Source organism: Paenibacillus sp. RS8 (genome assembly GCF_041956825.1).
GTDB lineage: Bacteria > Bacillota > Bacilli > Paenibacillales > Paenibacillaceae > Paenibacillus_AQ.
This window is the reverse complement of the sequence record NZ_CP168131.1, coordinates 6,274,461-6,735,833: the sequence shown is the minus strand read 5'-3', so window position 1 is coordinate 6,735,833 and position 461,373 is coordinate 6,274,461. Positions and strand designations below refer to the sequence as shown.

Here is a 461,373-nt window from a genome sequence, read left to right as displayed (position 1 = left end):
GGGGGACAGCCATCTTTCTTATATGGAAGGAACAGCACGAAGAAGTATGAGCATCTGCTGACGCTTGTGAAGGATTGCAACATTAACAATTTGCGAATCTTCGGCTGGCATCCGCCAGAAATTCCTACCTTCTATCGCCTATGCGATGAGCTTGGGATTACGGTATGGACGAACTTCACATTCTCTACCCAAGCCTTTTCCGACGATCCTGTATTTGTAGAATCTGCGTCGCGAGAGTGTGTTGAAATCGTGAAACTTCGCCGCAATCATCCATCGAATATTTATTGGATGGGTGGAGAAGAAGTATTCTTTACGGACGCACATGTAGAGAGCGGCAATAAGGGGCTAATGGAAGCGATCGGAGTAGCGATTGAAGGGTATACCTCGGTGCCTTACGGATTAGCATCCCCGCTTAGCAATGAGTTCGGTCAAAGTATGGGCTTTAAGCCCAAGGAGTCCCAACATGCCAATGAGCATTATTACGGTGGCGGTCGAAGCTTCATGGAGGAGTATTACCCATCGCTCGATTGCTCGATTATTCCTGAATTAACAGCTGCCTCAGCGCCTTCAATCGAAAGCCTTAAGAAATTTATTCCGGAGAGCGAACTATGGCCCATGGGACCAAGCTGGGGCTATCACTGGGCGGATATTCATATTCTCCAAGGACTGAATATTGAGGTGTTTGGGGATAAGCGAATGGATTCGCTGGAGCAATTCGTAAAATCGACACAGATTGCACATGGTACGATTCTGCAATTCGCACTGGAAATGTACCGTAGACGGAAGCCGCGTATGAGCGGCGTGTCACTCTGTCATTTCATAACTAATTGGCCGGATATCAAGTGGGGGCTTGTTGATTACTACGGATTGAAGAAGCTGAGCTTCGACTTTGTCAAGACAAGCTATCAGCCGATTCTACCAAGCTTGGCTTTCCCGAAGAGAAGATGGAAACCTGAGGAGATGTTCCAAGGAGAATTGTGGATCGTCAACGACTTCCATGAAGCGTTTGAGAACACGGTGCTGGAGTGGACGCTTCAAAGTCATAAAGGCGAAGTTGTTCAGAGTGGAAAGGTAGCCACACAGGTTGCTCCGAATAGCTCTTCAAAATTAAGCGATATTGCATGGAAGGTTGATGAAAATGTCGTAGGAGAGTTTACGGTCTCACTAATATTGAAGCAAGGCGATAGTTTTCTGGCTAGAAACGAGTATAAATTGCTCATTGGTGATCTGGCTGAGGCGAAGCGTATATGCAATAAGCACCTAGACGAAAGCGAGAAGAAGCGGAATGAATTTGGCAGCAGCTACTATCGCTATAATACGGATCTCTGGGAGCTGGAATAATTTCGGTTAACGGATGGTAAAGTGTCTGTAAAATATATTCGTATTATGAGTTTAGCCAGCTAAGTCTGGTTAACCTCATTTTTGCGTTAAAATGAGCATTAGCCGGGGAGAACACATGGGACTTTGGACAAAACAGCAATTGCGGGAGTTTATCAAGGAGAATAATTTAGTCTCTGCACAAGATGCTCAGAATGCCTTAAAGGATCTGTTTGCCGAAACGATTCAGGAGATGCTAGAAGCAGAAATGGATACCCATTTGGGCTATGGCAAGCATGAAGTAAAGACAAAACTGACTCCAAACAGTCGTAATGGAAAGAGCCGAAAAACGGTGGTCAGCGAGTACGGAGAGCAGAAAATTGGTATTCCACGGGACCGTCTTGGGGAGTTTGAGCCTCTGGTCGTCAAGAAGCATCAATCGAATGTAACGGGCATCGAAGAGCAAATCGTAGCTCTGTATGCCAAAGGCGTCAGCACAAGAGAAATCCAGGATCATCTTCACCAAATGTACGGAATTGACGTCTCACCTACGCTCATTTCTAATGTTACGAACAAGATCGTTCCTCTCTTTAAAGAATGGCAAAATCGCCCTCTGCAAGGCGTCTATGCAGTAGTCTATCTAGATGCGATCCACTTTAAAGTCAAGCAAGACGGGGCCATTTATCAACAAGGCTGCCTACATGGTCATTGGCATCGATCTGGACGGAAACAAGGATGCGCTGGGCATGTGGATTGGTGAGAACGAGTCCTCCAAGTTCTGGCTGAGTGTGCTGAATGAGTTGAGAAATCGCGGGGTTCAAGACATTCTCATCATCTGCGTGGATAAGCTCTCTGGGTTCTCTCAAGCGATTGCGCCCTGCTATCCGCAAACCGAAATTCAGAAGTGTATTATTCACCAAATTCGTAGCTCTACACGCTACGTTTCCTACAAAGATATTAAGAAGGTTACCGCCGATTTAAAGCCCATTTACAAGGCAGCTACGGAAGAAGGTGTCTTGCTTGAACTCGACCGTTTTGAAGAGATGTGGGGAGCCAAGTATCCACTTATTATCCGTTCCTAGCGGAATAATTGGGAGGAACTCGCTACCTTTTTTAAGTACCCGCCTGAGATCCGTAAACTTATCTACACGACGAATATGATTGAGAGTTACCACCGCCAGCTGCGTAAAGTGACAAAGGGAAAAAGTATTTTCCCCACTGACGAGACCTTGCTTAAAATGCTCTATCTAGCCACCGTCGACGTCACTCGCAAATGGACAGGCTGTGTCCAAAATTGGGGACAAATGCTGCTCCAGCTTTCGGTCTTTTTCCCAGCTCGGGTGGGTCACCATCTACGATAGAATTGTTTTCCCCCTCGGGGGAATCTGTGCTTTAAAGAGTTTACACAAAATTATTGACAGACCCGTGGAAAATGAGGAGGTTGCATAAATGTAGGGATGAACATGCACTTTCGTATGTTTATCCCTTTCCCTGTTTGAGATTATTAGGAGGGTTCACTCTTAGAGGCTTTGGACGCCAACTAGTCAGGTTATGACCAAAAAAATATGTCACATATTATTTCTTTAATTATCTCGTACTTTAAGTTACAGACGCATATTCTTCATCTGCTGAGCAATCTTATTCCATTGTTTATTATTTATGATGTCTTCATAATTAATTTTGCTGTTCAATAAATGTGATTTAATTGCATTTATAGCAGCATTCAAATCTAACTTAGTCAATGTATCTATAATTAATTGATGTTCTTCACATGTTTCTGTATAACGTGAAGGAGTAAGCATAGTTATCCAACGTAGTCGTTGGCTCTGAAGATAAATTCGTTTACAAATATCTAAAAACCGCTCATTACCAGAATATTCTGCGATTTTTTCATGAAACCTAGAATCCGCTTCAAAAAATGTATCGAAATCTCCGTTATTTGTATTTTCGCATAATTTTTCTTGGATTTGATTTAATTCTTTTAATTGAGCTTTTGTTAAACCTTTATTATTAACTATAATTTCAATACTCTTTAGTTCAATTGCCTCACGAACTTCTAAAATTTCATTGATATCTTTTAAAGTAATAGCTCTTACAACAACTTTTGTTTTAGTTCTTTCAAGTATGCCATTATCTAATAAAATCATAATTGCTTCTCTCAATGGAGTTCTGCTCATTTCAAATTCTTTAGACAACTCTAAATCTGATACAATATCTCCCGTTACTAATTCATAATTCTCAATTTTACGCAATATTTTTTGTACTGCAATATCTACAGTATTCCCTCTTACTCTAGGCATAATTATTCCTTTCTATTTTTTAATAAATATCATTTTTAGCATACATAAAAATGAGTAAATTAACAAGTATATTAGAACACCACTATTTTAAAGATTCAAAGTATGTGTTTGTACACAACTGCCAGAACTTGCGTAGTCCTCGTCGTGGAGAACACTTAATTCAAGAAAGACAAGACGACAAGAAGGAAGTGATTAATTCCTTAACCAACAGCAGATGGTTTCTTGTCATTGTTGCCGTCAAAACCCTTTGTCGGGTTCGTTCGACAGGAATTAGTCTCCACAGGAATGGGTGAAGAAGTACAAGGCCGGCCAGGCCTACGACACTCGTAAGGGAAGCAGCAGTCCCCTTAAAGGACGTCCACGCACGAAGTTCGCCAGTGTCGAAGAGGAACAAGATTACCTGAAAGCTCAGGTGGATTATCTAAAAAAGCGTTATCCCAATCTGGTCCGGGAGGTTGCCCCAGTCCACAGGACAACTACCGAATAATCGAGGGACTACGCCACCAGCACCGCGTGACACGTCTGTTATCCATTGCCGGAATCCCTAGAGCCAGTACTACAAGTGGCGAGTGAGTGGGTCACTACGAAAAGACGCTCATTTACGAGATCACGAAATCAAAGAGTAGATGTTAGCCATTCACATGGATCATCCCTACTTCGGGGACCCCCGAATGAAACAGCTTTACGGGAGGCGGGTATCTCGTCAATCATTAGAAGGTATAGCGACTTGTGAAAGAACTGGCGATTTCTTCGGTGAACCGGAAAAAGCGAAAATACCCCAGCTATACTCTTTCTATGGTGTAGCCGAATCGGTTGCAGCATTAGTTACATGCACCAGGGTCACAGCAGAAACTGGTGTTACGTATATCTCAGACGGTACGCGCTTTTATTACCTGTCTGCCACTCAGGAACTGTTTAACAATGGGATTGTGGCCTGGCAGATCTCCGAACGAAACAACGTAAAACTCGTCGTAAATAGGCTTGAACAATGGACACGAAAAAGAGACGTATCCAGGGCCGTGCTCCATTCAGTTAGAACTTCCAGTATACGTCTCAGGCGTACAACACACGACTCGAAGAATTCAGCGACAAGGGCAGTCACTTTTGCAAAGTTACCTGCTTGGATAATGTCTGCTTCGAATCCTTCTTTTCACATCTCAAAACGGAGGAGTTGTACCTTAACCAGTGTAAGTCATAAGGAGATATTCATCAAGCGGTGGAGGAGTACATTTACTTCTACAACTACCAGCGCTTACAGGCCAAACTAAAACAAGGCGTACCGGTTGAATACCAGCACGCGTTGGCTGCTTAGCCTTTTTTACTTGTCTACTTGACAGGGGTATGACCAGATTAGATTTTTTGCACTGGAGTTTTGTATGCCTAAAAACCTTTTTTGTCTATCATGTTCATAGGACGGATTCATGCAGAATGCATAAAGAAATAGTTTATGAAGAGAATAGAAAAATAAACATAAAGTGTTGATTTTTCAGTAATGAAAGTATACAATAAAATTGTTATTATTGAAAAAATAAAAAACATAAAGGTTGAATGAGAGGAGGAGTAATGGATTAGTATTCCATTACGAGAATTATGTTATCAATGAAATTATTTATTGACGGAAAATTAGTAGATACAGCATCACAAGAAAAAATAGAAGTAATAAATCCTTATAATAACGCAGTAGTAGGTACTGTTCCTAAGGGTAGTAAAGAGGATGCTACTGCTGCCTTAGAAGCTGCGCGTAAAGCGCAAAAGTCATGGGCACTACTACCAGCACAAACAAGAGCTGAATATGTTTTGGAATTAGCGAAAATTATAGACGATAATGCTGAAGAATTAGCTCAATTATTAACATCAGAACATGGTAAACCTATAACTGAAGCACGAGGTGAAATTCAGGGGGCATCGGGGTTTCTGAAATATGCAGCTGAATCGGCAAGAAGAATAGAAGGAGAAATTATTACCTCTGAGAAAAAAGATGAACAAATCTGGATTCAAAGAGTACCTTATGGAGTTGTAGTTGGGATAGTTGCTTGGAATTTTCCTTTAGCGTTATCAACAAGGAAAATTGGAAATGCATTGGTTTGCGGAAATAGTATGGTTATTAAACCACCCTCAGAAACTCCACTTACAGTTATGAAGTTTGCAGAATTAGTTGAAAAAAGTTCTTTGCCAAAAGGGGTTCTTAATTTCATCACTGGTTCAGGCAGAGTTGTAGGCGATGCATTAGTAAGAAGTGAAATTACTCAATTAGTTACCTTAACTGGAAGTACAAATGCTGGTATAGAAGTGTTTAAAGCTGCATCGGATAACGTTATTGATGTGCATTTAGAACTTGGTGGAAAAGCACCATTTATAGTAATGGAAGATGCTGATATTGATAAAGCTGCAAAATGCGCAGCAATAGCAAGATTTAGCAATTGTGGTCAAATATGCACATGTAACGAACGTATGTACATTCATGAAAAAGTTTATGAAGATTTTAAGAATAAATTCATAGCGCATGTACAAGGGATAGTTGTTGGAGATCCAATGGATCCGAAAACAACTATGGGCCCAAAAGTGAACAAATCAGAAGTATCTAAGTTGATACAAATGAAAGAAGAATCCATACAACAAGGCGGTAAAATATTATTAGACATGACTCCAGATGAGGGAAAGCCTTCTGAAAACGGAAATTGGTTCTACCCGGTAGTGGTTGAAGTATCAGATAATAAGAATGTATTAATGCAAGTTGAAACATTTGGACCTATTGTACCGATGATGAAGGTGTCAAGCTTTGATGAAGCAATTGAATTAGCGAATGATTGTGAGTATGGCTTATCAGCTTACTTATTTACAAACAATGCTAAAAACATAATGAGAGCAGTAAATGAACTGGAGTTTGGTGAAGTATATGTGAATCGTGAAAACGGAGAGTTAATAAATGGATTCCATAATGGATACAAAAAGAGTGGTCTTGGTGGTGAAGATGGTAAATATGGTTTAGAAGGATATCTACAAAAGAAAACTATTTATATGAATTATAATTACTAAAAGATTAATAGAGACTCTTCGTTAAGCTACGTGGTTAAATTTATATCTCATGTATAGCGATTTGCATGCGTATCTATTCATATCAAATCGCTATATATACCTACCTTGTTTAGCGCGGAGGCATGAAAAAAGGTGGAGTGGTATGTCAAGGAATGCAATTAAAAACGTGGGAGTTAAATATTTCAATATTCCATTAGAAGGAAATTTAGTTGATGCACTTCATGGTAAACATGATAGTTTTGAATTAATTACAGCAACTATCTTTATGGAAGATGGAAGAAAAGGTACAGGATACACTTATACAGGTGGAATAGGAGGAACTGCAATAACTAAGTTGCTAGTTAATGACTTAGTTCCAAGACTAATCGGCAGAGAATTTACTACTCCTGATGAAATGAATATTTACATGAATCAAAGTATTCACTATGTTGCAAGAGGAGGAATTGCAGCTTTTGCAATTTCGGCATTAGATATTGCATTTTGGGATATAAAATTAAAAACTGAAAACATGGCAATTTCTGATTTATATGGTACTAGAAACGAAAAAGTCCGTACTTATTATGGCGGTATAGATTTAATGTTAACAGAAAAAGAATTATTGAAAAATATTGAAAAGCAACTAGAAAAAGGACATACAGCCATAAAAATAAAATTAGGGAAAGAAAACGAAGATGAAGATATAGAAAGAGTAAAGGCTGTTCGTAACTTGATTGGTAAAGATGCTATGTTCATGGTAGATGCTAATATGATATGGACAGTACCTCAAGCAATAAGAATGGCGAAGAGAATAGAAGAATTTAATATAGCGTGGTTAGAAGAACCAACAAATCCTGATGATTATGAAGGATATGCAAGAATAGGGCAAGCAACTACTATTCCAATAGCAATGGGGGAAAATTTACACTCTATTTATGAGCATAAATTGGCTTTAGACATAGCTCGTATTAAGTATCCAATACCTGATTGTTCTAATGTTTGTGGAATAACAGGTTTTTTAAAAGTAGGTGAAATGGCAAAAGAAAGAAGTCTCAAAGTAAGTTCACACGGAATGCAAGAATTACATGTGAATGTATTAGGCGCACTTTCCAATGCTGGATTCTTAGAATATCATAGTTTCCCAATATGTGATTTTACTATAGAACCTTTAAAAATCGTTAATGGATATATCGAACCATCCAAAGCCACAGGTGTGGGCATAAACTTTGACTGGGAAAAATTAAAAAAACATATGAAATGATTAAAAAAATAGAGATGGGAGGCGGTGAAATCCACTTCCCATTTTATAATTGAGCATTTTACATTAATCTAAGCTCTTTTAGACAAAAAAGCTTGGGAATAAAAAGGACTTTACAGTGCATAATTAATTAAATTTATAAAAGGAGCAGACGAGAAATGAAAAATTACGTTGTAATGATTACAGATTGCGATCATGACTCAGTAGAAATTGAAGAAAAAATCATTAATAATGTAACCAATAATTTTAAATTATTAGATTGTAAAACAGAAAATGATATTATAGAAAATTGTCGTGAAGCCGACGCTTTAATTACTCAATATGGAAAATTTACTAGAAAAGTGTTAAGTCAACTTTCGAAATGTAAAATCATTGTTAGATATGGAGTGGGTGTGGATAGTATAGATTTGGATGCAGCTACAGAATTTAACATTCAGGTTTGTAACGTACCTGATTATGGATTGAACGAAGTTTCTGATCAAGCAATAGCATTAATGATGGCGCTTACTAGAAAAGTTAATATAATGTCAAATATTGTTAAAAATGGTGTGTGGAAATATGAAATATCTAAACCTATTTTCAGATTGCAAGACCAAGTTGTAGGTGTTATAGGACTAGGAAGAATAGGGAATGCGTTTGCCAAAAAAGCTCATGGACTAGGCCTTAAAGTTATTGGATTTGATCCCAATCATAAAAGACTAAATCCTCCTGATTTCATTGAAGTTGTTGAGTTTGATTCTTTAATAAAAACATCAGATGTTATTTCTATACATTGTCCATTACAACAAAATACTGAAAATTTAATTTCTGAAACTGAATTTATAGCAATGAAGTCTTCAGCATATATTGTTAATACTGCTCGTGGTGGAATTGTTAATGAACAAGCATTAGAGAAGGCATTAACTAACAAGTGGATTGCAGGAGCTGCACTTGACGTATTGGTGAGAGAAGAGGCAGATGTTAATAACCCACTATTTAAACATGAATCTTTTATTTGTACTCCACATATGGCTTGGTATTCTGAACAAGCATTTAATGAATTAAAGAGAAAAGTTGCTGAGCAAGTTGTTAGCGCATTAAAAGGCGAGAAACCTGCTTATCTAGTTAACAAAATTAATTAAAAGAATAAAAAGGAGATAATAAACTATGAAAAGTATTGTTTACAATGGACCTGATAAAATTGACGTAGAAGATAAACCAATTCCTGTTTGTTCTGATGGTGAAGTATTAATTAAAGTAGCATATTCAGGTATATGTGGTACAGATTTAAATATTTATGTTGGAGCACATCCTAGAGCTACTGCACCGTTGATTTTTGGTCATGAGCTTTCTGGGTTAATAGCAGAAGATTATCCTTCGCTACCAAAAGGTACACCGGTTACTGTTAGGCCCTTACTATTTTGTGGTAAATGCACTCCGTGTTTAACAGGAAACAGTCATGTATGTAAATCATTAAAATTAATAGGCATTGATACAGATGGTTCAATGGCTGATTATGTGAAAGTCTCGATTGATAAAATACATGTTCTTCCAGAGACTGTATCCTTAGAATTAGGAGCAATTACAGAACCGTTAGCTGTAGGTGTTCATGCCGTTAAACGCTCAGGAATTTCAATTGGCAACAGCGCTTTAATTTTTGGCGCAGGTACTATCGGTTTGTCTGTAGCAAGTTCATTAAAATTATTATATGAAGCAAACATATTTATTGTTGAAACAAATCCTTTTAGAAGAAAGATAGCCGAAGAATTAGGATTTACTGTAATAGATCCTTCTAAAACCAATTTAGAAGTTGCTGTTTCTGAATTTACAAATACAAATGGAGTAGATTTTGTGTTCGACTGTGCAGGACACCCTATAGTTGCAGAACAATTAGTTGGATTAGTAAAAGTTCACGGGACAGTTATAATTGTGGGAGCATACAAAAAACCTGCCGCACTTGATTTGTTGGGTATGATGTTTAAAGAGGTTAAAGTTATGGGAGTTAGAGTTTACGAGCCAGAAGATTTTGATATTGCCATTCAATTATTAGGAGAATCTTTTGATTTTGGAAAAATAATTACTCATATATTACCTGTTGAGAAAGCCCAAGAAGGGTTTGATGTTTTACTTAGTGGCGGAGATGCTGTAAAAGTAATGTTTAAATTTTAATATAAAAAAGATTATATATAATTCGAGTGGAGGAAAAGCGAATGTTGGAGATGTTTAGTTTAGGGAATAAAACAGCTATTATTACTGGCGGTAATCGTGGTTTGGGAGAGGCTATGTCTTTAGGTTTAGCTGAAGCTGGCGCTAATATAGTAGTTATTGCAAGAAATGAAAATCCTGAATTAGAAGAAAAAATAAAGGGTTTAGGAAGAAAATATAAAATGATCTCAATGGATTTGTCAGATGTTTCTAAATTTGAAGAAGTTGTTGAATCTATAAATGAGGAATTTGGAAGTATTGATATATTAATTAATAATGCAGGAGTACAAAAACGTCATCCTAGCGTAGATTTTCCTAAAGAAGACTGGGATTTTGTATTAAATGTTAATACAAAGGCAGTATTTTTCCTATGTCAAGCAGTAGGAATAAAAATGATTGAGCAAGGAAAAGGAAAGATTGTAAATATTGCATCACTTCTTTCATTCCAAGGCGGTTTTACAGTTCCGGCTTATGCTGCAAGTAAAGGTGCAGTTATGCAATTCACAAAATCACTTTCAAATGAATGGGCAAGATTAGGTGTGAATGTTAATGGCATTGCTCCAGGATACATGGAAACTGAAATGAATACAGTTATAATGGCTGATAAGATTCGGAGTGAACAAATTGCACAAAGAATTCCAGCAGGAAGATGGGGGAAACCAGAAGATCTAGTAGGAGCCGCAATTTTCCTTTCTTCAAATGCTTCAGACTATGTAAATGGTGAAATAATCGTTGTAGATGGCGGCTGGATGGGAAGATAGCTTATTTAGTATTTGAAACTATTAGCGCTTCGTCTATGGAGAGGCGATACGAATTAAGTGAAGATCAATACAATTGAATTAGGTTAAATTCCAAACCTTGGTTACCCCGCTAGGGTGCGACTTGATGGAATTCACCCGTTTTTCAAGATGGCAAATGGCTGGTGTTTGGGAAAAGGTAATTAAATATGTGTTTATTTCCCCTGATCAAGAAAATATTATGATTGATCCCATCATCGTTCGTGTCCTTCAGAACGGCGTGGGGGCAAAAAGGCGCTGCAATATTAGACTTTTGGACGCTTTAAGGATGGAATAACGACCAAAAATTATGGGATTGTGGATGCTTTGACCGAACGGGGCTACGATATGAACATCATTCTGACTTTCATTCAAGAGCAACAAGTAGCGGCCGTCATTCCAAGAGGAGATTATCCAAAGGCCCAGCGTAAGTTTGATTGGTGGTTGTATAAAGAACGGCATCTGCTTGAATGCCTCATTAATAAACTCAAATTGGACACACGCTACGATAACCTCTCTTGTACTTTTTCAGTGTTCTTATCCTAGGACTCTGTATTATTATGGCTGAATTAGGTTTGAAAACACACCCTAGTACCTTGACCCGATGTTAATTGTAGTTTTATGCTTTTCCTATAAGAAAATTATGGGAGGGCTAACAGATGAATGAAAAATACGAGATTCGACTTGAGCCGAAAGAGCGTGAAAGGATTGAACAAGTGCTTCACGCGGATTCCACATCGCACGGCATTAGCCGCCGTTGTCTCGTGCTGTTGCTCTGGGATGAAAGTCAAGGGATGATCCCCAAACAAACTGAAATTGCCAGTCGTTGCGGAGTTAGTAATGTATTGGTCTTTTATACGGTAAGAGACTATTGTACACGTGGGCTAGAAGAGACGCTGAGCTATCGTCGCCGCGCGGAACCGCCGGGCCCTTCCCCCATCACGGGTGAAGTGGAAGCCCATATCCTTGCGTTAGCCTGTTCGGAGCCTCCAAAGGGGTATGCTTGCTGGACAATTCGGTTGTTGACCCGCCGAGTGATCGAACTGAATATTTTGGAGTCGGTTGGACGAGAGACCATTCGAACCACTTTAAAAAAAACAAAACTTAAGCCTCACCTGAAAAAACAATGGTGCATTCCCGCTAAAGCGAGCAGTGAATTCGTCGCTCGGATAGAAGACGTTTTAGAGACCTACGCCCTGCCTTATGACCCTGAGAATCCTGCTCATTTGTATGGATGAACAGCCGATCCAACGGCTTGGCGATTTGCGCCCTCCACAACCCATGAAGCCAGGACAGATTCTGTCCGAGAAGATTATGAATATGTTCGCAAAGGAAGCTGCAGCTTGTTCCTGTTCACGGAGCCACTCGTTGGATGGAGTCACGTACAGGCTTCGGAAAGACGCACGAAAATTAGACTGGGCGCTGCAGATCCAGAAGCTGCTAGAGGCCCACTATCCAGAGGCGAAACGGGTTCGGCTCGTGATGGACAACTTGAATACCCATACGATCTCGTCCTTGTATGAAACTTTACCACCTGAACAGGCATTGGTCTTGGCGAAACGGCTAGAGACCCATTACACCCCTAAGCATGGCAGCTGGCTAAATATCACTGAGATTAAACTAAGTGTAATGACAATTCAATGCCTGAACCGCCGAATCGCCTCCATTGAAGAATTCCAAGCCGAGGTGTCTGCTTGGGAAACGGAACGCAACCGAATCCAGAAATCCGTCGCAATTTCCACGGAGCAAGCACGAGAAAAATAAAAACACTTGTATCCTGTAATTTAAACTGGTCAAGGTACTAGTTATATCAAACTAATTGTAATTATACGACTTGTTGTAAGCGCTTCCTATAAGGATGTATTCGGTAATTAAAGGCTTAATGCAGAAGAATTACTTATTGTGAAAAATATGAATGAAGTCCAGCAAATGGATGATCTCGATATCAGGCGTCTGGGGACTTATACACAAAAGGCCTCAAATATACCCAATAATTACTAACTATACTTGTTTGTGGTTCCTGTTGTGTTGTATTACGTGCTGTTTCATAAAGTTCCTCTTGATGGCATTCAGATGCCATCAAAAAATTCATACCCTTCAAAGTCATAGCGGATAGTCCATGGGCTGGGTTTGAGTATTTCGAATAATTCTTCCCTTCCTGATGCTCAATCAGCTGATGCCAACTGGAACACTTCCCAACGCCACATGAGGTGGTTCAAGCCGGTGACACAACTATCGTAGCTACGTGGATGAAAAACGGTATACAGCGGGCTGTAGGAGTCAAGTGAGTTGCAACGCTGAATCGCACAGTTAGCAAATCCATGCCCTAAAGGAAGGTGTAACATCAAACATGAGCTAGCTATGCCTTGAAACAGCACGCTATTAATCAACGGATGGAACTTGTTAAAACGTTGGCCAAACAGATTCATGGGAGCGAGGCCATGATGAGTAACCACTGTGTGCGGTAGTTGTCAAGATTGTTGTAGCGTTTTTAACAGAAGTGGTAATATCAGGGGCTACAATCATAGCAAACAGGGTGTTACCGTATTTTCACACTTCGCACAATATTATCCGGGTATGCTTCGCTGGTCAAAGTAGATATTGTAAGAACAAGTGAGAAAAACGAAAGAAACATTCAATTATAGAGGGAGGTGAATGCTATGCTTTAACGAACGTTGGGACAGATAGCTTACCGATCTGAGCAAGATGAAGGTTGACGAGCTGATAAGCATTTATCAGACGGCGTATGATCGTTTCGTGAAAACCTAGTAACAATTACTACCACATCTAGAGGAATCCCCCCCCTTACACAACTTTACCTGGGGGAGTTGTTTAGACGAAACACAAACTCAAGTCATAGATGGGATGGTGTATAATTGTTGAAAGCTATTTTGAAGATCAAACAAATGTTGGCTGTTCTATTATGTACGGCTATGCTTGCGGCGTCCTCTCTCACTGCGCCTGCAAATGTCAGCTATGCGGACTCGGAGAGCAACGAGCTCCCTGAAAACATCAGAATCGACAAGGCTGATTTCGATACAATTCCCGACATTGCAGATTATTACAAACAGATCTACAGCGATAATGCGGTATCCTATTTCAACAGCATTAACGGCGAAAGCCGGATTCAGCGTATTAATTTTATTCAATACCCTACTGGCGAATATTTGAAAGTTAACGGAGAAGTAACGATCGATATCCCTGCAAGGGATGCAAGAGCGTGGCGTCTATTCAGCGATGTGCGATTTGAAGGATCCGTTGCGCAGACAATGGAGCTCTATGTTATTGACCCGAAGGGCGTTGAGACGCATTGGACGATGTTCAAGAACGGTGGGTGGAATGACCGTATTACCGGGTTATATACCAATTATACTAAAATGGATTTTCAGGAATCGAATCCAGCAGAAGGTATTACACATCCTTGGCTGATTAAGGAAACTAATGGAAATATTATCTACGAGGGTTATAAAATGAGAATTGTTGGAAACGGAGACCTCCGCAGTGTATATCACTGGGAAGAGGAAGGAGTACCGTTGAACTTCGACACATCGGCATGGACAGTTCTCGGGGGAGACAAGGATATTATGAATGTCTCCGTCAACGTGGATGCGCTTACGAATTTAAGTTTGGACGGCGTAAACAAGCTGCCCGAGGAAATATTCAAGCGATACCATGTGAACAGCGGTCCGGTCGGTTTAGAGCAAGCTGGAGGTGAAATCACTTTGCTGGACGAAGCGTACCATAAAACGACAAATGATTATGGGTTTATTCCCGGTCGTGGTGCGTTTCACTATCCTCTATTGACAAATTGGGCCGGTCTCAAGGAAGATACGCAGCATCCCGGATATGCAGACTTTACAACAACTAAAGAGGTTTACACGAAGAGTCTGCCTGCTATTGAGAAATTTAAAAGCTTGTATCCATCTATCGGCAAAGATTATATGCTGACACTAGATGGTTGGCCGAAGTGGATGTGGGAGAACCCGTTTTCCGGTCAATCGGAGAATTTCGGTACACCGTCATACGCCAACTTCAATGCTGCGGCGGACGCATCGGCCAAGTTGATCAAGAGCATAGATACCCGATTTGACGGACTGGGTCCCAAGTACGTGGAAGTGAAAAACGAATCGACCATTCCTCAGGAGTGGTGGTTCTTTCAGTCAGAGCCGCAGCAAGCTTGGAGCTATCTGTCTGAGTTCCATAACAAGGTAGCTGAGGCGGTGAAGTTGGAAAATCCGGATGTATTAGTCGGAGGACCTTCAAGCGCATTCATGTATTTGGAGAATAATGATTTTGAGGAAGCGCGTGCGCAGTTGAAGTTTATGGATGAAACCAAGGATTCTATGGATTTCTATTCTCACCACTTCTATGAAAACTCGAATCTGTTCATCCATGACAGGGAGAACAATCCGGATGGTTTCCTGAGCGGACGAATGGAAGCTGTTCTTGACTTGATTAATGCTCACATGGTGAATACGGATAATGTAAAGCCGATCTACATTACGGAAGAAGGCACCTACAATACAGCCGGAAGCGAAGCGGACTACTTTCAAAAGTTGGTTGCCTTCAATGGTTATATGTTGCGATTCATGAATTATTCCGATACGATCGGCATGCTTGTTCCGTACCTGTACCCTATTATCAACTGGCGTCCTAATTCCAATGATACATTCTATAAATATAACGAAGCACAGAACGGATTATTGGAAGAAATGACACCAATGGAAGCTTATCTGGATATGTGGAAAGATTACCGCGGTGCGTTCCTGCCTTCCCATGCCGATCATGAGCGTGTGTACACGAATGCGGTTCGTTACAATGAAAAAATATATGTCGCTGTGCACAATCTCAACTCGCAGCGCGTCAACCTTGATCTTAACGTATTGATGGGCGATGCCAACATTGCAGACGTGAAACGCAAACACTTCTTCTTGGAGAAGGGTAACTTGACGTATGAAGAAGAGAATGTAACTGATTTGAACAATGTGTATATGAGAGTGCAGGAGATGAGCGTCTTCGAGATCACGCTTGATTCCAATCCGGCGTTCACAAAAACGTGGGAGAGAGAGTTTGCGTACGCTCCTGAGGAGTTGGTTGCTACAAGCATAAATGCGCCTGCCGTATTTACAATTGACAGCCCAGCGTTGTCTCTCGCTAAAGCAACTCTCCGTATTGGTTTCGGCAAGATGGACAGCGGATTCGCAGCCGATATGGATGTTGTCGTTAATCCTGGTGACCCGACGAAATTACAAATTTTCAGCAAGGATCTGAATTACACGAATAAGCCAGGCAATTTGCTGACCTTTGCCGAATTTGAACTGGATGCCAGCAAGTTACTAACTAAGAACACGATTGAAATTTCGATTCCTGAGATTGGCGGCTACGTAACAAGCGTACAAATTATTCAGTATGATGAGCAGGCGGCTCCTACAGGCGTATCCACCAGTGCGCTTACTGTTCCTATTGAGGATGCCAAGTCGAAACTTGCGTCAACCGTAATATCTTCTACGGGGAATGAGGTCGAGCCAGGCAAAAAGTGGGTGAAAAAATATATCCGCGATACACTTAACATTGAAGTGACGAAAGCGGAAGTCGTTGCACGGGATACATTGGCGACAGATGCCGAGATGGATAAAGCAGTACAACAGCTGAGCAAGGCGATGGGTATTTTTGATCAATATACAAAAATAAAATCGTCTCCTACTGGCAAACGGGGGGCCAAATTCTCCTTCGAAGACGAAGAATCGGCTGCTTATATACACAATGTAGATACTGTGACCACGACGACTGGATCGCAAGGCACAACCGACGGTAGCAAGGCGCTCCAAGTCGAGTTTACATCCTTCACCTCCTACGCTTGGGATACAACAGGCACTTACTCTGGTAACCTGGATTTTGCGGCGCCGGAGGATGGCTGGAGTCTCAACGGTGTACCATTTACGTTCGACGTCACGAATCTGAAAAACTACGCAACACAGCTACGCGTAGAAATCACGGACACATCGGGTGTGAAAGGTACTTATTATTATACGTTGGAAGCTAACGCATCGCGGAGAATCAGTATTGCCGATTTCGGCGTTGCGGGAGGAACTTGGCTCGCGGACGGCAGTTTCCCGAGAAACGCGGTAATCGATACCGATAATGTGAAGTCCATACGATTCTTTGTGTTTTCTCCAACGGCCACTCCTGTTGAGAACGCGGCGCTTGCCTTGGACAATGTAGTAATCGGCAGTGTAACGGATCCAGGTACAGAACTAGGAAATCCGAACGGCGTGTACCTATCCTTCGAGGATCAAGAAGAGGTAGTCTATGCACATAATGAACAAGGAATTACCGCATCGAGGAAAGAGCAGGGCGCGACAGATGGCAGAAAGGCGCTTAATGCAGAGTTTACATCCTTCACCTCATACAGTGGGGATACGAGCGGCACTTATTCGAGCAGCATTGATTTCACAGCACCGGAGGAAGGCTGGAACCTAGGCAATAAGCCCCTTCAAATGGATGTTACCAATCTCTTGAACACAGGAACACAGCTTCGGGTGGAGGTTACAGATGCTGACAATCACAGTGGCATCTATTATTTTGCGGTTGGACCGGAACAATTGAGGACCCTTACCATATCGGAGTTCGACATCTCTGAGGCGAGCTGGCTGACGGATGGCTATTTAGCAAGGGCAACTGCAATTGATACAAACAGACTGAAGACCATACGGTTGTATATTTATGAACCGAAGGATGCCAGTACGGGTTACGCAGCTATGGCTTTTGACAGAATGATCATAGGCAAGATACCTCCGATCGAACCTTCAGAAAATCAGTTGGTAGCCGATGCGGTGAATGCATTGTCAGCAGCCTCCTTGACCTTTGTAGAGGGGGACACGGCGCAAGCTGTAACAAATCACATTTCATTGCCATCAGTTGGGTTGCATGGAGCCAGCATTACTTGGGCAACCAGCCATCCGGCGACGGTGACGAATGACGGAAAGGTTTCGAGACCTCAGCATGGAACCGGGAATCAGGTTGTAACTCTGACAGCTACAGTCACGTTAGGAGCGGCAAAGGCAACCAAGGATATAGCCGTAACAGTGATTCAGCAAGCTGCAACGATCCCTGCTGAACCTGAAGGGAATAGTAATCTGATAATTCCAGCGCCAAGCACTCCGCCATCAGTTAACATAGATATTCTGGTGGATGGTAAGAAGCAGAACAAGATTGCTAGGTCTATTACAACAACTGAGGGAGGTCTTATGATTACGACGATCACTATCGACCGGGAAATAATGGATAATATTTCTGATAATTCCATTATTACGATTCCTGTTGCTAGCAACTCTGATGTTGTGCACGGCAAGTTTAATGGTCAGATGGTGAAGGATCTGGAGCAGAAGAATGCGGCTATTGAGCTAAGAACCTCTACCTTCTCTTATAAGCTTCCTGTTCAGCAAATCAATATCAACGAATTAGTAAAACCACTTGGGTCGGATGTTAAGCTTGCTGAAATATCGATCGATATAAGAATTAGTCCAGCGGATGCCGATTCTAAAAAGGCGCTAGAAAGCACGGCACAGAAGAGTGGATTTACGGTTGTCGCCGCTCCAATGGACTTCCATATCACCTACACTTACAAGGATAAAACACTGGAAATTAATTCATTCAACATGTTTGTTGAAAGATCAATCGTTATTCCGGAAGGAGTAGACCTGACTCAAATCACTACAGGTGTAGTGGTAGGAAGTGATGGGTCGGTGAGACAGATTCCGACTAGATTCGTCAGACAAGATGGCGGCTATTATGCTGTAATGAACAGTCTGACCAATAGTACCTATGCAGTCATTTGGAATCCTGTTGCCTTTCAGGATGTCTCTGGTCACTGGGCAGAGAGTGCTGTGAATGACTTGGGTTCCAGGTTAATAATTTATGGATTTGAAGGGAATCTATTCAATCCAGATCGTTACATTACCCGTGCCGAGTTTACTGCTATCATGGTAAGAGCTTTGGGCCTTAGGACTGAGACTGGCCACTCGGCCTACAGAGACGTTGCTCATGGCAGTTGGTATGAAGCATATCTGAACACAGCAACAACGTATGGCTTGATTAACGGTTATGCCAATGGTCAAATCGAACCAAATGAATTCATCACACGTGAACAGGTCTTCCACATGCTGGAACGCGCCATGAAAATCACCGGTCTTGAGGTTGCGGTAAACATGAACGAAGTGGAGGAACTTTTGACAAGATTCAATGATGCCTCCGAGGCGGCAACATACGCGAAGAACGGTATTGTAGCCACCATTAAGGCAGGACTAGTGAAAGGCAGAAACGGGGACTTGCTTGCGCCGAAGGCGGCAATCACTAGAGCGGAAGTAGCAGAGGTAGTACGGAGACTACTTGAGAGATCTAATTTGATCTAAGGTGTTCGGAATAAACGTGAGGGGCTTCTATTTGAGGCCTCTTACGTATTATCCAGTTTCGGGCAGAATGAATACTAGAAGTGAGGAGATGAAGAATGAAGCCACATGAGTTGTAAGAACATCACAAGAAAGTTATTTGTTTGTTGAGCTTAGGGATTTGTAGTGAGATGAGTATACTTTGCTTGTACCGAAATTAGATGGGAACTTGATCCGATTCCATTCGTCCGGGTTAGAGGTATTATCAGCTTCAGACTATACTCACGAATTATGATCAGGTAAAAAGGTGCACGCACTCCGATTCTAATCCAGTTGAATCGCTTGTAATACGGAAGCTTTACGTACAATTCATCCTTATCTTTTACAGATTAATAAAAAGCCGCATCTCTGTCTGCGTGGGGAACTGACGGACAGGAGAATGGAACTCGTGAAGTGGTCAAGCACGGAAGTACAAGGCACTTATGTTATCCTCAACGTAGTTATGCGGATATGCTGGCATACTTCTCACCACCGTTTATATTCAACCTGACGATATCAATGCTTGTTGGACGGTAACTATTGTCAATATAGAGGAGGATGAATAGTAGGAATATCCTTTGTTTTTTTGACTTCATACACTAGCTATAGCTAGATAGCGGACTTTTCTTGCTGCACGCTACGGCATTCAGGGAATGGCCGATATCCAGTTGTTCCTTTATAACTAAAACGAGGTAATTATTAAGCTCATTACATTTTTTTCATGTAAACGAGTCTTTCACTGAATAACGCATCGTTTATGCGTACTATCAGAAACGTCTCCTGCCATCTTCATATCAAATAAAGAAGTAACTTTGTCTACTAAATTTCAGTGAAAATGGACTACTCGATGCATTGGGTAATACGAATGAATGACTTCCTCACGTTTATTATTGAAGTTGAAGCATTGCTCCTGTCTGAATATATGCTCTAAGGCATTTGTGTCGACTGGGGGACTGCAGATCAGTAGGATGGAATACATCAGATTTGATTAATTCAAAATGCGCTCATAAATAATACTATTTTGTTTGACAAAAATCCTATAGAAGTATACAATTACTTTAATAAAATAATTATTAATGTATACATAAATAGCAAGGGGGTACAATTATATGAAAATGAGTAGCGCAACTAAAAGAGCCCTAGAAAGAAACTATTATCAAAGTTGTGACTGGTTTTGTGATTTTAAAGAAATTGATGTTGAAGGAATTGGATTAGAAGAAAATGTTCATAGAAGAGATCCTAGCAGCGTTATAAAAGTTAATGATTTATATTATGTGTGGTATACAAAATCTGAAGGTGAGTCCGTAGGATTTAATACTGGCGATGACAATGCAAAGGTTTTTCCATGGGATCAATGTGATATATGGTATGCAACATCAAAAGATGGATACAAATGGGTAGAAAAAGGACCTGCTGTAAAAAGAGGTGGGAAAGGTGAATACGATGATAGAAGTGTTTTCACACCAGAAATATTAGAATATAACGGAATGTACTATTTAGTATATCAAACAGTTCAAGCTCCATATAAAGTGAGAAGTTTTGAAAATATTGCAATAGCAAAAGCTTATAGCCCAGATGGACCTTTTGAAAAATCTAAAACTCCAATTTTAGAGCCCACAAAAGATGGTGAATGGAAAGATGATAAGGATAATAGATTTGAAGTAACTAAAAAAGGTGGTTTTGACAGCCACAAAGTACATGATCCTGTATTATTTGATTACAATGAAAAATTCTATTTATATTATAAAGGCGAAGCTATGGGCGAACAACTTTATATGGGTGGTCGTGAAACAAAATGGGGTGTTGCCATTGCTGATAATATAGAAGGTCCTTATGTAAGAAGTGAATATAATCCTGTAACTAATAGCGGACATGAAACTTGTTTATGGAAATATAACGGTGGAATAGCAGCATTTTTAAGAACTGATGGAGTAGAAAAAAACACTTTACAATTTGCTGAAGATGGAATTAATTTTGAAATTATGTCAGTAATAAAAGAGGGCCCTGAAGCATGTGGTCCATTTAGAAGTGAAAAAAATGATATCTATCAATTAGAAGGAATGAGATGGGGTTTATGTCATGATGTAGATGGAAAATGGGGCTTCATTAAGAGATTTGACTTAGATGAATGGCAAAAAAACGTATATGTTAACAAAAAAATGTATGAATAACAAGAAAGGATATAAACAATGCGAGGAATAGATTTTAATAGGGATTGGAAGTTTACATTAGATGAAACTGTTGCTCCTCATATGAATCATATTGATGATTCTACATGGAAAGATGTTGTTTTACCCCATGACTGGAGTGTAGATTTTCCTTTTAATAAAGAAGAAGGTGATGGCTGCACAGGCTTTTTATTAGGCGGAATGGGCTGGTATAGAAAACATTTTATAACAACTGAAGAAATGATAGATAAAGAAGTTTGGATTGTATTTGATGGCATTTATAACCGCTCAGATATATATTGTAATGGTCATTTTATAGATTTTTTTCCATACGGATATGTACCTATAAAGATTAATTTATCTTCATACTTAAATCCAATTGGGCAGGATAATTTAATATCAGTAAAAGTTGATCACACAAGATATGCAGATAGCAGATGGTATACAGGTTCTGGAATATATAGAAAAGTATCCTTGTATATACTCCCTAAGGTGAACATTCCTGTATGGGGAACCTATATCAATACACCTAGAGTATCAAAAGATGTAGCTGTTATAAATGCAGAAACTACAATATGTAATAATTTTTTAGAAGCAAAAGAAATTAAATTAGTTTCTAATTTATATGATCCGGAAGGAAAAAAAATAGATACTCAAGAAACTAAAATATCAATTGATGCAGGTAAAGAGCTTAAAGTAGAACAAACCTTTGTTGTATCAAACCCTAAATTATGGGATATACACAAATCATCACAATATATAATTCAAGAAGAACTTATTGTTGACAATGTTATTGTTCAAACATATGAAACTAAGATCGGTCTTAGGTCGTTTGAATTTGATGTTGATAAAGGATTTATATTTAATGGTGAAAAAACATTAATTAAAGGAGTATGCTTACACCATGATGCAGGTTTAGTTGGAACTGCCGTGCCATTAGATGTGTGGCGTAGAAGATTAGAAAAACTAAAAGAATGTGGCTGTAACGCAATTCGTACTGCACATAATCCAACATCAGAAGATTTCTTGGATTTATGTGATGAAATGGGATTCTTAGTTCAAGAAGAGTTTTATGATGAATGGGATAACCCAAAAGATAAAAGATACAACGGAAATGAAATAAAAGTTGATTACATTACAAGAGGACATGCAGAATTCTTTAAACAATACGCTAAACAAGACTTACAAACTGTAATGTATAGAGATAGAAATCACCCTTGTATAATCCAATGGAGTATTGGAAATGAAATAGAGTGGACATATCCTAAATATAATATCGCTACTGGATACTTTGGAGCTGAAACAAACGGAAATTACTTCTGGACATTACCTCCTTATAGCATTGATAAAATTCGTGAAAATGTAAAATTATTACCTGTTGATAAATATGAAATAGGGGACACTGCTAAAAAATTAGCTAAATGGACTAAGGAAATTGACAGTACAAGACCTGTTATAGCTAACTGCATATTACCATGTGCAAGCTATGAATCTGGATACACAGATGCTTTAGATATGGTTGGATATAGTTATAGACAAGTAGAATATGAATATAATCATATTCATTATCCTGATAAGCCTATTATGGGAACTGAAAACTTAGCACAATGGCATGAATGGAAGCAAATTTTAGAAAAAGAATATATCCCAGGAATATTCTTATGGACAGGAACTGACTATTTAGGTGAAGCTGGGCATGCAACTGTTTGGCCAAGAAAAGCTACAAGATCTGGATTGCTTGATTTAGCAGGCTTTGAAAAACCTTCATATTATATGATGAAAAGTTTATGGTCAAATGAACCATCTATTTATATGACAACACAAACAGTTGATAAGTCATTATATGATTTAGATAAAAAAGGTAATTTGTTTGAAGAAGAAAAGGATGCATGGAAACAAAGATTATGGGAATGGCAGGATGTAAATTGCCATTGGAATTATACTGAAAACCAAATGATCGTTGTTGAAGTATACTCAAATTGTGAAATTGCCACTTTATATCTAAACGACAATATGATAGAAAAAAAATATTTAAAAGATTTTGAAGATCATATATACAAGTGGGTAGTGCCTTTTAAACCGGGTTGTTTAAAAGTAATAGGTGAAAAATCAGGAGAAATTACTGAATATTCGATTACTACTTCATCTAAAATTAGCGGAATTAAATTAATAACGGATAAGACATATCTAAGCAATAATTTGGATGAAGTTGCTCATATAATTGCACAGCTCATAGATGAAAACGGAAATAATGTTATTCACCAAGAAAAAAAAATAGACTTTATTGTAGATGGTGACTGTTCAATTCTTGGAGTAGATAATGGAGATGCTGATAGTGTTCAAGACTATCATTCAAACAGCTGCATAACTAAACATGGCAAGTGCATGTTGATATTGCAAGGAGTAGGGGAGACAAATATAACCATTGAGGCTAAATCAGATAATATTGATAGTATTAATACTATTTCGATAAAAACAACCTCGTGCAATTAATAGGCAAAATAACATTGATATTTATTTGTTTTAAGTATACAATAATATTAACGATACAGATTTTTATGTTGACGAAATTATTAAATTTCTCAAGAAAGGTTTAAATTTGAAAGGAAAATATCTGTATACTGAGAACACTGTTGTAACATATCAAAGACCAAACAAGATGTAACAAACCCAAATTACTAGAGATTTATTTAGAGAATACTGAGTTCTCATAAACCCTCTGAAAAATTTAAAAGCTCTTGGAATCGCTTTCAGTTTTGCTTCGACCCTGTAATAGGCGAAATATCTTAAGAGGTCGAAAGAAGGAATGTTAGAACAATGAATCTCGTGCATGGGATAATCCGCTGTCAGGAGACAGGTGTGGATATTCAAGAGTAACCCAAAACATACCGTTAGGTTAAGAAAAACTATCCCCCTGTCGTTTTCTTTCTTGCCAACGGTCTCATCGGAAACGGTGTCATTCTTGCATGGCTTCTTCATCTCTCATTCTGTCAAATAAGAGGAAATCTTAGATCGAGCGAGCAAACGAAAGCAGTAATTATTTTTATAGTGGGAGATGAATATAACAATATGTCTAAAACACAACTGTAAGTGCTTTTGGATCTACAGTAAATAGTCATGAAATTGAGAGGAGTGGAATGTAGTAATATGATAATGAGAATTGGAGAGAATTTCAATCTAATAAATAAATCATTTAGAAGAAATTATACATTATATTTATTTTTGTTGGTGCCTGTTTTTTACTTTATAATATTCAAGTATATTCCTATGGCGGGAAACATTCTTGCTTTTAGAAAGTATGTGCCTGGACAATCTTATTTTGGAGTGAAGTGGGAAGGCTTTAAATATTTCGAAATGTTTTTACAAGATCCGCAATTTTGGAGTGCGTTTAAAAATACCCTAGTACTTAGTTTTGTGACTTTACTAATTACATTTCCGTTACCTATAATTTTTTCTTTAATGCTTAATGAAATTAATGGGAAGTATTTCAAGAAAGTAGCTCAATCAGTAACTATTATTCCTAAGTTCTTATCTGCAGTTGTAGTAATAATGATATTAAATACAATATTATCACCATCTAACGGGATTGTAAATTTGTTACTAGAGAAAATAGGTATTGGATCTATTTATTTTTTAAATGAAGCATCGTGGTTTAGGCCAGTATATATTGTTTCAGAAATATGGCAGTTTCTAGGATGGAATTCAATAATTTATATGGCAGTTTTAGCTTCAGCTGATCAACAACAATATGAAGCTGCTATGGTTGATGGTGCTAGTAGACTTCAACAAACTTTTCATATTACTATGCCATTGCTTTTGCCAACAATAGCAATAAATCTTATTATAGCCGTTGGTAATATACTCAATCTAGGCTTTGAAAAAATACTTTTAATGTATACTCCTTCAACATATGGTACATCAGATATTATCCAAACTTTTGTATATAGAATAGGTCTTATTGGAAATAACTTTAGTTATGGTACCGCAGTTGGCTTGTTCCAAAGTGTAATTAGCTTGGTATTGTTATGGATGACTAATAAAATCACCAAGAAATATTGGGGAAGTGGATTATGGTAAGGATGGTGGGGTTTAAATGAAAAAAAGTAGAAGTAGAAAAGTATTTGACATCACGAATTTGACTCTAATGGCATGCTTGACCTTAATGACAATATATCCAATTTTCAACCAATTAGCTTTATCTCTAAGTAGTACTGATGCGATTTTAAATGGTAAAGTAACATTATTTCCAATAGATTTCACTTTAACTACCTATAGAGATATTGCAAAAGAATCATTGTTCTGGGGGAATTATATAAATACTATTTGGTATACGATTGCTGGTACAGTTATTAGCCTAATATTAACAACTACGTGTGCGTATGCTTTATCTAAAAAGATTTTGCTAGGAAGAAAGGTAATATTAAGCCTTATAATATTTACTATGTTTTTTGGAGGTGGATTAATTCCGACCTTCATGCTTGTGAAAGATTTACATTTAACTGATAGCATTTGGGCGATTATTATACCATGGGTAATAGTCCCCTATCATATACTGCTTATGAAAACTTATTTTGAAGGATTACCAGGAGACTTAGAGGAAGCTGCATATGTAGACGGTTTAGGACAATTTAGTTTCTTTATTAAGATAGTACTTCCATTATCTAAACCTATATTGGCTACAATGACTTTATTTTCAGCAGTTTTATATTGGAATGATTGGTTCACTGCTCTAATTTATATTAATGATAGTGCTAAATATCCAGTAACTTTATACCTTAGAAATGTAATGATGGGAGCAACTATGGCATCTCAAACCGGCCAAACTATAGATGCTTCAGTTAAATCAATCCCGCAAGGCATACAAGCCGCTTCAATGATGCTTGTAATAACTCCTATATTATGCATTTATCCATTTGTTCAAAAGCACTTTGTTAAAGGAGTTATGATAGGAGCTATTAAAGGATAAAGACAAAGCTTATAGAACTTGGAACTGCTAGCAAGATATACCTTTCTATATTAAATTCTAGATGAAAGATTCTTGAACATTGTTACAAAATAATATATATATAATTTTGTAAACGTTTAACAAAATATTTTTCAATGGAGGGTAAAAAATGAAAAAAATTATTTCAACAGTATTAATGACAGCTCTAGCAATCTCTATGATTGCAGGATGTTCAGAGTCAAACTCTTCATCAAATTCAGGCCCAGCTAAGGATGGTTCAGATGATTCATTTGAAATATCAATGCTTTATTCAGATAACGCGAGTTATCCATATAAAGCTGACTGGAAAGTATGGGATATTATAAAAGAACATACTGGTGCAGAAATTAGTGTACAGGCAGTACCAGAGTCAGATTTCGAAGCGAAAAAACAAATCGTTTTTAACTCTGGGGACATTCCAGATATAATCACTAAAACATTTGCTTCTGAAGAAGATGGATTATCTGGATTACTTCTTCCTATTAGCCAATATGAAGATGAAATGCCTAACTATAAGAAGTTTTTAGAAGAGAGCGGTATGAAAGAAGAAATTGAAAGAACTAGATTGTCAGATGGAAATTACTATACATTACCAGTAAACGCTCACGAAACAAGGCTTCAAGATCAACAATGGTTAATAAGAAAAGATGTCTTTGAAAAAAATAACATTCCAATTCCTACAACCTTAGAAGAAATGTATGAAGCTGGATTTAAACTTAAGCAAATTTATCCTAATTCCACACCTCTTATAAATCGTTTTGGTTCCGGTAACATTATGGCAGCTATTGCTGCTGGATTTGGAACAGCAGCTGGTTGGTCATTAGAAAATGGAGAATACTATGATGCTAAAACTGATTCATGGACATTTGGACCAAGCACAGATAATTGGAAGAATATGTTGCAATTTACTAACAAGTTATTTCAAGATGGTGTTCTAGATCAAGAATTTGCAACTTTAGATAGTACTGTTTATGAACAAAAAATTGTAAAAGGTAATGCTTTTATATTATATGATTGGACAGGAAATATAAAGAGATATAATCTTCAAGGCAAACAAAATGATGCTGATTTTAACATGACTCCTATTTACCCATTGAAAGGTATAGATGGCAATTATGCAATCTCTTGGAAGAGTCAAGCTGCGCAAGGTTGGGTTTTCCCTGCAACATTGAAAGATGATAAGGACTTTAAAGATATATTAAAATTTATTGACTGGTGTTACACTGATGAAGCTGAAGTTTTATTAACGTTTGGTGTTAAAGATGAAACTTATAAAGAAGAAAATGGAGTATTAAAATATGTTGATGATAACGTTGATTATAATGCTGTATATGGTTTGAATAATAATAGTCTAGCAGTAAGACAACACTCAGATTTTTTATTTAGTTCTTTATCAAAAGAGCAAATAGACTTATTTGACAAAATAGCTAAAGATAATATTGTACCAATGCCTAATCCTAAATCACCGTTGACAGTAGAAAATATTGATAAAAGTAAAATGTATTCTTCAACACTTACAGATTTTGCTAATACTACAATGGAAAAATATATTTTCGGGAAAAGTTCAATTGATGATTGGGATAAAACTGTAAAAGAATTTGAAGCTAAAGGTAGTGAAAAACTTACTGAGATGTATAATGATGCCTGGAAGAACAGAATAAAACAATAATTTTAATTTACTCAACTTTCGAAGCTCAAATCTCCAAAGAAATTCTTAATAGCAAACCAATGAAAAATATGGCATTCCTAGACATCTAAAAAGTGAACATCTGAAAAGACGGCATTCATTCTAAGTTTTCTAGAATGAAATGTCGTCTTTTTGCTGTTTCAATCTTTTTGGTGTTATGCTATACGTCTTGTGGATAATTTCATCCAACGGACTTACTTTAGTGTTACTGTGTTACTTCTAGCCCATAATGTCCAGAGGTTGAGGGCATGAGATGTCCTGCTATTAACGGTCAATCTGTCCGCAGCAATGGAGAATAACAGAGAGAATCATGACAATTCTCCCTGAATCACACGCTTGACCATTTGGTCGTCCACAATCCGGTGCTTGTTCTGTGCGCCGTAGATTAAGGCATGTGTACACAGCTTGTTCACCAGCCGGGCGGCTCCGCTAGAGTAACTGTAGATTTCATCCATCGCCGCCTCCGTAAACAACTGTGGGTAATACGTAATGTTGTCACACGCAGGATGTACTAATGTCATAGATAACCTGAAGGTTTGTCATAGAAATCCCATAAAATTCGAGATAAATGCTTATATTAAGGGATTTGAGTGGTTGTTGCTTTAGATTACAATTATTCGGAAAGTGTCTTCTCATAAGATTGAAAATCCGAACGATGAAATAGCACTTTCCGAATCGGAAATTTGGAGAAGTTATGAATAAAATTGGAGAAAACATTCGATTATTAAGAAAAAGAATGGGATTAACCCAAATTGACTTTTCCAAGCAAATAGATATCTCACAAGGGACTCTTAGCGATATAGAACAAGGTCATTGTAATCCCTCGGTTGAAACGGTTCTATCTATACATGAAAATTATGGAGTCAGTTTAGAATTTATTTTAAAAGGAAATGAAGGTAATAAATCAGCGAAGATAATTTTTAAAGACACAATAAGTAATGAGGAAGAGTTAATTGATGTCATGAAAATACTTTCCCATGAAGCCCAATTAGAGATCCTTGACTATGCTAAATTTAAACTAAATAGCACCAAGAAAAAATAACGATACACGAGGTAAGCTATTAAGTCGTGTCTGAAAACACTTCATTGAGTTGAAAATGGCAGCCACGTATACAAACGCCAAGAATGACTTGGCTAGTTTGTCGTAGCGAGTAGCCACACGGCGAAAGTGTTTGATTTTATTGAAAATGCACTCCACTAAGTGGCGTTCTTTATACCGATACCAATGGACGTTCCATGGGTTTTGACTATTCGCTTTAGGCGGGATGGTGTAGGATGCCTGTTTTGCTGTGATCCAATTCCGAATCGCTCCGGAGCCATAGGCTTTGTCGCAAAGAATATGGCTTCCCGTAATGTCTAGCTCCTGCAGCAATTCGATCGCTGGAACGGATTCATAGACTTGACCTCCCGTTAGAAGAAAAATTAGAGGGTTTCCTAATCCATCGACAACAGTGTGAAGTTTGGTTGTCTTTCTGCCACGGCTGACGCCTATGTGCTGATTTACTTCGTGTCCGTCTGCGTTTTTTTGCACCGGCACTGTGTTGATGGGCTTTAACCGATGTTGAATCAATACTTAAGTTTTCAAAGTCAGGTTCGACCTGAAGGGCTTGGAACACTGTGACAAGCAGTCCGCTATCTCGCCACTTGCAGAAGCGACTGTACACTGTTTTCCATGAACCATAGCGTTCTTCCGGTAGATCGCGCCAGGCTGCACCACTCCGAGCAATCCATAGAAAAGCGTTAAACATGGTCCGTTCACTTAATTTTGACGGACGTCCTGTTGTGTAAGGTGGAAATAGATCCTTAATTTGATCCCACTGTCCATCTAACGTAGACGTTTCTGCACAGACACTCACGGACACCTCCGGCTCCGTGAGCACCTGTTCAATTCTTCCCGATTCGTAGCGTTTGTAGGGCACGAGTAGATCCGGGAGCTCATGGTGAATCTTGCGGCATCCCGCACACCGTAGCCTACGAATCACGAGTCGACGCAGCTCACCGCCCCCACCCCGGACCTTCCGCTCCCGACAACCGACAACCGACAACCTCTAATTTTTCTGTGCAGCACGGGCAGGGAACCTCCTCCGCACCCCTCACAAAAATCACCAAGGATCTTTTCAACCAGCGCATACTTTGTTACAATGACCATGTCTAGTGATGAAAGATATTTGCGGCGCGGCCTGTTCCAGCAGGTAACCAACGCCACGGAGGTATCCATTTTCCTTTGTTAGAATACGGTCATTATATCCGGCAACTTCCGGACAGGCAATCCCGCCAGCTTCGCGGCGTTATGGGTCAGCAGAAATATTACTGCTATATAAGTTGAATAAAAGTTCTACCCGAATTATCCTTCATGTCCAAAATCGGGAAATAAAGAGCAAGACGATCTAAAAAGGACGTGAAGAAAATGGGAATTGCGAACGAAATCGAAGCGGTGGAACAAGCCATGAAGCAAACAACAGATAAGCGAATCTATGAGCGTTATCTTGCGATTCGCCTTCGTTTGGAAGGACAGACCCTTGAGCAAATCGCTACAACCCTTCATCGCAGGCGAAAAACCATAGGTGGTTACGTGCATAAATATAAGGATGGTGGTCTATGTGCATTGGAGATGGATCATTCGTCGGGTAAGCCTCCAAAACTGACAGATCAACAAACCGATCAACTTACCCAAGTGCTCATCAACCAGCGTCCAGCAGGCGTTGGATTTGAAGCCAAATACACCTGGACGTTGAAACTTGCCACTCGTTATATTGAACGTGAATTCGGGAAAACATTTAACTTGCGTGGTCTGTCTTTACTTTTATACCGACTTGGGGTTAGCTACAAGAAAGCAACGTACACCTTGGCGGCTGCGGATCCCGAAGAGCAAAAAGAGTTTTGGGAGAAAACCGCAATGGATTTAAAAAAATGCTCATGGACGGACAAATTGATCACTTGCTCTTTGAAGACGAATCCATGATTCGTGCCTACCAGTCCCTGCAGTACAACTGGTTTCTTCGAGGACACCAGCGTCAGGTTAAACGTATGGCAAGCATGAGGGTGCTAAACTCTTTGGAACACTGGACTATGCAACGGAAAAAGTATTTTACCAGGAAAGTGAATCTTACGATGCAAAGGCGTTCATGTACTTCTTGGTATCGCTTCTCACCGAATATTCTACCGGACAAATCATTGTGGTACTGGACAATGGACGTATCCATAAAGCAGCTGCCATTGAAGATTTTCTACAGAATAATCCCCGACTCCAATTTGTGTTTCTGCCCAAATACTCTCCAGATCTAAATCCTATTGAGGGTCTTTGGAAGTGGCTCAAAAGCGATGTGATTCATAACGTTTTCTACGATAAAACGTACAAGATTCGAACGGCTGTCAGCCGATTCATGAAACGTATCAATCAGAATCCATTCGAAGTGATTGATCGACTGTGTCTTAATGTGTAATTATTCAGTTCAACTTATATAGCATACATTTCTTTCCGAAGTTAGAGTTGAAATTGTTTAAATATATTTAATTAATATTTATTCAGCCTTATAGATATGCGTGTAATATCTTTTTGAATATCTCGCCATTTGTTTTTGAATCAAATAAGTCATGAGATGCATTGCAGAAAATAATGTCCTGGCTGATGCTCTGTGACAGATAGGGTTTAATATTATCCGGCACAAATAATCCTAACGTTATTACAGAGTGGTCTTTACAGCGTTTCATAGCCCTGTAAAAGTTAACCAGTTCATAAGGCATTGCCGAGCTACAGAGCAATCGAATGTCTGAGTTTACAAAAGAGTCTTGAATCTTCGGTTCCCTTAACATACCGCAGTCAATCACTATGAAGTTATAATTATGATTTAATTCTTTCGTCATATAGAAGTCAGAACCTTCCATTGAATATGCGTTACCAGATTTATCGGGTTTGAATAACTGAATAATATGAGCTAAATGATTGTTAGTATTTGCCTCAACGTAACATGCACTTCCTCCGTGGGCGTTTATCCAACAAACCAGATTAAATGCAGTTGTAGTCACACCAACGCGCCGGTCGAATCCCGCGATGGCAATCGTAACGTTAGTGCAGTCAAACCGAAATTGTGTTATTTCTTCCACTGGTGATAGTTGATGTATCTCATCTAATGAGATTGACTCTCCTGCAGGATTTCGCCGCAGCATTCCCACTTCGGAAAAGCACACTCGGAGCTCACCTTGTATCATTTCTATAGCTTCAGCAGTAACTACATTCGGAACATCTGCCTGGAGCAGTCCTTGTAAAAAAGGACTGCTCTCCGGCAGCCCTTCCGAAATCACAATAACTCTCATTTCATACATCATCTGAAATGATAAAATTGCTTGCATCATTTCTTCGTCAGTCTCATTTATTGCTCCACGGTCAATTGCTAAATAGCGAACATGACTATAGAACCGCATATCTTTGACAACAAAGGAATTGAGAGAAAACGACCCGATTAGCTTCTTTACTGGCAGTTCAAACTCTTCCTCAATAAAATCAAGCAGATTAACTTTGTTACTACTCGTCAGATATAGAATCATCATTTTACCCTTCCTTCTTGAATAACAAAATGATCCCGATGACCACCAGTCCCATGTAGAAGAAAAGCTCTATGAGCTGTTTCTTTTTGTCCACGCTCATCGTCCTCCTGCTGTTCCCATATAAGCAAACTTATATTCTGGGATATCAAAGTGGACATGCAATCTCTTGGAGCCAATCATCAACAAAGCATGTTCACGCTTTTTGCTAGCAAGAAGTTCCACTTCTGCATCCGTTAGGTTGTAAAGCTCTCGCGTTTCCTGGAGGTTTTTCCCGTCTGTTCCCATCAGCATTTTGATACAAGGAATATCCAAGAGTGCTTGCCCGTACATCTTAACTTCAGGAGCTAGAAAGTCGACAACACTGTGAGAGATAATTGCAAGTCCGGCTTCATATTTTCGAGAGCGTTTCTCTACATTTCGTAAGAATACTAGGCTCTGCGGGACGTTAGGGTCGATCATCAAATAACACTCATCACAGATCAGCAGGACGCGCTCTGTCCGGTCCTGAGACATTTGCTCCCAGCACCAGGATAAGAGGTTAAAGTATTGGGTTCTCTTGATATTCTCAGAAGTATTCTGAAGAGTATGCGTGTCCAAGCAAATGCAGCGGCTATGGGTTTGTATGGTACTGTGACCATTCCATAAAAAAGAGTCCCCACCATGTGCAATATCATGCAGCAGTAGGGACAAATCTTTATAAACTTCATCTCCAAGCTTCTTTTCCTGGCCATGAATCAGAGCGTAGAGGTCAGAAAAAGTAGGGAAGTTGGTGCTGGTTAGTTTCATAATATCCGTGGTCCAAGTAATCTCAAACTGATTATATAACTCAATCAAGCACTGTTTGAGAACAGCTTTTTGCATCATTGTAAGATCAGGGATGTAGAGGTTAAAGAAGATTTCCAGATTCTTCAGATGCAGCGCCATGTCGGACATTCCGTGACCGTCATCCTTATATAATGGAAATTCCTCATTCTCTTCATCGCGGGGAGCTGGCCGAATTTGCAGCGGATTAATTCTACCATTCGATCCACCTCCCGCGTTTATCCAGTCGCCATTTAGCCTCTGGCAAAGCTCCTTATATTCCGACTCTGGATCAATAAAAATAACTTTGGTACCCTTCATGTATTCACTAAGTGCCACATGTTTTACAGCTGTAGATTTACCTACGCCGGCTACGCCCATTATGACGATGTTTGAATTGGTTCGGTCGCCGCCACGTTTCCATGTATCGACGATGACCAATCCGCCGCTAGCGTCCTTAGCGAAATAATAACCATTTCCGTCGTTGAAGCCAGAGCTTGCAAAGGGGAAGCCTCCAACGAAGGTACTCATCGGCATGATTTTATTTAGGATATCCCCAATTTGATCTTGTGCCGGGTACATGGGGGATAGGTGACGAAAGCCCTCTTTTTGAAGATGGGCCAGGTTGCGAATTTTGCAGCGCATCATACTTAAGGTGTTTTCAACACGTCTACATGCGCGAGTGAACTGCTTATCATCTTCCGCAAATGGCATGACCATTATATTCATAAGGCCAACCGTTTCACCGTTTTGGTCAATCTGCATCATAATATTCTCACCGTCCGTAGATGCCTTGTCTGCTCGTTGACGGGTTAGAGGATCTTTAGCACTGTCAGCCATGCTGCGATTTTGTGTAATGGATTTGGATATTGCGGAGATTAAGGCGCTATTGTCTATAGGTTGAAAACCGATAGATACCATGGTAGATGGAATATTGGTTAGAGTGGAGAGCCAACCGACTTCTGCTTTGGGAGGATACTGAATGACGCCATACATTTTAGCTGTTTGTTCACCAATCACAAGGGCATTACGAGAAAACTCCAAGCCCATAGGAGTGATTGCGTTTAAAAGCGATGGATTCACAGATAGAGATGGAAATGTGGGTTTCAAAATATCATTTCTCCTTTCTGCTTATGATCCAGAAGGGGCCACCTGCTGCTGCATTCTTTCGGGCTTCGTTCAGAATAGTCGAGAAATCCCATGCCTGCTCGCTTCGCTTTCTACTAGCTGGATCGGCGACAAGAATTTTGCCTTCAGTGGTGACACCTCGAAGTACCATGAAATGACCGGAGGAAGTGAAATGACCTTTACCCATAATGGCAACAACAAGTTTTCCACTGTATAAGGCATTAATAATAGTTTGTCTGTCTTTTTGAGCTGCACCTTGCACATTCAAACCAAAATGCTGAGCTCCATCAGGAATCAAGCTATGGTAGCTGCCGGTTCCTTCAGCTAAATAACCATTGTCATAGGCCCACTTAGCCATAGTCACAGGATCGATACTTTTATCTGAAAACGTCGATACAACAATTGCTAATGAAGTTGGACCGCATCCAGACACTCCAATGGTATCCCTGGGACCGTAAGGCTTATCTGCCCAACGGGAGTCCATTTGGTTGTAGTAGACAACTTCACGACTTCCATCCTTAAACGTTACTCCCTCATATTGCTGTCCCTGACTTTCTAAATAACCCTCGTCGGTATTTTGTAGAATTTGTGTAAAGCCATAGTCGATACGCATTTCATTTACAATGGGAGCTTCATCAGCCGAGAGCCAAATTTTGAGTGACTCTATGGGGGAGGTAAGCAGTTGTAGAACCATAGCGATGAGAACTAACAAGGTGGCTGCCGGAACTAAAACCAGCAGCAATATTCGTTTGCGAGCTTGTTCGTCGGAATCAATTTTCTGGGATATTTTGGAGAGTAACTTCGCGGTGAAGGGATCCAAATTCTACACCTCCAACTTCGCAAGAAACGGAATCACATTTTCTGGTTCGGTCGTTTCGAGGTGAGTGTAAGAGGGATTGTTAACTAGGTTACATAACTGAACGATGTCTTGCTGTTTTAAAAGTTGGGTCTGCACTTGGCCATCTTCAAAATGCTGGGCAAGCCGTTTGGCTTTGTCCAAGAGCTCCCGTTCAGCCCCCTCATTTTGTCGCTGCCAGAGGATTAAATAAAATTGTCTCTCAACTACTTCACCTGAGAGAGTGAGCGTGTTCATCTCCAACATTTCTTGCCGGAGCAGTTCTTTCTGCTTAGGATCTGCTGTAGAGAGTAATGCACTGAGTTCTGAAATTAGAGGGGATATATCTACAGGGCGGCTTACCGCAAGAAACTTAAATGGAAAGTTGAAAGAAGATAATTCAGCTGTCAGCTTGCTAATAAGCATCCGCTTTTCAGAGGTACTCAATAAATCCAGGCTAATCGGGAAGATCCGTAAATAGCTCATCAGCCAACCGTCTTGTGTATGAAGGAAGTTCCAATGAATGTCTTGTACTTGTACGAATTCTTGTGCTGTTTGCATGGCAAGGTCAGTGGTGATGTTGGATTTTGATTTACTTTTCATGAGGCGAAATAAAACTGCTCCTCCGCCAAGAAGGCAGAGGAGCAGTACAATGATGGGCAGCAGCATAAAAGCAGCACCAACTTTCTATTTTGTTTTTTTCGGTGCAATATGCCAATCAGAGAATAGGTTCCCGGAGATTGTAATCGTTTCTTGCAGTTGAAGAGTCAACATGCCTTCGGGTGTCCAGGCATCCAGAATACGTGTAATTGGGATATAGGGTCCATCAGGGAACCACACCGGCGTAAAGTGCACTCGACTTTGGTAGGAGGAGTATTCATTGCTCTTTAACCAAAAATAGGCGTCTACTCCACCAGATTTCAAGTCATGTAGTCGCCAGTAGGTTTGATAAGAAAACTCCGGGAAATAGGTAACTGCGTGCTGAGCACCGGTGATGTTACTACTAGGAGCATTAGAAGAGATAGCGCTGTTGTTAGATATCTCAATGCCATATCCTGATTTCATCTTACTGGAGGAAAGAGATGGTGATTTAGTATCGGGGACGACTGATTGAGTGGCAGAGAGGGAAGCGAAATAACTAGTCCAGATATAATCCCACCAACCTCGATCTTCCCAATATCCATAGTCTATCCAATAGCCGGTATCTTTTCCGGTACTGTGCCATTGCCAGTTAGAAATCCAGATCCAGTATTCATGCCAACTAGCCGACCAGATTCCCCAGGAGGCAGTAGTTTTTGATGGATAGTTAGGAACTGTAGGGAGATGAAATGAATCGTTACGATCTTTGGCAGTAGGATTGGGTGGGGGATTTTGGTTTAGATCGACAATAGAAGCTGTTATAGAAGAGACACTAAGTGTACCGTTAGTTGAACTCACCTGAATGGAAACTGATTGTGGACTGCTAGGTGTGTGCCATTTTATCCAAACCAACTGACTGTCGCCTTCAGGAATGACGATATTCGTCACTGTGTAAGTGCTGCCCATAATCGCAAATGCAACTCTTGCCGGATTATCAGGTGTGATTTCAGCAGAGGTGGAAAGATGAACGGAGGTAATCACATCGGTATCTGTTCGGTATTGGTAGCTCGTCTGACTGGGGGAGGGGATAGTAGGGACGTTACTAAAGCGGACGATACCCAAACCAAGGGAAGTAATTATTTGATCGTTACTAACACGACTGCTCGTAGAACTATTCCAAGCGGGGAAGCCAAGGTCGGAAGTCTCTAAGAACATTGAAAGTGGTAAATTCTGATGGGTAAGGCTAACCATTTTGGAACGTAAGCCACCGTTTAGAATTTGATCGTATAATGCAGTTTCATGAGCTGTCATTCCTATAAAGCCACCTTCAAAAGTAAAGTAGGCTATCGGCTCTAAGAGCAGCTTATAGTTGCCAATCGTTAAGAGGTCATAGTCTATTGCTGTATCATTTGAAATCATTTTTATTGCTCCTTCAGAGCAAAAGTACTTTTTTATAACCTCGATATTCGTTATGCCTCCACCTGAACTGATGATCTGAGGAATTGGCAGTGCGGGGGTTTGGTAAGCATATCCTCCAACTCGAACACTAAGATTTGTTCCATTGCGATATTGCATTTTGCTGACTTTTCCAAAATGAATTAAGTTCGATGAAGGTTTCTTATTTGTATAATCCACAGGAGTAGATACTGGTGCTTCATCTGATACACGAATAACTGTCACTCTAACCCCATCGTAGCCAGGTACCCACTTATTTTGGGACGTTCCAGATCCCATGTCGCCTCCGCCATTATCAATATTCCCATCACCAGTGCCATCAGCAAAAGAAGTAAGCTGAAAAAGGGAAAGCGCAAGTATTGAAGAAAGAAGAAATAATAGAAGCCGGTTCAAAAGATTCACCTCCAAAAATAGAAGGGGCTGTCCCATAAGTAGATTTTTACGAGCGGAGAAAGACCCTCTTCATTTTCAAAATCGCAAAAAGTCAACAGAGCAGCGATTCTCCTGTTATTGGAGGATCGCTGCTCTGCGTAATTGGTCATTTGCAGCTTGCTTCAGTAGATTGTGGGCAAGGGAAAGCCACCCGACTTCAAGCGTCACTTTTTCCATGCCGCGAAGCATAAACCACCGGAAGCCCTGGTTATTCTTCAGTTGTCCAAACACACTTTCCGGTTCTGTCATTCGACGTACGGCCAAAGCGTAGCCTTCCTCGCTTTGCAAGATTGCCCGAGCTTGCTTCTGGTACCGCAGTCGTTCCAGACTTACAACCACTTCCCGATTTCCTGTTGCCTTTGTACACCGTTCCTTCAGCGGGCAACCGTCGCAACTTAAGCTGCGGTAATGACGTTTTCCAATTTCATATCCACTCTCCAAGAGTTCCTTACTTTCCTTGCGGAAATGCAGCGTTTGTCCGGTGGGGCATATCCACGTATCTTTGGCTTTGTCATAGGTCCAGTTCTCAATCTTTCCGACATTCTCTTTCCATGCTTTGCTCTTTTCTTTATGGTAGCTGCCGTATTTCACTACCGCCTGAATCTCTTTCTTTTCCAGATAGGCGTAGTTTTTTTCACTGCAGTAGCCTGCATCCGCAACTACCGTCCCAGGAAGTTTTCCTAGGATCTGCCTTGCCTTTTCCAGGTGCGGCTGTAAACAACGGGTATCGGTAGGTCTTGGGTGTAGGCTGTAGGCTGTAGGCCAAAATAAATTGGTTTTCTGTTCCAATCTGTACATTGTAACCCGGTTTGAGTTGACCATTCCGCATGTGGTCTTCCTTCATCCGCATGAAGGTCGCGTCCGGATCGGTCTTGCTGAAGCTGTTCCGGTCGCCAAGCAGTATTTGGTACCGCTCATACTTCAGTAGCCTAGGCAGCAAATCCTTGCGAATCTGCCGAACGGCTTTTTTCAGGGGCTTGTCTTTGGGTTTTTCCAATAGCTGGGCTTCGAGCTTCTGCGCTGCTAGTTCGAGTTTCTCGCTGTTCCACTCAGAAGACTCCCCGAGTTCAAGGAGGTCGTTTCCGTGGTGCTCGCGTTCTTCTTGGTCTTCTGCCGCTTCAATGCTCGCGAACAGGGCGTGTACCTTCTCCTGTAATTTCAATTTGTTCTTGTTGACCGCTTTGCCCCACACAAAGGTGTAGCGATTGGCATTCGCCTCGATTTTGGTTCCGTCCACAAAGTAATGCTCTAGCGAAACGTATTTTTCGTCAGACAAAACTGAAGCACGGCGGTAAATACCGTTTCAAGAACGTCCTTCATTCGCTGGGAACTGAAGCGATAAAAGTGCGGAAGTCGGGTCGCTGCCGTCCGGCCAGCCACATAAAGGGAATATTCCCCCGTACCGCTTTGGCGATTTGGCGAGACGAATAGATTTGCTGGGTGTACGCGTAGATAATAACTTTGGTGAGCATTTTAGGGTGGTAGCTGTCGCGGCCGCCGCCAGGATAGGCAACGTCAAAGATGGTGTCGTCCAGCCGATTGACGGCTGCGTTCACGACACGAACGAGGTGATTTTCCGGTATGTCTTCTTCCAGATCCATTGGCAAGCAAAGTTGGTCCATGGTATATTGAATGTACAAAGAAATCGCTCCTTTTGAATGGTTGGGTGGTACCTCCATTTTACCAAAAGGGCGATTTCTTTTTGTGATTTTAAAGAAGATTGTAGAAACTTTTTCTGCTCAAAGCAGCGGAGAGGACGGACTGATTGCTGAAAAGCGGTAGCGGTCGCCTTGGTCTCCGGATTTTTACCGCTAAGGGAAATAAATAAAATCTGGAGAGCACAGCGATTGGAGCAAGGGTCCGTTCGCGGAGCGTCCACACCACGTACACAAGTCAATCCGACTCAAAAACAGCGGGGCGGTCCCAAGCAGCCAGTTCACTTATGGGACAGCCCCTTCTTAAATAAGGATTGAATTGGACTAGTCCATTGACCCCACTTGTTTGTTCCAATCGCCATCTGATTCACTGGTGCTTCCCTTATTGTCACCTTGATCCTCAACCCATCCAAAGCCAGGAACGTAAACCTTCCCATCATTATTTTTAGCTCCAGCCTTTGGTTCATCTTTTGGTTTATTAGGTTGAGTTGTCTTTTCCTCATAAGCTGGAGTAGAAGCGGGAGATTGTGGTTTTGTAGAAGCCTTAACCTTTGGCTTAGGTGGCTGGGTAGGTTTATGTGTTTTTGCAGGTTGTGTAATAGGTACTTCCACGTTCTTTTTTTCCTTTTCAGGCTGAAGTATAGGAGTTTCAGATATGGTAGGCTGAGGGGTGATTTCGGCAACAGAGATGGGGGATGGACTTGGGATTGGATTCTGAGAGGAGTTAGTAGGGCTTGGCTCTATTTCAGAAATATTGATTTTAGAAGGATCTATCGATGATACAGTATTTGTTGATTCAGGTATTTGACTACTGTTCTGATGTGGCCATGCCGCCCAAGTGACAATAAGGCTAACAATCACAATTCCTCCGGCAAAAGCCCATATCTTTCGCTTCATGGTTCTCGACTCCTTATAGCATATTTGTGTTCTTACGAAAGGATCCCGTACTTCTATTTTACTGTATAATTCTGTAAAATCCAATGAAATTAGCTAACATAATATTTTTCAATGAGTTTATGAGCTGAACCGAGGCATATATACTGCTTTAACATGTAACTCTGCCTTCATTGGAGGTAAATGCCCCCAGCCAAAGGAAAGTGGCACTTCTAGCTGTATTACTGCTTCGGCTGTGAATTGCTCTATGGTGTTCGGAGAAGAAGGAGCGAACGGTGCATTGATAAGAGTTACTACTAAACCGGATAAACTATATTCCACCTGATCTCCAATCAGTTTGGCATATCTTGTCCCTTGTTGGGCCAGTCCCAAATTCTCTTGTAGCCGAGGATAGATATGTCCTGTGGAGACCTGCTCCTGCCATTCGTTTTCGGACCGTAAATAACCGCCGGAGTAACTTTGCCGCAGGCTACTGTATACATTACTGTAGTTTTCAGCAACCACGGCAATAATGGAGCTTTGCACGGCATCACGTACACCACTGGCGATAATCGTTAGTCTCATATATTCAAAAATTACACTAGAAAACATTAGTATTGCCAATACAATGGCAACAACTAACGGAAAGCCATTTCCGGATTTGTTAGTCACCCACTTCATTTCCAATACACCTCAGACTTTCCTTGAGCTCTAGCGGAGAGTTCAATGGGAAAGGAGCCGAAATCTCCAAATAGTCCGATGTTAACAGTGGTTTTCAAAGTTACCGTTACATCTTCGTTAATTTGAATTTCTCCGGTTCTACTCCACACAATTGTAGGGTATAGGCCAGTTTGTGTTTGTAATTCACTAGCACGCCTATTAGTCTCATTGCCAACCCTACCGGATATCTCAGCTTCTCGTACCAGTTCCGCGGCGAAAGTGTCCAGTTGATTCTTTACGACAAAGACCGGAAACACCTTGATCGCCAGAGCTACGCATAATATAGCAGCCAATACTAGCACCACCACATCGACGTAACCTTCTCCGCGCTTACTTCGGAGGATGGACACCTAGCATTCCTCCCTTCCTTCTGGATGGTATGCATCAGAATAACTTGCCCATCGCTCTCATGATCTCCATGCCCAAAATGACAATGTACATTAACATAAAGCATCCGAGCATATAGAATGAATACTTGCGTACTTTGCCTGGACGCTTCATTGCAATAAGCTTGACACGCTGAATCTCTACCAATTTGAAGTCATGTGCGAGCATTTCAAAATAGACAACTCCCTGATCACCACGCAATACGGCTAGCAACCCCCGTACAATATCTGATAACATCGTGCTGCCAATACGTGTCTCGAGCCTCAGCAGTGCCGTCTCCTGATTGCCGCTCTTTATATCCGCTATAGTGATAAATAATTCGCTCTGCAAGCTGCTCCCGGCATTCTTGGCGTAGACCTCAAGCATCCGCAGCACGTCTCTAGTAGCTTTAAGCTCCTGCGCGATAGTGGCTACAAACCGGGGGAGTTCAGCTTCAATGTCTTCTCTCTTTTTGCGAACGGATTCACTTGCCGCACTTATGTTTTTGAAGAATACAGTGATTGCTAAAAAGATAAAGAGTGGTGAAATCAGCGGTAAAATTGGCAGACTCACTAATCCTCCACCAAAAATTAAACCCGCTTTTACAATTGAATGAGCTACATAGGCTTGTGGGGTTAGTGGAATGCCAGCTGACTGAAGGGTTGCAGCCGTTTTACGTCTAAAGTAATCGCTTAGTCGAAGCTTAGGAGCTAGCCAGGAAGACATACGAAAGATGAGAGCATCGAAGGTAGAACTGTTTTTCTTCCCAGTTCGTGCGACCTGAATGACTGCCTTTGAGGCAGCAAGTGTAGGAAGTTTAATCAGGTCTGTGATAACGAGATAAGATCCAGCAGCGAAAAACAAACCAATGAACATTAGTAATCTGGACATCATAGACAATCACCTCCATTAGCGCTCCCATTCTTCCTCACGCACTACACCATCCCATGCAGGCTCCGGATAAGGAGCGTGAATATACGGTTCGACTTCCTCCAGACTTTTGAGGGTGATGGCCTCATAACTAATCGCCTCCTCAGCTGATTTCGGCAATTTCCCCATCTGTGTCAATGAAGTAAAGCCTGCATTACCAATAATGATGTGATCCAAAATTCTAATATGAAGCGGTTCAAAGATCGCAACCATTCGTTTGGTCATCTCTATATCTTCCCAGGATGGCTTCAGGCTCCCGCCCGGATGGTTATGCGCCATAATGATGGATGTACAGTCACAATTTAGCGCAGTCTTTAAAATATTGCGGGGGTACACAGGAGCCTCAGTGAGACCACCTTCAGAAATAATCCGTGTTTCAATCACATGGTTACCATTATCTAAGAAGGCGACCATGAAGCGTTCTCGGTCCCGTAGCCCATGTAAAAATGCGGAGAAGTAGCTTCCTGCCAGCTCTGGAGAGGTGATTTTTCGCTGTGTATTCTCCACTTCCCACTGCAGAACACGGTGAGAGATGAGGAATTCATTAAGTTGCTCAACTTTTTGTAATTGCATTGAAGTGAGTTCCAGGGAATGGGGATGCTCCAGAGCATTCGTTAGATTATTGGTATTTCCATAGTTCTCTAATTTTTCGAGTGGAATTCCCGTTAACTGATGAAGGGATTGGATATATTCCTTGACCATTCTCTTATCAAGAGAGTCTTGGCCCATCGAATTCGCTCCCTTCAGGAGATGGGACTGGCTCCAATGCATGTAAGATCTTCTTTACTGCCTGCAGCTTGCTTTTCAAATCGTCAGACAGTTCCTCTTCCTCAAACCGGTCCCAAAAGTTATGGAACCCATATTCCTCAATCAGGGATTGTAAGATGATCTGCTCTTGCGGGGATGCCTCAATCAAATTGCCTAGTAACCGAATAGAATCGTGCATTTGATTTCTCCTTTCTTACCGTTTGTATTCCAGAGGACGTGTAAGCCGGATGACTGCTGCCAGTGAGACAAACAATGCCAATGCGCAGATTGAAAGCACGATATGCCCAGGAGTGCTGGTAGTCAATGTATGGAACCAGTCGCGATTCAGAAAATAAAGTAAGGGAATATTGCCGACGAGTAGGATAGCCATGGTTAGAAATTCTTTTAACGGCTCATAGAGTAAATAGTCAAGCTCCGCCGAGACAACACGCATATCGGACAATTTGGCGACAATGGGCATGAGTGTGGATTTCAACGTTCGATCATCCTGACAGGCAATCAGGGCATCACACCACTCTTGAAAGACGGTATTATTAATCCGTCCTTTAAGCTGTAGAATCGCCAGTCTGAGGTTGGCATGAATCAGTTTCGTTTCAGCTAGGAACGCTTGAAATACGTCTGCTACGGGAGGATTCAAGTAAGGGAGATTTTCTTCAATCGCTGCCAGAATATTCTCGTTGCGCAGGTAGGAGGTGGTAATGATGGAGAGAGCCGTTTCTAGTTCACTACCAAGCTGCTTCTTGTAGAAGGTAGAGCTGAACAAGACACTCCAAAAAGGGAGTAGGGCAAATCCCCCAGCCATTACGGGTAACAACCACAAGTTGTTCAGGAGGATTGCCAGCATAGCTCCGATAATTGCTAAGGAAATGGAACCGGCGATAAGCAAACCAAAACGTTGACTATGACCCGTCTGTTCTAGAATGGCTTGGGCTTCATGTACTGTAGCTCGCCAGCCTTTAAGTTTCTTTGGGTGCTGAACAGCACGGATCCGTTTTGCTAATGTTTGATTTCGAATAGACAAATGGGAGAGTAGTTCGGAGAGTTCTTGGGCTAATGTGTAAGGAGTGAGTTGAAAGATCAACATGCAGCCTGCAGTTAAACCGATAGAGGCTAACAGCAGCATAAACGTCATGAGGCTTCACCTCCGGATAGCAAGCGATGCAATGAAGATAAGGGCAAACCGTTTTCGAGCAACCGTTTCTGTAGGCCGATGGAAATGTCACTAACCTTCTCATAAGCGCCGTCGATGCAAATACGGCCGGCTTCTTCGTAAGTAGCATGGACGGCAAACCGGAATAGCGTATGAATGACACGCTGACCATCTGGGAGTATGCAGCATTCTGTGATTTCCATCATCCTGCGGGTATTGTCCTCAAGTTTCTTCACAAACAAAATGAGTGGAAAGGCTTCTGTTACCAGGTTGTACAGGGTCTGGTCATTCATATCATATTTCTGGGTACAGAGCGTCACCATCCGGTAATAGGTAGCAAAACAAGAATTCGCATGGGTAGTGGTAATCACGGTATGACCAGTTCGAGCTGCTTCTTGAGAAGCAAAAGCTTCAGCAGATTTCATTTCTCCGACGCAAATAATATCGGGGTTTGCAGTCAGGGCGAATTCCAGAAGTTTTTCCTGATCGATATGCTGGCGGGGGTCTTCGCTGGAGCGTGTCACAGTATGCACCACATTGTTCAGAACTCGGCCGTTTTCGTCGGTAATGACCAGATCAAACTCACGGCAATCATTCTCAATAGTGAAGATACGTTTGTCAAAGGGGATCGTGGATAGCAGCCAGCTCATCAAGGTTGTTTTCCCGCTGCCGGTGGCTCCAGTGACGCACATGGATAACCCATACCTTAGACAGATGCTAAGGAAGTCCAGCATTTCCGCGGTCGCTGTTTCATTCTGAATAAAATCCTCTCGGGCTAACTTCTGAGGGTTAATGATCCGTATAGAAGCAGCAATCCCTTTATCTTTATCTGTAATGGGAGCACCGAATACGGTAATGCGAATATTGTTGGCCAGATGGCCCCGGACAATGGGCTGAGAATAGTCGAGGATCATACCGGATTGATGCAGAAGTCGCCGAATGACATCCACCGCATGCTCTGGTGAAGAAAACTGTTCTTCAGCGGGGAGTATTCGTCCATCCGTATAGCTGATTTTCACATCATTGTAGCTATTGATATTGATTTCCTCGACATCTCTTGAAAAGAGATAACGAGTCAAAAAAGAATACTCCACCATCTCGGCATACAGTCGATTGATTAATTCATCGAATGTCAGTCCTGGCACATGTAGCCGTTGGTCGGTTAGATATTGACTCATATAGGAAATGATCTGCTGTTTTTGTTCCTCAGGATGGTGGCTCATCAGTGTGGCATATTTCCCGGAAAGATAAGTCTGAACTTCCTTTAACACATCCGTAAAGGGCTTGGACTGAGTAGCAGAGAAAAATAGTGAAGAAGCTTGATTCATTGACCATCACCTCGGCGTTTTGGTAGGAGTGATTTCAGCCAATCGAGGAGATTTAAGATCGTCGCATTACGGGTTGAAATTATAGAAGATTTATCTTTTGATTTCGCAATGTGCTGATGTTCTTCCGTTAAAGCGAGTTGAATTAAATGTTCAACGCGACTGAGATATGTCTTTGCTTCTTTGCCAGACAAATCATCGAGCAGCCGTGCATCTGACGTTTGTTGCTCTAGTTCTGTCACATAGGGAAGGGTTACCTCAATACCTCCGAAAACTTGACTGTATTCCCGTTCGTCTTGCCCTGCTTTAACATTGGAAAGTACAGAAACATTCAAAGAACGGCGAAACCGTCTATCCGTCAACAATGGTAAATAGGAAGCATAGAACATCAGGCTTTTCAGCTCACAACTATGCAGCCGATAGACGGTATCGGCCAGTTCGAGTGCTACCGTGGAAAGGGGATCGGCGGACAGATAGCTGGAGCAATCAACCAATATCACATCTGCCAGATGTCTTGCTAATGTTAGGAGATCGACAGCACGTTCTCTATCGTAAGAAGCATACGTAAAAGCGGTGTCCCCTTTTTTGTAACCAATTAAAGCAATATGAGGAAAACCATCCAGTGGTAGAGCAAACCGTAGTAATTCTTCTTGAGTCAACGCAGGCAAACTGAGCAGTTCGCCTAGGGAGCGTTGTTGCTTGGCAGCTTGCGGCAGGATTATGGAAGCGGAGGGGCAAAGGGCATCGCAGCAAAGAATCAGAACATTCTTCTTTTTAGCGGCAAAAGCTTTAGCCAGCTTGATCGTCGTTACGGTCTTGCCGCTACCGGGATTGCCCCAAACAGCGATCAACGGTTTATTACTCATTTGCCTCTCCTTTCTTTTGCGGGGCTGTAAAGTAAGCATCTTGTTTGTCGGTAAAAGCTTTGGCGGTAACAGGGTCTCCGCGGTACACGAGGGACGTATGCAGCTTAGCTTTATTCTCAAGATCGGCTAAAAGTTGAGCCTGCTGCGGTTGGACAAGTAAGGTTAGGGTCGAAGGGAGTTCATTTTCCTCATCGTCTTCAGCGGTGACGTTAGTACTTGTTTGGGCGTCCAGTCCGCTGCTTGCAGTGACAGCCAATATTTCAACATACTGTAGTTCTGGAGGCATCGTAGTCGTGCGCATTTCTCCGTAATCTGAAGCGATTAAAGTCACGATATCTCCAGGTTGAAGTTTTCCGGATAATCCTGCTGCAAGGCTTTTAATTGTGACGGACAAGGCTTGTTTATGCCCATCCAGTCGATTGAGGTAAGCATCTAGTGGAACAGCAGATAACTTGGCAGGGAGCAAATAGTCGCCGCTTTTGAGATCCACCGCCGCATATTGTCCAACGACGGTCTCTGTCGCTTTGAGAACAGCTTCAGGCAAATGGAGCTTTCCTACCTCAACGGTTTCTACCTGTTCAGACTGAATTATTGAGCCTTTGGCAACATCCTTGGTAATACGGATGATTGGAGTGGTATTGCTGGCTGCACGGTTTAAGAGTGGTGCAATACCAAAACAAATGATGAGGGAGAGTAGAATACAAGTTGCTCCTAATACTGAACGATTTTTAAATCTGTGCATAAGAGACAAAACCTCCTGTGGAAGGGTTTAGAGTTGGAGCATGATAAACGCAAAAAGACCGCCGGCAGATAAAAAGGGAGCCAGCGGCAGAGAAGTTTGTTTAGCAGATTGATAACCGGATTTGATGCCGATACCTGCAGCAGTGAATAGAACAAGTGTTAATCCAATGATGCTTTGAATCGTGCCACCTACAGGACCTAGCACAAAGCCACAGGCTGCCATAAGTTTGATATCACCGCCTCCGAGCTTGCCTTTGGAGATTACAGCCGCAACAAGGTACGGTATGCCAGTAAGGAGCATCCCGGATAAGGAAAAAAGAGGAGAGAAGTGTATGAATCCTAGAGTGGTAATAACTACGGAAAGAGAATCAGGGATCTGGCGAGTTTTCACATCCTGAATGCTGGCATAAGTCAGGAGCAAGGTAAGAAGTAAACCTTTCAGAAGGATGATATTTAGGAACAGACTCAAGGTTGCTTCTCCTGCCACGGCCATTCAGGTAGACTCCTATAGGGATATACCTTTTGGCTTTTGGCAAAGTGAACCATAAAGCGTACTTGATCGAGAACAGACAGATTATTTCGGTCTTTCGTGGTCATCATCACAGAGGCGGAAACACCGGTTAAGAAAGTAACTAAGGCCATAGGCACACTGCCATTGATCAGCCAGAGTAATAGCGCCAGAAGTACAGTGAGGAGTGAACCGATAAAAGCCTGACCTAATTGCTGTTTGCCAAAACCGGGAAACCATTCGGCTTCTGGCTTCACACCCATCGGAATATACAACGTTTGCGATTCTTGAGTCATCTCAGACCTCCTATTGGTAATAGAACAAAATGATATCTTTCACCTGCCAGATGCTTTCGGCAAGAATGTAAAACAGTACTACGTTTCGGCTACGCTTCTTGTATTTCGTTGCTTCCTCATCAGCCCCAGCCAGACGTACCATGCAATACACCAAGCGACAGGCGCAGCCAAGACGGATTAAGGCGATAAGAGCTTGTGCCAACTCCTCCAGGGTATCCATTCAGTCACCCGGCCTTCGTCATTTTGCGGACCATGCCTATGAGTTTGACGGAGTGATAGACATTGTTTACAACCCCTCCACCGCCACCTGTTGTAATCAAGAAATCGGAGAGGAAACGTGGTGTCTTGATCGCGAGCATCATACAAGCTAAGCCCCAGAAGACATGGGATTGCAGCATCAGCCCCACACCTAATTTGGCTAAGGCGATTTGAATGACTACCGTCAACATGGATTGCACAAATTTCTGGGTATAGGCACGGAACACACCACGGTCATTATCCAGTAATCCAGCGCAGGCTAGCGGAATGCCAACACGAAGGATAAACATTTCGAGTCCGCGCATTAGAAACTGGAAATACAGGATGAAGAAACAAACCACGAAGACCAATCCGAATAGAGCGGTCACAAGTCCGAGTGAGCTGATGCTGTTAACCCATGCCTGCCAGTTGTAGTCGGTCGATTGTCCTATGACGACCAGTAACTGATTGGTTAGCTCTTCGACCATTTGACCGATCCAGGTATAGATGGTGGGAAAACAAATGGCAACAGCCATTGCCCTGAAAAAATTGGTCAGTAGAAACAGCGGTTCTTCATCCGGATCCCCATCGGTCCACAGGACATAAATCTCAAAGCCCTTTTTCAGAAATTTGAGAATCATCACTGCAACTCCAAAGCCAAATAAAATATCGTACAAGCTTTCCAGTAGATTCGTACCGGTTGTGAGGGTCATATATTTCTCTGCATACAAGGAGATGGGGAGGATGTCTTTTAACAAAGTGTCCATGTAAATCAACGCCCCGTTAAGCAGAGCAACGACGAGCAGCAGTAAGATCTTCTCCATCTGTTCCTCCTTTCTAAGAGAAGCGGCGTGACCGCCGCTTCCTATGAAGGCTGCTTAACCTTTGTAGTTGAACATTTCCTTGATTCGCTGAGTGAGTGTAGGCAAGATCGTTCCTTCAAACAACAGATACAGACCGCCTAGCACGAGTGCACCAATCACAACTGCCATCAGGATTTTTACTGCCGTATCCACAAAACCTTCCCCGCGTCGGTTGCTAATTACTGTCTTTGCATTGCTCCCCATGTGAGCAAATTTCTTCGGTAAAGCCTTCATCCATTTTTTCATTATTCATAACCTCCAGAATTCAGTGTGAGCATAGAAAAGAGCCTGCTATGGTTAGCAAGCTTGCTTTACTTGTAGTAGCCAATAATGATATTAAGGGTGGCTGCGCCGAGTACCGCGCCAATGCAGGATACAACGGCAACAATGATACGGTTGCTCCACTTTTTGGTGTCCATCTCATCAGCGGCAGAGCGCCGGATACTAAAATAAACAATGAGCAAACCGGAAACTACAGGAGCCAGAATCATCAACCAAGTTGTGACATCGCCAATTAATTTCTCGGTCCCGGTCACCAGCTTGCTACCTTTAATGTCGCCGGAAGCATAAACGGATGCGGATTCAATCCAATTGTAGTAAAGAGTAAATAGTACGGCTGCTGCAGTTCGTATAACCGAAGAGAAGCGGCCGGACCTTAATCGTCGTCTGAACCCGGAGGGAAGAATCCGCTTTGAGCGGCTGCTTGTTGCCGTTGTTCGGCCATCTGCCGGGTGATATCTTTCTGATAGTAGATCCAAATGTTCCAAAGTTTCACCTCCTCATTCGTATTCGTTCGTACGATTCGCCGCGTTTCTCGTTCTTCTCTCACTTTGCGATTGTGCTCCTTGTCTCCAAGGCCCATCATCGCGTTAAATACCCAAGAGGATAGATCGGGAGAATACATCATTGCTGGGTGGGAACGAGATAGCACAATCTGATAAGGGCGTGAGACACGGTGCACCTCGTCTACCGTTAACAACTTGCGCTCAAGCAGATTTAAGCTGTGTGAGGTGCTTGGAGTCGAATATTTGCCATGTGATGCAGATAACTGGTAACTGGACGTTGTATATGTCCCAAGTTTCTCACTGACTTCCCGCAGCGTCTCTAAATCGTCAGCCTGTAGATATATCCAAGTCTGACAATTGGATTTGATCGTATTGGCTACATGGTCGTCGTATTTTTCTTTTAATTGTTCGAAACTCTGTAGAAATAGGTTAAAGCGCATTCCACGCCCTCCGCCAACCGTCAACTTATTTGTGAAATCGGCAATGGGCGTAAAGTTACCAAACTCATCAAGGATAAAATTGACCCGTTGTTTTAAGCGTCCTCCACGATTGTCTGCTTCGGTAGTTAATAGTTCGTACAACTGTGATACCATAAGCGAAGCCACAGGATAAAAGGTTGTCTTCTCATCGGGGAGGATAATAAAAAGCGCCTGTTTCTTATTGCCGATGTCGGCTAAAGAAAAGTCGCTTTTGTGTGTGATGGCATAAATGGATTTGGAAGTGAAGAGGCGCAATGTGGTCAACGCTGAGGTATAGAAACTACCTTTGGTGCGGGAGGGAGCAATGTCGGAGATGCTGAGCAGAGCCCGAGCAGGATGATTCTGAGGCAACCGTTTAATGTACTCCTGCATCGGTGTTTTGTTGCCGATTTGTTTGTTCATCTCCGCTAGAAACCAATAGACATTGGTCATATTTTGAAACTCCGGGCGCTTGGCGTTATCCCACACGACACTGAGGATCGAGGCGGCGATGACCGACATTTCTCCGTTGGTCCAGATTTTTTCACCCTGAGCTTTGCCTACCAGCACGTTCGTCATGTCCCAAGCGAGCATTTCTGCTTGCTCTTGGTCTCCAGCCAGCGTCGCGTCAATGATAGGCTGAAGCAGATTGTAATGGTGGCTCTTTTCCGGATGGCGGAAATCGAGAGCAAATACTTCATAACCCAGCTTCTCCAGCAGGACGCTACTATAATGAAATAGCTCTGCTTTCGGATCAGAGATAACCAATGACTCTCCGGCTAATGCTAAGAGTCCGATGGATTGAAGGACCACTGTTCGAGATTTCCCGCTGCGTGTCGCGCCGATACAGAGAGAATGAACATCGTCCCCTATAAAGAAAAGACGCTCCTGACTTCGCGCTTGTTGTAATCCTAGGACAATACCACCAGATTTGATCAGAGGTGGTGCTGCAGTTGGGCGAGGATGGTTAATCGCGGTGTTCACTTTCGGAATAGACTTCGGATGAAGCATTCTCACGGTGAAAGTCCTCCTTCAGATCGGTTTGTCGGAAATGCAGGTCGTCGTAACCGGAATGAATCAAATGGCGAATATAGGGATGATGCAGATCGAGCAATTCGCAGTCGAAGGCATCAGCCCATTCCTCTTCTAGGAGCCATCGTGCGGAACCATGCTGATTTTGTCCCACCACTACAGGTGTTTCAATCCCGGGTGCAATTTGCTTCAGTTTACTTTGATAAGGCCGGTTATTGGAGGCGATAAAGAGAGCGGACAGGAGTAAAGTAAATCCTTGAAGACAAAGAAAGAGCAGAAAGTGAACTCTGCTAGAAATAAGACTACCTAGGCTTGTATTTAGGGAGGGGACAGTGAGGGTTGAAGTTGAACCGGATAAGGCACCATGCAGGGCCGTAGAAAAGAAGAGATTAAAGATGGAACCGATAGTTATTAAAAGCGTGCAAAGCAGCAGCCTTTGTTTCGTTTTCACCACTCAGGCTCCTCTGTGGGTTCAAAAAAATTATCAGGTCGTTCTCTCAGGGAGATAGAATCTTGATGGAATTGTTGGAAGTTATCATACTGTTCTGGAGTAGGGAAGCGGGCTTCCTGATCCAGCTGTATTTGTAGAAAGAGTGATCTGGGTGCCGGCTGATCATAAATACGGCCCCATTCTTCAACATGAAGATTATGCATCGTTACATAGACGGGATGGTCCTCGCATAGGGTATGCACCAGGCTATCTTCGTTGATAATTTGTTCCAGCATAGCAGGGTGAGAAGCGGACAATTCATAAACCGGAATGGAGCAAGCATCGAGTGGATAAAAGAGATAGTTTTCTTGACCAGCTGCTACCTCTTGTGCCATCTCCGACAGACAGTGCTTTGCGATCGTTTGATGAACCGCGAGTGCCCACTCTCCGTCATGATTCACCATGGAAATACCATTGTAGAACTCTTGGCTCTCCGTAATGTCTCCCCATGGTGTAGTTGCTGGTGGGGTCATTCCTCCAAAATACTCCGGAGCAAAAAACTCTCCATCCTGGGCCAACTTTTCTGGCGAGCCGCACCATTCTTTGAATTCCGGATCCGTAATTGCATCTTTCTTGAGCAGTTCATAAGCAGGAATGATACTTTTGGCGTCGTCGAAATAGATATGATCACCTTGTGACTCTCCAGCATGCAACGCTTCTTCACTGAGTACTTCTTTGGCATAATCAGCATCCACAACAATGCCGCTATTGTGTTCGGCCATCATGCCGTACACATGCAGGCCAATTTCCGCGCAGGTTAAAATATTACCCCATATCGAGCTTTCGGGCTGAGGCATGAACTCACTTCCTTTTATAACAAAGATGAGTTGTTACCGAGCATCTTCGGTAATTTCGAGCGTCTCCGAGTTACCGTCAAAGTCATGACTAAATTCATGTTCGTAGTTCAGGTGGATTTCCCGATCTTTAAGCTCGGGCAGTAGTTCCTCCAATCGGTCGATCAGGATCTGGACCTGTTCGAATTGCTCCATAGTCTTGTCGTTGGGACTTATGAGGAATTTGACCATCTCATCATGAATGAGAATAATCTCATTTTCGCTGAATAGTTTCTTACCATCTACCAGGCCGCTGCGGACTGCAAAGTTCTCCATTGCTTCATTTCTGTCATAAAAATATTGGCGTTGTACCGGTATTCCATTCTCTGGCGCAAGACGGTAGGTCGAAAACACATATTCGAATAGAGGATGATGTTTGCAAGCAAGAATGACATCCCCGTATTCACTAAGCTTGTAGACACCGTTTGTGATCTTCTCATCCTTATCGGTGTATGGCTTTTCGGTACAAACACCTAGCTGCAAGGCTGTTTTCCGTGCCAGGTCTGAAATGCTGCTCATAAGACGATCTGAGACAGTAACAAAAGGATTGCGTTCAATGCTGTCCATCCGTGTATAGAAGGCAATGATCTGATCCTTCTGATATAGATCTGCTAAATAGTCCGCGGATGTGGAACGCCGAACCTCAATCCCTTGCTGGGATAGGGCAGCAAAAAAGCTTTTATAAAATTCGCTTTTACTTTTCATTTGAGGCACACCTTTCAAGAAGGCTACTGTTCGTGATCCAGTTCAGCTTGAAGTGGCGATTGAAGGGGATTTAGAGAATGGGGAGTCAGTGACTCAATTTTCTTTAGAAGATGGTCAATGGATTGTTTTTCGTTATACCCTAGTGTGGAATCATTAATGCTACGATAGAGGAGGGCCGCGTAAAACGAACTGAGCTGATCGGTTTCAAACAATCTACCCTTGTCGAGTAATCCACTTCGCATTAGAAAATCGTCCTTAGCCTTCTCATATTCATTGCGATAAAAATAATGGCCCATGGTAAATCCAGTCCGCTCGTTATTCATCTCCCACGTAACAAAGCGAAACTCACCGTCCCCATCGTAACGGCCTGCTAATACATGATAGTTATATTCCAGCATACTGCGGTAACTGCTCAAACTGGAGATTCCAAGCTGGACAGCATTACGATAGCTGCGTTCTATCTCCCAGACCTTTCCGACAATGCTTGGAATCTGGTGAGCAAGTGCAGCTTCGGCATTAGCTGGATAATGAATTTCACCATTCTGATGAATAAATGCGATAGGGTCGTTCTTTTGAAGAACAGAGAGAACGGAGGACGATTCACGCTGGATATTCAAACCCAAACGGGAGAGTTCTGCTTCCAGCACCTCTTTCATTCTCGATTATTGATCTCCACTGGCCGATTGCTCCTTGAGCTGAGATGGATTCTCCTGAGAAGGAATTACTTGAGGTTGTTGATTCGGTTTGTCCTCTGAAGGTGGTCGATGCTTCCGTGGAGTTTGACGCATCAGTTTCTCAAACGATTGCAGCTTTCCATTGGTAAAAAACATTTGATCATTCCCTTCGATGTGGTTGGAGACTCACACTACCTATCGAATCCTTTATCCTTATTTCGAAGAAACCGTTCTTTCTTAGCCTGCTTCGAAAAGTCACCGCCCATTAGCTTGCTTTTGTCGTCGTAATCCATCTGAGCATTCATCGCCAAGCCTTCCATCAGGTTAAGCAGCTCAAGCACTAATTGCTCTGTCATGGCATACTGCCAATTAGCTTGTTTGATATTAAAGCTGGCATCCTTCTCTAGCTGGATGATGGTGCGAACCGTGGAGAGGATGCGGTTGGCGATACGTTTTTCTGCTTCAGCCTGATACTTAGCACGCTGCCTGTTCAAATGATCTGGATTAGAATCATAAAGCATAGCCAGGTTCATTTTGGCCTCGACGTAATCATCTACCATCTGAGCCAGATAACGATTCTCTTGCAAGATGTTCTGTACAAACTTATCCAGCGGTGTTGTCGATTCAGGAGGCAACAGCTTGTACGCAAGTCTTCCGAATTTCGGCATTTGTTGACGCAATTGAAAAAGCTGTTCAGCCAACTTCTTGACAGAAGAGGGCTCCACCAAATGATGTTTAGGAAAGTGGAGAAGAGAGTCTTCATCGTCAATTTCGAACTGCTGCTGGAATGCTCGAAATGCTTTGGGATTCAACTGCTTCAGATAGTTCTCAAATTCTGATACCAATTGATCGGTAATCTCGGATACTCCGGATTTGGCCTGATCCCGCATGGCAATAAACTGTTTGATTTTATAAGCGAACGTGTCTTTAATCAACTGTTTTCGAATGCGGTTGGGGACTTCGGGGGAAGTGAAGTTCTTCATGATTTCTTGTTTCCTGTCCCAGAACACCACATGAAGATGGGGATGATCCATTTCGTTATGAAGGGCGGCAGCCCAGCTGAGGTTCTCTGTTTTAATCTGGTTTTGAGCTGCAAGTGTGGCAATGTGCTGCTCCATGTACTGCTGCCATGCCGTGAAGTTTGATAGTCCTAGTTCCATTGCAGTTTCTTTGCGGAAAGAAATAATGCCACGATACATGTTTTTGCCTTGCTGCGAAATATCTCGGACAGTTCGCGCCACTTCTTGCCAGGAATCAAATATCTGCATCTCGCCGGGCCTTAGTTTTCCAAATAGACCATGGTTTTTCGCATCATGCCGAACTGCACCGGGACGGGTGGCGATATAACCAATATGACAGTAATTGCTGACTGCGGTTTTGGGCTTATTGGGGTGGAAGAAGCGTTGCTTATAGATCAGAGCCGACATCGGTATCGCCTCCGCGTAGTCGCTCAGCATCCTGCTCAAAACCATCACCGGAGAGGAATAGCTTCTCCACATCAGTGAGCTTCATCTTCATGTATTCCACTGCAAGCTGCCGAGCCTTCTTCTCAATCTCCCGGAAAGTTGTATAACGATTCACATCTATTAAATCCGCAATGATAGCAATGGTGGAGTAATAAGAGGCGGCGGACATGATGAGGTCTTTGCTAGCCAGTCCGGCTAACCGGTTACTCAAACTATTGATGGCAATGGTGATCTCCTGGCGGATAATAGTAGTGATGAAATCAATCTCTTCGGTATAGGCATCTACAGACATCCCCTTTTGAATAAAGGCACGTACGATATCTGACATACTGAGATGCTTGGTGGCCGAGTACTTTTTCAACGCTTCATATTGTTTCTTTGGGAGCTTGACGGTGATCTGTACGGTTTTCTCAGCTTGTGCCATGGCATCTCCTTCCCATTAGGATACTCTTATGCGACATTCGTTTACCGGGCGAAAATCACTAGAAATGTCGGTGGAAGCTCTGCTTCCACGCTGTTTTCTCGCAAAATGACATTTTGCTATTCCTGCCTTTACACCACCACCATCGGGCGGTGCCCTCTGGTGGTGGGACGGCAGTCCTCTTATCCAATGAGAAAAAAGCTTATAGCTCATAGTCACAATCCTCCTCATGAATAGGTGATTTCTCTTCGGTTGTGGGCTGACGCATAGAAACCAGATCTACATTGAAATCCTTATTGTGTGGCGTTTGGATACTGGTCTGATATCCTAACTGATCATACTTATGGGCAAATTTAAAGGCAGCCTCTTGTCCCCAATTGGGAGCCGGGCTGCCATCTCGACAAGTGGCGTTATAGTCATTATCTAAGCAGAAAATGATTTCATGAATAGTGTGTTGGGATAGGAAGCGCTTTAAGGCATGATCTGATAAGCAACCAAGGGAGATTCGATGATCTGCTCGCCAGTCTAGCCCGTTCAGTTTGGTGATAGTGGCATGGCTCATGGCGTCGATGGGGCTTTCAAAAACGTAGACTCGTTTACTGTTATCACTACCAGGGATGTGAAAAGGATAGCTTTTATCTGAGTGTATTCGATCCTGTTTAAAGGGACGATTAGGATTGCTGCCTCTCATCGAACAGTACTTTGGAATTCCATCAGGATCGTGTCCGATGAAAACACAGTTTCCGGTTTTGGATTGCTGGAAAAGCTTTTTTTCGTGCATGAGGTGGGACATGATTTCGGAGTCAATTCCTCGAACGTGTACGAGATACCAAGCGACTCGCCTATAGTTGGATGCCTTGGCTGGGAGGATGAGCTGGTCGGCTGTTTGAGGCGGGTGGAGCACGGGTGTGAAAACTGGAATTTCACTCTCCAATAGAAAAGCTACAGCTTCTTTGAAATTCATATTCCAGAATTGCATTACAAAGTCAATTGGGCCGCCGTGGGTATCAGTGGAGAAGTGATAGTACTTATTGCTGTCTTTGAAAAAGTAAAGGCCACCACTTTGTTTTGCATGTAGTGCGCGGCGGCCGCCGTTTTCGAGGGTGTAGCCATGGGATCTAGCAAAATCAATTAAATTGGTATTATTAGCTTGTGCTATATAACTATTTTTCAAATTTGGATATGGTTTCATGATAAATCTCCTAACTGAGCTGTTGAAAAAATTGGTAAAATCAATACTGGAAGTATAAAAAATGGCTCATGGCATTTAAATAATTCTATAAAATGAACTTCATTAAAATAATATTGGAGTAATGCGAACTCGGCGATAGACTACTAGAATTATGATTAAAAAGTGAAAGTTATTTGCGAAAAGAAATATAGGGAACATATCCAATAATACTATTTAAGAATAACGTCTGGAGTGTAGATATGCAGCCAATTACAGAAAATGAGATGACGGTTGAACTAAGTTTATGTGGAAAACCAAAAGCATATAATTCTGAAGATGGATATCCTTTTGAAAAACTTGATGATAGGCAATTTGAAATTATTGTTTACTATATTTTCAAAGAGGAAATTCAAAATTCTCCGCTATATAAAACCAGGCATAATAGAATTACACTAATGCCTGGGGTTGGGGAAAAAGGAAGAGATTGTACTTTACAATTGAATAATAAATATACAGGTATTATTCAATGTAAAAGATTTGGTGATAGAGTTGACAAACCTCAAGTTGCGAAAGAAATTATTAAATTTTCACTGCATTATCATTTAGATAATACACTCATCACTGATATTGATCAGTTTACTTATTATTTTGCAACCTCAATTGATTTCACTGGTCCAGCGATTCAATTACTGGATAACTTTGCTTCTGAAATCGAACATGAAGCGAAATTAGATCGTTGGATTACTGATGTGATATCTGATTATGAATCATTCAAAGAATTAGAACTGGAAACTATTAAACCTAGATTAATAGAGATATTAAAAAGCTTGAAAATTGAAAAGGTAACTTCAACTGACTTAAACGTATTTATAGATAAATACAATTATATTGTCGAGAAGTTTTTTTCAATTAATAAGGTAGTTTCTATTTCTGAAGTCGAAGCATTAATTAAATCCAAGGATTTATCATTTACACAATTTTTAATGGTTCTTTTTGAAGAGATCAAGAGTATAGATGGAATTAGGTCTATAAATATAAAGGAGCAACTTATTCACAGAGTTGAGTTAATTCTTACTCAAATAAAAAACTTGGGAGAAGAAAATTTCAAAAAAGTGATTTGTAATATTAAAGTTCCTTTCCTTACTTTGTTTCAGGATCCTCAAGAAATTAAATTTATTGATAATAAAGAACTTATAAAAAATATAGTCATTAACTTAAGTCTTATCTCATTCATTTATCCAGAAATTAAATTGATAGATAATAAGGGACAGTCCATAAATCTAGATGGTAATACTAATTTGGCTTATCTACATACAGCAGAAAGAAGCGAGTATAACGTAGTAATATTAAGGTTATTGCGTTATTTTAATGAACCTGATGTAGACATAAGTAGAGTGGAAAAAGTAATAATAGGAAATGTTGCTGCGGATAATTGTTTCCGTGAGAATCGTTCTGCGCTGATTGACTTTGATCATATTATTACACAAATCACTGAAGTGGATCTTGAAACAGCAGAAGGAAAAGAAGAATTTAATAATTTGAAAACCAAGTATGACTTCATTTACCATTGCGAGCATGCTTTTAATTTTCAAACCAAAAATACAATTGAAGAACTCATAGATCAATTGAATAAAGTGTTGGGTGGGGATCGTGTTGGATCAATTTAGTATTTATTCATTTGTTGATGATTTTTTTCTTAAATTCGATATGGAAAAGATTATTGATCCCAGATGTAAATATATTGATTGTTTATATATAGATCCAAACAGAGAAAAATATATATTTGCTTGCAAAATTTTTGATAATAAATATGAGATGTTTAAAAATTGGGAGCTGGTTCAAGATCATGACATAGCTCTTTATTTACAAAATGAACTTTTTTCTAGAAACGATATTCGGTGGGATATCTATTATTTGCTGATTTATATTCGTGAGGATGATTTAACTATTGATGAATATCATTTTATTGAAAAGGATCGCTTTTGTTGTAAAAAATATGTGATAAAGGCAAAAGATCAAAAAGAACTGATAGAAAATTTTAATTTTAAATTGCCATTAACTTCAAATTTTTATCAGTTGGAAAAATTAAATGCCTTAATAACAGATGATCAGTTTTTTCAACAATTAAGAGAGAAGGTTACTTTTAACAAAAATATTATATCGGATAGAATATTATCTGATTTAGTACTCCATAAAAATGAGCTGGTTGATCAGCTTAAAGGGGATTAATTATGAAGGAAGTTAGATTAACTAAAGTAGTAGTTGACCATTTTAGAGGATATAGAGAACCGAAAATATTTGATATGACTAAAGGTTCGGATTTCACGATCTTATCAGGTTCAAATGGTTTTGGGAAAACTTCTTTTTTTGATGCAGTTGAGTGGGGATTTACGGGAAAACTTTTCCGCTTTGAAGAGCCTAATGAGGAGAAAAGTAAAAATCACTTTATAAATTATCAGCCGTATGAAATGCCTGCTAAAGTCACACTGGAACTTTTAGATGCTGATAAAAGGTACGTGTTAGTTAGAGAAGCAATGAATTTTGAATACAAAAATACTGATTATGGATTAAATAAATCTAAAATCATACTTTATGGAACAGACTCTGGTGTTCTTTATGATCAAGCTGCAACAAATAAATTAAATGATCTCCTAATACATGATGATTGGAAAGGGAAATTAGAGTTTCAAAATATATTCTCACAATTCCATATACTTACGCAAGATAAGTTGAAATACTTTGTACAGGGATTAAAAGGTCCGGATAGGTACAGTCAAATTTCCTCTCTTTTAGGGACAAGTAGATTTCAAAAATATAATGAACAAATTACTAATATAAAAAAAGAAATAAATGATAAGATCAAGTTTATCAATGAAAGAATAGTAAAAATAACTCCTTCCTTAGCAGTATTAAATGACAGAGTAAACGTTCAACAGAATTTTAACGTTGAAGGGTTTAGTAATATAAATGATTTCATTGACGATCTATTGTCAAAATCGCGTAACATAACTGGAAATGAGCAAATAGGAAACTTTAAAGGAGATAGTTTATTCAATGAAGAAACCATAAATTTTATAAATAGTGTTGTTAAACAAAATTCTTTTTATCTAGCAAGTATTAATTTACAATTAAGTGATCTAACAAATAGAATCAAAGGTCTTGAAGATATTAACTCAAGAAAAGAAATATATTTAAGCACAAAAAGTGATGCGGAAAAATTGCGTAATGCTATTCCAGTTATTATTGAAATACAAAATTTAAATTATCTAATTAATAATTTTGAAATGTACAGAAATTATTCTGATAGCCAAAGAGAGTTAGAAAATAAAAAACTCCAAAAATCCAATAGCCTAAATAAAGTATCAGAATGTATCCAGGAGATTGAATCATTCTCTAATCGTTTGAGTACTCAATTTGGAAGTATTGATTCAATAATACATCAAAAAATAGAAGTTATAGATAAACTATCACTTTTAAAGAACACGTTAAGAGAGAGTTTAGAGATTCTAAACATAGTATCCGCAGATGATTTTTTGAAAAAAAGTGTATATGAAACCAATGAAATCATTTTTGCACTACATAACCAAATTAACGTAAAAATTTCTCGGGTTGAGAATAGACAATTTGAAAAAAACAATTTAGAAAAGGAGCTTGAACGTTTAGATCAAAAAAATGAATCAATAATGAAAATTGATAAAAAATATAGAGATATACTAAAAACATCAAGAGATCACATTGTGACTGCTAATGAACATAATCATACAAACGAAGTAGACTGCCCAGTTTGTGGTACAGGGTTTGATTTTGATGTGTTGATTCGAAACATCGATAGCACTCTAGCTGAAGAAAGCGATGAGATTAAGAGTAATATTTACATATCTGAAGGTTTGAAAAAAAGAATTTTAGATATTGATAGGGAAGTACAGAGTAATCTCGAAGAATTTATTTCATCATATAATGAATCAAAGATAAGATTAGTTGAAATTCTTACTAAACTTAATGCAAATTTATCAGAGCATAAGATTTCTCAAAGTAACATTCTTAGTGAATACAGAATGTTAGAACAGCAATTAGAAATAAATCGACAACAGAACTCTAATTATATTGATATGATTGGAAAGGTAGGGTTCTCTACAGAAGGTAATGAGTTATTACAAGAAATTAATATAAAACTCAAGATTAATAATGAAGTTTTTGCAAATGCTAATATTCAAGAGACTAATTCAGAAGATATTAGAAAGAGAATAATTAATTTAGATGAATACGTAAAAGGGTTTGAGGATAAGCTTGGGTCATTGAATATAGCAGATATAGATTCAGAATTGGTTTTAGAGATAAATTCTCTTTCTTCACTTATAAAAGAAAATGAACATAAGAAAATAGAACTTCATATGATTGTTAAGAAACTTCAGCAAATAGTTCAATTGGTAAACAATAACAAAGATTATGAAGAGTTAAAAAGACTCAAAATACTGAAGGGCAATCTGGAAAAAGAAGTTGATGAACATGCGAAAGTATTAAAACGACTCGAAGACATTAATGATGCAGCAGATAAAGTTATTGAGGAAATGAATGGTACAACATTAAAAGAAAACGAACATCTTATAAATAATATATACAAACGCATTTATCCTCATCCTTATTTTACTAATATTAAATTGGAATTAGGCACAAATAACAGTGGCAATAATGTGTTACAGATAAAATGCTTTAAGGAAGATCAAAGTAGTTGTGAAATAAACCCAGCGTTTACATTTAGTACAGCCCAAATGAACGTAGTTGCTATTAGCATTTTTTTCGCTCTTGCATTAAGACAACAATGTACACGATTAAGCACTATACTTTTAGACGATCCTGTTCAAAGTATGGATGATATCAATATTTTAGCCTTTATTGATATTTTAAGAAGTATTTCGTCAGAAGAAACAACATCAACATTAAACAAACAGATAGTAATGAGTACTCACGATGAGAAAATTTATAGATTACTATCAAAGAAATTAAGATTCTTAAATACTCAATCTTATCGGTTTTTAGACTACAATGAGACGGGACCAGTTTTTGAATAGTTTTAAACTATTGGTTAATTTAAAGGTCTGTTCTAATGAACGGCCTTTTTTTTATGGAGAGAGCAAATCATTTTCAATGTTAATTGATTCGTTATAAGGATCTGGGTTGAGACTCTGTTTACAAGGTGAACTAAGAATAGTTTCTTGAGTTAATAATTCTCGAAACTCTAATTGAGAAACAAGTTCTACTTGACGAGTTATAGTTTTTTGTAAGGTTTGTTCAAATTCAAATGATTTTTTAAGAGTCTGTAAAATATATTGTGTAAACTCTCAAACCCATTAAAATGGAAGTAAGAGAAAGGTTGGGGAGAACACATGGGACTTTGGACAAAACAGCAGTTACGGGAATTTATTAAGGAAAACAATTTGGTAAGCGCACAGGATGCGCAGAATGCTCTAAAAGAGCTGTTTGCGGAGACGATTCAGGAGATGCTGGAAGCCGAAATGGATACTCATTTGGGCTATGGAAAGCATGAGGTGAAAGCGAAGCTCACGCCAAACAGCCGTAACGGAAAGAGCCGTAAAACCGTAGTCAGTGAGTATGGTGAGCAGGAAATCGCTATTCCTCGGGATCGGTTGGGCGAGTTTGAGCCCTTGGTCGTCAAGAAGCATCAGTCGAATGTAACGGGCATCGAAGAACAAATTATTGCGCTGTATGCGAAAGGGATTAGCACCCGAGAAATTCAGGACCATTTAGGGCAGATGTATGGTATTGAGGTATCTCCAACGCTCATTTCCAATGTCACGAACAAGATTGTGCCTCTCATTAAAGAATGGCAGAACCGGCCTCTGCAAGGGGTCTATGCCGTCGTCTATTTGGATGCGATCCACTTCAAAGTCAAGCAAGATGGGGCCATTATCAATAAGGCTGCCTACATGGTCATTGGCATTGATCTGGACGGAAACAAAGACGTGCTGGGGATGTGGATTGGTGAGAATGAGTCCTCCAAGTTCTGGCTGAGTGTGCTGAATGAACTGAAGAATCGCGGGGTTCAGGACATTCTCATTATCTGCGTGGATAACCTGTCCGGATTCTCTCAAGCGATTGCCGCCTGCTATCCTCAAACGGAAATCCAGAAGTGTATTATTCACCAAATCCGCAGCTCCACACGGTACGTGTCGTACAAGGATATTAAGAAGGTAACAGCCGACTTAAAGCCTATTTACAAGGCAGCTACCGAGGAAGGTGCCTTGCTTGAACTCGACCGTTTCGAGGAAGTTTGGGGAGCGAAATATCCCCTCATTATCCGTTCCTGGCGGACCAATTGGGACGAACTCGCTACCTTTTTCAAGTACCCGCCTGAGATCCGCAAACTGATTTACACCACCAATATGATTGAGAGTTACCACCGTCAGCTTCGTAAAGTGACGAAGGGAAAAAGCATCTTTCCCACAGATGAGGCGCTACTAAAAATGCTCTATCTGGCCACCGTCGACGTCACTCGGAAATGGACAGGACGTGTCCAAAACTGGGGGCAAATGCTGCTCCAGCTGTCGGTCTTTTTCCCCGATCGGGTCGGTCAACACTTGCGTTAAATTCGCGACTTCCCCCTCGGGGGAATCTGTGCTTAAAAGAGTTTACACAAAATTATTGACAGACCCTTTTTTAACTTCGTTCTTGACTTCAGCTAACTGTGTTTGAATATCCGTTAACCTATGCTTAGTAGAGTGAAGGTTCTCAAGAATTTTTACAAATACATTCTCCAGACGTGTTATATTCCCATGTCCCGACTCCCCTAAATCAATAGAATATGTCTCGGCGCCTTTAACCTGTATAGAGACTTTGTTAAAAGCAGAGCGACCTAAATGAAGCTCAAAACCGCGGTAGCGGCCCACACGAACTACCTCCCCAGAATTGGCTTCATTTAACTTCAAAAGAAGAAGGAGCAACTCTCCAGCCTCTGATTTTTCATTATAGATTTTCCCCTCAAGCTCAATAGAAAATTCGTTACTTCGTGTTTTTTCAGCCAATTCTACATCAGCTTGCAGACGGGCAATTCGTTGTTCGCAAGCTTGTATTTCTCGAGGATAATGCTGGGAGATTTGCCGTTCCATAATTACATGTTCATTGTTCCAATTGGCCTTGAGCAACTTTAATCGTATCACCTCATTATCTACCTGCATTTTTTCTGCAAGTAGAGGATTAGCTGTAGCGATAGCCTTCACCTCAGCAGCGGACAATACCGTTTCATCTGCATCTTCACAGGAACGGGAAATGCTTTTGCCAGTCATTACTTGTGAAATATATCGGAGCTTCTGCTCTTGAATCTGCCATAGGTAACTGTCAAATGTCCCCTTAGTCACATAGCGAAAAATCTGGATCGTTTCGTTTTTATTGCCTTGCCGCAGGATACGTCCATCACGCTGAGTTATGTCTGCTGGTCTCCAGGGACAATCAAGATGATGGGCGGCAACAAGCTGATCCTGAACATTTGTGCCAGTTCCCATCTTCTGTGTCGAACCGAGCAAGATGCGTACTTCTCCGCGGCGAACCTGTTCAAATAACTCCTCGCGTTGTATATCCGTTTTAGCATCATGGATAAATGCAATCTCTTGTTCAGGAATGCCTTTATTGATTAGTTGTGTTTTGGTTTCATCGTAGACATTGAAGTATCCTGGCTTGGGTGTGCCACTATCAGAGAAAATGACTTGAGTAAGTCGATCAGATCTGGATTGTTCCCAAATATCAAAAACGTTGCTGATACATCGACTTAACTTGGAATCAGATTCAACCGGAGCCTCAGGGTTTACCAGACGGGGATCAATGGACATGAGCTTGGCTTCATTCGTTAATTTCAGCATATTGTCTTCGGTAGCCAGCACATCATTGTTACGGATTTTCTCAGCACGTTTGACAAAGCTGTCCATCATCATTTTTTGAAAGGGAGAGCATTCAGTGACGACAATCTCCGGCTTCCCATCTTTCAATTCGGGAACCGGAAGCTTGAGCATTTCGGCAGTTTGAATATCAGCAACGGTGCGAAATATGTTCATGAGTTCCGGGAGATTATGAAATTTGGCAAACCGGGACTTCATGCGATACCCACTGCCTTCAGGTGTCATCTCGAGCGAGGAGACAACTTCTCCAAAGGTGGCTGCCCAATTATCGAAAAAGTCCAAACCGAGTCGCTTTAAAACCATTGGCTGCAAATAACGCTGCATCACATACATCTCAGACATGCTATTGCTTATCGGTGTCCCTGTAGCGAATACCACACCTCTGCCTTGATTTATTTCCTGGATGTATTGACATTTTAAGAGCATATCCATGGCACGCTGACTACTTGTTTTACCTATACCGGCCACATTGCGCATTTTGGTAAAAGTAAAACATTTCTTGTAGGCATGCGCTTCATCAACAAATAACATATCAACGCCAAGCTGTTCAAAGTAGAGCAAGTTATCTTTTTTATCCTCATTGACCAAACGCTCCAATCGATGCTTAAGTTGATTTTGGAAAATGACCATCTGTTTAATCGTCCAGTTGTCACCCTTTTCCCTTTTGACCTGATCAATCATCTGGGTAACTCCATTGATTTCATTTTGCAGTAATTGTTCCTGACGCTCATGAGATATAGGGATCTTTTCGAATTGGCTGTGGCCGATGATAATTGCGTCGTAATCACCCATGGCGATTTTAGAGACAAAGCGATTTCGGTTCTGCATACTGAAATCCTTTTTTGTGGTTACCAGGATGTTGGCAGCAGGGAAGAAGCGCATAAACTCATTGGCCCATTGTTCAGTTAAGTGGTTGGGAACACAATAAAGTGGCTTTTGAATGGCTCCCATCTGCTTTAAATACATGCCTGAAGCAATCATAGCAGCGGTCTTACCGGCTCCCACCTCATGAGCCATAAGGGCGGTCCCTGAGTATATAATTCTTGCTGCAACGTCTTGCTGGTGTTGCCGGAGCTCCACTTCTTCACTCATACACTGAAACACAAGATGGCTGCCATCATAAGTACGTGGACGGAGAGTATTAAACTTCTCATTATAGATACCCAGTAATATATCTGCCCGGTCTTTGTCCTTGAACAGCCAAGATGAAAAGGCTTCTTTGATTTGCTGCTGCTTGGCGCGGGCAATCATCGTTTCCTTGGCGTTCACCACATATTTGATTTGTTCATTTCCATTCTGGTCGAAGTAGGTTACCGGATCACGAACAGTAATACTCTGCAGGTTCAAACTGCCTTCATAAATGTCGTATGCATTTACCCGCGATGTACCAAAAGTGCGGTTTACTTTTATTGATTCCCGTTCCAATGATTTGCCGGAGACGCGCCAGGAGTTCGCATATTCCATGTACTCAACATTGATATTTCCAGCAGATTGATGATATCCTGCCGTTCCAAATGTCTCATACATGAAATCACGGTAATACTTGATTGGAATCCACGGACTTCCAATCCGAAAATCAATATCACCCGGTAATAGTGGAGCAGGTTGCACAGCACTCAGGGCGGTTACATTACGCTCAAACAACTCGGGATATTCCGATGTTTTCAGCTTGGCATAGGCTAATTTGTCTTTTACATTTCCGGATAAGTATTCTTCATCCAGTTCCCAGCCTTCGTCTTGATTGCCAACATATTTCTGGGGATTAAGGAACAGCCGGTCTCCAAGTTCATCTAAGATCTCTTCTGTTGATTTGCCATATAATCTCGACATATAGGATAGATCTACTTTGAGCTTCTGATTCAGGCAGATTTGAAGAGCTTGTAAAGCTGAATCAGCATGTACCGGCATGCGATTCGGACGAATCGTGGGTTTAGTGAACACCTGAGCTTTTACCCAATTCTTCTCGGGTGTCATATCCTCAATGGAGCGTAGTAGTGGGAGCTGATCATCATCTGAAAAAGCGGCAGTATTGGCTCGATCATTAATGGGCCCGTGTCTTTTGACAAATTGATCGTAGACCTCATTTAGTCGATGCTGTCCCTGTTGGAGTTCAGAGATGTCATAACCATATTCTCGGGACTGAATGTCAATCACTGTTTTGAGGGCATCTCGAATGTCGCATAATCCTTTAATGCGTTCTGCTTTTTTGCCCTTGATGTCTTGGAAAAGCAAATATTCATTCTCGCAGAAATAGATCTGATTATCCTTGATCACGTAAGTGAAATTCTTGGTTCCTGCATCGGCTGGTTGCGCTTGTTCCTGTCTATCTTCTAAGTCCTCAATTTGAATGTCATCGGGTAAGGCTGAAAATTGAGCTTTTAAAGAATGAAGGGCGACGCTTAATTCGGCATATAGATTCTGGGCAGGTTTTGGAAAGCAAGCAGTAGTTCGTTCTGAACCATACATGCTACGATCCCAGTTCATATCTCCGAGCACCATTTCGGGATGATGAACAAAATAAGTATTGATTGGAATGCCATCGGATGTGCGGGAGACCGAAATCCAATCTGGAAATTGTTCAGTGTCCAGCTGTCGGGGCTGATCCAGTTTCTGCAGGAATACCATGTCGGTAGTTACTTCAGTACCGGCAACTGCTTTGAAAGCAGTGTTCGGTAAGCGAATAGCACCAATGAGATCAGCTTGTTCTGCTAACTCTTTTCGGATCGAAGAGTCTTGTTTATCGAATGTACCTTTACTGGTGATAAAGGCTATGATCCCGCCCGGCTTCACCAATTCCATTGATTTTATGAAAAAGTAATCATGGATCAAGTAGCTCTCTTTAAAGCGATGATCGAAGACTTGGATGTTATTGAAAGGGATATTGCCTATAACAGCATCAAAACTGCTTGGAGTAAAGTTGGTTGTCTCAAAACCTTGAACATGGATTTGTGCGGAGGGGTATAATTGCTTGGCCATCCTACCGGTGATTCCATCCAGTTCAACGCCAAAAATCTTTGCTTGCTGTAAGGTGTCAGGAAGTACAGAGAAGAAGTTTCCGGTACCCATAGCAGGATCAAGGATTTTACGGTGTTCTCCGTCATTTAGGCCAAAGCGCTCGAGTGCTTGATAGATGTAACGAATTAACTCCGGCTCTGTGTAATAGGCTGTAATCGTGGAGTTCAGTGCTTCAGCATATTCTCTCTCATCCAGCAAATGTTTTAACTCCGCAGCTTCATACTCCCAATCTTTTGCATTCTCATTAAAGGCATTTGCTAGTCCGCCCCAGCCCACATAACCAGCTAATATCCTTTGCTCGTCAGGCGAGGGAACACGACGTTCAGATTCAAGCAGTTTCAGAAGACGGATTGCTTCTATATTTCGTTTGTATTTGCTTTTAGCTCCGGAAGGATAAAGGGATACTTCCGTATTATAATGGAAGTTTTGAGGTGTGAAAGCAGGGTGTTCAAGAGGTTCTTGAGTAACAGAAAGAGTACTTTCAGTCTCTTCTTGGAATTCCTGATTCTCGGCGGATTCAATTTCTATAGGCTCACGTTGTATAGGAGCTCCAAGAGTACCGGCCTGACTCTTATTGTCTTCCGCCTGCTGAACGTAATCAAATAATGTCCATTCCTCTTCTTGCGGAGGGAAGACAGATAGGCTACCGTCATAGCTTCCATTTTGAATGAGCTGCAGGAGGGTAGTGGCTATCGTTCTCCAGTTGATAAGGACCTCATGGGCACCTGCACTGTCAGACCATAGTAGTTCAATTCCTTTTCCAGAGTGAGTATATCCGGTTAAGCCATTGCCAAAATCTCCTCTGGCTCCACCAGTCCCATATCGATTTTTAAGCATCGGAATGAGGTCATGAGCCTTTGTAACTGAGTGTTCGACTACGTAAGAATAGATGACTTGTTTTCCTTGCATTGAACCCATACCGCTGCGGAGCAAGTATTCTAACATTTCTTGTTCCGATAAAATGATATCTTCAGATTTTTCAGGCAATAAAAAAGAACCGCTAGTTTGCGGTTCTAAGGACAATGTATTGGAAGGGGCAATTATCTCGGTCTCAAGACGATTTCGTTCAGTACCAGTTCCTCTGCGGTTGATTTGATCTGGTTCAAGTGACGTGTCCGCTCCAGAGTATCTTCGGTCTGAGGTATCGGCTGAAGCCGGAGTAACTGGTCCGTCAGTTGTTGCATCCTCTTGTTCGCTTCTTGGTCGATTTGGTGCATTTTCTCCATCAGATTGCCCTGCATCTTCAGGCTCATTAATCGATGGGGATGATGATTCCTGAGATAGTTTAAGCTCATCCTTCCGTATTTGCCTAATGGCTGTTGGTCGGCCTCCGCCTGACTGGAGATCTGTATCAGAGGATACAAAAGTCCGTCTGTCTGCTGACTGTAGTTGAGATTCAAATTCTCTTTGTTCATAATTAACCATCCTTTCTTGTTGCATTAATTTGATATGCCTACCGATATCGAGCAAAATCTCTTTGGAAATCTCAGTTAGAATGCCGCCCAGTCGGGACATTAGCGGTACATTGTTCCAGTCGTTTATAGTATCGAACACCGGAGTTGAATCTGGCTCTGGAAGCCTACACCGAGAATGAATGAAGTAGATGCTGCTGGCGGCAATCAATTCCTGCATTTGTTCTTGCACGCCGGAAATAGGAAATGTGGCAAAAGGATGATTTACCATATCCAGCTCTATATCCTGATATAAGTCAAAAGATGATATATGCTGATTAACCAGCTGTGTAATACATAACCCTAGATCATTTGTTTCATTGGAGGATAGTCTGTGAGCGAGTTCAACCAAATCTAGCCCCTGTAAACTCCAGGGTTGAGGAGGGACTCTCCCATGAGTTTGAGAGACATCGAATAAATAGTCTATATGAGGCCTGTTCTCCTGAAAGTTACTGACACCAATGGCTTTTTCTCCTCGTTTGATGTACCGGCCCAGTTTGTTCCAAAGAGGAAGGGAGGCCAACATGGTAGCCTCTGGATTCTGCGTGTATATGAGAAGAGCATTATCAAAAGAGTACTTATAAATACCAGAAGCGAATTTTAAATAATCCATCCAGTCTTGTGGTGACTGCGAAATTTGTGATACAGCCGACTGATAGATGGCTCTTAGTGTTGTAACACGAGCCATGATGGTTATCCTCCCTTCCAATGGATGAAATGTGCTTCTTACTGTTCCAGCTCATCATAGATATCTTTGTCAGGCACAAAGGGAAGCCAATCTCGTTTGATATCCACAGCATAGGCTGGATAACGAAGCTTGATCCCTTCAAAGAAATATGGCATGAGTCCATTATCGAACAGATAATAAGGGCTGAAAGAGTGTGTCTCTTCTTCATGTTCTCCCGTATAGCCCGAATAGAGGTTAAATGCGAGACGGGAAAGACGGGCCGTTGTTCCTGTCTGCCAGCCGTTGTTTAAGCCCTCTAGCCGAATGCTGTTTTCTTTAAAATCATAAAGATCGTTAATGTGACGGCGAGTATCTTCCGTAAGGCCGAGCAGATAAAACAGAGCGGTTCGGTAAGGATCATGTTGACGTTCAGCGCGAATGACATTTCCTTCATAAAACTGTTCATGGGCCAGATCTTTGAATATCATTAAATTTCCTCCTCTTCAATTAAGGGATGTTGTTCAGGCTCTGACTGGAGTGAAAAATATAGGGTTAAAGCTTTATCGATGATTTCCTCAACTTCTGCAGCTTTACTCTCAGGAGAGAAAAATTTGGCATATACTTTATGCTTCAGCTTGAATGGAACAGGAACCTTACTCTTTGGCTTCCGGCTAGACTCACCGGAAAGGATTGCTGATGCGGTTTGCTCAGTAAAATTGCGGTTTTCTGATTTTGCTCGAAGCAGTTCGGATTTTTTCATATCTACTTTGAAACCCTGTCCATGTATTAATGATTCCACGGTTTGTTGTTCTTCCGATTTTAGGTAAGAGAGATCGACGGCCGGGCGAAGCTTGATTTCACCTTGATCGACTCTTTCCATGAGTTCAGGTAGAAGGTGGTTCAAGCGCAGATATCGTTTGATATTAGTTGGGCTCATATCGTTTTTCTCGGAAACTTCATCCACACTCCAAGTTCGCTGTCCCACTGGGACAGTGGACTCAGAATCCTCGGTGTTATAAGGGATCTCGCCGTTTTCAAGCTGAGTTATTTTACTCTGTTTTTGCTTAGCTTCTTTGCAAGCTTCAAGCTGCATCTTCAGAGCACGAGCTAGTTCACTGGGCAACATATCCTGAATTGAACGTTGATGAAAATTGGTGTCCACCACGATAATTACTGCTTCTGCTTCCGTCAATTGTTCTTTAACAATGGAAGGGATAGACAGTAGTCCCGCGGCTTTAGCGGCATTGACGCGATTATGCCCAGAAAGAATTTCATAGGAATCTTGTTCCATTGGACGGACTATAACAGGAATTAGGACACCGTTCTCCAAGACGCTTTCGATTAGGTAATCCAGTTTTTTGCCCTCATAGAGCTTGAATGGATGTTTATGAAAGGGAATAAGGCTGGAGAGTAGAAGAGAAGTGACTCCTGAATTTTCAGGGGATGATGTTGTGAAATTTGGCCCTTCAGACAAAAGTAAAAGCTCATCAATGCTTGAAAGCTTAGGCGTAGGTCGCTTATTGCTCACCTTGCATCAGCTCCTTCGCTAAACTGCAATAAGCTGTGGCTACCTTCGACTTAGGATTGAATTCAATAATGCTTTGACTATAGAAATTCGCCTCTCCGACTTTGACGGAGAGAGGGATTTGAATATCAAAGATGCGGACGGTTTCCTGGTAATAAGCTTTTACCAACCGAAAGGCCTCTTTATACAAATTGGTTCGGGTATCACACATGGTCATTAAAATACCCGCTATGCTAATCCCCGGATTAATTCGTTTCTTTACCTTAATGATAATTTTTAGAAGCTGAGTTAGGCCTGTTGCTGACCACAGTTGAGGGTTTACCGGAATTAACACACTGTCACTGGCCGCAAGGGCGTTTATAGTTAGTAGACCAAGAGAGGGGTTTGTGTCTATAATGATATAGTCATACCTTTGCTTCATGGATTCCAGCAATGTGGTGAGAGTTTTTTCTCCACCCATTTCATCTCTTAAATTAATCTCAGCAACGGATAGTTCAATGTTGCTGGGGATAATGTCTATATTGCCATGATTATGAATGTATTCTTTAGGATCCGGCAGTGGTTCGTCGCTCATGAGGGCATTCATAATATTGAACATTGAAAACTTAAGCTGATCTGGATTTTCAATTCCAAAGCACATGCTCAGATTGCCTTGTGGGTCGAAATCAACCAGCAGCACTTTCTTATCTTCATGGGATAAGGCGCACGCCAGATTATAGGCGGTGGTAGTCTTGCCTGTGCCACCTTTCTGATTGGCAATGGTGATAACGGTTGTTTGTGTCATTGTAAAAACCTCCCCGGAGGTTTGCTCCGAACATATTGTCAATGGTAGGGAGCGGGCTGGTTCTCTCATTTTTCTCTCCGAGTTCTTTCGCAGTTCTCTCCAAAGGCTAAATTTGCTCTTCTTGTTGCTTGTTGCCGGAAACCCTTGTGGCTCTAAGGGAAACACGAAAAACCGTAAAAATCCTTGATTCTACAAGGTTTTTTGCGGATTGTAGGTTCCCTTATATTCCACTGCAGGGGGTTAAAGTCCGAATGAATTCTAGGACTTAAAATCCTGCGGTACGTGAGTACCGTACGGGTTCGACCCCCGTCCTCGGCATCACAGTGAAAACCTTGAGAAATCAAGGTTTTTTTGTTTTTCCTAAAGGAAAGCTTCTATTTTAAGCTAATGTTCTGTGTGTTTAGGAATAGAATTTGAGGACAAAGGACTCAAGTTGTTTTGCTGGGAGATGTATAGGGAGAGGAATATGAAACCGCATTAGCGAATGATATTATTACCTGTTCTTGTTCTTGTTAATATAGCAAGGATTACGTTCTTTTCTCAGAGCTCATGCTAAACAGCGAAGTGAGCCTCTTGGGTTCATGCTGAATAGGCATGAATGTTGCAGTCATGGGATTTCCACCTCGAAATGTGGGGCAAACCAAGAAACATGGTGATTACAGCTTCCGGAAGTCCCAATATTCACAGCAGTTACATCATTGAAAAAAAGGGAAATTAAAAGTATAGATCAAATAGATAGCAAAGCGAGTGATTGATATTCTGGAATTATCCATGGAACATCCTGATGAGCTGGTGAAAGTGACGCATGCGCTGTCTACGGAGCTTAGATTGAAAATGCTGGAGTTGTTGAACAACCGGAGAATGAATGTAGTGGAGCTGGCTGAAACGCTGGAGATACCGGTATCCACTGCCGCCTCGAATGTGAAGGTGCTGGAACAGGCGAAGCTGATTGAGACGGAGCTGCTGCCTGCTTCGCGCGGAGCCATGAAGGTCTGCAGCCGTATCTATGATGATATCAAGATTACCATTAATGCACCGGAACGCCGTGCGCAGGCGGATCAAGGCGATTATTGCTACGAAATTGAGATGCCGATCGGCAACTTTACGGCTTGTGAGGCAGCACCAACCTGCGGCATGGTTAGTGAGACAGGGCCGATTATTGTGGAGGACTCGCCGGCGGGATTCTTCCATCCTGACAGGGTTCATGCTCAGCTGCTCTGGCTGCGCAAAGGCTATCTCGAGTACCGCTATCCGCTGGAAATTCCACAGGGAGCTGTCATCCGCCTGATTCAGTTCTCGATGGAGATCTGTTCCGAAGCGCCGAATTATGAGAATGACTGGCCTTCAGATATTACACTGTGGATTAACAATGTGGAGGTTGGCACCTGGACGTCGCCCGGTGATTTCGGCGGCAGACGCGGAAAATTGAATCCTTCCTGGTGGATCGATACAGGAACGCAGTTCGGCTCGCTCAAGACCTGGAGTGTAGACAACACCCGCAGTACCATTGACCACAAAGAGATATCAACCGTCAATTTGAGCCAGCTGAAGCTTCCGGAGCAGAACCATGTGGATCTGCGGCTGGGTGTGAAGGAGAATGCGGTATTCAAGGGCGGAATGAATCTGTTCGGCAAAAAGTTCGGCGATTACGAGCAGGATATGGTGATGAAGATTTTTTATACCGTACAGTAATCAGGAGTAACTGATGCTGACAGCAAAGTGATGAACATGTGAAGAACCTGATGCCTTAGGCAAAGGTTCTTTTTTTTGTACTACGATTGACATTTCAGCAGATTCTGCAATAATTAATACAGAATTATTGTAATAAAACAAAATTATTGTTTATAAGGAGCGTGTGCTGTGTAATGGCAACTGAGCACTATATCAAGGATTATCCGCGGCCGCAGTTCGTCCGTGACGCCTGGCAGAGCTTAAATGGAGAATGGGATTTCCGGTTTGATGATGATAACGTTGGTGAACGAGAGAAATGGAATGAGAAGCTAAACGGAGATTTGAAGATCCAGGTTCCTTTCACTTATGAGACGCAGGCCAGCGGGCTCGGCGAGACCGCCTTTCATCCTTATGTATGGTACGAGCGGGAATTGCAGCTTCCTATTGATTTGACTGGCAAAAGAGTATTACTGAATTTCCAAGCGGTGGATTATACCGCCAAGGTATGGGTCAACGGTTGCTTTGCCGGAGGGCATCAAGGTGGTTATGCAGCATTTTCGCTGGATATTACCGATTATGTGAACACCGGTGTGGGCGCGTCCAACCGGCTGGTGGTCAAAGTGGAAGACAGCCAGAGCTGTACACAGCCGCGGGGCAAGCAGCGTTGGGTAGATGAGAACTTCGAGTGTTTCTATGTGCAGACAACGGGAATCTGGCAAAGTGTGTGGGTTGAGTATGTGTCGTCTTCCTACCTCAAGGCAGTCAAAATCACACCGGATCTCGATAACCGTTCGGTCCGTTTTGAATATCAGGCAGAGTTAGCGGAGGATAATCTCCGGCTGGAGACAGTGATCAGCACGCGGCAGAAGACATTTAAGCAGGTTTCACTGCATGTAGACCGGTCCTGGCTGCAGCTGGATGTGGAGCTGACCCATGAGACGAATGGTCCGTGGAAGCTGAAGTCCTGGTCACCTGCGGAACCGACGCTGTACGAAGTGGAGTTTATTTTATATAAAGATGATCTGGTCATTGACCGGGTATATTCCTACTTCGGGCTCCGCAAAATTTCCATTGAACAGGGCCGGGTACTGCTTAACAATACACCGGTGTATCAAAGATTGATTCTGGATCAGGGTTACTGGCCGGAAAGTCACCTTACGCCGCCGTCAGAAGAGGCGCTGATTGCCGATATCGACGCGATTCTGGCAATGGGCTACAACGGCGTACGTAAGCATATGAAGATAGAGGATGCCCGCTTCCTCTACTGGTGCGATGTGAAAGGACTGCTGGTCTGGTCGGAGATGGCGGCAACTTTTGAGTTTAATGATGAGGCAGTGGAGAACTTCACGAAGGAATGGACAGAGATTGTCCGCCAGCAGTATAATCATCCTTCAATTATCACCTGGGTGCCTTTTAACGAATCCTGGGGTATTCCGCAGGTCTACACGAATAAGCGGCAGCAGAAATTCACGGAAGCAATTTATCATCTGACCAAAGCTATCGATCCTGATCGTCCGGTCATTGTGAATGACGGCTGGGAGCATACAATCAGCGACATTATCACCTTGCATGACTATGAGGAGAGTGGAGCTGCCTTGCTTGAGCGTTATGCTGACTCCGGCAGCGTGCTAGGCGGCGGATCATCGTTTAACAATTGGAAATACGCGATGGCACAAGGCTATGAATACCACGGCCAGCCGGTTATGGTAAGTGAATTCGGAGGCATTGCTTTTGATTCCGGCAAAGGCTGGGGTTACGGAGAGCAAGTAAACAGTGAGGAGGCATTCATCGAGCGATTCCGCAAAATTACACAGGCAATCAAGGACACGCCGTATATTTGCGGATATTGCTATACGCAAATTGCGGATGTCCAGCAGGAAGTGAACGGACTGCTTACTGCGGACCGGACGCCGAAGATTCCTCTGGAAGTGATCCGGAAGATCAATTTATCGGTGGCGGAATAATCGTAACTTTGTTGCCCAAATAACGGTGAATTATCGGTTCTATGACAGAGAGTAGCCGTTTAGAATCTTCAATGAAAGCACTTACATTAAAGTGCAATCATCAGGTTTCATAATTGAAGATCTAAAGGAGGGGCTTACTTGTTAAAAAAATTATTCACCTCGCTGACTGCTTCCCTGTGTCTGATTTTGGTCCTTACAGCCATTCCGGTATTTGCGGCGAATGGCCCGGTAGTGTGGGGTACTTCGTCCACGATAACCGATATTAACACCTTCACAGATGCGGGTACCGATGCCCGCGGGCTCAGGCCCGGAACCTTCGGGGCTGAATATGCGCGGATGATCAAGCTTGCGAATGGGGACTGGCTGGCGGTCGCCGCCATTTACGACAACAACGGATATACCAAAGTCTCCTGGGGCGGCACCCGCCTGCAGGTCTTCCGCAGTACAGACAACTGCCGCACCTGGTCGCTCATATCCACATTGTGGGAGGACGGTCGTGACTTGGACAACGGGCAGTTCGTGCAGCTTGCGAATGGAGACATTCTTCTGGCGATGCGTTCGGTCCGCTGGCAGGAATCGTACAAGCTCAGAGTGTATAAGAGTGTGAACGGAGGCTCAAATTGGAGCTTCCTGAGTACAATCGACGAGAATAATGGCACCGCCGGTTCCCTGGGAAACCCGGATAAAGGTGTGTATGAGCCGCATATGCAGCTCCTAAATGACGGCTCGGTGGCTGTAATGTACGCGAGTGAGAAGCATGTGACCGAGAACCCTTCCTACAGCCAGATCATCTCCGAGAAAATCTCCACCAACGGCGGAACCAGCTGGGGAAATGAGATTTATGTGGCCTGGGACCCGTCTAACGCCGGGGCACGTCCAGGTATGCCGGTCTGGAGCAAGATGACAAACGGACAGTATATTGTCGCCTTTGAGGTCTGTGGAACGCAGAACTGCAGGATTTTCACCAAGAAAAGCGCGGATGGCAAGACCTGGTCCAGCGGCATCGGAATCCAGGTATCGACCAATCAGCAGGGAGGGCCTTATCTTCTCTCCTTAACCGACGGCCGTCTGCTGCTCAGCTCCAACTCCAATGTGCTTTCCCTCAGCAACGACTACGGAAGCACATGGGTGGACAATGATGTTCCTGCGTTCGGAAATTCGTGGTGGACGGCGATGTATCAGACGGGTGCAAATGAAATTGCCATGGTTGATTCTGTGGAGCGGAGTGTCGGCGGGCACAATGTTCAGGTCAGGTTCGGCACACTCAGCGGCTCGTACAGCAATGATTTTGGCGCGAATGACAGTGGATGGGTGCATTATGGGGGAACATGGGCCGTAAACGGCGGAACCTACAACCTGAATTCGGTCAATGCGGATAAATCGGTGCTTACCCCGTATCCTTCCAGAATGAACTATACGCTGGAAGGCGACATCCGGTTGAACAATGCCGGACAAGGCAGTCTGATCTTCAATTTGACCAGTCCGGGCACTGGTGCCGATCTGCAGAAAGGGTATGCTGCAGGTATTGATTCTGCGGGCCAGGTTTGGCTTGGACGTTTCAATAACAACTGGACATCTCTGCAGACTGTATCAACACCTATTGCGGTAAATACCTGGTATCATATGAAAGTGGTTGTGAACAGCGGGAACATCAAGGTATACGTCGGAGATATGACTGTGCCTAAGATAAATATGAACGACGCGGTGTATACCTCGGGCACCATAGGGGTACGCGGCGGCTTTAATAACAGCGTCAGCTTCGACAATATCATATTGAACTAATCCGCAAATTTTAGAGCCCTTTGGGGCTCTTTTTTTGAATCAATAAGCCACTCCCAACACCTTTCGATTCTCCACCTGCCTTAAGATCGTCTACCTTTTTGGGTTCCCAGGGTTATGAATATCTGTCGTTTGTTCACCAAGGAGCGGCGGTTTGTCGGTTCAAGATATGCGGAATTCCCTGTAGAGTAAGTGTTAAGAAAGCCCTTACATAAGCACATGAGGGCTCTCGTACACAAACTTTTTTGACGAGAGGGTTGTTCAAATGAGGATGAATAAGAAGTTCACAAGTTTGGTGTCGGCCGGGCTGATACTGGCCCTGGTCCTGCCGGGATGCTCATCCGGAAACAAAGAGAACGGAGAGGCGGTCAAGGCATCGAACGAACCGGCTAAAGCGGAGAGTGCAGGAGGTAGCCCGGTAGAAATTTCGTTCTGGAACATGTTCGGCGGTGGGGAAGGGGATTTCGTAGACCAGATTATCAAGGGCTTCAATGACTCGCAGAAAGAGGTGATAGTGAAGCAGCTCCGCCTCGAATCCAATGAGTATTACGCGAAGCTTAGCACGGCGCTGTCTTCCTCCAAAGGCCCGGATGTTGCCGTTGCCCACGTGGACCGGATCTCCCCGTTTGTGAAAGCGCAGCAGATTGTGCCTGTGGATGAGCTGGCTTCCAAGGTCGGATTTGACTTGAAGGAGATCTCGGATTCAAACATTCAGAGTGTGTCCTACGAGGGTAAGCCTTACGCTGTCCCGCTGGATACCCACTTCCATATGTTCTACTACAATAAGGACATTCTGCAGAAGGCGGATCTGCTGAATGAAGACGGCACCCCTAAGCTGGGCGAAATGACACCGGCAGGTTTCTTGAAGACGCTGGCGGATATTCAGGCAAAAGTGCCGGATGTGCAGGCAATGGCTGTGAATACCCCCTATTTTCAGGAACCGTTCCTCAATCTGTATTATGAAGCCGGCGGAGATATCCTGAATTCGGATATGACCAAAGCAAGCATCAATAATCCGCAGGCGCTGGATGTTCTGAAGTTCTATCTGGACGCCTACAACAACAAATATACCGATCTCAATGATAAAACGCCTTGGGACACGTTCCACAACGGCAAAGCCGCGTTCTGGTTCGGGGGTGTGTGGGAAGCGGGACTGCTGCTCGGGGATGAATCATTGCATATCGGCGCTATGCCGCTTCCTCCGATCTTCGGCAGCCAGACGCATTGGGCCAGCTCTCATACGCTTGTAATCCCGTCTTATGTAACTTCGGAGAAGCAGGAGGCCGCAGCCAAGTTCATGAAGTATTTCTCTGAAGTGGGCGGAGAAACCTGGGGTCAGGCGGGTCATGTGCCTGCGAACAGCAAAGTAACCACCAGCGATGCTTACAAGAGTCTGCCTTACCGCAGTGAATTCATAGAAGCACAGAAGACCGTGAAATTTGCTCCTCCGACGGATAAGTATACGACAATCATTACAACTATTTCCGAAGGGCTGCAGAATATCATTTTCGGCAGCGAGACTCCGGAAGACGGATTGGCGAAACTGGAGAAACAGATTAATGAAGTGCTGGAGAACTAACTCTGCCGGATAAGGAGTGCCTCCCGCCTGAAAGGCGGGGGGCTGTCCTTCGGTGAATGCGCCATTTTGAATGAAGGAGAGAATGACCGATGGAGCGGACTTTAAGAGAGAATAAGGCGGCTGCGCCTCTACGCAGGGCAGAGCCTATACACATACTGAAGGAACTGAAAGCCATCCTGTATCTGATCCCGTTTTTGATACCTTTTACGGTGTTCTATTTGTGGCCTGTAATCCGCGGAGCCTGGATGAGCCTGCATGTCTGGGGCATTCAGGGGATGCAAAAGTATGTCGCTTTGGCTAACTATAAGAAAATCCTTGAGAATTCGGATTTCTATTCGTATTTGTGGAACTCTTTCTATTTTGTGCTGCTGTGCGCGCCTACCGTACTCGTACTGGGATTAATACTGGCGTTGATTATCAATCAAAGAATTTGGCTGCGGACCTTAATCCGTTCCGTGTTCTTCCTTCCGTATGTCCTGTCGGTCTCTGTGGTCAGTTTCATCTGGCTGCGGCTGTTCGACGCCAAGAATGGCCCGGTAAACGCAGTCTTGCATGCACTGGGTATTAACGCGGATATCAACTGGCTCACCGATCACAGATTCGTGTGGTGGGCAATTACGATAGCGACAGACTGGTGGAGTGTCGGGTTTGTAATGGTGCTGTTCCTTGCCGGACTGCAGGAGATCCCTACCGACCATTATGAAGCTGCAAAGATCGACGGCGCGAATGCCTGGCAAAGATTCTGGAGCATTACATTGCCGGGGTTGTCCAGCGTGATGAAGATCCAGATCTTTTATCAGATTATCAACTGCCTCAAGCTGTTCGGACAGGTGCAGATTATGACTGGGGGCGGGCCGGGAGATTCCACCAATACCATGATCCGGTATATTTACGTAACAGGGTTTAAGAAAGACATGTTCGGCCTGGCCGCAGCGCAGTCGATGATCTTCTGCTTCATCATGCTGCTGATCGCCGTGGTTCAATTCAAAATAACAGACCGGAAAGACGGATAGGAGGAAGACGTTCATGAAAAAGCTCGCTTTAAATATCGCTGCTATTCTGCTTGCGCTGCTGTTTATTTTCCCGCTGATTTGGATGTTCCTCACCTCCCTGAAGCCTGATGGTGTGAACGTATATACGCTGGCTGATTGGGTGAAATGGTCAGATCTGAATACCGACAACTATGTCAAAGTCATCCGGGATTCGCAAATTTTGCGCTGGACCTGGAACAGTCTGATCATTGGTGTCCTCACGACCGTGATTTCCGTTCTGCTCAGCTCGCTGGCTGCATTCTCGTTCTCTAAGCTGCCTTTTCGGACACGGGGAATATTCTATGTGCTGATCGTTTCAGGTCTGCTGATTCCGACGGAAGCAATACTCATTCCGCTTTATGAAACTGCGCTGCATCTGCAGCTGATTGATAATATCTGGGCCATTGTCCTACCGGGGCTGACCAACCCGATCGGCATTCTGCTGCTGAAGCAATTCATGGACGGCGTGCCCAAAGATTACATAGAAGCTGCACAGATCGACGGCAGTCGGAGCTTCCGGTTATGGTGGAGCATCTGTCTGCCGCTTACACGCTCAGCGATGGTCTCTGTGGGAATTTTCTTCTTTATCCTCTCCTGGAATAACTTCCTGTGGCCTTATCTGGCCATTACCTCTGAGGAAAATATGATTCTTTCGGCAGGGCTGCCCACCTTTTTGTCGAATAATAACATGTCGTTGAATCTGATCATGACAGCAAGTGCGATTGCGGCGATCCCGACGATCATAGTTTTTATTCTGCTCCAACGGCATATTGTTCAGGGCGTGGCGATGTCCGGTGTCAAGGGTTAAACAGTAAGGCTTAAGCTTGGACAAGATCCAGCCGGTTCGATCCAAGATTCTATCACGAGAAAGGATATAGCATGCTTAAATCTCCAGAGAGTTCTGTCAGACCCTTGCGACTCCGTATGATATCCTGGATCAAAATAATGAAGAGCAGCATGCGCTATAAGTGGATGCTGCTCCTCGTTCTCTTCTCCTTGACGCCGCTGGTTGTCATGGGGATTATTTCATTTTCTATCTCCAAATCAACGATCAACCACAAAGTAACCGAATATTCCGAGCATCTGCTGTACCAGACCGCCGACAATCTCGATACTCGGCTGGGTGTTTACAAGGACATGATGATGCAAGTGCTGAACAACAACGAGATTGTGAATATGCTGCGGACCCTTGATCGGACAGACCCAGCCAGCTATGATGTGGATAGTTTGTCACTGACAACAAAGCTGTCCACGATTGTAGCGATTAATCAGGACGTGCAATCCATTTCGTTCGTATCAGAGAAGCACTATATCAAAGGAATCTACCGCTGGAACAAGCGCACCCCAGTCGAGGTAGAGCCGTTCCTGCATACTCTTGAGGGCGGCAGTAATTTCCGCTGGTATCCGACCCGCTACGGAACCTACGTGGACAGTCTGAATTCCCAGAGCGCCCATGTTTTTTCGGTTGCCAAGCAAATCTATAAAATATCCGATGACAGTCCCTTGGGGATTGTTGCTGTCCTGGATATCCGGGAAGATGTAATAAAAGAGCTGATCTCGAAGGCGGTGAGCAACAACCGGGATCTGCAAAGCTTCGTGATGGATGGCCGCGGCATGCTGGTCTCGTATCCAGACAGCCGATTGATCGGAAAAAGTGTGACAGAGGTGCTGGGTGTGGCGGGTTACGAGAGGCTCGTTGATTCCGGTCCGGAGGAAACGAGATTCCCGCTCACATACAACGGCGACAGCCTGATCGTGAATTCCAAGAAGCTTCACACCAATGATTGGGTAGTTGTGAATGTCATTTCTAAGGCTGCACTGTACCAGGATTCGAACCGTCTGCTGCAGATTTTTATCTTCGTCGGACTGCTCTGTATATTCTTCTCAGTTATTGCCGCGCTTGTACTAGCGAATTCCATCACCAATCCGATTCTTAAAATGATCCGTCTGATGCGGCAAGTGATGTCCGGTGAACTCAGCGTCCGCTACAAAGCCAAAAGCCGGCACGATGAATTCGATATCCTTGGTGACAATTTCAACTATATGGTTGCGCGGATAGATGAACTATTGAAAGCGGTGTATTTGGAGCAGGACCAGAAACGGATGGCCGAGCTCAAGGCATTGCAGGCGCAGATTAACCCGCATTTTCTCTACAACACACTGGATATTATTAAATGGACGGCCCTGATTCAGAAAGCCAACAACGCGGCAGAGATGGTCAGCTTATTATCACGGCTGCTCAGGATCAGTTTGGGCAAGGGTGAAGAGACCGTTACGGTGGAAGAGGAAATTGAGCATGTACAGTGTTATCTGGGCATTCAGAGATTCCGCTTCAATTTCAATATTGAGACCGTAGTTGAGATGGACGATGAAGTCCGTCATCTGCGGACGCCCAAGCTGATCTTGCAGCCGATTGTCGAGAACGCAATTATTCATGCCTTTGGGGATATGGAGTACGGTGGCAGCATCCGCATATCCTGCAGCAAAGCGCCGGGCAACCTTGTATGGTTCGAGGTGGCAGATAATGGTAAGGGGATGGATCCGGCGTTTGCCCGCAGTTTGCTGACCGAGCAAGCGCCGGATGAGGAGAAATCGGGAGGCATAGGACTGGCGAATGTGGATGAACGGATTAAGCTCATCTGCGGAAAAATGTACGGCATCGAGATGCACAGTGAGCCCGGCACAGGAACGTCGATACGGATCAAGCTGCCACTCATGACAGATGACATAAGGGGGAATCGCTGAAATGCACCGGGTCATTATCGTAGAAGATGAATTTATCGTAAGATATGGTATCCGGTCGATGATTAATTGGGAAACCATCGGGATGGAGGTCACGGGCGAAGCGTCGAACGGCAGGGAAGCGCTGGATTTGATGGCAGCCGGACTGCCGGATATCCTGATTACCGATATTAAAATGCCCGTGATGGACGGCATCGAGCTGATAGCAGAGGTGCGGAAGCTTTCAGCGGATATTAAGATCATCATCCTCAGCAACCTCGAAGATTTCCAGTATGCCAAAGAAGCGATTAAATACAGTGTATCTGAATATATGATCAAATCGGATATGATGCCCCGTGACTTTGAGCTGGTACTGCTTAAGCTAAAGGAAAGTCTGGAGGCGGTGCAGAAGAACACGCCAGTCCAATTTCAGGCTGCTCACCCGGAGCCGGTACATAAAGAGAGTTTCCTGAAGGATCTGATCGAGCGGGGGCCGGTTCAGGGCCAGATAGACAGACATAAACTCATGCAGGCGGGGCTCAATGATTCATGGCCGCTGTATTTGCTGCATATCAGCCTGAGCAGCGGTGCTGAGCCAGGGTATGGCCAAAGAGAGACCGTGGTCCGCAGTATGCTGGAGCAGATTTGGGATGAGAATACCCTCGGCTACGAAATTTTTCCTGACAGGCAGGGAGAGCTCAATATTGTAGTTACCACAGATCTCCCGGCTAAGCATGCAGATTCTGCTCGAATAGACCTCTTGCGCAGCCGCAGTAAAGAGCTTATTCAATGCTTATCCAGACAATGCGGCTGGACAGCGACTATAGGCATTAGCGGTGTAACCGGGCAGTGGACAGAAGTGAAGAATGCTTATGCTCAGGCAGTGGATGCGGCCAAGCAAAAGCTCTTTATGGGAAACGGACATGTCCTGGTTCACGGGAGCGATGAGCTGCTGGCGCAGGTGTCGCAGCCTCATGCGCTCCAAATCAGCAGCCATCAGATTCAGTCCATGGTGTACGCTTTCCAGTCCAAAGAGCTGACGGAATATCTGGAGCAACTGTTCGGACAGCTTGCCGTGCGCAGGGATGCAGATCTTGTGCAGATTATTTCACTTGAGCTATTGATGATATTAACGACCCTATGGCCTGATGTATCGAGGGATGCTGAACAGGTTCTAGAGCTCAAGAAGCAGTATTTTGACGAGCTGGCGATGCTGGAAACGCTTGAACAGAGCCAGTTATGGTTCATGCAGGCATTCGAAGCGCTGGTGCAGCATATGAAAGGTGTGTATAATAGCGACCGGAACAGTATTATTAAGGCAACCCAATATATCCAGCAGTATTACTATCAGGAAATCACGCTGCAGTCGATTAGCCGGCTTGTACATCTGAGCAAGAACTATTTTGCCAATCTGTTCAGGAAGGAAATAGGCGAGAGTTTTCTAGAGTATCTGACCCGAATTCGGATTGAGAAAGCCAAGACCTTGCTTACAGGAGAACTGAAGGCAGGGGATGTCGGAACCTTAGTCGGGATTCAGGACCCGAAATATTTTTCCAAAGTGTTTAAAAAAATCACTGGCGTATCCCCGTCGGAATATCGCGGGCTGGTCCGGAAGACCGGCAAATGAGCTTACAATGGAAGTCTATGCGAACGCTTACATATTTTAGCTGAAGTGGATTTGAACTAAAGGGGGTGAAGTGGGATGAAAAACATGTACCGGATGATACCGATCATGCTGCTGTGTCAGTTCCTACTGTCGGGCTGTGCGGATCTCTCTTTTGAGAATCAGAGCCCGCAGGTGAGTCCGGTTACTGTCGAAGTGTCCTTCTGGAATCCTTTTGGAGGCGGAGAGGGTGAATTCGTAGAGAAAATCATCAAGGACTATAATGCTTCCCAGGGCGAAGTATTTGTGAAACAGCTCAGACTGGAATCTAACGAATATTATGCCAGGCTCAGCACCGCTCTGTCCTTCGGCAAAGGGCCGGATGTAGCCGTAGTCCATGCGGACCGGTTGTCGCCGTTTATTAAAGCCAAGCAAATCGTACCGCTGAATGCTCTGGCGGAACAGGGCGGATTTGAGTTCAATAAAATCAGTGAACAGAACCTTCAGAGCGTCAGTTACGGCGGGCAATATTATGCGGTACCGCTGGATACCCATTTTCATATGCTCTATTACAACAAGGATATACTGGCCAAGGCCGGTTTGCTGACTCCCGAAGGAACGCCGAAGCTCGAAGAGAACACTCCCGAGGGGTTCATCCGCTTGCTGCGGCAGATTGCAGCACGGGTTCCAGGGGTACAGCCTATGGCGGTCAATACCCCTTATTTTCAGGAATCATTCTTGGATCTGTATTATGAGTCAGGTGGAGAGCTGTTCAGTCACGATATGAAAAAAGCGTCGATTTATAATGAGAAGTCGGTGCGAGTCCTGACCTTCTACCAGCAGCTGTTCGAAGAGGGACTAAGCGATCTGAATGACAATACGCCATGGGATTCCTTTTATAACGGCCAGGCTGGTTTATGGTTTGGTGGGGTATGGGAAGCCGGGCATCATCTGAGCAATAATGCGCTTGATATAGGAATCATACCTCTCCCACCGATCTTCGGCAGCTCAGCCCACTGGGGAAGCTCACATACTCTGGTTATTCCGGCTTATGTCAGCGAAGAGGAGCAGGAAGGCGCCATGAACTTCATGAAGTACTTCTCGGAGGTTGGCGGCGAAATCTGGGGGGAAGCTGGTCATGTCCCGGCGAATCTTGATATCGCAGAGAGCCGGGCTTACCGGGAGCTGCCTTATCGCGATCGCTTTATTCAGTCAAGGGATCAGGTGAAGTTTGCCCCCAAAACGGATAAATACGCGGCACTGTTCACCGCAATGTCTGAGGAGCTTCAGAATATTGTCCGGAACCGGATTCAGCCGGAAGCAGGACTGAAGGTACTGGAGAAGAGTCTGAATCAAATATTGGCGAATTAATAGCGCTTCTTCATGACTTAAAATCCAATTAAAGAGTGAGGCACACTATACACATGCCGGTCCCTATGGATGGAGACTACGATGATTTTATGCAAAACTGAACGAAGTCGGCGCAGAGAACATGGAATGGGAATCTATTGACTGGTTAAAGTGAGAATATCGCTGTTCACTGGCAAGGGTTATTAAATAGGAAAACCGCGATTCTTCCATTACTGGAGAGTCGAGGTTTTCGGTCATGGCTGCTTCAGCGCTCAAGTCCTCTGTTCAGCTTTTTTGTATGTCAGTAGGAGGATTTCTCATCTGCCTGTTTTTATTTTGCAGACCTAATCTCATCTTGCAAAGTTATAGTACTTCCAAGGGCGATGGCTTCATCGACCGCGAATGACAGTCTGATATCTGTTAAGGCATCCGCTAATGAGTAGGCTGAAGTTCCCGTGTGCAGGAAGCGGGACATATTCAATAAGGCTTGTCCTATCCCAATCTCTTCATCAGAAAGGGGAGAGGGATGAAATGGGTTCTGAAATAGACTAAGCTGTCCTGCACGCAATTCATGCAAGGAGAGACTTTCTAGACTTCCTTCCTGTCCGCCTTGAATTCGACTAATGTTCATATACTCGGTCTCTTCGGTTCCCAGGCGGCGGATAATCTCATTATCTCGAATTTCGCCATGTGATCCGCGGATGAGCACCCGGTTGGTACGGAGAGGTGAGAAATATTGGGAGCGAGTGAAGTCAAGCACAGCGCTTTTGCCGGATGGGAACACCATAATTGCGATATCCTGCTGCTCTGTCTTCAGGTCATCTTCGGCCTCCCTCCCCCTATAAGAGAAGTCCATGATTGGAACCTCTAGCCGGCGGGCTGTGATTTCACAGGCTGTGCCAGTGATCGAGAGCCATTTACGGATCAGGCTGATTCCATGATACCCATGCGCTACAGAGACTTGAACATGACCTACCTCGCCCAAATGTCCGGTTTGAATATAGGCGGTTCTTGCCTGATGGTGAGGCAGCAGCGGATATTGCTCGGCTACTTGAATTAAATTGAAATCAATGGCGCTGGATCGAAGCAGTTCAAATTCAGCCGGCGTAGAGGCGGTGGGTGTTTCGGCCAACACAGGTATTTGCAGCGCTGCAAGCTCCAACAGCAGTGAGGAGGCAGCGCTCTTGGATACCGCCAGGACCACAAAATCACTCTCGGCCGCAAGACGTTCCATCGAGCTGTACACGGTCAGGTTCCATTTGTCGATCAGTTGCTGGTATTTAGCAGGGTTGCGAATTAATACACCGCTTACTTGAAATTGCTGTGGAAGCAGGTGAGCCAGTTTCAGATACATTTCCGCCCGCCAGCCACTTCCGATTATGCCAAAACGAATAGGTCTATTCATCTTTAAAGTACACCTCAAATGGTTGATTTGTATGTAAGCACCTTTGTAAGCACAGGCATCAGTTTTCTTTTATTATTGTATATAAAAAAAGATAGAGTACATAGGATTATGTATAATGTGAAACTATTACTTTTTGTTGTCTTTAGTTAAGCTATCTTATGCATTTACATACAAAGGAGCGATTATCCAATAGCCGGATGATCGCTCCTTTGTATAAGCTGGAACTAATCAAGACTACGGCTGTAAGCAAGAACATTTTCTTTTTCATTAGTTAACTCCCTCTCTATTATAGTTCATCACTGGGACGAAGAATTAAGAGTTTGTTTTATGATTGTCCAATATAACCTGGGTACAGTGTTTTTTACTAAGTTCCATAGAAACGAGGAAATATGTTTGTCCTGCTGTTTATTTGCCCCTCTGTTTTTGGGTTATTTGTACGTAAAATACCGAAATGTACCTATCATGGTAATCCATATTCAATTATGATCTTCCCGAAAGAAAGCGCTATCAAAGTAATTTTGACCACATTTCAAGAGGGGGTAAGGATGATTTGAAGCGAATGGGAAAAAGGTTAGGTATGAGTCTGCTAGTATTCATTATTGCAGCAGCACAATTCGGGTTTACAGGTACGAAAGGGAATGTAGCACTAGCGGCGGAGAAGAGCATGGCTCAAAAGCCGTATATGGGCTGGAGCAGTTACAGTATGCAGGTATATGACGGTGAAGGGAACTGGACATCGGCGGAGAGTGTCAAGAAGCAATCGGACGCGATGCATGAGAAGCTGCAAGCCCACGGGTATGAATATATTAATATTGATGCGGGCTGGAATGGCGATATGGATGAATACGGGAGACCTATTCCTAGTGAGATCCTTTATCCAAACGGATTTCAGGAGGTTATCGACTATGTCCATAATAATGGACAGAAGATCGGGATCTATCTGATCCCGGGAGTATCTATCGATGCGTATAACCGCAATCTTGAGGTGTATGGGACAGGCGGGGAATGTCGTATTCAGGATATTACGGCCAAGCCACTTACCATTATGGATTATTGGAATTCCTACACTTATAAAATAGATTTCACGAATCCATGTGCCCAGAAGTATGTGGATTCCATTGCAGATATGCTTGGCGAGTGGGGGATCGATTTCGTTAAATTCGACAGCGTAACCCCTGGGTCTGGGATTGACAACTTGAGCCGGGATGCACGCGGCGATGTAGCAGCATGGTCCAAGGCTTTGGATAGAAATAATATTTGGTTTGAGCTGTCCTGGGCACTCGACCATAATTACGTAGAATTCTGGAAAAAATATGCTAACGGCTGGCGAATTGATTGGGATGTTGAATCTTATGACGGCAGTGGGTTAACAGCATGGCCGAGTATTTCTCGTTTATTCCCTAAAGCAGCACTCTGGTGGCGGGATGCGGGCCCTGGCGGCTGGAACGATTTCGATTCCCTGAATGTAGGTAACGGCTCCATGGATGGTCTGACCAAGGATGAGCGGAAGACCGCGATGACGTTCTGGTCAATATCTTCCGTACCGCTTTATACAGGGAATGACATGACACGGCTGGACAGCTATGGACTAGAACTGCTTACCAATGATGAGGTAATTGCGGTAAATCAGGCCGGACGTCCTGGTCATCCGGTATCTATGGACACACAGCAGCAGGTTTGGTTTGCCAATAATGGAGATGGGACTTACAGCGTAGCTCTGTTCAATCTGGGTAGTCGGGCTGCGGAGGTTAAAGTCAAATGGAGTGATCTCGGCCTTGAGGGTCCGGCTTCGGTACGCGACTTATGGAGTCATTCCGAGCTGGGAACCTTTGAAAAAGAATTTAGCGGAGGTATCCTTGAACCCCATGCCTCCCGCATGCTTAAAGTAACAGCGCTAAGCGGCACATCGGCTGTTAATAATGATGATACAGGGATGCGATACAGCGGAGATTGGAAGCGGAATGGAGGCAAGGAGCTGCTAGAAGGGAAGCAGGATCTAAGCATTACGATTAAGGATTCTTCGGCTGCTGCTTCCAGTAATCCTCAAGAGGATGCTCTGAACTCCGTGGCTGACCCTGCTGCAAATGCAGCTTCGGCAAGCCGTACAACCGTTACTGATGTGGTTTATATTAATGATAATGACAGCGGGATTAAATACAACGGGACATGGCAGGTAAGCTCATCCCGAGAACATGCGGATTACAATAACGATGTGCATTATACCGAGAATAACGGCGATTCTTTTGAGTACACCTTTACGGGAACGGGCATTGAGCTGCTGACAGAAAAGCATGAATCTCAAGGAGACATGATTGTTACATTGGACGATGGGGCTGCACAGACTGTAAATGCGTATACAAGTGGACCGAGAGAGGTACAACAATCCCTTTATAGTGTATCGGGACTTACTAATAGTCCTCACACGCTTAAGGTGAGCAAGGGCTCGGGAAATTATATGCTGCTCGACGCGCTGAAAGTGACAACAGAAAGTCCGGCCGGGGGTCATAACAGTTCTATCACTCCGACATCCGCTGGTTTTGACAAAGCAACGGAACAACAGAAGGATGTCACAGTCACGCTTAATCTGCATGGCAATACGCTGAGTGGTATTGAAAATAATGGAGTGGCACTCCATGAAGACGATTATACGGTGACTAATGATAAATTGACCATCAAGAAGGAATATCTTGCGCAGCAATCTGCTGGCTTGGCAAGTCTGAACATTATCTTTAGCGCCGGAGATCCACAGACACTAGCGATTCACATTAGCGATTCTACAGGCATCCGTTATGTGATGGTTAATAACGACGATCCGTCAATCAAATATAACGGTAATTGGTCCCGCAGTAGTGGAAGAGGAATGGGCGACTATAATGATGATGTGCACTATGCGGAGCAGAACGGTGATTCTTTTGAATACACCTTCAGAGGAACAGGAATTCAGCTGTTCACAGAGGTAGACGAATCACAAGGGGATATGGATATCTATGTAGACGATCAATTCAAGGGAACGGTAAGCGCTTATCGAAACGGGCGATTGTCACAGCAGATTCTGTATAGTATCTCAGGCCTTACAGATGGACAGCACACACTCAAGGCTGTGAAAAAATCGGGCAGATTTATGCTGCTTGACATGCTTAAGGTAGAGATTCCAAATATGATTAATCCGATCGCAGCGAGCTTTGATAAATCACCATCTGCTCAGCAAGATATTGAGATTACACTTTTACAACAGCCGGATAGCTTCATAGGCATTACGAACGGATCACATCATCTTGTTCCTGGAACCGATTATACGGTAGCTGGTGACCGTGTTACACTGAACAAATCTTATCTCGCAGCACAACCAGTGGGAAAGCTGAACCTCAGCTTTGCTATTGGCGGCGATTATCTCAATGATGTGCATTCAACGACTGTGGACGGTGATTCCTTTGAATATACCTTCAAGGGCACTGGAATTCGCATGATCACACCTACGGGTCCAGATCAAGGGGATGTAGATATTTATGTGAACGGACAATGGATTCAGACCGTGAATGCTTATAGTCAGAATCGACTGACACAACAGGAGATTTACAGTATTTCTGGTTTGCCAAACGGCTTACACACGCTTAAAGCTGTGAAGAAATCAGGTAATCTCATGCTGACGGATCAGCTGAAATTCACAGTTACAACCAGTGATGGTGGAACGAACCCTACAGAACCTCCAACACCAACGCCGACAGCAACACCGACACCGACACCGACACCGGCTGATGGAGGCGGTTCGTCTATTCCAGTTCAGCCTTCATCCACACCTACCCCTTCTCCGACGCTAACTCCGGCACCTGGAAAGGATGGACAGGATGATGCCGAGACAATGCGGCATTCGGCATATATCAACGGCTATCCGGGAGGATTTTTCAAACCCGATGCGCCTATTACCCGTGCTGAGATGGCAACTATCCTAGCGAAGGTTGCTGAGAAAGATGCCACTGGATCTGGGGTAATATTCAGTGATGTACCTTCCAGCTATTGGGGTGCAGATGCCATCGCCAAAGTAGCAAAGATGGGACTAATGAACGGTTACATCGATGGTACTTTTAAACCTAATCAACTCTTGACGCGTGCAGAAATGGCCAGTTTGGCGGCCATGCTGAGCCCGAATTCTACAACATCGGGGAGCGGCTTCTCTGACATCACAGGTCACTGGGCGCAGGCGGCGATAAAGAAAGCCCAAGAGATAGGCATAATGAACGGTTACAGTGACGGAACGTTCCGACCTAATTCCAAGCTTACCCGTGCGGAAGCCGTTACAGCTATCAACAGAGTTTTGGGCAGGGGCCCGTTAATTGGTATCACACAGCCAGGTTGGAACGATGTTCCAGTCTCCCACTGGGCCTTCGGGGATATAGAGGAGGCTTCGACCGACCATGTCTCGAAGCCTAGTACACAAGGCGGAGAACAGTGGACGGAATAATTTGAATGAAGAATTAACAGAGGGGCCTTTTTTGGCCCCTTTTTTCTGAATTTTACGAGACAAAGAAAAAGAAGGGAAGATCAGCATGAATATTCTAATCACCGGAGCAAGTGGATTTATCGGAACGGCTTTGGTCAAGTATTTAGCGGATAAACATACAGTGATCTGTCTGTCTCGCCAAGCCCCGGAAGGGTCCTTTGTGTATGTTCAGGGTTCTTTTGATTCGGTGGAGGATTTGGGTGGACTGGACTCGTATGAGATACAGGCGGTTATTCATCTCGCTGCTGTTACTGGAGGCTCTACTGAAGAGCAAAGCCTTGCTGTTAATGTACTAGGAACAAGGAGGCTGTATCGATATCTGCTTGACCGTGGTTGCCGAAAGTTCATCACAGCGAGCTCCATTGCCGTGGTGGGTGGACTCACCGAGGATTTTATTCCGCTTGAGCTGCCTATCCCAGATGATCATCCCTGTTTGGCAGCGGATGCTTATGGGCTGAGCAAGGGGATGGTCGAGGAGTTGACCCGGTATTTTCACCGCAGTCATAAAGATGCCGACTTTATTAATCTTCGCTTTGGAGCTGTAGCTTCCCCAGGCTGGACCCCTCCTGTTTTGGAACTCGGATCCAAACCAACGCTCCCGTTCATCACACTGGGTCATGTTCATGCTGAGGATGTGGTGGAGGGAATTACTGCAGCACTGGAGTCTCCACTTAAGCCGGGGGTAAGAACCTTAAATCTGGTTGGGCCGGATTCTAGCAGCAGCCTGCCGGTGGCAGATGTGATTACCCCGTGGATAGGGGTTGGCTTCAATTTGGATTATTATCATTTTCCGGGTCAAGAATATAAGTCTTTGTATGCTATGGATCGTTTCAAGGAGGAATTCGGTTTTGTGCCTTCACGCTCTACCAGCCTTACAATGGATACAATTTAGAGGGGGTAACACACCGGAAAGAGAAAAAATCCGATTGGTTAATAAAAGCTGTGATAACGGTGAATATCGCTGCTTTTTATCCAATTCTGAAAGTTTTAACATCTGCAAAATTGGGTTTGAACACTTGACTATTGAGTGAAATGTTTTAATCTATGGTAATGATAGCGCTATCGAAATGATATTAGGGGAGGGGTCACTACGCTTAAATATTCCAATATCTTTCGTAAATTCTTAATCTCCTACGTAGTCATTTTGGTTATTCCCAGCATCGGCGGATATATGTCCTATCTGACTTCGATTTCTGTGACAGAGTCTATCTCTATTGAGAACGGGGTCACCCAGCTCCAGAAAAGTCAGGAAATATTGGAGCGCCGCATGGCGGAAGTAGAAGGGTTTACCAGGCAATTGGCAGTCAACCAGGAGCTAAACGTTCTGATGAATGAAAGAGATAATGAGACGAACGTGTACGGCATTTGGAGAACAATGCGGAATGTCCTGACTTTCGGTCAGACGAATGATTTTTTGCAAAACTATTATATTTACCTCGCCAATTATAATCTTATTCTTACCCCAGGTTCTTCTTACCGTCCGGAACATTACTACTCTAATTTCAACTATAAGGATCTTTCGCTACAGGATTGGACCAAAGAAGTGCTTGAGAAAACCCACCGCAGTGAAATCAAGCCACTTAGTGACTATGTTAGCAGGGGCATGCAGACCTCCGTTATTACCTATATGCAATCACTCCCTTTGGATAGTTTCAACGATTCCTCACCAGCTGTCGCAGTAGTGATCATAGACGAGAAAGTCATTTCTAGTCTGTTATCCGGTCTAACTGAGCGATATGGAGGCTGGGTTCATATCAGTGATGCTAAAGGCAACACGATTGTCCTGCAGGGAAGTGATGAGCAGAAAATGGCTCATATGACCGCTGATTCGGATTTTGATCAAAACAAGGTTAGTCAGTTTTATGAAGATGATCTAGTGATCACGACTCGCTCCGATTCGAACGGCTGGGTGTACCAGACAGGGATTCCCCGGCCTATTTTGATGGAGAATGCTAACAAGATCAAGCAAATGTCTATTCAAATTACAGGAGGGACATTAATTATCGGCTTGATAGTCGGACTAATACTGGCTTACCGTAACAGTGCTCCAATCAACCATATGCTTAGCGTCATGAAGGAGCAGTTTGGCAAGGAAGAGGCCTCTACCAAGAATGAATTTGACTTCTTAAGCGGGAATATCGCTAATATGATCACCAAGAACAAGCTGCTGGAAACCGAACTTAATCGTCAGCTTCCGTTGGTCAGGGATGCATTCCTGAAGCGGCTACTAGCAGGTGAATTCAAAACGCATGATGAGATTCTCACTGCTGCCGAGCAGGTGGGGATCAGCTTGCAACAGAACTCTGGGTATGTAGGAATTGTTCAGATTAACGGCTATGCCGGTATGGACAGCGTTGAGATTCTTAATGAGCTGAATGCTTCCCGTTTACTGCTGAAGCAGTCCCTATCGGATCTCGGAGTGGATGTCCTAATGACGGATATGGGCTCCGACAAAGTGGTAACTCTGTTTTTCTCCAAGGAAGAAGAGACCAATAAAGCGTATGAAGCGGAAAATATCACTCAAATTCTAGAGAATCTAGCACAGTATGTTTTTAACGAGTACCGGATTACTACTCAGGCGGGCTTCGGTGATCTTTTCACAGAGATAACAGAGGTTAGTCTTTCCTTTGACCAAGCCAAGCAAGCTCTGGAATATGCCGTCTACATGAATAAAAAAGGAATTGTATGGAGCAGCGAAGCCCAAAATGAGAATACGACCTACTATTATCCACTGGATACAGAGCAACGTCTGATCAGTACCATTCGAGCTGGAGAACTAGAAGAAGCTAAACGGATTGTCCGTGCGATCGTCGCCCAGAACATGGAACAGCGTGAATTATCCATGGAAATGAAGCAACAGCTTGTTGGTGAAATAAAAGGGACGTTTCTTAAGCTTCTGGATCAAAAGGCTTTTACAGAATACCCGGACATCGAGAGTGTGAAGCGGAGGGTCATAGACATTGGTTCATCGGAACGACTCGAAATGATTCAGACCGAATTTTTTGTCATTATGGAAGAGCTGTGCGGACTTATTGCAAATAAAAAGAAGGATATTCATATTCAGATTATTAAGCAGATCAAGGAATATACCGTAGAGAATTATTCGGATACAGAGCTGAGTCTGTACCGGGTAGCTGAACAGGTGGAACGGCCTGAGAAATACATTTCTCAATTGTTTAAAGAGGTTACCGGTGTTAATTTCTCTGATTATTTGATAAAAGTCAGAATGGATCAGGCTGTGATTTTGCTCAAAGATAGTCGGTATACGGTTGACGAGATTTCCTTGCGGGTCGGTTACAACAGTTCACACTCTTTCAGACGAGCATTTAAAAGGTTAATCGGCGTTTCACCGAGCGCTTATAGACAGTCTATTGATGAATAAAGAGTTGTTTGGTGAAAAATAAGTTTTAGAATGATCCACTAAAGAAGCAGCGGCGTACCAAGACTTTATAAATAAAGTCTTAGACTGCCGCTGTTGTCGTTCAACTAACGTTTCCCGTTAGCTTTGGGGATCGCCGACGGTCTATGCATCACCAATCTCCGATATACGTGTCTACTTTACTTTATTTAATAAGTTTGTCACCATTCTGGTCAATGTCCCTTGATCGACGAAAGGAGCAAGACTTGCCAGCAGATCTGGGCTAAGATGTTCAGCTTCGACTCCACCAATCAACTTCTCGAGATTCTCCCTGTCCAGAAAAGGTGCGAGGCCTATAATCTGGTCCGCATCGATAGTACTGTCTGCAACCCGGTCTACCAAGCGGCTTAATGTTTCTCTGCTAATAAAGGGTGCTAGTCCTTGAACGGAATGCCAGCTCAAGCTGCCCTCTTCTGCTTGTTGTACCAACCGATCTATATGTTCTCTTTTAAGAAATGGGGCAATCCCAACAAGATTGTGCACTTCTAAAGAACCGTCAATCGATTTATCAACCAGTCGGCTTAATGTGTCGCTGCTGACGAACGGAGCGAGTCCAGTAATAGTATTCCACACAATTTCGCCTTCCTCTGCCTGACGAACCAGTTCATCCAATGTATCTGTTCCAAGGAACGGAGCCAGCCGCATGATCACATCTAACTTAAGGACGCTGCTGTCTAATCGTTCTGTAACTTTATGCAGAGCGCTTGCTTTTACAAACGGTGCTACTTCTACAAGCTCCTCCATCTCCGCCTCTCCGGTTTTGACCATCTCTGCAACCTGTTCCGGCCTGTTCTCTGCGATCTCCTCAACGATCGTTCCTAGGTGCGGGTGCTCCCGATTTTCTGTATTGTCTCCTGCATTTAAAATGTCGTCTACCGTTTTGCCGAATAACCTCGCAAACTTCGGAAGCGTTCCGATATCCGGTAGCGAGTCGCCCCGTTCCCATTTCGATACCGCTTGATGACTTACATTCAGTTGATCGGCAAGTTCCAATTGGGTCAAATCCTGGTCTTTGCGAAGCTTCGAAATATAAGCTCCAATTTTACGCAAGTCGAGCATTGTATACCTCCAATAAAACAAAATGTACAGTGCGCACTGTCAAAAACAGCATAGCATTTCTGCAAATGCAATCCTATCAAGCGTTGGTTGAATGGTCTCATGCGCTTTATTCAACTGCCGGTAGAATTGTCCAGATTGAAAGACTTTTGTCACTTTCATGTATAGGTTTTTTTCTACAAATCATTTCGATTATCCTGCCAGTTCGTAATCTAAAGTCAACCAGTTCTTTCTGCTTGATGACATGCTTCTGGACTGCGTCCTTTGCTACTTCTTGAAGCAACTGTGCATTACCTAAGTCTTAAAGGAGCTGTACATTATTATTAATCCGCTCATCTCAAATCTTGAAACTATAGCTGGTATAGCTTGTATCTGCATTCCTTCCTTCAGGGTGATGCAGTCTTTTTTTGAGTCCGAACCCTAATTCCGGAAAAATGGCCGTTCTACAGCTATTTTGTTCTCCTTGAATAGGGTTATTTGTACGTTGAAATACCAAAGTGTACCTTTCCTTTAGGGTTAAATGTCAATTATGATCAACTCGTAGAAAGCGCTATCATAAACTACTGGCGGTTGCTTAGGGGGGGATTGTTCTGGAGAAAGAAATAGTATTACACCACAAGTCGTTACCGCGGCGTAAAGGCTCTGTATTTTTACAAAATGCTCGTAGAAGTATGAAAAAGCACTGGCAGCTACATTTGCTCGTGATTCCACCTTTGCTATTTTTCCTCATCTTTAAGTACTATCCAATGCTGAACGCGGTTCTAGCCTTCAAGGACTACAATGTCATTAAAGGAATTTGGGGAAGTCCATGGGTTGGATTTCATAATTTCCGTTTATTTTTTGATAATCCACAGTTTTGGACGCTGCTTAAGAACACCATCATGCTTAGTGGTTACCTGCTGCTGGCGGGATTTCCGATCCCAATTATCCTTGCCCTCATGATTAATGAATTGCGCGGGGGGAGGTTCAAAAAGTTCGTTCAACTGGTCTCTTTTGCACCTTATTTCATCTCGACGGTGGTCATGGTGTCCATTATCATGCTATTTATGGCACCTCGCCTTGGATTTGCGAACATCGCTCTCAATTTCTTCGGCCTAGAGTCGATCAATTTCCTTGGAGAACCGGGAATGTTTCGTTCGATTTATGTCTGGTCCGATATTTGGCAGACCGCGGGCTACAGTGCCGTTATTTATTTAGCAGCGCTAGCCGGTATAGATCCAACGCTTTATGAGGCAGCCAAAGTTGACGGCGCTTCGCGGTTTCAGAAAATTCGTTATATTGATCTGCCAGGTATTGTGCCTACCATCGTCATCATCCTGATTTTGAATGTTGGGAATGTCATGGCTATTGGCTTTGAAAAGGTCTATCTACTGCAGAACCCGCTCAATCTGGCGAACTCCGAGATCATTGCCACTTATGTCTACCGGGTCGGTTTGCTGAATGCCAATTATAGCTTTGCCACTGCGGTTGGTCTATTCAACTCGGTAATCAACCTTATTTTGTTGCTTACGGTGAATGGCTTGGCTAAACGCATCACAAACAACAGCATCTGGTAGGAAAGGAGCAACCACATGGCAGCAGTTCAACAAAAAATTAAAGAATCAACCGGTGACAAGCTATTTCTGACCACTATTTATATCCTACTCAGCCTCGTGGTCATCGCGGTAATTTATCCGTTAATTTTTATCATCAGCAGCTCGATTAGCAGCCCGGCTGCTGTAACCTCCGGCCGTGTCTGGCTCTGGCCTGTAGATATTTCCTTCAAAGGCTTTAAGGTTCTGTTAAATACTCCGGAGATCCTTACAGGCTACGGAAATTCTATTTTTTATACAGCCGCAGGAACTTTCATCAGTGTTGTGCTGACGATCATGATCGCGTACCCTTTATCTCGCAGAGGTTTTTTCGGACGCAATACTCTGATGATGATCATCACCTTTACTATGATTTTCAGCGGAGGGTTGATCCCGACCTACATGGTTGTGAAGGAACTACATTTGATTGATACCCGCTGGGCTTTGCTGATTCCGAACGCGATTTGGGTGTGGCAGGTCATTATTGCCCGGTCATTCTTTCAATCCTCCATTCCGGAGGAACTGCTGGAAGCCAGCGAAATCGACGGGTGCAGTGATATGCGGTTTGTCTGGAGCGTTGTCATTCCGTTATCGAAGCCCATTATCGCGGTGTTAGTTCTCATGTATGCGGTGGGCCAGTGGAATGCATATTTTGACGCTTTAATTTACTTAAAATCAGCGGATTTGTTCCCACTTCAGCTTGTCTTACGCAGCATTATCATCCAGAACAACAGTGCAGGCACTATGGATGCGATGAAAATGGTGGAACGGCAGCAGCTTGCTGAGCTCCTCAAATATGCACTCATAGTTATAGCCACTCTGCCTGTACTCGTTATTTATCCGTTTGTTCAGCGTTATTTTGTCCAAGGGATGCTGGTCGGTTCAGTCAAAGGTTAATTCACAGCTTCAGGATCTGGAGAGGGGGAGAGGCACGCAGTAAAATGCCAAAAAGATATTGTACCTGCCTAAATTATAAAAGGGAGTGATCGGAATTGAAGAAAAGTATGATGACTTTGTCTTTGGTGCTGCTATTAATTCTTACGGTGGTGTTAAGCGGATGTGCTAATAAAAATACAGATAACACATCCTCCGCACCTGCAGAGACGGGTAACTCGGAATCAGCAAGCAAACCGGTGGAAATCAGCGTGTTCTCGGTTCAGGAATCCGGGATCGACGTTCCAACCAATAAATTTACGAAATTTGTGGAAGACAAATTCAATATTAAATTCAAATGGGAGATCAACCCCTCAGACGGAGCGAAGGAAAAGCGCCAAATCTCACTGGCGAGTGGCGATTACCCGGATGCTTATCTGCTCACTCACTACATCGATCAGTTCTCACAGGCAGATCTTCTGAAGTATGGCAAACAAGGCGTACTGATTCCATTGAACGATCTAATTGATAAATATGCTCCTAATATTAAAGCGGCTATGGAAAAAAACGATAATTTGAGAACTCTTAACACTGCGCCGGATGGTAATATCTATGGACTTGTTGCTTACACAGAGTGCTTTCACTGCTCCTATCCGAGCAAAATGTGGCTCAACACCGAGTGGCTGAAGAAGCTGAATCTGGAAATGCCGAAGACAACCGAAGAATTCAAAAAAGTGCTAGAAGCTTTCAAAACTCAAGACCCGAACGGTAATGGAAAAGCAGATGAAGTGCCGCTGAGCGGCTCGATTGAGGAGTTTGGCGTGCGGATTGTACCCTTCCTGATGAATGCCTTTGTATACGATGATGACCGCAATTATCTGAACATGGCAGATGGAAAAGTTCAATCGGCGGCTGTCACACCGGAGTGGAAGGAAGGCTTGACCTATATCAAATCTCTGTTTGATGCAGGTTTGATTGATCCAGGAGCATTCACACAGAACGCGGAGGCCTTCAAGAAAATCGGAGAAAATGCCGATGCGGAAATTCTGGGCGCTGGTGCGGGCATGCACCCTGCGATTTTCGTTAATATTGATCCAGGCAATAGAAGCTCGGCACACTACAACCCTGTACCACCAATTAGCGGTCCGGAAGGTATCTCCTATGCGACTCATGATGCAGGCGGCGTATCCCCAGGAGCAAAATTTGTAATCACCAACAAAGCGAGCGAGGAAGCACAGATCGCTTTAATTAAAATGGTAGACTACATGTTTACTTCTGAAGGACAGACCAATGGTGGAAGCGGCATGAAGGGCATAGACTGGACGGATCCAGTAGAAGGCGATGTAGCGCTAGACAAAGACGTTAAACCAGTCATCAAGACCATTCCTATGGCTGAAGGCGAAGCGCCGCGCAATGCGGGCTGGAGTGGTATGGGTCACTTCTATATGCCAAAAGAGTACCGTGACACCTTCGTTCAAGGTACGGATATTTACGATTCATCAAGCTATGAACGCAGATTGTATGATGCAACTCTGTTGTATGCGGGACATGAGCCTAAAGAATTATTCCCGATCTGGTCGATTTGGATTGATCCAAGCGAAATTGATGAAGCGAGCTTACTGCAAACCAACATCAAAAATTACATTGAGCAAAATCAGCTTCAATTCATTACAGGCAACAAGGATCTGAGCAAGGATTGGGATGCTTATATAAAAGGTTTGAAAGACCTGAAGCTGGATCGTTACCTCGAAATCTTGCAAAAGGCTAATGAAACTTCTAAAAAATAAAATATTGAAATCAGAATCAGGTGCTGTAAGATATACCCCAGCATCTGATTTCTTGATTTTAAGGAAAAATATACATTTATTTACGGAGGATCAGCCATGACAGAAGAGAAACATTGCAATCAGCAATTTGTAGTTCCAAGACGAGGACTACCGAATACAAGCGTAAGACTTGCGGAAAAGAAGCCGGTGAGGGTCGCCTTTTTGGGCGGGTCCATTACAGAGGGGGCAGGTGCTTCCGAGGCAGACACCTTTTGCTGGAGAGCGCTGACTGGTAAGTATCTGCAGGAGCGATTTGTGAATCATGAATTCCGATTCATAAATGCGGGAGTAGGTGGAACGAACTCCACGCTGGGCGCCCATCGATTACAGGCTCATGTCCTGCAATACGGTAAGGTTGATCTGCTGTTTGTTGAATTTAGCGTCAATGACAACAGTGACCGGGAAGAATCGATTAGAGGCATGGAAGGAATTGTGCGCCAGTGCAGACGGTTGTCGCCCGCCACTGACATTTGCTTCTTGTATACGGCGGCAGAAAAGAATCTGTCAGGGAGCAACCCCTTTAACATTGCTGTCCACGAAGAAGTAGCTGAGCATTACGATCTTTCATCTGTTAATTTCGCAGCAAGAGTTTATGCGCAGACTCAGGCGGGACAAATGGAGTGGACCGAGCTCGCACCGGATGGATATCATCCCAATGATGACGGTCATGCGTTGTATGCTTCTTTTTTACAGGAGTATTTAGATACAGCGCTTGTTCCTGACAACAAATATTCGATTAGCGGAAGTGCTTTAAGTATTCCTCCTCTGGAGGAGCGGAATTATGAATACGGCAACTTACTGGATTTCAGAGGCGCTGATCATGCAGATGGATTTGAGCTATGTGAGCTTACCCCTGAAGATCCGCTGATGAACTGGCGATTTGGAACGGAGCATTTATATACGAACAGCAAAGAGGCATCATTTTCTTACACAGTAACCGGACAGAGCGTGGGTCTGCTGCTGCTCTACGGTCCGGATAGTGGGATATTCGAATATTCGGTGAATGGCGGTCCTTTTCATGCGGTTAACTTATTCGACGAATGGTGTCCGCTCGCGTATCGGCCCATTATTGCTATGTTCGGAATCCAGGAACAACGTCAGGAGTTGCAAGTTACTGTGCGAATTACAGGGGAAAAGGATGAACAGAGTAAAGGCACCAGTCTGCGTATTCTGAAGCTGATGTACAATTGATTATTTTTGCGAAGGAGATTATACTCCCTCTTATTAAGCGTTTACAATACTATGAAAGTTGGTGTTGATCATTTCTTTTACAGAACACAGCGTCGATTCTTCTCCTATCGTAATCCGCCTGACTGATTATGGTGTTCTGCCAGATTCCGGCTTGGATGCTCAACCGGCCATGAACAGAGCCATTCAAGCTGCCGCTGATTTAACTGGAAAGGTCCTGCTGGATTGTCCGAAAGGCTGCTATCATTTCTATCCAGATGAGGCGATCCGGAAGCCCTACTACATCTCCAACACTACCAGTGAAGAAGAGAATCCTGATGTCACCAAGACTATAGGAATTCTGCTAAAGGGGCTGCGAAATTTAACGATTGAGGGAAATGGCTCTCTATTTATCTTCCATGGCAAGCAGACCATGTTCTTGCTGGATGGATGCAAAAATGTAGAGATTCGTAATTTACATACCGACTATGCCCGACCGACTGTGACAGAGATGACGATTACTGAAAGCGGTACGCATTATTTCGATGTCCAGGTTCACTCCGATTCACGGTATGAGATCAGGGATGGCAAGCTGGTCTGGATCGGTGAGGGTTGGAGCTTCTCGGAAGGACCTATGCAGACCTATGATCCACTTAGCAATACGACTTGGAGGATGGACAACTGGTCGGAGCTGGCTGATTCTGTAGAAGAGCTGGAGCCGATGAAGCTCCGCTTGCATTTTGATCATGGGCCTGAGGTTGTCCCCGGGCATGTCCTGCAAAGCCGTGATGGAATTCGCGATCAGGTAGGTGTCTTCATTGTGGAAAGCTCTAACATCACCTTCAGCAATGTGGGGCTGCATTTTTTACATGGACTTGGTGTTGTAGGACAGTTCAGTGACAATCTCACTTTTCAACGCATGGATATTTCGCCGCGCCTAGAAATAGGCCGAACAGTTACTGGCTTTGCGGATTTCATCCACATGTCCAGCTGCCGAGGTAAAATAACCGTTGCGGACAGCCGTTTTGCGGGTTCACATGATGATGTTGTCAATGTCCATGGTACCTATCTACGGATCGTGGAGCAGACATCGGCAAATAAGGTAAAGGTTCGCTTCATGCATCCGCAGACCTACGGTTTCCTAGCCTTTCATCCGGGAGACGAAATTGAATTTGTTCGTTCTGGCTCTCTGACTACCTATGCGGCTAATGAAGTGATAGAGGTTACGCGTCTCAATCCACGCGAGCTAATACTGACTTTAGCACAGCCGATTCCTGAAGGGATTGGCAGCCATGATGTGATCGAGAATGTAACCTGGACACCGGAGGTTGAAGTCGTAAATAATCACCTCGCGCGGGTACCGACCCGCGGTATCCTTGTGACAACCCGGCGTAAAGTAGAGATTAAGGGGAATGTTTTTGAACGGATGCAAATGAGTGCGATTCTGATTGCTCTGGATGCGGAATCTTGGTATGAGTCTGGCAAGGTGGAGGATGTGACCATCGCTGAGAATCATTTTATTGAATGCGGGGGCATCGGGCATCCGGTTATATTAATTTTGCCAGAGAATACAGAGATTGATCAGAGTGCCCCTGTTCATCAGGGCATTGTCATTAAGAACAACAGGTTTGAGACTGGTGAAACGTTAGCCCTTAGTGCCAAGAGTACCCGAGGACTGGTCTTCAGTGCTAACGAAAGGGTTACTCTTGGGGATAACACGGACCGTTTTTCCAGTCTTGAGGATGCGATACGTTTAACTGCCTGCAGCGAGGTCGACATTCTCGATTATTTGTGAATTGAGTTAGCTTAGGTTGTGTTAGATCGCGATATGGATCGGTAGATCGATGTATAGAAAACGCTTTATCTGATCTTTATAATGAGGGCATACTTGGGGAAAACATCATTTAATTCATGACAGATAATGAGGGAGAGAACCGATGAAACTTCAATATGACAAGCCAGCAAATGTATGGACCGAAGGGCTTCCGATTGGGAATGGCCGTCTGGGTGGTATGATATTCGGCGGTGTGGAGAAGGAGAAAGTCAGTTTAAACGAGGATACATTATGGTCCGGATTCCCAAAGGATGGGAACAATCCCGGTGCTAAGGAGGCTCTGCCAAAGGTACGAAAGCTGATTCAGGAGGGCCGCTATACTGAAGCAGATACCCTGACTAGAGAGATGTTGGGTCCGTACACCCAATCGTATCTGCCTTTTGGAGAATTACTCCTTCGTTTTGAGCATGGCGATGTTTATCAATCCTATCGGCGGACATTAGATATTGAACATGCGGTTCACCGCATTGAATACAAGATTGGCCATGTTACTTACACTCGTGAGATGTTCGCTTCACATCCTGATCAGCTTCTCGTACTGCGACTGACTGCAAGTGCACCGGGAGCGCTGAATGTACATGCTACGCTAGATAGTTCCCTTCGGCATAGCCTTCACGCGCAGGGTGATAACTTTGTACTCTCGGGAACTGCACCGGAGCATGTTGATCCAAGCTATTTTTGGAGTGACAATCCCATCCAATACGGAGAACCTGGCAAGAGCAAGGGCATGGCCTTTGAAGGACAACTCTCCGTAGTGGCAGAGGGTGGGGAAGTTACCGTTGACGGTAGTGGAATTCATCTGTTGGGAGCAACGGCTGCAACCTTCTATTTCAGCGCGGCTACAGGCTTTAATGGCTTTGATAAAATCCCGGGAGCTGAGGGGAAAGATGCTTCTGCTATTGCCGCTTCTTACTTGGCAGATGTAAATGGAAAGTCTTACGACAGTCTGCTTCAAGCGCATATCGACGATTACCAATCACTTTTCGACCGAGTGAAGCTCCAGCTGGGTAAGACGTTAGCCCCGGAGGCGATGTCCACAGAGCAGCGGATTACGACTTACTCGGCACAAGATCCCGGTCTTGTCGAGCTACTCTTCCATTTTGGGCGTTATTTGATGATCGCAAGCTCGCGCCCCGGAACACAAGCTACTAATCTGCAGGGAATCTGGAATGCGGTTACCCGTCCGCCGTGGAGCAGTAACTATACACTTAACATCAACACAGAGATGAACTATTGGCCAGCTGAAATTTGTAATCTGGCAGAATGCCATGAGCCGCTGCTGGATATGATCGGCAACTTGGCGAAGATGGGTGCGGAGACTGCTCAAGTCAACTATGGTGCCCGAGGTTGGGTAGCTCATCATAATACGGATATTTGGGCACAAACAGCACCGGTGGGAGATTATGGTGACGGAGATCCAAGCTGGGCTTACTGGACGATGAGTGGTGTTTGGCTGACACAGCATCTCTGGGAGCATTATGCTTTTGGCGGAGACGAGGAATATTTGCGGACTTCAGCGTATCCTGTAATGAAAGAGGCAGCCCTGTTCGCACTGGACTGGCTTATTGATGATGGCAACAGCAGGCTTATTACCTCCCCATCTACTTCACCGGAGCATAAATTCCGGACAGCAGAGGGCTTAGCTGCTGTCAGCGCAGGTGCTACTATGGATATTTCGCTCATCTGGGAGCTGTTTACGAATTGTATCGAAGCTTCGGTAACACTTGGAACAGATGAAGATTTACGTGCAGAATTGGTGAGTGCTCGTGAGCGTCTATTGCCACTACAGGTTGGTAAGTACGGACAATTGCAGGAATGGTCCTTAGATTTTGAGGATGAGGATATGTATCATAGACATACCTCGCATTTGGCCGGCATCTATCCGGGCCGGCAGCTGACAGAAGCAGAGACCCCTGAGCTGTTCGCTGCAGCCAGAACCTCACTTGAACGGCGCGGGGATGAGAGCACAGGCTGGAGTCTGGGCTGGAGAGTTGCGCTTTGGAGCCGCTTCCGGGATGGCAACCGCTCACTACGCCTTCTCTCAAACATGCTGCGGCTGGTGAAGGACGGGGAGTCTGAACAGTATAGTCACGGCGGTGTTTATGCCAATCTGCTTGGTGCACATCCGCCATTCCAAATTGATGGTAACTTCGCCGCTTCTGCCGGAATTGCTGAGATGCTACTACAATCTCACCTCGGGTATCTGGATCTGCTGCCTGCACTGCCAGATAAATGGCAGGAGGGAAGCGTGGCGGGGCTGCGTGCCCGCGGTGGCTTTGAAGTTAGTATTCAGTGGGATAAAGGGCATCTCGTGGAAGCCCAGATTATCTCCCTACTAGGCAATGAATGTGTGATCCGCACAGATGCTTCGATTATAGTGAGTAATGGCGGTAATGAAATCAAGTGTGACCGTTCCGCAGATGGAATGGTAAGCTTTCCTACGACCGCTGGCCAGACCTACAAGCTTATGATTGGTGAGCAATAATAGTCATTTTCATTTACGAATATGGACAGCAGCAGGGACCAGAATTACAGGCTCTGCTGCTGTTTTTTTGTATGAATATAATGCTGATCAACAATTAGGGAAAAACTCCCTGAAATTCGGAGATTTCTGCTCGCAAGACTAACAATCAGGGAATTTCTCCCTGAAATTCATCCGATCTGGTGGTGAATTTGGAATTCGCTCTGTTTTTTAGGGAGGAATTCCCTCATTACATTGAAATATAGTGTTTTCTGGATTTTTTTAGGGAAGTTTTCCCTAATCTATCTCTTCTAGCTGTCCGAAGGTGAAAACGGAGTGTGGATACGAAATTGTTGAGCATCGAAGTATTTTATATACACCCTCTTCATCTTGTCATCGACATGAATACAAGGGAGATTTAGGTTTGTTTTTGAGTAGTGTTAGATCACGGTATGGATCGGTAGATCGTTGTATAGAAAACGCTTTATCTGATCTTTATAATGAGGGCATACTTGGGGGACACAGGTACAGAGCCTGCCGCCTTCAAGGTCCAAAACGCAGTAACAAGGAGGCAAATCATGCTAACTGATAGTGCTACAACGGTAAAAGTGAATACGGACACAGCATCTCTTATCCGTGTAACCAATGATGAGGTGAATCTGGAGATTGATCTCGGGACGGGTGAAGCATCTGTTGCCCGTGGAAACACATCTCATGTAAAAGGGATTCGCAGCGCATTCCGCTGGCAGGGTCGAGAATACAACACTGAACATTATCAGAACCACACACTGAAGTCTCAGGAAGTAGTAGTTCGCGAGGGTTTTGGTAAAGGTGTTCATGTGGTCATTTTGCACGAAACGTCCCTGCTGCCACAGCTGGAGCAGCATTTCTATATTTATGAATCTTCTTCGTTTGTGTTGATGCAAATTGTAATTGCAAGTGACGAGGAGATTAAGGCGAACCGGATGGCGGTCATTCAGACCCAATCGGTGTCAATTGGCGGGGAGTCAGGTCAACCAGAAGAACCGAGCATTCTGCGTGTGCCGTATGACAACGACAAATGGGTCAGATATACAGTAGTGAAACCGCCGATGGATACGGAAAGCTATGAAGTAACTGCATTGTTCGCGCCGGAAAGCCGGCAGGGAATTATTATGGGTTCCATTACACATAAGGTGTGGAAAACAGGGATTCGTATCAAAAGCGAGCAGAGCGGAAGGATCGAGGAGCTGGATCTTTACGGCGGCGCTGTAAGTGAAATGACTCGCGATTCCCAGCCACATGGTTATGTGAAAGGAACAAGAGTAGAGTCACCGCTCGTTTTCGTAGGGTTCTATGATGATTACAGAAAAGGTCTTGAAGCGTACGGTCAGGCTAATACCTGGATAGAGGCTCCTCTGTCATGGGATGGCGGCGTTCCTATCGGCTGGAATAGCTGGTCTGCGGCAATGGCTGAGCTTGATTACGATCTGTATACGTCCACCAGTAATTTTCTGAAAAATGAAGTGCAGCCGCTAGGATTCCAGAATGAGGACACGCTGTACATCAACTTTGATGCTTTTTGGGACAATTTCACACCAGAAGAAATGAAGAGTGCACTGGACCTGGTTAGGGAGAACGGTCATAGACCGGGAACTTACTGGACGCCTTTTGCCTTCTGGGGAAGTCCGGCTCAGTTCGGAGATACCGTGGAAGGTACAAACGGAAAATACACTTATGGTGATATCCTGCTGCGGGACAGTGAAGGAGAAATTCTGCCGGATGTTGATGGAGGACTGGCCATTGACCCGACACATCCAGGAAACCTGCAAAGAATAGATTGGTACACGAATAAATTCATCTCGGAAGGCTTCGAGTATGTCAAGCTAGACTTCTTGGCGCATGGTGCGCTGGAAGGGCAGCATTACAATCCGGAGATTATGACAGGAATTGCAGCGTATCACTACGGAATGACTTACTTGCAGAACAAGCTCTCACCAGAGGTGATCGGTCGACCGTTCTTTATCAATCTGTCCATCGCGCCATTGTTCCCTTATGCGTTTGCGCATAGCCGCCGGGTATCCTGTGATGTATTTGGCACGCTACACGATACGGAATATTTGCTCAACTCTGTGACACATGGCTGGTGGATGAGTCATACCTTGTACCATTACAATGACCCAGATCATTCCGTGCTCTACAAGAGCCATAACCAAGATGCCACTGGCTGGCATGAAGGACGGAGTCGGCTGACTGCTTCGGTCATCGCTGGAACGGTACTGCTGTTAGGGGATGATTTCCGAAAAGAGGAAGCAGCCGCCCGGGCCAAAGCATGGTTGGGCAATAAAGAGATTATGGATGTCGCCCGCCTAGGGAAGACTTTCCACCCTGTTGAAGGGGATCTTGGCAAGCAAGCTTCCGATGCTTTCGTACTTGAAGATGCAGAAGATGATGTATTCTATCTTGCTGTCTTCAACTATGATGCTGCGAATTCTGCTCATAAATCTATCTCCTTGGAGCGTGCAGGGCTGAAGGGTCAAACGGCTTACCAACTGATTGATCTATGGGAAGGTACACAAGGAGAAGCAGTGGGAGAGCTTGTAGTTACGCTCGAGCCGGCAGAGTCCAAAATCTTCAAATTAACGGCAAAAGCCAACTGATTATACACATTGAAAAAAGAATACGCGCAACCGCTTCTCGCGGATAGCGCGTATTCTTTTTTTGTTGAAGTCTTACATTCGTATTCGGCTTTGCGGATTAAGGCGGTACTGTGTTGGATTAATGCCGTAGCAGGCACTGAAATGTCTGGTGAAGGGATGGATGGAAGGATAGCCCAGCTTCTCGGCAATTGCAGTCACACTAAGCTCACTCTCCAGAAGCAGCCCTGCCGCCCGTCTCATGACCAGATGATGATGATAGACGCGTGGCGTCATTCCAGTCTCCCGTAGAAACAACTCGTGGAAATATGTCCGCTTGAGCCCGCAGAACTGTGACCAATCTTCGATAGATTTGCCACGCTCTGGGTGGGTGTTCAAATATTCCAGCAGGCGGACAATACGATAATCACTTGGCTGATGCTGATGGAGGGCATTATACCAGCTCAAGATCCAGCCGTACAGATAGCTATTGGCCATCTCATTACGATAGAACAGCGCGTTATTGTAAGACTTAGCAATCATCACAAGACTATCGTATAGCAGGGGATATTTAGCTAGAGGAAATACGCAAGGCAACTCATTCAGCTCAGCACAGGGTGCTTCGGTGGCTTTTTTTTCAAATTGTAAGACTTCAGGGGCATGGATAAATGAAAGGTTATTGGATACTGGAGAGCGGTTGTCCCATAAATCAAAATAGATGTTGTAGGACGACAGTGGATGAGAAGGCATGATATGAAAAGCATGGGGCTGACCGGGACGGAGAAAGACAAGCGTCCTCCGTTCAATCGGATAACGTATTCCGTCGATCTCCATCTCACCGGGGCCATCCGTAAACAAGTGGAACGCGTATGCATTACCGACTCTCAGATGCTCATTGCTGCTGCCGTCGTACACATAAGGCATGATTGCGCCGACATACGGTGTCATTTCAGATAGTTTGTTCATGCGGCCCCTCTTTTCTTATATTACCGTACAAATCGTCAAATAATCGAACAGGTCAACAAAGACAGTTAACCATACCAAATGTTACGATAAACGCAATGAATTGGCAACCTATTAGATAGGTGAAAGAAAGTGTGATTCGTCTTAGGAGAGAGTTAATCAGTAATGGCCTGAGATCATTTTTGCGGACTAATTAACAACATATTTAGAGCGTTATCACAATTACACAGATTCAAGTAAAGACAGGAGAAGATAAAATGAGCGACTTTAGATTATGGTATTCTACCCCTGCAACGAATTGGTCACAAGGCTTGCCTTTGGGCAACGGAAGAATAGGTGCAGTAGTGATGGCTGCTCCGTATCGTGAGGTATGGAACATGACTGAGGTTACCTACTGGTCGGGTCAAGCCGAGCCGGAGCTCGCGCCTTTCGGTGGTAAAGCTGCGCTGGAAGAGATGCGAGAACACTTCTTTGCTGGTGATTATAATGAAGGTGACCGTCTAGCCAAACAACATCTGCAGCCGAAGAAACGGAATTTCGGTACGAATCTTGGATTATGCGAGGTCGTCATTGACTTTGTAGAACAGGATACGAATTCCGGGTCAGCAGCGGCAATCGAGCGAGAGCTGGATTTGACCTGTGCGGTGGCTCGGACAGTGGTTCAGAGTAAAGGAACAACGCTGCATCGTGAGATTTTCGCCTCTCATGCTGATGATCTGGTAGTTTCAAGAATTTGGAGCGATGAACCGGGGGGCGTATCCTTCACGATCGGTCTGGAGGGCGGTTCAGAGTCGCTTACGACTCAAGTCGTGAATGACGACACTATTGAATTCAGAGGACAAGCCACAGAGAATGTGCATAGTGACGGCACTTGCGGAGTATGGGCAAAGGGACAAATTAAGGTAAGCATTTCCGGTGGTACGATGTACAGAGGGGACGGTCAATTGAGAATTGCCGGCGCCAATGAGGCGCGAATTTATTTTGCCGTCAGCACCGATTACAACCGTAGTAACTCGGAGTGGGAAATAGAGAGCAGCAGCACATTACAGCAGGCTTTGATTAAAGGATATGCGCAGTTAAAAGAAGATCATATCGAAGATTATGAGCAAGAATATGGTAAGGTGGATATCCAATTAGGTACCACGGGGAAGGTGAATCTACCGACTGACAGGCGTATTCGATTACTGGCACAGGGCCAGGAGGAGGATTCGCAGTTGTTCGCGTTGTTCCTGCAGTACGGACGTTACCTGACTATCGCTGGAGCACGGGCAGACTCCCCGTTACCGCTGAATTTACAGGGAATATGGAATGATGGTGAGGCTTGCCGTATGGGCTGGAGCTGTGACTATCATTTGGACATCAATACACAAATGAATTACTTTCCGACGGAAGTCGTAAATCTTGGGGATAGTCATCTACCATTAATGCGCTATATTGAAGATTTGTCTCATGCTGGAAAGGCAAGCGCTCGCGATTTCTATGGCAGCAAAGGCTGGGTAGCACATGTATTCTCGAATGTCTGGGGATTCACGGCTCCGGGCTGGGAGACATCTTGGGGGCTAAACGTAACAGGTGGGCTATGGATTGCGACGCATCTGATGGAGCATTATGAATACAGTCAGGACCGTGTATTTCTGGAGCAACAGGCCTATCCAGTGCTAAAAGAAGCCGCAGCATTCTTCCTGGATTATATGACCATTCATCCCAAATACGGCTGGTTAGTGACTGGACCTTCGAACTCGCCGGAGAATCATTTCTATCCTGCGGATAGCAGCGAGGGGGCACAGCAGTTGTCTATGGGGACCACCATGGATCAGATGCTGGTGAAAGACCTTTTTGAGTTCTGCTTAAAGTCTGCGAAACTACTGAATACGGACGAGGAACTACAGGAGCAGCTGAAGGAAGCAATATCCAAGCTGCCACCGTTTCAGATCGGCAAGAGAGGGCAACTGCAAGAGTGGCTCGAGGACTACGAGGAAGCGCAGCCGGAGCATCGGCATTTGGCTCATTTATACGCAGTATATCCAAGTAATCAGATCACACCGGAAAAGACACCTGAACTTAGCGCTGCGGTGAGAGTAACACTTGAGAACCGGATGGTTCAGGAAGAACTAGAGGATGTGGAATTTACCGCCGCATTGTTCGGACTCGGCTTTGCTAGATTGTACGATGGAGAAAAGGCCTTTAATCATATTTCTCATTTGATAGGCGGACTCAGTTTCGATAATTTATTTAGCTTTTCCAAATCAGGCATTGGAGGAGCGGAGTGCAATATTTTTGTGATCGATGGGAATTTCGGGGGTACGGCTGTTATTGCCGAGATGCTGCTGCAAAGCCATGAGGGTGAAATACATCTGCTGCCTGCGCTTCCAAAAGCATGGGGTACAGGATCGGTATCTGGACTGCGGGCCAAAGGAAATGCTGAGGTCGATGTAGCTTGGGACAATGGTCAATTGGTGGAAGCTACGATCCGTACTTACTCACCAGGAACCGTGACACTTCGGTTGGGAGATAGAAGAACTACTGTTCAAGGAGAAATAGGAGGAAGCTACTATTTCAACAGCCAGTTGGAGTTGGTATAATGATTCGGCGTGGAATGCCACCCGCTTTAATTATGCGTTTGAATGCTGGTCTATTAGTTATTAGTGCATGATTAAAGGGCTATTCGGTCTGCTATGGGCCGGGTAGCCCTTTTGTGATAACTGCAAATTAACGATTTATGCTTGAAAATAACTTTCATTTATTTGGAACATATTCGCCTAAGAGGAAAAGAATATAATAGAAGAAGTAGACAACAAAGAGGAGGGGACATCTGTGTACAGTATTTTTCTAGTTGATGATGAAGAAATGGGCCTTGAGATGATGAGAGACTATATCCGCTGGGAAGAAATGGGTATCTATGTGGTCGGAACTGCGAGTAATGGTAGAGAGGCTTTAGAAAAGATAGAGGCCATTAGACCTGATATTATTCTAACAGATGTTCAGATGCCGATCATGAACGGTATAGAAATGGCTAAAAAAATTCATGAGAACTATGACTGGATGCAGTTAATGTTCCTGACTGGCCATGATGAATTCAACTATGTAAAATCGGCTCTAAATGTAGGTGCTGTCGGATATTTACTGAAACCGCTTGATTTAAGTGAAATTGGAAGCGTTATCGCGAAGGTGAAGCAGCGCTGTGAGGAAGTTCAAATGAAGAAACGTTCCATGGAGGCGGCCAAAACTAACCTTCTTAAGGAGCTTTCCTATGAAAAAAATGCGGAACACGTCGCTGATCTGGCGACCAGCTATTGTAAGCTTACCCGTCAGCCTGAGAAGAACCGCTTCGCAATGGCATTGTTCAGTATCGATCCCATTGAGGCAGAGGGTGAACAGCAGAGTTTGGAGGATTGTAAGAACCGGTTGGTAGCTTTTCTGGATCATTTCTTCAAGTCGAAGAATATAGAGACGGTATTTGTGCCCTATAAGGATGGGGAAGTAGGTGTGTTTATGGATGCGCGCCATCAGCCAGGGTATTATGCATGGGAGGATTTGGCGGCAGCTATCCGAAGCGGACTGGATTTCACAGTGACGGCAGCAGTAGGTGCGCAGGAAACCGAATTAACGGAGATACATTGTCTATATAAGCAGACGCGTGAGATCTTAAATGAACGCTTCTATAAAGGGACGGGTTCAATTATTCATGCCTTGGCGATTTCAAACCAGTTCGATAGCGAACATGTGCCGCCATTTAATAGAAAAGAGTGGTTTGAGGCCGTCAATCAGCTAGATTTCGAGCAAGCTGCACAGATGCTTCATCAGTATTTCGAGGGTTTAGCCCTACTAAGAATCAAGAAAAAAAATATTTGTGACTGGGCGATTGATCTTGTTGATGAACTGCTGGAGCAACTACATCAGCCTGTTCCTGAAGGGGTTAAGCGGGCGGAATTATATCATTCTATCTATAATGCACTGACTTTGAATGAGATTGAGGATTTGATCCTGGGCACTGCAGGTAATGCTATGAGTATGCTGGGTGAGCGTCTTATGGACAAAAATACGAAGCTGGTTCACAAGGTTCGCAGTATGATCGATCAGAATTTTGATCAGCCGATAACGATCAATAGCTTATCTGATCAGGTTTATTTATCTCCCAACTATTTGCGTTCCATATTCAAGGATAAGACCGGTATCACGATTCACGATTATTTAACACGTATTCGGCTCGATAAGGCCACAGAGTTGCTGGCCGACGGCTCGCTCAAAATTCAGGATATCGCCCAAAGAGTCGGCTACGAAAGCACGTCTTATTTTATTTCCCTATTTCTAAAGAACCAAGGAGTTACCCCTAACGAGTATAGGAAGAGTCTGTGAGTGTGCCAGAACTTCTGTACGGTAATATGAAATAAAAGTTACTTTCCCTTACGAATAGTAAACTTGCGATATGGATATTCGCCCCTCTGCTTTTTACAATTAGGCATGTAATATAACTCAGCACATGTGAGGGGCTTCATCCATCAAGGCAATCAAAGGAGCTTTAGTTCATCGAAAATCGGTAGCGCTTTCAAGATGATGCTTCACCCCTTTGATGACTTGATGGACAGCTACAGCCCGAATATCACCAATGTGCAAGGAGACCTACAAACGGAGGGATTAAATGTTTGGGAAAGCAATGAAAAGAGGATTCTTGTTCTTTGTCATGATCTGCTTGGTAATGGGCAGCGGTGGCCAGTTCGCCAGAAGCGTCTATGCCGATGATACGGCAACTATCTATGAAGCTGAAGCTGATGGAAATACTATGACTGGCAATGCTTCTATTTCTGAACACCCAGCGGCTTCCGGGGGGCAGAAAGTCGGAGGCATGTATCAAGGAAGTACTTTGCAGTTCAATCATGTGACTGTAAGTGAGAGTGGGAATTATAAAATTACAGTGTATTATATTTCTGGCGACTCGCGGCCATTCAATATCAGTGCTAATGGCGGCGATAAGCAGTTTGAAGAACCACCCAAGACAGTGGACTGGGATACGGTGGGAACTTATGATGTGACTCTTCCGCTGAATGCTGGAGAGAACAGCATCCTGATTGATGACAACAACTGGTATTCTCCAGACATCGACAAGATCGTAATTCGTGGACTGGACGACAGCGACCCAGGTGAAGGATCTGGAGGCGACTGGAAGGAGAAGCTGCATGGAACAGTCATCGAAGCTGAAGCGCTTGAAAATATAATTACAGGCAACGCCAAGATAGCGGACAGCAGTGTTGCTTCCGGCGGGAAAATTGTAAAGGATATGAATAAAAACAGTACTTTACAGTTCACAAATGTCACTGTGCCAGCAGCGGGAACGTATTTGATCCGTATTTCCTATATTTCCGGTGATCAGCGACCTGTCTATATGCAGGTGAATGAAGGACTGGATGAATTGATTGATCTGCCAAAGACGGCAAGCTGGGATACGGTAGGAACTTATGATGTGGAAGTCTCCTTGCAAGAAGGGTTGAATAAGATCACTTTCTCAGATCATGACTGGTACTCTCCAGATTTCGACCGGATTGAAGTCATTCCGTATACGATCAGTTATGAAGCGGAGTCTCCGGTCAATGATTTAACTGGAGAAGCACGAGTTGGCGATAGCCCGAATGCTTCCGGTGGACAGAAGGTAGGGTATCTGAATGGGGGCAGTTCCTTAACTTTCAATAAGATTATGGCTCCTATGACAGGGGATTATCGAATTACGGTAGCTTATTTCTCAGGTGACCCGCGCAGCTTATACGTCAGCGCTAATGGTGGGGCAGAGCAGTATTATGAACTGCCCAAGACACCAGACTGGGATACGGCTCTCACATATGAGCTTACACTGCCCCTGAACGAAGGCGAGAATACAATCAAATTCTCAGACGGCAATTGGTATGCGCCAGATCTGGATCGCATCATTGTAGAACCGGCAATGGGTACAGATCCTAATCCTCCCGTTGAAGAGGATGGTGATCTGGGGACACCGGGGACTTCAAATAACTACGGGGCCATCACTGTTACCGAATATACTTATGGGACGCTCGTATCGAATGGACCCTATGAAGTGTCCTTTAATACCAAGTCTGGATACGCAAGCTACAAGTGGACGGATGGTCAGAAGCTGCATGGCATCTATAGCAGTATCAAACTCGGTGATACTCTTATCGAGACTAAAAGCTATGAGAATCATGCAAATGCTGGTGCTCCGGTAGAAATTCAGGATGGCTTCGGCAAAGGCGTGGAGCTTACATTTGTTCACACTTCTGTTGGACAGCCAACCCTCAAGCAGGTTTACAAGTTTTATGACGATCAGAAGTATTTCTTAACTCGTCTGGATGCCGTTAGCGATACGGCGCTGCAGACGAATTATATGTCACCTATTACCGTAAAACGTTCTGGTGGTGTGGATATCGGTGCTAGTGCAGATAACCGAGTACTGACCGTTCCCTTTGACAATGATGCTTGGATTCGTTATAAATCACAATCTATGAACCGTGCGGATACCAGCTATGAAATGACGACTATCTTTAATAACTCGACACGAAACGGTCTTGTGCTCGGGTCGGTCACTCATGATACGTGGAAGACCGGAATTGACTGGAAGGGCTCTTCTAATCGGCTGAATGAGCTAGCGGTTTATGGCGGAGCAGCAAGCGATGTTACACGGGATACCCAGCCACATGGCATTCTTACAGGCGCGGAATTGTCTTCGCCGATGATTATGGTAGGGGCATTCAGCGATTACCGTACAGGGCTTGAGGAATACGGAAAAGCTAATGCGATCATCACACCTCCGCTGGAGCTGAATCCTGAGTTGCCGCAAGGCGTACCGGTTGGCTTTAACAGCTGGGGAGCTTACGAAGGTACACTTTCATACCAAGACGTTGTGGATGTCTCCAATTACTATAAGGAGCACCTAAAAGATTTCAACAATAATGGTAATGTATTTATTAATATGGATTCCTATTGGGATAATTTGAATGATAAGCAGCTTGCTGACGCTGTATCAGTAATTAAGGGCAATGGACAGCATGCAGGTATCTATTGGGCTCCATTTGTCTATTGGGGCAACAACATGAGCCAGTTTGTAGAGGGAACCGACAATAAGTATACGTACGGCGATATTGTCCTCAAAGATGCCGAGGGTAAACCTCTGCCTACGCTGGATGGAGCTTTTCCTTTGGATGTGACACATCCAGGTGCTAAGCTGCGCATGAATTATTTTTTGGATAAATTTAAGGATCTGGGCTTTACCTTCATCAAAATAGATTTCTTGACGCATGGTTCGCTTGAGGGGCAACATTTCGATCCAACCGTAACGACAGGAATCCAAGCTTATAATGAAGGAATGCGTTATGTGAAAGAACGTCTGGACGGAACAATGTTCATTAGCGCATCTATTGCGCCAATCTTTCCAAGCCAATATGCACACAGCAGACGTATTTCCTGCGACACCTACGGCAAGATCAATGAAACGGAGTACATGCTGAATTCGTTAACTTATGGCTTCTGGCAAAATGGCACGATCTACACCTATACGGATCCCGATCATTTGGCATTGGCCCGTGCTTCCAGCTTAACTGAAGCTCGTAGCCGCATGAACTCTGGCGTTATCGCCGGTACCGTACTTCTCGGTTCTGATGATGTTAACGATCCAAAGGCACAAGAATATATGACTGCCTTGTTTAACAACAGGGAGGTTCTCGAATTAGCGTTAAAAGGTAAAGTGTTCAAGCCGCTGGAAGGAAATACGAATGCGAATGCAGCGGATACTTTTGTTATGAAAGACGGCAACGATTATTATATGGCCGTATTCAACTACAGTGCCAATGCCGCGGCAGACAAAGCAGTGAATCTCGGTCGCGCTGGACTGGATGCAGCGGAATCGTACACAATGCAAGACCTTTGGACAGGAGAGGTTTCGACGATTACAGGAACACTCGCATTGTCCTTGCAACCGACTGAATCAAAATTGGTAAAATTAACAGCTGCACCTAAGAAAGTAACAGGTGTAACGCTAGATAAGACAGAGCTAACATTGACCGCTGGTGAAACCGGAAAGCTGACGGCTACGCTATCTCCGGAAGAGGCGGCGAATAAAGCAGTACACTGGACTTCGAGCGATACGTCTGTTGCCACCGTAGTGTACGGAACGGTAACGGCTGTAAATGCTGGGAAAACTACAATTACTGTAGAAACGGTAGACGGCGGCTTCAAAGCTGCGGCAGAAGTTACAGTCAAAGCGGTCTCCCCTGGAGAACCGGGAAATCCTGAAGTACCAGGTAATCCGGGCAACAATAACGGTACCCCTGGTAGCAATGCAGGTCAAAATAATGCTACAGGAACCTTGCTTCTTACGTCAGAGATGCTGAAAGTGGATAGTGTGTCTGGTGAAGTAGTCGTGGAGATAAAGGGAGACATACAGCAAATACAATTATCTTCTGATGTAGTTCGTCAGTTGGCGAATCATACGCTGGTTTTGAAGTCCGGTAAGTTCTCCATAAAGGTGCCTGCGGATCTGCTACGTCAATTGCAGAACAAGCTACCGGAAGCTCAGCGGGATGATAGCACGATAACCCTGAAATTAGTACCACTAAGCAATAAGGCTAATGAGATCATTGCAGCAGCGGCGGGAACTACTCATGCACAGGTTAGACTCATGGGGGATGTCTATGAGTTCAGTCTGTCAGTGACCACGAAAACTGGCACAATAGAAACGCTCTCTACGTTTGATCAACCCATTACGCTAAGTCTGACAGTGGGAGAAGGTTTTGATTCCAAGCGTGGAGGCATTTACTATATTGCGGATAACGGTAAGCTGGAATATATCCCTGCAAATTATGCTGGCGGTGTATTGACAGCAGAAGTTAATCACTTCAGCAAATATGTTGTTCTGGAGCTCAAACGGACCTTTGTAGATGTGCCAGCCAATCACTGGGCTAGTTCTGCAATCCAAGAGCTGGCAGCGAAGCTGTTTGTTCAAGGGACTAGCAAAGACAAGTTTGAACCTAACCGTGCGATTACACGTGCCGAGTTCACCTCTATGCTCGTACATTCTCTTGGATTGACCACTAAGGGAGATATTAGCTTTGCTGATGTGGCACCGTCTGCTTGGTATGCAGAGTCCGTTTCTATCGCTTACAAGGCCGGTATCGTGAGCGGCAGAAGTACGTCCAAGTTTGAGCCGAGCGCACAGATCACCCGTGAAGAAATCACGGTCATGTTAATGAAAGCCTATGAACTGAAGAATGGCAAAGGAAATGTGGCTTCAACTGACGTGGCATTCACCGATATGAAGCAGGTCTCCTCTTGGGCAGCCGCTTCTGTAAAGGGTGCAGCCGGCCTAGGACTGGTTCAAGGCCAAGGTCAGGGTCTGTTTGCACCAAAAGGGATCGCTTCCAGAGCAGAAGCGACTCAAGTGATCTATAACTTGATTATGAAGTAAAGCATTGCAAATATACAAATGAACGAAGGAGTTAAGCAATCTCTAGATGCTTAGCTCCTTCGTTTTTGGTGTTCACTGAAGCTTTAGTAAGTAGCTAGCGTCCCAATGATAATGGTTATATCGAGGGGCTCGTGGCAAGCTCGTGGCAACTAGGCTAGGTGAGAGCGATTAGGGAAAATCTCCCTGAAAATAGCCAGAAAATTACTGGATGCAATGTAATTAGGGAAATCCTCCCTAATAATCGGGCGAATTCTGAATTTACCTCCAAATCAGCAAATAATCAGGGAGGATTTCCCTGATTATCAGTATAATGAGCAAAAATCGCCAAATTTCAGGGAGGATTTCCCTAATTGTTAATCAATATTTCTGATTTCTCAATAAGCTTTGCAGTTATTCAGATGCGTCGTTCCTTACATTTCCTTTTGTGGTAAGCGAATTTGCACAGTAGTTCCTATTCCGAGTCTACTAAACACCGTAACACCGTAATTCTCACCAAATCTCAGTTTTATTCTTCGATCTACGTTTGAAATTCCATACCCTCGTCCGGGTTTATCGTCAAGCAAAGTGTGAAGTGTCTCTCGGCTCATCCCCATGCCATCATCAATTACAGATAGAATAATATCACTATCCTCGACTGCGCCTTTGATATGGATATTAAGCGGGCTTTCCTGATTCCACACAGCATGAAGCACCGCATTTTCTACAAAGGGCTGTAAGGCAAGCTTGACTGTAGAGTAAGGTAAGATCGCTTCATCAATGTTGTAAGTGATGTTCAGTTGTCCTTTGAATCGGATCAGCTGAATGGCATTATAGCTTTGCGTCAGCTTCAATTCTTCATTAATAGTTAAGATGCTCTTCCCTTTATTCAGGGAGATGCGATAAAACTTGGCGAGATGAAGCACCAAATCCTGAATGCGAGTATCTTGATGTTTTAGGGCAAGAGACGAAATGGTGCCCAGTGTATTGTACAGAAAATGGGGGTTGATCTGGGCCTGAAGCAGGTCAAGCTCTGCCTCCTTATTCTGTAGCTCCTTCTGATACACTTCGGTGATTAGACTCTTTAAGCGTGTAGTCATTTGCTTGAAGGCAAAATGAAGCTGGCCAATCTCATCATTGCCTAAATATTCATCATTTGTAGGGTTGAAGTCACCACGTTCTAGCCGCCGGATCATTCGGATTAACATTCGAATACGCTTGCTAAACATCGATGCAGTAATATAAATCAGCAATAATGCGACGACTATAAAGCCTAAAGATATTTTGATGATGAGCTCTGACAGTGATTTTGCATCCTGAATGATACTGTCATAAGGGAATATAGAGACGGTTTTCCATCCATTGGTAAGCGTGTTATAGACGGCGAAAGCCTTTTCCCCTTTATATGTAGTATCAAATCTGCCAGAAGGCAATTCATCAAAGTTCTGATCAAGCATTTCCGGCAGACTTGTATTTAATAATTGCTTGTCGGCAGCTGATAAAATAAGGCCCTTGTCATTAACAATAAAAATATCTTTGCCGCCTGCTTCTTTCTCCATTAAAGAATAGATCACGGATTCGGATATTTCGAAGACCAGAATACCGTAGGGATATTGGTTGCGATTATTGTTCAGTAACCTAGCCAGTGTAAACATTGCGGGATTATCTTGTGACTGCGGTGAGGACAGATGAATAATATTCCCGTGAGACTGCATCAACTGCTTGTACAGCTCTGTCTCCTTCACTTCGGGTGTAACTGGCTTGATATAGTAATTATCTTTGGGCAGTGATGGATTGTCGGAATAAATGAAAACGCTACCAAAATCGGGATAGGCAGCCATTACCGTGTCTATACGATTGCCAATATATTGATAGACGTCTAGATAAGATGGATCATCTTGATATTCGCTCGTGAGGTAAGTGGCTAGCCTATTATCCAAGTAAATAGAAGCGGAAATATGCTCATAGCTGTCCAGTTTGTTCTCCAGGTTCTTGTTGATCTGGGCCGTTGAATTCATCATATTGATGTAAATTTGATCGGTTAATTTTGATTTAGTAAGTTCAAATGAAAAATAGACAAATAGCATCATTGGAATAATGGTGACCAGAACGAACACGAGGAACAGCTTGGAGCGAAAGCTAAGGTCAATAAAAGGCATATAAATATACTTTTTGTAAAAATGACGCATCGTAGAAGTCCCTTCTTTACTGTGAATTCACGGAAAGCCAAGTTTATCATATCAGACTGAATATCGAAATCCAATGCTCGAATGTTCCGAAAGTCCTTTAAAAAGCGCTATCATTCGGAGGATTGAAGTATAGAAAGGAGCCCTATACGGACTTAAGATAAATAGGAGAGAAGCTGAATCAAGATGTAGCAGGGCATGCTGCACTAAATAAAAAGGGAGGGTATTTGATGCATAAAGCAAGCGCTATCAAAACAGTCAGGGGCAATAATTTTTGGTACAGATTAAAAGAGCAGAAATGGTTATTTTTGCTAATGCTCCCTGCCATAATTGCGACATTGCTATTTTCCTATGGACCTATGTTTGGTATGTATATGGCATTTACAAACTATCAACCGGGTGGAGGAACATTTTTTCAACAATTTTTCCATGCTGACTTTGTTGGCTTTAAGTGGTTTGAATATTTTTTTACCACAGGAGACTTCTACCGTGTAATGCGTAATACGCTTGCGACAAGCCTCTTGACCTTATTATTCGGGTTTCCAGCGCCGATCATACTCGCACTTGTGCTGAATGAAGCAAAACAGGGATTTTTCAAACGCTTTACGCAGACGGTTTCTTATCTACCGCATTTTATCTCATGGGTTATCGCCGCTAACATTGTAATTACGCTGCTAGCTTCCGATGGGATGTTCAACAATCTTCTAGTAACGCTCGGGATTGTTGACGAACCGGTAGCTTTTCTACAAAACGGACCTTTATTCTGGTGGATTATCGCCTTATCTAATATGTGGAAAGAAATGGGTTTTAGCGCCATTATGTACCTGGCTGCAATCTCCGCTATTAATCCGGAGCTTTACGAAGCCGCAAGAGTAGATGGAGCTAGCCGATTCAAGCAAATGTGGAATATTACGCTCCCTGCTTTACGTCCAACTATCGTGATATTGGCCATTCTTGCAGTCGGAGGGATTTTGAATGCCGGCTTTGAACAACAATATCTGTTGCAAAATAACACTGTACTTGAGTACTCGGAAGTTATCGATATTTATGCATATAAATACGGGTTACAAAACAGCATGTTCTCATACGGGGCTGCCGTGGGGGTATTCAAATCCGTTATTGCCTTCATTCTTGTTGTAATCGTGAATCGAATTTCTAGAAAAGTGAACGACCAAGCGTTGTTCTAAATAACAAAATGGAGAGGAGCGCTTGAGATGTTTTTGAACAGATACGGAGATCATATCTTTAAGTGTTTTGTATATTTGATTCTTATCCTTGTGTTGCTAGTTACCTTCTTACCTTTTTGGAATATTCTCGTTCTTTCATTAAATGCTGCTGAGGATACTGTTCGTGGCGGCGTCTACTTTTGGCCAAGAGATATCACCTTTGATAGCTACAAACAAATTTTGAAAGATACAGAAATTATGAATGGGATATGGGTAACGGTTAAACGGACTGTAATTGGTGCACCACTGTCGGTTCTTGTAATTACGATGCTTGCTTATCCGCTAAGCCGGCGGAATTTGATGGGACGCAAGGGTTGGAACCTTTACTTCGTCTTTACGATGTATTTCGGAGGCGGTTTGATTCCTTATTACATGGTGCTTAAAGCCCTGAATATGATCGACACTTTCTCCGTTTTTATTCTGCCAGGCTTGATGAATGTCTTCTATATGATTATTGTCCGTACCTTTATGGAGGGATTACCTGGTGAGATTGAGGAGTCAGCGAAGGTAGATGGAGCGAATGATTTAATGATTTTCTTCCGGATTGTGCTGCCGTTAACAACACCAGTACTCGCGACAGTGGGCCTCTTTCAGGCAATATCGCACTGGAACTCGTGGTTTGACTCCTATGCATTTACTTACAGCTCAGACCTGAAGACTTTGCAAGCTGTCCTCGTCAAAATACTGAGTCAGTTCCAGACCGGAGGTATGGTATCGCAATCGCAAATGCTGGCTAACTCCGCCAAGCGAAATGCTGTTTCAAGCGATACGATCCGGATGGCAGCGACGATGGTTGCAACATTGCCTATCGTTCTAGTATATCCGTTCCTGCAAAAGTATTTTGTTAAGGGTATGACTTTGGGAGCTGTTAAGAGTTAATATGATTAAATAACCGAACGCCAGCCGGAGAGGAGTTGTCCAGCTGGCGGCCCTGAAGGGGGGTGAGCGGACAGACTTGCTTGGTTGCTTGATAGACTTGTGACGTTACTTAATTAATGGGAGGAATTAGGGTGTCTATGATAAAGAAAAACAAATTGTTGAGCGTAAGTATGACTGCTGCATTATCTGTGGGTCTATTAGCAGGCTGTGGCTCAAATGGTGGAACAGACAATACAAACAAAGCGGCTGGAGACAATACAAAACAAGAGCCGATTACACTTACATGGTTTGATTCAAATACTAAGGGTGAGCCTTTTACTGATGCTGTCGCCCAAGAAATCACTAAAAAGACTGGCATTGAGATCTCCATTCAGCAGCCAACAGGAAATCCGACAGAGAAGCTAAGCTTGATGCTTGCCAGCGGTGACTATCCAGATGTGGTCGTGATGAGCCGTGGGGATGCTTCACTTGATAAATACATCACAAGCGGCGCCTTCATTCCACTCGATGAGCTGATTGAGAAGAATGGCCCTGATATCAAGGAAATGTATGGCGACACACTGACCAAGACTCGTTATAAAGACGGAAAGAACTATTACTTGGCTAACTGGTATGGACTAGACAGTGATCCAGTCTTCGGGATGCTGATGAGAAAAAATCTGCTTGCAGATCTGGCTCCGGACAAAGCAGATGGCAGAGCACCGCTTACAACAGATGAATTAGAAGCGATTTTGAAGGATTTTAAAGCAAAAAATAAGACGATTGATGGAAAAGAATCCATTCCAATGACCATGAACGGCGAGAATATGGGCGCCAACCTTGGAACATTCAAAGGCATGTGGGGTCTGAAAACTTACTATGATAACAATGGAACATTGCAATATGATGTTAAGGATCCAAAATATCGTGAAATGTTGCTCTACGTAAATAAATTATACAGAGAAGGTCTGATTGAGAAGGAATTTGCTATTAGCAAAACGCAAACTTGGGTTCAAAAGCTGGCTACTGGCGCAGTATTCTCCACACCAGGCGCTTACTGGGATCCAGGTAACGGGAACGGAACTTTGAAGAAGGATGGCGGAGAAGATAATCAGCTCTTCCCATACAAGGTTGTTGCCCCTGGAGTAGACCCTGCCCAAACGACATTTGGACCAAGAAGCTCGCTAGGATGGGATGCCATCGCTATTACTAAGAATAACAAGCATCCTGAAGAAACAATGAAGCTATTCAATTTCTTGGCAAGCGATGAAGGACAGCATTTATTGCTGTGGGGCCAAGAAGGCGTTCAATACACTATGGTAGATGGTAAGAGACAACCGGATCCTGCATTCTTGGATAGCTTCAAGGAAAACTGGGACGACACAGTGAAGAAGAGCGGTGTTCGTAAATGGTTGTGGTTTATTAAGAATGGTCTAGATGCAAATGAACAGCCTTACGATATGGCAGTTAAATATCAACGCAGTGAAGTAGATCAGATGGCGATTAAGAGCCTTGGAGATTCTGTATGGGATACTGCGGAATATGACAATTTGAGCCCTGACGGCGGAACACCTGAAGCACTAACTGCACAGAAGGTAAAAGATATTATGGATCAAAGCATTACTAGAGTAATCATTGCTCCTTCTGAAGCCGAAGCCAACGCTACATTCGATAAGATGCTTGCGGATATGAAAAAGGCTGGGGATGAAAAAGTAGAAGAAATCATTAACCAGAAGCACGCAGAACGTATGGAGCTGTGGAATTCAAAATAAGCACTGCTGGATAATAAGTTCAATATCTTGATATGTAAGGGCTTCCTCTCTGTATTAGGCAGAGAAGGAGCCCTTTTGCTATGTTTACGAACAGTTAAACTAGTCTATTGGCATGCGTATTTTTGCGGAAATCTAGCGGGGCTTGGTGATAGTATTTTTTGAATTGATGATAGAAATGGCTGACATTCTCAAAGCCGGATTCCAGGGCGATTTCGACCACACGCAGTTCAGTAGTAAGTAGCAGATTACGCGCCACGTTGAGCCTTAGATGGTTGATAAATTCTGTTGGTGTCTGATTTAAATATTGGCGGAAGGCCCGGTTGATATGACCGACGCTTCTGCCCGACAACTCGTACAAGGCATGAAGGCCTTTGTTTAAGTTTTCTTTTAGATGCATCTTGGAAACAGCATGTTCAAGCCACAGCGGGAATTCTGGCTGCTCGATGGTTTCTGGGGAGAAAAAATGCTGGGTAAGCGTATCTACGAGTATTCCTTTCAGATATATCCTGGACTTTACTTTGTCTAAGGCAGAGAGCATTCGGATGCGTTCGAAAGAACGAATGAAATCATCCATCTCCAGTTGAGACAGCATAGCGATGCTAGGAATCGGAGTATTTAATAGCCTATGCAGGAACTCTTCTTCATTCAGGTAACTAAAGGCGTCATTAATGAGGCTTTTTCGGCAGGGAATGTTGAGAAAGCGGCAATCGCTATCCCCATCAGCTTCATATCGATGAGTATCATCGGGGCGGATGAAGACAAGACAGCCAGATTGGAGAAGCTGGGTAGCCCCGTTAACGATATGCCGGCATCGGCCTTCAGTGAGTATAAAAAATTCATAAAAGTCATGTGTATGTTCAGGGGATACCTGACTTAGGGACTCGACCCAGAAGGGATCAGCTAACAATTCGGGATTAATGTGGCTTGCCTCGGTGTATTTGATCATGCTCTTCCTCCAGCATTTGATGATGTTAAAATAGCACACTATTTTCGTGAACACAATAGAAGAAAAATATACATATTATTGTTAAGGTTTTAATACAAGAAGTCAAAATAGAACATGTGTGGAGGCGGAAAAATGCAACTTGTCAATCTTAACGGGAAATGGCAAATGAAACGGCTTGATCATCCGAAATGGCTGGAGGCCAGCGTGCCAGGCTCTGTCTACCATGATTTGTTGAATGCCGGAGAAATGCCAGATCCGTTCTACCGGGAGCAGGAGTATGAGGTTCTGGAGCTGTCCAATTATGATTACGAATATCAGCGTACTTTTCAGCTGGAGGCTGGAGTGCTAGAGCATGACCGCGTATTTCTGTTATGTGAAGGGCTGGATACGCTTTGTGAGCTTTACTTGAATGGAACGAATATTCTGAACAGTGACAATATGCATCGGACATATGAAGTAGATATTAAGTCTGCATTGATACTTGGTGAGAATATCATTCACGCGATTTTCCGCTCCCCGGTAGAATTTACATTAAGGAAGCAAGCGGAATTGCCGCTTAGCGGATGTGCTGATGCAGTAGAGGGGATCTCTCATCTGCGCAAAGCGCACTCCATGTTCGGGTGGGATTGGGGTCCGAAGCTGCCCGATCTGGGAATCTGGCGAAGTCTCTCCATTCAGGGTTATAACTCTGCTCGTCTTGACGATGTTTATATTACACAATTCCATGAGAAAGATAAGGTCAAGCTGGATGTTCGAGTAAGAACAGAGAGCTGGCAGAAAGCTGATCGGGAAATCGTGGTCAAAATTCATACCCCAGCAGGCCAAAGTCTTGAGCATCGTGTGTCTGAGACAATTGGAACGGATCATCATATTACATTTGAAATTACCGAGCCAGAGCTGTGGTGGCCGAATAATCTCGGTGCTCAGCCACTGTACAATGTAGAGGTTGTACTTGAGGAAAAGGCGAAGGAACTAGATCGAAGAGAACTGCGGATTGGACTAAGAACCATTACTGTGAAGCAGCAAGAAGACCAATGGGGAGAATCTTTTGCTTTCGAAGTCAACGGTGTGCTTATTTTCTCTACAGGTGCCGACTATATTCTGGAAGATAATCTTCTGCCTCGCGTGACTAGAGAACGCACAGATCGCTTGCTTCAAAGCTGTGTGGCTGCCAATTTCAATACAATTCGCGTATGGGGTGGTGGTTATTACCCGGATGATTATTTCTACGACCTTTGCGATGAATATGGTCTTATCGTCTGGCAGGATCATCTGTATGCCTGCGGCATCTATGCTCTTACCGAAGCTTTCGAGGAGAACATCACGCACGAGACTATCGATAACATGAAGCGTCTTCGCCATCATGCTTCGCTAGGCTTGTGGTGCGGCAATAACGAGCAGGAGCTGGCTTGGGACGAATGGGACTGGGAGAAGCATTACTCCCTGCAGCTTAAGGCAGATTATATTAAGCATTATGAGGTGCTTCTACCGGCAATCGCTAAAGAAATTGATCCGAATACCTTCTATTGGCGTGCTTCCCCCTCCTCCAAGGGTAGCTTTGACAAGCCAAATGCCGAGAATTACGGAGATATGCATTACTGGGGGGTCTGGCATGGGAAAGAACCGTTTACCGATTACCGGAAGCTATATCCACGCTATATGTCTGAATTCGGATTGCAGTCTTTTCCGGGCTTGAAGACTATCGAGTCGTTTACGCTGCCGGAGGATCGGAATATCTTCTCTTATGTCATGGAGTCCCATCAGAAGAACAATACCGGGAATGAGAAAATTCTCTACTATATCGGGGAGACTTACAAATATCCGAAGGATTTTGAGTCTGTGCTATATGCCTCGCAGTTGATCCAAGCAGAAGGGATGCGCTGCGGCGTTGAGCACTGGCGTAGACATAGAGGTCGCTGTATGGGGGCATTGTATTGGCAGTTGAACGACTGCTGGCCGGTAGCTTCTTGGTCCAGTATTGACTATTATGGCCGGTGGAAGGCTATGCATTATGCGGCTAAACATTTCTTCGCGCCGATTCTTGTTTCTGCCCATGATGAGGGAACGAAGGTCTCCCTTCATGTGTCCAATGAAAGCAGAGAACAGGTTATTGGTGAACTGAGTTGGAGACTGCTCACTCGTGCATCGGAGGTCTTGCTGGAAGGCACAAAGCCGGTGGAGATTGCCGCGTTAAGTACTGCTGAGTTCGAACAGCTTGATTTCACCCACATGCTGGATACGAAAAGGAAGAAACGTGAGACTTATCTGGAATATGCTTTTAAGGTAGACGGCAAGACGAAGAGCGGTGGAACGGTCCTGTTTGTTAAGCCGAAGCATTTTAGTTTTATTGACCCTGAGCTTGAAGCCGTACTCATTGAGGAAGAAGAGCAATTTGTAATTACTGTGAAGGCGAAGGCCTATGCTCGTTTCGTCGGCTTAGACTTCAGGGAAAGAGATGCCATCTTCAGTGACAACTATTTTGATATGTCGGGAGATACAACAAGATCCATTACAATCGCTAAAAAAGACCTTGATAAGCCAGCCACGGCCGAGGAACTGCGTGCACAGCTTACTATACGCTCCGTTTTTGATATTTAAGCAGGAAGTATTGAGGAAGAGTCTCCCTAGTGGGGCTCTTTTTTGTATGTATTTTTTTACTATAGCCGTTAATAATCATTTTATGTTTTGCTAGAACTTAATCTCACATGTGATAAATGTTAGAGGTCAATATTTTACTATTCAAGGTATAGATATTCAGATTGTATCCCCTTCCAATTATCTTTAAAATAGACTTCAAACAACGAGATAAATTAAGCCGGTTACATTACAACAAGATCTGATAAGAAGAGTAGGAGGATATTATGAGTATTTATTATGATGACAGCCGCAAGGTATTTCATTTACAGTCCCAGCAATCTAGCTACGTGATCGAAATTGTTAGAGGTGAGCTTCCAGCGCATGTCTATTGGGGACCTAAATTAGAAGGAATCAAGCAGCCGTTGCATTTGGTGGAACGTTGCTCCTTTAGCCCGACCTACACAATGGAGGACAAGAAGATCTCCCTCGACACGATTCCAAGTGAGTTTCCGTCTTATGGGAATGGTGATTTCCGGGAACCGGCGCTTGAGGTTCATTTGGTAGATGGTACGACCGTTACGGACTTCCTTTATAAGAGCTATAAGATCAATAAAGGAAAGCCTGCATTAAAGGGGCTGCCATCCACCTATGTTGAAAGTGAAGAAGAAGCAGAGACACTGGAACTCGTTCTTCAGGATGACAAAACCGGACTGATTGCTGTATTGAGCTACACTGTATTTAATAATCAGGATGTGATCACACGTTCTGTGCGAATTGAGAATCAAGGGAAAGAGAATGTGGTGCTGAAGCGTGTGTTAAGCGCAAATGTTGATTTCCATGATTCTGATTATGACATGCTGCAATTATCTGGTACTTGGACAAGAGAACGTCATATCCACAAAAGAGCTCTCGTACCTGGTATCCAACGAATTGACAGTAAGCGCGGCGCTAGTAGCTCCCAACAGAATCCTTTTATGGCCTTGCTTGCAAAAGATGCAACAGAGGATCACGGTGAAGTATACGGGTTCAGTCTTGTGTACAGCGGAAGCTTTCTTGCGCAAGCGGAAGTGGATCAATATGGAATTTCCAGAGTGGGCATCGGTATTCAACCGTTTAATTTTCAATGGTTGCTTGAACCGGGAGAATCCTTCCAAGCTCCTGAAGCTGTGCTGGTAAGATCCAGTGAAGGACTTGGTGGATTATCAAGAACTTACCACCGTCTGTATCGGACCCGGTTATGCAGAGGCGAATTCCGTGATCGTAAGCGTCCTATTCTCATCAACAACTGGGAAGCAACCTATTTTAATTTCAATGCAGATAAAATCAAAGAAATTGCTCAAGCAGGCAAAGATCTCGGCCTTGAACTGTTTGTCTTAGATGACGGCTGGTTTGGGAAGCGAGACAATGATGATAGCTCTCTCGGAGATTGGGTAGAGGATCGCCGCAAGCTTCCAGAAGGTCTAGGAAAACTCGGAGAAGATATTACGGCAATGGGCATGGAATTCGGACTATGGTTCGAACCGGAAATGGTATCGCCGGAAAGTGATCTTTATCGTGAGCATCCGGATTGGTGTCTTCATGTACCGGAGCACAAAAGAACGTTAGCTCGCCAGCAGCTTGTTCTGGATTTATCCCGTAAGGATGTATGTGATTATATTGTGGATTCGGTTAGCTCCGTGCTGTCATCGGCTCCGATTACTTATGTGAAATGGGATATGAACCGGAATATGACGGAGATTGGATCTGCTCTTCTGCCAGCGGAACGTCAACGCGAAACGGCTCACCGTTACATTCTTGGACTTTATGATGTGCTAGAACGAATCGTCAACCGTTTCCCACACATTTTGTTCGAAAGCTGCTCCGGCGGTGGTGGACGATTTGATCCAGGCATGCTGTACTATATGCCACAGACCTGGACTAGCGATGATACAGATGCGGTTGAAAGATTGAAGATCCAATATGGAACAAGTATTGTGTATCCTTCAAGTTCTATGTGCGCTCACGTATCGGCTGTCCCTAACCATCAGGTGCACCGTATCACACCTTTGGAAACCCGTGGTCATGTCGCGATGTCGGGTAGCTTCGGCTATGAACTAGATATGACCAAACTCACTGAAGCTGAACGCGAAGATATCCGCAAGCAGGTTTCTGAGTACAAGGAACTGAGAATGCTGATTCAATTCGGTGATTTCTATCGACTGCTTAGTCCGTTTGAGGGTAATCAGACGGCGTGGATGTTTGTTTCGGATGATAAAAAAGAAGCCTTCGCCACGTACTTCAGAGTGCTGGCTGAGCCTAATGCACCTCTCCGCAGATTGCGGTTGAAAGGACTCGACCCTGCTAAAAACTACAAACTTGAGCTTAACGGTGAAGTATACAGAGGGGATGAGCTGATGCACTTCGGACTCTCACTTCCACAGCTTGAGGGCGATTTCAAAAGTTTACTATTTGTACTCAAAGAGGTTTAATAAGAAAAGGAGTAAGCCACTGGCTTGCTCCTTTTTTATATGGATCAATTTTCAAAAAACACATGTTTGGTTAGGAACTCTAGATCCTGTTCTCGATAGGTCGAGGGATTAACCCCGAAATAGGAACGGAAAACTTTCCCGAAATAGCTGGCATTGTCAAATCCGGTTTCCGTGGCGATCTGGTTGATGCTCAAATCTGTTGTTTTAAGTTTAGATGCTGCCAACTCAATCCGCCTTCTTTTTAAATACTCAAAGGGTGAAAGATTGATGTTTTTTTGAAACAGTCTGCAAAGGTGATGTTTAGAAACGCCAACATGCGCGGCGACATCATCTAAGCTTAGATTATTATTATGCAGATCCTCCTTCATAAATTGAATAGCGGCGTGAAGCTTGTCATTTTTTATATAGGTGGTTAACATATTAGGTTTCTTGAGATATTTCTCCACGGACAAGATCCATTGAAAGACTTTTCCCGTTAAAAGATGCAAATCCCTTTCTTCATGAACCTGTATGTCCTTGAAAATGCTCCACAATAAATCTATCGAAACTGATTCCTGGGGGAGTTCAATAATTGGACCGCAATGCGCGGCAAGTTGGCTCCACAGTGAAATCGCTAAAGGACCCCGCAGATTGAGCCATAAAAATTCCCAAGGCTCGGTGCCATCTTCCGGATAATAGTACCTGTGTATACTGGGGATAGTCACTAGAAAAGCTTTGCCCTTCGTTAATCGATGAACAACCCCATCTATTTCAATTCTACCCTCTCCCGATAAGGTGTACTGAAAAATTACACAGCTTCTCTCCGTCCGATTCTGGCCGTTGAATGAATAGGCAGATGAATCAACTTGTTCCCAGCCGATAGAATCAAACAGAAGCATGGATGCTTCTTCTTCTGAGCGAAAGGTGTAGGAGGAACGTAACATTAGCAGCTTTCCTTTCCAGAAAGACTTTTGAGTATAGATCAATAATTTACTAAAGAGAATTTACTTTATCTTAAGTGTAAACGCTTTGGTGAATCTCATCAACAAAGTAAAGGAGGGGTTCGTCACAAATCACAGATTATTTAATCTGTTGTCTTCGATATTGATAGGGAGTGATACCATACTGATCTTTGAATAGCTTAATGAAATATTGAGGCTTTTTGTATCCGACTAGATGTGAAATATCGAGCACATGTAAGTTTGAACCGATCAATAGTTTGGAGGCCTTTTCCAATCTTTTGAATGAAATAAAGCTTGATAAATTTTCACCCGTTTCTTGCTTATATAATTTAGACAGGTACACCGGATGAAGGTGAACAATTTTTCCTAAGTCCTCCAGACTCAAACACTCGTTAATATGATCGGAGATATAGCTTTGAATCGTATGCACAATATTGTGATTGGAGAATTTAGCACTTCTATCTAATTGGGTGATGCTCTGCAAGATCGATTGGAGAGCTGTACCCGGATCTGTTAATTGATTGAATATCCAGTCTGGCGCCTCGGTTAATTGTATCTTTGGGGTTATGCAATACAACATATGAATCAATTCCAGAACATACAGACACTTATGCTTTCGTGATGTGAGCTTAGCAAAGTTCTTCATTAAATCTTTTCTCGTAAGCTCCCATTCTCCGGGTTCTAATTTGGGAAGAATAGCAAGGTCACGCAACATGGCAAAGTCACTGACCATTACATTTTCATTGAAAAAGAAGTGATGAAAGATATGCCGAACAGTATTCCTCTGAGAAAACTCAAACACCTCTGAAAAAGCTATAGGAGGGATGTTACTTGCGAGACTCACGGTATTAGACTTCTGAATAATACCTGTGATAACCGAGGGAGTGCTCCAAATAAAGCTTTCCAAACCGTCACAATTGTCTCTAAGCGTCATCTCATCTTTCTCAGTCGAATTTGGGATATGAAAGAAGCAAAATTGTTTATTACGTAGAGCAGTATTATAGGTGCTAAAGTCATTGCATGCAGAGGGGTTTTCACTAATAACGGACAGTAAGTAACCAAGACCATCTAGCTTTTCCCATTCCACTAAGGCTGTTGACTGCTTCTCAATACTCTCAATTACTTGACTCATAGCTTTTTCCATATCCTCTTTATCCACGGGCTTGAGTAAATAATCTAGCGCTCCGAGACGGATAGCTTGTTGTGCATAATCAAATTGTGAATAACCGGAGAGAAAAACTACCTTAGTTTTGATCTTCATTTCATGTATATGCTGCAATAAATCAATGCCTGATACTTCAGGCATACGAATATCTGTAATCAGAATATCCACATGATTTTGATTGAGGAGTTCCTTGGCTTCAATTGAATTTGTTGTAGTCTCAACATGTTCGATCCCGAATTTGCTCCAATCCAGCAGGTGTTTTAAATACTCAACAATGTAATGCCCGTCATCAACGATCAATAATCGCATGTTGTCCTCCTTCTTCAAGCGAGAAATCTATGAATGCCAGAACGGATAAACCGCCCCAATCATTGAGGAAAAAGCGCAGTCCACTTAATTCGCCATACGCGTTTTTGAGGCGATGATGAATATTCCAAAGACCGATCCCTCTAGCTCCTTCAGGGGGAGATTCATTCTCAAGTCTGATCATTAGCTGGCTTATTTCGTCAGGTGTAAGTCCTTTTCCATCATCAGCTACAATTATCATCGCCCCGGTATCGAGAGGTTTTACATCTATAGAAACGCGATAAGCGCCTTGATGCTCTTCAATGCCATGTTGAATCGCGTTCTCGACAATAGGCTGAATTATGAGTGGCATAATACGCTGATCTCCCAGCTCTGGGGGCAGGTTGATATCATAATTTATTTTTTTGGAAAGAGACATTATGGATAAAAAATGATCCGCAAGCTTTAATTCAGAGGCAAGTGTGACATCATCTGAGTTCATTTTTGTCAGATAACGATAGTATTCTGCTAAATGCTTGCTCATCTGCATCACAGCTTCCGGTGATGTTTTTGCCACAGCCATAATAAAGAACAAATTATTATAAAGGAAATGTGGATTGATCTGGGCCTGAAGTTGCTTTATTTCAGCGTTTCTTCGAAGCTCAGTTTCAATCTTTAGTGAAGAAAATAGAGCTTGGATTTTGGCCACCATATGGTTAAAACTTTTAAATAAACTATAAAACTGATTGTCCGGATTCTCACTAATTCGGGTGCTGTAATTCCCTTGTTCCACTTGATTGAACTTCTTGTCTAGAAGATACACGTTTCTATAATAATTTCGATAGAACATAAAAATTACGATAAGCCCAATGATTAGAATAACTAGGATACTGACAAAGAAAACTTGTTTATTCTGGTTAAGCGGATTCAAGAAATCACTCATACGCGTATAGGTGACAAGGTACGTATCGATAGGCTCAATATACTTAGAAAGGACATAATAATCGTCACCATTGATATGATAATCAAACTTTAGTATCTCTTGTGTGTTGGGTGTAATCGTTTCTTTGACCTTTGCCTCGATATGGCTATCCACGGCTTTATTACTTATCATTAAGCTTTTGTTTACGAGTAAAAAGGCATTGGAGCTCTCGCCGTTAACCGCTTTCTCAAGCAGGCTTGCTAAATATTCTTTTTTTAACTTAACGCCCACAATGTATTGAATATTTGCGGGATTTGTAGGCTCATGAATATACGGATAAATCGAAAAATAATACAAACTGTTATTCACGATCTGCCAACCTCGCTGAGTTACTGTCTCAAAGGGCCTTTTGGCTAGTGAATCATGACCAGTGAAAATAAAGGTGCCATCCGATTTCCAGTATATTCCTATGGATTCCACGGCTTGGCTAGAGAGAAGTGGAGCCGATATCCGATCGTAGATATCGTTTTTTTTCATTTGAGCATCGTAAACGTTCAACTCTTGGATTCGGCCCTGATAGAAGCGGACGGAGGTGTCAGCGGTATACTGGATGCCGTATAAGCTTGCCTCTGATATGATCCCGTTCATAATGCTCTCCGTGTAGGCAAGCTGATTTTTGGAAGAGTTAACTAAGCTTTCTTGAATGGTTTTTGATCCAAGGGAGTTCATCACGAAAAACAAGCTTAATGTAAGCAAAAGAAAAAAGACGAAAAAGTATATGAACCGTTTCATATTCACTTTTTTAATCATATTCATTTCCCCTGTCGCTACGACTGACTTTTCCTAGATTTAGTATAAAGAGATGTAAGAACATAATAATCCATAACTTCTAAAAGAAAAAGGAAATAGAATTCTCGAAATGAAAGCGTTTCTAAACATGTTTAGCGTGTGGCTATGATGTTTAGATTGAGACATTTTAGCATGAAAGCGCTTTTGTTATCATTAAACATGAAAGAAATGAGCAACTGAGAATGAAGCATGTAGAAGGGGGTAAGCACAATAGGACAGGTAATCAATACCCAGGTCAAACAGGGGAGAAAAGTCGACGTTCTAAAGAGAAAGAAGAATCCTTGGAAAAAGGAAATCAAGAAAAATTGGCCTTTGTACATTTTGTGTATCCCGGCATTAGTATTCGTTCTAATTTTTGCATACGGCCCTATGGTTGGATTGATTATGGCATTTCAGGATTACAAGCCGTGGCTCGGACTTACAGGTTCAACTTGGATTGGGTGGGATAATTTCGCGAGAATATTTCAGTATAAAGAAGCGACGCAGTCTATCTACAACACTCTTATTATTGCCGTAATCAAAATTATAGTCGGGATTATCGTTCCAATTTTCATGGCAATCCTCTTAAGTGAAATCAGAAATATGGGGATTAAAAAGAGTATCCAAACGTTAGTATATTTACCGCATTTCTTATCTTGGGTAACGGTTGCCGGAATCATGATCGATATCTTAGGTCTTGACGGCGGTATCAATCACCTTCTTACGAATTTATTGGGAATCAAACCGATATACTTTTTGGGCGATCCGACGCTGTTCAGACCTACGATCATTATTAGTGATTTATGGAAGAACTTTGGGTTTGGCATGATTGTCTACTTGGCGGTCATTACAGGAATTGATCCTTCTTATTATGAGGCTGCTGAGATAGACGGTGCTTCACGGCGTCAGCAAATACGTCATGTTACGCTACCAAGTATGATGCCGATGATCATTGTAATTGCTACGTTAAGTCTTGGTAATATTCTAGATGCTGGATTCGATCAGATTTTCAACTTATACAATCCGCTTGTATATAGTACGGGAGATATCATTGATACTTACGTCTATCGCTCCTCATTATTGAATGGTCAATACGGGTTCGGTACTGCTGTGGGCTTGTTTAAATCGGGTATCAGTTTCATCTTAATTGTTATTTCCTATCGAATTGCATACAAGGTTGCCAACTATAAAATATTCTAAACCGACGTTTTTTAAGCGAGTCTATTATAAAGAAGATGTACTGAAGTATCGCTTAAAAAACTTTTAGGAGGAGTGGGAGTGTATTATAAGTCCAAAGGATATAGGATATTTTCGATTTTCAATCATATCCTTCTGATTCTGGTAGCATTATCTTGTTTACTACCAATGCTTCATTTGTTAGCACAATCATTTAGTAGTAAGACGGCGATTAATGGTAATTTGGTATCCTTCTGGCCGGTTGATTTTAATGTGGATGCCTATGTCAAAACCTTTAATAACTCTAACTTTACGGGTTCCATGTGGATTTCCGTGATAAGAACCATTATGGGGACATTCATCAGTATGTTCATTATTACGACTGCTGGGTATGCCTTATCGAAAGATTTTCGGGGACGCAATGCTTTAATGTGGATTTTTATATTCACTATGTTGTTTTCGGGCGGGTTGATTCCTTCTTATATATTAGTCACTAAGCTTGGATTAAAAGACACGATCTGGTCGCTTGTTCTTCCAGGTGCTTTTGGAGCTTACAATTTGATTCTGATTATGAACTTCTTTAAGACGATCCCCAAGGCGCTTGAAGAAGCGGCGTTTATCGATGGAGCTTCGTTCTTCGTCATCTTCCGGAAAATCTATCTTCCGCTCTCCTTACCCGGATTGGCAACCGTTGGATTGTTTATCATGGTTGGGAACTGGAATGCTTGGTTTGATGGAATTTTGTATATGTCGAATACAACCGATTATCCGTTAGCTTCGTTCTTACAGACCGTAGTTGTACAAGGTTCAGCGCAGAGTATGGCACTTAGTCAATCCGAAGCGGCGGCTTTGTCAGAACAAAGTATAAAGGCTGCCCAAATATTTATTAGCACACTGCCGATCATCCTGGTGTACCCTTTCCTGCAAAAATACTTCGTAAAAGGTATCGTTCTGGGTGCGGTAAAAGAATAAGGAGCAAACAAATAAAAATTTTAATTTGAAGGAGATTATCGATGAAAAAAACAGGTGTCTTACTTACAACCACTGCATTGATGGCGGGATTGCTTGCGGGGTGCGGCTCTGATGGCAAAGAATCTAACGCTGCAAAATCCGTGCTCAAAGATGGTAAATATGATCCTGCAATTACTATAAGCATTGCCAAGCAACAAGATGAGAATGCCGGTAAATATATCAATGGCGAGAGTTTGAATGACAATGTGCTAACCCGTTGGGGTGTCGATAATCTAGGGATTAACATTCAAACTACCCTTTTGGGTGGTGATGCGTCCCAATACAATACAAAACTTCGTTTAGCACTTACGGGTTCTGAGAAGCTCCCTGACGTCTTGCCTGTGTATGATACCTCTCTAGAGAACGATTTGATTCAATCAGGGCTTGTAAAAGATATTGCGGATGATATTAACAAATATATGCCGGATCGTCTAAAAGAAATTTATAAGCAATATCCAACCACCTTCAATCCGGTCGTACAGGACGGCAAGGTTTATGGTATGGCGATCTCCCCTAATCTAACTGAAGGTCAGGTCCTGCTTATCCGTCAAGACTGGTTAGATAAATTAAATTTGAAAGCGCCAACTACAATAGAAGAATTTGAAACGGTTATCGCTGCCTTTACGAATGATGATCCGGACGGTAATGGAAAGAACGATACTTATGGATTTGATTTCTCAGGAAAAGACTCTTATAACACGGGTTGGGTAAGTGATTCTGTTATGATTTTTAGTGCTTTCACAGGAAAGAACCTCCCAGGTCAATGGTACAACGACAATGGAAAGCTTACCTATGGTTCTGTTGCTGACGGTACAAAGGAAGCGTTAGCTAAACTTCAAGATTGGTACTCCAAGGGATATTTAAATAAGGAATTGGCTACTCAGGGTGCATGGGATGCACTGGCTGATTTCACTGAAGGAAAAGCAGGGATTATAATGGGGCGTCCTTGGCTCTATGGCAGTGTTAAAGATGTGGAAACCAATGTAAAAGGCGCTAAAATTAAAGCCTATCCAACCATTAAGGGTGTAAATAGCGATCGAACTTACCAATCAGGTCAACAAAATGACGGTGTCTTCATGTTCAATAAAGATTTTAACAATATGGAAGCTTTCTTCCTGTATTATGACAAGCTTTATGATGCTGCCTTTGGTACCGGGGATTTCAAGTATGGTTATGCTCAGGGATATGATTACGATATTGTGAATGATGAAGTAGTCTTTGATTCCAAGAAGTTCAATACTCCGCTGGATGCTGCTCAAGGTGTGGGCAAGATGGCATTTACCAAGAATACACCAAGTGTGGATGGTCCAGGCCAATCTTTCTATGATCTTTCCAAAGGCACGGAAGCAAGCAATGGAGTCTTGATTAGATCAGCTTCGAATGATGAAACGACCAAAGAAGGATATGTAATTTCTTACGAGAATAGTGAAGCCTTGCTTCCAAACGCATTCAACGGACCACCGACTAAGACTATGCAGACTTCATGGGAACAATTGAATACGATGGAAAAGGAGGTCTTCACCAAAATTATTTACAGCAAGGAACCGCTAAGTGCGTACGATGATTTCGTAAAACAATGGCATGAAAAAGGTGGCACGAAAATCACTGAAGAAATTAATGAATGGTACAACAATGCCAGCAAGGTTGATGTAATGTCTCAAATGGGGTTGAAATAAGCTCTATAGGATTACTAATGAAGAGTTTCTTCTAAAGCAGCAGGTTCAGTTAAGGTCATCCTTGGCCGGACCTGCTTTTTTGTTTCATAAATTGGATTCCATGGAGGATAAAAATGGACGTAAACGTGAAATGCGAAGCCTTGGTGAACATCGCTCCGCTTATGGATAGGAATGGAGACCCTGTTCATGCACATGGTGGTCACATGCTCTGTAAGGATGGATATTATTATTGGTTTGGCGAGAACCGTAGAGATCGGCGGAAAGTGAGCTGTTATCGTTCAATGGATTTAGTGAACTGGGAATGGCGCAAAGATGTACTTACACTGGATTCACCAGTAAAAACGATCTATCACCGAACCTCTTTGGAGCTTGAACCAAGGGATGCGGAGAACCGGGGATTTGGGACTGGAGCGGTCATTGAGCGCCCGAAAGTGCTCTATAACGAACTTACAGGAAGATTTGTGATGTGGATGCATTGGGAAAATGGACGAGACTATTCTGATGCTCGCTGCGCGATAGCGGATTGTGGGACGGTTGATGGAGAGTATGTTTTTCGTGGCAGCTTTAATCCGGTAGGTAACATGTCACGCGACTGTACTCTGTTTCAAGATGACGATGGCACGGCTTATTTTGTGTCGGCGGCAAGGGAGAATGCGGATCTTATCATGTATCGTCTTTCGCCTGACTATCTAAGTATAGAAGAGCAGGTCAAAACATTATGGCCGGGACAAGCACGCGAAGCTCCGGCATTAATGAAACGCCATGGTGTTTATTTTCTCATCTCATCCGCCTGTACGGGTTGGTTACCCAATCAGGGAGCCTATGCTTGGGCGGAGCAGCTGACGGGTCGCTGGTCACCATTGATGCCATTAGGTGACATTACAACATACGACAGCCAGCCGGCATTCATAGTTCCAATTGCAGGAAAGGACAATAATCAGTGCTCTTATTTATATGTAGGTGACCGCTGGGATCCTACGGATTATTACGCCTCCTCTTATGTATTTTTACCGCTCAGCTTTCCTTCTGATCGTGAAATGTCACTAGACTGGGTAGATCGGACATGGATTGACCCATGCAAAGGAATAGTAGCTGTGGAATGCGGCACTGGCAGTGGGCTATTCAGGATGAAGAGTGTAGGGATGGAGCTTTATCTTGCGTCAGGGAATCACTCGATTGATCCTGATGAAGTGCATAATCTGGAAGTCCGTACTCTTTCTTATACGGATAAGCAACAGCAATGGAGAGTTGATTATGGTAGGGATGGCGCGGCAAGGCTTCGAAACGGTGAAATGACTGTAGCTATCGGTTCAGAGAATTCCTTGATATTAGTGCCCACTCTGGATCAAGAAGATCAATTTCTATGGTTGCTTACAGAGACAGAAGAGGGTTCGCTAACCATCGGCAGCAGAGACGGAAGAGTCCTTACAGTGGCAGGAGAGAAACGAAATGGCTGGGGCTGTGTGAGCCTTGAACCGAAACACTTGCATGATCCTCGGCTTGGTGGAGACCCACAGCTTTTTCAACTGATTTCAGTAAGGTAAACAGATTACAAGAAAAGAGGTACATTGATGCGCTTATCTATTTCCTTCCCTGTGGATTGGTTTGAAGCGGACAATCATACACAACTTGATGCTCTCTCTTCTAATGGTTTTCGGATGATCACAACACCGGATGGTGGAGGAGTTGAACTTCAGGCGGGGCATTTGGACAGTTCTATTTGGTCTGACTATAGTTACGTTAACGCAGAGGTTTATCATGAGTCTCATGACGTTCTGGTCTTGCTGTTCAGTTTCTATGATCAGGATAATCGCTATATAACTTATCATTTAGGCATTCTACCTGGTGTAAGAACGAAAATTTGTTTACCGTTAACCCATTTAAATGGGGAAAAGCTGTTCCTCCCTCGATATCCAGGCGTGATGCAGACGGTCCTGAGAGGAGATGCGGGTATCGCTCGTAACCAAATCACTAGATTCACCGTTGAGACAATTCCTTCGACAACGAGTAGAAACGTGGAAATCAGTGGACTCGCTCTTGATCAATCTGAGCCAATCTTCGAGTATGAGTATCACCCTTTTATAGATGAGATGGGACAATTAAAAAGCAGGGAATGGCCAGGAAAAACGGTTGATTTAGAGGCGTTGAGAGATCAGCTGCATGCGGAGCGACAGCTTGCCACTGAAGCTGATTTCAGTGGAGGGGACCTCAGCCGTTACGGAGGCTGGAAGGGGTTGAGATTCGAAGCAACCGGATATTTCCGTACAGAGTTTGATGACAGCCGCTGGTGGTTTGTCGATCCAGATGGATATGCCCTGTTCAGTACGGGGATGGACTGTGTAGGTCCAGCTTGTCCGATGCGGATTAAGGGTATGGAGCACTTGGTCCCACCTTTGCCGGATCAGGAAGGAAGTTATAAAGAAGCCTGGTCCCAAGAAGGTCGCGAGTTTAGCTTTGAGATTGCCAACTTGATCACGGCATTCGGTGAACGGTGGCGCTCTGATTGGGAGGCTTTGACGGATTACCGATTAAGACAATGGGGATTTAACACGATCGGTAACTGGTCCAATGATCGATTTATTAGTGGATCAGAGCTTCCATATGTTTACCCGCTGGAGGACTTTCCTACGACGGAGCAAACCATTTTCCGTGATTTCCCGGATGTCTTTAGTCAAGAGTATGAGCGGAATGCGGAGCGTTTCGCAAAACAGCTTCTTCCTCTTAGGGATGATCAGCGAATGGTCGGTTATTTCATGCGCAATGAGCCACATTGGGCATTCGTGGATGATCTGGATTTGACGGAACTGATGCTGAACTCTCCGGTCTGTTATGCCAGTAAGAGGGAGTTTATCAAATGGCTTGGTGAAAAGTACGGAACAGTGGAGCAATGGAACATAGCGTGGGAGAGTACTTATGAGGATTTTGAGTCCTTATACGATGTAAGCAATATTATGAAGATTACTACTAATTCCGTACGTGAAGCAGACTATTCACAGTTTAACCGGGTCATGATTCGTCGGTATGTGGAAGTTCCAGCGCGTCTTTGCAAGCAGGTGGACCCAAATCATCTTAATCTAGGCATGCGCTATGCCTGGGTGGGAAGCGACGATGTGCTGGAGGGCTGTGAGTGGTTTGATGTATTTTCATTAAACTGTTATCAGTTCAGCCCAGACAAGGAGCAAATCGCACATATTAGCAGCAGGTTGAACAAACCAGTGATGATTGGAGAATATCATTTTGGTGCGGCCGATGGAGGCATGCTGGCTTATGGAATCCGAGCTGTGGCAACTCAGGAAGAGCGGGGGGGAGCGTATCGTTATTTTGTGGAACAGGCTGCAACCATCCCACAACTCATCGGAGTTCATTATTTTCAGTGGAATGATCAGCCGGTGCTCGGACGTTATGATGGAGAAAACTATCAAATCGGTGTAGTGGATGTCTGTAACCAGCCCTATATACCTTTCGTTCAAGCAGCAAAAAGGGCTCATGAACAGATGTATCAGGTTCGGATGGGGAGGGCAGCACCCTATGAGTTTGTGCCAGTAGAGATTCCAAAAACGGGATTTTAATTAGGATTTCATCATTCTAGGTATTTAATTGAAAAGATCGCAGGGCTACTACATCAGTGGGTGGCTTTGCGGTCTTTTTTTTGTAATGGCTGTATGTTCATAACACAGATAGTAACAAAATTCCATTTAGCTGCGTCTAATCTTTATAGGTTCTAACAAGCTGCACTGGAGGAGAATGGATATGGGAGCAACACAATTAAACCGGACGATAAGGAAGTTTACGCTTATTGCTTTGTGTCTATCACTTATACTGCTGAATGGCAGGGTAATGGCAGAGACGTCTACGGTTCAGAAGACAACTGCTTTGTTCACTGCGGAGATGCAGAGAGCCTTGGAAGGGGCTCAGAATGTGCTGATGACGATACAGCCATTTCCGGACGAAGCAGCCGTAGGCTTCTTTAAGAATGGGCATGGTCTGCCTGATGGGTATTTGGGGCAGACGGCTGACAAGATTTTGGAGCGGCGGGGGAAGTTCGCCAAGGTGGCTGATTTAACCCGGACAGCGTTAGCTTATAGTGCTGCGGGTGGCAACATGAACAATATCGCTGGTATTGATTTATATCCATTCCTGATGAACCATGCGGGAATCGATTCGGAAGGGGCAGCCGCATTGGCAGCCGTCTATATTACCTCGAAAAACTCTATTTCCAATTCAATGGAGTGGACAAACCGTTATCCCGATATGCTCTTTTCTCAGTTGCTCGCTATGCAATTGGCGGATGGCAGCTGGCCGCTGGCCGGGCAGAAGCAAGGCGATCCGGTAGCAACTGCCTTAGCGTTAACGGCACTCGCTTCGGAAATGGGATCGGAACAAACGGCGCAGCCTGTCCTGAAGGCTTTGCAGTGGCTGAAAGATAAGCAGCAGCTAGACGGTGGATTCGACGGTAAGACTGTAACGACAGCGCAGGTGATTGTTGCTTTATCGTCGCAGGGAGTTGATGCAGCGAATTTCGCCAAGGAAAAAGGGGTCTCGCTGCTGGATCATTTAATGAAGCGGAATCTTTCTGATGGCGGTTTTGCACAGATAGAAGGCGGGGGGAAAGAGGGTCCTGCGACTGCGCAAGCCTATCTAGCCCTGACCTCGTATAAGCTATTATCCAAGCAGGCTGGATTGCTGTACAGCGGATTGCATCATACCGGCCTTGACCGGGCAACGATTCAAGTTGAAGGTCCTGGTGGCGGCACCCTTGCTGAGGGGCGTGTTGCCGGTGGTGATGCAGTGAAGGTAGCCGCAGCTTTTTTACAGACGAAAGGTCTTGCCTATAAGCTAAATGGGGATGCAGCTAAACCAGCCTTCACCGCTATAGAGGGGATTCAGAACGGGCGGTACAATGGGCGCGGAGAATGGAAAATTGCTGTATTCAGCGGGGGCAGTGCGTGGTTATATCCCGAGAATAGTCCTTTTAGGCTGACGATTGGTGATGGAGACAAGCTGCTCGTCTATTACGCGAATGATACAGAGCTGCTTGATCGGATGGAAGTGAAATGGAAAGACAAGAATGGTCAGGAAATGGGGGGATACGCAAGTGCCAATATGCCTTTTTCCCTCCGTATCACCAAGTCAAACAACCAACTAGGCGGTCTTCCTGCCTTTGGCGTTACCGTGACCCTTCAAGGAAAAAGCGTAGTGGCTGACAGCACGGGGATGGTGTCTTTTGCCGGAATGAAGCCCGGTGTCTATCCTGTGCTAGTCACCAAATATCGCAAAGATGACGCACCAGCGCTATCCAAACGAACGTTTGCGCTGCATGTCTCTTCCCCTGAACTAGCTAGCTTTACTGATGCGGGGAAAGCCGCGGAATGGGCACGCGTGGATATCGCGATGGCGCTTAGCAGCGGATATATTCAGGGCGTGAGTGCCAGCGGGAATGTACTTGCTCCTAAGCAGAAGCTGACCCGAGCTGAATTCCTAACCTTGCTATTGCGGCTATTGCATGAGTTTCCCGATGCCAAGGCCGTCTCCAGCTTTAAGGACGTCCAGGCAGGCAAATGGTACAGCGGTACTATCGCCAAGGCTGTGGAACTGGGGATCGTTAGCCCTTCATCCGGCAAGTTCGAACCGGACCGTGGTATTACACGGGAAGAAGCGGCAGTTATGGTTACTAAAGCCGTACGGTTAGCTACCTACGGTAGCCCAGACCGTGTGAAGTTTACTGATACGACGGGCTTACCAGAGGCAAGCCGCCATGCGATTCAGGCTGTGAATGAACATGAAGTGATGACCGGCAGCGGAGGTCGCTTTGATCCAAAGCAGATTCTGGTGCGTGAGCAAGCGGCGGCAATTTTAATCAGATTGCAGAAATTAATCCCGGAAGCCTTCTACTGATGGAATTAATGTCCAGGGATATGATAAGCTCATGTAGAGTTACATATCCCTAAACAGAGGAGGGAAATCTATGAGTCGTTTGATCACATGGAACATTTATTATGGATTTCAGGTCATTAATGAGGAATTTATTAAGGAGATCGATTCCGCCGTATTCACGATGGAACATTTGAAGAGTGGCGCCAGGCTGCTGTTCGTGCAGAATCAGGATGACAACAAGGTCTTTAGCGTAAGCTTCAGAACTCCGCCTGAGGATAGCACGGGTGTTTTTCATATTTTAGAGCATTCCGTATTATGTGGGTCGGAGAAATATCCGGTCAAGGAACCTTTTGTAGAATTACTGAAAGGCTCGATGCAGACGTTCCTGAACGCATTTACGTTTGGGGATAAGACGATGTATCCAGTGGCGAGCCGGAACGATCAAGACTTCTCTAACTTGGTGGAGGTTTATCTGGATAGTGTCTTTCAGCCGAATATTTATAAGCAGCAAGAAATCTTTGAGCAAGAAGGCTGGCATTACGAGCTTCAGCATCCCGAAGATGAGCTTATCTATAAAGGCGTGGTTTACAACGAGATGAAGGGTTCTTATTCCTCACCGACAACGGTATTGATGGATAGAATCAAAAAGTCATTGTATCCGGACACAATCTACCGTCATTCTTCAGGTGGAGATCCACAGGAGATTCCAGCACTAACCTATGAGCAGTTTCTTAAGGCGCACAGCAATTATTATCATCCGTCGAACAGTTATTTTTATCTCTACGGAGACGTTAATATTGAAGAAAAGCTGCAATTTATAGATCAGGAATATCTTGGATCTTATGAACGAAACAACTTTGATACATCCATCCCCCTGCAAAAGCCGATTGGAATGACGGAGCTGGTAGCGGATTATCCGATCCTGGAAGCCGAATCTGCCACAGATAAGACTTACCTGAGTCTGAATTATGTGATTGGAACCTCTACAGATCGGGAATTGAACCTGGCTTTTGATATTTTAAAAAGCATGCTGATGGACAGCAACGCAGCTCCGCTCAAGCAAGCCCTGCTCGAAAGCGGACTGGGCAAGGATGCGTTTGCTTTTTATTCCGACAGTATGGTTCAGCCGCTGCTTGGCATTACGCTGACGCATTCCAATGCCTCCTCCAAAGATGCCTTCGTGGAGCTGGTGAAGACTACATTAAAGCGTTTGGCTCAGGACGGACTGGATGAGAAGCTGGTGCTGGCAGCAGTCAACAGCAAGGAATTTGAACTGAGGGAAGCGGACTTTAATCAGTATCCGAAAGGTCTTACTTACAATATCGAAGTGATGAAATCCTGGCTCTATGACGGTCAGCCTACCAATCATATGCGATATGAAGAGGCGTTCACTGCCATTCGGGAAAAGCTGGCGGATCGTTATTTTGAGAAGTTGATTGAAGTCTATTTGCTGAACAGTGATCATTGCAGTGTGGTGGTGCTGAACCCGTCCAAGACGATCGCCGCTGAAAAGGAAGCATCCGCTCAGCATCAATTGAGTGAATACAAAGCGTCACTGCAACCAGATCAGTTGGCGCAGCTGGTTCAGCGTACACAGAACCTCTTGGCACGGCAGAGCCGTCCAGATGTAGCCGAGGATTTGCAGAAGCTGCCAAGCTTGTCCCTACAGGATATTAACCGAAGTATAGAACCGCAAGTACCTACCTATGAACATTCCCATCAGGACATAACGGTGATTCATCATGAGGTAGCTACCCAGAAGATTGCCTACTGCAAGTTTTATTGGGATACGAGTGTTGTCGCTCCTGAGCAAATCCCTTATTTAGTGCTGCTGGCAGAGGTATTAGGTCAAATGGAGACTGCGTCCTACAGCATCGAAGAGCTCACCAGTGAAATCGGGATCAAAACTGGGGGCATTTACTTCAGGAATGAGATCTTTGGCGCAGCAAAAACCAACGGGGCAAGCTATCAGCCCAAATTCAGTGCGCTGGTGAAAGTAATGGCAGGACATATTGGTGAGTCGCTGGATCTGCTGAGAGAGATGCTTTATACTAGTGCGCTCGATAATCTGACTAAGCTGCAGGAAATCGTCCGCCGGGAAGCCTCGCAGATGGAATCGATTCTGAACCAAAGAGGGAATGATATTGCGGCCAGCCGCCTGATGTCCTATTTCTCGGATATGGGAGCGTATCAGGAACAACAGGGCGGCGTAACTTATTACCGCTTTATCCGCGAGCTTGCCGAGACGTTCGATCAGCAGGGAGCTCAGCTAGCAGACACACTGAAGAATATCTGTGCGGTTTTATTTAATAAAAAGAATTTGATCATCAGCGTGACCGGAACAACTGATTTGTATGAGGAACTCGCCAATAATGTTGCGAAGCTAGATATCCAGGACCAACCGGTAGTGGATATGCCTAAGATTACGGCGCAAGGTCATGCGGACAATGAAGGATTCATGTCTTCCAGTCAGGTGCAGTATGTGGTCAAGGGATACAACTTCACTAAGCTAGGATTCACATATTCAGGAAAAATGCAGGTGCTTAAAAAAATCTTGAGCCTTACCTATCTATGGAATGCGGTGCGTGTGAAGGGTGGTGCTTACGGCGGAAATCTGATTCTGCGCAGAGACGGGATAATGATGTTCACTTCCTACCGTGATCCGAATTTGCAGGAGACGCTGGAGGTGTATGATCAGGCGTACCGTTTTGCTGAAGGGTATGAAGCAGATGCCGACGAGATGACCAAAGCAATTATCGGCACCTTGTCCATGCTGGACCAGCCGCTAAGTCCGAGTGCTCAGGGACGGCGGGCGGACCGGCATTATTTCGAACAGGTGACGGAGGCTGAACTCCAGCAAGAACGGGATGAAATCTTGTCGACAACACCGGAAGACATCAGACAGTACACCGACTTACTTAAGGCTGTGACGGAACAGAATTATTTCACTGTGGTCGGTAACGCGTCCAAGCTGAAATCGAAAACCGCTTTATTCGGAAAGCTGGAAGAACTTGTGAAGTAAGTTTCTCTAATCGCTCCTTTTCAGTACATGTCTACGGGCATGTGCTGGAGAGGAGCGTTTTTTAATAAGGTGAACTAAAAAACACTCTACAAAGGAAAAGTGGCCGGAAGTCCAAATATTCACTGCAATCACGTACTTACTTTTAAAGAAGAATTAAATCTGCTTATTTAGTTAGAACATTGACAGTTAGAGTTCTAACTGTTATGATAATGATGTTACTTAGAGTTCTAACTAATTCGATTGAGGAGGAAATAATTATGAATAAACACGTTGAAAACACACCCTTTTCTAATTTGATTCGAGAGATCGGGATGAAACTAAAAAGTACAGCTGATGCCAGACTAAATGAGTTAGGTCTGAATTCACAGCAAGGGCGCATGATCGGCTATATTTTTGAGCATCAAGAAAAAGGTGTTATTCAAAAGGATTTGGCGGAGGTCTTTAATAGAAAAGGGGCAAGTATCACCAGTATGCTCCAAGGTTTAGAAAAGAAAGGTTATATCAAACGTGTCACACCTGAGAATGATGAACGACAGAAGAGTATTTTTGTTTTGGAAAAGGGTGCTCTTTTGGTCGAGGAGTTCAATGAAATATTTTCTGAGGTAGAAGCAAGCATTACAAAAGCACTCCGTCCGGAAGAAACTGCAACCTTAAAGTCTTTACTGCAAAAGGTTAATTCAAGTCTATAAAAGTTTGGAGGAAGAATCATGGAAACAGAAGGTTCAAATCAATATTATTTAGAATCGGCGCCGATCAAGAAAGCAATTGCTCATTTATCTATTCCTATGATGATCGGGATGTCTGTAGGTACCATCTATAATGTAATCAATGCTTATTTCATTGGTTTACTCCACAATACTAGTATGCTGACGGCCATTACTTTGGGTCTGCCCATTTTCACAGTCTTAATGGCCTTTGGGAATATGCTTGGCGTAGGTGGAGGAACATTTATTACAAGGCTGGCAGGGCAAAAAGATACGGAGAAGGGAAAGAAGGTTGCCGGATACACTTTTTATGGCAGCATTATAGTGGGTATTCTTATTGCTCTAATGGCGATGTTAGCGATTGATCCAATTACGCGATTGCTGGGGGCGGATGCTGCTACTCTAGACTTTACTAAGGCTTATGCTTTGACTCTTTTTGCCGGTGGATTCGCCATTGTGCTTAATTTTGCCTTGGAGCAGCTAGTCCGTTCGGAAGGTGCCTCGAAGGAATCGATGTATGGCATCTTCATCAGTACGGCTTTAAGTTTAATTTTTGATCCCCTCTTTATTCTAGTGTTGAACTGGCATGTGGCAGGTGCTGCGTTGGCAATGGTTTTAGCGAATGTGGGTTCCGCGATTTATTATGTCTATTTTTTAGAAACGAAAAGTGAGCACTTAAGAGGATTTTTGAAGCATTTCAAGATATCTGTTCGAGATCAATTAGAAGTGTACAAAATAGGTGTATCGGAGTTATTGCAATTTAGTTTTGTGATTGTGAGCACGCTTTTGTTAAATAACTTTGCGATTCAATATGGGGAGAATGTGGTTGCTGGATTTGGTGTGGCCTTAAGAATTGTGCAGGTTCCGGAATTTTTATCAATGGGTTTATTCTTAGGATTGATTCCACTGTTTGCGTTTAACTTTGCTAGTCAAAATATGGCGAGACTTAAATCAACGATTAAGCATGCTTTTGCCTATATCGGAGGTATTGCTGTTGTATTTGTAGGTCTGGTATTTTTGTTCAGAGGAACGATTCTACATTTCTTCTCTAATGATCCTTCGGTGTTAAGTATGGGAACTTATATTTTGGTAGCCATGCTGATTTCTGCTTTATTTAATGGATTTACGGGTTTGTTCATGAGTATTTTTCAAGCGACCGGACAGGGGATTCCAACTAACATTATGGCCATCACACAAGGCGTACTGTTTATCCCTATGATTATCGTATTACATTCTGTCTTTGGACTTCACGGCGTGATCTGGTCTATGACCATAACAGAAGTTATAACGAGCTTGATGGGCGTTATCTTGTTTATTATTTTTAGTAAAAAGCTGAAAAGTACGGGCGGGGATGGAAAAGGTGTTGTAGAGGTTGCGTCCGTGTAAAACGATCTCTACTATGCGTGGAAAAATAGAAATGTAGTGGATGGCGGGAGCTTGGCTCGCGCTTTTTTTGCAATTATAAGAAAGTATAAGTTTTACAATATACTTTATGTCTTATATTTCTCGCAAAAACACCTTTGGCGTCCTTATAAGGACGCCAAAGGTGTTTTTACTTGGTTGTCTAAAAGGTTTCGCAACTAAAGGATCGGTAAAATTAGTTCCAAAATGAACAATTATAGTTCTTATGATTAAGGCTTACTTTTTCTACAATTATGGATAAGTAAAGGAGGAGAACTATGATACGAAAATTTCATCTTAAAATGGATACGCGCGAAGCGATCGCCGGGTATTTATTCGTCGCTCCACTGATGTTGGGGCTGATCATCTTGACGTTGATCCCGGTGCTGGGCTCACTGTTGTTAAGCTTCACGAACTGGAACTTTGTGGCTGGGTTAGGGGGGATTAAGTTCGCGGGCGTGGATAATTTCATAAGGCTGTTTCATGATGATGCTTTTATGAAAAGCTTGCTGAACAATCTGCTCTTTATTATCACAGTTCCGGTTACGATCATCGTTGCGCTATTGCTGGCTATCCTGATTGATAAACAGGTGTTCCTGAAGGATTTGTTTAAAGTAATATATTTCCTTCCATACATCTCCAGTGTAGTTGCTATCGCTATGGTCTGGCAGGTTATGTTTCATCCCTCGCTGGGACCTGTTAATCAATTTCTGATGTCGCTGGGATGGGATAATCCGCCGAAATGGCTGGCTGATATTCATTATGCTCTGCCATCACTTATGCTCATCCAGATTTGGATTCAGCTCGGGTATAACATTATTATTTTTATCGCGGGTTTACAGAGTATTCCAAGGGATCTTTATGAAGCGGCTGATATTGATGGCGCCAATGTCTGGCGGAAATTTCGCAATATCACAGTGCCTTGCATTTCGCCGACCACCTTTTTCTTGCTGGTTACTGGGGTCATTGGCTCCTTTAAGATCTTTGATCTAATACAAGTACTGACACAAGGTGGACCTGCTAACTCCACGACAGTTATCGTATATGAGCTATATGACACTGCCTTCAACCAGTTGAAGACGGGTTATGCCTCTAGTATGGCACTTGTCCTGTTCCTCATCTGCCTGATCATTACAGCCCTGCAGATGTTAGCGCAAAAAAAATGGGTCAATTATTAAAGGCAGAAAGGAGAATTTACAGTGAGAAAAGAGCTTCTATCCAGAACCTTCTGGACAATCGCAATGGGACTGCTAGGTATTGCATTTCTTTTACCGTTTCTATGGATGTTATCTACTTCCTTTAAACTGGAGAAAGATGTGTTTAATTTTCCAATACAATGGCTGCCGCAGCAGTGGAATCTTATTGAGAATTACAAACAGGTGTGGTCAGGTGATTTCGCTCGTTATTACGGAAATTCCATTTATATTACGCTGGCGACGACTATAATTAATGTGCTGATATGCGCACTTGCTGCTTATGGATTCTCCAAGCTGCGTTTTCCGGGTAGAGATGCGATGTTTGTAGTAGTATTAGCCCTTTATATGGTACCTCCGCAGGCTTCGTTAGTTCCACAGTTTCTACTGTTTAACTGGCTGAATCTGATTGATACGCATATAGGATTGATCTTAATTAACAGCTTTAGTATTATCGGTGCGTTTATGCTCAAGCAGTTTTTTATGGGGGTAAACAACGAGTATCTTGAATCGGCGCGGATGGATGGAGCAGGTCATTTTCGCTCTTTTCTACAAATTGCATTTCCGTTAATCCGTCCGGCTGTAGCCACTTATGCTATTTTGCGGTTTATCTGGACCTGGAACGACTATCAGTATCCACTCATTTTTTTGAAATCTAAAGAGTTGTTTACGATTCAGTTGGGTATTCGGTTGTTTGGGGATCAATACGGCGATGTCTATTCACTCATGATGGCTGGTGCGGTATCTGCAATTTTGCCTCTGTTAATTATTTTTGCTCTCGGACAGAAGCAAGTTATTGAGGGAATTGCCCTCGGAGGCGTGAAGGGATAATAAAAGTCAAAATAGTTTCTCTTCGGTAGAATATGAGAACTTTCCTCGTCTATCCCGCATGTTAGGATGTTCTTGTAAGCAGTTACATAGCACTAGCTGTAAAGCGAGGTATACCCAACACATTTATAGGAGGGTCTATATGAAAAAGAAATTATTATCCGTGCTTGTTATCTCATCGATGGCGTTGTCATTGGCCGCTTGCGGTGGAAATGCGAAAACCAATAATGCAGGGGCGACAAATGCGCCTGAAGCTGGTGGGAATAAAGAGCCTGCTGCAGAGAAGGTTACGCTGAAGCTGAGTACCTGGCAGACGGAAGCGAAAGCGAAATGGAGCACGATTATCGCAGAGTTTGAGAAGGCGCATCCCGACATACACGTAGAAGTAGATCTACTGAATGAAAAAGGTGATTCTGTAGCCTCCATGCAAAAGCTGGACTTGATGGCTGCTGCAAGTGACCCGCTGGATATTGTCGAACTGCCTTATACCAACTATTCGCAGCGTGCAGATATCGGTTTGTTAGCACCAATGGATGAATATATTCAGAAAGAAGGGTATAAGCTCTCCGATGAATATCTGGTAGACACTTCGGTCAATGGCAAAATCTATGCGTTGCCGTCTTCTATGCAGCGCTGGTTCGTGCTCCTTAACAAAGAAATGCTAGATGAGGCTGGTCTGCCGGTTCCGACGGACTGGACTTGGGCTGATTTCGAAGAGTATGCGAAGAAATTGACCAAGGGTGAGGGTGCAACGAAGCGATTTGGCGCATATTTGCATAATTGGCCGGATTATTTCCAGCTCCAGCTGATGAGTAAGCCTGAGGATAACACATTTCTAAAAGCTGACGGAACCTCGAATGCGCTAGACCCGCAGTTTAAGGCTAATCTACAGATGATGAAGAAAATGATGTACGAAGATAAGAGTGCCACTCCTTATGAGGATATTATTTCGCAGAAGCTTGCCTACCGGAATCAGTATTTCAATGGTTTAGCAGCGATGCTTCCGATGGGAGACTGGATGGTTGCGGAATCGGGAGGAACGGAGGCTATTCCGGCAACTTTCGTTACAGCGTTTGCTCCAATCCCTCGATTGGATAGTGAAAGCAAACATTACTCACCTGTGCAGCCGACTTATATGGGGATAGCTGCTAAATCGAAGAATAAGGAAGCTGCTTATACCTTTGTGCGCTGGTATACCTCAGAAGGACTGGAAATTGGAGGGCGTGTCTTCTCTGGCTGGGCGAAATCAGATACGAATAAATTGGTGGATACGATTGTGAATGGTTCCAAGGATCCATCTAAGATTGATGTCGATTCCCTGAAATTTACGATGGAGAACTCGACACCTGGTGCGACGCAAGTTCCCGCTAAATATGCGGATGAAGCTAAGAACAACGTTATTCCAGAAGCAGAGATGTATCTCCTCGGCCAACAGGATCTGGATGTCACAGTTAACAATATTGATAAAAAAATCTCGGAAGTCGTTCAGAACAACAGCGGAAAGTAGGCGGAGACTGATTGTACGCTTCCCCTAGGGGGCTTATAATGTGGGGGCAGGAAAGCATTTCTGCCTCCTGCTCCAAATTCAAACAGATATGGGGCCTGTCATCCGTGTTTAGAAAGCATCAATCACTTCGAATGAAACTTGTCTGGTCTTCACTGATCTGCGTACTGATTCCACTGGTCTGCATTTACATGGTTACAGATTATTTAACTCGGGATCTGATTCTGGAGAAGGCCGTTGGCAGCGCTAGAGAATCCCTCAATGCGTCCAGTGCCAATATGAATGCCATTTTTGAACAGACGCTAGAGCAGTCAAATTTCGTGCTCCAGAACAATGAAATTAGGCAGATGATGTCCGCCGATCCAGAGACGCTACGTTCAGCGAAGGAGATCATCCAGTATAACCGTATGTCACGGATGCTGGATGATATGTTCGTATTAACCGAATATTTGAAAGTGACGCTAATCGGAAAAAATGGATTTATTTATACCAGCTATCCTTATAGTGACTTTAATCCGACAACCTTTTATAACGAGCAATGGATGTCGCTGATGAAACAAATTCAACCTATCTCGACCTATTGGAAAGCAGAACACGATACTTACTATAATTACTCGGATAAGGGCTCAACTAATTGGGTAACCATTGCGAGACCCATTCAATCAACTTCCAGCAGTACGATCGGATATATGATTATTAACATCAATGAGCGTAAACTCCGTCCTTATCTAAATAATGATAACGGTAAAGAAATGATGCTTTTGGACGATAAAGGTACTGTCGTGTCGCATGCTGACAAGGCCCGAATTGGTGAATTGACGACATGGTGGAAGAAGGATGGTGTGCTTGACACTGTCGAAATCGATGGGGAGAAATTCTTATATGTTGACCAGGAGCTGAGCAGCAACAAATGGCGGATGGTAAGCATTATTCCAATGAAGGCTGCTTTGTCGAAGAATAAACAGATTTTATTTATCAGCTTGGCTGTGCAGATTCTTTTCTTTACTTTGTTTTCCGTGCTCTTAACCGTCCTTATCTCTAAACTAACTCAGCCTATCGTAAAATTAAGTGCTTTTGTAAAGGGAATAGGTCGTGGTCAATTGGACGAACGTTCCTTCATTCGAGGGAAGAATGAGGCAGCTCAGCTTGCCCGCACCATCGACCAAATGCTAGACCGTATCGAGTCTATGATTGAACAAATCACTTATGAGCAAATGGGAAAAAGAAAAGCCGAGCTAGAAATGCTGCAGGCACAGATCAATCCACACTTTATGTTTAATTTACTGAATTCGATCCGGTTAAATATTTTGATGCAAGGAGACAAGGAGAACGCTGAGCTGATTGGTTCGCTGTCGTCTTTGCTCCGCATGACCTTTAACAGGGACAATGAATTTATCCCGCTTCGCGAGGAGACAGACACGATATCTCATTATGTGACGTTGATGAATTTTCGCCACGCGAATCAGGTCAGGCTAGAGATGAATTTAGCGGATGGAAGTGCTGAAGCGCTGGTACCCCGGTTTATGATTCAGCCTATGATCGAGAATGCTATTATTCATGGTTTCGAGCAGTTTGGTGGTGAGATTTACATTGGTGCTCATATAATTGCAACTACAGGAACGCTGGTGATCACGATTAAGGATAATGGCATCGGCATGTCACCGGAAAATTTAAAAAGACTTCGTGAAACCGCATACAGCAGCGAGCAAATAGCAGAAGAAGACAGAAAAGGTTTTTCCGGTATAGGCTTACGTAATGTGGCCCAACGCCTCAGTATGATTTATGGCGCTTCTTTCAAGCTGAATATCCAAAGCGAACCTGATGTGGGTACGGAGATTTGTTTGGAGTTTCCTCTGGATGATGGAAAGGCAGGTGTGGAGAATGCTGACGGCAATCTTGGTGGATGATGACTATCCGGTTATCCGTTATTTGTCGCAGGCCGTACCTTGGAATGAGATCGGTATTGAACTCATCGGATGTTATTATAGCGGTCTTGAGGCTTGGGAAAAAGCACAGCAGAATCCACCGGATTTGATTATTACCGATATTGGTATGCCCAAGATGAACGGACTGGAGATGCTTGAGAAATTCAGAGCAGTGAATCCTGGAATCCGAGCGATTATTTTGTCCTGCCACAACGAATTCAAATACGCTCAGCAGGCGCTGAAATTAAACGTAGGAGAATATATTTTAAAGGAATCACTGGATATCGATCAGTTGGTGCAAGCACTCAGAACGCTTGTGACGGAAGTGGGTCTGAATAGGCAGCAGCATACAGAGATGCTCGTTTATAAGCAAAAGCAGTCTCAAAACCGTGCCGCACTTAAGGAAAAGTTTCTAAAAGATACACTGTATCAATCCTGGGACAAGGAGGCTTGGATCGAACAGGCCCGGTCAAACGGAATTATGATCCATGCCAAAAATTATATTCCGCTGGTTATTGTGATTGACCGTCCGGAGGAAGTTTCAAGGGTACGCCGGATGAGTGAATATACGATTTCTTTTGCAGTTGAGAATATCATGCAGGAAGTGCTTGAGGCTGATCACAGTCTATTTATTTCGAGATACAGTAATAAGGAAATTGTCATTCTCTTTTGCAGTGACAAGCCATCTAAAGACCACCAAGCAATCTATCATTCTATTCAAAATGCAGCTTCTGCCGTGCAGAAATATCTAAAGCTGTCCGTCTCTTGCATCTTTGGCGCTGAGGCGCGCAGTCCTGAAGAGATTCGAGGAACACTGCAGCGGATGCTAAGGGAGAAGATTCAACGCTTTTATCTTCCTACGGCAGGAATCCACCGTTTTGAAGAGATTTGCTTTTCAAAGGAAGATATTTATGCCGAGTATGGAAGTGTGTACGCTGTTATCAATGATGATATTGCTCTGAACAGGGACACGGAGCTTCGCGTTCATATCAAGGAATGGAGAGAATGGGTGGCCTCGCAAAAATTCCATCCAAATGAAGTCAAGGAATGTGTACTCCGCTTGCTGATGGATTTGCAGATGAAGACGAAACAACTGCTGCAATCACCACTGCCTATGGCTGAAGAGAAGCTGTTTAACGTGGTGGGTGACATTGAAACTCTTGAGCACTTGGAAGATTGGTTAGTTCAGTACTTGGAGGAATTAGCTCGGAAAATAAGTATATTCTCCATTAAGTCCAAACGGAGCGAGGTTATCAAAGCCCAGCAGTTCGTGATTAGTCATGTAACGGAGAAAATAACACTAGAAGACATGGCAGGACGCCTGAACTTGAATGCCAGCTATTTCAGTCGCCTCTTCAAAAGGGAAACAAACCAGAATTTCATTGAATATGTAAATATGCTAAAGCTTCAGAAGGCAAAAGAGCTGCTTAATCAGTCAGGAAAGACTGTGGAAGAAATCTCCGAGTATCTGGGATATGCGAATAAAAGTTATTTCATTAAGTTGTTTAAACGGGAAATGGGCATGAGGCCAAGTGAATATGCAGCTTGGCATTGAGTGTGGATAGGAGGGACCCAGCTGTGGAAATGAAGGGTACTAAAAAGGAATTACAGATGTTCCTAAATGATCTATATGCTCCGCTAGAGAGTCGATTTACTGCTGGATGTGCAGGAATTGAGATGGGGGCTACAGGATCTATTTACAATGAAGCTACCGCGCTTATGGAAGCCTTTGCCCGTCCTTTATGGGGGCTTGTCCCCCATGCTAGCGGCGGCGGTGAAAGTGTACTTTGGCCGATGTTCCTCGAAGGGATCATCAACGGGACAGACCCAGAGCATGATGAATATTGGGGTGAATTCTCGACTAAAGATCAGCGAATGGTAGAGCAAGCCGTACTAGGACTGGGGCTTGCTCTTGCACCGCATAAGCTGTGGGAGCCACTGAGTGACGTACAGAAACGAAATGTGTATAACTGGTTGAATCAGATCAACCATGTCGATCGATCTAACCCGAATAACTGGCTAATGTTCACGGTACTTGTGAATGTGGGCTTTAAGAAGCTTGGGTTGCCCTACGATCAAGAGATAATGGATGATTATTTGGACAAGATTGATACCTACTACTTGAGTGATGGTTGGTATTCCGATGGGCTGACCGATCAGAGGGACTATTATATTGCATTTGCTATGCACTATTACACGTTGATTTATGCTAAATTGATGGCGGATGAAGATCCTCAGAGGGCTGCAGTCTACCGGGAAAGATCCGCGCAATTTGCCAAAGAGTTTATTTATTGGTTTGCTGAGGACGGAAGTGCAATTCCTTTCGGACGTAGTCTGACCTATCGTTTTGCACAGGTCTCTTTCTGGAGTGCGCTGGTATATGCCGATGTACTTCCTTTTTCATATGGCGTTCTCAAAGGAATTATAATGCGTCATTTTCGTTGGTGGTTTGATAAACCTATTGTGGGAATAGACGGACTTCTAAGTATCGGATATGCGTATCCGAACCTAGTAATGACAGAAAATTACAACGCCCCCGGATCACCGTATTGGGCCTTTAAAGCTATGCTTATTCTTGCCTTGCCAGATGATCATCCTTTTTGGCAAGCGGAAGAAGAACCACTGCCTGTATTGAAAGAGCTATTGCCACTCGAAGAGGCACGTATGCTGGTGAGCCGTCCGGAAGGGAATAAGCATGTTATTGCCTATACCTCTGGTCAGATGGCTAACTTTGATATGGCCCATAGTGGGGCTAAATATTCCAAGTTTGCTTACTCCACGCTGTTCGGTTTCAGTGTGCCGAAGGCGGGCTATGGCTTAGTTCAAGGTGCTTATGACTCCACACTAGCGCTGTGTGAATGCGATGAATATTACCGGGTACGCAGATTCTGCGAGACGTGGGAAATTGGAGAGAATTATGTATATTCACGCTGGCATCCCTGGAGCGATGTACATGTGGAGACATGGATTATTCCAGCAGGTCTATGGCATGTCCGTATTCACAGCATTCACAGCGCCCGGTGTCTCGACGTAGCGGAGGGTGGATTTTCCATTGGCCAGTCTGCCGGCTTCACCCGTAGTGAACGGGAAACCATTCATGTATCGAACACTGCTGTCTCGGTGCAATTGCCCTGGGGAATCAGTGCCATACATATGCTAAGCGGATTTGACCGGGGGGAATGTGTAGAACCCGAGCCGAATACGAATCTGCTGAAGCCGCGGACGTTTCTTCCGAGCTTATGCTCCAGACTGGAGCCGGGAGATCAAGTACTGATATCTGCTGTCTTTGGAGCAACGAATATTCCGGAGAATCAGGCCAGTCTGGCTTCGCCGCCGCTTATTCAGTGGCAGTCAGACGGAAGGATTGCTGTATACGATCCTAGTAACGATGCACTTTTGCAAACTGTTGATTTATTGGAAAGGAGCAACAAAGATGTGGACTAAGGCCATCGAGGATGCGATTCACAAAATTGGGAGTAACATTACTAACCATCCGGGTAAACTGCCCCATATCGCCGAGGGGCAACAGTACGAATGGGGAGACAATGATGATTGGATAGAGGGATTCTATGTGGGCATGATGTGGCTTGCCTACGAATATGGTAAAGATTCATTCTTTAAGGAGGCGGCAGCCTCATGGCTAGGGGACTTCAAGCATCGTTTGGATCAGCACATCGCCTTAGATCATCATGATATTGGCTTTTTGTATTCACTAACTGCAGTAGCGGAGTGGAAAATAACAGGCAATGAAGCGGCGCGGGCTGTCGGTCTGCAGGCTGCAGATACGTTGTGTAAACGTTGGCGTGAAACAGCTGGAATCCTCCAGGCTTGGGGTCTAGAGAGTGATCCTGAGAACGGGGGGCGTATCATTATTGACTGTTTAATGAATTTGCCACTGCTGTTCTGGGCTGCGGAGGAAACGGGGGACAATCGCTACTATGATATAGCCCTTCAGCATGCGTTAAAGAGCCGGAAATTTCTTGTGCGCGGGGATGATTCCTCTTATCATACTTTTTACTTTGATCCGGCTACGGGGAGTGCGATTCGTGGAGGAACTCATCAAGGGTATGAGGATGGATCGACCTGGACTCGTGGTCAAGCCTGGGGAATATACGGGTTTGCGCTGGCGTATCGCTATACGCAAAATGAGGATTTTCTTATTACTTCCAAAAGCCTGGCTCATTATTTTATAAGCCATCTTCCGGAGGATAGTGTGGCTTATTGGGATTTCGATGTGCCTGTGGAAGCGGGGACCCCTCGTGACAGCTCAGCTTCTGCGATCGCGGCTTCCGGCCTCTTGGAACTGCTGGACATTCTGCACGCAGATGACCCGGACCGCGCTATTTATGAAGAGGCATTACTCCGCAGCATGAAATCTCTGGTGGAACATTATGCGACATCTGAAAATCCAGAGGCGGAGGGACTTCTAAAGCATGGCTCCTATCATGTCAGAGGCGGACGCGTGCCTGATGGTCATATGATTTGGGGAGATTATTATTATTTAGAAGCATTGATCCGCATGCAGACCGGCATCCGAGGCTATTGGTAGTATGAGCTTCTAACAGGCACGCTTCCAAAGCATCCACAAAATTTCACCTATTCGATGGAAGCTTTCGAAGCAAGCTTTCCTTCTTACGGAAAGCTAACTAGGCTGTCGCAATGCTCCTGCTGTTCCAAGTGGTCTCTTTGCAACTCTACTTCTATGTTATTTTCAAGAAAAGTTATATTAGAAATGCGGTCAATGGAGCCTGTCATTTCCAATTAGCAGTGCCCCTTTCTCGATAATCCGAGGAAGGGGCTTCTTTGTTGTACGATGGGTGTACTAATTTTAAGCGGCGATTCGGAAGCTTTCTAAGCAATATGCTAGGACAAATAAATGATATCGTAAATTTCTCCTTTGTTCATGAAGAATTACAGAACAACGATTGCCTGGATATTGTCCGCAATGCAGGACCTCCCATTCGAACCGCTAGATCTTACTCTGTGTAAGATTAGACAAAATGAGTTAGTGCTAGCTCCGGATAAATATATGTTATATTATTGCTTATCGGTGCTAGGAGAATAGTAATGATAGATTACGGTATACAAATGGAGGATCAAACGTTGATGGTACGGATTATAAGAAGTATAAAGTCTCTAATTTACACTAACTCAAAAAAATTAGCATTTAAAATACCATTCGCTTATTTTTTGGTCATTTTGCTTACGGTGGGTTTCAGTTATGGGGTGTTGAATCAAATATCTACTAATTCAGCCCAAAAGAAAATTAACGAGGCTTCTTTGCAAACGATTACTTCTATACAGACAAACGTTGATTTAATGATTGAAAACGTAAACAATTACTCTAAAATGATATTTTCCGATCGTAATCTGCAAAACTTGTTAAGGCAGGGAGGGGTGTATTCCAATCTGGATACACAATCTAAAGTTAGCGCCTATTTGTATAATCTTATGCAAGCGGTTCCTATAATTGATTCTGTTAATATTTTCGACAATACGGGGCATCGTTTTTCCGTCGGAACACAGGAATTACCAACTTTTATGGAAGCGGACATAAAGGATGCCTCATGGTATGAGCAAGTTGTAAGTAATAAAGGGAAATATATTCTAAGATTAAATGGAAGCGGAGCTTTTTCAAGAATGGGAGCCGATGAAAATTTCGTATCTTTTATACGATTAATTCGGGATATTGATAACACTTCTCCCCTAGGGGTGTTGGTCATTAATATCAAAGACGACGCCTTTGTACAGGCGTATTCCAATCTGCTGAATCAGAGTTCCTTTGAAATTGCTATTTTAGATGAAAATAATCATATCATCGTATCCGATTCCACCCAAGATCAACATAATGCAGTTTATAAAGAGATCCTTATGACAAACAGAGAGAGCCTGGAACAACAATTTCAGAAAAGCAATTCAGGATCTCTTACATTGAATTCTGGTTCACAGAAGTATAGAATCTCTTATCTCTCAGGTGGAGAATTTAATTGGAAATTTGTAAGTATTACACCCTACAATACGATTGATTCGCGGAATAAATCGCTTGTACTCTTGGCATTGCTCCTATTGATTATCAACGGAAGTATTTTCTTTTTTAGTTCCTTCATCATTTCGCGCAGTATTATTAATCCGATACATAAGCTCCTCCGATCCATGAACAAAGCTCCTAGGGGTAATTTTATGAAAGTAAAAGTTGAACGTAATATTTATGAATTCGAACAGTTGTTTAACGGTTATAATCACATGATTGAGGAAATGGATCAGCTTCTGACCCGAATCGTCGAAGAGCAGAAGATGATTCGTAAAGCTGAATTGAATACACTGCAATCCCAGATCAAACCGCATTTTTTATATAACACGCTGGACTCCATTACTTCGTTGGCGTTGTCTGGATTAAACGATCAGCTATGTGAAATGATTGAGGCATTGGGAAACTATTATCGTATGAGTGTCAGCAAGGGCTTAGACGTTATCACGGTCGGTGAAGAGATTGAAATGGTTCGTAATTATTTGAAAATCCAAAATATACGTTATCAGGATGTCTTTGAGGCTCAGTTCGACGTGGATGAAGACTGCCTTCAATATCCTATACCCAAGCTGGTTATACAACCATTGGTTGAAAATGCGCTTTATCATGGTATTCGGCCTAAAGGAACGAGAGGAACGATTACAATCAGCGCGCGAAGTATGAAAGATGAAGTGAGAATATCCATATCTGATCATGGTGTTGGGATGTTGGAAGAAGAGATTATGCAAATTCTTGAAAGAAAGGATCAATTAAAGAGCTTTGGATTATGGGGAACTATGGAGCGCTTGCGTATTTTTTATGGAAATAAAAACTGTATTAAAATCGAAAGCGAATTAGGAAAAGGGATGACAATAACGATAATTATACCGAAGGGATAGAAACGCAATGGAAAAATTAAAGGTTTTGATTGTTGATGATGAATATTTGATAAGGAACCTGCTTAGGATGCGTATTGACTGGGAAAAGCAAGGCCTGACTATTATAGGAGAAGCTTCCAATGCACTCGAAGCTTTGGATATGGTGGATGAACAGAGACCGGACATTATTTTTACGGATATTTATATGCCCTCTATCAACGGAATTGAGTTTAGCAGGGAAGTTTTAGCAAAGTATCCGGATATAAAAATTGTTATCGTTACAGGTCATGACGAATTTGAATATGCACATCAGAGCATCAAAATGGGAATTTCTGATTTCATTCTAAAACCGATTCGTTCTTCAGATCTGCTCAATGTGATTGATAAGCTGAAAAATAAAATATACGAGGAGCGTACGAGAGATAAGGAATTAGAGAGATTGAAAGAAGATTTAGAGCGGAATTTTCCATATCTCAGAGAAAAATATTTATATCAGTGGTTAAAGGGCGATCTTTCCAAAGAAGAGATTCATGAAAAAGCTGACTATTTTAAACTGCCGGTGTTCCTAAGCAAAGAGGCCTTTCAAATCGCCATTTTAGAAATTACCTCAGCATCCGTGAAGCAATCAGAGGAACAGTTGATTCTCTTGGGAATGGAATGCAGATACAAAGTGGAATCGTTCTTCCAGAACGACAATCAAGTGATTATTTTAACAGATACCCGAAACCAAATTGTAGTCATTTCATTTAACCAAGCTACGAATCTTGTCAGCGATTGTGAATCACTTATAACCAATCTGTGCGAATCCTACAAATGCTATGTTAACATCGGGATCGGGCGCAAACGTATACATATAGAAGAAGCGCACCTTGGATATCAGGAAGCATGTCGTGCGGTGCAATACAAGGTCTTTGTTGGAAATAATCAGGTTGTTTGCTTCGAGGATATTGTAGGAAACAGGGAGGCACATTACCAGTCGAATCCAGATCGTCTTCAGCAGCTGCAGTTCTACATCAGCGTCGGTTCGGGCGAGCAGGCAATTCAAAGTCTAACGCAGATCTTTGATGTTGCTTTCTCCAGTATAGCTCAGTTTCGTCTAGCAGCGATGGATGTGATCAATGAATGCCAACGTGCCGCGATAGAGCAACAGGTCGAGGATGAAGAAGTGTCCAATAAAGAAACATGGGTCTCTATTCTCACAGCAGACAATTTACCGGAATTAATGAACCTATTGGAGAGTTATGTCCTACACGTATCAAGAATTATATATTCAAAGAACCAAACAAAAGAAGGGGACCTCATCAGTCAGGTGAAAGAGTATCTCGAGAAGAATTTGGATGATCCCAAACTAGGATTAGCTAGTACAGCTGGGACTTTCTTCGTCAGTCCAGGTCATTTGGGACGACTTATGAAGAAAGAAACAGGGCAGACCTTTGTGGAGTATCTTACGAACATACGTATGAAAAAGGCGGAAAGCCTGCTGAAGAATACGGATTTAAAAGGATACGAGGTTGGTGAGCAGGTTGGAATCAAGGATGCGCACTATTTTAGCATCTTGTTTAAGAGATTTACGGGGATGTCGATGAATCAGTACAGAAACGGTAAATGATTAAGAGGATATGTTCGAATAATGAAAGGTACATGTTGGTATTTTGAATGGAGTTATCATGGTATCTTCCCTAAACTAATACTAGAAAGAACAAATTTCATTTGGGGGGTTTATTGATGAAAGCGTTATTAAGAAAGACGATGAGCATAACGTTGGCTATAGGAATCGTAGGTAGTGTAACTGCATGTTCATCCGAATCATCTGGAGGAACTCAGTCTAAAAGTGGAAGTGTTAAGTTGACATTATGGGACCAATCCGTAGGTAATACTGATCCATCTGCAAAATTATTGCCGGAAATCGTTGAGAAGTGGAACAAAGAGCATCCAGAAATTCAAGTTGTACGATCAGGAACGACTGGCGAGCAGTATAAAACCAAAATTAAGACTTCACTTGCCGCAGGTGAAGCACCTGACATTTTTTATGGAATGGGCGGAGGCAGCTTCATGCAGCCTTATATCGAATCCGGCAATGTGCTTGAAATTAGCAGCTATTTAACGGACGAAATTAAATCGAAGATGGCTCCAGGTATGTCTGAAGCTATCGAGGTTGATGGAAAAATCTATACACTGCCTGTCTATACCCATATCGCTAATCTTTTTGTAAATACGGAGTTGTTCGATAAAGCAGGAGCCAAAATTCCGACAACCTATTCAGAGCTGCTCGAGGCGGGAGAGAAACTAAAGGCAGCGGGGATCACCCCGGCTCTCATTGGAGAGAAGGACCGCTGGCCCGGTATGTATTGGTACGATATGATTGCGATGCGCCAGGCAGGAAATGATGCGGTTATTGAGGCATTTAAGGATCCTTCCAAATGGAATTCACCAGATTTCGTTGCTGCAGCTACTAAAATGCAGGAACTTGGAAAAACAGGCTTCTTCAATAGCAGTATGTTCAGCATGAGCTATGATGAAATGCTTGGAGCGTTTAATGCAGGACAAGGGGCTATGATGTTTCAAGCCAACTGGGTAAATGCAGGTATCGAAGATCCATCCTCGGCCGTCAAAGGCAAGGTCAAGGTGATTCCTTTCCCGGTATTTGAAGACGGTAAGGGAAAGAGTACTGAAATTTTCGGAGGAGCGGTGGATGGCTTTTATGTCAGCAATACCACAAAGCAACCCAAAGAAGCCGTTGAGTTTCTTATGTATCTAAGCGAGCAGCTCGGTACACAGGGCTTCCTTGCCGGAGCAGGGCTTCCTAGCTGGAACATTGACGCTCTTGATACTTCTGGTCTGTCCACACTTGATAAATCAGCAGCAGATATTATGAAAACAGCAACTTCTTTTATTGCATGGTGGGACAATATTCTCCCGGCTGATTCTGCGGAAGCTCACAAGAACTTAATCGCGCAACTCTTGGCAGGAGACATCACTCCTGATGAATTCTGTAAACAGATGGCACAGCTTAAACCAACGGAATTAAGCCTCTGATCTGTGAAAAAAATGAAGCGAGATGTGGTCAGAGACTGTCTCTGGCCACATTTTTGAGAGGAGAACCCTGATGAACTCTGTATTTTCGAACAAGAGGGCCATTGCTATATTTGTCCTGCCTACCCTCCTCATATTTTGTTCCATTGTATTAGTTCCGATCTTTATCTCCAGTTACTATAGTTTATTAGATTGGAATGGCATCGGTAAAGGTACGTTTATCGGACTAGACAATTATGTGGAAATGTTCACAGACTCACGAGCATTAAATTCCATAAAAAATTCTATGCTGTTCGCGGCAGCATCAATTTTCATTCAGTTGCCTATATCGCTTTTACTTGCTCTTATATTGGCCTCTTCGGTCAAGGGTGAAGGATTCTATCGTGCAATATACTTCATTCCAGTGCTTATCTCAACCGTTGTAATCGCGCAACTGTGGTCCAAAATTTATAATGCGGATTACGGACTTTTGAATTGGTTACTGGAAAGCGTGGGTCTTTCAAATCTGGCACAAGATTGGCTTGGTAAAAAAGATACCGCTCTTGTGGCGTCCTTTATTCCAACGCTTTGGCAGTATGTCGGCTATCATATGTTACTGATGTATGCTGGGGCAAAGTCCGTTTCACAAGATATTCTCGAAGCAGCGAAAATTGACGGAGCTTCCCGTATAAGAACTGCATTCTCCATTACCATTCCACTAATGAGGCCTATTCTGAAAGTATGTCTTGTCTTTTCAGTCATTGGTGCCTTTAAGGTATTCGATCTAATTTATGTATTGACGGGCGGAGGTCCTTTATTCTCCACTGAAGTACCGAGCACGTTGATGTATACAACTATTTTTGACACTTACAGATATGGATATGGTAGTGCGGTATCTGTTTTCATAATTCTGGAATGTTTAGTGTTTACAGTAGTTATTAATAAATTTTTTAAGACTGAATAGAGGTGAGAAAAGTGAGTACTGCAAAAGTGGTGTTGCGAAAAAGGTCGAATTATTTTGGGAAAATACTACTGCAAGTGTTTCTAATCCTTGTGGCAATCGTACAAATTTACCCCCTTATCTGGCTGGCATTTTTCTCGCTTAAAGATAATAGTGAAATATTCAGTGGTGATGTCGTAGGCCTTCCTAAGGAATTTCTCTGGAGCAACTATGTTAAAGCCTTATCAGACGGTAATGTATTAACTTATTTTTTTAACAGCGTGTTGGTAACGTCTGTATCCATTATTCTGGTACTGATTCTTGCTTCTATGACTGGTTATGCCGTCGCGAGGATGAACTGGAAATTCAGTGAATTAACGATGACCCTGATCCTCCTAGGGATGATGGTGCCGATTCATGCGGCCCTGCTGCCGCTGTTTATGGTCCTGAAGAACTTACATTTGCTGAATACTTATTGGTCCTTGATTATTCCTTATGTTGCTTTTGGTATCCCTTTGGCCGTGTTCATCGTCAGTAGCTTCTTTAAGGGACTTCCCCGTGAATTGGAAGAATCAGCGGTCATTGATGGATGCGGCATTTACAGAACGTTCTTTTCCATTATGTTGCCGCTTATAAGTCCTGCTATTGCAACGGTTGCGATATTTACATTCTTATCTTGTTGGAACGAGCTGATGTTTGCGACTACGTTTATCAATGACTCACTCTATCAGACTTTAACAGTGGGTATGATGTCCATGGTGGGTACCTATATCACACAGTGGGGGATTATTGGAGCGGGGCTCATGATTGCTACGATTCCAACGATTGTAATCTACTTGTTGCTCAACAAACAGGTACAGAAGAGTATGATCGCAGGCGCAATCAAGGGATAAGGGTTAAAAAAATAGAAGGGGGATCTTTTAATGAATGCTACTATTACTGTCAACACTGATCAGTCGTGCGGTACGATCAGTCGTCATATTTATGGGCATTTCGCCGAGCATCTTGGACGTTGTATCTACGAAGGGATCTGGGTAGGCGAGGATTCGCCGATTCCTAATACCCGTGGTATTCGGAATGATGTTCTAGAGGCGCTGCGAGGTCTTAGCATACCGGTGCTCAGATGGCCGGGCGGGTGCTATGCTGATGAGTATCACTGGAAGGATGGCGTTGGTCCACGTGAGGCGCGCAAGCATATGGTTAATACGAACTGGGGAGGTGTTGTGGAGAACAATCACTTCGGTACCCATGAATTCTTCGACCTTTGTGAACTGCTGGACACGGAGCCTTATATCTGCGGAAATGTTGGCAGTGGCACCGTTCAGGAGATGCAGGAGTGGGTGGAGTATATGACCTTTGACGGCGAATCACCTATGGCCAAATGGCGGAAGGCTAATGGCCGGGAGAAGCCTTGGAAGCTCAAATATTTTGGCGTCGGAAATGAGAATTGGGGTTGTGGAGGCAACATGCGGGCGGAGTACTACGCCGACGAATACCGCCGTTTCCAAACGTATGTCCGTAATTACGGACATAATCAAGTCTATAAGATCGCTGGCGGTGCTAACGTTGATGATTACCACTGGACGGAGACGTTAATACGTGAAGCCGGTGGACTTATGGATGGTCTCAGTCTGCACAACTACACGGTGCCTGGAGGATTTGAGGTCAAGCGGCCGGCGACTGGCTTTGATGAAGCGGAATGGTTCGAGACCATGCAGCTCGCGCTCCACATGGACGAGCTCATTACCCGACACACGGCGATCATGGATCAACACGATCCGAAGAAACGTGTGGGCTTAATTGTCGACGAGTGGGGTACCTGGTTCCAAGTAGAACCGGGTACAAATCCTGGCTTCTTGTACCAGCAGAATACGCTGCGTGATGCGCTTGTTGCGGGACTGCATTTCCACGTCTTCCACCGTCATTGCGACCGTGTCCACATGGCGAACATTGCCCAGACAGTCAACGTACTACAGGCGATGATTCTAACGGAAGGTGATAAAATGTTGCTGACGCCGACCTATCACGTGTTCGAAATGTTCAAGGTGCACCAGGATGCAGAGGCGCTCGCGATTCACTTGGAGATTGGCGAATACCGTGTGGGCGATGAATCTCTTCCGCAAGTCAGTGCATCGGCTTCGAAGCGACCTAATGGAACGATCGACATCAGCCTTTGTAACATCGACCCCCATCACCAAGTAGATATATCTCTAGGGTTACGTGGGTTGGGAGGAATGTTGAATGTTAGCGGCCGGGTACTGACGCATACAGATATGAATGCTCACAACACATTTGGGCAACCGGAGAGGGTGAAGCCACAGTCATTTAACGGCGTTACGAGTGTAAGTGACGACGGTTTACTGGCAACGCTGCCGCCGATGTCCGTGGTCGTGTTAACACTCAATTAAGGATTGTGCGCTTAGATGCGGCGTTGACATGGCATTATACCGCAGCAATAATGGATGTACATGAGCATTTATAGGATGTGAATCGGAAGGAGTAATATAATGGCTAAATTATCATTAGTTCATAAGGTCCCAACTCAGGAAAAGGTAGTCGCTTTTACGTTCGACGATGGGCCGCATCCATTATATACGAAAGAGTTGTTGGATATCTTCCATAAACATAATGGTAAAGCGACTTTTTTTATGATCGGTGAAGAGCTCAATATGTACGAGGCTATCGCAGCACAGGTTCATATGGCCGGACATGAGATTGGCAATCATACTTACTCCCATCCTGATTTGACAACACTGACTATAGATGAAGCAAGAGCTGAATTACAGCGGGCAGATGATACGATTCGTAAAGTGACGGGAAAGCATGTATTGAACTTTAGACCACCTTTTTTTGGTGTTAACGATGATATTCTTATGCTTGCTGCAGAATTTGGATACCATTCAATTGGCGCTGTAAACGGTGAGGCCAAGGATTGGGAACAGCCCGGTGTCGATTTTATTCTGAACCATACGAGACCAACCATCGAAAACGGAAGCATTTTCTTGTTTCATGACGGGTATGGCGAACGAGCTCAAACCATTGAAGCTGTCCGGGTATTGGTGGAAGAGCTTGATGCCGAGGGTTATCGATTCGTGACTTTAAGTGAACTGTTTGGGATTGCTGATCTCCAGCTATAAAGATTAGCCGAAGGTAAGCAAATTTCCAGCTGCTGTTGTCTCCGGATTTTCTGATTGTTTTGCTTTTAGCGATTAATGATTCCTTCATAAACTATTAGCAGGACCCCTTCCTCCAAAAAATTGAGGAAGGGGTCCTGCTTTATTGTGTAATGGCTGTACTCTCTGCTTGTTTAAGATATTCTATTACTCACGCTTCCAAAGCATCTGAAAAACCTTACCCATTCGAATTGGATTGGGTGAGGTTATTTATATTATACGTTTTTACTAGATTGATGTATTATCTCTATCCATTTGGATGTTGTGTGGATTCCCGAACGATCAGATTAGACGGAAGGAGAATTTCAACAAAAGGCTCGTCAGGATGGTCAATACGCCAGAAGAGCTGTTCAACAGCTTTACGTCCAAAGTAAGACAAATCTACATTCATCGTTGTAGTCAACGGTGTGGTTATTCGTGACAATTGTCCATTATCGAAGCTGACAATGGATACATCTTGGGGAATACGATACCCAAGCTTGTACACAACGGAATTGATCAAGAATCCAAATCCGTCATTGACACAGAACCATGCTGTAGGCTGCTTATCGAGCGCTTGTACAGCGTTGAATACATCATCCATTTCTTCTGTTACACGATCAATTACCCACATCGGGTTGTATTCAATTCCAGCCTGGTATAAGGCCAGGCGATAACCCTCCAGGCGCTCGTAATAGCTGGGAGAGAACTGTATATTGCCGATAAAACCAATATGAGTATGTCCCAATTCAATTAAATGCTGCACCGCTGTATAAGCGGCATAGCGATTATTAGTGAGAATACTGTCGGCCATAAGATCAGGATGATGATGATCAATTAACACGGTGGGAATACCTGTATTGGTCACTGCCTGAATATAAGGGTTCGTAATATGGGACAGAATCAAGATCCCTTCAACAGATTGATCCAATAAAATAGGAGGCAGGATTAAATTCTCAGAAGAATGCTTATCAATAGATTGAATAACCATACGCTTGTTTCGCTTCGCTGCTTCCTTCTCAATGCTTAAATAAATTTCTCCAAAAAAGTTGCGTTTGGAAAATGCAAATTCCGATGCCAAGATGGCAAAGGTTCCTACTTCTTCTTCAGTGCTTTTACGCCCTCGCGAATAGATGTAACCCATCTCATTCGCTGTATCGATAATTAATTGCCTTGTTTCTTCGCTGACACCGTCTTTACCAGACAGAGCCTGAGAAACAGAGTTCTTAGATATATTTAATCGATCGGCGATATCTTGCATAGTTACCTTCACCTTCATGCGAAGATACGTCCTTTCTAATAAGAAGTGTAATGAATATTCTTCCATACTGTCTCTCATAATACTAAAGATTATGCCGCAAAACTACATTACAATTCTAAATTATTATAACATTACAAAATATTATTGTAAAGTTAATGCATAGTATGTGTAATTGTGTCGATTGTATAAATAATCGAAGAATAGGTTGACAATTTCGCTTAAAACTATAATAATAGCAAATGTAACGCTTACAAAACATCGTTTTAAGTGATTTTGTAACGTTACAAAAATTGATTTATAGATTACTAAATGCTGTACGAAAGTGCATCTATACTTTAGGGAGGTTTTATTTTATGAAGAAAAAGCTTGCAGTATTAATGTCACTTACGCTTGTATTCACGATTCTTGCCGGTTGTGGATCGAAGAGTAGTAATTCAGGCACTTCAGCAGATGGAGTAACAACTATTGAGTTCTGGGCTGCACCTAACCCGACTCAACAAGCATATTGGCAAAAAATCGCCAAAGAGTATGAGACTGTTAATCCTAAAGTGAAAATCAATGTAAGTGCGATCAAGGAGTCCCCTACTTCTGAGGCGAGTATCCAAGCTGCAATCGCGGGTGGAAGTGCTCCAACGATGACTGAGAATATTAGCCGTGGTTTTGCAGCACAACTTGCGAACAGTAAAGCGTTAGTTCCTTTGGATACAATAGCAGGCTTCGATGATATTGTGACAAAACGTAATATGTCCAAAACGATTGAGCCTTGGGAATTTGCGGATGGTCATCAATATGTTCTTCCAATCTACTCGAATGCGATGATGTTCGGATGGAGAACGGATATCTTGAAAGAAGCTGGTGTGAACGAAATTCCGAGAACATACAGTGAAGTGATTGAGGCAACGAAAAAATTAAAAGCAAAATACCCGGATAAATATCTTTGGGCGAAACCAGACTTAGCAGATCCTACATCATGGAAAAGATGGTTCGACTTCTTTATGCTGTACAATGCAGCATCTGATGGTAACAAATTCATTGAGGGTAGCCAATTTGTTGGCGATGAAAAAGCTGGTATAGACGTACTTTCTTACGTGGACAATCTTCGTAAGGAGAAAGGGCTCTTGACTCAGAACGTAACGGAACCTTTCGAAAATGGCGTGGGTGTATTTACGGATATCGGTCCTTGGACATTTAACATGTGGGCTGAGAAATATCCGGAACTTGAGTACAAAAAGAACTTTGAAGTCACATTGCCTCCTGTTCCGGACGGTATGGATCCAGCAAATGCGAAAACTTTTGCGGATGCTAAAGGAATTGTTATCTATGCATCGGCAAGCCCAGAGCAACAGGCTGCTGCAATAGAATTCATCAAGTGGGTATACTCGGATGTTCAAAACGATGTTGCCTTTTTCCAAGAAACGAACTTGCCTCCAGCACGTGATGATGTAGGTACGAATGAAGCATTTAAACCTGTATTTGAAAAAACGCCTGTATTGCAAGAGTATGCAAAAGCAATCCCGAATGCTGTTCCATCCATGGACAATCCAAAATTCAACGAATTGCAAACCTTTATTGGTCAAGAGGCCTTTAATAAAATCGTTCGTGGTGAGATTGATCCAAAAACGGGTTGGGACAATATGAAGAAGGCGATTGAAGGGGAACTTCAATAATGATTGAAAAAAATAATAATCGGTTAGGCTGGCTTTTTGCCAGCCCTTACCTTATTTTTTCGACTGTGTTTTTCTTGGGCCCGCTTATTTGGTCTCTATATTTGTCTTTTACTAACTGGGACTTGATTTCACCAACTTATGATTTTGTAGGATTCAAGAACTTTACCAAAGCATTAGGCACACCAGGGGTAAAATCGGCATTTTGGGTAACGTACAAATTTATGATCGTATTTGTACCGATTGTCACAGCAATGTCGCTTTTTGTAGCGGTAATTGTAAAGGGCTTACCTAAATTAAAAACCGTATTTCTTATTGGATTCTTTTTGCCATATCTTTCATCAGGGGTTGTTGCATCCCTTATTGTTAAAGGTTTTTTGTCACATACAAGTCCTGTTCAGACGTTTCTAAGGGAACGGTTAGGTCTTGATATTGACTGGCTCGGCGGATCTTTTTCGGCATTGTTCGTCGTTGCGATGATTATGGCTTGGAAATTTACAGGTTACTATGCGTTAATTCTTACTTCAGGTTTAGAAAGTATTGATCAGGAAGTATATGAAGCAGCGGCAATTGATGGCGTGAAGGACAGCCAAAGGTTCTGGAAAATTACGTTGCCTTTGCTGTACCCTGCGATTTATACAACCTTAATTTTATCCTTTGGTGCAACATTCGGTATCTTTACTGAGGTCTACCAATTAACAGGCGGCGGACCAAACTATGCAACAAATACATGGCAAATGGAAATATACAGTCAAGCATTTAAGAACCTGCAGGCAGGTTACGCATCAGCTATCGCGATTATGGCTGCGGTTGCGACATTTATATCTATATTCGTAATCCGAAAAATTCTGGAAATGTGGGGTAAGCGCAATGGTTGGGTCTAATTCAAACATCAAGCTCCGGCTGTCGATCCGCTATTTGATTGCGATCGTACTGCTCGTGATTATGGTATTCCCCTATTTATATATGGTATTGAACTCACTTGCAGATTGGTCACAGGTAGACCGGAAGCTGATACCGACGAAATTTACGCTGCGCTCGTATCAATGGCTCTTTACAGGTGGTGAGACCGGGATTACAAGACCATGGATTCACGCCTTCTTTAACAGTGTGTTCGTTTCCCTGATATCTACAGCCTTAATGATGATGTTCGCGATTATGGTCGCTTATGCGCTCTCGAAGCTGAAATTTCGCGGGAGAGACTCTATTAACAATTTTGTGTTGTTTCATATGTTCTTCCCGGCAATCATTCTGATCATCCCTAACTTTTTGATTATTCAAAAAGTAGGACTGTTCGATACGTATTGGGCGCTCATTATTCCCAAGGCGATGAGTTTATGGGGGATCTTCATGTACACCAACTTCTTTAAGGCGGTACCCGACGCTTTCATTGAAGCCGCCAAGCTGGATGGGGCATCCGATTTCAAAATCCTGTATAAGATTATGATGCCGATGTCGAAGTCCATTACGACCGTTGTATTCCTATTCCTGCTAATGGAACGTTGGACAGAGCTCCTATGGGATATGATCGTCGTCCGAAGTGACGGCATGTTAACATTGAACGTTTTATTATCTCAGATGTTTGGTCCGTATCAATCGTATCCGGGTCCGATGTATGCCGGTGCAGTGATGCTCACCTTGCCAATCATTATCTTGTTCATCATCTTCGGCAAGAAATTCCAGGAAGGTATGCAATTTAACTTGAAATAGGCTAGCACAGGAGGGGATAGCGATTGGAACAGCCGTGGTGGAAAAAGGCGGTATTCTATGAAGTGTATATGCCAAGCTTCTGTGACAGTAACGGAGATGGGATTGGTGATTTCGACGGTCTTACTTCCAAGCTGGATTATTTGAGGGATCTTGGAATCGGGGGCATCTGGCTTACACCGTTCTATAAGTCTCCAAAAGTAGATAATGGGTATGACATTGCGGATTATTACCAGATTGACCCGGATTATGGAACGATGGAAGACTTTGAACGCTTTATTCAGGAAGCAAAGACTCGCGGAATCAGAGTGATTGCCGATCTTGTCTTGAATCATACGTCTTCAGAGCATGCGTGGTTCAAGGAATCCCGATCCTCAAGAAAAAATCCGAAGCGGGATTGGTACATTTGGAAGGACGCTGTGAACGGCGGGGTTCCAAATAACTGGGAGTCTTTTTTTGGCGGAACAGCGTGGGAATGGGATGCTGCTACGGAACAGTATTACTATCATGGGTTTGCGAAAGAACAGGTCGATTTGAACTGGGCGAATCCGGAAGTAAAAGAAGCGATGAAGGATGTCATGGCTTATTGGCTAGGCAAAGGCGTTTGCGGTTTCCGGCTAGATGTGATCAACTTCTTGTCGGTGTCCGATCAATTCCCGGATAATCCGATGGATGAATTAACGGGTGAACAAAAGCATGTGCATGACCAGAATCAAAATGGAATTATAGAGGCCATCGAGGAAATTAGTGAGTTTGTTCATGCGCATAGCGGGATGTTCATGGTAGGTGAGGTCGGATCTGAAGACATGGACATGCTGAGGCATTACAGCGGAGCGGGTAAGATGGATGTAGTCTTTAATTTCAATTTGGGAAGCCAGAAGGAATTTAGTCCGGAAAATTTATTCGCTGAGCTTAAGACGATGGAGCAGGTACACCGTGAGGATCAGATTCCAACGTTATTCTTCGGCAGTCATGATATGGATCGCGTGATTTCGCGTTTTGGCGAAGGAGATGCGGAGATTGAGGAGGAACGGGCTCGTCTGATGGCAACGCTGGCCTTGACCGCAAAAGGGGTACCTTTCCTATATTTCGGTGAAGAGATTGGGATGCGGAATTTCGTAGCCCATAAGCTGGAGGATATGCGGGATATCCAAGGATTAAACGCATATGAAATTGCACTACAGCGGGGGGCTACCCGGGCAGAAGCCTTGGAAATTGCGAATGCGAAGGGAAGAGATGCATCCCGTTCTCCGATGCAATGGAACGCAGGTCCCCAGGGCGGGTTCACTTCAGGGAAACCATGGATTGACATGGGCCCAAATTATGAGCAATTAAACGTGCAGTCCGAATCAAGTCAACCGAATTCATTACTTCATTATTATAAAAAGCTTCTCCGCTTGCGCAATACACAGGACGTGTTTCAGTTTGGAGAGTATGACGTGCTGGAACGCAGAGGCAATCTTATTTTATATGTAAGAACGTTGAAAACACTCAATACTAGAGCACTCGTAGCTTTGAATTTTGACAAGCAAAGCGTACAGATTGATCCTAGTATGTTGTTGGATGGGCAAGCAGCCTGTATATTATCAAGCCGCCGAGAGACAGTGAGCGGCACAGACTTGGTCACTCTATTGCCGAATGAAGCCGCAATATGGATGTGCGAGCCGCTATTATTTGATTAGAGAGGAACGTTATTATTATGAAGCTGCACAAAACAGCTGTGAAAACATGTGAACAATTGCTCATGGAATATGCGATGAAAGACGTGTTCGTAACAGATACGCAGAAATTAAATTTCACCGGTGTAGATCACAAAGATGTCTATAACATTACAGCACCTTTCCAAGATGAAGGTGAATGGGTGATAGCAGGTCGGGTTGAAGCCCGTGACAGCGAGCATTCCAAAGTCGTTTTTTTCGTCGAGCGTGATGGACAGTGGGCTCCTCGTGAAGGAGCGCCTATTCTTGAACTTCAAGATCCGTTTTTCACGAAAATCAATGGCGAATTAATTGTTGGAGGTGTTCAAATTTACCCGCATCCGGTAAAAGCTGATGCCTTAATGTGGCGTACAGTATTCTACCGCGGGAAGAACATCGCTAGCTTAGAGTTATTCTTTATTGGTCCGGATGGTATGAAAGATTTGCGGCTGGTTGACCTGAAAGATAGCATTGGAGTGCTGACTCGCCCTCAAGGAGATAAAGGAGGACGCGGGAAAATCGGTTTTACCCGCATTGCCTCGTTGGAGGCGTTATCCATTCCGTTGATCGAAGAAACACCGTTGTTGGAAGAGCAGTTCGTTGATGAAGAGTGGGGCGGCGCGAATGAAGCACACTTGCTGAAGAACGGGCTTCTCGGTGTCCTTGGGCATATCGCATCTTTTGATGAGGCGGGTGATCGTCACTACTACCCCATGGTGTTCGCTATCGATCCGGAAACAGGTGAATATTCGGATATTCAATTAATCGCTGTACGCAATCAGTTCTTGCCAGGCGTTGCCAAACGTCCTGATTTAGAGGATGTCGTATTCAGCGGCGGGCTCGTACGTCATCAAGACGGCACAGCTCACATATATGCAGGAATCAGCGATGCTGAAGCACAACGTGCGACAATCCCTGATCCATTTGCTCAATTTGAAATTTTATAGCATGAAATCCATTTGGTTAAGGGAGTTATTACAACATGAAAATCTATCGTTATGAACAAAATCCGCTGATTACACCGGCGGACGTCAAGCCGTATCACGAGGACTTTGAAGTGATCGGTGCATTTAATGCCGGTATCGCTAGCTATAATGGTGAAATATTAATGTTTCTTCGAGTAGCAGAACGTCCAATCAGTAAGGACCCTAAAATTGTGAAAGCTCCGATTTATAATCCGGAGACCAATGAATTAGATATTTTGGATCTGAATACGGATGATGAGCGTTTCGATTTTTCTGATCCGCGTGTGATCAAGAATAGATCCGCCAGTGCTACATTCCAGTACTTGACTTCATTATCTTATATCCGAATTGCTCGAAGTAAGGATGGACATCATTTTACGGTGGATGAGAAGCCATTTGTGTACCCTTCCAATTCACTGGAAACCTTCGGGGTAGAAGATCCCCGCGTAACCCAAATTGGGGATACCTACTATATATATTTCTCGGCAGTCTCCCCTGTGGGCGTTGGAGAATCGCTGGTATCAACTAAAGATTTCGTGAATGTAACTCATCACGGCATGATCTTTGGGCCGGATAACAAAGACGTATTGATTTTCCCAGAGAAAATTAACGGCAAATATTATGCATTGCACCGTCCAACGACGAAAAGCACGGGAAATCCTGAAATATGGATTGCAGAATCGGACAATTTATTATATTGGGGAAATCATAAGCATCTGATCGGTTTGCGTGACGGGATGTGGGATAGTGGCCGGATTGGCGGCGGTGCGGTTCCATTCAAGACCGATATAGGTTGGCTGGAGTTGTATCACGGGGCAACACTGGAACATCGCTATTGCATGGGGGCAGTCTTGTTAGATCTAAATGATCCCTCGAAAGTGATTGCGCGTTCCAATGCTCCGATTATGGAGCCGGAAGCGGATTATGAGAAGAATGGATTCTTCGGAGATGTTGTATTCTCTTGCGGTGCACTTGTGGAAGGCGATGTCGTCAAAATGTATTACGGAGTTGCGGATACATCAATGGCTTGCGCAGAACTTAGTGTACAAGAAATTCTAGACAGCTTGGTATACGTATAACAATAAAACGTCAAAACCGTAGTGGTTTTGGCGTTTTAATTTGGGAGAGATGACGAAGATAATGAATATCAAATTAACTGAAAACTGGAAACTTCGTGATTTTAATGTCGGGGAAGTCCGGGATCTTGAAGTTGCATCCCCAGAGTTCATTGATTATTTCTGGATGAGCACCACAGTGCCCGGTGATATCCATACGACGCTTCGGGAGAAAGGCATCATTGAGGATCCTTTCTTTGGCCACCAAGATCAGAAATGCCGTTGGGTTGAAGAAAAGGTATGGTGGTATCGAACGGTCTTTTCATACGATTCTGATCCTCAACCTGGTGAGAAGATGGAGCTATTGTTCGAAGGGTTGGATACCTATGCGACCGTATATCTTAACGGTGTGGAGCTTGGATCAACGGATAATATGTTCATCAGCCATTCTTTTGATGTAACCCGTGAATTAAATCATGGGAAGAATACGCTTGCCGTGAAATTTGATCCTATTCATGTGCACGCAGGCGATAAGGTCCAATATTATTGGTCAGGCTTTAGCAAGAAGCGGATCTGGACACGTAAAGCGCAGAGTCATTTTGGCTGGGACTGGGGCCCACGTCTGGTCTGTGCAGGGATTTGGAAAGAGGTGCATTTAATTAAACGCCGTCATGCACATTTAGATCATGTGTTTGCTCGAACAACTTCGATCCAGGATCAAGTAGGTATCGTTGATGTGGATTTATGCGCACATGCCTTTGATCGCGAGTGTTCATATACGGCGTGTGTGGAACTCTTAGAAGGTACAGAGCGCGTTGCGGAAGCGTATGTCTCTTTAGACAGAGCTTCAGGGATTACGGTTGACGGGGCGATTACAGCACGCACGCTTCATCATTCAGTTACTTTGCGGGTGATAGATCCGAAGCTATGGTGGACGCATGATCTAGGAACGCCTTTCTTATATCAATTACGTGTTACGTTATTTGCAGATGGGGAGCCAATCGATACTTATGAGCAGCGATTTGGGATTCGTAAGATCGAGTTAATGCAGCTTGATGAAGAGGGGCGCCATGCTTTTACGTTTGTATTGAACGGTGTAAAGGTTTTTGCCAAAGGTGCAAATTGGATCCCTATTGATAGCTTTATTGCGACCGTACCGGATAGCCGATATACGCATCTCCTTCAAATGGCCAAGGCTGCCAATATGAATATGATTCGCGCTTGGGGCGGAGGCATTTATGAGCGGGATATTTTCTTTGATGAATGTGACCGGTTAGGAATCTTAATCTGGCAGGACTTCATGTTCGCTTGTGCGTTGTATCCAGATTATAATCGTAATTTCATGAATAATGTTCACCGAGAAATTGAGCAGGTCGTAACACGTCTTCGCAGTCGTACGAGTCTTGCCTTATGGTGCGGGAATAACGAGAATGATTGGTTGTATGAGGCACTCTCCTCTAGCGGCGAGATTACACATCCTTTTTATGGAGAGAAAATATATCATGAGCTCATACCTGCGGTGTTGGAGCAGCTCGATCCAACGCGAACGTTTTGGCCTAGTTCCCCTTTTGGCGGAAATGATCATAATTCGCGTGATGTGGGCGATACACATAACTGGCAAGTTTGGCATGGGAATAATGAGCCTCGTCAATTTGGTGAACCACAGACACAGGATTATAGTGTTGAAGGGATATCGTTCAAACGATTCAAGTCAGATTTCACGAAATTCGCCAGTGAATTCGGACTGCATGCCGCTTCCAATCGTTATACTTTAGCGAAGAACATGCCGGACAATCAGTTCTACTGGGATAGCGATGAAATGAAATACCGTAATAAAGATGTCCATTATCCAAAGGGCATTATGCTCATGGAAGGTTTTACTGGAATTCCGAAGGATATCTATGAATATATTCAATTCTCGATGCTTACCCAGGCAGAAGGGTTAAGATATGGTATTGAGCATTATCGCCGTAATAAGCCGGATACGAGCGGGGCTTTGTTCTGGCAGTTTAATGATTGCTGGCCGGGAACAAGCTGGTCTGTCATCGATTACTATGGCTTGCCAAAAGCAAGCTATCACTATGCGCGTAAATTCTTTGCACCGGTACTCTTATGTGTAGATCATGATCCGAATGGGCAGCTGCAGTTATGGGCTGTTAATGATCGGCGTGAGATTTATGAGGATGAGGCGGAATTAACAATCTATCAGATGGATGGTACGATTGTATATCAGCGTGCATTCGATGTGACCGTTGAAGCAAACGGTAAAATAAATTTTGCCAATTTACCTGAGGCTGAGGTGCTGCAACAGTATAGTCCGCGCGAGGTTGTGGCCGTGCTTCGTTCGAAGAAACAGATGACAGAAGAGTATGTTCTCTATTTAAGAGATTATAAAGATATGGATTATCAAGAAGCACATATTCAGATCTCTGTGGATGAAGTAAAAGGACATATCCGTTTGATCTCGGATCGTGTTGCCCGGATGGTGATGATTGAACTGGATGCTCCTTGGGTGATCATGGATGATAATTTCTTTGATCTGATCCCAGGTGAGGAGAAGACGGTTCATGTACATCATGCTGCTGCAGGGGAACTTCCTTGGGAAACCCTACGTGTGACGGCGATGAATGATGCATCTATACAGAAGCTTAGAACTGAAGGAGATGTACTAATATGAAGGCGGCCGTATTTCAGGGAAATAAGCGCATTGATTTTATGGAATGGGAAGCTCCAGCTGTAGGCCTCAAAGAAGTTAAACTTCGTGTGAAATGCTGCGGGATCTGTGGTACAGATCAGCATATTTATCATGGATATCCTGGGTCTGCGGAGGTGAACGCTCCGGTTGTGTTAGGGCATGAGCTCGCAGGGGAAGTGGTTGCTGTGGGTGACGAGGTTACGGCTCTTCAGGTTGGGGACCGTGTATCCGTGGATCCTAACATCTATTGTGGGAACTGTTATTTTTGCCGGAATGGAAAAGTGCATCTGTGCGATAACTTGCAGGCTGTTGGAGTAACTCGTGATGGAGGCATGGGCGAATATTGCGTAGTTCCTGCCGCGAACTGTTACTTGTTACCTGATGAAATGAGCTGGATCGAAGGGGCGATGATTGAACCTCTAGGTTGTGTTCTTCATGGCTATAAGAAGCTCGACATTCGTAGAGCTCACCAAGTCCTGATTATCGGTGGTGGTTTTATTGGTCAATTGTTCTTGCAGCTCGTAAAAGCTGCGGGTGTTAAAGGGATCATTGTCAGTGAGCCGGAAATGTTCAAACATGACCGATTAGTCGAATTAGGTGCGGATGAAGCGGTTTCTCCTGCAGCAGCAGGTGTGATGGAAGCTCTTCATCATCAATTTGATATTGTGATTGAATGTGTAGGCCGGGCGGATTCCATGGAGCTGGCGGTTAAGGCATCACGTAAGGGTGGACAAGTATTAATGTTTGGTGTTGCTTCCCCTGACACATGTATTCAAGTCTCCCCATTCGAAATTTTCACGAAAGAGCTGGTCATCATGGGATCTTTTATTAATCCTTATACCCATGAGGAATCGATTGCGTTAATTGAGAAGGGGATCGTTCAGATTGAGTCATTGATTAGCCACCGGTTTTCGTTGAAAGATGTTCCAGAAATCATGGAGGAGTATACGAATCTGCGTGTTTCTAAAGGGGTTATTGTGCACGAGAGGTAGTGTTAAATCATAGTAGCGTATATCAAGCGATGACTATTGGCTATTTTGCCAAAGGTCATCGTTTTTTTTGTGGGCAAAAACTGGCTGTGACGAGGTCTCTTTTTAGAAAATATTGAAATTAATATTCAGTTAAGAATCCCTTCACTATCAGTTTACGATTCAGAGTTAGAGTTAAAGGAGGCCATGAGAAAAAGGAGCTTTGTCATGAACACAGATCCTAAAGTACTTATTGTTACGTCGGCATTTGGGGACGGGCATATGAAAGTGGCTGAGGCCATCGAAGATTCATTTAGACGTCGGGGGATTAGTCGGATTACAACTCTGGATCTATTCGCTGCAGTCCACCCTACCTTGAATGAGCTATCCCGAAGGTTCTATTTAAACAACACGGGGTATACGCAAGAATTTTATGGATTCTTGTACACAATGACGAGCAAGATGAGACCAGAGCAGTTCATGGGTAGACTCATCCATTCTATGGGCAAACGAAAAGTACAAAGGATCATCGACGAGATACAGCCGGATATTATTATTCATACCTTTCCTTATTTGGCTGCTGCTGAGCTAGCATCCACAACAGGTAGTAGAATGCCTCTGTTCACAGTTATGACGGATTATGTAGTTCATGGCAGGTGGCTTCATCCACAAACGACAAAATATTTTATCGCTTCAGAAGACATGAAGACAACGCTGATGTCGGTAGGGGTCGCTGAAGAGAAGCTTGTGGTCAGTGGGATTCCAATTCGCGAGGTATTTGAGCAGACTCAGGATCGTGAAGCGCTTTTACGCAAACATGGGTTAAGCGGAGATCGTCAATATCTACTACTGGCGGCAGGGGCTTACGGCGTATTAAGTGACATTAGCAGTTTAATAAAACGAGTACTGCTTCAATCGAGCTTCGATGTCATCGTATTGTGCGGGAATAATCATAAGCTTCAAGCAGCTACGGTAGAGCTTTTTCAAGAGAACCCCCGAGTTCACATCTTGGGATATACGGAAGAAATGCAGGAACTGATGTGCATAGCTTCCTGTCTATTGACCAAAGCAGGTGGAATTACCTTGACTGAGGCGATGGCTCAAGCACTTCCGGTTATCGTCTATCGACCACTCCCTGGTCAGGAGGCAGGTAATGCAGAATGGTTAGCCGGGCACAATTTGATTGAGATCGCACGAAATGAGGAGCAATTAGTAGAGCAGCTTCAGCGATTGGAGCATATGGCGTATAGAGATGAAAGGGAACAGCAGCTGAAGGTCTTTTCGCGAAAATCAGCCTCGGATGCTATCGTTACTGAAGCTTTAGAAGCTATTAAATTGCGTCAGCCTTCTGTTCCCGCAGCAAAATCCATGCTCGTTGAAGGGCAGGCGAAGACGATTCATGGATATTATTAGGAAGAAAGAAAGACAACAGCAGACGTTTACCCGCCTCGCAATGATTCTCTTTTTTATAGAGTGGATAAGAGGGGCTGTCCTGATCGCTTTCTTACCTACGTATGTATTGACGAGTTTGGGGCTTACAACGTCAGTAGTCGGTGTTGCGGTCTCCGCGCACTATTTAACGGACAGCTTGATCAAAAGCTTCATCGGCTATCTCTTGGATAGATATCCTGGGCATACCGTGCTTCATGGAGGGTTCTTTCTTGGGTTCATTGGACTGTTATTGATGGTGACAACACATAGTCCGTGGATGCTTATTGTAGCCTCTGCTTGCTTGGGTGCTGGATTCTCACCGATCTGGATCCTATGTATGAGCCAGGTATTAGAGGAAAAACGAGCACAACAGATGGGAACCTTGTACGTATACTGGATGGCTGGTCTAGGTCTGGGTCCCGTAATGATGAATTTGTTAATTGGTGGTGGGCTGTCACTGTCCCTTGCTGTCATTGGATTATTTTTCGTAGCGGGCTGGATCATGGTAGGTCTTGTAAAGATGAACAAGGTCTCGGTGCAGAGTGTGAATATATCTGTAGGCGGGCAGTTTGTATCTCTATGGAACAAAGTGAAGAAGGGGGGATTTTTGGTCCCCGGCATGCTGCTGCAGACTACAGCGGGCGGGATATTGGTCCCTTTTTTAACAAGCTTTGCGATCTCACATCTGGGTTTGTCTCATTCACAGCTGTCTATCGTGCTATTTATGGGAGGAGCAGGTGTAGTTCTATTTCTTGTCCCTATGGGAAAGTGGTTTGATCAAGTTGGAGGCAAATGGTTCCTTGTCGTTGGATTCGGCGTGTTTGCGCTTGCCTTGTTCGGTCTAACTTCTATTAACTCCTTCTCCGCTGCCATTGGGCTCGCGCTTCTGCTGGGGTGTGCTTATGCTGCTTTGCTTCCTTCATGGAATGCGTTAATGGCCAGTTACATTCCCGAAGATTCCGTGGGGATCAGCTGGGGATTATTGTTTTCCATAGAAGGTTTAGGGGTGGTTATTGGTCCTCTAATTGGAGGATGGCTGGGAAGCACAGGGAATCAACTGCTGCCTTTTCAAGTTAGTGCCTGTTTGTTTGGACTAATAAGTGTAGTCTACTTGCTATCTCCCGCCCGATTATTTATTCACAGAAACAGAGTAACCAAGAAGCTTCCGAATGTATCGTAGTTAAGATTTATTTAATAGACTCTTCACAACGAATTTAGGAATTGCACCTAAGCTTAATATGCAAGACTAAATAAGTGATGAAGGGAAGGAAGAAAATGAAGAAGAAATGGCTACTTACCGGAGGTGCAGCAGGGATTAGCGGGGCGATCATGCTGGTTACCGGAATGACGGCGTTTGCGGGAACCTCTGGATATGAGGATTACAAAGCCGCACTTAAGAATACTGCAGAGAATATACAAACTGTTACCGTACAAGCTGATGCGATGCTTAAAGATAACGGGACTATTCTGAGTCAGGCACAAGGAAGTATAAAAGTAAGCTTGCCGAATGAAGCCGTAAGTGGCGCTGTGAAGATTAGCGGGTCACAAGGTTCCCATGAACTTAACCTCTATAGTCAGCCTGACGGACAGGTCTGGAAGAGCGATGCTTCCGATATTTATTACGTAAAGCAGGATATTAAGGATAAGAAGGATCAGGAAACAGGAACAGAACCGAAGGAAGCAGTTTGGCTTAGCAGCCTAGAAGAGACGATCATGGATGCTTTGATCGGCAATTTAAAGAATGAGATCACCTCTACTACCGATAAAGACGGTGCCAAGCATATCTCGCTGCAGCTTGACAATGCACAAATCCCGGCAGTGGTGCAGGCGTTAGCCCCGGTTCTGTTCAAGAATCTTTCGGAAGAGAAAGATCATAAGTCCAGTAAAGAAACGACTGTCGATTCAAATGATCCAGAGGATTTAATTCAGCATAACCTGTTTGATTTCCAAGCAATTGCTCTGACGAACGGTGTACAGATTCAAAGCATCCGTTTGAATGCTGATATCACTCCGGCTAATGAGCTTCAGCACCAACAGTTAGATCTAACGTTTGTGGGTCAGGATGCGCAAGGAGCCTCCCATACTTTGGCTGCTAGTGTGGATGTTCAGCTCTCCGCATTCAATGCGACTACACCAGAGTCTATTGACCTCTCAGGTAAACAAGTGCAGCAGGTGAAAGAGGACCATGAATACGGACATCGTGATTAAAGATCCCGTTGCGTTGAATAAGTAAGTGTGGAACAACTAAAAAGTATGCAATTAGAAAGTCCCTATGATGTGATTAGTCATAGGGACTTTCTTTATTAAAAAGCTATTTTCGCATATATTAGTCCTATGGAAGCCCCACAATCCGGAGGTGTTTGAATGAGAGTTTTATTAACTGCAACAATGGTATTGCTAATGCTCGCGGTGTTCACGGTTGGCTGTCAAAATTCAAAGAATCCGGTACAGCAAAATTCATCAGAACCCACTGAAATAAAAACAGCTACAAAAGAGCAATTAAGCAAAGTGACAGCTAAAATGACTTATGAAGAAGTGATTAGTATTTTAGGCGCCAGCAAGGACATAGGCTCTGGATTGTATATTATTCAGTATGAATACACAGATGGTCAGCGATTCACTTTAGATTTCTCAAGTTATGGTGGACTGATAACGGAGGAAGATTATAAAGAAATTCGCAAACTTATTAATAGTTAAAGTTAATCAATTGAATTGCTCCCGCATATCCCCAGACTTCCGGCGCCGCCGACTCATGAATACCAAAGCCAATGCAATGATCGTGAGAATAATCCCAAGGACTTGAAATCCCTCAAAGCTGAACTTACCTCTCATTATGATTCCTATCAATAAGGAAGAGAGGATGGTTCCCAGATATCTTGATGTATTAAATAATCCGGATGCTACTCCGATGATTTCTTTGGGTGAACTTTGGAACAAAGCTGCTTGCATGCCTACATTATTCAACCCATTGCTAATCCCGAATGCAGCCAAAGCCAGGCACACGCTAATAACCGGTGAAGATTGATTTAATGTCACGAGCCATACCGATCCCGCAGTCATCAATATTGCAGACACTAGCAATGCCGGTCTTGGTCCGGATTTATCGATCCTTCGTCCTGCTATTGGAGAAGTAACTAGAGAGCATAGGCCTAAGGTTAGCATAAGTATCCCTGTTTGATATTCGCTGACATGGCGAACCACTTGCAAGTAGGACGGAACTCCGAAAAAGAGTGAGTAATAAAGTACGTTAACGAGCATGAACTCCACATTAACCCAAGTCATCGCAGGATATTTGGCAAATGTGCGTAAAGGGATAAAAGGCGAAGCCGCTTTTAACTCATGTCGTACGAATACCCCTAGCAGAGCAAGTCCTATCAGTGAAACAACGACATTTCCTACAGCGATGTGCCCGGATGATTTTGCTGAGAGTAATCCAATGAGCAGGGCAACCAGTCCCACTGTGAAGAACAGGATCCCTGATCCATCTATCCAATTGAACCATTTGCGAAGGGACATGCCCGATGAAACGGTTAATGACGAGTGTTCCTTAGGAATATTTCTCCAAGACAATAGAAAGCTCACTACCACAAATGGAATATTGACGAAAAAGATAGCAGGCCAGCCCCACCAGTGTATGATAACCCCGCCAATAAAGGGGCCGATGGCTGCCGCACCGGATAGGAAGATGGACAAAACAGACAGCGCTGTCGCTTGTTTTTCCGTTACATGAATTCGCACTATGGCCATCCCAACGGCAACCATCATGCTTGTTCCAATGGCTTGCACAATACGAAACACGATGAGCCACGCGAAGCTTGGTGCGAAAGGAGCTAATAATGAGGCAATGAAGGCTACTATAAGCCCAGTAAGAAATATTTTTCTCCTACCAAATAAATCACTGGCCTTTCCCATGACAGGTTGAGCGATGCTACTAGCAATGTAGAAAGAAAAAATAATCCAGGAAACACCTGTATAGTCAAGTTGGAATACATTTTGCAATCTTGGAATAGCCACAGAAACCATTGAAGAATTTAATGGGTTCAATAGTATCCCTAGAGCCACAGAAATCATTAACCACCAATTCCGAGCACTCATTTTGGGTCCCCCTAAAGCGTATTAATGTCATCCTACTTGATTTTAATTATTCATTCCAACGCATTTTATGTTATATTCTCATTGACTTAAAGGAATGAATGGGGTGCGAAATGGAACTTCTACAGCTGCAATATTTTCTCGCGGTAGCTCGACTGGAACATGTGACCGAAGCTGCCCGGAATCTGCACGTTACTCAATCATCACTCAGCAAAACAATCCAGCGCTTGGAGGAGGATCTAGGGGTCCCTTTATTCGATCGAGTAGGGCGGAACCTGCGTCTGAATGAATTCGGAAGCACATTCCTTCGCCGTGCAGAAAGAGCCTTGTTTGAATTGGAACAGGCGAAGCAGGAGCTTAGCGATTTATCTCACCCGGAACATAACATGCTTGAATTAGCGGTGACCACCGCCAGTACATTACCCAATATCCTTCGCGAGTTTCGAAAAAAGCGACCTGATAGTCAATTTCACGTGCAGATGCTGACTACCAAGGAAATGGTTACACTTTTGGATCGAGGAGAGGTGGATTTCTGCTTGTCCTCACCCCCTATAGAAGGGGACGATATTGAATGCCAAGTCGTGTTTATCGACCCTATCCTTGTAGCGGTTCCTAAGGGACATCGTTTGGCAGATCGAAGCAGTGTATCTTTGATAGAGCTCAGAGATGAATGGTTCGTCGGGGTTAAGAGTGGTTACGGAACTCGGGATTTAATAGACTCTGTGTGCCAATCGGTTGGATTTACGCCTAAATATGTGTATGAGGGGGATGAACCTGCAAGGTTGATCACGCTTGTGGAAGCTGAGATTGGTCTTGCCTTCATACCAAGCACAGCAAGAAATTCACGGGAAGACATCAAATATCTCCAAATAGAGAATCATGAATTAGTAAGGGAAATTGCTTTAATATGGCACAAGAGTCGGTACATTTCTCGGGCTGCTTTGGAATTTCGTGAGGTTGTTGTAGAATATTTCGGATCGTTATCCAAAGAGGTTTAAGACAATTGGGAATGGGTATCGAGAGGTATTTAACTGGATGCAAAAGAACAATTGCATCCAGCTCAAGGAGGTATAGTCTATAGAAATATTTTATAATGAAGATGTAGAAAAATCTGGTAGTGTTTATTTATCTGATGTTGGTTCTTCCATAAACCATGAGATATGGGTGCATCTCTTACAAATAAGTATAGCAGCGTTTTTATTCGCCCAGTCAAATCCTAGAAAGGATGCTCCGCTTGTGTTAAGCAGTTTATAATCCAGATCAAAGGTATCGTTTTGACAACAAGGACAGGTTATTCGCGCGCCTGCAGCACTGTATCTCATTTTAAAAACCTCCTGTGAATTTGTATAGTTCTTTAACGCACCTGAGGTTATTGAGGTTTCATGTACTCGAACTTACTAGTCAATTTGGGGTGGAATTATGAATAGCTGGGAAACAGCATTGTCAAAGGTATGTGAGCTTTATTTTTCACCGGAGGTAAATTCAAAATTAGAATGGATCTTGGTGGGCTCAGTGGGTTCGGTATTACAGGGCTGTGAAATGACTCCGGGAGACGTTGATATTTATACAAAAAATAAAGAAGGGATTGCACAATTTGCAGAACTTCTGAAGGAATATTCCTTGCTGGATAAATGTGAATTCCCTCATGGGGAGAACTGGTTATCCTCTTTAGAAGAACCTGCATACACTCAGACCTTTTCTTCGGGCTTCTCATGGACAAAGGGGAGTTGGATCATCGATGGGTTTAAAGTGGAAGTCGTTCATATCTCCAATTCAGCGGGCATTCCTGATTCTATGGATGGCGATGGAATATGGGAAGGTGGACAATTCATTTGGAATCATTTTAGGAATGTGACAATCGGACGGTATACTATTCCTACAGTTCCTCTAGAAATACAGCTAGAATCAAATTTAAGAAGACAACGATCAGACAGGACACAAGCGATTATTACTGCATTGCAAAAATATGGCTACGATCAAGAACTAATCGAAAAAGCTCTATCAATGAAACACTTACCTTATTTTTATTCTCAAATGATTTGAGCAATGGAGATTATTTTTAAAAAGGGAATTAACTGGTATAATATGGTTTATAATCGAGAAAGGTGTTGATTTCTATGTCTGACTTTTTTGATCCAGGACCTAATCCGAATGTGACGGACCCTGGCGGTCATAAAGCAAACCATGATGTCAATGCGCAAAAATATCATACACAAGGTGTTCCGGGATTTTGGAGCGAGGTAATCAATCTGTTCATCGTGGTGGCAATAATTGCAGTTATTTTCTTACTCATATGGATCTTCTAATGGTCTTGTAATGAAAAAATGACAGCCCTCATTTATCTTGAGGGCTGTCATTATCGTTATTGAGCTGAGTATCCTCTTTCGATGACTTGACCCAAACGTTGCAAAGGTGTTGCCTGAATCAATTGGTCTAGCAATTCCTTTGAAGTACTTAAAGCTTGAGTCATTGGCATTTCAATAATTCCAGGGAATAGAGTATTTACCCGTAATCCATGAGTCTTTGCTGAAGAGAGAAGGGTTCTGTTGTGGGTGGTAAGATAGTCAATTTAGTGGGAAGGGTAAAGGGAGGGGGCAGTCTAGCTGCCCCCTCCCTTTAATTTGGTGCACACCTGTCTTGTGCAGACAGTTGTGTACCTGTTCTACTTCTTAATGTGAAAGTGCCTTGCCCTTTTCCAAATAGCTGGTGTCGCCAACTTTTCCTACCGTAAACTTGCCGTTCTCCCATTCAACGATCGTTACGCTGGAATTCGGCAATCCACCTTTGCTCATATCCCAAGCGTTAGGATCAAGACCCATGACCAAATCCAAAATGGTGATGCCGTGGGAAACGACAATGATATTCTTTTTCGACCCTTGGTTATCAGCAATGATCTGGTCTACTGCTGCTTTTGTCCGGGCAAAAACCTGAGCCATGTTTTCTCCGTTCACCGAGGTGTAATCGAGCTTCTGGAACGAAGCAACGTTTGTATGCTTCATAATATCTGCTTGATAAGCGCCTTCCAAGTCACCGAAGTTCATTTCTCTCAAGCGTTTATCCGTTTTCAGAATCATGTTTCGGCCTTCCAAAATGGAATCGGCCGTATCTATCGCACGTCCGCTTGAGCTGCTGTATGCTGCGCTGAACGGAATGTCATGCAAGCCTCGTGCCAGGTCCTCGGCCACCTTGATGCCTTCTTCCGTGAGCGGAGCATCCGAGAGGCCCTGCATCCGTTTTTGCACGTTAAACAGCGTTTCGCCGTGACGAACGAAGTAGAACGTGAGCTTGTTTTGACCATTTTCCGCATAGCTCTGATCGCCGACTTTTTGCACCGTATATTTGCCGTCTTTCCACTGAATCTTCGTTACGCTGGAATTCGGCAAGCCGCCCTTGCTCATATCCCAGGCTTTCGGGTCGAGGCCCATGACCAAATCGAGAATGGTGATGCCATGCGAAACGACAAGCACATCCCCGCCTTTTGTTTTGTTTGCTTCAACCATTTGATCCAGCGATGCTTTAGCCCGCTCGAACACGCCTTGCATATTCTCGCCGTTCACCGAGGTGTAATCGAATTTCTTGAACGAAGCAACATTTGTATGCTTCATAACATCTGCTTGATAAGCGCCTTCCAAGTCACCGAAATTGATTTCTCTCAAACGCTTGTCTTTGATCAGCTTGAGATTGCGGCCTTCAAGAACGATATCGGCCGTGTCGCTTGCCCGTTCGCTCGTACTGCTGTACGCGGCAACGAACGGAATGTTCTTCAAGCCTCTGCTTAGATTCTCAGCTACTTCAATACCCTTCTTTGTTAGAGGAGAGTCGGAGAACCCTTGCATACGTTCTTGTACATTAAATATTGTTTCTCCATGCCGTACCAGATAGAAAGTAATCCCTTGGTCTTCCTTTTTAGCGGTATTATCTGCATTTGCACCTACATTGCCTACACTAAATGAACTTAAAACGAAGAAAGCCATCATGACAGTAAATAACTTAGATAAACTCTTGTTCATACATATATCCCCTTTACTATCTATTTTGAAAGCGTTAACATTGTAATTATATCGAGGGGATCAAATTCAAAATATCCATTTTTTAAGCAAAATCAAGGCGTATTTTCTCGTGTTTCGTATGAATGTGAGATGTACTTATATATCCAAATTAAAAAAAGCTATTATATAAAAATGAATTTACGAGCAACGGATGAAGAGAGGTGAACGGTGGCTTTGGATTACGTTTATGAAAGCATTCAAATGAACAATGATTTGCCAATTAATATATTTCTTCATAATGCGCAATTTGTGGAGGACCACTGGCATGACAGCATTGAGTTACTGTTCGTTCTGAAAGGGAAAGTCGATGTCTATATTGAAAAGAAAAGATTTACCCTACAAGAAGAGGATGTCTTGATCATCAACAGCAATGAAGTTCATTCCATCCAATCCCATGAGAATAATTTGGTACTTGCCTTGCAAATTCCCATTTCATTCATTAAAACTGAATTTGCAGAAATCGATCAAGTTAGGTTCCTATGCAAATCCTTTCTATATGGAGAGGAAGAACAAGAGAAATTTAATGAAATTCGCACTTTATTAGCCGAAATGATGTGGGTATATAACAAAGAAAATTATAGCTATGAGATCAAAATTAAGTCGTTATTATTGCAGCTAATATACGTACTGCTTTGGAAATTCAGAGAGAGTCGCGAAGATAGTAGTAGTCGAATTGGTTCCAAGTATACAGAGCGTATGTTAAGTATTGTGAACTATATCCAAGGCAACTATATGAAATCACTTAGCTTGTTCGATATTGCGGAGCAGGAACACTTATCGGTTCCGTATTTATCTAGTTTTTTTCAAAAAAGTATGGGGAAGTCCTTTAGTCAGTATGTCAATCAGCTTCGATTGAGGCATGCTGTCAGAGATATTACTTACACGGATCATTCCATTACTCAAATTGCTATGGACCATGGATTTCCGAGTTTGAAGTCATTTCACAAGGTGTTTAAGGAAGTTTATAAAATAACACCGATCCAATACCGTAAGGATTTGCAAAGGCATGAAGCGCATGAGAGTCTGACTTCAAATGATTATGCAACTTACTTGGATTTTGATCGTGAGAATGCGTATGAGGCGTTGTTCAAGTATTTACCTTCATCTGGTCAGCAAATCGCCGATAAGACGCTTGAAAAAGGTGTAGTCACAAAAGAAATTAGGGTGCAGCTCTCCGGTAAGAGTAAGGTGTTTAAACCTTATTGGCGAAAAATATGTACGATAAGCAAGGCGAAGGAAATTTTAATGAGTGAAGTGCAATCCCATTTAAAGTTGATTCAGGGAAAGGTCCAGTTTAGTCATATTAGGTTTCATGGGATATTTGATGATGAGATGATGGTCTATCGTGAGGATACACAAGGCAATCCGATATTTAATTTCTTCTATGTCGGACAATTAATAGATTTCATACGAAGCATTGGACTACGCCCTTATATTGAATTTGGCTTCATGCCTAAAGATTTAGCGAGTAGTGAGTCTTCTTTCTTCTATAAGAAGAGTAATCTAAGTAAACCCAAGGATATAGGAAAGTGGAGAAAGCTCGTGGAACAATTACTCTTGTTCTGTAAAAACCGGTATGGCGAAGAAGAGATGAAGCATTGGTATTTTGCATGCTGGAATGAACCTGATCTGCAAATTTTTTGGCCGGATACATTTGAGGATTATGGAGAAATGTATATTCAGACTTATCAAGCTGTTAAAGTGAGCTGCCCTAAATTCCAAATGGGGGGTCCAGATCTTTTTTCAGAAACGGTATATCAAGAGTCTTGGTTAGATCATTATTTAGATTTCTGTATCACAAATCATTGTATTCCCGACGTTATTTCGTTTCACAGTTATCCAGTACGAGAGCAGCGATTAATAGATAAACCAATATCTTGGATACACTTAAGTAATGATAATTATTTGAATGAAACGATTCATTTGTTAAAAAATAAACTGAAAGCAAAGCTCTCGCACCTGCCTGATATTCATGTAACGGAATGGAATTCAACACCATTTCATCGCGATTTGACGAACGATACCTGTTATAAAGCAGCTTATATTGTGAAGAATGTACTTGAGAATCTAGATGAACTGCAGAGCTTAGCTTACTGGTCCTTGACGGACTTACTGGAGGAGCTGCCACCAGCAGAGGAAACGTTTCATGGTGGATTAGGCTTAATAACGAGCAATGGAATCCAAAAGCCAGGTTATTATGCTTATGAGTTGTTAGGTAAGCTTGGTGATCGCCTAATGGAGCTTGGCGCTGGATATTGTCTCACTAAATCGTCGCAAGGCTATCAATTGATGGTCTACCATTATTGTCATTTTGATCGATTGTATGGTACGTCTGATTCACTAGGAATTGACGCCTTGAATCGATATCACGTCTTCAGAGACACGAATAATTTAGAGATGAGTTTTGCAATCCAAGGAATACCAAGTGGTGTATACAAGCTTCGTCAAACTACTATAAATCGGGATCACGGCAGCGCTTATGATACATGGCTTGAGATGGGTGCTCCAAGTTCACTAGATGCAGATGAAGTGGCCTATTTGAATCGTAAGGCTGTACCCAATCAAGTGAGGAAGACGATTGATATCCAAGGCTCGCTTGATATTAAATGTGAATTGAACCCTCATGAAGTTCGATTATATGAACTATGGCCTGTGTATGATGCATAGTACTTTTAATCATTACACTCAAAAAGGGCTGACCCAAGCAATCCATTTCATGGATTTGGGTCAGCCCTTTTTTATGATTTTATTGAAAGCGTTTAATTTACTGATAAAAAAATCATGAAATTTGGTCTATTTTTGATTAAGAAACGGAAAGTTGAATGGATGAAAATTGTCTATAATCACAAATGTAAGGGATTACATTTAGGGTTCTCGAAGCTTCCTTACTATGATATTTACAGGGGGTATGTGTATGAATAAACAAGTTTCATGGAAAGAAAGAATTAGCTATGGTCTAGGAGATACGGCTTCTAATCTTATTTTCCAAACGGTTACCTTATATTTAATGTTTTACTACACAGATGTATATGGGTTGAATGTCGCAGCTGTAGGAACCTTATTCCTTTTAGCGAGAATTATTGATGCGTTCGACGGACCGATATTTGGAGTGTTGATTGACCGCACGACTTCAAAATATGGGAAATCCAGACCCTGGTTCCTTTGGTTATCGTTTCCGTTCGCGGCAATTGCAATTCTTGCATTTCTGTCGCCGGATTTCGGGGATACAGGAAAATTGGCTTATGCGTATGTTACCTATATTCTACTGAATGTTTTATACGCAGGGATTAACTTGCCACTCACTTCGATTTTGCCAAGCATGTCAAGTGATTCACAGGAAAGAACGGTAGTGTCATCGGTTCGTATGATTCTGGCGCAAGTAGGCGCTATATTTGTCAGTATTGCGACTCTGCCTCTTGTTGATGCGTTAGGAAAAGGCAATCAAAAACAGGGTTTTATGTTAACGATGATGATCTATGCTGGTGTAGCGGTCGTATTTTTCCTGATTACATTTAAAAATGTAAAGGAACGTGTTCAAATTGACGGCAATCGTCCAGTCCCTTTTAAAGAAGGAATAAAAGCAATTAAAGGGAACACACCTTGGTGGATCCTTTTGGCTACTGGGCTGTTCGTATTTATCGGAGTTACAGCAAAGGGTCCTGCTACGATTTATTACTTTAAATATAACCTAGGTAGAGAAGACTTAATTCCGCTTGTTAATGGCCTTAACGTTCTAATGTTGCTTGCGATTGTACTAGTTCCTTTCTTGAGTAAGAAATTAGGTAAACGTAATGCGGTCTTTATAGGTATGAGCATTGGTATCGTGGGGCAAGTCATTATCTATCTAGGTGCACAGATGATGTCTGTTCCTGTTGCATTAACGGGTGTCATAATCAGTAATTTTGGTGGGGGCTTTGCATTTGGTCTACTGTTCGCGATGATTGCTGACACGATTGATTATGGAGAATGGAAATCAGGAGTAAGGGCACCAGGCTTACTATCTGCCGCAAGCAGTTTTGGTGCTAAGTTCGGAATGGGGCTCGGGGGTGCGATTGCAGCTTGGGTTCTAGCCTTAGGGAAATATGCACCGAATCAAGTGCAAGCGCCATCGGCTTTGCTAGCAATTGAATTCAATTTTGTATGGTTACCCTTAATTGCGAATATCGTTGTTATTCTATTATTCCTGTTCTATAAGCTAGATAAAGATGAGCCCCAAATGATTAGTGACTTGACAGCTCGTAGAGGCAACACGGGAATTGAAGCCTAAATAAGAATTATAATTAATTAAAGTGGAGGGTATATCATAATGGACTTGAAGGGAAAGCCATTTTATTTACAAAATGAGGATATTCAGTGGGTTAAGAACACGCTGGAGTCAATGGATTTGGATGCTAAGGTTGGGCAGCTATTCTGCCCCCTAGGGATGAATGATGATCAAACTGAATTACAAGATATGCTTGAGAACTATCAGCCAGGTGGTATTATGTATCGGCCTGGGGAGGGTGTAGGCGTTCAATCCACTCATCGTTATCTGCAAGAAAATTCTCGAATACCTTTGCTTGTATCGGCGAATTTGGAAGCTGGAGGTAATGGGATCGCTTCTGAAGGTACCTACTTTGGTAAGCAAATGCAGGTTGCAGCAACTGACAACGAAGAGATGGGGTACCGCCTTGGGCAGATTGCAGGGCGGGAAGGGAAAGCAGTAGGTTGCAACTGGGCATTCGCGCCCGTTGTAGACATCGATATGAATTTTAGAAATCCGATTACAAATATACGTACCTACGGCTCTGATCCTGAGAGGGTTTTACGTATGGGTAAGGCTTATGTTAAAGGGGTACAAGAGAACGGCGTTGCTGCATCCATTAAGCATTTCCCTGGGGATGGTGTGGATGATAGGGATCAACATTTACACATTTCAATCAATTCGCTTTCAGTAGAGGATTGGGATCAAACATACGGCATGGTATATAAGGGATTGATTGATGAAGGCGCAATGACGGTGATGATTGGTCACATTATGTTGCCAGCTTATTCACGAGCACTCTCGCCTGACATTCGTGATGAAGAGTTAATGCCTGCGACATTGTCACCTGAATTGTTAAACGGATTACTGCGTGACAAGCTTGGCTTTAATGGGATGATCGTGACGGATGCTGCTACAATGGCAGGGTTCACGATGGCGATGAAACGTGAAATCGCAGTTCCTAAATCGATTGCTGCAGGTTGTGATATGTTTCTTTTTAACCGCAACATGCCTGAAGATTATAAGTATATGAAGGAAGGAATCGAGAATGGAATTTTGACGATGAAGCGAGTCGATGAAGCAGTTACACGTATTCTAGCACTTAAAGCTTCTCTTGGTTTACATCGTAAGCAACAAGAAGATAAGCTTGTTCCAGGTCTGGACGCACTTTCAGTGATGAAATGTGAAGAGCATGAGAAGTGGGCACAGGAGTGTGCAGACCAAGCTATTACACTAGTGAAAGATACACAGTCTCTACTACCCATTAGTCCAGAACGTCATAAGCGCATATTATTCTTCTCACTTGGCGATGAGGTAGGGCATTATAGCAGTGAAGTTTCCTATCGTACTTTGGTGGAGCAGCTAGAGCGTGAGGGATTTGTAGTTGATATCTTTAATAGAGAAAATTTGGACTTTAGTTGGATGATGACTTCCATTGAAAGTTTAACAGATAAATATGATCTAGCTATTTATTGTGCCAATATCGTAACGATGAGTAATCAAACGGTCGTGCGAATTAACTGGGCACCGCCTATGGGTGCTGATATGCCGTGGTTCTTACAAGAGTTACCTACCTTGTTCATTTCCACAGCAAGTCCTTACCATTTACAAGATGTACCACAGGTGAAAACATTTATTAATACGTACTCTTCAAGTGAGTATGTATATGAAGCATTGGTGGAGAAGTTGTTAGGACGCTCGCCGTTCAAAGGGGTAAATCCTGTAGATCCATTCTGTACCTATTGGGAGACTAAATTGTAATGGTTTTAGAAGCGAATGAATGAGGGAGATCACATTTTACATTGCAAACACATGATGATCTATTCCAAATAATTGATAAAACCAAAGAATTTAACTAGGGAGATGAAGCATATCATGGAAAAAAATATATATGAAAATCTATTGGCGGAACTAGAAAGACGGACAGAGGTTAAGAACGTGAAAGGTCTAGATATGATGATTAAAAAGCTTCCGGATTCAGATGCTGAGGGAGAAATGGACGCTCGCGTGTTGCAGACAACAATAGAAAGTGCTGAAAAGATGGCTGCGATGGGCAAGCCACCTGAGGGAGAGTTCGATTTAATGGCAATGGTTCAGGGGATGCGCGCAATGATGGGCTGGCCGAATACAGATGTAACATCAACGGATATTCGTACAGAATCGAGAGATATAGAAGGTTCAGAGGGCTCTATCCCAGTTCGGATCTATTCTCCAGCTGGAGGCTCGAATGTCCCAGCGGTAGTCTTCTTCCATGGTGGCGGTTTCCTAGGAGGTACTTTGGATGTAGTGGAGAATCCTTGTAAAGCAATTGCTGAGAAAGCAAATGCAGTTGTTGTTTCGGTGGATTACCGCCTTGCACCTGAGCATCCGTTCCCTGCAGGATTTAACGATTGCTTCGATGCTGTTCGCTGGGTATATGAGCATGCAGCAGAACTAAATGTAAATCCGAATCAAATCGCAGTATGTGGCGATAGTGCAGGCGGGAACTTATCAACGGTATGCGCGATGAAGGATAGAGATTTAGGAACAGGTATGATTAAATTCCAAGCATTGCTTTATCCGACGGTGAACATGGCTGGGGCAGCGACAGATGATTTCGAATGGAATATCGAAGAGTACACGATTAACAATCACCATGAGCTGATCAAGGGGCTATTGATGGGTATGGGTGATATGACATCTATGCTGGACAATATTTATTTACAAGGTAAGGTTCCTGCAACAAGCGCTTATACTTCTCCCTTATTAGTAGAAGATTTAAGCGGTATGCCTGACACGTTAATTATTACTGCACAGTATGATTATTTGACACTTGAGTGCGAAGCCTACGCTAGAAAGCTACAACGTGCAGGCGTTAATACACAGTATATCCGCTATAATGGAGTGGACCACGCGTTCATGGATAAAATCGGTATTTATCCACAAGCGGAGGATTGTATGAATGAAATCGCTAAAGGAATTAAGCGCATTTTTGGATAATAACTGCATGACAGTAGAAGTTCTTTTTCGTGAAGAAAATAAAATTCCAGACACATCTCAAGAGATGTGTCTTTTCGTCGTATTTGTAAAAAACATACCCCATACCCAAATCTCATTCCTCAGACGGAGGAAGTTTCCATCTGAAGCCAGTTATTTAAATCTAGATACTAAAATAAAATTAAATTTATCAATGGAATTACTTATATAAATCGTACGGGAGAGGATGGTTATTAGGTGGAGAAAATTATAGAGGTACGCGGGATTAGCAAGGTGTACGAGAAAAGAAAGACGAAAGAGAAGATCCATGCCGTTCGTGATGTTTCTTTTCATGTGAATCGTGGAGAGGTTCTAGGTTTACTAGGGCCAAATGGTGCTGGGAAAACATCAACGATAAAGATGCTCTGTGGTTTGTTGGAATCGGATGGGGGTTCTATATCCATTAATGGCCTAGATATTTGTAAGAAGAGACTTAAAGCGCTTGAGCATATTAGTGCTGTATTAGAGGGAAACCGAAATATATATTGGCGTCTTACCGTTCGTGAAAACCTAGAATATTTTGCAGGTAATCGAGGGTACTCACGAAAGCAAGTTGCCGATCGAGCGGATAAATTATTAGAGCAATTCAACCTAAAAGAAAAGGAGAATGAGCTAGTCAATGGATTATCTCGGGGGATGCAACAAAAGCTAGCTATCGCTGTGGCGTTATTAGCTAACACGGATGTCATCTTACTGGATGAGCCAACGCTCGGTTTGGATGTTGAGGTTAGTTATGAATTACGAAATATTCTAAAAACAATAGTAAGGGAAGAAAAACGTACGATCATTATCAGCTCACATGATATGCCTGTCGTTCAGGAGCTGTGTGACCGTGCCATTATCATTAACAAGGGTGAAGTCGTGATTGACGACAGGGTAGAGAACTTACTTAAGTTATTTGAAACAAGGGCATATTCCATTAAATTAGGTGAGCAATTAAGCCTAAAACAGGAGCAAAAACTGTTGAGTATATTCCCTTTAAGTACTTATAAAGCAAGCTCTCATGAAACGATCGTGGAAGTGAATTTAGAGCACGGTCAGGATATCTACGAGTTGTTCGATCTTCTGAAAGAGGAAGGAACGATGGTGGAAAGCATTGATCGTATAACCATTGATTTTGAACAAGTATTTATTCAGATTGTGAAGGGTGGTAAAACGCATGAAATGGCTCCATTTATTTAATGCGAATTTTCGTAAGGAATATATTGAGATGAAACGTTATCTGCCGAACACGATTGCTTTAGTAGCCACGTTTTATATTATATTTCTAGGTGCATTTTTTGGCATTATGTTCATTGGGGATCCAGCCAGCTTTGATATGAATGTTCAATACTCCATTGTAAGTGTAGTCTTTTGGAGCTTAACGATGATGACGATGAACTTTATTGGTTATTCGGTAATCACGGAAGCGACGCGTGGAACGTTAGAGCAGTTATATATGTCTCCCATGGGGGTATGGAAAATCATGCTCACGCGGATCGTCAGTCAGTTAGGCTTACAGTCTGTTATTATGATCCTGTTGCTGTTTGGTGCGATGCTAACCTCCGGACAGTGGTTGAGTCTTAACCCCATGACAACGATCCCAATCATTATTGTTACTATGATAAGTATGGTAGGCGTTAGCTTTATGATTGCTGGATTAGCTATTATTGTGAAACAAATTCAAGCATTTCTGCAGATTTTTCAATTCGTTTTGATGGGACTTGTATTTGTTCCGATAACTGTTGCTCCGTTTTTAGCCTTTGCCCCGTTCGTTAAAGGAGTGAATATGGTCAGAACGGTGATGCTGGAGAATCTAACGTTAACGGATATACCTTTATCAGATTATGGCGTATTAATATTAAATTCGCTGGTTTATTTGATTCTAGGACTCGTTGTGTTTGATCGCTGTGAGAAAATAGCCATGAAGAAAGGTCTTCTGGGACAATATTAGCACACGCAATCGTTTATTCTTTAGGTATAGCTAATACTTATAGCCTGCCATAGCTCATTGGTGTAACGGTATAAGCCATCGGATATGCTATATTAATTCTAATAATTTTTTACGAGGAGATTAATATATGAGCATTCAAACCGAACCTAAAAAGCGAACCGTTACCCCATTTCGATATGATATTGTAGGAAGCTTCCTGCGCCCTCAGGCATTGAAAGAAGCTAGATTAAAATACAAGAACGGCGAAATTACCGCTGAGCAGCTTAAGGAAGTGGAAAACAACGAAATTGTTAAGCTGGTTCAGAAACAAAAAGAAGTAGGTCTTCAAGCTGTAACCGACGGAGAATTCCGCCGCTCTTGGTGGCATCTTGACTTCTTTTGGGGCTTTGACGGTGTAGAGCGGACGATTATTGATCAAGGCTACCAATTTAACGGTGCGAAGTCGAGACCAGAAACAGCCCGATTGACCGGAAAAATAAGCTATAGCAGCCATCCTTTTGTATCGCATTATGAATTTTTAAAAAGCGCTGCTGGTGAGGACGTTGTAGCTCGTCAATCGATTCCTGCAGCTGCGCAATTCCTGTTCGAGCTAGACCGGGCAGAAAATAAGGAAAGCACAAATGAAATATACCCAAATCGTGAAGAGCTAATTTCAGATATTGCTAAAGCATATAAAGCGTCGATTCTTGCCTTTTATGCAGCGGGCTGCCGCAGCATTCAAATCGACGATTGCACATGGGGAGCGCTATGCGACGAACAGTTTATAGCTTTTATGAATCAGATTGGTGTGAATGTAGCTGAATATGCGAACGAGCTTGCGCAATTGAACGAGGAAGTTGTATCTGGTCTGCCGGAAGATCTCGTTGTAACAACACATGTTTGCCGAGGAAATTATGTTTCAACTTATGCTGGAGTTGGTGGAGGTTATGAACCTATCGCACAAACGCTTCTGAACATCAATAACTATTCAGGTTACTATCTGGAGTTTGATACAGAACGGGCAGGCGATTTCAAACCATTACGCTTCCTAAAAGAGAATCAGCAAGTCGTGCTTGGTTTGTTCTCTTCCAAATTTGGTGAGCTGGAGAGCAAAGAAGATATTTTGAAGCGTATTGAGGAAGCGAAGCAATATGTCGATCTAAACCGGATTTGCCTGAGCCCACAATGCGGCTTCGCATCCACGGAAGAAGGCAACCACCTGACAGAAGAGCAGCAATGGCGCAAGCTTGCTTATATCAAAGAGATTGCTGAAGAGATCTGGAATTAATATAAGTTAACAGTTGAAAAAACACCTTAAGCCGTACGGATGTTCATCCGCTCGGTTTAAGGTGTTTTTTGATATAGAGTGAGTACGTGAATTTTCTTGGCTAGTTTACACTATACCAGTGAATTGAGAGTAATTAGGGAAAACCTCCCTAATAAAAGCCGATAATTACTCTAAATGAATGAAATTAGGGAATTTCTCCCTAAAAAACAGAGCGGAATCAAGATTTACCGTCAAATCAGTCGAATTTCAGGGAGGAATTCCCTAATTATTAGTCTGATGACCAGAATCCTCTGATAATAAGGGAGGAATTCCCTAATTATCTCCAGGACGAGCATATGATTGAGCTTTACGGAGCAGAGAGACAGAGAATTAATTTGGAAATAGCGGCACTTGCTGAGTTACCCACGATTGTGGTTGCAATGGCAGAGAATTGTGAGTGTTCAGTAAGTAGAGAAAGCTTGGAATGCTCCTTCTGACCTTGTAAAACGGGTTGTTTTTGTGCCATCCTCAGCATAAAAGGAATCACCCCCGTGTATTAAACGGGGGTGATTTAGTCTAAGAGGTACGAGGTGCCACTTATTAATTGTCTTTAGCATGTCTTTCGCCAACCTGAAATTCATCGGCATGTTCAAACATGTATTTCACGGTCAGTGGCTCTTGCCCCGTCAAATTTTTAAAGTCGTCTGTAAAAATATCCATTTTTCCTTCACGGATTGCCTGTCCAAAAGTAACCATACCTTCAGAAGAATACGGTGCTTCCGATCCATCTTTAAATGCCCCATCGGTGGTTCTAGGCACGCCCATTGCTTCGAATACGGCATAATTCTCTTCATCCGTGTTTTCTTTGTAGGTGATATGATTACCCGTTACTTCATTACCAATCTTAATGAAGTCGGTAATTGTCATCAATTCAAGCCCGTTGATATTTAGAATCGCTTCCTGATAATTATTGGAGGCTAGGGCATACGCAACGGCTTTTGCGCAATCCTTCCGCGAGATATAGGCCATTTTACCGTCACCTTGATTGTTCGTTAATACCCCGTCACCCTTCACATACGTGAAGTAATTGGTAATCATCGCTTCCGCGTATTGGGAATTCCGAAGGAAGATATAATCGAGCCCTACGCTTTGAACATAACGTTCGGTATAAATATGATCAATTTTTTCAACGCTTGGATTGGTTTCATCAGCCGCGTTTACAAGAGAAGTATAAATGATCTGTTTGACACCGGCTTCTTTGGCTGCATCAACCACATTTCTGTGTGCATTTTGGCGTTTCTCCCCAACAAAAGGCATGGAGATCAGAGCAAGTTTATCAGCATGAGCAAAAGCTTCGGCAAGGCCTTCGTTGTTATTAAAGTTGGTCACATGTGTTTCAATCCCTTGTTCCGCATATTCTTTCAAACAGGCTGGATCGTAGGCGCAAAAAATGATTTGGTCTTTATCTATCAGTTTCAACAAATATTCTGCAGCTTGTTTCCCTAGATTTCCATCGACACCCGTCAACAATAATTTACCCATGATCATCGTCACTCCTTGTGGATATGAATTATATCCTTATAGTATGTGAAAAAATGAACATAGTCTAACACATAAAACTTATGGTCGATTGCTAAAACCAATTTGGATCTGCTGAAGGAAGGAGGGCAGGGCAGGGTTTGTATTGTTTTTAAGATATCCTGCTTCGATTGCAAAGGTATGGTGTGAATCAACTAATGGGATTAACCGGACTTTATCCTGAAGATAGGCGAGCTGATAGTTATCCGGAAAAAAGCCAATCAAATTCTCCGTGATGATATAAAATAATTCTGACTCCACATCGTCTGCGGTTCGAAGGATGTTCGGCTGATAGCCGTCTTCAATGGCATGCTGGATCATTAGATGATAAGAGTTTCCAATAGCTGTTGGATTCAGCATGACTAGTGGATGTTCATATAACTCCTCTTTGGCGATCGATTCATGATGAAAAAGAGGATGGGGATGACTCACAGCCGCACAATAACGTCCCTTATATAAGGGATAGGTTACAATATCCTCTTTTCCCTGAAACTCGGAGTCAAAGGCAATAGCTACGTCGTAAATCCCTTTTAGCAAGTATTCTGCAATATCTTTTAGCAATACTTTATTCAGTTCCAGCTTAATATTCGGATGATGATCCTGAAACGAGGGAATCAATTTCAACAAGCTTTGGATATCCGTCATCGCCGCATATTCGATACTCAGGGATTGCGTATTATACTTTTGAAAGTTTTCCATGCTCATCTTCATATGGTTATATTGCTTCCAGAGGATGAGAGCTTCGCCATAGAAAAGCCATCCGGCTTTGGTTGGCTCGATAGGGATCTGCTTTCTGTCAATCAATTGAATGTTGAATTCCTCTTCAAGCGCGGCGATTTGTTGACTAATGGTGGTCTGCGATACATAGTTCTTTTTAGCTGTTTCGGTAAAATTTCTGCATTCAACGAGATCAATAAAATATTTAATCCTTCTTATGTTCATAGGATCCTCCGCTTACCGCTGTTTGCTTTATTATAACCCAGAAAGTAAAAAAGAGAGCCTCGTTTAGAGACCCCCTTTGTTGTGCTTATCTTATTTTGTATAGTTATCGAAATAACCTTGAATATAAATCATTGGTGTTCCTTTATCTCCACTGCCAGAAGTCAAATCAGACAGTGATCCAATAAGGTCTGTTAATCTACGAGGAGTAGTCCCTTGTGCTTCCATTGCACCAACCAGGTCATCATTTTTATTCTGGATGTATTTAGAAATGGCTTGTTTCAGCTCTTCACCACGAAGATGAGAGAAGTTGTTATCGGCCAAATATTTCAATTTCACTTCATTTGGTGTTCCATCAAGCCCTGTAGTGTAAGCAGGGGAAACAACTGGATCTGCCAGTTCCCATATTTTGCCCACTGGATCTTTGAATGCACCATCGCCATAAACCATAACTTCTACAGTTTTACCTGTCATTTCTTTGATTTTTGCTTGGATACCATCCACGATAGGTTGGCAGTTATTTGGAAATAGCTTCACGCTTTCTTCTGTTGCTTTATTGGATCCCAGCAGACCATAAGCTTCGTTAAAGCCGCTGCCATCAATGGATTGTGTAAGAATATCATCCAGACCAAACACTTTTTCAGCACCATTGCTCATGAGAATACGTTTTGTTCTGAACCGTGTGTGAATATCACAAGTTAATACATGTTTTGTGTAGTTTAGAATGGTTTTTGGATTATTAGAGAAGATGACTTCGCAAGCCACACCTTCAGCTTCAATCAAACCTTTATAATATTCGATATAGTCAACACCTGTGAATGGGTGCTTAATATAGCCGAAAAACTCACGGAATTGAGCCTCTGTTAACACATCCGTCCATGGATTAACACCCTTAGCATCTAATTCGTCGATGTCTACAAGATGGTTGCCCACTTCATCAGCTGGATAGCTTAGCATTAAGACTACTTTTTTTGCCCCTTTGGCAATACCGCGTAAGCAGTTAGAGAATCGGTTACGGCTAAGGATTGGGAAAATAACACCCACGGTTTCCTCGCCGAATTTCCCATTAATATCAGCTGCAATATGGTCAATCGTCGCATAGTTACCTTGTGCCCGAGCCACAATGGATTCGGTTACGGTTACAATGTCACGATCCTCGATCGAGAAACCTTCGACTTTTGCAGCATTCAATACGGTTTGAACTACGATTTCTTCAATGTTATCCCCATTGTTAATGATGGGCCCGCGGAGTCCACGTACCACTGTTCCAACTACTCTTTCCAATATGATCTCTCCTCTTGTAAGGGTATACTCTATATAATTAAAATGGTTGTAAAGCCTATATTACTATACCCTTTTAGAGCGATATAAGTAAAATTAATGTTTATAATGTCTAATATAAAAACGGTTTATAGATAAAAAAGACTAAACAAAAATTTGTACAAGCTTTTATCTCAGGTGGAGGAAAATGCGATGCGGAGCTTTAATCCACTTACGAAGTGTTTTGTAATCCTGCTTTAGACCTAACGGTAAATCGGGATTCGGGTGGGTATCGACGAGCTGTGGATGAGATATTGGATGATATTAAACATTGCCGTTTGAGATAGAAAAACAATTTTGGGGGAGGGAGAGTCGTATGAACAAAATGGACCGTTTGTTAGCTATAGTGCTTGAACTGCAGCGTAATAAAGTGTTGCGAGCGGAGGATTTGGCGGCTACGTTTGAAACGAGTGTGAGAACTATTTATCGGGATATTCAGGCACTGAGTGAAGCGGGCGTATCCATAATAGGAGCGCCAGGGCAGGGTTACTCCTTAATCGAGGGGTATTTCCTGCCGCCCGTTAGTTTCACGCTGGACGAAGCAGTGGCATTACTTATCGGGACTGACTTTATCGAGCAGTGGTTTGATGCCCACTACGGCAATAAGGCTAGAAGTTCTAAAGCAAAGATAGAAGCTATCCTGCCAGAAGCCATCCGCAGTGAAGCATCACAGATCCGCAAAAGTTTTCGTTTATTTGCATCCGCAGCAGAAATAGCACCAATACAAGAAAAGGCATGTTTGGAAGCCATTCGTCGAGCGATATTGGAGGAAAGGAAAATAAGATTTCGTTATTCTAAAAGAATCGCCGAAGCTGATGGGAACCGTCAAAGTATTCGTACGGTTGCTCCTTACGGACTTGTGCTTCATCAAGGATCATGGGTACTCGTCGCTTGGTGTGAATTGCGTCAAGACATCCGTCATTTCCGGTTATCCCGAATGAGGGAGCTTATTGATCTGGAAGATAAATTTATCCTGCCAGCGGATTTTCAATTGGAGGTATACCAACCTCCTGATGATCGCAACGTTCATGTGCGTATCTTAGTCCATTCTGATATAGCTGATAAGGTAAGGGAATCGAACAATTTCTATATGGAAACTATAGAGGAGCATGCGGAAGGCTTACTAGTTACTTTTCGAGTTCGAGAGCCGGCGGAATTGCTGCAATGGGTGCTGGGCTGGGGAGGCGGCATCGTTGTGCTAGAGCCGGAATCTTTTCGCCATCAAGTTAGAAATGAAATAGAAATAATGTTAAAACGCTACTGACATAACGCTGTCAGTAGCGTTTTTATATACTTGGATAATCAATGACACAGGAGCTGATATATAATGACTACAACAAAAGAAGCCTTACAACGTTTTGAAGAAACTGCGACATACTATATTCAGGAATTAGAGCGATTCAATCTGGAGCAGCTGAAGCAAAAGCCAAGTGAAAACGAGTGGTCCATCGGACAGATGGTTCAACATCTCATAAACTCGGCACTGTATATGCAGCTTCGCAATATTGATCAATGTCTGGTGCTAAGCCAAGATCCCTTAGTATCTCATGTAGGGAAAACCGAGGATGGTGCGGCTATATTTGCACAAGGCAGCTTTCCGCCCATTCGTATTCAGGTCCCGCCTTCTGCCCAATATACGCCGGAGCAGCCGGAGAGCAAAGAACAATTAATTCAAGGGTTGCATACAGTCATTCAAAGAATGAGAGAGATTGAACCGTCTCTTGAAAAATCGTTCAAGCTTAATACCGTATCTCACCCGCGATTCGGTGGACTATGCGCGGAGGAATGGTTCCTGCTTATTGAGATGCACTATCGTCATCATCTTCTGCAGCTGGAGCGATTAAACAAAGAATTGTTTGGGAAAGTGATGTAATACCCAAAAAGATACCTTTGCTGATTTACAGCAAAGGTCTTTCTAGTGGTGCTTTCCACTTCGATTCTAGTTATTTTTGTGGTCCCTATAGCTTATGTATTAACGAGATTTAAGTTTTGGGGTTCAAAAATGATTCTTAATATTTATATGGCCTGTATCTTTCTTCAAGCTTCTTATATCATGGTTCCTTATGCGATAGGAAGGGGCGTAGCTGCTGTACGTGACAGTGGTGTCATGTCGGTGAATTCCACTAGAGTAGAATCCACAACCTTAGTTCCTAATATTTGATTTTAATTCCTCAATCTTCCATTATCTTAGATTAATTTATTGCCCCTCTTACTTAATTGTCCGCTTTCATCTCCAATAACAAAGCTACTAATCTGTATGTCCTATATTTTGTAGCGGCCCCAATAGCTTAAAGTACTTCTGGATACAATTTATGGTATAATTTAGAAGATTTGTTGAGGAGAAGCAATGAGTAATAAAGGCGCTCCGAAGAGAGTTTTTGGAGGTAACTATATGACCTTATCTAAAGCACTCAAATTTTTGATTCTTAATTGTATTTTAATCGTCATTATTTATTCTCTGCAGTATGTATTTAATTTTCTTACTTATGATATAAACGGGCCAATGACATGGATGATGAGCCATTCAGAGAGATTAGCTAACAATACAGATTTTATAAGTGCATTTTCTTGGTATCTTGTTCAATTTTTGATTACCTGCTTGCTCATTCATTATTTCTTACGGAAGGGATTAAAGGAAGTCGGTTTTAGTACATTAAATCTGCAGCTTAGCATGAAGTACATCAAGTATTTTATATTGATATTTCCTTTCGTTGTCGTTATATGCTGTGCACTAATTTATTCAACTCTTGGTCTTCAACCTTTAATTGAACAATATGAAGGTAGAAATGTAATATATGCTGTAAAAGATATTATGATATTTGGTACATTACCTGGATTAAGTGAAGAACCATTCTTTCGGATTTTCGTTATTCAATTTTTTCTGTTGTTTTGGTTCAAACGTTTTAACTCTCTGAGTCCAAATGGTATAAACATGATGGTCTTTTTGTCTTCTTTTTATTTTATGCTAGGACACATCTTTATAAATTGGTCTCCCTTTTATTTGAAATACGATGTGATTCAGTTGATAACTGCCTTTATTCTAGGAATTTATTATACGGTCACTTACTTGAAAACAAAAAGTATTCTAGCCTCTATTGTATGCCACAGCTATTCCGATTTTATCATTTACCTTATGGGATATCTTTTATATTTTTATAATCGTTAAATCTTGTTCATTAATAAATAGAATTTCCTCGCTTAAGTAAGTCGTCCGAACATTATTCTTAGGGCTCTTCGTTTAAATGGTTGTGTGTACTTCCATTTTTACCTGAGAAGTTTTTTTGCGCTTGAAGAGATTGAGCCAGATCATGCTGAAAGAGACGTCCGTTCGCGTAGCGTCCGCATAGAACGATCAGTCCCTGAGATTATCGCATCTATAGATTTAGAGAATCCGAGACAACTTACGATACGCACGTGGAGATATCCCCTCATTCGCCGAGAATACTCTACTGAAATAATGAATATCGGGATAACCGACCTGCTCGCCTACCCTTTCAATCGGCCAATCTGTTTCTCGCAACAGTTTACGAGCTTCCCTATGCCGGATCGAACGGAGGTATTCTCCGGGGGGCATACCGGCGACCTCACGAAAGAGCTTTGCAAAATGGTCTTCATGCATATTCATGGCCGCAGCCATAGATTTGTTGGTCCAGCGTTCTGCTAACCGCTCTTCTATCTCCTCTATTAATGCTCTGATCCGTTCGGTGTGAACAGAAGATTTAGCTGCATCTCGGGAGTTTTGCGATCGAAGCAGCGAAGTCAGAATTCCAAGCAGCAGCCCTCGACAGACCCACTCATAACCGGCAGGCCGCATGGTGAATTCATGAACGAGTTGTTCCATGGCATGAACACATTCGGGAGGTGGGGAGTAGATCGGTTCTTGTGACAATGGCATGAAAGGAGCGGTTACGGCTTCAAAGGCGAATTTATCGTCCATTACTTCATCCTCTTTCACTACCATATCTTCTTCATGTGTAATAATGGATTCCCCAAAGAAATCAAAATGGATTCCAATAAGCTTGGTATCTGAATCTGACAGAATAGCATTCTGATGATATACCCCGGATGAGAGGAATATTAGCTGTCCAGCGTGCAGTATATATTCCTCCGTATCCATCTTTGTTAATAATTTGCCCTGGCGAACATATAGTAGCTCGAAGTCATATAGTCTTCTTCTTGGAAAGGTACAAGTGGGAAGTGTCTGCAATTGTGCATAGTGAATCCCGGGTGACCAATCACGAGAGGGTACCTGCTTTCTCAATGGATAAGAGGGATCTTTGTCAGACATGGCACTGCCTCCTGAATGTTTAATAGATTAGACCGGAATAATGCAAAAAGTCTCTTCTTCGCCTAAATAAATTGAACTTATTATCTATTATAATATAAATAAATAAAGGATACAAAGTGCATCTAAGTCTATAAAAGTCTATAACGTCGAAAACGGAAAAGAACAAATATGAGGAGGGTCCAAATGAAAAAGGGAATCAACATCTGGTCGTTTCGAGAGGGAACAGAAATTAAAGAATGCGTACGTCTGGCCAAAGCGGCTGGATTTGACGGTATCGAACTGTCATTAAATGAGACAGGTGAACTTGGCTTGCAAACCACTGAGAAGGAAGCGCGTATCCTTCGTGATTCTATAAATGAAACGGGTCTAGAGATTGCGGGACTGGCAACTGGGCTGTATTGGTCTTATGCGATGACAAGTGAATCTGAAGCTAATCGAACTAAGGCAATCGACGTATGTAAAAAGCAACTGGAGCTCGCGGCTGCGCTTGGTGTAGATACGATTCTTGTCATCCCTGGCGCTGTTGGTGTGGATTTTATCGAGGGCTGTGAGGTTGTTGATTATGAAAAAGCTTATGATAGAGCACTGGAAGCGATTAGTCATTTAGCCAAGGATGCTGAGCAAGCAGGCGTTTCCATTGGACTTGAGAATGTATGGAATAAATTCTTGCTGTCTCCGCTTGAATTACGTACTTTTATTGATACGGTGGGTTCCAGTTATGTAGGTTCCTATCTTGATGTTGGGAATATCGTCCATTCCGGTTATCCAGAGCAGTGGATACGGATTCTAGGTCACAGAATTAAAAAGGTGCACTTCAAAGATTACCGCCGTACGGCTGGCGGGCTTCACGGATTCGTTGATTTGCTCGCTGGGGATGTGGATTATCCGGCAGTCATGAGAGCGCTTGATGAAATTGGATACAACAATTATGTTACAGGTGAAATGATACCGTCGTACACACATTATACAGAGCAAATTATTTTTAATACTTCCGCAGCTATGGATGCCATCCTTGGACGCACCGCATTCAAAGCTTAGAGTAGGGAAGGAAAAGTAATATTCAGAGTCGGACTGGTAGGCTTGGTTTCATGGTCCGAATGAACTTTGATAATTAGAGCAAAGGTACCATGTATTTTGTGAGAAACCGATGGCCAGACACTCTGCCGAGGCTTGGAAAATGGTAGAGGCGGCGCGGTCAATGCACAGGCAGATTGGACACTGGAAGGTGCTTGGATAGCACTTGATTGATTATTTTTCATTTAGCGGGGGAGGATTCACTATGTTAAGAATAGGTTTGATTGGCTTTGGATTTATGGGACGGATGCATTTTGATAATTATGTTCGCTTAATGGAAGAGGGGCATCCCATCGCCCTTAAAGCCATTTGTGATTTGCGAATTGAGGAACTAAAAGACGGTAAAGCGGACGGCAATATGAGTACCGCTCAAGAAGTGTATGATTTAACAGCTTACAATCTCTATGATGATCTGGAGAAAATGATTGCGGGTGAGGAACTGGATATGATCGATATTGCAGTTCCTACTTACCTGCATGCTGAAATGGCTTGTTCGCTGCTAGAACGTGGATATCATGTCTTCTGTGAGAAGCCGATGGCTAGAACTTCAGTAGAAGCGCAGAAAATGGTAGAAACCGCGGAGCGCAGTGGAAAGAAGCTGATGATCGGACAGTGCCTTCGTTTTTGGCCAGGGTATGAATATTTGAAAGAAGTTGTGGAAACTGAGCAATTTGGTAAAGTAACGGAAGGGTATTTCTACCGTGGTTCAGGAGCTCCTAAAGATTGGTTTCTGGATGAGAAGCTAAGCGGCGGAGCTATCCTGGATATGCATATTCACGATACGGATATGATTAATTATCTGTTCGGCAGACCGGATAAAGTATCGACTTTAGGAAGGAACGTTCTCCCAGAAAGTGGATACGATATTGTTTCTACACACTATTTTTATAAGGATGCAAAAGTAATCAATGCTCAGGTTGACTGGACGCTGGAGGGCGACTTTGGCTTTTACATGGGGTACAGGGTTAACTTCGAACGAGGAAATGTTGTATTTGATGGTAGTGGAGTCAAGGTGAATCCCAATGATGGAGCAGGCTTTACGGTAGAGCTTTCCCCGGATGCGGGTTACTACAGAGAGTTGGTTTACTTCCTGGATGCGATTATTCAAGAGAAGCCTATCGTTATATGTACGCCGGAGAGTGCAGCAGAATCTGTGGAGATCATAGAGGCGGAAGTACAGTCAGCGAATGCCGAAGGGGAATGGATTGTACTTAACTAACAGGATATAGAGGATGGATAGGCGTGCCTGGAGGATAGATCATTGTAGATGATTCCTCCAGGCACGTCTTTTTGGCCTGTATTTTCGTCTATCCTTATTTGCGCTGGAATTTTGTATTGTCCCTAGCATAGTGCGATACGGAGCCGTCATATCTTCTTAAACGTACCTGTTCATCGGAGAACTGTTCCACAATTCCTGAGGCTACCTCTGAATACATTCCATCAGGGTCAAGCTGTAGAGCAGAAATATAAGTTTGGGATAAAGCGGCTATAAAAAAATCAATATTTTTATTAAGTGTATGTGGCATGGTATTCCCTCCGGTGGTATCTTCAACATGTATGAATATATAATCCTAAGGAACTATTTTACCACGTTTTGCTGATGATTTTGAGGAGGAATTACTTGGTTTTGGTCAAAAATATGCGAAATTTGGTTGTAATTATATATATTATCCGAAGATCACCCGTGGGCAGGTAGCGAAGTTGTTTCGCTGTCTGCCCTTTTTTTACATTCTGGTTTGAAAAGAATCCTGCGGACGGATATGATTTGTGTAATGAAAGGATGATCGCCAAATGACAGAACAGATTCAAAGAGCCAAGGAGTTATACACACGATTTCTGGGTCATTTTTTAAATATGCATAAAGCAGGTTTGCTTAAAGAGTATAAGAGTTTTGAAATTCCTAGAGAACAAGAATTAGAATGGCTGAATGAATTAGCCTTGGAGTACACCGAGCAGTTGTCGATCCGGGATTGGGATGCGATTACTGCACTAGACGCTTTATCGAGAAACTATCAAGACAGCTGGATTGTGGAGAAGGTATCTTCTTTTGCCTTGCGGAATATGATGAGTGCGGATAGTTTGGTTAGATTAATCTACGCAGAGAAACTGGTTGAAATCATTGGCTCTCATAAACAAGTGATCTCAAAAGAATTGTTATTTGAGGCCTGTAAGGCTGCCGTGCAAATCCTCGAAAATGTAATTTCTCAGCCGTTGGTCATTGACCCTGGACATGATCTTAAGGAGCTTGGCCTTAAAGATAAAAGAGCTTTGAACAGTCGTGCAGAGCAAAGTATGGAACAGGTGAAGGTACTGATTAATTAACCGTTGGAGGGAAAATATGAGATTACTCGTAGCGCAACCCAATCACGAACCCCATTTGGAGCATTTGCTCAAAGAAATGAGCAGGCAGGATTCTTTTGACGCGGTGTTGTATCCGGAAGGTTATGTAGCAGATGAAGCCAGTGTGAAGACTTTATGTGAACTCGCCAAAACATATAAGAAGCTGATCATTACAGGATATAGGAACAGCAATAATAAGGATAGAGCGCTGATGATTCATCCTTCGGGGGATATCATTTTGGAACGAGCGAAATCACCGATGGATGAACAGTTGTATCGCCCTTCAGTTGCGGAAGCGGATAGTCTCCGTATTGGTTATTTGCTGTGTGTTGAGCTGCTGCAGGGATACATAGGTTTGGAAGGACAAGCAGAGTCGTTAGATTTCATCGCGCATCCGATTGGGGTGGGCATGTTCAGCGAAGAACAGTTTACATTATGGATCGAGGAAGCGACTAGGATTGCCATTAAATATAACACAATGATCATTGGGACAAGCCATGCTGACGGATCTTACCGAAATTGCGGAATTTCGATTCCCATCTCTTATTGGATCGATTCTACTGGAGAACCTATTTATATTTCGAGCAATGATACGAGAAGTCGGATTCTTAATCTCGAGACAAAGCAGGTTGATGTTCTAGATTAAGGAGCGGCTGAAGTTGACATACTGTTGTCAAATTGGGTGTGCTACGATTTCATAACAGATTAACTCTGAAGATCTATAGAAGAAAATGAGGGATATTCAATGGCTGAACCTTTAAAAGCGATGTACAATGAACAATTTCTGCATGATTTCGGCGAAAAGATTCGCAGTGTATATAGTGTTTTCGACACGGATGCATTTGTCATTTCGGCTATGTCGGAACCCTGGGATGCGCTCGAACTGAAGGCAAGGATGCGACGGATTACGGAGACACTGGGAAGTCATTTACAGCTTCCCTATGAGGAAGCACTGGCGATATTGTTCGCCATTACTGAGGATTGTGTAGGATTTCCATACTTGATCTTTCCGGATTTTGTAGAGGTATTCGGGCAAGGAGCTGAACATTGGGAGTTGTCCATGCAGGCGCTGGAAAGGTTCACATCGAAATCGTCGGCAGAATTTGCGGTCAGACCGTTTCTCATTCGTGAACCGGAGCGGATGATGGCGCAAATGCTAGTATGGTCGAAGCATCCTGATGAGCATGTACGCCGGTTAGCAAGTGAGGGTTGTCGCCCTCGACTACCCTGGGGACAGGCGCTCCCGATGTTTAAGCTTGATCCAGCCCCTGTGCTGCCTGTACTTGAGCAACTGAAGACAGACTCCTCCCTATATGTGCGCAAGAGCGTGGCCAACAATTTGAACGATATTGCGAAGGATCACCCAGAAGTGGTACTTGAGACCGCGCGCCGCTGGATAGGTACAGATCCCCTCACAGACTGGATTGTGCGGCATGGTTGTCGTTCTTTAATCCGTAAAGCTAATCCGGAGATCATGGCTTTATTTGGATATGCGGAGCAAGCAGACGAAGCAACACCACTCATAACGAGTGCTTCTATCACGATTGATCCTTCCATCCTGCGGATTGGAGAAAGCTCCGAATTACAATACGAGCTTCAAGTTTGTGAAGGAACTCCTGCCCGTGTTCGAATAGAATATGGCATCTATTTCGTGAAGGCTACAGGTCGAACCTCTCGTAAATCTTTCTTACTATCAGATAAAACAGTACCTGGGGGTACAATTCTGTCTGGCAAACGGACGCATCGCTGGGCGGATTTAACCACTCGCCGTCATTATCCCGGGGAACATCAGATTGTGTTGTTGGTTAACGGGCGGGAAGTAGCAAATACGGTGTTGAATCTTGAGGGGGGTGAGTAAATGAAAAAAGAAGTATTGATTTTTATTTCTGATGGATATGCGGATTGGGAAGCTGGCTATTTAAGTGCCGAGCTAAACAAGCCAGAAAGTGAATACAAAGTTAGGACAGTTTCTTTAAATGGCGAGAATGTACACTCTATGGGCGGATTTACTGTTGTACCTGACTATACTATTGATAGTTTACCCGCCCAGTTTGAAATGTTAATTTTAATTGGGGGTACAGGCTGGAAAGATAATTCTGCGATTATTCCAGTTGTAGAACAAAGTATACAAGATAGGACACCAATAGCCGCTATATGTGATGCAACCACTTTTTTAGCAGAACATGGTTATTTAGATCACATTCCTCACACTGGAAATTCATTGGATTACTTAAAGGAGTACGCTCCAAATTATAAAGGACATGCGAATTTTATAGAACAACAGACCGTTTCGAGTGATGATATCATTACTGCTAATGGCACGGCTGCATTGGAATTTACAAGGGAAATCTTGAAGAAGTTAAAGGTTATGCCGGTAGAAAAAGTCGATGGATGGTATACTTTTTTCAAAAATGGATTTTATCAGGAATAATGAAGGCATGAAAAAAAGGTGTTCTCAGGTCATATAGACTTGAGAGCACCTTTTTGCTTATTTTTTCACTTCAGTAACACCAGTTACTTTTCCTTGATCCGAGGTATCGAAGGTGGATTGATACTTAGCATCTGCGAAGTAAACATTCCCTTCAACCGTTGCATTTACTAAGCTGAAGCCATCCGCTTCTACGTATACATCACCAATAAATGTGCCGCCTTGAATACGAGCGTTTTTACTCTTGATCGTAAGTTTTGGTGCAGTCAGTTTATAGGAGTTAGTGATATTGTGATCTGCATCTTGTGTGTAGAGAGCAATTTTACGGGCGGGTTCATCTTTATTCGTAAATTGTCCGTCCAGTACGAGATCCTCGGTGAAGGTCAAGTCTTTCAGTGTAGCAGCTATCCAAGTACCGTCTGCACTGATAGCTTTTTTAAAGGCCTCTTCATTATCCACTACTGAAGCTGAGGTTACAGCATCTGTGGTGTTATTTGGGGTATCAGCGGTACCTTCGTTATTGGCGTTGCCAGGTGTAGTGGTGGCGGTAGGGGTGACGTTGGCATTGTTATTGGTTGAGTTTCCGCATCCGACCAATAGCACAATTGCAAATACTGCGGCTACGCTTGCTATCTTTCTCATCTGTATAACCTCCCTGAGTAATTGTACTGATATCCTTCGAGCTTACTATAGACTGATTAGTTAATATTAATGTGGTGCTTTGCTTGTGGACACAATAATATTTACCGATCATTCTACAAATGGTAATATAGGCCTGGACATCTCTGGCGTATAGTATGAACTGAAAAGTGTAATTTATACGGAGAAATTTGCGAAAAATAACAATCTACTTTCGATGAAGAAGCATTTTGGATTACAATAAGTTAAGGTGAAAAAGGAGCTATACCAATGGCTAAACAGAAGTATTATGTAGTATGGGAAGGCAAGCAACCGGGAGTCTACAGCACTTGGGCAGAATGTCAGGCGCAGACCGATCACTATACCGGAGCCAAATATAAATCTTATGAATCTAAAGCGGCGGCAGATGCGGCTTACACAGCAGGTTGGAAAGGCAATTGGGGAACAGGGGCATCTGCATCTGGCGCAGCTAAGTCTAAGGGGACAAGTTCTTTTAAACGAAGCGCATCAGTTGAGACCTCAGCAGAAATTGATTACGACAGCATATCAGTAGATGTAGGAACTCGAGGCAATCCGGGTCCAGTTGAATACAAAGGCGTGGATACACAAACCGGAGATATTATTTTCTCTTGTGGGCCGATTAAAAAAGGAACTAATAATCTAGGTGAATTTTTAGCAATTGTGCATGCCTTGGCGCTGCTGAAGAAAGAGGGAAGTAAGAAGACGGTCTACAGTGACTCTGTGAATGCAATGAAATGGGTAAAGCAGAAAAAGGTTGCGACAACCTTGCCGCGCGATGCTTCAACAGAGGAGATTTGGGTGCTTATTGACCGGGCAGAACGTTGGTTACAAACCAATACGTATGACAATAAAGTGCTGAAATGGCAGACCAAAGAGTGGGGCGAAATCAAGGCAGATTACGGTCGGAAATAGGTGCAGTAAGGTTCTGAGTTTCGGATTGAGGAGGAGAAACGGGATGTTCGGCAACGATTGGGATGAGATATTACGGGAAGAAATGCAAAAAACTTATTTTCTGGAGCTTATGGATAATCTGGAAAGTGAATATAAGGATCATACGGTCTATCCGCCAAAAGAATTGCTATTCACGGCGTTAAGGCTTACGCCATATAGTGAGACACGGGTTGTTATTCTGGGTCAGGATCCCTACCATGGGGCGGGACAAGCTCACGGCTTAAGCTTCTCTGTAAATCCGGGCGTGCGTGTACCGCCTTCACTGCGTAATATTTATACGGAGCTAACGGAGGATGTCGGAGTACCGATTCCTAACCATGGGTCCTTACTGGGATGGGCAGAACAGGGAGTACTTATGCTCAACTCAGTACTAACGGTACGAGAGGGAGAACCGAATTCTCATAAAGGTTTAGGCTGGGAGACATTCACAGACGCTATAATGAAGAAGTTAAATGAAAGAACTACACCGATAGTTTTTATTTTATGGGGAAGTCACTCACAAAAAAAAGGCGCCTTTATAGACCAAAGTCGACATGAGGTTATTCAGTCTCCACACCCGAGTCCGCTCTCTTCCTATCGTGGATTCTTTGGTAGTCGTCCTTTTTCGAAGGTCAATCAGTTTTTGGAGCCGAAGGGTATGAAAGGGATCGATTGGTTCATTTCGGACTTATAGCTAGTGGGATGTTGGGAAGGAGGAGGGGGCTATGAAGCATTGGGTAGGTAAACCGGTTATCATGTACTGCGGTGAAGAACCTTACACAATCATGAAGGGGATTTTGCGCAAATGGGATCTTTCTGCTTCTGTAGCGGTTATCGGTCATCAGGAAATTGCCGTGCCTTTCCAGGATATTGTGGTCATCAAGGCTTTGGCTCCTAGAGAAAGAGCGCTGCCTCCAGTCTTGCATTCTGTGGGTTATGTGATGAGGGAACGGCAGCAATTTGATAACGCAGTATATTTTAAATCGGCAGTGAGCGTGTGGAAAGAGGATCGGCTGATTGCTCTGAACACGACCATCGTTTCGCATACAAAGGGTTCAGTTACACTACAGGATGGACAGAACCTTATGAAGGGCAATCACGTCTTTGTAGTTCGTTCTTTACGGGGGTAATTATTTTAGTTCCTCTATTAAGAAAAATAAAAAGGTGCGTCTCCAATTGGAGGCGTACCTTTTTATTTATGTAACTTCAGACAGTTCGTATAACTTCTTAGCAAACGTTATAGCTGTTCATTCTTCAGAGGCTCAGCCTCTTCCTCTCGATCTGCAACAATTATCTCATACACTCGCAGGAAAATAATTTTGGCAATCATATAGACGGGTAGTGCAATTAGCACGCCAATAATACCGTAGAAATCACCACCTATAAGAACAAGAAGGACAGTAGTTAATGGATGAACATCTAATGATTTTCCGTAAATGATCGGTGAGAGTACGTTATCTTGGATTTGCTGAGCAATGAATATGACGACCAAAGACCATATTGCCATCGTAGGTGACTCAATGAATCCAACAATAACTACCGGTATTCCCGCAAGGAAAGAACCCACATAAGGAATGAAATTGAGCGGTACAGAAATTACTGCGAGCAGCAGTGAGTAAGGCAGACCGATGATAAGGAAACCGATATATAACATAATACCGAGTACGACGTTTAACACCACACGTGTGACAATGAAGCTGCTCAGTGCGCTGTCGATATCCCCGAACATCTCTTTGCCTTCCTTACGGTATTTTTTCGGGATTAGACTCTGTAATTTAGGGGATAGCTTATAGTCATCTTTCAGCATGTAGTACAGAATGATGGGCAAGGTAGCGATTAGAATTACAATACTGGAAACTACGCCGATCAAATTGGACATCGAATTGGTCACCCAAGTAATAGCATCGCTTAGATATTCTGATATACGGGCAGCTATGTCAGAGTCTCCTTGGAAAAAACGTGACAATGAGGGATTGTCTCTTAATGCATTGAACTGATCTTGTAATCCCTGAACGAGATAAGGGGTGTTATCTATAAAGTTCTGAATTTGTTCTTGCAGCGTCGGCCAGACTAGAACCCAGAAGAGAACGAACAATCCCGCAAATAGGAAATAAATGAGCAGGATGGAAAGTGTGCGGTTTAATTTTCTTTTTTCAAGAAGCCTTACTAACGGCCGTAACAGGTAGTACATGAAACCTGATAGTACCATGGGAACGAGTAATAATCTGATAATGGCAGCCAGTGGTGCGAATAGAAACATTACTTTAGAGCTTAAGTACAAAATAAGTAAAAAAGCGATAATAGCAAGACTTGTCCGAAAATACTTCTGTTGTTGCAATAGAAACATCCCCCAGTTTCAAAATAATAATCTATGTAGTTTAATAACCCTAATTCACATGTCTTGATTCAAAAGAGTGGATTACTCTCCGGTAGGTAGTTCTTGGCATATCCGTGGAGGATGACCATTTGACTAAGGCTACGCCAAGTAAGAGGTTCACAATTTATAACCATAACATCATCATTTCAATCACTTAGGGGCTTCGTAGATCATCTTGATTTCCGTCTAGAGGATTTTCTCGTGGATAGAGTGAATATTTCTGGCACTATAACCTCTCCTCCGCTTTCCTTTGTAACCTGTCTTGCCTTGACGAGAGATAAAAAAGCAAAAAATTCCCCTAAAGTGGCCAGTGCGGCAGCGATGATTTCATAATCTTCAGCGCTTAATTCTGCAGTTTCTTCCTGATTTACATTCCCATTGTTATTTCCATTGCTTTTAGCATTGCTGCTACTGCCCGTTTTTTTGTTATTTCTTCCGTTGGCCATTTCTGATCACCCGCTTTTCCCTATATGTAATATTAATATGATTTAAAGACCGTTAAGGAGATAGGCGACTGGTATCTAATTTTCTGAGGGGGCTATCCAACCTTGGAGATAAGCTGAGATCAATCCATTTATTACATTTTGTTAGAGTGTCATTTTTAATGTTAAAGCGCTTTACAGATGATGAAAACGCTGTTAAAATCATAAACGAGCACAAACGATCAATAACAGTCATAAATAATCAAATAATGATCATGAATTTCCAAAGATAAGCGCAATTTATAGATGGGATGGCGCTGTAACTTAAAGGAGCGAACCACGATGTTGTTTGAGGAAGAGAGAAAACAAAGAATCGTGCTTTTTGTGGAAAAGAATTCAAGAGCTTCGGTACAAGAGCTAAGTCAGGAACTGGGTGTATCCGAATCCACTGTACGCCGTGACCTGAAAGAGCTTGAAGAAGCTAAGTTGTTGAAACGAACACATGGCGGGGCAGTTTCCCTGCAGAGTGTCAACTTTGAGGCGTCCTATCCAGATAAAGAAGATCGCTTGTTGGATGAGAAGCAGAGGATTGCACGCAAGGCTGTAGAGATGATTGAGGAAGGCGATGCTATTCTGCTGGATGCTGGAACAACAACGCTGCAGATTGCCAAAGAATTAAAGACTTTTTCTAATATCAAGGTGATTACGAATTCAATCATGGCGCTCAATGAGTTGAGGGATTGCCGGAATATAGAAGTTTCGATTACAGGTGGTATGCTGCGGCCCGATACACTGGCTTTTGTAGGACCGATGACAGAACGTTCTTTAGAAATGGTGCGAGTGGATAAAACCTTTCTTGCAACTAACGGATTGGACCTACGAGAAGGCATCACGACTCCAAATATGCTTGAGGCTGCGACTAAGCGCAAAATGATCTCGGTTGCGAAGCAAGTGATTCTGCTCGCTGATCATAGCAAACTGGGTCAGGTATCCTTCTGCAAGGTTGCCGATGTGATGGAAATGGACCACTGCATTATTGATTCTGGTGCATCTGACAAGTTCATCCGTGAGCTCACGCAAATGGGCGTTGACGTCTCTCTGGTATGACCCTAGACAGATGATATTTTTATGGATAGAAACTGCCTTAATTTGAGTGGTAAGGAATCATCGTAAGATCGTTTGGAGAAATTACATTTGCCGCATGTTCAAGCGGTAATCTAATGGCTTAGAAAACCAAAATAATTGAGGGATAACAATGATCTATACAGTAACGCTAAATCCTTCCATTGATTACATCGTGGAAGTTGAAGATTTGAGACTAGGTGATTTGAACCGGATGAAACGTGATTTGAAGCTTCCCGGTGGTAAAGGGATTAACGTGTCCCGCGTGTTAAATCAGCTTGAGGTTCAGAATAAGGCTATAGGCTTCCTTGGTGGATTCACCGGGCGATATATTGAGGAATGGTTGCGGAAAGAATCAATTTCTAGTGATTTCGTATTTGTTTCTGATGATACCCGAATTAATATCAAACTTAAGCATGGAGAAGAGACAGAGATTAACGGTGCAGGGCCTGTCATCAATGATACGGAGGCTGATGCGCTGTTGCAGAAGCTATCCGCTTTGAACGAGGCTGATGTTGTGATCTTGTCGGGGAGTGTTCCCCCATCGCTTGGCGCAGATTTCTATGACAAGTTGATATCTGTATGCAAGCAGAGAAGGGCCGAATTTGTAATTGATACTACAGGGTCAGCGCTGACAATGGCACTCCCTCATCAGCCGTTGCTCGTTAAGCCCAATCATCATGAGCTTGCAGAGCTATTCGGCGTTACGATACAGACTAAGGAAGAAATCATTACTTATGGACGTAAGCTGCTGGAAGCAGGCGCGAAGCATGTGTTGGTTTCAATGGCGGGTGAAGGTGCCTTATTCATAACGGATCAGGGGGTATACCACGCCAATGCTCCAAAAGGAACAGTAAAGAATTCTGTGGGCGCAGGGGACTCCATGATCGCTGGATTCGTAGGTACATTATCCTTGACTGGAGATTTGATGGAGGCGTTCCGAGCAGGTGTTGCCTCAGGAAGTGCAACGGCGTTCTCAGATGACCTGGCAAATAGAGAATTTATCGAGAAACTTAGACCGCTGATCGACATCTCAGAAGTGTAAGCTAACAGCATTCAAAGTACTCAAGGGAGTTGGAAGACATGAAAATTACGGATTTAATGATAAAAGATACAATGATTATGGATTTAAAAGCAACCACTAAAGAAGGGGCAATTGATGAATTGATTGCCAGTCTTGCCGCAAGTGGTCGTATCAATGATCCTGTTCTATTTAAAGAGATGATTCTGAAGCGTGAAGAGCAATCCAGTACTGGGATTGGTGGCGGTATCGCAATGCCACATGCTAAGACTAAAGCGGTGAATGAAGCGACAGTTGTGTTTGCCAAGAGTGCGACAGGCGTCGAATTCGAATCGCTTGATGATGAGCCGGCTCGGATTTTCTTTATGATTGCCGCCCCAGAAGGAGGGGGCAACATGCATCTTCGTACATTGGCCTCGCTGTCCAGACTGTTGATCGATAGTGAATTCATTGAACAGCTGTTGAATACCCGAACGCCAGCTGAGGTATCCGCCTTGTTCGATGCGAAGCAGGCGGAAGGAGAAGCCAAGGAGAAAGAGAGCGAAGCTGCTGAAGCTGTTAAGAAGTCAGAACCTGAAAAGCTAATTATCGGCAACCCGGATTCCCAAGCATTCGTCGTAGCTGTTACAGCTTGTCCTACCGGAATTGCGCATACCTTTATGGCTGAAGATGCGCTCAAGAAAAAGGCTCTGGAAATGGGAGTTAATATCCGTGTAGAAACGAATGGTTCTGAGGGAGCCAAGAACGTCTTAACAGCCGATGAAATTCGGCGTGCAAGTGGTGTAATTGTCGCAGCGGATAAACAGGTGGAAATGGCTCGCTTCGATGGTAAGCCTGTGCTGCAGAGACCGGTTAGTGACGGTATTCGTAAATCGGAAGAACTTATTCGCAAAGCAATGAACGGCGATGCACCGATCTACCATAATGAAGGCCGCAGTGGCAATGAGGGAGAATCAAAAGAGAAGTCAGGTAGTATCGGCAGTAAAATATATAAGGACTTGATGAACGGTATCTCCCACATGCTGCCGTTTGTAGTCGGTGGTGGTATTCTGCTGGCGATCTCCTTCCTGATTGAACAAGTCGGCGGAGAGGATCATCCACTATTCCAGTTACTGCAGACGATTGGCGGCGGCGATGGTGCCTTCCATTTCCTAATTCCTGTCCTTGCAGGATTTATTGCGATTAGTATTGGTGATCGTCCAGCCCTGATGCCGGGTATGGTTGGCGGTTACATGGCCTTGAATTCCAATGCTGGATTCCTCGGCGGTCTGGCTGCAGGTTTCTTGGCTGGTTATGTTGTTATCGGTCTGCGCAAGGTGTTTGCAGGTCTGCCAAAAACGCTCGACGGATTAAAGCCAATTCTGTTATATCCGGTATTTGGTCTATTGATTACCGGTGGATTGATGTATTACCTGTTCGATCCGATCTTTAGCTGGATGAACGTAGGGCTCATTAATTGGCTTAACGATCTTGGAACAGTTAATGCAGTAATTCTGGGTCTCGTTCTTGGTGGAATGATGGCTATTGATATGGGAGGTCCTTTCAATAAAGCGGCTTACACTTTTGCCATCGGGGTATTCACTACCAGTGGAAATACTAACGGATTCATGATGGCAGCTGTAATGGCAGGCGGTATGGTGCCTCCACTTGCAATAGCGCTTGCTACTACCTTCTTCAAGAATAAATTTACAGAATCAGAACGTAAATCAGGGTTAACAAACTATGTATTGGGATTATCGTTCATTACAGAAGGGGCGATTCCATTCGCCGCTGCCGATCCATTGCGTGTTCTGACCTCTTGTATCCTGGGTTCAGCCGTAGCTGGTGGTCTCACTCAGTTTTGGAATATCAACGTTCCAGCACCGCATGGCGGGATCTTTGTAGCAGCACTTTCGAGCCACGCATTATTGTTCCTGTTGGCTGTTCTGATCGGATCTGTTATTTCCGGATTAATGCTCGGATTATGGAAGAAACCTCTTGAGGCAAAATAATAAAATAAGTAATTTGAACTGCTGGGTGCCGGACGCTTCTTCTGGTGCTCGGCAGTTTTTTTGAATATAAGAATTTGTATGTTTACTCTAAAAACTACCCCTCTATTTTTCGCAGAAACGATTATCTTCCCTGAGAGGACGCTGAAGGCGTTTCTTAACTTGACCACGTATTTCCCTTAACCCATGCAAGAATAATCTCCTTACATGGGGTTTATTTTTGTATAATTGAAAATATATATAACAAGAGGGCAAAGGAGCGAGCGAGATGATACTGCATAAGGGGGAAGTCTTGTTCCGTCAAGGGGACAGCTGCGAATTCTTATACAAGGTGAAAAGTGGGCTGTTCAAGGTAACAAGACTTCATGAAAATGGGAACATGGTGCTGTTCAACATCTTGTATCCCGGAGAGATGGTTCCCCATCATTCACTCATTTCGCCAAAGGAGGCGCATGGAACAGCAGTTGCGATGATGAAGAGCGAGGTGGAGGCAGTCCCTTCAGCGGCATGGTATCAACAGTTGAGTGAAGATCCGGGTCAAGCGATGGAAATCGCCAGGCTGCTCCAAGAGAAGGTACGTTTTATGCAGACACGCCTGGATCACCTTACCGTAGGTACCCCTGCAGAGCGCCTGGAATTGCTTACCCGATGGTTCAATGACTACTCACATGGCGCAATGCTAACAGAGTTATTGACACAGGAAGAAATAGGACAATTGATCGGTGTGAGGCGAGAAACAATCAATCGATTGCTACGGAGTGTAGAGTGACTCCTGCTTTTTTATAGCAAAGTGTTTAGAGTGGGGGATCTCCGTGGTATAATGTATTCAGAACTTATTAAATTAGAGAAAGGATCAGGATACCATGTGTCCCCGAAGGACGATTCCCCAAAGGACGATTTGGAAACGTTATGATCTGTCTTATACTTAGCTTCCCTGTAGAATGTGCGTGAACCGTTGTTACTCGACGAACCGCCTCTGCGAGGGGAAGGAGTATATATATGCGAAGGAGCAACACCTCCGGTTTTACCCGTCGTAGAGGTTGGTGGGACGTTTAGCCGCCATATACGATAAGGGGAGACCTGTATGAGGAACCACAATCACGGAGTGAATGTACTGCTCCGGTTGACAGTCATTTTGTTTGGAACATTTTTGCTTGCATTTGCTTATTATCACATCAATTTTCAGAACCATTTGTCTGAGGGCGGATTCGTAGGATTATCGCTGCTCGGCAAATACGTATTAGGAATATCACCTTCAATTTCAACTCTGCTTCTAGACGTTCCAGTACTCTTGATTGCATGGATGTTCAAAGGGAAAGCGTTCGTGTGCAACACCTTTGTTTCTGTAGGAGCTTTTACAATCTTTTACGGACTCATGGAACGTTATTCCGATTTGGTCATTAACTTGCAGGGCAATTTGGCATTAGCAGCCCTTTTGTCTGGCGTACTGACAGGTTTAGGCGCGGGAATTATTCTGCGAAGCGGCGGCGCAAGTGGTGGAGACGATATTTTGTCGCTGCTGATCAGTGAATGGAAGGGAATTAAAGTAGGTACAGTATTCATCATGTTGGATGTCATCGTTCTGGCATTATCACTCTTTTATATGCCTGTTAAGGAAACAATGTATACCGTGATGGCGGTAGTCGTAGCTGGCTATGTGATCACTTTTACAACCTCTTTAGGCAAACCAAAGTTAGTGAAGGCGCCAAAGATTCAGTCTACGATGCGCAAGCCGCATGATGGAACAGTAATGTGAAGAAGGTTGGTATAAACAGCTTTTTTCGGGGATATACTACGCTTAAGGTCAGCCAGAATTTCTGGTTGACTTTTTTTGTTGGATAAGTGACGTAATTTAAAGGGGTTGCAGCTCTCAGGCATTGCTCGGACGTTTCGCTCATAACAAAAGGTGGCGTACAGTGAAAATCCTGTACGCCACCTTTTAGTTAATTTAAGACTCTTATGTGCTCATCTTTGAATCGTGTAGAGACATTTGCGACCAGCTTGCCCCTTTTATTTCAGCCCACAGCATTCGTGATAGCTTCGCATTCGTCCGAGCAATGACCACTATGCTGTGTTTCACAGTCCTCACAGCAAATATGCTGTAGATGGCAAGCATCGTTGGCGCAGTTGATGAATTGGTCAGCTGGCTGACCGCAGTGATGGCAACGACCAACAACGATATCCTCGTCGGTATGATTAATCTGTACGGAGATCCGCTCATCGAAGACATAACATTTTCCATCAAACAGTTGGCCCTGTACCTCAGGGTCTTTACCATAAGTTACTATGCCGCCATCCAGCTGGTACACCTGCTGGAAGCCTTCCTTCATCATAAACCCGCTTAATTTCTCGCAGCGGATTCCGCCGGTACAGTAGGTCAGGATTGGTTTATCTTTTAGCTCGCTCATATTCTCGCGAATCCAGTCTGGGAATTCTTTGAAGCTGTCTACTTCAGGGCGAATCGAACCGCGGAAATGACCAAGATCGAATTCGTAGCCGGTACGACCATCCAGAATTACCACATCATCGCGCTGCATCATTTCATAGAAATCTTTAGGCGCCAGATGCTCTCCGGTGATCACGTTAGGGTCCAGTTCATCCTCGACCCGGAACGTCACGAGTTCCTTTTTATAACGAACGAAGATCTTTTTGAAGGCATGACCATCAGCCTCATCGATCTTGAAGACGATATCGCTAAACAGCGGATTTGCGCGCAAATCCTTCATGTATTGCTCGGTTTGGGCAATCGTTCCGGACAGTGTCCCGTTGATGCCCTCATCTGAGATGAGAATTCGTCCTTTTACGTCAAGCTCTTTGCAGTAAGCCAAATGCTCCTGAGCGAATTGTTCTGCATCCGGCACTTTTACAAATTTATAGTATAGCAGAATTGCATATTCCGATTGTGGTTTCATTCTTTTCACCTTTATCATTAGAATTAGACTACTAAATAAACGTTTAAGTATAAAAAGTATTGTAACATATTATCAAGACTTGAAAAAGATACTCTTGAATTGGTAATGGTTAAAACTTGGATATTAATAAGAAAAACAGCGTAATGAATATGTCTGAATCATCATGCATATGGGGGATTAATCTGCGAAGTGGCGGCGCGAGTGGATGAGCTGATATTTTGTCGCTGCTGATCAGTGGATGTGGGAGTTAAAGTAGGTACTGTATTCATCATGTTGGATGTAGCCGTTTTGGCGTGATTACTCTTTTATATGCCTGTTAAAGAAACAATTTATGCGTGATGGCGGCTGGTATAAACTGTATTTTTCGGGGATACTACGATTTAGGTCAGCCAGAATTTTGGTTGACTTTTTTGCTGGGTATAGGCGAATAACATGGGTAGTCATGATTGGCGAAACCGTGAATCACAACGCACGTATTAATTTTCATTCGAAGAGTCACATCGTGACTTTAATAATAAGGAGGAACTGCGGGATGAGTGCTCACGAGATTGATTATGTCATTATGGGCGAGGAAATTCAGTGTGTGGAGGTACAGCTTGACCCCGGAGAGAGTGTAGTTGCCGAAGCTGGAAGCTTCATGATGATGGATCAGGAAATTACGATGGAGACGATTTTTGGTGATGGTAGTGGGGGGACGCGCGGAAGCGGACTGATGGGTAAGCTGATGGGTGCGGGCAAGCGTCTGTTGACAGGGGAAAGCTTGTTCATGACCGTATTCACACATAGCGGTTCTTATGGACGAAAAAGTGTCACCTTTGCTGCTCCATATCCAGGAAAAATCATCCCGCTCGATCTTCAGCAATACGCTGGAAAAGTGATCTGTCAAAAGGATTCATTCCTCTGTGCGGCGAAGGGTGTCTCGATCGGTATTGAATTTCAGCGCAAGCTGGGCACAGGCTTTTTTGGTGGAGAAGGCTTTATTATGCAAAAGCTGGAGGGCGACGGTCTTGCATTCGTACACTCTGGCGGCTACGTTATGGAACGCACACTACAGCCGGGAGAGACGCTCAAGCTGGACACAGGTTGTCTTGTCGCTATGACGTCTTCCGTGGATTATAATATTGAGTTTGTTAAAGGTGTCAAAACAGCGCTATTCGGCGGAGAGGGCCTGTTCTTCGCCACACTGCGCGGACCCGGCAAGGTGTGGGTGCAGTCACTGCCATTCAGCCGTATGGCTGACCGCATTCTGTCCGCAGCCGGTAACAGTGGACGCAAAGAAGAAGGCAGCGTACTTGGGGGACTTGGTAATCTGCTGGATGGCAGATAGGTTTGGGCGAGGGTGATGGGGAGAATGATGCCCTAGATTAGTGCGACTTGGCCCAAAAGGGGCGAAAGAGGAGTATAAATCCCCTAGATTCGTGCGACTTGGCCCAAATGGGGCAAAAGAGGTGCATAAATCCCCTAGATTCGTCTGAATTGGCCCAAATGGGGCGAAAGAGGAGTATAAATCCCCTAGATTCGTCTGAATTGGCCCGAATGGAGCAAAAGAGGTGCATAAATCCCCTAGATTCGTCTGACTTGGCCCGAATGGGGTGAAAGAGGAGTATAAATCCCCTAGATTTATGCGAATTAGCTCATATGGGGCAAAAGAGGAGTATAAATCCCCCAGATTAGTGCGACTTGGCCCAAATGGGGCGAAAGAGGTGTATAAATCCCCTAGATTAGTGCGAATTGGCCCGAATGGGGAGAAAGAGGTGTATAAATCCCCTAGATTTGCAGGATATGAGCAAATCCAGCCTCCAAATCGAGCTAACCTAACACCCTTAACGTTCCGGTTCAGTTTCCTTCAATAAACCATTGGTTACTTATGTTCGATGTGATATCGCCGTTTGATGTTTTTATTATCGACTTTGCGATGCCCACTGCTACTGTATCTGCAACTAACTATATAGTGAGACCCGTGAATGATTATGTTCATTCACGGGTCTTTTTTTAGAGATTGGACTTGGGATAGTTTAAGTCATAACCATTAAATACCAGCCTTGCGTTACGCATGACGATCTGCCTCCCGTTACGCATGAAGTCTGCCTCGCTTTACGCATGACGATTTGTCGCACAATCCCCTAACGATTTGACTAACCCTCTCCACGATGTATATATTATTTGGCAAACCCCTATATTGTTAAGGCTGTGACCGGAGGCATGATATGTTCAAAATATTTATTATAGAAGATGACCGTGGACTGGTGGCTCTGCTACAGGATTATTTACATAAATTTGGATATGAGACACAGGCGGTGAATGATTTCGAATGGGTTCGCACTCAGTTTGAAGCGTTCGCTCCGCACCTGGTTCTATTAGATGTTAATTTGCCAAAATACGATGGGTATTACTGGTGCCGTCAGATTCGCGGGATTTCCACTTGTCCTATCCTTTTTATATCTGCCCGTGACGGCAAAATGGATCAGGTGATGGCGCTGGAGAACGGAGCGGACGATTATATCACAAAGCCTTTTGATTATGAAATTGCGATGGCCAAAATCAAAAGCCAGCTACGACGCGCCTACGGCACTTACGCGGGAAGCAACAATGATCGTGCCCTAACCGTTGCCGGAATGACGCTGGATGTGGAGCGACTAATTCTTACTCGAGGAGAAGTCAAGGTGGACTTAAGCCACACCGAAGCCAAAATACTAGATGAGCTAATGCAAAAGTCGGGAACCATCGTTACCCGCGACAGACTGCTCGAGAAAATCTGGGATGATCAAGCTTTCGTAGATGAGAATACACTTAATGTCTATGTCACTCGTGTACGTAAAAAGCTTGCCGCTCTAGAGATTACGGACGGCCTACAAACCGTTCGAGGCCAAGGCTACCGCTTGATTTCGAACTGGGGGGATGAGGAATGAAGCTATTTTTGCGGGAGCAGATCCCATTAATTATAGTCTACCTAGCGCAGCTCATCTTGATCACACTAGTCTATCGGCTGGATGGAGGCAGTGGTGTGAGCGTAAGTCTGTACGCAGCTCTTCTCAGCACTTGTCTGCTGCTTGGCTACCTCGCTTATCGGTATATCAGCAATCGTACATTCTATGAACGGCTGGAGACAGTTCCCTCCTCTCTAGATGAAGCCGGCGGCCCTACTCAGGATTCTCCGCTTGCCGTGAGTTTACGAGGACTACTAGGATCACAATTCCGCCTCTACAAAAATGATTTACACAGCTACCGCCACAAGCTGGAAGAACATATTCATTTTATTAATCAGTGGGTGCATGGGATGAAGACACCCTTGTCTGTCATCCATTTGATGATCCAAGATAAGGACGGACCGCCTTTTACAGCAATAGGTGATGAACTGGATCGTCTGAAAAAAGGACTGGATACCGTACTTTATACGGCTCGGCTAGATACTTTTGAGCATGACTTTTATGTGGAACGTTTGGATTTGGAAACCCTAGTACGTGGTGTAACCTCAGAGCAGAAACGTCTGTTCATACGTAACCGTATATTTCCTACTATTAAAATAGAAGAGCGAATCACCGTAACCTCAGATGAGAAATGGTTAAGTTTTGTGCTGACACAGATCATTACAAATGCGATACGTTATACGACGGAAGTCGGCAAACATGTTTATTTCCATGGGTACATACAAGAGGAAAAGAGAGCAGTACTGGAGATACGAGATGAAGGGGTTGGCATACCGGCAGGTGATCTGCCGCGTGTGTTTGATCCTTATTTTACAGGTGTAAATGGACGAACCTTTCAAGAATCCACGGGGATGGGTCTATATCTTGTGAAACAGATCTGCGGAAAGCTTGGTCACGAGGTGAGCATTTGCTCAGAAGAAGGTAAGGGCACGACCGTGCGGATAGTGTTTAGGGAGTCCTACCTTACAAATATGTAAGGTCATTGTAAGTTAGAGAAATGGCAGCCTGTGTATACACTTTGTATAATGAAGGCAATCCAGTCGAAAGAAGGAGAGGTAACACTTGCCCATTCTAGATGTTCATAATTTATCAAAAATATATGAGGGTAAAGTGTCCACTCAGGCATTGAATCATATCCGCTTTTCTGTTGAAAAAGGGGAGTTCGTTGGCGTAATGGGACCTTCGGGGAGTGGGAAAACAACACTGCTCAACACGATCGCCACCATCGACCAGCCGACCTCCGGTCAGATTCTGATCAACGGCCGAGATCCCAATCTGCTTAACAGACAAGAAAAGGCACTCTTTCGGCGCCATGAGCTTGGTTTCGTCTTTCAGCATTTCAATCTGCTGGATACGCTCACTGTAGAGGAGAACATTGTACTGCCTCTCACGCTTGCTGGTGTCCGTGTAACGGAAATGGAGAGCAGGCTGAAAGAAGTAGCAAGCATGCTGGACATTGAGCATTTGCTGCAAAAAAGAACCTACGAGATTTCAGGTGGACAAATGCAGCGGACCGCCATCGCCCGGGCGATGATTCATCGTCCTGCACTGATTTTAGCAGATGAGCCTACAGGGAATTTGGATTCCAAAGCTTCAGGCGAAGTCATGAATATGCTGACAGAGGTGAATAAGGAAGAAGGGGCAACCGTGCTGATGGTCACACATGACGCAGTGGCCGCGAGCTTTTGTAACCGAGTCATCTTTATTAAAGACGGACGTTTCTATAGTGAAATGTACAGGGGAAGCAGTAGAGGCGCTTTCTTCCAAAGTATTATTGATATGTTGTCTCTGCTTGGGGGAACTAGCCATGACCTTTCGGCAATTCGCTTATAGAAATGTTACACGTAACAAGCGTAAATATGCGGCTTATTTTGTCGTCAGCGCTTTTTCAGTGATGATCTTTTTTGTGTGCGCTTTGTTTATCTATCATCCGGATATTTCTAAGAGTTTGGTTTATAGTACGGCGGCTCATACAATGATGGCGGCGGAAGCCATTATTTATGTGTTTTGCTCCTTGTTTGTTCTCGTATCGGTCGGATCGTTTCTACAGTCACGTAAGATGGAATTTGGGATTTTATTGATGCATGGAATGACGAAGAAACAGCTAAACACGATGGTGTTTTTGGAAAATATGATGATCGGCACCTCAGCCATCCTAACAGGTACTTTACTAGGGTTGATTCTGGGTAAGTTGTTTTTGATGATCGGATCTACTTTTCTAGGGATACCTCTTTTAACGTTTCATCTTCCTTGGCAGGCACTAGTACTTACGATATGCAGCTTTGCACTGTTATTTATGTTAATCTCACTGAGCACCTTCGCCTTTATAGGGAATGAATCGCTAATGCGGCTGTTTCAGGGAGAGCGAAAAGCAGATGAGGAACCAAAGGTATCCCTCGTGTTATCTATGATCTCTGCTGTATTACTGCTACTGGGTTATTATTTGGCTGCTACTGCAAAAGCGGCTTCGGTTGAAAAGGTGATGTTTCCCGTAGTTGTGATTACGGTGGCAGGAACTTATCTCTTTTATACGCAGCTTAGTATTTATGTTGTTAAATTGCTTAAGACGATTCGGCGCTTGTATTGGAACCATACCAATATGATTACATTATCGGGTTTGTCCTACCGCTGGAAAGAGAATGCCCGAATGTTTTTTATGGTGACAATTGTGTCCGCAGTATCTTTTACTTCAGTAGGGGTATTCGCATCGATCCATACGCTTTCCAGAGAGCTGAAATTGGATTATCCGGCAGCTGTTGGTTATGTAGCCAAAGGCGATCAGACACCGGTACTTTTTGAACAGCATTTGGAAGAAATTAAAGATGAGCTTACAACGCTCGCCTTACCTTATGAGACACTTAGTATTCCTATCAAATACGCAGAGGTGGAATCTCAGACTGGGCCTGATCGCACGTTAAGGCTTCCCTTGATTGCTTACAGTGATTATAAGCTTGCTCTGCTTCGTGCAGGGTTTACGACAGATGAGCGCCCTCTTAGTGGAGATGAAGGACTGGTGATGATCGGTTCGCAACGAGATCGGAGTCTGACAGCGGGTAGAGCGAAGCAGGTCTACACCCTGAAGCAAGGTCTTTCCATTCGTGAAACGGGGTATACCCAGCATGTTCCGATAGCCGAATATCTGTTGCCGGAGCTTGATGGAAGGGATGGAGGAGACTTCAGCGGAGTTGTGATCAGCGATGAGCTATACAAGGCTATTGATCCCGTACAGACTGATTTGTATACAGGATTTTATATGGATGACTTCCCGCGAACGGTTGGTATAGCGGCGGATCTTGCCCATAAAGGCAAACGATCCTATGAAAGTAACTCTCCATACGCGATTGTGGTTAGCGGCACGCTGTTTGAAATACAGAGAACACTGTATAACACGATGCTATTTGCTTCTTTACTGGTGGGTACTGTCTTTTTCATTGCAGCAGGCAGCTTCCTTTACTTCCGGCTATACACAGATCTAGATCATGATCGTCATCAATATTCTACATTGTCCAAAATGGGACTTACAGATCAAGAGCTAAACCGAATTGTAACGATTCAATTGTCGTTGTTGTTTTTTGTGCCAGTTGGGGTTGCTATTTTGCATAGTGTGTTTGCCTTTATTGCGCTTCAGCGGTTGTTCTACTTATCAATTGCTGTGGAGACAGGGGCTGTATTGATGGGCTATTTGGCTGTCCAGGGACTTTACTTCTTTTTTATTCGCAGCCGTTATTTACGCAACTTGAAGAAGAACTTGATTTGAATAATGGGGGTTACGAAATGCAAGCATGGATTACAGAGTTTATGGAGCAGTTTGGTTATTTCGGTATTTTCCTGATGCTCGCTTTTGAAAATATTTTTCCACCGATTCCTTCCGAAGTGATCCTTCCTTTTGGCGGATTCATGACAACCACAACGAATTTAACCATCCCTGGTGTAATTATTGCTGCTACGCTTGGTTCTTTGCTGGGTGCAGTGATTCTATATTATATCGGTCGTTTGCTGGATGTAAATCGGTTGGAAAAGATCGTTGAACGCTGGGGCGGTCTACTCCGAATCAGCAAAAAAGACATTCACAAGGCTGACGCTTGGTTTGATAAATATGGCTATTGGACCGTATTATTTTGTCGGATGGTTCCACTAGTGCGTAGTTTGATTTCGATACCGGCAGGGATGTCCGGTATGAAATTTGGCGTGTTTATGATCTTCACAACGATTGGTACATTGGGATGGAATCTACTGCTTGTGCTTATTGGCGCAGCATTGGGTGAGAACTGGGAAGACATTGCCATGTATATGGATATGTACTCCAACGTAGTGTACGTACTTATTGCTGGGGGATTAGCAGTTTTGGGGTATTTGTACTTCCGCAAGCGTAGTCGGAAAATGAACACCGAAGGTTGAACGAAGAAGGACTTATAGATAAAAGTTATGATTAAAAGGAGGAGAACAAATGGAGCTATTATCGATTATTAAAGCTATTATTTTGGGGATTGTTGAAGGATTGACCGAGTTTGCTCCGGTATCCTCCACAGGTCATATGATTATTGTTGATGATATGTGGTTAAAATCGACAGAGTTATTTGGGCAATATACAGCCAATACTTTCAAAGTGGTTATACAACTGGGGTCAATCTTAGCAGTTGTTGTTATTTTTAGAAATAGGTTCATTGAACTGTTGGGCTTAAAGCGTTTCAGTCGTAAACAGTTGGACCCTGTAACTGAAGAACAACCACCGCTCGAAAAGGGTGGACATCTTAAACTTACACAGGTGCTTGTAGGTTTAGTTCCGGCAGGTGTGCTGGGCGTTCTGTTTAATGATTATATTGATGAGCATTTATTCTCTACATCCACCGTGTTAATCGGTCTAGTAGTTGGTGCGGTATTAATGATTATTGCGGATCTATTTGGACCCAAGAAGATCCAAACAGAGAGTGTCGATCAGATTACATATAAGCAGGCACTAGGTGTTGGTCTTGTCCAATGCTTCTCGTTATGGCCAGGATTTTCACGTTCCGGGTCTACGATTTCCGGTGGTGTCCTTCTTGGTATGAGTCATCGTGCTGCTGCTGATTTCACATTTATTATGGCTGTTCCAATCATGGCAGGGGCCAGTCTCCTCTCACTAATGAAGAATTGGCAATATTTCACCATCGATGCCCTGCCGTTCTTCATTGCAGGCTTTATCAGTGCTTTTGTATTTGCGCTGTTATCGATGCGATTCTTCCTGAAATTGATCAATCGGATTAAGCTTTTACCATTTGCTATATACCGGATAATACTTGCCGCTGTAGTATATTTCGTGTTTTTCTAAATCCGTTATAAGGAATCGATATAACAGAAGCCCCCGTCATCTATTGCAGATGACGGGGGCTTTCACGTATGATGACATCAGATTAAGACACTCAGTTTATTAATTATATGGATAAAGTAAAAGTTTCACTTTACCCTTATAATTCTCGCATAAACGCTTACCGTCCATAAAAGGACGCCGAAGGCGTTTTAGCTTGATAATATCGGAGACAGGTGCTTGCCGGGAATTAGTAATTCGGTAGGCTTAATAGGGAAATTCGGTTTGAAGCCGATGCGGTCCCGCCACTGTAACGGAAGAGTCCATAGCAACATACGTCACTGGCAATTTACTACTGCTGGGAAGACTGCTAAGGATGCTGACACCGCTAGCCAGGAGACCTGCCTGTTTCAACAGCACTGCTTCACCTACGGAGGATAGGAAGGTGTTAGACGTGAACCATAGGTATATTATGGGCGTCTTTCCCTTTGACTTTTTTAGGGAAGGGCGCTCTTTTTAATAGGGATGTTATGGTTTCAAGCCAAAATAAGAAGATGGAGAAGGGGAGCTGCAAAGTGACGAACAAAGTAAAAGTAAGTAATCTTGGCTATCCAAGAATCGGAAAAAACCGCGAGTGGAAGAAAACGTTGGAAGCCTTCTGGGCAGGTAAAATAAATGAGGAAGAGTTCCGTACTGAAATGGCAGGTATTCAACTTCAGCATTTGAAGACTCAGCAGGAGGCAGGCATTGAGTTAATTCCGGTAAATGATTTTACATTCTATGATCATGTGTTGGATACGGCTGTAATGTTCGGGATCGTACCTCCGCGTTATGCGTATGATGGTGGCGACATTGGGCTTGATCTTTATTTTGCGATGGCTAGAGGGAACGCTGAGGCTACCGCCTGCGAGATGACGAAATGGTTCAACACGAACTATCACTATATCGTTCCAGAGATCGGTGCACAAACGCCGCGCCTGACGGAGAATAAACCACTGGAAGCATACCGTTTCGCCAAGTCCCAAGCGGGAATTGAGGGGAAACCTGTGGTTTTAGGCCTTTATACCTTCCTTAAGCTGTCAAAAGGTTTTGCATCTGCGGATATTGCGAAGATTGCCGCTCGGTTTCTTCCGGTTTACGTTCAGCTATTGCAGGAACTGAAGCAAGAAGGAGTAAGCTGGGTACAAATCGATGAACCAGCGATTGTTACAGGAATAAATGAATCAGAACTACCATTACTTAACTCGATTTACACAGAAATTGCTGAATCCGTGCCTGGATTAAATATTATTCTGCAGACTTACTTTGAAGCTGCTGAACCATTGGAGGCATTGTTCAAGCTTCCGGTACAAGGTTTAGGTCTTGATTTTGTCCATGATGGCGGAACGAATCTGGCATCGATTGAGCGCCTTGGCTGGCCTGAGGATAAGTGGCTGGGAGCGGGTATTATTGACGGACGCAACATCTGGCGCTCGGATCTGGATGCTAAGCTACAGCTAATCGAGAAGCTGAGTGTACATGTACCACTTGATCGTCTTATTCTACAACCTTCTTGCAGTTTGCTGCATGTTCCGGTTACTGTTCAGGGTGAGGTGAAGCTGAAGGCAACCGTCAAGGCTGCATTAGCTTTTGCTGATGAGAAGCTTAAAGAGCTTGGCCTGCTTGCTGCAGCCTTAGAGGGTACTGGAGAAGCTACTGCTGCGCTGACAGTCAGCCGCGAAGCTCTTGCAGCCTTCCGTGCACTTCCCGAACGCGGCCGTAAGGATGTAGCAGAGCAAGTTCTCGGACTTGCAGATTTACCAGACCAACGCAGTCTGCCTTTTGCAGAGCGCCTTAAGGTGCAACAGGAGAAATGGCAGCTACCACTTCTGCCAACGACAACGATCGGAAGCTTTCCACAGACCGTAGAAGTGCGCCAGGCAAGGTTGAAATGGCGTAAAGGTGTATGGAATCAGGAGCGGTATGACGGGTTCGTTCGTGAGCAGATTGCAGATGCAATCACCTTCCAAGAAAAGCTGGGTCTGGATGTACTCGTGCACGGTGAGTTCGAAAGAACCGATATGGTGGAGTTTTTCGGGGAGAAGCTGGACGGGTACTTATTTACCAGTAATGGCTGGGTTCAATCCTACGGATCCCGCTGCGTTAAGCCACCGGTTATTTATGCGGATATAGCTTTTATTGAGCCAATGACTGTTAAAGAAAGTGTCTATGCTCAGTCTTTAACTTCCCTTCCTGTTAAAGGCATGTTGACAGGTCCGGTCACGATTCTCAATTGGTCTTTCGTACGTGATGATCTTAGTCGGGAAGAAGTAGCCAATCAAATTGCCTTAGCACTCCGCCATGAAGTGAAAGCTTTGGAGGATGCAGGCATAGAGATGATTCAAGTAGATGAACCTGCTATCCGTGAAGGACTTCCTTTGAAAGCTGAAGATCGTGAGGGATACTTAAATTGGGCGGTGAAGTCGTTCCGTATCGCGACAAATCATGTGAAGGCTACAACGCAAATTCATACTCATATGTGCTATAGCGAATTCAATGACATGATTGATTCCATTTCAGCAATGGATGCGGACGTCATCTCTATTGAGACTTCCCGTAGCCATGGGGAACTGATCGTCAGCTTTGAGGAGCAGGAATATGATAAAGGAATCGGTCTTGGTGTGTATGACATCCATAGTCCACGGGTTCCTGCTGTAGAAGAAATGACAGCTAATATTGATCGTGCTTTGCGGGTGCTGGACCCAGAACAGTTCTGGATTAATCCGGATTGCGGTCTTAAGACACGCGGCTGGCAGGAGACAGAGGATGCACTGCGTAACATGGTAAGAGCAGCCGCTATTGCAAGAGAAAAGGCAGGAGTTACTGCCTCCTAATAGCGAAAGAGGAAAGCAATAAATTTTTGCCGGGGAACTTCTCCCTGGCTTTTTATTTCAGCCACTTGATAATAATTCTCATTCTTGATAGAATGAGAAAAGAAAAGAAGGAACCGTGGAGGGTCCCTTCAAATCATCACCTTATTTGCTTTCGAAAGTTTTACAATCTGTCTCTTCTGCACGTGTAGGTTCTTGGGAGCTGTGGAAAGCTACAAAGATAGAATCAGCACTGCATTTGTTCTCTTCTGCCCAGTGGGTGCAGGAGTTAACTTCGCAAATTACGTCTTTTGCCATGAGGGTTCACCTCCCCTTGGTGTGATAGACAGCATCATGAAATGAACTGCTCTGTTCAGCAAGGTGGAGCTTGTCCGAACAGAACCATGCCGCGCCCTCATTCATTATGAATAGAGGGTATTTGGTATTTTCTGTTTGATTAGACGTGGTAATTGTATCAAATAAAACGTATGTAAGCAAATGGGTTAATCAATAACGGAAGTACGACAAACTTATACAAATAAATATAAAAAAACACAAAAGACATCTCTTGCTTACAAGTCTAAAAATAGAAAATAATCCTAAATATCTATATTATTACAAAAATATTCTGTTAATATTTTCAGTGGAGAACGGCCGATCCTAATCTGAAATATTGGAGGATAAAGATATTGAAAAAGTTCTTATTATTCCCTTTTGCCCTAATGTTCATTTTGTGCTTACCGTTTTATGCAGGTGCAGAAGGTTTACATAATGACGAAGCTCCTCAAAATAGTGAATCAGATATCATAAAAGTCTATAAAGCCTCAGATATGGGATTGTCAGAAATTTCAGTAGAAGAGTACAATGACATTCTTGCGCAAGGACAAGCTGTAGAGGCTGCTAACGAGGGGCTGTTGGCAAGTGTACCTCTGTTCAAAACGGATTCTTCCTTTGCAAGTGCCCCTGCTATTGCACCTAGAGATGCTTACCAAACTACGATCTACTCCTATCAACAAAATGGTTATGTCTCCTATGTTACTAGAAGTGGTTTGACTAGAAGAATCTCTCAGCCTGTATATAACAGTGCTTCTGTAAATTCATTGTTAAACATTAGCTATTCAGTATCTCAAGGCTATATTGCGAATACAAGCTTTGGTGTAACCGCAAAACAAACAGCTGTAAGTGCTGGTATTACAGGTGGCTCATCATGGTCCATTACTTATGGTGGCAGTAACACGACAACTGCATCAGTGAATCCGTACAACTATGCTTGGATGGAATACACACCTATTATGAATAACTCATTTGGTGTAATCACAGAGAAGAATTATGTTAATGTTCAGGGTTCTTCAGTTCTTGTAAGTACTAATAGTTATGATGTTGATATTTACACGGCGAGATTATTAAGCGGATCGCTACCAGATGGCGTGTATGTCATTAAACAAAGTGCTTCTAACCCAGGTTGATTTTGGCACGAAATATAATAGCTTTAAACTATAAGAGTCGCAGAAATGCGGCTTTTGTTCTGTTTAGAGAGCATAACTCAAAAGAAACTGTTTTTCGTTCCATTTTTAAGTGCAACCTTCCAAGTTTTGGAACGTCATAGTATAGAGGGACGGAAGAGATCTGCTTAGAACAAGACATTCCGTAACGATATTATGATCCGTGCAAGCGGTATCTATTACATTTTTGGAGGAATGAGAATGCGCAAATGGGGTCTGCATTACTTATGTTTATTAATTCTTGCGGTGGTCTTGGCGGGATGTGGCTCAGCGGATAGGAATTCAGCGGCAGATAGTTCGGCAAAAGAAAATGGTAGTATGAGTAACAATGCAGCAGCAGAGGTACAAACGCAAAGCTCGATGGCCTCATCTGCGGACCAGAGTACCGCGGCAGCTCCTGAGACAGAAACAGGTGGCGGCGAGAACTTGGCTGTAAAGGGATCCACACCAGACAATACAGTTCAAGCAAGTGCAGGATTTACTGGTAGTGATGTAGTAGCGGGCTTGAACAAGAAGCTGATCTATAAAGCCAATCTTAACATGGAAGTAGAAGACTATGGAAAAGCACAGACTGAAATACGTAATTTAGTAACCATGGCAAATGGATATATTATTGAGTTTAATGAAAATATGTCGCAGTACGAGCAAGGTGGGACGTTTATCCTTAAGGTGCCTGCCTCCGGATTCTCCCCTTTTCTGAATAAATTAGAACAAGTAAAACACGAATCTCTACAGCGCAGCATTCAAGGACAAGATGTCTCTGAAGAGTATGTTGATCTGGAGTCGCGTTTGAAGGCCAAGCAGTTAATGGAAGCACAATATACAGAGTTTATGAAAAAAGCAACGAAATCCACGGATCTGGTCGCCTTCGCGAACGAGCTTGGTTCGATTCAGGAAACCATTGAGCAGATTAAAGGTAGAATGAGATATATTAATCAGAATGTATCATTCTCTACAGTAGAACTGAGAGTGTATCAGACGGATGAAAGCATTGCTGTCAAAGAGAAGGAAGAGCAAGGACCGTTACTGGAACGTGCTTCAGATGCTCTAAAAGGAAGCTTGAATGCACTATCTGTTATGTTTCAGTGGATTGTCGTTATCCTTGCAGGAGCGTTACCGATACTAATTGGAGTAGCCATTATCCTAGCTGTCGTTCTAGTTTCCCGCAAAAATATTCGCGAGCGTCGGGAGCAGCAGACCGAGAGGATGCGTCAACGAAATAAGGAGCTGAACAGAGAGCAAATCATTCCTGCGGCAAAAGAGATCAAGGAGGCAGCTTCAGAAGATGATCTGAAGGCTAATAAGGACTCAGAGAAAGAGTAGGCGCTATGAAATTAAAAAGCCCTCAATCCAAGGTAGGGACTGACCCCCGTTTGTGAGACAGGGATCAAAACACCTTACAAGTTTAAGTAGCCAGTCGCCGGAAATCCATCGGTGACTGGTTATTTAGTTTCGCTTGAATTCGAAATGAGTTATAGTAAATGATGTAGTCTCGAATGGTCTCTACAACGATTGCAGTCGTTGTAGATGTGAGATCTTCGAGGTAGAACGTTTCAGACTTTAGGGTGGAATGAAACGATTCAATGGGGGCATTATCAGCGGGCGTTCCTTTACGGGACATGCTCATGGTAATGCCTTTTCCTTTTACAGCTTCCTGGTACGCAAAGGACGTATACACGCTGCCCTGGTCGCTATGCAGCAACATCTTTTCCTGCTTTGGAAGTTGATTTAACGTATCCAACACCAAAGAGGTATCTTGTTTATCTGCTATACTGTAAGCCACAATCTCACCATTGTACAAGTCTAGAATGCTGGAGAAGTACAACATCTTCCCGCCAAATGGCAAATAGGTAATGTCCGTGACGAGTTTTTGCAGAGGTGCTTCTGCATGAAACTGTCGCTTGAGCAGATTTTCAAAGGAGTGTACAGATTGCCCAGTCACCTTTCGTTTTTTCATCCTCACGCGGCACTGAAGCCCCTCACACTGCATGATCCGCTGGACTCGCTTGTGATTTATACTCTGCTCTATCCGAAGGAGCGCCGTGATTTTCCGGTACCCGTAGCGGAATTTATGACGGATGCAAAGCTCCCGGATTTTCTCCACCACTTTGTCTGTATGCTTTGTCCCCACAGCTGCTTTCCAGCGGTAGTAAGTCGTTCTTGCGATTCCGAGCCATCTACAAGCCTCAGACACCGTCACTTCGTTTCGAATGGATTCGATCCAGGCAATAACGGCCTCTGGTTCCACCTCCTCTCCAACTCCTCGTACTTTTTTAGCAGTTCTAATTGTTGTTTTAAGAATCGGTTCTCTGCCTTTACTCTTTCGAGCTCCGAAGAGTCCTCCGGACCTTTTCCATAGCTGTACTGTTTACCCACCGGCTGCTGCAAACGATGCCGTTCACCATTTCGATTCCATCTCATCCATGTCTTTAGCTGTGTCTTATTCCGTATTCCGAGCTGCTCCATAACCTCTTTCACAGGTACGCCTGCTAATCTCATTTCTATAGCTTTCATCTTTATTTCCACGGGATAACTTACTCTGGTTGCCAATGCAAAAACACCTCCAAGATGATCTCCTTATCTTACGACAAGGTTCCATTCTTTTGAAGGTGTTTTGATTTGTCTCACGTTATGGGGTCAGTCCCGTATTACATGGATTGAGGGCTTTTCTAATAAAAGGACGATATTTTTTCTTTTGTGCAGAAGATTGAAAATTAGGCAGACTGGAAGAGCACGCGATACTCTCCATAACCTTCTTTCTCTAGATCCTCTTTAGGTACAAATCGCAATGCTGCTGAATTTATACAGTAGCGTAGCCCGTTTTCTCCGGGACCATCGTCGAAGACATGACCTAGGTGAGAGTCTGCTACTTTGCTGCGTACTTCTGTGCGAACCATCAAATGACTGAGGTCTGTCTTTTCCTTCACAGCGTAGTCCCTGATCGGACGGGTAAAACTTGGCCAGCCGCAACCGGAATCGTATTTATCCTGCGAGCTGAATAACGGCTCACCAGATACGATATCTACATAAATGCCATCACCATGGTGATCCCAGAAATCATTCCGAAAAGGTGATTCTGTTGCACTATTCTGAGTGACTTCATATTGAAGTGGTGTTAGACGTTCTTTCAAGCTTTGTTTGTCCTCTTTATGTGTCCAGTGAGTTTCGATAAAATCTTCTCGGCCGGAACCTTTACGGTAACGTTTGTAGTGGCCTGGATTCTTACGATGATAACCCTGATGATATTCTTCGGCAGGATAGAAGGTGGTTGCCGGGAGAATCGGGGTTACGATCGGACTAGAGAACCGACCGCTTGCTTGCAGAGCTGCCTTGGAAGCTTCTGCTTGTTGTTTTTGTTCCTCCGAATAGGTAAAGATCGCTGTTCCGTAAGAAGTCCCGCGATCATGGAATTGTCCACCTGCGTCGGTAGGGTCAATTTGCTGCCAGAACAGCTCAAGTAACTTGCTATAAGGGAAAATATCTGGATTGAACGTAATTTGTACAGCTTCAACATGTCCTGTCGTTTCCGAACAAACCTCTTCATAGGTCGGGTTTACAGTATGACCGCCGGTATAGCCAGAGACGACACTAATGATACCTGGCAATTCTTCGAACGGCGAGACCATGCACCAGAAGCATCCGCCTGCAAAGGTTGCTTTTTCTGTCTTGGTATTTATATGGTTAGTCTGATGTTCACTCATTGATATCCCTCCATTTCACATAATGCAATTAAATAGATCACAATTTAATTATAAAGCAAATACTAACTGCCTGCCAGTTTGCGAGCAAATAGTTCTTCACTAACGATGATTCTTCACTTCTTGAGAGCGGGGACGCAAACTCAGTCCAGCAATAATCAGTACTGCGGCATACACAATGATGGCTGTAATTGCACTTCCGGGATTCTGCAACAGATGATCTCCGAGAAAGGCGTATAAGGCAATCCCCGGTATTTTTCCTATGCCAGAAGCTGCAATATAGCTCCAAAAAGGCAGACCAGCGGCTCCGGCGTAGATGTTGACCGCTGTTTGGGGAATGATCGGCACGAGACGAGCAAGGACAATTGAAGCGAAAGGCCGTCGTTCTATGCCGGCTGTGAACTTTTCGAGCGCGGGTATGGAGGCTAAGTAAGCTCTTGCCTGGCTTTGAAATAAGTATTTTACTACGCCAAAAAGGATTGCCGCAGCAAGATTTGTAGCCAGCCAGCAGATTATAGCACCCGCTAAACTCCCGTAAGCATAACCGAAGAACCCGATGACAGCTTTGTAAGGTACAACTGGAAACAAAGCCAGTAAAGTTGCAATCCCTATGGAACTGAAAAGATTATGATCCTCTTTCATCCAGCTTAGGATGTCATATCTGTAGATAAACGCAAGGGTTGTGGCCGAAACATAAAGAATAATCGAGAACCATTTCTTCATAGATAATATGCCCCTTCTTCCACTCATTCATCTCATCATAAGGGAAAAGAAGTGAATATTGAAGTAAAGATCAATTGTCAGAGAATGAGAAGCAGGTATAATAGCATTTGTAGAGAACAAAGAGAGAATGAACGAGTTATTGAAGTATTGAGAGGGGGAAGATCAATGATTGCATCTGAACGTAAAAGAGTCGCCATAATAGGAATCGGCAATATCGCCCGCAAAGTATATTTGCCATTGCTCTCTCAGCATGAACATGCGGAGGTAGTTGGTGTTCTTAGTCATTCACCGACAACGGTGGATCAGGCCGTTCAAACTTACCGTTTTCCTAAAGGTACGACGAATCTGGATGAGCTGTTTTCTTGGGATCTGGATGCAGTATTTGTACATAGCCCAACGACTACACATTATGATATAGTAACAAAATGTCTCGAACATGGGATTTCGGTATATGTAGATAAGCCGCTGTCTTATGATTTTGAAGAGTCCAGAAGGATGGCGGAGTTAGCACAAGATAAAGGGCTTTTGCTAGGAGTGGGCTTTAATCGCCGTTTTGCCCCTATGTATGTTACCGCTAAGCAATGGCTTGAGGAAGTCGGTGGGATTAGCCATTGTAGTGCGATAAAACATCGAACGAAGCTACAGACGGGTACCAGCCGCGAAACTGTGCATGATGATTTGATCCATATGCTTGATTTGCTGTTGTGGTTGTGTGGAGATCATTATGAACGGCTTCGTAATCATCTTCAATCTAATGAAGCAGGTCGTCTTCTACAGGCATCTGGAATGCTCAGCTGGAAACATGGCGCAGTAGGGATGTACAGTATGATTCGTGAAGCTGGCGTGGATGTGGAGAAGCTTGAGCTACATGGATATGGCAGATCAGTGGAAGTGGTGGATCTGGACAAGGCTGTTCTTTATAAAAAGGATGCCAAGCCGCAAATTCAAAGCTTTGGAAGCTGGGATACTGTGCTGGATAGAAGAGGTTTTAGTGGAGTGGTGAACGATTTTCTTAGCAATATAAATACACCGGAGCAATGCAGCATTGCTGCTTCAGCGGTACTGCCTAGTCATATGCTGGCGGCACAGCTTGCTGAATGAGGTCTCCGAGAAAGGAGAAGAATATATGGAGGATAACCGTAAATTAGTGGAGGAACAGATCATCGAAAGCTATAAGCGCGAAGAAGAGATGATGATTCTTGTCTTTGCTCAGTGGTGCGTCAATCAAGGACTCGATCCACATGCGCTTTATTTGCAGGCCTATCCGCAGCAAGAAGGGAATGAAGCTTTGCGCCATGCGCTTTCCCTCACGGTTTCTGCGGAGGAAGCAGGGGACATTTCTGATGATACAGTTCTGGGTGTGCTTTCGTTATTTGGAAATGACGACTTGGCACAAATCGTAACCGAAGCGATTGCCGGGCGGGGATCTAAAGGACCTGTGGGGGATTGACATTGGGGATATAATAATAGAGTCAGATGAACTTTTTTTGGTAAACGATGTTCATCAAGGTTAAAATGTGTTAATATTATATATACTAACTAATAGTAAGTTTCGCTAGTGAGAGGTGAGAACAATGGAAGAACATCAATTTGCGATGTGTCCCAGATTTGAAACAGCCTTCTCTTTCTTAGGCAAACGTTGGAATGGACTTATTATTCAGACATTGATGAGTGGACCGAAGCGGTTTAAAGATATCTCCGGCCTCATTCCTTCAATGAGCGATAAGATGCTGTCCGAGCGGATGAAGGATTTGGAAGGTGAGGGTATCCTGGTTAGGCATGTATACCCAGAGACACCCGTACGTATTGAGTATGAATTAACAGATAAAGGCCGTGCATTGCAGCCTGTTATGCAGCAAATTCAGTCTTGGGCTGAGAGCTGGGTAGACTAAAATTCACAGTAATGTTGTGGCCCTTTTTCCGAAATGGTGGAAAAAGGGCTTTTCAATTTCTAAATATTAGACAGTGACAGTTTTGTTCCAATCCTTTATGCTTGAAAAAAACTTGCACAGTTTAAAAATAATTGTAATATAATAGAAAAACATTGTATGATCCTTGAATGCAAGCGCTCGCGTATTGGTTTTTGCTCAAAACTACTCAGCTGGAGTACAGGCATAGCAAAACTATTAGGAGGCGAGGGAGATGAAGACGAAGACGACCCTGTTTTCCCGGGAAATAACGTATGGAAAAAAGGATGTTGCTGAGCTAGAGAATGCTTCTATCAAAGTACAGCTCATCTATGACAAGACGTTGTTCATGCTGCATAGCCATCTTCCTGATTCCTTATGGGATGCGTGGATTGGCGTGCCTTACAGCATTATCTCTTCACTCTACAAAGGGAACAATGATAGCGGAACTATTTTTCAAAAATGGATTCAGAGTCCTACCGGCTGGAAATGTATTGGCTGTGAACGGCACTGTCTGGAGTCGACGGAACCTCTCGAAGAGGAAAATGCGATGAATCATGAGCGACAATATAAGTTTCATAACGGCATTCGCCAGAGCATGGTGCTGCAAGCAGTAATTTGGTCCATGTACGAGAACACCGTATTATTCAAGCCCTTTTTAGGCGATGAGCCCTTTTTTGACGATGATGATTTGCATACGATATCCTCTTATTTCGTTCCAACGTATCTTAATGAGTTTCACCTTATTGAGCGGTCTAAGCCATGTAAAGAATACAAAGATCAGAATATCCGAGTCTTTCAGGAATGGATTTCCGCGCCTGATCTTGTCCTTAAATGGAATGGGGGTTTGACGGAAGGCAGATGGATGACCGGTGTCTATATGGATCACTTGCGTTTTGCCGGGTTGGGACCTTATTTGAAGGATTCAAAGGGACAGCGGACGTATATGCAGGCTTATGTGCAATAAAGAGAGTTGAACAAGCACCTTTGTAGGTAAAGGTGCTTTTTTTGCGTTTATTTTGCATGTGCATTAATCTCCAATTTCGTTCAAAAATAAGATACAATTTCCGTGCGTACAATCACAAGTCAAAGTTCCTTTCAGGGTTAAGGTGAAGAAGTGGATAAGATTTATTCAAAACCTAATCCCATAACCCAAGGAGGAGCTATAATGGAAACTAAACAACTTAATGATAGTATTTCGGATTCGAAGCAAGCACAATCGGTACAAGCTGGGTTTACCCCAGATGCACTAGTTAGAGATATTGTATTGCAGTTCCCTAAATCGGCAGATTATTTCAAGGCAAAACGGATTGATTTCTGTTGCGGTGGAGCTAAACCTCTTGCTGAAGCAGCGGCTGAACGTGGTCTGGATCAAGAGCTAATCATCAGTGATCTTAACAAGCTGTTCGAAGAGTATCCAGTACCCGGAGAGGAAATCGCTTGGAATACTGCACCTTCTGAAGAGTTAATTGACCATATCATAAACAAACATCACCGTTATCTCCGTGAAGAGCTACCCCTCATTAGCCAAAATGTAACTAAGGTGTATCGAGTGCATGGTGGCGATTCTCCTCATCTGGCTGAGTTATATGACTTGTTTAACACACTAAAGGAAGAACTGCTTACGCATACGGCTAAAGAAGAAGAAGATGAGTTTCCTAAGCTGTTGACGTACGATGCTAATCCTACTGAAGAAGGCTTGACAGCACTCCGCGAGTCATTGTCTGAGCTGGAGTATGAGCATGATGGTGCGGGCGATATTTTGAGAAAAATACGTAGTGTTACAGATGATTTCACTCCACCGGCGCATGCTTGTACGACCTATCGATTGACATATGCTCGGCTGGAAGAGCTGGAGAGTATGACTTTTGAACATGTACATCTGGAGAATAATATATTGTTCCCTAGATACCAGTGAAGACGAATAGAGCTCTAAAGAGTCCCTTAGGGGGCTTTTTTTATTAGGAAATTATACAATGCAAAGCAATGAGGATACCTCCGTTGAAAAAGGTAGATGAAATGATCCTGAAAAATATGGTTAAGATTAATTGATGGCAGGTTGGCCAGTTGTGGAAGGATGCTTAAACGCGGAGAACGAAATGTCGCCGAATGAGCAAAAGAAGGGAAGCCTGCAAGTGTGCGGTTTTTGTTCTAGGGATGTAATAATTATGTATTGCGTATAAAAATAATCTATATAGAGGAATTCTATGTTTATATGATTTTCGAGAAGAACTCTATTCTAGGGAATCTAGAATTTTTACTTATTTGAGAACAAGGCTTGTTTAAGTTATTCTTAAATAGATAGTATACATAACTTTACAAGCCTGAGACGCTATAGGGTCATTAGGCGGGATAAGGCGGTGCCAGGATGCCCACGCGAAATTTGTGGAAGTTGATGCTAGGCTTAATCATCGTATTCATAATAAATGGATGCTCCACTCAGACTGATGCTAATAGTAATGATAATAATGGTGCAGCAAGATCTGAGGGGCCGATGATATCGGTTAAGATTGGTGATCAAGAACTGCTTACCAAACCATCGGACAGGTCACTCAGTGGGAGCTACAGAAATGGAATATCAATAATGGAGTTACTGAAAGGTAGTAATATTGCCACATTTGCTGAGGATAACTCAAGTATTCTTTCGGTAAAGGATTTTTCACTAGAGTCGGGAATGGTTTGGGAGCTTCAGATGGACGGTCAAATCATTGGGAAAGCGGATTGGAATAACGTTGTAGGATATGATTCACAGCTAGTCTTCACAGCGAAATCTAAGGACCATCAAGAACCACTTCAAACTGTAATGCTGACTTTGAACGGCGGAAGTGTAGAAGTAGATTTGCAGCATTCATATATTATGTTATTTAAAGAGGATTTAACTGTAAGAGAATTGCTAAAGAGCTGCGGTATGGTGCAGATGGATGATGGTAGTAGAAGCGTGCTTTCTGTCAATGATTATACCCCGCTAAGTAATGAAGTCTGGAAACTGAAGGTGAACGGAAAGCTACTGCTCGATAATGGGATGGATATGAAGCTTATGCCTCATGATGTCTTAGAGATTCTATTAACTTTACGTTAAAAATAGTACATCAAAGCCAGATTAACGGTTCTTCAGAATCGTTGGTCTGGCTTTTTATGTTTGAAAATACCTAACAATCATTAGCGAACTAAAGTGTGAAAACATTCACAATTAAAGTGACCGCAATCACAATGACGACTTGAATTTGAACCGTATAATTCCAATATGTAGAAGAGAAATTGAGCATGTACTCATAAGCTTGAGGAGGCACCTAACCATGACAGCAAAGAGAGAAAAATTAGTGTTAGTAGGCAACGGTATGGCGGGCATAGGTACGATAGAGCAGATTTTGAAGCTGGGTGGAGCTTATGACATCACGGTCTTTGGAAATGAACCACATCCCAATTACAATCGGATCATGTTGTCTTATGTTCTTGAAGGTAGCAAAACCCTTAATGATATCATCCTAAACGACTGGAATTGGTATGAAGACAATAATATTACCCTGCACACGGGTACTACAGTGACACGAATTGATGAAGAGTCCAAACAAGTTGTTGCAGATAACGGGTTGTCAGTGCCTTACGACAAAGTAATTATTGCGACAGGCTCGAATTCTTTTATTTTACCTGTGCCTGGCAGTGATAAAGAGGGCGTGGTTGGGTTTCGTGATATTTCCGACTGTGATGCGATGCTTGCAGCGGCTAAACAATATAGAAAAGCGGCTGTAATCGGCGGGGGATTGCTTGGGCTGGAAGCAGCAAAAGGTCTTGTGAACCTAGGTATGGACGTTACTGTAGTTCATTTAATGGAAGACCTGATGGAGCGCCAGCTTGATCGGAATGCCTCCTCGATGCTGCAAGCTGAGCTAGAGCGTCAAGGTGTGAAATTTGCTATGGGCAAACAAACGGTAGAATTGACCGGGGAACAGAGAGTAAGTGGATTGCGGTTCAGTGATGACAGTACGCTTGCTGCAGATTTTGTGGTAATGGCCGTCGGAATTAAACCGAATGTAACGTTGGCAAAAGAAAGCGGAATCTCCGTAAATCGTGGGATCGTAGTGGATGATTATCTGCAAACCTCCATGCAGAACGTATATTCCATCGGCGAATGTGCCGAGCATCGTGGAGTGTGTTACGGACTGGTGGCCCCGCTATTTGAGCAAGGCATGGTTCTAGCTAAACATTTATGTGGTAGTGAAACGAAGCCTTATGAAGGTTCCATTGTTTCCACGAAGCTTAAAATATCTGGGGTGGATGTATTTTCTGCAGGTGAGTTTTTGGATTCTCCTGAACACACGGTGATCTCAAGCAAAGATGAATGGAAGAGAACCTATAAGAAAATTTTGCTCAAAAATAATGTAATTGTCGGTGCGGTCTTGTTCGGTGATGTGACGGAGTCCGCGAATCTGCAAAAGTTAGTAAAACAAGGCGCGGTAATGACCGATGAAATTTATACAGAGGTCATGGGAACGGGATGCTGCGGTGGGGGAGCTAAGAAGGGTGCTTCCGTAGAGACGATGGCGGACGAAGAAATTGTCTGCGGTTGTAACGGTGTAACTAAAAAAGCGATCGTAGATGCCGTCACCGAACATGGTTTTACTACTGTGGATGAGATTAAAGCTTGCACTGGCGCTACTCGCTCTTGTGGGGGTTGCAAACCCGTAGTAGAACAAATCCTGCAATTTGTCTTGGGTGACAGTTTCCAGCAAGCTGCCAAGCAAGGTATTTGTGGCTGTACAACGCTTAGCCGTGATGAGATTGTTGCTGAAATCACAGCTAAAGGTCTTAAAACAACAAAAGAGGTCATGAATGTACTCGGTTGGAAACAAGAGGAAGGCTGCTCCAAGTGTCGTCCGGCGATTAACTATTATCTAGGGATGATCAACCCTGATACTCATCAAGATGAGAAAGAATCCCGATTTGTAAATGAAAGAATGGGTGCCAATATTCAAAAGGATGGAACCTACACTGTAATACCACGCATGTACGGCGGGGTAACAACACCAGAGGATCTGAAGAAAATCGCCGATGTCTCGCTTAAATATGATGTGAAAGTTGTGAAGGTGACTGGCGGGCAACGCCTGGATCTGATCGGTGTGAAAAAAGAGGATTTACCTAAGGTATGGGAAGAGCTGGATATGCCTTCAGGTTACGGTTATGCCAAATCTCTTCGTACGGTTAAGACTTGTGTGGGCTCGCAGTTCTGCCGTTTTGGCACACAAGATTCGATGGGAATGGGCGCTCTTATGGAGCGTAAGTATGAGCGTCTTGATTTTCCGGCGAAGTTTAAAATGGCTGTTAACGGTTGTCCTCGTAATTGTGCAGAATCCTGCACGAAGGATATCGGTATCGTCGGTAATGATGGCGGTTGGGAAGTATTTATCGGTGGTAACGGCGGTATTAAACCGCGAATAGCGGACGCCTTCTGCAAGGTGAAGACCGATGAAGAGTTAATTGAAGTGTGCTCGGCTGTGATGCAATACTACCGTGAAACCGGAAATTATTTGGAGAGAACCTCCGAGTGGGTTGAGCGTATGGGGCTAGAACAGATTCAAACGGTCATTCTCAACAATGAAGAGAATCGAAAAGAGCTTGCGGCGCGGATTGATTTTGCCTTAACTCAGGTCACAGATCCTTGGAAAAAAATACTGAATGATAACAGCACACGTGCTGCACTTTTTGAAGAAACAAGACTTTAACGGATAGATTACACAAACAGAAGGGAGAAAAACAATGAAAATGGCAACACAGACATATACGATAGGAAATGTAAAGGATTTCCTGTTACAGATCGGCCGGGTAGTTGTGGCTGGAAATGTGGAGCTGGCTGTATTTCGTACCTCTGACGGAGCGATCTATGCGCTGGAGAATCGGAGCCCTCATCCCAAAGGGGGTCCGCTTGCTGAAGGGATCGTTTCGGGACACTTTCTTTATGATCCACTGTATGATTGGAAAATAGATCTCCGCACGGGTGAAGTACAAGCACCGGATCAAGGTAGTGTTGTGACTTATCCTGTCTCCCTTAGTGGAGACATTGTGACAGTGAGCTTGTAGACACCGAAGGTTGTAGTAAAGGATTAAATAGAAAACGGTGGGGTGGAGTATTATGTTTACACAAAGTGTGGAGAACATTGTCGAGGCGGCAGTCAGCAAGCGAGACCAAATGAATGAAAGTTTACCAAGATATTTTCTAGCAGCCCTCTTGGCCGGGGCATATGTAGGCATTGGGATTATTCTTATTTTCTCGCTGGGAGCGCCTCTAGCGGCTGCCAAATCACCTTTCCAACCTCTCATTATGGGTGCATCCTTCGGTATTGCCTTGACTCTTGTTGTGTTTGCAGGCTCAGAGCTGTTTACCGGAAATAATATGTTCTTTACGGTTAGTACACTTGCTGGCAGAACAAGTATTTGGGATACCATCAAGAACTGGGTGCTTGTGTTTGTAGGGAATGTGGCAGGGGCAGTGATTTTAGCACTATTAATTCGAGGAACTGGACTATTCAATGCTGCGCCCCCAGAGCATCTGATCTTCGCAGCTGCAGCTAAGAAAATGAGCCTTCCGTTTTCGGAGCTCTTTTTCCGCGGGATTCTCTGTAACTGGCTGGTCTGTCTAGCGCTATGGATGGCTTCACGCGCTAAAAGTGAAACAGCCAAACTGGTTCTGATCTGGTGGTGCTTGTTCGCCTTTATTGCGAGTGGTTATGAACACAGCGTGGCTAATATGACCCTACTAAGCGTTGCGGTGTTGCTCCCGAATCACCCAGACACCGTTACGATTGCCGGATGGATACACAATATGATACCCGTTACACTAGGAAATATAATTGGCGGTGGCGTATTTGTTGGTATGGCCTATTGGATGATTTCTCCCGTGCGAAGTACTCAGAACAAACGTTAAGAGAATATTTATGGTTATAGGGCTGAACCCAATTTCGGGTCCAGCTCTTTTTCTAAATATAAGAAAGTATAAGTTTCACGCTATAAATTATCCTTATATTTCTCGCATAAACGCTTACCGTCCATTAGGGACGCCGAAGGCGTTTTTGCTTGTCTTGTGGTATAAAAAAAGACGCCTATGTTAGGCGTCTTGGACCACTCTATTTTATAATGTGCAGAATAATTGGGTCATATAAGTTTCATTGAGGTGAATAGAGGGTATATGATAATGGAATTAAATTCGGCAGATCTCGTTTGGACACATTTCGCAGTGGCAAATTTCCTGCAGCATACCAAGATCCTTGATGACAATCATGCCGTTTTCGTACTCAACCGCATCCTTTTTACGCAAGTCACTCAGCATCCGGTTTACACTCTCACGAGTGGCGCCGATCATGTTGGACAGATCTGTATGCGTAATTTTTTTGTTGATGAGGATGTTCTCACCATCGCTGCTCTTCTCACCATAGGTGTTGCCAAGTCTAATGAGTGTGGAGCACAATGCGCCTGGTTTGCCATACATCATCAAATCACGGAATTTCGTTTGAGTTAGACGGTGATGAATGCCCATCCATTTCATAAAGTCGATGGCAAAATCACAATGTTGGCAAATGAGAATTTCTAAATCCTTTTGTTCGATAACGCCAACTTCACTTTCTTCAATCACTTCTGCAGTAAAGCTGTGCTTGGTGCTGAAGAATGGGTCCGCTTGACCTACCATATCGCCAGCTTGGTACATATAAAGAATAAGTTCTTTACCTTCATCCGTTGATTTAGTTAATTTCACACGTCCACGTTTGATATAAAACAATTTATCCGAGTAGTCGCCTTCCCAGAAAAGATGTGAACCCTCTGGAACAACGCGCTCTTTCATAGTAACAAGAAGTCTGTTGAAATTCTGTTCGGAGAAACAGTTTGTATTTCCGTGGGCTTCGATGACATTGTAATGTTCTTTTAGCATAATCGACATCCCCTTTATTCCCTCAGTTTTTCAGTAAATTTTAAATTAATTATACCTCTTTAATCTTCAATTTGGGTAAGAAAAACCATTTAAAAGTGTCGAATTTTCAACATTGTGATTATTTTCACTTCAAAAGTGCTAGATGTAATATGATTTTTAACTAAAAAGGAGTAAGAAGTATATGTTCTTTATATATCAGCAGTGGCAATCCATTATTCTCAAATAATGGGTCTGTCGCTGTTTTTTTGGCGTTCTTATTAGATTCTACATATTATACTGCAAAAATTCATGATATAGAAATCCGTTCGATTTCAACTCCGTATAAACGCACACATCTTCATTAAGGTCAGACATTGGCGCAACGGGTATGGAACGATATCCTGAGAATGGAGCAAAAACCAGGAGAAGGGGAAATCATACATGGCTAAAGTGGCTGACAAATATCTTAAGGTAGATCCTTGGGCAATTATTGAAGAGGGCTTTGATCCAGAACGAAATCGGACCTCGGAATCTATTTTTTCACTAGGAAATGAGTATATGGGTGTGCGGGGGTATGCTGAGGAAGGTTACTCTGGGGATTCCCTGCAAGGCAGTTATTTCAACGGGTTAAATGAACAATTGGACATTGGCAATCATTATAAAGGAATCATTCGCTCGCTGAGATACATGGTGAATGCGGTGGACTGGCTGTATACGCGGATCACTGTGAATGGTGAGCAGCTGGATCTGGCAAAAAGTAAAATATCGGATTATGTACGTAAACTTGATCTTCGTAGTGGAACCTACCGGCGGGAGCTGATCTGGCACCTAAATGATGGCAAAAGCTTAAAAGTTGTCTTTACACGCTTAGTCAGCATGACGATGTCTCATCTGGGGCTACAGCGGGTGGAATTTGAGCCACTTAATTTTTCGGGCAGCGTAGACATTTGTGCGGGTCTTGATTTCAGCATTATTCATGAGGAACGCGGCGAATGTATGTGGAGTAGTCTCCGCAGCGGAGAACAAGGAGCTACCACTGCTATTATGGCGAGAACAGTGAACACAGCTAACAAGCTATTCTCCAGCTTTACTTTACAATCTTCGCAGCCGCTTCAGCTTACCCGAACTGAACATGAAAAATTTATAGGGCAAAGCTTTACTTTGGAGCTTGCTCAAGGAGAATCGACTCATTTTACAAAGCTGGTTATCAACTATTCAGATAGTGAATCTGCACATTCAGCTGAAGAGCTGTGGAGCAAAGGGCTAGCTCTTGCTGAAAGTGCGAGTCAACTGAAAGACACTCAAATTTTCGCGGATCAGACAGCCTATTGGAATGGTATCTGGGAGACAAGTGATATTCGGATCGAGGGCGATCCTGAGAATCAGCAGGGCATTCGCTTTTGCATTTTCCAGCTTTATCAGACTTATCATGGTGATCATCCTGGGTTCAACATCGGCGCTAAAGGGCTGACGGGAGAAGTATATCGTGGGTTGGCTTTCTGGGATACAGAATCGTATTGCTTGCCTTTCTATATGTTCAATAATCCTAAGGCCGCCCGAAGCTTGCTGGACTTTAGATATAAGACGTTACCTCAGGCTATGCAACGTGCTAAAGATGTTGATTGCGAGGGAGCATGTTACCCTATTGCTACTATAGATGGAACAGAGAGCTGTGATCTTTGGCAGCATTCGAATCTTCAGCTTCATGTAGGGACTGCTATTTCCTATGGTATCTGGCATTATGTCAAAAATACTGGCGATAAAGAATTCCTGCACAGTAAAGGCGCTGAGATGCTGGTTCAGATTAGTAGATTCTACGCTACACGCGGTCAATGGGGTCAACAAAGCGGGAAATATGGATATTTTGGCGTAATGGGTCCTGATGAGTTCCAATTGATGGTGAATAATAACTGCTATATTAATCTGATGGCCCAAAAATCATTTGAATACACCCTGAATACCCTGCGGGAAATGAAAGAACAGGCACCAACGGCTTTTGCGACGGTTGTAGAAAAGACGGGGCTTCGTGACGAAGAGCTTACCGATTGGAAAAATAAAGCAGACCATATGAAAATTCCGGTTGACGAAGTAACAGGAGTATTTGAAGAACATGATGGATTCTTCGATATGCCGCATATTGATATTCATTCCATCCCTGTAACGGAGTTTCCGCTCTATTCGAACTGGTCATATGATCGTCTGTACCGTTATGACATGATTAAGCAACCGGATGTCCTTATGTTTATGTTCTTATATAATGGACAATTCTCTAAAGAAGCGAAGCTGGCCAACTATGAATATTACGAGTCTAGATGTATTCATGAATCTTCACTTTCACCTTCAATCCATTCCATACTGGCAAGCGAAATCGGTAAGCCGGAAGAAGCCTATTCGTTCTTTGAATTTGCGACAAGACTGGATTTAGACAATTACAACCGTAATACACGTGAAGGGCTTCACACAACTTCGATTGCAGCCGCTTGGATGAATATTGTATATGGCTTTGGTGGTATGCGTTCAGATGGAGAGCGGTTGTCCTTCCAACCTTCATTACCTGAACGCTGGAACGAGTATAGTTTCCAAGTGATGTACGAAGGGGTATTACTACGTATTTTGGTAAACAAAACTTCAGTAACGCTCACAGCAATTCATGGGGGTAGCACGGATATTATCGTGTACGGCCAGTCCATTACAGTGGATGCTTCCGGCACGACGCTTCCGCTAGGCGAAGGGATGTTGGCCCGATGAGCTGGGCGGTTAGGGATAGTCATTTCGACAAGCAACTGGTGACGACGAACGGGAACAAATATATGTTAGGCAATGGCTATATGGGATATCGCGGCACACTGGAGGAATTCGGTAAAACTGAGTTAGTTGCCGTAACTTTAGCCGGTCTATATGACAAAGCGGGAAATAAGTGGAGAGAACCTGTCAATGCTCCGAATGGATTATGGACCAAGGTTGTCTGTAACGGTCAGCCTTTAAGTGTGCTAGAGCTTGAACCGAGCTCTCATATGCAGGAGCTGAATATCCGCAGTGCGATTCATCATCGGAATACTGAGTATGATATATCTGACGGAGGAACGTTGACGTTCACAGCAGATCGTTTTGTAAGCCAGGACAATCTTCATCTGCTCGTTAGTAAATACTCTATCCATAGTACACAAGATTGCCAAATTGTGATTGAGACCGGGATTGACGTAGATGTATGGGATATCAATGGTCCCCACCTCTTTGGTCAAAAGGTACAGTCACAGGACGAGGTACTCGTCTATTCCTCTACGAGTGGAGAATTGAACATTCCGGTAGTTGTAGCGGAGAGAGCCGTATTTAATTTTGGAGATCAGCAACTGGATGAGGGCGCTAGTATTCGCCGGATTTCTTTTGAAGCGCGTGCGGGTGAGACCTATGAATGGTTTAAGTACGTTGCGGTATATACTGGACTTGATGTTAGTGCACCGGAGTCAGAAGCAGTGAAGTCTGTCCAAGCTGCTGAAACGCTCGGTTATGACGAGTTATTACAGGCTCATCGCCAGCAATGGGAAGAAAGATGGTCACTTAGCGATGTCATTATCGAAGGCGATGAGGATGCCCAGTTTGCTCTAAGATACAGTATTTATCAGCTGTTAATTATTGCACCTACGGTTTCGGAAAAGGTTTCTATCCCGGCTCGTGGTTTATCGGGTCAGGTTTATAAAGGAGCCGTATTCTGGGATACAGAGATGTTTATGCTGCCGTTCTTCCTGCATACGGATCCAAAGGTTGCTCGCAACCTGATGATGTACCGGATTCATACCTTGGACGGAGCTCGCCGGAAGGCCGCGGAATATGGTTTTTTGGGAGCATTCTATGCTTGGGAAAGTCAGGATACAGGAGACGATGCTTGTACACTGTTTAATGTGAATGATGTATTTACCGGTCGACCAATGCGGACTTATTTCCGCGATAAGCAGGTTCATATCAGTGGAGATGTTGTACATGGGATCTGGAAATACGTTCAATTTACAGGTGACGAGAGTCTGCTAACTAGCGGAGGGGCGGAAGTGATCTGGGAATGTGCCCGGTTCTTCTACTCTTATGCTTACTATAATTCAGTAAAAGAACGCTTCGAGATTCTAGATGTAACAGGTCCAGACGAATATCATGAGCGTGTGAACAATAATGCTTTTACGAATGCTCTGGTTAAGGAGACACTGGAGATTGCCTTGCGTACAGCAGAATTGCTGCAAGATAAGTATCCGGAAGTATACAGCCAACTGTCTACAGAGTTTAGTGAAGGTCCGTTTCTGACAGAGTTCAAAGCTATGCTGGATAGCTTCTATGTTCCGCAGCCAGACCCAGCCAGCCTTGTCATCGAACAATTCGACCGTTACTTCACCTTAGAGGATATCGAGCTGCCAGAATTGAAATCCCGTGTACTTAACAAAAATGAGTATTTGGGTGGCGGTAATGGATTAGCCACAACTACAACCATACTGAAGCAAGCGGATGTCGTATTGATGTTAAATCTATTCAAACATTCCTTCACCAAGGAAGTGAAACAAGCGAACTGGGAATTCTACGAACCGCGCACCGAGCATGGGTCAAGTCTTAGTCCTTGTATCTACGCTTTGGTAGCTGCCGATATTGGTTCTCCGGATTGGGGATATCCATATTTTATGCGCACAGCTACTGTAGATCTCACGGGAGAATCTAAGCAGTATGTAGGGGATCTCTATATTGGTGGTACCCACCCAGCCGCTAACGGCGGTGCTTGGATGGCTGCGGTACTTGGTTTTGCAGGGTTGGATTACGATGGCGGAACTGTCCATATCAAACCTTCACTGCCTAAACATTGGCAGTCTGTTGAGCTTCCGGTTACGCTTCGGGGAGATACCTTTAAACTGCGGATCAGCAAGGATGAAGTTACAGTTACCACAGCAGCCGACTACAGCGGGACTCTGGTGTTCTCGGTACAAGGGCGAGAAGGAAAGTCCTGTGGTGCAGGTGAGAGCTTGCGGCTAACCTTGGCCGAAACAACAGTATAGACATTAACTAACAACGGAGAGGAAGTAAATCCATGTTGCAAAATATGAAAGGAGCCATCTTTGATCTGGATGGCGTAATCGTAGACACAGCCAAATATCATTATTTGGCTTGGGCGAGTCTTGCTGACGAGCTAGGCTTTACATTTACTGAGGAGGATAACGAACGTCTTAAGGGCGTGAGCCGGATGAGATCGCTCGATATTCTTCTGGAGGTTGGCGGCCTACAATTTGAAGAAGCGGAGAAGCTTGCGATGGCGGAGAAGAAGAATCGCCTATATGTAGAGTACATCTCTAAGCTTGAGGAGTCGGAACTGCTTCCTGGGGTCAAAGAATACTTAACTGGACTGAGAACGCGCGGGATTGGAATTGCGTTAGGTTCAGCTAGTAAGAATGCAGAGTTTATTTTGAATAAGCTGAACATTACGGATCTGTTTGATGCTGTAGTTGATGGTAACAAAGTGTCACTTGCCAAGCCGGACCCGGAGGTGTTCTTGATCGCTGGTCAGGAGCTAGGCTTACAGCCGGACGAATGTGTCGTGTTTGAGGATGCGGAAGCGGGAGTTCAAGCAGGTAAGGCTGCAGGTATGAAGGCAGTGGGCATAGGTAAGCCGGAAGTGTTGAAGGAAGCTGATATGGTTGTAAAAGGATTGTATGAGTTGTTGACAGACTAAGGATAATTGAACAGGGGACCGACTCCCAAGTAGTTGACGCTACTGTGGGGTCGGTCTTTTTTTCTTTATTCTGAATTCCTGCACTCACGCTCTGAATTCAGCTGACAAGATCAGCTGCTCGAAAAAACCAACGTGCATCCAATGGCTCAACGTGATGATGCAGCTTGGAAAGCTATTATACTCAAAAGACTCAAGAAGTTCAGAATTTCGGTAGAAGCTCAGAGGGAGTATCGGGTCCCAAAGCCCCACGCAGTGGCCCCTGCGCGCCCTCACTTTTTCTGTTTTCGGTTTTTAAGAATCTCGGTGATGAAGTTGCGGAGTGGAGGTTTGGAGCTGGAGAAACGAAGTGGTCGCCTTTATCCTCGGATTTCTACCGCAAAGCGGTATAAAATCAGGAAATCTGAGGATAACAGCGATCGTAAGCCCAAACGCTCCACGCAGTGACGTCTATATCACCATGCTCTTATAATCCGCACAACAGAAAAAAACTACATACAAATGACCATAAAAAACTTTAAAATGAACATATGTAAGCGTTTATCCCTTTGATATAGTTATTTAACCCGGAGGTGTGACTATAGTGTTGTCTAGGCTGATTAGATTGATTCGAAAGCTGAACGTCAAGCAGCAGCTCATCCTGCTATTTCTGATTATGATTTCTCCGATCCTCTTTTTGAACATATATGGGAATATGAAGGCGGAGCAAATACTGAAGCGCCATGTTACGAATGCTTATGTGGAATTGAACAAGCAGAACTTTACGATTATTAATCGGGATATCGACACAGTAAATAAAATCACTACCACCGTGATACAGAATCCTCTGATTCAGCAAATTAATATGACTGGCTCGGATACCATACTGGAGAGAGTCAAACGGTATGAGACGATAGAGAAGTTGTTGGTCAGTTACTCCCAGGGTGCTGAACGGGGGGATGGTATTTATTACTCCCTTTATATATACGATCCGAATGATTATTACTTTTTCGCCCCCAATTTCCCACAGGTTAAGAAGGCGGGCGTTTATTTCTTTTCCAAAGCCGAAGAGCCATACTGGTTTGAAGAGGTTGTTCAGAAGAAGGGACGCGGCTCACTGAAGTTCACGGAGAGGCTAAGCGCGCAAGCAGAGAATTTAAAAACACTAACTTACATGAGAGCTGTAAACAACATTTCCAGAAAAGCGGAGACGATTGGCGTTTTGGTCATCACCAAAATGGACTCTAAAATTGGAGAATCCCTCAAATCAATCTCTTTGCCTGACGGCGAAATTTACTTAACAGACTTGAATAACCGTGTTCTTGCTTCCACTACGAATAATACTGGAGAAGTGATTGCGTTGCCGGAGACGGTGGTTGCTGAGGATTTGGAAGGTACAGTAGATGTGATTACCTCCGATTTTATCTATGTGGTTAACAATAACCATGCGCTTGGTCAAAAACTGGTCTACAAAGTTCCAGTGAAGGCGCTATTGCAGCAACAGAACGAAATGAAAAGTGTTATTCAATATATCACCGTGGCTTATGCAGTATTTGGACTGATTATGATAACGTACTTCTGGCGTTCATTAATGACTCCTTTGCAAAAGCTGGCTTTTTTCGTGCGAAAATACGAGCCGGGTAATCGTGTTCCAGAGACGCCGCGGAGGGGGAGTAATGATGAGGTCAGTGTGCTGATTGCTTCTACCTATGACATGGCCCGCAGGCTTAACGGATTAATCACATATAAATACCAGATGGAGCTTAAACAGAAGGAATCACAGCTTCAACTGCTATATCAACAGATCAACCCCCATTTACTTTATAACACCCTAGAGAGCATTTATTGGAAAAGCTCATTAGAAGGGAATGTCGAATCCGCCGAGATGATCAAGGAATTGTCCAAACTTATGAAGATCAGTCTTAGTCGGGGAAGGGAGCTGATTACCCTTGAAGAAGAGCTGGAGCATGCAACGGCTTATATCAAGCTGCAGCAGCACCGCTATGATTACGTATTTCGAGTTGTGATGGATATTCACCCAAATACGAAAAGCAACCTAATTCCTAAAATTACGCTGCAGCCATTAATAGAAAATGCTATTATTCATGGGGTCAAAAATATGGGCGAGGATGGTGAGATCACCATCACTGCAGTTTGTGAGGACGAAACCGTTAGGATCTCTATTGAAGATAACGGATATAAGTCTGTTGATTATGAAGCCATTGAAGCTGTATTGAATGATGACAGTCCGAATCCTACCAGCGGTTATGGTATCCGTAATATTAACCAGCGTATTCATTTACATTTTGGCTCTGATTATGGCATCAGCTATACCCCTCGTACAGAAGGCGGAACGCTAGTAACAGTCAAGCTTCCGAAATCGGAGAATCAGGACTAAGGAAGGGGAGCATACAGATATGTTCAATATATTGGTAGTAGATGACGAACCATTGATTTGTAAAGGACTGAGCAATTTATTAGCTTCATCCGGGCTGGATATTTCTAATATTTATACAGCTAATAGCGGATTTGAGGCGTTGGACTGTATCCGCATGGAGGAAATTGATCTGCTCGTTACGGATATTCAGATGGGTGCAATGAGTGGAATTGATCTGATGCAGCATGCAAAACTTGCCAAACCATGGGTTCAGACTATCGTGATTTCTGCACATGAGACGTTTCAATATGCTCAAATGGCCGTTAGGCTCGGTGCTAAGGATTATTTAATTAAGCCTTTGAATAGTGAGCAGTTTTTGGATTCGGTCAGAAATGTGCTCCTTAAGATGGGTAAGCCCTCACCAGAACTAGACGTTTTCATGTCAGGGATTAACGAGAGCTTTCGACTGGAAGAGCCGCTTCCAGAATTCAGCAAGCTTTTGAATGAATTGCTCATCGACCCTGGAGTTGTACTTGCTGAGGCAGATAACCTGCTGAAGCTGGATAACCTGAAGCTGCAAGGGCCGTATTTTTCCGTCTTAAAACTTAAGGTACCACTGTCTGGAATGAACCAAGAGAAGCAGTACACTTTGCGGGACAGACGGCTTCTTTGTTATGCTGCGCTGAACATTGCCAAAGAACTAATGGATCAGGAATGGAACTCGATAGCTTTTTATGCACCGGATGGTGAGATTACGATCATTATTCAATGGGATGAAAAAAGCTATGAGGATTCATCTGCCAGCCAAATCAATAGACTAGATATTCTTGGACGCAGTCTTCATTTTAATATCCATAAATACTTACATCTGAACGTGGTCATTGGCATCAGCCAGATTCTAAAGGGGCTTTCGTTTATGGCTGTATTGAACCGTCAGGCTTCCAATGCAATTCTCTGGAACAATGAGCACAGTGACCATTATGTGTTCTATTATGGGGATTTCAACTGGAACAGTTACACGAGTGATCCATCTGTAGAAGAGCTTCATACCCATAGCAATCTGATCGTACAAAAAGCTAAAGAATATATTGACGAGAACTATGCGCAAAAAGGACTGACGATTCACGATGTGGCTAAGAAGAATCATGTTAGTCCCAATTATTTGAGTTACCTATTTAAGAAAAATACAGGTTATAACCTGTGGGAATATGTAATCAAGCTCCGGATGGAAGAAAGTCGGGAAATGATTTTGAATACCGATCTTCGCAGATACGAAATTGCGGAACGTGTAGGTTATGAATCACCCGAGCATTTTAGTAAAATTTTCAAAAAATATTATGGGATTAGCCCCAGCGAATTGAAGAAGTAAAAACACCCATGACTTCGGTAGATATAGACATGTTCAGTACAACCCTCATTTCCTACAATTTAAGGTAGGAAGCATTTTGTGAAAAATGCTGAAAGAACAATGGAATGAGGGAGCCTGATGAATCAAACCGCAGTAGTAACCGAAAACCCGGCGACGCTGAAGGGGACACCGTACAAGCAAAACCGCTGGAAGAAAAACTTTTGGGGATATATGTTCCTCGTACCTGCCGTAATTATTTTTATTATGTTTTTGTGGGTTCCAATTTTCAAAGGCTTACTGTACAGCTTTTACCATGTGGATTTTGTTAAAGGGAATAGCTTTGTAGGCTTTGAGAACTACAGTAGAGCACTTAGTGATCCAGATGTCTTGACTGCATTAAAGAACACTGGGTATTACATGTTTTTATGTCTTATTATTGGGTTTTGGGTTCCGATTGCTTTTGCTATCATGATCTCGGAGCTGAGAAAGTTTGGGGGTTTTGTACGTGTAGCGGCTTATCTGCCTTTCGTTATGCCTGGTGTCGTCCTGTATGGACTGTGGAGATGGCTATATGATCCGGTGGGTCCAATTAATGCGTTACTAGGTACAATGGGTGTGGACCAAGTTGCCTTCTTAACAGATACAAGATGGTCCATGATTTCACTTGTGTTTATGGAGACATGGCAGCAGTTCGGATCAGGGATGTTAATATACTTGGCTGCTGTACTCAGCATTCCGCGAGATTGGTATGAAGCCGCTGAAATTGATGGGGCAGGTATATGGGCACGAATAAAGTACATCACTTTGCCTTCACTGCGTAATTTAATCTTTTTGATGTTGATTCTACAAATTATTGCTACTTCACAAGGGTATCAGTCACAAATGGCGTTACTTGATGGTGGGCCGAATAACACTACACTTACCTACGCATTGTTGATTGTAAAATATGCATTTACAAGACTCGATTATGGAACAGCTACTGCGCTTGGCATGTTAATGTTCATTGTCCTGGGTGGTTTGGGCATTTTACAGTTCAAGCTTAACAAGGAGGACTACTAAGATGAAGAGCGCAGATAGAGGGATTCTTTCAGAACACGATTTGAAAAAAACAAGTAATAAGATTGTTTACGGTTTGATGTGTGTAGTCATTTTGGTTATGGTTTTTAGCATGCTGTACCCGATTTGTATGACGTTATTCAACGGATTGAAGTCGAATCAAGAGGTGAATTCATTCCCACCGCATTTTTTCCCTCAGGAATGGCACTTCAGCAACCTTAAGGATGCAATGAATTACATTGATCTGCCGATGTTTCTTAGAAACACCATTTATATTTTTTTAGGGAATATGGTTGTGACTTTAGTCGTATTGGGAATGTCCGCTTTTAGTATTTCCCGTATGAATGTTCCATACAAAAGAGCGATTTACTTCTTCTTCCTGATGACATTGTTTATTCCGGCTACCAGCTACATGATCCCCAACTTTGTCAATTTGAAGGAGCTGGGATTGCTGAATCAGTACGCGGCTTTCTGGTTGCCAGCAGGTGCGAACACCTTCTACTTTCTTTTGTTAAAGAACTTTTTTGACGGGATTCATCCAGAAATCTTTGAAGCAGCACGAATTGATGGAGCCTCTGAGCCGAGAAGCTTTTTCTCCATTGCTGTACCACTTTCAATTCCGATTTTTGCAACATTAGCGATCTTTATCTTTTCTACCGCATGGAATGACTGGTTCTGGCCATCTCTAGTTATGCACAGTGAAGAGAAATATACGCTTGCGACAGCCATTTATAAATACGTTATTAATGTGAAGGCACTCAATACTAATATCAAATTTGCAATCCTGTTTTTAGTATCGTTGCCACCAATCATTGTCTTCTTGATTTTCCAAAAATTCATTATGCGTGGGGTTGCTTTGTCAGCAGTGAAAGGATAAGCAATTATCGACGAATTTAACCACGGATCGTAAACATGCACATGAAGTGAATATAAATGCACCTCGTTTGCAAACGGTTTCTATTTTAAGATTTATCTGTAAGATAATTATGAATTGAAAAGGGGAGTTTCAATGCGTAAGTACTCTAGCGTTCTACTAAGCGTACTTGTAGCCGGTTCGTTGCTATCTGCTTGCAGTGGCAATAATAACGGAAACACAGCGGGAAACAAAGGCGGGGAAGCAACTACTGCGCCAACAAATGCGGTAACGGATAATACAGCAACCGCTACGGAGGCGCCAGTGGATGACATTACTCAAAGAAAAGTGACGATCAAGATTCACTATCCAACACCTGACTTGACTGAAGTGAGAGCGCAAGAAGATGACAAGATTAAACGTTTCCAGGCTGAATATCCAAATGTTGAAATTGTTAAAGACGACTGGCAGTACAATGTAAGTGAAATCGGAATCAAAATGGCTGCGAATGAAGCACCAACCTTCTTTAACACCTACGCTACAGAAGCTAAGTTCCTGGTGGAAAAGGGCTGGGTTGCTGACATTACGGATCTTTGGAACAAATACGAATTTAAGGATCAAATTAACCCAGTACTGCAAAATCAGTTCATCATTGATGGTAAAGTTTTCGGAGTAACTCAAAAAGGTTATGTAACAACGACTATGATCAACAAAAAAATGCTGGATGAAAAAGGCGTTGCGGTCCCACCAATGGATTGGACTTGGGATGATATGCTGAATACGGCTAAAGGCGTAGCTGATGTCAAAAAAGGTATTTCCGGTATTGCTCCAATGGGTAAAGGTAACGAAGCAGGCTGGAACTGGACCAACTTCCTGTTCGAAGCTGGCGGTGAAATTCAAAAGGTTGAAGGCGGCAAGGTTGTCGCTACCTTTAATTCCGATGCTGGTGTTAAAGCACTGGATTTCTACAAGAAACTTAGATGGGAAGCTAACGCGATTCCTCAGGACTGGGCACTTGGCTGGGGCGATGCTGTAGGCGCATTCCAACAAAGTCGTACAGCTATGGTAATGGCTGGGTCCGATGGCGTAATCGAGCAAGCACTGAATCAAGGTGGACTGAAACCTGAGGATGTGCTCACATATCCAATGCCTGCTATGGAAAAAGGCGGCAAGCATACGGGGGTACTTGGTGGTGATTACCTCGTAATTAATCCGAATGCAACACCAGATGAGCAAGAAATGGCATTCCGTTATATCACATTTGATTACTTCTCTGATAAAGGTTTGGAAGCACTGGATGCAGTCCTTCAACAACGTACAGCTGATGGTAAATACTTTATCCCGCCACTCTTAGATTACTACTCAGCAGATTCTGAGTTTGGTAAGAAGACCAAAGCGGTTTATGACAAGTACACCAATGTATACCAATATAGCCCTGACATTATGGGACTCTTAGATGGTAAACCTGAAGCTCAATACAATACACAGGACTACTACGCAACAATGTCCAATGTCATTCAAGAGCTGTTCTCCAAAAAAGGAACGGATTCTAAGAGCCAGCTAGAAGCAGCAGCTAAAACAGTGCAAGAGAAATTCTTTGATACGATTAAAGCAGAATAGGTAAATTAATAAAATCGGTCCCTTTGGGGCCGGTTTTTTTGTTGTTATAATTTATAAATTTATAAATCTACAGAGCTAATGATGATCAACTGGAAACTATTACGGCATAGGAAAATCGTAAATTTCTGTGATGAAGGGAATGCCTTAACGGAGTGCTGTATTAAAGTGAATGGAAGGAAATGGGCTCAATACTTTGCTTATTAAAGTATAATTCTAAGATTTGAAGGGATTTTTAACATAAAATATGGAAAAATATCTATAATATGATCGAATAAAAGCGCTTTGAAAACAAATCAAAAAAACTTTATACTTTGTGAAAGATTTCACTATACAAGGTGGAAATCATGTGATAAGATAAATGTGTAGAGAAAAACAACTAAAAATTGACAGGAGGACGAGGGAGATGGCAGTTAAGAACGAAGTCGCCGCCCAAGTTAAACAAGTTACCGCTGAAGAGTATATTCAGAATTTAGTGGATAAAGCAAAAAAAGCGCATGAGGCGTTCATGGCGCTAGACCAAGAGCAAGTTGACACAATCGTTCATGCAATGGCGTTGGCTGGACTCGACAAACATATGTACCTCGCAAAATTGGCCGTAGAAGAAACTGGACGCGGCGTATACGAAGACAAAATTACGAAGAACATCTTCTCAACTGAATATATCTGGCACGGAATTAAATACGATAAAACAGTAGGCGTTATTGAAGACAACGCTTATGATAGCTTCCAAAAAATTGCTGAACCCGTCGGAATTGTTATGGGTATCACACCGGTAACCAACCCTACATCCACCACGATGTTTAAAGCGTTGATTTCGATTAAGACACGGAACCCTATTATATTCGGTTTCCACCCATCTGCGCAAGAGTGTAGTGCAGCTGCTGCAAAAATTCTTCATGATGCTGCCGTGAAAGCTGGCGCTCCTGAGAACTGTATCCAATGGATTGAGATGCCAACAATGGACAAGACAAACGCATTGATGAACAACCCAGACGTTGCTCTTATCTTGGCAACTGGTGGTTCTGCAATGGTAAAAGCAGCTTACAGCTGTGGTAAACCAGCACTTGGCGTAGGCCCTGGTAACGTACCTGCTTTCATTGAAAAGAGCGCGGATATTGATCAAGCCGTAACGGACATCATTCTTTCTAAAACATTTGATAATGGTATGATCTGTGCTTCCGAGCAAGCTGTTATTATCGAAGAACCAATCTTCGATCAAGTGAAGAAGAAAATGATTGCTAATGGATGCTACTTTGTGAATAAAGAAGAAGCTGCCAAACTGACTAGTGGAGCAATGAATGTAGAAAAATGTGCGGTTAACCCAGCAATCGTAGGTCAATCCGCAGTGAAAATTGCTGAAATGTGTGGCATTCAAGTCCCTGCCGGCACAAAGATTCTGGTAGCAGAACTTGAAGGTGTAGGCACTAAATATCCACTTTCCGCTGAAAAATTAAGCCCGGTTCTTGCTTGCTACAAAGTTAAAAATGCAGATCAAGGGATCGAACGCGCAGCTCAAATTGTTGAATTTGGTGGTATGGGACATAGCTCGGCTATCCACTCCAACAACGAAGAAGTAATCATGAAGTTCTCTAACCGTCTGCAAACAGGACGTATTCTCGTTAACTCGCCTTCCACACATGGTGCGATCGGCGATATCTATAACACTAATATCCCTTCGTTGACTCTGGGTTGTGGATCTTATGGTCGTAACTCCGTGTCGCAAAACGTTACAGCAATCAATTTGATCAACGTGAAAAGGGTGAATCGTCGTACCGTGAATATGCAATGGTTTAAAGTACCTGACAAGATCTATTTCGAAAAAGGCGCTACTCAGTACCTGACCAAAATGCCTGATATCACACGTGTCGCAATTATCACTGACCCAATGATGGTTAAGCTTGGATATGTTGAAAGAGTTGAACATTACCTGCGTCAACGCCAAACTCCTGTAGCTATCGAAGTGTTCTCGGAAGTTGAACCAGATCCATCGACAACTACAGTTGAAAAAGGTACTGCAATGATGAACAGGTTCCAACCGGACTGCATCATCGCACTTGGCGGCGGTTCCCCAATGGATGCTGCAAAAGGAATGTGGTTATTCTATGAACATCCAGACGCAGATTTTAACGGTCTAAAACAAAAATTCATGGACATCCGTAAACGGGTATACAAATTCCCTAAACTTGGTAACAAAGCTAAGTTTGTAGCGATTCCAACTACTTCGGGTACGGGTTCGGAAGTAACATCTTTCGCAGTTATTACCGATAAAACAACTGAACAACACACTAAATATCCATTGGCTGACTATGAGTTAACACCAGACGTAGCTATCATTGATCCAGAGTTCGTATACAGCTTGCCAAAAACTGCAGTTGCAGATACAGGTATGGACGTATTGACACATGCTATCGAAGCTTATGTATCTGTTATGGCGAGTGACTACACTGATGGTCTAGCTATTAAAGCCATCCAACTGGTATTCCAATACCTTGAAAAATCGGCACTGGAAGGCGACAGAGTAGCTCGTGAGAAAATGCATAATGCATCAACACTTGCGGGTATGGCCTTTGCCAATGCATTCTTGGGAATTAACCACAGCTTGGCGCATAAATGGGGCGGACAGTACCACACCGCTCATGGTCGTACTAACGCGATCCTTATGCCACACGTTATCCGTTACAATGCTAAAAAACCTACGAAGTTCGCTTCGTTCCCTAAATATTCGCACTTCGTAGCTGATGAGCGTTACGCTGAAATTGCCCGTATTTTGGGATTGCCAGCTCGCACAACTGAAGAAGGTGTAACTAGCCTGATCAATGCTATTCGCGATATGAATAAAAAATTGGGTATCGAGGAATCGTTCCAACAACTGGGCTTTGATCCTAAGGACTTCGAATCCCGTGTAGATTACTTGGCTGACCGTGCGTTTGAAGATCAATGTACAACTGCCAATCCTAAGCTGCCGTTGGTATCTGAACTTGCTGATGTATACCGTAATGCATTCTACGGAAGATTTGATAATTAATAATTGGTTAAATAGAGAATAGGATAGTTGTGGACTTAGATAAAGGTGACAAATATCACTCGAAAGGTGATATTTGTCACAGTGTTTTTATAGAAAATAAACTAGAATGTTTATATAAACAACGGTCCCACATATGAAATGTTGATTGTGAAATTTGGAACAACCACATCTTTGGGGATCACGAGACACGGGATCAACCTTCAAGCCCGCGATCTCTACAAATATAATAAATATAGATGGAGGGATTTAGCATGTCGGTGATTGAAAAAGAAGTAAATGAAGTGAAATCCGGTTGGAGAAATTTCACAAAAGGTAAATGGTCCAAGAAAGTTGACGTTAACAATTTTATCGCAAGTAACATTAAGCCTTATGAAGGAAACGAAGATTTCCTCGTAGGACCTACTAGTAACACAACTGAACTATGGAAAATTATTTCCCAACTGAGCAAAGAAGAAAGAGAAAGAGGCGGCGTATGGGATGTTTCCCTGGATACTGTCTCCACAATCACTTCACATGCTCCTGGATACATTGATAAGGACAAGGAACAAATTGTAGGCGTTCAGACTGACGCTCCTTTCAAACGTTCCATCCAGCCATTCGGCGGGATCAAGATGATGGTCGATGCTACGAAAGCTTATGGCTTCGAGCTTCCACAAAACATCGTTGATATGTTTACGAACATTCGCAAAACGCATAACCAAGGCGTATTTGATGCATATACACCAGACATGAGAGCAGTGCGTAAATCCGGCGTTATCACAGGTCTTCCTGATGCTTACGGCCGCGGACGCATCATCGGTGACTACCGCCGTATCGCTCTATACGGTATTGATTTCCTGATTAAAGACAAAAAACAACAACAAGCTGAACTTGAAGTTGATTCCATGACTGAAGAGGTAATTCGTCTTCGTGAAGAGCTGTCCGAGCAAATTCGTGCACTGGGCGAATTGAAAGAAATGGCAGCCGCTCACGGTATGGATATTTCCAAACCAGCGACCAATTTCAAGGAAGCTACTCAATGGGTATACTTCGGATATCTGGCAGCAGTTAAAGAGCAAAATGGTGCGGCGATGTCCCTGGGACGTGTATCTTCCTTCCTAGACATCTATGCAGAACGCGATATTGCTGAAGGTACTTTGACTGAAGAGCAAGTTCAAGAAATCGTCGATCATTTCGTAATGAAACTGCGTATCGTGAAATTCTTGCGTACACCTGACTATAACGATCTGTTCTCCGGCGACCCTACATGGGTAACTGAATCCATCGGTGGTATGGCTGAAGACGGAACAACTCGTGTTACGAAGAACAGCTTCCGTTTCCTGAACACCCTGTACAACTTGGGTCCAGCACCGGAACCAAACTTGACAGTTCTTTGGTCCGAAAGATTGCCTGAAGCCTTCAAAAAATATTGTGCTAAGGTTTCCATCGAAACTAGTGCAATTCAGTATGAAAATGACGATCTAATGCGTCCATACTGGGGTGAAGATTATGCGATTGCTTGCTGCGTATCTCCAATGCGCATCGGTAAACAAATGCAGTTCTTCGGTGCTCGTGCCAACCTAGCAAAAGCTTTGCTGTACGCTATTAATGGTGGTAAAGACGAGAAATCCGGAGCACAAGTTGGACCGGAATTCCCAGCGATCACTTCTGAATATCTGGATTATGACGAAGTAATGAAACGCTTCAAACCGATGATGGAGTGGTTGGCTAAGACTTATGTTAACACTTTGAACATCATTCACTATATGCATGACAAGTATTCTTACGAACGTATTGAAATGGCACTGCATGACCGCGACATTCTGCGTACGATGGCTTGTGGTATCGCTGGTCTATCCGTTGCAGCTGACTCACTGAGCGCTATTAAATACGCGAAGGTTAAACCAATTCGTAACGAACAAGGTATTGCAATTGACTTTGAAACTGAAGGTGAATTCCCTTGCTACGGTAACAATGATGATGCTGTAGACAGCATCGCAGTAGAATTGGTTGAAGCTTTCATGTCTATGATCCGTAAGCACAAAACATATCGTGATGCTGTACCGACTCAATCGGTACTGACCATTACTTCAAATGTAGTGTACGGTAAGAAGACAGGTACTACACCTGACGGACGTAAGAAAGGTGAACCTTTCGCACCAGGTGCTAACCCAATGCACGGACGCGACAAGAAAGGTGCTCTGGCTTCCCTTAATTCTGTAGCCAAACTGCCTTACTCCGATGCACAAGATGGTATCTCTAACACATTCTCTATCGTACCTAAAGCACTGGGTAAAGACGAAGAATCCCGTAAGTCTAACCTGGTACACATGATGGATGGATACTTCCATAACAGCGCTCAACATTTGAATGTTAACGTGTTTAACCGTGAACAGCTGATGGACGCTATGGAACACCCAGAGAACTATCCACAATTGACTATCCGCGTATCCGGATATGCAGTTAACTTCATCAAGCTGACTCGTGAACAACAATTGGATGTAATCAACCGTACGTTCCATGGTTCGATGTAATTCGTTCCTATTCATAAAGATCTTTGAATGAAGTACTACATTGAAATAATTGCAAGGAAGATGCCGCCCTTGTCTCAAGGGCGGTAATATCTTGTTTGAGAATTGTTAAAATTTTAAATATCACAGCCGCGATTAAGGGAAATGACAGTCTCAAAGACAGGGAGCTTCTTCGTGAAAGAGGGACTGTTAGTCTGTCGTGGCGAAAGGATGATATCCTATGATTAAAGGTCGCATACACTCTTTGGAAACCTTTGGAACCGTTGACGGACCTGGTATTCGATTTGTCTTATTTATGCAAGGATGCTTGCTGAAATGTCAGTATTGTCATAACCCTGATACTTGGGCTTTAGATGAAGGTAAAGAAATGACTTTAGAAGAAGTGCTTGCGGAGATCGAGCCATATATAAACTACTATCGTTCATCCGGTGGTGGATTGACAGTATCCGGTGGAGAACCAACTTTGCAGGCGCAATTTGTAAAGCAGTTATTTACAGAAGTTAAAAAGCGTTGGAATCTGCATACTACATTAGATAGTAATGGTTACAACGAAGGTGACAAGATTAATGACTTATTGGATGTTACCGACTTGGTTATGCTAGATCTCAAACATATAGATGAGGAAGCGCATATCAAGTTGACTGGTAAATCTAATGATCGTACTTTGAAGCTTGCACGCTGGCTATCAGATCATAATCGTAAGATGTGGATTAGACATGTATATGTTCCAGGCATTCATGATCGTGAAGAGGATCTTATTAACTTGGGCCGTTACATTGGAACCTTAAATGGTGTTGAGAAATTTGAGATCTTACCTTATCATCAAATGGGTATTTATAAATGGGAAATGCTCGGCAAGGCTTATGAGTTAGATGGCGTGCCATCCCCTTCCGATGAAGAAGTTCAGCGGGCATACCGCTTGGTCGAAGAAGGTCGTAAACAGACAGCACTGGTATAATTGATATCTACCTTAAGTGAGAGCCGTTCCTTCAGTGATTTACTACTGAAGGAATGGCTTTTTTTGTTTAAAGAGGGACGTCTGGTGTCTTGAAAAGGGGTAATTTTGTATTTACCTTGTAAAAACATGATATAGTTACAGCTGTTGATTAAGGAGTTTGTAAATACATAATGACAGATAATATATCATTATTTAAAGATTTTATAATTATTACCCGAGGTAATGTGTGGTTAAATCACATATAATAACGTTTAATCGTAATTTTTACTATAATAAAGTTATTATACATAACATATTGTGTAGTTGATTCCGCTTTCATTAGAGATTTTTATCCCTATAGTGGATGAATCTTAACCTTACGAGAATGGAATCTGTTTTCTATAATAAGAAGTGTAAAGCACAACATTATATGGGGGGTCACAAGAAATGAAAAAAGGAATGACTTTGCTATTGTCCCTGATTTTTGTATCATCAGCTTTACTGGCAGGTTGCGGAAGCAACAATAATGCATCTTCTAACAAAGGAGATGGAAACGCTACCGCGACTAATGCAGCGGACGCTACAAATGCTCCTGCAACTGAAGAACCGGTAAGCAACGAACCGTTCGAAATGACGATTCGTCACACTCAAATCGGTGCAGACAAACAGAAACGTCTAGCTATTCTGCAAGAAGTAGTGAAAAAGGTAGAAGGCGATGTACCTGGTCTGACCTTTAAACTCGATGGAGTAGATTCAGATGTAAACCGTAAAGAAAAATTGCGTGGTGAAATGGCTGCAGGTAATCCACCAGAGATTTTCGATCTGTTCGGTAGCCCTGACTCTAAGATCTATGCTAAAGAAGGTAAATTACTTGACCTGACTCCAATTCTTGAGGAACTTGGAATTAAGGATAAATTCTCAAATCTAGATCCTTTCACTTATGAAGGAAAAATTTACGGATTGCCAATCGGTGGATCTGGTGAAGGATTCTTCTACAACAAAGAATACTATACTAGCAAGGGTTGGAAAGCTCCAACAACATTTGCTGAATTGGAACAACAATTGGCTGATATCAAGGCTGACGGAAAAGTGCCTTTAGCTGGTGCGTCTAAGGCTGGTTGGGTACCACTCATGCTAGCTAACCACTTGTGGTCACGTTATGCAGGTCCAGATGTAACTGCTAAATTTGCAACAGGCGAAGCTAAATGGACTGATCCAAACGTTGTAAAAGGCTTTGCGAAGTACAAAGAATGGGTTGATAAAGGATACTTCAAAAAAGGCGAACTTGGTTTCGAGTATGCTGAATATACAACACAATTCACTAGTGGTGAAGCAATCCTGCTGTATGATGGTACTTGGAAATCCTCCGTATTCAAAGCTGGACAATCTGGCGAAGGCTTGATCGGTAAAGTTGGATTCTTCAATATTCCTCCAGTTGATGGTGGCGTGGGCGACCAAACAGCATTGATGCGCGATGTAAACAATGGCTATGGCTTCTCTGCTTCTGCTGAGAAAGATCCACGTCAATTAGCTGCTGTGAAATCATTTATCAAAAACCTCTTTAATGAAGAAATGCAATTACGTGGACTTGTTGAAGATGGCGTATTGCCAGCAATGAAAATTGACCAAAACGTTCTGAATGAAAATATTACGGATGATCTGATGAGCGAAATCGTAGGTGTACTTAATAACTCACAATCTTCGTTCCCAGCATTTGACTCTCTCGTTCAAGCAGATGTAACTACAGAAATCAGTAACATTCAAATTCAAAAGCTGATTGGTGGTCAGACAACTCCAGAGAAGATGGGCGAAGCTTTACAGAAGGTACAAGAAGAAGCAAACGCAGCAGTTGAATAAGTAGCTGCAAACTGAATGTACCCTGGTGCTAGAACCAGGGTACATTTTTAAACTCAAAGAAATTATGTGTTTGCGCTGATCTAAACATTCATTGTTCGCCAGATGTCAAAGCAACCGGAGGTAGTCATGAATAAAGCATTAAGAAATCCATTGGTATTTTTCCTTTTTATTCTTCCAGCACTGATCCTGTTCACGATGTTCTTCATCTATCCCATCTTCAGTTCAATCTATTACAGCTTTACTAGCTGGAATGGTGTATCTGACACAGTTAAGTCTGCCGGAATCAGTAATTTTGAGAAGGCATTAGGAGATGAACGATTCTGGATATCCGTCAAAAATAACGGTTGGTTCATTCTTTTCTCCTGTTTTGTACAGGTGCCGTTAATTATATTCTTCTCATTATTAATATCAAATGTAAAGAAGCTAAAAGGCTTATACAAGACGGCAGTCTTCATGCCTTCCATTATGTCTACAGCAGTTATCGGTATTCTATGGGGCTTCATTTATGAGCCCAACATTGGACTTTTAAATAAGGTTCTTGGCTTAGTTGGTATTGATCCGCTTTACTGGTTGTCGGATGAGAGATTCGCAATGTTATCGATCCTGATCACGAATGCTTGGCAATGGACAGGATTCTATATCGTAATGGTACTGGCAGCTATTTTGTCGATACCGGGTGAATTGGACGAAGCTGCTGCTATTGATGGTGCAACTGGATTCCAACGAGCTACACGTATCACGCTTCCGCTAATCGTCCCAATCATCTCTGTCGTAATCATGTTATCCATTGCAGGGGCAATGAAAGCGGCGGATATCGTAATTGTAATGACTAAGGGTGGACCTGCGGGTTCAACCGATGTAATGGCAACCTATATGATTAAATATGCAATTACTAACTTTAAATACGGGTACGGTAATGCCATCGCAGTCCTGATCTTTGTATTTACACTGGTGGTTACAGCCCTTTATCAGCTGCTGATAGCCCGACGCACAGAAAGGATTGAATACTGATGCCACGCGCCCTGAAAAAAAGTCTGCCACATGTCGCACTTTTGTCCTATCTGCTAGTTATTCTATTTCCTTTCCTGTTCGTGTTATTCTCCTCTGTGAAGAAGGATAATAATGCAATAGCGCTTAACCCTTTTGGAATTCCAAAGGAGTTTGTCTTCAATAACTACGTTGAAGCTTGGGTGAATGCCAAGATCAGCACCTACTTTTTTAACAGTTTGTATATTTCCATATTGGCTTCTGTAGTATCTATCATTCTAGCGTCAATGTTTGCATTTGCTGTTACACGTATGCGTCAAGGCAAATGGAATACGATTTTGTTCTCGCTAGTTATGGTGGGAATGCTGATTCCAAACAATGCATTGATGCTACCTATTTATACGATTGTACGTAAGATGGGGATTCTGAACACGCACTGGGCATTGATTATTCCTTATATCGCAAATGCCATTCCATTTACAATCATAATATTGGCCGCATTTATGCGTTCGTTGCCTAGAGAAATTGAAGAGGCGGCGGTCATGGATGGGTTGAAGGCTCCGGGTATCTTTGCTAGAATTATTGTACCTCTAACCGTACCTGCCATGGTTACTGTATTCATAGTTAATTTCCTGGGCAATTGGAATGAATTCTTGCTGGCAAACTACTTCCTATCAAATGACGAACTGCGTACGCTCCCAGTTGGTATGGTTCAATTCCGTGATCAATACCAGATGAACTATGCACAAATGTCAGCGGGTATCGTCTTCAGCGTATTGCCGGTAATTGTCATTTATGCGATTTTACAGGAGAAAATTATTGAAGGCGTAACAGCAGGCGGCGTAAAAGGATAACTTTTTTTCTCAGTCAGGAGCACCAGCCGATGAATTTGCGCTATAAATTATTTACGGCATTTTTGGGCCTGATAATCATTCCTTTATTTATTCTAGGCATGCTTATGTTTTTCGTGACTTATAACTCTATTGAGAAGAAGTACAGTCAGCAGTCGGAATACTCACTTAAAGCAATTAGTTACAGTATTTCGAATGTGTTAAAAGATATGGATAACGTTACAGACAACGGAATTGCTACCTCGGTTTTTCATATGGCACTTAGCGCAGAAGATCCTACTAACCAGGATTTGACTGATGCCGAGCAACTCAATTTGAATGCAAGCCAGCGCAATTTCCGTAGTCTGTTGTTTAACCATCCATCGATCAGCTACGCTTTTTTGTACAATTTTAACGGTAGAGGTAACTCTGAAATCGTGTCGCTTTTTAATAAGGAAAATTTCCGAACACTACCCTATGATACATTTAAGAAAAGTGATTTGTACCAGGAAGTAATGGATTTGAATGGTGTGCCGAAGTGGCTGGCTCCTCATGAATATCCCGAACTTACGGGAACTGAACCTGTGTTTACACAAATTCGACTCGTTAAGGAATTGAGCTTCTTTCAGAACATAGGTATCCTCGTTGTGCAGATCAAAAATTGGGAGTTCGAATCGATATTTCGCAATTTAAAAATTGGGGATAGCAATCAAGATGTCTCGTTTATGCTTGTAAATGATGATGGAATGATTCTATTCGACCCAGATCAAAAGCTGGATGGACAGGATATTCAGTCATTCGCGAATAAAGAGATTACCTTTGAAAAAGGGTTTCAGAGTTTTAAAACGCATTACAACGGGGAGAAAAGTATTCTCTCCATGTATCATTTGAAAGATTATCCTTGGAGTCTAGTGTCTGTAACTTCATGGAACTCTCTGTCTCATGAAGTTACAGTATTTGCACGATGGTTTGTTGGGGTTATCTTCTTATGCTTTTTAGCAGCAGTAATTTTCAATCTGTTCTTTATGAATCGAATTACTGGCGCAATTGCCGTAATTGTTCGTTTTATGCGACGGGTTGAGGATGGGGATTTGACTACGCGGGTAGAGGTAAAAGGGAATGATGAGTTAACGCTTCTTGCAAAAGGCTTTAATGATCTTATGGATAAAATTAATGGGTTGTTTAATAGAATCCATGTGGAACAGCGCCGCAAGAATCAAGCGGAAATGCGTGTTCTACAGGCGCAGATCAAACCGCATTTTTTATTCAATACATTAGAGTCGATTAATGTTCTGGCTATACAGAATGAAGGCAAGAAAGTTAGTGAGATGGTCTACAGACTGGCAAGTATTTTACGTATCAGCATTCAGGATCGAGAAGAAATTACACTGGATGAAGAAATTAAACATCTGCGCAATTATTTAGATATTCAAAAATTCAGGTTTGAGGATTTATTTGAATATGATATTGATATCCCACAAGAATTGATGAGTTGCGGCATTCTAAAGCTTACTTTGCAACCGCTTGTAGAAAACAGCATTCAGCATGGATTTGAGGGGATTGATTACAAAGGTCAAGTTTCTGTGAAAGCTTGGGAGAAGCAAGGGGACTTGATTTTACAGATTGAAGATAACGGTATTGGTATTACGCCGTCTCAGTTGTCCATTTTCCAATACATTGTGAATGATCCTGTGGAGCAAGAGGTTAAAGTTGAACGAGAAAACCGGATGAATCTTGAACGCAGAGGACTTGGTATTCGCAGTGTAGCGGATCGCATCCGCATTGAATACGGTGACAGGTACGGAATATTTATTTGTTCCAGTCCAGGCTATGGTACTATTATTCAATGTGTCATACCTAAATACGAGCAGGGGGAAGATCATTATGCTAAAAGTATTATTGGTAGATGACGAAGCCCCAATTCTGAATAATCTAAACAGAGTGTTGCCTTGGCAGGAGATGGGGATGGAGGTCGTTGGTATGGCGCGAAGCGGTATGGACGCCTTGCGCATTGCCGAAGAGGAGCAGCCTGATCTTGTGTTAAGTGACATTCGTATGCCAGTGATGGATGGGTTAACTTTTGTAGGAAAGTTGCGGGAAATGGGATTGGATAGTGAGGTACTTCTTCTTACCGGGTATCAAGAGTTTGACTATGCACGGGAAGCGATTCGGCTTGGGGTGAAAGAATATATTTGTAAGCCGATCCATTATGAAGAACTTGGCAATAAGGTACGTGAGATAGGAGCTACTATTCGTAGTAAACAGTTTAAAAATAAACTGTATAATAGCATTCCTTTATTTCAGGAGATTCCTGAAGCGGACAATGGTAAAAAAACACCGGATCAGCTTATGAACCTCGCCGCTCAGTACATCTCTGAACATCTTCATTCTGATATCGGGATTGAGGAAGTGGCGAATAAGATCGGAATTAGCGGCAGTTACTTCTGTCTCTTGTTTAAAAACCGATTTGCAATGACTTTCGTGGAATACGTAACACAACAGCGAATTGAAGCTGCCAAGTTTATGCTTACCAATAGCGACAAGAGCATTACGGTGATTGGTTCCGGAGTGGGTTATCAGGAACGGCGTTATTTCACGAAGGTGTTTCAGAAGCAGACGGGGATGTCTCCTAAGGAGTATCGCGATCGGTGTCGGGCAGAAGTATTATAAGGTTTGCGGCGTATGGTGAGGTTTAGCGTCACTGCGAGGAATGTTTGGACTTCCGGTCGCTGTTATCCTCGGATTTCTTGATTGGAAACCGCTGCTCGCGGTTGAAATCCGAGGATAGCATATGCTTCCGAGGTAGCTTTCCAAGGAAAGCTTTTAGGCGAACGCTACGCTCCTACAGTTCCAAACTTCCTCTCCGTTCCTTCTCCCTCACCACACTTTGTTGTGGGTATGGGGTCGTCCCACTCCTGCTGATGTGGGGACTCCTTAGGGAATGAATGGACTATCGACCAGCCTGCGGCTGTGATAAGTACATAGTAATTCAGCCTACGGCTGTAATAAATTAAATGATTTTAAACATTAGAGATGATTATCCTTAGTTACTAAGGATAATCATCTCTTTTTTTATAGAAATATAATATGTTCCCTATACTCCCATAATTTATCATATGTTTTAATTAGAGTGTAAGAAGGAAATGCAAGACGGTAGCTTAACAGCGTGATAAAGGCCTTAGATTGGGATGATGGGGAAATGGGGGAACTGAAAATGAGTGTGACGAATCCTTCCGTCAGCTTGTCAGAAGTAAAGAAAAGAGGCAGGGGGAGAGCGCCGAATTTTCTAAGAGTGATGAAGAAATATTGGGTGTTCTATTTGATGATGCTCCCAGCCATTATTATTCTGATCATCAATAACTACATACCGATGTTAGGGACGGTAATTGCTTTTAAGGATATCAATTACCAGAAAGGGATTCTAGGCAGCGACTGGGTCGGGATAGCGAACTTTAAGTATCTATTCTCGACGGAGACGGCTTGGGTCATTACAAGAAATACCCTATTGTACAACACTGCGTTTATTGTACTCACACTATTTTTTTCACTGGCTTTTGCGATTATGTTTAACGAAATGCGCAGCAGATGGCTATCGAAATTCCATCAGAGTGCGATGTTTCTCCCGTATTTTCTCTCATGGGTCGTCGTTAGTTATTTAGTATACGGCTTTCTGAGTGCAGAGCATGGATTTATGAACAAGACGCTGCTTCCTTTATTTGGAGTCGATCCAATTGAATGGTACTCACAGTCGCAATATTGGCCAGGGATTCTAGTGATAGTGAAACTGTGGAAAGAGATTGGATATACGACGGTCATTTACATGGCTGCGATCATCGGTATAGATCATGAATATTATGAGGCTGCGCTGATCGATGGTGCTTCTAAATGGAAGCAGATTCGCAAAATCACACTACCACTGATCAGTCCGGTTATTATCGTAATGACGCTGCTGCAGATTGGCAGGATTTTTAACGCAGACTTCGGATTGTTCTTTCAGGTTACTAGAAATGCAGGCGCATTATACTCCACTACGCAAGTTATCGACACCTATGTGTATCAGACCTTCCTAGCGATTGGTGATATAGGGATGTCTTCTGCCGCGGGTCTCGTGCAATCTGTTGTAGGATTTCTACTGATCTTCTTAGCGAATCTAGCCGTACGACGAATAAGTAAAGATGATGCGTTATTTTAGAGGGAGGTGGGAGTGTTGAGCCAGGCAGAAACTACAATCGGGCCGTCAGGTCGTACAGGAAAGAGAACTAAACGGCAAAGACAACCCAATGAAATTTCGAATATTTCCAATTTGTTAATTAATATATTCTTCTGGATCTACACAGCGATTTGTGTGGTCCCGTTGATTCTCGTAATTATCGTATCGTTTTCGGATGAGAAATCCGTTGTACAGAATGGTTATAGCTTTTTTCCTAGCAAGTGGGATATTTCTTCTTATGAATTTCTGTTAAAAGATTATTGGCAGATTATAGATGCGGCTGCCGTTTCCTTATTTGTGACAGTGGTTGGAACGATTCTGAGTCTCGTGATTATGGCAATGTATGCCTATCCTATCTCACGTGGAGATTTTCCACATCGTAATTTCTTTTCGTTCTTTATGTTTTTTACACTGCTGTTTAATGGAGGTCTAGTACCTTGGTATCTGGTTTATACTCAAATGATGCATTTGAAAGATACGCTATGGATTCTGATTATGCCACTGCTGGTTTCAGCATTCTTTGTTATCATTTTGAGGACCTTTTTTGCAAATACAATCCCGCCGGCACTCGTTGAATCCGCTAAAATCGACGGGGCACCAGAGTTTCGGATCTTCGTTCAAATCATTCTGCCATTGTCGTTACCGGTATTAGCTACAGTGGGATTATTTCAGACTTTGGCGTATTGGAATGACTGGTATCTCAGCTTAATCTTCATTTCGCCAGAAGGGCATGTCAATCTACAGTATCTAATGTATAAGACGATGTTGAATGTTCAATTCTTGACTGCGAGCCCTCAAGCGATGGCAGCCTTAGCTGCACAAGGTGTAGAAATCAATCTGCCGACAGAAACGGTAAGAATGGCGATGGCTGTTATTGGTATCGGTCCAATCGTGTTCGTGTACTCTTTTTTCCAAAAGTATTTTATCAAAGGGCTTACCGTTGGTGCTGTTAAAGGCTAATGAGGTTTGGAATGGCTTAATTCGGCGCTCTATGCAAGTGTGTGAACGTCCGATTCAGCATATATAAATATTTTGAGGGAGGTTATGGTATACATGAAGGCTATTCGAACAAGCGTACTATTAACACTGATGCTTATCGTGGTACTCAGTCTTAGCTTAGCTGGATGCGGAGGAAATAACGGAAATAATGAAGGGGCTTCACCAGCGCCAAGTGAAAATGCAACCGCTACCAACGCTGCGGCAACAGATGAGCCTGCTGCAGATCCTACAGCTGAACCTGAGAAGAAATTAGATCCTTATACTGTCAAGTTAATCTATGTCGGTGCCGTTCAAAAGGATGAACAGGTTGTTGAGGATGCTATCAATAAGCTTCTAGAACCTAAAATTAACGCTAAATTGGATATCGCACCGATCGACTGGGGTCCATGGGACAATGATGTCAACCTGAAGATTGCCAGTCAGGAGAAATTCGATATTATTTTTACAGCGCAATGGAAAAACTATGTAACCAACTCCGCTAAAGGTGCTTACCTCCCGCTTAATGATGATAACGGCAAGTACGGTAATCTATTGAACGAATATGGCCAAGGGATTCTTAAAAACCTCGACCCGCAATTCTTAAAAGGTTCTGCGATCAATGGTGTGAATTATGCCGTTCCTACGAATAAGGAGTTAGCCGCACAAGGCGGGATCGTGTATCGCTCGGATATTGCTGATGAACTAGGCATTGATATGTCGAATGTAAAGACCATTCAAGATCTGGATGCCGTTCTCAAAGTCGTAAAGGAGAAGAGACCAGACCTTACTCCACTGTATTTCAAACAAGGAGAGACCTTTAACTCTCAGTACATGGCACAGTACGATACGCTTGGTGATGCTTCAATTCCGGGCGTTCTGCTTAAGGATTCATCGGACACTAAAATTCAATCTATGATTGAGCTGGACCGCTATAAGGAAATCATCAAACTTACCCGTGAATACATGAAGAAAGGTTATATTAACAAAGATGCGGCCGTTGCAACGAATTCTACACAAGATGCAATGAAGGCTGGTAATGTCTTTATGACAGTACAATCCCTTAAACCTGGTAAAGATAGCGAATTGGCTAATGCTACAGGTTTGGTTGGTAAACTGAAACAAATTGCCTTTAACGAACCAACGATTTCTACCAGTGACGCCGCAGGTTCGATGTTAGCGATCTCCGCTTCCTCTGGTGATCCAGCTCGTGCCATGATGGTCTTAGATCTTTTGCACACGGATAAGGAAATCAATAATCTCCTCGTATTTGGTGTAAAAGGTGTTCATTATGATGTCGTTAGCGGCGATACGATTAAAGCTACTGACAAAACGGGTGACTATAATACTGCTGCCGCCTGGATGCTTGGAAGCCAATTCCTGAATCCTGTATGGGAAAGCGAAGCTCCAGACAAATGGGAGCAATTCAAGGCTTTTAACTCCAAAGGTAAAGCTTCTGTAGCACTAGGCTTCAACTTCGACGCATCCTCTATGAAGACTGAAATGGCGGCTTGTAAAGCTGTAATGGATGAATACGATATCAGTTTGGACACCGGTTCTGTTGATCCAGATACCGTGCTGACTAAGTATGCCGACAAGCTCAAGAAAGCTGGACTTGATAAGATTATTGCAGAAAAGCAAAAACAATTGGATGCTTTCTTAGCTGCTCAAAAATAAATCCTTTAAACGAAACTAAAAGGCTATTCCCGGCATGATAATAATGCTGGGGATAGCCTTTATTGTGCGATTGATAAATAGGTTAGCGGAAGGAAGTATCTATTTTTTGTGCCACCTGAATGGCAAGTGACCAAGCCTGCTCGGGATCTAGTTTACCTTGCTCAGCTTTGGTCAAGTATTCGAGCATATTTATTTCTACATCAGCATGGTGAGGACCGTAATAGGTAGGAATTACTTCTTGTGCTGCTGTAGATAGGACACGTCCAATCTCTGAGTTAGGAAAATAGGGATCATACAGGTTGTGGATCTCTGGATCGTCATAAATTTTGGGTGTGGAGGGAAATGCACCTTGTGTCTTAAATGAGATTAGTTGCTGTGCCGGCTCGGTTAACCATTTGATAAGCGCGAATGACTCCTCTGGATGACTACCTGTTCTAGGCAAAGTAAGGATGGAACCTCCCCGATTAGCGCTGTTTCCTGGGATGGTCGTTACGTTCCATAATCCGCTGGCTGTTGGAGCACTGCTCTTGATATGATCAATCATCCAAGCTGGACAGAGCATAACTGCAAAGTCACCATTTAGCAGACCTGCACCCCAGCGCTGTGTATCTACGGCAATACCGGCGGATAGATTCAGCTTAAGCGCTTGAATTGCGAAGTCCCAGGCCCCTTTAACTGCAGGATTATTTCCTACGATCAGTTCTTGTGTAGTGGGGCTGTAATATTGAAGCTTGGACTGGCGCAAAAGGGTTAGATACAGATTTTCTAAGTCATTGACAAAGGCTTTGCCAGTTGCCTCATGGACTATAGTGCCGGCCCTGAGGAATTGGTCCCAAGTTTGGATTCTATTTGCTACTTCTTCCGGTCTGGTAGGGAGTCCAGATAACGCGAAAATATCAGTCCGATACAACATAGCGTAAGGACCAATATCAGTCGGTAATCCGAAGATAAAGTCAGTCCCGAGCACCTCCTGCCACTTCCAACTCAGGAATTGATCCTTCAGATCACTCGCTCCAAATGTTGTTAGATTATAAAAATAATCGGGGAACTGCTTAAAACGATCCAAATAGCTAATATCAATAGCCGCTACATCAGGGGAACTATATCCTGCTGCGAATGAAGTCTGCAGCTTGGCGGGAAGCTGCGTGGAGGTAGAGGTCTGAATACGAATTTCTAGCTCGGGATGCTGGGATTGATACTCGGCTATAAGCGGCTCAAGACCCGATCCAGCGGTAAGCCAGATGTTCAGCTGGATCGGGTCTTGTAGATCAATGTCTTCCTTGGAGGGAGAGATCTGGCAACCACTTGTATGAAGAAGCAATCCAAGGGTTAACAGGACAGTCATCAACTTAGCGTTCACATGCAAGAGAACACACCTCGACTTTATTTGTTATGCTTCTGAAATTCCTGAGGAGTCATACCCATGTATTTCTTGAATATGAGGCTGAAGTATGCAGGATCCTTAAAGCCAACTAAATCACTAACCTCGTAAACCTTAAGCGTAACATTATTTAGCAGCTCTTTTGCTTTTTGAATACGGAGCTTGGTTAGGAAACTGGAGAAGCATTCTCCTACATCGTCTTTGAACAGACGACCAAGATAGGTGGGGTTCATGTATAGTTCATCTGCGATCATTTTGAGTGAGAGGTTCTCTTGGAGTCGGGAATTCATTACCTCAATCATCATAGAGATTACCCTGCGTGTAGCCTTAACCTGTAGTTGTTCCGTAAGCTGTGGGGACGCCGAGTACATAGATACATCATTATAATAGATAACCGATCGTGTACTATCCTTTTTGATCTGTTGGCACGCCTGTAGACTCTCATGATAGGCTGTTGTGAGAGCTCCAAGGTCATAATGAGGGTTGGAGACACCCGCGCTGAAAGGCGATTTCAAGATACTTGACAGCTTACTCATCGTCTCCTGCGTCAACGCCTCATCGATTCTTTCAGATTGTTCATGCGGATAGAATAACATGATTATTGCTTCTTGCTCTTCTTGTATGCCGACAACGTTAGCGTAAAGTGAAAAACACTCTTCTAATATATTGATTACGGCTGCATACATTGCTTGTTCGGACCAGTACTGTGGCATATCATCACCTAGATGATTTACAGTTACGATGACAAAAGAATGAAAGGGAGGGATGAGCTGTTCTTCAAAATAGGGCAATGGAATGCCATAAAGAAGATCCGAAAGGCGCTTCTCACGTAGATTCTTTTCTCGTAGTTGCGATACTTGCCTATGTTGCTTTTTTAATTCCAGACGATCGTACACACTTGTTACGACCTCGAGGATATTTTCGACTGAATTTGGCTTGACCAGATATTCTCGAACACCGTACCGAATGGCTTGGCTGGCATAGGAGAAATCCTGATAACCTGTGAGCAGAACCGTTTCAGTGTCAGGATAACATTCATGGATATGCTTGGAGAGCTCGAGTCCATCCATGCCGGGCATTCGTATATCTGATATTACGAGATCGACAGCATGCTCTTTTAACAATTGCACAGCTGCTAATCCGTTCTCTACTGACCCAATGATGCTAAAATTCTGGTTCGCACTTCCCAGCATTTCTGACAGAGAACGTCGAACAAAACTCTCGTCATCAACAATTAACACATTCATCACTTCGCCCCCTACCCTTGATCGAACTGTAATGGAACAGTGACTTTTACTAATAAGCCTCCGAGTTCGCTTGTTGATAAATGAAGGCCAAATCCATGTCCATAGATTAGTTCTATACGATGATTTAAATTAGAAAGACCGATGCCGGTGTGAAGCAGCTTCTCTGGCTTGACCTCGTCACTGATTAAGGCCTCTGCCATTCTTGCCTCGCTCATGCCTTCCCCATTATCTTCTACAGTTAGCACAAGTAACGTGCCCTCACTGTAGGCTCGAATACGTATGAGCCATACCTCCCGTAGCGTAGGTTCAAGTCCATGAGTGATAGCATTCTCTACAAGGGGCTGAAGGGTTAGCTTCATAAGCTGCCGATTCATGACCTCAGGGTTCACATGTAGATCAACCTGTAGTTTGTCCTCGTAGCGTAATTTTTGCAGATAAATGAACCGTTCTAATTGCTGTAAATCCTCCTCAACCGTAACAAATTCCGATCCTCGATCAATGCTATAACGGAGCAAGTCGCTAAGTGCGAGCACCATTTGTGACTCTTCTCGCAGGCGCTTATTAGCAAGTGACCAATAGATGGTATTTAAAGTATTGTAGAGAAAATGAGGGCGGAATTGTGCTTTTAGCGCCACGATTTGAGCTTGTTTTTCACTAATTTGTTTACTTGAAAGGTCAGCAATGGTGTGGTCCAGGTTTTGAAGCATGGAGTTATAGCTTGAGTAAAGGATAGCCATTTCTTTGTTCATGGTTGTCTTTACAAAAGGCAGTGTGGTTCCACGCTCAACATTGCTTAGTTTGGTTGCGAGATTACGAAGCGGTTTAGATAGTGTCCACGAGAAAAAGGAAGTAAACAATAGCGCTGCGGCCATCCCCAACAAACCAATTAGTATAATATTCCGGCGAATGCCATTTAAATCTTTAACAGCTTCTTTAGAATCAATATAAGCAAACACACTCCACTCGCTATAGGTTGAATAGGCATAGGATACGAACATATTGCGGGAGTTTATGGTATGCGGGATGATTCGTGCTTTATGGTTGCTGAATTGATTTAGAATTCTGTCATCCATATACAGCCCAATCTCATTTGGATCCGTGGAATAAACAATGGTGTTAAATGAATCAACAATTTGGATTTTCTCATTTTTACCCAGGTGAAATTGGCTGACAGCGTTATGAATGACCTCCACAGGGAGGACGAGAAATAGAGTTCCTAACCGATTTAAATCATTCCAATCATTAATTTTCCTTGCTCCCATGACCACAGGGATCGTACCGTTCTGCCATACATCTACACCAAACCAGACCATGCGGCCGTTATTCTTTGCTATAGCTGGAAACCAATAGGCCCCGCGGATTTCCTTCTCGCTGTCCCAGATTACTTTTAAAGAACTGCTATTGGTATATACCTGATTATCTGAAAGTCCGAGCAGCTTGAACTGGATGTCAGAGTTGATGGAACGTGTCTGTTGATCGATGTAGCGGGTAATATCCATAGCGTCAGTATGAGGTGTGCGGGATCCTGCTAAGTCTCCCAGTGTTTCTTGAATCAAGGGACTGAACATGATCGTAGATGAGAGTTTGTCATTATCTTGAAGAATAGCATCCATTTTACCTTGAAGCTGTTTGACGGACTCTAGAATATATTGGTTCGACCGGTTAAGAACGGCTTGGGATGACGAACGGTAGGACAAAAATATCGTAAAGGCTACGATCGTAAAGATGATTAGTGAGAAACCCATGATTAATTGAACGAGGATGGAGATTTTCTTGGACATGTCATCACCCGCATGAAAAAGATATTCTTCCATACATTGTAACAAAAGCAAATGAATGCGAATATACCTTACCGCAAAATACACATATTTATATGGATAATCTCATTTTTTTCGGGGGGGGCTGAAGGGTGGGTTGTGGTTGATTTAATACTGAGTTAATCTTTCTTTACCTTAAAATGAAACTTTTTGCGGTCGAATGCGTCTAATACTATGGTTTGTTATAACGAACGTGGCAAAAAGCAATTGTTCCGCTCTGTAGAGGGTGGATACGTTTTTGCGGGGAATATAAGAGGCGTATGAAAAAGACAGAGACCTACTTATATTTACAAATAGGAGCAGAGGAGTTATATCATGGATTTGAAGAAATTAACGTTAGTTGCTGTTTTGGCCATCTCTCAGGCCGCCTCGGCAGTGCCGGCTTTTGCCGAAGCTGTCAATAATACCTCCGGTAATACCAATGAAGTAGGGGCAGCTGCTACATCTGTGACGGATGTTATGCCAGAGGCTACTGACCCATTGCCACCATTGCAGACTGAGGGACCAGGGGGAGTAGTATCACCTACACCAACTCCTACTCCAATTCCTGGAGCAACAACTGAACCTGGAGCAACAACTGAACCTGGTGTAACAGCTGAACCTACGGCAACAGCTGAACCTACAGTAACACCACTTCCAACAGCAACACCTGTACCTACTACACAGCCAACACCAACAGATGGCGTTCGTGCCGCGGCTAGTAATCAGCTTGTACTAATGATGAACAGCAAAAAAATGTACCAAAACGGTGTTGAATATTTGGCTAATCAGCCTATGGCCGTGAAGAATGGTGTCTCATACGTTTCGATCCGAGCTATGGTAGAGCGCGTAGGTGTGAAATACATTTACGATTATAAAACGAAAGAAACGATTGTTACCAAAGGAAGCGATGTAATGCGCTTTAAGACGGATAGTAAGATCTATTCCGTTAATGGTAAAAATGTGACGATGAAAGGTCCAGCTTACCAAATTAATGGTACGTTTATGGTTCCTTTGACGTCCATCACCGGTGCGTTAGGCATTCCTTATACCGTTGATAATGTCCAAAAAAGAGTAATTCTTACGCTGAACACGAAGCCTAAAGCTTCTTTTACAGTGCCGACTGAGATTTATGCGGGTGATCCTGTGAATTTTGTGACTTCCAGCTCTTCACCGAATGGTACGGCCATTGTCGATGAACGCTGGGAAGGAAAGCAGGATGCTTATGATCAACCAGGATTTTATGTAGTATCCTATTCCGTTATGGATGCGAATGGACAATGGAGCGATCCTTACTCCGTGACCATCAATGTACTTAAACCGAATACACCACCAGTCGCTAATTTCACGACAGACAAAGACTCTTACAAAATGGGTGAAATGATCACTTATTCAGATCTAAGCAGCGACCCAGACGGTGATCAAATTGAAGTGACTTGGACGAACAAAGCAGAAGCGTTCTTCACTCCAGGTCCAGCAACAGTAGCCATTCAAGTAAAAGATTCACATGGCGCAATCAGCACTTTTGAGAAGACCATTAATATTTCAGATGAAATCATGTACAGTAAAGAGGATTTCTACAGATTATTCGGTTCTCCAGGTAGTGTATTTAACATCGATGGATCGATGGTTCCAACTTGGCAGAAGGTAGCGTATAACCTTTCTTCTGAGCCTTATACCCTTATCCGCAGTAACAGTCCAGAAACAGTGAATACGGAAGGGATCACGTATAAAGAAACATCATTTGGCGGAACCCGCTTCTTGGTTCACCACAAGAATAATATGAATATTAAAACGAAGGTGTATGTGATTGCTAAGAATAACAATCTGTACCCTACGACAATTACAACCGAATATGTAGGCTTTGGCGGTCCAAACTCTTATCCAGAAGGTACTGGTAAAATGTCAGTGCAGCGGTACTGGGAGTCTATGCAGACTAGAAGAGATTATAAGACAACGGTCCTACAACCCGGGGAAAGCGTCTCGATTCTTACGGATCTAAACAAAATTGCCATGAAACCAGGCGAGATTGTATCACTCCAAGCGGATTTATTTAGTGATTATCCTATTGAATATAATGTCATGATGATCGATGCGAATAAAGATCCTTTGACAACACTGCCTACACTTCCAATATTGGATCGTGATGGGGTGCATAACAGAGGAACTTATGCTGATTCTACACGCATCATCACGGTTACCGATGAAGTAGGAGTAACTCCTGCGAGACTTCTTCTCGGTGACAATTCGAGTGATTTGAATTTGATCGGCGTAGACCCAATGAACGGTACTGAAGCATCGAATGCGGGTAATTTCGGGGTGTTATACAAAATCAAATTCGATCGTGTTGCACCTAATTCCTTGATTACGTTTAATCCACGTGGCGGTAATTACATGGGTCCTGTCTTAGTTAACGGTCAAATTGTACACATGCCGACATCTGGAAGTCTCTCCAGTGCTGACATGAACAGTGTAATTTATCGTACTGGCGATTATGGCGGCTCCGTGGAGATTTTGTTCACAGCAGCTTCTGGTAGTAACTTGCCGGTGAATTTCCTAGTTACACCGCTACCTGCGAAGAAATAAAATAATATGTCCATCCTTTAAGTTATTTGGGATTAACTGAAATAAAAGTCCGGCTGAATATTCCACCAAGGAATACTCAGCCGGACTTTTTGTATTTAAATGTATGATTTTACTCCGATGAACGCTCATGCACTTGGTTGTTTCATTGACGGGGCATTTATTTTGGGGCATTATTAAGAGAGTGAAGTATAAATGAAATGAACTGAAATGTTATGGGAGATGAGCGTATGCTGTCGACAGAACAAATATTAGAGGTCATGTCGGGGCAAGGTCTGCGAATCACCGACCAACGCAAAACGCTTGCCAAGTTATTCGGCGAGAATAAGGGTTATTTGTCAGCGAAGGATGTCTATGAGCATATGGGCCGCAAGTATAGCGGACTTAGCTTTGATACCGTGTACCGCAATCTGCGTGTAATGGAAGAGCTTGGTGTACTTGAACAAATCGTCTTTGAAGACGGAGTGAAATTCAAGGGAAGCTGTAATCATCAGGATCACCATCATCATATGATTTGCCTTCAATGCGAGAAAACCTACCCGATTAATTTCTGCCCGATGAATTTAACGGATACACCTGATCAATTCCGGGTAGTCAAGCATAAATTTGAGGTGTTCGGTTATTGCAAAGAATGTGAAGAGAACCGGGAAGAAGAACTAGTCGCAGCAGCTAATCACAAAAAAGGGGTCTAAGGATGGCGACCCTTCGAAGAACGATTCAGGCTCCCATTCGGGTGTACCGCAAGTACATTTCCCCGATTAAGCCTGCAACTTGTCGTTTTTATCCAACCTGCTCTGCCTATGCGCTAGAAGCGATTGAAGTCCATGGTCCACTTAAAGGCTCATGGCTTGCTGCCAAGCGGATTGCTAGATGCCATCCCTTCCATCCAGGGGGGCTTGATCCGGTTCCACCTCTTGAGGAACAACCCTCGAAGAAGGATTCTGCCCGTGCGACTTGACAGGGGCCCTTATCATTGGGTATATTCACAGGTAATAGTATGAATTCCGAGGAACGGATGAGTAAATCGGTACGTCCATTACAGAGAGCCGGTTCGAGCTGAAAGCCGGTATGGAGCGTTAGATTGAATATGGTCCGGGAGGAACTGTGTTCGAGCGGGAACTGCATTTGAGGTTCACGTAAGATAACAGCGTGTTCCAGCGTTAATGGACAGTTCCCGGGAAGGAACTGGCGAAGCCTGTTCTCTGTGAAGAGACAGGAAATTTGGGTGGTATCGCGTGAGTTATACTCTCGCCCCATTATAGGGGCGGGAGTTTTTTGTCTTTTAATGAAAGAAAGGATGATTAATCAATGAGCGAGAAGAAAACTTTTTACTTAACTACACCAATCTACTATCCGAGTGATAAGCTGCATATTGGACATGCTTATTCCACTGTAGCTGGAGATGCAATGGCCCGCTACAAACGTCTACGCGGCTATGACGTACGTTATCTAACAGGTACAGACGAGCATGGTCAAAAGATTGAACGGAAGGCTGAGGAAGCGGGTAAAACCCCTCAGCAGTTCGTAGATGACATCGTTGTTGGAATTAAGGAATTATGGCGTAAGTTAGATATCTCCAATGATGACTTTATCCGTACTACGGAAGATCGTCATAAAAAGGTTGTTCAGGATATTTTTGATCGACTGCTCAAGCAAGGTGATATTTATAAAGGTGAATATGAAGGCTGGTACAGTATTCCGGATGAAACCTTCTATACCGAAACGCAATTGGTTGATATCGTTCGAGATGACAATGGCGTAATCATTGGCGCAAAAAGCCCTGATAGCGGTCATCCTGTTGAACTGGTGAAGGAAGCGAGTTATTTCTTCCGGATGAGTAAATATGCAGATCGATTGTTGCAATTTTATGAGGAAAATCCGGAATTTATTTTGCCGGAATCCCGTAAGAACGAAATGATCAACAACTTTATCAAGCCTGGTCTGGAGGATCTTGCGGTTTCCCGTACGACTTTCGATTGGGGTGTTAAAGTTAAAGGCGACGAAAAGCATGTAGTGTACGTATGGATCGATGCGTTGACGAATTACATTACTGCTTTGGGTTACGGTTCTGAGGATCGCAGTCTGTACGATAACTTCTGGCCTGCAGATGTACATATTGTCGGCAAAGAAATCGTTCGTTTCCATACCATTTACTGGCCAATTATTCTAATGGCGCTAGGTGAACCTCTTCCGAAAAAGGTGTTTGCACATGGCTGGCTGCTTATGAAGGATGGCAAAATGTCGAAATCCAAAGGGAACGTAGTAGATCCGGTTACTTTGATTGATCGTTACGGCCTCGATGCACTTCGTTATTACCTGCTGCGGGAAGTACCGTTTGGTTCGGATGGTACATTCACACCTGAAAGCTTTGTAGATAGGGTTAACTATGATCTTGCTAACGACCTTGGTAACCTGTTGAACCGGACAGGTGCGATGGTGGAGAAGTATTTCGGTGGAGAGCTTCCGGCGTATGAAGGAAATGTAACAGCATTTGATGGTGAGCTTCAAGCTGCGGCAGAGAACACTTATGCCAAAGTAGAAGAAGCGATGGAAAAAATGGAGTTCTCCGTAGCGCTGACAGCTATCGGAATCTTTATCAGCCGCACCAATAAATATATTGATGAGACACAGCCTTGGGTACTTGCTAAGGATGAGAGCAGAACAGCGGAGTTAGCTTCCGTGATGAGACATCTTGTGGAAGGTCTTCGCACCGCTTCCATTCTGCTACAGCCGTTCTTGACGCAAACCCCAGCGAAGATCTGGGAGCAGCTTGGCATCGAAGCAGGTGAGCTCACGACCTGGGACAGCGGTAAGACTTTTGGTCTGATTCCGGCAGGAACAAAGCTGGTGAAAGGCAATCCTATCTTCCCGCGTCTAGATGTGGAGCAAGAGGTAGCTTATATTGCCGACGCCATGGGTGCTGGCAAGCCTGCGGCTGAAGCAGCCGAAGCAGCTCCTGTTGCCCCAGCGGTATCCGAGCCTGAGGAAGAGCATAAAGAAGAGATCGGTATCGACGATTTCGCCAAGGCTGAGCTCAGAGTAGCTCAGGTCATTGCAGCAGAGCCTGTAAAGAAAGCCGACAAGCTGCTGAAGCTGCAGCTGGATTTAGGTTATGAGCAGCGTCAAGTCGTTTCTGGTATCGCTAAATTCTACACGCCGGAAGAGCTGGTAGGACAAAAAGTGATTTGTATTGTGAACCTGAAGCCGGTGAAGCTACGCGGAGAATTGTCACAAGGGATGATTCTAGCGGCTTCTAAAGGTGATCAATTAACCATAGCAACGGTGCCAGACAGCATGCCAAATGGAGCTATTGTGAAGTAAGATTGGTAATGTAGAATATATAAATGAAAATTTATATCAAGGAAGGGAATGCTCCTTCAGCCGGATAGGCTGTGGGAACATTCCTTTTTTCGAAGTATTAGCAAAGATAAAATCCAGAATCATCTTATCAGGATTTATTGTTGACTTATCGTAATGATTACTATTATACTTCTAATAGTAAAGATTACGATTTGAGAGGGAGATCAATTTAATGGTTGCTATGAAGTCACGAATAAGTCTGCTCATTCTTGCAATGGTGCTTGTATTTACACTCACTGCATGTGGACCTAAGAGCAGTGGAAGTATAGTTGAAGGGAAAGTAAATGTTGTAACTACCTTTTATCCTATTTATGAGTTTACTCGGGAAATTGGTGGAGATGATATAAATGCCATTAATTTGCTTCCGGTTGGTGTAGAGCCGCATGATTGGACACCGCGCAGTCAGGATATTGTTAACACCTCTAAAGCGCAATTGTTCCTATATAACGGAGCAGGGCTTGAGGGATGGGTTCCTAATTTTCTAAAAGGGCTTGATAGCAGCAGCAAGGTGGAAGCCGTTGAAGTAAGTAAAGGGATTGATTTAATAATGACTGATGAAGATGACGGACATGATCACGGGGGCAGTAGTGAAGAGGATCATCATGAAGATGATGCTGATCATAATAGCCATTCTGGGGACAGCCTTCATACAGACCCGCATACCTGGGTTAGCCCGAAATCAGCGATCATCATGGCCCGCAATATTAAAGACAGTCTCCAGTCTGTAGATCCGGAGCATAAAGATGGTTATGAAGAGCGTTACAATAAGCTTGCTGAACGTTTACAGGCTTTGGATAGTAAATTTGAGCAGGAGCTTACCAAGCTGCCTAACCATGAAATCGTAGTTTCGCACCAAGCATTCTCATACCTTGCGCGTGATTATGGTCTTGAACAGCATGCGATCATGGGATTATCACCTGACGCAGAGCCAAGAGGTCAAGATTTGGTGAATCTGGCGAAGTTGGTCAAAGACGAAGACATCAAGTACATCTTTTTTGAAGAGCTTGTCTCCGATAAACTGGCTAAGACGTTAGCAGCTGAAGCCGGAGTGTCTACTATGGTCCTTAATCCAGTAGAGGGTCTCACTGCAGAGCAAGAAAAGAACGGGGATAACTACTTCACATTAATGGAGAAAAATTTGCAAAATCTGATTATGGCTTTACAATAATAAGGAAAGTATAAGGAAAAGGCGGTGCTTAAGCATGCAATCGGTATCCTTGGACTGCCATCAGCATATCATCGATATACAGGATCTTTCTTTTTCATATGGCGAACAGAAGGTGATCTCGAATCTTAACTATAGTGTAAGAGAACGAGACTTCCTCGGTATCATTGGGTCTAATGGCGCTGGTAAAACAACACTGATGAAGATGATCGTCGGTTTGCTTCCGGCTAGCAGTGGTGAAATTAAATTATTCGGAACACCTGTCCGCAAGTTTAAAGACTGGGAACGGATTGGTTATGTTCCACAAAAGAATGCCTTCAACCCGCTGTTTCCAGCAACGGTGCGTGAAGTAGTGCTATCTGGTTTATACAACAACAAGAATCTTATACGTAGAGTATCTAAGGCTCAGCACCGCCAATGCGAAGATGCGCTGGAAGTGATGCGGATACAGGATATTGCGGAGAAAAGAGTAGGGCAGCTGTCAGGCGGCCAGCAGCAGCGTGTATTTCTCGCGCGTGCGCTGATCAACCATCCGGATCTCTTAATTTTGGATGAGCCTACAGTCGGTATTGACGCTGAATCCCAAGCAGGATTCTTTGATCTAATTACACATATGCATGCCCATCATCATATGACATTCCTGATGGTGTCGCATGATATCGACATGATTAAAAATTACTTAGGGAATGAACCTGTGCAAACGAACGGTAAGATTAACTTTTTCTCCCGTCACTCTCATGATTTGCAGAATTGTACGGAAGAGAACCTGCAGCACACGCTCTCTTAGGTCATAGTTAAACTCTGAATCGCAGTTTTGTCTGTGGTTAGAGTTATACATAGAGTGTGCGGAAGTCAGGGGTTTCTCATTCTGGTTGATTCTAATTTTTCCGTATCTAGATACCACCTAAGTACAAGCGTGCCCCGTAAGGGGCGAAAGCGATCTTTCCCCGACCTATCTATGTTCGGTATTCCCAACTCCTACGCTAGTTGCACTGAACGGGTGTCCAGAGGGCAGAGCCCTTGGGGCCCTCCCTTGGAAGGGAGGGTTTGGGAGGGATCGAAAAAAGATTTGATAATATATTTAGGATCTAAGGTTTTAGAGGATATAAGGTTTATAAATGCTCGAATGGTTCGAAAAGGTACCAAAAGAAGGAGAGTTAAAGTTGGAGATTCTATTTAGCGATTTTTTTCAGCGGGCGCTTGCAGGCGGTCTGCTGATAGGTATTACAGCGCCGCTTATAGGCGTTTTTCTTGTGCTTAGACGTTTATCTATGATTGGAGATACACTGGCTCACGTTACGATAGCCGGTGTGGCACTTGGTTTTTTAACAGGATTCTACCCGCTAGGAGCAGGTCTTATTTTTGCAGTGGTGGCTTCCTTTGCAATAGAGAAGCTTCGCAAGGCATATAAGAGTTACGCGGAGCTATCGATTGCGATAATTATGTCGGGCGGGGTGGCTTTAGCCTCACTCTTTTTCACCCTGGGAAAAGGTTATAATGCTGATGTTATGAGTTACTTGTTCGGTAGCATTTATACGCTAGACAATACCGATTTAATCGTAGTAGGGATCGTAACGATAGCTGTTGTAGTAGTAGTTACGATGTTCTTTAAGGAATTCTTCCTGCTTAGCTTTGAAGAGGATGCTGCGAGTGTCAGCGGGCTGCCTGTGAAGCTGCTCAACATGCTGATCACTATTCTGACGGCGCTTGTAATCAGCACAGCGATCAAAATTGTCGGGTCGTTGCTAGTATCTGCTCTACTAACCATTCCGGTGGCCATAAGCTTATTGCTGTCACGAAGCTTTAAATCCTCGGTTATCCTATCGGTCATTATTTCAGAAATTGCTGTTGTAGGCGGACTAGTAGTTGCAGGAGTATGGAATCTGGCACCTGGTGCTACCATTGTGCTTTTACTCATATCACTATTAGTATTGACCTTGATCGGCAAAAAGGGTTTGCCAGCATAAACAGCGAATAAAATATAGGGTATGCATTTTTTTACATGAAGGAGCTACACTATTTCCCTGAAGTGACTCGAATGCTGGAAGGAGAGCCGCTACCTTGTCTAATATCAATGCAGGAATAGCCTTAGCAGCAGGGGTAGCATCGTTTATTTCACCTTGCTGTTTACCGCTTTATCCCTCTTATTTATCGTATATTACCGGATTATCCGTTCAGCAATTGAAGTCAGGCAGCAATACCAAAGAGGTCCGAATACGCACAATAACCCATACATTGGCATTTATTTTAGGTTTTTCAGCGGTTTTTTACACACTGGGATTTGGTGCAGGACTATTCGGACAATTCTTTAATGGACAACGTGATCTGATCCGGCAATTATCGGCGATTCTGATTATTGTGATGGGATTATTTCTGCTTGGGATCTTTCAGCCGCAATTTCTACTTCGTGAACGTAAGCTTAAGCTTGATTTAAAATGGAAGCCGGCGGGTTATGTGGGATCCTTTATTTTTGGGATCGGTTTTTCAGCGGGCTGGTCTCCATGTATCGGACCGATTCTGACCGCAATTATCGCACTTTCCGCCAGTGAGCCCGGCACGTGGTTTACGTTAATTACGGCTTACAGCATCGGTTTCGCATTGCCATTCTTTGTCTTGGCCTTCTTTCTTGGCGGAGCCAGACGTATCCTTAAATATTCAAATGTGCTGATGAAGATTGGCGGCGTTCTCATGGTATTTATGGGCGTTCTGCTCTTTACAGATCAAATGTTCCGGATCACAGTGTGGCTGCAGGGAATCACACCGGATTGGCTCATTTTTTAGGTGAAATAATCAATCCCTGCTTCTGGAAAATGTTCGAATATCCGCTCTGTGATAAACTCTCGCAGGGCGGTTTGCTGTTCATCGGGATAGACATATTTATTTTGTCCCCAGCGGCCCCATTTCTTCTTACGCTTCTCCATGTCCATCTCAAGCTTGGATTTGGGGTAGCGCTTCTCAATTACCGTCTTAGCGGTTTTGGTGAATCGATGCTGAATCATTTCGAAGGTTAATCCTTTTCCAACTTCAGGGGGGAGGGTCTGGGCTAATTTGGCCAGTAGCTCAGCGTAGCCTTCTTGCCAGCCGTCATACCAAATAATTGGAGCAATGATAAACCCAAGCGGATAACCGGCCCGTGCTATCTTGCCAGCGGCTTCAATACGCTCCTCAAAACGGGAGGTGGCTGGTTCGAAATTCTTGATTACATAATCTGCGTTGACGCTGAAGCGAATTCGGGTATGTCCGTTATGTTCCAAAGCAAGCAGTGGTTCAACATGTTGGTATTTGGTCACAAAGCGCAGACGGCCAAGGGGTTCTTTTGCCATAAATGTAATTAGTTCTGCCAGAGAACCTGTGATATGCTCCAGTCCAACCGGATCTGAAGTACAGGCAGCTTCAAAAGTCGTGATTTCTGGACTGCGCTCCTCGATATATGTTTTGGCAGCATCAATAATGTCTCCTGTGTTTACATATACGCGAATGTAAGGCTTTGCCCCTAAGGTGGTCTGCAAATAGCAATAATGGCAGTGCCCCATACAGCCAGTGGCGATCGGAATAGCATAATCAGCCGATGGTTTGGATTGGTCAAACTTCAAAGTTTTGCGTAGGCCGACAACAAGCGTTCTTTTGGCAATTTTGTATTGCTCGACCTCAGTTTCACCGGGGAAATTCATAATACGATTATGTGATGTAGTCATACGATAGGGGATATCGTTAGCTTTTACCCATTCCATAATTTTTTCACCTTTAGGGTAATTTAAAGCATTCGGCTCAAAGAAAACGAGCTCTGGAAGAAAAAGTGCAGTTGGTTTTCTGGATCTTTTTACAGTAGCGGACTCTGGCGTCACTATAGTCATACTTTCACGCTCCTTTGGAATGACGAGTATGTTTATTATGTCTAACTCAGCCCCAACAGAAGCATGGTAAACATGTGCAACTCATCTGTAAGTTCCTTTGAAGGACTTGCCAAGGTGCGTTAGAAACATGTATCATTGTTAGAGCAAGGTTTGGCCCGGCGCCATGCTCATTATAGAAAAGAGGTAAAGTTTAATGCCAACACCCAGCATGGAGGATTATTTGGAGCGCATATACAAGCTCATAGATGAGAAAGGTTATGCGCGGGTCTCGGATATTGCCGAGGGACTGGAAGTACACCCCTCCTCTGTGACCAAGATGATCCAAAAACTGGATAAGGACGAATATCTCATCTATGAGAAATATCGTGGGCTTGTCCTAACCAACAAAGGGAAAAAAGTAGGAAAACGGCTAGTTGATCGTCATCAACTACTGGAGGAATTCCTCGGATTGATCGGAGTACAGCAGGAATACATTTATAATGATGTTGAAGGAATCGAGCATCACTTAAGTTGGGATTCGATTACTCGTATTGAAACATTGGTAGAATATTTCCGGCGTGACGAAGAACGTATACAGACGTTATATGCGATTCACAATGAACTGACAAGTGATTCCTAAAATGTTTTTTCCCGAAACGGATACTGTCCTAAAAGTTATGCGCAGCAAGGCTTTCGTGAGCATAATCAGTGGATAGTATAGCCGTTTCTATTTTGTTTAGTGCAACCTTTCCCAGTTTTTAGCGTCAAAACGGATACAGTCCTTTTTAAAAATATAAGAGGGTATGAGTTTCATTCGGTACCTCTTATATTTTTTGCAAAGACAGAGACCCCCTTTTTTCAAGGAGGCATTCTCTCATTTGCATGAAGGATCTATCCGTTTTTTCTTTTTTTTAGATACATATTTTTTAGATTTGGGGAGGAATTATGAATTATCGTAAATGGATGTTGAGCTTGTTAGTACTTATGTTGTTTCTGCCTTTATGGTCACCTGGTGCACGCGCGGCAGCGGTGCAAATTACCATTGAACTGGATGGAGAAGCGCTGGTAAGTGATGTGCCCCCGTATATCACAACCTCCAATGTAACGATGGTGCCCATTAGTGTGATCAGTAATGGATTAAATGCCGGCGTAGTATGGAATCGAATGAATAAGACTGTAACGATCACTCTAGGAGAGACGGTCCTTAAGCTAACGAGCGGCAAGAAAAATGCTTTGGTAAACGATGCCTCAGTAGCGCTGGATACATCTGTGCAGATTAAGCAGGGGCGGGTAATGGTACCGATTCGTTTTGTAAGTGAGCAATTGGGACTACAGGTGTTATGGGATCAGGTGAATAAGCATATCTCCTTGTTCTCCAACACGGAACCCCCACAATCTGTCGATCCAGGAACACCAACGACACCAACAGTACCAACGATACCCACTATCCCTGGTGGATCGACTAGTAAGGAAATGAAGGGGGCTTGGATTTCCACCGTATTCAATCTGGACTGGCCTTCAACGTCTTCGGCAGGAAACGAAGCGAAGCAAAAGCAAGAGTTTGATAATTTGTTAGACAAGCTAAAAGCCGTTGGCTTTAATGCTGTGTTTGTGCAGGTTAGACCTTCAGCAGACAGTCTGTATCCATCGACTTTAGTTCCTTGGTCTAAGGTATTGACGGGTACACAAGGGAAGAATCCGGGATATGATCCTCTAAGTTATATGGTCAGTGCTGCGCATTCCCGCGGCATGCAGTTTCATGCTTGGTTCAACCCATTCCGTGCAACGACAGATGCTTCCACCTCAACGTTAGCAAGTAACCATGTGGCAAAAGAACATCCAGAATGGATTGTGAATGCCGATGGTAAGAAATACATTAATCCAGGTATTCCAGAGGCTCGTGAGCATATCATCGACACGGTGATGGAAGTGGTTAAAGGTTACGATATCGACGGTGTCCATTTGGATGATTACTTTTATCCTTCCAATGTTACTTTTGCCGATGATGCTGCTTATTCTACCTATAATTCGAAAAAGCTTTCTAAAGCTGATTGGCGCCGAGATAATATTAATGAATTTGTCCGTCAGTTGGGAGAACAGATTCATAAGGTAAAACCTAAGGCTTCTTATGGAATCAGTCCTTTTGGAGTATGGCGGAATATTAAAAATGATAGTACAGGTTCGGACACTAGTGCAGGGGTAACTGCTTATGACAGCATGTATGCGGATGTTCGGACATGGATTAAGCAGGGCTGGATTGATTATGTCGCTCCGCAAATTTATTGGAGTCTGTCCTTTAGCACAGCGCGTTATGACAAGTTAGTAGATTGGTGGGTAAAAGAAGTAGAGAATACGAATGTTAAACTCTACATCGGGTTAGCTGGTTATAAGGTCGGAGCCAGTGATCAAAAGGCAGAATGGCAAAGTGGAGATCAAATTATTAATCAGCTCAAATATAATGAGAAGTATGAAGAGGTTGCAGGTAGTATTATGTTCAGAGCGAATGACGTCGTAGTCCGCAATCCGTTCGGATTGTCGAGCTTATTGACCTTTTATTTTAAGTCCTAATAGGTAACTGTTATTTATAAGGTGTCATGAATGTTCCCCCGTGCTCATAGATAAGCAATAGAATCTATGGAAACGGGGGATTTTTGTGTATGGAGATTAACGCAGTTTTTGAAGGAGGAGGCGTAAAAGGAATTTCCCTCGCAGGAGCAGTGGAAGCTACAGAAAGGGCAGGCTGGACTTTTAAAAGAGTAGCAGGAACCTCCTCAGGTTCGATTGTAGCCGCTTTACTAGCAGCGGGCTATGAAGGGGAGGAAATGTGTCGAATCATCCAAGGAACATCCTTTTCATCGTTTCTGAAGCGAGGTCCCGTTTACAATACTGCTATCGTTGGTCCTGCGCTTCGAGTGTTATTGAAGAAAGGATTATATTCTGGGGAAGCCCTGGAGTCCTGGGTAAGAGCATTATTACTGAAAAAGGGAATCATCACCTTCCGTGATCTGCCTGCCGGTAAATTATCCATCATCGCATCCGATATCACAAATGGAAGGATATTAGTCTTGCCAGATGGCTTGGAGCAGTATGGGATCTCTCCGGAGCATTTTGAAGTGGCTAAGGCAGTGCGAATGAGCTGCAGCATTCCTTATTTTTTTGATCCGGTCATGCTAAGACTTAATGGGCAAGCAGCAAGAGGGAAATCCTTTACCGAGCAATTTGTGTATGTTGTGGATGGTGGGCTATTGAGTAATTTCCCATTGTGGCTATTTGACGGCAAGAATAACGGTAGCAAACAACCAGGGAATAAAATTCCTACGGTAGGTTATCAAACGGTAGGTAAGACGGATCCGCAGCCGCATAAAATCAACGGGCCATTCAGTATGCTCCAAGCTATGGTAACTACCATGCTCTCTGCTCATGATGAGAAGTTTATTGAAGAGGATAAATTTGTTCGCACGGTAAAAATTCCTACGCTTGGGATTGGGACGACTCAGTTTCAAATTACAAAAGCGCAAAGCGATGAATTGTATGCTGCTGGACTTAAAGCAGGGGAGGATTTCTTTAAGGAGTGGCGACCAAGATAACGAGCGAGCATCGACGTATAGAAAAAAAGCATCCCGCACGTTACTTAAAAACGTGGAGATGCTTTTTTGAGTTGGTATGAAGTTAGTGATACTTAGGAAGCTGATCGTCATTTTTTCCTTTACTTCCTTCGATCACTTGGAAAGGATAGCTTTTGCGTTTGCCTGGTGCAGCTTGATTCTTGCGAATTCCTGCTACCTTTGACATAGTCTTCTGAGAAGGCTTCACTTTAACCTTAGATCTATTACTGCTTCGAGCATATTTCCCTGGTCCCATTTTCTTGTAAGCATAATAAATGATCGTGAGCAGTACTAATGGGAGAATCAGCTTCGACAGCGTAAAGAAAGGGGCAGTCAACACTCCAATCACAAAACCGAAAATCGCAAGCGTAACCGTAATCCAAAAAATTAAAGCATGCCTGATCATAGATCACTCATCCTTTCGCAGGATCCAATATGCCACCGGACATACTTTCCTCCGTATACCCTCTTGCTTCAATCGCAGCATCAAGCTCACGCATACGGTTGAAAGAGGCGATAGATACTTCTACCTGATCGTCTTTTGGCTCTTTGGTTGTAAGGAGCTGCAGCCACAATCCAGGGTAACCCAGATATTTAAGACCTGGCACTTCTCTTACTGCATTGGTACCCTTCAGTACTTCAAACGATACACCAATTACGACTGGCAACAAGATAATCCGCTGGATTACACGTTCCCAAAGATTATCCCATGGCACTACGGAGTAAATAATCACCCCGAGGATAATCGTAAGCATCATAAAGCTACTTCCGCAGCGGTAATGCAGACGGCTGTATTTCTGAACGTTCTGAACAGTCAGTTCTTCGCCTGCTTCAAAGGCACTGATGACTTTGTGTTCTGCACCGTGATACTGGAACAGTCGCTTGATCACAGGTGTTTGAGAAATCGCCCATAAATAGACCAGCAAGAGAACCATTTTGATGCCGCCTTCTATGAGGTTGTGCAGTACGTAGTTATCAAATACATTTTTAAATAAAAAATCCTCTACAAATACCGGTACGAGCGTAAAAATGAGCTTTCCGAACAAGAAGGAGAGAATACCCATTACTGCTACGCCAAAAATCATTCCTAAGCTCCAGCCCTCATCCTTTTTCTTCGGCTTTGCTTTTTCCTTCTCCAGATCTTCCGGTTCCAATTCATCTTCGGCGTAGGATTCTGCTGAATAGTTCAAGTGCTTAGAGCCTTTAGCGCTGGCATCTATAATACTGACAAGGCCGCGAAGCAGCGGAATCTTGCGCAGTTTCGTGACCCAGCTCTTATCTGTTTTGGGTACCTCTAAAAATGTGATTTCCTGATTCTTGCGTCGTACGGCTGTTACATTGATATGCTTACCGCCGAACATGACACCTTCAATGACGGCTTGGCCGCCGTAACTGGGAGTTTCCTGGGACAACCAATTCACCTTCTCGTATTTAATATGATTTATATAATACATTGTAACTAATTTTTGATGACATTACTAGTTGGATCGCCTTTTGCTGTACATACTATCTTCTAGAGAGAGCGAGAGATAATTCAGTATTGAAAATAAAGAAAGCGAGGCAATTTCATGAGCAAATCTCATCAACAACAATCGGGGCATACAAATATTTGGCTTTTTGCACTCGAATTAGGTTTTTTTTCTGGATTGATTTGGGGAGGGCTTCACTGGCTTACCTATTGGTTCAGTTTTACCAAAGTCAGTCCTGGTTTTATCGCAGAGCCTTTTTATAAACATGAGTTTTTGACAACTGCGTTCGGACATTTCGTGGGATACATGTTTTTTATCGTATTTTCGGTGATCGCGTCCATACTGTATGTACTGCTTCTGCGCAAGCTGAAGGGACCTTGGCCAGGGCTGGTCTACGGCATTTTTTGGTGGGCGGTTATATTTATTCCTGGTTCTCAATTGTTTCTTATGCAGCCCCCATTCAAGCTGCCGTGGAACACGGTCATTAGTGAGTTCTGCATTTTTCTACTATGGGGAATGTTCATTGGATATACAGCAGCGATCGAGTATACGGACGAACGGAAGCGTGAGCAAAGTACAGCGCTTGCCTAACGGCGCGAAAAAACTTCTCAAGGGGATATCCCTATGTTAAAATACAATGTGGCTATTTCGAGAGGAGAATGAAAATGGGTAACAAGCGTGTCTCCAAGCTGCGTAAGGTTTTGCAGGATCAAGGATTGGAAGCAATGTTGATAACTAGCGGTTATAACCGCCGCTATTTAAGTGGATTTACCGGATCGTCCGGTTATGTACTGGTGACAAGTGATGATTGTTATCTGCTGACTGACTTCAGGTATATGACACAGGCCGCGGACCAAGCAGTGGGGGTAAACGTTGTAGAACATGCAACTAAGTTCATTGATACAGTACGCGAGCTTCTGCCTTCTGGTAAAGAAGTACGTATCGGTTTCGAACAGGATGATGTTTCATTCAGCGCGTACACCTCATATGCAGAAGCACTTAAGCCGGCAGTGTTAGTCCCAGTTTCCAAGGCCGTGGAAGACCTTCGTATGTTCAAGGATGAGGAAGAGCTTGCCGTTATGCAACGTGCAGCAGATCTGGCCGATGCTACATTCAGTCATATTCTGAACGTGATCAAGCCGGGCATGACTGAACGCGATGTTGATTTGGAAATGGAATTTTATATGCGTACCCATGGTGCAACTTCTTCATCGTTTGATACGATTGTTGCTTCAGGCGAACGTTCGTCCATGCCACACGGAGTAGCAAGCAGCCGTGTAATTCAAGGCAATGAATTCATTACCCTTGATTTCGGTGCATTACTTGATGGCTATTGCTCAGATGTGACAAGAACCATCGCACTCGGAGCGCCGGATCCGAAGCTGAAAGAGATTTATGATATTGTGCTGGAAGCTCAGCTACATACGTTAGCACATATCAAACCGGGTATGACTGGACGGGAATGCGATGCCTTGGCACGTGATATCATTGCTAGCTACGGATATGGTGAACAATTTGGACACAGCACGGGTCATGGACTTGGAATGGAAGTTCATGAGTGGCCGCGTTTGTCCAAACTTAGTGACGATGTTATGCAGCCGGGGATGGTCGTAACTGTAGAGCCTGGTATCTATTTGCCAGGAATTGGCGGAGTACGTATTGAAGACGACATTGTGATCACGGAGAGCGGAATTTCGTTGCTGACCCATTCGTCTAAAGAATATACAGTACTGTAAGTAAGCGGGATGTATTAGATTAATTATGAATTTTGGAGGGATTTTTAGTGATTTCAGTAAATGATTTTAAGACAGGTTTGACCGTAGAGGTAGAAGGAGATATTTTTACCGTTATTGATTTCCAACACGTTAAGCCAGGTAAAGGCGCAGCATTCGTTCGCTCCAAGCTTAAGAACTTGCGTAACGGTAATACAGTAGAGCGCACATTCCGTGCAGGTGAAACAATTGGCCGTGCTATTATCGAAAACCGTGGCGTACAATATCTATATGCAAGCGGATCGGACCATGTATTCATGGATAACGAAACTTATGACCAATTCGAATTGTCTGAAAAGCAATTGGAATGGGAATTGAATTTCCTTAAAGAGAACATGACTGTAAACATCGTTAGTTACAAAGGCGAGATTCTCGGAATCAATCTTCCTACCAGCGTAGAGTTGAAGGTTGTTGAAACTGAGCCTGGCGTTAAAGGAAACACGGCTCAAGGTGCTACGAAATCGGCCAAGCTTGAAACTGGTCATAGCGTACAGGTTCCATTGTTTATCAACGAAGAAGATATCCTGCTCATTGATACTCGTGAAGGTAAATATATCTCCCGCGCGTAGGCAGCAGAATAATAACTTAGATATGATTAGAATAACCTCCCCGTTTATACGGTGGAGGTTTTTTAATGTAAAGGAATGGACGATGGTGTTAGGGTTCTTGTTTGTCGAACAAGCTCGCATTAAAATATTGGAAGATGAGTAAAATAAGGCCAGACTAAAGATCGATGGCGATCTTATCTTTTTTGAATCCAGTATGGAAATTAATAATTTTTTTGTGAAACCATTAACGCAAGGCACTGTTTTCGTATTATACTGATTTAAAGCGGGAAACCGATTAGAAGCAACTACATAGACCGATATGGGGAGTGAATGGGACTTTGTCACTTTATGTTATGAAATTCGGAGGGAGCTCCGTCGGCGACACTGAACGTATGAAACGCGTCGCTAAGCGCATCGCAGACAAGCAAGATGAGGGACATCGCTGCGTTGTGGTTGTATCTGCAATGGGGGATACAACAGATGATTTGATCGATACGGCGAAGCAATTAAACGGGCAGCCGCCCGCACGTGAAATGGATATGTTGATGACGACAGGTGAACAAATCTCCGTCGCTCTATTATCCATTGCCCTGCATGGGATCGGGCGGAATGCAGTTTCTTATACAGGATGGCAGGCCGGATTCCGGACAGACGAAACTCACGGCAGAGCTCGTATCAATGAAATTGACCCACGTCGTGTATTAGCCTCTTTGGAACGTGAACAGATCGTGATCGTTGCAGGCTTTCAGGGAATGACTGTGGAAGGTGAGATCACCACATTAGGACGTGGAGGTTCGGACACAACAGCTGTAGCATTGGCTGCTGCGATTCAAGCAGACGTATGCGAGATTTATACCGATGTTGATGGTATCTATTCCACAGATCCACGTATCGTGAAGACAGCGCGTAAGCTGAAGGAGATTTCTTACGATGAAATGCTAGAGCTTGCCAATCTGGGAGCAGCTGTACTACATCCACGTGCAGTGGAGTACGCTAAGCGTCATCAAGTTAAGCTGGTCGTCAGATCGAGCTTTAATCATAATGAAGGTACCGTTGTGAAGGAGGAAGCAAGCATGGAGCAAGGAGTCGTAGTAAGTGGTATTGCGTATGACAAGAACGTAGCACGTGTAAGTATTCTAGGAGTGCCTGATGTTCCGGGCGTGCTTGCTCAAGTCTTCGGCAAATTGGCTGAAGAGGGCGTTAACGTTGACATTATTGTACAAAGCGGTGTACAAAATGAGCAGGCTGACTTCTCATTTACGGTCTCTCTTGATGAGCTGGATCGTGCGAAAGAAGTAATTAAGCAAATTCATAAAACGTTGCCTTACCGTGAAGTTACGTCTGAGGATAACCTGGTGAAGGTGTCCATCGTTGGCGCGGGTATGGTCAGCCATCCAGGGGTTGCGGCTCAAATGTTTGATGTACTCTCCCAAGAGGGTGTGAGCATCAAGATGGTAAGTACGTCTGAGATCAAAGTATCTTGCGTCATTGAATCAGGCAATTTGCCTTCAATCATTCAGGCGCTTCATACCGCCTACAATCTTGATACTACAGAGCAGGCTTTCGTCGGAGGTCCTAAGGATCGCCGATAAGAGCTGCTAAGTAAATAAAAAGGATGCTTACAGCTAAATGGCTGTAAGCATCTTTTTTTATTGTTTAGGAAATTATACAATACAAAAAAATGTGGATAACTCCGAAGAAAGAGGAAGGAGGGGTGAACGTAAAGAAGCAGGAGACATGGAATAAACGAGGAGTCATCCGTCAGATTCTAAAAACCGAGCGGACGTTATATCCTCCGAAATGCATGTTTTAGCCGAGCCTACGGACAAATGTATGCGAAAAACCGAATACAATGTGCCGCTGGTAACGTAAACGAGCCAAATGTATGCGAAAAATCGAATACAATGTGCCGCCGGTAACATAAACGAGCCAAATGTATGCGAAAAACCGAATACAATGTGCCGCTGGTAACGTAAACGAGCCAAATGTATGCGAAAAATCGAATACAATGTGCCGCCGGTAACGTAAACGAGCCAAATGTATGCGAAAAATCGAATACAATGTGCCGCCGGTAACGTAAATGAGCCAGCGATGTTATTCCCCAGATTAAACTGGATTGCTGACATCAGCTGGTTGTTCGGTGATTTCGGCACAATGCCAGAACAATGGAACAAAGATGCAGATGGTACGCTGAGCTACGGTTCGATCGATCCAGGTGCGAAGCAAGCACTTTCTACACTAAAGACGTGGATGGAAAAAGGTTATATCACTAAAGATGCAGGTCTAGTCGATGAAAATGGTGGTTACGAACAATTCACTAAAGGTCAAGCCGGTGCAATTGTAGGCCGCAACTGGCTTCCTGACTGGCCGTTTGGGGATCTGCTGAACAACGTACCTGGTGCAAAATACAAAGCTTATGCTATTCCTGCAGGTCCTGATGGCAAAATTGGTACACAAAGTGGTAACCCGTCTGTTAACGGATGGATGCTGATCAATAAGGATTCGAAGCATCAAGAAGCATTGCTGCGTTATTATAACTTCTTATTCGATAACTGGGCAAATCCGCAAAAGGGCGGCATTTTCGAAAATGGTTTTGCTGAAGGTTATGATTATGCCAAGCAAGCAGATGGTACTGTAGTTAAGGACCCAGCGAAATATCCGGATCTATTCCCAGGCTATGGCGACCGGACACATTTAGTTGAACCGATCTACTACTCTCTTACTTTTGACGGTGCTCGTGAGCCGGGATTGTACGCAGAGACGATGAATAAACTGGCAAACGGTGGTACGCCTGAAACACCGTATGAGATTGCAACGGCTGCGGTTCGTAAACCGGAGAATATTGAAGCCATGAAGATCGTCTTGGAGCAGAAGGATATTCGTATGAAGAATTACTTCCAAGGGCCTCTGACCGAAACCATGAAATCCAAAAATGAGCTGTTGAAGAAATTGGTACTTCAAACGTACTCCAAGATCATTTATGGCCAATCCCCTATCGAAGAATTCGATACGATGGTGGCCAACTGGAAGAAATCTGGCGGTGATGAAATTACTAAGGAAGTGAACGACTGGTATATTTCCGCTAGCAAAAAATAAACAAATAGCAACCTATATAAATGAAAAGGAACGCTGCATTTAATCTGCAGCGTTCCTTTTCATTTATATACCAACATGGGAGGTAAGTCCCTGAAATTAACCTAATCGTCTGAATCTGCCCTGAATCTCAACAGTTTCTAGTACATTAACGAAAGCACTTGGGTCCGTATTAATTATAGTCTTTCGCAGCTCAGCAAGCTCATATCGAGTCGTTACCGTCATAAGCATGGTATTTCCTTCATGACTGTATCCACCTTCTGCATCGACGACAGTGATGCCATGGGGCAACTCTCTAAGACGATTTAACATCTTCTCCCGTTCTTTAGTAACGATGAAGCAGGTCAGTTTCACATGGCGAATATGGATCATATCGACTACTCTACTCTTCACAAAAATACAGAGCATAGCGTACAAAGCGGAGTCCCAGCTTTTAAAGAAGCCTAAGCTCAGAATAACCATACCATCCATTAAGAACATAATATTCCCCATCGGAATATCCCGTTTACGTGAAATAATCGAGCCTAATATATCAAATCCCCCGGAAGAGCCCCCTGTACGGAGAGAAAAACCAACACCGCCAGCAATAATTACCCCGCCGAAAATACTTGCCAGAATGGGGTCTTTGGTCAACTGCACCTCAGGAATAATGGTTATGAACCAGGTTGTAGCCACGACAGAAAGCAAGCTTAGTAAGATGTATTTTTTTCCCACTGCAATAAATCCCCAGACAATTAAAGGAAGGTTTATTACAAAATAAAGCTTGGAGATGTACTTCGGATCCGTTAAATAACCGACGACCGAGGCAACCCCTGCTACCCCACCGCTCAAAAGCTGATGAGGAATTAGAAACAATCGCATCCCGCTTGCAATTAAAAAGGCTGAAAAAATAATAATAGCTACTTCCTTAAGTGGTCTGACTACGGTACGCATAGATGGCGATAACCCGTAACTTCGAACTTGCATGACACAAATCCCCTCTTTTTCTAATGTCTTTATAGTCTGCTCTTTTTGAAAATATAAACCCACTATATTTCCAATTAACAAGGATACCACAGATGGAAGTGTTCGTAAAAAATAATTTTATCGTACTGATTATATTTATTTATATAGGGGCGTACTATGAACTCTTTCACAGCGGGACTTGCAAATCTGTCATTTCTCCTTGTCTAAAGTGAGTAATTATCGCATATCCATGGATAAGAGAAAGACAAACAAGCCCTCGATATCATTTGGTTTGAATTTGTAAAAGTTAGGAGTGGAGTGGATTGGACAAGTATGTAAGTTGGATGGCAATTCTTCGAATGTTCTCAGGTAGTGCGGAGATTATAGCTGCGCTAATTATGCTGCGATTGAATCAAGTAGATAAGGCACTCGCAGTCAATTCTGGACTGGCTTTGGTAGGACCAACGATCTTGATATTGACGACAGCGATCGGACTTACAGGAATGGCTCAGCAGTTGTCCTGGAGCAAACTGGGCTGGGTGGGCTGCGGTGTAGCCTTTCTCTTAATCGGGATTCTAAAAAAATGATAGATGATAGGCATATTGAGCGCGTACAAGCATAAATATGGAATAAAGCAATTAGATAGAGGACAACTTGGGGGTACTTTGTATGGTAGATGATTGGCTGCAATTGTTTCCTGAAAAAGTAAGAGCACTGTTAAAGTGCCTTCCCCTTCCGCTACTTGGAATGGTGGAAGAGATTCGGGTCCGTGAAGGTCGTCCGCTGGAGATTAACTATTCAGGTAAATATCACTTTCTTAGAGCAAATGGCAGCTTAACACAAAGACCGGAAGAAGCCTATAGGCCGGATCGGGAGGACAGTCATAGACTGCTAGATCTGATCAGCAACCATTCACTATATACGATGGAAGAAGAGCTGAGAAAGGGATTTATTACGATTCCGGGCGGCCATCGAATAGGACTTGCTGGTCGGACGGTGTTGAGTGGTGGGGGTGTTGAGCACCTAAGAGACATTACAAGCTTCAATGTCCGCATAGCCCGTGAGGTTCCCGGTATCGCGGATAAGGTGCTCCCTTATCTGCTGGACAAGGGGAGGCAGCGAATGATGCACACTTTGATTCTCTCGCCCCCACAGCACGGTAAGACAACACTTCTTCGCGATATCGCAAGACAAATCTCTTTAGGAGATTTGGGGAAGCGTGAAGGCGGAAGACCCGGTTTGAAGGTGGGGATTGTCGATGAACGTTCTGAGATTGCCGGAAGCAGACGCGGAATTCCCGCCTTTGATGTCGGTCCGCGTACAGATATTCTCGATGGTTGTCCCAAAGCAGAAGGCATGATGATGATGATTCGGTCCTTGTCACCGGATGTATTGATCGCGGATGAGATTGGTCGTCCTGAAGACGCCGATGCGGTAACCGAAGCGCTGCATGCTGGAATATCAGTCGTTGCTTCGGCTCACGGCAAAGAGGTAATAGAACTGGCTCGTAGACCGGGACTAGGGGGTCTATTGGAACAAAAGATGTTCGAGAGATACGTCATTCTGCATCGTTCAGAAGCGGGGCTCACCTTTCGTATTCTGGATGGGCAGAAACGCGGATTGCTGCTTATCTCTCCCGGGGATCGATTAGGCGGTGATTTACATGCTTAAGCTATTCGGTGCCGTGCTAATTGTGCTGGCAGGTACGCTGGCAGGGCTCCAATTTGCGAGACAATATGCAGACAGGCCAAGACATATTAGAGGTTTAATAGCAGCGCTACAGCGGCTAGAGACAGAAATTATGTACGGCTTTACCCCATTGCCTGAAGCTATGCGGCGTATTGGGATTCAGTCTAAGGAGCCGCTCAAGACGTTGTTTGTTAAAACAGCTGAAGAGATGAGCCCACCCCATGACCGAAGTGCCCAGGATGCCATCCAGAGGGCTATGGATACGCATTGGAAGACTACCGCAATGAAGGGGACAGAAAAAGAGATTTTCCGCCAGCTCAGCTGTACTCTCGGCACAAGCGATAGGTCGAACCAGAGCACTCATATCGCGTTAGCATTGCAGCAATTGAAGCAGGAGGAGTCGGTGGCCAGAGAGGATCAAGGCAAATATGAAAAGTTGAGTAAAAGCCTGGGTCTGCTGCTTGGAGCATTGATCGTCATTTTGATCTTTTAGCGAGGTGCCAGGAATGAATATTGAAGTCAATGCGATTTTTCAAATTGCCGGCATTGGCATAATTATCGCCATGATACACACGGTGCTTAAACAGATGGGAAAAGAAGATTTCGCACATTGGGTCACCGTGATCGGGTTCGTCGTCGTGCTATTTATGGTTATCCGAATGCTGGACGGACTGCTGCAGGAAATAAAAACGATCTTTCTTTTTCAATAGGCGTGCTATGGAGATCATTCAAGTTGTTGGAATAGGGCTGATATCGACCATATTGATTCTCGTACTGAAGGAACAAAAACCGATGTTCGCCTTCCTTCTCGCTACTGCCACTGGGATTCTGATCTTTCTGTTTCTAATCGGCAAGATTGGAATGATTCTGTCCACACTGGAGCGGGTGGCAGAGTCATCGGGGATGGAAATGATCTATTTAAAGACCGTGTTCAAAATCATAGGGATTTCTTATATCGCTGAATTTGGAGCACAGATCGTGCGCGATGCAGGGCAGGAATCAATTGCTTCCAAAATAGAACTCGCCGGAAAAGTCCTGATTATGGTACTAGCTGTACCTATTATCAGCATCATTATTGAAACGGTCATGAAGCTGCTACCTGCTTAAAGCGATTGAATTAAGCCAAGCAACGATTAGGGAGGAGAAGTTATGCAAGAGCGCAGTGTTTTTCGTCCTCCAAAATTAAAAATAATACTGCTGCTCCCCTTTCTCTTCATTCTATGGTTTGCAGGTACAGCTCAGGTGGCCATAGCTTCTCCAGCAACTCCAGCACCTGGATCAGGGAATTCCTCCCCAGTAGACCAGTGGGTCAAGGGTCAGGTGAGCAATTTGCCAACGGATAAGGTGGAGTCGTACTGGGATCAACTGATGAAGGATTACGGAGGTTTTTTTCCAGACGGGGCAACACCTTCGCTTATGGACATGCTGCTTCCGGGGGATAAGGGACTCAGCTTGCAGAGTGTGTTATCAGGACTTCTTGGCTTTATGTGGCATGAGGTGCTGTACAACGGGAGGCTGCTGGTCACGATTGTCATGGTCAGTGTGCTCAGCATGATACTGGAGACGCTGCAAACCGCTTTTGAGCGAAAAACGGTCAGCAAGGTGGCTTATACGCTCTGTTATATGGTGGTGCTAGTGATTGCCGTGAACAGCTTCAATGTTGCTATCGGTTATGCGAAGGATGCTATCGACCGGATGATTGATTTTATGATGGCCATGATTCCGCTGTTGTTCGCTTTGCTGGCTTCCATGGGGAACATCGTTACCGTCTCGGTCACACATCCACTGATTGTTTTTATGATTCATACCGTAGGGACTCTGATTCACACCATTGTCTTTCCACTATTATTCTTCTCTGCTGTGCTGCATCTCGTAAGTGCATTGTCGGAGAAATACAAGCTGACTCAATTGGCGAATCTGCTAAGAAATATCGGGGCTGGATTGCTAGGCGTACTGCTCACTGTGTTCCTCGGTGTGATTTCAGTCAGGGGAATTACGAGCTCAGTGACAGATGGTGTTACGATTCGGGCCGCTAAATATATCACAGGCAACTTTGTCCCGGTCATCGGAAAAATGTTCGCGGATGCCACAGACACAGTGATCTCCGCTTCACTTCTAGTGAAGAACGCCATTGGGCTATCCGGTGTCATTATCATTTTGTTCTTATGTGCTTTTCCAGCGATCAAAATCCTGGTGCTTGCTCTGATCTACAATGTTGCTGCTGCTGTAATGCAGCCATTAGGAGAGACGCCGATTGTAGTCTGCTTACAGACGATCGGAAAAAGCATGGTGTACGTATTCGCAGCTTTGGCAGCCGTATCGTTAATGTTTTTTATGGCCGTCACGATCATGCTAACCGCAGGCAATTTAACTGTCATGATGAGGTGACTATGCTGACAAAACTTAGCGGGTGCTTTCGAAGTGAGTTTTGTACGAAGTAATTTCACTGAAGGCTATGCTGACAAAACTTAGCGGGTGCTTTCGAAGAGAGTTTTGTACGAAGTGATTTCACTGAAGGTTATGCTGACAAAACTTTAAGGAGGAAAAGATGAGCTGGTTAGGAGGATGGCTGCGGGAGATCATTCTTGTCGTATTGTTAGCATCGTTCGTTGAGTTGCTCCTTCCGAGTAAATCTATGGAGCGTTATGCGAGGCTGGTGCTGAGCCTCCTGATCCTACTTACCATGCTTAGCCCAATCGTTTCTCTCCTTAAAGGTGACGCAATAGCCGAGCTGAGTATAGCCATGGGGCGGCAGGAGAAAGAGGGAGGCTTGTTCACAGGAGGGGGAAGCGGAGATCCTTCTTTGGAAAAGATTCTGGCTGATGGGCAAAAGCTTGCGCAGGGGCGTCAGGATCAGAGCCTAAAGCTGGCGGCAGAAGAGGTTGCTGAACAAATGAGGGAGCAAATTATCAGCGAGACCGGCAAACGTGGGGTTAACGTCGCTGTAACGCTCGGTATGGCGAAATCCGGCGGTTCTGGTAACGAGGATATTCCTGTTATCTCCGCAGTGAAGGTCTCAATGTCCCCGGCGGCAGGTAATCCCATAGGGGCTTCCGAAACTTCCAGCGCAGCGGCTGCTCCACCAATTGCAATCGCTCCAGTAGAGCCTGTTGAAGTGAAAATCGGTGCGAATCCAGAGAATGGATCAGCATCAGCAGATGAACCGAAAGCAGTAAACGGAAATGTATCAGAAGATAACAAAACTTCAAGTGAAACGGAATCCATCGTAAAGCTATTGGAACAAAAATGGGATTTGGATCCCAAAGTAATCCAAGTGGATGGCGGCATTGTGAATAACGTCAAGTTATGAGTCTGCAGCTTCTAAACTAACAATTTTAGGAGGGATAGGCGTGGGCAATTGGCTAAAAAAGCTGGAGCAATGGGCTGGGGGCGGGGCTGGCAGTCCGAAAAGAAGCCATACTTTTCGCTGGCTAATCATCTTAGGCCTGCTGGGCGCAGCGATAATGCTGTTTAATTCCTTCGTCAATGTGAAGAAGATTGATAACGAGAATACAGGGCGTGAGCCGCCGCTGAATCAGTCCTCCCAAACGGCGCTGGTTCAGAGTGATCCAACAACATCCAATTCGTTCGACAGCATTGAACTGGCGATGGAGAATCGAATGAAGGAGATTTTGGAGAAAATCGTCGGTGTCGGTACAGTCGATATCATGGTTACCGTGGAGTCAACAGAAGAAATTGTTGTGGTGCGCAATATGAACGACTCCCAGCAACTTAGTGAAGAGACGGATGCCAGTGGTGGTAAACGTCACACGACACAATATACAAGGGATGGCGAAATCGTAACTTATTCGCAATCGGGCGATGAGACACCTATTGTGACGAAGCGGATTAAGCCTCAGGTCCGTGGTGTGCTGGTAGTTGCCAAAGGGGCAGAGAACAAGGTTGTCCGTGGACTCATAGAGCAGGCTATTGAGAAAGGCTTGAATGTACCGATTCAGCGCATTTCAGTAGTACCACGCAAACAAGAGTAGCAGGAGAAAGTCAAGAAGTGAGTGCTTCCGAAGCAGCCACTAGATTAAATTTTAGGAGGAATAAAGAATGAACGGCAAAAGACAAACAATATGGTTGGTTTCTATGCTCAGTTTGATGGTTGTACTCTCGGCATACTATTTATTTACTGAAGATTCAGGTGCATCGGTTCCAAAAGACACAGCAGGAACTATGCAGGTAGACTCCTTGAAAAAAGATACAGCAAACGCAGCATTACCAACGGTTGGCGACAAAGGTATCGTTGTGAACGAAGTGGTCAGTCAAGGAGATGTTGTTGCTGATGGAGGCGTTGTAGATAACGCTACAGCCACTGACGATAGTACAGCTACTGCAACTACTGATGACAGTGCAACTACAGCGGTTAAGGATGATAGCAGTAAAGCTGCAGCAGACAGCGGTAACTCTGAGAAAGCTTCGACGGACACTGCTGCAAAAGACTCCAGTAAAACTTCTGACACAGCAACTAAGGACACAGCAGCTAAGGATACAGTAACTAAGGATACGGCAGCTAAGGATACAGCGGCTACTACAACATCCAAAACCCCTGCTAAGAATGATAAAGAAATCCTGGATGAAGTAGCTTCACAAAGTGTATCGGCGAGCAGCATGTTCACTAACTACCTGTATGAACGTGAGCAAAAGAATCTAAAGAGCCAACAAGACTTACTCGCTTTGATTAACGATATGGAGAAGACGCCTGCTGATAACGCAGTTGCTCAAGAACAGCTCCTTAACCTTGAAGAAAAAGAATCTAAAATTACGGGCATCGAAGAACAGCTTCAACAAAAATATGGGGAAGCCATCGTGAAGGAAGAAGCTGGGGACAGCTATAAAGTAGTCGTACTGAGTGACAAGCTGGATGTAAAACAAGCGGTTAGCATCGTTGATCTCGTAATGAAGGAACTGAGTGTGTCTCAGGATAAAGTTAGTGTTCAATACGTTTCCGAGAAATAATAAGACGTGAAATTCTAGGGAATATGACGAAAGAGCTCGGGTTCTCCCGGGCTCTTTCCATTTCTAGTGTTTATGATATAATACATAAAGTTATCTTGTCCGCTTAAGAAGTGGCTTCGAGAGAAAGCTGAAGGAGTGAACTAATGTATGTTCAAGTTGAGCGAAATTAAGGAATTAATTAAATTGCTGGACCAGACCTCCTCTGTACATGAGTTGGAGATCGAAAGCGAAGGAATGAAGCTTGCAATTCGCAAACCGGATCGCCCTGAAGCTGATGGAACAGCAGTACAGGCGACTCCTTATAATGCCTATCCCTTTACGCCTGCCCCGCAGCCGCAGAGCGTGCAGCAAGTGCCTTATCCAGTAATCAGTGAGGTTCCTCCAGCGCAGCAGCCACAAGCCGTCGCAGAAGGCAAACTACATAAAATTGTATCTCCAATGGTGGGAACGTTTTATAGTGCCGCTTCTCCGGAAATGCCATCGTTTGTTAATGTTGGAGACCGTGTTGGTGAGAAAACTACGGTATGCATTATCGAAGCGATGAAGCTGATGAATGAGCTGGAAGCGGAGATTAAAGGTGAAATCGTGTCCGTACTGGCCGAGAATGGTCAGCTTGTAGAATACGGTCAACCACTATTCCTGGTTAAACCGGAATAAATACCGCAGATTACTTATGGAGCGGAAGCTTCGCAAAACTTTGGGAGGAAACGCATGAACATTCAAAAAGTGTTGATTGCCAACCGCGGCGAAATCGCGGTCCGCATTATTAGGGCCTGCCGAGAACTGGGCATTTCCACCGTCGCGGTCTATTCGGAACCCGACCGGGATTCACTGCATGTCCGGTTGGCTGATGAAGCTTACTGCATCGGTCCGATGCCGTCCAAGGACAGCTATCTGAACTTTACAAATATTATGAGTGTAGCCACCTTAACAGAATGTGATGCCATCCATCCTGGTTATGGATTTTTAGCTGAAAATGCAGATTTTGCAGAGATTTGTGAATCTTGCAATATTATCTTCATTGGGCCATCTCCAGATGCAATCAACCGTATGGGTGATAAAGCTGTGGCGAAGGAAACCATGAAGCTGGCTGGCGTTCCGATCATCCCGGGCTCAGATGGCCTCGTAGGTGATGTTGAGGAAGCCGTCATGCTGGGCCGTGATATCGGATACCCGATTATCATTAAGGCTACCGCAGGTGGCGGGGGTAAGGGCATTCGGATTGCTGAGGACGAGGAATCATTGGTGAAGCAGATCACTGCTGCACAACAGGAAGCGCAAAAGGCGTTCGGTAACGCTGGTGTATATCTGGAAAAGTACCTTACAGGTATGAAGCACGTAGAAATTCAAATTATTGCAGATAAGCATGGTAATGTAGTGCATTTAGGTGAACGCGATTGTTCCGTACAGCGTCGTCGCCAAAAGCTGATTGAAGAGGCTCCTTGTTCTGTGCTCACACCGGATATTCGCGAAGCGATGGGTAATGCTGCAGTTCGTGCAGCACTCGCTGTAAACTATTCGGGAGCGGGAACGCTTGAATTCCTGCTTGGTCCGGATGGACAGTTCTACTTTATGGAGATGAATACTCGTATCCAGGTGGAGCATCCGGTAACTGAAATGGTTACGGGTGTGGATCTGATCAAGGAAATGATCTCTGTTGCAGAAGGAAATCCTTTGTCTTTTACACAGGAAGATATCGTAATTAATGGTTGGTCGATTGAATGCCGTATCAATGCGGAAGATCCAGAGCGTAATTTTATGCCTTCACCAGGTAAAATCGGCTTTTATTTGCCGCCTGGAGGTCTCGGTGTTCGTGTAGACAGCGCGGCGTACCCTGGGTATACGATTTCCCCTTTCTATGATTCTATGATTGCAAAGCTGATTGTATGGGCACCTACACGTCAGGAAGCGATTGCAAAGATGAAGCGCGCCTTGGCTGAATTTGCGGTGGAGGGAATCCACACTACGATCCCTTTCCATCAGAAACTGTTGGAGCATCCTGTGTTTCTGGATGGCAATTTTGACATCAAGTTTCTGGAAGAGCATGAAATTTAGGACGACTTCGCTTTGTTTGTCATAAAGTTCGTCAAATGATATAGTATGTTTAATAAGAGACGTGCTTTACGCTTGAATTTATGAGAATCTTTGTTGAAAGGTGTGAAGTCTAAAATGAGTACATTGCCGACAGAATACGAACGGACAGAAATCGGTGAGATCCAGATTGCTCCTGAAGTGATCGAGGTGATCGCAGGTTTAGCGACCGTTGAGGTTAAAGGTGTAGCAGGCATGAGCGGTGGTTTCGCCGGTGGTATTGTTGAGCTTCTCGGACGTAAGAACTTGTCCAAAGGAGTTAAAGTAGAGGTTGGACAACGCGAAGCTGCAGTGGATGTTTCTGTAATCATTGAATATGGTAACCGTCTTCCTGAAGTGGCTGCTGAAATTCAGCGTAATGTTAAGCGTTCCATCGAGACTATGACTGGTCTGACTGTTGTGGAAGTGAATGTGCATATTCATGATGTACAATTCAAGAACAACAACACTGTAGACAAGAACGAGGAAGCTGAAACTGTTCTTCGCGTGAAATAACAGTCGTCGTTCTTCCATAAACCCCCGACAGCAAAGTCGAGGGTTTACTCTAATTTAAGGAGGTTATGAGACTCGTGGCAAAAATTTTGGACAGACTTTTGCTGTTTGTCTACAGCTTAAGTATCGGAATATTATCTGTTATTGCCATCCTCCTCTTGAGCGGTGCTATTCCTAAAACTTTGGAAATTGAGAATGGACCAGCAGCTTATATTACTGCAATTGTAGTAGCAGTTGTCTTGTTCCTTCTGAGCATCCGATTTTTCTACATCTCTTTGCGTCGTGATCGTGCTTCTTTACCTTCTGTTGATCAGCGTACAGAGTATGGGGATATCCAGATTTCAGTGGAGACCATTGAGAATCTGAGTCTGAAGGCTGCCGGTAAAGTGAAGGGAATCAGAGATCTCAAATCGCGTATTCGCGTTTCTCAGGCTGGCCTTGAAATTACAATTCGCGCAGTAGTGGATGGTGAACATTCATTGCCGCTATTAACCACAGAAGTGCAGCGTCAGGTGCATGATTTTGTGCAGGAGACAACCGGTATTCCGGTTGCAGATGTGTCTGTGTACATTGCTAACCTCACGCAGTCTCCAAGCTTCAAAAGTCGAGTGGAATAGAGGTGAGTTTCCCTTATGTCTTGGAAAGAAGTATGGGAAAGTCACGGGGGTAGAATCGCCGGAGTGACTTTCGGCATTGGTCTAGGTTTGATCTATTTAATTTGCGGTTTTTGGGATATGTTGTTCTTTGCACTGGTAGTGTTCATCGGATATACGCTCGGCAAAAGAAAGGATAACGCAGAAGCTCCCCTGTTTCAGTGGCAGGAGCTGATCACGCGTCTGTCCGGACGCTGGCGTCCCTTCAAATGAACCGCGATAGTCTTTTTCCCGGAGCAGGAAGCCGTAAGTTTGTGTTGTCCAATGCCCCAGGAAGAAAGGCTTTGCGGTTTTTTTAATTAAGAAATTTATCATTAACGGACAATAATCCTCTAAGGATTAGGGATAGAAGTTGAAGAATTTGGGCTTAAAATAATTGTAGGCGATGCAATTAAAGGTTTGAATGATTATCACACTAGAGGTGTGAAGTTCTATCTATGGTTGCCCGACGTTGTAGAAGTTTAAGTAAACATGTTAATGCGATATAAGATTTTAGGAGGAACACATGAAAAGACGTATAGCGAGAGAGATTATTGTCCAAAGCCTGTATCAGATGGAAATGAACGATGTAGAAAGCGCGGATGCCGTAGAAATGCTGCTGGAGGAAGCTTCAGAGGAGAATGAAACCGAGCGTGTAATTACGGACGAGATTCAGCTCAAGCACTATGTGGTGGAGCATGTAAACGGAGTATGGGAGCACAAAGTTGCGATTGACGATATGCTTGAGCATTACTTGAAGGGCTGGCAGATGAGCCGTTTGTCACGTGTCGATCGTCAGATTTTACGTCTTGCGGCTTATGAAATGGTGTTCGCGAATGATGTTCCGGCGAAGGTTGCTGTGAATGAGGCTATTGATTTGGCCAAGCATTTTGGAACGGATGATTCCGGTAAGTTTGTAAACGGTGTGCTTGGGAAGATGATTCAAGAGATCGATACAATTAAAGCTGACCATTCTTAATATTAAAAAAAGTAAGAAAGTTTGAGTTTGTATCTATTCTTTATGTCTTATATTTCTCGCTTAAACGCTTATCGTCCTAATAAGGACGTCGAAGGCGTTTATGCTTGTACAATAGTAAAGTATATAAAAGGGGAGAGACTATCATGACAGCAGCAATCATCAGTGGTAAACAAGTATCTGAGGAAATTCGTATTGGTATTGCCCAGGAGGTTGCTGAACTGGCGAAACGCGGCGTGAAGCCCGGTCTGGCAGTAATTCTAGTAGGTGAAGATCCAGGGTCACAGGTTTATGTGCGTAACAAGGAAAAATCCTGCATCAGCCTTGGTTTCCATTCGGAAGTGCATAAACTGGATGAGTCTACTACTCAGGAAGAATTGCTGGCTCTCGTAGCGCAGCTTAATGGACGCGATGATATTGATGGGATTCTGGTTCAGCTTCCGTTGCCTAAGCATATTGAGGAAAAAGCCGTTATTGATGCAATCTCTGTGGAGAAAGACGTTGACGGCTTCCACCCTGTAAATGTAGGTAACCTAGTGATTGGTGCAGACAGTCTGCTTCCTTGTACACCTGCTGGTGTAATTGAACTAATCAAACGTACAGGAACAGGTATGGCAGGCAAACATGCTGTGGTCATTGGCCGCAGTAATATCGTAGGCAAGCCGGTATCTTTGTTGCTGCAACGTGAGAATGCTACTGTAACGATGTGTCACTCCCGTACAGCTAATATGCAAGAAATTAGCCGCCAAGGAGATATACTGGTTGTAGCGATCGGACGCGCTAATTTCATTGATGCTTCGTATGTGAAACCGGGTGCTGTTGTCATTGATGTCGGTATGAACCGTTTGGATAACGGTAAGCTTGCGGGTGACGTTGATTATGATAGTGCAAAAGAAGTTGCCGGATACATCACACCTGTTCCGGGTGGGGTTGGTCCGATGACCATTACAATGCTGATGAGCAATACGCTGATTGCGGCTAAACGCCGTCACGGCTTGGAATAGGGGTAGGATTCATGGCGGCAGAGCGGCAGGTCTATTCGATAAAAGAACTCAACCGTTATATCCGCATGAAGCTAGACTCGGATACGTTACTTTCGGATGTATGGATTCGCGGAGAGATTTCCAACTTTACGCATCACGGCAGCGGTCATATGTATTTCACACTAAAGGATGAGAGCAGCCGGATCAAGGCGATTATGTTCGCTTCCCATAACCAGCGCCTGCCGTTTATTCCGAAGGAAGGTGCCCGGGTTATCGCTAGAGGTAATGTGACCGTATATGAACGGGACGGGCAGTACCAGTTCTATGCCACACATATGCAGCCGGATGGAATTGGTAGTCTATATTTAGCTTATGAGCAGCTGAAGAGTAAGCTTGAGCAAGAGGGTCTGTTTGCAGAAGCGCGTAAACGGCCGTTGCCTCGCTTTCCGAAGTGCATCGGCGTAATTACTTCGCCAACGGGTGCAGCTGTACGGGATATCGTGATTACACTCCAGCGGCGGTTTCCGCAGGTGGCAATTGTAATCTATCCTGTACTGGTGCAAGGCAAGGGCGCCGCGCCTTCGATCGTGAAGGCGATTGGAGCGCTGAACCGCATGGGTGAGGCCGACGTACTTATCGTCGGCCGCGGCGGCGGTTCGCTTGAAGAGCTGTGGGCGTTCAACGAGGAGGAAGTCGCGCGAGCGATATCGGCATCAAGCATTCCGGTCATCTCGGCCGTTGGCCACGAGACCGACTTCACGATTGCCGATTTCGCCGCCGACCTCCGCGCGGCTACCCCCACAGCGGCCGCGGAGCTGGCCGTGCCACATGCCGGCGAGCTTGCTGCGCAGCTTCGCGGGCAGCAGCAGCGGCTGCGCCAAGCGCTGCATAGACGCGCCCAGCGCGGACGCGAGCGTCACGCGGGACTGGAACGCTCGCTGGCGCTGGCAGGCCCGCGCCGCTCGCTGATGCAGCACACGCAGCGGCTGGATCAGCTGCGTGAGCGGCTCCAGCGCTCAGCGGATGCACGGCTCAGCCGTTCCCGCGAGCGCAAAGCTGTGCTGCATCATAGTCTGCAGCGCTTCCATCCGCACGGCAGTGTTGCCGCTGCGCGGCAGCGCACCGAGAGCATACGCCGTGAGCTGATGGGTGCCATGCAGGCCCGCCTGCAGGAGAAGAAATCTCGCTATGTAGCGGAGATTCGTCATCTGGATGCGCTGAGCCCGCTAAAAGTCATGTCGAGAGGCTACAGCTTAGTCTATGACGAGGCAGAAGAACATTTAATCAAATCGCTGAACGAAGTACAGCTTGGCGATCTTGTAGTTATAAAGATGAATGACGGACAGCTGAACTGCCAGGTATGGGGAATGAAGGAGGATGGCAAAGACGATGACGAAGGAAGCGGAACTTGATTTTGAAGGCGCCATGGACCGGCTGGAGGAAATCGTACGTGAGCTTGAACACGGCGACGTTCCCCTGGAGAAGGCCATCGATTTATTTCAGCAAGGTATGAAGTTATCTCAGCTTTGCGGCAGCAAGCTTGAGCAGGTAGAGCGTAAGATCGAAATGATTACCCTAGAGGACGGAGAACTGCGTAAGAAGCCGTTTGGTGCACGTCTGGAAGGGGACGCCGATGACTCGCTTTGAGCATGAGCTTGAGAGAAACTCTGAAGGAGAAACACTGCGTCAGCCACTGGAGGATTACATCGCGTCCTTAAGCGATCTAGTCTCACATGAACTAGATGTTATTCTCCCCACACAATGGATGGTTCCAGAGAATTTGCAGCAAGCCATGAAGTACTCACTTATGGCTGGGGGCAAACGCCTCCGGCCACTGCTGGTGATTATCGCATGTGAAGCACTGGGAGGAAGTCGAGAGGCTGCCCTGCCTGTCGCTGCTGCTATAGAGATGGTACATACCTACTCGTTAATTCATGATGATTTGCCTGCCATGGATAATGATGATTATCGGCGCGGGAAGCTGACGAATCATAAAGTCTTTGGGGAAGCGACCGCTATTCTTGCGGGTGATGCCCTTCTGACCCATGCTTTCTACAGTGTGGTACAAGCCTCGCGTAAATTTGGCGTCCCTGCGGAAAGTGTACTATCCATCGTGGAGGATTTGGCGGAAATGGCAGGTCCTCGTGGTATGGTTGGCGGTCAGATTGCAGATATGGAAGGTGAGCAGGGTCTAACCGATCTTGCACAGCTAAAGTACATTCATCTGCATAAGACAGGAGATTTGATTATCTTCTCGCTACTAGCTGGCGGTCGTATTGCAGGCGCTAACGAGCAGCAGCTCAAGGCCTTACATGAATTTGGAACAGCCGTTGGACTCGCTTTTCAGATCCAAGATGACATTCTAGATCTGGTTGGGGACGAAGGCAAGCTTGGTAAAAAGACAGGCAGTGATGTCAAACAGCATAAGGTAACCTATCCTTATTTTATTGGCCTCGAAGCCTCGCGTGAAGAAGTGAAGCAGCTTACAGAAACAGCCCGTAATGCTGTACTGAACGGCGGCTTTCACGACCACCAGCGCCTGCTGGAAATTGCAGATTATTTAATGGCACGAGATCACTAATTATGAACTTTCGAAACGGCTGTATTTCGACAGCCGTTTCGTTTGTGTTATAATGGGTTTTATATAATTTACAACATCTAGGAAAGCGGGGAACTATACGTGCTGCTTCCACAAATAAATGATCCTGAACAACTGAAATCTCTGTCAATTGATGAGTTAAATACTCTAGCGGAGGAAATTCGTCGATTTCTGATTGAGAAGCTTACAGCAACTGGTGGGCACCTTGGATCCAATCTTGGAGTCGTGGAGCTCACTTTGGCTTTGCATTATTGCTATAACAGTCCTCGGGACAAAATGATTTATGACGTTGGTCACCAGGCCTATGTCCATAAGATACTAACCGGTCGCCAAGACCGTTTCGACACCTTGCGTAAATATCAGGGCTTGTGCGGATTTGTTAAGCGCTCCGAAAGTGAGCATGATGTGTGGGAAGCTGGACACAGCAGCACCTCATTATCAGCAGCAATGGGGATGGCGATGGCCCGTGATCTCAAGGGTGAAGACAACAAAGTAATTGCCGTGATCGGTGACGGAGCACTTACTGGCGGAATGGCGTTTGAAGCACTTAACCATATTGGTCATGAGAAGCGTAAGCTAATGGTTATTTTGAACGACAATGAAATGTCCATAGCTCCTAACGTAGGGGCAATGCACAATTACTTAAGCAAGATTCGTTCAGATCGCCACTATTTGCGTGCTAAAGATGAGGTTGAAGGGCTGCTTAAGAAGATTCCGGCCATCGGAGGGCGTTTAGCGAAGACCGCTGAACAGTTAAAGAACAGTCTTAAATATATGATGGTACCTGGTGTATTGTTTGAAGAGCTTGGCTTTACGTATCTCGGCCCGGTGGATGGACATGATTTAGAGAAAATGATTGATACCTTCCACCAAGCAGATAACGTGGCTGGACCTGTACTTGTGCATGTATTGACGACCAAAGGCAAGGGCTACAAACCGGCTGAGACCGATTTCTATAAATCGCATGCCATCTCACCTTACAAAATTGAATCGGGTCAGTCGCTTAAAGCTGTGGGTCCACCAATGTACACCGAAGTATTTGGCAGTACGCTAATTGAACTGGGCCGGGAGGATTCGCGTCTGATTGCAGTTACGCCTGCGATGCCAGGAGGCTCGGGCTTATTCCCATTCGCGAAGGAATTTCCGGATCGTATGATTGATGTCGGGATTGCGGAGCAGCATGCGGCTACACTTTGTGCAGCTTTGGCTATGGAAGGGATGAAGCCGGTATATGCGGTGTATTCCACCTTCATGCAACGTGCCTATGATCAGATCGTTCATGATATTTGCCGTCATAACGCAAATGTTATGTTCGCTATTGATCGCGCTGGATTTGTAGGTGCGGATGGTGAGACTCATCAGGGCGTGTACGATGTTGCCTTTATGCGCCATATTCCGAATATGGTGATGATGATGCCTAAAGACGAAAATGAGCTGCGTCATATGATGAAGACGGCGCTTGAATATAATGACGGCCCGATCGCTTACCGATACCCTCGAATTAATGGTACGGGTGTGACGATGGATGCAGAGATGCATACCATTCCAATCGGATCTTGGGAACGTCTACGTACTGGGGAAGGTTATGCGGTTGTTGCTTGCGGTCCTATGGTTCAAGTGGCTGAAGAAGCCGCTGATTTGTTGAAGCGTGAAGGAATTCAGGTGGGCGTTGTGAATGCGCGTTTCCTGAAGCCGCTCGATAACTCTATGCTGCTTGATTTGGCTCACGCTGGAACCAATATGGTTGTTATTGAAGAGGCTAGCCAAGCGGGAAGTCTCGGCAGTGCGGTATTAGAATTCTATGCAGAGCATGAAATTTATGATGCTCGTGTACATCTGATGGGTGTACCTGACATCTTTGTGGAGCACGGCTCCATTAAAGAACAGCGCCAGGAAACAGGTCTTACTGTAGAAAAACTATGTGCACGTATCAAGTCCATGATGGCTTTGAGTGCTTATAATTACAAAACAACTTCGTCTTCCTAAGTGGAAGCCGGAAATTAGCAACCCTTTGAACGATCGGGAGATGACCATGGAACACCGTAAAGAACGGATAGATGTATTGCTTGTTGAGCAAGGTTTTTATGAAAGCCGTGAGAAAGCTAAAGCAGCCATTATGGCAGGGCTGGTGCTAGCGGATGAGGAACGCATTGAAAAGGCTGGTATGAAGGTGTCACGGGAGGCTACCCTTAAGGTTAAGGGCTCTGTACATCCTTATGTCAGTCGTGGGGGCCTAAAGCTGGAGAAGGCTCTTCGCCAATTTAATATTGATCTTACGGGACGGACCATGTTAGACATCGGTGCTTCTACTGGAGGCTTCACGGATTGTGCACTTCAGAATGGAGTAAGCCATGTGTACGCGATAGATGTTGGTTATAATCAGCTGGATTGGTCGCTGCGTAATGATGAACGCGTTAGTGTTATGGAACGTACGAATTTCCGATATATGACGCCTCCAGATTTGGTGGGTCCGATCCCGGATTTTGCGAGTATTGATGTTTCGTTTATCTCCTTAAAAATAATTCTTCCACCGCTCAAAGCGTTGCTTAAGCGCCCGGCGGATATTGCCGCGCTGATTAAGCCGCAGTTTGAGGCGGGGCGGGAGAAGGTTGGTAAATCAGGTGTGATTCGTGACTCTGCTGTCCATAAAGAGGTATTGATTAATGTACTGACCATGGCGGCAGAGCTGGGTTACCAGCTACAGGGATTAACCTTCTCACCGATTACAGGTGGGGAAGGGAATATCGAGTTTCTTGCTCACTGGAGACTATCGCCTGAAACTGCGGAAGATGAAGAGGTATTATTACCTTCAGATGCTGTCTCATCAGTCATATCAGTGGAGGATTTCCCATCTCTTGCGGATGAAGTGATTAAGCAGGCTACGGGTACTTTTAATGTAAATTCAACTCATGGAAACTCATCGCGCCGGTGAGTTTCTTTTTCCATATGGTCAAGTCAGTGAAATCGAATATACGGAAAGCTCCTAAAAAGCCTGCGCAGAAGAAGGAATTAGCAAGGCTTCACGCGAATAAATCACCGAGGTGATTGATAGTGGCGGGTAGCTCTGACAAGGTCGTCATGGCGTTTATTGGAGTAGCATTATCGATTTTTATAATTTATCGGATATATATATGGCTGCAAAGTTCTCCGCGTTCTTTCATGAAGGATCAGATCCCGTTTAATAAAGTGATTATTCCTCACCCTTCTATAGACATACTAGAGGATGAAGGGTATGAGGTCGTTGGAGGGAAGCTCAAAATCCCGTTGTCCTTCAACGTAAACGGGGCGCAGATGTATAGCCGGTTATTTATAGATTATGTGGCGACTAAGGAAGAAGGATCAATATATTTGGTCATCCTTTCCAGACCACGCAAACCTTTAGATTTCACAGGAAGTGGCTTACGGGATACCTTGCTTCCGTACTTACTGATTTATCCGGAATGCAGCGGAGTTCTGTATGTTAATGTTGCTGCGGGATCTATTCAAGTGATTAGGCTCGGCAGGGATGACGGAGAATCAAACTGAGTCCATATTTAACTAGGTGTATGCTTCCGAAGTAGTTTTGCCGAAGCTATTCAGGGTGCATCGCTTACAAAACTAAGTCCATGCTTCCGATGTAGTTTTGTCGCTGCAAATCTGGAAGTGTCGCTTACAAAACTTTTAGGAGGCAACAATGAAGGGACAACGACATATTAAGATACGCGAGATTATTACGCAAAAGGATATCGAGACACAGGACGAGCTGGTAGAAGCTTTGCGTGAATCTGGTTTCCAGGTTACTCAAGCGACTGTATCTCGGGATATTAAAGAGCTATTGCTTATTAAGGTTCCTATGGATGATGGAAGATACAAATATTCACTTCCAACCGATCAACGGTACAATCCAATCCAGAAGCTGAAGCGAGTTCTAGTGGATAATTTTGTACAGATCGATTCATCGGCTAATCTTGTGGTGATGAAATGCTTACCGGGGACGGCTAACTCAGTGGCAGCTTTGATTGATAATATTGACTGGCCACAAATTATGGGGACCATCTCTGGTGATGATACCATTCTTATTATTTGCCGTCAGCCTGAGGACAGCAAGACCGTGATTTCGCAAATTATGGGTTATATTTCTTAAAATATAAAAAGTATTAACATCATTCTATCAAATTCTTATCATCTTCTCGGAGGTGCTCTATTAGTGTTAGAAACCTTGTCTATTCGCAATCTAGCCGTCGTTGAGGCGGTAGATGTGCATTTTTATCCTGGCTTCCATGTGCTTACAGGGGAGACTGGGGCAGGTAAATCCATTATTATTGATGCGCTTGGACTGATTGCCGGAGGCCGCGGTTCCGCGGATTCTATTCGTTACGGCTGTGAAAAAGCAGAGATGGAAGCGCTCTTCAGCCTTCCCAGCGGTCATCCTGTCTGGGATACTTTGGAGCGCCTTGGCATTGAGGCCCAGCGTGAGGAGCATCTTATTATACGTCGTGAGCTTACCTCTCAGGGGAAAAGCACATCACGCGTAAACGGACAAATGGTCAATCTTACGATGCTTCGTGAAATTGGCGAGCAGCTGGTGAATATTCATGGACAGCACGAACACCAAAACTTATTGAAGGCAGAACGACATTTGGGACTGCTGGATACATACGGAGAACCTATAATCGGGCCGCTTAAAGCGGTATATCAGGAAAAGTATTCCGCCTTTGCAAAAGTGGAGAAAGAGCTCCGAGAGCTGCAGGAATCCAGTCAGAAGGCATACCAAATGCTTGATTTATATCGTTTTCAGTTAGAAGAAATTTCATCTGCTGCATTAAAACCGGGAGAAGATGAATTACTTGCCGAAGAACGGGTCAAACTATCCCACAGTGAGAAAATGATGGATTCCGTATCCGGTGCATATGAGCTCCTCTATGATAGACAAGGCTTAGAATCCATCGGTAATGTCATTTCAAGGCTCGAGGATGCGGTTCGTTACGATGAAAAGGGTCTTAAATCCGTGCTTGAGCAGTTGCAGTCCTCTTATTATCAACTGGAGGATGCTGCATTTCAGCTTCGTGATTACCGCGAAGAGATTGAGTTCAACCCACAGCGACTCGAAGAAATCGAGAACCGTCTTGATTTAATCACCGGACTTCGCCGTAAATACGGAGATAGTGTAGAACAGATTCTGGCTTATTATGAACAAATCCATCGGGAAACCGATCTGCTTGAGAATAAAGATGAATATCTGGAGAAGCTGACGACCAAACGCGATGCATTATTAGCTGTGTTGATGGAAGCAGCTACTGAATTAAGTGAAGCACGGAAGCTGTGTGCGTCTGATTTGGCCACGCAAGTGGAAAGTGAGCTTAAAGATCTTCAGATGGAAAGAACCTCGCTACAGGTTAAATTAGATACGCTGGAGGACCCACGTGGTGTTGAATATAAGGGTCGGCGTATACGTCTCACAAGACAAGGGATCGACAGTGCGGAATTTATGATTTCCCCTAACCCTGGCGAGCCGTTAAGACCTCTTGGCAAAATTGCCTCGGGTGGTGAGTTGTCGCGTATTATGTTGGCAATGAAGAGCATTTTTGCGCGTCATGATGCAATTCCAGTTCTGATTTTTGATGAGGTGGATACCGGTGTGAGTGGTCGAGCTGCTCAATCCATTGCAGATAAACTGTATAAGCTGTCCTCCACCTGTCAGGTGTTCTCCATTACGCACTTACCGCAGGTGGCTTGTATGGCTGATCATCAGTACTTAATCCGCAAAAAGGTTGAGGACGGAAGAACCATGACTGAAGTGGAATCACTCTCGAATGATGGACGTGTAATGGAGCTGGCCCGAATGCTGGGTGGGGTGGAAATTACCGAAAAAACATTGCACCATTCGCAGGAAATGCTCAATTTGGCTGAGGCCAGTAAGGCTGCAACAAGCTAAGCGGAACAATGATTGACAGTAATAAAAGCCTGGGGGCAAGGTTATCTTATAGGTACGCAATTGGCGACCACCTTTTTCGTCAAGCGAAAGAAGCAAAAGGGAGCGTGACAGCCATTGAAGCCTAACCTCAGGAAGTTAATGCCAGGCCTTTTATTTGCCTTCTTTCTTAGTTTATCGGGCATAACGGGAACCCACCAAAGTTTTGCCGCACCATTGAACAGTGAGCCTGCCAAGGTGACTGCGCAAGGAATGAAACCGGAACTGAAGGTGATCCCGGGAGGTCAAACGATCGGAGTGAAAGTGAAATCAGCAGGTGTTCTGGTTGTAGGACATCATCTGATTGAAGTATCCGAGAAATCTAAGCTTTCCCCAGGTGAAATCAGTGGTTTGGTACCTGGTGACTTGATGATCTCCATTGATGGAGAGAAGTTGGACGAGTTATCTAAGGTGGCCAAGCTTGTGGATCGCGCCGGAAAAGCGAATAATTCTCTGACGATTGTCTTTAAACGCGCTGGGAAAGAGCATACAGCCAAGCTCAAACCCGCGTATGATATTAATGACAAAGTTTGGAGGCTAGGCCTGTACATTCGAGATTCTGCAGCGGGTGTTGGCACATTAACTTTTTATGCCCCGAAACAAGGTGTCTATGGAGCTTTAGGACATGTGATTACGGACATGAATACAGGAACACCAATCGTTGTTGGCAGCGGTCATATCGTTCAGTCCAGTGTAACGTTGATTTCTAAAAGCCAGGATGGCGATCCTGGTGAGAAACGAGCTCATTTCTTGAAAGAAAGCCAAGTGCTTGGCAATGTTGAGAGTAATACAGATTTTGGTATCTTCGGTAAAATGAATCGTAATCCCGAGCATAGTCTTTATAAAGAACCTATTCCTGTGGCGATGAGTAATCAAGTCAAGGAAGGGCCTGCTGAGATTCTAACCGTGGTAGATGGACAGCAGGTGGAACGGTTTAATGTTGAGATCATTCATGTGGCACATCAGCAGACACCAGCTACAAAGGGTATGGTAATTCGTATTACAGATCCTCGACTGATCGATAAGACTGGTGGTATCGTTCAAGGGATGAGCGGAAGTCCAATCGTTCAAAATGGACGGCTCATCGGCGCAGTAACACATGTATTCGTAAATGATCCTAAGTCCGGATATGGCTGCTTCATCGAATGGATGCTTAAGGATTCTGGTGTAACGCTACAGGAGAATAGGTATCCATTAAATCTTAAGGCGGTTTAGCCTTAAGATTTTTTTGTCGAAGGATTACGAAGATCATCGAACTTTGAAATAAAATATTTAATTATAATCCATGCCAGAAAAAAAATAAAGAAAAATAATTTTCGACAGAAGGGAATTCAATCTCCATGTCGAAAATGTTAAGAGACAAGAAAAAAATGTTATTTTCGAATAGCAGATATAATTAAGGAGGAAGCAGCCAGTGCAGAATATTGAAGTGTTGTTGGCCGATGATAACAGGGAGTTTACGAATTTGCTTTCCGAATACATTTCTGAACAAGAAGATATGACGGTAACGGGTATCGCCTACAATGGTGAAGAAGTGCTTCAAATGCTCAGCGAAGCACGCAAAGTTCCCGATGTCCTTATTCTTGATATCATCATGCCACATTTAGACGGTCTGGGTGTCTTGGAACGTCTGCGTGATATGGATCTGAATCCTCAACCGAAGATCATCATGCTGACCGCTTTTGGTCAGGAGAACATCACTCAAAGAGCTGTACAGCTTGGTGCATCCTATTATATTTTGAAACCGTTCGATATGGAGGTCCTGGCAAATCGTGTACGTCAGCTTGTAGGGGTCCAAGGCAGCATGAGCTCATCCTCTAACATGTACAACTATTCGTCGACGTCCAGATCGAATGTAGTGCCGCTTACGAAGGGCAAGAATCTTGATGCTAACATTACCTCGATCATCCATGAAATCGGTGTTCCAGCACATATCAAGGGCTATCAGTACCTGCGCGAAGCGATCACTATGGTATATAACAATATCGAGATCCTAGGTGCGATTACAAAAACGCTCTATCCAGCCATTGCAGAGAAATTCAAGACCACCCCTTCACGCGTTGAACGCGCGATTCGCCATGCGATTGAAGTGGCTTGGACCCGTGGCAACATCGACTCCATCAGCCATCTATTCGGCTATACGATTAATATCTCCAAATCTAAGCCTACTAACTCGGAATTTATTGCCATGGTAGCCGACAAGCTGCGGATTGAGCATAAGGTTAGTTGAAAGGGTTAGGGGCAGTGCGTGGTAAGTAATTTTGGGTTGATGGTAGGTGTTTAGGCTAAAACAATTTTGCCTACAAACTTCTTTTTGGGTAATTTAAAGCCAATCAATTTCTTATTTGTATATGTATAAATTTCACTCCTTTATTGGGTTCGGTAAATCCAATGGAGGAGTGTTTGTTTATGATTTTTTTGAATTTCAGAGTTAGCTTTCTTCAATAGAGTTGATTATAGAGATTCTAATGGAACAATTTAGCATCTGATAAAACAAATATTTAATTTAGAAGGAGACATATGAACTTGAAAAAATAGTGGGAGTGTGAAATGTGGATAAGATATTATTGGTTTGTATTATGATAATGTTGACGTTAGCATCGGCTAATGGAAATGTTGAAATGACATCAAATCCAAATACTTCTAATAAGCCTAAACGTGAAACGGATGAGTCTATTATTCCAAAAAACTCATCCGTATATTGTGCTCAAGAAAGTATAAATTTGGATAGTGAAACTGAAAAAGATTTCTATGGAACTTGGAAAGTTGAGAAGCTTTTAGGATTTGCAAATTCATATAATGATGCTTCTGAATATCCAACAGGGCAAAAATTTATTGGAGATGAAATTATCATCAAAAAAGACTTTTTTTCATCAAAAGGACTTAAAAACTATAGTGTTTATCAATATGAACTTAAAAAACCATTATATGAGATTACAGCGACATGTTATAACTCTGACTCTTTTTATAGATTATATAAAATAGATATCCCAGACTTAAATATAAATGATGTAGTAAAAGTAATAAATATAAGTGACCCTTCTACAAATCTTGGAATACCTTTAAGTTTTTTTGTTGTTAATAACGATAGACTTATCTTGTTATCAGAGGCAACTATTTTTGAGCTTGAAAAAATTACTGATTAAATGAATGGGATTCTGAAAATACCCGTATCAAATCAATGCAGCAAAAAGACACTGAGATCTTATTCATCCGTGTCTTTTTTGTTTATACTTTTCCACCAGAGGATTGTATCTTAAAGCAGCTTAATCAGCTCTTCTAGCTCGTCAACCATACCTTTTGCAAGTTCAAAATTATTGTCTTTTAAAGCTAATTCTATTTTCATTTCAACTACTTTTTTATTTTGTTCATTTTCTAAATAGTCTTTATCAAAATGACTGGCATAAATCATCTTTCTGAATTTTCGCATACTCATTTTTCTAATCGTCTTATCGTCAATGATTAATACATAATCCATACCATTTACTACAGAATAGAAATCATGAGAAATCATGAGAATCGCACCTTTATAGTCTTCAATGGCTTTCTCCAGTGCGATTTGTGTATAGGTGTCTAAATGACTTGTCGGTTCATCAAGAAGCAATAAGTTTGCTTTGCTAGCAGAAACTTTTGCCAATTGCAGTATGTTTTTTTCGCCACCAGATAAAGATTCTATCTTTTGATTAAGAATTTCTCCTTCAAAACCATAGTTTGAAAGATGTGCTCTAATCTCGTCATAAGTTGCAAACCCAGCATCGATGAAGTCTTCTAGTATGGTATTAGAATCCTTTAGCACTTCGTCTTGAAGCTGAGAAAGATAAGCCACTTTAACATCATCATGTATTTTAATTGAATCATGATTATTTTTAAAGATATCTCGAAGTAAAGTCGTTTTCCCGGTACCGTTTGGACCGATAAGGGCTACTTTATCTGTAGGTTTCATCTCAAAGTTAACATTTTCTAAAATCAACTCATCAAAGGAAACACTATAATTATTCACATTTAAAACAGTGATGTCTTCTTCAATTTCATTGTCCACACCAAAACTGATTTCCGGTTGCTTAATATCAACGAATGGCGCTTTAATTTTTCGCGCTTCCAATCTTTCTTGAAACTTAACCCTAGCTTTTAACGCTCTTCCTCTAGATGCTTCTGAATTATAGGTTGCGATCGCTCTAAGATTATCAATAATGTCATCGTATCTCTCAATTTCTTCTTGTTCAGCAACTGCGATTTCTTGTAGCTCAATTTTTGTCTGAAGTAATGAGAAGTTATACTCAATATATCGCCCATCGAACTCTTGGATCTCCATGTTTTCAAGGTGTATAATTTTGTTAAAACAATGATTCAATAGATAACGGTTATGCGTAACAACTAACAATATTCCTTTATGAGCATTAATAAGATTTTTAAGTGCATTTAGGTTTTCAAAATCTAAAAATACATCGGGCTCATCCATAATCATTAAGTCTGGACGAGTCAGCATTTCCTTCATCACTTGAATAAGCTTGAATTCCCCACCGCTTAGGTCGGATACCTTAGCATCTTTTAGCTTCAAAAGGTTGGCTAAATTTAGTTTCTTATTAATATTGCTTTCAAAATCATTTCCATCCATTAAATCAAAGGCATCTAGAGCTAATTGATACTTTTCGAGTAATGAATCAATATCTGATGATGTTTCCATTTCAGTGAGAATAGCTGTTATTTCATTTTGTATCTTAATAAATTCTTCTCCTATATATTCAAAAACGGTTGTTTCTTTACTTCTGTCTACTTGTGAGAACTGACTTACATATCCAATTTTGCAGGTTGGGTCAATTTCTAACTTGCCTTCGAACAAATATTTTTCTGGATCCATCAGTATATCGATCAGTGTACTTTTACCACTGCCACTTGTTCCTATAAAAGCGCAATGTTGTGCCTCTTCAAGCGTAAATGTAATGTTTTTATATAGTTCTTTTTGCGGAAATGAGAAGGATAAGTTATCAACTTTTATCATAGTATTACCTTTCTTTATACAGAATTAGTGAATATTAACAGATGTGTAGAAGATCATAGACTTTGAGTTTACCGTTGATAGAGTAACACTGTTTACAAACAACATCAATCATTTCACATAAAGTTGTTCGTAGAATCGGAAAATCAATTTAGAACAATATGACTAAGCCTGCCCAGAGGGCGTCTAATAACTCTATTTTATCTGGAAAGAAGTGTGGTAGCCTCCGTATTTTATTTATGAATAAGAAACGGGTTTAAATACTGTAATGGAATTGTAGGGTTTGATATACTAAATATGGAAATGAAAAAAGGAATTAGATTAGCGTATAGCTTGATAAGGTGGTTAGCTACATAGATGGTTGTGAAATTGCAGTAAAACCAATCAAGAGGAGGCAATTCATGCTTGATATTGAAAGAATAAAAGAAGTAATTCCTCATCGATATCCGTTTTTATTAGTCGACAGAATATTGGAAATTGAAGATGGGAAAAGAGCTGTTGGAATTAAAAATGTGTCAATTAATGAGCCTTATTTCAGTGGACATTTTCCCAACTATCCGGTTATGCCTGGGGTCTTAATTGTAGAAGCATTGGCACAAGTTGGTGGTATTATTATGTCCAATGAAATGATCGGTACTAATAAAATTGGTTTATTGACCGGGATTGATAATTGTAGATTCAAACGTCAAGTAAAACCAGGAGAACAACTTCTGCTTGTATACGAAGTAACTCGAATGAAGGGACAGGTCGTCAAAGGAAAAGGTATTGCCACGGTAAATAATGAATTAGTGTGTGAAGCTGAAATAATGTTTGCAATCAGTTCAATTTAGGGAGTTTTAGTTTATGAAGGTATGCGTTCTCAAATAATGAAAAAGGAAAAATTATAGATGAAATGGCGCCACTAGATGATCTTAGTGAATATGGAAGTGGGTCAAAATTTTGAGCATAATATGAAATTTCAAAAGACTGCTGGATTTAAACCAGTGACCAAACTTGAGATACTTTAAAATGCCTTCAATTAAGAAACTAATGAATACCGCTTAATTATCGGTCCTAAAAACCAATAAATGAGCGGTATTTTTATGCTCAACCCCCTCCTTCACAAAATGCACATTCACTTGGAAAATAATGTTTGACATGTGAGGAATATCACTGATAAGATAAATTAAATTAAACCGAGGCGAATAATCGGATAAGAATACGGGAATACTCATTTCTTTTTTTGCGTTAAATACCAATTAAACTGATATGTATAATCATAATTTAATGGTGGAAAGGGTGGACGGAGTGTCTAAAGAAACACTGGTTATCGAACATTTGAACAAAGTATTCGCCGCTCCTGCAGGTGATGTTATCGCTTTAAGCAATATTCAGCTGAAGGTGAACAAAGGCGAATTAATTACGATTATTGGTCCCAGCGGTTGTGGTAAAAGCACCTTGCTGAAAATTGTGGCAGGGCTGGATACCAGCTACAGTGGTACGGTTCTACTAAATGGCAAGCAGATTGACGGCCCGAGTATTGAGAAGGGATTTATTTTTCAAGAGCCAAGACTCTTTCCATGGCTGACAGTGGAGCATAATATTGCAGCGAATCTATCCCTCAAAGACCCGGAGGTTCGTAAAAAGGTGGATGAACTGATTGAGCTTGTTCGCTTAAAGGGATTTGAGAAATCCTATCCGCGTGAGCTTTCAGGTGGGATGGCACAACGGGTATCTATTGCTAGGGCTTTACTGCGTAATCCGGATGTTTTACTGCTCGATGAACCCTTTGGTGCACTGGACGCTTTTACTAGATCACATCTGCAAGAGGTGCTTCTTGATATTTGGCAGAGCAATAAGACGACTATGTTATTTGTAACTCATGATCTGGATGAGGCTGTATTCCTGGCAGAACGGGTAGTTATTATGAATCCTCGACCTGGGCATATTCGCAATATTCTTCCTATCGATTTACCGTTTCCGCGCAAAAGATCCAGTACTTCATTCCAAGAGCTACGCCGACTGGTCTTGAGTGAATTTGAGAAAGTAGAGGAACCAGCGATTGATGTTGGAGCTGGTATCTAGATAAAGAGAGTTCATTTTTATAAAAAAAGGGGAGAAATGATCCATGAAACTATTTCGCAATTTATTACTTGTTATGCTTGTCTTGTCTGTATTTGCAACGGGTTGCGCTTCTAATGAGAAGAGTGCGGGAAAGAATGACGCCAACAAGTATGAAGGTGTGAGCATTAAGATTGGCGTGCAAGGTAGCGGAGGATTGTTTGGCAAAGCCCGTGAGGAAAAATGGTTTGAACAGGAATTTGATAAGCTGGGCGTCAAAGTAGAATGGACGGAGTTCCAAAGTGGACCTCCAATGACAGAGGCGATCGCTTCAAATAAGCTGGACATAGCGACCCTTGGCAACATGCCGATCATCGCAGCGCAAGCGGCGGGTATCCCTATTAAACTTATCTCTCAAGTATTAGAAGGTACGAATAACGTTGCGCTTCTTGTGCCTGGCAGCAGTACTGCTCAGAAACTGGAGGATTTGAAGGGGAAGAAGATAGCTGTTACAAAAGGCAGTAATGCTTACAACTTCCTTTATCGCGGTATCGAGGAATCCGGACTTAAAGATTCAGATTTTGAAGTAATTCAGCTGCAGCCTGATGAAGCTCAACCCGCGTTTGAATCAGGCGGGGTGGACGCATGGGCTACATGGGATCCATATATTACTTTAAATGCATTGACTGGTAAAGGGAAAGTATTGACTGACGGGAAGCAATTGGGCGTATTATCCCCTTCCTTTGTGATCTCCCGTTCAGCGTTCGCAGAGAAATATCCAGAACTAGTCACTCTTTACTTAAAGGTCACTAATAAAGCTATTGCATGGGAAAAAGATAACCGCGCTGAAGCGACAGAAAGATATGCTGCTGAACGGAACATCCCGGCGGCAGTTATAGAAGGAACGTTTGAACGTGCGCAAATGATTAACATCGCAATAAGTGATGCCATTGTCGAAGAAATGCAAAAGACGGCTGATTTTCAATATAAAATCAAGAACATTCGTAAAGAAATTAAAGTTTCCAAAATAACGGATAATCAATTTATCGAGGCAGCACTGAAGGAACCTTTGAAATAAGAGATGAAACCACAGATGTAGAAAAGAGGTTGTGACATGCAATTCAGTGCTGAAAAAGCTGTGATCTCACCACTTATACAAAAGAAGAGTCCGGCAAAGAGACGCGGTCTTTCCATCCAAACGACGAATATATTGCTTGGACTTATTTTGCCGGTAGCTATTCTTCTCATTTGGGAAATAGCCGGAGCGATGGGAAAGCTCAATCCCATATTGCTGCCAAGGCCAAGCGAAATATGGTTGGAACTGGTCAGCCTGACCGCATCCGGTGAACTGGCGAGACATTTGGGCATCTCTGCTTGGCGGGCACTGCTTGGTTTCCTAATTGGGGGAGGGCTTGGCTTAGCCGCTGGACTGTGGGTAGGCTTTTCATACAAAACAGAACGTTTGCTGGATCCGTCGCTGCAAATGCTGCGCACGCTGCCCCATTTGGCAATTGCTCCGCTATTTATTTTGTGGTTCGGATTCGGTGAAACATCCAAAATATTGTTGATTGCTAAAGGCTCGTTTTTCCCATTATACGTGAACACATTCCTGGGAATCCGCTCGGTGGATGATAAGCTGTTTGATGTGGGGAGAGTCCTGCAATTCAGTAAATGGCAGATGGTCAGTAAGTTAATCATTCCAGCTTCACTGCCGAACATCTTTTTAGGTATTCGCTTGTCAGTGGGAATTGCTTGGCTTGGTCTTGTGGTTGCGGAAATGATGGGCTCTAGCTCAGGTGTTGGTTATCTTATCAATGATGCGCGATCGTTCTCTTTGACTACAGTGGTGTTCGTTGGGATCATCGTGTTTGCCGTAGTAGGGAAGCTGTCAGACTCACTCGTTAAGCTGTTAGAATCTAGATTGCTGAGGTGGCAGGACAGTTATAAAGGAGATAAAGGATCATGAGCGAACATACATCCAGCACTAAAATAGAGCGTCAAGGTGATGCGTTAAAATGGATTCCGAAAAAACTGCATGGCTGGATCGTACCCCTTGCCTTGGTAGCGATTTGGGAAGTGGCCGCGGCGCTCCATTTAGTCTCTGCGACAACACTGCCTGCTCCATCCAGCATCATTGCCCAGTTCTTCTCTTTAATTGCCAGCGGTGAATTGCTCCGACATTTGGGGATTAGCGCTTATCGTGCAGGACTTGGGTTTTTATTGGGGTCTGCGACGGGCCTGCTGCTTGGTTTATCTACAGGACTTGGGAAATTAGTAGAACGAACACTAGATCCCTCTTTGCAAATGCTTCGAACAATACCTTTACTTGCCCTTATTCCGTTATTTATTTTGTGGTTTGGTGTGGGCGAGTTTTCCAAAATATTAATGATTTCATTAGGTGCATTTTTCCCGGTGTACTTAAACACCTTCCTTGGGATACGCAATGTTGATATCAAGCTGGTTGAAGTATCCCGCATTTTCCAATATACAAGATGGCAGCTGCTTAGCAAAATGATTATTCCAGCCGCATTACCTAACATTTTACTTGGTATTCGGTTGTCGCTTGGTGCATCGTGGCTTGTACTTGTCGTTGCGGAGATGATGGGAACTAGTGCGGGTATAGGCTACATGATTCAAGATGCCAGAGCTTATTCGCAAACAGATATTGTATTTGTTGGGATTTCAATCTTTGCCGTAATCGGAAAACTCTCGGACTCAGCTATTCGCCTGCTCGAGAGAAGATGGCTTCATTGGCGTGATACATTCAAAGGTTAACGAACTTAGAATACGAAAGGCAGGGTCATTATGGGAACTAGACAAGATCAGCTACATTTAGGTGCATTTATTTATTATTCAGGTCATCATCATTATGGCTGGCGCCATCCTGAATCAGGAGCGGATAAAATATTCAACTATAAATTTTATCGCGAATTGGCACAGACTGCCGAGCGCGGGAAGTTCGATATGATGTTTTTAGCGGATTTGTTGTATGTAATGGGGGCGGATCAAGCAGCTTCGGGTATGTTGGACCCATTGACCCTGTTGTCTGCCCTTTCGACAGATACAGAAAAACTCGGATTAACAGCCACTGTATCAACCACGTATAACGAACCTTATAATGTAGCCCGCAAATTTGCATCATTAGATCATATTAGTGAAGGTCGAGCCGGCTGGAACATAGTTACTTCTCAGCTCGATGTGGAAGCTTATAACTATGGGAAGCCGGAGCATCCTGAGCATGGGCTCCGTTACCGCATGGCACGGGAATTTGTTGAGGTTGCAACGCTTCTCTGGGACAGCTGGGAAGATGACTCTCTGATCGTTAACCGCGAAAAAGGGAAATTTGCGGATGCGACGAAGATCAAAGAAGTGGAATACAAAGGGGAGTGGTATTCTACGAAAGGCACTCTCAATGTACCTCGTTCACCTCAAGGGTATCCCGTACTTATTCAAGCCGGTTCTTCTGCTCCAGGGCAAGATTTTGCAGCTAGCTTTGGTGAGGTGATCTTCACAGCACAGCAGTCACTTGAAGCAGCCAAGGCTTTCTATGAAAGTGTCAATTCTAAATTAGCAAATTACGGCCGTGAACGCGGCAGCTTAAAAATTATGCCTGGTTTGTCCCCGATTATCGGAGCGACTGAAGAGGAAGCACAGCGGAAATATAAGGAACTGCAGGAACTGATTCCTCCTGCTGCTGTTGTGGGTATGTTGTCTGGGATGTTGCAATTTGACCTGTCTGAATATCCAGTGGACGGACAGCTACCTGATATTCCTGATCCAGTAGAAGCATCGAATGGAATGAAGAGCCGGGTTCAGCTGATTATGGATATGGCTCGTAAGGATAAGTTATCCATCTTAGAATTAGGACGCCGTTTGCTTGGTGCAAGAGGTCATATGCAGTTTGTTGGAACTTACGAACAATTAGCTGACCTTATGCAATTGTGGTTCGAAGAATATGGCTGCGATGGATTTAACATTATGCCACCAGTACTGCCAGGCAACTTGGATGAATTCGTAGATCATGTGGTGCCTATTTTGCAAGCACGTGGCTTATTCCGTACCGAGTATACAGGCAGTACTCTTCGTGAACATCTGGGACTGGAACGCCCGGATGTCCGTCATTTCCATAATCGTAGAGTGGCTGAAACAGCGGCTAGTAAATAGTTCGCCCAAGGGAAGTAAAGGATTCTGTACAGTATAGACCTGTTGATTCCTTTCGTAGTGAAGGTAAAATGCAAAGAAGCGATTCTTCATTCATTGAGGTGGTATTATCCCCTCATGGTTGACAGTGAAAAAAGAGCACATGGTATCATGTGTTTAACACAGTCGACCGGAGGGGATTTTTCATGGCTAAAAAAGGGCAGACGTTTACGAAGTATTCAGAAGAGTTGAAGAAAGAGGCGGTTCGTCTTCACTTAGAGGAACATATGAGCTATTCACAGATTCTAGAAAAACTCGACATCAAGAGCGATGCTCAGTTGGTGAGATGGATACGTAAGTTTAAAAGTGGGGAGTCCTTTGAGGACCGACGCGGTAAAGGTGGAAGGAAACATTTTGACAGTAAAGACGAAGAAATTGCGTATTTGAAGGCACAGGTCGAATACTTAAAAAAGCTCAATCCCAATCTACATGGGGAGGGAAGTTGGATACAAATATCCGGTGCCAATCCATTCAAGAAATGAGCAAGCGATACCCGATTGTTTGGCTGTGCAAACTGGCTGAATTGTCCCGGGCTGCATACTACAAATGGAAAAAGACCTCTGACCTGCGGGAAGAACGCCAAGAGAAGGATGCGAACCTTAAGGAACATATCTTAGCCATTCATCGGCTACGTCCTGCCTATGGCTATAAGCGAATGCGTACAGCGCTTCGCAAAGAGGGATTCCCCGTAAACCATAAGAAAGTTCGCAGGTTGATGAGAGAGCTAGGCATCCAATCGGTGATTCGCAAGAAACGCCCGTTTGCCGGACGTAAGCCTTCTGTCTTATTTCCAAACGTACTCAACCAGGAATTCACAGCCCACGCTCTTCAGCAAAAGTTAGTCACGGATATTACCTATATCCGTACAGGCCACGAATTTGTCTACTTATCTGTAGTGATGGATCTATACAATAACGAGGTTGTGGCTTGGAGAATCTCTGTCCGTAATGACTTAAAGCTTGTGATAGATACTGTGAAATCTCTCCAAGACTCAAAGGCTCTCCTACACTCTGACCAGGGCTTTCAGTACACGACTCGGACGTATGCCCAGGTTTTAGAGGACAAGGGTTTGGTCGGTAGCCACTCTCGCCGGGGGAACTGTTATGACAATGCTTGTATAGAGTCATTTTTTTCTCACCTGAAGACCGAGAAATTGTATTTGGAGAAGCCCAAGAATTTAGAAAATGCTGAACATTTGGTTAGGGAATACATTCTTTATTACAACAAGGAACGTTTCCAAAAAAAACTCGGCGACCTGTCTCCGGAAGAGTACCGGAACCAGATCGCCGCTTAGAAGGCTTCTTTTTTACTGTCTACTTGACGGGGCTATGACCAAGGAGTTGCTTCTTTTTTAGCATTGGGCGTTTGTGTTCTTCGATCAAAAGGATGATAATTGGAGAATGCGCAGGAATAATTACTTTACATAACTTTATATCCGAAAAGCGAGGCGTAAGAAAATGAATACATCTGAGTTTCAACAGTATGTGAAGAAGTTCAGTGAAACCAAAGGTTTTGACACTAGTAGCATTGAGCAGCGAATGTTGTACTTAATGACTGAAGTGGGGGAATTGTCCAAAGAGGTACTGTCCGTATCCTTCAATCCTGACGAAGAGAAGAAAGAAAACTTGGGATTTGAGATGTACGACGTGGTGTGGAATATTTTTGATCTGGCCAATAAACTGGATATTGATCTAGAGCAGGCATTTAAACGTAAGCTGGAAATCAATGAACAGAGATCATGGGAGTAATACAAAAAAATCCAAGGACATCCCGCTCGGGAAGCCTTGGATTTTTTGATCTAAATTTTTTATTTAAATGAAGCATAACCTTCATCCGCCATAACAACACTACCGTTAATTGCGCTAGCTTCTGGCAAGGAGAGCAAGTATACGGTATCAGCAACTTGTTCAGGTAGCGTTAATTTGTTACCCATGACTTTACTCTTCATCTCGTCGACCATTCCTTGGTCTTTATATCCTTGGATAATTGGGGTATCTACAGCACCTGGAGCAACGGCGAGTACGCGGATACCGTGAACGGACATTTCAAGCGCTGCCGATTTGGTCATCATTATGACCGCACCTTTAGAAGCGTGATAAGCGAATGTACCTGGGGAAGCCAGGAATCCAAATACAGAGGCAGTATTGATGATGACACCTTTGATGCCGAGTTCACGCATTTTTTTACCTGCCGCAATAATACCGTGGGCAACACCGTGCTGATTGACATTAATAACACTATGATAATCCTTAAGGTCTTGGTCTAGTACAGGAGTGACGCGGCCGATTCCGGCATTGTTGAACATGACGTCAATTCTTCCATAAGTGGTAACGGTCTTTTCAACCAGTGCTTCTACCTCTTCATATTTTGAAACATCGGTTTTGACGAAAATCGCTTCGCCACCATCCTTGATGATCTGTGCTACGGTTTCTTCACCTAATTGTTGATTGAAATCGGCAACGACCACTTGGTCACCTTTGCTTGCGAATTTAATAGCGGTTTGTTTCCCGATTCCACTGGCTCCACCTGTTATTACGGCTACTCTTTTATCTGTCATTTGTGATTCCTCCTCGAGAAATATAGTTATACTAGAAATATAGGTTCATATGGTGAAAAGGTTATTTACTAACTTATTTACATTGTAACACCAGTCCAAATTAATTAAAATTTAAGTAAATTTAATAGGTATTAAGTAAATATTAAGTTAGGGAGTGATTCAAATGAATTTAGAGCAATGCGAGAATATCGTAGAAGTCGCAAAGATTGGTTCACTAACCAAAGCCGCTCAGAATCGTCATATCACCCTGTCTGCGATAAGCCAGTCTATAACACTGTTAGAAGCGGAGTTGGGAGTTACTTTGTTCATTCGTTCGCGAGGCCAAAAAGCAGTTTCCACAGCAGAAGGACAGGCCATAATCAGCAAAGCAAATGAAGTCCTAATGAAAGTTAATGAATTAAAAGCTGAAGCACAGATTTACAGTGATACGTTAAGCGGTCATTTGAAGATTGCTACAATTCCGGGACCTATGCATCTAATAGTGAAGGTTATTTCTGGTTTTAAGATGGATTTTCCAAATGTGAAAATAGAGATTTTTGAAAAGGGACCTAAAGAGATTCTGGATAATGTGCTTCAGGATGAAGTGGATATCGGACTGATGGTCTCACCGGAGGGCTTATCAGATCAACATAAAGGGGTCGTATTTGAGAAATTAATGGAAGGAAAGATTGTCGTAGGCGTATATCCTCATTCACCATTAGCTTTAAATACAATGATTACCCCTGAACAGTTAGCAGGTCAGACGTTGGTTTTATACGATGATCATTACATACAGGACTTTGTGGAGCGATATTTACTGAAGGCTGGGCCGATGAATATCCTTTTTATAAGCAATAATACCCGAGCCATTGAGAATGCAGTTGCGGCAGGACTCGCGATTACGATCGGTATGGATTATTCTTTTATAAAAACATTTGAGGATTCTCAGAAGATTATGAAGACGATCGAGCTGCGATCTTCAGATCAGCATACTCCAGGTTCTATTGTTTCAGCTTCTAAACAAGGCTCAAAAACGGTCCGGAGATTTATCAACAGGCTTAAGCATGAGTTTGAGGAAGGGATCAGAAGAGGTTGAACGTTCATTTCTCCAATGTTGGAGAGCTTGAATTAGGAGAGGATGGAGCGCCCCGAAAAGATTACAAACATCAGTAACCATGCTAAATAATGAATACAAAGGATTACAATTAGTAAGAAAGCTACGACTATAGCACAAATCACTTCGATGCACCTATTCTTAGATCGCTCTTCGGTCGAGCTGTTTGCTAATGAAGGTCAAGCAGCAATGACCAGTCGGATTTATCCTACAGAAGCTCGTTCGGGAATCGAATTTTTTGAACACAATGGCGAAGTGACCATCACAGAATGTACGTACTGGAATTTAAAAAATATTTGGAAAGTATAATAAATAATTTATTGGGAATGAGTTTAGGAGGAACTGGAGTTGCTGAAAGAGACACAAGGAAGCTTAGTGTATCAACAAGTACTTTGTATCGGAGAATTATTAATTGCTAATCAAGTGGGTGCTATCGTGTGTACGAAGGTAGGCGCTATTGCTGCATTACCTACTTTAATTTTGGGTACCGATAGAAACCATCAAGCGCTGGCCGCTTGATGGTTTTTTATTTGTGCCCAGCAGGGACGGGCTGAAATATGAATTTGATGAATGAATTAGAAGAAGTTAACAGTATGCCTTGGTAAATTTAATTTAACCTTTACGCTTCCTAGTTAATATAAACCCTATGATGTTGTCCAAGCTCAGATCGTCATTAGGACAGCCAAGTGGGGAGGATGTCAACACAGTGAGAAGGTATTTAAGGCAAATTAATGTGGTAGTTATTTTTGTTTTGTTGATTTCGTTGTTGCAGCCGGGGGCATTTGTTCACGCTTCCATTTCAGATTTACCTGCTACAGAATATGGTACTGTTATTGATGTTCGTAAGACGGAGCTGGCACCTGAGGCGATGTATACCTGGATGGATCTTCAAAATGAACGTGGTTTGCAAAAGGTTCATGCTGTCGAGTTTAACCCGCAAAATCCTAACTTAGAGCTGCGGGCGGGCACGAAGGATGGAAAGGTTTATGGCATGAAGGGTGTAACGGAAATGGCATCTTATGCGGATACGCCTGGAAACCGTGTAATAGCAGGGGTTAATGGTGATTTTTATGAAATCTCCGGTTTTGCCACGGGTGTTCCTAACGGATTGTTTATGGATGAGGGTGTGATTCTGAACAGTTCGATCTCAGCTTTTACCTTCGGTTTAAAAGAAGACGGCAGCTCGATTTATGGTGTGCCGAAGTTAACTAAAAACATTACGATAAACGGAAAAACGACTAATCTAACCAGTATCAACCGTTATCGAAATACAAATGAGCTGGTTCTCTATACGGAAAATTATAATACAACTACAAAGTCGACCAATGAGGGTGACGAGGTTGTTCTAGATATTGTCGAAGGAGAAGTGAAAAGCGGTCAGACCTTGAAGCTGAAGGTGTCTGAAATCCGTAACAATCAAGGCAATACGCCGCTTTCCCAAGGAAAGGTGGTTTTGTCTGCTAATGGGACATCTCGTGCTGTTTTGCAGGGGTTATCGGTTGGTGATAGTGTTACTGCAAGCTTTGCGCTAAGTGGAGAATGGAATGAAGTCAAAGTAGCTATCGGCGGTGAAGGACCGCTGGTAAAGGACGGAGTAGTTCAACAAGGTGTAGGGCCTTTAGGTATTCATCCACGTACTGCCATTGGTACAAAAGCGGATGGCAGCATCGTTCTTTTCGAAGTAGATGGAAGATCACCGGGCTTTAGTGAAGGCGTAGATACCGATGAACTGGGAAAAATAATGAAAGATATGGGCGTTATTAACGCCATGAATCTAGATGGTGGCGGTTCATCTACCTTTGTTGCCAAAATGCCAGGTACTACCGGCGTTAAAATGATGAACCAGGGCTCGGATGGCTACGAACGTAAAACCGGCAACGGTTTGCTTATCGTCAACACAGCTCCTGAGCAATCTGCAGCTTCTAAGCTGGTTGTGCAGCCGAATACGGAACGTATTTTACAAGGCTCAACCTTTGCATTCAAAACCGCAGGCGTGGATGAGAATGGACATCCAGCTCCGTATTCAGGAACGGTGAATTGGCAGGTGGATGACGGTCTTGGAACCATTGACGGAAATGGAGTCTTAACAGCAGGAACCTCCGCCGGAACCGGAAAGGTGACTGTAGAAGCTGATGCGGTCAAAGGCAGCGGCGAAATCGAAGTGGTGGATAAGCTCACAGAGCTTAAATTTCCTGATGTAATCAAAACGTATTCTTCAGGTGCTACTGCACCATTGACCATAAAAGCTCTTCGGAATGGACAGGTTATTCAAGCAGATAATCATAGCTTCGAGTGGCGAGTTGAAGGCGAGATCGGGACAGTGGACAAGAATGGTCTGTTTCAAGCGACGAGCGAGAACGGAAAGAATGGTAAGATTATCGCTAAATACGGCAATGTAGAGACATCATTTGAAGTTAATGTTGGATTACCACCAGTAATGCTGGAGGATTTTGAGAGTGGAATCAATAAATATGTAGCTTCCAGTGCTGCTGCCAACAGTGTGAAGCTTCTAGAAGTAACAGATCAGGATTTTGTCCGCAGTGGGGATAAAGCCTTGAAGCTGGAATATGATTTTGTGGGGAAGACAGGTACATCTGGAGCATATGTAGCTGCGAGTTCAACCGAAAATCGAATTCAAATTCCGGGTTATCCTGAGAAAATCAGTATGTGGATTTATGGAGATGGTAAAAAGCACTGGCTGCGAGGACAGATTCGTGATGGCAATAATGCAGCGGTGCCTGTGGATTTTACGGATCAGGTGAACGGTGTGAACTGGACCGGATGGAAATACGTTGAAGTCTCCGTTCCCAAGGGAAAAGCCACACCTTTAACGATGGATATGCCTGTTCGCTATATGGAGACCAGTAATCTTAATAAGAGCGAAGGTGCTATTTACGTAGATGATATTCGCGCCATTTATGGTCCGCTAGAGGAAGATAGAACACCTCCAGTGCTTAAAGATGCTTATCCTGGTGTGAACGAAATTGTAAAAACAGCTACGCCAACCCTATCTATCAATGGTGAGGATGATGGTTATGATCCTGTAGCCCATCCAGGAACGACCTTAATTGATCCTGCAAAGACTCGGGTTTTTGTAGATGATCAATTAGTAGAGCATGGATTTTATCCACCAAAGGGACAAATTACTTATAAGCCTAAGGTTCCGCTAACTGAAGGTAGACATAAAGTAAAAGTAGCTATTCGCGATATGAGCGGTAATCAGACAATAAAAGAATGGTATTTTACTGTGAATCTAGGATCACCATTCTATGTATACAAAACGCCAGAAGTAGTATACGCCGGCAGCACATACTCTTTGGATGTAACCGCGGAAAAGGCAAACAAGCTTAGGGAAGGAAACCTTACGTTTGCTTTTAATCCTGCTGCAGTTAAAGATTTGCAGGTGATTCGGGGGAGTAAGGTAACAGAAGCCCAAATGACATCACTTATTGATCCGGTACTGGGAACTGTACGCCTTACCTTAAGCGACATAAATAGCTCTAATCTTGGTGATAAAGATCTCATCGGCCAAATTCAATACACAGTTCGAAATGATTATTTAGGTCCCTATACACAAGAACAGTTGGCTGGAGACATCAGTAAACCGTTTGTAATTGAGAATACATCCGGTTCTGTAACCTCTACGGAGGGTACGGGAATCCCTATTTCTTTTGTTGGGGCAGCTGTTGAATCTGTGGTGAAGACACAGTTAATGCTCACTTGGAATCATTACGATATAGCCAAAGGCTTTGATGCTTCTTTTTCGGTAAAGGATTTGAGTGGAAATGGCGTTGAGGGTGCTTCGCTACTGATTGATGGTGTGGAGGTACAAGGAGCAGTCTCAGGGGCAAACGGAATACTTTCAACGGCTTCCGTTACTTCTGCAGAAGGAACGTTTAAATTACAGACAGTGAAGGGGAATGTCTACAGTCCTGTAATGACATTCAGAGTTGCTCCATACGACGGAACAACTGCTCCGCGGAATGTGAATGTTACGATGGGACTCGATGCAGCAACCTCCCGTCAATTTACTTGGCAAACCGAACCGTTAACCAGGGACACTGTAGTTGAACTTGTGAAAAAAGCAGATTTCACGAGCTTTCAAGCCGAAAATGTAATAAAAATAACTGGCAGCAGTTCGATCTACAACACTAACAATGACGGAACAATGCGCGTTCACAAAGCGGAGGCAGTAGGGCTTACCCCTGGAACGGAATATGTATATCGTGTGGGGGATGGGAAGTTAAATGTAAGTGCGCAAGGAACCTTCGTTACAAGCGGGGGGGAGAGCATTTCTACAAAATTCCTGTTCATCGGTGATTCCCAAGCTGACTCGAAAGCAGGTTTTGGTCTTTGGGGAAATACGATTCAGGCTGCTTTTGCCTACATGCCAGATGCAGAGATGCTAGTTCATGCAGGTGACATGGTGGATAAAGGATTTGAACAAGAGCAGTGGAATTGGTGGTTCGATGCTGCGCAGCAACAGCTCCTGAATACCACACTTGTCCCGATTATCGGGAACCATGAAGTGATGGGAACGAATGGAGACGGGGATTACCTAGCACAATTCAATAATCCGCAAAATGGTGCAGCGAGTGTGAAAGGGACGAACTATTCCTTTGATGTGAAGGATACTCACTTTGTGGTCATGAATACAGAACATTCAGGTAGTCCGTTTGCAGAACAGGCAGAGTGGCTGGATCAGGATCTTTCAGCTACAGATAAAAAGTGGAAGGTGATCTTTTTCCATCAAGGTCCCTACGGCAGTATCTACTCTAATGAGCAGGTGCAAGCAAAGTGGGTACCAGTGTTTGATAAGCATAATGTGGATCTTGTTATGAATGGCCATGATCATATTTACTTACGAACTTTTCCGATGAAGGATGGTAAGCAGGTAGCGGAAGGCGAAGGTACTCGATATGTGATCGGAGGTTCCTCGGGTCCTAAGTTCTATGCGTTGACGCCACGTTTTTGGCAGGAAAAAATATATGATGAGGATGAACAAATTTATACCGCTGTTGAGATTGCCGAGAATGAGATTACGGTTACTGCAAGAACGGTTGATGGTGTGGAAATTGACCGTCTAGTTATCGGGAAAATTGTTCTAGAATCTATTGCGCTGGATCAAACCACTGTAGAGCTTGAACCTGGTGCTAGCATTCAACTGCAAGCTAAGGTTCAACCAGAACAGGCTAATCATCTAAAAAAGATTTGGTCCATCGTTTCTGACACTACTGAATCAGTGGTCACTGTAAATGAGAGCGGCCTCGTCACATCATTGAAGCCAGGTATAGCTAGGGTAAGAGTTGCAGTGGAAGGTTACCCGAATATTTATGCGGAGAGTACGATAAACGTAGATGTTCTGCAATCTATTAAGCTTCAGGGCAAAAGAGAGCTTAAACTGGAAGAAGCTGATCAGACGGTAACTGAAGCCGTTTATGCGTCAGGTAAACGTATGCCGATATTAGATGGACTTCATTATTCCAGCTCAAATGAGAATGTTGCTACAATCAACGATCAGGGCTTAATTCAGACCTATAAGGAAGGTACAACAGTAATTGCAGTTACCTATAGAGAGTTCTCCTCGGAGTACAACCTTGTCGTAACAACGGATGTGGCTTCTGAGCTAATAGGAATCGCGATTAAAGGGCCGGATTCGTTGGAGCTGGGTAGTAAAGGCTCTGTTGTCGTTCAGGCTGTGTACAGTGATGGCAGCACGCTAAAATTGATCGAAGGCGTAAAATATGATACTTCCGATCATGTCGTTGCGATGATTAGTGAGACAGGAGAACTTCATGCTCTAACTGTCGGTACAACAAAAGTCAGTGCTGTTTATAACGGGTTAAGTACTGAATATGAATTGACAGTGACAGAAGGTTCACCAGGGACGACACCAACACCGACACCAGAACCAACACCAACACCAGAACCAACACCAACACCAGAACCAACACCAACGCCAGGTGGCTGGGTGCCGGGACCTATGGTGACACCAACGCCTACATTCTCACCAACACCGTCGGCATCTGCACAAGTGGGAGTTGTAACGATAACAGAATCTCAGTTGTCAGCGAACAAGAATGCACAAGGTGAAGTTGTGGTTTCCATTGACGAAGTGGTAACGGGAATACTTTTGCCAGGGAATGCAGTTGAACTACTTGGCAGTGCATCCCTCAGAGTGGTTACGAAGGAATTGACGGTTATTATCCCTGTGAGGGTATTGGCGGATATAAGTAAGCTGAACCCTGCTGGAATCACTGCCGAAAGTAAGATTTCACTTCAATTGAATTCAGTAGCTAGCGATGCAGCAGCGGAACTGATTAATCGTGCGGAAACACTTGCGGGTGCACAATTGAGAGTGATAAGTGATATGCGGGAATGGTCGCTTAGCGTGATAACTGAACAAGGAAAGAGCTTCAGGTTAAGTAAGTTTGCAGAGCCGATCACGATTTCATTTAAGGTTGACGCGAATGTAAATCGACGTTTATTAGGGATTTATCACATTGATGATGCTGGTAATCTGGAGTATATGAATAGTAATTGGTTGGAAGGTTATATTGTTGCTCCTATCAGTCATTTTAGTAAATATGCATTATTAGAATACGACAAGGATTTTAGTGATCTGAAATCCGATCATTGGGCATTCCTTACTGTGAAACAGCTCGCAGCTAAGCAGCTTGTACAGGGCGTAACAGCGGATCATTTTGATCCCAACAGATCGGTTACACGTGCTGAATTTACTGCGATGCTAGTTCGCGTACTTGGGCTGAAAGGTCAAACGGAAGCCGTATTCGCCGATGTAGCTACGGACAAATGGTATGCCGAAGCCGTAGGCTTAGCGAGACAAGCTGGAATTGTTACTGGCCAGAATTCTTTACAGTTTGAACCAGATGCTAAGATTTCTCGTCAAGAGATGGCTGCGATGCTGGCTCGTGCATATGCTTACGCCAAGAAAACAGTAGCTGTCGATAGTCTTAACGGTATGGCATTTAAAGATATTGCTGCTACTCCGAAATGGGCTCAAGAGGCTATCAGCGAGGTGCTCAGACTTGGATTGATGCAAGGACGTGGGGAAGGGCAATTTGCTCCGAAACAAAATGGCACTCGTGCCGAAAGTGCACAGATGATCATCAACTTGTTGAATGTTATGGAGTAATGATTTTGGCCAGTCTCAGAAAATTGGGGACTGGCTATTTTTTGGTCCATTTTTTTTTAGTTTTCGGACTCCACAGCTCTTATTGTCATATTTTTGAATCGGCTCGCCGTATATTTTAATGAATAGCTGCATCTGAGTCCGTTAGGTGAGCGAAAAAGCAGAAATCAGCTAATAAGGTCTCAACAGTCAGATACGTTTGATTTTCCAACCCGAGAACACAATCCAAAACCTGGAAGACGAACGCCTATTCTTATCCTGTTTTTGTGACAAGAGGGTTATATTGGTTCTTGAATAGTGGGAATTACCCTTCAGAAGCAAGTAAATGCTAGGATTAATTGTTATTAGCCAACACAAATTGTTATGTTGTGTTATGATAGTAGGGAGGTGACTCCCATGAATGATTTTGAGAACTATCCCGATGAGCTGGGTAATTTCATTCGGCACATCAGAAAAACGAGAGGGTTAACCTTAAGAGGACTGGAAGAAAAGAGCGGTATTAGCTACTCACAGCTTAGCAAGATCGAACGTGGAGAGAGCATTCCGCTTAAAGACAATCTGGACAAGATCATTGAAGCGCTTGGAACAGATCTGAAGAATCGGATGTATCATTTGGCAGACTATATGCCTGATATTGAATATATCAAGACCTTGAAGCATGGTTATGAACTGCCGCAGCTTAAACAGTCTCAAGACTACATTTATGAGACGGCCTTTAACAAGCTTAAGGAATTCAGGGCAAAGGAAGGTAAAGAAACTTCTTATGTTTCCTTTGATTCTAATGAAGTCATAGTTTATGAAACCGAATATGGGGCAGGAATGGTAATAGAGAAGATTGAGAAATACAATCTTACTGACGTCCTGAACGATAAGTTTGAGGGTTGCCTCGACTCCTTAAGAAAGAGCCCTCGGAAAGGGCGTCAAGCCTTTCTATTTGGCGAGTGGTTACGGGAGTGCGTTTATGAGCTGAAGGAAGAAGAACAGGATCAGGTCATACAAGCGCTCAAAGAATTTACACAATTTAAAGTACAACAAATAAAGGGTGCTTATAAATAATGTATGTTTCATAAATGATCTCAAAAATGAATAATGTTGCCCTTTCTTGCAGCCATCTATTCATCTTGATCCATAAACTAACAACTAAAAATGGTTTGACAGAAAAGGGGATATTAATAATGAAAATTAACATGAAGTTTACCAGCAAGGGAAAAGTCGCTATAGAGAATTTTAATAACGAGGAATTGCTGGAGATCTTCGCACGATACATCAAGACATTATCCAAAAAGTATGATATCGAAGTTGATGTTCCTCTTGACGAGAATCAAAATATTGTTGGTGATGGGGCAGTAATCGCGACTGCTAAAAATGTAAAATGTGATGTAGAAACTTTTTTCAAAGAGCTGGGTAGAGATATTAAAGTTCCATTGAAGAAGAGACTTGGCGGGAAATTGGAAAATGTATTTAAAACTGAAATTACGGAGTAGGGACTATTCTATTTAGATGGAGTAATCCTTGTTTCAAACAAAGAAGGTAGGGCCATTAGAGGCTCTACCTTCTTTATGTTGATGAAGTTAACATGAAGACAAACCAGAGAGCACTCGGAGTAGAAGTCATGGGAAATTATATAATTGCGTCATAATAAGCGAATGAAATCGTGTCGGGGATGTTATATTTCTTTAGAATGTATGAGATCTCTACTGTCTAAGATCTCTTTAACAATCTCAATGAAATCTGGTAAAGCTTGTGCCTCAACCGCTAACGCATAGATGTTAAGTAATTCTTCATCAGATATCGATTCAAGAGATGAGGGGCGAGGTGAGGGATGAAAATAGTAATTCATTTGGTTCCTCCATCATATGTTTGTTTTTATTTCGCATTTATCTATATGGTATCATTTGGAATACAATCCGTCCCCTGTCATTCATCTTACGAATTTATCTTTACATCTGAGGATAATTATGGCATAATGTCTTTTTTTATGCGATTATAGGATGGATTACTTTAAATTTTAATAAATAAAAAAAGATCCCGACATGTAGAGACATGCCGGGATCTTTTTAATCGGAGTCTTTCTTTAGAGTAGATAAGTACTTTTTTAGGCGAGGTTCATTGGACTCCGAAACAGTTGCAAACTGCTCGCCATGATTAAAATAAACGATTTTTCGTTCGGAATCATAGCCTTCGATGTTGTTAATATTGACTACATTGCTGCGGTCAAGGCGTTTAAATCCCTTACCCTCATACGCTGTGAAAAGATCGGAAAGAGTGGTGGGGAGAACAAATTCGCCTTCTTTCGTATGGACGAATATTGTATTCTTATAATTCGAGAAATACAATATTTCTTCCTCCAGAATATCACAGGAGGAACCGTCTTTCTGTAAGACACGCATCTTTTCCCCATCCTTGTTTAATTACTTACGCAATTCTTTTGGAATTTCTGGACTGTGAATGTAAGGCTTGATTATTGTTGCAAAGACAAGAGCGGACATGCCAAGCGCACTAGAAGCAACACGAGCGAGCGTTTTCTTCATCTACTGGACCTCCCCTGTAAAGGAATGATTACTGTTAAGGACTGGATGAAAAAAGCCAGTCCGATGACAGACGAGTTAATCCAAAAATTTGCGAGCACTAACAGGATGGATAACAGTTTCAATCCTAGGTACCAGTCTTTAGAGAGTTGTGCATTTCGATCTGGATTCGGAGCAAATAAGATCATTGAAATCATACTAAATAGATTAATCCAGAGCAAATAACTATGTGTAAGGAATGTAAGATGGGGGATTAACGAACATATGAAAATGGACGTTATATTACAGGCTGTTGCAGTTTTCAAATGGGCTCCGCCAGAACAAATCCTTAGCAATCCAAAACTTAGTAGCGCGATCAATGTTCCCATTAATTGCCCTGTAAAGCCCCCTATAAGTAGGGAAACTGTAATAATGAATAAAGTATTCAAAATAATACTCAGTGCATACTGCATTACTTCTATGGAATGAGTTTGCTCAGGGTTTGTTTTTTTTATGGCCGAAACGATTCTAAATGCTAAATGATTCATAGTCATTTCTGTCCTTTTTATAGGATAAGTACAAATATCCCCATAATATAACCCCATAACCAATAGGGATTAGAAGAAAATAGCTTGACTGAAAAAATAACGAAACGGAAGCGATTAGAAATAGAGCAGGAAGATTCAGAGCAAATAGTATTTTTTCGCTCGTACTTGGTTTTATTTTTATATCAGGTTTATCGGGTACAAAATCAAATCCTTTACGTTTTCGACGCATGTACACACCAATACCTATGGCAGCCAAAGCTGATAAAACTTGAAGTATAAATATATTGATAGAAACAGAGTTGGAAGAGTCTAAAGGGAACTTGATTACAAAGTTTAAAAAATAATATAGAGAGGTTTGAATCACGGAATATGCTTGATAAGCCATCCCGGTCAGTATGGAGGCATAAAAGGGATGAATTCGGAACAACAGCCACATAAAGAAAAACATTAGTGCATATTGTGAGAAAATATCTAATTGAAATAGGTCATAGTTCGTCCGAAGTGAATAGGAGAAAAACCCCATTACAAAACTTCCGAACACCATCTCCTTATGAAAGAGATCAATTTTGAAGATTTTAAAAGCTAAAAAGAAAATAGCATAGGTTTCTAGTCCTGAAAAAACCATGAAGAGAATAAAATCAAGCATGCCGACACTCCCGATGACTAGTTTAACAAATCTTAATATTGCAAGTATCATACATAATTAACTAAAATACAACTATGAGTACGTGATTTTTCTCCATATTTTTCAAAAAAATTCAATATGTGAGGAGTTTCTACATGAGTCAACGTCCAGAGAGTAGTGAGTATTTGAATGAGCTGTCAAAGTATATCTCTTTAGTACCAACAGAAGGGGATATTTGTACTATTTTTAGAGAGCAGACGGATGAGATTTGTAGTTTTATTTCGAACCTTACGGAAGAACAAGGAGAGCATCGTTACGCTCCTGACAAATGGAGTATTAAGCAAATGGTCGGCCATCTAGCGGATACTGGAAGAATTATGTCTTATCGTTTATTGCGCGTGGCAAGAGGAGATACGACCCCATTAGCGGGGTTTGAGGAAAAGGACTATGTACTTACCGCAAATTTCGAAGCGCACACTTTAGAAAAGCTGCTGGCTCATTACAAGCTTGTCCGAGAGTCAACGCAAGCCCTTTTAGATACTCTGCCGGAAGAAGCGTGGATTCGTATGGGAACGGTTAACAATGGACCCATCTCCGCGAGAGCAGTGGCCTGCTTAATGATCGGTCATGATCTTCATCATTTGAATATTCTTAAAGAAAGATATCTTGTATAAGCGAGTTAGATTTAAAAAAGCATTCCTGAGGCTAACGCGGCTTCGGAATGCTTTTTTAGCTTAAAGAAAATATTGGGGCCCTCCGCAAAGCCTCGCTTTGTGGGGATTTTTTATAGTGGTGGATTCTTGTGACATTTACGGCACACTGGATAGTAGGCTTCGTTGCCACCAATTTGGATTTGCTTACCGCTGTATACAGGCTTACCATTTTCTACTCTTAGAGCCATCGTTGCTTTTCGCTCGCAGAACCAGCAAATAGTCTTCATTTCCTCGATTTTATCAGCATAAATCAGCATGTATTTGCTGCCTTCAAATAGCTGGTTTTGGAAATCATTTTTAAGTCCAAATGCCATAACGGGAATGCCTAGTTCATCCACAATTCGTACTAGCTGTAAAATGCAGTCCTTGCTTAGAAATTGACACTCATCAATAAGTACACAGTGGGGTTTTGGCTGGTTACTGCTGACGATATTATAAATATCGGTATTCTCGTCGACGGGTATGGCCTGTTTCCGCAGCCCAATACGGGAGGAGATAAAACCAACTTCGTCCCGATCGTCTATGGATGGAGTGAAAATGAGCACTGATTTCCCTTGCTCTTCATAATTATGCGCAACCTTGAGTATCTCAATAGATTTACCGCTGTTCATTGCTCCGTATTTGAAAAACAATTGTGCCACTTCCATCTATCCTTTCGTATAAGCCAATTATCTAATCTTAAAAATGCGACCTTATTAGAGTATCATATTCGTGTCAGCTGTAGCCAGTGAAAACATTGCGATAGAATTGAATGTGGTATGATAAAAGGAATCATGTGATTGGAAAGGAAGTAATATGTGTGACTGAAAAAATAGACGAATACAAGGAACGGTTAGCTCTGATTCAGCAAAATGGAAATCTTTCTATCGAGGCTGAGGCTTTGCTGGAAGAGATGATGGCAGATTTGGTGGAATTGAATCGAAGCAATAAAGCGCTGCGGCGGGCAATAATGAAAACTGGGCAGGCCTCCACAATGTCGACTCGTTTAAGGGATGCACTGTACGAATAGAAAAAGAGGGTATGCGAATGGGTTTGATTTTCTCTTTTCTCAAAAAATATAAAGTCGCTGCAATAGCTGCCCTAGTGATGATGCTTATTGAACTAGCGGTGGAATTGTCACAGCCTTTACTCATTTCCAAAATTATTGACCAGGGCATTAAAGAACAGAATTCCTCTGTAGTATGGCTCTGGGGCGGTGTATTGATCGGCAGCGCGGTAGTCGCGTTTATAGCTGGAGTGTTAAGTTCTTTTTTTGCTGCCCATGCGAGTCAGAGCTTTGCTTTTGATCTTAGGGACAAGTTATATGAAAAGGTACAATCCTTTACATATGAAGTATTCAATCGGTTTGCTACCTCGTCGCTGATCACACGTCTTACCGGCGATGTATCGCAGCTGCAGGACACTATATTTATGAGCCTCCGCTTTATGACACGGGTGCCACTGGTTGTGGTGGGTAGTGTGATTATGGCATTGGTTGTTCATGTGAAGCTGGGATTATTTCTCACTGTAGCTCTACCTTTGTTGCTTCTCTTCCTTTACTTCATCATGAGAAAAGCTTCTTTGTTATTTCGTAACGTACAAAATCGGCTAGACGGTGTGAATGGAGTAATTCAGGAGAATCTTACAGGAATTCGCTTAATCCGTGTGTTCGTACGCATGGGACATGAGATTGGACGGTTCACGGTATTTAGCGGGAATTTGATGAGATCTACGGTATCTGCGCTGCGTTTGACCGAGACGACGATGCCATTTGTTATGCTAATTGTGAATGCAGCGATTATGCTGATCCTATGGTTTGGACGGATTGAGATTGCAAATGGGGATGCTACTTTAGGAGAAACCGTTGCGGTTATTAATTACTCTTTACGAACCATTGGAGCATTGTCGGCAATATCTGGGCTAGTCGTTACAATTTCTAGGGCACGCGCCTCCTCACAGCGTATTACAGAAGTGATGTCAGCAGGCGCTGGAGTTAAGGAAGGCGAAGTCGTTAAGAACGAACCGATACAGGGACATGTTCAATTTGAAGGCATCAGCTTCAAGTATCCTGAAAGTAACATTTCAGTGCTTGAGGATATTACTTTTGAAGTTTCTGCTGGTGAGCGAGTAGCGATTATGGGAGCCACCGGATCAGGAAAGTCTTCTCTTGTCGGTCTCATCCCACGTTTATACGAAGAGACAGACGGCATCATTCGCATTGATGGGCAAAAGAGCAGCGATATCGATATTTCAAGATTGCGGCGATCGATTGGTTACGTTCCTCAAGAAGTACAGCTCTTCAGCGGATCGATCCGCGATAATATCGCTTGGGGCAATGAACATGCCACACAGGAACAAATCGAACACGCAGCGGCTGCCGCTCAAATTCATGCAACAGTGATGGAATTGCCTAATGGTTATGACACGATGCTTGGTCAACGAGGGGTAAATCTGTCTGGTGGGCAAAAGCAGCGGTTGACCATTGCTCGGGCGCTTGTGAGGAAGCCTGCTATTTTGATCCTCGATGACAGCACGAGTGCGCTTGATGCGGTGACAGAAGGACTTTTGCTGGAGGCACTAAAAGAGATTTCATGTACAACCTTCCTGATTACTCAAAAGATCAGTTCAACTGCATCTGCCGATTTGATTTTGCTGTTGGACGAAGGGCGCTTAATCGGTAAGGGATCACATGAGGAGCTTATGGCAAGCTCTCCGCTGTACCGCAAGATTTATGAATCACAGGTAGAGGAGGCGAAGCAGCATGTTCAAAGCAATTCTTGAACCCTTTCGTCACCCAAAACCCGTCATTGAGCTTGGAGCTGGAAGAAGTCTTGGTTCAGCAGCTGGAAGGAAGCCAAAAGCGAAGGCGAAGGATTGGGGCGGCACGCTCATGCGGATTTGGAGCTACCTTGCCGAGCGTAAAGCTAAGCTTTTTCTCGTTCTGTTAATGGTGGTCTTCAGCTCGGCTTTAGCGCTGCTCGGGCCTTATATGATTGGTAGAGCCGTGGATGATTATCTGGAAGGTACTGGCGGACGATCGTGGACGATTTTTTTGATCAGCCTTGCTAGTGTGTATATTTTCTATTCTTTAACATCTTGGCTGCAAAATATTTGGATGATCGAAATCGCTCAGGAGACCGTATTTCGGATGCGCACGGAGTTGTTTTCTCATCTGCATCGTTTGCCGATCTCATTTTTTAACCGGAGACAGCAGGGCGAAATTATGAGCCGCCTCACCAACGATATTGAGAACGTCAGCTCTACGCTGAATAGCTCAGCTATTCAGATCTTTTCCAGTGTGTTGACGTTGCTAGGAACGGTTGGTGTAATGCTGTGGCTCAGTCCTCTTCTGACGCTGCTTACATTCCTGGTTGTGCCGTTGATGCTATTAGGCATGCGCTGGATTACTCGGCGTACGGGTCCGCTTTTTAAAGAACGTCAGCGCAATGTGGGTGAATTAAATGGTTATATAGAAGAGACGTTATCCGGTCAACGGATTATCAAGGCTTTTTCACAAGAGGAACGGGTCATCGCTGGTTTTCATGAACGCAATGAGCGAATTATGCTCTCTGGATACTGGGCACAGTCGATTTCTGGCTTCATTCCTAAGCTGATGAATGGACTTAATAATTTGAGCTTCGCTATTGTTGCTGGAGTTGGCGGTCTGCTAGCGATCCGTGGGGCAATAACGGTCGGAGTGATTATCGTATTTGTTGAATACACGCGTCAATTTACTCGCCCTCTTAATGACTTAGCGAATCAGTGGAATACACTGCTGTCAGCGGTTGCAGGAGCGGAGAGAGTGTTTGAGGTGCTGGACGAAGAGACGGAAGCTAAAGATGAAGGTGCAGCCACTTCGCTGGTTAAAGTTGAGGGTGCAGTGAAGTTCGAAAATGTATCTTTTTCATATGACGGAAGTTCTAACACACTGCATGATATTAGCTTTGAAGCGAAGCCTGGCGAGATGATTGCCTTAGTAGGACCTACCGGAGCCGGCAAAACTACACTAATCGGACTGTTATCCCGTTTCTATGATCCTAACCAGGGAAAGATTACGTTGGACGGCTTAGATGTCACTTCCATTCGGCGTGAAAGCCTGAGGAGCCACATGGCGTTTGTGTTGCAGGATTCCTTTTTGTTCAAGGGTAGCATCCGCGATAATATTCGTTACGGGAGACTGGATGCTTCCGATGAGGAGGTCGAAGCGGCGGCGAAGCTGGCTAACGCTCATTCTTTTATTATCCGAATGCCGGAAGGTTATGATCGAATGCTCTCTGCTGATGGCAGCGGCATAAGCCAAGGACAGAAGCAATTGCTATCCATTGCAAGGGCCATTCTTGCCAACCCTTCCATGCTTGTTCTTGATGAAGCCACTAGTAGTATCGATACCGTGACCGAAATCAAGATTCAGGAAGGACTTCAGGCGTTGATGAAGGGACGGACCAGCTTCGTTATTGCCCATAGACTGGGTACCATCCGCGCTGCAGATCGAATTCTTGTTCTTCAAGGGGGCAGATTATTGCAGCAGGGCTCTCATGAGGAGTTGTTGAAGCAAGGGGGCTTGTACAGCGAGTTGGTTCAGGGTGGCCGTAGAGAGTCGTTTGATAAAGCTGGGCTTTAAGCTGTGCATAAAAAGGCGGGAGTTTTCAAGGAAGCGCAAGTTGCGTCCATGAGAACTCTCGCCTTTATGTAATGTGTGGAGATTCATTATGCATTCGAAGGAGTTGTTGGATGGTTTGATTTAACCTTCTTTGGAATGAATTCTATTGTACAAAGTACAATGAGAGGGGGATTTTGCTGCCTAGGAGATCGTTTCTTGCGCTGCAGCTTGCTTCGCTTGTTGTTTCTCCTTGAACCGAGGGCCAACATAATTGCGTTTGCGGTCTCTTGCTAGAATCCAGCCCCCAAGGAAAGTCATACCTGCTGCAAAGAGAAGGAAACCACCGCCAAAGTGAAGCCAAGCGAAATCTGGGACAACGGAGTCATCGCCATGCATAGAGATATAATCAAAAATATCGTCCTTCATCATTAAGAAGCCCTTCATTGCAATTAAACCAGGAAACACAAGAATAAGGATGGCAATGAAGCGTGAAATTAACAGTTTCATAAATGTCTCCTACCCCTCTTAGCCCATTAGATTCAACCATATGATAACGCTTTAGTAAGAAAAAGTCTATTTGGATATGACGTTTATAAGTTTTGTAATACTCTAAAAAGAGAGTACAATATACAATGTAAAATGAACTTACGTGTAATGACTGGAGGATACATATCATGACAATTTCATGTGACGTGGCCATTCTTGGCGGAGGAACCGGGGGATATGTGGCAGCCATTCGCGCTGCACAGCTTGGTAAGTCCGTCGTCGTCATCGAAATGGACAAACTGGGAGGAACCTGCCTGCACCGTGGCTGCATTCCTAGCAAATCGCTGCTCAGAAGTGCAGAAGTATATGCTGAAATCAATGAGAGCGAGAGCTATGGCATTGAGACAAGCGGTGTACAGCTTGTATTTCCGAAAGTACAAAAGCGCAAGGAAGCGGTAGTTGAACAACTTCATCAGGGCGTACAATATTTGATGCGCAAAAATAAAATACAAGTTATTAAAGGCAAGGGGCGCGTGACGGGTCCCTCTATTTTTTCACCGCGTAGTGGTGCTGTTGCTGTGGAACTAGAAGACGGAGAAATGGAAACAGTGGTCTCTAACCATCTTATTATTGCAACAGGATCTCGTCCGCGTGTATTACCTGGTCTGGAACCAGACGGGAAAGTTATTCTTAGCAGTGATGAAGCACTCACGCTCGACGAGTTACCTTCTTCCATCATTATTGTTGGAGGCGGAGTAATTGGGGTGGAATGGGCCTCTATGCTTGTCGATTTCGGAGTACAGGTTACGGTAGTTGAAGCTGCTGGTCAGTTACTACCTCAAGAGGATGAAGAAGTAGCTAAAGAACTTCAACGCTTATTGAAAAAACGTGGCGTTAAAGTTCTAACTGAAACTACAGTAGATGCCGCAACCTGTAAGGTAACTGAGGATGGAATAACGATTGATGCCCGTAAGGGAGAGCAAACTCAAAGTTTATCCGCAGAAAAGCTGCTAGTATCCGTAGGCAGAGTAGCAAATATCGAGAATATTGGCCTGGAAAATACAGATATTCGCTTTGATAAAGGAATTATCGCTGTAAATGCTAGTATGCAGACGGCTGAACCGCATATTTATGCGATTGGAGACTGTATCGGTGGATTACAATTAGCACATGCGGCCAGTCATGAGGGCATTATGGCGGTCAACCATCTCGCTGGTGAGAGACTTCATCCTTATCATACACATCTTGTACCGCGCTGTGTCTATACACGTCCTGAAGTAGCGAGTGTGGGTCACACTGAGAAGGAAGCTAAGGCATTGGGACATGATGTGGTGACTGGAAAATTCCCTTTCTCAGCCATTGGCAAGGCGATTGTATACGGTCAGAAGGACGGGTTTGTTAAAGTTGTGGCGGATCGAACCAGCGGAGATATTCTCGGTGTGCAGATGATTGGTCCTCATGTAACGGATCTAATCGGAGAAGCGGCACTAGCCCAACTGCTTGATGCAACACCTTGGGAAATTGGTGAGGCCATTCATGCTCACCCTACGCTTTCGGAGATCATTGGAGAAGCAATGTTAGCAGTAGACGGAAGATCTATCGGGATTTAGCTTTTCTTTTTGGGTAAAAAGGGATTATAATAAACTCAAGCCAAGTCTTAGTACCAGGTTTTAAGATCAGGATACAATTGGTCTTAAATCCTGTAAGACTCAGGCTTTATGAATAAGGAGGTATCTCTTTATGGAATCCCAAGATACTGTAGAAACGATTAACAGACATAAGCAGCTTGGACTAAGTGACGGCCAGGTCATCGATATGTACAGATATATGTTGCTCGCACGTAAATACGACGAGCGCAGTCTGCTGCTTCAGCGCGCTGGCAAGATTAACTTTCATGTCTCCGGCATTGGCCAGGAGGCGGGTCAGGTAGCAGCAGCATTTGCGCTGGACCGGCAGAATGATTATTTTTTACCATATTACCGTGATTATGCTTTCGTACTCTCCGTGGGTATGACTACTCGTGAACTGATGTTGTCTGTGTTCGCAAAGGCAGAAGATCCAAACAGTGGTGGGCGGCAAATGCCAGGTCACTTTGGTAGTAAGCGTCTGCGTATTGTGACAGGCTCAAGTCCGGTAACCACGCAGGTCCCTCATGCGGTTGGTTTTGCTTTGGCAGCCAAAATGCAAAAGAAAAAGTTCGTCTCATTTGTAACCTTCGGAGAAGGCTCCAGCAACCAAGGCGATTTTCATGAAGCTTGTAACTTTGCCGGAGTGAATAAGCTGCCGGTTATTATTATGTGTCAGAATAATCAGTACGCGATCTCTATTCCTGCTCACAAACAGCTGGGCGGTAAGGTCAGCGACCGTGCTCTGGGTTATGGGTTTCCAGGTGTGCGTGTAGACGGCAATGATCCACTGGAAGTATATCGTGTCGTTAAGGAAGCTCGGGAAAGAGCACTTGCGGGGGAAGGTCCTACGTTGATCGAAGCTATGATGTACCGTTTATCTCCACACTCCACCTCGGATAATGATTTGGCTTATCGGACCAAAGAAGAGATTGATGAGAACTGGAAGAAGGACGGCGTAGCAGGATTCCGCAATTACCTGATCGGTCTGGGACTTTGGAGTGACGAGCAAGAACAAGATCTTATTGCTGAATGCAATCTTGAGCTTAAAGCAGCTATCGAATATGCTGACAACGCTCCATTCCCGAAACCGGAAGATACACTGCTGCATGTTTACAGTGATTCCGACCTGAAAGGAGGAGCATAAACCATGGCTATAATGGAATATATCGATGCCATTCGGCTCGCGATGAAGGAAGAAATGGAACGCGATGAATCCGTGTTTGTGCTTGGCGAGGACGTGGGGCTCAAAGGTGGCGTATTTACCACAACAAAAGGTCTGCAAGAACAGTTCGGAGAAGAGCGTGTACTAGATACACCGTTAGCGGAATCGGCTATAGCTGGTGTGGCGATTGGTGCAGCTATGTATGGTATGAAGCCTATTGCTGAAATGCAGTACTCTGATTTCATGCTTCCAGCAACGAATCAAATCATTAGCGAAGCGGCCAAAATCCGCTATCGTTCAAATAACGATTGGAATTGTCCGGTTGTCATTCGTGCGCCTATCGGCGGCGGTGTATTCGGCGGTCTGTACCATTCTCAGTGCCCGGAATCGATTTTCTTCGGTACACCAGGATTGAAGATTGTCGCACCTTACTCTGCTTACGATGCAAAAGGGCTATTGAAAGCAGCCGTACGTGATCCTGATCCGGTTTTATTCTTCGAGAACAAGAAGTGCTATAAGCTGATCAAGGAAGAAGTGCCAGAAGGTGATTATATCGTTCCAATTGGCGAAGCTAATCTGCTGCGTAAGGGAACAGATATTACGGTTATTGGTTATAGTTTGCCATTGCATTTTGCGATGCAAGCAGCAGAAGAATTGGAGCGCGAAGAAGGCATTACAGCGCATATTCTGGATCTGCGGACCTTGCAACCTCTTGATCGTGAGGCGATCATAGCTGCTGCTCGTGAGACAGGGAAGGTTCTTATTGTGCACGAGGACAATAAAACGGGCGGTATTGGTGGCGAAGTGGCGGCGATTATCGCTGAACATTGTCTATTTGAACTAGACGCGCCGATCTTCCGTCTTTGTGGTCCGGATGTTCCGGCGATGCCAATCAGCCCACCAATGGAGAAGTTCTTCATGCTTAGCAAAGAAAAGGTGAAGGCGGAAATGCTTCGACTGGCGCAATATTAAAATAGTTAAGTGGACGCGAAGCTTCGTAAAACTTAAAGACTATGCTTACGAAGTGAGTTTTACTTCGTAAAACATAAGCGAATGCTTACGATGCAAGTTTTACTGCGAAGTATTTCTAATAAGCGAAGCTTCGTAAAACTTTTAAGATTATGCTTACGAAGTGAGTTTTACTTCGTAAAACTTTTAAGGAGTGAAAAGATGTCTGACAACCAAAAGTTGACTGACGTGATCATGCCGCAGCTGGCGGAATCGCTAGTATCGGCGACGATCGGCAAATGGCTGAAGAAACCGGGCGATCCGGTAGAGCAATACGAACCGATATGTGAGCTTATTACAGATAAGGTAAATGCTGAATTGCCTTCAACGATAGATGGAGTTATGGGTGAACTATTGGCGGAAGAAGGTCAGGTTGTCAATGTCGGCGAAGTCATTTGTCGTATTGCCGTGCCTGTGACAACATCTGCTGCTCCAAACGTGACTAACACAGTTGCAGCTAATTCCTCTAATACTATTGCAGGGCAAAATGCTACATCAACTGCTAACGATTCAATGCGTGCGCGGTATTCTCCCGCAGTACAGACTTTGGCGGCTGAGCATAACATCGACCTGACTTTAGTTATGGGTACTGGTATGGGTGGTCGGATTACCCGTAAGGATGTGCTAGCCTTCATCGAAAGTGGCGGAGCTACATCTCCAGCTTCGATTTCTGCTAGTCAACCTGCTCCAGTGGTGTCACAACCGCCTGTTCCACAGTTCGTTCAAGCCGAAAAGAAGAAGACGGAAGAGCCTCTTCGTCATTCGGGTCTACATTTAAGCGAATCTCCTCGTATTCCAACCATAGAAGTTGAGGGTGGTCGAGGCAGCAGTTCTGAGTATCTAATTGATGTAACACCAATCCGGAATACAATCGCTACAAGAATGCGCCAAAGTGTCTCGGAGATTCCGCATGCTTGGACAATGATTGAGGTAGATGTGACTAATCTGGTCGCACTGCGCAATAAACATAAGGATGAGTTCAAGCGTAAAGAAGGTATCAATCTAACCTATCTGGCTTTCATGATGAAGGCTGTTGTGAGTGCGATTAAGGATTACCCGATTATGAACTCTGTCTGGGCTGTAGACAAAATTATCGTCAAACGTGATATCAATATCTCGTTAGCGGTAGGTACTGAAGATTCGGTTATCACTCCAGTAATTAAGAAGGCTGATCAGAAAAACGTTGCTGGGCTGGCACGTGAGATTGATGAATTGGCACAAAAAACCCGCGAAGGCAAACTGAGTCTGGAAGATTTGCAGGGAGGGACTTTCACTGTAAATAACACAGGTTCTTTCGGCTCCATTCTATCTTATCCAATCATTAACTATCCACAGGCAGCGATCTTAACGTTTGAATCGATTGTGAAAAGACCTGTGGTTATTAACGATATGATAGGTGTGCGATCAATGGCTAATATCTGTCTGTCACTGGATCATCGGATTCTGGACGGAGTGATTTGCGGTCGTTTCTTGCAACGCGTCAAGGATAACATTGAAGGATATACCCCAGATACGAAACTTTACTAAAAAATAATAACGAGCCAAACTGTGCAGGCATGAGACTGAAAAAGGGGACCTGACGGTATGAATAATTCGGATATTCGTAAGCTGCAGATTTCATATGACCCTATTATGGAGTATGGGGAGGCTTGGGATCTGCAAAAGAAAAGTGTGCACGCCATTGATGCTGGTGAGCAACCGGAACGATTGATTCTTTTGCAGCATCCGCCTACCTATACTATTGGTTCACAGAATCATCCCGAACATCTTCTTCTAGATGAAGAGCAGCTCAAAGAAAAAGGAATTGCGCTGTTTGAAATCGACCGGGGAGGAGATATTACATATCACGGACCGGGTCAGCTTGTAGGTTATCCGATCCTTATGCTCGGTGAAGAAGGTAAGGTAGATTTACGCGGGTACTTGCGCAGTCTGGAAGCAGTGATTATTGATTATTTGGCATCCTACGGAATTGTAGGGAAACGGAAGCCGGAGTATACAGGGGTATGGGTTGGCGACGAGAAGATCTGTGCCATTGGTGTCAAGTTTAACAAAAGCAAATTCCGAAGAGGGTTTGTTACTAGCCATGGTTTTGCTTTTAACATTTCCGAAGGAATATCTGGATACGGCTTTCAAGGAATTATTCCATGCGGTATCACCGAATTTGGAGTAACCTCCCTAGAAGAGTGTTCAGGTCGTCGTTTTGAACTTCAAGATGTGGCCAAAGAATTGGTCCCGTACTTTCTAAGACACTTTCCTTACGAAGAGAAGGATGAGTTCTTTGGCACTATGGCTTAAGGTTAATTAACGAACTAACAGGCAAGCCAAATAGCGGCAAGGGAATCCTTAGCCGCTATTATCAATGTTCCTTGTGTAGATATTAACCTGCAAGGAAAGGCTCGATAACCATAAAGAGCGTAGAGGCAATCATGGCGAACAACATGACGTAGATGAAGATTTTGAACCACTTATTACGTTGCATGAGTAACTCCTTTAGATTTAGTTTAAGTTAATAGCATAAAGATGGTCTTTCTGTACAACCATTGTAACGTATTCACGAAAGAGAGGGAAGTCCAGTGATTTCACAAGACAGATTGATTCAAGAATTTATGGAACTTGTCCAAGTTGATAGTGAAACAAGAAATGAACGGCAGATTGCCGATGTGCTCAAGAGCAAATTTAACGCTCTTGGCTTAGAAGTTACCGAAGATGATTCCCAGGAAAGAACTGGACATGGAGCGGGTAATCTGTTCATTACCTGGCCGGCTGAGAACGGTGGAGCTGCACCAAAGCTTCTGTTCACTTGCCACATGGATACAGTTGTTCCTGGACAAAATATCAAGCCTACGCTCGGCGCAGATGGATGGATTACAAGTGACGGAACTACGATCCTTGGAGCAGATGACAAAGCTGGACTAGCTGCACTATTCGAAGCGATCAGAGTGATTCAAGAGCAAAAATTACCACATGGTCAGATTCAGTTTGTAATTACTGCGGGTGAAGAATCTGGATTGCTAGGTGCGCGTTCGATGGATCCGAGTAACTTGGATGCAGATTTCGGTTTCGCACTCGATTCTAATGGTGAAGTCGGAGCGATTGCAGTTGCGGCACCTACACAAGCTAAGATTACGATGCAAATCTTCGGAAAATCTGCTCATGCAGGTGTTAATCCAGAGGACGGCATCAGTGCGATTCAAGTAGCCAGCAAAGCGATCGCTGCTATGAAGCTTGGACGGATCGACAACGAAACGACTGCGAATATCGGTAAATTTGCCGGTGGAGGCCCTACGAATGTGGTGTGCGATCACGTTCAATTGGATGCTGAAGCACGTAGTATCGTGCAGGAAAAGGTTGGCGATCAAATCGCTTCGATGCGTGAAGCACTGGAGACCACTGTCCGAGAATATGGTGCAGAATGTGAATTCCGCAGTGAAATTATTTATCCAGCTTTCAGCTTTAATGAAAATGATCCAGTGGTACAGCTTGCACAACGGGCTATCACTTCTATGGGTCTTACGCCGCGTCTGTTCCACTCTGGTGGAGGAAGTGACGCTAACGTGTTCAATGGCCTAGATGTTCCGACCGTTAACCTCGCTGTAGGTTACGAGCATATCCATACTACTAAGGAACGGATTAAAGCCGAAGACATTGTTAAAGTGGCTGAGCTTGTAGTGAACATTGTTAAAGAGAGTGTAAAGGGCTAACCTTTGTATAAGGCAGTAGAGCAGCGATCCTCTGTGTAGGATTGCTGCTCTGTTTTTTTATAGGTAAGTTTGATCTACTGGGAAAGGTCAAAGGACAGTGTGAAAATATCCGCGTTTAAGCTCAGCTGAGTCCGATAGGAAGATTGCTGTTCAGATTCAGCAGAGGGAAGCCCAAATTTAAGGGGTGTTCCAGCAGCCAGTGAATGGCTATTGGAACACCCCATAATTTTAGGGACAAGTATCACTATGTCCTAATGGAAAGTTATCCGGCCTTAGACGGAATGATCTTGGATTGATCCTTTAGGGAAAGGATGTATGTGAGGGGCATATCGGGCCCATACCGCTCTATCCACCTAGCTAAGATGGCTTTGATTTCTTCCGGTTTACCTACCATTGTGACTGCGGATGAGCTTGTACGGCTGAAGATTTCGTTCATCTGAAATTCCTTCTTTCCCTTTAAGTTTGCTATAATACACCGTATGCAGAATAGAGATAAAGGAGACCAGAAATTTTATGGGAAACCAACATTTACACAGCAAGCCGGAGCTTGACGAAGTGACGCTGTCTACAAAGCCTATATTTGATGGGAAGATCATATCTTTACAAGTGGACACTGTGAGATTGCCGGATGGTAATACCGCAACACGTGAGGTTGTGAAGCATCCCGGCGCAGTAGCAGTGCTTGCTTTGAACAACAACAAAATGTTAGTTGTGGAACAATATCGTCAGCCTATGCACCGTACAGAGGTGGAGATTCCAGCCGGTAAGCTGGATCAAGGGGAAGACCCTTTAGTTGCGGCTGGTCGTGAGCTGAAGGAAGAGACCGGTTTTCATAGCGGTGATCTGAAGTTACTTAAATCGTTCTATACTTCTCCCGGCTTTGCTGATGAGATTATTCATTTGTATGTTACTAATAATGCCGAGCCAGGGGACATGTCGCTTGACGAGGATGAATTTTTAGAGGTCTCGGAGCTTACCTTGGAGGAAGCCTATCAATATATAGCTGACGGACGTATCGCGGACGCGAAGACGATGATGGCGGTGTACGCTTGGCATTTATACACCCTGACAGGCCAATGGAACTAACACCTGAACTGAAGAACTTCTATTGCGATCTGCATGTTCATATCGGACGAACGTCGGAAGGACAAGCGGTCAAAATCAGCGGCAGCCGCGAGCTCACCTTTGCTGGAATCGCTAAAGAAGCTGCAGAGCGTAAGGGTCTTGAGATGATAGGTATTATTGATAGTCATTCACCTGGCGTTCTACGTGATATTCAGCGTTCCTTAGAATCTGGAGAGATGACGCTAGCACAAGGTGGAGGGATCGCTTATCAGGGGACTACGATCATCCTAGGAACGGAGATTGAAATCCGCGAACCTGGGCGAAAAGAGTGCCACGTACTCGCCTTCATGCCCGACGTGGAGCGGATGACAGATTTCAGTGCTTGGATGAGTCGCCATATGCGAAATGTGAACCTTAGTTCCCAGCGCCTCTATGCACCGGCTAGAGAGCTTCAGGATGAGATTTATGAGCGAGGGGGCATTCTAATCCCTGCACATATTTTCACGCCTCACAAGGGCTTGTACGGCTGCACTGCGGAACGGATGTCAGATATCTTTGATCTGGATCGGATAGCTGCAGTTGAGCTTGGGCTGAGTGCAGATTCTGAAATGGCAGGTTATCTTTCTGAGCTCGATAACTTCACATTCTTAACGAACTCTGATGCGCATTCTCTGGGCAAATTAGGCCGCGAGTATAATGTAATGGCTTTGGCACAACCTTCTTTTGCTGAACTGCGACTCGCACTTGAACGTAAGGAAGGACGGAAGGTAACTGCCAATTTCGGACTTAATCCTCGGCTTGGTAAATACCACCGAACCTACTGCGGAGGCTGCGGTAGTATTATTGATGAAGCATATGTCACATCGGAGCGTTGCCAGTATTGTGGCAGTCTGAAATTGGTGAGGGGTGTATTCGACCGCATCCTAGATATTGCTGACCGCAAGAAACCTGTAGTGCCTGCAGACCGTCCGCCTTATCACTATCAGGTTCCACTTGAATTTATACCGGGTCTCGGGAAGGCTAAAATGAATGCGTTGCTGCAAGCTTTTGGCACCGAGATGAACATTTTGCATGGTTGTGGTGAAGCGGAAATTGCTAGCGTAGTAGGAGTGGATTTGGCTTCTATGATCGTTCAGGCTCGCTCAGGTATATTGAAACTATCTGCAGGCGGTGGGGGAACATACGGTAAAGTCGTGCAACCCGAAATGTAGAGTTATTGTACTAAGGACAAGTCATATCACGGGGCGTTTTCTCATATGGTGTAACATGTAACCGGAAAGGGGAACGTCTCGATGCGTAATTTAAGGCTGATGATGAAGGAACAGACGCCTCTGTATATTTTTGTCGGCGTATTATTTCTGGTAGGTGTTGTATTTGGAGCTCTTATCGTTAGTGCGCTTACGATGGATCAGCAACAGGAACTGGGTGATTATCTGGGGAATTTCTTTGTGACGGTTGATCAACAGAGTCTACCAGCGGCACCTGATTCGTATTGGAGTATAGCGGCCTTGAATCTAAAATGGATTGGGCTGATCTGGATCCTTGGATTATCAGTCATTGGGTTACCGGGAATCTTGATTCTTGATTTTCTTAAAGGGGTATTGATCGGTTTTTCGGTCGGTTGTCTAGTCAGTCAATATTCGTGGCACGGGATGCTGTTTGCTCTAGTCTCTGTGGCACCGCACAATCTGGTGCTGATCCCTGTGTTGTTAGTGAGTAGTGCTGCGGCAATTGCCTTTTCCTTGCAGATGATTCGTAGCCGAGTGTTAGGTCAACGCCGGACACCAGTGACGCGACCTTTTACTATGTACACGATATTGTCACTTGTGATGGCTCTGTTGATTCTGGGCGTTTCTAGTTTTGAGACCTATGTTACGCCGATCATGATGCGCTGGGTTACGCCTTCACTTGTACAAGCAGTGACTACCTTGGGATTGCAGTAAAAGCGTTTGACTTCTCAAAGCGACACCCCCTATAATGGAAGAAGTGGTTTGAAGACCGGTGAGGTAATTTTCCAAGGGGGAGGGAGACAATGGAAGCCCGGATAGACAAAATTAAGCAACAGTTACAATCCCAAGGATACAAGCTTACACCCCAACGGGAAGCGACCTTAAGAGTGCTGCTGGAGAATGAGGAAGATCATCTTAGTGCAGAAGATGTTTTTATGCTTGTGAAAGAGAAGGCTCCCGAGATCGGTCTTGCGACTGTATATCGTACCCTGGAACTTCTTAGCGAGCTTCATGTCGTAGAAAAGATTAACTTCGGAGACGGTGTCGCCCGTTATGATCTACGAACAGATACTGCAAAGCACCATCATCATCATTTAATTTGTGTGCAATGCGGTAGTATGGATGAGATCCGCGAGGATTGGCTAGGACCGCTAGAAGAGCGACTGGAGAAAGAATTTAATTTCACAGTGCTTGATCATAGACTTGATTTTCATGGGATATGCTATCGGTGTAGCGATAAGAATAATTCAAACGGAAATCCGTCCTAAGTCATCTTATAATGAAATTCACTTCATAAGCTCTCCCCGGTTTTTTTTACCGGAGAGAGCTTTTTAAATGATTGGTCTATTGGAGGTATACATATCAGCCCGTTTTGGTGCATAAGGTGAAGGACGAGCAGATCTTAACTATATATTAGTGGGAGGCGTCCATATGATCGTTTCTATGCCCAAAACAGTTCGCAAGCTGTATTTTATGATCATGTTTGTGGCTCTAAGTTATTTGCTCTACAGTGCTATGAGCTGGCTTGGTGAATGGATTAGTCCGATAGAGAATTATGGAATTCCTGAAGGCACCGCTGTTCGGGCATTTGATCATGCCGATCGTAGTGATGATGGTCTGGATACAAGACAGCGCTTGCGCTTTTATTACTGGTACGGAGAATGAAAGCTTCGTGGGAAGCAGGAACAGGCGAGAAGAATGTCGAAGAAAACTAGGGTGGATTCATGCAGCGTATACTAAATGTACACATCTGCAGAACCCTCATGCTGAATGTGCTGCAGGAAGTCACTATGAGTAGCTGCGCCAGGACAGGAGCGTGAAATAATGAAGTCACACTTGCAGCCTTTTTTACATTATTTATCCGGAGATAAAGGCTTATCTCCGAATACATTGGAATCTTACGGTAGGGATGTATCGCAGTTTTTGGAGTTTGCTGAAGAGCGGGGGGCAGTTCAGCCTGAGGAGATCCGAAGATCTCATGTGATGTTATATCTTGGCTCATTACGCGGAGCGGGACGAGCAACTGCAACGTTGAACAGAAACGCAGTGTCCCTTCGTGCTTTTTTTCATTATTTGTTGAAGGAACGTTTGATTGAGCAGGACCCAACGCTGGACATGGAGACAATGAAGCCTGATAAGAAAACTCCTATGGTGCTTACCATTTCAGAAATTGAGCAGCTATTAGCTGCACCAGATGTGAATACGCCACAAGGGATGCGCGATAAGGCTATGTTGGAATTGCTCTATGCAACAGGCATTAAGGTCTCTGAATTAATCTCGCTAAACGTGAACGATGTGCATACGGATATGAAATTTGCACGTTGCACAGGAACTTCCGGCAAGGAGCGGGTGGTTCCGATTGGAACCATTGCTGCTGAGAGTGTAGCGGCTTACATTTCACATATGCGGGACAAGCTGCTCCGTGATCAACAGGAGGAGCCGGCTATGTTCCTGAATAGTTTAGGCGGGAGATTAACCCGTCAAGGTTTTTGGAAAATCATAAAAAAATACGCGCGGGAAGCAAACATTGAGCAGGATATTACACCGCATACACTTAGGCATTCCTTTGCAGCCCATCTACTGGAAGGCGGGGCAGATTTACGATCCGTACAACAAATGCTGGGTCATGCCGATATTTCGACGACTCAGATTTATAACGGTATTGCCCGTAAGAATATGAAGGAAGTATATGAGAGCCACCATCCCAGAGCTCGTTAATTCTGCTTCAAAGATGCTTTTTGTGAGTAAGATGGTTATGATGGAATCATACTGAAAGGATAGACTGGGGATTGCTCCGCAGGTTATCCTTTAGCAGAAACGGATACCTGATAAGCGGTACGTTGTATCGCTAGTTTCGGAAGCGTATGTCTTCTGGAAGACGGTACAGCCGTTTCTTCTTGTTGGTACGAAAGAATACCTATATAAAAAAGGAGTGAAGACAACAATGTCCTCATTTAAACGAATTGGTTTTATTGTTCTAGATAGTGTTGGTATCGGTGAAGCGCCAGATGCTGCGAATTTCGGTGATGCTGGGTCGCATACGCTTGGTCATATATTGGATCGTGTACCTGGATTGAAGCTACCTAATCTCCAGAAGCTTGGGTTAGCTAATATTGCTCCGCTCCCGCCGCTTGAGCCTGTAGCTTCACCAACAGGGTACTACGGCAAAATGCAGGAAGTATCAGTAGGCAAGGATACGATGACCGGACACTGGGAGCTAATGGGGCTGAAGATTGAGGTTCCCTTCAATACGTATCCTGATGGCTTTCCAGCAGAGTTGATTGAGAAGTTCGAAGCGGCAACTGGTCGCAAGGTGATCGGTAATAAACCGGCTTCCGGTACGGAGATTCTAGTTGAATATGGCGAAGAGCAAATGAAAACTGGGGCTTGGATAGTTTATACCTCTGCGGACAGCGTATTCCAGCTTGCTGCACATGAAGATATCATTCCACTCGAAGAGCTGTATAGCGCATGTAAAATAGCCCGTGAGCTGACGATGGCTCCAGAATTCTCGGTGGGTCGCGTGATTGCTCGTCCATATGTTGGCGAACCAGGAAATTTCGTTCGGACGCCAAACCGGCATGACTATGCTGTAAAGCCCCCAGAACCAACGGTAATGAACGCGCTGGCTGATATCGGCAAGGATGTTATCGCAGTAGGTAAGATCAACGATATCTTTACAGGAGAAGGGGTTACAGCTTCTTATCCTACGAAGAGCAATGAACATGGAATCGAAGTGACTATTGAGCAGCTTCGTCAGCCTTTTGACGGTTTCCTGTTTACAAATCTGGTGGATTTTGATTCTTTGTATGGGCATCGTCGTGATCCAGAAGGATACGGCCATGCACTGGAAGTATTCGATCAGGCACTGCCTGAAATTCTATCTACACTCGGTGAAGATGATCTATTGATTATTTCTGCAGACCATGGTAACGATCCGATCCATGCTGGAACTGACCATACCCGTGAATATGTGCCGCTCTTAATCTATAGCCCACGGCTTAAACATCCAGAAAGTTTGGGCATTCGTGAAACCTTCTCTGATGTAGCTGCAACCATTGCTGAAAACTTTGGTGCGAAGGCGCCGCAGTATGGGACAAGCTTTTTAGCGAAACTGCAATAAAGATTGTGGGCGGCTTCACAACATTAATGAAGGAGGATCATCCATGAGCGCGTTAACTCAAAAAGAAATTCAAGAAGCAGCCATTTATATAAAAGACAAATGTCCGGTGGCTCCGGAAATTGGCTTGATCCTTGGTTCAGGTCTCGGTGTGCTGGCAGATCTTATTACTGATGGAGTAAGCATTCCATATGATGAGATTCCTCACTTTCCTGTGTCTACTGTAGAAGGACATGAGGGCGAGCTTTTGATTGGTATGATTGAAGGACGCCGTGTTGTGATGATGAAGGGCCGCTTTCATATGTATGAGGGCTATGGACCGGAGGTAACAGCATTTCCTGTGCGGGTTATGAAAGAACTTGGTATAGCCAGTTTACTAGTAACGAATGCTGCTGGTGGAGTGAACACAGATTTCAAACCAGGCGATCTTATGCTTCTTACAGATCATCTTAATATGACTGGACGGAACCCGTTAATAGGGCCTAATGATCCTGCACTTGGGGTGCGCTTCCCAGATATGTCGACTGCCTACAGTCGCCGCCTGATTCAGGTAGCAAAGGAAACGGCAGCTCAGCAGAATTTCGAGTTCAAAGAAGGCGTATATGCAGGTCTGCTGGGACCTTGTTACGAAACGCCTGCTGAAATCGTAATGCTTCGTATTCTAGGCGCCGATGCTGTGGGTATGTCTACTGTATCGGAGACCATTGTTGCGCGTCACGCGGGTATTGAAGTATTGGGTATCTCCTGTATTACTAATATGGCTGCGGGAATCCTGGATCAACCTCTCAATCATGAAGAGGTGATGGAAACTGCAGAACGTGTACGTGAGCGTTTCTTGAAGCTGGTCTTAGGCTTTATTCCGAAAATGTAATTTCGGGGACTGCATTTTGAATTACTGGGAGGTCATATTTATGAAACAAGTGATTAAACGTAAGCCATTAACGTATGATCAGGTAATGAAAGTAGCTAATTTGACTAAATCAAAATATATCGGATTTGCTTGCGCAAATGTCCGTGAATTGCAGGTGTAAGATGAGAGCAGTCGATATTATTCAGAAAAAAAGAGATGGTGGAGAGCTGAGTCGTGAGGAAATATCCTTCCTAATTCAGGGCTACAGTAAAGGCGAAATTCCTGATTATCAACTTTCCGCTTGGGCTATGGCAGTTTATTTTCAAGGCATGAATGCACGGGAGACCGGCGATCTAACGATGGAAATGGCGATGTCCGGTGATCAAGTAGATCTTAGCCCAATCGCAGGAATTAAGGTTGATAAGCACTCGACAGGTGGAGTGGGAGATAAGACTACTGTTGTGCTTGCTCCTTTGGTAGCCTCTGCTGGAGTACCTGTAGCAAAGATGTCTGGACGGGGTCTTGGGCATACAGGAGGTACACTCGATAAGCTGGAGTCGATCACTGGCTTCTCAGTAGAGATGGATCGAGATCGTTTCTTTGATCAAGTAGGTGAAATCGGTGCTGCCGTGATCGGCCAGTCGGGCAACATTACACCCGCAGACAAAAAGCTGTATGCCCTTCGGGATGTAACCGCGACTGTTGAATCCATCCCTCTTATCGCAAGCTCAGTGATGAGCAAGAAGATTGCAGCAGGTGCAGACGCTATTGTTCTGGATGTCAAAACCGGCAGCGGTGCTTTTATGAAGACGCTTGATGATTCTATTACGCTTGCTCAAGCCATGGTTGACATCGGCACACATCTGGGTCGTAATACAGTCGCTATCATCAGCGACATGGATCAACCGCTCGGATATGGAATTGGCAATGCGCTCGAAATCAAGGAAGGAATCGAGACCTTAAAGGGTCACGGTCCGAAGGATCTGCAGGAAGTCTGTCTTATTCTGGGTAGCCAGATGCTTGTTCTTGGTGGCAAAGCCAAGGATGAAGAAGAGGCCCGCTCGATGCTTTTGACACATATTGAAGATGGCACAGCGTTGGAGAAATTCAAACAAATCGTGAGTGCGCAAGGCGGAGATGTTTCGCAAATCGATGATCCGGAGAAACTCCCTGCTGCCAAGCGATTCATTGAAGTGAAAGCAAAAACTAAGGGGTTCATTGAGGGGATTCAAGCAGAAGAAATCGGCATTGCTGCTATGCTGCTTGGTGCCGGACGTGAAACCAAGGAATCTGTGATAGATTTGGCTGTGGGTATTCAACTTTCTAAAAAGGTTGGAGATGCAGTAGAGGTCGGCGATACCCTTGCAGTATTGCATATCAACGATGCCAGTGAGAAGAAGGTAGAGGAAGCTGAAGATAAGGTATTAGAAGCTTACCGTATTACATCTGAATCGATTCCACCATTACCACTGGTATTCGCGCTTGTTACGAAGGATGGGGTAACACGGTACTAGTCAGGGTAAATAATTATGGTCATGACGAAGACCCTAAACAGACAGCAGAGCAGCGATCTTCCCATTACGGGAAGATCGCTGCTCTTTTTTGGTAACAATTACAGACGATTATCGATCTTATTGAAAATCTGAGAAGCCCCGCTATTTGTATTACACATTACTACTACAGTCTCACCACTAGCAGGATAGAAAGCCGATCGGAAGGAAACGCCGGGATCGTAGCCCATAATGTGGAACTTGATCACCTCTCCTTCTCGGAGGGTGATCCATACGCCATAACCATAATATCCTTCGCCGTCCACATGAATGTGGGGTGTAAGTAACAACGAAGTGAGTACTGGACTCAAAAGTGTGTGGTTCATTAGCCCTTTCCAGAATAGCTGCATATCGGGAGCGGTTACAAAAGCTCCACCGTCAGCGCCTCCCTTTACCGGGATTGAATAGATGTTGGTCCTCCAGTCACCGTTTTCTTCCTCTATGTATCCGAGTGCACAATTGGCAGGTAAGGCATCTAACGTAAAATAACCGGATTGCTTCATTCCACAAGCCTTAAAGATGTGAAGCTCCACATAGTCGCAAAAGGACATTCCACTCAATTCTTCCATCAGAAGGCCTAACACGATATATCCGGCATTGTTGTAGTGGAAACGTTCGCCAGGGGTCCGCATCATGGGGAGGTTTTGGAACAACGACACAAAGTCATTAAGCTGCCGCAAAGTGTACATAGGTCGTGTTTTCCACAGTTCCTCGAAATCATCCATGATTGTTTCATCAAAATAATCCGGAATACCAGAACTGTGCGTAAGCAGCTGATGTATGGTGATCTCAGGATTAAAGAGAGGGAAATCTACCTTTTTCAGATAATCTAAGACTCTACTTTCGAAAGAAATCAATCCCTGTTCGACAAGTTGGCAGAAGGCAACCGCCGTAAATAATTTACACCCGGAAGCAATCCCAAACCGAGTATGAATATTGTTTTCGCGTTTATCCGACTTATTAGCATAACCGTAACAGCTGCTGATGATTTCTTTATCCTGTTGATTTACCAGCACTATACCAGAGAAATTGTTCTGTTTAGCTTCTGCTTCAATACAATCTGCAAGATGGTTCATCTGTATATTCACTCCTCTATAAACCTGTTAAGTTCTTAAATAGATTCGTTCTAACCTTTCATTTTCCTTTAAAGGGGCTTAAATGAATACGGAAAAAATGGAAATCATTAAAATTTGAAATAATTTTTGATCTCCCCTATAATAAAAATGCTCTGCAACTGCTGCTGGGCTTTTTTTAATTGATAACCTTATAACTTCTTGTGATAAATAATTGTGGTTATTTCCTTGAAAATGGAATAATTTCCACCCTTTCTGACGAAACTGGAACACAGTACCTGTGATATGAAGGTTAACGTTCAGGAGGGGAACCATTGTGAGAAAATTGCGTTTTGCTGTGCTTGTGCTCTGTATTGCTGTGTCGGTTCTAGGACCTATGTCAGGCGCTTATGCAGAGGAAAAAAACAAGGACTCTGGCAGTAAAGCTGCCGCTGTAGACCTCGCACCGGGAGCACGTTCTGCGATTTTGATGGACGCTGGTACCGGTACTGTTATTTATGAGAAGAACAGCCATGATAAGCTGCCTCCCGCAAGTATTACGAAGATTATGACGATGTTACTAACGGTGGAAGCGCTGGATGAAGGTAGACTGCAACTGACGGATAAGGTGCGGACAAGTGAATATGCGGCTTCGATGGGCGGATCGCAGATTTTTCTGGAGCCGGGTGAAGAAATGACGGTAGACGATATGCTCAAAGGCATCGCTATGGCGTCTGGTAATGATGCTTCTGTCGCTATGGCGGAAAAAATAGCGGGTTCAGAGAGTGCTTTTGTAGACTTGATGAATAAACGTGCAGAGGAGCTGGGTCTAAAAGATACCCATTTTGCCAACTGTAACGGTCTTCCAGCCGCCAATCACTATTCCTCTGCATACGATATTGCGGTCATCAGTCGGGAACTTTTGAAGCATGATCAAATTATCAAATATACGGGTTCCTATCAGGATTACTTACGCAAGGATTCAACCAAACCGTTCTGGTTGGTGAATACGAACAAGCTGGTGCGTTTCTACACTGGTGCTGATGGACTGAAGACAGGGTATACTGCAGAGGCTAAATTCTGTCTGTCCGCTACAGCGGCAAGAGATGGCCTGCGTGCAGTCGCTGTTGTGCTAGGCGAGCCGAACACAAAGACACGCAACAGTGAAGTCTCAGGCATGTTCGATTACCTGTTCTCGCAATATAAGGTACACACGATCCACAAAGAAGGGGATGCTATCGGCACCCTCAAGATCGAAAAGGGCGTAAAATCGGAGCTGCCGATCACAGCGAAAGAGACGTACAGTGTTCTTTTGAAAAAAGGTGTGGCCCAAGAAGGCATTCGCCACGAATTAGTATTGCCGGAAAGCGTGAAGGCTCCAGTGGCTGAAGGTCAATCTGTAGGCAAGCTGGTTGTCTACCAAGGCACCCAAGTGATTAAGGAATATGATTTAAAAGCTGGGGAAGCTGTGCCGAAAGCAGGCTGGTGGAAGCTCTTTAAGCGTACAACAGGCTCGATGTTCGGCGTAGATTAAAAACAGTTTTTTTGTAGATTACTCCCATGTACTCTGTAGATTCATAGGGGTTTTCTTCTAGTTTTGTCGTGAGGCAGGATTCCTGATTTGCCGCGTAGAAAACCTTGTCCTTGAAGGGAATTAGTACCGTCTTTCAAGGTCAGTTTTCAAAGCAACGAAGAGGAGAGTGGCAAGCATGAATTCTCATGTGGAGATGGAGCATCACAGAGGTGTGTTGATTGTCCGTTTATCAGGGGAGCTGGACCATCACGCAGCAGATTTTGTAAGAATGGATATGGATGAAGCGATTATGCGTGGTCAGGTATCGCATTTAGTTCTTAGTCTTAAGCATCTGCAGTTTATGGACAGTTCAGGCCTAGGCGTGATTCTGGGAAGGTATAAACTGATCCACAGTAAAGGTGGAAAAATGGTGGTGTGTGATGCAACGGCACCTGTGAAGCGGCTGCTGGAAATGTCAGGCCTGTTCAAAATCATGCCCCTATATGACGACGAGAGTACTGCACTCTCGGATTTGGAGGTTGCGTTATGACAAATAGTAAGGCTGGTAACTTCATGAACGTGCAGTTCGCTGCACGCTCGGAGAACGAATCGTTCGCGCGTGTAGTCGTAGCGGCGTTCGTTTCCCGGCTTGATCCTACGATGGACGAGCTGAATGATCTGAAGACAGTCGTGTCGGAAGCGGTCACCAACTGTATTATTCATGGGTATGATAGTGATCCGGAAGGCATTGTGACCATTTCGGCATCACTGGACAACGAAACCGTACATCTAACCATTGAGGATCAAGGACGGGGCATCGAGGATTTAGAGCTGGCACAACAGCCGCTGTATACCTCTAAGCCGGAGCTGGAGCGGTCGGGCATGGGCTTTACTATTATGGAGAATTTCATGGATGAATTTGAAGTCACTAGTGAACCGGGACACGGTACTTCTATCTCAATGAAGAAAACCATCGTCTCGAAAAAAGCTTTATACAATTAGGGGTTGGAGCCATGGATGCAGAGTCAAAAAAAGCTCCGCCGACCTATTTGGACGATGCGGAGGTCAAACGTCTTATCGCGCTCAGTCAGGCCGGAGATAGTCTTGCCCGTGACACACTTGTAAGCTGTAATATCCGACTGGTCTGGTCGGTAGTACAGCGGTTTATGAACCGCGGGTATGAGCCTGACGATTTGTTCCAGATCGGTTGCATCGGACTACTGAAGTCCGTAGATAAATTTGACCTCAGCTATGAGGTCAAGTTCTCCACTTATGCTGTGCCGATGATTATCGGTGAGATTCAGCGTTTCCTTCGTGACGATGGCACCTTGAAGGTCAGTCGTTCCCTTAAGGAAATGGCTAACAAGGTCCGTAAAATGAAGGATGAAATGTCTAAAACACTTGATCGTTTGCCTACGATCGGTGAAGTTGCGGAAGCACTAGGGGTTACACCCGAAGAAGTGGTATTCGCTCAAGAAGCCAATAAACCGCCGACTTCTATCCATGAGACGGTGTTCGAGAATGATGGAGATCCGATCACGCTGATTGATCAAATCGCTGACGAATCACAGGAGCGTTGGTTCGATAAGCTGGCATTAAATGAAGCGATCGGAGGCCTCAGTGAACGTGAACGTCTGATTGTCTATCTTCGTTACTATCGTGATCAAACGCAGTCGGAGGTCGCCAGTCGTTTAGGGATCTCTCAAGTGCAGGTATCCCGGCTGGAGAAGAAAATACTTCAGAATATCCGTGAGCAGATTGCTCAGTAGGATAAAGTTATTCATGTAATGACGCTTGTAAAATAGCGAATTAGAACAAAAAGCCGCCCCGAGAAGGGGGGGCTTTTTATGTGGAGATGATCTCAACATGCATTCACTCGGCGACGAGAATGTGATCACATGGTCTATGGATATGGAAGAAAATCTGCTGACGATGTCGAATATTTTAGAGGAATGGGTTGGTTGCACAAGGAAGACTATACCACGCAACCCTAATTTTTTGCGGGAATTTGTGTATGTAGTGGATCTTGATCGATATGATGCCTACATGCAAAGATTAACTGCTGGTCATATCAGTAGTCTTGAGTACCGGATGCAACTACCTACTGAAGGACTAAAGTGGGTTCAAATGATCGGCACGCCAATCCTAAATAAGGAGAACAAGGTTTACCGAATAGATGGAGTTATGCTGGACATTACTGAACAAAAAACAGCGCAAATACAGTTGGAAAGCTCGTATTCATTGTATCATCAGATGTTCTCTAATCTTGACGTGGCGATTTGGTCTTATGATTATGTAACTAAGAAAGTATTGTTTATATCGGATGCCGTCCTTAATATCACCGGTTATTCCGTTGAACAGGCGAAAGAAGATGATTTTTGGTTCCGTATTGCTCATAAAGAAGAAACCCCCTCGATTGAAGAGATCCTAACAACGGCTCGGCAGGGGATTCCAAAGCTTAGTGAATATCGTATTATCCACGCAAGTGGAGAGCCTCGATGGATACAGGTCAGAATCATACCCAGTCTGGATGAATTCCATACGGTAGTTCGGCTTGACGGAATCTTGGCAGATATCACTGAAAGAAAGTTGATGAAAGAGGCTTTGCTCAAAAGTGAACAGCGTTATAAGTCCTTATTTGACTATAACTCAGACGTCGTATGTGAGGTGAATCTGCAAGGTAATATTTTGGCAATCAATTCTACGGCAGAGCAAATTACTGGAGAATCTATAAGTATGGTTGGAGAGAATTTGTCCATCATGAATCTATTTGGAGCAGAGAATATACCGAGGATGTTAGATTATTTTGAAAGAACAGTACGGGGATCTGCTCAGCATTATGTTGTGTCCTCTTCCCGTAAGGATGGATCAGTGAGCCACTGGTCTATGAAAAATATCCCGATTTATGTGAATAGTCGTATTATTGGTGTTTTTGTGGTTGCTAGAGAGATAACATCAGCTGTAGAAGTAGAACACAAGTTGGCGCAGCGTGAAGCAGAGTATAGACTTATTATTAATAACATGAAGGATATGATGGGGGTTCTGGATCAAAAAGGTAATTTCATTTTAGCCTCCCCTTCCTGTGAGATCCTGATCGGTATTCCTGTAGGCTTAATCAAGGACACTACCATACTTGAGTATATCCATCCAGATGAGCAAGAAGGCTTGCGAGAACAGATCTCAAATATTTTTCAGACAAAAGCAAGCAAGATGTTTTACAATCGATTTATTCATTCAAAAGGTTATATCCTAAATTTAGAATGTCTTGCTACTCCCGTTCTAAGTGAGGATGGAGATGTAATGAACATTGTGATAGTTGCAAGAGACATTACGAAGAGAGTTCAAATGGAAAAAGAACTAAGGGAAAGCGAGGAACTTAATCAGCAGCTGATCAAGATGTCGCCTGAAGCGGTCGTTCTCCATAGCGATTATAAGTTTGTGTATGTGAACTTTTCTTGTCTTGGATTATTTGGTGTTTACGATGAGAGTCAATTGATCGGTAAAAATATTTTCAATTGGGCACATCCGGAATTTCTGTCGCTGGCAAAAGAACGAATGCGTGAAATCTATAAAGAGCCCTATAGAATCCTAGCACCAATTGAACAAAAGGTTGTACGTTCAGATGGAACGATTATCGATGTAGAGGTAACAGCTAGCTCCATTGTGCACAAAGGAAAGGTCGCATGTATCTCGATATTTAGGGATATAAGTGATCGCAAAAAAGCAGATGAAGACAGAGAACATACAGAGCAGATTATTCGTGAGAGTGAGGAACGGTATTTTCACTTGCAAACGAGTCTGGATCAGTTCTCCCAAGACCTTTTTGGTGTCATGAAGATTAGCCATATGGAACAGCGGTTGCTTAGAGAGGTCAGAGACACTCTGCAGATAACCAATATACATTTTATCGAAGTTGAATCTAACAGTGATAAATTATGTGAAATTATTGAGACTGAGCAAGGGTATTCACTCAAGATAGGGGAGTCCCGAGGAAAAAGCTACTTACTATCGATTAACGAGAAGACGGTTTTATTGGAAATCAGTTCTATTCGTGTGTGGCTGGAGACCATTACCCGTTATGTCAGTGTTCTCTTTGATCATTTTTTGCTTATCGAAGATTTAACGAAAGACCTTGAGCTAGCGGCTTCCAAGCAAGTGGCTCCTACTTGGCTTCTCCGCTTTATGTTTAATTTATCCGAGAATGAGCGAAAACGTCTTGCTCAGGATTTACACGACTCAGCGCTTCAAGAACAAATTATCTGGTATCGTAAGCTGGATCTTCTCTTAGGTGAAAAGTCCATCAATGGGGAGTTTAGAGAACAGCTAGAACAGATAGCTGAAGGCTTACTGGATGTTATCTATCAACTGCGGATTATTTGTAACGAGCTCAGACCTCCTGCATTAATCAATGAAGGTCTTATCTCCTCGCTGGAGACGTTGTTTGAATTTACGCAGCTGCGTACCAACTACCAGATTTATTTCGAGGTTGAAGCATTTACACATAAGTTGGATGATGAAGTGCTTATAGGTTTGTACCGTATTGTGCAAGAGCTTTTAGCGAATGCAGCGAAGCACTCTTTTGCGACTGAAGTCCACATTACCTTAGCTAGTGAAGACAATCATATTCATTTGAATTATAAAGATAACGGAATTGGAATGAATCTATTAGGAGAGGACTCGCTTACAAGTATGGGTATTTATGGAATGAAGGAAAGGGTTCGGAGTATGGATGGGACGATAGCATTCCACTCGCCAGAGAAAAAAGGATTAGCAGTCTATATATCTATACCTGCAGATTAATCATGCGGTATAACAATTAAAGAGGGGTAATCATAGGCATGATTCAAATATTGTTAGTGGATGACCATCCATCAGTTATGGAAGGGACAAGAATGATATTAGAGCAAGAAGGAGATATGAAGGTTACTCTAGCCATTTCAGCTCATGAGGTGCTTGAAATGGTGAGTAGTCATTCTTTTGATGTAATGTTATTTGATCTTCATATCGCAGATGTGAATGGGATTGATTTGGCGAAGCAAGTATTAACCATGAACGCGGATGCGATTATCTTAATCTATACCGGATATGAATTTACCAACAAATTTAACCTGATGATCGAATCGGGGATATTTGGGTTTATCTCAAAAACGACGAATAGAGAGCAGTTAATTACAGCGGTACGCTGTGCATTAAGAGGTGAAGTCATTCTACCGCGAACCTTAGTCAAGCAGCTAAGAAAAGTACCTCCAAAAGGATTAGAAATTAATGATGAACAAGCAGTCTCCAAGATTAGCAAAAGGGAACATGAAATGCTAACGGAAATTGCAAAAGGAAAAAGTAATAAAGAAATAGCGGAGATTGTGCTGATGAGTCAGCGATCGCTCGAATATAGTTTAACGAATTTGTTCCAAAAGCTAAATGTGAAATCTAGAATTGAAGCGGCTATAAAAGCTAAACGGTTAGGAATATTGAAGGACTCAGATTTTACTAATTCATTGTGAAAATACGTAACAATCTCATAGATTGAAATCCCGATCACTGGATGGTGAGACGGGATTTTTTTGTTTTTCGCTTCTTGGCGGGGGTGCGCAATAATTTTGCGCGGTCACGCCAATTTTTTTCGGTTACCATATTCTGCTTACAGTTTATGATGAAATAGTTCCTAAGAATTACTAAAAATTGACTAACGTAATGAGGTGCAGAAGGGTGAAATGGTTTTATAATTTGAGGACAGCGGTAAAGCTAATCTCAGCATTTGTGTTGGTATCAGTCATTTTATGCTTTGTAGGATTCTATGGAATAAGCAATTTGAGTAAGATGGATGAGTCCATCGAGGATATGTATAATAATCGCTTAACACCGATTGCCTATCTCGGTGAAGCGAATGAGCTTTTTTTAACAAATAGAATAAATATCCGAGATATTAATACGATGGCCAAAACCGAGGTGAAGAAAAAAGAGTATCAAGATAAAATACATAAGAACGTCCAAAGCATTGAAGGCATCATGAGTAAGTATAGTAAGACAAAATTGAGAGAAGAAGAGTTAAAGAAGATGAAGACTTATCCCGAGATCTGGCAACGCTATATTACCAGCGTGGATCACGCGATCGAAGTGGATAAAACCAATATCAGTAATGAAGAGTATACGAATTATTTGCTAACAGGAGATTTACAGCTGGCTACTACAGAGATGACGGATTTCCTGCAAGGTTTAATTGACATCAATATGAAGCAGGCGCAGGGATCCAGTGATAGTGCTAATAAACTATATCAATCCTCTCGGTTAATTACCTTTAGTGTTACGATTATTGCACTTCTGATCAGCGTGGGTTTTGGCTATCTAATCTCGCAAATCATAGCACGGCCTCTAAATCAAGTGATGCGCCTGCTAGGTAAAGTAGCTAATGGGGACTTAAGCGAAACTTCGAATCTAAATTCCAAGGATGAGATCGGAAAACTCGCGAATTCTGTGAATGAAATGGTTCTGAACTTAAGGCAAACTGTGGGGGGGATTTTGTCCTCTGCAGAAAGTGTCTCGGCGGCTGCGCAGCAGATATCAGCCAGTACAGAGGAAGTGGCTAGCGGCAGTATGAGTCAAGCCACTGCAGCACAAACGATGAATGAGTTGTTCCGGGAATTGTCTGATGCAATAAATTCAGTAGCCCAGAGTGCAGAGCATGCCTCTGAGCTGTCAGATCAAACCATGCGTATCGCTCAGGACGGTGGTCTCGTCGTTACGAACTCTATACAAGGAATGACTGTGCTAAATAATCAAATGTCTAGATTAGAGGAAGACTCCGATAGAATTGGAGAGATTATTGCAGTCATTGATGATATTGCAAAACAGACAAATCTTCTGGCGCTAAACGCAGCTATAGAAGCCGCTCGTGCGGGTGAACAGGGTCGAGGTTTTGCCGTTGTGGCGAATGAAGTAAGAAAGCTAGCAGAGCGGAGCAGTGAGGCTACGAAACAAGTCACGAACATCATTAAAGAAATGCAGAAGAATACACACCAAAGTGTGAATGCGGTAGTTGAAGGCGTAGCTTTTTCACAAAAAAATGGGGAAGCCTTTGATCATATTATCTCTATGGTGAACGATACCGCTCATAAAGTAACAGAAATCGCTGCTGCCAGTGAAGAGCAGGCCGCGCAGTCATCAGAGGTGCTGTACTCGATCGAGAGTATATCGGCAGCAACAGAAGAAATGGCGGCAAGCAGCAGTGAAACGGCAACAACGGCTAATGCATTAGCACAGCTTGCGGAGGAACTAAATGCACTCGTATCTATTTTTAAAGTGAAGTAAACAGTGTCATGGGGATCATCATTGATAGGAGAGGAGAAGTAGTGCAAAAGATAAAGGTGCTCGTTATAGCTACTTCAGTAATGATGCGGAAACAGATCTCGAACCTAATTACGGAGGATTCAATTATCGAGGTTATTGGAGCAGCTCGTAATGCATCCGAAGCGGTTAGTATGGTTCAAGAACTCAGGCCTGATGTCGTGACGATTGATATAGAAGTGCCGGAATTGAATAGTTTAGTAGCACTCTCTAGTATTATGTCACAGCGTCCAACCCCTATCCTAATCCTAAGCTCAGGATCAAAGGATGGAATAATAGCAACCATCACAGGTCTACAGAATGGAGCCGTAGATTTTATATCCAAGCCAACTCAGTTATATGGACTTGATTTATCCCATATAAAAGACGAGCTCATATTTAAAATTAAACATGCTGCTCAAATTCCATTGCGAACCCTTATTCTTAACAATATAACTGTTTCCAAAGTGATTACAGGACAACAGGCAGAAGACAATTCTAAAACTGAATGTATAGAAGAATTCGATCAAATCATCGCCATAGGATGTGGAGTAGGCGGACCGAAGGCGCTTGAAATCGTAATTAGCTCACTCCCGGCGAACTTCCCATATCCCTTGTTAATCGTTCAGCATATGCCGCCCAAGTACACGAAAGTATTGGCAGAACGATTGAAGCGGTTCTCAAGTGTACAGGTGGTTGAGGCGAAGAATGATCAGTTGGTGCTCGGCGGAACAGCCTATATCGCACCTGGTAATTGTCATATGACCGTAGTTCAACAAGGGCAAGAATATAGAATCAAACTACACAGGAAAGCTCCGGTGAACGGGCACCGTCCGTCTGTGGATGTGTTGTTCGATTCGATCTCAGGATTAAAAAGCTTGAAGCAGCATTTGATTCTGATGACCGGTAGGGGTAACGATGGGTCGAGAGGGATGCTAAACGCCAAACAAGCTGGCGCCCAATCCACATTGGTAGAATCGCAAGAGACTTCTATTATAAATGAAATGGCTGAAGCGGCAATGGCGCTCGGGTGCGTGGATGATGAGGTTCCTTCGCACTTGTTAGCTTCGAAGGTTATGGAGGTTACGGGGGAGTTAGCGAATAAATTCGATAAATGAATCATTACTATAGGCGTTGGTAGGGGGAACTCTACCAACGCTTTTTTATATAAATCTAAGTTCATCCCAAGTGGTGTTAAATTTCCTAAGGATCAATTCCATGTTGACACGTTTAAATGATAACGATTATCATTTGAGTTGTAGAAGGAGTGGCTTCGATGACTTTTAATATATTGAATACGGTGATTCATGATCTTTTTGATCAATTTACAGAACGGATAGAAGGGCATGTTGAGCAGAACCAATGGGAACAACGGCTTACTGTACCTTCACATATCGGCAAGGGAAGTGTCACTCGTACGCGTATTCGTCCAGGTATGGAGATCATGTATACGAATATATAACATACGAACAAGATATGAAGCTCCATATTCAAGAAGCTTGTCCGTTGTTCGAACTAAGCTATAACATAAGCGGAGAAATCTATTGTGAATGGAATGGCAAGGAAAGTCATACGGAAAAACAAATGGGAAATGTCCTTTTTCTAGAAGATGTTCAGGTGTATGAAGAAAAAAAAGCAGGTATCCCCAATCAATTGTTAGAAATACGACTAGCTCCTAGCGAACTGCTATATTATGCTGAAGATCTATCGGAGAGACAACAAATGGAAACCTGGCTTAGACATCATCGGGGAAATATTGATCGTTATCCTGATACTGCGGCGATCCGAAAATGTGTCTCCGAAATGATCCATTGTACTTATCGTGGAACATTGAGACGATTGTATATGGAGAGCAAAGCGCTTGAATTTATCGCTTTGTTTGGCGAGTCTGATGGTTACGGTTCTATGAGCGGAACCATGACGCTCCGGCATGATGATATTACAAATCTGAAGAGGGCACATGAGTTGGTACAAATCCATTTCGAGCAACCGCTGTCTATACGTGAGTTGTCAAAGCGGGTAGGCATCAACGAATTCAAGCTAAAAAAGGGCTTCCGTGAGTTATTTGGCATGACGATCTTCGAGCTTGTACGTATAAAGCGGATGGAGAAGGCGCTTTGGTATATGGAAGTTGAAGGTTTAAATATAGGGAAGACAGCCGTTTCGGTCGGATATAGTAATGTCAGCAATTTCACGACTACCTTTCGTAAGCATTATGGCTGCAATCCAAGCGAATACTTAAAATCGTATCGAACAACAGAGTTTGGTGCGAAACAAACTGTAGATTGATCTTTACGGGCAGAAAGCTTCAAGTGGTAGAACATAGGGTTCGGAACCGAACGCTATATTCTGCCTGCTTGAGGTTTTTTTGTGTTTGCTCCCTTATCAAGGATTAAACCTCCCTTAACAGGTAGAGAAAAAGACTGTTCTAATTGATAATCATTATCATAGTCGAATAAGACAGATACTAAATGAGGAGTGTTCTTAATGAAAAGAAGATGGGTCATTTTAGCTAGAGCCATTGCTCAGCAGCCCCAATTTTTAATCCTTGATGAACCAACTAATCATTTAGATATCAAATATCAGCTGCAAGTCTTATCCATAGTTAAATCATTGAGAGTAGGTGTATTGGCAGCATTACATGATCTTTCTCTCGCCGCAACATACTGCGATCTATTGTACGTTGTCAAAAGTGGACAGGTAGTGGCCAGCGGAAACCCTAATGAAGTTCTAACAAAAGAGCTTATCAAGGAAGTATATGAAATTGACTGTGAACTATATACAAATCCTGTAACTGGTGTCATGGCTATTGCCTATATTCCCAAAGTAGATTGCGTTTAAAAAGGTGGTAATAAAATGCAACAAGAAGATTCGCGACGTTGGTATGCGCTTGGGATTATTCTGCTTCCAACATTACTTATTTCATTGAATACTTATATGATTCAAGTCGCCCTTCCATTAATGCAAAATCATTTGAATGCAAGCTTCTCTGAAGCGCAGCTTATTGTTACTGGATTTTCGCTAGGATTAGCTGTGGCGTTGATTATTAGTGGAAAGCTTGGGGATATATACGGCAGAAAACGATTGCTGATGATTGGGGTGAGTGGGTTTACGATTATGGCAGTGTTGGGCGGTTTGACCTCAGATCCAACCCATCTGATTGTTATTCGCATCGTACAAGGTTTAACAGCTGCGCTTATCCAGCCTCAGGTATTATCTACGCTTCAGGTGATCTTTCTGCCAAAGGAAAAGGGGCTTGTTTTTGGTATTTATGGTGCCATGATTGGTATTGGATTTGCATTCGGATTTATTCTCGGTGGGGCTGTTGTGAATTGGAATCCTTTCGATCTTAGTTGGCGAACGGTGTTTTTTTTTAATGTGCCATTCGGACTTCTCGTCCTGCTGTTAATGCCGATTGTTCCTGAAACACGGGCCGAGCAGACGCACAGTATTGATTGGACGGGAAGCTTCCTACTGCTGATCGGTTTGTTCCTGCTGATCTATCCGTTATCTGAGGGACAAAAACAAGGGTGGCCATTGTGGATCTCAGGCTGTCTGATTATAGCTTTATTCGTGTTGTTTACTTTTATCTGGGTTGAAAATCGGAAAGGAAAGCAGGGGAATTGTCCATTAGTCGATCTGTCTATTTTCAGACATAGAACATTTAGTGTAGGTCTGGTGACCGTGCTTGTTCTTTATCTAGGCATGTTCTCCTTCTTTTTTGTTTTAAGCTACTATATGCAATTTGGCTTGCACTATAATGTTCAAGATACAAGTTTGTTTTTTTTGGCTATAGGTATAGGTTTTTTTCTGACTTCCCTGATATCGTCTCGAATGGTCAGAAGATGGAGGATGAGTGTACTAAAAATAGGTGCACTGATGATGGGATGCTCTAGTTTATTGCTTATATGGGAGCTAAATGTGGATGCGACGCATCTGCTGGGCGCCCGAAATATCCTGATTTTATTGATATATGGATTTGGTCTCGGTATGGCTACTACGCCATTAGTCAACGTTACACTCAGTTCAGTACCAGCAAGGATTATGGGTACAGGATCAGGTTTGATCACTACCTTTATGTATCTGGCAAATTCGTTAGGGGTGGCTTTAATCGGTATTTTGTTCTCCACTTCGTTAAAGCATTCTCTTTTAGAGGCTGACCTAACGGATTACGTAAGAGCATTTTCCTTCTCACTGGCAGCTATCGGAGGTCTTGCATTTACTGGTTTTGCTTGTCTTTGTTTCTTGCGAGAGCGGAAATGATAGAGGAGGAAGCAAGTTTTTTTGCTCTGTGAGCAATCTAACAACCGTTCTCTTTACTTAGCTTTATAGTATTTACAGGAATAACATAATTCCATTTAATGTTAATCCACTCCGAGCTATGAAGGGGAAGGTGTGAGCAAGCATGTCCATCCTAGAAGTAGAGAATCTCTCAAAAGAATATAAAGGCAAGGGCAAAACAAATGTATTTCGGGCGCTAAACGGGATAAGTCTGAGTGTGGATAGCGGCGAGTTTGTAGCGATTATGGGACCTTCAGGAAGCGGGAAAACGACACTGCTGAACATCCTTAGTGGGATCGATACGGAGTATAGTGGGGTAGTACGGATTGCAGAGACTAGTATAAGTGAAATGTCTAAGAACGAGCTTGCACTGTTTCGGCGGCAGCGAATGGGGTTCGTTTTTCAAGATTATAATCTGCTGGATAGCCTGACCCTACGGGAAAATGTAATGGTGCCCATGGTGCTGGATGACCAAGAGGTAGACGACATCAATACCAAGACAGATGAGACGATAGTACTCTTTGATCTGGGCGAGGTGAAGGATAAGTATCCGTATATGGTTTCAGGAGGACAGCAGCAGCGAGCGGCGATTAGCAGAGCAATTATAAATGATCCGGAGGTGATTTTTGCGGACGAGCCAACGGGGAATTTGGATTCCAAATCCTCAAGTATAGTGATGAAGACCTTCGCCAAGCTGAATGCTCTGAAAGGAGCGACGATTGTGATGGTCACGCATGATCCTTTTGCGGCAAGCTATTGTAATCGCGTGCTTTTTATCAAGGATGGGAGGGCTGTATTAGAGATTACTAGGGGAGATAAAGAGCGGAGAGCTTTTTTTGATAGGATTCTAGAGAGTCTGGCCTGCATTGGAGGGGGAGAAGATGACCTTTAGGAGGATGGCTTTTCAGATGTTCAAGGCGAACCTTAGAAGGTATTTGTTATTTTTCCTATGCAGCAGCTTTACGATCATGGTCTTTTTCGCCTTTTACTCCCTGTATACAAACCCTGATTTTAATGATCCCTATCAAGTGAATGGGATGGTGTCCGGTAATTTATATGCTCCTTTCTTGGTTATGAGAGTCTTTGCTGTTCTTTTTATTGTATATGCCCAAATGGCCTTTTTGAAATTTAGAAAAAGCGACTTTGGGCTGTTAATGGTTCTAGGAATGACGAGCCACAATATCCGGACAATCATATTCTTTGAAAATAGCATGATTGCATTAGCTTCAATTCTTACGGGTTTAGGTGCAGGGACGGTCTTCTCCGGTCTTTTCTTCTTCATCATCTCGTTGTTTGTTAATATAGGGGACAGTGCGTTTTCACTAACGCTGGATAGTTATCTGTACACCATTAAATTCTTCGGGATGATTTACATAGTTGTAATTGGAATCCATTTATTATTAACGCTGAGATACAACATTGTACGCCTTCTAAAAGAATCCAGAACCGCAGAACGTAGCCTTCTTCATGGTAAAATCACCACAGTCATCGGAGGTTTACTGTTGGGGATTACTGTTTTTGATATGATCACTCATTACAACCCTGATGATGCCCGTAGGATGTTAATCAACCTTGGAGTAAGCATGATGGGTGTTTACTTGCTGCTGTCAGGACTTGGCGACTGGATGAAACTCATCTTTTCGAGATCAGCGAAAGCTTACCACAAGCATTTGATGTTTAGCTCCGATTTGAATTATACCCTTGGGCGCTCCAAAATAGTGCTTTCACTCATTACCTTCCTCGTTTTCATCACGATTTTCTTAAGCGGTATTATCTTTTATATCACCTGGGATGCTGAGAATATTTCTGTGAAAAACAACCCTTATGATATTTCCTATGCAGAAGTATTTGGAAAAAATAGTATTCCACCAGAGACACTCAACGAAATCACGGATCATGGTGCTACACCGCTGCTGTCACATCAAGAGCTGCAGTATATTGACTTGTTCTATTTTAAAGTGTTTTTGGACCAGAACATCAACACTTTAATCGGCAGTGATTATCATGTGGAGAATGGTCACTTTCTAAATCTTGCCTTAGTTGCTCGAGGCGAAGAATGGAAGAACCAAAGACCGGAAATGCCGACCTTCGATATGAAGCTTTCTACCGGGAACCGTACGTTACATTCACAAGGTCTCATATTAAAAATGATATTTAATCGTGTGCCGAATCTCATGAATGGTCTTCATGTCATAGTAAACGAAGTTGATTATAAAGCGTTGAAAGCGGAGAATATGGATGCGATCGGGAGTCTTCAACTCCTAAATTTCAAGGATTGGAAAAAGACTTCAGGTATAGATGCTGAGCTAAATGCGGCTTTAGCCAAATATAATAAGGACCATACGAAATCCTGGTATGGAAATGATCGGCAAGAGGCGCTCGTATTTTCTACGAAGTCTAGAATAAGTGAGTATTTACAGTTGAAGGAGTCCGGCAAATTTGGGATCTTCGTCATTACATTCGTTGGTCTAATATTCTTTGGGGCTTCTGGTATAGTGCTTCATTTCAGTATCCAGACCGATTTAGAGCGAGAGAGGATCAAATTCAGGAAGCTGAATAAGATTGGAATCACTTCTAAAGACGTGGCTCAAATGATTGGCGGCCCCTTAAAAGTGTTGTTTTTTCTCCCGTATGTACTAGGTATTGCGTTAGCTACTGTGTATGTTGTTAGTTCTTCAAGATTCGAAATGTCCGTAGCTCTGGCACCATTTTGGTTTTGCTTGCTAGTAGGAGGGGCTTATCTTTTATTTCAACTCCTCTTTTATTATCTATATACTAAAATATATACTCGCAAGATGCTGGCTCATCTCCAACTACTCGAAGTTCCCTTAACAGAACAAGATTCGACACCCATTTACCTTGAAATATGATAGTGTATAACATACAAAACTGTAGGGGGATTCCATTTGAAAAAGATTTTATCCAGAATTGCAGTCGCATTAATGATCTTGACCCTTGTTGCGATAGTCACCTGCTTTTATATTGGTGAATTCACCTATGCGTATGGATTAATTTTGGTGCTGTTTTTCGTATTTGCGGGGATGGGGCAGCTCTATAAGCTTAAAAATGATGAGTATATGTACAAAAAATTAAATAACACCGATGAGTATAATGGATATACAAGATGATATAAATTTAACAGAAACTTCTTATGTATAATCAAAACACCCCACTTTAGGCGATGCCTAATCAGTGGGGTGTTTCTTTATGTGTCTATTCTTATTTCTTACCGTTACGCTCAAGAATCATATCAACGAACAGATCGATTTGTGCGGTAATTGCAATAGGATCATAGCGATAGAACGTATCAAAATCGTTGTAGAACAGATGGTCGTTCTTCGCAGCAGCAAGTCCGTTCCAAACAGGTGATTCCTTCAGCTCTTTCAGCTTATCGCCTTTTTTATCAGGATCATAAGTGGTTAGGAACATGTAGTCCGCTGCATATTCTGGCAATAGCTCCATGGACAGCTGCAGTGTTTGGTTGTCGTTGCTGTTCTTAGTAGGCATTTTCAGCTTAAGCGCATTATAAAGGGCTTGTCCACCACGACCAGCATTATTACCGAAGGTCCAAAGCTCACCTTTGTCAGTCAGCTCATAGATTCCGAAAGTATCATTTTCATTCACAATCCCTTTAAGCTTCTCACGGCCTTCAGCGGCCTTTTTCTCAAAGTCAGCTATGAATTGTTCAGCTTTGTCAGGTGCCCCTACAATATCACCGAACAGTTTTACGGTTTCATAGATATTCGTAGCAGTTCCGTAAGGGATATGAATGGTTGGCGCAATTTTGGATAAAGCATCGTAATTATCATCGTACATAACAACAATTAGATCAGGTGCAAGCTCTAAAGCTTTCTCAGCGTTGACTGGAGTACCGACATCTTGTGTGTTTTTGAGTAAATCTTTCAAGAAAGGGTTGTCAAAAGTACTAGGTTCAACTCCTATTACGTTAGCTCCAACGGAAAGCAATTCACCGCCATAATAATCGGTAACGATACGCTGAGGTTTAACTGGAATTTGCACAGTACCTTTAGCAGTTTCATAGCTGCGCATTTCAGCATTGGAAGCATCAGGAGCAGCGGTTGCCTCTGCACTCGGCGCAGTTGTTGCTTCGGTTGTAGCTGTTGGTGTATTAGATGAAGCATTGCTATTTCCTCCGCAGGCGGTCACAAATACGGACAATAACATTGTGAGTGCCAGGATGGGGAAGAGGGTCTTTCTTTTAAACATGGTAAACCTCCCTATGTATACGTGCTAATTAATAATAATGAGAATCATTATCATTAATATTTTCAATTTGAACTTTATCAAATCCAAGAATGCCTGTCAATGCAATAAATTAAATAGTAGCAATTAAATCTATCTATTGCCAAACCTAGGAAATGTAATTTACAATAGGCTAATGATAATGAGAATCAATTTCATAGAAATAGGGTGGCATTCATGAATCAACAGATAACTTCCAGGATAGGAGCCGATAAAGGAGCAGTTAAACGAGAATTTCGTTCACGACCTTGGGCGGCAACATTAATCCTGGTTGGCGGTCTGGCGCTATTATTATTAGGTATCGCTGTTTCCGTCTCCTTCGGCGCAGCAGATATTAAGCTGTCTGTAGTGTGGTCAGCTGTATTCCACTTTGATCCGGAGATCATGGATCATCAGATTATTAGAGAATTAAGATTACCTCGTGTACTTGGCGGGGCAATGATAGGGGCCAGCTTTGCAGTTGCAGGTGCCATTATGCAAGGAATGACGCGAAATCCATTGGCAGATTCAGGTCTGATGGGTATCAACTCAGGTGCAGGATTTGCGCTAGCATTGTGTTTTGCTTTTTTTCCAAATTTATCGTTTATGTATTTGATTCTATATTCATTCGTGGGTGCCGGCGTTGGCGCGGGTGTTGTATACGGAATTGGATCACTTGCAAAGGGCGGATTAACTCCTGCTCGGTTGGTACTGGCGGGTGCTGCTTTTAGTGCGCTATTATCGGCACTCAGCGAAGGGGTAGCTTTATATTTTCACATTGGGCAAGATTTGGCTTTCTGGTATGCGGGAGGCGTGGCTGGAACGAAGTGGATTCAGCTCAAAATCATGTTCCCTTGGATAGGGGCGGCATTAATTGGTGCGATGATAATCTCCCGATCGATCACAATGCTCAGCTTAGGTGACGATGTTGCGAAAGGTCTAGGCCAGCGCACAGGGCTTGTGAAGTTGGCAGGCGCGTTAATTGTATTGATTTTGGCCGGATCATCGGTTGCCGTAGTCGGTGCAGTTGGTTTCATTGGACTTATTATTCCGCATTTAACACGATTTTTTGTGGGTGTCGATTACAGATGGATCATTCCTTGTTCGGCGATTCTTGGCAGTTTGCTTGCAGTATTTGCCGATCTAACAGCACGGATGATTAATCCGCCTAATGAAACGCCACTTGGCGCCATTATAGCACTGATAGGTGTACCTTTCTTCCTTTATCTTGCACGTAAAGAAAGGAGGGAGCTGTAATGATGGAGAAGACGACATTCGGTTCCTTCGAAGCCGCCAAAAACAAACGGGGCTTAATTATCATGATTTCGTTGGCTGTACTAATTGTGATTGCTTTTATTATTAGTATGAATACAGGATACATACGTTTGACTCCTATGGAGCTGATTAATACATTGTTCGGTAGGGGCACTGATAAGCAGGAATTAATCTTGTTTCAGTTTCGGCTTCCACGTATTGTGATCTCCGTTCTGATTGGTGCAGGTCTGGCAGTGTCTGGAGCTGTGATGCAAGGCGTCTTCCGTAATGCCTTGGCGGATCCTGGAATTCTAGGGATTAATGCCGGCGCAGGAATTATGGTGATGCTGTTAATTTCTTTTTACCCGACGGCGACCGCGGCTCCAGTGTATCTGCTGCCAATGGTAGCGTTCGTCGGTGCGGGGCTAACAGCTGCCTTAATCTATGCTCTAGCTTATAAGCGGCACCAAGGAATATCGCCTATGCGCTTACTGTTGACTGGTGTAGCTGTCGCAGCTGGGATGAGTGCAGCTATGATCGTGCTGACGCTCCGCTTAGATCCAGAGAAGTACCAGTTCGTGGCTACCTGGCTTGCGGGCAGCATTTGGGGAACAAGCTGGAAGTTTGTACTTTCTCTCCTGCCGTGGATTCTTATTCTGGTGCCTTATGTAATCTATAAGGCAAGAGTGATGAACGTACTGAATCTAGGGGAGCAGACTGCTGTGGGACTTGGTGCCGCAGTAACGAAGGAACAATTTCGACTTCTTGCGGCTGCAGTTGGGTTAGCAGCGGCGAGTGTCGCTGTCAGCGGTGGAATTGGTTTTGTGGGATTGGTCGGACCCCATTTGGCGAGACGGCTGGTTGGACCGAAGCATCAACTCATGCTTCCAACCTCGGCACTGCTTGGGTCACTGCTCGTTATTACAGCGGATGCCATTGGACGCTGGATCCTTCAGCCGTCTGAGATTCCTACGGGTATCGTTGTAGCAGTAATTGGAGCACCATACTTTTTGTATTTGTTAGCCCGTACGAAATCTTGATGAAAGTAGGCTGATCTCTCACCAGAAGGAGCGAATTCTTACCATGTTGCGTCGTTTTTTTGCTTACTATAGGCCCTATAAGGGATTGTTTATTCTTGATTTTTCTTGTGCTATTGCTGCTGCACTACTAGAACTAGTCTTTCCATTAGCTGTTAACCGGGTAGTAGATGATCTGCTGCCAACAGGCAATTGGAGATGGATCCTCTATTCCTGCCTCGGCTTGCTGGGGATATATATTGTCAGCGCCTTTATGCATTTTGTCGTCACTTACTGGGGGCATAAGCTGGGGATTAATATCGAATCGGATATGAGAAAGAAGCTGTTTGATCGAGTACAAAAGCTGTCTTTCAACTTTTTTGACAATAACAAGACGGGTCATCTGGTATCCCGTATGACAAATGATCTGATGGATATCGGTGAGATTGCCCACCATGGACCGGAGGATCTCTTTATAGCAGTCATGACGCTGCTCGGTGTATTCGGCATCATGCTGAGTATCAATTGGCAATTAGCTATTCTGACGTTTGTGATCGTTCCGCTTATGATTTATTTATCCATGTACTTCAGCCGAAAAATGTCTAAAGCCTTTCACATCATGTTTGCGGACATTGCCGACTATAACGCTCGCGTAGAGAACAATGTGAGCGGGATCCGCGTTGTGCAAGCTTTTGCTAACGAGAATCATGAAATTTCCCGCTTTGCGGTGAATAATGAGCGCTTCCGTATTACGAAGCTGATGACCTATCGGATTATGGCATGGAACTCCTCTTTTAGCTTTGTATTGATGAAACTAGTCTCTTTATTTGTCCTACTGTGCGGAACCTATTTTGTGATTCAGAAGCAAATGACTTACGGTGAATTCATTGCATTTGTGATGTTGTCCAATGTTTTCTTAGGACCGTTGCAACAGATTAACTCAGTCATTGAGACGTATCCCAAAGGGATTGCAGGCTTCAAACGTTATCTCGAACTGCTGGAGACGGAGCCGGATGTTGCTGATGCACAAGATGCGAAGCCAGTTCATCATCTTACGGGGAATATAGCCTTCCATGATGTGGCTTTTGCCTATAGCGATAAAGAAAAGGTACTCGAGCATGTGAATCTATCAATTCCAGCAGGAGAGACCGTTGCTCTGGTTGGTCCATCGGGTGCGGGTAAGACAACGTTGTGTAGTTTGCTACCTCGCTTCTATGATGTAACTGAAGGCAACATTACTATTGATGGAATGGACATTTGCTCCATGACGCTTGAATCTCTCCGTTCCCATATTGGGATTGTACAGCAAGATGTGTTTCTGTTTGACGGAACGATCCGTGAGAATATTGCTTACGGGCGGTTGGGTGCCTCCGATGAAGAAATCTGGGAGGCAGCGCGGCGCGCTCAACTGGAAGAACTGATCAAATCCCAGCCTGCTGGGCTGGATACGATGATCGGGGAGCGGGGCGTGAAGCTCTCTGGAGGTCAGAAGCAGCGGCTGTCCATTGCCCGGATGTTCCTGAAGAATCCAACGATTCTCATTCTAGACGAAGCTACATCAGCACTGGATACTGAGACGGAGTCCGCTATTCAGGAGGCGCTTGCGGAGTTGTCACAAGGGCGTACGACGCTTGTTATTGCTCATCGGCTGGCAACGATCAAGAATGCCGACCGTATCGTTGTTGTTGCGGAAGGCGGTATCGCAGAACAAGGCAGACATGAAGAACTGTTACAGACAACCGGAATTTACAGCCGATTACACGAGGCTCAGTTTGGGGCGTAAGCAGCTCAGAACATCGATAGAATATACTATTGGAGGGACATAATGAACAATCAACTGGAATTATACGATGTAACGATTATTGGCGGCGGACCTGCTGGGATGTATACAGCTTTTTATAGTGGAATGAGAGACCTAAAGACGAAATTGATTGAAGCGAAGGATGAGCTCGGGGGGAGAATGCTCGTATATCCTGAGAAAATGATTTGGGATGTAGGTGGGGTAACACCTGTACTATGTCGTCAATTGATAGATCAGCTTGCTCAACAGGCACAGACCTTTGACCCTACGATTATTTTTGGACAGCAGATCACGCATCATGAGTGTCTGGAAGATGGAACTTATATTCTGACCTCGGCTACAGGTGAGCAGCATTGGACTCGTACGGTCATCCTGGCTATTGGTTACGGGATTTTACAAATGGCTAAGCTCGAAATTGAAGGTGCGGACCGTTATGAGGTGACGAATCTTCATTATACCGTTCAGGAGCTAGAGCCATTCCGTGGTAAAAGAGTACTGATCTCCGGCGGAGGAGACTCCGCAGTAGACTGGGCGAATGAACTGGAGTCCATCGCAGCAAGTGTAACGATTGTACACCGTCGCGAACAGTTTGGTGGTCATGAGAAAAATATTGTGCGAATGAAGGAATCCTCAGTTAATGTTCGCGTGCCCTACGCAGTAAGCCAATTACACAGCAGTAATGGTGAGACCATTGATCAGGTTACGATTAGCCATATCGAAACAGGTGAGAGTGAGCAGTATGAGGTAGATGCTGTTATTGTTAATCATGGCCTGAAAAGCGATTTTGGTCCGTTACGGGAATGGGGCATTGATATGGGCGAGTGGTGTGCGAATGTGAGCGGAAAGCTGGAGACGAATCTTCCGGGTATTTTTGCAGCAGGTGACTTTGTGGATTATAGCAGTAAGGTCCGGTTAATCGCCGGAACCTTTACCGATGCAGTGCTTGCGCTGAACAGCGCCAAACTGTATATGGACCCCTCTGCACCTAAGGCTGCATATGTTTCTTCTCACAATGAGCGGTTCAAAGAGAAGAATAAGGCGCTTGGCGTCGTTGATGACCATTAATACCGGTAACTTCTCAAGGAATAGAGTTGGAGTTTAGTGTTGAGCGTATAGGGTTTCTTATCCATTTCGAGCGGATAGAAGCCTTATGCTCCTTCTTTATATTTCAAGGTTCAAAGCCGGATGTTCTGGAAGGGAGAAGAAATGAAGCCACACAATCATAACGTGATTCATAGAAATTATAAGTTAGAAGAGGCTGGAATACGCAAGTGTGGAGACATGCATACATATAATCCTCTTATTGTCAGATCGCCGCTCTTTCTGGCTCCGCTGGACGGAACTGTTCATATTATTGTAGAAGGCGAGGTCGTGATTCTAAAAATAGGTGAAATTCTTTTCTTAAACCTAGGCACGACTTATCAAATGAAAGGAACATCCTGATCTTGTACAAGATGTCGCTTTTAAAGAAGGCTGGGCGTCTCTCTCACACGAAGCCATCCCAGAGTATCTAGGGGAAGCTAATTACGATGTCAAAACCTATTACTTCTCGGATGCTTATGCATTGGACAAGCAGCTTGATGAGATTGTAGCAGTGCTGAAATCTTTTCAATAAGTTTAAATTCTAATTATGAGATAAGATCTCTTCAGAATGTAATGAGATCTTTGTAGGAATTATAAAAAAATAAAGGGATGTCCGCTAAGCCTCTATGGCTTGAACTGCACCCCGTCAAGTAGACAGTACAAAAAATAAAAGTAGTTTAAGCGGCCTTAGTCCTAAATTCAATGGGACTGAGGCCGTTTAATTTTGCCTGTAACCGTTCGTTATTGTAAAAGTGAATGTAGGTATCAATATCTGTTTGGAGTTCTTCAAAGGTCTGGTAGGTATGTAAGTGGTACTTCTCACATTTCATTGTTCCCCAGAAGGATTCCATCGGCCCATTGTCAATGCAACAGCCTACTCGGGACATGCTTTGCTTCAGTTGTGAATCGTCCAGCATCTTCTTAAAATGCAGAGAGGTATACTGGAAACCGCGGTCGCTATGGAGTAAGGTTCGGCTCTCCGGCGCTGCCTGTAATGCTAATTCCAGCGTGTTAAAAACTAGCGAATTATTATTGGAATGGCCCAGAACGTAAGCAACAATGGAATTGTCATACAGATCTTTTATTGCACTTAAATACGCCTTCTTACCCTTGCCGTATTTGAATTCAGTTACATCCGTTACCCATTTTTGGTTTGGAGCTTCCGCCTCAAAATTACGGTTTAGCACATTCTCCGCGACCTGCTGAGGCGTGGAGCCTACATACTTCTTTCTCTTTCTGCGGATGACAGACTGGATACCTTGGCGTCTCATGAGTCGGTATACTCGTTTTGCGTTAATAGATTTGTTCATTTGTCTGCGCAAATGCAGGGTCAATTGACGATACCCAAAGGTTCGTTCCACCTTCTCATACAAGAGAAGCATAGCCTCTGTCAGTTTCTCGTTTTCGGTCTCTCGGGAACTAGGTTTGCGATTCAACCATTTATAGTAACTTGACCGTGAAATCCCTACGATGTCACACATAAGTCGAATGGAGCAAGACTGTTCCTGTTGAACGGCTTGAATGGCCAGGTAGATGTTCTCCTGGCGAATGGTTCTTAACGTCTCCTCCTTTCGAGTTCCTCTAACTTTTTTAGAAAAGCATTCTCCGCACGCAGGCGTGCATTCTCGTACTCCAGCTTTTGCATCGCGAGTTTGTGGCGAGCTGCTTCCGTAAGTTCTTCGGGCGCTTTAGTACGTCCTCTGCCGTCACGTAACGCCTCTTCACCGCCTGCTTCGTACTTCTTTACCCAGCTATATATTTGTTGGTAAGACACGTGGAAATGGCTTGCCGCCTTCGTGTAGTCTTCTCCGTTCGAAAGGCAGTACAGCACGATATCTATCCGTTCCTGCCAAGTGGTTACGCGTCCTTTGGTCATAGCTTTAGATCCTCCTGAATGAGCTGTTAAGCTGTTGCTATGACCATTATACTTCCTAATCCAGTTGGCGAGTTGGGTTGAACTTGCAATCTTATACTTGCAGATGATTTGGTTTTGTGACAATCCTCCCTCGAGATAATCCTTAACGGCATGGAGTTTAAGTTCTGCGGAATACGTACGGTTGTGGCTTCGAACTTCCAGCCCTTCGTACCCATACAATTGATAACGTTGCCGCCACTTCACTATAGAGTTTTTGGATAATCCATACTTTCGGGCCGCAGCTTTCAAACCAATGTCGCCCCGTTCAATTTCTTGGAGAACCGTTAATTTTTCGAGTGCCGTATACTTCTTTTGTTCCATAAAAATACTCCCCATACAGCAGCAGGTTTTTATTATTTCGCCTGTCTACTATATGGGGAGCATATCATCTATGGCTTCGGACATCCCTTTTTACTCATGCATTATTTATTATTTATTAGCCAATCGGCGAGGTCTTCGGTCTGGGTTAATACCGCGATAGGGTCATAGTACCAGGAACGTTCTTCTTTCCATACATAGAGGTGTCCATTTTTGACAGCAGGAAGGTTGCCCCAGAATGAATCTGCCTTGTAATCCGCTTCAGTAAGGTTGTTGGAGGTTAAGATAATATAATCTCCGGCATACTTAGCAAGCGCTTCTTTTGAGATTTCCGCCCATTGCTTCTCCATAATCTCTGCTGCCACAGCTGTAGGCGGCTTGCGACCTAACGCCTGATAGATGGGTTGTCCACCTCTACCAAAGTTATCACCATAGACCCAGATGGATTTCCCACCGTCTTCCATGATGGAGAAGGTTGCATCTGCCGGGAGGACCTTGTCCACTTTTGCTTTAGCTTCGGCTATCCGTTTGTCATAATCTGCAAGCCAAGTCTTTGCTTCTTGTTCCTTTCCAAGGAGCTCTCCGAAATAGGTTAATTCTGCATGAGCATCTTTTAGATCCCCGTAAGGCACAATGATGGTAGGGGCAATTTTGCTAAGCGTTTCATAGCTTTCTGCTTGTCCCGAAATAATCAAGTCAGGATTTAGTGCGATGATTTTTTCTGGTGACATTTTACCGTACGCTCCTGTGTCTGCAACACCGGTAAGAGCCTCCTTATAATACATATTTTCTAGGGTCAAACCTGGAGCTCCGATTGGAATAGTATCAAGTGCTATTAGACTTCCCAAGTATTCCTCAGCGACAATTCGTTTAGGATGAACAGGGATTTCAACATCACCTTTTACGGTATTTACTGTTTTGACAGTAGGGGTTTCAGCACTTTCTGCTTCTTGATTCTTTTCGGTTGGTGTTTGGGTTGCTGCTGAATTACTTGTGTTGCTGGTACCGCCTGTATTCTCCACCGAAGTATTGGAATTTCCACAAGCTGAGATGATTAGAATTAACGTCAGCATGAGGGGAAATAGAAGCCAATGATTCCGTTTGGTAGTGTTCTTTTGTAGATTATGCAATTTGTTGTTCCTCCTATGGTAATTGATTATCATTCTCAATAAAAACTTTACAATCTTCTTTGGGTATTTACTATGGACGAATATGATCTTTGCTTGTGCATATTTATGATGTCATCACACGTAGCAATTCTTGAAGCTGTGCTTGAGAAGACAATGGATCAAATCCATAGAACATGTCCGCTTGGTTCAGAATGTATACCCGGTTGTTACGAACTGCATCTAATTGCTTCCAAGTACGGGAATGCAGAAGGCGAGTGAGGCGATTTCTTCCCTCTGATGATGATGGGATGCTAGTGATAATAATATAGTCTGCAGGATAGTTTCCGATTTCCTCAATAGATGAAACAAGATACCCGGAATCCATTATTCCGTTCTCCATAATGATGGATGGTGGTTTGAATCCAAGATCTCCGTATAAAATCTGGCAACCCCTTCCGTAACTGCTACTGAAACAATACGCTGCTCGGGAACTAAGCTCCCAAACGATGGCTGTCCCTCTTTCCGATCCTATCGAATGGTTCAGTTTCTTATTGGCAGCATGGCAGAGCCCATCGTAATGACCTAACCATTTTTCTGCTCGCTCCCGCCGATTGACTACATCGGCGATCAAACCAAATTGCTCTCGCCAGCTCATTTGCATAAAGGGGAGTTCAATAACCGGAGCAACAGGAGTCAGGAGCTTATTCTCAGGAATACTGTAGCTGATAATGACATCTGGCTCTGCTGAGGCTACTGAATCGAATAGGAGGGAAGAACTACCTTCGCTCATTATTAGTTGTTTGGAAGGTGGAACTTGCTCTAAGCTCCGTTGCCAATCGGAATAAACGCCGAGTTGAGGCATAATTTCCAGTACCCGTAGGATAGCCGTGTGATTGTAGTTCAAGGCTACAATTTTTTTGTTCATGTGCTGATAAGCTGTAGGTGAAATACCGACAAGTTGCTTGAATTTACGGCTCAGATAAGTCCCTTCTTCATAACCAACCTCGTGGGCTAGAGTTGTTAGATTTGGGGAACTTGTGAGGATTCGTTGCTGCGCTTTACGGATTCTTAATAGAGTAATATAAGCACTAAAAGTTTGACCCATGATTTTACGAAAGGTACGAGAGAAGTGTTCGGGGCTTACTCCAGCTAACGTAGCCATCTGCTCCCGTGTGATATCTTCGTTGTAATGAGCTTCTATGTATTCAAATACAATTTCAAGCCAGCTTCCTGATCTCTCCTTTTTTGTAGCCAGTTCCTGATAAAGCTCCGCAATGAATTGAGTGAACAGCTGCTGAACCTTAAACGGTTTCCGATCATCTGGTTCTATCCAAGCACTGTAAAGCTCACCGGACAGTGCCGACAATTGTGTGGAAGCGGGGTCTAATGAGGAGCTGACAGTTAGAAAATAATCCTTATGCCTACGGTTGGCCATGGTGGTGTACTCTATCCATATTCCATGTAACTGTAGCTCTGTTTCCAGCTTCAAATCTGAAGATACGCCAAAAGTAAGGATGCTTCCGGGTTTGACGCTGTGAAGCTCACCATCTATCTCAAGCTGACCTATGCCTTCCGAGACAATCATAATAATAGAGTTAGCTGCTGGGATGTTATCGGTTAGGAAGTGTGAGAGGCCTGTTAGACTACTAATCTTGACTGGCATATAAAAAGAATGGGAATGATGTGGCATCCCGCCGGAATGGATAGGCATGTTTGATATCGCTCCCTTTTTTCAGTGATAATCATTCTCAATTATAGTATACCAGTCTTTCTTTCTATTGACTATAATGGCGCTTATGATAGTGTTTAGAATAATCCGCTAACAGAATTATGTTAACGAATAAGAAAGTAAATATTGGACCCCCGCAAAGTACCTGAGTATGCATCGAAGCTAAGCCTCACTTTGTGGGTATATTTTAGGCATGAAAGGAATGGGGATTTCATGACAACTTGGAATTTACAAGGAACCGTAAGTCATTTATTGATATGTAATGGTAGCAGCTGCAAGAAACACAAAGGTGAGGAAGTAGCTGAAGCGATAGAAGATGAGATTGAGAAGCAAGGTGCACAGAGTCTTATTCATACGACGGTAACTCGTTGTAATGGTAGATGTTCAGATTCCTGCGTTGTGATTGCATACCCTGAAGGGGTTTGGTATAAAGAGATCACTCCCAAATTAGCGAAGTCGTTAGTACGGAAGCATTTACAGGGTGAGAAACTTGAAGATCATCTACTGTATACATATGATGGTCAGCTGATTGCAGTGGATGACAAGGGAGCTAAAGGGAAGAAGAAAAAATAGCCGTCCATAAATGAAGCTTGGAAGCAAGGGGAATTCGTAGGATATAAGGTTGGAACACCGCCAAAGCGCTGGCGGTTTTTTTATCTTTTCAGAAGGGCAATAGCGTTCCTTTTTGTTCAGCCCGGGATTATGATTGAATGAAAGGAAGATCTAGGGGGAATAGACATGTTTAAGAGGTCTACTGTGAATAATCATGTTCTGGATCTTACAGGATATGGGACTGGAACAGATAAGAGATCTGATACAGAAGCTAGTCGAGTATGTGAAGGATCATGACTTTCCAGGCGTGTCAGGTGAGCCAGAAACGGCACAGTTATTTGCGGAAGCTTTTTGTGAATTTCATGAGAAATTTTTTCATACATATATGATGCTTGAGGCTTATCACTGCCTAGTGGTAAAGAAGCCCGCAAATGTTGAAGGATACTTACGACTTGCGACTGAAGAATACAGTATTACGATTGCAGAATTCATGGCAAGCTTCTCAGAGGATGCTTTTGGCAAACCTGTTCAGCCTAAATTGATGTTTCCAATGGCTAAAGAGGCTGCTAGCTCAGGGAGGTTGTATCTATGGGTTGTAGATGATATCCCAGTCTCTATGGCTAACATCGCTCACCAGACTTCGAGACATGCTCGAATAAATGATGAATATACGCCTCGCGCTCATCGAAAAAAAGGGTATGCTAGCGCAATCGTGGCAGAAATATGTTCACAATTGCTCCATGAAGAGGTAACACCAATACTTTATGCGGATGCCAAAAACCCGGATTCCAACAAAGTATATCAATCGATTGGTTTTGTGGAGGCGGGCAGAATCGCGGACATCAAATTTGACTTGCGCCCCTAACGTTGACTATGCTATTAAAAAGTGAATAAAATAACACTTCATATAAGGTGGCGCATGGGGGAGAGGGTACGATGGAGAGGCTGCAGGTGTGGCCGGAGAAGTTTAAAAAGTTTTTTCTGAACAATAAATTTGTGGTAAGCTTACTTATTTTATTGTTAACTGGGTTAACTATCCTAGTGTTCTCAAAGATACCGTTTATTTTCACTCCTATATCTGTATTGCTGCACACAGTGGCTGCACCATTGTTACTATCGGGTATCGCTTATTACTTGCTGAATCCGCTAGTAGACCGAATGGAAAAAAGATTCAGGATGAAACGTGTATATGCAATCATCATTCTTTATTTGATAATTGCGGGCATCATCACGCTGATTCTGGTTATGGTGATTCCAATTCTTCGAACGCAATTATCTGGTTTGATCGACGATTTTCCAAGGTATAGTGACTTGATTCAGGAACGGTTTATGAACCTGACAGGCAGTGAATTCTTTGGTCAAGTTCAAGATAGTATAGGAACCAACCTAAGTGAAATTACCAGTAAAATTACGGCTTGGGGCACTTCTTTTCTGAATAATGCACTAACAGGTGTAGGGAGCTTCGTCGGAGCCGTTACGGAGATTGTTCTGGCGGTGGTAACAACACCGTTTATTCTATTCTACTTGCTTCGTGATGGAAAAAGATTGCCGGATTACATTTTGAAATTTGTACCTACCGCGCTGCAGCCGCAAACTCGGATGGTAATGTCGGAAATGAACGCCCAGGTATCTTCCTATATTCGAGGACAAATTATAGTAAGCTGCTGCATTGGTGCGCTGCTCTATATTGGCTATTTGATTATTGGTCTGGAGTATTCACTTGTTCTTGCCATTGCCGCTGCTTGTACAGCAGTTGTTCCTTATTTGGGTCCGGCAATTGCTATTACACCGGCATTAATTGTGGCTATGGTCACTTCACCATTTATGCTGCTGAAGATGATCATCGTCTGGACGGCTGTACAGCTGATTGAAGGAAAGTTTATCTCTCCGCAAATTATGGGCAAGACTCTGAAGATTCATCCGATCACGATCATTTTTGTGATTATTTTTGCCGGAAAAATGTTCGGCATTCTTGGTATTATCCTTGCAGTTCCTGGTTACGCGGTACTCAAGGTCGTATTTACACATATTTTTCAATGGTTCCGGTTCCAGTCCGGATTGTATAAGCAGATTGAAGAGAATAAGGAATAACGTGGAAGGGTGAAATGTAATGGTAGGACCGATAGCAGTAACCTCTTACGGTAAGCTTCAAGGACGAGAGGAGGGTGGCGTGAACGTTTGGCGTGGAATCCCTTTTGCCGCTCCGCCAGTTGGAGGGCTTCGATTTCGTGCGCCGCAGCCACCAGAAGCTTGGAGCGGAATTAGAGATGCTTCTGAATTTGGTCCAGTTAGCCATCAGCCAGCGGATAAGAAAGGTACGCGTTTCGGCGGCTTAACGCCTCGTCATGCTGAGGATTGTTTATACTTAAATGTATGGTCACCTGCGTCCCAAGTCGAGGCACTTCCTGTAATGGTCTGGATTCACGGGGGGACATTTGTGACTGGTGCGGGTAGTCAGCCACAGTTTGACGGCACTAGCTTCGCGGAGCACGGGAATGTGGTCTTGGTGACGATTAATTATCGATTGGGACCGTTTGGCTTTATGCATCTGTCTTCACTTGGTGACGGATTTGCTTCAAATCAAGGCTTGCTGGATCAAATTGCCGCACTGGAATGGGTAAAGCTTAATATTGCCGCCTTTGGAGGCGACCCGCAGCGAGTCACGGTATTCGGAGAATCAGCTGGCAGTATGAGTATCGCCGCACTATTGGCTATGCCTGCTGCGAAGGGATTATTTGCAGGGGCGATTATGCAAAGTGGAGCTGCTCAAACGTTGCCAAATCGGCAAGGAAAAGATATTGCAATAGCACTACTTACTGAACTAGGTATTTCTCCTAAGGGAGATACTAGCTTACTTAATACATTCTCAGCGGAACAAATTATTGAAGCAGCCACAAGAATGACCATTAAATTAACGGGTGGTTCAATAGGCATGTTATTTCAGCCTGTTATTGATGGGGATACGCTTCCCCAAGATCCTGCGCAGGCTGTAGCGTTAGGATCGGCGCAGGGTATCCCATTGTTGATAGGAACCAATCGAGATGAGGGTAATTTATTTTTCAGGGGAGAAACACCTGGTGCAGATTTTGATGAATCGCTCAAGGCGCTGGAGCAGATGATGGGAACTGGAAGCTTAGCGGAGGTTGCCAGTCACTATTCTTCTACATGGGAGGGCCAGGCAGAGATTCTAACGGATCTTTATTTCTGGGGAACCTCCATATCCTTAGCAGAGAATCAATTGGCCCAAGCGCCTGTCTGGATGTATCGTTTTGATGGGACAGTTCCTGGTCATCCACTGTTAAATAAGGCAGTACATGGTGCGGAAATTGCCTATGCTTTTAACAATCTGTCTCATGTAACTCGCTTGGGTGCGGAAATTACACCGGCGATGCAAAAATTGGCTGACAGTATGCATGCGGCATGGATTGCCTTTGCTCATCGAGGAAACCCAGCTACAGCTGAGCTATCATGGCCTGAGTATACGCTGGAAGAACGTGCAACTTTGATCTTTGATGAAGAGATGCGAGTAACTAAAGATCCCGATTCAGAGAAACGCAAGAGAATTGCCTCTATCTTGGTGTGAGAAGTTTGAGGGGATGAATGAGGATGAAGGTCCAAGGATTTAATCATGTGACGGTAAATGTGAGTGATTTATCACGTTCGTTGAATTTCTATACAGGTATTTTGGGTCTTCAGCTAATCCACAAGGGAAATACAGATGCCTATCTGGAATGGGGAAGCGCGTGGATTTGCCTCATCGAAAACCCTGAATTCACCAAATCCATAGATAGTGTAATTGGGATAGACCATATTGCCTTTAGCATAGCGGAGGAACATTTCGAGGAAGCTGTTCATATATTGCAAGCCCACGAAGTGCGATTGATCAGGGGACCTGTTAAACGGGGAGTTGGCTGGACGGTTAACTTTCTCGACCCAGACGGTATACAGCTGGAGCTGCATACCTCCAATCTAAGAGAACGAATGAGCGTTTGGAAATAACAAACAAGAATAAACAGACAGGGGAGCTTCTCAGCCAAGAATGGCTAATGGGCTCCCCTTTTTTTATCGACCTAAATATTCCTTGATCCCTGAAACTACGGCACTCGCTACTTTGTTCTGAAAGTCTGCGGTGTAGAGTAGGGCTTCATCCTTGGTATTACTTAAGTAACCACATTCTAAAAGAATGGCAGGCATTTTAGTTTCTCTTGTTACATGATAATTCGCTTGACGAACCCCTCGATCCTGAAGACCGGTAGCGACTGAGAGATATTTATGAACAGTTTGAGCGAATAACAAGCTATCATTACGCGTGTAGTAGGTCTCTGTGCCGCTAGGATTGCTCTTACCACCCACTGGGATACTATTGGCATGAACAGAGATGAACAGATCAGCCTTTACCTTATTGGCCAGGTTAGATCTATCCTGCAGAGTCGGGTATGTATCATCACTTCGAGTGAGGACAACCTCGATATTTGGCTCTTTCTTTAGTAATTCTGCAATTTTCAATGCTGTTGGTAAGGTGAAATCTTTCTCTTTAAGCTTGTTAACACTTGAACTCCCTGGATCTTTCCCACCATGCCCTGCATCAATGACGATTACCTTCTTATCTGTGTTGCCGGTAGCTGGCGGAGGCGTTGTAACCGGCACTTCAGGTAAGGTGGTTTCAGGAGTTGTAACGCTAGTCCCATTTAGATCCACTATAATAAGTCCATCGTTAGCATTTATCAAGCTATAGCTGTTAGGGCTGTTCAGATCAATAACGATCCGGATCGTAGATGGAGAACTACTGAATAATGAATAACGAATGGTTGAGACATTAGGATATTCGGCAATCGTCAACTGTCCACTTTGGTTTTTTCCGACGGAAAGGTTCTGATGAAAGCTGTCGCCAAAGCTGGTGTTTGGTAAATCTACGACAATCCGGTCCTTATCTGTCATAGTGAATACACTAGGTGTTACACTACCGTTCACCGCGAGGATTAGTTTGTTATCGACGAAGCTAAGATTAGTGAGTGCTGTAGTCGATGTATCTCCGTCAGTTGCTGTGTTACCATTGGATCCGTTATTGGAGGGTGGGGTTACAGATGTATCTGGAACTGTAGTTTCTGCATCGCCTCCGCCAATCTCGGGTGCTGGAGAAGTTAAATATACCGTTTTGGTAACATTATCCCAACCGACAGTGGTTCCTGTCTGCTCTCCAACGAATCTTAAAGGTACGAGGGTTGTGCTACCGCTAAGAAACGGAGGGTTGTCCAATTTTACTTGTTTCCCTGAAGCTTCTGCCATCGCATTATTCACAATAAGCTTTAATGTAGTTCCTTTTTGCTCAATGATTGCAGTCTTGGTCACGTTATCCCATTTCACGGTATAACCAAGCTGCTCCGCAACGAGGCGAAGTGGAACCATCACGCTTCCATTTACAATTTGAACCTGTGCGTCTTTTGAAATCTTAAGATCATTGCCGTCTAGATTGATGTGTGTCTCTGCAGAGCCGGCATAACCAGTTCCTGGATGAACTAGCACCAACAAAAGCAGCAGTAACGCCAAAAAACCAAACTTCTTCATCTGCAATCCCTACCATCCCCGTTTCTTGGTTTCTAGCAATTCTTACTTTTTCTTCCTTTGATGCAGTTTGGGCTTATATAAATCTTAAACGACAATAGTTTCCAAAAGTTGCGCTCTTTTAGAGTGAAAAAGGAAAAATTTCGGTATAAAATGCAAAAAGAGAGCTTTCCCAAACATTTGGGCTAGCTCTCTTCCCCTAAGAATATTTTATTTTATAGAGGTATAACCAGTTTTCTCTACCAATTCCTGACCCTCAGCAGATTGAATCCAATCTAGAAAGGGCTGGATATTTGGGTTATTACTTCCAGCTGTTACAGCATAAAACTCTGTAGCCAAAGGGTATTGTCCATTGCGAATACTCTGCTTGTCGGGCGTTACACCATCTACGGCCAGTAGTGTAATTTCCCCGCTTTGATTCATTTCTGAGGCATAGAATAAGAAGCTATAACCGAGTGCATTTTTATAATTGCGATAGCTGGAGGTTTGTTGAATGATTCCGCTCATAATATCCGCCACATCTTCCTTAGGTGGTGTCATAAGCGGAGTGTCCCCCATAAACTTTTGCAGCATCGTCTGGCTCCCACTATCCTCTGGTCGTTGAAAAGCGCGAATTCGGTTATTGGCGCCCCCTACATCTTTCCAATTGGTGATCTCACCCGCGTAAATATCTTTGAGCTGAGCGGTGGAAAGTCCAGTTACGTCATTTCGTTTATTCACAAAAAATACGAATGCCTCACGGCCGATCGGTGTGAGGTTCAGCTCGACACCTTTTAGTTTTGCTTGTTTCTGCTGTGCGAGAGAAGGAGCCGCAACAAAAATGATATCCGTCTCACCTTCAATTAGTCTTTTGTAAGCTTCGGGCGTGCTGCTGCAAATCACTTGGCTTTTTTGAAAATCATATGCATTATAGCTGCCCTCAGGATAAGCAGATTGCACAAAAGCTGAATAGAGTGGGTAAAGTGCGGTTGCGCCATCCAATTTTGGTAGGTTGCTATCGATACGATATGTAGAAGGTTTATCCAAATTGACTGCTTTAGTATTCTCGGCAAAAGGTTCGTATTGTACCAAATTAACTTCTCGATCATCGACCGTGGCAATACTGTTGATATATGCTTGTTTGATCTCATATCCTGCGGTTACGAGCACACTAAGTCCGAGGATGGATAACAATACAATTTTGCTTGTTCTTCGGGATAACACATTAAATATAAGGAGTACAACATAAATAGCTATCACCACAGATAAAATCGCCACAAGTGGAGTATAAAACATTAGTCCCCCGTAAAGTGCGGTAATTATCGAACCTATGAATCCTAAAAAAGCTATGACTCCGACAGCAAAAAAGGAGAACAATAACTTCGTCCAGAATGACTCCTTCATCCAAAATGATTCTTTCATAACAACCTCCCTGTACTTATTGTTAAAGTATGGAAAAATAACATAATTTCATTATACAGTAGCTTTTTGGATGAAACAGTAGAATAATATCGAAAGAATATGTAATAAAAAGCTGTAACACATGAAAGATTTATGTATATTTTCATAAAGTACTGGACGAATGGCAAGAAGAGGTTTATTCTGAGATTGTGAAAAAAACAACGGAATACAAGATTCTCGGGGTAGGGTGAAATTCCCAACCGGCGGTAATGTTCAAAGCGAACTGAGCCCGCGACTCACTTGTTCTGCTTGCAGAGAAGTGACTGATCTGGTGTAACTCCAGAGCCGACGGTAAAGTCCGGATGGGAGAGGATCATAAGATAAAGGCGCTAGGAGTCTATCCTGTACGTCTTTATTGATAATGCCCCCGAGTCGACCTTTTATGGTGATTCGGGGGTTTTTGGTCTCTTATCGAGGGTTTGTATCGACAAGGAGAATGGAATTATGAGTAATGTAACAGCTTCATCATCAGCTAATAAGGTAAGCAGCACGTCGCCATTACGCAGTGGGTTTTGGCTCGTTGTGTTCGGTGCAGCACTATGGGGCGTTGATCCGCTCTTTCGTATTATCCTCTTAAAATCTTTGACCTCATCGCAAATTGTTCTTTTGGAGCATGTGGTGCTTTTCTTGGCTGCTTCCCCTGTTCTTTGGCGTCACCGGGCGGAGTTAAAAGGCATTGGATTTCGCCAGATTGGAGCTTTGCTAATTGTTTCCTGGGGAGGTTCTGCCGGGGCAACCATTCTATTTACAATGGCTCTTTCCAGTGGGGACTTGAATGCAGTACTGTTGCTGCAAAAGCTTCAGCCGATATTCGCTATCGGTCTTGCAGCCTTAATTCTTAAAGAACGTCTGCCTAAAAATTTCGGAATCCTCATAACTGTGGCACTGGTAGGAACCTATCTGTTAACCTTTGGCTGGAGTATCCCATTTGGACATGTGAATAACTTTATCGGTGTTAGCAGTTTGATGGCTTTAGGAGCCGCTGCACTGTGGGGTGGATCTACAGTAATGGGTCGTTACCTGCTTGGGTCTATGAAATATGAGACAGTGACTTCCCTGAGATTTATATTGGCGCTGCCTTTGCTCTTCGTGATTACCACACTAGAAGGAGCTCCTTGGCAGATTAATGGCGGGTTTGGCGCATCTGCTGCTATTGCTATTAATTTGCTGCTACAGGCCTTGCTGCCAGGACTACTCAGTATGCTTATGTATTACAAAGGACTTAGCACTACCAAAGCTTCCTTCGCTACATTGGCTGAATTAAGCTTTCCTATGACGGGAGTAATCATTAACTGGATCGTATTCCAGCAGCTCGTCACCCTACCGCAAATTATCGGATTTGCGTTGATCTGGACCGCTTTATTCTTTATATCGAGTCAACAAACTAAACCGCAAACACTCTGAACAAACTCTCAATGAACAGATTGTACTATATAAAGGGATGACTGGAATGCCTAGAGGCTTTCAGATCATCCCTTTTTGTATGTCTTCACCTTACATTCGACTGCAAAAACTGCAGAAATGTTTCTTACGTAGCATATAGCGTAATAATTTAAGCCTTTACAATAGAGAGGACGATAACAGTACTTAAACAGGAACTTGCCTGTCTACCTCATTTTTTAGGGAGAAATTGATCTATGCGTTCAGGAAGATTATTTGTACAATAGAGGCTATGACATTTGAGTCGGAGTGTGAAGGAAAGTGTATAGATATAATTTATTTACCAAAATCGTGAGTATCATGGTCATCATGCTAATTCCAATTACGATTCTCTACTTTTATTCCAATAAGACGACCACGGATGTGCTACGTACGGAGTTAAATACTTCGAACAGCAATCAGCTGAGTTTTTTTCAGAATCAAGTAGAGAGCAACATGGAACTATTGTCCTCTTGGCCGATCCTGCTAATTCATGATCCTGATATTTTGAGTCTAAAGGATACTTATTTGAAGGGAACGCATTTGAACCTGGATGCGATAAACCTGATCAAGCGGATTCAGACCAAAATCAGTATCCAAGAAAGCTCCTCCAACTGGAAGAGTAAATTGTATCTATATTCACCGTCCATCCATCGAATGGTTTCAGAGAATGATGCAATACCGTATTCGGATGAGGATCTAAAGCGGGAAGTAAAGTCAGGCTGGCATGTAGAGAAGATCGCTGAGCAGGATGGCGACCATTTTGTATTCTCTTGGTTTTCTTTTACACCCTTTATGTCAGAGTTCTCTCCTAAAAAGGTCAATACGATTATGAAGGTGGAGTTCGACAGCCGTAACATCGAAGATATGCTGGATAAATTCAAAAGTGATGGCAGGAGAGATCCCTTTTATTATAAACAGGGTACTGGACTTATCTTTAACCGCAGTGCCGACAAGCTGCTAGCAGAAGAGTTGGTAGAAAGGCTGGAACAAGAGCAGCTGAGGGAGAGCGAGAATCGTACTGTGAACATAAAAGGTGGGTCCTACAGTGTGAACATCGTCTATTCGGATAAAATGGGCTGGTATTTAATCGACTATATGCCGTTGTCAGAAATACTGCATCCGATTCAGACCTCCAACCGCTTATTCTATTTTGCTATTGGTGCATTGTTATTAATGAGCTGTCTCGTAGCCTATCTATTATATGTCCAGGTGCAAGTGCCCGTTAGGTTGTTGGTTGGAGGTTTCCAGAGGCTGAAGCAAGGGGACTACTCAACGCGGGTGGAAATCAAAGGGAAGAATGAGTTCAGCTTCCTATCCGGACGGTTTAACAGTATGGTAGAACAGATTCAGATGCTGATAGAGAACGTGTTAATGGAAAAAATCCATGTTCGAGAAGCTAGATTAAAGCAGCTTCAATCTCAGATTAATCCGCATTTCTTCTATAATTGCTTCTCATTTATTACAAGTATGGCGAAGCTCGATAATATGGGTGCTGTCGTTGGGATGTCGCATAATTTATCCCGTTATTACAGATATACGACTCGCCAGGAACGTGATTTAGTCGCTTTATCCGAAGAAACGGAGTTTGTGACTCACTATCTGGAGATCCAAAAAATGAGGATGAGCAGACTTCAGTATGAAGTTCATATCCCGCAGCAAATGCGGAAAAGAGATCTTCCACCGCTGGTGCTTCAACCTTTGGTTGAGAATGCAGTGATTCATGGGATAGAGCCTGTCTCTAAAGAGGGGCTAGTGCGAATTACGGGCTCATGTAACGGAAGAGTCATGGTACTAACGGTTGATGATGACGGAAAAGGCATGACCCCAGAGGAAATTATCGAATTAGAAAACAAGCTAGGCAAGGCAATGGATGAAGAAATGGGCTGCGGGCTTTGGAATGTGCATCAGAGAATGCGGCTGCGTTTTGGTGAGGATGCAGGGTTGACTATTGCACCATCACCACTCGGTGGATTACAGGTTAAACTTCAGTGGTTATTACCCCTAACTGACAATAATACGGATGACATCTAGGAGGGAATATGATGATAGAGATATTGTTAGTCGATGATGAGCCCTATGTAACGGAAAGTCTGGCCCGCACGATTCCATGGGACGAGATTGGTGTAAAGCAGGTACATCAGGCGGCGTCAGGTGCTGAGGCACTGGATATCTTGGAGCAGCAGGACATAGATATCATGGTTACAGATATTTCTATGCCGGGGATGTCCGGGTTGCAATTAATTGAAACGGTAAGCGAGAGATGGCCGGATATCCGGTCAATTCTGCTGACAGGTTATTCTGATTTTCAGTACGCTAAGAAGGCGATTCAGCTACAGGCCTTTGATTATATTTTGAAGCCAGTCAGTGATGAGGAGTTTATTAAAAGTATCTCCGGAGCGATTGAATCTCTAAAAGACGAATGGGAGGCACATGATAAATATCATTTGCTACTCTATAATCGCAAGGCCGATTACAGTGTCTTGCGGGCGAATTTGATGCATGAATTACTTCTTGGCAGAGTGCTGTCTGAGCGGACACTTGCCTTAAAGCTTAAAGAATATGAAATCTCATTCGAATCGGATGTTGAAGCGTCGATGTTATTGATTCAGCTGGGTAAACACTATGCTGCAATGGATCATCATTCAGTCTCCTTAATGGAATATGCCATCGGCAATATTGCCGAGGAGCTCTTCAAGGAGCAGTTCCATGTCTGGTTCTGCAAAGCACCACATGATTGTTTGATTTTGCTTGTGGAACTGAAGCCAGTTATCCAGCGGGAGTTAGAGAAGTCGAATAATTACGATGCAGCGAGACAACAAATCCTTAAGTCAGCGATAGCTAATTTCAGAACTAGTGTTAGCAATTATCTAAAGGGTGAGATTTCACTTATCGTAACGGAGTGGTTTGCTTTCCCCGAAGGGATGACGGCTGCCTATCGAAGTGGCCTAAGTTCTATGTATTTGACAACACATAATGAAACAGGCTCGGTACTTTATCTGGAGGACCGTCATCTTCAGGAAATGATGAGTATTAAATCGCTCGAAAGCCTTTATCGTCCGCCAACGCTCATTCATTTGCTGGAATCTAAACAATGGGATACAGCCCGGCAGAAGATAGCGGATGTGTTCCGAGATATGGAGAATGCACGCTTTTCAAGTGAGCATCTGTATGAGGTCTTTTTGTCCATTACCAATGCGTTCATGTACATTGCTCATAAAGGGGGGCAATTCATCTCGCAAATCGACCAGTATGCGTTCGACCCAATGCTGACACAGAGCATTATTGTTTCTTTTGACAAGCTGAAGGACTGGGCGTTTGATATGCTTAACAAGCTTCAAAAGGAACTCTCAGAAAGTGATCAGAATACGAAAAGTTACATTATTAAGCAGGTACATGAGCTGGTGGGAAACCATTCTGGGCATGATCTGTCGGTCAAGACGATAGCGGATCATGTATATCTGCACCCTGTATACTTATCTAAAATATATAAAGCAGAGACAGGAGAAGGACTCGGAGACTATATTATCCGCATGCGGATGGAACGTGCACTATATCTGCTTAAGAACACTAACAAAAAAATCTATGAAATCACTACTGAACTTGGATATCAGAATCCGCAATATTTCAGCAAAATGTTCAAAAAGCACTACAATATGACACCAAATGAATTTCGTGACGGATAGAGAGGTTGAGAAAGGTGCAGAAACCTTGTTTAAATGACGTATTCGACATCATCTCCGTTCCCTATAATTAAGTCATAACCAACACTTAAGGAATCTAAGGGGGAACAAAATGAGCGCGATGAAGAAAAAGAGATGGCTACCGCTCCTGTGTATGAGTATGCTTTTGGTAGGTAGCCTTGCAGGTTGCTCGAGCAATAATGCTGCTGATGGAAAGAATACAGCTGGTGATACGACCACAAATACAACTTCAAATTCTGAAAACGCCTACAAGGATAAATATGATCCTGAGGTAACTATTACAACAGTATGGGGTGTTGACCCTGAGCTTAAATTCAAGAACGGGGAAAGCATTGAGAATAACGTAGCTACAAAGTGGACAAAAGAAAAGTTCGGCATCAACATTAAATCACTTTGGTCCATCACTGATACGAATGGTGCATTTGGAACTAAGCTGCGCCTGTCGATGTCATCAGGTCAGGAAATGCCTGATGTTGTAACCATTGGTACAGGTGATAGCACGATTGCTCAGGATTTGATCGATTCCGGTATGTATGCTGAAGTGGGAACGTTGTTCGATAAATACGCTTCAGCTACTTGGAAAGAAGCCATGGCACAGGATCCTAACGTATGGAACCAATACAGCCGCGATGGCAAAAGAATGGGTCTACCTGTACTCGATTACGCGTACAACCATGATTACATTCTTTGGATCCGCCAAGATTGGCTGGACAAGCTGAATATGCAAGCACCTAAAACGATCGATGAGCTAGAAAAAGTTATGGATGCATTCAAGAATCAGAACCCTGATGGCTTGGCACCAGATAAGGTAACACCGCTCAGTATCGGCTTTAAGACATCAATGAACACTTGGATGGGCGATCCTTCCTGGATCTTCGGTGCTTACGGAACGCTTCCACAGCAATGGAATCTTGATGCTGATGGTAAACTGGAATACGGCTCTGTAAACGCGGGAATGAAGCAAGGGCTGGAAAAAATGAAGGAATGGCTCGCAAAGGGATATATTCCTCAAGAAGCAGCACTATGGGATGAGAACAAAACAGCTGAACCAGCAGTGGCAGGTACGGCAGGTATTCTCCCAGGACCTTACTGGATGAGCGGTTGGCCGCTTCAGGATACTGTGAAGAACGCTCCTGATGCTGTGTGGGCTCCAATTGAAATTCCAGCGGGACCAGATGGTAAAGTTATGCGTCACGGTACACAGTTCACCAACGGTGTAACGCTGATCAGCACTAAGATGAAAAATCCAGAAGCATTCTTTACCTATCAAAACTATCTGTTCGATAACTTCGCTGATCCAAAGCCTGGTAGCGAGCTGGATAACGGTCTCTTCGCAGGCTATGACTATGAACTGGATGCAAACGGTAAGATGATTGACAATGATAAAATTGCTGGTGGTTATGTGAACAGCGTTCGTTATATGCTGGTTCGTGACGGTGCCCGGATTCCGGATGCCCAAATGAAAGCCCTGCTGAACCTCGCAGATGGCGGAGAACCAACCACTCGTTTGGAGAAAGATGTAGCTGTAAACTATGGTAAGGATACTCCTGCAGCTGCAAAGGTTCTGTTGGCGCAAGAGGATAAATCCTTCAAGAATATGTTCACAGGTCCTACTACTGAAACTATGAAATCGAAGATGGATTATCTGAACAAGATCGAGAACCAGACGTTTAATGAAATCATCTATGGCAATAAACCACTAGAAGCTTTTGATACCTTCGTAGCGACCTGGAAATCAGGCGGTGGAGACCAAATCACCAAAGAAGTAAACGATTGGTATGACAGTGTAAAATAATGCTCTGATAAGGGTATAAATAGCACCATTCGGGACTGTTTCCTCGGCTTTTTATTAAGCTGTAGGAACGGTCCCTTTTTGCGTTAGCGGCTAATTGAAAAGGTGTACATTAGCATCAATTTCTAAGTGGTAAAGAGATTGGTTTTGTACCATATATATTGGTTTTGCTCGCTATTTGGTGAATCCTGTCGTTGCTATAATTTGAGTATGGTTACAGAAGAACTTGACACGATATGGGGGACCAAGGATGAGAACACTTAAAAAAACATGGCCATTTCACTTAATGTTACTGCCGGCGATGATCTTCCTGATCATCTTCAGCTTTATACCGATGGGCGGAATTGTGATGGCATTTCAGGATTATAAGCCATGGCTAAAAATTTCGGGATCAGCGTGGGTTGGATTAGATAATTTCCGCTATCTATTTGAACGTAATGACAGTATGCAGGTCATTTGGAATACTTTGATTATCGCCGTTCTGAAGATGATCTTCAATCTGGCTGTGCCGTTTGTGTTCGCCATTCTATTGAATGAGATTCGCAAGGTTTATATCCAACGTACGATTCAGACATTGGTATATTTACCTCACTTCTTGTCTTGGGTCATCCTTGGCGGGATATTGCTAGATTTGCTTGCTACAGATGGTTTCGTCAATCAGATCCTCGGTAGTATGGGGATTAAGCCTATCTTTTTCTTAGGAGATAATAACTGGTTCAGGTTCACGGTCATTCTCACGGATGTATGGAAGGAATTTGGTTATAACACGATCGTCTTCCTAGCTGCTCTAGCAGGAATTAATCCTTCATTATATGAAGCTGCTGAAATAGATGGTGCAACGCGCTGGAAGCAGACACGTTTTATCACAATGCCTTCTCTACTGCCGATGGTTGTTGTTGTAGGTACTCTGGCGCTTGGAAATGTATTGAATGCAGGGTTTGACCAGATCTTTAACCTCTACAATCCGCTGGTCTATCAGAAAGGCGATATTATCGACACCTTCGTATACCGTACAGCGATTCTGAATGGTGAGATGGGCTTTGGCACAGCAATCGGACTGTTCAAGTCAGCCATTAGTATGGTATTGATCCTTGTTTCGTACAGCCTGGCTAAGAAATGGGCAGGATATCGCATTTTCTAAACTACCTAAGGAAGAGGGAGACCTATGTATTACAAAACTAGAGGTTATCGTATTTTCAACATATTCAATACTTGTTTTCTAATTCTACTCGCACTCATGTGTATTGTTCCTCTGATTCACGTATTAGCTGTATCTTTCAGTGCCAAGTCTGCGGCTGACGCCAACCTGGTGGGCCTATGGCCAAAGCAGTTCTCTCTGGAAGCTTATAAAAAGACAATGAATAATCCGATATTCCTACACTCCATATGGGTATCCGTACAAAGAACTGTACTCGGAACCGGACTTACACTACTGATTACTTTTCTGGCAGCGTATCCGCTATCAAAGGAAAACTCGGCCTTCAAAGGTCGGAATGTATATTCCTGGTTGTTCGTTTTCAGTATGGTGTTCAATGGCGGTCTGATTCCATTCTATATTGTTATTCAAAAGATTGGCTTAATGGATTCCTTCTGGGTACTCGTTCTGCCAGGTGCGGTGAATACATTCTTAGTCATTCTGATGCTGAACTTCTTCCGAGGCATTCCTAAAGATCTGGAGGAAGCTTCGCTAATTGACGGCGCAGGACATTTCCGTACCTTGTTCAGCATTTACTTACCGATTTCATTACCATCGATTGCGACGATTGCACTGTTTAGTATGGTGTTCCACTGGAACTCCTGGTTCGATGGACTATTATACTTGAACAATTCCAAGCAGTTTCCGTTGGCGACCTTTCTGCAGACCGTTATCATTCAACGGGATATGAGCTCCATGAGCATTAATCCGAAGGAAATGGAATTGATCTCGCAGACAACGGTTAGAGCCGCGCAAATCTTTATCGGGGCTGCTCCAATTCTAATCGTATATCCATTCTTGCAGAAGTATTTTGTTAAAGGGATGACACTTGGTTCTGTAAAGGAGTAGGGATGATGATAACGACATTTATCAATGGAATGGACATCTCGTTTCTGGATGAAATAGAGCAGGGTGGAGGCAAGTTCCACAGTAGCTCTGTTCGGACGGCTGAGGAGGGCGAGGATTTACTCCATATCCTTAAGGACAATGGAGTAAATGCCATCCGCCTGCGGATTTGGAATGACCCTCCTGGGGGCTTTTGCAATTTGGAACGTACGCTGGTTATGGCTAAGCGAATCAAGGACGCAGGGCTTAACTTTCTTCTGGATTTTCATTATTCAGATAAATGGGCCGACCCCGCTAATCAATGGAAACCAAAAGCTTGGGAGTTACTTGATTTTAGTGGTTTGACATCTGCTGTGTACGAATATACTCGTGAAGTTCTTGAGGCGTTGCAGTCTCAAGGTACCCTTCCCGATATGGTGCAGATTGGGAATGAGATTACGCCAGGCATGTTATGGGGAGAGGGCAAGGTAGATGGAGATAGTGATACTCCGGAACAGTGGGAGCAATTCACTACGCTAGTTAAAGCGGGTATAGCGGGTGCGAAATCCGTCGATTCTGACTTGTCCATCATGATCCACATTGACCGCGGGGCTGATCATCCGACTAGCCGTAACTTTTATGATAGGTTCTTGGAGCATGGCGTTAATTTTGATGTTATCGGATTATCATTTTACTCCTGGTGGCATGGTACTTTGGACGACTTGCAGCATAACCTGAACGAATTAGCGATGCGTTATAACAAGGATATCATTGTGGTGGAAACAGCCTATCCTTGGACGCTGAATGCACCTGAGGGTTTCTCTGTAATTGTTAATGAGGAATCCCAGCTACATGAAGCTTATCCAGCCACAGTAGAGGGTCAAGCTAACTATATGAAGGATTTCATTAGCGTAATTGAGAATACACCTAACGGAAAAGGCATCGGCTTTTATTACTGGGAGCCCGCCTGGATCCCTTCGCAAAAGGAATGGTCTGTCGGTCATGAGAATGGATGGTCCAATTTAGCTCTGTTTGATTTTGAAGGTAAGAAACTGGATTCTCTTCAATTCTAGAGAGATCATAAGGAATAACAAAAAAGACAGCTTGAGGGAAATCACCTTGAGCTGTCTTTTTGTTGATTATCAAACTCATACCTTTGAGAGGTCAGTTTCCATTCATGGAAATTGATTTCAGCCTAAAGAGTAAAATTAAGGCTTTTCTCCCATACTACCGTTATCTTGCACCGGAGCTACTTGACCACAACCTTTAGGAGGAATGCGGATGAAACAACATTCTGCTCCCGCCATCTATATACAGCTTAAGAATCGGGTGACGGTGCCCAAAGGTAAAGGTGTCACATTGGGTGATATTGCATTTCTGATTGCGGAGCCTGAGCTGAAAGAGTCGCTGGAATCTATTCTGCTAATGAAGCCAGAGCAAAGTGACGGCAATCTAATTTTGATTGATCTCTTGATGGTGATTCCCCGCATTTATGAACTGGTGCCAGAAGCGGATATTGAGCCGATAGGTGAAGGCAGAACGATTGTGCAGATTGAGAGTCCGGTGGAGAGACGTAAGCCTTCAATAGCGATGTTTGTTTTAGTGTGGCTACTGCTGTTCTTCGGGTCTGCGCTGACAATCATGAATTTCCATGCGGATGTAAACATGCAGGAGGTCCAAATCCGAATTGTGGAGATGATCACCGGTCATCGGGATGAACATCCGGTTGTTTTTCAGATTGCATATTCTGTAGGCATCGGCTTTGGGATGGTCATTTTTTTCAACCATTTATTTAAGAAAAAGTGGAATGAGGAGCCTACACCGTTAGAAGTGGAAATGTACCTGTATCAGAAAAATATCGACCAATACGTCATCAATGAGGAGTACGGTAAAATGAGGCGCCGTGTAGAAACTCAACCAGAGAACACGGAGGAAGGAAGATGACGGCACCTATAACACTGGGATTGAATTTGCTGCTGGGTATTGCAGGTGGAATCGCTGTAGGCGGCGGTGTGATCGCTTTATTTGTGGTGCTTGACATGGTGCCCCGTCTGGCTCAATTAACCTCTTCTTACGATAAAGTACATTGGTACGAGGGTGCGATGGTAGTCGGGTCATTGGTAGGTACCGTGAGTGATTTTTGGAATTGGAAAATATCTTCAGGTCCTTTAGTTGAACTGGGTATAGGCCTATTTGACGGGATTTTTGTCGGGATGCTCGCTGCAGCATTGACCGAGGTATTAAATGTGCTGCCGATACTCGCTAAACGCTTGAATATGACACATTATCTGTTCGGGCTGTTGATGGCGATGGTAAGCGGGAAGGTCGCGGGTTCTTTGTTCGACTGGTTTGTATACCGACAGTAAACAGGGGGTTATGGAATGAGCAAGTTTATTCACAGCGGTGATTCAGTGCCGGATGATGATCATCAGGAGGAAAATGCTGCGGCTGCCGCAGCAATGAAGAATACTGCATCCGAGCTAGTTGCTGATCACACTGAAGCAGATACTGCTTCTATGGCCAGTGACATCGCAGCTGCTGATCCGAGTCAAGGCCAGCAAGATGCCGAAGCATCAGATGAGCTCGGGACAGAAGAGCAAGGTGCAGAAGCGTCAGCGCAGCCACAGTCTGGGCAGCAGGATGCGGAGGCGTCAGATGAGCTCGGGACAGAAGAGCAAGGTGCAGAAGCGTCAGCGCAGCCGGATTCTGGGCAGCAAGATGCGGAGGCGTCAGATGAGCTCGGAACAGAAGAGCAAAGTGCAGAAGCGTCAGCGCAGCCGGATTCTGGGCAGCAAGATGCGGAGGCGTCAGATGAGCTCGGAACAGAAGAGCAAAGTGCAGAAGCATCAGCGCAGCCGGATTCTGGGCAGCAAGATGCGGAGGCGTCAGATGAGCTCGGAACAGAAGAGCAAAGTGCAGAAGCATCAGCGCAGCCGGATTCCGGACAGCAGGATGCGGAGGTGTCAGATGAGCTCGGGACAGAAGAGCAAAGTGCAGAAGCGTCAACGCAGCCAGAGTCTGGGCAGCAGGATGCGGAGGCGTCAGATGAGCTCGGCAATCAGGAGCAGAATGAGCCTAGTAAAGGATTTTTTGCCAGATTATTCGGCTTAGATTCAGACTCGGAATCCGAAGATGAGGCACAAGATCAGAATGCCCAACAAGCACCAAAACCCAAGCCGACTAAAAAGCAAGCACGGCAAGAGTCACAAGACAGCACCAACCAAAAGGGAATCAGTAAACTGCAAAAGAAACGAGATAGCGAGCACTCTAACTCGTTAAAAGAGTCCGTCATTTACTGGCAAGGAAATGATGAAATTTCAACTTCCTTACAAGATACAAAACATACACTTACTGAGGTAATCGGGCTCGGAACTAGCTTTGATGTAACGTTTAGAGAGATGTCCTTTGGCGGTCATAAGACAGCTCTTCTCTGTTTAAGTGGATTTACTAATGCAGATGTAACGGATGAGATCCTAAAACGTCTGACCTATCTCACCTCTGAGAATCTGTCTACGGGTGTACTGTCTAGCTTTATGAATGAATATGTCCCTCACATCCAGGTGGAGGAGGGTAATTCGTTAAGTGAAAGTATCGAGAAGGTACTAGAAGGTTTGAGCGTACTATTCATCGAAGGTGAGAACAAGGTTATCGTCATGGATACTCGTTCTTACCCTAGTCGCAGTCCCGACGAACCTTCGATTGATCGGGTGGTACGCGGTGCACGCGATGGATTCACAGAGACTCTACTGAGTAATATTTCGCTTGTCAGAAGACGGATTCGTGATCCGGGGTTGAAATATGAGATATTTCAGGTTGGACGACGAACACAGACGGATGTCTGTGTGGCTTATATTGATGATATCGTTGATAAAACACAGGTTAGTTCTGTTATCGAAAAAATCAACAGTATTGATATCGACGGCATTCCTCTGGCAGATAAGCAATTGGAGGAGGCAATTATCGGGGGCGGTTGGAATCCATATCCTATGGTGCGTTATTCTGAACGCCCTGACGTAGTGGCCTCTAATTTATTAGAGGGACGGGTTGTAGTTTTCGTGGATACGTCACCAATCGTTATAGTTTTTCCGACTACATTTTTTGATCTCTGCCAGCATGCGGAGGAGAATCGTCAGACGCCTTTTATGGGAACGTACTTGCGGTGGGTTCGTTTCATCGGAATATTTGCTTCCATGTTCCTGCTACCGCTATGGATGTTGCTTGTCATTCATCCTGAGCTTAAGCCGCCTGTACTGGATTTTATTGGTCCCCAAAAGACGGCAAGAATTCCTCTAATTGCCCAGTTTCTTATTGTGGAGCTTGGGGTTGATTTACTGCGGATGGCCGCAGTACACACACCGACACCTTTAGGATCAGCGATGGGTCTGATAGCGGCGATATTGATTGGTGATATAGCTGTCCAGAGCGGATTGTTTGTCAACGAGGTAGTTCTATATATGGCGGTGGCTTCCATAGGTATGTTTGCGACCCCAAGTTATGAACTGGGTCTTGCGAATCGAATAGTCAGGCTTGGGTTATTGTTAGCCGTGGCGGCATTCCAGGTGCCAGGATTTATGATTGGCACGACGCTACTGACTATTTTCCTAACTACCCAACGGTCCTATAACTCCTCTTATATGTGGCCGTTTATACCTTTTAATGCAAAGGCGATGAGTGAAATTCTATTGCGAAAGCCAGTTCTAAGCTCGAAGACAAGGCCGTCTTTCAATAAAACAAGAGACAATACAAGAATGCCGCCTAATCAAAAGAATGATTAACAATCGTAGGAAAATACAAAACTACTGCAAATTAGTCCATTCAATGGAGTTCCCACTGTCTGTTATACTGAATACACTAAAGACAGGGTGGAACCTTGATATTCCACAGAAATTGGAGGACTAAAGAATGTTTCTACACGGTACTAGCCGAATTAATGATGCTGGGCATCTGGAAATCGGCGGATGTGATGTAACTGAATTGAAAGCGGAATATGGAACCCCGCTATATATACTGGACGAGCAATTGGTTAGACAACGTTGCCGGGAATATATGGATGCTTTTAAATCCTCTGGACTTGGGTTCCAAGTAGCTTACGCAAGCAAGGCGTTCTCAGTAATGGCTATGGTTCGTTTGGCTGATGAAGAAGGCTTGTCGCTTGATGTTGTATCTGATGGCGAGCTTTATACTGCTTTGCAAGCAGGCTTTCCTGCAGAACGCATTCATTTTCACGGCAACAATAAGACATCTGAAGAGATCGAAATGGCGATTGATGCCGGGATCGGTTGCTTTGTAGTTGATAATTTGGTGGAGCTTAGCCTTTTGCAGTCGATTGCATCACGTAAAGAAGTTGAGGTTAACATCTTATTACGTGTGACACCAGGTGTCGAAGCACATACGCATGAGTACATTACAACAGGTCAGACCGATTCCAAATTCGGTTTTGATATTGGAAACGGTTCTGCTTATGAAGCAGTTAAAGCGGCAGTCAGCAAAAAGAATTTAATATTGCTGGGCGTACATTCCCATATTGGTTCTCAAATTTTTGAAACGGATGGATTCCAGCTTGCTGTTGAACGTGTAGCGAGTTTTGCTCGTAGTGTTAAAGAAGGTTTGGATGTGGACTTCCGTGTAGTAAACCTAGGTGGAGGTTTCGGTATTCGTTATGTAGAGGGTGATACCCCGTTACATGTTTCTGAATATGTAGCTGCAATTACGGATGCGGTGAAGACTCATTTTGCTGGAATTTATAATGCTTTGCCTGAAATCTGGGTCGAACCGGGCCGCAGTATCGTTGGAGATGCAGGTACTACACTTTACACTGTAGGTACGAATAAGGATATTCCAGGTGTGCGTAAGTACGTTGCCGTTGACGGTGGGATGACTGATAATCCACGTCCTGCATTGTATCAATCTAAATATGAGGCATTACTTGCGAATCGTGCGAATGAAGAGGCTACAGAAACTGTATCCATCGCTGGTAAATGCTGCGAGAGCGGAGATATGCTGATCTGGGATGTAGAACTGCCTAAGGCAGAAAGTGGCGATCTGTTGGCTGTAGCCTGCACGGGTGCTTACAATTACTCCATGGCGAGCAACTACAACCGGCTTCGTCGTCCGGCTTTAGTGTTCGTTCAGAACGGACACAGCGATCTTGTAGTGCGTCGTGAAAGCTACAATGATCTTATTGCCAACGATATTGTTCCTGAGCGTATCGCTAAACAAGCCGCTGTTGCTAAGTAACAGGGACTAATGTTAGGTGGGCAAAATTGGGAAGGCAAAAAGAGCAAGCAGGAATTACTCCTGCTTGCTTTGCTTTGTGCGTGGTTTCATAGTAATATAATTGAGGTATTCTAATTTTGTTAATTTTGAAAGGGGTCATTTACATATGGCAAAGCAAGCGAAAATTACTCTTGAAACAGGCGGCGTAGTGCTGATCGACTTGTTCGATCAAGATGCACCAAACACTGTAGCTAACTTTGAAAAGCTAGCAAAAGATGGTTTCTACAACGGATTGACATTCCACCGCGTTATTCCTGGTTTTGTTGCTCAAGGCGGATGTCCTAACGGAACTGGATCCGGCGGTCCAGGATATACCATCAACTGCGAAATCAATCCAAACAAACACGAGCGTGGCACACTTGCTATGGCGCATGCGGGTAAGAACACAGGCGGAAGCCAGTTCTACATCTGCTACGCTCCACAACCTCACTTGGATGGAGTACACACTGTATTCGGTAAAGTAGTTGAAGGTATGGATCTTGTTGATGCTTTCAAAGGACGCGACAAAATGACTTCGGTAGAAATCATCGAAGCTTAAGAATATTTAATTTAAAAAGGCCAGCCTTTGGATTATCGGAGGCTGGCCTTTTTCGCATTTAATTAGGAAGCCGACCAATTCGTTTACGCCTCGAATTACGCCGCTCTGGCACCCAGAAAAACACTAAATACATAAGCAGAAATACAATGAAGGCAAATAGCTCCTCAACTAGCAGGTAATAAGGATAAGGTCCAAAATAATCCATTACAGAATAAGTACTGGGCTTATGAGATAGGAACATGTAATTAGATCCTAGGATATAATTGGCGATCCAGACACACACAGCCACGACGTTAAGGCCAAGCATAGTGAACCAAAGTGATTTCCAGGTTGGTTTATAGCCCTCAATCCAGGTCATATAAAGAGAAGCAAGAATGATACCACCATGAGCTACAAAGAACAGTAAAAATCGAAAATGAGGGAACGGATAGACCAGATTCGGTGTGAGTAAAGCAATGAATGCTCCACCTATTCCGGCAAAATACAGAAAGGAGTAAAGTCTTCGGCTGCGTGTAATCAGCATGATAATGGATAGTAGTAAAGTAATTCCGCATAGTTCGAGCGGTAATGATGAGCTGGATTGCCATACCTGCTGAGAGAGATACCATATTTGAAGTCCCGCTTCTGAGAACATAAGAATAACAATCAACAGCAAGCGAACACTTTGCCGAAGTCTCACGTCCGTGCGAATTTCGAATCTGAAACCGTAAAGTAGTAGACACACCAATGCAATGATAGACAGAGCAATCCAATGTGAAAGGGAGAACATAATAAAATCCTCTGTACGCTGTCGATCAAAGTAAGATGAAAGATGCATGAACCAACCTCCTTTGGACATAAAAATACTCTGAAAATTTACTTGGTATTTTGAATTTTTTCATTTCTGTAAATCCATAAAATGGATAAAGATATGTACATATATATTCTGTCAACTCCGCCACAAAAGGAAGACTTTTCATTATTTTAACATAAGATTGGGCGATGGGCGTGGAATTACATAAGAAGCATTCGGCATAGAGTAGTGACAGAGATTAAGTTTTAAGAGGGGATCCAAAGACAAAAAAACAAATTGGAAAAGGAATTGGAGGCTTTATTTCATCAACGAATCAACTCGTAAGTGAAAGATCTGAGATCATTCGAATTTGAAATGAAAAAAGCATCCGACATCTAAATGCCGGGTGCTTTTTTACGTATGTCCAAAAATGTTGGGAGGAAGTTGAAATGTACCGCGTTATTCTATGAATTAAGAAGGTAGCGTAGCCAATCACCTTCTCGTTCAACAGAAACGTTCCATCCAAGATGCTCTGCAACAAAAGCAACGGGAACTAACACTTTTCCTCCTGCAAGTAGTGGAGCGGTATCCATTGCGAGAGTCTGTCCATTTACTAACGCCTCAGTATTACCAATAGTCATAGTAACGTTATTCCCACCCGAAGTAAGTGATACAGTTTTGGTAGCTGCGTCCCAATCTATTGAAGCGTTCAGGGCTGTTCCGATTTCTTTGGCAGGTAACCATAACTCTTCATTCCCTTGGACTAGACGGGTGGTAAATGCCAGAGGTTCACCGTTTACTTGTACACTGCTACGATAGACATTGCCGTTTCTATCGATGACAGCACTTTCCGCTTGTTCTTCCAGAAGTGTGTTAAATGCTTCTATGTTGCTAGACGTTACACGATATTCCGAACTATCCTCTCCTATAGCTTCAGCGATCCAGGTATTCACCTCACCATTATGATGACTTAAATCTTTATACAGATCCAGATTAAACGTCCACTCGGATGCTGTCTGGAAATCATAGAGCTTCACATTGGGGTATTGCTCAAATTGCTCAAACATCCATTGCCGCATAACTAACTGATTGTTGAAACGAACGGGATTGCTGGAGTACCAAGCAACCTGCCGCATTACGCTGTAAGGGGGATAGTAAAAATAGAACTGAACATCTGGATATTCCTCTAATAGAGATCGAATATACGTATTGAAATAAACCTTTACTTGATCAAGGCTTTCCTCATTCGTACCGTAATCGATCTCTTTGTCACAAGCTTTAAAATAAGACTCAGCAACGTATTGCTTGCCGAATACTACCTTATCATTCCAATTGTACAAAGTTTCTAAATCCTGTTTCGTTTGACCACTCAGCGTACTTTTGATACTTCGAAAAAATTGTTTATATACGGATGAATTAAACCAATATTTATAGTCAGTCCATAGCTTACCGTCATACAGATAGTCAGGGAAATCTTCTTCTTCCTCTGCGGTAGCGAGCTTCAATGAGAAATAGTCCAACCCCCAAAGCACTTGTTGTACTTTCCCTGTCTCTAAGGCGAGTTTAGCGATTTTATAATGCTCGTCAACGGTTGAACCCTCCATAGACAACTTTAAGGTTGTTCCACCTAAGCTTGCGTCTACTTGAGACGGAAGAAAGTTTTCAGTCATGGATGTACCGATGATGATATTGTCGTAATCGTAATTTTTGGCTAAGCCTGGATTCTGGTAACGTTCTTGTTCCGACAGAAGCGGCGTATACCACGAGGGGCGATGATAGAATTGCAGCGGGTCGATAAATGCGGTTATCAGCGCTGTTACAAAAGCTAACAGAATGAAAAAAAGCATAAAATAACTTACGAATCGTTTCGATTTTGTATGAATCCCAGGAGATGTACGCATAATCAGTCCTCCATAATATTTTTAAAAGTTAAAGTATAAAAAGGTCGTAATTCTGTTGAAGAACAGCAGCGAGAATACGATGATAAATGCCATTATAAAAGCCGTTTTCCGGCTATACTGTAAATTGCATTTGTTCCAGATATGACGCGGATTCCAGAGTATAATTGTCAATAAGATGAGAATCAGAAGGATTGCCCATTTCAGCGTGCCTATAGACGGTAAAGATATCCCGTTAAGACCACTCATCCCTTTTAATAAACGAATCGCTTGAGACAGTTGCTCAGATCGGAACAATACCCATGTGATATTCACGAAGATGAAGGTGAGTAGCCATGAGAACCACTTGGGAAGGGGGAAGCCCCAGCGACCCCAAATTTTCTCCACAGCTTGTCCGACACCATGCAGAAGCCCCCAGAGAATGAACATCCAACCTGCACCATGCCAAAAGCCACCAATCAGAAACGTGATCACCACATTTCGAATTGAAATCCAAAATCCTTTCCGGTTGCCCCCTAGTGGAATGTAAATATAATCTCTAAGAAAATGGCTGAGTGTAATATGCCAGCGTCTCCAGAAATCGCGAATACTTAGCGCACGGTAAGGGGCGTTGAAATTTTGAGGCAAGCGGATGTTGAACAACAATGCGATTCCGATCGCCATATCCGTGTAACCGCTGAAGTCGTAGTAGAGCTGTAAAGTATAAGAGAGGACAGCTACCCAAGAATCTATAAAATGAGCCGCGGTAGCAAATCCATTGTCAGCATAACCGGCCAGAGTATCTGCTAGGATCACTTTTTTTCCAAGACCAATACTAAATAATAAAATACCTTTTCGTACGTTGTTCCAGTTCCAGACCTTATTTCGCAGCTTATCAAACTGAGGCATCATGTCCTTGTGATGGAGGATGGGACCGGAGATCAAGTGCGGGAAAAAGGTCACAAACAGCGTGTAGTTCACAAGACTGTATTCACGCGCCTGATTTCGGTAAGCGTCAACAAGATAAGCGATTTGTGTAAATGTGAAGAAGCTTATGCCTAATGGCAAAATAAGATGGTGAAGAGGAAGATTACTTCCTGTAAGTCCGTTCCAATTCTCTATAAAAAAATCAGTGTATTTGTAATAGCCAAGTAGTAGAATATTTGCAATTAAGCTAAAGATTAGAAGAGGTCGACGTCTGCCGGCAGATGCGGTATGAATGAAATGACCCATAGCGTAGTTAAACAAGATGGATAGCAGAATTAAAGGCACGTACTTTAAGTTCCAGTATCCGTAGAACACCAAAGAGGCAAGGGTCAGCCATACTTTTGCGTAGAACAAGAGACGAAAACGATTTAGAATGAAATATCCTCCTAGCACAACAGGCAGAAAACCAAACATAAAGAGATATGAATTAAATAACATAACTAACAATCCTCACTTATAGCAGATTTGGTATGGAATCACTATAAGTCACAGATCTTAAGCCTTTATGTTATGAATTCTTATCTTTTTCTTAATGGATGAGATTGTAAAAAAAATCCCCGCAAGCATCATTCGCTCGCAGGGAAGGAAGTCTCAAATTCAGTTTGTTTACGTGAGCTTTTAGCAGAAATCGTTCCACCGTGAAGTTCTGTGATGCTCTTGGCAATCGCGAGTCCTAGACCACTTCCGCCAGTCTCTCTGGAACGTGACTTATCTACGCGATAAAATCGTTTAAATAAGTGTGGAAGGTCCGTAGCAGGGATTGGATTGCCGTAATTCGTGCATGTAGCAATCACTCTATCGTCTTTTCTATAGACAGAAATATCTAGAATCTTACCTTCTTTACCGTATCTAACCGCATTGGTAAATAGGTTTTCATATAATCGTACTAACTCATCCGCATCACCATGGATAATTAAAGGGCTCTTATCTGTATGAATACGGTAGGTCATATCCGCTTGCTCTAGTACGGGAGCGAATTCCTCGACAAGCTGTTCGAGCAGCTTTCCGAGATCTACAGGCTCTATATTAAGAGGGAGACCGCTGCTGCTAACCCGTGTATATTCGAATAAATCGTCGATTAGTTTTTTTAGAGTCAGCGATTTCTCATAGGCAATATTCACATAATAACGCAGCTCAACCTCGCTCTTATAACGATCCTTCTCCACATACTCAAGGAATCCGAGCACAGAGGTTAGCGGGGTCCGGAGATCATGGGATACACCAGTGATTAGGTCGTTTTTGGCTTTCGCAGCTGCTCGTTCTTCCTCTATAGCGGATTTTAGTTTGCCAGCCATGAGATTCATATTTTCGGCGAGTTTACCGAGTTCATCCGTACCTGTTACTGTTACCTTAAAAGATAAATTGCCGTCGGCAATCGCTTGAACCCCGCTCGTAATGTTATGAAGCTTGTTTGTGGTACTTCTGGATAGCTTTAGGATAAAAAAGATAAACAAAGGAATCCCAATAAGAATCACTATTGGCGTAGAACCGATGTTATTGATTACCCAGAGGATGAGTTTAACCCCAAAAAAGGAACGCGAAGGATTTAGCCATATTAAAAGGGATGTCCCATAATAACCCATCAATAAAATTGCTGCTGTAAGTGCTAAACTTGTTAAGCTGAAGCCAACTATTTTCCAGGAGAGGGTATCGAATCGTTTGAAATTCAACTAGAAGAACCTCCCTTTTCCAGTTTGTAGCCAACGCCCCATACCGTTTTCAAATATTGTGGTTTTCTCGGATTAGCTTCAATTTTTTCTCTGATTTTTCGAATGTGTACCATGAGCGTATTATTGCTCTCGAGAAATTGCTCTTTCCATACTTTGGCGTAGATTTGCTCCATGCTTAGTACTTGTCCCCTGTTACGGGCGAGCAGCTCCAGAATTGCGAACTCTCTCGGAGTAAGTTTAACGGGCTGATCATCCACGCTAACTTCATGCGTCACCGAGTTAATAACTAAGCCATCAATGATGATTTCATCCTGTTTGGCACTTAGATCGACCATGTAATTTCGGGTTCTGCGCAGCTGGGATTTAATTCGGGCAACGAGCTCCAGCGGACTAAACGGCTTCGTAACATAATCATCCGCACCTACACTGAGTCCTGTGATTTTATCTAATTCCTGACCCTTTGCTGATAACATAATAATCGGGAATTTTTGTGTTTCTCGAATTTTTATACAAGCCTCTATACCGTCCATGTTGGGCATCATAATATCTAGTACCATTAGGTCTATCGTTTCTTTTTTGATAATTTCAAGTGCTTCCAGTCCGTCTCGGGCAGTTAACAGGCGATATCCTTCGTTCTCCAGATAGATCTGCATGAGCTTGATAATCTCGGCTTCATCGTCAACCAAAAGCAGTGTTGCGTTGTGCATGATTCAGCGTCCTTTCTTGCTTGTAAAGCAATCGTTCTACAAGAAGTATACAATATATTCACGTTCAAAAGACTTATTTGAAGGCTGGCGATGAGCGATGTGAAGTCGTATGTGATCCTTCTTTTTTGTTCTGTGATACATTTCCGAAAAGCACCCAGGCAAACGGCAAATAACGTGCTAAAAGACTAACGGCGATCCAAGAAAAGCCTAGAGCTATAATAAAGCCGCCGACATACCAGAGATGCAGAAGCCACGAAGTACTGATTGTTGGAGAAAGTTGTCTGTATAGCAGTAAGAATAGCGGATGTATCAGATATACACCAAATGAAAACGATCCTAACCGCTCAAGTGGTTGGTATAAGAATGAAAGTGATGATTTTCTCAACAGAAACCGTGCAACAGACATTAAAACTAACAGGCTTGTAAATGCAAAAGTACTGTATAGCAGTTCATAAATCAACGAGTTGAACGAAGTGCCATATCGTCGATTTTGGTAATATAACATCGTGTGAGAAATCCCTGAGGTTAACCAAATCGCCCAAATTCCTCGAAACACCATTCCAGGCGGATTATTCTTTTTAGTTTGCTCTGATCGATGCGCCTCAATCCATGTTTTAATCTGTGGATAATACATTCCGAGCCATGCCCCTAACATGTAATAGGAGAAATAGGTGAGGCACCAGCTGCCTCTGTTTGCGACTTGAAAATGATATTTATTAGCAAGGATGAAACCCCATTGGATGAGAATTCCTGCGACAATAGAGTATTTACGAATCTGCGGATAACGTTTGAACAAGAGCAGAAGAAAAGGGAATAACAGATAGAATTGCATGTTGATGAATACGAAATAGAGATGAGTATAGGCTTTACCAGTGAAAAGCTTAACAAAAAAATTCCGAATCAACTCTCCATTGAAAGGTGAACCGACTGCAAGCTGCGTTAACGCGAAATAAAACAATGAGAACATGAAGTATGGAAGCAGGATGTAAAGGAATCTTTTTTTGTAGAATGAGGTCAGAAGCGCTTTATTCACAGGTCTCTCATTATAATTATAGAAAAGCACAAAGGCACTCATCGCGATAAAGGTCGGAGTACCATATTTCATAAAAATATTCAGGAAATTGTAGATAACAAAATAACGCGAACCTGTCATTTGTAAAGTTGCATATGAGGTGGCATGAACAGTGACTACAGCTATAATACAAAGAGCACGAACGAGCTGAAGCTCTGGAATTTTTTCTTTTTTCAGAGTTGTCATGATAGAAATCTTCCTTTCTTGTAGTTCGTAATCCTTATTTAACAAGAGATTTCTTAACAACGGCGGCAGGTAAAAGTAAAGGTAAACTTAATAGTTTCTTAACAAGTCTTAAGATTTGGGAAGCTACTATGCTATAATAATTTCAAATTCGATAGGTTGGAGGGAAATTGGAAGATGTGGAAAGAGTTTAAAGCTTTTGCCCTGAAAGGAAATGTATTAGATTTAGCCATTGCTGTCGTTATCGGAGCAGCTTTTGGTAAAATTGTGACATCATTAGTGTCAGACATCATAATGCCGATCGTTGGCTTAATAACAGGTGGTATAGATCTCAAGGATCGGGCTCTGAATGTTATGGTGATGGAGAATAAATTATCTATCCCGTACGGTCTGTTTTTACAGGCAGTGGTTGATTTCTTTATTATTTCCTTCTCAATCTTTATGGTGATCAAGCTAGCAAACAAATTTCAACGTAAAGAAGCGGTTAAAGTCGAAGTAGTGGAGACTCCTGCACCTGCCGAGGATATCGTACTGTTGACTGAAATTCGTGATTTGTTGAAACAACAAGAACGTGGTTTGTAATTGGAAAAAGAAAGCAAGGAGCGCTTGGAGATATTAGTCCTGGCGCTTTTTTTGCTTTCTTTTTTATTCGTAAATTTGTTTATAAAAAACAATGTCGTTTCTTCTTGTAATCACCGTACATCTTAGAATTAAGTTACAAATTTTAAGTAAATATATTAAACGCACTTGCATTTCGATGGTGTAAGTGATAATTTTGTTAGTAAGGAAAACTTGAACCTCAATTAAATAAAGGATCAATCCTTCAGGGCAGGGTGTAATTCCCTACCGGCGGTGATGCTGTTGTAGAGTGCTTAATTATTAAGTTTATCTACCGCGCTTAGTCCGCTACCCGGCTCGCGTTGTTGACGCGAACGGTGGACCCGGTGAAATTCCGGGACCGACAGTATAGTCTGGATGGAAGAAGGAGAGGTTAACCGCTTGTCTGTATAGACAGGTGGACTGCAGTGTTTTCATTTATTATGTGCGATATTTCACAATTGCCGTCGATTGACGGTTATTTACGCACACTTTTATTTGGACTGCCGATAAACTCTCACATAACCCATCTTGAACTCCTCCTGGAGAATGAGATGGGTTTTTCTGTTTTTTAAATCAGATAGACAGTAAGGGGATAGGAGGACGAGATGGACAACATGAATGACGAGTTTTATATGTCGCTGGCGCTGGATATGGCAGAACGGGCCCAAGGGCAGACGGGAATTAACCCGGTTGTTGGCTGCGTTGTTGTAAAGAATGGAGCTATGATTGGGCTTGGAACTCATTTGCAGCGCGGAACAGGTCATGCTGAGGTGCATGCCTTGAATATGGCGGCAGGTCAAGCTAAGGGTAGCACTGCCTATGTCACACTGGAACCGTGCAGTCACTATGGCAAGACTCCTCCTTGCAGCCAAAGGCTAATCGATGAGGACGTAGCCAGAGTGGTAGTCGCTTGTGAAGACCCTAACCCTCAAGTGGCAGGCCGCGGGGTTCAAATGCTGCGCGAGCATGGCATTGAAGTAGAAGTAGGGTTGCTGCGTGATCGTGCGCTGCGGCTGAATGAGCGGTTCATCAAGTATATTTTGACCAAACAGCCGTTTGTGACGCTCAAGAGTGCCAGTACGTTGGATGGCAACCTGGCTACCAAATCAGGTGATAGTAAGTGGATTTCGAACGGAGAAGCGCGGGAGATTGTACATACACTGCGGCATCGGCATCAGGGGATCATGGTCGGTGTGAACACAGTGATTGCAGATAATCCTTCACTGACGACAAGAACGGAAGTGCCTGGGATTAACCCGGTGCGGATCGTGATTGATTCTGGACTACGTACTCCATTGGATTCAGCAGTAGTAAGTGACGGTCTAGCGCCTACTATTATCGTGACAACAGAAGCTGCAGATGCTGCCAAGAAAGCTGCTCTGCTTGAGGCAGGGGTACAAATCGTTATTAGCGGTGCAGGACCACGGGTGGATTTGAAGGCTGCTATGGTAACGCTCGGCGAGATGGAAATTGGATCAATTTTACTTGAAGGCGGAGGTACGCTAAACGGTGCGATGCTTGAGAGTGGGTTGGTTGATCGAGTGATCCTCTTTTTTGCTCCAAAGATTGTCGGCGGTGGTACTAATGCGAAAGGGACCTTCGTATTTCCAGGTGTAGAGCTGATGAAGGATGCGATTTCTCTGGAGGGATTGGAAGTAAAAGTGCTCGGAGATAATGTATGTATCAGCGGTACTCCGGTACGCTAAAGCGAATGCTTCCGATGTAAGTTAAGAACGAAGTGTTTTCTTTAAAGTAATGCTTACAAAACTTTTAGGAGGGAAAGCATGTTCACTGGATTAGTCGAAGAAGTTGGCACTTTGAGAAGTGTCTCCACCGGTGGAGAAATGATGGTGCTGAACATTGCCGCTTCGGTCATCATGGATGATCTGAAGATTGGTGACAGTGTATCGGTTAATGGCGTCTGTCTTACAGCGACAACTTTAGGCGAGAACTATTTTACAGTGGATGTCATGCCTCAGACCTATCGAAACAGTAACCTGAAGGAGCTGCGTCCTGGCAGTCGGATGAATCTGGAACGAGCAATGGCAGCCGGAGGCCGATTTGGAGGGCATATTGTTCAGGGTCATGTGGACGGCACAGGTGTTATCAAAAGTGTGAAACGTGATCAAAACGCAGTAGTATATGAGATCACGCCAGATCGCAAATCACTGTTCAAATACATCATTCCTAAAGGGTCGATCACGATCGATGGCATTAGCTTAACTGTAGTAAAGACGACCGCTTCATCGCTGACTGTATCCATTATTCCGCATACGTTGGGGGAAACTGTGTTAACTTACAAGCGGGCAGGAGACAGTGTAAATATAGAGTGTGATGTCCTTGGTAAATATGTCGATCATCTTCTGCATTATGGATCGACTGGACAGGATGAAGAAAGTGACAGCAGCTCTGGGATTAGCCATGATTTCTTGGCTGCGAACGGATTTGCTTAAATAAAGAGTAAGCTTACGAGGACGGAAACAATCCTTCGTAAAGCTATTAGGAGGATAGAATCATGAGCGAACAATCGAAGAAGGAAAGTGTCTTGGACCCGATTGAAGAAGCTATTTATGATTTAATGCGCGGCAAAGTCATCATCGTAGTGGATGATGAAGATCGTGAGAATGAAGGGGATTTTATAGCTCTTGCTGAACGGGCGACACCAGAAGTCATCAATTTTATGATCACTGAGGGACGTGGTTTGGTCTGCATGCCAATTACCGCAGAACGTGCGGAAGAACTTGAACTGCAGGCCATGGTCAGCCACAATACAGATAATCATGGCACAGCGTTTACCGTATCCGTAGACCATATCGATACAACAACTGGTATTTCTGCTGGGGAAAGATCCTTGACTGTAAAGGCCATGATTGACCCTAAAGCGAAGCCGTCTGATTTCCGTAGACCTGGCCATATGTTCCCGCTGATTGCGAAAAAAGGCGGCGTGTTGCGACGTTCCGGACATACAGAGGCTGCTGTTGATTTAGCCCGTATGTGTGGTGCATATCCAGCCAGTGTGATTTGTGAAATCATCAAGGAAGATGGCTCGATGGCTCGGTTGCCTGATCTAGTTGAGATTGCTAAGAAGCATGATCTTAAATTAATCAGCATCAAAGATCTCATTCACTATCGGAATGAGAAGGAACAGCTCGTCAATCGCGAGGTGTCGGTGCGTCTGCCTACCGATTTCGGTGAGTTTCAGACCATTGCTTATACAAATGAAGTGGATGATAAAGAACATGTAGCATTGGTGAAGGGCGATATTTCAGGGGATGAGCCAGTGTTAGTACGTGTACATTCCGAATGCTTGACGGGGGATGTATTTCACTCCCATCGCTGCGATTGCGGTCCGCAATTTGAAGCAGCGCTTCGGCAGATCGAAGCTGCCGGTAGAGGGGTATTGCTCTATATGCGCCAAGAAGGTAGAGGTATTGGTCTTATTAATAAGCTTAAAGCCTACAAGCTGCAAGAAGAAGGACTAGATACCGTAGATGCGAATCTTAAGCTTGGTTTTCCAGCAGATTTACGTGATTACGGGATTGGAGCACAAATTCTGAAGGATCTAGGTATAAGTCAAATTCGTCTCTTAACGAACAATCCTCGAAAGATCAAAGGATTGGAAGGCTATGGATTGGAAGTTGTTGAACGCGTGCCAATACAAATGCCGGAGAATAAAGATAATACTAATTATCTCCATACGAAGCAGGCGAAGCTTGGACACTTGTTGTCTTTTGACGACATTGAACAAAATGAGGATTCGAAAGTATAACCATACATTATAAAAAACGAAGGGTAGATGATTGATATGCCGAAATATTTAGAAGGACATTTAGTTTCTGAGGGGTTAAAATACGGAGTCGTAGTAGGACGGTTTAATGAATTTATTACCAGTAAGCTTTTATCCGGTGCACTAGATGCATTTAAACGCCACGGTGTTGGTGATGATGAGGTAGATGTGGCTTGGGTTCCAGGTGTGTTTGAAATTCCGTTGATTGCTCAAAAAATGGCGGAAAGCGGTAAGTACGACGCTGTAATCACTTTAGGAACAGTTATCCGCGGTTCTACAACGCACTATGATTATGTATGTAATGAAGTCGCTAAAGGCGTAGCCGCGATTAATCTTAAAACCGGCGTGCCGACGATTTTCGGGGTAGTTACTACTGAAAACATTGAACAAGCCATTGAGCGTTCAGGAACTAAAGCAGGGAATAAAGGCTGGGATGCTGCGACTGCTGCGATTGAAATGGCGAATCTTAACAAACTGTTTAAGTAAGACAGCTATTGACGAATCAGTTGAATTCGTGCTTATTTATAGTATAAGAAGAAAGCATGGATTATAAAGCCCTTTCTACTTGTGTAGCGTCCTTTGGGCGCTGCACTTTACTTTTTTTGGCGGGAGGATGCTTCGTGACTGTATTGTACAAGCTGGAAACGTTTGAAGGTCCGCTGGATCTGCTTTTGCATTTAATTGATAAGGCGGAAATCGACATCCAGGACATTCCGGTCGCCGAGATCACCGAACAGTATATGGAATACCTGCGAAGTATGCAGGAGCTTGAACTGGATATTACGAGTGAATTTCTCGTGATGGCTGCAACCCTATTATCTATAAAGAGCAAGCTATTGCTGCCCAAACCACCGGTCATTGAGATCGATGATTTTGAATATTACGAGGAAGATGAATTTGATCCACGAGCTGAGCTCGTTCAGCGACTGATTGAGTATCGTAAATTCAAGAGTATTGCTGTTCATTTAATGGATATGGAGAGCGAGCGGAGCTTGATTTTTACGAAGGAACCGGAGGATCTGGGTCCATTCGTGCCTGAAGAGATCGACCATACGCTAAAAGGACTACATACTTCCGACCTTATAGCTGCTTTCCGTAAAGCACTAAGTAAGGCGGCAAGAAGGTCTTCTTACCAGCGGATCACCCGGGACGAAATATCGGTAAAAGATCGTATACGTGATGTATCGGATGCGCTGCAGCGCAGAGGAAAGGGCGGAAGGCTCCATTTCTCAGCACTGCTTCACGATGAAATGGCGCGACACGAAATCGTAGTTACTTTTCTTGCGATTCTGGAACTAATGAAAATGAAGGCGATTTTTTGCTACCAAGAGAAATTGTTTGAAGACATCGTAATGGAGTGGAGAGGAGGAGAACACTTCAATGGATTACAAAACGCTGAAATCGATTATTGAAGGCCTGTTGTTTCTATCAGGTGATGAAGGAATCTCCGTACGGCAAGTCGCCGAGATTACGGAGCAGCGGCCAGAGCTTGCGGCTGGAGCATTAGAAGAACTGAAAGAGGATTATGTGACTCAGGAGCGGGGGTTACAGGTAGTCCAAATTGCCGGGAATTACCGGCTGGCTACATTGCCTGAACATGCCCATTATTTTGAGCGTTTGGCTTATTCCCCATCTAGATCCACTTTGTCTCAAGCCGCATTAGAGACATTGGCGATTGTGGCTTATCGTCAGCCGATTACACGGGTGGAGATCGAAGAAATTCGAGGTGTGAAATCTGAACGTGCAATTCATACGCTGAATAATAAGGATTTGATCCATGAGGTAGGTCGTGCGGAAGCGGTAGGACGTCCAATCTTGTATGGCACGACTAAATCATTCTTGGAAAGTTTTGGCCTTGCAAGTCTGAATGAATTGCCAGAACCATCAAACTTCGAATCCACGGATAATTTGGAAGAGGAAACGCAGCTATTGTTCAATAAGCTGGATACTCAAATGACGTTCGAGGATATAGAGGAACCTTAGTTTTTTTGTAATTCCGCAATTATTTATATTGCTGGGACAGCCCATAAACCATTCATATGGTTTATGGGCTGTCCCTATTTTTTTGAAGAGGCACTTTTTTATCCAAACCCCGAATTTTTTCCAGCTTAAATTGCCATACTAAACCAAAGGTTCCCATTATTTCGGTTTCTTGGAGGTAAATACGTGACGTTATGGCTTGGAATTCCCCTCGGATTGCTGGTGTTGGCAATGATCCTGGTTCTGTCTTCATCTATCGATTTCCGCATCCGGTGCTATAAACATGACAAAAATGATCTGCTCGAGTTAGATGTTAAGACTCTTTTTGGTCTAATCAAACTCCACTATGAACTGCCCCGATTGGTCTTTAAAGGATTGGAGCAAGGTGTGATCGGGAAGTTTAAAGAGACGGGATCCGCGACTACAGGTGTTGATACTGTAAAGGAAGAACAATTCGATAAAAAAAGATTTGAGCACTGGCGGGACAATATACAACTAGCTGTGAAGTCTACACGCGGATTGAAAAAATGGTTTAAGGAAACTGTATCTCATGTCAAAATATCAAAGCTCGACTGGTCCACGGATTTCTCACTTGGTGATGCAGCTGACACTGCCATAGTATCAGGGGCCGTATGGGGATTGAAGTGGAGCATCGTTGGATTTATTTCACAGTGGGTCAAATTGAAATACAATCCACGAGTGTTTGTGAAGCCTGTTTTTCAAGATGAGCATTCTTTTTCAATGGAGTTAGTATGTGAGGGGAAAATGTCCGTTTCCTATGCCGTATACGCATCAATGAAGCTCCTTTCACGTGTCTTGAGAGAGACAGGGGGAATCAGTAAATGGAGAAAGTTACTAAAACGAATGCGCAGGGAGCCTCATGGGCAAAGTTTAGAATGAAAGTTACATACAAATGTGTGGATGTGGGGATGATAAGCGCTGTAGAAGCATGAGAAATCGTACTCAATCAAAGGAGGAAACAATATGAGCGACCATCCTATTCAGGGCCTAATGCAAACAGCGATGGAAAATATCAAGGGTATGGTAGATGTTAATACGATTGTTGGAGATCCGGTACAAACACCTGACGGTAGTATTATTCTCCCGATTAGTAAAGTGGCCTTTGGATTTGCTGCAGGGGGTAGTGATTATCGAGTAGAGGATTCTATAAGTGGATCCAGCTCCCAAGGCGGTGTCAAAATGCTTCCTTTTGGTGGCGGTAGTGGGGGCGGTGTCTCCATCAGACCAATTGCTTTTCTAGTGGTTGGTAAGGATGGGGTAAACATTGTGCCACTCGACAATCAAACGCATTTGTTCGAAAAAATTATCGATGCCACGCCTGGGCTCATCGACAAAATCCAGACCATGTTCCAAAGCAGCAGTTCTTCAGGTCAAGCTGGGTCAACTGCTACACAGACACCACAAGCACAAGCATCACAAGCACCTGCTAAACCCGATCCAAGTACATCCCAATCTTCAACACATTAGGTACACATAATTGTTCAAATAGCCTCGGGGATATCGCCTTACATCAGGCGGTGTCCCTTTTTGTGTGGAGAGGACATACCCTAAGGCTGGTCCGCATACACTTGTACAACATAAGCATGAAATGAATGACTTTACTTAAGAACCGATAAGAATCCGGAGGATAAATATGAAGACAATAACCCGTAAATTTCCAATCGCCTTATTACTGAGCATTGTGTTGTTTCTTCTGACACCGCTAACCTTGATCCATGCGGAGAACAGCTCCATATCTACGCATGCAAGGGCAGCAGCGCTGATTGATGTGGAATCCGGGCGTATTCTGTATAGCAGTCGAGGAGATGAGCCTATGCTTATTGCCAGCCTGACTAAAATAATGACCGCCCTTGTCGCTATTGAGAATGGTGATTTAGCATCCAAAGTCAAAGTTGGCAAAAATGCCTTCGCCAAAGAAGGCTCCTCAATTTATTTACAGCAAGGAGAAGAGATGACGCTGGAAAATATGTTGTATGGTCTAATGCTGCGCTCAGGGAATGATGCGGCAACAGCGATTGCTGAACATATTGGCGGATCTGAAGAAGGGTTTGTATACCTGATGAACAATAAGGCTGAAGAGCTAGGATTGAAAAATACTCATTTTGCTAATCCGCATGGTCTTGATGCTGAAGGCCATTATTCGAGTGCTAACGACTTAGCCGTTCTAACGGCTTATGCTCTTCATAATCCTGTATTTAAGCAAATAGTGAAGACGCAGGAGAAAACTGCAGACAATCCAAATGAGAAATGGGATTACAAATGGAGAAACAAGAATAAAATGCTGTATTTATATGAGGGAGCGGACGGTGTAAAGACAGGGTATACCAAAAAAGCGCTACGCTGCCTTGTCAGCTCGGCGACTAGAAACGGTCAGCAGCTTGTCGCAGTGACAATAAATGATGGCGACGACTGGAATGATCATGCTTCACTACTAAACTTCGGGTTTAATCACTATCCGCTAAGGACATTGATCGAACGTGAGGATCCCGTAAGCGGTTATGACTTCGTGACAGCTAAAAAATTTGCCTATCCTCTCGGACAAGGCGAACAGGATAGAGTGACCACCAAACTTGTCCTAAATCAGATGCCTGCAGCATCAGCTAAAACTGTAAGATCAAACTTTGGACTGCAAGGGGTTCTCGTTCTAAATCTAGGTGACAAAGAAATAGGTCGGGTTCCGGTGTATACACGAGAGTCCTTACCACCTGAGGAATCCGCTTATACTAAAAAATATAGTGCAACCCAAGCACACACTTATCCTGCGGATAATTGGTTTCAGGCTTTAGGAAGTGCACTGAAGGCGTTATTTAAATTGGGGGAAAGCTCCAAGTAAGCTGATAGGCTGAATAATGAAGAGGGAGGCGTATCCATGATTAACGGGATTTGGCTAGGAATGATCATCATCGGTTTTCTGTTCGCCGCCGTTAACGGCAGAATGGATGAATTTACAGCCGCCGTATTCGACGGAGCTAAGAGTGGGGTTACAGTAAGTTTCGGTTTAATAAGTGTGCTTGTATTCTGGCTTGGAATTATGCGGATCGCAGAGGATGCTGGTTTGCTTAAAAAAATAGCCAAGATACTTGGTCCAATTGTATCCTTCCTCTTTCCAGATGTACCAAAGGGTCATCCTGCGATCGGTTATATCCTCTCCAACATGAGCGCTAACTTGCTTGGACTAGGCAATGCGGCTACACCTATGGGGATCAAGGCGATGCAGGAGCTACAAAAGCTCAATCCCGATAAAGATACGGCCACGCCAGCTATGTGTACCTTGCTTGCGCTTAACACGGCAAGCATTACGCTTATTCCCGCGACATTAATTGCGATTCGATTGAATTACAATTCGGCAGATCCTGCGGGAATAGTAGGCACAACCCTCGCCGCAACAGCTGTGGCGACCCTTGCGGCGATAGCGGCTGACCGCTTCTTCCGAAGGATGACATTGCTGCGCAAACCTCCAAAGCCGCCATCAGCAAAGTCTGGTTCTGCCTCATTGGCGAAGACGTCGCTGCCTAATTCTTCTTTGAAAGGGTGAGCATGACTTGTACCAGTTAATCAGTCTCATATCGGCATGGGCGATTCCGGTCATGATTACGTTCATCCCGCTCTATGCTTATACGCGTAAAGTCCCAGTGTATGAGTCGTTTGTTGAAGGGGCAAAGGATGGGTTTGGTACGGCAATCGCGATTATTCCCCATCTCGTGGGGATGCTTGTAGCGATCAGCGTTTTTCGTGCATCGGGTGCACTCGACTTCCTCATGGGATTTATATCTCCTGCTCTGCAAGGGCTTGGCGTCCCTCCAGAAGTACTGCCACTTGGCCTTCTGCGGCCCCTCACAGGGACAGGCTCGCTAGCTTATACCACAGATCTGATTCGCGTTCATGGTCCAGATTCTCTAATCGGCATGATTGCCTCTACCATACAGGGCAGTACGGATACAACACTCTATGTATTAACAGTTTATTTTGGCGCCGTAGGCGTGCGTAACGGCCGCTACGCACTTAAGGTAGGTCTATTCTCCGATGTCGTTGGCTTCGTTGCAGCGATCGCGGTCTGTCTACTACTTTTTGGGTAGGCGGCGTCACCCCCTATCCTTCCTCGACATATGCTAATTCAGCAATGTGGAGGGAGGCAATCCGCTATGATTTATAAAGGTTTTATTCTGCACCAGTCTCGCTGTACTTCCATTAACGGCAAAGGTTTTGATTTCTGGGTTGGAGTGGACGGAGCCATTTACGCGGCACCGCTGCTGACCGATCCGGAGTATATTCACATCTGCTTGGAAGGTGATTTCAGCAGGGAAGATGGAATTCCTCCATTATCTGGCAGGAAGGAACAGCTATTTGCAACGGGTAAACTCATTCTAGAATTGGTAGAGCGCTACCAAATCTCCCCTTTAATCATCGAACCCCACAATAAATACTGCCCAGGAGCATTTTTTCCATGGAATGAACTTGTGATTTATCCCTCTGATGGTTATCATTAATCTGAGGTGACTAGTCGAAAATGGAAAGATTACAGAAAATTTTGGCGCAGGCCGGTGTGGCGTCCAGACGTAAGTGTGAAGAAATGATTTTGGCCGGTAAAGTGGAAGTCAACGGGGAACTCGTAACTACGCTTGGCACGAAGGTGGACCCCGCAACAGATATTATTAAAGTCTCCGGTAGACTGATCCGGGGCGAGAACAAAATCTACATTATGTTCAACAAACCTAAAGGAGTAATTACAAGTGCTTCCGATCCAAAGGGTCGTAAGGTTGTAACGGACTACCTTAAAGGAATTACAGAACGGGTTTACCCTGTAGGCCGTCTGGACTACGATACGGAAGGTTTGCTGCTGTTAACAAACGATGGGGATTTCGCTAACTTGCTTACCCATCCTAAGCATCACGTACCTAAGACGTATCATGCTACGGTCAAGGGTATACCACACGGAACTGCACTGGACAAGCTAAAGGCAGGGATCAAGCTGGAAGATGGTATGACAGCGCCTGCCGAAGTGGAGTACAAAGATATCGATGAAGTGAATAAAGAAGCGGTAATCAGCATTACGATTCACGAGGGACGTAACCGTCAGGTACGACGCATGTTTGATGCGATTTCACACCCCGTCATCCGTCTGAAACGGATTTCTTTCGGGGATATTATGCTGCAAAATCTTAAACGCGGATCCTACCGTCATTTGACCAAAGATGAAATTAACCATCTGCAGCAAATTGCTAAAGCAGGATTGCTAAAAGAAAGAACTCCACGTAAAGAGTCATAAAGACACAGAATATTCACAATTGAGCCCCCTAATACTGTGACTAAATTCGCTATAATGTTCATAGGATGTTCACACCTTACAACATAAGTATGAGTTGCGTCACAGAAGGGGGCTTTACATGTGGGTAAAGCGAGAAAACCAATTCAAATCGTAATTCTGTTTCTAATCGTTCTAGTGGGTGGTTATGCAATTGGCTCCTCTGTATTTGGTGGAAGTGGTAAGCCAGAGGAAGGTAGTAAAGCGCCTGCCATTGATTTGCTAGGTCTAGATGGAGTTGGGCATACATTAGACGAGTATAAGGGTAAGGCTATTGTGCTGAATTTCTGGGGCTCATGGTGCACACCATGTGTAAAAGAAATGCCGGCGCTCCAAGCACAATGGGAGAAATGGAAGGATAAGGATGTAGTCGTTATAGGAATCAATGTAGGTGAAGATCAGATGACTGTCGAGAATTTTGTGAAGCAGGTCGACATTGATTTTCCGATTCTGATGGACACGGGACGAGATGCTGTGCGAAGTTATGGTATTTCTCCACTTCCAACGACTTTCTTTATTAATCCAAAGGGTAAAATTGACAGCATTCATATCGGCCAGCTTGATTTAGATTCACTAGATGATCAAATTGGGAAGCTGGTGGATTGATGAGTGAACGCGAGGCTTTTATAACCAATACCAAATGTGAATGCGGCCACCAGAATCCTGTAGGTACTGTTCTGTGCGAAGCATGCGGAAAACCGCTTGGCAAAGAATCGGACTGGGGCGAGAATCTGGAAATGCGTTATGACGGTGTAGCCCGTCGTTCGCAGCGTGTTAATCCAGGCATGATTGATCGCGTATGGAACTTTTTTTCATCCGTCAAAATAGCGATTTATCTAATCGTATTGACACTGTTAGGCTCTATGCTGGGCACGATATTTCCTCAGGAGAGTACTTTTCTTAATATTGATGCATCTAGTTATTATAAGCAGGAGTATGGAACAGCAGGGGACATCTACTATAAGCTTGGACTTTCACATACATACGAATCCTGGTGGTTTGTAACTCTACTCGTAATGATTGGTGCTTCACTTGTCATTTGTAGTTTGGACAGAGTACTTCCGCTATATAAGGCATTAACTAGACAGAAGATTCGAAAGCATCGTCAGTTCTTAACTCGGCAAAAGGCCGTGCTAGTCACTGAAGTGCAAGAAGAACCAGAAGCTTGGGTTGCTAGGGTGGTTCAACCTATGCGTAAAAAGGGCTACCGAGTCAAAACAGATGGAGGAGCTCTGCTAGCAGAGAAGCACCGTTTCAGCCGCTGGGGACCTTACGTAATACATATTGGTTTGATTATTTTTTTACTTGCTGTATTGGCAAGAGGATTGCCGGGTCTCAACATGGATCAGCATCTAGCTTTCCCGCAAGGGGAGATTACACAGATTCCGGATACGACCTACTATTTAAAAAACGAGAAATTCACCGTAGAGTTCTATACAGATGAAGAGATGCCTGAGGAGTTTCGAGGCAAAAAAATCCTTCCAAAATTATTCCAAACTAAAGCAGTGCTATATAAATGTACCGCAGATTGCGGAGATCCTACTAAGGAACCGCAGCTTGCCGAGGTGACAACACATGATATCCAAGTAAACTCACCTTTGGATTATAAAGGATTGAAAGCGTATCAGTTTGATTATGATTTAACGCCTGTGCTGCGTTCCGTACAGCCTGTACTTAAGAACTCCACCACAGGGGAGTCGTACGGTAAATTCAAACTGGATATGAAGAATCCGCAGCGTACGATAACAGCGGGACCTTATACGATGACTTTAAAAGAGAAATATATGGATTTTGGACTAAATGAGGATGGGCAGCCGATATCTAAGTCGCCGTATCCGAATGCACCAGCATTCTTGTTCTTGATTCAAGGACCGAATTTGCCAGCGGAAGGTCAGCAGTACTTCTATTTTCCTAAGCAGGTAGATAAGTCTCAGTTTCAGCAGGTTGCTATTAATGATAAGCTTGGCGGCAGCAATAGATTTCTTGAGCTTGAAGTGGACAACATGAGCGATGTTGATTTTTCGGAATCGACTACATACTTGAATATACGTATTGATCGTGCAATGCCTTTTGTATGGTTAGGTGCAGCAATTGTGATGCTGGGTTTAATCCTTGGATTCTACTGGCAGCATAGACGCATCTGGCTTACCGTTGTAAACGGAGAGCTAATACTCGGAGGACATACGAACAAGAATTGGTTCGGTTTCCGCCGTGAGATCGTTTCTATTTTAGAAAAAGTAGATATGGTAGTCGATGAAAAATCAATAGATAATGGAGGAGGCCTTACATGAGCTTGCTCGATATCAGCAGTGCTGTCTTTATTGCCGCATTCTTATTATACAGCGGGTCGTTTATGTTATTCACTATCGCTATCATGGGTCGCAAGTGGTCGGGCCGCAAGCCAGAGGAGCATACTGCTCGATGGGGTAAAATAGCTTTTATTGTATCTTCTATAGGTCTTATCTTTCATCTTATTTATTTCTTTACACGCTGGGCTGGTTCAGGGCATATTCCAGTCAGCAATATGTATGAGTTCATGACTTTCTTATCTATGATGGTTATGGTAGCCTTTACAGTGATGTATGCGATCTATCGTAAGGTTATTCTCGGGCTGTTTGCAGTTCCAATTAGTATTATTGTGATGGCATACGCAGCTGTTTTTCCACAGGAGGTTCAGCCGTTAATTCCATCCCTGCAATCGAACTATCTCAAGATTCACGTAACCTTGGCAGCGCTGGGTGAGTCCTTTTTCGCAGTAGGATTTGCGGCAGGGCTGATGTATCTGCTGCGGACTGTTAATTTTTCCAGTAAAGAAAAGGTGGATCGTAAACAACAAAGGCTGATTGAATTTACTCTCTTTTCAATCATTGTTATAATTGGGTTTCTGGGTTCAGTTTTTGCTTTCCGCGGAGCAGGCTATGAGACTGTTTTTGTCCGTCCCAACGTTACGATTGACAGCGCAGGGCAGGAAAATAGTACAATAGAGAAAGTGAGTTATCGAATGCCGCCGATTGTGGCCCCTCACAATAGCGAAATTGAAAGCTTCCAGTCGTTTCTTGGCATGAAAGAACCTCTCTTTGAAGCTCCTTCATGGATGAATGGTGTGAATGCTGGCCGGAAGTTTAATACTGTAATCTGGTCGATTCTTTCAGGATTACTCCTTTACGGAATTCTTCGCTTGATCGTACGTAAGCCACTAGGCGCAGCGATTCACCCGGTAATGGAGGGAATTGATGAAGGCGATCTAGATGAGATTACGTATAGGGCGATAGCCATTGGCTTTCCTATTTTCACATTAGGCGCTTTGATTTTTGCAATGATATGGGCGCAAATTGCCTGGGGAAGATTCTGGGGATGGGACCCCAAAGAAGTCTGGGCACTCGTTACTTGGCTCTTCTACAGTGCTTATCTTCATTTACGATTAGCTCGTGGATGGCAAGGGCGAAAATCTGCCTGGCTTGCTGTTCTAGGCTTTTTAGTCGTAATGTTTACCTTAGTTGGCGTTAATCTAGTCATCGCCGGACTTCATTCTTATGCGGGGACGGACTGAGCATAGTTTACCTGCTAACACAGCACAATGGATTTAAGGTTACGTTCTACTGTATTTGATGAAGGGGTTGTTGTGAAATGGCAGATCATTTAAACAGAATTCTGGTAGTGGATGATGAAGAACGCATTCGCCGCCTGCTTAAGATGTATCTTGAAAAAGAAGGCTATGAAATCGATGAAGCAGAAGATGGAGAAATCGCTCTTCGTAAAGCAACTGCAAATGACTACGGTCTGATTTTGCTGGATGTTATGCTGCCTGGCATTGATGGAATGGAAGTGTTGACCCGACTCAGAGGGGTCAAGTCAACACCAGTCTTAATGCTTACAGCTAAAGGCGAAGAGATTAATCGTGTACAGGGCTTTGAGATGGGTGCTGATGACTATGTCGTGAAGCCATTTAGCCCTCGCGAAGTGATTTATCGCGTGAAGGCCATTATGCGCCGTTCTTCGGCAACTGCATTTTTGTCCAAAGAGAGCAACTCCAGTAATAACATTGTATTTACTCATCTTATTATTGAGCATGACGCACACCGGGTTACTGCTGGCGGTGAAGAAGTGAGTCTGACACCGAAAGAATACGAACTGCTGCATTATTTGGCGATTTCGCCGGATAAAGTATTCTCTCGTGAAGAATTGCTTAAAGATGTTTGGAATTATGAGTTTTTCGGAGATTTACGTACTGTAGATACCCATGTTAAACGTCTTCGTGAAAAACTGAATAAGGTATCACCGGAATCTGCGGCGATGATTACTACCGTATGGGGTGTAGGCTACAAACTTGAGGTACCTAAATAAGTGAACTTCTGGAGAAGTCTTGTCGGTAAGCTGTGGGTTACGATCATCTGCCTGGTCGCTGTCGTACTGATTACACTCGGGTTGTTTCTACTTCCCTATATCGACAGTAACTTTGCCAATTCTGGTGATATCAAACGTTTATTTATGTATACCTGCATGATCGGATTTTCTTTGACGACATTCTTCGCGTTGTTCTTGTTCACCAAGATCACTCAACCGATGCAACGTGTCATCGAGGCTGCAAACAATATTCGACGTGGTGAATACGGAACAAGGCTGACGCTTGTCACGAGCGACGAAATCGGTCAATTGGCGACTTCCTTCAACCATATGGCTGAGGAGTTGGAAGAGAATATCCGCAGTCTGCACCATGAGAAGGGTCATCTATCCAGTGTATTACGCAGCATGAGTGATGCTGTAATCACCTTTGACACCCTAGGCCAGATAATTCTGACCAATCCGCATGGTCAATCGCTTCTTGAGAGTTGGAGCGATTTAGAGTGGGAACAAGAGAGTGATATTGAACCTCATTCGGAATCGGCTGAGAGTAATGTTCCACCTCCCCTTCGTCCTTTATTTTTGAGCACGTTGAAACAAGGCGGCGATGAGCGTTCTAATGTACATGTCCGGCAGGGCGTGTGGTCCGTCCATATGGCTCCTTTATATTCTGAGGGTAGCATTCGTGGAGTGGTTGCTGTTCTGCGTGATGTGACTGAAGAAGTACGACTCGAAAAAATGCGCCGTGACTTCGTGGCGAACGTCTCTCATGAGATTCGGACGCCATTATCGATGATGCAAGGTTATAGTGAGGCTTTACTTGACGGCATGGCTACTTCACCAGAGGAAAGCAGTGAACTGATTCAGGTCATTCATGATGAATCACTCCGTATGGGACGTCTTGTAAAGGATTTACTCGACCTTGCGCGAATGGAAGCCGGACACACGGATATGTTGAAGGCAGAGGTAGATATGAATGAACTGCTTGAACGTGTGTACCGTAAATTTTCCGTACGTGCTAAAGAGCGTGATATTCATCTGCAGCTAAACAAAGAGAGCGATGTCCTTGTTCTTAAGGCTGCGGATGAAGATAAGCTGGAGCAGGTCTTAACGAACTTGCTCGATAATGCTTTTCGTCATACACAGGGCGGTAAGAAGATCACAGTTCATACAGGAACTTGTGTCTTAGAAGGACGTCGCTATTTTGAAATTAAAATTCAGGATGAAGGCGTCGGTATTCCTCAGGAAGACCTGCCGTATATATTTGACCGTTTCTACAAAGCCGACAAGGCACGTGTACGTGGAGAGTCAGGTGGAACGGGACTTGGGCTTGCGATTGTTAAAAATATTGTTGAGTCGCATCATGGAACCATTACAGCTTCCAGTAAATTGGGTGAGAGTACTACCTTTACCCTAAGACTTCCTGTCGAAAAACAGTAATTCCAAACACAATGTGTGATAGCGCCTCTGACAGCAGAGGTGCTTTTTGTTGAAACGAACACATTAATCTTGTTCATCGTGGAACATATCTCATTGTTTATGCTTGGGAGGCCATCAAATGATTTTATCTTTAGACCAAGGGACTACCAGTTCACGAGCCATATTGTTCGATAAGGACGCTAGAATGGTCTCACAAGGACAATATGAGGTTGAACAATCTTTCCCCCGCCCTGGCTGGGTGGAGCATGACCCAGAGCAAATTTGGGCGTCACAGCTTGCAGCTGCAAGAGAGGCGATTACTCGGAGCGGGATTGCGCCTCAGGAAATATTTTCTATCGGTATTACGAATCAGAGGGAAACGGCCCTAATCTGGGATAGAGCAACAGGTAAGCCGATTTATCCTGCGATTGTATGGCAGGACAGACGTACTGCAGAGGTATGTGAAGAGATCAAGAGTAAGGGGTTAGAGGGACTTATTGCTAGCAAGACGGGACTCGTTGTGGATGCTTATTTTTCTGCAACCAAATTCTCCTGGATTCTTGATCATGTGGAAGGCGCCCGAGAGCGTGCGAATAATGGCGAGTTATTAGCTGGGACGGTGGACAGTTGGTTAATCTGGAAGCTTACTGGCGGAGCTATACATGCCACTGACGTAACTAACGCATCACGTACGATGCTATATAATCTCCATAAACGCTGCTGGGATGAAGAGCTAATGGATGAGCTTCGAGTACCACACTCCATCCTGCCAGAAGTGAGAATGTCCGGTAGTGAATTTGGTGCAGCAGATGCACAGTGGTTCGGTGCAGAAATCCCTATTCACTCTGTATTGGGAGATCAACAGGCTGCTTTGTTTGGGCATACTTGTCTTGAACCCGGCAGTGCCAAAAACACCTATGGAACTGGATGCTTTATTCTGATGAATACAGGCACGGAAGCCGTTGTCTCCAGTCATGGTCTGTTGACCACTGTGGCCTGGGGAATGGGAGAGGAACTCTATTATGCGCTCGAGGGCAGTGTATTTGTAGCCGGAGCGGCTGTACAATGGCTTCAGGAGGGGCTGGGACTCATAACGGAGCCGGCAGGCTCAGAAGACAAAGCACGGGAAGTTGAGGACAGTGAAGGGGTTGTCGTCGTACCAGCTTTCACTGGACTCGGTGCACCTTATTGGGATATGTACGCACGTGGAGCCGTATTCGGTCTAACTAGAGGCACAACCTCGGGACATTTGGTACGGGCAACGTTAGAGTCATTAGCATTTCAGTCTAGAGACGTAATAGGGGCTATGGAAAAAGATGCGGGCATGCCATTAACCGGCCTTCGTGTAGATGGTGGAGCTGTTCGTAATGATTTGCTGATGCAGTTCCAGTCTGATATCCTCGGTAGTGAAGTTACTCGAACTACATATGCGGAGACGACTGCGCTGGGAGCAGCGCTTTTGGCTGGATTAACCTATGGGGTCTGGACAAGAGAACAGCTGGAAAGCTTCAATAAAGCGGAGAGGGTCTTTTCACCTGTAATGGGTATGGATGAGCGTGAACGTCGTTACAGCGCGTGGAAAGACGCTGTAGCGCGGACCATGGGCTGGGAGAAACATGAAGGATATCAGTGATCAGGGAGATGCATATGTCTAAGAACAGAAATATAGAAACTGATCCTGCAGGAATGCTTGGCGGATCAGAATCAGATCTTCCGACTGGATTGGCCAAGCCTGCGCTTCGAGCACTCCATGGTGCTGGGTATACAGAGATTCACCAAATCAGTAAGCTCACTGAGTCAGAGCTTCTGCAGTTACACGGGATGGGACCTAAGGCACTTAATCAATTACGGCGTGCGCTCACGGAGAAAGGTTTGTCCTTTGCCAGTGAGTCCTAAAGTCCCCATCACAGATTAACACAAAAAGCGGCAAGCTAAGGATTATCCTTGGCCTGCCGCTTTTTGTGTTGCAATATTTAATATTCAATAACAAATGCTGCATTTTTCCATCCGGCATATAGTTACTTTATTTCTTCAATCGTTTCGAGAAGGATATTAAAAGCGGTAATGATTCTAGGTGCCCCTATTGCGGGTACTAAGTGTAATAGAATCCCTTTGAGTTGTTCTACAGTAACTCCCACACGAAGAGCCATGACATAATGAACACCCAATTGATCAAACTGACCCATCGAAATCAGGGCAGAGATAACTGCGATTTCCTTCCAGTCAGCTTCGATTGTGTTGCGTTGAAAAATATCGCCGTAGGCATTTCCCATAATAAATTCAGCCAAATCAGGGAAATGTTCTTTAATCGGAGCCAGTGCCTTAGCTCCGTAGTCTCCTGAGAGATTCGTGAAGTGGTTAAGACCACTGTTTACATTGTCTTTCATAAGTGACCTCCTAATTTAGGTTCAAAGTACGATGAGCAGTCGGAGGGACCTCATCACGGTCTGTTAGCAGTTCAATGACGGCAACACGGTTGATGGCAACAGCGTCCTTGATAGCTGTTTCGAACTCCTCAGCTGTCTCACATTTGTAACCCGTAGCACCAAGTGATTCTGCGAATTTCACAGCGTCCATAGGGACTTCGTAGATCGTTCCGTCAATACGTCCTGTAGTTTTTTCCATACCTTTTAGAGCCATATCTAGCTGTTTATTATTCACAACAATGAATATGACAGGAATATCCTTGCAGACAGCAGCGTTAATCTCTGCGCCTAGCATCATAAAGCAGCCGTCTCCTGTAATGCAGAAGATCGTTTCTTCTGGTGCAGCAACCTTTGCGCCAATTGCCATCCCGATGGAATTACCCATACAAGCAAAGTAAGCATCGAATACAAAACTGCCAGGTTTCTTAACCTTGTACCATTTCGCAGCATGGAAACCGTGACTTCCATCATCAACAAAGACTGTGCTGTTATAAGGAATCAAATCACTCATCGTACTCAAGACCGATGCAAGTGAAAGGTTTGGTAAAATCGGAGGCTCTTCGGTATAATCGGAATTTGTCGGTGCTTCGCGTTTTGTGATGTTGTTCGTGTCAATATTATTGAGATAGCAAACTAGATTGTCACGTAGATCTCCAGTCACTGGAATCGTTTTAGAGAACAATATTTTTCCGACAAAAGTCGGATCGCTATCAAACTGAATTAATGTTGCAGGATGATTTTCCTTTTTAAGATTACAAATAGTCATATCGCTTAAACGTGACCCGAGAACGATAAATAGATCACTTTGATTCAGCAAGTCATCCCCATGGGTACAACCGCCTACTCCAATTGGACCGTGATAGAGTGGATGATCCCAAGCTATAGCTCCTTTACCACCTGGAGATGTAACTACAGGAATATTAAATGTTTCTGCTAATTGAATTAGCTCACTATGTGCTCCTGAGCGGTTAACGCCTTTACCCGCGATAATTATTGGATTCTTTGAGTTATTTATTGCATCAAGTACACGGTCGATATTAGCATGGCTAACCAGTGATTCGCGTTCAGGGATTACAATATTACATTCCTCTAGCAATTCCGTTTGTACATCAAAGGGAATACAAAGGTGAACGGGACCACGATTACCGCTCAAAGCAATGGATATGGCATGATTAAAGATTGTGCTAAAGTGATCTCCACGTTCAATAAGCTTGCTATATAAGGTGGCAGGTCTAAACATATCAGCTAAATCAGCTAGAAAAGAGGTAGAGTCCTGACATTGGGGAATTCCAAGCTCTTTAATAGATTGATGGCCAGTAATAAATAGGACAGGTAGGTTGTTGGCCTTAGCATGTGCTGCTGCAGTTAGTAGGTTTGTTCCACCAGGACCCGAAGTGCCAAAAGCTACGCCTAGTTTTCCAGTTTTCAGCGCATAACCAGCTGCTTCGAAGCCGGAACTGCTTTCATGTCTTCCAGGAATAAATTCAATACCGTAATCTACCATTTTAAGAACGATAGGACAAATGGATTTACCGATGATACCAAAGGAATGGGTAACACCAAGGTTCCGTAGTGCTTCCGACATGTAATCTGCGACTGTCTTCAAAAAATACACCTCACAAGTTGATTGTTATTTTAAAACCAAACACTAGAAAACCTGTGCTCTAAAATAGGGCACAGGTTGGTAGCATAAATCGCCATAGAGACTGAACAAAAGTCCAGTCGTCTTGGTTTTCAGCAACCTGGCAGTCATGGCCTCAGATTAAAAATGAGGCTGTAGATCCATGGTTTTGCGTCATCCTCTTTCGAAGATTTTGCCAATATTAATTTAGAAATTTATAAGAAGAATTTTCCTTTACAATATATTCCTAGACACTCTTTGTCAATATATTATCGCAAATTAACTCGAATTTTGACGAAAGTCTTGTCGAACCTATGAAATAATAGATATAAAAAAACTGCTCCTAAGTCTAAGCTTAGGAGCAGTTTTTGAATTTGTTTATATGATTTGGACGTCACTTAAAACTTGAAAATATGGATCGTCTTCTGTAGATTAAATACAGCCTGAGTCATTTTCTCAGTTTCTTCTGCAACGGACTGCAGGGCATTAATTTGTTCATTCATAGCGGCTGATACTTCTTCGGTGCCGGCAGCGGTTTGCTGCGTGATCGCAGAGATATTCTCGATTGCACTTGAGATTTTCAATGCACTTTCCAACATAAGATCACTTTCGGCAGAGAAGGAGGAGATCTGCTCGGTAATATACTGTACACTTTGCACGATTTGAGCAAAGATATGAGCAGATTGAGTGATCATCTCATTCTGTACCTGTACGACTTCTTCGTTGATAGCGATATTATCAATCGCTTGTTTAATATCAGTTTCGATGCTCCGAACCAAGCCAAAGACTTCCTTCGTAGAAGCCGTTGATTCTTCAGCGAGCTTGCGAACCTCCTGTGCGACTACAGCAAATCCTCGACCATGTTCTCCTGCACGCGCTGCTTCGATGGAAGCATTTAGTGATAACAGGTTGGTCTGTTCAGCGATTTCAGTGATGGTCTTTGTGATCATCGTAATTCCGCGAGCATTTTGAGAAAGGGCTTCGATAGTGTCAGCTACTTTTTGAGTAGCCTGGATGTTTTTACGCATGCCTTCAGCTTGCGTATCAACGGATTGGCGTCCTTGTTCAACTAGCTCTAATGTATGTATTGAACGTCTGTTCATTTCTTTTGTTGAGTTCGTATAATTGGATACTTTATTCTCAATATCTTTAATGGATTCTGTCATTTCAGCGATATCCGTAGATATTTCATTTGCACCAAGAGCTAGCTCGTTAGACGAAGAGGCTACCTGTGCCATGACAATTTTCAAATTCTGATTCTTATCTTCGATTCCACGGCTTGCATCCATAACTTGACGAGTGATTTGTGATGCTTCTGTCAAAATCTTCTTGAGCTTGTCAATCATAGTATTAAAGGAACGGCTTACGTCCCCCATAGACCCGTTCTCGTCGGCTCTACTAGTAAAATCCCCTTTTGAAATACTATGAGATACATTCGCGATGTCATCAAAAGAAGATGTAAGCGTTCTCTCGATAAAGCGGGCCACTGGGAAGGTTAGAGCAGCAAGAACGACGATTAGAACAATACCCAAAATAATGTTGCCTAAGATCATAAAAGTAACTAAAACAGGAATGGCAAATAGTGCGGCAACGAGGTAACATCCGGCAACAATTCTTTGTTTTAACGGAAGTTTATGCATCCAGTTCATTGGTATAATGTCCTCCTTATTAATATTATGTATTGGTGTTATTA

At 43.5% G+C, this 461,373-nt stretch carries 381 protein-coding genes, 1 tRNA gene, 9 pseudogenes, 4 riboswitches and 1 other annotated feature (1 of these 396 cut by a window edge); of the genes and pseudogenes, 289 read left to right on the top strand and 102 right to left on the bottom strand.

Annotation, left to right across the window (positions count from 1 at the left end; genetic code table 11):
- Together ACDZ28_RS31510 and ACDZ28_RS31505 are read left to right on the top strand one after the other, a co-directional pair.
- Nucleotides 1-1,341, top strand: partial view of a glycoside hydrolase family 2 protein gene (locus ACDZ28_RS31510; RefSeq protein WP_375103662.1) — the 3' portion only. The gene continues 1,020 nt to the left of window position 1, outside the view; 1,341 of the gene's 2,361 nt are visible here — the last part of the coding sequence; the start codon falls outside the window, past its left edge; its stop codon occupies nucleotides 1,339-1,341.
- Nucleotides 1,342-1,456: 115 nt separating this feature from the next.
- A pseudogene (locus tag ACDZ28_RS31505) lies at nucleotides 1,457-2,678 on the top strand (IS256 family transposase).
- A 243-nt stretch (nucleotides 2,679-2,921) separates the two neighbouring features.
- Here ACDZ28_RS31505 and ACDZ28_RS31500 read toward each other — a convergent pair.
- Nucleotides 2,922-3,617 carry a GntR family transcriptional regulator gene (locus tag ACDZ28_RS31500; protein ID WP_375103661.1) on the bottom strand — a complete coding sequence of 232 codons (696 nt, stop codon included), beginning with the start codon at nucleotides 3,615-3,617 and terminating at the stop codon, nucleotides 2,922-2,924.
- Between the two features lie 1,216 nt (nucleotides 3,618-4,833).
- Here ACDZ28_RS31500 and ACDZ28_RS31495 point away from each other — a divergent pair.
- The 16 genes from ACDZ28_RS31495 to ACDZ28_RS31420 all read left to right on the top strand — a co-directional run bounded on the left by ACDZ28_RS31495 (nucleotide 4,834) and on the right by ACDZ28_RS31420 (nucleotide 28,094).
- Entirely contained in the window at nucleotides 4,834-4,929 is a 96-nt protein-coding gene (locus ACDZ28_RS31495) for an IS3 family transposase (protein ID WP_375103660.1), read from the top strand.
- A gap of 278 nt (nucleotides 4,930-5,207) precedes the next feature.
- Nucleotides 5,208-6,653: an aldehyde dehydrogenase gene (aldA, locus tag ACDZ28_RS31490; protein WP_375103659.1), complete on the top strand. Its 1,446-nt coding sequence runs from the start codon at nucleotides 5,208-5,210 to the stop codon at nucleotides 6,651-6,653.
- Nucleotides 6,654-6,795: 142 nt separating this feature from the next.
- On the top strand, nucleotides 6,796-7,890 hold the full coding sequence (locus ACDZ28_RS31485; protein WP_375103658.1) for a mandelate racemase/muconate lactonizing enzyme family protein: 1,095 nt from the start codon (nucleotides 6,796-6,798) through the stop codon (nucleotides 7,888-7,890).
- A gap of 155 nt (nucleotides 7,891-8,045) precedes the next feature.
- Complete coding sequence (locus tag ACDZ28_RS31480) at nucleotides 8,046-9,008, top strand: C-terminal binding protein (protein WP_375103657.1); 963 nt, start codon at nucleotides 8,046-8,048, stop codon at nucleotides 9,006-9,008.
- 25 nt (nucleotides 9,009-9,033) lie between these two features.
- Nucleotides 9,034-10,035 carry a zinc-binding dehydrogenase gene (locus ACDZ28_RS31475; RefSeq protein WP_375103656.1) on the top strand — a complete coding sequence of 334 codons (1,002 nt, stop codon included), beginning with the start codon at nucleotides 9,034-9,036 and terminating at the stop codon, nucleotides 10,033-10,035.
- A gap of 41 nt (nucleotides 10,036-10,076) precedes the next feature.
- Entirely contained in the window at nucleotides 10,077-10,832 is a 756-nt protein-coding gene (gene kduD, locus ACDZ28_RS31470; RefSeq protein WP_375103655.1) for a 2-dehydro-3-deoxy-D-gluconate 5-dehydrogenase KduD, read from the top strand.
- Between the two features lie 124 nt (nucleotides 10,833-10,956).
- Nucleotides 10,957-11,145, top strand: coding sequence for a hypothetical protein (locus ACDZ28_RS31465; protein ID WP_375103654.1), 189 nt, complete (start codon nucleotides 10,957-10,959; stop codon nucleotides 11,143-11,145).
- Between the two features lie 50 nt (nucleotides 11,146-11,195).
- On the top strand, nucleotides 11,196-11,393 hold the full coding sequence (locus ACDZ28_RS31460) for a hypothetical protein (protein ID WP_375103653.1): 198 nt from the start codon (nucleotides 11,196-11,198) through the stop codon (nucleotides 11,391-11,393).
- Between the two features lie 113 nt (nucleotides 11,394-11,506).
- A complete protein-coding gene (locus tag ACDZ28_RS31455) occupies nucleotides 11,507-12,085 on the top strand; it encodes a helix-turn-helix domain-containing protein (protein ID WP_375103652.1) in 579 nt (192 codons plus the stop codon).
- Nucleotides 12,051-12,611, top strand: coding sequence for a transposase (locus tag ACDZ28_RS31450; RefSeq protein ID WP_375103651.1), 561 nt, complete (start codon nucleotides 12,051-12,053; stop codon nucleotides 12,609-12,611). The genes ACDZ28_RS31455 and ACDZ28_RS31450 overlap by 35 nt, the downstream gene beginning before the upstream one ends.
- A 1,112-nt stretch (nucleotides 12,612-13,723) precedes the next feature.
- The gene (locus ACDZ28_RS31445; protein WP_375103650.1) at nucleotides 13,724-19,258 is read left to right on the top strand and encodes an S-layer homology domain-containing protein; all 5,535 of its coding nucleotides are present in this window, start codon (nucleotides 13,724-13,726) and stop codon (nucleotides 19,256-19,258) included.
- Between the two features lie 1,124 nt (nucleotides 19,259-20,382).
- Entirely contained in the window at nucleotides 20,383-21,444 is a 1,062-nt protein-coding gene (locus tag ACDZ28_RS31440) for a glycoside hydrolase family 117 protein (RefSeq protein ID WP_375103649.1), read from the top strand.
- Between the two features lie 18 nt (nucleotides 21,445-21,462).
- Nucleotides 21,463-23,934: a glycoside hydrolase family 2 TIM barrel-domain containing protein gene (locus ACDZ28_RS31435; protein ID WP_375103648.1), complete on the top strand. Its 2,472-nt coding sequence runs from the start codon at nucleotides 21,463-21,465 to the stop codon at nucleotides 23,932-23,934.
- Nucleotides 23,935-24,708: 774 nt separating this feature from the next.
- Nucleotides 24,709-25,518: an ABC transporter permease gene (locus ACDZ28_RS31430; protein ID WP_375103647.1), complete on the top strand. Its 810-nt coding sequence runs from the start codon at nucleotides 24,709-24,711 to the stop codon at nucleotides 25,516-25,518.
- A gap of 16 nt (nucleotides 25,519-25,534) precedes the next feature.
- Nucleotides 25,535-26,407 (top strand): carbohydrate ABC transporter permease, encoded by an 873-nt coding sequence (locus tag ACDZ28_RS31425; RefSeq protein WP_375103646.1) that lies wholly within the window; start codon nucleotides 25,535-25,537, stop codon nucleotides 26,405-26,407.
- Nucleotides 26,408-26,555: 148 nt separating this feature from the next.
- The gene (locus tag ACDZ28_RS31420) at nucleotides 26,556-28,094 is read left to right on the top strand and encodes a hypothetical protein (RefSeq protein ID WP_375103645.1); all 1,539 of its coding nucleotides are present in this window, start codon (nucleotides 26,556-26,558) and stop codon (nucleotides 28,092-28,094) included.
- Nucleotides 28,095-28,420: 326 nt separating this feature from the next.
- On the opposite strand, the gene ACDZ28_RS31415 is transcribed toward ACDZ28_RS31420, so the two are convergent.
- On the bottom strand, nucleotides 28,421-28,633 hold the full coding sequence (locus ACDZ28_RS31415) for a hypothetical protein (protein WP_375103644.1): 213 nt from the start codon (nucleotides 28,631-28,633) through the stop codon (nucleotides 28,421-28,423).
- A gap of 173 nt (nucleotides 28,634-28,806) precedes the next feature.
- On the opposite strand from ACDZ28_RS31415, the gene ACDZ28_RS31410 reads away from it, so the two are divergent.
- Entirely contained in the window at nucleotides 28,807-29,154 is a 348-nt protein-coding gene (locus ACDZ28_RS31410) for a helix-turn-helix domain-containing protein (protein ID WP_375103643.1), read from the top strand.
- 54 nt (nucleotides 29,155-29,208) lie between these two features.
- On the opposite strand, the pseudogene ACDZ28_RS31405 reads toward ACDZ28_RS31410, so the two are convergent.
- Both ACDZ28_RS31405 and ACDZ28_RS31400 read right to left on the bottom strand, forming a co-directional pair.
- Nucleotides 29,209-29,968, bottom strand: a pseudogene (locus ACDZ28_RS31405) (IS5 family transposase); the annotation flags it as partial.
- Nucleotides 29,951-30,157 (bottom strand): annotated as a pseudogene (locus tag ACDZ28_RS31400) (DUF6431 domain-containing protein); the annotation flags it as partial. The pseudogenes ACDZ28_RS31400 and ACDZ28_RS31405, both read right to left, overlap by 18 nt.
- A gap of 362 nt (nucleotides 30,158-30,519) precedes the next feature.
- Here ACDZ28_RS31400 and ACDZ28_RS31395 point away from each other — a divergent pair.
- Nucleotides 30,520-31,555 (top strand): annotated as a pseudogene (locus ACDZ28_RS31395) (IS630 family transposase).
- An 88-nt stretch (nucleotides 31,556-31,643) separates the two neighbouring features.
- Here the strand turns inward: ACDZ28_RS31395 and ACDZ28_RS31390 are convergent.
- From ACDZ28_RS31390 to ACDZ28_RS31365, 6 genes and pseudogenes are all read right to left on the bottom strand, one after another.
- On the bottom strand, nucleotides 31,644-32,660 hold the full coding sequence (locus tag ACDZ28_RS31390; RefSeq protein ID WP_375103642.1) for a hypothetical protein: 1,017 nt from the start codon (nucleotides 32,658-32,660) through the stop codon (nucleotides 31,644-31,646).
- Nucleotides 32,661-32,753: 93 nt separating this feature from the next.
- Nucleotides 32,754-34,568 carry a VirB4 family type IV secretion system protein gene (locus tag ACDZ28_RS31385; protein WP_375103641.1) on the bottom strand — a complete coding sequence of 605 codons (1,815 nt, stop codon included), beginning with the start codon at nucleotides 34,566-34,568 and terminating at the stop codon, nucleotides 32,754-32,756.
- Between the two features lie 4 nt (nucleotides 34,569-34,572).
- Complete coding sequence (locus ACDZ28_RS31380) at nucleotides 34,573-35,406, bottom strand: C39 family peptidase (RefSeq protein ID WP_375103640.1); 834 nt, start codon at nucleotides 35,404-35,406, stop codon at nucleotides 34,573-34,575.
- 3 nt (nucleotides 35,407-35,409) lie between these two features.
- Nucleotides 35,410-36,090 carry a hypothetical protein gene (locus ACDZ28_RS31375; protein ID WP_375103639.1) on the bottom strand — a complete coding sequence of 227 codons (681 nt, stop codon included), beginning with the start codon at nucleotides 36,088-36,090 and terminating at the stop codon, nucleotides 35,410-35,412.
- 18 nt (nucleotides 36,091-36,108) lie between these two features.
- The gene (locus ACDZ28_RS31370; RefSeq protein WP_375105450.1) at nucleotides 36,109-37,857 is read right to left on the bottom strand and encodes a hypothetical protein; all 1,749 of its coding nucleotides are present in this window, start codon (nucleotides 37,855-37,857) and stop codon (nucleotides 36,109-36,111) included.
- A 105-nt stretch (nucleotides 37,858-37,962) separates the two neighbouring features.
- A pseudogene (locus ACDZ28_RS31365) lies at nucleotides 37,963-39,527 on the bottom strand (IS1182 family transposase).
- Between ACDZ28_RS31365 and ACDZ28_RS31360 the strand changes: the two are divergent.
- The gene (locus ACDZ28_RS31360) at nucleotides 39,520-39,669 is read left to right on the top strand and encodes a hypothetical protein (protein ID WP_169744084.1); all 150 of its coding nucleotides are present in this window, start codon (nucleotides 39,520-39,522) and stop codon (nucleotides 39,667-39,669) included. The pseudogene ACDZ28_RS31365 and the gene ACDZ28_RS31360 sit on opposite strands and share 8 nt — an antisense overlap.
- Before the next feature lie 197 nt (nucleotides 39,670-39,866).
- Here the strand turns inward: ACDZ28_RS31360 and ACDZ28_RS31355 are convergent, their stop codons facing one another.
- The 25 genes from ACDZ28_RS31355 to ACDZ28_RS31235 form a co-directional block, all read right to left on the bottom strand.
- Nucleotides 39,867-40,439, bottom strand: coding sequence for a DUF6550 family protein (locus ACDZ28_RS31355; protein WP_375103638.1), 573 nt, complete (start codon nucleotides 40,437-40,439; stop codon nucleotides 39,867-39,869).
- A 117-nt stretch (nucleotides 40,440-40,556) separates the two neighbouring features.
- Nucleotides 40,557-41,096, bottom strand: coding sequence for a hypothetical protein (locus ACDZ28_RS31350; RefSeq protein ID WP_375103637.1), 540 nt, complete (start codon nucleotides 41,094-41,096; stop codon nucleotides 40,557-40,559).
- Nucleotides 41,093-41,485 (bottom strand): DUF4320 family protein, encoded by a 393-nt coding sequence (locus tag ACDZ28_RS31345; protein WP_375103636.1) that lies wholly within the window; start codon nucleotides 41,483-41,485, stop codon nucleotides 41,093-41,095. Before ACDZ28_RS31345 ends, ACDZ28_RS31350 begins: the two co-directional genes overlap by 4 nt.
- Before the next feature lie 34 nt (nucleotides 41,486-41,519).
- The gene (locus ACDZ28_RS31340; protein ID WP_375103635.1) at nucleotides 41,520-42,395 is read right to left on the bottom strand and encodes a secretion protein F; all 876 of its coding nucleotides are present in this window, start codon (nucleotides 42,393-42,395) and stop codon (nucleotides 41,520-41,522) included.
- A gap of 15 nt (nucleotides 42,396-42,410) precedes the next feature.
- Nucleotides 42,411-43,160 (bottom strand): RadC family protein, encoded by a 750-nt coding sequence (locus ACDZ28_RS31335; RefSeq protein WP_375103634.1) that lies wholly within the window; start codon nucleotides 43,158-43,160, stop codon nucleotides 42,411-42,413.
- Nucleotides 43,141-43,377 carry a hypothetical protein gene (locus tag ACDZ28_RS31330; RefSeq protein WP_375103633.1) on the bottom strand — a complete coding sequence of 79 codons (237 nt, stop codon included), beginning with the start codon at nucleotides 43,375-43,377 and terminating at the stop codon, nucleotides 43,141-43,143. Before ACDZ28_RS31330 ends, ACDZ28_RS31335 begins: the two co-directional genes overlap by 20 nt.
- A gap of 15 nt (nucleotides 43,378-43,392) precedes the next feature.
- Nucleotides 43,393-44,331, bottom strand: a complete 939-nt coding sequence (locus ACDZ28_RS31325) for a type II secretion system F family protein (protein WP_375103632.1) — start codon at nucleotides 44,329-44,331, stop codon at nucleotides 43,393-43,395.
- Complete coding sequence (locus ACDZ28_RS31320; protein ID WP_375103631.1) at nucleotides 44,328-45,677, bottom strand: ATPase, T2SS/T4P/T4SS family; 1,350 nt, start codon at nucleotides 45,675-45,677, stop codon at nucleotides 44,328-44,330. Before ACDZ28_RS31320 ends, ACDZ28_RS31325 begins: the two co-directional genes overlap by 4 nt.
- Nucleotides 45,674-46,540 (bottom strand): hypothetical protein, encoded by an 867-nt coding sequence (locus ACDZ28_RS31315; protein ID WP_375103630.1) that lies wholly within the window; start codon nucleotides 46,538-46,540, stop codon nucleotides 45,674-45,676. The genes ACDZ28_RS31320 and ACDZ28_RS31315 overlap by 4 nt, the downstream gene beginning before the upstream one ends.
- On the bottom strand, nucleotides 46,533-47,282 hold the full coding sequence (cpaB, locus tag ACDZ28_RS31310; RefSeq protein ID WP_375103629.1) for a Flp pilus assembly protein CpaB: 750 nt from the start codon (nucleotides 47,280-47,282) through the stop codon (nucleotides 46,533-46,535). Before cpaB ends, ACDZ28_RS31315 begins: the two co-directional genes overlap by 8 nt.
- Nucleotides 47,283-47,309: 27 nt before the next feature.
- Nucleotides 47,310-47,774, bottom strand: coding sequence for a prepilin peptidase (locus tag ACDZ28_RS31305; RefSeq protein ID WP_375103628.1), 465 nt, complete (start codon nucleotides 47,772-47,774; stop codon nucleotides 47,310-47,312).
- The gene (locus ACDZ28_RS31300) at nucleotides 47,747-48,085 is read right to left on the bottom strand and encodes a hypothetical protein (protein WP_375103627.1); all 339 of its coding nucleotides are present in this window, start codon (nucleotides 48,083-48,085) and stop codon (nucleotides 47,747-47,749) included. The genes ACDZ28_RS31305 and ACDZ28_RS31300 overlap by 28 nt, the downstream gene beginning before the upstream one ends.
- Nucleotides 48,086-48,095: 10 nt before the next feature.
- On the bottom strand, nucleotides 48,096-48,305 hold the full coding sequence (locus tag ACDZ28_RS31295; RefSeq protein WP_375103626.1) for a mercury transporter: 210 nt from the start codon (nucleotides 48,303-48,305) through the stop codon (nucleotides 48,096-48,098).
- A 4-nt stretch (nucleotides 48,306-48,309) separates the two neighbouring features.
- Complete coding sequence (locus tag ACDZ28_RS31290) at nucleotides 48,310-49,146, bottom strand: conjugal transfer protein TrbL family protein (protein ID WP_375103625.1); 837 nt, start codon at nucleotides 49,144-49,146, stop codon at nucleotides 48,310-48,312.
- A 54-nt stretch (nucleotides 49,147-49,200) separates the two neighbouring features.
- Nucleotides 49,201-49,389, bottom strand: coding sequence for a DUF6133 family protein (locus tag ACDZ28_RS31285; RefSeq protein ID WP_375105449.1), 189 nt, complete (start codon nucleotides 49,387-49,389; stop codon nucleotides 49,201-49,203).
- A gap of 107 nt (nucleotides 49,390-49,496) precedes the next feature.
- Entirely contained in the window at nucleotides 49,497-49,952 is a 456-nt protein-coding gene (locus tag ACDZ28_RS31280) for an Mbov_0395 family pilin-like conjugal transfer protein (RefSeq protein ID WP_375103624.1), read from the bottom strand.
- A complete protein-coding gene (locus tag ACDZ28_RS31275) occupies nucleotides 49,841-51,439 on the bottom strand; it encodes a VirD4-like conjugal transfer protein, CD1115 family (protein WP_375105448.1) in 1,599 nt (532 codons plus the stop codon). Before ACDZ28_RS31275 ends, ACDZ28_RS31280 begins: the two co-directional genes overlap by 112 nt.
- Complete coding sequence (locus ACDZ28_RS31270; protein WP_375103623.1) at nucleotides 51,396-51,911, bottom strand: hypothetical protein; 516 nt, start codon at nucleotides 51,909-51,911, stop codon at nucleotides 51,396-51,398. Before ACDZ28_RS31270 ends, ACDZ28_RS31275 begins: the two co-directional genes overlap by 44 nt.
- A complete protein-coding gene (locus ACDZ28_RS31265; protein WP_375103622.1) occupies nucleotides 51,908-52,747 on the bottom strand; it encodes a hypothetical protein in 840 nt (279 codons plus the stop codon). The genes ACDZ28_RS31270 and ACDZ28_RS31265 overlap by 4 nt, the downstream gene beginning before the upstream one ends.
- Before the next feature lie 33 nt (nucleotides 52,748-52,780).
- Nucleotides 52,781-53,488 (bottom strand): hypothetical protein, encoded by a 708-nt coding sequence (locus ACDZ28_RS31260; protein ID WP_375103621.1) that lies wholly within the window; start codon nucleotides 53,486-53,488, stop codon nucleotides 52,781-52,783.
- Between the two features lie 23 nt (nucleotides 53,489-53,511).
- Nucleotides 53,512-54,144 (bottom strand): hypothetical protein, encoded by a 633-nt coding sequence (locus ACDZ28_RS31255; protein ID WP_375103620.1) that lies wholly within the window; start codon nucleotides 54,142-54,144, stop codon nucleotides 53,512-53,514.
- Nucleotides 54,145-54,150: 6 nt separating this feature from the next.
- A complete protein-coding gene (locus ACDZ28_RS31250) occupies nucleotides 54,151-54,318 on the bottom strand; it encodes a hypothetical protein (RefSeq protein WP_375103619.1) in 168 nt (55 codons plus the stop codon).
- Between the two features lie 35 nt (nucleotides 54,319-54,353).
- Nucleotides 54,354-55,589 carry a MobP3 family relaxase gene (gene mobP3 / locus ACDZ28_RS31245; protein ID WP_375103618.1) on the bottom strand — a complete coding sequence of 412 codons (1,236 nt, stop codon included), beginning with the start codon at nucleotides 55,587-55,589 and terminating at the stop codon, nucleotides 54,354-54,356.
- On the bottom strand, nucleotides 55,570-56,052 hold the full coding sequence (locus tag ACDZ28_RS31240) for a hypothetical protein (RefSeq protein WP_375103617.1): 483 nt from the start codon (nucleotides 56,050-56,052) through the stop codon (nucleotides 55,570-55,572). The genes mobP3 and ACDZ28_RS31240 overlap by 20 nt, the downstream gene beginning before the upstream one ends.
- 199 nt (nucleotides 56,053-56,251) lie before the next feature.
- Nucleotides 56,252-57,241, bottom strand: a complete 990-nt coding sequence (locus ACDZ28_RS31235; protein ID WP_375103616.1) for a DUF3991 domain-containing protein — start codon at nucleotides 57,239-57,241, stop codon at nucleotides 56,252-56,254.
- Between the two features lie 239 nt (nucleotides 57,242-57,480).
- Here ACDZ28_RS31235 and ACDZ28_RS31230 point away from each other — a divergent pair, with 239 nt between their 5' ends.
- From ACDZ28_RS31230 to ACDZ28_RS31215, 4 genes are all read left to right on the top strand, one after another.
- Nucleotides 57,481-58,887, top strand: a complete 1,407-nt coding sequence (locus tag ACDZ28_RS31230; RefSeq protein ID WP_375103615.1) for a hypothetical protein — start codon at nucleotides 57,481-57,483, stop codon at nucleotides 58,885-58,887.
- Nucleotides 58,874-59,449, top strand: a complete 576-nt coding sequence (locus tag ACDZ28_RS31225) for an ABC-three component system middle component 1 (protein ID WP_375103614.1) — start codon at nucleotides 58,874-58,876, stop codon at nucleotides 59,447-59,449. The genes ACDZ28_RS31230 and ACDZ28_RS31225 overlap by 14 nt, the downstream gene beginning before the upstream one ends.
- Before the next feature lie 2 nt (nucleotides 59,450-59,451).
- Nucleotides 59,452-62,289: an AAA family ATPase gene (locus tag ACDZ28_RS31220; protein WP_375103613.1), complete on the top strand. Its 2,838-nt coding sequence runs from the start codon at nucleotides 59,452-59,454 to the stop codon at nucleotides 62,287-62,289.
- Between the two features lie 315 nt (nucleotides 62,290-62,604).
- A complete protein-coding gene (locus ACDZ28_RS31215; RefSeq protein WP_076119303.1) occupies nucleotides 62,605-63,825 on the top strand; it encodes an IS256 family transposase in 1,221 nt (406 codons plus the stop codon).
- 42 nt (nucleotides 63,826-63,867) lie between these two features.
- Here ACDZ28_RS31215 and ACDZ28_RS31210 read toward each other — a convergent pair whose 3' ends face one another.
- From ACDZ28_RS31210 to ACDZ28_RS31190, 5 genes are all read right to left on the bottom strand, one after another.
- Nucleotides 63,868-68,979: an N-6 DNA methylase gene (locus ACDZ28_RS31210; RefSeq protein WP_375105447.1), complete on the bottom strand. Its 5,112-nt coding sequence runs from the start codon at nucleotides 68,977-68,979 to the stop codon at nucleotides 63,868-63,870.
- 203 nt (nucleotides 68,980-69,182) lie between these two features.
- Entirely contained in the window at nucleotides 69,183-69,557 is a 375-nt protein-coding gene (locus ACDZ28_RS31205) for a TnpV protein (RefSeq protein ID WP_375103612.1), read from the bottom strand.
- 762 nt (nucleotides 69,558-70,319) lie between these two features.
- Nucleotides 70,320-70,748 (bottom strand): DUF6075 family protein, encoded by a 429-nt coding sequence (locus tag ACDZ28_RS31200; RefSeq protein WP_375103611.1) that lies wholly within the window; start codon nucleotides 70,746-70,748, stop codon nucleotides 70,320-70,322.
- Complete coding sequence (locus ACDZ28_RS31195; protein WP_375103610.1) at nucleotides 70,748-71,788, bottom strand: ParB N-terminal domain-containing protein; 1,041 nt, start codon at nucleotides 71,786-71,788, stop codon at nucleotides 70,748-70,750. The genes ACDZ28_RS31200 and ACDZ28_RS31195 overlap by 1 nt, the downstream gene beginning before the upstream one ends.
- On the bottom strand, nucleotides 71,778-72,569 hold the full coding sequence (locus ACDZ28_RS31190) for a ParA family protein (protein WP_375103609.1): 792 nt from the start codon (nucleotides 72,567-72,569) through the stop codon (nucleotides 71,778-71,780). The genes ACDZ28_RS31195 and ACDZ28_RS31190 overlap by 11 nt, the downstream gene beginning before the upstream one ends.
- 232 nt (nucleotides 72,570-72,801) lie before the next feature.
- On the opposite strand from ACDZ28_RS31190, the gene ACDZ28_RS31185 reads away from it, so the two are divergent.
- From ACDZ28_RS31185 to ACDZ28_RS31140, 10 genes are all read left to right on the top strand, one after another.
- Nucleotides 72,802-72,887 (top strand) — tRNA-OTHER (locus ACDZ28_RS31185).
- Nucleotides 72,888-73,316: 429 nt separating this feature from the next.
- Nucleotides 73,317-74,261: an ArsR/SmtB family transcription factor gene (locus ACDZ28_RS31180; protein WP_375103608.1), complete on the top strand. Its 945-nt coding sequence runs from the start codon at nucleotides 73,317-73,319 to the stop codon at nucleotides 74,259-74,261.
- A gap of 173 nt (nucleotides 74,262-74,434) precedes the next feature.
- Nucleotides 74,435-76,204: a glycoside hydrolase family 2 protein gene (locus ACDZ28_RS31175; protein ID WP_375103607.1), complete on the top strand. Its 1,770-nt coding sequence runs from the start codon at nucleotides 74,435-74,437 to the stop codon at nucleotides 76,202-76,204.
- A gap of 501 nt (nucleotides 76,205-76,705) precedes the next feature.
- Complete coding sequence (locus ACDZ28_RS31170) at nucleotides 76,706-77,986, top strand: family 16 glycoside hydrolase (protein WP_375103606.1); 1,281 nt, start codon at nucleotides 76,706-76,708, stop codon at nucleotides 77,984-77,986.
- 262 nt (nucleotides 77,987-78,248) lie between these two features.
- The gene (locus ACDZ28_RS31165; protein ID WP_375103605.1) at nucleotides 78,249-79,562 is read left to right on the top strand and encodes an ABC transporter substrate-binding protein; all 1,314 of its coding nucleotides are present in this window, start codon (nucleotides 78,249-78,251) and stop codon (nucleotides 79,560-79,562) included.
- Between the two features lie 89 nt (nucleotides 79,563-79,651).
- A complete protein-coding gene (locus ACDZ28_RS31160; RefSeq protein ID WP_375103604.1) occupies nucleotides 79,652-80,575 on the top strand; it encodes a carbohydrate ABC transporter permease in 924 nt (307 codons plus the stop codon).
- 13 nt (nucleotides 80,576-80,588) lie between these two features.
- Complete coding sequence (locus ACDZ28_RS31155; RefSeq protein WP_375103603.1) at nucleotides 80,589-81,401, top strand: carbohydrate ABC transporter permease; 813 nt, start codon at nucleotides 80,589-80,591, stop codon at nucleotides 81,399-81,401.
- A 116-nt stretch (nucleotides 81,402-81,517) separates the two neighbouring features.
- Nucleotides 81,518-83,338, top strand: a complete 1,821-nt coding sequence (locus ACDZ28_RS31150) for a sensor histidine kinase (protein WP_375103602.1) — start codon at nucleotides 81,518-81,520, stop codon at nucleotides 83,336-83,338.
- Nucleotide 83,339: 1 nt separating this feature from the next.
- Entirely contained in the window at nucleotides 83,340-84,941 is a 1,602-nt protein-coding gene (locus tag ACDZ28_RS31145) for a response regulator (RefSeq protein ID WP_375103601.1), read from the top strand.
- A gap of 75 nt (nucleotides 84,942-85,016) precedes the next feature.
- On the top strand, nucleotides 85,017-86,288 hold the full coding sequence (locus tag ACDZ28_RS31140) for an ABC transporter substrate-binding protein (RefSeq protein ID WP_375103600.1): 1,272 nt from the start codon (nucleotides 85,017-85,019) through the stop codon (nucleotides 86,286-86,288).
- 310 nt (nucleotides 86,289-86,598) lie between these two features.
- Here ACDZ28_RS31140 and ACDZ28_RS31135 read toward each other — a convergent pair whose 3' ends face one another.
- Nucleotides 86,599-87,672, bottom strand: coding sequence for a Gfo/Idh/MocA family protein (locus ACDZ28_RS31135; RefSeq protein ID WP_375103599.1), 1,074 nt, complete (start codon nucleotides 87,670-87,672; stop codon nucleotides 86,599-86,601).
- Between the two features lie 559 nt (nucleotides 87,673-88,231).
- Here ACDZ28_RS31135 and ACDZ28_RS31130 point away from each other — a divergent pair.
- From ACDZ28_RS31130 to ACDZ28_RS31120, 3 genes are all read left to right on the top strand, one after another.
- Entirely contained in the window at nucleotides 88,232-92,131 is a 3,900-nt protein-coding gene (locus ACDZ28_RS31130; protein ID WP_375105446.1) for a X2-like carbohydrate binding domain-containing protein, read from the top strand.
- 85 nt (nucleotides 92,132-92,216) lie between these two features.
- On the top strand, nucleotides 92,217-93,062 hold the full coding sequence (locus ACDZ28_RS31125) for an NAD-dependent epimerase/dehydratase family protein (protein WP_375103598.1): 846 nt from the start codon (nucleotides 92,217-92,219) through the stop codon (nucleotides 93,060-93,062).
- Between the two features lie 252 nt (nucleotides 93,063-93,314).
- Entirely contained in the window at nucleotides 93,315-95,552 is a 2,238-nt protein-coding gene (locus ACDZ28_RS31120; protein WP_375103597.1) for a helix-turn-helix domain-containing protein, read from the top strand.
- A gap of 171 nt (nucleotides 95,553-95,723) precedes the next feature.
- Here ACDZ28_RS31120 and ACDZ28_RS31115 read toward each other — a convergent pair whose 3' ends face one another.
- Nucleotides 95,724-96,647, bottom strand: coding sequence for a helix-turn-helix transcriptional regulator (locus ACDZ28_RS31115; protein ID WP_375103596.1), 924 nt, complete (start codon nucleotides 96,645-96,647; stop codon nucleotides 95,724-95,726).
- A gap of 668 nt (nucleotides 96,648-97,315) precedes the next feature.
- On the opposite strand from ACDZ28_RS31115, the gene ACDZ28_RS31110 reads away from it, so the two are divergent.
- From ACDZ28_RS31110 to ACDZ28_RS31080, 7 genes are all read left to right on the top strand, one after another.
- Nucleotides 97,316-98,200, top strand: a complete 885-nt coding sequence (locus tag ACDZ28_RS31110) for a sugar ABC transporter permease (RefSeq protein WP_143759569.1) — start codon at nucleotides 97,316-97,318, stop codon at nucleotides 98,198-98,200.
- 15 nt (nucleotides 98,201-98,215) lie between these two features.
- Entirely contained in the window at nucleotides 98,216-99,112 is an 897-nt protein-coding gene (locus ACDZ28_RS31105; RefSeq protein ID WP_375103595.1) for a carbohydrate ABC transporter permease, read from the top strand.
- Between the two features lie 107 nt (nucleotides 99,113-99,219).
- Complete coding sequence (locus ACDZ28_RS31100; protein WP_375105445.1) at nucleotides 99,220-100,875, top strand: extracellular solute-binding protein; 1,656 nt, start codon at nucleotides 99,220-99,222, stop codon at nucleotides 100,873-100,875.
- A gap of 96 nt (nucleotides 100,876-100,971) precedes the next feature.
- Complete coding sequence (locus ACDZ28_RS31095) at nucleotides 100,972-102,105, top strand: SGNH/GDSL hydrolase family protein (protein WP_375103594.1); 1,134 nt, start codon at nucleotides 100,972-100,974, stop codon at nucleotides 102,103-102,105.
- Between the two features lie 61 nt (nucleotides 102,106-102,166).
- Nucleotides 102,167-103,876, top strand: coding sequence for a right-handed parallel beta-helix repeat-containing protein (locus ACDZ28_RS31090; protein ID WP_375105444.1), 1,710 nt, complete (start codon nucleotides 102,167-102,169; stop codon nucleotides 103,874-103,876).
- Between the two features lie 142 nt (nucleotides 103,877-104,018).
- Entirely contained in the window at nucleotides 104,019-106,400 is a 2,382-nt protein-coding gene (locus tag ACDZ28_RS31085; protein WP_375103593.1) for a glycoside hydrolase N-terminal domain-containing protein, read from the top strand.
- Nucleotides 106,401-106,954: 554 nt separating this feature from the next.
- A complete protein-coding gene (locus tag ACDZ28_RS31080; protein WP_375103592.1) occupies nucleotides 106,955-109,015 on the top strand; it encodes an alpha-galactosidase in 2,061 nt (686 codons plus the stop codon).
- Nucleotides 109,016-109,087: 72 nt separating this feature from the next.
- Here the strand turns inward: ACDZ28_RS31080 and ACDZ28_RS31075 are convergent, their stop codons facing one another.
- Nucleotides 109,088-109,957, bottom strand: coding sequence for a helix-turn-helix domain-containing protein (locus ACDZ28_RS31075; protein WP_375103591.1), 870 nt, complete (start codon nucleotides 109,955-109,957; stop codon nucleotides 109,088-109,090).
- A gap of 254 nt (nucleotides 109,958-110,211) precedes the next feature.
- Here ACDZ28_RS31075 and ACDZ28_RS31070 point away from each other — a divergent pair, with 254 nt between their 5' ends.
- The 3 genes from ACDZ28_RS31070 (at nucleotide 110,212) to ACDZ28_RS31060 (ending at nucleotide 119,399) form a co-directional block, all read left to right on the top strand.
- Nucleotides 110,212-112,536 carry a glycoside hydrolase N-terminal domain-containing protein gene (locus ACDZ28_RS31070; protein WP_375103590.1) on the top strand — a complete coding sequence of 775 codons (2,325 nt, stop codon included), beginning with the start codon at nucleotides 110,212-110,214 and terminating at the stop codon, nucleotides 112,534-112,536.
- 232 nt (nucleotides 112,537-112,768) lie between these two features.
- A complete protein-coding gene (locus ACDZ28_RS31065) occupies nucleotides 112,769-114,310 on the top strand; it encodes a response regulator (RefSeq protein WP_375103589.1) in 1,542 nt (513 codons plus the stop codon).
- Nucleotides 114,311-114,593: 283 nt separating this feature from the next.
- Nucleotides 114,594-119,399, top strand: coding sequence for an S-layer homology domain-containing protein (locus ACDZ28_RS31060; protein ID WP_375103588.1), 4,806 nt, complete (start codon nucleotides 114,594-114,596; stop codon nucleotides 119,397-119,399).
- Nucleotides 119,400-119,809: 410 nt separating this feature from the next.
- Here the strand turns inward: ACDZ28_RS31060 and ACDZ28_RS31055 are convergent, their stop codons facing one another.
- Complete coding sequence (locus ACDZ28_RS31055) at nucleotides 119,810-121,564, bottom strand: sensor histidine kinase (protein WP_375103587.1); 1,755 nt, start codon at nucleotides 121,562-121,564, stop codon at nucleotides 119,810-119,812.
- Nucleotides 121,565-121,791: 227 nt separating this feature from the next.
- On the opposite strand from ACDZ28_RS31055, the gene ACDZ28_RS31050 reads away from it, so the two are divergent.
- The 3 genes from ACDZ28_RS31050 to ACDZ28_RS31040 all read left to right on the top strand — a co-directional run bounded on the left by ACDZ28_RS31050 (nucleotide 121,792) and on the right by ACDZ28_RS31040 (nucleotide 125,417).
- The gene (locus tag ACDZ28_RS31050) at nucleotides 121,792-122,748 is read left to right on the top strand and encodes a sugar ABC transporter permease (protein WP_094876932.1); all 957 of its coding nucleotides are present in this window, start codon (nucleotides 121,792-121,794) and stop codon (nucleotides 122,746-122,748) included.
- A 27-nt stretch (nucleotides 122,749-122,775) separates the two neighbouring features.
- Nucleotides 122,776-123,666 carry a carbohydrate ABC transporter permease gene (locus ACDZ28_RS31045; RefSeq protein ID WP_042190738.1) on the top strand — a complete coding sequence of 297 codons (891 nt, stop codon included), beginning with the start codon at nucleotides 122,776-122,778 and terminating at the stop codon, nucleotides 123,664-123,666.
- 137 nt (nucleotides 123,667-123,803) lie between these two features.
- Nucleotides 123,804-125,417 carry an extracellular solute-binding protein gene (locus ACDZ28_RS31040; RefSeq protein WP_375105443.1) on the top strand — a complete coding sequence of 538 codons (1,614 nt, stop codon included), beginning with the start codon at nucleotides 123,804-123,806 and terminating at the stop codon, nucleotides 125,415-125,417.
- A gap of 94 nt (nucleotides 125,418-125,511) precedes the next feature.
- On the opposite strand, the gene ACDZ28_RS31035 is transcribed toward ACDZ28_RS31040, so the two are convergent.
- On the bottom strand, nucleotides 125,512-126,363 hold the full coding sequence (locus ACDZ28_RS31035) for a helix-turn-helix domain-containing protein (protein WP_375103586.1): 852 nt from the start codon (nucleotides 126,361-126,363) through the stop codon (nucleotides 125,512-125,514).
- A 132-nt stretch (nucleotides 126,364-126,495) separates the two neighbouring features.
- On the opposite strand from ACDZ28_RS31035, the gene ACDZ28_RS31030 reads away from it, so the two are divergent.
- Together ACDZ28_RS31030 and ACDZ28_RS31025 are read left to right on the top strand one after the other, a co-directional pair.
- Nucleotides 126,496-128,961, top strand: coding sequence for a glycoside hydrolase family 2 protein (locus ACDZ28_RS31030; protein WP_375103585.1), 2,466 nt, complete (start codon nucleotides 126,496-126,498; stop codon nucleotides 128,959-128,961).
- A 263-nt stretch (nucleotides 128,962-129,224) separates the two neighbouring features.
- On the top strand, nucleotides 129,225-131,408 hold the full coding sequence (locus ACDZ28_RS31025) for an alpha-galactosidase (protein ID WP_375103584.1): 2,184 nt from the start codon (nucleotides 129,225-129,227) through the stop codon (nucleotides 131,406-131,408).
- 44 nt (nucleotides 131,409-131,452) lie between these two features.
- Here ACDZ28_RS31025 and ACDZ28_RS31020 read toward each other — a convergent pair whose 3' ends face one another.
- The 3 genes from ACDZ28_RS31020 to ACDZ28_RS31010 form a co-directional block, all read right to left on the bottom strand.
- Nucleotides 131,453-132,286 (bottom strand): AraC family transcriptional regulator, encoded by an 834-nt coding sequence (locus tag ACDZ28_RS31020; RefSeq protein ID WP_375103583.1) that lies wholly within the window; start codon nucleotides 132,284-132,286, stop codon nucleotides 131,453-131,455.
- Between the two features lie 181 nt (nucleotides 132,287-132,467).
- Nucleotides 132,468-133,823, bottom strand: a complete 1,356-nt coding sequence (locus ACDZ28_RS31015) for a response regulator (protein WP_375103582.1) — start codon at nucleotides 133,821-133,823, stop codon at nucleotides 132,468-132,470.
- Entirely contained in the window at nucleotides 133,804-135,531 is a 1,728-nt protein-coding gene (locus tag ACDZ28_RS31010; protein WP_375103581.1) for a sensor histidine kinase, read from the bottom strand. Before ACDZ28_RS31010 ends, ACDZ28_RS31015 begins: the two co-directional genes overlap by 20 nt.
- 408 nt (nucleotides 135,532-135,939) lie before the next feature.
- Between ACDZ28_RS31010 and ACDZ28_RS31005 the strand changes: the two genes are divergently transcribed.
- The 23 genes from ACDZ28_RS31005 (at nucleotide 135,940) to ACDZ28_RS30895 (ending at nucleotide 169,837) form a co-directional block, all read left to right on the top strand.
- Nucleotides 135,940-136,749, top strand: coding sequence for an ABC transporter permease (locus tag ACDZ28_RS31005; protein WP_375103580.1), 810 nt, complete (start codon nucleotides 135,940-135,942; stop codon nucleotides 136,747-136,749).
- A 78-nt stretch (nucleotides 136,750-136,827) separates the two neighbouring features.
- On the top strand, nucleotides 136,828-137,697 hold the full coding sequence (locus ACDZ28_RS31000) for a carbohydrate ABC transporter permease (protein ID WP_375103579.1): 870 nt from the start codon (nucleotides 136,828-136,830) through the stop codon (nucleotides 137,695-137,697).
- 41 nt (nucleotides 137,698-137,738) lie between these two features.
- Nucleotides 137,739-139,412, top strand: a complete 1,674-nt coding sequence (locus ACDZ28_RS30995; RefSeq protein ID WP_375103578.1) for a hypothetical protein — start codon at nucleotides 137,739-137,741, stop codon at nucleotides 139,410-139,412.
- Between the two features lie 113 nt (nucleotides 139,413-139,525).
- Nucleotides 139,526-140,956, top strand: coding sequence for a family 43 glycosylhydrolase (locus tag ACDZ28_RS30990; RefSeq protein WP_375103577.1), 1,431 nt, complete (start codon nucleotides 139,526-139,528; stop codon nucleotides 140,954-140,956).
- A gap of 27 nt (nucleotides 140,957-140,983) precedes the next feature.
- Nucleotides 140,984-142,981, top strand: coding sequence for a beta-galactosidase (locus ACDZ28_RS30985; RefSeq protein WP_375103576.1), 1,998 nt, complete (start codon nucleotides 140,984-140,986; stop codon nucleotides 142,979-142,981).
- A 181-nt stretch (nucleotides 142,982-143,162) separates the two neighbouring features.
- On the top strand, nucleotides 143,163-145,307 hold the full coding sequence (locus tag ACDZ28_RS30980) for an S-layer homology domain-containing protein (RefSeq protein WP_375103575.1): 2,145 nt from the start codon (nucleotides 143,163-143,165) through the stop codon (nucleotides 145,305-145,307).
- A 70-nt stretch (nucleotides 145,308-145,377) separates the two neighbouring features.
- Entirely contained in the window at nucleotides 145,378-148,308 is a 2,931-nt protein-coding gene (locus tag ACDZ28_RS30975) for an insulinase family protein (protein ID WP_375103574.1), read from the top strand.
- A 257-nt stretch (nucleotides 148,309-148,565) separates the two neighbouring features.
- The gene (locus tag ACDZ28_RS30970) at nucleotides 148,566-148,997 is read left to right on the top strand and encodes a MarR family winged helix-turn-helix transcriptional regulator (protein WP_042130040.1); all 432 of its coding nucleotides are present in this window, start codon (nucleotides 148,566-148,568) and stop codon (nucleotides 148,995-148,997) included.
- A gap of 18 nt (nucleotides 148,998-149,015) precedes the next feature.
- The gene (locus ACDZ28_RS30965) at nucleotides 149,016-150,398 is read left to right on the top strand and encodes an MATE family efflux transporter (RefSeq protein WP_076117140.1); all 1,383 of its coding nucleotides are present in this window, start codon (nucleotides 149,016-149,018) and stop codon (nucleotides 150,396-150,398) included.
- Between the two features lie 293 nt (nucleotides 150,399-150,691).
- Nucleotides 150,692-151,591, top strand: coding sequence for a carbohydrate ABC transporter permease (locus tag ACDZ28_RS30960; RefSeq protein WP_042130036.1), 900 nt, complete (start codon nucleotides 150,692-150,694; stop codon nucleotides 151,589-151,591).
- Nucleotides 151,592-151,654: 63 nt separating this feature from the next.
- Nucleotides 151,655-152,437 (top strand): carbohydrate ABC transporter permease, encoded by a 783-nt coding sequence (locus tag ACDZ28_RS30955; RefSeq protein ID WP_060626659.1) that lies wholly within the window; start codon nucleotides 151,655-151,657, stop codon nucleotides 152,435-152,437.
- Nucleotides 152,438-152,576: 139 nt separating this feature from the next.
- On the top strand, nucleotides 152,577-153,941 hold the full coding sequence (locus ACDZ28_RS30950; RefSeq protein WP_339287533.1) for an extracellular solute-binding protein: 1,365 nt from the start codon (nucleotides 152,577-152,579) through the stop codon (nucleotides 153,939-153,941).
- Between the two features lie 38 nt (nucleotides 153,942-153,979).
- On the top strand, nucleotides 153,980-155,845 hold the full coding sequence (locus tag ACDZ28_RS30945) for a sensor histidine kinase (protein WP_375103573.1): 1,866 nt from the start codon (nucleotides 153,980-153,982) through the stop codon (nucleotides 155,843-155,845).
- Complete coding sequence (locus ACDZ28_RS30940) at nucleotides 155,796-157,418, top strand: helix-turn-helix domain-containing protein (RefSeq protein WP_375103572.1); 1,623 nt, start codon at nucleotides 155,796-155,798, stop codon at nucleotides 157,416-157,418. The genes ACDZ28_RS30945 and ACDZ28_RS30940 overlap by 50 nt, the downstream gene beginning before the upstream one ends.
- A gap of 29 nt (nucleotides 157,419-157,447) precedes the next feature.
- Entirely contained in the window at nucleotides 157,448-159,307 is a 1,860-nt protein-coding gene (locus ACDZ28_RS30935; protein WP_375105442.1) for a DUF2264 domain-containing protein, read from the top strand.
- A complete protein-coding gene (locus ACDZ28_RS30930; RefSeq protein ID WP_375103571.1) occupies nucleotides 159,297-160,412 on the top strand; it encodes a glycoside hydrolase family 88 protein in 1,116 nt (371 codons plus the stop codon). Before ACDZ28_RS30935 ends, ACDZ28_RS30930 begins: the two co-directional genes overlap by 11 nt.
- Nucleotides 160,413-161,182: 770 nt before the next feature.
- Nucleotides 161,183-162,769 (top strand): sensor histidine kinase, encoded by a 1,587-nt coding sequence (locus tag ACDZ28_RS30925; RefSeq protein ID WP_375103570.1) that lies wholly within the window; start codon nucleotides 161,183-161,185, stop codon nucleotides 162,767-162,769.
- A 7-nt stretch (nucleotides 162,770-162,776) separates the two neighbouring features.
- Nucleotides 162,777-164,357, top strand: coding sequence for a response regulator (locus ACDZ28_RS30920; protein ID WP_375103569.1), 1,581 nt, complete (start codon nucleotides 162,777-162,779; stop codon nucleotides 164,355-164,357).
- 116 nt (nucleotides 164,358-164,473) lie between these two features.
- Nucleotides 164,474-165,784 carry an extracellular solute-binding protein gene (locus tag ACDZ28_RS30915; protein WP_375103568.1) on the top strand — a complete coding sequence of 437 codons (1,311 nt, stop codon included), beginning with the start codon at nucleotides 164,474-164,476 and terminating at the stop codon, nucleotides 165,782-165,784.
- Nucleotides 165,785-165,854: 70 nt separating this feature from the next.
- Entirely contained in the window at nucleotides 165,855-166,724 is an 870-nt protein-coding gene (locus ACDZ28_RS30910) for a carbohydrate ABC transporter permease (RefSeq protein WP_042130024.1), read from the top strand.
- 11 nt (nucleotides 166,725-166,735) lie between these two features.
- Nucleotides 166,736-167,593: a carbohydrate ABC transporter permease gene (locus ACDZ28_RS30905; protein ID WP_341114379.1), complete on the top strand. Its 858-nt coding sequence runs from the start codon at nucleotides 166,736-166,738 to the stop codon at nucleotides 167,591-167,593.
- Nucleotides 167,594-167,623: 30 nt separating this feature from the next.
- Entirely contained in the window at nucleotides 167,624-169,108 is a 1,485-nt protein-coding gene (locus tag ACDZ28_RS30900) for an alpha-N-arabinofuranosidase (protein WP_375103567.1), read from the top strand.
- Between the two features lie 99 nt (nucleotides 169,109-169,207).
- Nucleotides 169,208-169,837: a polysaccharide deacetylase family protein gene (locus ACDZ28_RS30895; protein ID WP_375103566.1), complete on the top strand. Its 630-nt coding sequence runs from the start codon at nucleotides 169,208-169,210 to the stop codon at nucleotides 169,835-169,837.
- 283 nt (nucleotides 169,838-170,120) lie between these two features.
- Here ACDZ28_RS30895 and ACDZ28_RS30890 read toward each other — a convergent pair whose 3' ends face one another.
- Nucleotides 170,121-171,131 (bottom strand): LacI family DNA-binding transcriptional regulator, encoded by a 1,011-nt coding sequence (locus ACDZ28_RS30890; RefSeq protein WP_375103565.1) that lies wholly within the window; start codon nucleotides 171,129-171,131, stop codon nucleotides 170,121-170,123.
- 335 nt (nucleotides 171,132-171,466) lie between these two features.
- Between ACDZ28_RS30890 and ACDZ28_RS30885 the strand changes: the two genes are divergently transcribed.
- The 12 genes from ACDZ28_RS30885 (at nucleotide 171,467) to ACDZ28_RS30830 (ending at nucleotide 185,992) form a co-directional block, all read left to right on the top strand.
- A complete protein-coding gene (locus ACDZ28_RS30885) occupies nucleotides 171,467-172,780 on the top strand; it encodes an ABC transporter substrate-binding protein (protein ID WP_076117121.1) in 1,314 nt (437 codons plus the stop codon).
- Between the two features lie 2 nt (nucleotides 172,781-172,782).
- Entirely contained in the window at nucleotides 172,783-173,661 is an 879-nt protein-coding gene (locus tag ACDZ28_RS30880) for a carbohydrate ABC transporter permease (RefSeq protein WP_170880227.1), read from the top strand.
- A complete protein-coding gene (locus ACDZ28_RS30875; RefSeq protein WP_042130016.1) occupies nucleotides 173,648-174,487 on the top strand; it encodes a carbohydrate ABC transporter permease in 840 nt (279 codons plus the stop codon). Before ACDZ28_RS30880 ends, ACDZ28_RS30875 begins: the two co-directional genes overlap by 14 nt.
- A gap of 23 nt (nucleotides 174,488-174,510) precedes the next feature.
- Nucleotides 174,511-176,166, top strand: a complete 1,656-nt coding sequence (locus ACDZ28_RS30870) for an alpha-glucosidase (RefSeq protein WP_375103564.1) — start codon at nucleotides 174,511-174,513, stop codon at nucleotides 176,164-176,166.
- Between the two features lie 17 nt (nucleotides 176,167-176,183).
- Nucleotides 176,184-177,128, top strand: coding sequence for a DUF1861 family protein (locus ACDZ28_RS30865; protein ID WP_375103563.1), 945 nt, complete (start codon nucleotides 176,184-176,186; stop codon nucleotides 177,126-177,128).
- Between the two features lie 35 nt (nucleotides 177,129-177,163).
- A complete protein-coding gene (locus ACDZ28_RS30860) occupies nucleotides 177,164-178,225 on the top strand; it encodes a glycoside hydrolase family 130 protein (protein WP_076117113.1) in 1,062 nt (353 codons plus the stop codon).
- Nucleotides 178,226-178,292: 67 nt separating this feature from the next.
- Nucleotides 178,293-180,878: a glycoside hydrolase family 2 protein gene (locus ACDZ28_RS30855; RefSeq protein WP_375105441.1), complete on the top strand. Its 2,586-nt coding sequence runs from the start codon at nucleotides 178,293-178,295 to the stop codon at nucleotides 180,876-180,878.
- Nucleotides 180,875-181,888, top strand: coding sequence for a zinc-dependent alcohol dehydrogenase family protein (locus ACDZ28_RS30850; protein WP_375103562.1), 1,014 nt, complete (start codon nucleotides 180,875-180,877; stop codon nucleotides 181,886-181,888). Before ACDZ28_RS30855 ends, ACDZ28_RS30850 begins: the two co-directional genes overlap by 4 nt.
- 204 nt (nucleotides 181,889-182,092) lie before the next feature.
- Entirely contained in the window at nucleotides 182,093-183,277 is a 1,185-nt protein-coding gene (locus ACDZ28_RS30845; protein WP_375103561.1) for a glycosyltransferase, read from the top strand.
- Nucleotides 183,264-184,475, top strand: coding sequence for an MFS transporter (locus ACDZ28_RS30840; protein WP_375103560.1), 1,212 nt, complete (start codon nucleotides 183,264-183,266; stop codon nucleotides 184,473-184,475). The genes ACDZ28_RS30845 and ACDZ28_RS30840 overlap by 14 nt, the downstream gene beginning before the upstream one ends.
- 95 nt (nucleotides 184,476-184,570) lie before the next feature.
- Entirely contained in the window at nucleotides 184,571-185,503 is a 933-nt protein-coding gene (locus ACDZ28_RS30835; protein WP_375103559.1) for a hypothetical protein, read from the top strand.
- A gap of 156 nt (nucleotides 185,504-185,659) precedes the next feature.
- Nucleotides 185,660-185,992 (top strand): hypothetical protein, encoded by a 333-nt coding sequence (locus ACDZ28_RS30830; protein WP_375103558.1) that lies wholly within the window; start codon nucleotides 185,660-185,662, stop codon nucleotides 185,990-185,992.
- Between the two features lie 6 nt (nucleotides 185,993-185,998).
- Here the strand turns inward: ACDZ28_RS30830 and ACDZ28_RS30825 are convergent, their stop codons facing one another.
- Complete coding sequence (locus tag ACDZ28_RS30825; RefSeq protein WP_375103557.1) at nucleotides 185,999-187,390, bottom strand: MFS transporter; 1,392 nt, start codon at nucleotides 187,388-187,390, stop codon at nucleotides 185,999-186,001.
- Between the two features lie 110 nt (nucleotides 187,391-187,500).
- Here ACDZ28_RS30825 and ACDZ28_RS30820 point away from each other — a divergent pair, with 110 nt between their 5' ends.
- Complete coding sequence (locus ACDZ28_RS30820; RefSeq protein ID WP_375103556.1) at nucleotides 187,501-188,385, top strand: LysR family transcriptional regulator; 885 nt, start codon at nucleotides 187,501-187,503, stop codon at nucleotides 188,383-188,385.
- Nucleotides 188,386-188,508: 123 nt separating this feature from the next.
- On the opposite strand, the gene ACDZ28_RS30815 is transcribed toward ACDZ28_RS30820, so the two are convergent.
- Nucleotides 188,509-188,709, bottom strand: coding sequence for a hypothetical protein (locus tag ACDZ28_RS30815; RefSeq protein WP_339287518.1), 201 nt, complete (start codon nucleotides 188,707-188,709; stop codon nucleotides 188,509-188,511).
- A gap of 97 nt (nucleotides 188,710-188,806) precedes the next feature.
- Between ACDZ28_RS30815 and ACDZ28_RS30810 the strand changes: the two genes are divergently transcribed.
- Together ACDZ28_RS30810 and ACDZ28_RS30805 are read left to right on the top strand one after the other, a co-directional pair.
- On the top strand, nucleotides 188,807-189,430 hold the full coding sequence (locus tag ACDZ28_RS30810; RefSeq protein ID WP_339287517.1) for a hypothetical protein: 624 nt from the start codon (nucleotides 188,807-188,809) through the stop codon (nucleotides 189,428-189,430).
- Nucleotides 189,431-189,504: 74 nt separating this feature from the next.
- On the top strand, nucleotides 189,505-189,693 hold the full coding sequence (locus tag ACDZ28_RS30805) for a hypothetical protein (protein ID WP_042129995.1): 189 nt from the start codon (nucleotides 189,505-189,507) through the stop codon (nucleotides 189,691-189,693).
- An 86-nt stretch (nucleotides 189,694-189,779) separates the two neighbouring features.
- Here the strand turns inward: ACDZ28_RS30805 and ACDZ28_RS30800 are convergent.
- Nucleotides 189,780-189,932, bottom strand: a pseudogene (locus ACDZ28_RS30800) (tungsten formylmethanofuran dehydrogenase); the annotation flags it as partial.
- Between the two features lie 124 nt (nucleotides 189,933-190,056).
- Nucleotides 190,057-191,397 carry a histidine phosphatase family protein gene (locus ACDZ28_RS30795; RefSeq protein ID WP_375103555.1) on the bottom strand — a complete coding sequence of 447 codons (1,341 nt, stop codon included), beginning with the start codon at nucleotides 191,395-191,397 and terminating at the stop codon, nucleotides 190,057-190,059.
- A 213-nt stretch (nucleotides 191,398-191,610) separates the two neighbouring features.
- Here ACDZ28_RS30795 and ACDZ28_RS30790 point away from each other — a divergent pair, with 213 nt between their 5' ends.
- The 7 genes from ACDZ28_RS30790 (at nucleotide 191,611) to ACDZ28_RS30760 (ending at nucleotide 201,894) form a co-directional block, all read left to right on the top strand.
- Nucleotides 191,611-194,103, top strand: coding sequence for a helix-turn-helix domain-containing protein (locus ACDZ28_RS30790; RefSeq protein WP_375103554.1), 2,493 nt, complete (start codon nucleotides 191,611-191,613; stop codon nucleotides 194,101-194,103).
- A gap of 247 nt (nucleotides 194,104-194,350) precedes the next feature.
- A complete protein-coding gene (locus ACDZ28_RS30785; protein ID WP_042129991.1) occupies nucleotides 194,351-195,703 on the top strand; it encodes an MFS transporter in 1,353 nt (450 codons plus the stop codon).
- Between the two features lie 39 nt (nucleotides 195,704-195,742).
- A complete protein-coding gene (locus tag ACDZ28_RS30780; RefSeq protein ID WP_375103553.1) occupies nucleotides 195,743-197,440 on the top strand; it encodes a glycoside hydrolase family 3 protein in 1,698 nt (565 codons plus the stop codon).
- Nucleotides 197,441-197,551: 111 nt separating this feature from the next.
- Entirely contained in the window at nucleotides 197,552-198,658 is a 1,107-nt protein-coding gene (locus ACDZ28_RS30775) for an alpha/beta hydrolase (protein WP_375105440.1), read from the top strand.
- A gap of 234 nt (nucleotides 198,659-198,892) precedes the next feature.
- Nucleotides 198,893-199,876 (top strand): ABC transporter ATP-binding protein, encoded by a 984-nt coding sequence (locus ACDZ28_RS30770; protein ID WP_375103552.1) that lies wholly within the window; start codon nucleotides 198,893-198,895, stop codon nucleotides 199,874-199,876.
- Nucleotides 199,854-200,627 (top strand): ABC transporter permease, encoded by a 774-nt coding sequence (locus tag ACDZ28_RS30765; protein WP_042129986.1) that lies wholly within the window; start codon nucleotides 199,854-199,856, stop codon nucleotides 200,625-200,627. Before ACDZ28_RS30770 ends, ACDZ28_RS30765 begins: the two co-directional genes overlap by 23 nt.
- 127 nt (nucleotides 200,628-200,754) lie before the next feature.
- Nucleotides 200,755-201,894 (top strand): 5-methyltetrahydropteroyltriglutamate--homocysteine S-methyltransferase, encoded by a 1,140-nt coding sequence (locus tag ACDZ28_RS30760; RefSeq protein WP_375103551.1) that lies wholly within the window; start codon nucleotides 200,755-200,757, stop codon nucleotides 201,892-201,894.
- A 346-nt stretch (nucleotides 201,895-202,240) separates the two neighbouring features.
- Here ACDZ28_RS30760 and ACDZ28_RS30755 read toward each other — a convergent pair whose 3' ends face one another.
- The 4 genes from ACDZ28_RS30755 to ACDZ28_RS30740 all read right to left on the bottom strand — a co-directional run bounded on the left by ACDZ28_RS30755 (nucleotide 202,241) and on the right by ACDZ28_RS30740 (nucleotide 205,674).
- Nucleotides 202,241-202,399: a hypothetical protein gene (locus ACDZ28_RS30755; RefSeq protein ID WP_231573860.1), complete on the bottom strand. Its 159-nt coding sequence runs from the start codon at nucleotides 202,397-202,399 to the stop codon at nucleotides 202,241-202,243.
- Nucleotides 202,400-202,473: 74 nt separating this feature from the next.
- The gene (locus ACDZ28_RS30750) at nucleotides 202,474-203,415 is read right to left on the bottom strand and encodes an NAD(P)H-binding protein (RefSeq protein ID WP_375103550.1); all 942 of its coding nucleotides are present in this window, start codon (nucleotides 203,413-203,415) and stop codon (nucleotides 202,474-202,476) included.
- A gap of 78 nt (nucleotides 203,416-203,493) precedes the next feature.
- Nucleotides 203,494-204,393: a LysR substrate-binding domain-containing protein gene (locus ACDZ28_RS30745; RefSeq protein ID WP_375103549.1), complete on the bottom strand. Its 900-nt coding sequence runs from the start codon at nucleotides 204,391-204,393 to the stop codon at nucleotides 203,494-203,496.
- Nucleotides 204,394-204,483: 90 nt separating this feature from the next.
- Nucleotides 204,484-205,674 (bottom strand): coenzyme F420-0:L-glutamate ligase, encoded by a 1,191-nt coding sequence (locus ACDZ28_RS30740; protein ID WP_042129976.1) that lies wholly within the window; start codon nucleotides 205,672-205,674, stop codon nucleotides 204,484-204,486.
- A gap of 352 nt (nucleotides 205,675-206,026) precedes the next feature.
- Between ACDZ28_RS30740 and ACDZ28_RS30735 the strand changes: the two genes are divergently transcribed.
- The 4 genes from ACDZ28_RS30735 to ACDZ28_RS30720 all read left to right on the top strand — a co-directional run bounded on the left by ACDZ28_RS30735 (nucleotide 206,027) and on the right by ACDZ28_RS30720 (nucleotide 208,876).
- Entirely contained in the window at nucleotides 206,027-206,974 is a 948-nt protein-coding gene (locus ACDZ28_RS30735; RefSeq protein WP_339287504.1) for a YafY family protein, read from the top strand.
- A 63-nt stretch (nucleotides 206,975-207,037) separates the two neighbouring features.
- Nucleotides 207,038-207,583 (top strand): DinB family protein, encoded by a 546-nt coding sequence (locus tag ACDZ28_RS30730; RefSeq protein ID WP_375103548.1) that lies wholly within the window; start codon nucleotides 207,038-207,040, stop codon nucleotides 207,581-207,583.
- Nucleotides 207,584-207,712: 129 nt separating this feature from the next.
- Nucleotides 207,713-207,871 carry a hypothetical protein gene (locus tag ACDZ28_RS30725; RefSeq protein ID WP_375103547.1) on the top strand — a complete coding sequence of 53 codons (159 nt, stop codon included), beginning with the start codon at nucleotides 207,713-207,715 and terminating at the stop codon, nucleotides 207,869-207,871.
- Nucleotides 207,872-208,057: 186 nt separating this feature from the next.
- Nucleotides 208,058-208,876, top strand: coding sequence for a CPBP family intramembrane glutamic endopeptidase (locus ACDZ28_RS30720; RefSeq protein WP_375103546.1), 819 nt, complete (start codon nucleotides 208,058-208,060; stop codon nucleotides 208,874-208,876).
- 216 nt (nucleotides 208,877-209,092) lie between these two features.
- On the opposite strand, the gene ACDZ28_RS30715 is transcribed toward ACDZ28_RS30720, so the two are convergent.
- Nucleotides 209,093-209,998: an AraC family transcriptional regulator gene (locus ACDZ28_RS30715; protein ID WP_042129972.1), complete on the bottom strand. Its 906-nt coding sequence runs from the start codon at nucleotides 209,996-209,998 to the stop codon at nucleotides 209,093-209,095.
- A 183-nt stretch (nucleotides 209,999-210,181) separates the two neighbouring features.
- Between ACDZ28_RS30715 and ACDZ28_RS30710 the strand changes: the two genes are divergently transcribed.
- From ACDZ28_RS30710 to ACDZ28_RS30700, 3 genes and pseudogenes are all read left to right on the top strand, one after another.
- Entirely contained in the window at nucleotides 210,182-211,036 is an 855-nt protein-coding gene (locus ACDZ28_RS30710) for a sugar phosphate isomerase/epimerase family protein (RefSeq protein ID WP_375103545.1), read from the top strand.
- 85 nt (nucleotides 211,037-211,121) lie between these two features.
- Nucleotides 211,122-211,235, top strand: a pseudogene (locus ACDZ28_RS30705) (Gfo/Idh/MocA family oxidoreductase); the annotation flags it as partial.
- 42 nt (nucleotides 211,236-211,277) lie between these two features.
- Nucleotides 211,278-212,291 (top strand): Gfo/Idh/MocA family protein, encoded by a 1,014-nt coding sequence (locus ACDZ28_RS30700; RefSeq protein WP_042129968.1) that lies wholly within the window; start codon nucleotides 211,278-211,280, stop codon nucleotides 212,289-212,291.
- A 94-nt stretch (nucleotides 212,292-212,385) separates the two neighbouring features.
- Here the strand turns inward: ACDZ28_RS30700 and ACDZ28_RS30695 are convergent, their stop codons facing one another.
- Entirely contained in the window at nucleotides 212,386-212,598 is a 213-nt protein-coding gene (locus ACDZ28_RS30695; protein ID WP_042129966.1) for a hypothetical protein, read from the bottom strand.
- 265 nt (nucleotides 212,599-212,863) lie between these two features.
- Here ACDZ28_RS30695 and ACDZ28_RS30690 point away from each other — a divergent pair, with 265 nt between their 5' ends.
- The 4 genes from ACDZ28_RS30690 (at nucleotide 212,864) to ACDZ28_RS30675 (ending at nucleotide 215,843) form a co-directional block, all read left to right on the top strand.
- On the top strand, nucleotides 212,864-213,394 hold the full coding sequence (locus ACDZ28_RS30690) for a hypothetical protein (protein WP_375103544.1): 531 nt from the start codon (nucleotides 212,864-212,866) through the stop codon (nucleotides 213,392-213,394).
- Nucleotides 213,395-213,410: 16 nt separating this feature from the next.
- Nucleotides 213,411-214,058 (top strand): hypothetical protein, encoded by a 648-nt coding sequence (locus ACDZ28_RS30685; RefSeq protein WP_375103543.1) that lies wholly within the window; start codon nucleotides 213,411-213,413, stop codon nucleotides 214,056-214,058.
- A 99-nt stretch (nucleotides 214,059-214,157) separates the two neighbouring features.
- Nucleotides 214,158-215,270: a hypothetical protein gene (locus ACDZ28_RS30680; protein ID WP_375103542.1), complete on the top strand. Its 1,113-nt coding sequence runs from the start codon at nucleotides 214,158-214,160 to the stop codon at nucleotides 215,268-215,270.
- On the top strand, nucleotides 215,271-215,843 hold the full coding sequence (locus tag ACDZ28_RS30675) for a type 1 glutamine amidotransferase family protein (protein ID WP_375103541.1): 573 nt from the start codon (nucleotides 215,271-215,273) through the stop codon (nucleotides 215,841-215,843).
- 57 nt (nucleotides 215,844-215,900) lie between these two features.
- Here the strand turns inward: ACDZ28_RS30675 and ACDZ28_RS30670 are convergent, their stop codons facing one another.
- Nucleotides 215,901-216,482 (bottom strand): hypothetical protein, encoded by a 582-nt coding sequence (locus tag ACDZ28_RS30670; protein ID WP_375103540.1) that lies wholly within the window; start codon nucleotides 216,480-216,482, stop codon nucleotides 215,901-215,903.
- Nucleotides 216,483-216,749: 267 nt separating this feature from the next.
- Here ACDZ28_RS30670 and rnhA point away from each other — a divergent pair, with 267 nt between their 5' ends.
- From rnhA to ACDZ28_RS30655, 3 genes are read left to right on the top strand one after another with little or no spacing between them, the layout of a single operon-like run.
- Nucleotides 216,750-217,412 (top strand): ribonuclease H, encoded by a 663-nt coding sequence (gene rnhA / locus ACDZ28_RS30665; RefSeq protein WP_042129956.1) that lies wholly within the window; start codon nucleotides 216,750-216,752, stop codon nucleotides 217,410-217,412.
- 43 nt (nucleotides 217,413-217,455) lie between these two features.
- The gene (locus ACDZ28_RS30660) at nucleotides 217,456-218,124 is read left to right on the top strand and encodes a uracil-DNA glycosylase (RefSeq protein ID WP_375103539.1); all 669 of its coding nucleotides are present in this window, start codon (nucleotides 217,456-217,458) and stop codon (nucleotides 218,122-218,124) included.
- Nucleotides 218,125-218,155: 31 nt separating this feature from the next.
- On the top strand, nucleotides 218,156-218,560 hold the full coding sequence (locus tag ACDZ28_RS30655; RefSeq protein WP_076120672.1) for a hypothetical protein: 405 nt from the start codon (nucleotides 218,156-218,158) through the stop codon (nucleotides 218,558-218,560).
- A gap of 107 nt (nucleotides 218,561-218,667) precedes the next feature.
- Here the strand turns inward: ACDZ28_RS30655 and ACDZ28_RS30650 are convergent, their stop codons facing one another.
- Both ACDZ28_RS30650 and ACDZ28_RS30645 read right to left on the bottom strand, forming a co-directional pair.
- A complete protein-coding gene (locus ACDZ28_RS30650) occupies nucleotides 218,668-219,777 on the bottom strand; it encodes an AI-2E family transporter (protein WP_375103538.1) in 1,110 nt (369 codons plus the stop codon).
- Nucleotides 219,778-219,977: 200 nt separating this feature from the next.
- The gene (locus ACDZ28_RS30645) at nucleotides 219,978-220,253 is read right to left on the bottom strand and encodes a hypothetical protein (protein WP_042129950.1); all 276 of its coding nucleotides are present in this window, start codon (nucleotides 220,251-220,253) and stop codon (nucleotides 219,978-219,980) included.
- A 282-nt stretch (nucleotides 220,254-220,535) separates the two neighbouring features.
- Here ACDZ28_RS30645 and ACDZ28_RS30640 point away from each other — a divergent pair, with 282 nt between their 5' ends.
- The 5 genes from ACDZ28_RS30640 (at nucleotide 220,536) to ACDZ28_RS30620 (ending at nucleotide 226,116) form a co-directional block, all read left to right on the top strand.
- A complete protein-coding gene (locus ACDZ28_RS30640; RefSeq protein WP_156114843.1) occupies nucleotides 220,536-221,336 on the top strand; it encodes a DeoR/GlpR family DNA-binding transcription regulator in 801 nt (266 codons plus the stop codon).
- A gap of 148 nt (nucleotides 221,337-221,484) precedes the next feature.
- Entirely contained in the window at nucleotides 221,485-222,396 is a 912-nt protein-coding gene (gene pfkB, locus ACDZ28_RS30635) for a 1-phosphofructokinase (protein ID WP_042129946.1), read from the top strand.
- Nucleotides 222,397-222,434: 38 nt separating this feature from the next.
- Complete coding sequence (locus ACDZ28_RS30630) at nucleotides 222,435-224,363, top strand: fructose-specific PTS transporter subunit EIIC (protein WP_375103537.1); 1,929 nt, start codon at nucleotides 222,435-222,437, stop codon at nucleotides 224,361-224,363.
- 265 nt (nucleotides 224,364-224,628) lie between these two features.
- The gene (locus ACDZ28_RS30625; RefSeq protein WP_042129942.1) at nucleotides 224,629-225,129 is read left to right on the top strand and encodes a Crp/Fnr family transcriptional regulator; all 501 of its coding nucleotides are present in this window, start codon (nucleotides 224,629-224,631) and stop codon (nucleotides 225,127-225,129) included.
- 315 nt (nucleotides 225,130-225,444) lie between these two features.
- The gene (locus tag ACDZ28_RS30620) at nucleotides 225,445-226,116 is read left to right on the top strand and encodes a YitT family protein (RefSeq protein ID WP_339287495.1); all 672 of its coding nucleotides are present in this window, start codon (nucleotides 225,445-225,447) and stop codon (nucleotides 226,114-226,116) included.
- Nucleotides 226,117-226,375: 259 nt separating this feature from the next.
- Here ACDZ28_RS30620 and ACDZ28_RS30615 read toward each other — a convergent pair whose 3' ends face one another.
- Nucleotides 226,376-227,272: a rhodanese-related sulfurtransferase gene (locus ACDZ28_RS30615; protein WP_076120668.1), complete on the bottom strand. Its 897-nt coding sequence runs from the start codon at nucleotides 227,270-227,272 to the stop codon at nucleotides 226,376-226,378.
- Between the two features lie 532 nt (nucleotides 227,273-227,804).
- Here ACDZ28_RS30615 and ACDZ28_RS30610 point away from each other — a divergent pair.
- The 8 genes from ACDZ28_RS30610 (at nucleotide 227,805) to metE (ending at nucleotide 238,356) form a co-directional block, all read left to right on the top strand.
- Complete coding sequence (locus ACDZ28_RS30610; protein WP_375103536.1) at nucleotides 227,805-228,599, top strand: TIGR00266 family protein; 795 nt, start codon at nucleotides 227,805-227,807, stop codon at nucleotides 228,597-228,599.
- Between the two features lie 880 nt (nucleotides 228,600-229,479).
- Nucleotides 229,480-230,181, top strand: a complete 702-nt coding sequence (locus tag ACDZ28_RS30605) for a response regulator transcription factor (RefSeq protein ID WP_375103535.1) — start codon at nucleotides 229,480-229,482, stop codon at nucleotides 230,179-230,181.
- Nucleotides 230,178-231,176 (top strand): sensor histidine kinase, encoded by a 999-nt coding sequence (locus tag ACDZ28_RS30600; RefSeq protein ID WP_042129934.1) that lies wholly within the window; start codon nucleotides 230,178-230,180, stop codon nucleotides 231,174-231,176. The genes ACDZ28_RS30605 and ACDZ28_RS30600 overlap by 4 nt, the downstream gene beginning before the upstream one ends.
- Before the next feature lie 85 nt (nucleotides 231,177-231,261).
- Nucleotides 231,262-232,032 (top strand): ABC transporter ATP-binding protein, encoded by a 771-nt coding sequence (locus tag ACDZ28_RS30595; RefSeq protein WP_375103534.1) that lies wholly within the window; start codon nucleotides 231,262-231,264, stop codon nucleotides 232,030-232,032.
- A complete protein-coding gene (locus tag ACDZ28_RS30590; RefSeq protein ID WP_339287491.1) occupies nucleotides 232,007-233,956 on the top strand; it encodes an FtsX-like permease family protein in 1,950 nt (649 codons plus the stop codon). Before ACDZ28_RS30595 ends, ACDZ28_RS30590 begins: the two co-directional genes overlap by 26 nt.
- A gap of 17 nt (nucleotides 233,957-233,973) precedes the next feature.
- Entirely contained in the window at nucleotides 233,974-234,597 is a 624-nt protein-coding gene (locus tag ACDZ28_RS30585) for a DedA family protein (RefSeq protein ID WP_042129929.1), read from the top strand.
- A gap of 49 nt (nucleotides 234,598-234,646) precedes the next feature.
- Nucleotides 234,647-235,507 carry an undecaprenyl-diphosphate phosphatase gene (locus tag ACDZ28_RS30580; RefSeq protein ID WP_076120660.1) on the top strand — a complete coding sequence of 287 codons (861 nt, stop codon included), beginning with the start codon at nucleotides 234,647-234,649 and terminating at the stop codon, nucleotides 235,505-235,507.
- A 193-nt stretch (nucleotides 235,508-235,700) separates the two neighbouring features.
- Nucleotides 235,701-235,907: riboswitch (cobalamin riboswitch) on the top strand.
- A gap of 130 nt (nucleotides 235,908-236,037) precedes the next feature.
- Nucleotides 236,038-238,356 (top strand): 5-methyltetrahydropteroyltriglutamate--homocysteine S-methyltransferase, encoded by a 2,319-nt coding sequence (gene metE / locus ACDZ28_RS30575; RefSeq protein ID WP_375105439.1) that lies wholly within the window; start codon nucleotides 236,038-236,040, stop codon nucleotides 238,354-238,356.
- A 141-nt stretch (nucleotides 238,357-238,497) separates the two neighbouring features.
- Here the strand turns inward: metE and ACDZ28_RS30570 are convergent, their stop codons facing one another.
- Nucleotides 238,498-238,650 carry a DUF1540 domain-containing protein gene (locus tag ACDZ28_RS30570; RefSeq protein ID WP_076120659.1) on the bottom strand — a complete coding sequence of 51 codons (153 nt, stop codon included), beginning with the start codon at nucleotides 238,648-238,650 and terminating at the stop codon, nucleotides 238,498-238,500.
- Between the two features lie 371 nt (nucleotides 238,651-239,021).
- On the opposite strand from ACDZ28_RS30570, the gene ACDZ28_RS30565 reads away from it, so the two are divergent.
- Both ACDZ28_RS30565 and ACDZ28_RS30560 read left to right on the top strand, forming a co-directional pair.
- A complete protein-coding gene (locus ACDZ28_RS30565; protein WP_339287489.1) occupies nucleotides 239,022-239,798 on the top strand; it encodes a hypothetical protein in 777 nt (258 codons plus the stop codon).
- Nucleotides 239,799-240,035: 237 nt separating this feature from the next.
- Nucleotides 240,036-241,157 (top strand): DUF4349 domain-containing protein, encoded by a 1,122-nt coding sequence (locus ACDZ28_RS30560; RefSeq protein WP_076120657.1) that lies wholly within the window; start codon nucleotides 240,036-240,038, stop codon nucleotides 241,155-241,157.
- A gap of 82 nt (nucleotides 241,158-241,239) precedes the next feature.
- Here ACDZ28_RS30560 and ACDZ28_RS30555 read toward each other — a convergent pair.
- The 3 genes from ACDZ28_RS30555 to ACDZ28_RS30545 all read right to left on the bottom strand — a co-directional run bounded on the left by ACDZ28_RS30555 (nucleotide 241,240) and on the right by ACDZ28_RS30545 (nucleotide 244,255).
- Nucleotides 241,240-242,384 (bottom strand): IS3 family transposase gene (locus tag ACDZ28_RS30555; protein ID WP_339287325.1). Its coding sequence is split into 2 segments (ribosomal slippage): nucleotides 241,240-242,096 and nucleotides 242,096-242,384, totalling 1,146 coding nucleotides; the frame shifts between segments, so codons are not numbered across the junction.
- Between the two features lie 164 nt (nucleotides 242,385-242,548).
- Nucleotides 242,549-243,535, bottom strand: coding sequence for a peptide-methionine (S)-S-oxide reductase MsrA (msrA, locus tag ACDZ28_RS30550; RefSeq protein ID WP_042129923.1), 987 nt, complete (start codon nucleotides 243,533-243,535; stop codon nucleotides 242,549-242,551).
- A 99-nt stretch (nucleotides 243,536-243,634) separates the two neighbouring features.
- Nucleotides 243,635-244,255, bottom strand: a complete 621-nt coding sequence (locus ACDZ28_RS30545; RefSeq protein ID WP_375103533.1) for a TVP38/TMEM64 family protein — start codon at nucleotides 244,253-244,255, stop codon at nucleotides 243,635-243,637.
- Between the two features lie 165 nt (nucleotides 244,256-244,420).
- On the opposite strand from ACDZ28_RS30545, the gene ACDZ28_RS30540 reads away from it, so the two are divergent.
- The 9 genes from ACDZ28_RS30540 to ACDZ28_RS30500 all read left to right on the top strand — a co-directional run bounded on the left by ACDZ28_RS30540 (nucleotide 244,421) and on the right by ACDZ28_RS30500 (nucleotide 253,081).
- Nucleotides 244,421-245,356 carry a Gfo/Idh/MocA family protein gene (locus tag ACDZ28_RS30540; protein WP_375103532.1) on the top strand — a complete coding sequence of 312 codons (936 nt, stop codon included), beginning with the start codon at nucleotides 244,421-244,423 and terminating at the stop codon, nucleotides 245,354-245,356.
- A 25-nt stretch (nucleotides 245,357-245,381) separates the two neighbouring features.
- Nucleotides 245,382-245,705 carry a hypothetical protein gene (locus ACDZ28_RS30535; protein ID WP_042129919.1) on the top strand — a complete coding sequence of 108 codons (324 nt, stop codon included), beginning with the start codon at nucleotides 245,382-245,384 and terminating at the stop codon, nucleotides 245,703-245,705.
- A 124-nt stretch (nucleotides 245,706-245,829) separates the two neighbouring features.
- Nucleotides 245,830-246,147, top strand: a complete 318-nt coding sequence (locus ACDZ28_RS30530; protein WP_042129916.1) for a helix-turn-helix domain-containing protein — start codon at nucleotides 245,830-245,832, stop codon at nucleotides 246,145-246,147.
- A 250-nt stretch (nucleotides 246,148-246,397) separates the two neighbouring features.
- A complete protein-coding gene (locus tag ACDZ28_RS30525) occupies nucleotides 246,398-247,129 on the top strand; it encodes a hypothetical protein (protein WP_375103531.1) in 732 nt (243 codons plus the stop codon).
- Nucleotides 247,130-247,330: 201 nt separating this feature from the next.
- Complete coding sequence (gene ric, locus ACDZ28_RS30520; protein WP_375103530.1) at nucleotides 247,331-248,080, top strand: iron-sulfur cluster repair di-iron protein; 750 nt, start codon at nucleotides 247,331-247,333, stop codon at nucleotides 248,078-248,080.
- Nucleotides 248,081-248,530: 450 nt separating this feature from the next.
- A complete protein-coding gene (locus ACDZ28_RS30515; protein WP_375103529.1) occupies nucleotides 248,531-249,241 on the top strand; it encodes a hypothetical protein in 711 nt (236 codons plus the stop codon).
- 217 nt (nucleotides 249,242-249,458) lie between these two features.
- Nucleotides 249,459-251,882, top strand: a complete 2,424-nt coding sequence (gene nirB, locus ACDZ28_RS30510; protein ID WP_375103528.1) for a nitrite reductase large subunit NirB — start codon at nucleotides 249,459-249,461, stop codon at nucleotides 251,880-251,882.
- A gap of 34 nt (nucleotides 251,883-251,916) precedes the next feature.
- Entirely contained in the window at nucleotides 251,917-252,237 is a 321-nt protein-coding gene (nirD, locus tag ACDZ28_RS30505) for a nitrite reductase small subunit NirD (RefSeq protein ID WP_375103527.1), read from the top strand.
- Between the two features lie 52 nt (nucleotides 252,238-252,289).
- Entirely contained in the window at nucleotides 252,290-253,081 is a 792-nt protein-coding gene (locus ACDZ28_RS30500; RefSeq protein WP_375103526.1) for a formate/nitrite transporter family protein, read from the top strand.
- A 273-nt stretch (nucleotides 253,082-253,354) separates the two neighbouring features.
- Here ACDZ28_RS30500 and ACDZ28_RS30495 read toward each other — a convergent pair whose 3' ends face one another.
- Nucleotides 253,355-254,080, bottom strand: coding sequence for a Crp/Fnr family transcriptional regulator (locus ACDZ28_RS30495; RefSeq protein ID WP_042129903.1), 726 nt, complete (start codon nucleotides 254,078-254,080; stop codon nucleotides 253,355-253,357).
- 420 nt (nucleotides 254,081-254,500) lie between these two features.
- Here ACDZ28_RS30495 and ACDZ28_RS30490 point away from each other — a divergent pair, with 420 nt between their 5' ends.
- From ACDZ28_RS30490 to ACDZ28_RS30400, 19 genes are all read left to right on the top strand, one after another.
- On the top strand, nucleotides 254,501-256,807 hold the full coding sequence (locus ACDZ28_RS30490; RefSeq protein WP_375103525.1) for a glycoside hydrolase family 65 protein: 2,307 nt from the start codon (nucleotides 254,501-254,503) through the stop codon (nucleotides 256,805-256,807).
- On the top strand, nucleotides 256,804-259,086 hold the full coding sequence (locus ACDZ28_RS30485; protein ID WP_042129899.1) for a glycosyl hydrolase family 65 protein: 2,283 nt from the start codon (nucleotides 256,804-256,806) through the stop codon (nucleotides 259,084-259,086). Before ACDZ28_RS30490 ends, ACDZ28_RS30485 begins: the two co-directional genes overlap by 4 nt.
- Before the next feature lie 32 nt (nucleotides 259,087-259,118).
- Nucleotides 259,119-259,757: a beta-phosphoglucomutase gene (pgmB, locus tag ACDZ28_RS30480; RefSeq protein WP_375103524.1), complete on the top strand. Its 639-nt coding sequence runs from the start codon at nucleotides 259,119-259,121 to the stop codon at nucleotides 259,755-259,757.
- A 580-nt stretch (nucleotides 259,758-260,337) separates the two neighbouring features.
- Nucleotides 260,338-262,131, top strand: a complete 1,794-nt coding sequence (locus ACDZ28_RS30475; RefSeq protein WP_375103523.1) for a sensor histidine kinase — start codon at nucleotides 260,338-260,340, stop codon at nucleotides 262,129-262,131.
- A gap of 19 nt (nucleotides 262,132-262,150) precedes the next feature.
- The gene (locus tag ACDZ28_RS30470; RefSeq protein ID WP_042129893.1) at nucleotides 262,151-263,479 is read left to right on the top strand and encodes a response regulator; all 1,329 of its coding nucleotides are present in this window, start codon (nucleotides 262,151-262,153) and stop codon (nucleotides 263,477-263,479) included.
- A 117-nt stretch (nucleotides 263,480-263,596) separates the two neighbouring features.
- On the top strand, nucleotides 263,597-264,517 hold the full coding sequence (locus tag ACDZ28_RS30465; protein WP_375103522.1) for a carbohydrate ABC transporter permease: 921 nt from the start codon (nucleotides 263,597-263,599) through the stop codon (nucleotides 264,515-264,517).
- A 1-nt stretch (nucleotide 264,518) separates the two neighbouring features.
- A complete protein-coding gene (locus ACDZ28_RS30460; RefSeq protein ID WP_042129889.1) occupies nucleotides 264,519-265,391 on the top strand; it encodes a carbohydrate ABC transporter permease in 873 nt (290 codons plus the stop codon).
- A 132-nt stretch (nucleotides 265,392-265,523) separates the two neighbouring features.
- Nucleotides 265,524-266,987, top strand: a complete 1,464-nt coding sequence (locus ACDZ28_RS30455) for an ABC transporter substrate-binding protein (protein WP_042129888.1) — start codon at nucleotides 265,524-265,526, stop codon at nucleotides 266,985-266,987.
- 403 nt (nucleotides 266,988-267,390) lie between these two features.
- The gene (gene adhE, locus ACDZ28_RS30450; protein WP_076120647.1) at nucleotides 267,391-270,012 is read left to right on the top strand and encodes a bifunctional acetaldehyde-CoA/alcohol dehydrogenase; all 2,622 of its coding nucleotides are present in this window, start codon (nucleotides 267,391-267,393) and stop codon (nucleotides 270,010-270,012) included.
- Between the two features lie 251 nt (nucleotides 270,013-270,263).
- Nucleotides 270,264-272,525: a formate C-acetyltransferase gene (gene pflB, locus ACDZ28_RS30445; RefSeq protein ID WP_042129884.1), complete on the top strand. Its 2,262-nt coding sequence runs from the start codon at nucleotides 270,264-270,266 to the stop codon at nucleotides 272,523-272,525.
- Between the two features lie 217 nt (nucleotides 272,526-272,742).
- The gene (gene pflA / locus ACDZ28_RS30440) at nucleotides 272,743-273,480 is read left to right on the top strand and encodes a pyruvate formate-lyase-activating protein (RefSeq protein WP_042129882.1); all 738 of its coding nucleotides are present in this window, start codon (nucleotides 272,743-272,745) and stop codon (nucleotides 273,478-273,480) included.
- 426 nt (nucleotides 273,481-273,906) lie between these two features.
- The gene (locus ACDZ28_RS30435) at nucleotides 273,907-275,316 is read left to right on the top strand and encodes an extracellular solute-binding protein (RefSeq protein ID WP_076120645.1); all 1,410 of its coding nucleotides are present in this window, start codon (nucleotides 273,907-273,909) and stop codon (nucleotides 275,314-275,316) included.
- Nucleotides 275,317-275,442: 126 nt separating this feature from the next.
- The gene (locus ACDZ28_RS30430) at nucleotides 275,443-276,327 is read left to right on the top strand and encodes a carbohydrate ABC transporter permease (RefSeq protein WP_076120644.1); all 885 of its coding nucleotides are present in this window, start codon (nucleotides 275,443-275,445) and stop codon (nucleotides 276,325-276,327) included.
- A complete protein-coding gene (locus ACDZ28_RS30425) occupies nucleotides 276,327-277,157 on the top strand; it encodes a carbohydrate ABC transporter permease (protein WP_076120643.1) in 831 nt (276 codons plus the stop codon). The genes ACDZ28_RS30430 and ACDZ28_RS30425 overlap by 1 nt, the downstream gene beginning before the upstream one ends.
- 29 nt (nucleotides 277,158-277,186) lie before the next feature.
- Nucleotides 277,187-279,043: a sensor histidine kinase gene (locus tag ACDZ28_RS30420; RefSeq protein ID WP_076120642.1), complete on the top strand. Its 1,857-nt coding sequence runs from the start codon at nucleotides 277,187-277,189 to the stop codon at nucleotides 279,041-279,043.
- Complete coding sequence (locus ACDZ28_RS30415; RefSeq protein ID WP_042129873.1) at nucleotides 279,018-279,803, top strand: response regulator; 786 nt, start codon at nucleotides 279,018-279,020, stop codon at nucleotides 279,801-279,803. Before ACDZ28_RS30420 ends, ACDZ28_RS30415 begins: the two co-directional genes overlap by 26 nt.
- Before the next feature lie 529 nt (nucleotides 279,804-280,332).
- On the top strand, nucleotides 280,333-281,325 hold the full coding sequence (locus ACDZ28_RS30410) for an ABC transporter permease (RefSeq protein WP_375103521.1): 993 nt from the start codon (nucleotides 280,333-280,335) through the stop codon (nucleotides 281,323-281,325).
- Between the two features lie 15 nt (nucleotides 281,326-281,340).
- A complete protein-coding gene (locus tag ACDZ28_RS30405) occupies nucleotides 281,341-282,303 on the top strand; it encodes a carbohydrate ABC transporter permease (RefSeq protein WP_231573854.1) in 963 nt (320 codons plus the stop codon).
- A gap of 93 nt (nucleotides 282,304-282,396) precedes the next feature.
- Nucleotides 282,397-283,995 carry an ABC transporter substrate-binding protein gene (locus ACDZ28_RS30400; protein WP_375103520.1) on the top strand — a complete coding sequence of 533 codons (1,599 nt, stop codon included), beginning with the start codon at nucleotides 282,397-282,399 and terminating at the stop codon, nucleotides 283,993-283,995.
- Nucleotides 283,996-284,077: 82 nt separating this feature from the next.
- Here the strand turns inward: ACDZ28_RS30400 and ACDZ28_RS30395 are convergent, their stop codons facing one another.
- From ACDZ28_RS30395 to ACDZ28_RS30385, 3 genes are read right to left on the bottom strand one after another with little or no spacing between them, the layout of a single operon-like run.
- Nucleotides 284,078-285,340: an ABC transporter substrate-binding protein gene (locus ACDZ28_RS30395; RefSeq protein WP_375103519.1), complete on the bottom strand. Its 1,263-nt coding sequence runs from the start codon at nucleotides 285,338-285,340 to the stop codon at nucleotides 284,078-284,080.
- A gap of 38 nt (nucleotides 285,341-285,378) precedes the next feature.
- Entirely contained in the window at nucleotides 285,379-286,623 is a 1,245-nt protein-coding gene (locus ACDZ28_RS30390) for a response regulator (RefSeq protein WP_375103518.1), read from the bottom strand.
- A gap of 11 nt (nucleotides 286,624-286,634) precedes the next feature.
- The gene (locus ACDZ28_RS30385; RefSeq protein ID WP_375103517.1) at nucleotides 286,635-288,437 is read right to left on the bottom strand and encodes a sensor histidine kinase; all 1,803 of its coding nucleotides are present in this window, start codon (nucleotides 288,435-288,437) and stop codon (nucleotides 286,635-286,637) included.
- Nucleotides 288,438-288,755: 318 nt separating this feature from the next.
- On the opposite strand from ACDZ28_RS30385, the gene ACDZ28_RS30380 reads away from it, so the two are divergent.
- The 8 genes from ACDZ28_RS30380 (at nucleotide 288,756) to ACDZ28_RS30345 (ending at nucleotide 298,308) form a co-directional block, all read left to right on the top strand.
- On the top strand, nucleotides 288,756-291,005 hold the full coding sequence (locus ACDZ28_RS30380; RefSeq protein ID WP_375103516.1) for a stalk domain-containing protein: 2,250 nt from the start codon (nucleotides 288,756-288,758) through the stop codon (nucleotides 291,003-291,005).
- A gap of 227 nt (nucleotides 291,006-291,232) precedes the next feature.
- On the top strand, nucleotides 291,233-291,694 hold the full coding sequence (locus ACDZ28_RS30375; RefSeq protein ID WP_042129860.1) for a Fur family transcriptional regulator: 462 nt from the start codon (nucleotides 291,233-291,235) through the stop codon (nucleotides 291,692-291,694).
- 2 nt (nucleotides 291,695-291,696) lie between these two features.
- Nucleotides 291,697-291,960, top strand: a complete 264-nt coding sequence (gene yidD, locus ACDZ28_RS30370) for a membrane protein insertion efficiency factor YidD (protein WP_042129859.1) — start codon at nucleotides 291,697-291,699, stop codon at nucleotides 291,958-291,960.
- 40 nt (nucleotides 291,961-292,000) lie between these two features.
- Nucleotides 292,001-292,261: a binding site (T-box leader), on the top strand.
- 49 nt (nucleotides 292,262-292,310) lie between these two features.
- Nucleotides 292,311-294,323 (top strand): methionine--tRNA ligase, encoded by a 2,013-nt coding sequence (gene metG / locus ACDZ28_RS30365; RefSeq protein WP_042129857.1) that lies wholly within the window; start codon nucleotides 292,311-292,313, stop codon nucleotides 294,321-294,323.
- A 211-nt stretch (nucleotides 294,324-294,534) separates the two neighbouring features.
- A complete protein-coding gene (locus tag ACDZ28_RS30360; RefSeq protein ID WP_042129855.1) occupies nucleotides 294,535-295,530 on the top strand; it encodes a metal ABC transporter solute-binding protein, Zn/Mn family in 996 nt (331 codons plus the stop codon).
- 34 nt (nucleotides 295,531-295,564) lie between these two features.
- On the top strand, nucleotides 295,565-296,314 hold the full coding sequence (locus tag ACDZ28_RS30355) for a metal ABC transporter ATP-binding protein (RefSeq protein WP_042129853.1): 750 nt from the start codon (nucleotides 295,565-295,567) through the stop codon (nucleotides 296,312-296,314).
- A 376-nt stretch (nucleotides 296,315-296,690) separates the two neighbouring features.
- Nucleotides 296,691-297,494 carry a metal ABC transporter permease gene (locus ACDZ28_RS30350; protein WP_076120635.1) on the top strand — a complete coding sequence of 268 codons (804 nt, stop codon included), beginning with the start codon at nucleotides 296,691-296,693 and terminating at the stop codon, nucleotides 297,492-297,494.
- A 94-nt stretch (nucleotides 297,495-297,588) separates the two neighbouring features.
- Nucleotides 297,589-298,308 carry a cytochrome c biogenesis CcdA family protein gene (locus ACDZ28_RS30345; RefSeq protein WP_375103515.1) on the top strand — a complete coding sequence of 240 codons (720 nt, stop codon included), beginning with the start codon at nucleotides 297,589-297,591 and terminating at the stop codon, nucleotides 298,306-298,308.
- Here the strand turns inward: ACDZ28_RS30345 and splB are convergent.
- Nucleotides 298,305-299,381 carry a spore photoproduct lyase gene (splB, locus tag ACDZ28_RS30340; RefSeq protein WP_076120634.1) on the bottom strand — a complete coding sequence of 359 codons (1,077 nt, stop codon included), beginning with the start codon at nucleotides 299,379-299,381 and terminating at the stop codon, nucleotides 298,305-298,307. The two genes, ACDZ28_RS30345 and splB, sit on opposite strands and share 4 nt — an antisense overlap.
- A 193-nt stretch (nucleotides 299,382-299,574) precedes the next feature.
- Here splB and mntR point away from each other — a divergent pair, with 193 nt between their 5' ends.
- The 3 genes from mntR (at nucleotide 299,575) to ACDZ28_RS30325 (ending at nucleotide 302,947) form a co-directional block, all read left to right on the top strand.
- Nucleotides 299,575-300,000, top strand: a complete 426-nt coding sequence (gene mntR, locus ACDZ28_RS30335) for a transcriptional regulator MntR (protein ID WP_042129847.1) — start codon at nucleotides 299,575-299,577, stop codon at nucleotides 299,998-300,000.
- A gap of 305 nt (nucleotides 300,001-300,305) precedes the next feature.
- The gene (locus tag ACDZ28_RS30330) at nucleotides 300,306-301,928 is read left to right on the top strand and encodes a family 10 glycosylhydrolase (protein ID WP_375103514.1); all 1,623 of its coding nucleotides are present in this window, start codon (nucleotides 300,306-300,308) and stop codon (nucleotides 301,926-301,928) included.
- A gap of 89 nt (nucleotides 301,929-302,017) precedes the next feature.
- Nucleotides 302,018-302,947 carry a patatin-like phospholipase family protein gene (locus ACDZ28_RS30325; RefSeq protein ID WP_375103513.1) on the top strand — a complete coding sequence of 310 codons (930 nt, stop codon included), beginning with the start codon at nucleotides 302,018-302,020 and terminating at the stop codon, nucleotides 302,945-302,947.
- An 82-nt stretch (nucleotides 302,948-303,029) separates the two neighbouring features.
- Here ACDZ28_RS30325 and ACDZ28_RS30320 read toward each other — a convergent pair whose 3' ends face one another.
- Both ACDZ28_RS30320 and ACDZ28_RS30315 read right to left on the bottom strand, forming a co-directional pair.
- Nucleotides 303,030-303,371 (bottom strand): hypothetical protein, encoded by a 342-nt coding sequence (locus tag ACDZ28_RS30320; protein WP_375103512.1) that lies wholly within the window; start codon nucleotides 303,369-303,371, stop codon nucleotides 303,030-303,032.
- A 7-nt stretch (nucleotides 303,372-303,378) separates the two neighbouring features.
- Nucleotides 303,379-304,326, bottom strand: a complete 948-nt coding sequence (locus ACDZ28_RS30315; protein WP_375105438.1) for a DUF1385 domain-containing protein — start codon at nucleotides 304,324-304,326, stop codon at nucleotides 303,379-303,381.
- A 207-nt stretch (nucleotides 304,327-304,533) separates the two neighbouring features.
- Here ACDZ28_RS30315 and ACDZ28_RS30310 point away from each other — a divergent pair, with 207 nt between their 5' ends.
- From ACDZ28_RS30310 to ACDZ28_RS30290, 5 genes are all read left to right on the top strand, one after another.
- Nucleotides 304,534-305,025: a YqhR family membrane protein gene (locus tag ACDZ28_RS30310; protein WP_339287471.1), complete on the top strand. Its 492-nt coding sequence runs from the start codon at nucleotides 304,534-304,536 to the stop codon at nucleotides 305,023-305,025.
- A 74-nt stretch (nucleotides 305,026-305,099) separates the two neighbouring features.
- On the top strand, nucleotides 305,100-306,170 hold the full coding sequence (locus ACDZ28_RS30305) for a M24 family metallopeptidase (protein ID WP_375103511.1): 1,071 nt from the start codon (nucleotides 305,100-305,102) through the stop codon (nucleotides 306,168-306,170).
- A gap of 47 nt (nucleotides 306,171-306,217) precedes the next feature.
- Entirely contained in the window at nucleotides 306,218-306,775 is a 558-nt protein-coding gene (efp, locus tag ACDZ28_RS30300) for an elongation factor P (protein ID WP_042129835.1), read from the top strand.
- 317 nt (nucleotides 306,776-307,092) lie between these two features.
- The gene (locus ACDZ28_RS30295) at nucleotides 307,093-308,346 is read left to right on the top strand and encodes an aspartate kinase (protein ID WP_042129833.1); all 1,254 of its coding nucleotides are present in this window, start codon (nucleotides 307,093-307,095) and stop codon (nucleotides 308,344-308,346) included.
- Between the two features lie 445 nt (nucleotides 308,347-308,791).
- Nucleotides 308,792-309,850 (top strand): hypothetical protein, encoded by a 1,059-nt coding sequence (locus ACDZ28_RS30290; protein ID WP_197069699.1) that lies wholly within the window; start codon nucleotides 308,792-308,794, stop codon nucleotides 309,848-309,850.
- A gap of 96 nt (nucleotides 309,851-309,946) precedes the next feature.
- Here ACDZ28_RS30290 and ACDZ28_RS30285 read toward each other — a convergent pair whose 3' ends face one another.
- Nucleotides 309,947-310,813, bottom strand: coding sequence for a YitT family protein (locus ACDZ28_RS30285; RefSeq protein ID WP_081390085.1), 867 nt, complete (start codon nucleotides 310,811-310,813; stop codon nucleotides 309,947-309,949).
- A 302-nt stretch (nucleotides 310,814-311,115) separates the two neighbouring features.
- Between ACDZ28_RS30285 and ACDZ28_RS30280 the strand changes: the two genes are divergently transcribed.
- The 27 genes from ACDZ28_RS30280 (at nucleotide 311,116) to ACDZ28_RS30150 (ending at nucleotide 334,315) form a co-directional block, all read left to right on the top strand.
- A complete protein-coding gene (locus ACDZ28_RS30280) occupies nucleotides 311,116-311,379 on the top strand; it encodes a YqhV family protein (protein WP_375103510.1) in 264 nt (87 codons plus the stop codon).
- 82 nt (nucleotides 311,380-311,461) lie between these two features.
- Nucleotides 311,462-312,463 carry a stage III sporulation protein AA gene (gene spoIIIAA / locus ACDZ28_RS30275; protein ID WP_042129831.1) on the top strand — a complete coding sequence of 334 codons (1,002 nt, stop codon included), beginning with the start codon at nucleotides 311,462-311,464 and terminating at the stop codon, nucleotides 312,461-312,463.
- Nucleotides 312,456-312,974: a stage III sporulation protein SpoIIIAB gene (gene spoIIIAB, locus ACDZ28_RS30270; RefSeq protein ID WP_042129830.1), complete on the top strand. Its 519-nt coding sequence runs from the start codon at nucleotides 312,456-312,458 to the stop codon at nucleotides 312,972-312,974. The genes spoIIIAA and spoIIIAB overlap by 8 nt, the downstream gene beginning before the upstream one ends.
- Nucleotides 312,975-312,987: 13 nt before the next feature.
- Entirely contained in the window at nucleotides 312,988-313,191 is a 204-nt protein-coding gene (gene spoIIIAC, locus ACDZ28_RS30265; RefSeq protein ID WP_036682849.1) for a stage III sporulation protein AC, read from the top strand.
- A gap of 7 nt (nucleotides 313,192-313,198) precedes the next feature.
- The gene (gene spoIIIAD / locus ACDZ28_RS30260) at nucleotides 313,199-313,588 is read left to right on the top strand and encodes a stage III sporulation protein AD (RefSeq protein WP_042129828.1); all 390 of its coding nucleotides are present in this window, start codon (nucleotides 313,199-313,201) and stop codon (nucleotides 313,586-313,588) included.
- Between the two features lie 42 nt (nucleotides 313,589-313,630).
- Nucleotides 313,631-314,869 (top strand): stage III sporulation protein AE, encoded by a 1,239-nt coding sequence (gene spoIIIAE / locus ACDZ28_RS30255; RefSeq protein WP_375103509.1) that lies wholly within the window; start codon nucleotides 313,631-313,633, stop codon nucleotides 314,867-314,869.
- A 160-nt stretch (nucleotides 314,870-315,029) separates the two neighbouring features.
- Complete coding sequence (spoIIIAF, locus tag ACDZ28_RS30250) at nucleotides 315,030-315,791, top strand: stage III sporulation protein AF (RefSeq protein ID WP_375103508.1); 762 nt, start codon at nucleotides 315,030-315,032, stop codon at nucleotides 315,789-315,791.
- A gap of 40 nt (nucleotides 315,792-315,831) precedes the next feature.
- Entirely contained in the window at nucleotides 315,832-316,473 is a 642-nt protein-coding gene (gene spoIIIAG, locus ACDZ28_RS30245; protein WP_042129823.1) for a stage III sporulation protein AG, read from the top strand.
- Nucleotides 316,474-316,540: 67 nt separating this feature from the next.
- Nucleotides 316,541-317,446 (top strand): SpoIIIAH-like family protein, encoded by a 906-nt coding sequence (locus ACDZ28_RS30240; RefSeq protein ID WP_375103507.1) that lies wholly within the window; start codon nucleotides 316,541-316,543, stop codon nucleotides 317,444-317,446.
- A 147-nt stretch (nucleotides 317,447-317,593) separates the two neighbouring features.
- Nucleotides 317,594-318,103, top strand: a complete 510-nt coding sequence (accB, locus tag ACDZ28_RS30235) for an acetyl-CoA carboxylase biotin carboxyl carrier protein (RefSeq protein ID WP_042129818.1) — start codon at nucleotides 317,594-317,596, stop codon at nucleotides 318,101-318,103.
- Between the two features lie 54 nt (nucleotides 318,104-318,157).
- Nucleotides 318,158-319,501 (top strand): acetyl-CoA carboxylase biotin carboxylase subunit, encoded by a 1,344-nt coding sequence (gene accC, locus ACDZ28_RS30230; protein ID WP_042129816.1) that lies wholly within the window; start codon nucleotides 318,158-318,160, stop codon nucleotides 319,499-319,501.
- 114 nt (nucleotides 319,502-319,615) lie between these two features.
- Nucleotides 319,616-320,032: an Asp23/Gls24 family envelope stress response protein gene (locus ACDZ28_RS30225; RefSeq protein ID WP_042132343.1), complete on the top strand. Its 417-nt coding sequence runs from the start codon at nucleotides 319,616-319,618 to the stop codon at nucleotides 320,030-320,032.
- A 74-nt stretch (nucleotides 320,033-320,106) separates the two neighbouring features.
- Complete coding sequence (amaP, locus tag ACDZ28_RS30220) at nucleotides 320,107-320,646, top strand: alkaline shock response membrane anchor protein AmaP (protein ID WP_042129814.1); 540 nt, start codon at nucleotides 320,107-320,109, stop codon at nucleotides 320,644-320,646.
- Nucleotides 320,647-320,661: 15 nt separating this feature from the next.
- Nucleotides 320,662-320,895, top strand: a complete 234-nt coding sequence (locus ACDZ28_RS30215; RefSeq protein WP_042129813.1) for a DUF2273 domain-containing protein — start codon at nucleotides 320,662-320,664, stop codon at nucleotides 320,893-320,895.
- Between the two features lie 292 nt (nucleotides 320,896-321,187).
- Entirely contained in the window at nucleotides 321,188-321,640 is a 453-nt protein-coding gene (gene nusB / locus ACDZ28_RS30210; protein ID WP_042129811.1) for a transcription antitermination factor NusB, read from the top strand.
- 143 nt (nucleotides 321,641-321,783) lie between these two features.
- A complete protein-coding gene (folD, locus tag ACDZ28_RS30205; RefSeq protein WP_375103506.1) occupies nucleotides 321,784-322,641 on the top strand; it encodes a bifunctional methylenetetrahydrofolate dehydrogenase/methenyltetrahydrofolate cyclohydrolase FolD in 858 nt (285 codons plus the stop codon).
- Nucleotides 322,642-322,652: 11 nt separating this feature from the next.
- Nucleotides 322,653-324,032 carry an exodeoxyribonuclease VII large subunit gene (xseA, locus tag ACDZ28_RS30200; protein WP_375103505.1) on the top strand — a complete coding sequence of 460 codons (1,380 nt, stop codon included), beginning with the start codon at nucleotides 322,653-322,655 and terminating at the stop codon, nucleotides 324,030-324,032.
- Complete coding sequence (gene xseB / locus ACDZ28_RS30195; RefSeq protein ID WP_042129807.1) at nucleotides 324,010-324,267, top strand: exodeoxyribonuclease VII small subunit; 258 nt, start codon at nucleotides 324,010-324,012, stop codon at nucleotides 324,265-324,267. Before xseA ends, xseB begins: the two co-directional genes overlap by 23 nt.
- Nucleotides 324,254-325,201: a polyprenyl synthetase family protein gene (locus ACDZ28_RS30190; RefSeq protein WP_042129805.1), complete on the top strand. Its 948-nt coding sequence runs from the start codon at nucleotides 324,254-324,256 to the stop codon at nucleotides 325,199-325,201. The genes xseB and ACDZ28_RS30190 overlap by 14 nt, the downstream gene beginning before the upstream one ends.
- Before the next feature lie 99 nt (nucleotides 325,202-325,300).
- Nucleotides 325,301-327,205, top strand: a complete 1,905-nt coding sequence (gene dxs, locus ACDZ28_RS30185; RefSeq protein WP_042129804.1) for a 1-deoxy-D-xylulose-5-phosphate synthase — start codon at nucleotides 325,301-325,303, stop codon at nucleotides 327,203-327,205.
- 46 nt (nucleotides 327,206-327,251) lie between these two features.
- Nucleotides 327,252-328,151 carry a TlyA family RNA methyltransferase gene (locus ACDZ28_RS30180; protein ID WP_042129803.1) on the top strand — a complete coding sequence of 300 codons (900 nt, stop codon included), beginning with the start codon at nucleotides 327,252-327,254 and terminating at the stop codon, nucleotides 328,149-328,151.
- Between the two features lie 227 nt (nucleotides 328,152-328,378).
- Nucleotides 328,379-328,744, top strand: a complete 366-nt coding sequence (locus ACDZ28_RS30175; RefSeq protein ID WP_375103504.1) for a hypothetical protein — start codon at nucleotides 328,379-328,381, stop codon at nucleotides 328,742-328,744.
- 148 nt (nucleotides 328,745-328,892) lie between these two features.
- Nucleotides 328,893-329,342 carry a transcriptional regulator AhrC/ArgR gene (gene ahrC / locus ACDZ28_RS30170; RefSeq protein ID WP_042190440.1) on the top strand — a complete coding sequence of 150 codons (450 nt, stop codon included), beginning with the start codon at nucleotides 328,893-328,895 and terminating at the stop codon, nucleotides 329,340-329,342.
- A gap of 63 nt (nucleotides 329,343-329,405) precedes the next feature.
- Nucleotides 329,406-331,133 carry a DNA repair protein RecN gene (gene recN / locus ACDZ28_RS30165; protein WP_375103503.1) on the top strand — a complete coding sequence of 576 codons (1,728 nt, stop codon included), beginning with the start codon at nucleotides 329,406-329,408 and terminating at the stop codon, nucleotides 331,131-331,133.
- A 138-nt stretch (nucleotides 331,134-331,271) separates the two neighbouring features.
- A complete protein-coding gene (gene spoIVB / locus ACDZ28_RS30160; RefSeq protein ID WP_375103502.1) occupies nucleotides 331,272-332,384 on the top strand; it encodes a SpoIVB peptidase in 1,113 nt (370 codons plus the stop codon).
- A 199-nt stretch (nucleotides 332,385-332,583) separates the two neighbouring features.
- Nucleotides 332,584-333,399 carry a sporulation transcription factor Spo0A gene (spo0A, locus tag ACDZ28_RS30155; protein ID WP_042129795.1) on the top strand — a complete coding sequence of 272 codons (816 nt, stop codon included), beginning with the start codon at nucleotides 332,584-332,586 and terminating at the stop codon, nucleotides 333,397-333,399.
- Between the two features lie 322 nt (nucleotides 333,400-333,721).
- Nucleotides 333,722-334,315: a hypothetical protein gene (locus ACDZ28_RS30150; protein WP_375103501.1), complete on the top strand. Its 594-nt coding sequence runs from the start codon at nucleotides 333,722-333,724 to the stop codon at nucleotides 334,313-334,315.
- A 110-nt stretch (nucleotides 334,316-334,425) separates the two neighbouring features.
- Here the strand turns inward: ACDZ28_RS30150 and ACDZ28_RS30145 are convergent, their stop codons facing one another.
- The gene (locus ACDZ28_RS30145; protein WP_375103500.1) at nucleotides 334,426-336,168 is read right to left on the bottom strand and encodes an ABC-F family ATP-binding cassette domain-containing protein; all 1,743 of its coding nucleotides are present in this window, start codon (nucleotides 336,166-336,168) and stop codon (nucleotides 334,426-334,428) included.
- A 398-nt stretch (nucleotides 336,169-336,566) separates the two neighbouring features.
- Here ACDZ28_RS30145 and fabZ point away from each other — a divergent pair, with 398 nt between their 5' ends.
- The 8 genes from fabZ to ACDZ28_RS30105 all read left to right on the top strand — a co-directional run bounded on the left by fabZ (nucleotide 336,567) and on the right by ACDZ28_RS30105 (nucleotide 344,153).
- The gene (gene fabZ, locus ACDZ28_RS30140; protein WP_375103499.1) at nucleotides 336,567-336,995 is read left to right on the top strand and encodes a 3-hydroxyacyl-ACP dehydratase FabZ; all 429 of its coding nucleotides are present in this window, start codon (nucleotides 336,567-336,569) and stop codon (nucleotides 336,993-336,995) included.
- Between the two features lie 457 nt (nucleotides 336,996-337,452).
- Nucleotides 337,453-338,229, top strand: a complete 777-nt coding sequence (locus tag ACDZ28_RS30135; RefSeq protein WP_283908407.1) for an ABC transporter ATP-binding protein — start codon at nucleotides 337,453-337,455, stop codon at nucleotides 338,227-338,229.
- 43 nt (nucleotides 338,230-338,272) lie between these two features.
- The gene (locus tag ACDZ28_RS30130) at nucleotides 338,273-339,283 is read left to right on the top strand and encodes an aliphatic sulfonate ABC transporter substrate-binding protein (RefSeq protein ID WP_375103498.1); all 1,011 of its coding nucleotides are present in this window, start codon (nucleotides 338,273-338,275) and stop codon (nucleotides 339,281-339,283) included.
- A 36-nt stretch (nucleotides 339,284-339,319) separates the two neighbouring features.
- On the top strand, nucleotides 339,320-340,171 hold the full coding sequence (locus ACDZ28_RS30125; RefSeq protein ID WP_375103497.1) for an ABC transporter permease: 852 nt from the start codon (nucleotides 339,320-339,322) through the stop codon (nucleotides 340,169-340,171).
- The gene (locus ACDZ28_RS30120; protein WP_375103496.1) at nucleotides 340,168-340,980 is read left to right on the top strand and encodes an ABC transporter permease; all 813 of its coding nucleotides are present in this window, start codon (nucleotides 340,168-340,170) and stop codon (nucleotides 340,978-340,980) included. Before ACDZ28_RS30125 ends, ACDZ28_RS30120 begins: the two co-directional genes overlap by 4 nt.
- Before the next feature lie 30 nt (nucleotides 340,981-341,010).
- Entirely contained in the window at nucleotides 341,011-342,369 is a 1,359-nt protein-coding gene (locus ACDZ28_RS30115; protein ID WP_375103495.1) for an LLM class flavin-dependent oxidoreductase, read from the top strand.
- Between the two features lie 182 nt (nucleotides 342,370-342,551).
- Nucleotides 342,552-343,699 (top strand): IS3 family transposase gene (locus ACDZ28_RS30110; protein WP_139328662.1). Its coding sequence is split into 2 segments (ribosomal slippage): nucleotides 342,552-342,810 and nucleotides 342,810-343,699, totalling 1,149 coding nucleotides; the frame shifts between segments, so codons are not numbered across the junction.
- A 163-nt stretch (nucleotides 343,700-343,862) separates the two neighbouring features.
- Nucleotides 343,863-344,153, top strand: a complete 291-nt coding sequence (locus tag ACDZ28_RS30105) for a MazG nucleotide pyrophosphohydrolase domain-containing protein (protein WP_341114220.1) — start codon at nucleotides 343,863-343,865, stop codon at nucleotides 344,151-344,153.
- Nucleotides 344,154-344,212: 59 nt separating this feature from the next.
- Here the strand turns inward: ACDZ28_RS30105 and ACDZ28_RS30100 are convergent, their stop codons facing one another.
- Entirely contained in the window at nucleotides 344,213-344,962 is a 750-nt protein-coding gene (locus ACDZ28_RS30100; RefSeq protein ID WP_076121845.1) for an SDR family NAD(P)-dependent oxidoreductase, read from the bottom strand.
- Nucleotides 344,963-345,125: 163 nt separating this feature from the next.
- On the opposite strand from ACDZ28_RS30100, the gene ACDZ28_RS30095 reads away from it, so the two are divergent.
- The 6 genes from ACDZ28_RS30095 (at nucleotide 345,126) to ACDZ28_RS30070 (ending at nucleotide 354,692) form a co-directional block, all read left to right on the top strand.
- Nucleotides 345,126-346,037 carry a LysR family transcriptional regulator gene (locus tag ACDZ28_RS30095; protein WP_375103494.1) on the top strand — a complete coding sequence of 304 codons (912 nt, stop codon included), beginning with the start codon at nucleotides 345,126-345,128 and terminating at the stop codon, nucleotides 346,035-346,037.
- A gap of 147 nt (nucleotides 346,038-346,184) precedes the next feature.
- Complete coding sequence (locus ACDZ28_RS30090) at nucleotides 346,185-346,364, top strand: GH32 C-terminal domain-containing protein (RefSeq protein ID WP_375103493.1); 180 nt, start codon at nucleotides 346,185-346,187, stop codon at nucleotides 346,362-346,364.
- A 39-nt stretch (nucleotides 346,365-346,403) separates the two neighbouring features.
- A complete protein-coding gene (locus ACDZ28_RS30085) occupies nucleotides 346,404-346,574 on the top strand; it encodes a hypothetical protein (protein WP_375103492.1) in 171 nt (56 codons plus the stop codon).
- A 187-nt stretch (nucleotides 346,575-346,761) separates the two neighbouring features.
- Nucleotides 346,762-353,211, top strand: a complete 6,450-nt coding sequence (locus tag ACDZ28_RS30080; protein ID WP_375103491.1) for a phosphodiester glycosidase family protein — start codon at nucleotides 346,762-346,764, stop codon at nucleotides 353,209-353,211.
- Nucleotides 353,212-353,604: 393 nt separating this feature from the next.
- Nucleotides 353,605-354,264 carry a helix-turn-helix domain-containing protein gene (locus ACDZ28_RS30075; RefSeq protein WP_042190416.1) on the top strand — a complete coding sequence of 220 codons (660 nt, stop codon included), beginning with the start codon at nucleotides 353,605-353,607 and terminating at the stop codon, nucleotides 354,262-354,264.
- 119 nt (nucleotides 354,265-354,383) lie between these two features.
- Nucleotides 354,384-354,692, top strand: coding sequence for a hypothetical protein (locus ACDZ28_RS30070; protein WP_042129778.1), 309 nt, complete (start codon nucleotides 354,384-354,386; stop codon nucleotides 354,690-354,692).
- A 182-nt stretch (nucleotides 354,693-354,874) separates the two neighbouring features.
- Here ACDZ28_RS30070 and sda read toward each other — a convergent pair whose 3' ends face one another.
- From sda to ACDZ28_RS30045, 5 genes are all read right to left on the bottom strand, one after another.
- Nucleotides 354,875-355,048 (bottom strand): sporulation histidine kinase inhibitor Sda, encoded by a 174-nt coding sequence (gene sda / locus ACDZ28_RS30065; protein ID WP_081390100.1) that lies wholly within the window; start codon nucleotides 355,046-355,048, stop codon nucleotides 354,875-354,877.
- A gap of 217 nt (nucleotides 355,049-355,265) precedes the next feature.
- Complete coding sequence (locus ACDZ28_RS30060) at nucleotides 355,266-355,598, bottom strand: LytTR family DNA-binding domain-containing protein (RefSeq protein ID WP_052414675.1); 333 nt, start codon at nucleotides 355,596-355,598, stop codon at nucleotides 355,266-355,268.
- Nucleotides 355,599-355,619: 21 nt separating this feature from the next.
- Nucleotides 355,620-355,739, bottom strand: a complete 120-nt coding sequence (locus ACDZ28_RS30055) for a cyclic lactone autoinducer peptide (RefSeq protein ID WP_139328656.1) — start codon at nucleotides 355,737-355,739, stop codon at nucleotides 355,620-355,622.
- Nucleotides 355,736-356,263, bottom strand: a complete 528-nt coding sequence (locus ACDZ28_RS30050; protein ID WP_042132337.1) for an accessory gene regulator ArgB-like protein — start codon at nucleotides 356,261-356,263, stop codon at nucleotides 355,736-355,738. Before ACDZ28_RS30050 ends, ACDZ28_RS30055 begins: the two co-directional genes overlap by 4 nt.
- Complete coding sequence (locus ACDZ28_RS30045) at nucleotides 356,244-356,648, bottom strand: hypothetical protein (protein WP_375103490.1); 405 nt, start codon at nucleotides 356,646-356,648, stop codon at nucleotides 356,244-356,246. Before ACDZ28_RS30045 ends, ACDZ28_RS30050 begins: the two co-directional genes overlap by 20 nt.
- A gap of 395 nt (nucleotides 356,649-357,043) precedes the next feature.
- Here ACDZ28_RS30045 and ACDZ28_RS30040 point away from each other — a divergent pair, with 395 nt between their 5' ends.
- Nucleotides 357,044-357,562: a DinB family protein gene (locus tag ACDZ28_RS30040; RefSeq protein ID WP_375103489.1), complete on the top strand. Its 519-nt coding sequence runs from the start codon at nucleotides 357,044-357,046 to the stop codon at nucleotides 357,560-357,562.
- Nucleotides 357,563-357,672: 110 nt separating this feature from the next.
- Here the strand turns inward: ACDZ28_RS30040 and ACDZ28_RS30035 are convergent, their stop codons facing one another.
- A complete protein-coding gene (locus ACDZ28_RS30035; RefSeq protein WP_042129772.1) occupies nucleotides 357,673-358,242 on the bottom strand; it encodes a thymidine kinase in 570 nt (189 codons plus the stop codon).
- A gap of 158 nt (nucleotides 358,243-358,400) precedes the next feature.
- Here ACDZ28_RS30035 and ACDZ28_RS30030 point away from each other — a divergent pair, with 158 nt between their 5' ends.
- Genes ACDZ28_RS30030 through ACDZ28_RS30020 form a run of 3 tightly spaced genes read left to right on the top strand, consistent with a single transcriptional unit; the run spans nucleotide 358,401 to nucleotide 362,201 of the window.
- A complete protein-coding gene (locus tag ACDZ28_RS30030) occupies nucleotides 358,401-358,610 on the top strand; it encodes a hypothetical protein (RefSeq protein ID WP_042129770.1) in 210 nt (69 codons plus the stop codon).
- A 17-nt stretch (nucleotides 358,611-358,627) separates the two neighbouring features.
- A complete protein-coding gene (locus ACDZ28_RS30025) occupies nucleotides 358,628-360,361 on the top strand; it encodes an ABC transporter ATP-binding protein (protein ID WP_375103488.1) in 1,734 nt (577 codons plus the stop codon).
- A complete protein-coding gene (locus tag ACDZ28_RS30020) occupies nucleotides 360,342-362,201 on the top strand; it encodes an ABC transporter ATP-binding protein (protein ID WP_375103487.1) in 1,860 nt (619 codons plus the stop codon). The genes ACDZ28_RS30025 and ACDZ28_RS30020 overlap by 20 nt, the downstream gene beginning before the upstream one ends.
- A gap of 180 nt (nucleotides 362,202-362,381) precedes the next feature.
- On the opposite strand, the gene ACDZ28_RS30015 is transcribed toward ACDZ28_RS30020, so the two are convergent.
- On the bottom strand, nucleotides 362,382-362,687 hold the full coding sequence (locus ACDZ28_RS30015; RefSeq protein ID WP_042129764.1) for a DUF2627 domain-containing protein: 306 nt from the start codon (nucleotides 362,685-362,687) through the stop codon (nucleotides 362,382-362,384).
- Nucleotides 362,688-362,854: 167 nt separating this feature from the next.
- Here ACDZ28_RS30015 and lpdA point away from each other — a divergent pair, with 167 nt between their 5' ends.
- The 5 genes from lpdA (at nucleotide 362,855) to lipB (ending at nucleotide 368,759) form a co-directional block, all read left to right on the top strand.
- On the top strand, nucleotides 362,855-364,276 hold the full coding sequence (gene lpdA / locus ACDZ28_RS30010; RefSeq protein ID WP_375103486.1) for a dihydrolipoyl dehydrogenase: 1,422 nt from the start codon (nucleotides 362,855-362,857) through the stop codon (nucleotides 364,274-364,276).
- A gap of 130 nt (nucleotides 364,277-364,406) precedes the next feature.
- Nucleotides 364,407-365,438, top strand: coding sequence for a thiamine pyrophosphate-dependent dehydrogenase E1 component subunit alpha (locus ACDZ28_RS30005; protein WP_375103485.1), 1,032 nt, complete (start codon nucleotides 364,407-364,409; stop codon nucleotides 365,436-365,438).
- A 3-nt stretch (nucleotides 365,439-365,441) separates the two neighbouring features.
- On the top strand, nucleotides 365,442-366,428 hold the full coding sequence (locus ACDZ28_RS30000) for an alpha-ketoacid dehydrogenase subunit beta (protein WP_042129758.1): 987 nt from the start codon (nucleotides 365,442-365,444) through the stop codon (nucleotides 366,426-366,428).
- 198 nt (nucleotides 366,429-366,626) lie between these two features.
- Nucleotides 366,627-367,991 (top strand): dihydrolipoamide acetyltransferase family protein, encoded by a 1,365-nt coding sequence (locus tag ACDZ28_RS29995; RefSeq protein WP_339287458.1) that lies wholly within the window; start codon nucleotides 366,627-366,629, stop codon nucleotides 367,989-367,991.
- Between the two features lie 57 nt (nucleotides 367,992-368,048).
- On the top strand, nucleotides 368,049-368,759 hold the full coding sequence (lipB, locus tag ACDZ28_RS29990) for a lipoyl(octanoyl) transferase LipB (protein WP_375103484.1): 711 nt from the start codon (nucleotides 368,049-368,051) through the stop codon (nucleotides 368,757-368,759).
- Nucleotides 368,760-368,841: 82 nt separating this feature from the next.
- Here lipB and prli42 read toward each other — a convergent pair whose 3' ends face one another.
- Nucleotides 368,842-368,943 (bottom strand): stressosome-associated protein Prli42, encoded by a 102-nt coding sequence (gene prli42 / locus ACDZ28_RS29985; protein ID WP_094872112.1) that lies wholly within the window; start codon nucleotides 368,941-368,943, stop codon nucleotides 368,842-368,844.
- A 94-nt stretch (nucleotides 368,944-369,037) separates the two neighbouring features.
- Between prli42 and ACDZ28_RS29980 the strand changes: the two genes are divergently transcribed.
- Nucleotides 369,038-370,165 (top strand): tripeptidase T, encoded by a 1,128-nt coding sequence (locus ACDZ28_RS29980; protein WP_042129753.1) that lies wholly within the window; start codon nucleotides 369,038-369,040, stop codon nucleotides 370,163-370,165.
- Nucleotides 370,166-370,427: 262 nt separating this feature from the next.
- On the opposite strand, the gene ACDZ28_RS29975 is transcribed toward ACDZ28_RS29980, so the two are convergent.
- On the bottom strand, nucleotides 370,428-370,601 hold the full coding sequence (locus tag ACDZ28_RS29975; protein ID WP_156114838.1) for a hypothetical protein: 174 nt from the start codon (nucleotides 370,599-370,601) through the stop codon (nucleotides 370,428-370,430).
- Nucleotides 370,602-370,678: 77 nt separating this feature from the next.
- On the opposite strand from ACDZ28_RS29975, the gene ACDZ28_RS29970 reads away from it, so the two are divergent.
- From ACDZ28_RS29970 to ACDZ28_RS29930, 9 genes are all read left to right on the top strand, one after another.
- Nucleotides 370,679-371,251, top strand: coding sequence for an NUDIX hydrolase (locus tag ACDZ28_RS29970; RefSeq protein WP_042129751.1), 573 nt, complete (start codon nucleotides 370,679-370,681; stop codon nucleotides 371,249-371,251).
- Nucleotides 371,242-372,441: an endonuclease Q family protein gene (locus ACDZ28_RS29965; protein WP_076121478.1), complete on the top strand. Its 1,200-nt coding sequence runs from the start codon at nucleotides 371,242-371,244 to the stop codon at nucleotides 372,439-372,441. The genes ACDZ28_RS29970 and ACDZ28_RS29965 overlap by 10 nt, the downstream gene beginning before the upstream one ends.
- A gap of 81 nt (nucleotides 372,442-372,522) precedes the next feature.
- Entirely contained in the window at nucleotides 372,523-373,173 is a 651-nt protein-coding gene (gene spoIIM / locus ACDZ28_RS29960; protein WP_339287457.1) for a stage II sporulation protein M, read from the top strand.
- Nucleotides 373,174-373,262: 89 nt separating this feature from the next.
- Nucleotides 373,263-373,727, top strand: coding sequence for a Fur family transcriptional regulator (locus ACDZ28_RS29955; RefSeq protein ID WP_042129744.1), 465 nt, complete (start codon nucleotides 373,263-373,265; stop codon nucleotides 373,725-373,727).
- A gap of 163 nt (nucleotides 373,728-373,890) precedes the next feature.
- On the top strand, nucleotides 373,891-374,124 hold the full coding sequence (locus ACDZ28_RS29950; protein WP_339287456.1) for a DUF4227 family protein: 234 nt from the start codon (nucleotides 373,891-373,893) through the stop codon (nucleotides 374,122-374,124).
- 159 nt (nucleotides 374,125-374,283) lie between these two features.
- Nucleotides 374,284-375,177 (top strand): site-specific tyrosine recombinase XerD, encoded by an 894-nt coding sequence (xerD, locus tag ACDZ28_RS29945; protein ID WP_042129741.1) that lies wholly within the window; start codon nucleotides 374,284-374,286, stop codon nucleotides 375,175-375,177.
- A 226-nt stretch (nucleotides 375,178-375,403) separates the two neighbouring features.
- Entirely contained in the window at nucleotides 375,404-376,582 is a 1,179-nt protein-coding gene (gene deoB / locus ACDZ28_RS29940) for a phosphopentomutase (RefSeq protein ID WP_375103483.1), read from the top strand.
- Nucleotides 376,583-376,625: 43 nt separating this feature from the next.
- On the top strand, nucleotides 376,626-377,450 hold the full coding sequence (locus ACDZ28_RS29935) for a purine-nucleoside phosphorylase (protein WP_042129737.1): 825 nt from the start codon (nucleotides 376,626-376,628) through the stop codon (nucleotides 377,448-377,450).
- A gap of 161 nt (nucleotides 377,451-377,611) precedes the next feature.
- On the top strand, nucleotides 377,612-378,943 hold the full coding sequence (locus ACDZ28_RS29930) for a pyrimidine-nucleoside phosphorylase (RefSeq protein WP_375103482.1): 1,332 nt from the start codon (nucleotides 377,612-377,614) through the stop codon (nucleotides 378,941-378,943).
- Between the two features lie 98 nt (nucleotides 378,944-379,041).
- Here ACDZ28_RS29930 and ACDZ28_RS29925 read toward each other — a convergent pair whose 3' ends face one another.
- Nucleotides 379,042-380,055, bottom strand: coding sequence for a serine hydrolase domain-containing protein (locus tag ACDZ28_RS29925; RefSeq protein ID WP_375103481.1), 1,014 nt, complete (start codon nucleotides 380,053-380,055; stop codon nucleotides 379,042-379,044).
- 310 nt (nucleotides 380,056-380,365) lie between these two features.
- Between ACDZ28_RS29925 and ACDZ28_RS29920 the strand changes: the two genes are divergently transcribed.
- From ACDZ28_RS29920 to ACDZ28_RS29850, 15 genes and pseudogenes are all read left to right on the top strand, one after another.
- Nucleotides 380,366-381,565 (top strand): D-alanyl-D-alanine carboxypeptidase family protein, encoded by a 1,200-nt coding sequence (locus tag ACDZ28_RS29920; RefSeq protein ID WP_375105437.1) that lies wholly within the window; start codon nucleotides 380,366-380,368, stop codon nucleotides 381,563-381,565.
- A 175-nt stretch (nucleotides 381,566-381,740) separates the two neighbouring features.
- Nucleotides 381,741-382,094 (top strand): anti-sigma F factor antagonist, encoded by a 354-nt coding sequence (gene spoIIAA, locus ACDZ28_RS29915; RefSeq protein WP_042129729.1) that lies wholly within the window; start codon nucleotides 381,741-381,743, stop codon nucleotides 382,092-382,094.
- Nucleotides 382,091-382,546 (top strand): anti-sigma F factor, encoded by a 456-nt coding sequence (gene spoIIAB, locus ACDZ28_RS29910; protein WP_042129726.1) that lies wholly within the window; start codon nucleotides 382,091-382,093, stop codon nucleotides 382,544-382,546. The genes spoIIAA and spoIIAB overlap by 4 nt, the downstream gene beginning before the upstream one ends.
- An 11-nt stretch (nucleotides 382,547-382,557) precedes the next feature.
- Nucleotides 382,558-383,313, top strand: a complete 756-nt coding sequence (gene sigF / locus ACDZ28_RS29905) for an RNA polymerase sporulation sigma factor SigF (protein WP_042129724.1) — start codon at nucleotides 382,558-382,560, stop codon at nucleotides 383,311-383,313.
- A 97-nt stretch (nucleotides 383,314-383,410) separates the two neighbouring features.
- The gene (locus ACDZ28_RS29900; RefSeq protein ID WP_375103480.1) at nucleotides 383,411-386,344 is read left to right on the top strand and encodes a PAS domain S-box protein; all 2,934 of its coding nucleotides are present in this window, start codon (nucleotides 383,411-383,413) and stop codon (nucleotides 386,342-386,344) included.
- Between the two features lie 38 nt (nucleotides 386,345-386,382).
- Nucleotides 386,383-387,045 (top strand): response regulator transcription factor, encoded by a 663-nt coding sequence (locus ACDZ28_RS29895; RefSeq protein WP_042129722.1) that lies wholly within the window; start codon nucleotides 386,383-386,385, stop codon nucleotides 387,043-387,045.
- A 205-nt stretch (nucleotides 387,046-387,250) separates the two neighbouring features.
- Complete coding sequence (locus ACDZ28_RS29890) at nucleotides 387,251-388,849, top strand: methyl-accepting chemotaxis protein (protein ID WP_076121493.1); 1,599 nt, start codon at nucleotides 387,251-387,253, stop codon at nucleotides 388,847-388,849.
- Nucleotides 388,850-388,890: 41 nt separating this feature from the next.
- A complete protein-coding gene (cheB, locus tag ACDZ28_RS29885) occupies nucleotides 388,891-389,982 on the top strand; it encodes a chemotaxis-specific protein-glutamate methyltransferase CheB (protein WP_375103479.1) in 1,092 nt (363 codons plus the stop codon).
- Nucleotides 389,983-390,140: 158 nt separating this feature from the next.
- Nucleotides 390,141-390,326, top strand: a complete 186-nt coding sequence (locus ACDZ28_RS29880; RefSeq protein ID WP_375103478.1) for a hypothetical protein — start codon at nucleotides 390,141-390,143, stop codon at nucleotides 390,324-390,326.
- Between the two features lie 14 nt (nucleotides 390,327-390,340).
- The gene (locus ACDZ28_RS29875; RefSeq protein WP_375103477.1) at nucleotides 390,341-391,153 is read left to right on the top strand and encodes a helix-turn-helix transcriptional regulator; all 813 of its coding nucleotides are present in this window, start codon (nucleotides 390,341-390,343) and stop codon (nucleotides 391,151-391,153) included.
- Between the two features lie 201 nt (nucleotides 391,154-391,354).
- Nucleotides 391,355-391,705: pseudogene (locus ACDZ28_RS29870) on the top strand (ABC transporter); the annotation flags it as partial.
- A gap of 15 nt (nucleotides 391,706-391,720) precedes the next feature.
- A complete protein-coding gene (locus ACDZ28_RS29865) occupies nucleotides 391,721-393,127 on the top strand; it encodes an MFS transporter (RefSeq protein ID WP_375103476.1) in 1,407 nt (468 codons plus the stop codon).
- A 142-nt stretch (nucleotides 393,128-393,269) separates the two neighbouring features.
- Nucleotides 393,270-394,037 carry an ABC transporter ATP-binding protein gene (locus ACDZ28_RS29860; protein ID WP_375103475.1) on the top strand — a complete coding sequence of 256 codons (768 nt, stop codon included), beginning with the start codon at nucleotides 393,270-393,272 and terminating at the stop codon, nucleotides 394,035-394,037.
- 16 nt (nucleotides 394,038-394,053) lie between these two features.
- Nucleotides 394,054-396,015: an FtsX-like permease family protein gene (locus tag ACDZ28_RS29855; protein ID WP_375103474.1), complete on the top strand. Its 1,962-nt coding sequence runs from the start codon at nucleotides 394,054-394,056 to the stop codon at nucleotides 396,013-396,015.
- Between the two features lie 36 nt (nucleotides 396,016-396,051).
- Nucleotides 396,052-396,273 (top strand): hypothetical protein, encoded by a 222-nt coding sequence (locus ACDZ28_RS29850; RefSeq protein WP_339287447.1) that lies wholly within the window; start codon nucleotides 396,052-396,054, stop codon nucleotides 396,271-396,273.
- A gap of 91 nt (nucleotides 396,274-396,364) precedes the next feature.
- Here ACDZ28_RS29850 and ACDZ28_RS29845 read toward each other — a convergent pair whose 3' ends face one another.
- A complete protein-coding gene (locus tag ACDZ28_RS29845; RefSeq protein ID WP_375103473.1) occupies nucleotides 396,365-397,372 on the bottom strand; it encodes an ABC transporter substrate-binding protein in 1,008 nt (335 codons plus the stop codon).
- Between the two features lie 213 nt (nucleotides 397,373-397,585).
- Between ACDZ28_RS29845 and ACDZ28_RS29840 the strand changes: the two genes are divergently transcribed.
- The 5 genes from ACDZ28_RS29840 (at nucleotide 397,586) to ACDZ28_RS29820 (ending at nucleotide 402,901) form a co-directional block, all read left to right on the top strand.
- The gene (locus ACDZ28_RS29840; RefSeq protein ID WP_042129709.1) at nucleotides 397,586-398,644 is read left to right on the top strand and encodes an iron ABC transporter permease; all 1,059 of its coding nucleotides are present in this window, start codon (nucleotides 397,586-397,588) and stop codon (nucleotides 398,642-398,644) included.
- Between the two features lie 2 nt (nucleotides 398,645-398,646).
- Nucleotides 398,647-399,681 carry a FecCD family ABC transporter permease gene (locus ACDZ28_RS29835; protein WP_375105436.1) on the top strand — a complete coding sequence of 345 codons (1,035 nt, stop codon included), beginning with the start codon at nucleotides 398,647-398,649 and terminating at the stop codon, nucleotides 399,679-399,681.
- A gap of 43 nt (nucleotides 399,682-399,724) precedes the next feature.
- Nucleotides 399,725-401,440: an ABC transporter ATP-binding protein gene (locus ACDZ28_RS29830; protein ID WP_375103472.1), complete on the top strand. Its 1,716-nt coding sequence runs from the start codon at nucleotides 399,725-399,727 to the stop codon at nucleotides 401,438-401,440.
- A 42-nt stretch (nucleotides 401,441-401,482) separates the two neighbouring features.
- Complete coding sequence (locus ACDZ28_RS29825) at nucleotides 401,483-402,523, top strand: NAD(P)/FAD-dependent oxidoreductase (protein ID WP_375103471.1); 1,041 nt, start codon at nucleotides 401,483-401,485, stop codon at nucleotides 402,521-402,523.
- A gap of 141 nt (nucleotides 402,524-402,664) precedes the next feature.
- Nucleotides 402,665-402,901 (top strand): hypothetical protein, encoded by a 237-nt coding sequence (locus ACDZ28_RS29820; RefSeq protein ID WP_375103470.1) that lies wholly within the window; start codon nucleotides 402,665-402,667, stop codon nucleotides 402,899-402,901.
- A 317-nt stretch (nucleotides 402,902-403,218) separates the two neighbouring features.
- Here ACDZ28_RS29820 and ACDZ28_RS29815 read toward each other — a convergent pair.
- The 3 genes from ACDZ28_RS29815 to ACDZ28_RS29805 form a co-directional block, all read right to left on the bottom strand.
- Nucleotides 403,219-404,777 (bottom strand): IS3 family transposase gene (locus ACDZ28_RS29815; RefSeq protein WP_139328618.1). Its coding sequence is split into 2 segments (ribosomal slippage): nucleotides 403,219-404,144 and nucleotides 404,144-404,777, totalling 1,560 coding nucleotides; the frame shifts between segments, so codons are not numbered across the junction.
- A gap of 101 nt (nucleotides 404,778-404,878) precedes the next feature.
- Nucleotides 404,879-405,904, bottom strand: coding sequence for an ABC transporter substrate-binding protein (locus tag ACDZ28_RS29810; protein ID WP_249923658.1), 1,026 nt, complete (start codon nucleotides 405,902-405,904; stop codon nucleotides 404,879-404,881).
- A 103-nt stretch (nucleotides 405,905-406,007) separates the two neighbouring features.
- Nucleotides 406,008-407,594, bottom strand: a complete 1,587-nt coding sequence (locus tag ACDZ28_RS29805) for an ABC transporter substrate-binding protein (protein ID WP_375103469.1) — start codon at nucleotides 407,592-407,594, stop codon at nucleotides 406,008-406,010.
- Between the two features lie 231 nt (nucleotides 407,595-407,825).
- On the opposite strand from ACDZ28_RS29805, the gene ACDZ28_RS29800 reads away from it, so the two are divergent.
- From ACDZ28_RS29800 to ACDZ28_RS29780, 5 genes are all read left to right on the top strand, one after another.
- Entirely contained in the window at nucleotides 407,826-408,185 is a 360-nt protein-coding gene (locus tag ACDZ28_RS29800) for a ferredoxin (protein ID WP_042129701.1), read from the top strand.
- Nucleotides 408,186-408,378: 193 nt separating this feature from the next.
- Complete coding sequence (locus ACDZ28_RS29795; protein WP_076121454.1) at nucleotides 408,379-409,029, top strand: GNAT family N-acetyltransferase; 651 nt, start codon at nucleotides 408,379-408,381, stop codon at nucleotides 409,027-409,029.
- Nucleotides 409,030-409,100: 71 nt separating this feature from the next.
- Nucleotides 409,101-410,255 (top strand): AI-2E family transporter, encoded by a 1,155-nt coding sequence (locus ACDZ28_RS29790; RefSeq protein ID WP_042129699.1) that lies wholly within the window; start codon nucleotides 409,101-409,103, stop codon nucleotides 410,253-410,255.
- 19 nt (nucleotides 410,256-410,274) lie between these two features.
- Nucleotides 410,275-411,747 carry a carboxylesterase/lipase family protein gene (locus ACDZ28_RS29785; RefSeq protein WP_339287445.1) on the top strand — a complete coding sequence of 491 codons (1,473 nt, stop codon included), beginning with the start codon at nucleotides 410,275-410,277 and terminating at the stop codon, nucleotides 411,745-411,747.
- A gap of 23 nt (nucleotides 411,748-411,770) precedes the next feature.
- Nucleotides 411,771-412,163 (top strand): VOC family protein, encoded by a 393-nt coding sequence (locus ACDZ28_RS29780; RefSeq protein WP_339287444.1) that lies wholly within the window; start codon nucleotides 411,771-411,773, stop codon nucleotides 412,161-412,163.
- A 63-nt stretch (nucleotides 412,164-412,226) separates the two neighbouring features.
- Here the strand turns inward: ACDZ28_RS29780 and ACDZ28_RS29775 are convergent, their stop codons facing one another.
- On the bottom strand, nucleotides 412,227-413,729 hold the full coding sequence (locus tag ACDZ28_RS29775) for an N-acetylmuramoyl-L-alanine amidase family protein (RefSeq protein ID WP_339287443.1): 1,503 nt from the start codon (nucleotides 413,727-413,729) through the stop codon (nucleotides 412,227-412,229).
- Between the two features lie 207 nt (nucleotides 413,730-413,936).
- Nucleotides 413,937-415,127 (bottom strand): substrate-binding domain-containing protein, encoded by a 1,191-nt coding sequence (locus ACDZ28_RS29770; RefSeq protein ID WP_375103468.1) that lies wholly within the window; start codon nucleotides 415,125-415,127, stop codon nucleotides 413,937-413,939.
- 208 nt (nucleotides 415,128-415,335) lie between these two features.
- Nucleotides 415,336-415,484: riboswitch (FMN riboswitch) on the top strand.
- A gap of 126 nt (nucleotides 415,485-415,610) precedes the next feature.
- Here ACDZ28_RS29770 and ACDZ28_RS29765 point away from each other — a divergent pair.
- From ACDZ28_RS29765 to ACDZ28_RS29710, 12 genes and pseudogenes are all read left to right on the top strand, one after another.
- Nucleotides 415,611-416,570 (top strand): DMT family transporter, encoded by a 960-nt coding sequence (locus ACDZ28_RS29765; protein ID WP_042129693.1) that lies wholly within the window; start codon nucleotides 415,611-415,613, stop codon nucleotides 416,568-416,570.
- 297 nt (nucleotides 416,571-416,867) lie between these two features.
- The gene (locus ACDZ28_RS29760; protein WP_375103467.1) at nucleotides 416,868-418,619 is read left to right on the top strand and encodes a sensor histidine kinase; all 1,752 of its coding nucleotides are present in this window, start codon (nucleotides 416,868-416,870) and stop codon (nucleotides 418,617-418,619) included.
- An 11-nt stretch (nucleotides 418,620-418,630) separates the two neighbouring features.
- The gene (locus ACDZ28_RS29755; protein WP_375105435.1) at nucleotides 418,631-420,271 is read left to right on the top strand and encodes a response regulator; all 1,641 of its coding nucleotides are present in this window, start codon (nucleotides 418,631-418,633) and stop codon (nucleotides 420,269-420,271) included.
- Between the two features lie 109 nt (nucleotides 420,272-420,380).
- Nucleotides 420,381-422,084 (top strand): sugar ABC transporter, encoded by a 1,704-nt coding sequence (locus ACDZ28_RS29750; RefSeq protein ID WP_341114155.1) that lies wholly within the window; start codon nucleotides 420,381-420,383, stop codon nucleotides 422,082-422,084.
- Nucleotides 422,085-422,331: 247 nt separating this feature from the next.
- Nucleotides 422,332-423,222, top strand: a complete 891-nt coding sequence (locus tag ACDZ28_RS29745; RefSeq protein ID WP_042129685.1) for a sugar ABC transporter permease — start codon at nucleotides 422,332-422,334, stop codon at nucleotides 423,220-423,222.
- A gap of 24 nt (nucleotides 423,223-423,246) precedes the next feature.
- Complete coding sequence (locus ACDZ28_RS29740) at nucleotides 423,247-424,125, top strand: carbohydrate ABC transporter permease (protein ID WP_042129682.1); 879 nt, start codon at nucleotides 423,247-423,249, stop codon at nucleotides 424,123-424,125.
- A gap of 2 nt (nucleotides 424,126-424,127) precedes the next feature.
- Complete coding sequence (locus ACDZ28_RS29735; RefSeq protein ID WP_349651472.1) at nucleotides 424,128-425,174, top strand: arabinogalactan endo-1,4-beta-galactosidase; 1,047 nt, start codon at nucleotides 424,128-424,130, stop codon at nucleotides 425,172-425,174.
- A 208-nt stretch (nucleotides 425,175-425,382) separates the two neighbouring features.
- A complete protein-coding gene (locus ACDZ28_RS29730; protein WP_042129678.1) occupies nucleotides 425,383-426,045 on the top strand; it encodes a stage V sporulation protein AA in 663 nt (220 codons plus the stop codon).
- Nucleotides 426,042-426,467 carry a stage V sporulation protein AB gene (locus ACDZ28_RS29725; protein ID WP_042129676.1) on the top strand — a complete coding sequence of 142 codons (426 nt, stop codon included), beginning with the start codon at nucleotides 426,042-426,044 and terminating at the stop codon, nucleotides 426,465-426,467. Before ACDZ28_RS29730 ends, ACDZ28_RS29725 begins: the two co-directional genes overlap by 4 nt.
- Before the next feature lie 834 nt (nucleotides 426,468-427,301).
- A pseudogene (locus tag ACDZ28_RS29720) lies at nucleotides 427,302-428,876 on the top strand (spore germination protein); the annotation flags it as partial.
- A 127-nt stretch (nucleotides 428,877-429,003) separates the two neighbouring features.
- Complete coding sequence (lysA, locus tag ACDZ28_RS29715; protein ID WP_042129674.1) at nucleotides 429,004-430,338, top strand: diaminopimelate decarboxylase; 1,335 nt, start codon at nucleotides 429,004-429,006, stop codon at nucleotides 430,336-430,338.
- Nucleotides 430,339-430,483: 145 nt separating this feature from the next.
- Entirely contained in the window at nucleotides 430,484-430,915 is a 432-nt protein-coding gene (locus ACDZ28_RS29710) for a peptidylprolyl isomerase (RefSeq protein WP_042129672.1), read from the top strand.
- Between the two features lie 58 nt (nucleotides 430,916-430,973).
- Here ACDZ28_RS29710 and ACDZ28_RS29705 read toward each other — a convergent pair whose 3' ends face one another.
- The 6 genes from ACDZ28_RS29705 to ACDZ28_RS29680 all read right to left on the bottom strand — a co-directional run bounded on the left by ACDZ28_RS29705 (nucleotide 430,974) and on the right by ACDZ28_RS29680 (nucleotide 438,186).
- The gene (locus ACDZ28_RS29705) at nucleotides 430,974-431,732 is read right to left on the bottom strand and encodes a TIGR02206 family membrane protein (protein ID WP_042129670.1); all 759 of its coding nucleotides are present in this window, start codon (nucleotides 431,730-431,732) and stop codon (nucleotides 430,974-430,976) included.
- 419 nt (nucleotides 431,733-432,151) lie between these two features.
- On the bottom strand, nucleotides 432,152-433,588 hold the full coding sequence (locus ACDZ28_RS29700; protein ID WP_375103466.1) for a stalk domain-containing protein: 1,437 nt from the start codon (nucleotides 433,586-433,588) through the stop codon (nucleotides 432,152-432,154).
- 21 nt (nucleotides 433,589-433,609) lie between these two features.
- Entirely contained in the window at nucleotides 433,610-434,989 is a 1,380-nt protein-coding gene (locus tag ACDZ28_RS29695; RefSeq protein WP_375103465.1) for an MBOAT family O-acyltransferase, read from the bottom strand.
- 128 nt (nucleotides 434,990-435,117) lie between these two features.
- Nucleotides 435,118-436,221 carry a sensor histidine kinase gene (locus ACDZ28_RS29690; RefSeq protein WP_375103464.1) on the bottom strand — a complete coding sequence of 368 codons (1,104 nt, stop codon included), beginning with the start codon at nucleotides 436,219-436,221 and terminating at the stop codon, nucleotides 435,118-435,120.
- Nucleotides 436,218-436,928, bottom strand: coding sequence for a response regulator transcription factor (locus ACDZ28_RS29685; RefSeq protein WP_042129662.1), 711 nt, complete (start codon nucleotides 436,926-436,928; stop codon nucleotides 436,218-436,220). Before ACDZ28_RS29685 ends, ACDZ28_RS29690 begins: the two co-directional genes overlap by 4 nt.
- Nucleotides 436,929-437,001: 73 nt before the next feature.
- Nucleotides 437,002-438,186 carry an acyltransferase gene (locus ACDZ28_RS29680; RefSeq protein ID WP_375103463.1) on the bottom strand — a complete coding sequence of 395 codons (1,185 nt, stop codon included), beginning with the start codon at nucleotides 438,184-438,186 and terminating at the stop codon, nucleotides 437,002-437,004.
- 174 nt (nucleotides 438,187-438,360) lie between these two features.
- Here ACDZ28_RS29680 and mscL point away from each other — a divergent pair, with 174 nt between their 5' ends.
- From mscL to ACDZ28_RS29575, 21 genes are all read left to right on the top strand, one after another.
- The gene (gene mscL / locus ACDZ28_RS29675; protein ID WP_341114136.1) at nucleotides 438,361-438,765 is read left to right on the top strand and encodes a large-conductance mechanosensitive channel protein MscL; all 405 of its coding nucleotides are present in this window, start codon (nucleotides 438,361-438,363) and stop codon (nucleotides 438,763-438,765) included.
- 233 nt (nucleotides 438,766-438,998) lie between these two features.
- Nucleotides 438,999-439,174: riboswitch (FMN riboswitch) on the top strand.
- Nucleotides 439,175-439,388: 214 nt separating this feature from the next.
- A complete protein-coding gene (gene ribD / locus ACDZ28_RS29670; RefSeq protein WP_375103462.1) occupies nucleotides 439,389-440,489 on the top strand; it encodes a bifunctional diaminohydroxyphosphoribosylaminopyrimidine deaminase/5-amino-6-(5-phosphoribosylamino)uracil reductase RibD in 1,101 nt (366 codons plus the stop codon).
- Nucleotides 440,490-440,567: 78 nt separating this feature from the next.
- Complete coding sequence (locus tag ACDZ28_RS29665; protein WP_375103461.1) at nucleotides 440,568-441,236, top strand: riboflavin synthase; 669 nt, start codon at nucleotides 440,568-440,570, stop codon at nucleotides 441,234-441,236.
- Nucleotides 441,237-441,298: 62 nt separating this feature from the next.
- Nucleotides 441,299-442,552, top strand: coding sequence for a bifunctional 3,4-dihydroxy-2-butanone-4-phosphate synthase/GTP cyclohydrolase II (locus tag ACDZ28_RS29660; protein WP_076119794.1), 1,254 nt, complete (start codon nucleotides 441,299-441,301; stop codon nucleotides 442,550-442,552).
- Nucleotides 442,553-442,588: 36 nt separating this feature from the next.
- On the top strand, nucleotides 442,589-443,056 hold the full coding sequence (gene ribE, locus ACDZ28_RS29655) for a 6,7-dimethyl-8-ribityllumazine synthase (protein WP_036676377.1): 468 nt from the start codon (nucleotides 442,589-442,591) through the stop codon (nucleotides 443,054-443,056).
- A 134-nt stretch (nucleotides 443,057-443,190) separates the two neighbouring features.
- Entirely contained in the window at nucleotides 443,191-443,982 is a 792-nt protein-coding gene (locus ACDZ28_RS29650) for a ScpA family protein (RefSeq protein WP_042129650.1), read from the top strand.
- Entirely contained in the window at nucleotides 443,951-444,553 is a 603-nt protein-coding gene (gene scpB, locus ACDZ28_RS29645; RefSeq protein WP_042129648.1) for an SMC-Scp complex subunit ScpB, read from the top strand. The genes ACDZ28_RS29650 and scpB overlap by 32 nt, the downstream gene beginning before the upstream one ends.
- Nucleotides 444,554-444,736: 183 nt before the next feature.
- A complete protein-coding gene (locus ACDZ28_RS29640; protein ID WP_375103460.1) occupies nucleotides 444,737-445,450 on the top strand; it encodes a DUF2953 domain-containing protein in 714 nt (237 codons plus the stop codon).
- Nucleotides 445,451-445,534: 84 nt separating this feature from the next.
- Nucleotides 445,535-446,038 (top strand): GerW family sporulation protein, encoded by a 504-nt coding sequence (ytfJ, locus tag ACDZ28_RS29635; protein WP_375103459.1) that lies wholly within the window; start codon nucleotides 445,535-445,537, stop codon nucleotides 446,036-446,038.
- Between the two features lie 166 nt (nucleotides 446,039-446,204).
- Nucleotides 446,205-447,404 (top strand): D-alanyl-D-alanine carboxypeptidase family protein, encoded by a 1,200-nt coding sequence (locus ACDZ28_RS29630; protein WP_339287432.1) that lies wholly within the window; start codon nucleotides 446,205-446,207, stop codon nucleotides 447,402-447,404.
- Between the two features lie 36 nt (nucleotides 447,405-447,440).
- Nucleotides 447,441-448,106, top strand: coding sequence for a nucleoside recognition domain-containing protein (locus ACDZ28_RS29625; protein ID WP_042129641.1), 666 nt, complete (start codon nucleotides 447,441-447,443; stop codon nucleotides 448,104-448,106).
- 52 nt (nucleotides 448,107-448,158) lie between these two features.
- Complete coding sequence (locus ACDZ28_RS29620; protein WP_042129639.1) at nucleotides 448,159-448,647, top strand: spore maturation protein; 489 nt, start codon at nucleotides 448,159-448,161, stop codon at nucleotides 448,645-448,647.
- Between the two features lie 66 nt (nucleotides 448,648-448,713).
- Complete coding sequence (locus tag ACDZ28_RS29615) at nucleotides 448,714-449,058, top strand: N-acetylmuramoyl-L-alanine amidase (protein WP_042129637.1); 345 nt, start codon at nucleotides 448,714-448,716, stop codon at nucleotides 449,056-449,058.
- A 20-nt stretch (nucleotides 449,059-449,078) separates the two neighbouring features.
- A complete protein-coding gene (locus ACDZ28_RS29610; protein ID WP_042129634.1) occupies nucleotides 449,079-449,837 on the top strand; it encodes a pseudouridine synthase in 759 nt (252 codons plus the stop codon).
- Between the two features lie 120 nt (nucleotides 449,838-449,957).
- Nucleotides 449,958-450,479: a redoxin domain-containing protein gene (locus tag ACDZ28_RS29605; protein WP_375103458.1), complete on the top strand. Its 522-nt coding sequence runs from the start codon at nucleotides 449,958-449,960 to the stop codon at nucleotides 450,477-450,479.
- Nucleotides 450,479-452,164: a cytochrome c biogenesis protein ResB gene (locus ACDZ28_RS29600; protein ID WP_042129632.1), complete on the top strand. Its 1,686-nt coding sequence runs from the start codon at nucleotides 450,479-450,481 to the stop codon at nucleotides 452,162-452,164. The genes ACDZ28_RS29605 and ACDZ28_RS29600 overlap by 1 nt, the downstream gene beginning before the upstream one ends.
- Nucleotides 452,161-453,423 (top strand): cytochrome c biogenesis protein CcsA, encoded by a 1,263-nt coding sequence (gene ccsA, locus ACDZ28_RS29595; protein WP_042129629.1) that lies wholly within the window; start codon nucleotides 452,161-452,163, stop codon nucleotides 453,421-453,423. The genes ACDZ28_RS29600 and ccsA overlap by 4 nt, the downstream gene beginning before the upstream one ends.
- A gap of 77 nt (nucleotides 453,424-453,500) precedes the next feature.
- The gene (locus tag ACDZ28_RS29590) at nucleotides 453,501-454,217 is read left to right on the top strand and encodes a response regulator transcription factor (protein ID WP_036676174.1); all 717 of its coding nucleotides are present in this window, start codon (nucleotides 453,501-453,503) and stop codon (nucleotides 454,215-454,217) included.
- Entirely contained in the window at nucleotides 454,218-455,654 is a 1,437-nt protein-coding gene (locus ACDZ28_RS29585) for an ATP-binding protein (protein ID WP_375103457.1), read from the top strand.
- 118 nt (nucleotides 455,655-455,772) lie between these two features.
- The gene (glpK, locus tag ACDZ28_RS29580; protein WP_375103456.1) at nucleotides 455,773-457,266 is read left to right on the top strand and encodes a glycerol kinase GlpK; all 1,494 of its coding nucleotides are present in this window, start codon (nucleotides 455,773-455,775) and stop codon (nucleotides 457,264-457,266) included.
- A 14-nt stretch (nucleotides 457,267-457,280) separates the two neighbouring features.
- Nucleotides 457,281-457,529: a DNA-binding protein gene (locus ACDZ28_RS29575; protein WP_231573845.1), complete on the top strand. Its 249-nt coding sequence runs from the start codon at nucleotides 457,281-457,283 to the stop codon at nucleotides 457,527-457,529.
- Nucleotides 457,530-457,651: 122 nt separating this feature from the next.
- Here the strand turns inward: ACDZ28_RS29575 and ACDZ28_RS29570 are convergent, their stop codons facing one another.
- The 3 genes from ACDZ28_RS29570 to ACDZ28_RS29560 form a co-directional block, all read right to left on the bottom strand.
- Nucleotides 457,652-458,020 carry a carboxymuconolactone decarboxylase family protein gene (locus ACDZ28_RS29570; RefSeq protein ID WP_042129622.1) on the bottom strand — a complete coding sequence of 123 codons (369 nt, stop codon included), beginning with the start codon at nucleotides 458,018-458,020 and terminating at the stop codon, nucleotides 457,652-457,654.
- 10 nt (nucleotides 458,021-458,030) lie between these two features.
- Entirely contained in the window at nucleotides 458,031-459,674 is a 1,644-nt protein-coding gene (locus ACDZ28_RS29565; protein ID WP_081389882.1) for a thiamine pyrophosphate-binding protein, read from the bottom strand.
- Between the two features lie 118 nt (nucleotides 459,675-459,792).
- A riboswitch (cyclic di-GMP riboswitch) is annotated at nucleotides 459,793-459,888 on the bottom strand.
- A gap of 190 nt (nucleotides 459,889-460,078) precedes the next feature.
- On the bottom strand, nucleotides 460,079-461,329 hold the full coding sequence (locus tag ACDZ28_RS29560) for a methyl-accepting chemotaxis protein (RefSeq protein ID WP_042129618.1): 1,251 nt from the start codon (nucleotides 461,327-461,329) through the stop codon (nucleotides 460,079-460,081).
- Nucleotides 461,330-461,373: the final 44 nt, after the last annotated feature.

What these genes read in the sequence shown, in the direction of transcription:
- ACDZ28_RS31500 (WP_375103661.1), bottom strand. Translation starts at nt 3,617, where the DNA reads ATGCCTAGAGTAAGAGGGAATACTGTAGATATTGCAGTACAAAAAATA.
- aldA (WP_375103659.1), top strand. Translation starts at nt 5,208, where the DNA reads ATGTTATCAATGAAATTATTTATTGACGGAAAATTAGTAGATACAGCA.
- ACDZ28_RS31485 (WP_375103658.1), top strand. Translation starts at nt 6,796, where the DNA reads ATGTCAAGGAATGCAATTAAAAACGTGGGAGTTAAATATTTCAATATT.
- ACDZ28_RS31480 (WP_375103657.1), top strand. Translation starts at nt 8,046, where the DNA reads ATGAAAAATTACGTTGTAATGATTACAGATTGCGATCATGACTCAGTA.
- ACDZ28_RS31475 (WP_375103656.1), top strand. Translation starts at nt 9,034, where the DNA reads ATGAAAAGTATTGTTTACAATGGACCTGATAAAATTGACGTAGAAGAT.
- kduD (WP_375103655.1), top strand. Translation starts at nt 10,077, where the DNA reads ATGTTGGAGATGTTTAGTTTAGGGAATAAAACAGCTATTATTACTGGC.
- ACDZ28_RS31465 (WP_375103654.1), top strand. Translation starts at nt 10,957, where the DNA reads ATGGAATTCACCCGTTTTTCAAGATGGCAAATGGCTGGTGTTTGGGAA.
- ACDZ28_RS31460 (WP_375103653.1), top strand. Translation starts at nt 11,196, where the DNA reads ATGAACATCATTCTGACTTTCATTCAAGAGCAACAAGTAGCGGCCGTC.
- ACDZ28_RS31455 (WP_375103652.1), top strand. Translation starts at nt 11,507, where the DNA reads ATGAATGAAAAATACGAGATTCGACTTGAGCCGAAAGAGCGTGAAAGG.
- ACDZ28_RS31450 (WP_375103651.1), top strand. Translation starts at nt 12,051, where the DNA reads ATGACCCTGAGAATCCTGCTCATTTGTATGGATGAACAGCCGATCCAA.
- ACDZ28_RS31440 (WP_375103649.1), top strand. Translation starts at nt 20,383, where the DNA reads ATGAAAATGAGTAGCGCAACTAAAAGAGCCCTAGAAAGAAACTATTAT.
- ACDZ28_RS31435 (WP_375103648.1), top strand. Translation starts at nt 21,463, where the DNA reads ATGCGAGGAATAGATTTTAATAGGGATTGGAAGTTTACATTAGATGAA.
- ACDZ28_RS31430 (WP_375103647.1), top strand. Translation starts at nt 24,709, where the DNA reads ATGGCGGGAAACATTCTTGCTTTTAGAAAGTATGTGCCTGGACAATCT.
- ACDZ28_RS31425 (WP_375103646.1), top strand. Translation starts at nt 25,535, where the DNA reads ATGAAAAAAAGTAGAAGTAGAAAAGTATTTGACATCACGAATTTGACT.
- ACDZ28_RS31420 (WP_375103645.1), top strand. Translation starts at nt 26,556, where the DNA reads ATGAAAAAAATTATTTCAACAGTATTAATGACAGCTCTAGCAATCTCT.
- ACDZ28_RS31415 (WP_375103644.1), bottom strand. Translation starts at nt 28,633, where the DNA reads ATGACATTAGTACATCCTGCGTGTGACAACATTACGTATTACCCACAG.
- ACDZ28_RS31410 (WP_375103643.1), top strand. Translation starts at nt 28,807, where the DNA reads ATGAATAAAATTGGAGAAAACATTCGATTATTAAGAAAAAGAATGGGA.
- ACDZ28_RS31390 (WP_375103642.1), bottom strand. Translation starts at nt 32,660, where the DNA reads ATGATGATTCTATATCTGACGAGTAGTAACAAAGTTAATCTGCTTGAT.
- ACDZ28_RS31375 (WP_375103639.1), bottom strand. Translation starts at nt 36,090, where the DNA reads ATGCTGCTGCCCATCATTGTACTGCTCCTCTGCCTTCTTGGCGGAGGA.
- ACDZ28_RS31360 (WP_169744084.1), top strand. Translation starts at nt 39,520, where the DNA reads ATGTACAAAGAAATCGCTCCTTTTGAATGGTTGGGTGGTACCTCCATT.
- ACDZ28_RS31355 (WP_375103638.1), bottom strand. Translation starts at nt 40,439, where the DNA reads ATGAAGCGAAAGATATGGGCTTTTGCCGGAGGAATTGTGATTGTTAGC.
- ACDZ28_RS31350 (WP_375103637.1), bottom strand. Translation starts at nt 41,096, where the DNA reads ATGAAGTGGGTGACTAACAAATCCGGAAATGGCTTTCCGTTAGTTGTT.
- ACDZ28_RS31340 (WP_375103635.1), bottom strand. Translation starts at nt 42,395, where the DNA reads ATGATGTCCAGATTACTAATGTTCATTGGTTTGTTTTTCGCTGCTGGA.
- ACDZ28_RS31335 (WP_375103634.1), bottom strand. Translation starts at nt 43,160, where the DNA reads ATGGGCCAAGACTCTCTTGATAAGAGAATGGTCAAGGAATATATCCAA.
- ACDZ28_RS31330 (WP_375103633.1), bottom strand. Translation starts at nt 43,377, where the DNA reads ATGCACGATTCTATTCGGTTACTAGGCAATTTGATTGAGGCATCCCCG.
- ACDZ28_RS31325 (WP_375103632.1), bottom strand. Translation starts at nt 44,331, where the DNA reads ATGACGTTTATGCTGCTGTTAGCCTCTATCGGTTTAACTGCAGGCTGC.
- ACDZ28_RS31320 (WP_375103631.1), bottom strand. Translation starts at nt 45,677, where the DNA reads ATGAATCAAGCTTCTTCACTATTTTTCTCTGCTACTCAGTCCAAGCCC.
- ACDZ28_RS31315 (WP_375103630.1), bottom strand. Translation starts at nt 46,540, where the DNA reads ATGAGTAATAAACCGTTGATCGCTGTTTGGGGCAATCCCGGTAGCGGC.
- cpaB (WP_375103629.1), bottom strand. Translation starts at nt 47,282, where the DNA reads ATGCACAGATTTAAAAATCGTTCAGTATTAGGAGCAACTTGTATTCTA.
- ACDZ28_RS31305 (WP_375103628.1), bottom strand. Translation starts at nt 47,774, where the DNA reads ATGGCCGTGGCAGGAGAAGCAACCTTGAGTCTGTTCCTAAATATCATC.
- ACDZ28_RS31300 (WP_375103627.1), bottom strand. Translation starts at nt 48,085, where the DNA reads ATGACTCAAGAATCGCAAACGTTGTATATTCCGATGGGTGTGAAGCCA.
- ACDZ28_RS31295 (WP_375103626.1), bottom strand. Translation starts at nt 48,305, where the DNA reads ATGGATACCCTGGAGGAGTTGGCACAAGCTCTTATCGCCTTAATCCGT.
- ACDZ28_RS31290 (WP_375103625.1), bottom strand. Translation starts at nt 49,146, where the DNA reads ATGGAGAAGATCTTACTGCTGCTCGTCGTTGCTCTGCTTAACGGGGCG.
- ACDZ28_RS31285 (WP_375105449.1), bottom strand. Translation starts at nt 49,389, where the DNA reads ATGGGGAGCAATGCAAAGACAGTAATTAGCAACCGACGCGGGGAAGGT.
- ACDZ28_RS31275 (WP_375105448.1), bottom strand. Translation starts at nt 51,439, where the DNA reads ATGCTTCATCCGAAGTCTATTCCGAAAGTGAACACCGCGATTAACCAT.
- ACDZ28_RS31265 (WP_375103622.1), bottom strand. Translation starts at nt 52,747, where the DNA reads ATGCCTCAGCCCGAAAGCTCGATATGGGGTAATATTTTAACCTGCGCG.
- ACDZ28_RS31260 (WP_375103621.1), bottom strand. Translation starts at nt 53,488, where the DNA reads ATGAAAAGTAAAAGCGAATTTTATAAAAGCTTTTTTGCTGCCCTATCC.
- ACDZ28_RS31255 (WP_375103620.1), bottom strand. Translation starts at nt 54,144, where the DNA reads ATGAAAGAGGTGCTGGAAGCAGAACTCTCCCGTTTGGGTTTGAATATC.
- ACDZ28_RS31250 (WP_375103619.1), bottom strand. Translation starts at nt 54,318, where the DNA reads ATGTTTTTTACCAATGGAAAGCTGCAATCGTTTGAGAAACTGATGCGT.
- mobP3 (WP_375103618.1), bottom strand. Translation starts at nt 55,589, where the DNA reads ATGTCGGCTCTGATCTATAAGCAACGCTTCTTCCACCCCAATAAGCCC.
- ACDZ28_RS31240 (WP_375103617.1), bottom strand. Translation starts at nt 56,052, where the DNA reads ATGGCACAAGCTGAGAAAACCGTACAGATCACCGTCAAGCTCCCAAAG.
- ACDZ28_RS31235 (WP_375103616.1), bottom strand. Translation starts at nt 57,241, where the DNA reads ATGAAACCATATCCAAATTTGAAAAATAGTTATATAGCACAAGCTAAT.
- ACDZ28_RS31230 (WP_375103615.1), top strand. Translation starts at nt 57,481, where the DNA reads ATGCAGCCAATTACAGAAAATGAGATGACGGTTGAACTAAGTTTATGT.
- ACDZ28_RS31220 (WP_375103613.1), top strand. Translation starts at nt 59,452, where the DNA reads ATGAAGGAAGTTAGATTAACTAAAGTAGTAGTTGACCATTTTAGAGGA.
- ACDZ28_RS31215 (WP_076119303.1), top strand. Translation starts at nt 62,605, where the DNA reads ATGGGACTTTGGACAAAACAGCAGTTACGGGAATTTATTAAGGAAAAC.
- ACDZ28_RS31210 (WP_375105447.1), bottom strand. Translation starts at nt 68,979, where the DNA reads ATGCTTAAAAATCGATATGGGACTGGTGGAGCCAGAGGAGATTTTGGC.
- ACDZ28_RS31205 (WP_375103612.1), bottom strand. Translation starts at nt 69,557, where the DNA reads ATGAACAAAGAGAATTTGAATCTCAACTACAGTCAGCAGACAGACGGA.
- ACDZ28_RS31200 (WP_375103611.1), bottom strand. Translation starts at nt 70,748, where the DNA reads ATGATATTCAAAGATCTGGCCCATGAACAGTTTTATGAAGGAAATGTC.
- ACDZ28_RS31190 (WP_375103609.1), bottom strand. Translation starts at nt 72,569, where the DNA reads ATGACACAAACAACCGTTATCACCATTGCCAATCAGAAAGGTGGCACA.
- ACDZ28_RS31175 (WP_375103607.1), top strand. Translation starts at nt 74,435, where the DNA reads ATGGCAACTGAGCACTATATCAAGGATTATCCGCGGCCGCAGTTCGTC.
- ACDZ28_RS31165 (WP_375103605.1), top strand. Translation starts at nt 78,249, where the DNA reads ATGAGGATGAATAAGAAGTTCACAAGTTTGGTGTCGGCCGGGCTGATA.
- ACDZ28_RS31160 (WP_375103604.1), top strand. Translation starts at nt 79,652, where the DNA reads ATGGAGCGGACTTTAAGAGAGAATAAGGCGGCTGCGCCTCTACGCAGG.
- ACDZ28_RS31155 (WP_375103603.1), top strand. Translation starts at nt 80,589, where the DNA reads ATGAAAAAGCTCGCTTTAAATATCGCTGCTATTCTGCTTGCGCTGCTG.
- ACDZ28_RS31150 (WP_375103602.1), top strand. Translation starts at nt 81,518, where the DNA reads ATGATATCCTGGATCAAAATAATGAAGAGCAGCATGCGCTATAAGTGG.
- ACDZ28_RS31145 (WP_375103601.1), top strand. Translation starts at nt 83,340, where the DNA reads ATGCACCGGGTCATTATCGTAGAAGATGAATTTATCGTAAGATATGGT.
- ACDZ28_RS31140 (WP_375103600.1), top strand. Translation starts at nt 85,017, where the DNA reads ATGAAAAACATGTACCGGATGATACCGATCATGCTGCTGTGTCAGTTC.
- ACDZ28_RS31135 (WP_375103599.1), bottom strand. Translation starts at nt 87,672, where the DNA reads ATGAATAGACCTATTCGTTTTGGCATAATCGGAAGTGGCTGGCGGGCG.
- ACDZ28_RS31130 (WP_375105446.1), top strand. Translation starts at nt 88,232, where the DNA reads ATGGGAAAAAGGTTAGGTATGAGTCTGCTAGTATTCATTATTGCAGCA.
- ACDZ28_RS31125 (WP_375103598.1), top strand. Translation starts at nt 92,217, where the DNA reads ATGAATATTCTAATCACCGGAGCAAGTGGATTTATCGGAACGGCTTTG.
- ACDZ28_RS31115 (WP_375103596.1), bottom strand. Translation starts at nt 96,647, where the DNA reads ATGCTCGACTTGCGTAAAATTGGAGCTTATATTTCGAAGCTTCGCAAA.
- ACDZ28_RS31110 (WP_143759569.1), top strand. Translation starts at nt 97,316, where the DNA reads ATGAAAAAGCACTGGCAGCTACATTTGCTCGTGATTCCACCTTTGCTA.
- ACDZ28_RS31105 (WP_375103595.1), top strand. Translation starts at nt 98,216, where the DNA reads ATGGCAGCAGTTCAACAAAAAATTAAAGAATCAACCGGTGACAAGCTA.
- ACDZ28_RS31100 (WP_375105445.1), top strand. Translation starts at nt 99,220, where the DNA reads ATGATGACTTTGTCTTTGGTGCTGCTATTAATTCTTACGGTGGTGTTA.
- ACDZ28_RS31095 (WP_375103594.1), top strand. Translation starts at nt 100,972, where the DNA reads ATGACAGAAGAGAAACATTGCAATCAGCAATTTGTAGTTCCAAGACGA.
- ACDZ28_RS31085 (WP_375103593.1), top strand. Translation starts at nt 104,019, where the DNA reads ATGAAACTTCAATATGACAAGCCAGCAAATGTATGGACCGAAGGGCTT.
- ACDZ28_RS31080 (WP_375103592.1), top strand. Translation starts at nt 106,955, where the DNA reads ATGCTAACTGATAGTGCTACAACGGTAAAAGTGAATACGGACACAGCA.
- ACDZ28_RS31075 (WP_375103591.1), bottom strand. Translation starts at nt 109,957, where the DNA reads ATGAACAAACTATCTGAAATGACACCGTATGTCGGCGCAATCATGCCT.
- ACDZ28_RS31070 (WP_375103590.1), top strand. Translation starts at nt 110,212, where the DNA reads ATGAGCGACTTTAGATTATGGTATTCTACCCCTGCAACGAATTGGTCA.
- ACDZ28_RS31060 (WP_375103588.1), top strand. Translation starts at nt 114,594, where the DNA reads ATGTTTGGGAAAGCAATGAAAAGAGGATTCTTGTTCTTTGTCATGATC.
- ACDZ28_RS31055 (WP_375103587.1), bottom strand. Translation starts at nt 121,564, where the DNA reads ATGCGTCATTTTTACAAAAAGTATATTTATATGCCTTTTATTGACCTT.
- ACDZ28_RS31050 (WP_094876932.1), top strand. Translation starts at nt 121,792, where the DNA reads ATGCATAAAGCAAGCGCTATCAAAACAGTCAGGGGCAATAATTTTTGG.
- ACDZ28_RS31045 (WP_042190738.1), top strand. Translation starts at nt 122,776, where the DNA reads ATGTTTTTGAACAGATACGGAGATCATATCTTTAAGTGTTTTGTATAT.
- ACDZ28_RS31040 (WP_375105443.1), top strand. Translation starts at nt 123,804, where the DNA reads ATGATAAAGAAAAACAAATTGTTGAGCGTAAGTATGACTGCTGCATTA.
- ACDZ28_RS31035 (WP_375103586.1), bottom strand. Translation starts at nt 126,363, where the DNA reads ATGATCAAATACACCGAGGCAAGCCACATTAATCCCGAATTGTTAGCT.
- ACDZ28_RS31030 (WP_375103585.1), top strand. Translation starts at nt 126,496, where the DNA reads ATGCAACTTGTCAATCTTAACGGGAAATGGCAAATGAAACGGCTTGAT.
- ACDZ28_RS31025 (WP_375103584.1), top strand. Translation starts at nt 129,225, where the DNA reads ATGAGTATTTATTATGATGACAGCCGCAAGGTATTTCATTTACAGTCC.
- ACDZ28_RS31020 (WP_375103583.1), bottom strand. Translation starts at nt 132,286, where the DNA reads ATGCTTCTGTTTGATTCTATCGGCTGGGAACAAGTTGATTCATCTGCC.
- ACDZ28_RS31015 (WP_375103582.1), bottom strand. Translation starts at nt 133,823, where the DNA reads ATGCGATTATTGATCGTTGATGACGGGCATTACATTGTTGAGTATTTA.
- ACDZ28_RS31010 (WP_375103581.1), bottom strand. Translation starts at nt 135,531, where the DNA reads ATGATTAAAAAAGTGAATATGAAACGGTTCATATACTTTTTCGTCTTT.
- ACDZ28_RS31005 (WP_375103580.1), top strand. Translation starts at nt 135,940, where the DNA reads ATGGTTGGATTGATTATGGCATTTCAGGATTACAAGCCGTGGCTCGGA.
- ACDZ28_RS30995 (WP_375103578.1), top strand. Translation starts at nt 137,739, where the DNA reads ATGAAAAAAACAGGTGTCTTACTTACAACCACTGCATTGATGGCGGGA.
- ACDZ28_RS30990 (WP_375103577.1), top strand. Translation starts at nt 139,526, where the DNA reads ATGGACGTAAACGTGAAATGCGAAGCCTTGGTGAACATCGCTCCGCTT.
- ACDZ28_RS30985 (WP_375103576.1), top strand. Translation starts at nt 140,984, where the DNA reads ATGCGCTTATCTATTTCCTTCCCTGTGGATTGGTTTGAAGCGGACAAT.
- ACDZ28_RS30980 (WP_375103575.1), top strand. Translation starts at nt 143,163, where the DNA reads ATGGGAGCAACACAATTAAACCGGACGATAAGGAAGTTTACGCTTATT.
- ACDZ28_RS30975 (WP_375103574.1), top strand. Translation starts at nt 145,378, where the DNA reads ATGAGTCGTTTGATCACATGGAACATTTATTATGGATTTCAGGTCATT.
- ACDZ28_RS30970 (WP_042130040.1), top strand. Translation starts at nt 148,566, where the DNA reads ATGAATAAACACGTTGAAAACACACCCTTTTCTAATTTGATTCGAGAG.
- ACDZ28_RS30965 (WP_076117140.1), top strand. Translation starts at nt 149,016, where the DNA reads ATGGAAACAGAAGGTTCAAATCAATATTATTTAGAATCGGCGCCGATC.
- ACDZ28_RS30960 (WP_042130036.1), top strand. Translation starts at nt 150,692, where the DNA reads ATGATACGAAAATTTCATCTTAAAATGGATACGCGCGAAGCGATCGCC.
- ACDZ28_RS30955 (WP_060626659.1), top strand. Translation starts at nt 151,655, where the DNA reads ATGGGACTGCTAGGTATTGCATTTCTTTTACCGTTTCTATGGATGTTA.
- ACDZ28_RS30950 (WP_339287533.1), top strand. Translation starts at nt 152,577, where the DNA reads ATGAAAAAGAAATTATTATCCGTGCTTGTTATCTCATCGATGGCGTTG.
- ACDZ28_RS30945 (WP_375103573.1), top strand. Translation starts at nt 153,980, where the DNA reads ATGTGGGGGCAGGAAAGCATTTCTGCCTCCTGCTCCAAATTCAAACAG.
- ACDZ28_RS30940 (WP_375103572.1), top strand. Translation starts at nt 155,796, where the DNA reads ATGATGGAAAGGCAGGTGTGGAGAATGCTGACGGCAATCTTGGTGGAT.
- ACDZ28_RS30935 (WP_375105442.1), top strand. Translation starts at nt 157,448, where the DNA reads ATGAAGGGTACTAAAAAGGAATTACAGATGTTCCTAAATGATCTATAT.
- ACDZ28_RS30930 (WP_375103571.1), top strand. Translation starts at nt 159,297, where the DNA reads ATGTGGACTAAGGCCATCGAGGATGCGATTCACAAAATTGGGAGTAAC.
- ACDZ28_RS30925 (WP_375103570.1), top strand. Translation starts at nt 161,183, where the DNA reads ATGATTGAAAACGTAAACAATTACTCTAAAATGATATTTTCCGATCGT.
- ACDZ28_RS30920 (WP_375103569.1), top strand. Translation starts at nt 162,777, where the DNA reads ATGGAAAAATTAAAGGTTTTGATTGTTGATGATGAATATTTGATAAGG.
- ACDZ28_RS30915 (WP_375103568.1), top strand. Translation starts at nt 164,474, where the DNA reads ATGAAAGCGTTATTAAGAAAGACGATGAGCATAACGTTGGCTATAGGA.
- ACDZ28_RS30910 (WP_042130024.1), top strand. Translation starts at nt 165,855, where the DNA reads ATGAACTCTGTATTTTCGAACAAGAGGGCCATTGCTATATTTGTCCTG.
- ACDZ28_RS30900 (WP_375103567.1), top strand. Translation starts at nt 167,624, where the DNA reads ATGAATGCTACTATTACTGTCAACACTGATCAGTCGTGCGGTACGATC.
- ACDZ28_RS30895 (WP_375103566.1), top strand. Translation starts at nt 169,208, where the DNA reads ATGGCTAAATTATCATTAGTTCATAAGGTCCCAACTCAGGAAAAGGTA.
- ACDZ28_RS30890 (WP_375103565.1), bottom strand. Translation starts at nt 171,131, where the DNA reads ATGAAGGTGAAGGTAACTATGCAAGATATCGCCGATCGATTAAATATA.
- ACDZ28_RS30885 (WP_076117121.1), top strand. Translation starts at nt 171,467, where the DNA reads ATGAAGAAAAAGCTTGCAGTATTAATGTCACTTACGCTTGTATTCACG.
- ACDZ28_RS30875 (WP_042130016.1), top strand. Translation starts at nt 173,648, where the DNA reads ATGGTTGGGTCTAATTCAAACATCAAGCTCCGGCTGTCGATCCGCTAT.
- ACDZ28_RS30865 (WP_375103563.1), top strand. Translation starts at nt 176,184, where the DNA reads ATGAAGCTGCACAAAACAGCTGTGAAAACATGTGAACAATTGCTCATG.
- ACDZ28_RS30860 (WP_076117113.1), top strand. Translation starts at nt 177,164, where the DNA reads ATGAAAATCTATCGTTATGAACAAAATCCGCTGATTACACCGGCGGAC.
- ACDZ28_RS30850 (WP_375103562.1), top strand. Translation starts at nt 180,875, where the DNA reads ATGAAGGCGGCCGTATTTCAGGGAAATAAGCGCATTGATTTTATGGAA.
- ACDZ28_RS30845 (WP_375103561.1), top strand. Translation starts at nt 182,093, where the DNA reads ATGAACACAGATCCTAAAGTACTTATTGTTACGTCGGCATTTGGGGAC.
- ACDZ28_RS30840 (WP_375103560.1), top strand. Translation starts at nt 183,264, where the DNA reads ATGGATATTATTAGGAAGAAAGAAAGACAACAGCAGACGTTTACCCGC.
- ACDZ28_RS30835 (WP_375103559.1), top strand. Translation starts at nt 184,571, where the DNA reads ATGAAGAAGAAATGGCTACTTACCGGAGGTGCAGCAGGGATTAGCGGG.
- ACDZ28_RS30830 (WP_375103558.1), top strand. Translation starts at nt 185,660, where the DNA reads ATGAGAGTTTTATTAACTGCAACAATGGTATTGCTAATGCTCGCGGTG.
- ACDZ28_RS30825 (WP_375103557.1), bottom strand. Translation starts at nt 187,390, where the DNA reads ATGAGTGCTCGGAATTGGTGGTTAATGATTTCTGTGGCTCTAGGGATA.
- ACDZ28_RS30820 (WP_375103556.1), top strand. Translation starts at nt 187,501, where the DNA reads ATGGAACTTCTACAGCTGCAATATTTTCTCGCGGTAGCTCGACTGGAA.
- ACDZ28_RS30815 (WP_339287518.1), bottom strand. Translation starts at nt 188,709, where the DNA reads ATGAGATACAGTGCTGCAGGCGCGCGAATAACCTGTCCTTGTTGTCAA.
- ACDZ28_RS30810 (WP_339287517.1), top strand. Translation starts at nt 188,807, where the DNA reads ATGAATAGCTGGGAAACAGCATTGTCAAAGGTATGTGAGCTTTATTTT.
- ACDZ28_RS30805 (WP_042129995.1), top strand. Translation starts at nt 189,505, where the DNA reads ATGTCTGACTTTTTTGATCCAGGACCTAATCCGAATGTGACGGACCCT.
- ACDZ28_RS30795 (WP_375103555.1), bottom strand. Translation starts at nt 191,397, where the DNA reads ATGAACAAGAGTTTATCTAAGTTATTTACTGTCATGATGGCTTTCTTC.
- ACDZ28_RS30785 (WP_042129991.1), top strand. Translation starts at nt 194,351, where the DNA reads ATGAATAAACAAGTTTCATGGAAAGAAAGAATTAGCTATGGTCTAGGA.
- ACDZ28_RS30780 (WP_375103553.1), top strand. Translation starts at nt 195,743, where the DNA reads ATGGACTTGAAGGGAAAGCCATTTTATTTACAAAATGAGGATATTCAG.
- ACDZ28_RS30765 (WP_042129986.1), top strand. Translation starts at nt 199,854, where the DNA reads ATGAAATGGCTCCATTTATTTAATGCGAATTTTCGTAAGGAATATATT.
- ACDZ28_RS30760 (WP_375103551.1), top strand. Translation starts at nt 200,755, where the DNA reads ATGAGCATTCAAACCGAACCTAAAAAGCGAACCGTTACCCCATTTCGA.
- ACDZ28_RS30755 (WP_231573860.1), bottom strand. Translation starts at nt 202,399, where the DNA reads ATGGCACAAAAACAACCCGTTTTACAAGGTCAGAAGGAGCATTCCAAG.
- ACDZ28_RS30750 (WP_375103550.1), bottom strand. Translation starts at nt 203,415, where the DNA reads ATGGGTAAATTATTGTTGACGGGTGTCGATGGAAATCTAGGGAAACAA.
- ACDZ28_RS30745 (WP_375103549.1), bottom strand. Translation starts at nt 204,393, where the DNA reads ATGAACATAAGAAGGATTAAATATTTTATTGATCTCGTTGAATGCAGA.
- ACDZ28_RS30735 (WP_339287504.1), top strand. Translation starts at nt 206,027, where the DNA reads ATGAACAAAATGGACCGTTTGTTAGCTATAGTGCTTGAACTGCAGCGT.
- ACDZ28_RS30730 (WP_375103548.1), top strand. Translation starts at nt 207,038, where the DNA reads ATGACTACAACAAAAGAAGCCTTACAACGTTTTGAAGAAACTGCGACA.
- ACDZ28_RS30725 (WP_375103547.1), top strand. Translation starts at nt 207,713, where the DNA reads ATGATTCTTAATATTTATATGGCCTGTATCTTTCTTCAAGCTTCTTAT.
- ACDZ28_RS30720 (WP_375103546.1), top strand. Translation starts at nt 208,058, where the DNA reads ATGAGTAATAAAGGCGCTCCGAAGAGAGTTTTTGGAGGTAACTATATG.
- ACDZ28_RS30715 (WP_042129972.1), bottom strand. Translation starts at nt 209,998, where the DNA reads ATGTCTGACAAAGATCCCTCTTATCCATTGAGAAAGCAGGTACCCTCT.
- ACDZ28_RS30710 (WP_375103545.1), top strand. Translation starts at nt 210,182, where the DNA reads ATGAAAAAGGGAATCAACATCTGGTCGTTTCGAGAGGGAACAGAAATT.
- ACDZ28_RS30700 (WP_042129968.1), top strand. Translation starts at nt 211,278, where the DNA reads ATGTTAAGAATAGGTTTGATTGGCTTTGGATTTATGGGACGGATGCAT.
- ACDZ28_RS30695 (WP_042129966.1), bottom strand. Translation starts at nt 212,598, where the DNA reads ATGCCACATACACTTAATAAAAATATTGATTTTTTTATAGCCGCTTTA.
- ACDZ28_RS30690 (WP_375103544.1), top strand. Translation starts at nt 212,864, where the DNA reads ATGACAGAACAGATTCAAAGAGCCAAGGAGTTATACACACGATTTCTG.
- ACDZ28_RS30685 (WP_375103543.1), top strand. Translation starts at nt 213,411, where the DNA reads ATGAGATTACTCGTAGCGCAACCCAATCACGAACCCCATTTGGAGCAT.
- ACDZ28_RS30680 (WP_375103542.1), top strand. Translation starts at nt 214,158, where the DNA reads ATGGCTGAACCTTTAAAAGCGATGTACAATGAACAATTTCTGCATGAT.
- ACDZ28_RS30675 (WP_375103541.1), top strand. Translation starts at nt 215,271, where the DNA reads ATGAAAAAAGAAGTATTGATTTTTATTTCTGATGGATATGCGGATTGG.
- ACDZ28_RS30670 (WP_375103540.1), bottom strand. Translation starts at nt 216,482, where the DNA reads ATGAGAAAGATAGCAAGCGTAGCCGCAGTATTTGCAATTGTGCTATTG.
- rnhA (WP_042129956.1), top strand. Translation starts at nt 216,750, where the DNA reads ATGGCTAAACAGAAGTATTATGTAGTATGGGAAGGCAAGCAACCGGGA.
- ACDZ28_RS30660 (WP_375103539.1), top strand. Translation starts at nt 217,456, where the DNA reads ATGTTCGGCAACGATTGGGATGAGATATTACGGGAAGAAATGCAAAAA.
- ACDZ28_RS30655 (WP_076120672.1), top strand. Translation starts at nt 218,156, where the DNA reads ATGAAGCATTGGGTAGGTAAACCGGTTATCATGTACTGCGGTGAAGAA.
- ACDZ28_RS30650 (WP_375103538.1), bottom strand. Translation starts at nt 219,777, where the DNA reads ATGTTTCTATTGCAACAACAGAAGTATTTTCGGACAAGTCTTGCTATT.
- ACDZ28_RS30645 (WP_042129950.1), bottom strand. Translation starts at nt 220,253, where the DNA reads ATGGCCAACGGAAGAAATAACAAAAAAACGGGCAGTAGCAGCAATGCT.
- ACDZ28_RS30640 (WP_156114843.1), top strand. Translation starts at nt 220,536, where the DNA reads ATGGGATGGCGCTGTAACTTAAAGGAGCGAACCACGATGTTGTTTGAG.
- pfkB (WP_042129946.1), top strand. Translation starts at nt 221,485, where the DNA reads ATGATCTATACAGTAACGCTAAATCCTTCCATTGATTACATCGTGGAA.
- ACDZ28_RS30630 (WP_375103537.1), top strand. Translation starts at nt 222,435, where the DNA reads ATGAAAATTACGGATTTAATGATAAAAGATACAATGATTATGGATTTA.
- ACDZ28_RS30625 (WP_042129942.1), top strand. Translation starts at nt 224,629, where the DNA reads ATGATACTGCATAAGGGGGAAGTCTTGTTCCGTCAAGGGGACAGCTGC.
- ACDZ28_RS30620 (WP_339287495.1), top strand. Translation starts at nt 225,445, where the DNA reads ATGAGGAACCACAATCACGGAGTGAATGTACTGCTCCGGTTGACAGTC.
- ACDZ28_RS30615 (WP_076120668.1), bottom strand. Translation starts at nt 227,272, where the DNA reads ATGAAACCACAATCGGAATATGCAATTCTGCTATACTATAAATTTGTA.
- ACDZ28_RS30610 (WP_375103536.1), top strand. Translation starts at nt 227,805, where the DNA reads ATGAGTGCTCACGAGATTGATTATGTCATTATGGGCGAGGAAATTCAG.
- ACDZ28_RS30605 (WP_375103535.1), top strand. Translation starts at nt 229,480, where the DNA reads ATGTTCAAAATATTTATTATAGAAGATGACCGTGGACTGGTGGCTCTG.
- ACDZ28_RS30600 (WP_042129934.1), top strand. Translation starts at nt 230,178, where the DNA reads ATGAAGCTATTTTTGCGGGAGCAGATCCCATTAATTATAGTCTACCTA.
- ACDZ28_RS30590 (WP_339287491.1), top strand. Translation starts at nt 232,007, where the DNA reads ATGACCTTTCGGCAATTCGCTTATAGAAATGTTACACGTAACAAGCGT.
- ACDZ28_RS30585 (WP_042129929.1), top strand. Translation starts at nt 233,974, where the DNA reads ATGCAAGCATGGATTACAGAGTTTATGGAGCAGTTTGGTTATTTCGGT.
- ACDZ28_RS30580 (WP_076120660.1), top strand. Translation starts at nt 234,647, where the DNA reads ATGGAGCTATTATCGATTATTAAAGCTATTATTTTGGGGATTGTTGAA.
- metE (WP_375105439.1), top strand. Translation starts at nt 236,038, where the DNA reads ATGGAGAAGGGGAGCTGCAAAGTGACGAACAAAGTAAAAGTAAGTAAT.
- ACDZ28_RS30570 (WP_076120659.1), bottom strand. Translation starts at nt 238,650, where the DNA reads ATGGCAAAAGACGTAATTTGCGAAGTTAACTCCTGCACCCACTGGGCA.
- ACDZ28_RS30560 (WP_076120657.1), top strand. Translation starts at nt 240,036, where the DNA reads ATGCGCAAATGGGGTCTGCATTACTTATGTTTATTAATTCTTGCGGTG.
- msrA (WP_042129923.1), bottom strand. Translation starts at nt 243,535, where the DNA reads ATGAGTGAACATCAGACTAACCATATAAATACCAAGACAGAAAAAGCA.
- ACDZ28_RS30545 (WP_375103533.1), bottom strand. Translation starts at nt 244,255, where the DNA reads ATGAAGAAATGGTTCTCGATTATTCTTTATGTTTCGGCCACAACCCTT.
- ACDZ28_RS30540 (WP_375103532.1), top strand. Translation starts at nt 244,421, where the DNA reads ATGATTGCATCTGAACGTAAAAGAGTCGCCATAATAGGAATCGGCAAT.
- ACDZ28_RS30535 (WP_042129919.1), top strand. Translation starts at nt 245,382, where the DNA reads ATGGAGGATAACCGTAAATTAGTGGAGGAACAGATCATCGAAAGCTAT.
- ACDZ28_RS30530 (WP_042129916.1), top strand. Translation starts at nt 245,830, where the DNA reads ATGGAAGAACATCAATTTGCGATGTGTCCCAGATTTGAAACAGCCTTC.
- ACDZ28_RS30525 (WP_375103531.1), top strand. Translation starts at nt 246,398, where the DNA reads ATGAAGACGAAGACGACCCTGTTTTCCCGGGAAATAACGTATGGAAAA.
- ric (WP_375103530.1), top strand. Translation starts at nt 247,331, where the DNA reads ATGGAAACTAAACAACTTAATGATAGTATTTCGGATTCGAAGCAAGCA.
- ACDZ28_RS30515 (WP_375103529.1), top strand. Translation starts at nt 248,531, where the DNA reads ATGCCCACGCGAAATTTGTGGAAGTTGATGCTAGGCTTAATCATCGTA.
- nirB (WP_375103528.1), top strand. Translation starts at nt 249,459, where the DNA reads ATGACAGCAAAGAGAGAAAAATTAGTGTTAGTAGGCAACGGTATGGCG.
- nirD (WP_375103527.1), top strand. Translation starts at nt 251,917, where the DNA reads ATGAAAATGGCAACACAGACATATACGATAGGAAATGTAAAGGATTTC.
- ACDZ28_RS30500 (WP_375103526.1), top strand. Translation starts at nt 252,290, where the DNA reads ATGTTTACACAAAGTGTGGAGAACATTGTCGAGGCGGCAGTCAGCAAG.
- ACDZ28_RS30495 (WP_042129903.1), bottom strand. Translation starts at nt 254,080, where the DNA reads ATGCTAAAAGAACATTACAATGTCATCGAAGCCCACGGAAATACAAAC.
- ACDZ28_RS30490 (WP_375103525.1), top strand. Translation starts at nt 254,501, where the DNA reads ATGGCTAAAGTGGCTGACAAATATCTTAAGGTAGATCCTTGGGCAATT.
- ACDZ28_RS30485 (WP_042129899.1), top strand. Translation starts at nt 256,804, where the DNA reads ATGAGCTGGGCGGTTAGGGATAGTCATTTCGACAAGCAACTGGTGACG.
- pgmB (WP_375103524.1), top strand. Translation starts at nt 259,119, where the DNA reads ATGTTGCAAAATATGAAAGGAGCCATCTTTGATCTGGATGGCGTAATC.
- ACDZ28_RS30470 (WP_042129893.1), top strand. Translation starts at nt 262,151, where the DNA reads ATGTTCAATATATTGGTAGTAGATGACGAACCATTGATTTGTAAAGGA.
- ACDZ28_RS30465 (WP_375103522.1), top strand. Translation starts at nt 263,597, where the DNA reads ATGAATCAAACCGCAGTAGTAACCGAAAACCCGGCGACGCTGAAGGGG.
- ACDZ28_RS30460 (WP_042129889.1), top strand. Translation starts at nt 264,519, where the DNA reads ATGAAGAGCGCAGATAGAGGGATTCTTTCAGAACACGATTTGAAAAAA.
- ACDZ28_RS30455 (WP_042129888.1), top strand. Translation starts at nt 265,524, where the DNA reads ATGCGTAAGTACTCTAGCGTTCTACTAAGCGTACTTGTAGCCGGTTCG.
- adhE (WP_076120647.1), top strand. Translation starts at nt 267,391, where the DNA reads ATGGCAGTTAAGAACGAAGTCGCCGCCCAAGTTAAACAAGTTACCGCT.
- pflB (WP_042129884.1), top strand. Translation starts at nt 270,264, where the DNA reads ATGTCGGTGATTGAAAAAGAAGTAAATGAAGTGAAATCCGGTTGGAGA.
- pflA (WP_042129882.1), top strand. Translation starts at nt 272,743, where the DNA reads ATGATTAAAGGTCGCATACACTCTTTGGAAACCTTTGGAACCGTTGAC.
- ACDZ28_RS30435 (WP_076120645.1), top strand. Translation starts at nt 273,907, where the DNA reads ATGAAAAAAGGAATGACTTTGCTATTGTCCCTGATTTTTGTATCATCA.
- ACDZ28_RS30430 (WP_076120644.1), top strand. Translation starts at nt 275,443, where the DNA reads ATGAATAAAGCATTAAGAAATCCATTGGTATTTTTCCTTTTTATTCTT.
- ACDZ28_RS30425 (WP_076120643.1), top strand. Translation starts at nt 276,327, where the DNA reads ATGCCACGCGCCCTGAAAAAAAGTCTGCCACATGTCGCACTTTTGTCC.
- ACDZ28_RS30420 (WP_076120642.1), top strand. Translation starts at nt 277,187, where the DNA reads ATGAATTTGCGCTATAAATTATTTACGGCATTTTTGGGCCTGATAATC.
- ACDZ28_RS30415 (WP_042129873.1), top strand. Translation starts at nt 279,018, where the DNA reads ATGCTAAAAGTATTATTGGTAGATGACGAAGCCCCAATTCTGAATAAT.
- ACDZ28_RS30410 (WP_375103521.1), top strand. Translation starts at nt 280,333, where the DNA reads ATGGGGGAACTGAAAATGAGTGTGACGAATCCTTCCGTCAGCTTGTCA.
- ACDZ28_RS30400 (WP_375103520.1), top strand. Translation starts at nt 282,397, where the DNA reads ATGAAGGCTATTCGAACAAGCGTACTATTAACACTGATGCTTATCGTG.
- ACDZ28_RS30395 (WP_375103519.1), bottom strand. Translation starts at nt 285,340, where the DNA reads ATGACTGTCCTGTTAACCCTTGGATTGCTTCTTCATACAAGTGGTTGC.
- ACDZ28_RS30390 (WP_375103518.1), bottom strand. Translation starts at nt 286,623, where the DNA reads ATGAATGTGTTAATTGTTGATGACGAGAGTTTTGTTCGACGTTCTCTG.
- ACDZ28_RS30385 (WP_375103517.1), bottom strand. Translation starts at nt 288,437, where the DNA reads ATGGAAGAATATCTTTTTCATGCGGGTGATGACATGTCCAAGAAAATC.
- ACDZ28_RS30380 (WP_375103516.1), top strand. Translation starts at nt 288,756, where the DNA reads ATGGATTTGAAGAAATTAACGTTAGTTGCTGTTTTGGCCATCTCTCAG.
- ACDZ28_RS30375 (WP_042129860.1), top strand. Translation starts at nt 291,233, where the DNA reads ATGCTGTCGACAGAACAAATATTAGAGGTCATGTCGGGGCAAGGTCTG.
- yidD (WP_042129859.1), top strand. Translation starts at nt 291,697, where the DNA reads ATGGCGACCCTTCGAAGAACGATTCAGGCTCCCATTCGGGTGTACCGC.
- metG (WP_042129857.1), top strand. Translation starts at nt 292,311, where the DNA reads ATGAGCGAGAAGAAAACTTTTTACTTAACTACACCAATCTACTATCCG.
- ACDZ28_RS30360 (WP_042129855.1), top strand. Translation starts at nt 294,535, where the DNA reads ATGGTTGCTATGAAGTCACGAATAAGTCTGCTCATTCTTGCAATGGTG.
- ACDZ28_RS30355 (WP_042129853.1), top strand. Translation starts at nt 295,565, where the DNA reads ATGCAATCGGTATCCTTGGACTGCCATCAGCATATCATCGATATACAG.
- splB (WP_076120634.1), bottom strand. Translation starts at nt 299,381, where the DNA reads ATGACTATAGTGACGCCAGAGTCCGCTACTGTAAAAAGATCCAGAAAA.
- mntR (WP_042129847.1), top strand. Translation starts at nt 299,575, where the DNA reads ATGCCAACACCCAGCATGGAGGATTATTTGGAGCGCATATACAAGCTC.
- ACDZ28_RS30330 (WP_375103514.1), top strand. Translation starts at nt 300,306, where the DNA reads ATGAATTATCGTAAATGGATGTTGAGCTTGTTAGTACTTATGTTGTTT.
- ACDZ28_RS30325 (WP_375103513.1), top strand. Translation starts at nt 302,018, where the DNA reads ATGGAGATTAACGCAGTTTTTGAAGGAGGAGGCGTAAAAGGAATTTCC.
- ACDZ28_RS30320 (WP_375103512.1), bottom strand. Translation starts at nt 303,371, where the DNA reads ATGATCAGGCATGCTTTAATTTTTTGGATTACGGTTACGCTTGCGATT.
- ACDZ28_RS30315 (WP_375105438.1), bottom strand. Translation starts at nt 304,326, where the DNA reads ATGTTCGGCGGTAAGCATATCAATGTAACAGCCGTACGACGCAAGAAT.
- ACDZ28_RS30310 (WP_339287471.1), top strand. Translation starts at nt 304,534, where the DNA reads ATGAGCAAATCTCATCAACAACAATCGGGGCATACAAATATTTGGCTT.
- ACDZ28_RS30305 (WP_375103511.1), top strand. Translation starts at nt 305,100, where the DNA reads ATGGGTAACAAGCGTGTCTCCAAGCTGCGTAAGGTTTTGCAGGATCAA.
- ACDZ28_RS30290 (WP_197069699.1), top strand. Translation starts at nt 308,792, where the DNA reads ATGTATGCGAAAAATCGAATACAATGTGCCGCCGGTAACGTAAATGAG.
- ACDZ28_RS30285 (WP_081390085.1), bottom strand. Translation starts at nt 310,813, where the DNA reads ATGCAAGTTCGAAGTTACGGGTTATCGCCATCTATGCGTACCGTAGTC.
- spoIIIAA (WP_042129831.1), top strand. Translation starts at nt 311,462, where the DNA reads ATGGTAGATGATTGGCTGCAATTGTTTCCTGAAAAAGTAAGAGCACTG.
- spoIIIAB (WP_042129830.1), top strand. Translation starts at nt 312,456, where the DNA reads ATGCTTAAGCTATTCGGTGCCGTGCTAATTGTGCTGGCAGGTACGCTG.
- spoIIIAC (WP_036682849.1), top strand. Translation starts at nt 312,988, where the DNA reads ATGAATATTGAAGTCAATGCGATTTTTCAAATTGCCGGCATTGGCATA.
- spoIIIAD (WP_042129828.1), top strand. Translation starts at nt 313,199, where the DNA reads ATGGAGATCATTCAAGTTGTTGGAATAGGGCTGATATCGACCATATTG.
- spoIIIAE (WP_375103509.1), top strand. Translation starts at nt 313,631, where the DNA reads ATGCAAGAGCGCAGTGTTTTTCGTCCTCCAAAATTAAAAATAATACTG.
- spoIIIAF (WP_375103508.1), top strand. Translation starts at nt 315,030, where the DNA reads ATGAGCTGGTTAGGAGGATGGCTGCGGGAGATCATTCTTGTCGTATTG.
- ACDZ28_RS30240 (WP_375103507.1), top strand. Translation starts at nt 316,541, where the DNA reads ATGAACGGCAAAAGACAAACAATATGGTTGGTTTCTATGCTCAGTTTG.
- accB (WP_042129818.1), top strand. Translation starts at nt 317,594, where the DNA reads ATGTTCAAGTTGAGCGAAATTAAGGAATTAATTAAATTGCTGGACCAG.
- accC (WP_042129816.1), top strand. Translation starts at nt 318,158, where the DNA reads ATGAACATTCAAAAAGTGTTGATTGCCAACCGCGGCGAAATCGCGGTC.
- ACDZ28_RS30225 (WP_042132343.1), top strand. Translation starts at nt 319,616, where the DNA reads ATGAGTACATTGCCGACAGAATACGAACGGACAGAAATCGGTGAGATC.
- ACDZ28_RS30215 (WP_042129813.1), top strand. Translation starts at nt 320,662, where the DNA reads ATGTCTTGGAAAGAAGTATGGGAAAGTCACGGGGGTAGAATCGCCGGA.
- nusB (WP_042129811.1), top strand. Translation starts at nt 321,188, where the DNA reads ATGAAAAGACGTATAGCGAGAGAGATTATTGTCCAAAGCCTGTATCAG.
- folD (WP_375103506.1), top strand. Translation starts at nt 321,784, where the DNA reads ATGACAGCAGCAATCATCAGTGGTAAACAAGTATCTGAGGAAATTCGT.
- xseA (WP_375103505.1), top strand. Translation starts at nt 322,653, where the DNA reads ATGGCGGCAGAGCGGCAGGTCTATTCGATAAAAGAACTCAACCGTTAT.
- xseB (WP_042129807.1), top strand. Translation starts at nt 324,010, where the DNA reads ATGACGAAGGAAGCGGAACTTGATTTTGAAGGCGCCATGGACCGGCTG.
- ACDZ28_RS30190 (WP_042129805.1), top strand. Translation starts at nt 324,254, where the DNA reads ATGACTCGCTTTGAGCATGAGCTTGAGAGAAACTCTGAAGGAGAAACA.
- ACDZ28_RS30180 (WP_042129803.1), top strand. Translation starts at nt 327,252, where the DNA reads ATGGAACACCGTAAAGAACGGATAGATGTATTGCTTGTTGAGCAAGGT.
- ACDZ28_RS30175 (WP_375103504.1), top strand. Translation starts at nt 328,379, where the DNA reads ATGAAGGATCAGATCCCGTTTAATAAAGTGATTATTCCTCACCCTTCT.
- ahrC (WP_042190440.1), top strand. Translation starts at nt 328,893, where the DNA reads ATGAAGGGACAACGACATATTAAGATACGCGAGATTATTACGCAAAAG.
- spoIVB (WP_375103502.1), top strand. Translation starts at nt 331,272, where the DNA reads ATGCCAGGCCTTTTATTTGCCTTCTTTCTTAGTTTATCGGGCATAACG.
- ACDZ28_RS30145 (WP_375103500.1), bottom strand. Translation starts at nt 336,168, where the DNA reads ATGATAAAAGTTGATAACTTATCCTTCTCATTTCCGCAAAAAGAACTA.
- fabZ (WP_375103499.1), top strand. Translation starts at nt 336,567, where the DNA reads ATGCTTGATATTGAAAGAATAAAAGAAGTAATTCCTCATCGATATCCG.
- ACDZ28_RS30130 (WP_375103498.1), top strand. Translation starts at nt 338,273, where the DNA reads ATGAAACTATTTCGCAATTTATTACTTGTTATGCTTGTCTTGTCTGTA.
- ACDZ28_RS30125 (WP_375103497.1), top strand. Translation starts at nt 339,320, where the DNA reads ATGCAATTCAGTGCTGAAAAAGCTGTGATCTCACCACTTATACAAAAG.
- ACDZ28_RS30120 (WP_375103496.1), top strand. Translation starts at nt 340,168, where the DNA reads ATGAGCGAACATACATCCAGCACTAAAATAGAGCGTCAAGGTGATGCG.
- ACDZ28_RS30115 (WP_375103495.1), top strand. Translation starts at nt 341,011, where the DNA reads ATGGGAACTAGACAAGATCAGCTACATTTAGGTGCATTTATTTATTAT.
- ACDZ28_RS30105 (WP_341114220.1), top strand. Translation starts at nt 343,863, where the DNA reads ATGAATACATCTGAGTTTCAACAGTATGTGAAGAAGTTCAGTGAAACC.
- ACDZ28_RS30100 (WP_076121845.1), bottom strand. Translation starts at nt 344,962, where the DNA reads ATGACAGATAAAAGAGTAGCCGTAATAACAGGTGGAGCCAGTGGAATC.
- ACDZ28_RS30095 (WP_375103494.1), top strand. Translation starts at nt 345,126, where the DNA reads ATGAATTTAGAGCAATGCGAGAATATCGTAGAAGTCGCAAAGATTGGT.
- ACDZ28_RS30090 (WP_375103493.1), top strand. Translation starts at nt 346,185, where the DNA reads ATGCACCTATTCTTAGATCGCTCTTCGGTCGAGCTGTTTGCTAATGAA.
- ACDZ28_RS30075 (WP_042190416.1), top strand. Translation starts at nt 353,605, where the DNA reads ATGAATGATTTTGAGAACTATCCCGATGAGCTGGGTAATTTCATTCGG.
- ACDZ28_RS30070 (WP_042129778.1), top strand. Translation starts at nt 354,384, where the DNA reads ATGAAAATTAACATGAAGTTTACCAGCAAGGGAAAAGTCGCTATAGAG.
- sda (WP_081390100.1), bottom strand. Translation starts at nt 355,048, where the DNA reads ATGAATTACTATTTTCATCCCTCACCTCGCCCCTCATCTCTTGAATCG.
- ACDZ28_RS30060 (WP_052414675.1), bottom strand. Translation starts at nt 355,598, where the DNA reads ATGCGTGTCTTACAGAAAGACGGTTCCTCCTGTGATATTCTGGAGGAA.
- ACDZ28_RS30055 (WP_139328656.1), bottom strand. Translation starts at nt 355,739, where the DNA reads ATGAAGAAAACGCTCGCTCGTGTTGCTTCTAGTGCGCTTGGCATGTCC.
- ACDZ28_RS30050 (WP_042132337.1), bottom strand. Translation starts at nt 356,263, where the DNA reads ATGAATCATTTAGCATTTAGAATCGTTTCGGCCATAAAAAAAACAAAC.
- ACDZ28_RS30045 (WP_375103490.1), bottom strand. Translation starts at nt 356,648, where the DNA reads ATGGCTTATCAAGCATATTCCGTGATTCAAACCTCTCTATATTATTTT.
- ACDZ28_RS30040 (WP_375103489.1), top strand. Translation starts at nt 357,044, where the DNA reads ATGAGTCAACGTCCAGAGAGTAGTGAGTATTTGAATGAGCTGTCAAAG.
- ACDZ28_RS30025 (WP_375103488.1), top strand. Translation starts at nt 358,628, where the DNA reads ATGGGTTTGATTTTCTCTTTTCTCAAAAAATATAAAGTCGCTGCAATA.
- ACDZ28_RS30020 (WP_375103487.1), top strand. Translation starts at nt 360,342, where the DNA reads ATGTTCAAAGCAATTCTTGAACCCTTTCGTCACCCAAAACCCGTCATT.
- ACDZ28_RS30015 (WP_042129764.1), bottom strand. Translation starts at nt 362,687, where the DNA reads ATGAAACTGTTAATTTCACGCTTCATTGCCATCCTTATTCTTGTGTTT.
- lpdA (WP_375103486.1), top strand. Translation starts at nt 362,855, where the DNA reads ATGACAATTTCATGTGACGTGGCCATTCTTGGCGGAGGAACCGGGGGA.
- ACDZ28_RS30005 (WP_375103485.1), top strand. Translation starts at nt 364,407, where the DNA reads ATGGAATCCCAAGATACTGTAGAAACGATTAACAGACATAAGCAGCTT.
- ACDZ28_RS30000 (WP_042129758.1), top strand. Translation starts at nt 365,442, where the DNA reads ATGGCTATAATGGAATATATCGATGCCATTCGGCTCGCGATGAAGGAA.
- ACDZ28_RS29995 (WP_339287458.1), top strand. Translation starts at nt 366,627, where the DNA reads ATGTCTGACAACCAAAAGTTGACTGACGTGATCATGCCGCAGCTGGCG.
- lipB (WP_375103484.1), top strand. Translation starts at nt 368,049, where the DNA reads ATGAATAATTCGGATATTCGTAAGCTGCAGATTTCATATGACCCTATT.
- prli42 (WP_094872112.1), bottom strand. Translation starts at nt 368,943, where the DNA reads ATGCAACGTAATAAGTGGTTCAAAATCTTCATCTACGTCATGTTGTTC.
- ACDZ28_RS29975 (WP_156114838.1), bottom strand. Translation starts at nt 370,601, where the DNA reads ATGAACGAAATCTTCAGCCGTACAAGCTCATCCGCAGTCACAATGGTA.
- ACDZ28_RS29970 (WP_042129751.1), top strand. Translation starts at nt 370,679, where the DNA reads ATGGGAAACCAACATTTACACAGCAAGCCGGAGCTTGACGAAGTGACG.
- ACDZ28_RS29965 (WP_076121478.1), top strand. Translation starts at nt 371,242, where the DNA reads ATGGAACTAACACCTGAACTGAAGAACTTCTATTGCGATCTGCATGTT.
- spoIIM (WP_339287457.1), top strand. Translation starts at nt 372,523, where the DNA reads ATGCGTAATTTAAGGCTGATGATGAAGGAACAGACGCCTCTGTATATT.
- ACDZ28_RS29955 (WP_042129744.1), top strand. Translation starts at nt 373,263, where the DNA reads ATGGAAGCCCGGATAGACAAAATTAAGCAACAGTTACAATCCCAAGGA.
- ACDZ28_RS29950 (WP_339287456.1), top strand. Translation starts at nt 373,891, where the DNA reads ATGATCGTTTCTATGCCCAAAACAGTTCGCAAGCTGTATTTTATGATC.
- xerD (WP_042129741.1), top strand. Translation starts at nt 374,284, where the DNA reads ATGAAGTCACACTTGCAGCCTTTTTTACATTATTTATCCGGAGATAAA.
- deoB (WP_375103483.1), top strand. Translation starts at nt 375,404, where the DNA reads ATGTCCTCATTTAAACGAATTGGTTTTATTGTTCTAGATAGTGTTGGT.
- ACDZ28_RS29935 (WP_042129737.1), top strand. Translation starts at nt 376,626, where the DNA reads ATGAGCGCGTTAACTCAAAAAGAAATTCAAGAAGCAGCCATTTATATA.
- ACDZ28_RS29930 (WP_375103482.1), top strand. Translation starts at nt 377,612, where the DNA reads ATGAGAGCAGTCGATATTATTCAGAAAAAAAGAGATGGTGGAGAGCTG.
- ACDZ28_RS29925 (WP_375103481.1), bottom strand. Translation starts at nt 380,055, where the DNA reads ATGAACCATCTTGCAGATTGTATTGAAGCAGAAGCTAAACAGAACAAT.
- spoIIAA (WP_042129729.1), top strand. Translation starts at nt 381,741, where the DNA reads ATGAATTCTCATGTGGAGATGGAGCATCACAGAGGTGTGTTGATTGTC.
- spoIIAB (WP_042129726.1), top strand. Translation starts at nt 382,091, where the DNA reads ATGACAAATAGTAAGGCTGGTAACTTCATGAACGTGCAGTTCGCTGCA.
- sigF (WP_042129724.1), top strand. Translation starts at nt 382,558, where the DNA reads ATGGATGCAGAGTCAAAAAAAGCTCCGCCGACCTATTTGGACGATGCG.
- ACDZ28_RS29900 (WP_375103480.1), top strand. Translation starts at nt 383,411, where the DNA reads ATGCATTCACTCGGCGACGAGAATGTGATCACATGGTCTATGGATATG.
- ACDZ28_RS29895 (WP_042129722.1), top strand. Translation starts at nt 386,383, where the DNA reads ATGATTCAAATATTGTTAGTGGATGACCATCCATCAGTTATGGAAGGG.
- ACDZ28_RS29880 (WP_375103478.1), top strand. Translation starts at nt 390,141, where the DNA reads ATGACTTTTAATATATTGAATACGGTGATTCATGATCTTTTTGATCAA.
- ACDZ28_RS29875 (WP_375103477.1), top strand. Translation starts at nt 390,341, where the DNA reads ATGAAGCTCCATATTCAAGAAGCTTGTCCGTTGTTCGAACTAAGCTAT.
- ACDZ28_RS29865 (WP_375103476.1), top strand. Translation starts at nt 391,721, where the DNA reads ATGCAACAAGAAGATTCGCGACGTTGGTATGCGCTTGGGATTATTCTG.
- ACDZ28_RS29860 (WP_375103475.1), top strand. Translation starts at nt 393,270, where the DNA reads ATGTCCATCCTAGAAGTAGAGAATCTCTCAAAAGAATATAAAGGCAAG.
- ACDZ28_RS29855 (WP_375103474.1), top strand. Translation starts at nt 394,054, where the DNA reads ATGTTCAAGGCGAACCTTAGAAGGTATTTGTTATTTTTCCTATGCAGC.
- ACDZ28_RS29845 (WP_375103473.1), bottom strand. Translation starts at nt 397,372, where the DNA reads ATGTTTAAAAGAAAGACCCTCTTCCCCATCCTGGCACTCACAATGTTA.
- ACDZ28_RS29840 (WP_042129709.1), top strand. Translation starts at nt 397,586, where the DNA reads ATGAATCAACAGATAACTTCCAGGATAGGAGCCGATAAAGGAGCAGTT.
- ACDZ28_RS29835 (WP_375105436.1), top strand. Translation starts at nt 398,647, where the DNA reads ATGGAGAAGACGACATTCGGTTCCTTCGAAGCCGCCAAAAACAAACGG.
- ACDZ28_RS29830 (WP_375103472.1), top strand. Translation starts at nt 399,725, where the DNA reads ATGTTGCGTCGTTTTTTTGCTTACTATAGGCCCTATAAGGGATTGTTT.
- ACDZ28_RS29825 (WP_375103471.1), top strand. Translation starts at nt 401,483, where the DNA reads ATGAACAATCAACTGGAATTATACGATGTAACGATTATTGGCGGCGGA.
- ACDZ28_RS29820 (WP_375103470.1), top strand. Translation starts at nt 402,665, where the DNA reads ATGAAGCCACACAATCATAACGTGATTCATAGAAATTATAAGTTAGAA.
- ACDZ28_RS29805 (WP_375103469.1), bottom strand. Translation starts at nt 407,594, where the DNA reads ATGCCTATCCATTCCGGCGGGATGCCACATCATTCCCATTCTTTTTAT.
- ACDZ28_RS29800 (WP_042129701.1), top strand. Translation starts at nt 407,826, where the DNA reads ATGACAACTTGGAATTTACAAGGAACCGTAAGTCATTTATTGATATGT.
- ACDZ28_RS29795 (WP_076121454.1), top strand. Translation starts at nt 408,379, where the DNA reads ATGTTCTGGATCTTACAGGATATGGGACTGGAACAGATAAGAGATCTG.
- ACDZ28_RS29790 (WP_042129699.1), top strand. Translation starts at nt 409,101, where the DNA reads ATGGAGAGGCTGCAGGTGTGGCCGGAGAAGTTTAAAAAGTTTTTTCTG.
- ACDZ28_RS29785 (WP_339287445.1), top strand. Translation starts at nt 410,275, where the DNA reads ATGGTAGGACCGATAGCAGTAACCTCTTACGGTAAGCTTCAAGGACGA.
- ACDZ28_RS29780 (WP_339287444.1), top strand. Translation starts at nt 411,771, where the DNA reads ATGAAGGTCCAAGGATTTAATCATGTGACGGTAAATGTGAGTGATTTA.
- ACDZ28_RS29775 (WP_339287443.1), bottom strand. Translation starts at nt 413,729, where the DNA reads ATGAAGAAGTTTGGTTTTTTGGCGTTACTGCTGCTTTTGTTGGTGCTA.
- ACDZ28_RS29770 (WP_375103468.1), bottom strand. Translation starts at nt 415,127, where the DNA reads ATGAAAGAATCATTTTGGATGAAGGAGTCATTCTGGACGAAGTTATTG.
- ACDZ28_RS29765 (WP_042129693.1), top strand. Translation starts at nt 415,611, where the DNA reads ATGAGTAATGTAACAGCTTCATCATCAGCTAATAAGGTAAGCAGCACG.
- ACDZ28_RS29755 (WP_375105435.1), top strand. Translation starts at nt 418,631, where the DNA reads ATGATAGAGATATTGTTAGTCGATGATGAGCCCTATGTAACGGAAAGT.
- ACDZ28_RS29750 (WP_341114155.1), top strand. Translation starts at nt 420,381, where the DNA reads ATGAGCGCGATGAAGAAAAAGAGATGGCTACCGCTCCTGTGTATGAGT.
- ACDZ28_RS29745 (WP_042129685.1), top strand. Translation starts at nt 422,332, where the DNA reads ATGAGAACACTTAAAAAAACATGGCCATTTCACTTAATGTTACTGCCG.
- ACDZ28_RS29740 (WP_042129682.1), top strand. Translation starts at nt 423,247, where the DNA reads ATGTATTACAAAACTAGAGGTTATCGTATTTTCAACATATTCAATACT.
- ACDZ28_RS29735 (WP_349651472.1), top strand. Translation starts at nt 424,128, where the DNA reads ATGATGATAACGACATTTATCAATGGAATGGACATCTCGTTTCTGGAT.
- ACDZ28_RS29730 (WP_042129678.1), top strand. Translation starts at nt 425,383, where the DNA reads ATGAAACAACATTCTGCTCCCGCCATCTATATACAGCTTAAGAATCGG.
- ACDZ28_RS29725 (WP_042129676.1), top strand. Translation starts at nt 426,042, where the DNA reads ATGACGGCACCTATAACACTGGGATTGAATTTGCTGCTGGGTATTGCA.
- lysA (WP_042129674.1), top strand. Translation starts at nt 429,004, where the DNA reads ATGTTTCTACACGGTACTAGCCGAATTAATGATGCTGGGCATCTGGAA.
- ACDZ28_RS29710 (WP_042129672.1), top strand. Translation starts at nt 430,484, where the DNA reads ATGGCAAAGCAAGCGAAAATTACTCTTGAAACAGGCGGCGTAGTGCTG.
- ACDZ28_RS29705 (WP_042129670.1), bottom strand. Translation starts at nt 431,732, where the DNA reads ATGCATCTTTCATCTTACTTTGATCGACAGCGTACAGAGGATTTTATT.
- ACDZ28_RS29700 (WP_375103466.1), bottom strand. Translation starts at nt 433,588, where the DNA reads ATGCGTACATCTCCTGGGATTCATACAAAATCGAAACGATTCGTAAGT.
- ACDZ28_RS29695 (WP_375103465.1), bottom strand. Translation starts at nt 434,989, where the DNA reads ATGTTATTTAATTCATATCTCTTTATGTTTGGTTTTCTGCCTGTTGTG.
- ACDZ28_RS29685 (WP_042129662.1), bottom strand. Translation starts at nt 436,928, where the DNA reads ATGCACAACGCAACACTGCTTTTGGTTGACGATGAAGCCGAGATTATC.
- ACDZ28_RS29680 (WP_375103463.1), bottom strand. Translation starts at nt 438,186, where the DNA reads ATGACAACTCTGAAAAAAGAAAAAATTCCAGAGCTTCAGCTCGTTCGT.
- mscL (WP_341114136.1), top strand. Translation starts at nt 438,361, where the DNA reads ATGTGGAAAGAGTTTAAAGCTTTTGCCCTGAAAGGAAATGTATTAGAT.
- ribD (WP_375103462.1), top strand. Translation starts at nt 439,389, where the DNA reads ATGGACAACATGAATGACGAGTTTTATATGTCGCTGGCGCTGGATATG.
- ACDZ28_RS29665 (WP_375103461.1), top strand. Translation starts at nt 440,568, where the DNA reads ATGTTCACTGGATTAGTCGAAGAAGTTGGCACTTTGAGAAGTGTCTCC.
- ACDZ28_RS29660 (WP_076119794.1), top strand. Translation starts at nt 441,299, where the DNA reads ATGAGCGAACAATCGAAGAAGGAAAGTGTCTTGGACCCGATTGAAGAA.
- ribE (WP_036676377.1), top strand. Translation starts at nt 442,589, where the DNA reads ATGCCGAAATATTTAGAAGGACATTTAGTTTCTGAGGGGTTAAAATAC.
- scpB (WP_042129648.1), top strand. Translation starts at nt 443,951, where the DNA reads ATGGATTACAAAACGCTGAAATCGATTATTGAAGGCCTGTTGTTTCTA.
- ytfJ (WP_375103459.1), top strand. Translation starts at nt 445,535, where the DNA reads ATGAGCGACCATCCTATTCAGGGCCTAATGCAAACAGCGATGGAAAAT.
- ACDZ28_RS29630 (WP_339287432.1), top strand. Translation starts at nt 446,205, where the DNA reads ATGAAGACAATAACCCGTAAATTTCCAATCGCCTTATTACTGAGCATT.
- ACDZ28_RS29625 (WP_042129641.1), top strand. Translation starts at nt 447,441, where the DNA reads ATGATTAACGGGATTTGGCTAGGAATGATCATCATCGGTTTTCTGTTC.
- ACDZ28_RS29620 (WP_042129639.1), top strand. Translation starts at nt 448,159, where the DNA reads ATGATTACGTTCATCCCGCTCTATGCTTATACGCGTAAAGTCCCAGTG.
- ACDZ28_RS29615 (WP_042129637.1), top strand. Translation starts at nt 448,714, where the DNA reads ATGATTTATAAAGGTTTTATTCTGCACCAGTCTCGCTGTACTTCCATT.
- ACDZ28_RS29610 (WP_042129634.1), top strand. Translation starts at nt 449,079, where the DNA reads ATGGAAAGATTACAGAAAATTTTGGCGCAGGCCGGTGTGGCGTCCAGA.
- ACDZ28_RS29600 (WP_042129632.1), top strand. Translation starts at nt 450,479, where the DNA reads ATGAGTGAACGCGAGGCTTTTATAACCAATACCAAATGTGAATGCGGC.
- ccsA (WP_042129629.1), top strand. Translation starts at nt 452,161, where the DNA reads ATGAGCTTGCTCGATATCAGCAGTGCTGTCTTTATTGCCGCATTCTTA.
- ACDZ28_RS29590 (WP_036676174.1), top strand. Translation starts at nt 453,501, where the DNA reads ATGGCAGATCATTTAAACAGAATTCTGGTAGTGGATGATGAAGAACGC.
- glpK (WP_375103456.1), top strand. Translation starts at nt 455,773, where the DNA reads ATGATTTTATCTTTAGACCAAGGGACTACCAGTTCACGAGCCATATTG.
- ACDZ28_RS29575 (WP_231573845.1), top strand. Translation starts at nt 457,281, where the DNA reads ATGTCTAAGAACAGAAATATAGAAACTGATCCTGCAGGAATGCTTGGC.
- ACDZ28_RS29570 (WP_042129622.1), bottom strand. Translation starts at nt 458,020, where the DNA reads ATGAAAGACAATGTAAACAGTGGTCTTAACCACTTCACGAATCTCTCA.
- ACDZ28_RS29560 (WP_042129618.1), bottom strand. Translation starts at nt 461,329, where the DNA reads ATGAACTGGATGCATAAACTTCCGTTAAAACAAAGAATTGTTGCCGGA.